This window comes from Paenibacillus sp. B-A-8, assembly GCF_048572915.1.
In the GTDB taxonomy this organism is placed as follows: Bacteria; Bacillota; Bacilli; order Paenibacillales; family Paenibacillaceae; genus Paenibacillus_AQ.
This window is the reverse complement of sequence record NZ_CP183882.1, coordinates 2191518-2652890: the sequence shown is the minus strand read 5'-3', so window position 1 is coordinate 2652890 and position 461373 is coordinate 2191518. Positions and strand designations below refer to the sequence as shown.

Sequence of the window (461373 nt, the reverse complement as noted above, 5' to 3'; positions counted from 1 at the left end):
CGCTTCAAAGGAATCGAAGATTACGCTTCCCATCGTATCATTCTTAAGCGGCCGATCCAGAAACACTGCTTTAATCTTATCTTTCACCATTGCAGCAATTTCTTCTTCATCAATTCTCATCTCTTCGTAGATAATGACACCATCTACACGCCGGCCTAGAATATTGCTCATAATGACTTGTTTATCCTTTGTAACAAATACATTTAGCCCATAACCTAACCGATCACATTCACGAGACATGGACTCCACCAGCTTATAGAAGTATGGACCCGATACACTCGTCGTAAAAAAACCTAGCATTTTAGTTTTTCCGTTCCTTAGGAGCTTGCCATTTAGGTTCGGAACATAATTTAATTGCTTCGCGACCTTAAGAACATGTGATTTCGTCTCCGGGTTTAATACATCTACGTCATTTAGTGCGTTAGAGACCGTAGAAATGGAGACTCCTGCCTCTCTGGCAACATCTTTAATAGTTACCTTTTCCATAATGATTCAATCTTCCTTTACGAATAAAAACGTTTTTATAGATTTAAATTAACATAAAAACGTTTTCATTACAATATGTTTTTTTATTTTTATTATTTCTCTATTTCGAATTATTCATAATAGACTCTGAACACCATATCTTGCTCATAGTTCCCAAATCCACGCCCGAATAATGTTAATCCACCTCTTCTACGTCCGCTATCCTCTGCACTTAAACGAAATGTCCACTGGTCCTGTTCTACAAGTACATCATCAAGTGTCACCGCTGATATTTGCTGCCCATCTATAAATGTTCCACCTGCATTAATCCGTAGCACCTTCAACAAACCATATTGGTTAACATCTGCATTCCACCAAGCAGGGGTTAATCGTCCTCTAGTTAGGCCGAAATCTCCTGGACTTGTCCATTTCCCTAAATCCTGTCCATTCATAGCAAAAGCAATATCCGAAGGCCATTTCTCATTTACATGCGGAGCCTCAGAACCGATCTCCATAGAAATTTCTATCTCCTGCACGACCTGATCCTTAAACAGATAATTAGGAACCTTATATTCGATATACCCTTTTGCAAACCATAAAATACCAGCGTTCACTCGCTCTGGGTCCAGGAAATAACGTGGATCATCATAATATCCGATTAACTTGTCTGTAGTTGCAATTCCGCAAGTAGGTGATGCCTGAACATCAGTATACTGTCCTACAGGAATCGAAACCTCAACAACCTTTCTAGCGATTCCCCGAGAACCTGATAATTTAATCTGCAGGTAGTTGGTAGACAATGAACAGTACTTATATGTCCCTCCATCCACACGTCTCATTTTAGAGCTAATCAGACCTGCTTTTTGCAGCTTGGCAACATGGGTGCTAACTATCGCACTGCTTAGATAGAGTTCGGCTGCCAGCTCTTTAATATGCATTTCTTTGCGGTCCAGTAGTTCGATTATCCTTAGCCTGACTTCACTTGCTAGTGCTTCGTAGACCCGAAGCGATTCAGTATCTGTAGTTAAGTGCATTCCGTTATCCCCTATGCCTTTGAATTAGTATTTTTACGAATCCTAAATTATTTGATTGCTTATCATATCTTATTCTAAGTACTATGTAATCATAAATCGTTTTATCAGTTAATAATAATATTAATTCTACTTAAAGGAGATATGTATTCATGACGATTAAATCCACAATGATTATTGACAAGGATTTTAAACTATCAGAAGTAGACACCCGAATCTACGGCTCCTTCATCGAGCATTTAGGCAGGGCCGTATATGGTGGTATTTATGATCCAGGTCACCCTACTGCAGATCTCAATGGTTTTCGAGGAGATGCCATTGAAGCTATCCGAGCACTAAATGTTCCTATCATTCGTTATCCCGGCGGAAATTTTGTATCCGGTTACAACTGGGAAGACGGTGTTGGGCCTAAGAACGAACGCAAGCATTCCCTAGAACTAGCTTGGTGGACAACAGAAACGAATCAAGTGGGCACTAATGAATTTGCTGATTGGGCTAAACTCGTTGGCTCTGAAGTCATGATGGCGGTTAACCTGGGCACTCGCGGCATTGACGCAGCTAGAAACCTAGTAGAGTACTGCAACCATCCTTCCGGCTCCTACTATAGTGACCTGCGAATTTCCCATGGATATAAAGAACCTCATGCCTTCAAGACCTGGTGTCTGGGTAATGAAATGGACGGCCCTTGGCAGATTGGCGCTAAAACAGCGGCTGAATATGGTCGATTAGCGAACGAAACAGCGAAGGCGATGCGCTGGGTAGATCCAACCCTAGAGCTTGTGGCATGCGGCAGTTCCGGCAGCGGTATGGACACTTTTGCAGAGTGGGAAGCTACCGTGCTAGATCTTTCTTATGAGAACGTAGACTACCTCTCACTGCATACTTACTACAACAACAACGAAGATGATACTCCTAATTTTCTAGCCCGCTCAATGGATATGGATCACTTCATCAATAGTGTAGCTGCTACCTGTGATTATATTCAAGCTAAGAAAAAGAGCAAGAAGAAAATTAATCTTTCCTTGGATGAGTGGAATGTGTGGAAGTCGCAAGGTAGCAGTCGTGCCGAAAAACATTGGCAGATCGCTCCACCCGAATTTGAAGATGTATACACACTAGAAGATGCACTGGTCGTGGGCTGCTGTCTCATTACATTACTAAAACATGCGGATCGTGTAAAGATGGCTTGCATCGCTCAGCTTATTAATGTTATTGCCCCTATTATGACTGAAAACGGCGGTCCACTGTGGCTTCAGACCACTTATTATCCATATCTGCATGCATCCCTATATGGCCGTGGAACCGTGCTTCATCCGTTGATCTCCAGCCCTAAATACGATTCTAAAGATTTTAGTGATGTGCCATACTTGGAAGCCATTAGTGTATACAACGAGGAGCAGAATGAAGTTACTGTCTTTGCTGTAAATCGTCATTTATCCGAGGGACTTGAACTGGACGTGGACCTACGCAGCTTTAATTCCGTTAACATCATTGAGCATATTGTACTGAAACATGAAGAAATTAAAGCTGTAAATACCAAATCCAACCCCCATAACGTAATACCTAGCCAAGGAAATGCTACATTTGAAGGTAGACATGTGAAGGCCCTTCTCGCAAAAGCATCCTGGAACGTGATCCGTCTCCGGGTGAACAGCTAGATAAGCGCACATAAACGCCCCTTGAATCTATGTAACACTAGAGATTCAGAGGGGCGTTTGTAGTTTTATTTTATTCTAAAAATCGTTACGGATTGCTTTGGAAACTCATAAGAAAAGGTGCTTCCCACTATTGTGAAATTAGTTTGCTTAGGGGAGACAAGCTCCTTATTCTCGAAGTTATTTTCGTCCTCAAGCTGGTAGCCCGACAGTTCATACACCTCGACGGACAAGTCCTTTGTTGCCAGCCCTTCAAATACAATGTCAGCAGAAACGCTGTTCTCTTGTACGTTCACTGTCTTAAGAATGATATCCCCTGTGGCATCCTCCACACTTGCTGTATAATATAGTGGTTCGATGACCGGAGGTTTGTCCTCTGTTTCATTGATTAGCTCTCCGTTAATGTAAGTACGAATATGTCTGCCTGATACTTCTAGCTTCAGATCGTATTCTACGTCTGTTTCAACCGAAAACATCGAATGCGTCAAAACTGAGTTTCTCCCGTTAATGATAGAAGCCACTATGGAATCCTGATTCTGCCAGCCGCCTAGTTCCCAATACAAATGATTCTGATCATCAGCTTTGCCAAAATAGAACACAAACCCTTTATTTCCTGCGGTTCTAGTAGCCTTGAAATTCAAGGTATAGCTATCCCACCTCGTCTCACCAAGATCTAATATTCGTTTGGTCGTTCCGTTCTGAGTAGGGTCCGGGAGATTTGATATCTCTTCTGACAGATCAGAATACGACTTCACTTCTCCAGTAACATTGTTAACCAAAGTGATCTCGGAGAACCGGGCAGCGGATGCATCCACGCCCAAGCTAATCGCTCCAGTGATCGCTTCAACTGTACGTTCCTCGGGTGCTGTGAAGTCGTTCGCTTCTATCTCGAGTAGCTGATCTCCTTGATGGTTCATGAATAGCTTTTGAACATAGTAGTTCGCAGTTCCATACACCTCATGATTATTAAACCAGATTAGATCCGGCTTCCAGTTGATATAATCCACATTGCAGAGCATAGGCGCATAACATGCCAAGCCAACCGCATGCGCATTATTCTGAAGCCCCGTCATAAAAGCCGCTTCCACCAGCGCGTTGTAATACGTATTGCCCCATGAAGCATATTCGCCTAAGAACACTTTCGGTTCATCAGCCTTAAAGTCATCATAACGGTGATGATTCGCCAGGAACCATTCTGGTGTACAGTAATAGTGCTCGTCTACAAAATCAGACTTATTCTCTTTTGCCGATGTCCAGCCCCGATCATATTCCTTACCTGCTGAGAATGGACCGCTCGAATTGATGACCTTGATTTGCGGATATTTCTCTTTAATGGCTTGATGAAAGTAAGGATATCGCTCGAAAAAGGGTGCGCCTACCTCTTCATTACCGATGCCGATATACTCTAATCCAAAAGGTTCCGGGTGACCAAGCTCCGCACGTATACTTCCCCATTCCGTTGATAAATCCCCATTTGCAAATTCGATCAAATCCAGTGCATCCTCTACCCAGGGCGTTAATTCGTCCAGCGGCACCATACGTTTATGATGTGGATCGTAGCCGCCCGGAATAACGGGAATCGGCTTGGCTCCAATATCCTCACAGAACTGAAAATATTCAAAATAACCTAACCCAAGCGTCTGATTATAGGACCAGTTATTCCGCCTTGCCGGCCTTTGTGCCACATCCCCGATTGTATTTTTCCATCTGTACATGGAATCTCTGTCATCTGGATTCAAAGAACCGTCATGCACCAGACAGCCTCCCGGAAAACGCATGAATTTAGGCTTTAAGTCGGCGAGTAATCGTGAAATGTCTTCACGCATGCCCCCAGATCTGTTCATAAAGGTCTTCTCTGGAAACAGAGAAACCATGTCCAGATATACCTTGCCGCTCCCTTTGGTAACGATTACAAGACGTGAGCTAGTATCCGTAGCATTAGCCTTAATAACTGCTTCGTATCGAGTCCATTCGGAGTTATTCACGGCTATTTTCGCTTCACCATAAATTATGCCATTTATACTTTCAATGGTTATGGTAAGAGGCATATCAAAGCTTGTTTCCCGGCGAGCATACACCGAGAACTTATAATTCTCGCCTTCTTTTACAGGAATGCCACTATTGAATCCAAGATTCATCAGCCCAACGCCGTCACCTTCAGCCACAATATCAATGGCTACATAATGTGGATTACGTTCATTCAAGGGATTGCTATCCTCCACCGTGATGACGGCCTTCCCACCTCCACGACCTACAGGCTCCCAAGCCATTAACGCATGATAATCCGCCCGATCAATCGGATCAAATTCAAAAGATCGGTTCTGAACCAGCTCAGCATAAAGGCCACCATCTGCCGCATGATTTAAATCCTCGAAGAAGATCCCGAATAAATCACCTAATGCCGCACCACGCTGCTGTGTATGTATTGTCAGAGTTCCGTCCGTCTTCATTAGTTCATCACTCCTCGTCAAAGTCATTTAATTTATATTTATATTACTTAGTTCATATCTATATAAATCATTATAATGAGTTTACTTCACATTCGTCAATTCAGATGCTTTGAATGAATAACAAAAAGGCCGATATTGTATGAAAATCCATACAACATCAGCCTTTTATAACACAGGTCCAATAATACTCTTATTTATTTGGCAGTCATTTGCCCTACTAAGAACTCGACAAAATCAGTTGATTTGTTCTTATCTTCACCTTCTCCAAACACCCCGATGATCATCTTCCGAGAATGAATAGGAAGGTCTGTAGCAAACTTCGTATCTGTAATATCTACGCCAGTGATCCACTCTTCACCGTTTTCCGTATTTTTTATACGTTTCAAACGAATATCATCTAAAGGTAGTCCAGCTGATTTTACGAACGGCTCCAGATTCTTAAGTCCTTGTTGCTGCCCAATCCAATCAAAAGTAGCATCATCCAAAATAAGAATATCCGGACGATCCGCCGCCAGCATCGCCATCGCGCGCTGGATATAAGTCATGTCTAACGCGCCTCCACCCTCACCGCCTGTGGAGGGAAGGTATACGACTTCCGTCTTTACCCGCTTCCAAGCTGGATAACGATTGACGATCTCTTGTTTAAGCTCTTCATCCTTACCTGATGGATCTTGGGATTCATAGTTTCCTAGGAACATGATAGTTACATCCACTGGCGGGAGTGAAGCTTCATATTTTTTAGCTTGATATTGATTATAAAGTGCATTGCCTCCAAAGATTAATACCAACAGCACGATGACTGATACAAAAGTATGGACTTTGTATAGCCTAAAGAAATTCTCCGATTTACGCGCTATGCCGGAAAAGGCTCCCCATTTCTCTAGCCGCTTGTCCTCAGCCTCCTGAATTTCCTTTTGATCCAAGCCGTCTAGGATTGTTTTGAAAGCTAAAAACTCTTCTTCATAGGCTGCAGCCTCAGACTCTGAGGAATTTGATTTACGGCGTTTTAAGAGCAAATCAAATTTTTTATTCAGTTCCTCCCGGGTAATGTCTTCAGGCAAGTCCAAACGTTCGTAAGCCTCTTTTAACTTCTCATTCAAATTGATGACTCCTTCCTGATGCTCAACTGGATATCTGATCGTGAATTTGGTTCTATGTATGGAATTCAGGTAAACATACTAATTATACAAAAGAATGATTGAATTCGTGAAATAAACAACATATGAACTCAATTAAACTATATCATGGAGTGCTAGACGCTAACAAGTAAGCGTTTATCATAGGGCTTAGAGGCATTCTCTATTGGCTCTAGTCCAAACCATGCAGCTGTTTAAATTGCTCTGGACTCATTCCAGTCAACCGCTTAAACACTAGACAAAAGTAGCTGGCATTTTCGAAGCCTACTAACTGAGCAATTTCATACATTTTTTTATTTCGTTCATTAAACATTAGTTGTTTACTCAAGTTTATACGTTGCTTGTTGATATAGGTTACAGGTCGATCATGGATTGTTTTTTGAAAAAGCCTGCATAAATACTGTGGCGATACCGCGATTACCTCCGCAAGCTCCTTTAATGGGAGCGTCCTATGTAAATTGCTTTCTATATGATGAAGCACAGGTTTAATTCGCTCCAATTCAAGAGCCTCATTTAGAGGAGAGACTAGGTTTCTTTTTAAATCTAGCAGCAGCGCATAAAGTTGTTTGGATCGTTCCAGATTCGTTTCCAGTTCATTACTATCTGGCAAGTGGAGCATTTCCTTTAAAGGATTTAGCCACCTATCCTCCTTCAATCTTGCTGGTCCTGATTCACGGATTCCTGCGTACAACAGCATTTGACCAGCCTCTCTACCATTGAATGAAATCCATGACAGCTTCCACTTACTGCTGATTGGCGCATACGAATGCGTAATATTCGGAAATAAAAAGAAGACATCCCCTTCGCCCACAATGTATCGTTTCTCCTGAATGACAAGCTCACCTTTTCCCTCATGGATCTGATGCAATTGATAATCTGGAAATCCGGTGGGCCGTAGGGTTTCTGCCTGATGCTCCCAAAATCCAATGGTTGTAGCATACAGCGGCAGCATATTCGTATCTTCCGTTTGGCAAAAGATTATTTTGCTATCCATTTAATCACTCGTTTCATATCTTGTTATATCTGATGAAAAATCTTTTATATCTCTTAACATTACTCCAATTTATAATATGAATATAATAACATCACTATTATAAAGGAGTTTTACTCATGCGAGCAAAATTTGTTTATCAGCCTCCTGCAAACGGTTATCCAGAATGGAATAATAATCCGGAAATTTTTGAACTAAATCGATTGGATGCCCATGCTTCCATGATTTCTTATAGCCATTTATCGCAAGCCTTGGCGGGGGATAAAGAAGCCTCGCCATATTACAAAACGCTCAATGGTATTTGGAAGTTCTCCTTTTCCGAAACACCGGATCAACGGATCGTAGATTTCTATAAAGCAGATTTCGATTGCAGTACTTGGGCTACGATTCCTGTACCCTCTCACTGGCAATTCCAGGGCTATGATTACCCGCAATATACGAATGTGCGATATCCTTGGGCGGAGTCCGAACCTGATCTCAAGCCACCTTTTGCTCCGACAAAATATAATCCAGTAGGCTCGTACATACGAACCTTTACTGTACCTGAATCCTGGAACGGTCAACCTGTATACCTTAGCTTTCAGGGGGTTGAATCCGCTTTCTATGTATGGGTAAACGGAGAACGGGTCGGTTACTGTGAAGACACCTTTACACCTTCGGAATTCGATATTACCCCTTATTTAATAGCCGGTGATAATAAACTAGCTGTAGAGGTCTATCGTTGGTGTGATGCCAGTTGGCTGGAGGATCAAGATTTTTGGCGGCTTAGCGGTATTTTTCGGGAGGTCTATCTGTACACCGCCCCTTCTGTTCATGTTGCTGATTTTTTCGTAAATACCGTGCTAGACGAAGATTTCGTACATGCGAATTTAAACGTAGATATCAAAGTGGAAAATTACTTTAATCAGATGCTAAACCCTTATACACTCCAAATGCAGCTATACAATAAAGAAGATCAGCCTGTATGGGAGGCTCCAGTATCTGCAGTTACTTCCTTTGATCAAGAGGGTATTCAGCATTTGAAGCTTTCTGAGCATGTAGAAGATCCATATAAGTGGAGTGCTGAGACACCGTATCTGTATACATTAGTTCTCTCCATGATTGACGACAACGGAAACACTACTGAAACCGTCAGCTGTAAGGTCGGATTCCGCACCTTTGAGATCAAGGACGGACTTATGAAGATCAACGGCAAAAGAATTGTACTAAAAGGCGTTAACCGGCACGAGTTCTCTTGTGACACAGGACGTGCGCTATCCAAAGATGACATGATCCGAGATATCAAACTGATGAAAACACATAATATTAATGCGGTTCGGACCTCTCATTACCCGAATCAGTCTGTTTGGTATGAGCTTTGTGATGAATACGGACTTTACGTTATCGATGAAACTAATCTGGAAACGCATGGCACTTGGCAATATGGGCAACAAGGAATACATGAGGGAAATGTACCTGCAAGCAAACCGGAATGGCGGGCCAATGTGATTGACCGTTGCAACTCCATGATGCAAAGAGACAAGAACCATCCTTCGGTTATCATCTGGTCACTGGGGAATGAGTCCTACGGCGGCGATAATTTCATCGCCATGCATGACTATCTCAGAGAAGCTGACCCAACACGACCTGTTCATTATGAAGGGATCTTCCATTGCAGAGAGTCGGAAGCAGCTAGTGATATAGAGTCGACTATGTATGCTAAACCGTACGATGTTGAAAAATATGCGCTAGGCCATCCTCAGAAGCCTTATATCATCTGCGAATACAGTCATGCAATGGGGAATTCTTGCGGTGGACTACACCTATACACCGATATGTTTGACAAGTACGATGTATTTCAAGGTGCTTTTATTTGGGATTGGGTGGATCAGGCTATCCGAACCAAAACATCCGAAGGTGTCCCATATTTAGCATATGGCGGTGACTTTGGTGAGTCGCCACATGATGGAAACTTTAGCGGAAACGGATTACTTTTTGCCGATCGTTCGGTTACTCCAAAGCTATTTGAGGTCAAAAAATGCTATCAAAACATTAAAGTAACGGCTTTAAATATCCGTGAAGGTCTCTTTCAGATTCGTAATAACTTTTTATTTACCGACATTGAACAGTACGAACTTAAATGGGAAGTTGCTTTAGACGGAGTAACTGCGCAAGAAGGTTTGCTGCAAATCTCTGCTGCACCAGGAGAAATCGTTGAATGCACTATCCCTTATGAACTGATTTCACATAGAGGTGATCATGAAGCTATTCTGAATCTCTCCTTTATTCAGCGTTCAGAAACTTCTTGGGCTGATGCTAACCACGAAATCGCTTGGGAACAGTTTATTCTATCCCCGCGTATCGTGATAAAGGCTCCAAAGACAACGGATGGAACGTTACATGTGCAGGAACTTAAAGGTGCATTGACCGTACAGGGTGGAAATTTCACTCTGACCTTTAATACGACAACTGGTGAGCTATGCTCATACTATGCTTCCGGTAAAGAACATCTGCTTGAGCCTGTAAGACCTAACTTCTGGAGAGCGGTCACAGATAATGATCTTGGCAATGGATTGCCAAAGCGTTGTGCAGTGTGGAAGCAAGCCTCTAATGAACGGAACCTAGTAAACATGACCTATAGAACCGAAGGAAATCTATGTTTCGTCGCCACCACTTACCTTTTGCCAACGAATCCGTATTCCACTCTCCTTGTTCAGTATGAGATTCGCCCTGACGGGTCATTAGAGATTCTGCAAGAACTGAATCCGGGTAGTAGCGATCTTCCCGAAATTCCTGAGTTCGGAATGATGTTCGTGCTGGATGGAAGACTCGATACCCTTTCATGGTACGGCCGTGGACCCCATGAGAATTATTGGGACAGACAGACCGGAGCACCACTTGGCCGCTATACGGGTAAAGTCAGTGATCAGTTCATCCCTTATCTCAGACCGCAAGAGTGTGGCAATAAGACAGATGTCAGATTTGCTTCGATTACAGATGGCAACGACGGATCAGGACTTTATTTTGATAGTGCAATCCCTATGGAGATTAATGCTCTGCCTTGGAAACCCGAGGAACTGGAAGCACACGATCACGTATATAAATTGCCAGTCTCGAACAAAACCGTACTGAGAGTCAATTACAAGCAAATGGGAGTTGGGGGTGACGACAGCTGGGGTGCACCAACCCACGAAGAGTTCACTCTGCTGGCTAATCGACCATATGCTTTCCGTTTCACCTTAACTTTGCTCTAAAGTAACGACATGAAAAGGCCGTCCTGTTTGGAAAAAACCAATCAGTGACGGCCTTTATTCCTATTATTTCGCCACTACTCTTGCCTGAATTCCGGAGGTCACGCCTGATTTATATTAAAAGTATGGGGTTTTGCAATTGACGGTTTGGCCATTCGAATGGGGATATTTTATACACATGGTGTTGTACTCTAAAATAATACGACCATGAAGCGGATGCTCCGTGGGGATTTTTAAATGCGTCGCAATGACTTCACTGAGTCCAAGATTTCGGATGTCTGCTTGAAGCTCTACGGCTTCTGGATCTTTTTCATAATCAAAATAAAGCGCTGAAGCTATAGCTAAAACAAGGTGTGAAGTCTCAAAGCCAAGTTCATGGGCAAGCATTGCTGGTTTTATCAGTCGATCATTAGGTGAAAGCTTACGAAGCGGGGATCGGGCGACACGTGTGATTTTATCGTTAAAGTTGGGGTTAGTGAATCGTTCCATCATCTTTTCTATATACCGTGCATGTTCTAAGGGCTCGAAGCCATACAAATGTACCAGTAAGGTCCCTGTTTCCTTGAGTACCCCACGAACACGAGCTCTGATTGCGGGATCAGACATCGCTTCCTGAATGCTAGTATAACCTTCCAGATATCCGAAATAGGCTGCACTGCAATGGCCTGTATTCACAGTATATAGCTTCCGTTCGAGGTATGGTGCCAGCGAATCCACATAATGGACACCTTTAATTTCGTTGTAATTACCAATCATTCCACTGCGCGGAATCACCCACTCACTGAAGGGTTCAACGAGGATTTCAAGCGAATCTGTATTTTTCTGCACAGGCACGATCCGATCAACCATCGCATTTGGAAAAGCGACATTGCGGTCCGCAAGCTCCTTGAAGGATTGCTTCATATGTCGATATACAGATTTCTTTAACTTTTGACTGCTTCCAATACCGTTCTCACAGGCAATAATATGGAGAGGTTTGAGGTTCCTGTGATTGATAAGTCTTCGTTCGATTCCCTGCGCGATAGTACCGGCAATATCTTTTAAAGCGGATATTCCAACTGCAGTGGTTACTATCTCAGCCTCTGCTATAGCTTTAGTAACGTCCTCAGTATCATTCAGATTGATCGCAGTAACATTATCAACGATAAAGCTGTCCCGATCCTTGTTAGCCAAGGTAACGGGATATTGTCCGCGATTTTGCAACTGCGCAATCTTGCTCTTATTCCTTCCGACGAAACAAACATTGTAACCGGAGTCCGACAACATAGGTCCAATAAAACCTCTGCCAATACTGCCCGCTCCAAAATGTACGGCTCTCAATTTGATATCCCCCTTTAATTTAACTCTGTTTCTCAGTTTCTTCTATACGAAGCAACGCTGAGTAATTACATGGTCAAAATCAAGAAGACTTAGATTATCTATTTTGTGATGTTGTTTATCGAATTCAAGAAAATTGGTAATCTCATTAGGAGTCACAATACAACGGATACCAGCTGCTGCCGCTGCCTTAGAACCATTCGGTGAATCCTCAATGGCAACTGCCTCATTAGAGGTGATTCCAAGACAAGCTAATGTTTGGTTGTATAGCTCTGGATCTGGTTTCACTTTTGCCACATGATCGGCCGTCCGAATACATTCGAAATAATCGCGTATGCCCAATTGATTTAAGTATTTCTCCACCCATTCCAGTGAAGAGCTTGAGGCCAGCCCTATGCGTAGTCCAGCTTTTTTGGCAGAATCCAGATAATGCTGTATACCTGGCCGAATCGTTTCCAATTCCATAAGTTTGCTATGTCTCTGTTTAACAGCCTTACTGAAAGCCTCTTTATCAATGGCAAGCTTAAGATCAGTCATCAAGTACTCATAAGGATTAAAGCTGTTTAAGCTTGTGCCAATGCAGGTGGAGTACTGTTCAAGCGTCAAATCCACTCCATATTCAGCATAAGCCTCGTTAAAAGCGGTGTACCAAGCAGTCTCCGTGTCGATAATCGTTCCGTCAAAATCAAAAATAATGCCTTTGATCACAATCAACCATCTCCCTCGTATTATGTTTGGTTAGAATATCTTACGCAAAACCGTCTATAAATTCTACAAATTGTCATTTCAGCTTGCGTTTGACTATAAAAACCATAACAAAGGCTTTCCACTGACGTCAAGGGCGGCAGATAACATGCCACGGTATGATAACGATTACAATCAATGAGGACAATCCTGAATTTTTTGATCACATAAATGACTTAATCTATAACAGTAATCAGATTCAAAAAAACACCACAATCCTATGTGCTTCAAGGGATTTCTCCTTCCATGTTTGTCATGAAGACAAGCCCTCCCTTCTTCTCTCCATTCCCGGTATTTAGAGTATTTTTCCAATCATCTGAAAATAATTCAAAAAAAATTTTAAACAACACCTTTTTGCATGATTGTACAAATCTAATGACTGAATTATGTTTTGTCCATTGAGTAAAAAGAGTCTATAAATTATGATGAATTCAATCGAGAATGATTATCATTATTGGTAATCGTTATATATTTTAGGGAGGCAATAAAAAATGAACAAGGCAAGACAGTCCTTCGCTGTGTTATGCGTACTCTTTTTGATGAGTACATTGCTGCTAGCATGCGGAAACTCAAAGGAATCATCTTCTGGTAATAGTACGACCAACGCAACTGGAAATTCTTCTGCTGCGAGCACGGCACCTTCAACGGAGCCCTCCGACAGCAGTGCAAATGAATCCGCAGCGACTACCCGCTCCTACACGGATTACATAGGACATACTGTAGAAATCCCTGTGAAACCACAGCGAATAATCTACTCTGGAGAAACATATGGAGATTTGCTCGCTCTCGGCGTGCAAGCGGTAGGGTATCCTCTATCCATGGGTGAAGGCCAGGTCTTTGAAGATCAGTTACAAGGTGTCGAGGATGTAGGCTTCCCTATCAATCTGGAGAAAACATTAGAGCTTCAACCTGACCTAATTATCTATGCGGGCACAGACGAAGCTGATTTTGAGCAGCTGTCCAAAATCGCACCTACAATCATTTTTGATACCTTTGCCCCATTACAAGAACGTATGCTGGACATTGGTGGAATTCTTGGTAAAACAACAGAAGCAGAAGCATGGCTAGCCCAATATAAAACCGCTGAAGAAGCTATGTGGAAACAATTGAAGTCCGCTGGTATGCAAGAAGGTGAGACAGCTTCGGTCTTCACTTATTATCCGGGAGACAGACTGTTTATAATGGCGGCGACTGGACTTTCACAGGTACTCTATGGGGAGAATGGCTTCAAGGCAACTCCAGCTATTCAGAAGATACTCGATGAAGGTAAAGGCTTCCAGGAAGTATCTATGGAAGTGCTTAAAGAATATGCCGGAGACCGGATATTCATCTTGACTCCAGTTGCGGATGAAGCAAAACAATCCACAGAAAATCTATTAAAGAGCCCTATTTGGAAGAGCCTTCCTGCCGTTAAGAACGGATATGTCTATACGCAGGACATCATGAAGACCTCCAGTGATGCAACTACAAGAGAATGGCTGCTCGGCGAGATTCCTCAGCTATTGAATATGAAATAACCCTCCATGATCGAGTGTTTAGCACACGGCTGATAGAAAACTTCAAGAAGCATATCAACAGCTGTTGATATGCTTCTTTGTTTTATATACAATAAGTTCATTGATAATCATTCTCACCAAAAGAACGGAGGCTGAACCTATGCTGCAAACATCATCGTCCTGCCCCCCGCTCCACTCCCTGCTGTTTCAGCTGATTGATGCCGAACTGATACTTCAAGCTGCCGATTCAAGCCCTGTATCACGTACAACTCTTGAATACACCCTTCTCGTATTTACCGGGGGGAACGGGCAACTGAACCTCGATGATCAGAGCGTGACGCTGAGTACAGATAAATGTTATCTACTAGCTCCCGGAATCTCCTATAGTACGAGTAATCAGGAAATGACCATGTATTATTATCTCATCACCTTTTCAGCAATTTATACAAAAGAGCATCCAGAACGTTATTCTGGCGAACTACTTTCAGGCAGACGCGAATTAATTGTCCACCCGTTCACTAAGGTAATCCGTCTTGTGGAAGATTTGCTTATGAACAAGAATAGCTTCGATGATGTGCAGCAATTCAAGCGACAATTGAAATTTCAGGAATTAATGCTGCTATTTTTTGAGCATAATTATCCTTCCAAGCATCTACCAAGTCCCACAGAATCCGTAGAAATGACTATACAATTCATAGAGGAGCATTATACAGAGAGCATCAGCGTGAAGCAGTTAGCTGAGCTTGCGGGGATATCGTTCTGGCAGTATACACCGATCTTTCAACAGCTTACCGGCAAAAAGCCACTTGAGTACCTGACCGATCTGCGCATTAGTCATTCCAAGCGCTTCCTGCAGGAATCGACGGAACCGCTACGTGAAATCGCCAGACTGGTAGGCTTCTCCGATGAATATTATTTCAGCCGCCGCTTTCGGCAAAAAACCGGAGTTACCCCCGGACAATATGCGCATCAGCGAGGTCGTAAGCTTACCGTCAAAGATTGGACAGGCCATGAAGTGGAGATTCCAGAGCAAGCGAGACGCATTGTCTATCATGGAGAGACACTTGGCGATCTACTCGCACTAGGCGTGAAGCCCATCGGAGGAGATGAAGCATTCGTGCGGAACAGCGTCTATAAACATCGGCTTAAAAAGCTCGCCAATGTTGGTTTTCCGCTGGACCCGCAGCTGACCGCTTCACTTAATCCAGATTTGATTATTTTGGCCAATAGTGATGAAAGAGCCTATAGAACCGTTTCCGGCATCGCCCCGACACTCACCTTTGATTCCTTTGCACCACTCGAAAGTCGAATGCGAACACTAGGCAGCTGGCTCGGTAAACAACGCGAAGCCGAAGCGTGGCTGGAGTCATTTACAATCAAAAACGCTGCCATGTGGCAGCAGCTTTACGAGACCAGTCTCCAAGCCGGAGAGACTGCCTCTGCTTTGGTCTATGACCACGGAAATCATCTGTATGCTATGGGAATGTCCGGATTCTCCACAGCACTTTATGCACCATGTGGTCTACAACCGACAGAGGAGATTCAAGCCATACTGGATGAAGAATTAGGGTTCGCTGAAGTTGATCCAGCGCGATTACCTGCTTATACTGGAGATCATATCTTCATGCTCATTCCTGAGCGTCCAGACTCACGGGCTGCTATGGAACTACTACTAGACAGTTCACTTTGGAAAAGTCTTCCGGCAGTACGTCAGGGACATGTTTATCTGCTCGACGGAAGCAAATGGAACTCTAGTGATGCGTTAACTCGGGAGAAGCTGCTAACGCTGCTACCTAAACTGCTCGGTGGAAGCCCCCCTAGTAATTGAAGGTGAATCTAGGATTCTCTTTTGACTTTTCAAAACTTCATGGGGTATACTTTACCTACGCTTAATTTCCAACTTTTACAGTTGAAAAGCGGGGGAACCAGTTAATTGGGGCGAATCATTGAGCATTAGAATGTAGGGTACCATCTTACCCGAGTCCGTCAGCTAACCTCGTCAGCAGTGGATGGGTCTGCTTTTCATGTTATTTACATAACCAGAGACCCTTGCTAAGGGTCTCTTTTTGTGTTTTTTTGGACCCTGCTGGCAGTAGATTGGCCTTTGACACTAAGGCTTCCTCTTTTCTCACACAAAGGGACAAAGGAGAGATGTAAGTGCAAAAGGTAAAGTACATCACGGATATTCACAAAATTGCTATGTTGTCTGATCTGGAAAAAGAGAACTTGAAAGAAATCACGGACAAATTTGTTTTTCGTGTGAATGACTACTATCTGTCTTTAATCAACTGGGACGATCCAGATGATCCCATTCGTAAACTGGTTATCCCTAACGAAGGTGAACTGCTGGAATATGGACGTTGGGATGCTTCGGATGAAGACACGAATTATGTGGTGCCGGGATGTCAGCACAAGTATAAAACAACAGCATTACTGATTGTATCCGAGGTCTGCGGAGCCTATTGCCGCTACTGCTTCCGTAAACGCCTGTTCCGAAATGACGTGAAAGAAGCGATGTCTGATGTCTCTCCGGGTCTGGAGTATATTGCAAACCACCCTGAGATTAACAACGTTCTTCTTACGGGCGGTGACAGTTTAATTCTCTCCACACCAAAGCTAAGATCCATTATTGAAAACTTAAGAAGCATTGAGCATGTCAAGATTATCAGATTAGGTTCGAAGATTCCCGTATTTAATCCGATGCGGATCTCTGAAGACGAAGAGCTGTTGGAGCTGATTCGTACTTACTCTACCGAAGACAAGCGAATTTATGTTATGGCGCATATCAATCATCCTCGTGAAATCACACCTGAAGCCAAAAAAGCATTTAAAGCCCTCCACAACGCTGGGGCAATTGTCGTAAATCAGACCCCCGTCCTTAAAGGCATCAATGATGATCCCGTTATATTGGGAGAATTGCTAGACCGACTCTCATGGGCTGGCGTAACACCTTACTACTTCTTCGTGAATCGTCCCGTTGCCGGAAATCGAGATTTTGTATTACCTCTTGAGCAAGTCTATCAAATTGTAGAAGAAGCCAAAGCCAGAACCTCAGGACTTGGCAAAAGAGTACGCCTATCCATGTCACACACCTCCGGAAAGATAGAAATTCTCGCCATTGATAACGGAAAAGCCTATCTTAAATATCATCAATCCAGAGATCAGGAATACGGAAAGTTCATGATTCTAGATTGCCCTAAGGATGCAGAATGGTTTGATGACCTGCCCGGAAATGAGGAATATTGGACCCCTCCTGTGAAAAAGAATGATGCTATTATTTCTGTTAATGAGTTATCAAACAAGACTGCGGATCTGATTTGTAAATAATTCAATCGATTCTTTTAATAAAAATCCTGACCAAAATACTCAGAAGACTCAAATGAAATATAAGCCCCACCATAAAGCATGCAATCATACTAAAACCACTAGCATCTTCTATAGCAAAAAACAACTTAGCAGGCCAATACGTAGGAATCCACGCACCTGCAAATTGCCATGGTGATGGAATAAAATACGCTACGATTGGCCCTGCTATAAACAAACCACCTATCTTAGATAAAGCTAAGCCTTCTACCTTATTTGCAGCAAAAGAAGCAAGAAATAAAGCAAAGCAAGGGGCTTCAATTGCTAATAATAAAAGAATGTATATATGCTCCAATTGGAAGTTAGATAAGCCTGAAACTATAAAATACACCAGTGATAGAAGTGTACAAAGTACAGATGGAAGAACTAGACGATACACCATGTACCCCTTACGCATTAATGGCGTAACCGCGTAATAAGAGATGATGTTCTCATCACGTTCATCAAGCATTAAAAGACCTGTCATCATACCGGTCAGCATGGGAAAGGTCATTACTAAAAAAATCGCAGCAAAGCTACTGTATTCATTTAAATCGAAAGCATAACCGTTTGTAAGCCACTCTGCCGCTATTGGAAATCCAAATCTTGAGACGACTAAAAGTGCTAAAGGAGCAAAGATGCCGACCATAAGCACCGGGTCCAACCCAGCATGACGGATATCGCTAAGAAAAAGCGTATGATACTTCTTCATCTCTTGACTCCTCCCTTACCTATGCGCATCATTACATGTTGCTCGAAGGACCTTTTTGCCCAGACATATATCACAACATTCCAGAGCAGTAATATCGATATGGAGTACATGTAATTGCCAAGTGACATAGCTGAGGTTTCCGAACTCAACAAGCGAAGTGTTCCTTCTGTAGGTAATAATAGAAAAACATTGGAGTTCCATATCTTAAAATAACCAAGTAACGGCAGTATGAAAGGTAGTACGAATACTTGTGAGAGTAAAATGAAACCATTAATCGTCTGGCAACGAGCCACTACTCCAATCGACAATAGCGTCATAAAGCTTGACGTTAAAATGATTCCAATAGAAAATCCTATCGGGGATTGCGGAACTCCACTCGCTGCTGCATGAATAACCCATGCGGCTAAGAGGGACAGTACAGATAATGAGCAGGCTTTTGAAAGTAAATATTCCCTAACACGAATCGGAGTAACGAATAAAGGATCAAGGATACCCTGGTCTCTTTCCAGCAGCACAATCCCACCAGCCAGAATAAGCCCCAAGGCACTCGGATCGCTAAAGGTCAATAACAGCATCGTTTGTTCCCGATAATGATTAGGAATAAGATGTAGCAATACCAGATAGAACGTACAGATAATGATGTAGATCCAATAAAACCCATGCCGCCATTGAAACCGGATATCAAAGGCAAACGCAGATCTGAATCTCATGTTAACTGCCTCCCAGTAACGTCAATGAATATTTGTTCCAAAGACGCCTCTAACGAATGAATGGTTTCTATTGGGTGCTCACGGACAAGCTTTAAGAAATATTCGTTCTCCCCTATATCAGCAAGTGGGAATTCCTCATTTCTAACTTCATTATGAAGGCGATATTCCAGCCGCACTCGCTTTTTTCCATTTAGAAGCTTAAGCTCACGAGGAGAATCAATCAACTTAATCTGACCGTCTACAATAAAAGCGACTCTATCGCAGAGTTCCTCCGCGGCCTGCATATTGTGTGTTGTTATGATGACTGTTGTCCCGGTTGCCTTCTTTTCCAGAATTAAATCCTTCATTCTCTTAGCATTAACGGGGTCCAGCCCGGAAGTGGGTTCATCCAGAAATAAAATTTGTGGGTTATTTAAGAGTGCTCTGCAGAAATTCAGTCTCATCTTCATCCCCTTCGATAGCTGGGAGACCTTCAGATTAGCCGCTTCTGTAAGATTTACTTGCTCTAAAAGAAATCCTGGTTCCGCTGTTCTCCCAGAATACAAAGACCGAAATAATTGCAAATTTTCCAGCGCAGTAAACTTCGAATAGAAATTTGGAAACTCAAAAGCTACCCCTATTTGCTCAAAATACTCCGGTCCGGTATTTCTTATTTCTTTGCCCATTACTTTAACGCTACCCAAATAATTCTTTAAGACGCCTATTAGAATTTTTTGTGTTGTGCTTTTACCTGCTCCCGAAGGACCGAGAAAGCCAAATACTTCTCCTGGAGTTATGGAAAAATTCAGTCCGCTAAGGGTTGGTTCCTTTATTTTTGGGTAGGTAAAATGAAGCTCCTTCACTTCGATCATTTCATGCTCCCCCAATCTTATTGTTCTTCAAGGAAGTCATCCCCTCAGCCAGAACCCCGATCAAAAGCTCTATCGTTGCCTGATATCGTTCATCCCCAATCTCTTCCTTATGCAGAGTCAGAAGGACTATGGAGCGAATCATACTCACGATTAATTCCGGATCGATCCCAGCCATGATTCCTTCAGCCTGCCAGGATTTAATGAAAGGGACAAAAAAGTCTTTATCCTCTGTAAAATTTTGCTCCAACAACTCATTTGGTAACTTTCTTAATAACTGCTCCATTTCGCTCTTTACGAACATCTGACGTACGATCGGACTTTCTTCCATCATGCGGAAAGATTTCAGTAAAAATAATCTGATCTCTTCCTTGCCAACAGGTACGCCAACGCTAAATGAATCGAACATTGCACTACGAATTCGTTGTTCCTCTTCAAGCAATATGTGATAGAACAATTCCTCTTTCGATCCAAAAAACATATAGAACGAACCTTGCGCAATCCCGGCAGCTTTCGTTAATTCTTCAACGCTTGTTTTCTTAATGCCATGTATTTCAAAACAGCGGCGGCCTTCTGTCAACAATTTATGTTTGATCCATTCTTTTTCTTGGTCCGTGAATTTCTTGGGCATACAAGTCAACTCGCTTTTGGTGGTTTTATGAATAATTTTATTTTATATTCACAAGATAACTCTTTAATCCATATTTTGTCAATCTATTTTTTCTGTAAGCTTCACACATTTGTCCCCAGTACGTCACTACAATAATCCCCACTCCCAAAACTAGCATGAAAAAAATCTATGCTATATAATCATGCAGTAACACGAAAAGGACTAATGGGTGGGAATGCACAAATGAAATTGGAACGATTGATCTCTATGATCTACAAGCTGTTGAACCACGAAGTTTTATCTGCTTCCAAGCTGGCTGAAGAGTTTCAAGTATCCCAGAGAACTATCTATAGAGATATCGATGTCATTTGTGCCGCCGGTATCCCGGTCGTATCGTATCAGGGAACTAAAGGCGGGTATGGCATCATGGACGGATATAAAATGGATAAAAGCCTGCTCCGTTCTTATGATGTCACTTCTCTGATTACCGTGCTGAACAGCCTTTCTTCCGTGTTCGAAGACGAGCATGCACAAGGAACCATTGAACGGTTGCAAACGATTGGAACGGAACAACAGACTTCTAGTCTAGCTGTGGACTTTGAGACCCGCCGTATGGATCCCGACGCACTTTCTCTTTTACGTACGGCTATTACGGAACGAATGATCGTCCGTTTTGATTACATCAATCTAAAAAATGAACGCACAACCCGTGATTTAGAACCAGTAAAGCTTCATTTTAAATATAGCAACTGGTACATCTATGGTTATTGCCGAGCACGTCAGGAATATCGAGAGTTCCGGTTATCCCGAATGATGAATTTAATTCTGACTCAAGATACCTTTCAATCACAACATGAGGTACCCGTCGAGGCGGATTGTTCAAACAGGATAGATCAGATTGAGGAAGTGGTAATCCGGGTGCGACCCGAGGCTTTGGCAGAAGCGCTGGATCAGTTTCACCAAATGGATAAGGAATTCCATACCGATGAAAGTATGACGATGCGCATTCCAGTGTATAGACCATTGGAAGCCCGCTGGCTTTGGTCAATTCTCCTAAGCTTCGGCAGCGGCGCCGAAGTCCTAGAGCCTCTTGCACTGCGAGGTATCTTAAAAAAGCAGCTGCAAAATACCCTGAAACTTTATGAAGAAGTATGACAGTCTGCTGTCATACTTCTTCTTTTATATTAACAACAGCTACAAAATAACCTATCACAACTCAAAAGGAGATTATTCGAATGACCAATTATCCGGTAGAAATGTTTAATTACAACACTTGGGCGAACCATACCATCTTAGGGAGAATCGGGGAACTCTCTCCCTCTGTGCTGAGTCAAGAAGTGAACAACTCTTTTCCCACCATCGCTCATGCTCTTAGTCATATCTATGCAGTTGATACGATGTGGTATCTTGTTTTAACAGGCACTGGTATGCCTGAGGCTTTTCAAAAAACTATCCCGCTAAATATGCGCATTCTAAGTTCTGTGGATGAATACGCTAATATCTTTACCCAGCTATCGGAACTATATAAAGAATGGTTACAAAACCAATCCGATTTGGAGCAAACCATTCTGCTTGACAATCCATTCGCCGGAATCCGCCAAACACGTCTATCAGAAATTGTGTTGCATGCCGTCAATCACGGGACTTATCATAGAGGTAATATATCTACTATGTTACGTCAGTTAGGTCACGCTTCCACCATGAATGACTACTCCTTATTTTGGTATCAGGTGCCTACGGAAGCTATTTAATCACTAATGGGCAATATGCTCCACGCCTGGGAAGGACATTGTATTTTAATTATGGAGATAGAAAATCTAATTCTAGTAAAAACGAGAGCGGATTTACGGGGTTGGCTGCAGGAGAATTGTATGACTGAAAAATCTTGTTGGGTACTCGCAAGTATGACGCTAAACCCAGAAACATTGCTATATTTAGACGTGGTAGAGGAATGTTTGTGCTTTGGATGGATCGATGGTGTGAAAAAGAAAATTTCCGAAACGGAGCTGGCGCAGCGGCTGTCTCCCAGAAGCAAACGAAGCTCTTGGACGGAGTTGAATAAAGAGCGCGTCCGCCGCCTCGAAAAGCTAGGATTAATGACGGCTGAAGGAAGAAGGGTGCTTCCTGATATGGACCCTGATTCTTTTTTAATCGATAAGGTTATAGAAGAAAGGCTAAAAGAGGAACAGCAAATATACGAAAATTTCTTAGCCTTTCCAGCTCTTTATAGAAGAATCCGTATCGACACAATACAAAGCAATAAACATCAAGCAGAATTATTTAAGAGTAAATTAGATAAATTTATAACAAATACTAAAGATAATAAAATGTTCGGTCAATGGCATGATCATGGACGTCTTTTAGATTATTAAGATGCGTTTAAATTAATAAAGGTGAGAACATTGTCTGTTCTCACCTTTTTTATTAAAGCCCTTCAGCCAGAATTCGTTTCAAGAACATCCCCGTGTAAGATTCCAGCACTTCTGCGACCTGCTCCGGTGTGCCTTCAGCTACAAGCTTACCTCCGACTGTCCCCCCTTCAGGGCCAATGTCAATCACCCAGTCAGACTCCCGAACCAGCTCTAGGCTGTGCTCCACAACAACAACCGTATTTCCCGTATCCACCAATTTACTCAATAAGGTATGGAGTTTCTTGATGTCTGACGGGTGAAGACCTGTCGTTGGTTCGTCGAGCAGATACAGCGTGTGATTCTTAGATGGTTTGCTCAGCTCTTTGGCCAGCCTGATCCGTTGTCCCTCGCCGCCTGATAAGGTTTTGACAGATTGTCCCCATTTAAGGTACCCAAGACCCACCTCACATAACGTCTCAATAATACCGGCCATTTTGGCCTCCGAGTTAAGGACCGGTAAGCTTTCCTGTATAGACATGTCCAATAGATCTGAAATAGAGAAACCATCATATTTCACCTGCAAGACCTCATCCGTAAACCTTCTGCCTTTGCAGTCGTGACACTTCACTTCTAGATCAGGCAGAAAGTTCATGTCTACGGACAATACACCCAGTCCCTGACAGGTTTCGCACCGTCCACCCGGTGTATTAAAGGAGAAGTGTTTGGAGGTCAGTTTTCTTTTCTTCGCCTCCGGCAAAGCCGCAAATAACTGACGCAGATGTGTAAATACGTCGGTATAGGTCGCCACATTCGAACGCTGCATTCTACCCATGGGTGATTGGTCAAAGATCACCATGTTTCCGACCTCATCTAGACCCGTAATCTCCTTACAGCCTGTTTGCTCATGTTCTTTAGTACTTCCTTGTGCAAGGATATCAAATATAAGTGTAGATTTACCTGAACCCGAAACCCCTGTTACCGATACAAGACAGCCCAGCGGGATGGAGACTTCCGGAATATCAATGTTCCGGTACTGTGCCTGCCGGATGGTGATCTGCCTTCCGTTCCCTTTCCGGCGAACGCGTCCGGGAGCTTCAAGACGCTCTTCTCTGAGATAAGCTCCAGTAACTGAAAGCTCACTTGCCATCAAGTCTTCCAAGCTACCTTCACCCACAACGGTTCCACCATGCAATCCAGCACCCGGACCCATATCAATAATATGATCCGCAGCACGCATCATCTCAATATCATGTTCAATAACGAGCACGGTGTTCCCCAGATCCCGCAGCTCCTGAAGCACACGAATAAGGCCAACCGTATCCCGAGGATGAAGACCTGTCGTCGGTTCATCCAGAATGTATAACACACCGGTCAGCCCTGAACCCAGCAGTGATGCTAGACGCAGCCGCTGTGCTTCCCCACCTGATAGAGACACTGTCTGCCGGTTCATCGAAAGATAACCCAGACCAACATCGATAATCCGCTTTAGTCTAGTAGGCATATCATGTAAGATCGGTTCTAGCAGATGAAGCCCTTCAGCAGGCAAAGCCGCCTCCAGCCCTTTCGTCCACTCATATACATCGCTTAATGACCAATCTGATACTTCCGTTATCGAAGCACCAGCTACTTGCACTAGACGAACTTCTTTTTTCAGACGAGCACCAAGGCATTCCGGGCATTGCTGCTCATGAAAAAATCCTCCACCTTTCTCCTGCCCACCGGATTCCCCTTCCTTCTCCTTATAACGCCGCCACAAACCCGGTATAACGCCTTCAAATTTAGTTCCTTGGATTGGCTTAATATTAGGGAAATGACGTTTAAATGTCTCATTATCCACGCCGTAGTACAACAAATCACGCTGTATCTCACTATAGTCCTTCAACGGCAGATCCGGGTCAAACTCAAATCCAAAATGTTTTCCCGCCGCTACTAATATCCTCATCTGTATATCCCGATGAACGCCATTCAGAGAGGCTACTCCCCCCTCTTTCATACTAAGCTCAGGATTAAATACCGCTGCTTCATTAATAGTCGCCACAGACCCAAGTCCACCACAAGCTTCACAAGCCCCTTCCGGCTTATTGAAGGAAAAGTGTGACATACCCAGTTTCTCAAGCTCAGCTCCACAATGCAGACAGCCCATCGACTGGCCATCCATTTCCTCGTCTTCCTCTATTAGTAGCCCCCTCGCTTCAAAAGAAGGTGGAATACTACCACTGCAGGAAGGGCAAACCCTCTCTCCTAATCTAGAAAAAATAAACCGGACAAACGTATAGATGTCAGTTACAGTCCCGACTGTCGAGCGTGGATTACGATTCGTAACATGCTGTCCAACACTAATGGATGGGGACAATCCAACGATGGACTCGACCTTCGGTTTGCTGATCGTATCTGATGTCATGCCCATAGAATCCAAATACTGTCTTTGGCATTCCCGCTGAAGTGTATCCATCGCTAACGTCGATTTTCCTGATCCCGAAGGTCCCGTCAGGACAACTAGCTTATACTTTGGAATCGTGAGCGAGACATTCTTTAGATTGTTCTCTCGTGCACCTTTAATAACAATAGCTTCTTTCACAACGATTCCCCTCTCAATTTATCCAATCACAATACTGCCGTTTTACTTTTCTTTTTGCAAAAGCATACTGATTTCGATAGAATGTACTTGTAAAATAACATACTTTCTAATAACTTCATAATCGAATATCTCGATTGACGAGATATACAGATTTTAAAAGGGGCGTTATTCTTTGTCAAGCCAAGAACAAGCTCAACCTACACCAGAGCAAGAACAATTCACCTTACTCATGCGTGGCCTGGGTACCCGAACGGTGGTATATCAGCAGAACGTAGCCGCCTCTCTAGGGTTATACAATAATGATTTCTTATCCGTGGATATTTTGCGTGAAAAGGGACCTATCACTGCTGGAGAACTGTCCAAATTAACTGGACTTGCCACAGGCAGCGTTACAGCATTAATAGATCGACTCGAAAAAAACGGCTATGTTCGCAGACAAAATGATCCTAATGATCGACGTAAAGTGATTATTGTTCCGTTGTATGAAAATAAAGAGGATGTTATTGACACCTATCAGCCGCTTCATACCGCTATGGTTAAATTGGCTGCTTCCTATACGGATGAAGAACTTGCACTTATTTCGCAATTTTTAGGTAAAGCAAGCAACGTTTTAGAAGAGCAGATTGATCGTCTCAGTTCATCAACGCGAAGTAAATCTTCTTCTTGAAGCTCAAATTTAAAACTTAAAAAGGACGATATTCAAAAGTCATTCGACTCTCTGGATATCGTCCTTTTTTTAAATTATACGCAAAAACAAGTTAACTCTATCTCCGAATACCCATCGTTACAATTTCACATGGACCAATTGGTAAGGACACACTCCCCTTATCCTCATTGGAGAGTGGCTCGCTCTTCTCTTCTAGAATTGTCGTCTTATAGAAATACTGCTGCGGAATCGTCGTACGGATGGTCAGATCGGTACTCTGCTGACTCATGTTGTACCAGCGAAGCAATAGGTCTCCAGTCTGCTCGTTCATTTTCAGAGAGGAAAATGCGAGCTCCTGACTCTCCCATTCGAATGGAGTATACACCGGAGCAATCGGTCCTTCATGTACATCAGTCTGACATACGACCCAAGGAATCTGGAATTGATAAGCTTCAGCAAAAGCACCAGAGGTTATACCATCTCCTGTGTGTGGGATGAGCTCCATACGTACTACGTGCTCTCCGAGACACTGCGCTTCTGGAGTTGGGAACAAACCCCAGTCTCCCAATTCACCCACGCTACGGAGTAGTGTAATCGCAATGGTGTTACGACCGTCTCTTAGCACTTCATATTCATTTAATCCAAAGTTAGCGACGGTTAGACCAGCTTTTTCATTACTGATATCAACAAAGGCCTGCTGATGCTGCGTGTTACTCGGATTCATCCATTCTGCAGCTGGCTCAATATTCCGCTCCGCAACCTCGAACATCGAATCCACTTGATGTGTGGCGGTGTTCAAATCTGTCGGAAATAACGCACGGATCCGGTGGTCCTTAGCCTTATTATCTATCGTCGTTTCGATATGCAGCCCCTTCCCGCCCCGCTCCAGACTAATTACGGTACGAAGTTTAAGAATGACTGTGTCACTACTGCGCTGCGCTTTCCGTTCTGGGTAGTACACAAGAGCACGCTGTTCCTCATCCAGCTTCTCATCTGCTGAGGCTGGGATCTCCCAGTCATGCTTAATTTCCACAGATGCTCGATAAGGTGTATTTTCGAGAACGCAAATGTTCGCCTGTAGCCCCTTGGTCGTTAAAGCTTGTTCACCCTCTGGCTGTTTATACATGTATTCATTCCCGATATCACCTGTGTTCTCATATACACCAAGATCCCGGTAGTTCATGCCACTGGCTTTGTCACTCAGCGTAAATGAACCATTATCATGGATCACTACTTTGACGGCCTCATTCTCCAGCACCCGATCCCCTTGAAGCAAAGATTCAGGAGGTATAGGCAACTCTGCGTTTGCACGGCGAACCCACGCATATGCACGAAGACCCAGTGCCGGAACTTGTGCGGCCTCAAAGGTAAGTCTTACTCGGCGACACATATAGGGCTGGCGGAACTTATCGTCAGGCAAATCATAGCCAAACTGAAGACCTAAATCCTTCATCTGGCATGCAATAGGATTCCCTTGATCGTCTACTAATTCACGACCGTTTAAGTCAATATCCTTCATACGGCTGGCCGTTTCTTCTAGAGTAAAACCCTCTCGCAAATATAGACGTGCCGCATCAATTTCTACGCTCACTGTACCCGTGCGACTCCAACCTGTCATATTCATGACTACTAAGGGAAGTACTTCTTCTCCATAGGCTGCAAAACCGGTCGTATCCACAGCTTCGGCGATCATGCGCTTACTATCCTCAACAATGGTCTCTGCTACATGACGGCTTTTATCAAACCGGGTTACCATTTCGCGGTGTACCTCATCCACGCTGCAGCCACAAATGCTGTCGTGAGGATGATTCTGCATTAGCGTCTTCCAGGCATAAGTGAACAAATGATGAGGGTAAGCTTTGCCCAATACATGTGCGAATGAAGCGAGTGGCTCGGCCACCTTTTCAAGCAAGACTTGCCCTTCCTGATTCATCTGTTTCAAATAGACGCGAGCAGATGCGGTATTCACTAACGTCCCCCATCCATCCGTATGTTGGCTCCGCAGTTCTCCCTTTACGGTCGACAATTTGTTGTGATCCATTACACCATCAACAGCTTTAAGGTAATCAGGAAAGTTCGAATGGATAAACTCCATATCTGGATAGAGCCGCTTCGCAGTTTCGATAGCCTCCGGCAAATTCAGTTGAGCTGGTTGATGATCGCAGCCGTTCATGAATAACAGCTCGCCAGTAGATGCGAATTTCCGTGCATCTGCTAACTTTTTCTCCCAGAATTCTTTTGCCTCTGCTTCATTCACTGGCACTTCGTTTCCGTTCGAATACCAATTCGCAAATAGAATTCCAAGCACTTTCGATCCATCTGGACCTTCCCATATCAGCTCGGAGAAGGAAGATTCATATCCTCCGTCCGATACTGTATTGTTGAAACCAGTCGGCTTTACCCCTCTTCCAAAAAAGGCATTATTGATGCCCGATTGCTTCATTAATTGTGGAGTCTGGCCAACTAGACCAAAGGTGTCCGGAAAATAACCGATCTTAGAAGGTTCACCGTAACGCTTCGAATCCTGATGACCAATCTGCATATTACGTACATTTGCTTCTCCGCTCGTAAGGAAAGCATCTTGCAGAATATACCAAGGCCCAATCAGAAGACGGCCTTCCGTTATATGTTTCTGTAGACGCTCTTGATTCTCAGGACGAACTTGGAGGTAATCTTCCAGAATAATCGTCTGCCCGTCAAGATAAAAACTTTTAAATTCACCATCCTCATCCAATCGATCCAGCAATTCATCGACCAATTTAACAAGGCGTACATGATGCTTTTCATATGGAAGATACCATTCCCGGTCCCAGTGAGTATGTGAAATGATATGGGCTGTCTGAGGTTTAATAGATTGATCTGAACTTTTCAAGGTGAAGACCTCCTTATATGCAATACATTCTCTCTACTAAGATACTTAATGCAGTAGATACGGATAAGATACATGAATCTCAACTTCCTGCTGGCGATACACGCCTAGCAGATCACCTTTAGTATCCGTAGCGAAGAGGACAGAACGTTCCTGTTCCAACAGGAATGTGTAGGTCCGGCCAGTAACTAAATCTTTCACCTCGATCTTCGCATCCTGCGCATATTCCGACACGAAGGTGAAGAGAGCCCCCTTATCAAAGCTCAATTTACGTCCATAAATACCCGCTAAGTCTCCTCCGTTAATCCATTCAAAATCACATTCCACATGAGCAGCATTCAATGCGTAGCGGTACAGTGCGGATGTAGTTTCACTTCGACTGCTCATTTCAACTGGGACTGGGCTCCAGATGAGCCGTCCCTTACCAAGCGGAATGTTAATGACCGAATCTATAATTGAACTTCCGCTTCCAGCAGATTCATGAATCATTATTTCCTTCGATAATTCAGCAATCCGGCGGTGACCGAAGGAGACAGGAAGTTCTTGGCCTTGAAGGTTAAGCACTTCTTCACGGCGCACATTACGCAATTCACGCTTGCCAAGAATATCGTTCAAGCGCTCTGAAGAATGCCAATAAGCATCAATACCAAGTGGGCCAGTAACAAGTAATACCGCACCTGTATCTTCAACGATGTGCAACAACCTTTCCATCGCTGCATCATCGAAGTTATGTGCGCTTGGCAGCATAATAAGCCTCACAGGATGGTTCTCCAAATCATCTAGGTGGTATTCAGAAGCCCCTCTAAAAGGCATCTTTAGATCATACGAAAGAACTCGGGTAAGCTCTGTTGTAGCAGCGAAAGCCAGCTTCCGGTTAGAGAAATCATTCGAATACGGATACACCACAGCAATCTCTTCCAGCTTCCTATCTCCAAATACGTCACGAATGCCTTCTATAAACTTTCCAAAATCATAGGAGACATCCGCCTCTGGTTTTTCGGTTCCATCTGCTCTTAATGCCCCAATATGGGACTCATTCGCATTATCCATATAGAAGTTGGTATTCCAGATCCAATGTATGGCCCCCGCACCAGCAGTTCCAAACGCATAGGCATATTTGCGTTCAAGAAGATTTCGCAGCTCTAGCTCTGAACGTTTGGCTCGTCCATCAGGAGTTTCTACATACATGACGCCAGTCTCCTGAATTAAGTTTGGCTTATTGGGAGTTTTGGCAAAGATGCCATCCCACAACAGATAATCGTTAAACCACCAGGAATGTACAGTGGTGTAATCTACCGCTTCTTCATAGAAAAACGGTGAAGGACGCTGCGCTCCCAGCCCTTCATCCTGCCCAACCGTAACCATCTGATCTGGACATTGCTCCTTAATGGTGTCATATAACTGCTTCACCCATCGGTTATGCATATCCATGGAGAACAAGCAATAATCAAGCCAACGCGTCCCACTTTTAGCGCTGTGCATATCCTGCACATCGAAGTTTATCTCTTTTGCTTCTGGCAGCCTTGCCGATGCAAAGTTCGGAAGCTGTGCAGGTGTCATATTCCAGCGTTCCTGTAGCACTTCGATCTCACCATGTCTATGTTGAAGCCATTCTACAAAAGCTTGTTGCTCAAAACGATCATGACATGCACTCGGACCCTCCGAGAAAATACGTGCCGGGTCAAACATTGACGGTTCATTAATAAGATCCCAATCTACATTCGAAGACGCTTTATGACGAGATACAATAGAACGAATGAACCGCTTCTGTGCTTCTACACTTTGTGGGTCCAAATAAGGATTTACCCCTCCCCATGTTTCCGGTGTGAAGGAGAAGAACGTAAAGGTTACCTGCAGATCATGCTTCTTCGCTGTCATGATAAAGGCATCTATCGCTCGCAGTACCTCTTCTGAAACATGACCGTCATCTTGCATCACATTACGATAAGCAGTCCAGATTCCTGTTCGGATCCAGTTAATCCCTGCCTTCCGCATTTGCCCCATATCGCGATCCCATACCCCAACGTTCGGCAGAAATAGAAATTTCCGTGCCACATCACTCGTCATATAAGTCATCCCCACAACAGGTAGCGGACGCCCATCTTTTATGAAATAATCTCTTCCACTTGTTATCGGTTCACCTGCTGCCAGAAGTTCAGGGGCATGCCCCCAGAACCCTTGACGTAGAATGCGGACCTCACCATCACTGGCTTCCGCTTCGCAGACCACTTGGAACAGACCACTCCTAATTTCCAGAGGAATAGGCACCCGAACGATGTTAAGCTCAGCATTAGCCTTCAACTTTAATTCCTGAGACCAGTGTAAGGACGAATCTGATTCATGCTCAACATGAATTGTAAAATTCCATGTTTCTTCATTACTTATTGAAGGTTTTGCCCTCTCAAGCTGCTGAATCTGCAGTGTCAGAGAAGCACGTTCACCAGACTCATAAGATGCGTAATTGGGCTTAATCCACATCTCTGTAACACCCTTGCAGCAGAACAGAGCCCACTTGGATATCGCGGACAGCCCTTCGTCCTTCCATAAAGAATCCGTTGCAGCCGTATTTACGAACAGCCAGCGTGAGCCTGCAAATAAACCAATCGTATTCTCCCAAAGAACTACTGGAGCAGCAGTTTCCCGGCCCTCATGTGTAATTCCCTTCAAAAGCGGGTAAATCCTTGTGCTCATTGGCCCTGCTGACCCCATTTGATGGGGTAAATCACTCGTCTTCGTCGTATGTGGCACAAGGTTCCATGTCTCTGCACTCGCTAGAAAAAGAGCTTCTTGACCCTTAAGCAGAGGAATAACATCCGATGCTAGCAAGGATTGATTGCGAGAACACTCAACACGTAATGCCTCATGAATATATAGCTCTTGATGATAAGAGGTCTGCTCCGCTTCAATATGCCATTGTTCATTTTGCCAGCGAACGGGTTGTTTGAAGGGGGCACCTCCGATGCTGATCAGCCCACCACCTCTTTGCAAATATCCATGAATGTCTATCCATGCCGCTTTTGGAAAATAGGGTGCATGCAAATTAATGAAACATCCGCCTTCGGTTTCCTTAAGCGTTGCTGCAAGCTGATTCGCATTCACGATCGTACCGAACTCACGCATGGATACAATCGCATCGCTAGGAATCGAATTCGAAATCGGAAAATCTGAATCATAGAATATAATTACAGGCCTGCTCATAGTAGTCCTTCCTTCATCGATTTATAGACTAGTTGGGAGAACAGACTATTGGACCAGGCGAACCATTTTCTAGTGAATATATTCGGGTCATCGACATGAAATCCTTCATGCATAAAACCAGTCCCCGCATCCGTTGCCTCTAGCATCGCAAGCATCTCCAGCTTCTCTTCCTTCGTGGAAGCCGTCATACCTTGCATAGACAATGCCATATGCCAAATATAATCTTTCGGAGTATGTGGACTGCCAATTCCTTTCGCTGCTGTTCCTTCAAAGTAAAAAGGATTCTCCTGGCTCAGCGCAAATCGGCGTGTATTCTGATAAATCTCATCCTCTGCCGTAACATAGCCGAGATAAGGAATCGACATGAGTCCCGGTGTTCCCGCATCATCCATCAAGCAGTAGTTGCCGTAGCCGTCGGTCTCATAGGCGTAGATGGGTCCAAATTTCGGATGACGATAAATACCATATAGCTTGATTCCATGATCAATGTCCGCTTCTAATGCTTTAAGGTCTTTTAGAAATTCAAGATCACGGAATACCCATTCTGCGAATTCCTGCATATGACGTAAGGCAACAACGGCGAACATATTCCCCGGGATATTGTAATGGAAGTCGCACGCATCATCGCTTGATCGGAACCCGGACCAGACCATACCCGTATAATTAACAGGCATACCAAGGCCGTTGTTGCGTAACGTATCTTCAGGTATCCCGTTATTACGCATAAAGCGGTAAGGAGATAATTCAGCATGGCGTTGCTCTGTTCTAAATAAGTTGTATATTTTGACCATTGCTTCCTTAAATCCAGCGTCGAAGATATCAGCCTTCCCCGTTTCTTTCCAATAGGCATAAGCCAGACGCATGGAAAAACAGAGCGAATCGATCTCGAATTTACGTTCCCACACCCAAGGGGACATTTCCGTAATATCGCTAGTGCTCCAATGCCAGTCATTCGCTGTTTCATTAAACGCATTAGCATACGGATCAATATGTATATACTGAATATGACGTTTAATTAGACCGCTAATGATACGTTGAAGATCTGGATCATTCTTCGCAAATGGCACGTAGTGCATAACCTGTTCCACAGAGTCACGCAACCAAGAAGCAGGGATATCACCAGTAATGATGAATGTTGTTCCATCATCCATGAGTTTAGTCGTTGTCTCAAGTGTATTCGGGAAGCAGTTCTTGAAGAGCTGTAATAGTTTAGGCCGATGAGCTAATTTCTCCTCTGCTTCATTTAATACTTCTTGAATCGCTTGTGGCAGTGGCAGCTTCGGCATAGAGATGGCTGGCAGTCTGAATTGTTCCATATCCTCACTCCTCTTGATAAAAATGAGTATAGATAGAGAGACGGGCAGCATAGCTGCCCGTCTCCACTAATCCTATTTGTGCTATCCTTTAGTGATTAATCGTAGGCGTGTTGTAAAGTTCAAAGCCTTATTTCTTTGTCTGGTTCCACTCATCAAGCTGCTTTTGAACTTCAGCAATGACTTTTTCCAGTCCAGCTTCTTTAAATTTCTTGGTTGCTTTTGGCAGATATGTTTTAGGATCAACAGAACCTGTGTATAGAGCTGGCATAAATTCTTTAGTTACGTTGTTGATGGCCGCTACTTCAGTTTTTACAGGTGTAGGATCAAATGCAAAACCGAAGGTAGGGGCTTCTTTAGACGAATCATTAAACTTCTTGAAAGCATCCCATTTATCAGCAGGGTCATCAGCATGCAGATAAGTCAGTAACATATTTCCAAGCGTGAAGCCTGGCATAGCATAGCTATCTTGCATAGCTGGCAGATCTTCAATGACATTGTCGGAGATTTTCTTATAATGAGTGCCTTCAATACCATAGTTGAGCAAATTGCGTAAGTACTTATCTGTGTTCAAAAGATTCAAGAACATCATAGCCCGTTCAGGATCACCTGAGGTTACGGAAATCGCGTGCATCGAACCTGCGGCGGACTGTGTATACACATAAGGCTCATGCATAGGCGAAGTTACAATTTCATAACCCGCTGAACGAGACCAACCTTTTTCTGCATAAGGCTGTGTAATTTCGCGATCGGCAAACCATTTACCGGTCTTAATGTTATCGATACCTTCAAGTGTTGCAACGTCTGGGCGTAAGTAACCTGCTGTATAAAGTCTACGCATCGTATCTAACGATGTTGCGAGTTCAGGTGTCTCCAGAATATTAACAACCTTGCCATCTGTGGAATCCATATAGACCCCGATAGGTAACTCATCACCTAGTACATAGTCAAATGGCATAAATGGTTTAAAGCCTTTAGGAACAGCTAGCGGTGTAATATCCGCAGGCTCATTCTCTTTAATCGTTTTAAGAAGTGGCTCTAGATCATCCAATGTACGAATATTAGAAATGTCCATGTTGTATTTATCAACATATTTTTTATTGAAGCGCCATACCCATTGCTGTCCAAGCTCCTTGTTTACAGGCACACCATAGATTTCACCTTTAATCTTAGTGCCTTCTAAGAAACGTGGGTCCAAAACTTCTTTCGTTTCCTTTCCATACTTATCTAGCAGATCATTCAGTCCCAAGAAGGTACCGTTCGCTGCGTTACGGCGGAAATCATTTGTCCAAGAAGAGGTAAAGGCAATATCATAAGGCTCACCAGAAGCGGTGATGACCTGCATCTTCTTATCGTAATCACCCCAATCGAACATCGTAATGTTCAACGTCGCATTAATTTTTTCTTTGGTATATTTGTTAACCTCTTTTAATACAAGATCCAGATCCTTTTGAGGTCCACCAATTAAATACATCTTCAGCTCATACGGCTTTAATTCCGATGAATTCCCTGCTGAATTCCCCGCTGCCGCTGAATTGTTTGTTTCTTTAGCAGCATTTGTATTATTATTCGAACCACATCCAGCAAGAAGGCCAGACAAAAGCATTGTTCCTACAAGAGCGAGCGTTAAACTTTTTTTCGCTTTCATTTCTATTTTCCCCCTTTAGATTAATTTACTTTTTATTTATATCGTTTCCTATATTAGCGACTCGAATAAATACATCTTAGTAGTGTTACTCTTTCAAAGAACCTACGGTTAAGCCTTGTACGAAATACTTTTGGAAGAACGGATACGCTAGTGCTATAGGCAAGGTTGCCAGTACAACCATCGCCATTCGAACCGTTTCTGTCGGCAAGGTCGCAGCAATCTCAAAGCTTGATCCCATCTGCATACTGTTCTGAATGACAAACTCCATATTATTCTGAATTCGCATCAGCATCGCTTGGAGCGGCACAAGACTCGCATCATCAATATACAGCAGCGCATTAAACCAATCATTCCAATAACCCAGCGTACAGAACAGTCCAATCGTTGCAATCCCCGGCAAAGAGATCGGAAGTACAATTTGTAAGAATGTCCGGAACTCCCCTGAACCGTCTATTTTTGCTGCCTCAATTAGCGCATCAGGTACGGTGGTCTGGAAGAAGGTCCGCATTACTAGAATAAAGAATGCATTCATTGCGATTGGTAAGATCAAAGCCCAAATCGTGTTGTACAAGTGTAAAAACTGCGTAGCCACAATATAGTTCGGAACCATTCCGCCTGAGAATAACATCGTAAAGAAGGCAAAGAAGCTGAAGAAATTACGATAGCGAAATGATCTTCGAGAAAGAACATAGGCGTAAGTTGTAATTAGAAACAAACTAATGAGCGTACCTAGTACAGTAACCACTAAGGTAACACCAAAGGACCGAAACAACTGATCACCTGTGTTAAAAACAAACTGATACGCCGCCAAACTAAATTTTTCTGGAATTAAGCTGAATCCATTTAAAGCAAGGACTTTCTCATCCGTAAAAGAAATAGCTATAACAAACAAGAACGGAAACACACAAGTAAAGGCGAAGATTCCAATCACAATATTGAGTACCACATTCCAAAAAGGAGTAATGGCGTTGTTGTCGATTTCCTTATGCTTACGTTTAAATACTTCCATAACGTCAATGACTCCTTTCTAGAATATCGCGTTTTCTTTGCTGATCTTTCTCACAATGGAGTTCGTTACAAGCACCATGATAAATCCAACGATCGATTGATATAAACCAGCTGCTGTACTCATTCCTAGATTTCCTGTCGTACTCATGCTTCGATAAATATAAGTATCGATAACATTCGTTACGGAGTATAGAACACCGGAATCTCGAGGAATTTGATAGAACAACCCGAAGTCCGATCTAAAAATACCACCAATCGCTAGAATAGTAAGCGTAACCATTAAAGGTTTAAGCAGAGGAAGCGTAATAAACTTAATTTGCTGCCATTTGCTAGCCCCATCAATCATAGCTGCTTCATAGTAGGACTTATCGATCCCCGCTATAGCTGCTAAGTAAACCACACTCGAATATCCGATAGATTTCCATATCCCCATGAAAATAAGGATATATGGCCAAAAGCGAGTATCCCCATACCAGGAAACAGGATCGCCTCCGAAGTACACAATCACTTGGTTCAAGATCCCTTTATCTACACTTAGGAAACTGAACGTAAAGAAACTAATAATAACCCAAGAAAGGAAGTAAGGCATAAACATCGCCGTTTGATACGCTTTGGCCATCCGTTTGTTCACAAGTTCATTCAAGGTGATCGCAATGCCCACCGCAAGAACAAGACCGAGAGAGATCAAAGCCAAGTTATAAAGAATCGTATTTCTTGTAATAAGATAGGCGTCTTCTGTTGAGAACAGAAAATTGAAATTTTCAAGTCCAACCCACTTACTATTTAAAACGCTTGCAAAAAATCCATCCCGGTGAATCTTGAAATCCTTAAAGGCAATGATCGTTCCAAACATAGGTAAGTAACAAAAGATTAGGAACCATATTGTCCCTGGTAATACCATAAACCACAGCACTTTATCCTTATTTAAGCTTTTGAAAAATGCAGACACTATTCTACATCCCCCTTCTCTATCCCCAAACAATCCCCGTAATTCCCTTTCGTTCTTATTTCCTTGCCCCTTTAACTATCTTTAATTCTGCGCTATAAAAGCGGTTTCATAAAGTTGAAAAACTCCAGAATGATATGTAAAAATTAAAGATCGCTAGGATAAACGACCATTCCGAGGCTTAAAATTCCTAATAATTTAAACATAAAAAAAGGAAACATTCTCGTGACCAACGTTCGTGAACCCAACACTTGAACGTGATACCCGGGAACATTTCCTTTATGCTACGACTTTTCTTTTATATACATCTTTCGAAGCTCGGTTGGAGATATGCCTACTGATTTTTTGAATTGGCGATAAAAATATGCTGGATCTAAATACCCTACTTCAGCTGCAATCTCATTGGTTAATAGTGTAGTTTGAAGCAGCAGTTGTCTTGCTTTTTCAATTCGGAATTGATTTACATAATCAGAGAAGCTTCGCCCCATCTCCTTCTGAAATAGCTGTCCCAAGTAAGTAGGATGCATATTCATTCGCTGACTGAGCGTCTTCAGAGATAGCTCTTCTCTATAATGTTTGCTTACTTGATCCACCATATATCTCATATTCGGGCTTAGTTCATCACTCACTAACGATAATTGATCCAGCGTTTCATTCACACTTTCCTGCACATGATGAAGCAGCTGCTCAATGGTATGGATACGTAGTAAAGGATTAAATACAGCACTAAAATTAGAGTTCTTCTCCATTTTCTTAGCGATCAACATTAATTCAATCGCCACGTTGTAATTATCCATGCGGGTGATCATGCCACAACCAAATAGCTTTTCGAAGGTTTCCGCGATAAATTGATTGGCCGCCTCACGTTCACCAGATAAAAACAATTTCGTAAAGGCTTCATAATCAATTTCAAGCTTTTCCTCGTGTAACATCATCTTCGATAGTTTATCCACATCTATAATCGGGTAGCTCGGCAGCATCAGATGATCCACATATAAACTCTTCGCTTTGTTATAGCTTTGTGGCACTTCTTGAAACGTATATTCCTTACTTCCTATCGTGATCCAGACAGACTTTCCTAATTCATGCATAATCTCAGATTGAATCTGTTCCAGCATACAATACATCTCTTCTTTGTTCTCATCTTCAGCTGACTCCGCAACAATAAGAACAAGATCACCTTCCATATCTATAAATACAATAACCGTTCCTCGCTTAGATACGGACTGCACAGCGATACGATAACATTCTTCCACAAGTTGATTAGGGTGCAGTTGATGCTGACCCTCCTCCCCTTCATGCTCCGTAATAAGCCGAATCGCAGCCACCGTAAAAAAAGAGCAGTCCAGCGAAATATTCAACACTTTTGAACGATGCATAAGCTCCTGTCGATCAATGTTTCCAGTGACCCAGCGGTTCAAAATATTGTTCCGTAATACTTGCTGATCCTCCTTCGCATGAAATTGTTCAACATCCTCTTGATTGAGGACTTCAACAATTTGTTCGATGGTCGATTCCAATTCTTTTATATTAATGGGTTTAAGAATATAATTCTCAATACCTAGACTCATTCCAGCTTTTAAATACTCAAATTGCTCATAGCCGCTTAGGATAATAAATCTCATTTTTGAATCAAAACACTTGATTTGTCGAATCAATTCAAGACCCGTAAGCTTTGGCATCGTAATATCTGTAATTAATATGTCTATGGCTTCGTTATGACGATGCAGAAACTCTAAAGCTTCTTCCCCGTTACCCGCTTGACCTGCGATTCTAAGTCCATAATCTTCCCATTCGATCACTGAACGTAATCCTTCAAGAATAAGAGGTTCATCATCCACAATAAGTATGTTGTGCATTATTTAGTACTCTCCCTTACCACTGGTATATTCATGATGACTGTTGTTCCTTCACCTAGTTCACTAGCAATCGTTAACCCATATTCAGTCCCGTAATAAAGTTTAATCCGCTCATTCACATTGCATAGTCCGAGCGAGGACGGCGGTGCATCCATTCGCATACTGACTTGAAGCGTTTGTTGTAATTCCGTAAGCTTGCTTGGAATAATCCCGTTTCCGTTATCTCTGATAGCGATTTGAATTTCCCCGTCTGCTTCAGTAACTTCAATCCGTATTAGGTTATCGAAACGTTCGGGCCTGAATCCGTGAACAATATAATTTTCTATGACCGGCTGGATGAGCAATTTAACGATAGAACAATTCATGGCCACTGGACTTATCCGCGACTCGATTTGAAGCTTATCTTGATGTCTAATCTGAAACAACTCAAGGTACAGATTGCAGTATTCAATTTCATCCGCGATGGTAACAACCATATTCTTCTTAATCATCGTTCGGAATAATGTCGATAAAATGTAAATCATCTGACCTACGTCCTTCGCACCTTGCGAGATGGCCCGCATCCTTATAGCTTCAAGCGTGTTATATAAAAAATGCGGATTAATCTGCGACTGGAGAGCCACAAGCTCTGCATTTTTTTGCGTAATTTCTGAAATGTAAACTTTATTAATATATAACTCTAATCGCTCACACATATAGTTAAAATTGTTTGCAATGAGCTGCAATTCATCCTCCCGATTAAGGTGAATCCGTGTGCTTAAGTCGCCTTCCTGTAAGCGCTTCATAGATTTGACAATGATCTTCACTTTTTTAGAGAAACGTAAAATGATTCCGTATGTAATCGCCATTGCCGCAACAATTAATGCGGCCGTAATCCCGATAATCCAATTTCGTACAACAAGCATTTCTTTATTGACCTGCGACTTCTGAATGATTCCTGCTACGATAAGACCTGAGCTATTCGTTGTATTTAAGTTAACCTTGGATATGCCATCCAGTGCCGTCCAGCCGTCTGAATAAAGACCAGCGATATGTGGATACTGCTGTCCCATATACCTGCCTAAGGAATCATATATGACGTCTCCGCTTGGTGTTAGAACTAACACTTGGCCATTACTCTCGGTGCCTTTCGTACCCAGCCATTTTGAAATAAGTTCAGCGTCAAAATCAATTATGAGCATACCTATCGTTTTCAACGAAATCGGATCTTTAAGTTCCCTGGTCATCGTATACAAATTGTTATTGTCTTCCCTTATTTCCTTAAGTAATAATTTTTTTTCATGCGAAATCCAACCATTCTTGGGTAAGGGTGATTTTTGCTCAGAAATATCTATATCTCTCTTGTAGAGTTGTCGTGTATTATTTTTATATAAATAATAAAATTCTTTTTCAGTGCTATATAAGATAACGTCAGAAATGCCGCTTTTTTGATTCAAATACGTTTTGAAATAAGTATCGAACGTATGGGGTACAAAGCTCCCAATTTCAGCAAACTGATCTAAACGATATTTGAGATAATCTCCATAATCATGTTGCAAAAAGTAGGACAAATCCTCACTTACAGAAGCATCACTATAAATTTGCTGAATGGCCAATTGGATCCCTTCGTACTGCTGATTCATATATAAACTCACGTAATCCAATACCTCTCGATTAGCATCAACATGTTGACGCGTGATCGTCTGTTCATAGTATTTATAAACGGTAATGGAAGAGGCAATGAGCGTAATAATGATGATGGATGAATATATAGCTAAAATTTTATTAAACAGTTTTTTCCGTAAATGATTTTGATAAAATTTCTTTATATTCAACAAATTCACCTTCCTTCAAAATCTAACCTTTAGGATTAGAAGCTTAACACCACCTTTCTTTTTGTGCAATGGGAGCGCATTCATTTTTAGATGTAAATCTTTCCTCCTTGCAACCTTTTTCTTTATCATGAGTTTACATATCGCTTAAAATCGTCTATAGTTGGTTTCTACCCCCCAAACAAACCTGTAATCACCCTATAAGTCTTATCATCCTCGTCCCCCATCAAGATTATGGAGGGCTATTACTCATGTTTCTAACCAAACGTAAACTCAACTCCCAACTAAACGAGATTTCCGAATATCGTTACCGGGATCGAATACACATTCCTTTTTTCAATTCCATGATTGACGAACAAGGTGAAATTGCGGCGGAACCACCTGTGGATGGAGAATGGTCTAAGCTACAGGTTGGCGATACCTGGAAAGGCCGCGATTTGTATTTATGGCTAACGACACAGATAGACGTACCCGCCTCTTGGGCAGGACGCAGGGTACTGGGTCGATTTGATTTTGGCGAGACGGGTGCTGGAAACAACTCCGGCTTTGAATCCCTGTTCTTTTACAACGGCAAGCCCTATCAAGGTGTAGATTCCAATCATACAGAAGTGTTTTTTCCAGATGAAACGGTAGGTACGAAGCTTCCACTGACCTTCCGGTTATGGTCTGGACTAGAAGGTGGCGGCCCAAAGAAAGATCAAACCCATGGCATTCGTATGGCTGAAATTTGTTGGCTGGACGAAGCAACGGATGATTTCTATTTTACCGCGCTTGCTGTAGTTGAGACGCTGAACGTACTTGATTCCAAAACACCAGAGTATACACAGCTACTAAGTACAGTTGACCGCTCGTTTCTTCTGATTGACTGGTCTCGTCCAGGTTCAGAGCTCTTCTACGCTTCCATCGAGGAAGCTCGTAATTATTTGCGTGATGAAATTAATAAAATGGAGAAGTCTTCGCCAGTTACTGTTACCTGTATTGGTCATACCCATATTGATGTAGCTTGGTTATGGCAATTGAAGCATACCCGTGAGAAATGTGCGCGTTCCTTCTCGACCGTACTCCGTCTGATGGAAATGTTCCCGGACTATACTTTTTTACAGACTCAACCTCAGCTTTATGAATACATCAAGAATGATTATCCGGAAATCTATGAGAAGATTCGTGAACGTGTAGCTGAAGGACGCTGGGAAGCTGGCGGTGGCATGTGGCTCGAGGCAGATTGTAACTTGACCTCAGGTGAGTCTCTTGTCCGTCAATTGCTGTATGGTACTCGCTTCTTACGTAATGAATTTGGTGTTGAATGTGATTATTTATGGCTGCCGGACGTATTTGGCTATAGCTGGTCCTTGCCGCAAATTCTAAAAAAATCAGGAATTAATACGTTTATGACCACGAAAATTAGCTGGAATCAATACAACCGCATGCCACATGATACCTTCCAATGGCGTGGTATTGATGGCACTGAAGTATTAACCCATTTCATTACAACGCCAGAGCCTTGGTCTGAAGAAGATTCTTGGTTCTATACTTATAATGGCCGCATCATTCCTAAGACTGTAAAAGGCATTTGGGATACGTACCGGGATAAAGAAGTGAATCGTAATCTGTTACTTTCTTACGGATATGGTGATGGCGGCGGCGGGGTTAACCGTGAAATGCTAGAGATGCGCCGCAGACTCAATGACCTCCCAGGGCTTCCGAAGATTGAAACAGGAACAGCGGGAGATTACTTCCGTAACCTGCAAGACACCGTTGCAAATACAGATCGTTATGTCCATGTGTGGGATGGCGAGCTTTACTTAGAATATCACCGTGGCACGTACACTAGCCAAGCCTACAATAAGCGGATGAACCGCAAGCTTGAACTGCTATACCGCGAGGCGGAATGGCTAAACGCACTGCAAAGTGTAGTGTCTGAAGATTGGTCGAACTATCGTCAGACCGATCTAGATGAAGGCTGGAGAATTATTCTACGGAACCAATTCCATGATATTATTCCAGGTTCTTCGATTCGTGAAGTGTATGAAGACAGTACGATTGAATATGCTCAAGCTGAAGCCATTGGTCAATCTGTATGGGAACAATCTACGAAGGCACTAGTGAACGGAAGTGAAGCCGGTAAATATACTATCTGGAACAATGCTTCTTGGGAATTGACTGAGCTCGTAGAAATTACTATAGAGCCTGGCATGGAAACAGGACATTGGATAAACATAGAAGGTAAACCGTTGAAAGCTCAGCGTGAAGGTGACCGTTGGATCATTGAAGTGTCCGACATTCCTTCTCTCGGATACACCACCATCTCCTTTGTAGAAGATGTAATTACTGAGCCATCCAGCTCTCCATTCAAGCTGAATGAATCAGGAATTTCAACGCCTCACCTTGAAATAGCGTGGAACGAGCAAGGTCAATTGTCATCCATCTATGATAAACACGAACAGCGTCAAGTATTAGCTAATGGAAGTCACGGTAACGTGTTCCAAGTGTTTGAGGATAAACCATTAGCACATGAAGCTTGGGACATTGACATCTACTATCAGCAAAAAATGCGCGAAGTGATCGACTGCACTAGCATTGAAGTCATAGAAAATGGTTCATTGCGTTGTATTGTGCAATTCACATGGAGCTATATGGATTCCACGATTAAACAGCAAATGATCTTACACGCTGTGCATCGTCGTATCGACTTCGTGACGAACGTAGACTGGCATGAGAAAAAACAGCTAATGAAAGTAGCCTTCCCTGTTGCGATAAGAGCTACCGAAGCCACTTATGATATCCAGTTCGGTAATGTTAAGCGTCCAACACACTGGAACACTAGCTGGGATTACGCTAGATTCGAGACTGTGGGTCACCAGTGGGCAGATTTATCTGATCGTGGTTATGGCGTTAGCTTGCTGAATGACTGCAAATATGGCTACGACATCAAGGATAATGTGATGCGTTTATCCCTAATCAAATCGGCAACGCACCCTGACCCTGAAGCGGATCAAGGCGAGCACACATTCATGTATTCTATCCTGCCGCATACTGGTGATTGGCTACAAGGTGACACAGTCCGTCAAGCCTGGTCCATCAACAATCCACTGCGTAGCACCAAGGGGCAAGCTGAAGTGGAAGCTAAGTCTATGATTCGTCTTTCAACGGATACGGTTATGGTATCTGCCCTTAAGAAATCTGAGGATGGACACAAATTAATCGTTCGTGTTCACGACTATTCCGGAAGCCGCCAGCAAATTGATATGACGAGCGACTTGAACATTATTTCATGGCAAGAGTGCAATCTAATGGAACGTCCTGAAGGTGAGGTTCATACTGAACCTGTTATTACCTTTGTACTTGAACCTTACGAAATTAGAACATTTGAAATCGAAGTGTAGATCCTAATTAAATGAAGTAACATACAAAATCGGGGTGTCCCTGTAGCCATGTATAAAAGGCTGCGAGGACACCCCGTTTTTCGAGTATGATTGTTTCTTTCGCATTTTAAGTATACACGTTGCGCAATGAGTTAACGTATCGTATACTCCAATTAAGGGAGAGATGTATATGAGAAGAATGGGGAAAATTACGATATTCACAGGCATTGGATTATTGAGTCTTGCTTTGATTGCTATTCTTGCGATTAGCGCTTTTGTGATCAAGAGACCGGTGACCACCACCCCCGTAATCACGGAAGTGAAGCCTTATCAGTGGAATAAAGTCAAGCTGGACGGAAATGTCATTTCAAGTGATGGATCAGAGTATTTTATCTGGAATAAAAAGGGGGAGACTAATAACTGGATCATCTTCTTTTCCGGGGGAGGGGCCAGTTGGGATGCCCAAAGCGCCGCGCACCCCATCAAGCTAATGAACTTCATTAAAGGTGGAGATACGGGCAACTATTTCCCGAACATCCCCTTCTATATGCTGACATTGCTGAGAGGCATGATGGATACGGATAACCCTGACAATCCTTTTCATGGCTGGAATGTGGTTTATCTGCCCTATTCGACGGGTGATTTTCATATCGGTAACCGTACGGTTGAATATAAAAAAGAGGACGGCAGTACCTTTACAATGCGTTATAACGGCAGCAATAATGTGCGAAGCAGCCTTGATTGGATATATACCAACGCGGAAAAGCCCGGCAAACTGCTAATTGCAGGTGAAAGTGCTGGTGGATTCGGGTCCGCCTTCTGGGCTCCGGAGATCGCCTCTCATTACAAAGACTCCGAGATCTTCCAATATTCAGACAGTTCCTTCCTGAAATCAGACAAGTGGCCGAATGTTGTGAATAAGGAATGGCAGGCAGACTTCGTTAAGAACTTTGGGTATAACCCTGAAGCGGATATCATCGGGGCAGCATTTAAAGCGAACGGTCATCTACTGCCTGCGAATGCGGTAATATTGCAATCCTACTCGGTATTTGACGAGATCCTGATCCACTTTCAGAACAACATCAACGATTACAAAGGGCCTAGAGATCAACGCATTATTAATGAATGGTCACAGGAAATGCGGCAATCTGTATCTTCCTTGGCTGCCACTTTACCTAATTATTATTACTATCTGACCGACTTTGGGCTGAACGCTAAGACGGGTACAACTCCGCACACTTTTGCCACCAGAGAGACCTTCTTTCAGGCTGAACAAGATGGTGTGAAGCTTCTGAAATGGCTAGGTGATGCGGTCAACCATCAGAAACCCTATTCCGTGGGCAGCAAGTTCCTCACGACTTCGAAGCCAGCTCAGAAATAGTGCTAGAATTAGCGAAATACTTGCACAAGACAGGAGATATAAAACAATGAATTTGCGTGAAAAACAGATGCAAATGACGAGGGAGATCATTAAGGATACAGCGCTGAGCTTGTTCTGTGCTCAAGGTATTGAGCGAACAGATATGGCTCAGATTGCGGAACAAGCCGGTGTCTCCCGGCGTACTTTGTATCATCATTATAAGGACAAAGAAGAATTAGCTGCTCAAATCTATGTTGAGAACCTGGAGCGGATGTTTGGACAGCTGCTGTTTGATTTTGATTTTGAACAGCCGGTACAATCACTGGAGAACATTCTGGATAAATATTTGGCGCTGAGAGATCATCAGGAGTCACTGATTTACTATGATGCCATTTTTGGAGTTTACTACAGCACCCTTTCTAAGAATCCTGCGGAGCTGCCTGACTTTATGAAAGCTATGGAAGGCTGGTATTCACGGCTTATACTGCTTGAGACAACTGCAGTGGCTCCCGAGGAAAAAAATAAGTGGCTAGGTATTCTGCAGAAATCCACCCACCTGTATTTCATGTATTTACAAAAAGCTGTTATTATTACGCATCAGCGGGGCGGTGTGGTTACGGAGGAAGACCGGGCAACGGACCGACAATTCAAGGATTTTATTATGCATGGCGTACGGCATTCCCGATGATTAAAAGAGTCTTTTCGTAATAGGTTTCATTTCGGTATAATATACCAATCGGTATTCGTACGGCTCTAGTTATATGGAAGGAGCAATGGCTGAAATGGACATTGGCAAATATGAGAATCTAGTTCCGAATGTTTTTTTGTTCGTCGACCGCAGATCCTTCCCGGATTGGGAGATAACGAGGAGCACAATTGATTTCCATGACCTTACCTTCATTGTGGAAGGGAAATCGAACTATTTTATTAATGGGGAGAAATTTACGGTTGAAGCTGGTGATATGCTCTATGCACCTTCCGGAAGTATTCGGGAAGCGCAGACTTTTAAAGAGGCACCCATGCGTTCCTTTGCGTTTAATTTTTTCTGGGAGGGGGAGGACAATCATGTGCAGCTCCCTTTTGAGACCGTAACCAAAAACTTGAGAACTAAAGAGATCCTAGCGGACATCAAAGATTTCTCGCATGTATGGATGAGCAAACAGCCTTTTTATAAAATGAAGGCCAGAGCCATTTTTCAACTGATCGTGTATCGCCTGTTAAACATAACCCACCATCAAGAGACACCTCTAATCGATCTGAGAATCCAAAAAGTAATGACCTATATTATGGATCATTATTCGGAGGAGGTTACGATCAAGGAACTAGCTGATTTGGTTGCCTTAAATCCAGTATATCTTGGCAAGCTGTTCAAGCAAAACACCGGTTCCACCTATAAAGAATTTATAAATAAAGTACGGGTAAACAATGCCGAGATGATTCTGTCCGCAGGTGGCTTCAATGTGTCCGAAGTAGCAGCGCATTGTGGTTATCAAGATGTCGCCTATTTCAGTAATGTTTTCAAAAATATAAAGGGTTATCCTCCGTCATCTGCCTTGAAATAACGGAGGACCCTGAACCATTCGGGGATTCAACCCTTCAATTTGCTCTAACTATGAATTAGTGTGTCCCCCTAGTATAGAAGCTCTCCTCTGGGCCCAAATAGGAATACGGCAGCTCCGCAGCGGACAATACAAGCTTTTGCAGAACCAGGCCCGCATCCAATCCGTAAAAGCGGAGGGTATGGATCCCCTTTGTTAAAGCATGAATGGTGGTCACCGTATGAATATTATTCATAACCGCCCGGCACCACGGTTCATTATCATGATTGCCGCCCTCAAAATCCGTAGGTAGAGCATCCGTAATCACTGGTGTCTGTGCATCGAAGCCTATCGCATATTTTAATCCACTGAACTGTGACAGGTTGTTCGTTGGGGCAATGTACGCCGTTAAGCTGTAATCTGCAGCCTGCTGTACTAAAACCCGATATTCCAGATAAGGTGCACACTCCGGTTGTTCAAACGATACAGCATCCGGAAACATTTTAACCGAGGATAAAGAACGCCCATAGTTAGCAATGGTCTTCCATTCCACCCCTGATTGTGCAACACGGCTTGAGGTATGCTCCGCTTCAATCGCCACTCTATTATGCGCCTCGATAAAGGTCATCGCTGGCACATCCTGAATGTCAGTCCAGTCCACAGCTACATTCACCTTAACGGTGCCCCCGGCACCAGAGATCGTAATTTCACCCGTCGATGTCTCGCGAACCTTTTCCCAATCTACAGAAACCTGTAAACTCTCCCCAGCCTTGATCCAACCCGATGTTTTCTCAAGCTTGATCCAAGCTACACTGCTTCTTGCCTGATATTCAAAGCCCGCTTCTCCACCGTTGCTGATAGTAATGCAATAGTTTTCTTTTTGCAGATTTGTAAATACCGGAAGCTTTGCCGTACCCGCAACATACGCTTGCTCCATACCTTCAACATCAACAATCAATATTGAGCCTTTAGCGGGAATCAGCGTGCTCACCTCTGGATATTTCCACCCTTCTGCATTCCAGTGAATATACCCGACATGAGGGGAACTCATCATTCCTTGCCATTTTCCTTCTGAAATTTCGTTATTATAAACCTGCTCCAGGTGTTTATCCCTATTGATGGCTTCATGAGTCAGAGTAGCGTAAGTGTTTGCCAATACACTGCCTCGTCCAGTATATAGCTCGTTAAGCCCAGCATATATTTGCATTTTGAGCACATTGGCTGAGGCAGCAGCAGGGAAATATACAAGCTGGTAGTACGCATCTTTTAATGATTCAGGAATAAGAGCAAGGTATTGGTCAGCGGCATTCTCCATCCTAATCGCCTGTTCCAGAACTCTCTGTGCCTCATTATAATGGATTGGACTGAAGGTTGACGGATAAATAATCTCCGGCTTGCGGCGGCCGTTCATTCGGGTATAATCACTCAGCAATTGCGCAATGCCCAGGCATGTCTCTTGTTCCAGTGCATATCCGAACTGCTGCTCTACCCATCGTTTGGTATATTCCTCAGTCCGATTAATCGCTCCGGTACCCCAACCTTCAAAGTCATAGGCCAAATCCATAAAGTAGGAAATGGGCAATTCCATAGGCTTCAAATCCCCGACGTTCACAATCCATACATCACGGATGCCATAGTCGAATGCCATACACATTTGCTCCCATACCTTCTCCAGCGGAATCGTATTTAACCATTCATAGGAATGCGGACCACCATGATAGTCAAAATGATAATACATCCCCCACCCTGCACTCCGATCGTGTTCGTGTTCCGTTGGGATTTTGCGGAGATTGCCAAAGTTATCATCTGCCAGCAGGATCGTAACATCATTCAGGACTTCCCAGTCCTTCAAGCCTTCAACCTCAGCAGTGCCATACCAATACTTCTCCACTTCCTTGTATACGGCTAGAATTTGGGGCGAGTGCTCAAGATTATATTTCTTTAATAATTCTTTTTGCGTAAGGATAATGTCCTTCAGCAAGTCAATATTCTCCTGGTCGGAGCCCTCCAGCGCAGAATCACTTTCTCCCCGCATCCCTAATGTGATTAAATTGTCAAAGTCCTGATTCCGTTTGATTCCATCTTCCCAAAAATTCGTAATGGCCTGTTTGTTTCGGGCAAAATCCCATAGGTTACTTGTTCCATATTGGTTGTATACCTTCTGCCATTCACTGCCTGCCCGAAATAAAGGTTCATGATGGGAGGTTCCCATTATAATGCCGTATTCCTGTGCATGCTGGGCGTTGGCGATTGGATTGCTTTTACCGTTAAGGCTGAATTCGGCACTCCACATCGCTGGCCATAAATAATTCCCCTTTAATCGAAGAATTAGTTCAAACACCTTGTCATAGAAATCTTCATTAAAATCACCAAATCTTTGAGTTACCCAAGAGCCCAAGGACGGCCAGTCGTCATTCAAAAAAATCCCCCTGTATTTAACCGAAGGTTCTTTGGAGATCATATGTAGCTGGTTATCGGACAGGATCAAAGTTGCTTTCTTCTCTGGTACAACATCTGCCCAATATTCCCACGGACTAACGCCAATTTTTTCAGAGATGGAATAGATCCCGTACATCGTCCCGCGTTTATCGCTCCCCACAATGACGAGCGCCTTGTCCACTCCTGCTGTCGGTTCATCAACTACCTGAATTTTATAACATTCCCTTTTCCCTTGAATGGCGGACACGTCCACTGTTCCCTCCGCAATTAAACGATCAATAAGCTCATTACTGCCGATCGATCCAGCGATTATAACGGTTCCATCCAATTCCTGCAATTGTGTATATATCTCAGGTTCTACCTCCGTTACCTGTTTAACATCTGCTGCAAAAGACTGAGCCACGCGGCGCAAACCGGCATAATCCTTCCCTTTGGGATCCAAGTAAATCTTAGCAGCTTTGCCCTGCTTCACAAGGTTTAATTCCTGCGTAGGCATGATTATTCTCCCCTTAAGCATCCTATTTTCGTATGACTAGGCACATTATATAAGTAAGCAATTTCAACTTCCATGTGTAAACTAGCAAGTTTTTGTAATTATTAAACGAAACTTTGTTTATTGGTTGAACAATCTAGATATTTGGTGTTACTGTTAACAGGTATCTCCCTGTAGCACAATCATTTCATTTGCAAGCGCATCCATAATAAGTGAACCTTACAAAGCGAGGATGATCCATATGGAAAAGAATAACGATTTCATTGCAAGCGAACAGATTGAAGGTCCGAAGGCTCCAAAGGACCCGGCTGATCGTAGAAACGGCTTTTTTGTACTGTATGAAACAGCAATTGAAGCAACAGCAAGAGCTGAAGGCAAACCGTCTCAAGAAGTTTATCTGGAAGGTAGCTATCTGATCGACAAGACCAGATTTATAGGCGGCGTAACAGATGATGCAATTCTGGAGCTTCTGGGGAGCAGTGCAGGCTTTCGCAAATTAGTCCACAGTATCGGAGTATCCGTAAGAAGGACTAACGCGCAGGAAGATCCAGTCACTTTTTTATTGCAGCACTGGGGCAAAACTAGTAAATATGAAACCGGCAGTTATTTACGTGTACCTTGCCCAGCCGACGGTTCAGAGATTATTTTGAGATTAGCAGATTGTCCGGGTTCTGAAGAAGATGATGTGCTCGGAAAATTTGCTTTTGAATTTAATCACGCAGGCGAACTGGCGATTGCGAGTGTTATTTTTTATTTGCATGACGGTTATTCTGTTCCAGAGCTAATCCTTGAACCACCAGTTGCTTTTGAATCGAATGAGTACCAAAAGATTATTACACAATCCTTGCTGCACGCTGGCAATAATAAAAGATTAAAAACTGCCATAAATAAAGCTATAAAGGGCGAGGAAGTCACGATCGCTTATATTGGAGGTTCCATTACTCAAGGAGCCGGTGCTAAGCCGATACACACAGAATGTTATGCCTATCAATCGTATTTAAGATTTAAAGACTTATTCGGCACAAATGGTGGCGAGAACATCCATTTTGTGAAGGCTGGGGTCGGCGGAACACCCTCCGAGCTTGGCGTCATCCGTTATGAAAGAGATATTCTTAGAGACGGTTCCGTAACACCGGATATCGTGGTCGTGGAATTTGCCGTAAACGATGAAGGAGATGAAACGAAGGGCAATTGTTTTGAAAGCCTATGCTTAAAAATACTTTCCGCCGATCATCAGCCAGCCGTAATCCTTCTGTTCAGTGTGTTTATGAATGACTGGAACCTGCAGGATCGGCTCTCCCCCATTGGCCGACATTATAATCTTCCTATGGTTAGTGTAAAGGATGCCGTATCCGAGCAGTTCCGCCTGAGTAAAGCTGAAGGCAACATCATCTCTAAACGGCAATTTTTCTATGATATCTATCATCCGACAAATGAGGGGCACCGGGTAATGGCTGATTGTCTCGCTTATTTATTCACCGAAACCCATAAATCACTAATGAATGAAGATGAGATCTTATTGGATCAACGCCCGGTCATCGGGAATGATTTTGCCGGAACCCTCCTGCTGGATCGAACAAACTATATTGACGCAGGTAAGATCGAAGTAGGCGGATTTTCGGGGATCGATACCGATTTGCAGCGGGTAGAAATGGATACCGACTCTCACGGCACTCCGGAATTCCCTCATAATTGGATGCATTCAAGGGCATCAGGGGAACAAAGCTTCAAGCTGACAATAACGAGTAGAAATCTCATCCTCGTATATAAGGATTCCGGCAGCAGCGAATTCGGCAAGGCGGATATTTTCGTAGACGGCAGCCTTGCCGTTACTGCTGATCCTCACGTGAACAACTGGACACATTGCAATCCGGTAATTCTATATCAAAACGAAGCTAGCGGTGAGCATCAGATAGAAATCAGAATGGTGCCCGAAGATCAGGAGAAGTGTTTTACTATACTAGGCTTCGGTTATACCCTTTAATCAGTTGCACCAGTCACAAGACAGCTCCGATGTATTCTTCATCGGGGCTGTTTTTATTGTATCGCTTGGAATTTTGTCCATTTCCCACTGATATACCGTCAAATAAACAAAGCACCTTTGATCAACCAGTCACAATAAACCGCGATCCACGTTGCAAACATATCCATATGAAACCCATATGCTAGTGCATAACATAATGAAAAACCCGCTCAATAAGCGGGTTATCGCTGTCATATGGACAGAATTGCTCTCACTCTAGCTCAGTTCCAATCCCGTTTTCTCTCGCTTTATTCACATAGTACACCGCTGTAGCGATATCGAAGACGGCCATCCCCATTGGGCAGAAGAGAATCGGTTCATCTTCGCCGAATTCAGCCAGGCTGTGGCGCAAGACGACATCGGTAATCATCCGGGTGTCGGCACGGGTCAGTCCTTGTTCCAGGTGGAGCTGTTCGATGTCAGTATTCTCGCGGCACACTTCATCCCAATCGTCGACGATTATGGCTTTTACTAAAGCTAACGCCTCCGGCTTATAATCACGCAGTGAAACATTCAGCAGAAGACTCCCTTTTTCAGGAGGAAGATTGATATACCGATGTTCTGATACGGTACAAGTAATAAAGATATTCGAATGCTGGTAAACGTCTGTCCACGTCTCTGCCACTTCCATCCTATCTCTGTAAAGTGATGTGACCGCTGATAAATCAACACCCTTGATATCAAAAATTCGGATACGCTCGATACGATCTCCGTACAGAGCCGTAACCATTTGACAATGATACTGCCCTATTGGCCCCCAACCGATAATCCCGAGATGAATCTGTTCCACAGAATGCGCCTGCAAAAAGTAACGGATCATTACTCCGCTAAGGGAAGCAGTCCTTATAATACTGGGAAGCGGGGAGTTCAAGACGGCTGAAGGCTGACCTGTACTTGGGTCATTCAATACAATGATGCTATGCGCGCGGGGAAGATCAGCCTGAATATTATCTGGGAAACTAGAAATCCACTTTATCCCTGCGGTGTTCACCTCTCCCCCTACGTAAGCAGGCATTGCAATAATCCGGTTTTGTGGATTCTTATACCTTAGGTACGGCTTTACCGGCTGCACATAATCGCCTGAATCGATGATACCCACAGCAGTTTCTATCGACTCCACAAGAGCAGGCCAATCTACACCTACTGATTGTATATCTCGATCATTTAAGTACAGCATACCGTCGCCTCCTTGCGAAATAGATTCTTTGTTGTTACAACTCAGCGTTATCGCTAACTTCAGTCCAAATCTCCCGGCCGAACTGGCTCTGAATCCATGAGTCTGAGTATACAGTATCGAGGTAGCGCTCTCCCTTATCATGCAGAATGACAGCGCAGACAGCTCCCGGGGTCAAATCCGGCTCCATCTGCTTCACGGCGGCAATGATTCCACCGGAGGATGCGCCTGCCAGGATAGATTCTTCCTGTGCCAACATCCGGCAACCTTTTACGATATCGGAATCCGAGACATGTACGATACGATCGATTAGATCTGTTCTGCAAAAGGGTGGCACGATGCCGGCACCCAGTCCCGGGAAGCGTCGTGTACTCTTATTTCCACCAAAAATCGCGCTTCCCTCTGCATCGACAGCCACGATCTTAGTCCGAAGTCCGTGATCTCTTACGTATTCCGCAAGGCCCCGAATGGTGCCGCATGTACTAACACTGCAAAATAAATAATCCACTCGTTCAAGTTCAGTCACGATTTCTTTCATTGTCGTATGGTAATGGGCTAAATAATTATTTGCATTCGCATACTGATTCGGCCAGTAGCTGCCCGGTATTTCCGTCAATAACTGCTGTACACGGTTCAGCCTAGCAGGAAGAAACTCACCTGTTACAGGATCGGGATTGGCGACATAATCGATTTTGGCATCCAACGCCTTCAGAATTTGCAGATTCGTTTCTGTGGTTCTAGGATCAATAACGCTGATAAAACGCATTCCTAAATATTTGCAAATCATGGCCAAGCTGATTGCCATATTTCCAGAGCTCGATTCAATGATGATACTTCCCGGACCTATGGTTCCTTCCTTCCATGCCTCATGGATCATCCGCAGGGCGGGACGATCTTTGGCGCTCCCCCCCGGGTTCATCAGCTCCATTTTTGCATAGACGTCAAACTCACTTTTATAGAACAAGCTCTTCAGCTTGATTAAGGGTGTATTTCCGATAGTCGACAAAATACCGTCAGTGAAGTCCATCTCTATGCGATCTTTATCTTTCTGGTAATATAGCTTTTTGTTCTTAACCTTTCCGCTGTCCATCGGCTCGTCTTTGCCTACTATAATGACCTCAATATCATCCAACAGATGGTTTCGAATCATCATGCCGATTTCCGGAATGCATTCTCTAATTTCCTCTTTGATTTTCGGGACAATGGTGTTATCCGCAGATTTACTTTTGAGATAAACGGTCAGTGCATTTTGCCTTACTTTGACCCGGATAATCGCATCTTCTATATGACGGTAAACAACCTGCTCGATATCGTACAGGCTGATTTTCTCTCCGTGCTTCAGTTCCCGGCCTACTCGTTTCACGATAGAACTAAAGCTCTGCTTCTCCACACCATCTATCATCACAGATCTAAAGTCCCTTATAACGTCGTAAGTAACAAAACGAATAGCTGGCAGCATTTTGCGAACCGTTGAGGTTAGAACAAGAACACTTTCGTCATTACTTAGTGGACTTAGTTCTTCGCCTATCTCCTGTGCCCCGATCCCTTCCGCAAAAATTCCATCGGCAAAAATGTACCTGTCAAAATCATGGGAATAATAAGCGATCGTACCCATTTCAATGGAGCCATACGTATCTATAATGTCGCGTGGTTCAAGACCGAACAGTCCGGCTATATTCCGTTGCCACCCTAGTGAAGCGATTTCCCCAACTAGAATAATCTTGCGGATTCCGAAAGCGCGCGGATTCTCAGCAGCATGTACGATATGATCAAGAATGGAAGGCATTGTGTACAGTAGGTCAGGCTTGAAGGTTTCAAGCTGTTCAATATGCTTTTCAATCGGCAATTCAAAGGGAATTGAACGAGGTTCCAATCCTAATTCCTCAAAAATGGACAATGCAGTATTCGCTGCATGCCCAGTCCCCATATCCGCCAAAGCTCTAACGCATCCGCTTCCCGCAATAAGATCACCAAACAGCTTCGTTTTAATATTTATATAGTGCTTATCGTCTTCCTTAGAGTAAAGTATGGCTTTTCGACGGCCTGTGCTTGTGCCCGACGTCCTGTATACGATCCAAGAAGGATCAATGGGTTGATTATAATAATAGGTATCTAGCGTTGTTGATGTCATTAGCGGAAGCTTCTCTAAGCTATAATTCGTTCTTTCGCCGCCGATCAGCTCCTTATACCAAGGAAATACCTCGATTACTTCAAGCAGTTTATCCTTTAATTTCTCTTTGTCGAGCAGCATGATGGCCGCCTCCTGTTGACCGCAAGCTGCAGCCCATAGATGAATACCTACAATAATTATATGTAGATTTCTTTCAGTGTGTTCTACTGTTCGATGTTCGCCCAATCAAAAGCGGAGGCATACTCGTAATATAGCCTATGGATCTATTGAGACGGAGGGACACAATGATGAAGCAGATAAGCCGTATATCCAATAAGCTGACGAAGACAAGGGTGCTGGTTAGAAACCAAGAGTTAAATAAACATGTCCCGCTTACGAAAAAAATGGATAAGAACACGCTCTATGAAATGCTACAAAAATATAAGATGGTGTACATTAAGCCTTGCTGCGGCTCTTTAGGACAGGGCGTAATACGGGTTGAACTCACACGCGCACAATTCAGCTATCAATCCGGTACCCACGTACACAAATTTTCTGATTACGACACGGCCTATCGGGCCATCTTACGAGAGGCTCAAGGAAAGGCCTATTTAGTACAAAAGGGGATCAGGCTGTTGGTTTACGATGGACGCCCTTTCGATATTCGGGTGATGGTGCAGCGAAATTCTAAGGGTGGGTGGGAAGCAACAGGGGTTGCAGGACGCGTTGCGCATCCTCGCAAAGTGGTTACAAACGGGAGTCAAGGAGGAACAATTTATCCGATTGAGGAATTATTAAAAGGCTACACAAGCGCAGAAAATTGTAAAATATTGATCCGATCCCTGAAGCAAATTGGAGTGAAGTCCGCAAGGCAGCTTAGCACTGTCTATCCCGCACTTCAGGAAATCGGTGTGGATATTGCCTTAGATCAACGTCTTAAGCCATGGATCTTGGAAGTGAATACGGCTCCCGATCCGTGCCCGTTTACTAAACTAAAAGATACCCGTATGATTGACCGAATTGTCAGATATGCCAAGGTATACGGTCGCACATACAATCTCAAGTGCATGAAATCAAAACAGGGTATGGTGTGAAGCGCAGAAGAATCCATAGACAGCGGCGAACTGTGAATTCACAATCTACAGCTCGCCTTTTGTACCGAGGATATAGTTTCGGGGTTCATAAGATGGACGAAAAAAGACGCGAAATGCCCTCTTTAAATTTGATTATTAAGGATCTTTCTTTATAGCGTTCAGGGGTAAGCTCTGTACTCAACTGGCTATCTTCATCAAACAATTTTTGAAGTTGTTTAGCAACTTGCTCATCATACACAATTGCATTCACTTCGAAATTGAGTCTAAAGCTCCGGGAATCAATATTCATTGTTCCTACGGACGCTACTTCATCATCAACTACAATCGTCTTAGCATGCAAAAAACCATTTTCATATAACAGAATCTTCGCTCCATATTTCAATAATTCCCCGGCATATGCCCAAGTGGCCCAATAAACAAAAGGATGATCAGGCTTATTAGGGATCATGATCCGGACATCAACACCTGATAGAAGTGCAATTTTACAAGCATCCATAAAACTGCTATCAGGAATAAAGTATGGCGTTTGAATATATACACTCCGTTTGGCATTCAAGATGAGCTTAATGTACATATTTTTAAGATGCTCCACTAGCGAGTTAGGACCACTAGACACAATTTGAACAGGACTTGATCCGACATGTGCTTCCGTATTAAAAGAAAATTGATCGAAGCTTACGCGCTCATTTTTCCGGGCATGTTTCCAATCCAGAATAAATCTTCCTTGAATCTGATTAACCGAATCTCCCTTCATTCTAAAATGTGTATCCCGCCAATACCCAAACTTTTTATCTATACCTAAATACTCATTTCCCACATTAAATCCACCAATATAAGCGACTTCTCCATCGATAATACATAATTTTCTATGATTTCGATTATTCATACGGAAATTTATCGGTCTAAGCAGTGATGGAAAGAACACCTCCACTTCTCCACCAGCAGAGAGTAGTTCTTTAAAAAACTTAAGAGAAAGCCTTTTGGAGCCGATTTCGTCGTAAAGAACCCTCACTTTTACGCCTTCTTTGGCTTTTATGGTTAATTCATCTCTTAATTTTTTTCCCAAGGCGTCAGGCTGGATTATGTAATATTGAATATTAACTTCTTTCTTGGCATGTCTAATATCATCAAACAAAGCATCGAATTTTTGATTACCATCGTTGAAAATAGATATTTCGTTGTCTGTTGTCATTAGCGCATTCGATGAAACAAGGTTCATATGGATCAAATCAGCATATTTCGTGAGCAAAGGGTTATGATCCTCGCGCTGATCGTTTAATGTAGCTAATTGATGATCTACAGCGGATTGTAGATATTTCCTTTCTTCAGAAGATAGACCAAAGAAATTTTTCTTTGCTAAGTTTCGACCAAGGAAGAGATAAATAATAAATCCCAAAATGGGAATGAAATAAAAAAGCATAAGCCATGCCCAAGTATAACCAATATCTCTCCTCTCAAAAAATAAAAAGCCAGCAGAGAGCAATATGTTTATTATTATAACAAGAGAAAGAGTCGTCGTTACCAGGCTGCTGCTATCCATAAGGAGTTCCTGCCTTTCTTATCTTATTATTGATGTCAGTATTTCTAGTTTTGCCACAAGTCAGTTTGTCCATCGTCTGATAAATCAATACTTCTGTAAATGACTAGATAGAGTACTATAGCATAATTGTCCATCTAAGAAAACATTTGATAAAAAACTCAATAATTAAAAGATGAGACCATAAAATTTGACATACGAACAACAGCTCTAATGCAGTAGTTCTGCTTTAGAGCTGTTGCAGCGATTCTTCAATTAGCATGAGCAAATTCAATCAACTTATTGTAAATTCAGGACGATTTCTCTCCCGGAATGAGTAACAATGGTTACCGTTCCCTCGCTGAACTTAACTTTCAAATCTTGCTCAGGTGAATGCTTGAGGACCTTATCAGCTTGATCAGCCTGAATATCTAAAGCCCCCTCTGAAGGGGAACCATATACGGCCGAAACGAGCCAATGAATTCCCGGCTCAAGGGTAGTCGTCAGCATAGGCAGCACCGTCCGAGGGCGAAGCAGGTTCGTATTGGCGTTCGGCCAGACCAACTCGCCCTTCCGACAACCTAGCAAATCCTTGATTGCACTGGTTCCCCAAGCAGTGGAGGCCATCACACCAGCCAAATCGATCTTCGATATGAATTCATCGTCTTGACCAAGTGCGAATCCGCCCTCCGCAGTATCCAGTGACCGTCCAGTTTCGACTCGATGCATCCGAATATGCCAAGGAAGTCCGGCGACAACCCAGGTCTGAACTTCGACGTTGGCCCACGGCTTCCAGACAGAGCGAAGCACGTTGTCCATAATCTCAGATTCTATATTCTGGCGTCTTACCCGATATAAGTTGTCTCCGTGCTCGCTCAGTGCAAGCATAGAATCGTATGCTCCCTGAGAGAGCCCCCATTCGGAGCGGGGCACGCTGAATCCAAAGCCTGTTGAATACACGAATTTTTCGTATTTGGCCGAGGTGTGAGTATGTTCATTCGTATATAAATGTCCGCTATTAAAGGCCGCCACATGACCGGAAGCAGGCTCGCGGATGATGACAAGGTGTGCAGGCTTCTGAATCATGACATCCGGAAGGACTGGCAGCGGCAGTTCTTCTGCCTTCCAGAACGGATGCTCTGCGCCGAGAGCCAGCGGCAGGAAAGTCTTCAACGCCCAGTACGGAGATCCGGGAGCATTGTAATTCTCCGCCATGACCAGATTCGGGTAAGTATATCCGATGGTCAGTACACCATCGGCGTCAACAATCGGCTGGCTAAACCACCAGCGCAGGTTCCGCAGCACCAGACCTTTTACCACACCAGCAGGGAATCCTTCAACGTCTGCGTAGGCAAGGGCGCTCCAAAATGCCGACTGGGCAAAACGGTAAGTCAAACTGCGCCCATAAGGAAGTGCGGATCCGTCGGGTGCGAACCAGCTGATGAAATCGGCAGCAAACAATCGAGCTCGTTCTTTGAACACACGGGAACGTTCGGGGTCTTCCTGCTCCATCAGCTTTGCGTACAGCAGTGCATAGTAATGAATAGCAAAAGGTACGTAATAATCGCTGTGGCCGTTAATTCCGTCACTGTACCAGCCCTCGCCCAAATAGAAATCGTCCATGCGCTTCAAATTGTTCTCTAACTGCCCTTCGTCGTAGGGACGACCGATTTTGCGGAATCCGACATTGACTAGAACGTTAAAGAACAGCCAATTGCAGTCATAGCAAGGATGAGCGTTTATTTGATTCAGCCAGCGGTATAATTGATCCTGCTCCTTCGGAGCAAGCGGCGACCAGATCCTTTCCGGAATGGCTGCTAATGCGAAACCAAAGACCGCCATTTCGACCAAACGCTGGTCGTAATCCTTCACCTCTCCCCAATATTCTTCATGAGAAGGATCAGTGCCATGCCGAATGCCATCCAGCACGATGTCCCAGAGTTCGCTGTCTCCACCACCAATGAGCAGGGGTACCAAACCCCACAACACCCGCGAGAAACCTTCCATTTCAGCAGTTGCTGCCGAATAGCTCGCCCCTGTTTTACCGATTTCAAGCCTTGCGCCGCCTTTGCTGTAGTGCGCCCGAAGCGGATCCGTAAGCTGCTCAAGGGCGATCACCAGATCCACCCGAGTCTTTAACGGATTATCACTAATCCGGAAAGATGTCTTATTTGTATTCATCCTAATCACCCCCTACTCCCAATAGAACGGTCCTGCGGCCTTAATCCGGGCTAGTGCTTCGACATAGAAAAAGTCACCGTAGATAAGAGGAACATCTATATTCCGGTTCTCAGGGTAGTTACTCGTACCGTGAAGCAGCAACCCTTCCTCATCCGCATTGTCCCAACTGCCATAATTCCTGTAGAGCGATTCCACGATTCTTATAGCCCCGTTCCGGTACACATGGGACTCCGAATCATCCACCTGGTCCGCTAGCAGAAGCAAACCGCTCGCCGCACAGGAACCGGCGGAGCTATCACGAATTTCGCCGACTTCACCGGGCGCGCGGAAATCCCAATGCGGAACATGATCGTCCGGCAAACGGGTCAAGAAGAAATGTGCTACCTGCTTGGCTGCATCCAGATAGCTCTGCTTGCTCGTATGATGATAGGCAAGCGCTAAACCGTAAATGGCCCAAGCCGTGCCGCGCGACCAAGCAGATTCGGGCGAATAACCTTGCCCGCCAAGCTTTTCCACGACTTCACCCGTCTCCGGGTTGAATTTGACGATGTGGTACACGGAGCCATCCGGTCGGATAAAATGCTCAAGAACAGTATCCATATGCGCCTCAGCGATATGATGATAGCGTGGATCTCCCGATGTCTCAGAAGCCCAGAACAACAGACTGGTATTCATGCAGCAGTCAATAATAGCAACTCCGCTGTTATCTTCCCCTACACTCCATGGATTCCAAGCCCGGATATATTGTCCTTTCAGATTGAAGCGGGCTGCCAGGTAGTTGGCCGCTTTTAATGCCCGAATTCGCGACGCTTCGCTACCCGTCAACTTGTAATTTGCCACGCTTGTAAGAATCCACATGAAGCCTAAATCGTGATCCAGCTTAACATAGCCATCCAGCACCTCGTCGAGTCTCTCTTCGCAGCGCTCCGCGATCATTTTTAGACTTTCATCCCCGCTCTCAGAATAAAACTGCCAGAGCATTCCCGGCCAGAACCCTGCTGTCCACCAATTCGGCGCCTCCAGCAAATATTTCCCCCCTTGACTTGCATGTGGAAATTCTGCGCCGATCTTTCGACTGTTACATCTTGTCTTTTCAAGAGCCTTGCTCCAAGCTTCATCCAGCCAAGTTTGGTTTTCCGTAATATTCATATCAAACACCGCCTTCTTCGAATTGTTCTCTAGTTCCTTCATCATTTATATAAATTGAAAGGTGAATGCTAATTTCCCTACAGCACCGGGCTGAAGCAAATGAAAGTCGAGAGTATACCAGGCCGTTTCCCTGCCGAAATGATCCCTGTACTCACGAGCGGTAATCTCTGGCTCTACAATCTGGGCATCATAGATCACTTCAACTCCGCCGACATCAGTTCCCGGCAGCAACACAACGCCAGTACGAAGGATCTTCGGCCGACACCAGGTTACGAACCGCTCCGTCCAGCCCATTAACTTACCGTTAAACCGGTACTCGTCCGTTAACTCCAAGCGAGGACGCTGCTCCTTGTACCAAACCATAGAACGGACCAAGGATTGAAGCTCTTCCACTTCGTAAGCCTGAGACAGCTCCAGCGTCAGTTCATCCCTCACGGAAGCAGTCGACGCATACAGAACTGTAGCACTATGCTCCTTGCCAGACTGTTGATACTGGCCGTCGATGATAGGAACCGAATGTCCCTGCGAGCCATTGCAATCATATTGATAACGGCCAGCCCCAAAATATTCAGCCGTATACTCTCCACTGCCGAGATCCGCTGCATAGATTTCGCCTTCACCTAACAGAATGAACTGCCCCAGATCATTATGATTATGAGGTTCAGCGTTATGCCCTCCTTTAGCCGCGAAGCCGAACGAACTTCCTCCGGACTGATAACGCGAGACAAGCCATCCCGCATTAGGAAGATAATAACTGGCGGCTCCCCAATCCTGATCCTGTTTCTCATCGCCGGTCCTTCTCCAGATGAGATTTCGAAAAGCCGGAGCCCAGCGGCTGCAATGATCCTTAGCGTAAGGAGCGCGAAGCACAGGCGGAGGACATTCTACTTCTGGATAGGTATCAGCTAAATAATGGGACAAGCCCATATGTATGTGAATTTGAGGCTCTGAGTCTGAGAAATTGGCGACAAAATTGCCGCCGATGAAAATTTTTTGTTGGAACTGAGCGATACTTCGCACTTTGTCTGTTGCAAACCAGTCTACTCTTCCCTCACTTCTGACCCGGAGAAGATCGCTGTAATACGTAAAATAGCCAAATCCGTAGTTCCAGTAACTCAGACCTTCCAGACAGGCCCCATCATCCCCGAAGCCTTCCAGATAGTAACTCATGCTTCGTTCTGTCTTCAGCAGGATATCCGTTAGCGCAGCAGGATCATCCAACATCAGCAAGGCAGCTGCCCCAATCGAACCTGCACAAACTGCCGACCAATTATGCCTTGCAGTCTCCCATTCATAAGGACCACATTCAATAAATGGTCGAAATATTCTCCGCTCTACTTCATGTCTTATTCGAAATCGAAGAAGCTGTGGAAGTCGTTCTCCCAGTAGTAGCGAAATTTCACTCAGTGTAAAAGCAGTTTCCGAGGAGAACAGATCAATAAACTGATCGATATTCTCTGCATTATGATCTGAAGGAAGATGGGCTGGTAGGCACCAAGTGTACTCTTCGCATATAGACCATAGTGTATTTTCCAGGTTCTCCAGAAGTCTGACATTATCCGGCTCAAGCAAGGTCATAAATACATATGTGTTCAGCCTTCTTCTCCGTTCGAAATAGACCCGTTCATATTCCAGCCTCGAACCCATGCGCGCATAAATTGAAAAAAGCGTATCCGTCAGCTCCGGTATAGGCTGGCCGTCTAATCTCTGAGCCTCTGCGCGGATTTCGCAGATATCTTCCTTCAATAGCTCGGATAATGATGCCTGTGTCCAAAAAACATCCGAATCTCCATCAGGATAATACAAGCTCAGATTTACCGGCTTCATCCTTTCGATCATTCCGAAAAGCTCCTGTCTATTCATGCTTTCTTCCTCCTTTTGCCCCACCAGCTTAGATCCTTCTAATTGCTCAAGGCATGATCTCTCATAACATCCTCACCAGCTGCGATCCTTTGTGCCGTCCACTTCAATTCTGCTCCTGCCCAGAAAGGATCAGAAGGAAGAAGCCCCAAAGGAAGAAATACAAATGCGCATAAATAGAGACTGCCCGTATTGATATAGCTCTCAGCAAGCTCTGGCTGGTAGCCGTATACTCCCGGACGTAGCCACCCGTTCTCATCCAGAGTGCCCGGAAATTCCATAGTCCGTGTAATTACAGCAGTCAAGGCGCAGCGTACCTGCGCGGGAGAAAGCGATTCCTCCAGGAAATGCTGGAGCGCCGCCTGCGACAACAGCTGAAACGCACCAAAACGGTAGACAATAGAGCGCCCGATAAAGGGATAAGTTCCATCCGGTGCAATCATCCGTTCCAGAACAGTTGCGTATCTCTGTGCCCGTTCCAGTATCAACGGCCGCAATTGGGAATATTGCTCCGACTCCCGTTCAAAGAGTGTCACCACATCCACCAGCATCGGCTGAATAACAAAGCTGTTGTAATAATCCCAGTGAAAGTCCTTGCCGTCACCGTATATGCCATCGCCTTTATACCAATCCATAAACATATGAATCGCATAACCAACACGCATCCGGTCATATTCAGGATCGTTGAGGATATACAAAGCCGCTTCCACCATTGCGCTGAACAGTAGCCAGTTGCTGCCGCTCGGTGCAGTCCGGCGCGTTTGCTTCAAGGCTGTTATTAAATTAACTTTGACCCGCGCATTCAGCCGCCTGGCAAGCTGCTTCGGCGCGCGCACCAACGCGTGGGCGAGGAATGCCGCATCGACCAGCGGTTGGCCTTCGGACTTAAAATCCATATAGTCAGGCGAAGATGGATCGACAGCGGCATCAATGCATTCCAGCATCAGTACGGCATAATGGGCTCTAAGCTTTTCCTCTTCACCCTCCAGCCCTTCAAGCTCTAACCATGGGGCCATTCCACAGGCTAATCTAGCAAACGCTTCCAAATACGCAAACCTGCTCCTATCACCATGAAACTCCGCAGGCAGCCGTTCCTTTAATTTTCTCTGCGACAAAGCGTCAAGAACCGGATTCCCGATCTGTAACATCGTATCCAGCCAATATTTCCGGTGTTTCGTACCAGTCATAGACAATCCACCCTTTCAATTGCGTCTATTCAGCAGGTACAGACTCTCCTACTACTCTTGTTCTGACCAGCTCTATCTTGTTTTATTGCGTAATCTTCTTCTATAGTTTAGTGTTGTATTATTGCAATGTCTTTGCGATTAATGATCATTTATTGCGTTTATTGCTATCAATCTGAAAGGGGCCATCCGGATGAAACATGCCCAGTATTATCAGCCTTTCGAAGGCGACATACTGGCGGGCATCGGCAATTCACCGATCTCACCCACCAGAGATTTTCACATTCATGACCACTACGAAATCTTCCTGTTTCTTGGCGGCACGGTGAACGGATTTGTGGATCAGTACAGCTATCCGCTTCAGCGGGGCAATGTGCTCTTATTTAACAATCACGAAATACATAAAATCATCAATTTATCTCCAGAACCTTATGAACGCTTAACAATCCATTTCAAAGCTCCACTTATATATCCCTTCTGCACTGCAACCACAAATCTGCTCGCTTGTTTCCAGAACCGTCAGCCCGGGGAGCAAAATCTCGCACAAATGGATGAAACACTGCTTTCAGAGTATACGACCCTTGCCTACCGCTTAATTGCAATTTTGGAGAACCCACAATACGGCAGTGAGGTTCTGGCTCTGACTTATCTGATTCAGATCCTGGTCCTTATTAATGAGCTTTATAACCGTACCGTTACCACCATACCCAGCATTATTTCTTCACATATTCAATCGGCCATGCGCTATATCGATAACCATCTGCATCTGAATCTGTCGCTTGAGCAGATCGCCGGAGAATTAAACATCGATAAATATTATCTTAGTCACCTGTTCAAGCAACAGACCGGTGGGACAATCTACCGGTACGTCCTGCTTAAAAAGATCGCGTTATCCAAACAGCTCTTATCCGCCGGGAACTCCGTATCCGATACCTGTTATTTATCCGGTTTCAATGACTATGCAAATTTCATCCGTACTTTCAAGAACATCACGGGCATTCCACCTGGAAAATACGGCAAAAAAAGCTGATATGGCTACTAATCTTCGCCTCGCAATTCTAATCCCTTCTCTGAACTTATAAAAAACCTGACAGCCGCTAAATGCAGCTGCCAGGTTCATGGAAAAACAGCTTACAAATGTCTCAGCAGATTGGCGATCACTTGCGCACTTTCAGCACGGGTCATCCCCTCTTGAGGTGCGAATTGCTTATTTCCGCGTCCCTTTATGAGCCCCGCCTGCTCGGCGAAACTGGCTGATTTCTGTGCCCAGTCATGAATCTGGGAATAATCACTGAACGAGCTCTCAGAAATATCATTCATTTTGATGCCTTGTGAAAATTCATAAGCCCTAACGATCATTACAGTCATTTCCTCGCGGGTGATGCTGTTGTCCGGTGCGAATGTATCCGAACTGCGACCGAGCACTATGCCAGCTTCGCTTACAGCTGCAACGGCTTCGGCATACCAAGCTTTGGAATCCACATCAACAAACGTTGAATGACTTCCTGCCTCTAAGCCTAACGCTCTTGCAATCATGGCCGCGAATTGTGCTCTTGTCACGTTCCCCTGCGGATTAAACTCGGTATCAGAAATACCTTGGATAATATGTTTTGCCGCCATTGTCTTAATAACATCCCTAGCCCAGCTATCTTCACTGACATCCGAGAATATCTTGTCATACTCTAGAACCGCAAACTGGCTGAAATGCTTTATTTCCGCACTCCATTTTCCGTCAGCTAGCGTTCCACCCATAAGTTCAAGAGCTCCGTTCGCCGCTATATAGTAGATGCCTTGCAAACCGGAATTAGCATTCGAATCTACGGTAAAGGTAAGCGTCAGTGGCTTGTCAAAATGGGTTACCTGTACGGCAGTGCCGCCTGCACTAATAACTTCCAGGCTGAAGTTAATTACGTCACTAGCAGCAGTTAACTGAACTGAACCGTTGACAGCCGGATTATTCATAAGTTGTTCTAAGGCAGCTCTTGATACCTTCACAGCGGAGAGCTTAATTCGTGCTCCTTCCGTTTGACCTCCAGCAGCTTTTTCCTGGATACTCTTCAGCGCTTCTGGGGTCAGATGGATAGCAAATGTATTCCACACGAGACGCAGATTGCTCACTCCTGTGATATCTAATAATCCCTCAGGTAATAATACGGAATCCGTACCTTCAGTGAGCTGAACCGTTATTACTCTTCCAACCGGAGCTGAGAAATCGTCACTATTAAGAATCCTCGTGGTCTGCGGCAACGGCGTTGGTGTCGGCGATACCACTGCTGTCGGTGCCGTTGTTGACACTGGCCCTGAGGTTACTACAGGTGTAGGTGTGGGTGTCGGATTTGCCGTTGGCTCAACTGTCGGTGTTGGTTCTACCGTTGGTGTTGAAGTCGGCGGTTGCTGTGCTTCTCCCACTGTAACTGTTCTTGTGACTTCAACGGCCATATTTCCCGCGGAATCGCTAACATTATAATGATAAATATAAGTACCCGCCGATAGGGTATCTATCGTCTCAGTACGATTTCCATCCTTCGTAATTGTCGCCACAATTCGTTCGCTAATGTCACCATCACGCTCATCTGCTGCTGTGGCTCCGGCATCTGTATAACTTGCGCCATTGTCCAGTTGAACAGTTGACTCACCAAGCAGTGTAATGACCGGCTTCAGTACATCCGGATCTTCCGATACGATTACTTTGCGGGTGACTTCCGCAGCAGAATTGCCTGCAGCATCGCTGACATTGTAATGGAAGGTGTAGATATCCGCTTTCCTTGTATCTAACTCGGTCAAACCATACACTTCACTGCTGACCGTTGTGGAGATGCGATCTGTGATGTCACCGTCTTGGTCGTCATACGCAGTGGCTCCGGCATCCGTATATTCAGAACCGATCTGCAGATTGACTATGGCTTCACCTATCAAAGTAATCTCTGGCTGCGTCATATCTGGCTCCGGTAGCTTTATCGTTCCGCTGGCCGCAGCTTCTGCCTTAGCCTCACCCTTGTTCAGTGATACTGTGAAGCTGAAGCTGCCGGCCGTGTCATCAGTAGCTTCCTGGAACGAAGATAGAGTGATATCCCCCATCGTAACCCCCGTACCACTGAACCCGATTAAGCCGTTCATTGTTTGGAGCAACCAAGTCCGGACTCCGTCCTCGCTGTTAGCGGTTTCCTTCTGCACGCTGTATGCAGCACCTTCTATAATGCTCTTAGCCTCGTTTACAGCCTGCTCATTGGCAATGCTGGCCCTGTCCTTCGCCACCGCTAAGTAACTAATCACAGATGCCTGACTATTTGTGTTGTTTATCGAATATTTTACGATACCGCTCACAGGTAGCGTAAAGTCGTGGTTGATCATGATGCCATTAGGACCTGCGAGTACACCGGTCTTAACCGTTTCGTTCACCGTCTTTCCCTCAGCATCAGTATAACTAAGCGTAATATCCATCGTGCGGTTACTCATATTCCACCAGTCCCGATGGAACGATGTAATCGTGTACTTTCCTGCATTTAATAGGAGGGTATAGATCAGAGGTGTGTTCTTTGTATTCGAACTGTAAACACCTGTCTGAGTTTTATCCGTGATAACCACGGCACCTCCGAGCCCTTTCAGATTATAATTTGCTCCTGTATTGGTATGGCCCCACACTGTACCTGTTGACAGCTGATCCGCTGTACTATTTAAAAGACTATCGCCCGCGAAATTTTTGATCACCGTATAAGGTGGTGTGACAACATCCCCTGAGACACCGAGATCCAAAAAGTATACGAGACCTTCTGGTACCACTTCTACATAAGCCATGGTTTTTAGATTGCCGTAAGTGCCAGTTACAGCTACCCTTTCATACGGTGTGTTAAAGCTAACTGCGTCTACATTCCATTTCACGGACACAAACAATTTGGATCCATCTTCACGAGTAGCCTCCAGCTTATCAGGAAGATTCGGCAGTTTACCGACAGCAGTAGCCATATCCTGAGGAGCAATAAGCTCCCGTACATCCCCTGTAGTCAATTGGTTCTGAGCAGAGATCAGACGTCCCGCAAGATGTATAGCTCCTTCTTGATCCAGCCTGTAGTCAGCAGCATTCTCCAATGCTTCCTGTGCGGCGTTCTGTGCGGTTGCAAAAAGCAGCCAATCTCTCTCAGAATATTCATCCAGTTTATTAATTTCTTTTGATGCTGTTACCGCTGCTTGTAGTGCAGCTGTATCCACAGCTCCCTTTACCTCACCGGATACTACTGCTACAGCGTCCACAACCAATGTGCCGCTTAACACCTTAATCTGAACGTTATGCTGTCCATATTTAAGTCCGCGAAGGGTGTACGTTTGGTAGAGTTCTTTAGAAGCCATGGTATCGGCTGACAGCATGACAATTTCATCATCAACGGTCACTTCTAGCTTAGCCGATCCATTATTCGGTCCCAGAATATCTAGCCCCGTGCCTTCAAAAGAATATTCCATCGTAGCATTTGCACCTTGAGTAGTAGAGAGGGAACGTTGGTAAATATACATGCCTGCGCCGTTTTGATGACTCCACGACCCACTGTATTTCAGTTTAGGACCCGGTGTAGCAGCTAGGTCAAACATCTCAAGATTATCCAGTAATTCGGAATAGTATGGTGCATAGCCGTCAACCGTCTCAACTTTTAAATTATCGAAGCGAACATGATAGTATCCACTGGCTAAATCTACCCGACCAGATAATTCAGGGTTCGGATCAGTATAAGAGGCCAGTTTCACACCGTCCAGATAAGCAGTCACTTTGTCGCCCGCAACCTGAATAGCTATGTTATGCCAAGTGTCATATGCGGCGTTAAATCCGTCCAGCTTTACTCCACCGGAACCGCTCACTACATTGCCGCTCGCCACTGCATTATTATTGACCAGAAGCTGCCAGCCTCCGTCAAACCAGAATTTCAGCACATATGGTGTGCCGTTTATAGTGTGAGAGCTGCCACCTCCTTGATATCGTGCACCAATCGCAGCATAATTGGCTCCGCCCTGTGTATTGTTCGTCTCGAACGAAACATCAACACTGGCCTTGTAGTTCGTCCATCGGTTATCACCGATTGCCGTTACGGGATCTCCACCGTTCCAAGTGCCACCCAGCCCCATAATTCCCGTATCCAGCTGTTGGCGCAGAACATAGTTGTCAGACCCGTCCGGGAGATACGCCTCGAATGCACCGTTGCGGTCGTGCGTATAGCGTGGTATCACACTTTTAGAGCCGCCGCGGGATTCTATATAGCTTTGGGTACCCGCACTCTGCCCACCTGCCCCGATCTTCACAACGGATTGATTGGAGTAGTCAAAATCATCGGCATACAGGATATTGTCCGCTGTATTTTGAATCCTCCCTGTGGCGTCGGTATCGAGCACGATGCGGTCGCCTTCTACTGGTAACGGTGTTTGATACGCCTCATTGTCCTTGTTCTTCAGAGTGGTCATAGTCACTGTCGAATAGGGTTTGACATGAATGGTATAAACCCCGCTGCCATCAACAGCGACATCCCCGAGATATTTCATATAATTGCTGTTGAAAGCTTCACCCGCGTCTGCCGCACGAGTCTCCCATACTTCCAATGAGGGATTACCCACAAAGTTCATATTTACCGTCTGAAGCTTATAGGTTTTGGCATATTCGCTATCGTTCACGATAACGGTTGAAAAATCGCTTCTGTCAGGTGCAGCAAGCGTCATATAGCTAGGAGTGCCGTTGCGTCCGCTGACAGGGTTTGTACCTGTCGCACCCGTGGAACTAGCTTTAGGGACTGCTCTCCAAATCCCTGCAGTATTATCCTCGTTCTCCCAACCTACATTGGCGAACCAGCTGTAATGCTGCAAAACACCAAGGCCTGCATCATAATGAATCCATCCCGACCACGGATCACGCATGCTAAGTAGTTCCTTAAACGAATATTGTCCGCCTTCGTAAAAGGAGCCGATGGCCGGCTGATAAATAAAGTGTGTCCGGCGGGAATTGACGAATCCTTTAATAATCGTATTGCTCATCTCCAGCGGACTTCCAACACCGCCGATGCCGGTTCCTTCCACTGTAGGATCTTTCACATTATTGTTGGGACGGAAGGCGGAGTTACTGAAGGTTGACTGTGCCTCACTGTTCCATACTTCAATATCATATTGTTCTGCGAGCTTTTTGAAATTGCCTGCGCTGTCGTCGTCAGTGTTATAGTGATATCCGGCGATCGGAGCGGCATCCCTTAGAGATGCGTCGCTTACCAAACTGCCGCCGAAGGATCCGATCCCGACTTCATCAGAAATCACAACCTTGATCTGGTTATAGTGCGCTTGCTCTTCTGGACTTACAAAACCTTCGTTATCTGTTTTAACAAGTTCAGCATACTGTTTGGTCCACGCCAAATCCGGCGAATGCTCGTTGATATGGGGATTGACGTAGTCAACCATATAGCCATACTCACGGTAAGCGGCTAGTATGGTATTTTTATACCAGGTATAGATTTTATCGTTATTGCTTGCCCAGGCCGGAGCACTCCATCGCAGGATGCTCACTTTAAGATCCGGATTCATAGCCTTGGCGTCTGCCGCAAGCTGGAAGCCGGGATGCCGTGTGACATTGGCCTCTTCATCGGCCGTACGCATTGTAGCCGGGTCCGGACCGGTAGAGTTGTTGCGGTCATTGCCCATCTCGATCTTTACATGCGTCATAATGGGATGATCTCCTCCGAACAGAATCCGCAGCATTTCTGCGTAAGCTTCCGGATGCTCAGCCTTATAATCCATCAACAGGGCACTGGTGCTGTTGGCACTTAGTACGCCAAATCCCTTAAACGTGAGGCCGTTGACGTTGTCCGCTTTAATATCGTTGCCGTCGAGCAGAACCTTGACCATAGAAGCTGCAGTCTGCCGAGTATCTTCGATCTCTTTCTGAATCCCTCCCTTGGCAACGGCGAACCAGCTCAAGATAGGCTTCTCACCGGAGACATAGGCATAGGTCAATGTCATGGGGCTACTAGCGTCGATATCACTGGGAATCGTGAATTCACCGGAAATAAGCTGTGTCACACTGGTATTAAATGGTGCAAACGAGAGCGTCTTTGTTGCTCCATTTGTATCCTTATACTCAATCTGAGGCTGTATTACCCGAGTGCGGTTGCCATACCAATCATGGAAACCACTACTGAGTGTATAGGTCCCTGCTTCAGGCGCTTTTAATTTGTAAACGATATGATTGCTAGCAGGGTCGGCACGAAGTCCTACTGTCCATATGGATGGATCAGTAGCAGGGTCGGTAAGTCCTCCGTCTTTGGAGTTCTTCACCTTGTTTATGGAATCATCAAATCCCCAGGCCGTCTTTCCGCTGACATATTTCTGATCCGGTAACTGGTTGAGCAAAGTGCTGCCGGACAACGTTTTGACTGCTTCGTACAGCGGCGAAGTAGTAGGACCATTCCCTACGGAATCGCCTCCCCTGCCGCTGTCTACAAAGTAAATCAATGGATTGCTTGATGATGGAATAACTTCTACACTGGCAACAACCGGCACACCATTCGCTGTACCCGTGACTGTCACTGTGTCATAAGGAACGGCAAAGGTATCTTCACCAATATTCCATTTCACTGTCTCAGACTGGCCTCCAATGTCTATGCTAGCAGGCAAGGTAGTGCCAGAAGATGTCTTCGCCCCCATATAGGCGGCTGCAAAGAAATTATCCACGGTAGCTGCAGATACAGACGGCATTTGGAGTGCCGGAAACATTCCAACTACAAGTGCAGAGGTCATCATCATTGAGAACAGTTTTTTTCTAACGGTGTGTTTTCTGTTCATTCTTTAATCCTCCTTTTGCTATAAATCGCCTCTCGGCAATACATAAAGAAAGCGCATTCATTTTATTAATAAGCTAAAAAAAAACTGGCAGCATGCGATGACTGCAACTGCCAGATTCCATACTTTCTAGCCTTTAATACCAGATGCTGCAACACCTTGCACAAAGTATTTTTGCAAAGCCAGGAAAACAATTACTACCGGGATAATAGAAACCACACTTGCCGCCATAATCAGTCCATACTCGGCCGAATATTGCGAGATGAACATTCTTAGTCCTATTTGAATGGTCTTGAGTTTCGTATCCGTCAAATAAATCATTGGCCCCAAGAAATCGTTCCATGTAGCAACAAAGGTAAAAATCGTCAATGTAGACAAGGCCGGCTTGGATAGTGGCAACATGATTCTCGCCCAAATCCCATATTCGCTCAAGCCATCGATTCGTGCCGCCTCGCATAATTCATCTGGGACTCCTTGATAGAACTGACGCATCAGAAATACTCCAAAAGCCGAGAATGCCTGTAGCAGAATGATTGCTAAATGGGTATTGTTAAGTCCCATGTAACGCATCAAGATAAATTGCGGCACCATATAAGCCTGCCAAGGAATTGCAATCGTAGCGATATATCCAAGGAACAAAACATTCTTCCCTCTGAAATGCAATTTGGAGAATGCATAGGCAGCAAAGCTTGAAGTCAACAGCTGCAAAATCGTTACGATAATTGATAATTTCGCCGTGTTATAAATAAATCGATCCAGTGGAATACGGGTCCAAATATCCACGAAATTCTCCCAGCGCGGATTCGCCGGAATCCATTGCATCGGGAACGAGAACACATCCTTGTTCAGCTTGAGGGAAGAAGACAACATCCATATATAAGGAACAAGCATGCAGAGCACTGTCGCAAACAACAAAATATACACTAGCACCATCGTGCCGATTCTAATTCCTTTATTTGTACCCACCATATCTTTTGAATCCTCCTATTGTCCGTATTTCTTCTCGCCGCGGAACTGGACGATGGTGATGCCAAGTACCAGCAGAAACAATACAATGGCCATGGCGCTGGCATATCCGTAATCAAGCGAACGGAACGCCGTATTGTAGATTTGATAAACCATAACTCTTGTAGAATCGTTCAACTGGTTATCAGCGCCGGCAAATAGGTTGATAAAGATATCGTAGACTTTGAACGAATTGATGACCAAAATCATCAGAACAAAGAAGGAGGTTGGCGCTAGCTGAGGAACCGTCACATTACGGAATCTTCTCCAGGCGTTGGCCCCATCTAGCTCAGCAGCCTCATACAATTCAGGGTTAATCCCCTGAAGACCTGCCAAGTAAATGACCATGTAATAACCCATGTTTTTCCACACGGTGAACAGTATTACTGTGAACATTGCCCAGTGTTTATCCGCCGCCCAGCGGGGAAGATCCTCCAGCGGAATACCGGTAAGGGTATGTAGAATATTGTTGACCGGCCCCATCGTAGGGCTGAAGATAAAGTTCCATACAGCAGCAACAGCTACTAAGGAGGCTACATAAGGGAAAAAGAATACGGTTCTCATGAAATTACGAGCCATTATCTTCTGATTAAGTAGAATCGCTAGTGCTAGCGCTACAATCATAGTGAACGGTACAACACCGATGGTGTAGACAATGGTATTCCATAACGCTTTATGAAATGTTATATCTTTGATGAGCCGGGTGAAATTGTCCAGCCCAATAAACTTCATTGGATTGGCCCCGTCCCATTTCACAAAAGCAAGGATAAAGGCAAAAAACATGGGTACCAGTGTAAACACGGCAAATCCGATAAAGTTCGGCGCAATGAAGCTGTAAGCTACCAGGTTTTCCCGGACACTTTTTGACAAATGACGTTTAGGGATCTTTTTTGTCCCCAATATGGTTTCGTTCTGCATTCTTTCTCCTCCAAACCTTCTAAAGCTTCGAGCAAATCTATACTGTCTGCTATAAAAGGCGGGCTTTCACCCGCCCTTAGAATTCACCGAGTCTCTTAAGATTAATTATTCAAGAGCTGCTGTACGCGAGTATTCATATCCTTCAGACCTTCGTCGATCGAAGCGTTTTTGGTCATAATATTATCGTGGGCTTCGTTAAGAATGACTTCAATGTCTGCACTCTTTTCATGCATTGGCATCTCCAAATACGTCTGAACAGTAGTCAGTGCCGCTTTGCTGTTCTCATCCGTAGGAAAACCGTCGATGGATGTTATGGAATTGATAACTTCATCGTTTTTAATCGCTGGAATAGTTCCGGTGGAAGCAATGACTTTAGCACCTTTTTCACCCGTCACAAAGTTCATGAAATCAAGTGCCGCTTCTTTATTTTTGGATTTCTGATTTACTGCCAGAGAAGTAATTGTACCCAGGGTTGTACCGGCTTCCACACCATCCGGGTGAGGATATTTCACAATTCCCCAGTTGGTTGATTGGGACTCGCCGCTCTTCACCTTTTCAATTTGAGTCGCGATAAACCAGCTACCCATGTTCATCATCGCAACGGAATTGTTATAGAATACTCCGGAGTAATGCGTACTTGAAGTCTTCAGTGTAGCGTAATCCATAACGATACCGTCTTCCTGTTCTTTCAAGATCCGTTCATAGGTTGGCTTCAGGAAATCGTAGTTGCCGCCAACAACATTATTCTTGCCATCCAGAATACCGAACAATTGAACTGCGCTCCGCCAAGTGTGGTAGTGGGCTCCGTATACTTTTTCAGCACCACTGCCGGAGGTCATTTTTCTAGCAAGTTCATCATATTGGTCGAATGTCATATCGTTGCTCGGATACTCCACTCCTGCCTTGTCGAACAAATCCTTGTTGTAGTAGACGATCCAGAAATCACTGCGGAAAGGAAGCGCATACACTTCATCGTTCACTTCGATCTGTTCTACAGTACCGCCGTATAAGGATGGATCAATGTTCTGGTCTCCCATGAAGCCCTTAAGCGGCTCTAAGTGATTTTGTTTCACGAGGTTAGAGTAGCCAGGAATATCTTTAATCGTAAGGACATCCAGATCTGCACCGCCGGACAACTGTGTACTCAGCATTGTCATGTAGTCAGTGGAACCGAGATCCACATAGTCAATCGTTACATTTGGATGCTCAGCTTTATAGGCATCGATCAACGGCTGATAGTATGCAGTGGCTTCCCAATCCCACAGTGCCCATTTCAAGGTCACAGGCTCTTGCTTCGGATCAGCGGAAGCGCTTGCAGAATTACTCGTTTCTGGAGCAGCTGTTGCTGCACTGCCTTCGTTGTTGTTATTACCGGAACATCCGGCTAGCGCACTTAGGGAAAGTATTGTGGCTAAAGTCATGCCATAGAATCTTTTTAATTTCATTTGAAAATCCCCTTTTCCTTCTGATTGTTTACACGGATCGGCTCATCCGATCTATTTCAAAGTTTAAGACTTTCCTCTCTGGAATGGCATGTATTTTCAAACTCAGTTCATTCACTTTTCTTTGTTCTTCTCTTCCTCCTCGCTTCAAACCTGTAAAATCCTATTTAAAACATGTAAAATTCTCAGCTCCTCTGTCTTCCACTGTATGGAATTGCAGGAATATGCTAAGGTGTTAATATGGATATCGATAAACCAGTTAAGCATATTATAAATAGAAGATTAACTTTAAACATGCATGAATTGAAAGATATTTTTGAAAACGCTTTATATTTCCCCGCTTTTTGTAGAGGAGTGTTCACAACGGTAAGAAAATCAACCATTAAGAGCCGTATTATTCTGATCATGACCCTATTTGCGCTGTTGATAGCCGCTCTGCTGTCCTTTTTCAGCTATGAATTAATTACCTATTATCAGCGTAAAACGACCATCCAGGCGACCGAGTTCAACCTACAGCTAGTTTCACATATTATTGAACAAGATTTGATTAATCTGTCCTCTTTGGCGATGACCAACAGCACCAACTCGTCCACTAATACATTACTCACTGATTATTTTGTTTCTCCAAAAGCAAGCGCCAAGGATGCTGTTAATGCCTTTAACTCCATGCAGGAGGATTTTCGGATCAATCGCTCTAATAGCTATGTCCGCCGCTTGATTGTTACGGGCAACAACGGAAAGTTCCTGCAGGTGGATAATTCCGTCAGTACTTCAATTCCGCTTACTGTACACAATATCGGTCAAATTCCCGGACTAAATAAAGATGCTGTTGAGCAGTGGGAACAAGTGATTAAAGACCCCCTCTCCACCACTAATGGAATTCCTTTTGTTCTACCTATTTACGGAGATGGGGCTGCCCGAATTGGAACGGTCTACTTACTCGCCAATACTTCCTTAATTACCGACAAGCTGAAGGGTTATTCCCTGCCAAAGAACTCCCGAATGCTGCTGACGCTAGGCAATCATCATTATCAACTCATTGGCGATAAAGTAACTGCGATGACTACACCGTATGAACCTATAGCCTATACTGATGATAAGCCTGTCGGCCCACAAACCGAGCTGTCCATGATCAAGCTGGAGAATGAAGAAAGTCAAATCGTGGTCTCTTATCCCGTGCGCAGTGGAGTGATTCTGTCGCAGACCTTATCCAATGATCAGTTCGCTCCCAAAGCGAATATATGGATTCTAGTAATGCTCGGCGTTTGTTTACTCGTTATCGTCTTAAGCGGCATTATTACCTTGTACTTAACTCGCACTATTAGTCTTCCGGTAGAAAAATTAAAGAAGCGAATAGATAAGATAGCCCAGGGCAATTTCTTGCTGGACCGTAATATTGAATGGAAAAGTGAACTAGGTGATGTCGGACGGGGCATCAACCGTCTGTCTCAGGACATTGTTGCGCTCATGGACAGCCGACTCGCTGATGAGAAGCAGAAACAGGAGCTAGAGTACCGGATGCTGCAGAGTCAGATCAATCCCCACTTTTTGTACAACACACTGAATTCAATCAAATGGATGGCTACCATTCAGAATGCTACCGGCATTGCTGAAATGACTACCTCACTCTCCAGACTGCTGCGCAGCATCGCCAAAGACAACCGGAGGCTGATGCCACTGCGAGATGAGTTAAGCCTGCTCGATGATTATTTTCTGATTCAGAAATACCGGTATGGCAGTACGGTCTCGATGGTGAAGGAAATAGAAGATGAAGAACTGCTCTCCGGGCTGATTCCCCGCTTCACACTCCAGCCTCTGGTTGAGAATGCTATCTTCCATGGCATCGAGCCCAAAGGCAGAGGAGATATTCTCATCACAGTGAAAAAAAGTGGCTTTGCCGATATCCTGGTTACGATTGAAGACAACGGTGTAGGCATGAAGGAAGAACAAATCTCCACCATTCTGTGTGCTCCAGAGGATGGAACTAAGGGCGTGTTCGAGAACGTTGGACTCCGTAGTGTAGATGAGCGTTTGCGGCTAGCTTTTGGGGAGAATTACGGTCTTTCGATTGAGAGTGAAGTGGGCCAATATACCTTAATGAAAATTCTTCTGCCATTTATACAAAAAGAGTAGATTGGCAAATCTATCAAGGATGTGGTCAAATTGATAAAATTATTAATCGCCGACGACGAAGCTCTAGTCTGCATCGGCTTGCAGTCTATGCTGAAATGGGAGCAGTATAATATAGAGATTGTCGGTATCGCGCACAACGGTGCCCAAGAAGAAGAAATGATTGACATGCTCCGCCCGGACATCGTAATCAGCGATATCAAAATGCCGATAAAGAGCGGTCTAGAAGTTGCCGCTTCAATACGCCAAAAATATGGTCGACTTCCGTTGTTCATTATGTTGACTAGTTATGAAGAGTTTCAATATGCACGCGGAGCCATAGAGGTGCAAGCCACGGATTATCTAGTAAAGCTGGAACTTACTCCGGAAGCGCTGTCCGAATCCATTCGAAAGGCGATTTCTTTTCTTGAGAGTTACCAGACGATGGAAAGCTACCCTAAGCTTGTTCACCGCGGGAATCTTCAGGCGCAGCGTGATAAGTTTTTCATTCGCCTGTTCAACAACCTGTTCGAGAATAAGAACCAGTATCTCCTGCAGAAAGAGGATCTGGCGTTAGACTTTTCCGAGCCCGCCTACCTGGTCTGTACCTGCCGGATTCTGGGTCCGGACACCGTCCCGCCCCGTGGGGATAAGCTGGTCGCTTTATGCTCAAGCACAGTACAATTGGCAAAGGATACACTTGCCTCTATCAATCCTTGCTATGTAACCAGTCTTGACTTGCGCAATTTCGCCGTTGCTCTGCCTGTCCCCGGAGTCAATCCTAGTCACTGGATGTCTGCCATTGAGAAGCAACTTACCGACATGGCATCCGTACTACATAATTATTTCAATGTAACGATTATTGGTGCCATAGGGTTTGCGGTCGAGGAGCCTTATTTGCTGCGGGAGAGCTACCTTGCAGCACGAAAGGCATTGCCGGTTGCTGTGAAAGAACGGTCCTTTGTTTTTTTTGCTGAGAGTGAGCATCTAGAGCAGGAGCATCCGTTGTTTGATTTCTCCGAATCCCGTTCGGAAATCCGCCGTGCATTTGAGGAATTAGATACTCTAGCTTTGTACACCATCATCTCCAAAATGATTGAAATCTTTGAAGACCGCCCCGACTTATTGGTACCCGCCACCGATGCCGCCTGCAATATTCTATATATGGCCACTTCGCTACTAGCAGATGGAGAAAACATTGTTGAGCATATCTTCGAAAATGAGCCGGAAGGCTACCGGGCCATCTATCAGATGCATACAATTGAAGAAATCGCCGGCTGGTTGATTCAGTTCCGTGACGGTTGTTCGGAAATTCTCTCAAGTCGAAGACAAAGCTATAAAGAACAAATCGTCAAAAATGTCCAGGAATATATCAAAAGAAATCTCGACACTAAGCTTTCACTGAATCAAGTGGCCGATGTCTTCAATTTCAGTCCAAACTATTTAAGCCATCTGTTCTCCAAAGTCGCTAAAGTCAATTATGTGGAATATATCACGGAGACCAAAATCACTGCTGCCAAGGAAATGATGGCACGAGGAGAAGGTCGTATTTATGAAATTTCACAAAAACTCGGTTATGAGAGTGCCTTCTATTTCAGTAAGGTTTTCAAGAAAATAACGGGGATCTCTCCCAGAGAATATATGCACCAGATTGAAGCAGGCTAACAGAGATCACCGTCCCCGCCAAAAAGCAGTTGTATTCTTTAGCAATAATAGATAGAACTACATCCACAACAAAAAATCTCGTTTCCAAGACAAACGTCTGGGAAACGAGATTTTTTCGTAGTACCCTCCCTAGTCGCCAATCTATCATTAGGGAAAAGTACCAATAACTATTTCATTTGAGCTTGTTCTTCTCTAGTAGGACCAATTACGCCAGGTACACGAAGACCTGCTTGACGTAAGAGAACTGTCATTTGACCACGATGATGTGTCTGATGATCGATCAGAGATCTAAGCATAGCACCACGAGGCGTTAATCCAGCAAAGGTCTGAACACTCTCAACCATTTGCTCGTCCGTCAACTTCTCTACCTCAGAAGCAATATTAGCCGCAATATTCTTATAAGCTTCAACAATCACAGCCGCATGAGCCGGAACTTCCTTCGGATTGCCTACTGGAGTAAGCGTTAAACCTACCTGACCACCAAAGAACATCGGACAGGTCGCCAAATGCCAACCTAACCATCCCAATGAGTTGTGACCTTCAACAATTACCTGATCTAATTTATCATCGGTAAGCGATTCAAGAACGCGAATCGTCCCTGCAGAAGCGCTTGCCCAGTCACCTAGAAAATCTTGAACTGTTCTGTACATTTGAAATCCCCTTTATTAGTCGTTAAGCAACGATTACTTAGTTATATCAAATAAATTATACCCTGTCACAGGGCCTGTTACAAATTCTCTAAAGGACCATCATATTTTTCAATTAACTTGAGAAAAAGAGGGCTTTGGGAGTATACATGATTTTCGCATAATATAACGCCCTCCTAACGGTCTCTATTTCATCTAAAATCTAGGCTTAGCATAACATAAAGACGCGGTATTACCATTTTGATCAAGCATTTGTCTACGCTCGGAGGCAACGAATGGGTGAATAGGGGTAACCCAATTGCTTGATCAGCAGATCGACTTGTTCCTTACTGCCTAAGCTGAAAGCTAAATGAGTTAAGCCCGTCCGCAAGAGATCATGAACGCCTTCTACCATATCCGGTCTGCTTAATCTCGAACACCTTCCCATTCAAATTAGCTTGTTGACGGGCGCTTCCCAAGATAATTCCGATATTTAATTTATCATTTTCCATTATTTCCTCCTCTTATTTCGTTTATCAAATTCTATTTTTTATGTTGTAATAGCTTATTTTTCGGTTTGGGATAAATCGCTAACAATTAGTTGGATTGCTTCTTTTACCGGAGTAGCTGGACGTCCAAGCGGTTTCTCCAGATCATCACTTGCGATCTCAGATCCACCTCGCAAATGCCAAAGAAGCCAGTAAACCCAAAGTAATTTGGGTTACTGGCTTCTTTCATTATAATTAAGATACTACGTATGATTCACCTAAAACCCGCTTAATACTGTATGACCCCTCTATCATTTCCGTGGCTATAAATGACTCCATATCACTAGATTCAATATCATACAACACTTCAATTTCCTTGGAGAACAAAATGTTTCCTTCCTTGATAAGTTCAGAGAGAGGTGGAACATTTTCAGCCTTTACATCTCCATTGTAAACTTGTTGAAGTCCGTCGACATAGGCTTCTAATGATCGTGCCCCCACAATTTTAACACCTTTATTCTCTTCATTCACCATGATAATAGTTGGAAATCCACGTACACCAAGTCTGCCTGCTAACTCAAAATCCTGCTCTAACAAATCTTGTGCCGATCCAAGAGCAGCATCCGCCACTATTTTTTCGCCATTTAGTCCAATGTTGTTGACTATATCAACTAATGTTTGCTCCTCTCCAATATTCTGATTGAAGGCGAATACAGCTTCTCTTGCCTGACGCAAAAACTCATTTTCTTTACCTGGAAATGTATTTTGTATAACCTTGTATACTCTAGATGGCGGGTACGAAGAAAGGATCGGATTGTTTTTCCACAAAGAACCATCGATAGGCATACGTGAATGTAAACCGACTTCTCTCCAATGCTCCGCAACATCTGAAGGCTGTTGAATGCCATTGGAGACATCTGCAAAACCATGCCAGCTAGAAAGCAAACCACCCATAATCGTCTTCACGTTAAAATATTGACCATACTGCAGAATAAAACGATTGAGTACCGGCTCAAGCGCCCAACAGTGGGAACAGATCGGATCTGTTGCATAGTAAAGTGTGATTTTGGGGGACTGTAGATTAAAGTCGATCATTTCCATTTGCTCTTCATCCCCTGGCCCACAGACACCGGTTTTAAGGTCACACATCATATTTGAATTATTCATATATAAATCACCTTTCACTGGAGAATCAAAGAAAGTGCCCTCTTGTAGAAGTTCTTTGTATGGGAGTATTATAATACCAATACAAATTCAAACAAGTACGTTTATTTTTAATACTAAGTATCTTTTATAATACTATTGGACAGGAGTTATGTATGAAATACGAATTTAGACTTGGTCAATTATGTCCTGCAACCTTCGCATTCCATGTAATCAGCGGAAAGTGGAACCTCCCGATCCTAGCCATTCTTAGTGAGAACGACAACATACGCTATAACGAGTTAAAAAGAAGACTGCATGGAATAACAGGAACTACCTTAACCAACTCACTGAGGGATCTTATAGAATATGGAATCATTCATCGGGAGCAGTATAACGAAGTGCCACCAAGAGTTGAGTATTCTCTGACTTCATCTGGAAAAGAATTAGTGCCTTTAATTGAATCCGTTGTTGAATGGGGACAAAGAAATATTGGGGTGAAGGATAATTCCTAGACTGCTTTCTCATGAAAAAAGTGCACAAACCGTGATTGGTTTGTGCACTTTTTTTCATGATGTTTCGAAATGACTAACTTAATGACAACGATACGCTCAACCTCCGGGTGAGATAAGTACTCCTAGAGATGCTGCTTCGCGTAATCGGCTGCTGTATGCCACAAGGTCTGCGGCAATACCTGTCTCTCTCACTTCTATTCCTGAATCTTCAAATGCATATACGAAGGCGCTTCATCCCAAGGAACGCTATATCCCGCTCCCTTTGCACAGAACATAGAGCTGGAGGTGTACTCAGGATCAGCGCTGCGGTCGTATCCAATCCTTGCGATGACCTGTTCTGGGTTATGACATGGCTGATAACCGCCTAACTTCATCGAGATTGCTCCTTTGCCCTTCGTGAATGAAGCAAGTTCTACTGCATAATGCATGAACGTCGCGACAGGCGCACGTCCCTGAATAAGCATGGATTCACCTAGCATTTCTGGCGGGTCAAATTCACCATGGGCAAGCTGTATATCAGACATTACGCGTCCGATAAGCTCTGCATCGATTTTGATTTTGAATTGATAATAGGGTTCCAGTAGAATAGTGTTCGCTTGCTCCAATCCCTGCCGCAGTGCCCGAAGTGTTGCCTCCCGAAAATCACCGCCATGAGTGTGCTTCTGATGCGCTGCCCCGGTTAAAAGCGTTACATGCAGATCGGTGACGGGAGAGCCGGTAAGAACTCCACGATGGTCCTTTTCAAGTAAATGCTGACCGACGAGATGCTGATACCCTGTGCTGAGCTGCTCAACATGGCATGTACTGCGATATGTAATTCCCTCACCACGTTTCGCAGGCGCAAGCCGGAGATGCACCTCTGCATAATGCTTAAGAGGTTCGAAATGCCCACAGCCAATCACAGTCTCTGCGATCGTCTCTTTGTATAATATCTCTGGCTTTGAGAACGTTACCTTGAGCTGGAAACGGTCTAACACCACCTGCTGAAGTACCTCTAGCTGGATCATTCCCATCACATGAACATGAATCTCCTCCAGCTTGTCCTCCCATGTCACTTGCAGCGTAGGGTCTTCGGCTTGCAGGATCATGAAATAGCGTAGCACTTCTCTGGATGATATCCCCAAATTGAATACAACTTTGGATTTCAATGCTGACACAAGACGGGATTCTACTTGATCTGAATGATTACCTATACCCAGTCCAATGGCCGCATCGGTTAGGCCCGTAACGGCAACAAGCTGTCCCGCGGAGGCTTCATCGCATGAAGTATATTTCCCCCCATGATAGATACGAATAGAAGTGATTTTCTGGCTTAACTCTTCATGTTCTGAAGTGCTATAGCAGATATCCTCCCGTACCCGTAATTTTCCAGCTAAAATCTTCATAAAAGTCAGTCGCGTGCCTTGTAGCTCATGACGCACCTTATATACTCGTGCCCCAAATACTGCGTTTACTTCATAAGTCGATTCCATTAGTAGTTGCATCGTCTGCATCCATTCCGCAATCCCCTGATCCAATAGAGCTGCTCCACTCATAACGGGAAAAACCACACGTTCTTTAACCATTTGTTTCAGCGTAGCCAATACCTGCCCAGGATAAATGTTGTCTTCGAGATATGCCTCCATCAAGGCTTCATCTCGCTCAGCAACGGCGGTAATGACCTCTTCAGGCAGCATGCTCTGATCTAGACCTTTTGCCAAATACAACATATCCGGCGAAAATTGCTGCCTTAACGCTTTTAGCACACGCTGGACGTCAGCACCTGTACGATCTATTTTGTTAATAAATATAAAAGTGGGTATGCCATATTCCTGTAGCAATTGCCAGACCGTCTCGGTATGCCCTTCAATGCCCTCCACAGCACTTAAGATGACTACCGCATAATCCATGACCTGTAAAGCGCGCTCCATCTCAGCTGAAAAATCGACATGCCCCGGTGTGTCAATGAGTTGATACGATTGTTCGTTATATTTCATCACCGCCTGGTCAGCAAAAATCGTTATCCCCCGTGCCCGCTCCATCTCATGACTATCCAAAAAGGCATCCTGATGATCGACTCTCCCCCGAGTCTTAATTCCGGAAGCATGGTATAGGAGCTGCTCTGCGAAGGTGGTTTTGCCGGCATCAACATGTGCTAGCAGTCCGATGGTGATTGGTGATGCTTCTGACAGTTTACAATACATATTTCTACCATCCATTCAATCAATCTGTTATATAAGAATCGTAGCCGAAATCTAGTAGCTTGTACAGAATCTCTCACCACCGACAGCATGCGGTAACGCCCGAAGATCCATATTATCCAATGACGTAACCATCCTCGATGAAGGATTTAGCTACAATAATGCAAGAAAGACACTAGACAAGCTATTGAGATGATGATCATGTCCCTATTAACTTATAAAAAACCGGTAACCCTTAACAGAAAGGATTACCGGCTCAATGAAAGCTCTTCATTAGTAGTTTATTCAATGCGATAACGTTAATATTTCTAATCTCCTTAAAACAATAAATCATCTACTTTCTAGACTCAACAGCTTTTTATCTAGAAATGCCTTTACATCTTTAGCAAGCTGTATGGATGCTTCAATTTCCAACTTAGTTGTTGAAACACTTTCAATGCTGCATCCGATTGGAATTCCCTTCTCCAGCCCGAACTCAAATAGTTCTTCAAATATTTTTTGAGATAGCTGAATTGATTTATCCAAAATGTCGTTCGAGTATTTCAACTCGTTTTCTAACCATCCCGGGATACTGATCCCCAACCATTTCATAAATTGTAATGTTTTCGCTGTGCCACATGGTGCAAGATTAAATAAAATAGGAACCATTTCAAAACCCTGATTTGTATAGTAATAATATAAATCAGACAATAAATTCTTTGATGCCTCTACATTATAAGTTGCCTGAGTGATAAAAAAGTTGCATCCATTGTTAATCTTTTCGACAACCCGTGTATGCTCATCATTCTTTTTTATATGTCTTTCAGGAATGACAACTCCTCCAAAATTCAAATTACTATTTAACTGTTTGCTTAGCTTATAAGCATCTGGTAAATTTAATTTCACCTCTTGCTTACTTGACGAAGCGCCCACATACACGGAAAATCTGTCTTCACTTTCGTCAGTCTTAATCCAATCCGCGAACGAAGCTCTTGTATCATTACCGACACACCGATAAATTATTTTCGGGACCTCCACTTGTCTTAGATATTTATCACCATAGATAGCCGGATCAATCGTTGGTAAGTATGGGTAAGGTCTTTCATGATCAACTCTTTCTGCTTCCTCCTGGACGTCGTAAAGAATTAAAGCATCTAAATCAACGTTTTTAAGTCTTTCAACCTGTTTCTGTGCAATTTCTGATATCTTTTCTGGTGAATGGCTTGCCTTCGGTGGTGTCATCCCATATGTTAAAATACCAGGTTTCTTGCTCAATATTTTTTGTTTAAATGTGTTCTCTGCGGCTCCCAAATTAAAAACTCCTCTACTCGTCTCTTATAAATTAAGGCTACCATGGCAGGCTTAATATGTATAACTTATATTTACTATATCTAGTTATATCTTAAGGCTATGATTCCCTATTGGAACTTATCGAGTAGTACATCATGGAGGCGGAGCTTCTAGATCTTAATGTTGACAACCATTTGGTCTGACTATAATATTAGAAGTCCTGCCAACCTTAAAGTTGGCGATAAGGGGACCGAAAGGTTCATTCTTATTTAAAAAGGGTGAGTATTATGAATAAAGAAGAATTGATGGAAAGCGCACGTAACACAAAGAAAGCTGCTTATGCCCCTTATTCTAAATTTCCAGTTGGAGCAGCCTTATTACTTAAAGATGGAAATGTTATTAATGGAGTAAATGTAGAAAATGTATCTTTTGGTGCTACTAATTGTGCAGAGAGAACAGCAATCTTCACAGCTATTACAAAGGGCTATACTAAAGGTGATTTTCAGGCTATAGCTGTAGCAGGTGACACAATGGATTTTCTGCCGCCATGCAGTATCTGCAGACAAGTATTATCGGAATTCTGTTTGCCCGACATGCCTGTCTATTTAACCAATGAGAAAAAAGAAATCTTAGAGCTGAGTTTAAGGGATTTATTGCCTTATGCATTCAAAAATTTAGATATGTAAAAATAATTCCTCTCGTAGTGGAATAACAAAAACACGCGTACCTTTGTTAGACAAGTACGCGTGTTTTTTGTGTTAAAAAGCTTAGTCAGAACACAGAGTTCACAGACCAAACATTCCGCGTAAATACGTTGTGACTTACCAAATCGCAATTCCAACCTTATCTTTTTCTTTAAGTACTACCTTTATCATTTCCAAAGCATTTCTTACCCTAAATTCAATAAATTCTTTATCATAGTCTGTATGTAGTTCTATAGTATCTAAATTATCAAGCAAAATAAGGAATTCACTTTCCAGTTTTTCTATTCCTTCATCAAATGCAAAAATATTCGTATTTTTTAAAGAATATATTAACTCACATCCGAGTTCACTAATTAAATCATTTCCCCAGAGAGTTTTTCTGCATGATTCGAAACCAAACAAATTATTATGTGGTGCGGGTACCTGCTCCTCCAAAAAATTAGTATCTACAATTATACTCCCCTTTTGAATTACACTAATTATCAAACTCATATAGTTAAAACCTCTCAATGATTATCTATAATTTTTGATTCTTGTTGCTTTTGTTTCTTATAACATCATCAATAATAAAAAAACAAGCGATCCATTGAGATAAAAGGTTAACACTTCCTCTCGATGATCGCTTGCTTTTAGTAGCTATGCATAGTCACATTTCTAGTTTTCTGTGATGGATCATGAATACTGCAAATTTATGCTACGAAATTCCTTGATAAGCAAGCTTTTTGTCTCATCAAACTTGCGAACCAGACTTAAATGTCACTCAACAAATCTAAAATGAATCAATGAAGTTGAGAAATCCACCATTGGAGTATATACACGCATAATTCACCTAATTTTGTCGAATCTTCATTATAGCTATTTTTATTATTGCTTGTTACTTATTCATCAAATGGGTTCCTTTATTATATAAATGGTGCATATAAATTTTCAGGGGTTGAGTATTGTCTTCATTCTACAAAAAAAGGAATCATTTTGAAGTTTGATCAAAATGATTCCTCTGCCCATTTTAGAAATTCCTCATGAACGTTTATATACCCTCATAGTGACCAGCCAACTAATGACGATGATTCCTGCAAAAAGAAATAGCATATTGCTGTACAAATAGGTGGATTGATCAGCGTTTATAGGAAGCAGCCTTCGATCCAGTAAACTTGTCGATAATAAGCCACCTACAATTGCAATACCCGTCCCTTCTGACAGAAAGCTTGTGAAATTAAGCAAGCTCATCCCAGAACCAGTTTCCTTTTGTTTCAAACTATTCGAAACAATGGTGGATATAACTGTTTTCGTAAAAGAAAGTCCTCCAAAAACAAAAACTAATATAATTGTCATGAGCCATGGTGTTGCTCCCATAAAAAAGCCAGCAATTAAATAGCTGATGGAAAGAAATGCAACCCCAATGGTTAACACAAATAAATGACCTTTCCTATCAACAAGTAATCCTCCAATGTAACCGAAAATAATGACACTGATCGTTCCGGGGAAAATAATCCAACTTCCAATTGCTGCAGTACTTAATTGATAAACATCCTTCATCATATAAGGGACCATAGAGACAAATCCTGCTACAGTACCAAATATAAGTCCTCCACAAATGATTCCTATCATAAATGAAGCATTTTTCCCCAGTGCAGGATCAACAAAAGGGTTAGATACTTTCATAATATGTTTAACAAATATCAGAAAAGAAAGAAAGCTGATGATAAGAAAGGAAATGGTATAAGATGTCGTAAACAGCATGAAAAATACAATACCTATAGACATAAATATAATTCCTACAATATCAAAAGAGCCTTTCATTGTCTCTTCCTTTTTCAATATCTTTATAAGGAAAGGGACAGTGATAATCGTCACAGTTGGAAGAAGCAGTGAATAAGACCAATGGATATAATGAGCAATCATCCCACCGATAGCTGGTCCGACACCTTCTCCCATTGCTATGATGGATCCGATAAGGCCAAACGCTTTACCCCTATTTTTTTTTGGAATATAGCGGGCAACAACAACCATCACAAGTGCTGGAAATGCAGCCGCACCAGCCCCCTGAATAAACCGAGCCAAAATAAGTATGGGAAAGAAAGAATGTCCAATAAACCCAATGACCGATCCGAAGCAATTCACTATAATCCCAAATAGAAGTAGGTTTTTGATGCCCATCTGATCTGATAACTTGCCATATACAGCTGTTCCTATGGAAAAGGTTAATATGAATGCTGTATTTACCCAGTTTGTACTTGCGGGTGCTTTATTAAATTCATTGGCGATATCAGGTAATGAGACGTTCAAAACCATTTCATTTAATACGCTGAAAAAAGAAAGAACACAAAGCCACAATAAAATTTGATTATGGCGAAAAATTGACTGTGAATAAGATGAATTCAATTGCTACCCTCCAAAATGAGGGGCATACGTAGTTTATAGGGTCATTGATACGCTTCCCTCTTTAGATTGTCCCCAGTTATATTTATTGCACTTCATAAATAACTCCTCCTTAATATGTTTCGTATATTTTATCACATATAGTTTCAGGATTGCAGTTTTCACAATATAACAATCTGGCCCTATATGGAATAAGAAAATATTTATTTGTTCCCTCCTGATAGCTTTCTATATAATGAAGCTCTAGTGCGTATATAGCGACTGAAGATAACAAACTAAAGATTATATTTGTTATGTTTGGTTGTATTTGATCGACAAATAAAGCCGTTCACGTAATTTTAATGATTTCTCATTTTCAATGAGTCATTTCTATCAACATTTGCAGCCGTTTTTGCGGCTTTCATGATCCATCACATTTCCCATATAACATTTATTGGCTCTATCGTTTACCCACAACGACTATACCCACAGTTCCCGCAAGTCTTACATCCCTCAATATTAATCAGCGAAGCGCCGCCGCAAGATGGGCAAAGATCACGGGAAGCAGAAGCGTGGTTATGCGCGCCATGTCCACCATGACTATCATCGGTAGATGTTGCCACAGGAACACTCGCTTTCAACTCCGCGTTCAACGCTTCATTGAAATCCTCCAGCTCCAAAGTCGCTGCGATAGGTGCAGGTACATGTTCATCCTGAGTGTTATTCAGCACGTGAGTTTCTAGTGCTTTGGCTACAGCATCAGCAATAGATTCCACGCGGTTCGCACCGAAGCCGATAGCGCCTGATCCGCCGATGCCTTTCAGATGTTTGATCAACAGTTCTACCTTCTCACCATGATCTCCATAACGGAGGAACAAGGAGCAGACACGACCTAGTGCTTCAGCCATCGCGAAGACATCAGAACCTGCTTTACCTACATTCAGGAAGATTTCAGCCGGTGTGCCATCTAGATCATTAATCGTTATATACGCCATACCAAAAGGTGTGTTGATCTTATAAGTTGCGCCGCGCAGAACCTGCGGACGTTTCTTGTATTGTTTATCCAGCTCTTTCGTCGTCACTTGAGGCGCTGGGCTTACCGCTACAACACTTGCTTCAGGAGTGGTTGCAACTTCAACAGCTGGAGCAACCTCTTCTGCTGTATCTTCCTTCTTAGAGGTTTGCAGAACTTGCACATCACGGCTACCATCACGGTAGATCGTAACGCCTTTACAGCCCAAATCGAAGGCCATTTCATATAGCTCAGCCGTCTCTTCTACTGTGAAGTCAGACGGGCAGTTAGCTGTTTTCGAGATGGAGCTATCCACCCAGCGTTGAATTGCTGCTTGCGCACGAATATGATCCTTAGCCGACAAATCCATCGAAGTCACGAAATATTCTGGCAGCTCTTCACCAGGATGAGCTTCAAGCCATTCTTGAGCGATTGGAACGAATTGCTCATCATAACCAAGACGACTTTGACGGAAATATTTGAAGGCGAAATAAGGCTCAATACCTGTTGAAGTGCCTACCATTGTACCTGTGCTACCTGTAGGTGCTTGTGTAATTACTGTAACGTTACGCATGCCATGTTTGCGAATCGCTTCGCCAACCTCTGGATACGCTTCGAGCATATTTTTCATAAAGCCGCTCATTAAATATTTCTCAGTATCAAAAGCTAAGAAGGAACCCTTCTCACCAGCAATCTCTGCGGATGCAAGGTACGCTTCACGAGCCATAAAGCCGTAAAGCTTGTCCAGAAACGCCAAAGATTCCGGGCTACCGTAACGAATGTTCAATTTGATCATCAGTTCAGCAAGACCCATCGTTCCGAGACCCACACGGCGTTCATTTTTTTGATTCGCTTCATTTTCTGGGAAATGATAAGGGGTCTTATCAATGACATTATCCAAGAAACGTACGGAATAACGCGTCGTAGTCGCGAGGTCTTCCCAGTCTACATCATGATTCTTCTCATCGTAGAACTTGGACAGGTTCACAGCGGACAAATTACATACACCCCAGCCTGGCAATCCTTGCTCCCCACATGGGTTCGTACAAATGATCGGATTGAAATACCAGCTGTTGGACATCTGATTGTAGTATTCCATGAACACAACGCCCGGCTCTGCGGATTTCCAAGCGGATTCGATAATAGTGCGCCACACATCACGTGCTTTAACGGTGCGATAATGAATAACGTTTTTGCCCGCAGCCTTCCACTTGTCGAGATCGCCATCCCACACATCGTTATACTCAGGGTCTGTTGTATCAGGAAATACCAAATCCCAATCTAGATTTTCTTTTACAGCTTTCATAAAGCTATTGCTCACACATACTGAAAGGTTCGCATTCGTAACTTGACCCATCGTTTGCTTCACGGTAATGAAGTCTTCCACATCTGGATGCCAGTCATTAATCATGAGCATAAGTGCACCACGGCGGCTACCGCCTTGTTCAATTAGTCCAGTGGTATAGCTAAACAGACCGCCCCAAGATACAGAACCACTAGAAGAACCATTAACACCTCTCACAATTGCACGGCGTGGACGTAGAGAGGATAGGTTAATCCCTACACCGCCACCACGAGCCATAATTTCTGTCATTTCAGCCAACGTCTGCATAATGCCGCCACGGCTATCTTTTGGAGAAGGAATTACATAACAGTTGAACAGGGTTAGTTCTTCACTAGCACCTGCACCAGCCGCAATTCGTCCGCCTGGTACGAGCTTCCAATCATCCAGAATCGAACGAAATTTACCTGCCCATTCTTCTTGAAGCTCAGGTGTCTTCTCCACAGAAGCCATAGCTGTGGATAGACGATCCCACATTTCCTCTGGTGTTTTTTCTATATTAAGCGTCAGCTTCTCCACATCTGATTTCACAAGTTCGCCGCTGCGCGTCTTCACAGTTACAATTCTGCCGCTACGTTCTACGATCTCTCCGACTTCCTTCGTTGGAAACTTCGGATCATCTTTTGTTAGAACGAGTACAACATCGCCTACCTTAGCATTATTGCTGTCGGCATCCTTCCAAGCATAACGATCCAAAAATATCTTTTCACTTAGCCCTTCCAGGCGTTGCTTACGTTCCACTTTACCCAATAGAAAAACCTCCCGCAATGTAGTAAATATCAGTTCCAGTTCAAGGTGTGGGCTTACGTTTGTGACCCACAACAAAAACTTCCTTACACTTATCTTCCGCCTTACCGGTGTATGTAGGAAGTTCATCTTGTCAATAACAAATACCAGCTACGCACTTTAAAAAAACCACATTTTCATGCTTTTGTCACAATATATTGTGTGCGTCAACTTTTAAACTATACCACATATTGTATCGAAGGTCTTTTTCGAAAATAGAGTCAAGCAGCTGAAATATCGTAAACCTTGCCGAGTTTTCTCGCTTTTACTCTCTTTTTTAAAGGCTATCAAGAAAAATAGAAGGTTATGAATTCTCTTGTTTAAGAGCATACTACTCCTACGAAAGATGATATGAATTAGCACCTGAGGAGGCTGTACCATGACGCAATTATTCCGTAATTCTCTACCTCACAAAGGTGGAAAGTCAGCGCCTATACTGCCTGTTCCTCTTTCTTTTGACCGAAATTGGCTACAGGATCTAGAACTTAAACTGGAGAAAGGCGGTCCGTGGGGAGACTTCCGTCTGTCTAAACTTGCCGTACAAGGTGAACAAACAGGTCTAGTAACAAGCTTCGATGAGCTGCAATGCATGAAGCATTTATCGGGATTATCCCCGCTTCCTCATCAGCTCGATACCGCGCATAAGGTTCTGTTTGAAATGTCAGGTCGCGCGATTCTTGCAGACGAGGTTGGACTAGGAAAGACGATTGAAGCAGGACTTGTACTCAAGGAATATCTTGTACGCGGTCTCGTCTCTAAAGTGCTTATTCTGGTACCCGCTTCCCTCGTATTGCAGTGGGTCCGCGAGCTGAATGCCAAGTTTGGCATCTCTGCTGTTGCACAGAAAAAAGCATATTCCTGGGGAAATGCGATTGTCGTCGCATCTATGGACACCGCGAAACGCGATCCACATAAAGAAATGCTGCTGGAAAATGAATATGACATGTTGATTATTGACGAAGCCCACAAGCTGAAGAATAAGAAATCAACCAATTATTTATTTGTACAGCAATTACGCAAAAAATATTGCCTGCTCCTAACCGCCACTCCCGTTCAGAATGATCTGGGCGAGCTATTTAATTTGATCACTTTACTGAAACCGGGGCAACTTGGAAATCAGGGTGATTTCGCTTCGAATTTCGTCGTTGATAAACGCCAACCTAAGAATGAAGGTCAGCTACGGGACGAACTATCGAAGGTGATGATCCGCAATCGGCGTGGCGAAGGTCCAGTTAACTTTACGAAACGAAAAGTCCGTAATATTCCGCTAGTTCTTTCACAGGAAGAGAGAGTATTATATGACGCTGTCACTTCTTTTGTGAAAGATCAGTATCAGGAATCAGGCGGCAATCTTAGCAGCATGCTTTCCTTGGTAACGCTTCAGCGCGAGGTATGCAGCAGTCGAGATGCTGTGTTCATCACTTTAGTTAATCTGATCAAGAAGTTGCCCGCCGATTCGCCGAAACGCGATCGGATGATGGAGCTATTGCAGACACTTCGTACGGTTAAGACCAATACCAAAGCCGAAACAACACTATCTCTCATTCAAGAAATGAATGAAAAAGTCATTGTCTTTACGGAGTATCGTGCGACTCAAGAATATTTGCTTCAGTATTTCCGCGAACATGGGCTAATGTGTGTTTCTTATTCCGGCGGGATGAATCGCGGCAAAAAAGATTGGATGATGGATCTCTTCCGCGGTCGTGCTCAAGTAATGATCGCTACTGAGGCGGGTGGTGAGGGCATTAACCTGCAGTTCTGTCACCATATGATCAACTTCGATCTGCCTTGGAATCCCATGAGAGTAGAACAGCGGATTGGGCGGGTACATCGGTTAGGTCAGGAAAATGACGTGGTTATCTATAATTTGTCCACGCAGGGCACGATTGAAGAACATATTCTGCATCTGCTACACGAGAAGATCAATATGTTCGAAATGGTCATTGGCGGGCTGGATGTGATTCTGGAGCGATTTGAGAAGAAAGAATCTCTGGAGAAAAGCTTATACAAAATCATGCTCGAATCCCGCTCCGATGAAGAACTGCGTAATGAGCTAGATCATATCGGTGAATCCCTCAGCGAGTTAACTCAGGGTATCAAAAAAGAAAGTGAGACTGCGACATGACCCTCACCTCACAGGAAGTACGTAAACATGTTATGGACTATTTGGAAGCAACAGAATGCTCCATTATTGAAGTATCGCCCATTCACGTAACTGTAAAGCTATCGCCAAGAGCTGACAGAATGCTTACAGATCGACCTTATTATTGGGGGTTCGTGGAGCGTACTGGAGTTGATCCAGAGACACTCTCTTTCACCTTTGTATTCGATCCGGAAAAATACGACAGCCAAGCAGCTATAGAAGTTCCGCCAACAGTAAATCGCAGCACCCTGGCATTAAAACCGTCAATTACCGGAGACCCAGTGATGAGTGCTACTGCTGATGTTGAGGCTAGCACAGATCTTTTAAATTCAGAAACATCTGAATCAAATGTGGTTCATGTCCCTTCCTCAAATCCTGAAGACAGTATCCTTGCCCGCTACTTCGGGATTGTACCGGCACTGCCTCGAATTGGACCTGGCATGATAAGACGTGAAGATATCATTTATGGTAGCAAGCGCCTTCAGCAAATTTGGAGTGCAGCTCAAGATGAAGGGAAATGCCTTTACTTATTTGAGGACCCCGGTAGCAGGCAGCGGAATACACTTTTCTCTGCAGCCTATGAACCGTGGCTCGGTGTCTGTTATAAAGTCGAAATGAGCTGTGATTTGAAACGGGAAGAACTGCATTATCTTGGAATATCTCTGACAAAAGGGACCATTATTGATGACTTTAACGCAAAGATATCCTCGCGGGAGATGACCCCCCGTTTACCGGAAAACGTGCATATTCAGCCTTATGAATTAACAGTTACAGCCGCTACAGATTTATTAGAGGCTCATCTTACCTCTCATCTAGCCGAACTTGATTACTCTTGGGCAGAACAGGCACGTGAGCGTCTTAGAATCGAGCTGGCTATCATTGATATTTATTACGGAGAACTGCTGAAAGAGCCGGATGAAGAAAAACGTTTAGGTACTCAGGAGCAATATAACCGTCGTCGACAGGAGACCATTTGGCAATATGAGCCGCAAATTGCAGTTTCTGCGATAACCTATGGACTGTTTCATCTACGAAGTCTATAGAATGCGACCCTACTCGCTAAAAGCAGGCAAAAAAACAAGAGAACTTCCGCCTTCAGGCGCGACAGCAAGCAACAGCCTTTTTATAGCCTGTCCACTACAATAGAGTAAAGCTTAAAACTTCCTGACATTTATTAACAAAGAAAGGTGAACGACGCCATGAAAATAAGTTTGCGGCGGAGGCTACAACTTGCGGGTCAAGGATGCCTCCTCCTGCTTCTAAGCTTTGGACTGTTTATATCCAGTTCCGGTTCCCCTTCAGCGCTTGCGCTGGCCAGAGTGAGTGTGATCCAGTCGGTCACACAGGACGCAATCCCTGTGCTAAAGATGAGTTCTTTACCTTCTCCCACTACGGTCCAAGAATTCGCTAAGACTACGCTGAACAAGCTCGCTGCAGAAGCTCCATTTACAGCCTGGAAGGATGCAGGGTTAGATTATTATCCCCTTGGTCCAGGTACTCATGGCTGGCTTGTTAATGTAATGAAGGGCGAAGAGAGGATCGGATATATGATCATTTCCGCCACCGATACAGGCGGATATATGCTAAGTGAATATGGAGCCGGCACTTACGGACTCCCCTACAGTTTAAATGATCTGCGCCAGTTTTTGGTGCAGAAGGGTCTCATTACATCATCTTTTTCAGGAAAAATAAAACTGACTGCTTTATATGCACCACTTCTGCCGGTCTGGAAAATAACGATTGACGAAAAGACGTTTTACATCAACGCTTCCGTGCCACAAATTTTACCTTGGACACTTAGCAAAGCGGAAGAAGTGCTTAAAGAACAGCCTCCAGCAACAGATGTAATCACTAATCTTAATCCTGACGTATCACCGCTATCGGCCTTCAATAGTGGAGGATCAGATGATCCTTATGAAGATATCCTATGGCTGACCGCTCCTAAACTCACCACTGTAAGCGGCGACAATATTGCGCTTCTAATCAAACCTAAGGAAAGCATCGCTTATCAAGCTGCTGGGCGAAATGACCTTGTCGGGGCACCTTTTATGATTACAGGCTATCAAAGTTGGCAGCCTTCTCATGTACAAAATCAAACTGAGAACAACAAACTTACCATATACGCGGCGTCAGGCCCTGAAGGAAAACGATATTTACCACTCGCTGCATTACAGAAAAATGGGACACTGCATAAGCTGCCAGACAGAACTACCAAAGCACTCGGATATAATCGTTAATATAACAAATGCAAATAACCTTCCACTGCCACCCATGAACAAAGGCACTGGAAGGTTATTTGCGATTTAACATTTACTCTTTTTTGTCATGATCCCACTTGCTTCGCCAGATTGACCACCCAAGAGGAAGCATGCCAAACCATTTCTGTGACCACGGCTGCTTCGTAGCTGCTCTACGGGCATGTATGGCACGTGGATCCTCAATATATACGACTACCTTCTCCGTTATATACTTTACAAGCTCATCGCCACCGGAAGCCATTGTAACACCCCCTACATTATAAGTGAAATTAATTAATCAGCGTCCATTCCATGCTCTTAGTGTGCACCACTCCAGTTAGATCTAAACTACAGACTTCTGATTTGTCGAATAGGTTTACCTATTAAAGCACAATCTAACAAAGAATCCAGGACACGTTATTCACTTGCAAGGAGGCGTTTCACTTGAACAACTGGAGAAAACCATCCTTTCCCAGAGCAGCAGCTGCTATATGCGGCTTTCGAATCACTCTAACAACCCTAGGACTATTATTGTTGTTTATGGGGAGCTCCTTTGCCTCTGCAACACCAGAGAAGTCCGTGATGAAGGATGACCGTCAGCATATATTAGGTCATGGACACCGATTGATTCTAATTGATGCAGGACACGGAGGCATCGATGGTGGAACTTCCTACGGAAATATTCTTGAAAAAGATATCACATTAGATATCTCACGTCGATTATTTCTTCTGCTGGGCAGCGATGGCTTTGACGTCGCATTAAACCGCAATGGCGATTATGCCCCTAGTGATGAAAACCGCTGGTTGCGTAGTAAATCTCGCCATCTGCGCGATCTTGCACAGCGTAAAGAGCTTGCCGAGACATTACCTGCTACTGTAGTGGTAAGCATCCATATTAACTGGGCGCCCTCCCCTTCCAAACATGGACCGCTTGTATTGTACCGTCAAGAGGGCCGCAGCTTCATGCTTGCTAAGTCCATTCAGCATCAGCTAAACAATCTTTACGATGTCGAGGCTCATCCAAGACCAGGTAAACCCTTTTATTTACTCAATAAAATAACCGCCACAACGGTTATCGTTGAGGCGGGTTTTGTAAGCAGTCCGACTGACCGCGCAAAGTTATGCACCCCTAAAGGGCAGCAACAAATCGCTGAAGCCATCGCTGATGGTATTGTAGCTTATCTTATGGAAGTTTAAGTTGGGAGCTCCATTTCATCTCGTTTTTAACCAGATCAGAAATCCCTATAAACTCAACATTGTCTTTCATCTGTTCAATACCGCTGCGGATTCCTGCGGCGGTCTCTTTCCCAAATACGCCAACATGACCAATGGTTACACAAAATCGTTGATCCTTCGCTAAGTCTTTGACGAGACCCATTTGTTTCAGAACATGACTTGCTGTATGTGTGTCATCTAAAAAAATATGGTTCTCAACGCGTGGTAACCCCATTCGATAAGCCATATTTCCAGCAACGGAACGGTAGTTGGTCTTGCTGTCTACAAAAAACAATCCCCGTTCTTTGCATACAGATAAGATCACCGCCATAATCCGCTCGTCCCCGGTAATTTTCGAGCCCATGTGGTTATTTATCCCGATCGCATAAGGAACATTATCGAGAGCTGCCTCAACCTTTTGTCGCACTTCCTCATCGGACATTTTGGCCAATATGGCTCCTGGTCCAAGCCATTTAGGATTACCTTGACGCGGCTCCATCGGCAAATGTACCAGGACATCATCACCACGTTCATGCGCGCGGGTAGCATCCTTCACGGATGTAGGCAAAAAAGGCATGACGGCTACAGTAAGCTTTATCGGTAATGAGAACATTTCATCTGTCCCCTTCATGCCATTGCCGAAGTCGTCAATGATGATAGCGACCTTATCACGTTTAGGTGCACTCTCTTCATGCTGCGTATTTGTAACGTTGTCTTTAGACGTGGCAGCAGAGACAGCCGGCGTCGCCGGAATAATTGTGGTAATCATTACAGCAGCAACAGCAATCCAATGTAGTAAGTAACGTTTAACCTTTCGACTGTCCTTCATCAAGAGGAACGCCTCCTTCGTCTTAAACAATTGTTCTCATTGTTTGGTTCACGAAGGTTAAATATGTACGAGGAGGGTTCGCAATAATTTACAATCGAGCTGTTGCTATTGTCCGCGCTTGTCTGCGGCAAGAATTGCTTCCAGCACATCCACAGGTTGAACTTCAAATGGCATATTCTTCATCGGACTATCCTGGGAGCAGCTGGCCTCTGCCACCACCATTAATTTATCGGTATCACTATCGGTAATCCCAAGCTCCTTAAGGGTAACGGGAAGTCCGATTCTTTTGCAGAAATCAATGACTTGAGCAATCTCTTCGTCAGAAGCCTTCTCCAAGAACAACTGCACAATTGTAGCAAAAGCAACCTTCTCACCGTGTAGAACATTCCTGCATCCCTCATGCAGTGTCAGTCCGTTATGAATGGCATGGGCTGCCGCAAGCCCGCCACTCTCAAATCCGACGCCGCTCAAGTAAATATTAGCTTCAACAATATGTTCCACTGCAGACGAGGTGATTCCTTGCTTAACATCTTGCAATGCTGATTCGCCCTCAGCGAGAAGTGTGTCCAGACAAGCACGTGCTAAAGAGAACGCTGCAATTGTGCTTGTCCCACCTGCATGAGTAATCGCCCCTGATTGCCGGCAAGCCCTTGCTTCGAAAAAGGTGGATAAGGCATCCCCCATTCCAGCAACCAGTAATCTTGCAGGAGCTTTAGCAATAATGTCTAAATCTGCGATGACCATGTCGGGATTTCTTTTTAAGGGGAGATAGCAATCAAAGTCACCCGCATCCGTATACAAAACTGATATTGCGCTGCAAGGTGCATCCGTTGAGGCCACTGTGGGAACAATAACTACAGGGAGCTCCGACATATAGCTTACTGCTTTTGCTGTATCCAGCGTCTTGCCACCACCGATTCCTAAGACGACTTCAACGTCCTTCAGACTAAGTTCTAACACCATCTCATCCACCTGAGTGCGGCTGCATTCGCCCTTGAATTCGCACAGCATAAGAGGAATATTGTTGATTTCAAAGCTGTGCAAGATATCCGCCTTGTACATGGAATAAATAAAAGGATCTATAATCGCATAAGCTCTTTTCGCGCCTAGCTTCAAACAATAATCTCCCAGCTTAAGAATCTCTCCATGTCCCTGTATATATTTTGTCGGCGAGCATATCATCTGTGTCATGGTTTCACTCCTCCTTTTTTGTATATCCTTTTATTCTAAGGAGTGTTGCTTCAGACTGGCTATTAAAAAAGATGCTAAAGGATCTGGTCTTAAATAAATCCGCCGTTTACACGAATCGTCTGGCCCGTAATCCACTGTGATTCCTTACTGGCTAGAAACAACACCACACTTGATATATCCTCAGGCTCACCCAAGCGTCCAAAAGAATTCATATTCCCTACATTAGCAATTTCTTCAGCAGTCTTCCCAACGGTAAAAAGCTCCGTATTCACAGGACCGGGCGAAACCGCATTAATGGTGATTCCTTTCCGTCCGAATTCTTTTGCCAACTGACGAGTGAATTGTTCCACTGCACCTTTTGTCCCCGCATAAACACTGTAGGTTGGAAACATCTGACCTGTAACTGATGTTGAGAAATTTATAATCCGTCCGTTCTCACTCATATGTTTAGCAGCTTGCTGGCAAGCAAAGAAGGTACCCTTCACATTGATGGCAAACTGTTTGTCGAAGTCTTCCTCTGTCATACTCGCAATCGGCTTTGTGATCATAACGCCTGCGTTATTAACAAGAATATCAATTTGTCCATAAGCCTCTAGTGTAGTTTGGAATAAGTGTTCTAGCTCTCGCACTTGGCTGATATCCGCTTGTACAGCAATTGCTTCTTCACCCTTTTGCTTAATTTCGTTCACAACTTCCTCTGCCTTGCCTGGACTATTTGCATAATTAACAACTACCTTCGCACCATGTAAAGCCAAGTTCTCAGCAATTTCCCGTCCCATACCTCTCGAGGCACCTGTTACCAAAGCTACTCTTCCAGCTAAATGATGATCCATGATTATTTCCCCCTATTCAATTGCCGTTCTTGTTGGTCTGATTATAATCCGACGGCTAGAAAATGACAAGTGACAATTATTTATTTTTGTCATTATCCATAAAAATGGGTCTCCCATTAGTTGGTCATGAGCGGAACGTAGGTTTCCGGTTTGACTTCAGGTGTCAAACATTTGATGAATGCCATAGAACACTTGCTCCAGCACATCGTTCTCATAATATAGCACCACCTGCTCTGGCATCAGCGCGCTTCGCAAGCTGTCTTCAAATAATTCTCTGCTTTTGGCGATTTGTCCGCCAAGAACAAGTTTGTCGGGCTGAAAGGCAGCGAAATAAGGACGCAGCATGAGACCAAGCCGCTGGCCGTATATCTCCCATACCTGGATGGCAGAGGGATCACCTGATTGGGCAGCTAAAGCCAGATTCTCCACACTATCATCGCATGAACGAGCATGAAGGCTATCTGCCAACGACAAAATGCCTCTGCTACCTAACACATCATCAACTCGTTCTTCGTTAAATGTTTCTTCATATAGCATGCCTGAGGACGGTATGCCTGATCTGCCTGAGACCACCTTTTGCTTCTCTATAAAAGTGGACCCGAGCCCTGTTCCCAGCGTAAGGCATATCATTTTGTCCTCAGGAAACAATCTGCTGACGCCAAGGGAGAACATAACAGCATCATTGCCCAGCCGGATAGGTGCCGCTGCTAGCTCAGAGAACCATGGCAAAGCAGAATTTAGCGCTGAGCGCCGAGTTAATTCATCCCGCAGCAGTGCTTTCAAATTAAGGCCGTAAATGGAATCATATTTATTCAGTCCCTGAATACGCGAAATACCTGACTCATATTCAAAGGGTCCCGGAAAGGCAAGTCCGATAACAAACCCTGCTGGAGCTGGATGCTCTTTGATACCTAGCTGCGCTTTATAGGCGGTTGACAGTTCCAGAATAAGATCTACAAGGCCGCCAACGATTTGTTCCGGGGTCCCATTTGAATGCGATGGTCGAATGAAAGAAACCCCGGGCATGAGAATGCCGTTCTTTAGGACACCAGCCTTCAAAAACGTTCCTCCAGCATCAATAGCAAGGGTCGTCATTAAGCCGGTATGCAGCAAGACCCCAGGCTCCATTACACTTCACCATCCTTCCAATGATGGGGCAGCAGAGGAGTATACCAATTTGGAGAAACTTGAGCAACAATTAAGCTGCATGTTGAGTCACCAATGGATTCTATCCGAAATTTCCCTACTGCAGCTGGAACAATGTAAGACTCTGCATATCCCCATTCCACAGCAGCCTCCTCATTGTTCAGCGGCGTAAGGCGAACACGATCGCCATCGACCAGATTGAACATGAAAAACTGACCGTTCGTATCGTCCTGCCATTCACTCTCTAGCTTTAATCTTTTGACCTGGAACAGCAAGTCTTCACGCTCTCCTAGCAATTCCTCAATACTGCTGCCCTGTACGCGGGAAATGACAGGAGATCGCACCAAATGCTCATTAACATAACGCGTGTCGATGCTGTCATTCATATTGCAGCTTGCATGGTCGCGGTTAATGGGCCGCGGCGAGCCATCTTTGTCCAGACGCAGGTGATCGTAGATCTTGAAGGTGAACCACCAGGTTGTAGATGAGATTTCCAGAACGAGGTTGCCTTTGCTCGAGAAATGAACAGCTCCTGGCGGAATAAGGAACAAATCTCCTTTGTGAGCATCCAGCACATTCACATATTGTTCGACAGCGAGCGGCATCCCGGTAGCATGGGCGTTATCCACCGCTTCCAGCAAATGCTCTCCGTTTATTCCTTCGGTAAAACCAAGTGCAACAAAGGGAGCCGCTCCTTCCTCTTGCTCCATGATGTAATAGGACTCCTGCTGGGTCATCGTCTCGTTAAAGGTTTCCTCAATATAGGCTTGACGAGGATGAACCTGCAAGGACAGATGATCTCCCCCAATGGTATCCAGATAATCGAAGCGGATCGGAAAGTAATCTCCGAACAGTCGGACATTTCGCTCTCCCATAATTTCCAGCGGATGGGCCGACAGCAGCAGCGGAAACGGTAGCTCCAGCGTGTGGCCGCATACTTCAATCAGCATCGTATTTTCCGGTGCGATCGGCTCAAAGCTCCAAGCACAGTTATCCCACTCTTCCGGCAATTCGCAAAGTTCCTTCAAATACTGCCCCCCCCAAATGCCTGGAGCAAAGAAAGGCTTTACGCGAATCGGCTGCCCCGCCGCTGCTTGCATGATCGTACGCAGCAGAGGAAGTGTAAGGAACGTCGGCTGATCTGGATCATTCATATCCATGTAATAGTCAAAATCATTTAGATAGCGCTTACGGTATTGGTCCCATACCGGCCATTCCAGGAACAATGCTTGTTTATAGGTCTCTACTGGATCTACACATTTCCCCAATTTCAGCGAACCCATCCCTTGCCGGTGAAGCCGCTGCTGATGCTCCCGTGAAATGTCACAAAATATAGATAGTGAGGCGTCCGAAGAGAGGTAGCCTGCGCCTGGTCCATAGGTAATAATCATCATACCGGAGCAATCCCCGCCTAAAGATTCCAAGGATTGCTGAAGGATTTCAGCAACGTCCGACTGCCATTCTGCTTGCGCGTGCGGTCTGAAGTAGTCTTTAAAATCGACATCTGAAGCAATAAATCCAAAGGCGCGGTTATCGGTCAAATAACGGTGAAACGCCGTTAAGAGCTTCGCGCTGCTTTTCATATATCTCATACTATCCAGTTCAATATAAGCAATGTTCTTGTGGCTACATAGTGCATGCAGTTGCTCAAGGATTGTCGTAAATGCGGCACCATGGGTACCGTCAATGGCTAAATGATATGTCTTGGCATTGTGTTGGTTAAAATCGTCCTTTATTAGCCGTAGCCATGCCTCATAGCCCGACCCAATATCGGACTGCACTGCCTCATGGCATTTCAGCCTTACAGGATTAACCGGAACAGAATTAAAAAATCGAACTTTACTTACTTCCATTGCTGCTGCCTCCCAACTCGTAATCAATGTATGTTCACATTGTATAAATTGTTGGGGACAGAGTCTTTAAAGGAAACAGCACTATTTTTGTACAATCAGGACATCTTCGGAGGGTAATGAATGTTGCCGGAGCGACCTTCGGAGAATTGTGAACGGCGAAATTTGGCAGGAGATACGCCAAGCGCGCGGGTAAAAACACGGGTAAAGTAATGCACGGACTGAAAGCCGCATTGTAACGCAATGTCCTTAATGGGTGCATAATCATTTAGCAGAAGCTGCGATGCATGCTGCATCCGGCGCTCCTGAATATAATGTACGAAGGACTGACTGAGATACTCCTGAAATAATCGGGTTAAATGCCGGGAGGAGATATGTAGATGAGTCGCGACGGTCGCAAGCGTAAGCTCATTGCTCAAATTATCGTCAATGAAACGCTTGGCTTGCCTAAATAAAGCATGCCCTGGAGAAATCGGTTGTTGAACACTTTCACCCGCGGTAAGGGTCAAGCCATGCAATTCGGGGAAAGACAACAGCAGCGAGTACGCGACCTGTTCCAGGGCTAGCGGAATGGTTGAGACTGAATTTGCACACAAAGCTAGTAACGCCTGCCACAAATGTCCTGTCAAAGAGGAGTCGGCCCCCCTAACAACACTGTTTCCTCGTTCAGCAAGCTGTCGATACGCTTCGAGATAAAACGGCTCTGTCAGCGATTCATCCATTTCAAACGCGACATAGCATAATGTCAATCCGGAAGTGCTTCGAATCTGGTGCCATACGCCAGGCGTAGACAGAAACGCCGTTCCTTTTACTAAATTATACTCCCTGTCGTGTTCATAATAGCTCCCCTCTCCATCTAACACATAGCAAGCTTCAAAAAAAGAATGGCGGTGGAGGGAATTATCGAAATGAGCCGGCATGAAACCCCAATATAAAATAGTTATGGACAAGCCGGCTCCTTGAATTTTTGTAGCATGTCGGTTACATATAGCATTGGCTCGGCGGAAGCTGGATTGGATTGACAATTTCATCCCTCCTTTGTTCGCTCCCATTGTATACTGGTCTCTTTATGGAATACAAGCTGCTGCCGTTACATTTACTTCGAAATTCCGAAAAGAATCAAATCCCACACGGCGTTAAATTCCTGATCAATCTTAGCTGTCTGCCACTCTTTCGCATGAGCTGGATGGTGAAAGCGTGATGTAGCATTAAAAATCGCTCTTGCTGTAACCCTTGATTCCAACGCTCTAAACTCCTCGGTTTGTATACCTTTTTCAATAATGCGTGTGATTTGCTCAATTAATTGATCTACGTGTTGGGTAATCATATCTACCGCTTCTAAAGTTACGGAGGCGTACATTGCAAACATTTCGGAATCATCTACAGCATAGGTTCGTTTACTGCGGATTAGAGTATCCAGCCACAAACGCAGCTGCTCTTTGGCAGTCCCATCAAATTGCTCAGTAATGACCTTTAGCGGGGCTAAAATATTGTGTTGCAACCATCTTTCAGTAACCGCTTCTCGTAAAGCAGATTTACTTGAAAAATGTCTATATAGCGTACCATGACTAACTTTCAGCACTCTCGCTACATCAACAACGGAAGTCTTATCCGGGCCAAAACGCCGGAGCACTTGTTCAGCTGCATCCAAAATGTTTTCTTTAGATAATGGAAGATCATTCGACATATATATTCCCCTCGCTCTATCTCTGGTGGTTATTATCATAGCATATAACAATCATAAACAAACTGACAATATCATCACTTTGTCATTCGTAAAATCATTGTCAGTATAGACTCTCACAAATTAAAACTTAGGTACTTATTTGGTAAACCAAATCCCATCCTTTTCGGCATTCTTACATGCCAATAAGAGCTATACAGTCCGTTAACTTGCCTAAAGATGTGAAGTTTATCCATTCCCCGATAACAAAAAACCTCCCTGATCTCTCAAGAAGGCGAAAGTACATTATTTCATCTATTTTCTCACTGATCCAGCTTCCCTCTGACAAACTTACCGATCTTCGTAATCGCCTGCTGCGCTTCTGGGAGCATGTACGCTAAGAAATGAAAAACACTCCACATATTCTCCCATATTTCCAATTCCACCTGAACACCCGCTGCTTTCGCCCGTTCAGTCAACCTCGTTGAATCACTTAAAAGCACCTCATGATCACCTACTTGAACAAGTAACTCAGGTAATCCTTGTAAATCCATCCTTAATGGCGATAGTATTGGATCCAACTCTGAGCATGTGCCTACATATGCGTTAAGTATTCGTTTACTCCCCTCTAAGCTACCTGTCGGATCAAGCAATGCTCGACTCTGATAAGATTCTCCGTCCAGATGAACAAGAACCGTATGAGGTGATATTAAAAAGGCACCCGCTGGTAACTCTCTCCCCTCATTCCTCAAACTAATCAGTGTCATTAGCGCAAGGCTGGCTCCAACAGAGTCTCCTCCAAACACGATATCATTGGCAGAATATCCATTCGCAAGCAACCATTGATAAGCCTCTATACAATCTTCATTAGCAGCGGGATAAGGATACTCGGGCGCAAGGCGATACTCAATAGTTAGTATTTTCGTGCCGCTAGCTTTTGCTATTCGTGTTGCTAAATCCCGATAAAATTCACAAGTGCCCGCAATAAAACCACCACCGTGAAAATAAAGGATAACTTCATGCTGAGGCGGCACTGGCTGCATAGGTATTATCCACTCTCCACGCATTGACCCGATTATAGCCTGTTCAACTTTAACATCAGAATGACTTGGCAGGCTCGCAGCCGTTTCGGCCATTTCTTGCCGGATTTGCTCTACAGACCTACTTTCAAATCGGTTCGTTTGGTTCAGATAATTTTTGATCATTGCAAGCTGATCTATACTCGTTTTTTCCATATCTATAATCCCTCCTACAGATCTCTTCTTCCCAAATTGTAAAGCCTGTAGGAGACTACAAGGTCAAGTTAAGATTCCATTTTTAGTATTTCTAACGTCGACTGTACACCTGGATGTTTATCTGCTGCTAGCAAATTTCTTCTTAAATCTTCGAGGGCTGCTAGCTTCACTTCCTGTTTGACTATTTCGTTACGAACTTTATCCATTTTTTTATCTACAACATTTACAAAATCATCTATGCTAATGCCGCTGCTTTCCGATTTTAACAGTGCCTTTTTAATTTCCTTCAATGTGAACCCACATAGCTTAGCATTATGTATAAACGTTAGTCGACTAAGCGCCTCTTCAGAATAAAGACGGTATCCGGCTTCCGAACGTAAAGGAGTGCTAATCAGTCCAAGTTCTTCATAATACCTTAACGTCTCCATATTCACATTCGCCATTTTGGCCATTTGGCCTCTCAAGTACTCCGTCATAATATACGCCTCCTTGGAATCCCCTATATTATACCAAATACACAACTCCAGAGAGTTTCAGAAGAGAGATAACAACTACTCGAAATTAACTAAAAACTCCTTATTTACACACAAAAAAACGGCATTTCTGCCGTTTTCCCATTCCTTCTATTCTTCTACTCTACAACACTTCACTTCGAACCGCATTTTTCTGTATCAGAGAAATCTGTCCGGCATGAATGCCTGTGTGATACATAAGTCTACCTACTGCTTCAAGTGGAGTAGATGTGCCAAATGCCGATTCTACACTCACATGCCAAGCATCTTCCGGAAGCTCCCGCATCGCTGCAATCAGATTCTCGTTGGAAGCAGACAGCAGATCCACCAGTTCACTTAATGTAGTATACACTGCATCATCGGCTTGAGGTTTAGGTTTACCAAAGAACCACTCTGCAAACATAAACTCTACCTCGGCATTATGAGAAATCAAACCTCCGATGGTGGAGTTCCCTAATTTAAGATTTAAGTCCTCTTCCGGCAATGCCTTCACCATTTTATGAAATCGCTCTTGAACCGCTTGCCAGATGGGCAGCACTGAAGTAATAGTCATCGGCTATTTGCTCCCTTGTACGGTTGCTTCTTCGTCTTTCTTCTTATCAATCACAACATGGTTGAACAAATTCGCATCCACGTCGATGTCAAACGCCAACCCAAAGCCAACAACATAACGCCCCTTCTGAGGGGTCAATTCGAACAGTGAAAAATCCAGTCCGCGCAGCAATTTCAACATGGCTTCACCATGATCCGCATTAAACAATTCAAAGATATCCTCATGTCCATCATTACCGATATTACTTGAATTACAACTCCAACGCACACGCTCAGTTGCAAATTTATTGTTGGTTTCAGACTCATCCGCAATCAGGAAGGCGTCCACAAAATCATTATTTTCCATATAGCCATAGTGCTCTGCAATCTTACTAATATAGATATACAGCTTGCCATCTTTCTTTACAAAAGGTGCATAACTAATGAAAGGCTTACCTTCATCATCAATTAAACTCAAAATCAGATTTTTACGCTTATTAATAAACTGTAAGTAGTTTTCTTTATTTTTCTCAATATCTACAGGCTTCTTCATTAAAAAATCCCTCCATGAATATGTAATGTAATCACAATATGAATCTATCGAACGGTACTGAGTAAATGAATTCGAGGTTTCTTCTCTGTAGGCACATACTGAACTTCCGCATCCATTCGGTAGACATCCCGGATCATGTCTGTTGTCATGACTTCATTGGGTGTGCCGTACATCGCTTTCTCACCAGCCTGCACTACAACAATACTATCGCTATAAGTAGAAGCTTGATTGAGATCATGCAGAACCATTACTATGGTCATCCCCATGTCCTGATTCAACTCACGAACGAGCTCAAGCACTTCATGCTGATGTGAAATATCCAAGTACGTTGTTGGTTCGTCAAGCAACATGATCAGAGGCCGCTGCGCTAAAGCCATTGCAATCCAGGCACGTTGTGATTCTCCTCCTGACAATGAAGCTACAGGTCGGTCCTTATATTCCACCAAATTTGTCTTCTCCAGAGACCACTGTACAATATCCATGTCTTCTTGATTCAATCTTTCGAACCACTTTTTATGTGGATACCTACCATAAGAGACTAGATCGATCACAGTCATATCACTTGGCGCTTGATTCTTCTGGCTCAGCATGCACATTTTTCGTGCGACTTGTTTGGCGCTCATGGACTTCAGATCCGTACCATCGAGGGTAACCGTACCCGTATGATATGGAATTAGCCGTGATACCGCTTTGAGTAGTGTTGATTTGCCAGAGCCGTTTGGTCCTATGATAGAGACGATTTCACCTTTTTTTACGGAAAAAGAGAAGTTGTTTATCACGCTTTTCTGCTCATACCGAATCGAAATGGAATCGACAGTAAACATGTTAGAACGCCTTCTTTCTCATCAGGTATAGGAAATAAGGTCCACCAATCACAGCCATTAGGATACCCGAAGGAATATCTAGTGGTGCGAATAACGTACGTCCACCCGTATCTGCAATCAACAGTACCAATGCACCAAGCGCCATACTCATCGGCAAAAGATATTTATAATCAGAACCAACGAGCATTCTCGCCATATGCGGTACAACAAGACCAACAAATCCGATCATTCCAATGGCTGCTACAGAAATAGCCGCCAGAAATACGGCTAGCAAGGAGAGCAGGATACGAATTTGGTTCACATTTTCACCCAGATTCGAAGCAACCTGATCACCCAGACGAATGATATTTGCCTTACGAATCGCAAAAAACGATAAGATCCAACCTACAATGGCATATGGAAGGACCATCATCAAGGCATTATTCCCTTTTGCTGCAAGGCTGCCGTTAAGCCATTGAACCGCTGCAGGAAGTCTATCACTGTACATGATTGTTAAGAGTCCAATAACTCCTCCACAGAGCGCATTCACAGCAACACCAGATAGAATAATGGTAACCGGCGAAATGCCGGTTCGTCTCCACGCTAATGCATATACAATGCCGGCAGCAATAAGTCCACCAACAAAAGCAGCTATCGGAATGAACTGAGTATACTGAGGTGCAGCAAGCATTATGACAAGAACACATGCAGCCGCCCCACTAGTTACACCCGTCAATCCAGGATCAGCAAGTGGGTTACCCATCACAGCTTGCAGCAGTGCGCCCGAGATCGCTATATTCGCTCCGATGATCATCGCCAGTAATACACGTGGCAATCGAATATCCCATATGATGGTGGCGTTCACCGCCTTAGACGATGAACTAAAGATCGTGCTGAGTATGTCTGATACCGGAATGAATACAGAGCCTAGTCCGATTGCAATAATTGCGGCAACGAGCGCTGATATAACCGTTACAATAACAACTATTCTGCTACGAGATGTTTTTATCACTTGCTGTCTCCTTTAATTATTCATAGAAGTATTTTGCAATTTCAGTCAGTGCTGTCTCTGCATTAATAATCGAAGTCACACCGAACACACTATAATCCAACATGTAAATTTTATCGTTTGTGTAAGCAGAAAGCTTTGTCCAAGTTTCGTTCTTCTCAATTTCTTTTTTGAACTTATCCTTTGTTGCGCCATGATCACCTGAAGCGAGTACAAGAATAACGTCTGGGTCAGCGGCTACAATGTTCTCCATATTAATTGGGGAGTAAGTATCTGTAACGTTAAGTACAGAAGTAGCAATGTTATCTGCACCAAGCTTCTTCACCAAACTACCTAAATAAGATTTCTCACTCATAACCATAAAGGAATCAGAGGTTCCAATAACGAGCATCACACTCGGTAGTTCTTTTCCTTCGGCTAATTTACTTAGCTCATTTTCTTTATCCAAAATCTTAGTCAAAGCCGCATTCATTTCATCTTTTTTGTTAAAATAAGTGCCTAATACTTTAAGGCTAAGCTTCAAATCCTCGAAGGATTCTGTACGTAGATATGCTTTTTGCAAATCCATGCCTTCCAGTGTCTTATCTAGCGTGCTTCGAAGCGATTCCGCTCCCAGCAGCAAGTCCGGCTCAAGCTTTGTAACTACTTCAAGATCAGGTGCCATAGGTGAACCAATTTTATCTATCGTTTCAAAATCAGCAGGAATTGGATTGGTAGAGGTTGGCACACCTACTGGTGTGATTCCAAGCAAGTAGAGCATTTCTGTTAAGGGTACAGAAGTAGTAACAATACGCTGAGGTACTGTGGCTGGGAATTGGCTTAACGCTTCATTGAACAATGCTTCATCTACACCATCATTCTCCAGACTGAATTCCTTTCCAGCATCCGCTGTATTCGTTGCTTCTGTTGTATTCGCTGCATTCGTTTCTTTGGCAGTTGTATTCGTTGTTGCTGCATTCTTTGTTTGATTGTCCGCTGTATTGGTTGACGAACATGCAGTCATTACAGTAAGCGCTGCAACAACCATAAGTACTAATAATTTCTTCAAAATCTATCCCTCCGAGTATGTATAATTATACGTCCTTTGTAGTGACAATGATTTTCATTCTCACCTACCACTCCTATGATAATGTTTATCATTATCAAGTGTCAACAATTTTATTTTAATTTTAAACTAGCAAAAACGCCTTTCTCAACCTTTTAAGAAGGACAATCCTTCTAGTAAAATATCAGACTTAAGTATGGTGCAAACCTTTTACTTTCTGTTATTCAAAAAAAATAACCACATCCAAGGGATATGGTTATTTTGCATAAGAAACCTAATTTACTTATAGAGTTGCGAGGATTTTCATTCTTTTCTCTTCCCTCTCTTCGTCCTTTAACCTTGGACATACATAACACTTTTCGCCATTTTCACGGCAAAAGTAGAGACAGCAGGAAGAACGTAACGCTAGTTGCTCTCCTGCCTGGTAAGGATTATCTGTATAGCGAATCGTATGCTTAAATGGATTTCTATTTCTGTGAAAAAGCTCTGGTGAGATGGATTCCGATAGTAGCAAGAAATTACGATTAAATCTCTCCAACACTTCTTCACGCGTCTCATTCTGAGCGATGTACTCTCTTAACATCCCTATTTCACCGCCAAATTGTTGCCAGATCATGGCTGATTTAACCCCTGCAGCTGCTGCGATGGCTTCTACGGCAGGTGTAACTGTATGTATAATAAATACCTCCCAGTCCTTCAGGATCATCGACTCCAGCTCTTTCTCCGGGACATCTTTATAGTGTAACTCCTTAATCTTATACCCCAAATGTACATGATCCTCGTGAGCCTCTATTTGAAAAGTTAAACGCTCCAAGGATAAGTCCAGAATCTTATTGTATTGCGCCAGAAAAATCAGTTTAGTAGAACAAAGATTACATAATGATGTCCCGAAAAAAGATGCAGGTAAATCCAGGCCGTGTGCCTGAACGATTTCCCCTGCTTGCTGCATCAAACCTCTTACTTGACCCATTTCAAAGAAATCTGTAGCAGGCATTTCAGCCAGTGGGTTCTCGGCACCATCCGGAGAAATATGATAATAGGAATTTACTAATGAAAAATCAAGCTCTTGCGACATCGGGTTAATCTCCTCTGCATTTATAAAATCTTGGCTCTTAATTACGGAACCTTCTTCTGATTTTGCTTTTTAATTTCCGGTCAGAAAAATAATCATTCCTATAATAGTTAGCAGTGAAGTATACGATAGAGAACACACTGGTCTAAATCACAGTGTTCGCCACTTCGAAACTCCTCTATTATTCTGCTGTAGACTAGTTGAAATCCCACTCTAACATTGTCTTCTTCAAACAAACATAGCTTACCACGACACAGATTATCTCTGCCACTACAAAGGAAAGCCATAGACCGATGTTACCCAACATTAAAGGGAGGACAAAGAAATTTCCAATCAACAAGATATACCGTAAAATTGCCAAAATTGCGGATGTTCTCGGATTGTTAATGGCCGTATAGAAAGCGTTGATTATAATATTGGCACCTACAAAAATAAAATTAAAGCTATAAAATGTGATAATCTCACTTGATGTATTCATGACCTGAAGATTGTCTTTTACAAAAAGAGAAATTAAGGGAGATTTAAAAATAATCAGTATTGCTGTACAAACCACACCAACCGATGTAACTATTTTAATGGCCACGGCAATAAGCTCTGATATACGACTGTACTCCTTGGCTCCGTAATTTACACTGCTAATGGCTCCTAACCCTCTCGACATGCCCATGATAACTGCATTAACTACTAGTGAGATATACTGAACTACCGCAAATGAAGATACGCCTATTTCACCAAATTTAGAGATCAAAATCCAGTTGAAGATCATAAAAGAAAAACCTGCACTGAATTGCGTAATCGCCTCTGAGGAGCCATTATAAATCATCCTTCCGATTGCTTTTAACTCCACTTTCCATCTACCTACTCTTAAAAAGCTTTCCTTTGAGATGAATTTCGAAAAAAATAATATAAAAACAACCGTTGCACTGATCCCAGACGCCAAAGCTGCACCGGTAATCCCCATATCTAAGGCACAGATAAAAATCAAATCCAAGATAATGTTCAAAACTACACTAAGCAAATTACCGAACATATAAAGCTGAGGTTTGCCAATGGATTGCAATGAAATACCAAGTAAAATATTAAAAATTACAGGCACGACAAATAAACCAAACGTCCGTATGTAATCAACAACCATTGGAAAAAGCACTGAGTTCGCTCCAACGATTCTAGCAAGTACATGAGGAAAAAAAACTACCATTATGAAAATAGCTACGGTAATCATAAGCAGGGCGTAAAAAGCATTATTGAAGTAGTGATTAGCTTTTCTCTTGTTCTGCTCTCCTAGACTAATAGCGGTTAATGTATTTCCTCCAATGGCAATTAAGATCCCAATACAGGATATAATATTAAAAATCGGTGAAGCCATATTCACTGCAGCTAGCGCATTAGGTCCTACAAAACGCCCCAAAATGATTCCGTTAATAATTCCGTACAGACACATAGAAAGCGAAGCTACGATTCCGGGGATTGCGTAACCACGAAATAGTTTGGGAATTGGATCTTTTAATACATCAAGTTCTGTTGTCTTCATCTTCTCATTCTCCATTCACTGTTTTGAAATTTTAGTTAAAATTCAGTACAATGAACACTATAATCTCTTGGGTAACACAAGAGTCAACGGGAGAGCAATGCAATGAACAACTATTATTCTATTGGTGAAACAGCAAAACTAGCAGACACAACTATCGAAACCTTACGCCATTATGACCGAATCCACTTGCTGAAGCCTGCAAAAGTAGATCCCTCCTCCGGATATCGCTACTATTCAGATAAAGAGCTTATTTATCTCGATGTCATCAACTTCTGCAAAAAAAAGAATATGCCGCTTCATAAGATTAAAGATGTATTTACGAATGATAATCTCGATTATATTATTAATTTTCTTAAAACAAAGGACGAGGAAATTGAGCAGGAAATCAAACAGTTGAATAAGACAAAGTCACAGCTTAGTGCTTTACGAAAACAATACGAAAATCAAGCTTATTTATCTGACGTCCCTCTATCCCCCACTCATTTTTCAACCAAGGCTTTGGGAGAAAGAGCGATCGTAAAAATCCACTCCCTACAGAAACCCAGCCTTGAAAGTTTCCATCAACTGCAGGATGCATTGAATCAACAGCTTGAAGATGCGCCAAAAGATACATTCGTATTTGATCTTCGTGCAAATATTATGACCACTACTTCAGAGCCTAGTGAGAATTCATCTGTCTTTTTTGTAGTTTGTGAGAAGTACCCTGAACAGGCCGACTGGATTTCAATATTACCTAAAGGGATTTATCTCTATGGTTATTGCTCAGAGGAGCAGAGAATGGAAACGATACAGAATATCGCTGCACATGCTAAAGCCGAATACAACACGGAGATTCCATTCGTCATCCAGTCCGTCATTTTCACCGGAATGTTTCAGTGGGTTTATGAGATTCAAGTATTGTTAACATCTGCATGATCATAGTCGTGGTTTGAGATGAACGCTCGTAAAAGACCCAATTAATATAAGAGTAAACAAAACAGCATGTGCCGATATAAAATCGACACATGCTGTTGCATTGAAAAATGGTCTAGGCTTGTTCGAATTAAAATCTAGCCACAAAAAACTCACGGTCTGATGGAACGTTAAAACTTCTGATAGTAGCTCCGTTCTCATCTCTTAATGTAAGCAGATAAGCTACCGTTGTTAAGGTGGTAATTGTAGGGAATCTTACTACACCAAATTCGTCGAAATCAGCAGTTACTGTTGTAGTGCCTGCTCGTAATGAAGCTGTCCAGCCTGTAGTTGCTTTAGGTGTGCCACTTGCATTTGTACCAATAGCGACAACAATAAATCTATCCAATGTCTGTTTAATTCTCCGTCTCTTTCTCGTTGCAGCAGCTTTCACTCTTTTTGCCGCGAGGGCTCTTGCCGCCACAGCGGCTTGCTTGTTAACTGGTTTCTTAATGGTCACCATTTGCATCACTACTTTCTTTTTTAGGATACGTTAGTAGATGCAAGATTTTTGATTCTTGACTTCACTATTACCTACTAAGCAAGAAATGTACTTTATTCCTAGATTCATAGATTCGTACCTACTGGATCAGTGATGCATATAATGCATTTATGAGGTGATCCATTAAGAAATGAGCCAACAATTGTGGGTACAGCAACATAGTTCAAAAATCCATAGGGCGCTTAGAAAAAGAATTCAACAATCCCAAGTCCCTCGCGGTACATCCGTTAAAATTCCTATCATTATCAAATTCAAACAAAAAATGACCCCAGCACAGCTGAAGTCATTACAAAAACATTTAAAATCACATGACTTTCCTATCAAACACCACCTCCCCATGCTTAATTCTGTAGCATCGCGAGTTTCGATGAATTGTCTGAAACAGATGTGTGATTGGCAGGGGATTGAAAAAATCTATGTAGATGGAATCAAAAAAACATCCCTTAATATAGCAACACCTTCCATCGGTTCTACCGCCATCCAGAAGAAACAAGGGCTTACCGGTAAAGGGATCAACATTGCCATTCTTGACACAGGCGTATATAGACACCCTGATCTGATTAAGCCCTGTAACCGCATCGTGGCTTTTAAGGATTTCGTCAATCATAGAAAACAGCCCTATGACGATAACGGTCATGGGACTCATATTGCAGGGGATGCTGCAGGTAATGGGTGGATGAGCAAAGGAAAATACAAAAGCCCTGCTCCAATGGCTGGAGTCGTCGGCGTTAAAGTACTCGATAAAAATGGCGACGGATATGACTCCACAATTATAAAAGGAATTGAGTGGTGCATTGCAAATCGCAAGCGACTAAAGCTGCGTATCCTTTCAATGTCATTCGGAGGTACTGTCAATTCAACTTGTGCCGATGACCCTCTATGCCAAGCAGTAGAACAAGCAATTAGAGCCGGCCTTACAGTTGTAATAGCGGCAGGAAATAGCGGCCCTAAGCGAAGTACGATCGAATCTCCTGGTATTAGTCCTTCAGCAATTACTGTTGGTGCAGTGGATGATCGCCGCACACTCACACAAAAGGACGACCGGATTACCTGGTATTCCAGCCGTGGTCCTGCAGCGCGGGGGCGTAAGAAACCAGACCTCGTTGCTCCCGGTGAAACAATCATCTCTCTTCGTGCTCCCGGATCCAAACTGGATCGTGAACTTCCTTACTTGCGGATAGCGAAAGATTACTTTGTGCTGTCCGGTACCAGCGTCTCAACACCTATTGTCTCAGGTGTTATCGCCCAATTGCTGCAGAGAAATCCATCTTTATCTCCAAAGCAAGTGAAACCCTTACTGAAAAAGAACACATTCTCTCTGAAACTTCCCCCTAACACAGCGGGCTGTGGTGAGATCAATGCGAGATTTTTATTGTGATTTTGCTTTTTAATACTCTATTTCTCGCTTAAACGCCGTGATAACAGAAACGGATAACTCTTCAGTAAATTTACCCGCAGGTTCAATTTCTAATAAAGAAGATCTCATATCCGCTTCAAATCGTTCTATGTGATCTCCAAATAATCGCTTAGATGCATAGGATGTGGAATACAAATTACCAATAATCGAATCCACGGTCCATGTGATTGTATAACTGGGTAAAACCAGTCTTTCCACATCTTTAAAACTAGATTGCGCAACAATGTCCTCATGTCTTTCTTTAGGATGAGTATAGGTGCTGTCTCCTGCTATCCTTTCGTTACCTAACCAGCGTTTCACAATTTCTTTCACCTTAAGCTGCCAAGATAATGGTTCTTGCTCAACATTAAAAGTATCAATAATGGCTAGACCGCCATTATCGTCCAAACTATGATATAGAATTTCAAGAATGGACGCCCTATCCATCCAATGAAACGCTTTGGCTAGAATGGTAAGACGGAAGGAGCCCCATTCGCTCAGCAGCTCTTCTGCTCTACCCAGCCTCCAACTAACGTTATCTACTCTGTGAATTTTTGATAGACGATTTGCCTCATCCAACATTTCACTTTCCGTATCTACACCTATCATTTCTTCAAACCAATCACTGAATCTTAGTGCCAACTGACCCGTACCACATCCTAAATCAAGTAAACGACCCTCTCCGTTAAGCGAAAACTGCTGAATCAAGAACCGAATAAGGGATGAAGGATACTGTGGTCGATATTCTGAATAGTACACCGCAGTACCTTTAAATAAATTCGAACCATATTCATTCATAGTTTCACCCTTCTCTGTTTCTAATAGGACAAAATCATAGCAGACATCCCACTAAAATAAAAGGCTGTTCGGATTGAATCCGCTCAGCCTTTTATTTATGCCGATACGCCTAATTCGCTGTATTTGGACTCAGGAACCAAAAAATGCACTTAGAAATGATTGACAAATAAGTTCGTTGCATATATGGTTAATTACATAACTAACTAACCAATGAACATGGCGGTGAATACATGGGAAGCTTAATGGATGATACACGACCGATATTTATGCAGATCGCCGAACGCATAGAAAATGACATCATCGAAGAAACACTCTTGGAGGAATCACAGGTTCCTTCAACAAATCAATTTGCTGTTTTCTACCAGATCAATCCGGCAACGGCTGCGAAAGGTGTGAATTTGCTAGTGGATCAGGGAATATTGTACAAAAAGCGAGGTATCGGTATGTTTGTTGCTTCTGGAGCGCGCGCAGTATTGATGGAGAAGAGAAAAGAGCAATTTTATGAACAATATGTTGTAACTATGATCCGTGAAGCTGAGAAATTAGGAATAACGTTGGATCAATTAACGAAGATGATTCAGAGGGGAGATAATCAGTCATGAATGAAATTGTTGAGATCAAGGGGCTAACCAAGTCGTATGGAAAGGTAACCGTCATCCAAGACGTTACTTTTTCTTTGGAACAAAATAAAATCTATGGACTCCTTGGCAGAAATGGTGCGGGGAAAACAACGATCATGCACATGATCACAGCCCAGTTATTTGCTACAAGTGGTGATTTGAAGGTATTTGGAGAACATCCCTACGAGAATAACCGCGTACTCAATCAGATTTGCTTCATTAAGGAAAGTCAAAAGTATCCGGATACGTACCGTATTATCGATGTTCTAGAGGTATCCGCGTTATTTTTCCCTAACTTTGATCGGGACTACGCCCAATCCTTAATCAAGGACTTCAATCTCCCCTTAAAAAGAAGAATAAAGAAGCTGTCCAGAGGAATGCTCTCGGCGGTGGGTATTGTAGTCGGCCTTGCTAGCCGCGCTCCGCTGACTATTTTTGACGAGCCCTATTTAGGTCTGGATGCTGTAGCAAGAAGCCTGTTTTACGATCGATTGATTGAGGATTATTCAGAATATCCACGAACAATTGTCTTGTCTACACATTTGATTGACGAGGTAAGTCAATTGTTAGAGCATGTCATTGTTATCGACAACGGTAAGATTATTATTAATGAGGATGCTGAAGCTCTTCGCGGGCGAGCCGCTAAGGTGATTGGTGCAACTGCGAAGGTCGAAGAGTTCATCTCCAGTAAAGATGTTATCTCTCGTGAACCTTTTGGCGGATTACTTTCTGCCACTCTAGTCGGGTTAAACTCAACAGATCTATCACGTGCTGAGATGCTTGGTCTGGAGATCTCCCCCATATCTTTACAACAGTTAATTGTCCATCTTACAAATAGAAGATCTCAAGGAAAGGAAGTGGCAGCACAATGAACCATATGACAGGGATATTAAAAATGCACTACAAGGATAAATGGTTTTGGTTATTTATGCCTTGGATCATATTATTGTCCAGTTTTCTCGTTAATCTTATCATAGCTTTTTTCATGCAAGAACCCATGTATACAGGTGGCCTAGTCTCTATCTTTATTTACATGTTTGTCATAGGCATCATCATTTTGGTACAGACTTTCCCCTTTGCCTTGGGCTTAAGTCTACGGAGAACGGATTATTTCTTCGGTACCTCCTTGATGGCTGTTATTACAAGTGCCGGCTTCTCCCTTCTTCTGTTCCTGCTATCCGTTATAGAAAACAATTTAACACCTGGATGGGGTGTGCAGCTACATTATTTTCACCTACCATACTTGAATGATGGTACTGTCCTAGAACAGCTGTGGATCTATTTTATGATCATGTTGCATATGTTTTATTGGGGATTTGTTATATCCAGTATCTTCCGCAGATTTGGTAGAAGCGGTCTATTCATTTTCGCGGCAGTCATGTTTATTCTGTACAGTGTCGCTGGATTGTTAATGACGTATTATCGGTGGTGGGGAGATCTATTTAATTGGTTTGCCAGCCATACCGCATTTGATCTTGCCTTGTGGACCATGCCTTTGACGGTCTTGTATGCACTCTTATCGTTCTGGATGCTTCGGAAATCTACAGTGTAAGGCACAGCCTCGAATATTCTAAATATTGTAGGTGTAGGAGGTACCTTTATGGATTATGTGAGGGATTACGCCATGTATGTTTCTATATTCGGTATGTTTAGTTTTAGTTGGTTTGGTTGGGCACAAGAAAACCCCAGATCCAGCTGGCGTAAATATATTGGCATAGCTTCTGGTGTATCCCTTCTCATCTGCTTGATTGGTATCTATTTAAGTATAACGAACTGGGATGCTCCCTCCGTTTTAAATGACAAGACCTCTTTTGATAATTATTTAATTTCTGTCTATATTGAATTATTTGTGGCAGGTGCTGGAGCTTCTATATTGTTGAAATGTAAGTTTAATGATTACGTTGCTCCTTGGATTGCCTTTATTGTAGGAATTCATTTTATTAGCTTAAAAAGTGTTTTTAACGATTTCAGTTTATACCTTTTAGCAGCACTTCTTGTTGCAGTCTCTATCGCATCACTATTCATATCGAAAAAGCTTAACGTCGCAAACAGTGCAATTACAGGCATTGGTACTGGAACAGTTCTGTTTGCTTATGCCCTATTAGGCTTAATTCGATATTTATCGATCTAGATACGATTATGCTCCAGTTGCCTCGGATTAATTATATTCACAAAAAAGAAACTCCCCTGATTTCTCAAGGGAGTTTCTAGTGATGCGGTCGAGAGGACTCGAACCTCCACGGTATTGCTACCACACGGACCTGAACCGTGCGCGTCTGCCAATTCCGCCACGACCGCACATCGTAATGACTACATATCCATCTTGCGTCACAAGATAGATCATACCATGCTGAGATTAATGCGTCAATATATTCTCTAGCTTTTCTAATCATTCATTATTTTATGGATAATTATTGCTTTTACTTCCGAATATAAGGTATAATGAGAACAAAAGTTCGCATAATATAAATGAGGTGATTTATAATGGCGACTACAAAGTTGAAGACATCCATTGTTGATGAAGAGGTTACGAAAGAAGAAATGTCCCTTGTCAGAAGCTATTTGCTGCTAACGTTTATTCATAAAGTGTTCGAACGTGACTGTCGTGTAATCAGTAAGAGTGGTCTGTTTAAGACCCCTCAGCTTTATATGGAGCTCGTGTCTGGTGCCACTAAGAAGACCTCATTAATGCTTCAAGAAGTTACGCGCGAATTGAGCTCACATGATCTGAAGGTCACAACCGTTCGCCAAGATCAACGGGGAGTCGAGGCCTTGTACACCTGTAGAGGATATCAAGGTGAGATGAATATATTATGGCCAGGATTCCGTAGAGAGATGCTGCTGCGAATGCGCGCATATCTCGGCCTGTCTACAGAGCTCTCCATGCTCTCCAGAGAAGAAAGTGAGACCCAGCTAGCACTAACCATATAATCCGCCATAAGTAAAGAACAGCTCCCTACCCACTAGGGTAAGGAGCTGTTTATGCTGCCAAGATTATATATTATCAGGAGCTTTCCTTGGTTCGCTGAAGGGTTGGAATAGATAATTCCGATCAAGCTTTACTACCCGTCTATTCTGGCGACGTATCATCACCTGCGAATCGTCCCAAGCCAGAACAATCCCCTTTACATCATTACTTTCTATGCCATCACGCACCACACGAATTTTCTCACCGGAAATTCGGTACGCATCCAATTGTTCATCGCTAATCATCATAAATCCCTCCCTCTATATAGCTTATCCTATATTCATCCAGAAAAAAGACCCAAATGAAAAGTCATCTGGGTCTCGTATAAGCAATTGACCAATTGCATGTCTACTAAAGCATTCTTATATCAGCGCTTCATTCTTCTCAAACCAGAAGTCAAGAACTTTAGCGGACATCACACGTTGCTCCAGATACTCCACTTGGTTAGTTGTGAATTTCTCCCTCCAAGGGAAGGAAAGTTCCTCACACAAACCTTTGATTGTCAGAAGCTCTGACCAAGCTACATAGCGTTTGTACCAAAAAAACTGAGGATGTTCAATCATATAGGGATACAGATCGTCGAATTCCGTGTGTTTGCAATCCAGCGCACGCTCGAAGTGATCCTTGGCCTCGGTTAATTTATCAATAAAAAATTGCTCAGTCACCGGTTCTTTCCCCATTGTGACGCCTCCTCCCTATGTCTGATTTTATTATAAAGGAAAATCTATAGGGTGAAAAGCAGTTGTTTAAAAATAGGCATGTTCTTATTCAAATTCGGGTTATTCTCCAAATTCAATAGTGCCCCCGCTAAGAGAGGTTATTCTTACAAGTGACTCCAACCGGATCCCCTGCTCCTTGATCGTTCGAGCTCCTGCCTGAAAACTTTTTTCCACTACAACGCCAAGACCAACCAGCTCAGCGCCAGAGCGTTGAATAATTTTAATCAGCCCGCGTGCTGCATCACCATTAGCAATAATATCATCGATAAAGAGAATTTTATCCTCCGGGGAGATGAATTGGCGAGACAACATGATGTCGGTAACGATACCTTTCGTAAAAGAAGGAACTCTTTCACAAAGTGCGTCCGGATCTGCTAGGAGCGTTTTTTTGCGGCGTGCAAAAACTAACGGCACCTTTAACTCATATGCGGTGGCAAATGCCACGGCAATGCCCGAGGATTCCACGGTCACAATACGTGTAATTCCGCAGTCCGCAAACCTCCCGGCAAACTCCCGTCCCATTTCCATCGTAAGCTGCGGATCTACCTGATGATTCAACAGTGCATCCAGCTTCAGCACTTCATCCGAAACGACGACACCTTCCTCCAAAATCCGCTGTTTCAATACTTCCATGATTTTGAACCTCCAATACCCTTTATAATCGCAGACGCTCCGTACAAATGAATCACGGAAGTCATGTCCTACTGATCCTCATCATAACCTGTACTATACAGAGTGCACAAGGCAATCCTGCATAGCACTCCTTATGATTATTCTTTTGCTTCTTAAAACTATTAGGAGGGCAGCCATGAAATCACATGTCCGAACAATGCAGATCGCTTTCACTTATATCGGCACCATTGTAGGAGCCGGATTCGCCACCGGTCAAGAAATATTAAAATTCTTCACTCGTTACGGACACTGGGCAGTCCTGACCATCCTGCTCTCTACTATACTATTCATATGGCTGGGTACAAAAATGATGGTCATCGCTCGGCGCATAGAAGCAGAATCTTATGAGGACTTTAACCGTCATCTCTTTGGTGACCAAGTCGGAAGCACCATCAGTTTGTTCACGATGGTCATCCTGATCGGTGTCAACAGTATTATGCTTGCAGGGGCTGGAGCTATTTTTCAAGAGCATCTTGGATTTCATTATCAAACAGGGTTAATACTAACGTTGGTTGGTTCTTATTTTCTGCTTAAGCGGGGGATTTCCGGTATTCTGCAAATGAACAGTCTGATTGTCCCGCTAATGCTTACGCTATCACTCATCATTATTTTTAATACGTTTCAAATTCCAGGAGCAGAAAGATTCCTATTCCTAGAAAATGATCGATCTATCTTTGGCGCTTGGATGTCGCCGCTGCTCTACACCGCCTTCAATCTAGGTATGGCTCAAGCCGTATTAGTTCCGATGGCTCGTCACACAGATGAAGAAAAATCTCTGGTCTGGGGCGGTATTATAGGTGGTGCCGGGATCGGCTTTATGTTGATCGCCGCGCATTTCGCGATGAGCTCACAGATGCCTGGGATTCTCCAATTTGAAATCCCTATGGGTAACATTGCCATCCGGCTGGGCACTGTAGTGCAAACTATATATTTGCTGCTGATTTTTCTGGAGATCTTCAGCACTTTTGTTGCCGACATTTATGGCGTTACCATGCAGCTAAAACAACGAATTCCCGTTAAACCCACATTGATTACACCGATTCTGATGTTGGTCTGTTATTTACTGAGCCAATTTGGCTTTAGCTCTCTTCTCTCCGTGTTCTACCCGATCTTCGGAGCTTTATCGCTGGTCTGGGCTGTCATGCTGCTACGAACGCCATGGTCTATTCCACCACGTATCGATTCCTCATCGGGTTCGAGTGGAAAAGGGAACAGCCTTGTATCCATAAAACCAGTTACACGGAAATAACTGCTGCTGTTGGAATGATTCGCGCTGCCGCTTCCGCCACATGCTTGTGACAAGTCATCATTACAATCTGGCGGGAGATTGACAGTTCACCAAGCAGTGAAAGAGCAGCATGAAGACGAGCTTCATCAAAGTTGACGAATAGGTCATCGAACAGCAATGGCAGCGATACTTGCCGAGACATCGTCTCTGCCAGTGCCAAGCGGATGGAAAGGTACAGCTGTTCTGCCGTCCCGCGGCTAAGCAGTCCGCTGTCGATTAGTCCAGCATTTTTATGTTCAGCTTTTAGCTCTTTATGGCCCAGAGTCATCACAACTCTCTTGTATTCCCCTTCCGTCAGCTTGGAGAAATAGTCGGATGCAAGCAATAGTACCTGCGGCTGCTTCTCCTGTTCATAAATACGGCGGGTTCTTCCAATTAATTCGGCTGTTAATGCTGCTACCGCATATTTATCAGCCACAATTCGCAGAGCGGCTCTCTGCTCTTCCAATTGCTGAATTACGGAGTCCTCCATACAACGCTCTTTCAAGTACTCCCTTTCCTGAAGCAGCTTCCCTCGTTGCTCCAGCAGGGTGTTCCACATTTCTTCCTCCCGTTCAGCCAGCTCTTCAGCTGCTATCCGTTCTTTTTGAAGTGCTGAGGCATCATGATGATCTAATACTACCTGTAGGGCGGCAACTCGCTCATCCTCCCAGCCTCCAAACATAGCTAACTCCCACTGACGAATGGATTTATTCAGCTCACTATGCCGCTGTACAGCAGCCGACCTTCGTAAGAAGTCCTCCCCGCTTATTGCTCCGCCTTCATGCAACAGGTGTTCACGCTGTTCTCTAAGTTCACCTAATACTCTATGGCCTTCCTTAAGCTCCTCCAGAAGCTCCTGTAACCGTGACTGAATACTTTCCCGGCGAACCAAGTCCTTTTTCAGTTCATCCCAAGCTCTTTTTCGAAGTTCCAGCCAGCTCAGTAAAGTTAGTGCAGATCTTCGTTGTCCATCCTGCGCGTCCATATCAAAGCTAGTTGCCGCTACGCCAGACTCGTGTAAAGGATCAGTACCTGATTCATAAATGAGAGCAAGCAGCTCCTCCTCGAACAAGTTGCACTCTGCTTCAAGCTGCTTTAGTCGCAAAGAAAGCTTATTCTCTTGGCGCAGCAGTTCGTTCCCCTGTTCCACCATTGCAAAGATATCCGGCAGCCCTTCCGGGGACAACCCTTCAGGCAATCTGCGCTCACGCAGCCACTCTTCATATTGCTCAGCCGTTTGCGTGAAAGCCGTCTCTGCTCGGGTCATTTCTTCCGCGAGCAGCTTCTCTTGGCCTGCCAGCGTCTCCAGCTCCGTGCGGCAGGCATCCCGCTCGGCGGCATAGCGTTCAATGCGCTGCCGCCAAGCTGACCAAGCCTCCATGAGCCTGCGAAGCTCCCTCATGGAGGCTTCCAGCCCGCCTGCGTCAGGGCTGGACCCCGGGGCGGCCGACCGCCGCCCCGGCATGGCGCTCTCCGGCTCCGCCCCGGAGAGCAGCTGCCCCCGCAGCCGCAGCATCTCAGCTGCGGCTGTGCCCACGTCCCCGCCATGCCCTGGCGGGGACGCTTCCAGCCGGCGCGCTCCGCTGAGGCCGGCCCAAAGGGCCAGATCGGCCGCGCCAAGCAGGCCGATCGCGAGCACTGCGCTGGCCGGCGGAGCACCGGTCAGCCACAGCGCTGTGGGCAGCAGCACAGTTAGTGCTGCCCCAGCCCACAGCAGGCGCCGGTAGAGCGCGGCCATGCGCTGCGCGCTAGGGCCGTCACTTCCGGCGCCGGGGGCGCGCTGCGGCCCCTCGCTGAGCTGCGCTTCGCGCCAGCGCTCGGCCGCCTGCTGCAGCTCGTCCCACAGCTGCAGCACTTCACGGGCGCTGCGCGGAGCCAGCTGCGCAAAAGATTCGGCGCCGGTAGCGTGCTCACGCGCCAACGCCCGTTCTGCTGCCTGCAGCGAAGCTGAGGCAGCGGCCAAGCGGGATCGCAGCGTCTGCCGCGCTGCGCCCTCCGCCTCCATGCGGCGATCATAACTCGCGAACGCCGCCGCAAACCTCCGTGCAGCTTCACGATCTGCCGCTGCACCCGCAAATGCAGTCAGCTCTGCCGCGCTCCAGCTGACATCAATGCCTCGCAGAATTCGCTGCAAATGCTCATTCAGCGCGGTCAATTCACCTTCTAGCCGCTGTCTTTCTACTCGCAGATTTTCATAGCTGCTCCGATGGCGATCCAGCCGCTCCAGGGCAGGCCCCTGCGCTATTAACAACGCATCCGGTGGATTCTGCGCCAGCTCATCCGTAAGCTCACTTTGCAGACGTTCATAACGAGTTACTGCTCCTAGAGCATTTCGAATTTCACCTTCAAGTGCCTGATAGCGAATCGCTCCATCTTCAGGAAAGGTTGTAATCACTAGTAGGTCTTGCAGCTCGAGCTGCGCATCGCTCCATTTTAACCACAATTCACGAACATCTTGAGCTTTGCGAAGCATCACAAGCTTGTCTCCAGTAAGCTTACGTTGTTGTTCCAATTGATCCAGCTCAGATTCCATAACCTTTATTGCTGCTATATTACCGTTATAACGTGGAAGATAAGAGCGGCTCTCCGCCATCTGGCGCTCTAGTTTCTCAATAGCCTGAACGATTTTAGCAGCTTCCTGCAGTTTACCCCGAGGTTTATATAGCTTCTCAGCTTCCTGTACCAATCGGCGTTCCGCCCGCATGATCGTTCCACCGCCGCCCATCCCTGCATGAAAGAGAAAGCTGCTCATCTCTTCTGATTGAAGCGCAGCAAGCTCCTGCAGTTCATCGAGAGAGACCGCGAACAATTGATGGAACATGCTTCGAGAGATGCCACCAAGCAAAAGACGCTCCATTTCAGCTTGTCCTAGCTCTTGCGTCGTTCCATTCGGATGATTAACCGCGATGTTCAGCTTCTCATTTCTTCCTGAGCCCTCACCACCAGAGGTATGGCGACGAATGGTCCATAGACCACCATTCATATCACGCGCCTTCAGTATTCCCCCATGCAAACCGCCTTGCATAGGTTCATACCTCTCCGTAGGGTTACCACGACTTGGAATTCCAAATAGCATGGAGCGAATAAACTGCAACGTCGTGCTTTTTCCTGCTTCATTACGTCCATAGAGTATGGTAACGCCTTCCGATAGATCAATCTCTCGGTTATGCAAACGTCCGAAGCCATGGATCTGCAAATGTTCAATTCTCATCTTCTGGAGCACCCTCCATTCCACCGAGCATTGTGATTCCCTGTTCCGCTGCACTACGAAGCCAATTTAACTTCTCCTCTTGACTTGTCACCGAGAGCAGCTGTCGCAGCTCCTGATTCTCCATGAGCGGCTTAAGCGCACTGTTTATTAATTCTTCAAGCGCTTCTGCTGAATGTTCCGTACGATCTGTAATTCGCAGCATTTCTCCAAGAAAGCTATCCTCCTCTAATAACCGTTCACGGTCAATAGCTAACCCGGACTCTACAGCGAATCCTTCCACCCAGACAAGTCCTTTATAATCTTTACGCTCAGCCCGAACCGCCTCACGGCGCTGGAGTTCAGACAGCAGATCCTCTGCCGCACCTTTTTCAGCTAATACTTTATGTACGTCCCCGCGTCCGATCAGACGAAATCTAACCACTGACATCAGCTCCGGGAGTTCCTCCCTGATTTCGTCAATCACCTGCTCCACCCTTTGTATCCATTCTGCTTCATGACTTAATCCCTCAATGGATAGATCCCGTACCTGCCAGCGAACATAATCAAGCTCATGAAACCGGAGCGCAATACTTCCAGCCTCATCAACATCCACAACATAGCAACCCTTTGGTCCGGTTTCCTTAATACTGCGTCCCTGTATATTACCTGGGTACACAATTGCTGGTTTCTCATGCAATATACTGCGTTTATGGATATGCCCAAGCGCCCAATAATCAAAACCCCGTTCGATAAGATCCCTACGGCTACAAGGAGAATATATCTCGTGCACCAAATCACCATCTACATTTCCATGCAGCATAGCAATATGAAACAGACGGCTGCCAGGCTTTCGAGAAAAGGTCAGTGCTGTGTTGTCAGTAACTTTCGCAGTCGGATAAGAGATTCCACTAACAATAGCTACTTCTTGACCATCTTTACGACGATGAGCAGTGACATGATCTGGCTTCTCCCCTCCGAACACGGTAACATGCTTTGGCAATTCCGTTGCCAGACGCAATCCATCAAGTGGATCATGGTTACCATGGATCAGAAACACTTGAATCCCGTGCTGGCCAAGTTCCTTGAGCGCTTCTTGAAATCGCAGCTGACCCTGTAAGGAAGCATCTGAAACATCATACACATCTCCACTGATGACAATAAAATCAACTTCCTCTTGGATCGCAACGCGGACAAGCCGCCCTAGGGCGGCGAAGGTTGACTCGCGTAAATAAGAACGAATGGCTGGCGAAATATACGCCAGCCCGGCAAAACGGCTATCCAAATGTAAGTCAGCAGCATGTAGAAATCGAAATGGAATCATAGCTGCTCACCCTTTCGTTCCTGAGGGATACTGTAAGTATGTCTTTTTAAGTTCATTAGCGACACGAGTCAGCGAATACAAGCTTTTCGCTTTATCCCAAGCTGAACGAGAAAGCTCATAACGATAAGCCGGATCGGATATCACCTTCTCTAAAGCATCAGCAAGTGCAATTTCATCATCAGGATTGACGAGCAGACCATTCACACCATCTTCAATTTGCTCCGGTATCCCGCCAACATTCGTCCCAACTAAAGCCAAGCAGCTAAGCGCCGCTTCTGCAAACACCGATCCGAAGGCCTCTGCCCGTGATGGCAGCACGAAAATATCAAAGAAAGGCATGAATTCTTCCGGATGGAGCGTATATCCATAAAAAATCGTTTCATTATAAATTCCTAATTGTTTAGCCATATTTTCCAAATCCGCACGGGAAGGTCCATCGCCGATAATATGCAGTACATATTCATGGCCGCGATTTTTAAGCTCAGCACAGGCTTTGAGTAACGTGTCAATTCCTTTGGCTGGAACCAGACGTGTCACAGTCACAAGCTGGGGTATAGCGTTGTCATGCGGGACTGGCTTAAACCTTTTTTCATCAAAACCATTCGGGATTACTCCTATATTAGAAGGATCTTGAATATATGGCGCCACATACTCTGCAAAAGCTTGAGACACGGTCATTAACTGATCACTTACATGCTCAAGTTCGCGGTAAAGCGAAACTAGAAACTGATGCTCCAGACCACCATCAGAAATAGCTCCATTCAGTATCAGCTCTCGCTCATAACTGGAATGTAAGGTTTGAATTAACGGAGTATTTGGAAATACTTTTTTCATTGCTAAACCAGCAATTGGATGATGGGAATGGATAAGATCATATGTCTTGCTCATTCGTAATTTAGTCCACCATAGATAATCACGATAGGTCTGAATATATTTCTGAACGATTTGACTTTCCCCAAACTGGGTCCAATCAAAGGTCTCGAATATGACTTCTTCATGTCCCTTGTTGCGAATCCGCTTAGGTAACCAAAACAAATCCATCTCCCAGCGGCTTGAACGGAACCTTTCCTGAAGATAAGGGATCATCGATGATACACCACCGGGTTGCTCCGGCGGGAAGAAGAGCGCTTGCAGCAAATTCATATGGTACATCCCCTTTACAATTGCCTTACGTACAGTAAGACTTGGCAATTATGATATAGTTGTGTATATGTAGAATTTCAGGTACGATTACGTTCCCCATACCTTGATTTTATCGGTATAAACATGAAACAGCAACTAAGAAAAAGGAGAATGATCTATGAAGGAAGAACAGCTGCCTGCCTCTTACACCGCATATATACAAGAAATGCTGGGGCAAGAGGCAAATGCTTTTCTAGAAAGTTATTCAGCACCACGAACGCAGGGACTTCGCTTTAATCCATTAAAAAGTATCTCAGATTCAGGTCAAGTCGCAGTAGAACGCACAGTCTCACAGTTTGATCTGAAACCTATCCCATGGTGCCCTGATGGTTATTATTATGAAGAGCCCGCTCGACCAGGCAGACACCCATACCATGCTGCCGGACTATATTATATTCAGGAGCCTTCCGCAATGTCCGCAGCTGAACTGCTGGCACCTAATCCCGGTGAAACCGTCCTCGACCTTGCAGCAGCTCCTGGGGGTAAAACTACGCATATCGCTGGTTTAATGCAAGGACAAGGCCTCTTAATTTCTAATGAGATCCATCCAGAGCGCGCAAAAATTCTTGCAGAGAACGTAGAACGTTTAGGTATTAAGAATACCCTCGTAACCTGTGCAGCGCCAGAGCAGCTGTCTTCGCGCTTTCCACTTGCTTTTGACCGAATTATGCTGGATGCTCCTTGCTCAGGAGAAGGCATGTTTCGAAAAGATCCAAATGCCGTTCAAGAGTGGTCTCCTGACCATGTGGTTATGTGTGCGGCGAGACAATGGGACATCCTGCAAGACGCCTACCTTATGCTTAAGCCTGGGGGGACTCTAGCCTACTCTACTTGCACCTTTAACCGTCAAGAAAATGAGGAGATCATTGCCCGATTGACGGATCGTTACCCCGATATGGAATTAATCACCCACAAGCGCCTTTGGCCACATTTAGAAAAAGGCGAAGGCCACTTTGTTGCACTCCTATGTAAGCACAGTGTCACCGAAAACGACGTTAACGATGACGCCAAACGCAGCACCAAAAAGCGTCGAAGCAAAAGCAACCCAAAAATAAATTCTTCCGTTCGCGATGCATACCAGTTATTCCAAGACTGGGCTTCGTTAGAGCTTCCTGGTTTCTCATATCAAGGCGTCCCTCTGCTGTTCGGAGAATCCCTATATTTACTACCTGAATCCTTTAGCGGCAACCTCCATACGGGGCTGCTGGATGGTCTTCGTATTCCGCGAGCCGGGCTACATATTGCCCATTTAAAGAAAAATCGGATTGAACCTGCTCACGCCCTCGCGATGGCGATTCAGCACACAGATGTAACACGTAGTTTTGATCTCAGTAGCGCGGGGATGGAAATACATGCTTGGCTCCGGGGCGAAAGCTTACCTGTGCCGGTGGAATTACATGGATGGACACTAGTAACTTTAGATGGATTGCCGATAAGTTGGGGCAAAGCAAGCGCTGGCCAACTTAAGAATCACCTTCCAAAAGGACTGCGCATCCTAAAAGCCCATATTGACGAGCAATAGGCCATAGACCAGTTCATCCAGTCCACTTTGGCATATGATGTCATTATCTCAGAAAGCTGCGACATCCGCCGCAGCAATGGGAATAAGACATACGTTAAGGAGGAATATATCATGGGTGAATTTCATGGAGGAGCCTTCACTTCAACTGGTGCGATCTTGGTACTCTTTATCTTGCTCGTAATCATTTCCCGTTCATTGTTCGTTTAATACCAATCCGGCTAAATAGACGGTGAAATTAAAGCGGCTGTGTCGTCCTTTTTGGGGCGGTGCGGCCGCTTTATTTCTTTCCAACATAACATTTCCATCTGCTGTTCTCGTGAATATTTACCGTTTGAAAGCCAGCTTTCCGAAATAAATGATCTATCTCTTCGTTCTTTGTGTATTGTTTCATGTGATAATTAATTTTATAGACCTCAGAAATAATGACAAACGTTCCGCCTGCCTTCAGCACCCTATACACTTCACTTATATCATGTTCAAGATCAGGCCAGAAATAATGCGTCTGAATAGCCGTGATCGTCCCAAAAAAAATTTCGTTAAACGGTAGCGCCGATACGTCTCCCTGACTGATCTTCACCCTACCTGCGGCAACAGCCTTGTTGTTTTTTTGAATGGATGTCTCCACAGCTTGCTGGGAATAATCTACGCCGTAGATTTCCTGATGCTTATGTTGTTTTACAAGCGTATGTATAGTTTGACCACCACCACAACCTATGTCCAAAATAGGGGCATTGTTCATCATTTCTATTTTTGAGAGCCCCCACGCTGTTATGCTGGTATGTGCCTGGTTCATGATTTTGATCATAATATTCCCCACGAATCCTCTCGGGTTCTTGGCTTGATCGATCAGCGTATTCAATAATCCCATATTTTTAATCTCCTATTAACGATTTCGAATCAATAAATTGCCGACTTCTAATTCCTTTTTGGAGTACTCGTCATTTCTGCAATCGAGCAGCACTTCAACTCTGTAAGTCTCAGCGTCCACACAACAGATCCTCTGGGAGCCTAAAGAAATAGTAATCATTCCATCTTGAACAACAACGTCAGTGAATATGTCTTTAAGCAATTTTTTATCCTTTTGAGTCCATGCTCCAAATATATTTACTTGTGAGATACCTTGAATATTTTGGTCTCTACTGTTTGGAACCATATATTGCTGCATAAAAGCTAGGCTTTTCTCGTCATTCATTTGTTGTAAAAAGAATTGAAAAGGCACTCCTTCAAATTTCGGTATGTATGAATTTTTCCATGGCATCGTTCTAGTTAACAGATTAAAAAACCAACGGAACCGCAAAGGTTCTGGTGTTGAAGCTTCAATATTTCGACTTGAAAGCTCCTTATATACAGCATCTATATCTTCTACATCCAAGGCAAAGCCTATAAGACCCCGATGTCCACCCAGATAATCCTCCGTCCAACTTTTCAGCCAACCTCCACCATCCTTTTTCTTAATTCGAACCCATTCAAAATATTCATTTCCGATCCATATATTTGATACTTTAAACCCCCTTGTACCCTTTCCCCACTTCGGCTCATATGGAAGACCAAGCGTTTGGACTGCCTTAACAAACGTTTGGTCTTCGTGTACATTACGATCCACATTTACAACTAGATGATCAATTTTCACTCATGCACCACCTTATTAATTTGCCATACCAGCAGCCTGATCACTTGATATATGTTCCGTAAGATTTTCAGTTGTAACTACCCACTTAGCTACGTGATATTCTATTTTATGAATACTAGTATATGAAGTCGTTTATATAGCCATCGATCGTATCCCTCCCCAAAAAGATTGTTATACACATTTCAAGAAAACATCCTTTTAATCCTCCATTTTTGCTAAATAATCCTATTCGGCAATAAAAAAAGCTACCGATTGATCGGAAGCCTTTTTAGCTGAACCTAGTGATTGTTTGCATTAAACTTCATCATCGCTTGTTGCTGAAGTTGATCCCAATGGGGTGTCGCAATGTTTGCTTGCTGCTTCAAACTATCGAATGAATCAAACAAAGCTGCTATTTCGCTGAAAGAACCGTCTACTAATTTCATGAACGGTAATTTATGAATTATTTTCAGACCATAATACACACCCTGTTTGTGTTTTCGAACAAAGTTAACTTGACCTGCTGGAGTGATAGTATACCCTAGTTTCTCCATAATTTGAAATCCCTCATCCATTACTGAGATGGCTTGTTTTAACAGCTTCTCATCTTTAGACACCTTTTTCAAATCCCCGTCGTGAAGATAACTAAGAGAGTTCAAAGCCACTATAGGCACGATATGACTTTTAAGCCAAGCATTCATATCCTCATGATAAGTTAGCTTATACTTTACATTTTTAAAGGTATTTTCCAGTACAGGCTTGATTGGAATCTCACCATCTAGACTGCCAAGTACCATTTGCCCTCCAGCCCTTATGTTGATGACCCGACCGCTCGCCTCACGAATGCCTCCACTAAGCTGAAACCCGAAGAGTATATTTTTTCTCATACTGCTCATATCCTGAAGATCCTTTTTCATGCCATGGGCATCGCCGTTATTCCCCACAAGAATTATATTCTGACTCTGATTCTTAGCTAGAATAGGTAATACAGCTGGAAAATCATTGTATTTCATAACAACAAAAATAAGATCATAGCGATCATCCGGTCGAAGCTCTGAGATGACTTTCACAGCATCTACAGTGTTTTTGTATTGAAAATAATGGCGAAGAACAAGTCCGTCTTTCGTCAACTGCTCCGCACGCTTCCCTCTGGCAAGCACTGTGACATCGTTCCCCCCACGCACTAGAACATGCGCAAGGTAGCTGCCTAAAACTCCCGCTCCAAAAACTAATACTCTCATGTTTAACTCCTCTATCCCTTTTTAGACATTTGTTGAATTTCGATCAACTGTTCGATAAAATCAGATTATCACATCTCCGGTAGGGTTCAATCGTTAGTTTGATCGGTTTTGTTGATTTTTCAACAGAAACCAATACATTGTTTAATAAAAGGGAGTATTACCATGGATAGAAGAATTAAAAAAAACCAAACAGCCATCATGAATGCATTAATTCAACTGATGGCTGAAAAAGATTTTGAGAAAATAACGATCAACGAAATCGCAGAGCGTGCTGATGTAAACCGCGGAACAGTTTATTCCCATTATGCGGATAAATACGATCTGATGGATAAATGCCTGGAGGCTCAGCTCCAACAACTAATTGAAAGTTGCTCCGCAGTGGAGGATGTAACCGAACCCAATCCCTCTAAAACGTCATTACTCCGCACGCTGGAACAATTGGAGGAGAATGCTCTCTTTTATAAGACTTTATTAAGAAATAAAGCTCTGGTCTCCTTTAGAAACCAATTACAAGAAATGATAAATGAGCAGATCAAGGTACAATTTTTAGAAAACAATTTTAATCTAGATGAGCTGAGTAAAGATATATCTGTGCAATTCTTAAGTTCGGCGACTGTCGGAGTGATTGAATGGTGGTTTACCCATAGTAATCCTTGTTCTGCAAAAGAGATCACTGAAAAGTTATGGTCCATGCTCGATCTAAATCTGCAGATGATCCGTTCTCAAGCTTGAATATGTTCTCCCATATCCATCTCATAAATGGAGCTGATAATCTTTTCAATAGGAATCTCCTTAATGGAAATATCAAGGATCTCTACCTTTTCGCTAAGAATATGTAGAAACTCGCCCATTTTACATTGCCCGGTATCGATCATTAATTCCACTTCGTAATCCGATATTCTTTCCGATAGCAGAGTCCCGGGCAGATCAATCTCACCAATAGTTGTGGCAGCAGAAAGCCTGACTACCTTTTTCGCACCCAGATGAAGTCGAAGTTCAGAGAACTTATCGTCATATACTTTTTTACCTTGATGAATAATAAGTACTCTTTGAACCAAACGTTCCACATCTTCCAAGTCATGTGTCGTTAGAATAAATGTGGTGCCTTCCTGATTCATTTGCTTAATGAATTCTCTGATTCTTTGTTTAGCTATAACATCCAGCCCGATCGTCGGCTCATCCAAAAAAACCACTGGCGGAGAATGAAGCATTGCCATAATAAACTCGCATTTCATTCGTTCTCCCAGTGAAAGGGTGCGCGTGGGCTTAGTGATAATATCGCCGATCTCAAACATGTTAACAAATCGATCTAGTCTTGTACGAAAGTCGTTTGTAGGAATATCATAAATTTCCTTGTTCATATAAAAGCTATCCAAAGGGGGAATGTCCCATATTAATTGCGATTTCTGTCCAAATAAGACCCCGATTTGTTTAACATATTGATTTTTCTGCTTATGAGGGTTGTATCCTAGAACATTTATTTCTCCCGATGTAGGGTAGAGAACGCCTGTCAGCATTTTAATAGTCGTAGATTTCCCCGCACCATTTGGACCCAAAATGCCAATGATCTCTCCTTTTCCAACACTGAACGAAAGATCTTCTACAGAGGTGATAATCGATTTTTCACGGTGAAACAGACTTTTAAATACGCTTTTAGCATCTTGTCCACGGTGATACGTTTCATATTGCTTATTTAAATTCTTGACGGTAATAATGTCCAATGTAATTCTCCTTCATACAAATTCATCCTCCGGCACTTTTGTAACTACGAAGCATGTACGTATAGAGCCAAATTCCGAAGGCAGCAAATAACACACAAGGGATAATCGCTATAAAAAAATAGGCTTCCCATCGTCCAATCAGAGTAGATGCTGGAAAGTAAGCAATCATGGAAACCGGAAAAAGAAAAGAACTTACGGCTACGACTGCTTTAGGGAAAATCGTCCCTGGATAACGCCCAAAAGACTTAATGCTCTCAAACATCTCCGGCAAGCGGGAATTCGCTACCCATTTGAAGGAAATTGCTGCCACAATAAGCGCCACGCCGAACATAACAAGCAGCCCTGCGCCAAACAACAACAGGAACAATAACCAAGAGCCGATGGTCATCCCATCGATTCCGCTAAGTGCGTATACGAACATGACTACTCCTCCACCTAAAAGCCCGATACTTTCGAACTCAAAAGATCTGGCCAACAGCAGAAAAAGGCTCGAGGTTGGTTTAATTAATACCACTTCCAAAGTCCCTTCTACTACATGAGACATTGTATTCCACATAATTCCGTTAAAAAAAATCCCGGCACAAGCCGTAGACAAAATGAAAACAGATTGAATTAACAGCGCCTCTTTAAAGGTCCATCCTTCAAATGAAGCATTCGAATTATAAATGAATACCGTTACTAGAGGAAACAACACATTCCCTATAAGCATGATAAGACTATTAAGAATAAAATTAACACGATAAGTGATAGCAGAAGCTATATTCGCCTTCATACAAGTTTTGTATATTAAAAACATACGTTTCATGCGCCCACCCCCGTAAAATGCTTAAGCGACACCGCATACAACACCCGGCAGACTATTCCGGCAATCATAACGGCTATAAGCTGCAGCAACAAAACTTGAGGAATAGGTAAGGTTATATCAGCTAAAGTATAGCTACCTGTATAGACCATTGCAGGAAGAAAGGTCGTATACTGAAACGGTAAGAAAAAGGACGCCATTTGTAAGGATTTTGGAAAAAAGACTAATGGAATCAGCGATCCTGAGAATATCCCCTCGCAAAGACTAAAAAAGTTACGAATACTAGAGGACTGCACCATCCAAAAGGCGACCATTCCAATACTATAATGGATAAAAAAATTCATCATAAAAGCCATTGCTATCGAAAGAATTGCATAAAGTAAATTTGCAGGCAAAACATCAATATGAAAAACAAAAAAGAAAATCATAAAGCAGGGTATAAATTCAAATAGAAGTCCAAGTACCCTATGCCCCGCCTTCTGAGACAACGCATAGAACATATGATTCATCGGTCTTAAAGAGAACGTAATGAACTTCCCCGTGCGGATGAGCATTTGTAAATTCCAATCGGCAAAATCCATGGTCAAATAGTTAATCAGCATCGTGGCACAAAAATAAGAGAGCATATGGGAAAGTGACATTCCGTTAATAGAAGATTCCCCACTATAAACAGCGCTCCATATATAATACTGCACCAAAAAATACACAGGACCTACAAAAATAGAAACCATCGAATGCGTCCTGTACGCACTCCATTCCTTATAAGTAACAAAAGCAACCGCTCTCATAAGGCGAAAGCGGTGCTTTATCAGCTCAAACATAAGTCACATCCTGCCTATCTGTAGATATTTCATAAAAAATAGCAAACTTCTTATTCGAGTCCGGACCAGATCACATTATGTGTGCCAAAAACGCCTCTACCATCCCATATCCCTTTATGCCAAGGGAGATACCAAGCGGCAACCATCTTTTCTATAGGGTCAATGAACAAGGCACATGCTCCTGCCCCTTCGTGAAAATAAGTGCCTTCAGAGTAAGAAGTACTTACATTAAATCGAAGGTCCGGCCCAAGTCCGTACGGACGATCCGATCCTCCATCTCCCCATGCGTAGTTTGGAATTTTCTCAGTATTGAACCGCTTGGTCATTCTTTGAACAGCCATACGACTTAAGATATGACCACCTTCGTATTCCCCTTGGTTAAGCAACATGATTCCGAACTTTTGTATATCAGTAACTGTTGAATATAAACCCCCACCAGTTCCGGGAAGCTTGATTTCTTCTTCAGACCTTTGTTCCTCATCCGTAAATTCCCCGTTTTGCAGCTTCTGAAGATATTCCTTGGCCCCTTCCGAACGAATGGCGATCCTACTCGCTTTCTCTGGCGGTATAACAAAGAAGGTATCTTTCATGCCTAACGGATTTACAATGTTGTCCATTATGTATTCTTCTGCAAAAACACCCGTTATTTTCTCGATAATTGCACCCAAGATCACATATCCGAACGATGAATACATCCATTGCGTCCCTACTGGAAAATGAAGCCCATAGGAAAGCCCAGCTTGGATCCAGTTTTCTTTTCCAACCTCAGATTCATAAATATACCACCAAGCACTTTTATAGTAAGTATCACTAATAGTGCCATGATCAGGTGCAATGCCGGAGGTATGAGTCAGTAAATGGGCAATTGTAATCGGCTTAAAAGGATCCGCATCAAACTCCGGTAGAATAGAACTAACAGGCTGCCCCATAAAAATCTTACCATTATCCGCAAGCTGCCAGATCGCCGTCGCCGTAAACAGCTTTGTAATTGAAGCAATGCGGAAAATTGTATCCGTTTTCATTTCTTGGGTGCTGTCTTCTTCGTAACTGAAACGTCCCCCGGCACCATTAGCAAATATTTTCCCATAACGACTTAGAGAATAAATATAACCATCAGCTACTTTCTTATCACAGAGATCCCCATAAAAATGATTAAGTGCCTCTAAGCGATCCTCCCTGTAATTCACTTCGTGCAGCTTACTAAGCTCTGTGGATGATAACATTGTTCACACTCCCCTAATATTAAATAAAAACACAATAAATTCTCATAAATGTAAATATACACCTAACTCATAATACCTTGTCAATGTAATAGTTACAACATGATATTTCACGTACTTATAAATTAATTCAGTTTATTAATTACATAAATAGCATGCGCTAAAACCCTAATAAATGGAAGGTCAATTATATATTTAACTATTTTTTACTGATCTCACTTCCGGTAGCCACTGTCAAGAATCGAGCAAAAAGCGCTGCTCTATTGAACAGCGCTTTTTACTCGATATGAAATGCCTTTATTATTCTAGTTCGGCCGGCTTTACAATGGCTGTACCTTTGTTATTCTTGGAATATTTAGCTTCAATTTTCGTGGTGTATGTATCTTTTTCTCCGTCACTGGTCAGCACATAACTCAGATCGACTGTCAGCTTTTCCGTTTGCCAGGTCTTAGTATTGACGAACAATTTCCAAGTTACGCTTTTCGGTTGAACGGTCTCACCATCCCAGAGATTCTCCTGGTCATACAGTGCGATTATTCCCTTAGCTGCTGTCGGATCAGTTATCGTGAACTGTAGGACCGTCTGTGCGCCAACATTGTTGACTTTCATCGATTTTTTATAACTTTTGACCGAATCAAGCATGGAAACAGGATCATATTGACCTTTCGAGTAAAAAGCATTCCACTCCACCTTCTCCAGTCCAAGCCAATACTGTGCATTGGGATCGATGGGCTCCCCGTCATCGTCGTAACCCTCGTCTTCAGATTCATCGATAAGCTCACTTCCGTCTACAAGATAGTAATACTCCTTGTCATTGGCATACAGGCTGTAAGATGTTTTTAAAAGACTGCTATCGACGGTGCCTGCTGCGGCAAAATTCGGCAGACGGTTGATATCCAGCTTCAGTGTGTTGGTGTTGCTGATACGCACCCCTCCGCTTTGAATATCCTGTTTTTTGGTCACATCTAAGTGGAAATTCTTTAGTGCTTTGGAGGCTGCCGTTACTTTGCTGATCATTTGATCCGCAGTGACTGCTGCTGTCGTAGCTGCAGACACAACTTGAGGATTAGACATCCATCCGATCGTTCCGGACAGCAATAAAGCACCCGCTGCCAACCCTGTACCTATTGTTTTAAAAAAACTCTTCATGTACTTCCCCTTTCGGCCCCTTGCGATAATGTAACACCGTATAGGTCGGAATAATAAAAACAGCTCGAAATAGACTACACGTCCTTCAGAACTATCCTTTATGATTCATAAGACATCCCTATGGCGGCCTGGCGATCATTTCCTTCTGTAGAAAGGCTTTAGACCCATGGCTTTGTGTCATCATCTTTCGATGATTTTACCTTTAACGCGGACATTCAATTAGTTTAAATTAGATTAAAGGACGTTTGTCCCTTTGCCAATTTTAGCATGGTCATATTTACCTGTAAACGACTTATCTTCCATTTATCTTTACAATAAAGGTAATAGATTAATTTTTATTCAAATTGCTGTTTTCTCTTTCATCAAAGTACTGGTCTAGGCTGGTGTCAGTATTATAAGTCCAATGACCCTTAACATATTTCAAGTAAATAAGAGCTTCGTATTTATCATTGTCTACCCCTTCATTGTATGTAACATCGCTCCAATCGAGTTTCCCATGGACGACAGCTTCCTTTTCTCCTAGGTAAACGACTCGTTCGTCGGTTAGCAAGTACCTCGATTCAGAATTGGCAAAGTGCCCCTTCATCATACTTTCCCATGTCACCGAACTGAACACAACAGCATTCCATTCTTTAATAATCGAGGGGTCTGTATATTGGGTAGTAAGATCAAGATTTTCGGAGTTATACGCATTGTAATAGGTTCTTAGATCTGCCAATACGGCATTCTGCTCGGTTTGATGATTCTCCATAATAACCGCAGCTTTCTTATCAATATCCGCAGGAAGCTCCATACGATTAAAAATCAAGCTATCATTCGCGATCTTCCACTGTCCTCGTTCATATCGAATATCGAAAAGATACACAGCTTCTCGCTTCAATTCTTCTGTGTTCTTAATGTAAGTTACTTGAAGATTCGCTTCACTAGCAGAAGTGTATTCAATCCGATCTATTGTCACTTTGAAGTCTTTAACTGCGATTTCACTGATTGGTTGATTAGCTTCATAATCATATTCTAGATTCATATAACCTAATTTAAGATTATCAGATGTTAATAAACGGGGACTAAACGTTTCGTAGTATTTCGTAAGTAGTTCTTGAATAGCAGCTTCCTGACCCTCTCCGTACGGTTTCAAGCTCACAGATAGCTTAGATTGATCATAACTAACCGAATATTTCGCTAAGTTACTAACCAAACGAAGAGGAAGATACACTTGTCCATTAAGGACAGGAATCTCTTTATCCAAATAATAAGTCACTCCGTCGTAGTAAATGATAGCCTCACCAGCCCAGAATTCGATTTTGGCACCTCTTATGACCCCTGAGATTTTACGAGTATCAGGATCAAATGATACCTTATAACCCATGGCGGAGAAAAATTGGCGATACGGCACGTACATAACACCAGACTTTAAGATCGGATGAACGCCAGCAACCTTTACATTATTCACAAACAACTGAATAGATTTGTCAGCAGACGCTGTCCCTATAACAAGCGGTGTAGTCATTATCAAGCAAAAGCTCAATAAAAGAACCGCAAACTTTCTAACCATTTAACACATCCTATTCTCAATAATGGCGTAATTTGTTCTACCTGTTTAATTCAACTTCTTCTATATTTCCGTCCCATTCCATGATGACTTTTTTATGAAGGGAAGTGTTTCTATAAATACTATTGAACCTGATTAGCTAAGTCTACTAGATCGGAATCATCCAGTTTGTAATCACCTAACAGATCAAGATTTCCGTTGATATAATAAACAAAGCGGGCCAAGAAACCATCTTTGCTCTCCCACCAAATAGATTGACTGGTCTCATCCTCATCGTAATAAGCCTGTTTTCCGTTTTTTAGTGTATAAGGTTGTTTACCTTGTTCAGATACTTTCTCTGGATCATTTATAACCTTACTTAGAATCAACCTAATTTCCTGTGTGGTCTGCTTGTTTTTATAATGAAAGATATATTGTTGGAGTATATATGGATTATCAAGTTCTATCTTCGTACGAACTTCATTCACTTCAAATGGAAATCTAAACGGCTCAGCGAAATCATAATTCATCGATAGAACCCTATCTTGATTACTACCGCTGCATCCACTTATTAAAATAATCAATATTAATAAAACATAAGAAAAAACACTCTTCATCTCTTCCCTCCTTCGTATTACATAATAAGTAAAAGGCAGCAAATTATTCGGGTACACATACCATCAATTCACCTAAGGATACATCAACCAAATATTGGAATTAACATCTATTATATCAAACAAGTATAGAGATTAAAGGAGAATATGAAACTAGCAAACCAAAGAGTACTAGAATGAATTACCTTCACAACAAAAAAAGCATAAAACAGACTCCCGTCCGCTTTATGCTTTGCACCTAAACTTATTTCACAAATCCAAAAAATCTTAGGATAAACAATATTTTACGAGCGCATCACGCACACCATGCTCGTTGTTCGAACCCGTTACAGCATTCGCTGCCGCTTTTACCTCTACAGGAGAATTATCCATCGCCACACCCATCCCTGCGTAAGTAAGCATAGAAATGTCATTAAAATAATTACCGATGGAGAGAACTTCTTCTTGTGGTATTCCCAGCTTCACAGCAAGATTTTTTAAAGCGTTACCTTTAGAGGATTCCGGATGCATCAAATCAACGAAAAATTCACCACTCCGCAAAATGTTGTATTCAGGGGTCCAAGTACGCCATTCACGCTCAGCTTCGTCAAGGATTTCTGGCTGTGTAAATACAGTAAACTTAACAACCGGCTCACGGAAATCTTCCCAGGCTGGCAGTGTTGCTGGCACAATACGAAAGTGCTCATACATATAATTAGCTTCTTTTGTCAGGTTCTCTACATTATCAACGTACATATCAAAAGCAGTATTCACATCATAATGAATATTGTGTTTACGGCAATAGTCAATATAGGGGTCAAGACCACGTGCATCCATACCGTATTGATGCAATACTTCTCGATCTTTCACACGTACCGTTGCAGCCCCGTTGTGACCTAGTACGTAACCAGACAGCCCCATTTCCTCCATGAAAGGAATCGAGTTCTGTGGACTGCGTCCCGTACACAATACGATTTGACCGCCAAGGCGTGTAACCTCAGCAATAGCTTCTTTATTCTCAGAGCTTAAGTGGTGATCATCATTTAATAGCGTACCGTCCACATCTAGTGCAATCAGTTTGTATCTCATACTCCACCATCCTTGTCTTTCTTTTTCTATATTATCCTTGAGATGATTCTGTGCCTAAGAGTGCCAGTTCCTCTGACGTCAGTTCCCGACAAGCTCCCAGCGGCAGACTTTCATCAAGCTTCAATTCTCCCATAGATACACGTTTCAGAAAAGTGACTTTTTTGCCTACCGCCTGAAACATACGCTTCACCTGATGAAATTTCCCCTCAGTAATGATAAGTGAAATATGGGAAATCACTTTGCTGCCGCGCTCTCTTCCAAGAATGGTTAAGTGTGCAGGCAAAGTAACGTAGCCATCTTCCAGCTCCACCCCTGCTGCAAAAGCCGCGACATCATCCGCGTCTACATCGCCCTCGATGGTTGCCTCGTACGTTTTCGGGACATGCTTACGTGGCGACAGCAATTCATGGGCAAGCTTCCCATCATTAGTGATCAGAAGCAGTCCCACAGTATCCTTATCTAGCCTTCCTACAGGAAACGGTTCAAACTGTGCATATTCATGCTTTAAAAGATCCAAAACTGTCCGATCCCGCTTGTCCTCCGTAGCTGACAGGACACCCGGGGGTTTGTTCATCATAAGATATATGAATTCACGGTAGGTAACAGCCTCTCCCCCTACCTCTATTTTATCGGCATAAGGATCCACATGGTACCCACTATCTTTTACCACTGTCCCGTTCACCAATATTAAGCCTTGTTTAGCTTGTTTACGGATATCACTGCGCGACCCCACTCCAATATGGGACAATACTTTATCTAATCGTTGTTTTTTGGCGGGCTTACCTGATTGGCTCATTGTTACATCCACCTCCAGCCTGCGGGATATTCGTTCTTGAGTATGCCATCCTGCCATTTCCCCCAGCCTGCGCTATAACCGTCAATGCAGACCAGAACGTATCCTTTTTGGGCACTTCCTATTCTAATAGAGAGACGTTCTTGAGCAATCGACAACGTCTCTCCTTTAAGATAGGAAATAGCTTCATGATTCGTACTGGAGAGTGAGACACTTCGGCAGCTTTCTCCCGGATGTAAAGCTGTAGCCATCGGATGACCTGGAATAAATCTGCCGTTACGGATTTGTCCTACATACCATCCCGGACGAATCGTCTTTAATCCATTTAGTCTTTCCTTAGGAAGCGGAGAAATGTACAAATGATCCCCGAACAGAACAGGATATCCTTGAGGTTCCCAGCCAAGCTGATCTCGTACAAAACTCCCATACGCAGCCAAAGCCTGCTCGTCACCTGAAACTTGCCGACCACGGTCAGCGCCACCAGTAGCTTTGTGAGAGGGTTTCCCTTCTTTCCCCCGTCTTCCTTCTGATTTATTGGATGATTTAACATGTGCTGCACTTTTTGGAGTAGTAGTTCTTGCTCTTGCAGATTCGTTTAACTTGACCTCTAAGTGATCACGTTCCTCCATTGAGCGCTTAGTTCCCCCATGTTGCAATACAGCCATGAAATGTCCTTCGCCTTTCACCTTATGCGGCCACAGTCTTGCTGTACCTGAGAGTTCTCCGAAGCCAGGAGCGAATGAGCCTGTACCTCCTACCGCTACCACTGAGAACTGTGGATGTTCAGAAATAAACTCCGCTATAATCTCCTCATTTTCTTCTGTAGCAAAGGTACAGGTGGAATAGACAAGTGTACCTCCCGGTGCCAATGCTGTTGCAGCAGAACGTAAAATATCCCGCTGCATGGAAGCATATTTGGCAGGTGTACCTGAATCCCACTGCTTCACCATGTCTTCATCTTTACGGAACATCCCTTCACCAGAGCAGGGAGCATCAATCAAGATTTTGTCAAAAAATAATGGGAATGCAGCCGCGATATGATCTGGGCTTTCATTCAGTACAACACCATTACGCACTCCATACAGCTCCAGATTTTTGGCTAGGGCTTTAGTCCGTTCCGGATGAAGATCATTACTAACCAGCAATCCTTCCCCTAACAGCTTGGCTGAAATCTGAGTAGATTTTCCTCCAGGTGCGGCACATAAATCAAGTACACGATCACCCGGCTCTACATTTAGCAATTCTACAGGTGCCATCGCACTTGGCTCTTGAATGTAATACAATCCTGCATGGTAGTGAGGATGTTTGCCTGGTCTAGCGCCATTCTCTGTATAAAATCCAGTAGGACACCAAGGAATCGGTTCCAATCCTAAAGTAGAAAGAGCTTTTAAACTCTCCACGGAAATTTTCAATGTGTTAACACGGACGCCTCCGTAAGGAGTTTCCTTATAAGAATTCGCAAATTGATTATAATCTGTTCCCAGCATGTCCATCATACGTTCGCTGAAAGAACTAGGCAATTGTGCCGCCATGATGCCGTCCTCCTGATAGTATTGCAAAAATTTAGGTGTTTAAAGATTCAAGGAACACCCTTACGGGTGTCCCTTATACAATACTCATATATAGAGGATCTTTTACTTACGATGAAAGGATGTCGGTCTCTGAGGACCACGTCGTTGAGGGTTATTCGGTGTGATAGCTACAGCTGCAGTCTCCACTTGGTCGGCTAGACTTGGATCAATAATCTCTATGGTTAGATCGTAATAAGAAAATGGCCGTTCATCATATAATGCTAAGCGCCGAACATAATCTTTCACTTCTTCCACGAGTTTCGCCAGATTAATGCCGAGTGTCACTGCTGGATATTCTTCCAGTTTGGCAGAAGCACCACTCAGCATAATAGCTGCACCGCGAACATTCTGATTGCGAAAATGGTATAACCCTACCGCTACTTGGAGAAGTGCTTTGTACAAAGGATTTCGGTCCTGGGCAAGCCACAGTTCTTCGAGCACCTCGTGACATTCAAAATAATCCCTGTCACGATTAAAGTACACTAGGTATTCCAAGTACAATGGTTCATAAGCCATCCGGTAAACTATCCTTTTTAGCTGCGGAAAGAAGTCCCCGTACATGATCCAGAAGCTCCTTCATTGCTTCCATATCCTGAACCTGCCATATTTCGTTAAAGCGAGCCTGCGTATCTATTGCTTCATTCACCAAATGATAGAAATACAATTGATGAATGGCCTTGAGAATCTGAGTGGTCATATTCGAATTTTCCTCGAATGTCTTCTGTGCTTCCAGAATCTCTTCCCGAATACTGGACATTTCGCTGTCGAGGATCGATGCTGCTTCAGCTGCTGTTTTTAGTCGAACACGCATTTCATCGGGTAGACTTTCCCGATATTTATAGTTCAGGGAATGCTCTATGGTTGCCCAGAAATTCATAGCTAGCGTACGAATTTGGATCTCCGCGAGCACAATTTTCTGGCCAAGCGCTGTCTGCACAGGATATTTAATAATCATATGGAAGCTGCGGTAGCCGCTCTCTTTATAATTAGTGATGTAATCCTTCTCATAGAGTACTTCAAGATCCTTACGGGCCCGGATATATTCGGCCACTCTGCGGATATCCTCCACGAATTGGCACATGATCCGAATTCCTGCAATATCTTCAATCCCCGTCTCCAGATCTTCCATCTTCACATTCAGCCGTTTAGCCTTTTCCAGAATGCTTGACAGCCGCTTTACACGACCAGTTACGAATTCTATCGGCGTGTATTCCTCTCTTTTCTTCAACTCCGAACGCATTGTTTTGAATTTAACTTTCAATTCTTCCACAGTCTGTTCATATGGAAGCAAAAAAGTTCCCCAGTCCCTGCCGTCCATCGCCTTCGTCCTCCTGTCCTTTCGTCTCCTTCAGTGATGATCAGCGCCCACTGCTTCAGAGATATGACTGAATCCATCCCGCCGTAAGAGCTGCCGTAATCCGGCATGCAATTTGCGGTTAACCTCCGGTCCTTCGTAGATGAGAGCTGTATAAATTTCTACCAGACTCGCACCTGCTCTTATCTTGTCATACGCATCCTGACTGGTGAAAATACCGCCTGATCCAATAATCGGCATCTTCCCTTCCGTCTGGCGATAAATACTGCGAATGATCTCCGTTGAGCGGTCGCGTAGCGGCTTACCGCTTAAGCCCCCCGTCTCATTAGCCTTTTCATGACTAAGTCCATCACGGTTCAATGTAGTATTCGTAGCAATAATACCATCCATACCAGCTTCTGTCAGTGTCTGAACCATATATTCAAGCTCTTCGTCACTTACGTCTGGTGCTATCTTAACCAACAAACTTTTGGTAATACCGGTGGCTTTACGCTGAATCTCCATCTCTTCCTTCACTTGTGCTAACAGGAACGCTAATTCACTGCCATGCTGGAGACTGCGCAGACCAGGTGTATTCGGCGAGCTGATATTGACCACAAAAAAATCACCGTACGGATAAAGCGTACGGATGCATTGACGATAGTCTTCATGAGCCGCTTCATTACTAGTTATCTTATTCCGGCCAATATTAACTGCTATCGGAATTCTCCGATTCTTTAATTTCTTCAGACGCTGTGCCATGGCATCAGCCCCTTCGTTATTGAAGCCCATTCGATTAATCAGCGCTTCATCCGAAGGAAGACGGAACAAACGCGGGCTATCATTACCCGGTTGACCCTTAGGGGTAACCGTGCCCACTTCCATAAATCCGAACCCGATCGAAGAGAATCCAACTACCGCTTCGGCATTTTTATCCAAGCCTGCTGCAAGTCCAACCGGGGTCGGAAAATGCTGGCCGAACAGATCAACGGCTAAATCCGCCGTTTCAGGAACTCCGTACATTAAACGCAGCGCAGCGCTTCCGCCTGGCACTGATGACGATTTATCCAATCCACCTATGACGAGATGGTGAGCCTTCTCGGGATCAATCTTAAAGAAAATTGGTTTACCAAAATTACGATACAACACCGTTCTCGCTCCTTAAGGGGTACTTCACAAATCCACGTGTCTACCCGTTTCTGTAGGTTTCTTCTTAATTTTAGCCTTTTCTTGAACAAAAGAAAAGTATTTTACAGTGCGAGTATGTAGAGTACATGACGCTGAGTATAGTAATTTTCTTGTAAACGCATTACAATATAGGTGTATTCAGCGATTAAGAGAGAAAGAAGGTATGCCCAGTATGTCAACTAAACGTAAACCACCAACTTTGCAGCAAAAGAAAGAAGAAGTTAACCGTAAAGCGCTAATGTGGATTGGCGTCAGTTTAACTTTACTAATTCTTCTAATCATTGTTCTGTTTATCGTTGCAGGAAACTAATTCAGCCAGTGGTATACTTTGTGGGGGTTGGTCTGATCATGCTTAGCAGTAGAGCTGAAGCGTTTAGCCGGCACAATCTGCTCTTCAGGCAGAACCCCTTTACTAATCACTACTTTTGTACCTTTAGGAATCAGCGCGAATAGCTCCTCCACATCTTCTCGCCCCATACGAATACATCCAAGTGATTCATCCTTGCCGACACTGTCAGGCTCATTCGTGCCATGAATCGCATAATTACTATCTGAAAGCTGAAGCCCTCTGCTACCAAAATCCCCATCATCTCGTCCATTGGGATTCACTACTTTATCTGTAATGAAGAATTCACCCTCTGGTGTCTTATCTCCGCCAAGCCCTACTGCATAATTCCGTAAAATAATAGAACCACTGACAACGGCCAATCGGTAGTTTTGTTTATCTACAATGACTCTTAGCGGCTGATCAAAAAAAGGAATATCACTCGCAACACTTCCACTTTCACTTAATGCTGTCGGTATACTCCTTACACCCTCGTTAGTTGAGCTTGAAGGCTCCGCAGTGGCTTCTGTCGCTCCCTGTGTCACCTTAGTCATAGCTACCGCTTTAAGAGGGCCGAATTCCCGCTGCATGACGGTTGTCGTCCCACCAATCCAGTTCTCAGGAAAAGTTCCTGTTAATTCCGATAAAGTAGCAGGAAGCTTACCTTTATCATTCTGGTAAGACCGCATTGCACTCCATAATGTGGAAATTTCCTCTTGGTCACTCTGCCACACTGCCGCATCCTTGGCAAGCTCACCTTGCTCAGGCGGCTCACATGCACATGCCTTAGGATCGTAAGACTGATACACCATCCTTCCCTTTCCATTCTTTTGCAGCGTGAAATTTAGCGGAAGCTTTTCTTTCCAGAGCAGCCATTTGCCCTCTCGCTCCATCCCTAATGCAGCAGCTTGAAAAGGTTCTTTACGGATTAGCATTTTCGCCATTACTTTCCCTTGCGAAGCCGCGCCTTTATTCTCTTGCGCCGTATACATCATTTTTCCTGCCTCGATAACAAGCTCTTGGACAGAGTCTTTTTGATCTGGCAGATCTTTGACTTCTGAAACAGACGCATCTTGAAGCACTTCTTGATCTCCTGTAACCCCAATGCCCGGAGCCACTGCTGAAGGTACCATTAGCAATATTAGAAGCATTAGTACCATTGATATGTATCTCAATCTTTGTTGACCGCGCTCACGCTGGCGACTCACCTGCAGCAATCCATCTTCGTATTCGCGTAGCATTTCAGCAGGTACCTTACTATGCTCGAAAGCCTCATACACTTCACCAGCCTGATTGAAGCAATAGTTGGCTTTTCCTTGTTGACCGTTCTTATAGTATTCCTTCCCCAGCAAGTACCATGCCATCTTGTTATCCGGGTGCATCTGTACATATGCTTTGAGGTGCTGTGAGTTCTTCATCGGAACCTCCGAGTATTTATAATTCCTACCTTATTAATATCGGTCAGACATAGCAAAAAAGACATCCCTAGCTGAACAAAAAGTTCAAAGGAGATGTCTTTATGTTGTGTCGTACGTTACTCTTTATCGAGTAATTAACCTTCTTTGTTAAAAGGTTCGTCCGCAATTTTAATGGAGTCGGTTGGGCAACCGTCACAGGAATCTTGGAGATCATCAAACAAATCATCCGGAATCGCTGTCACACCGTGGTTTCCGTCATTTTCATAAATAACTTCCGCCAAACCTTCATCATCGTAATCAAAAATATCAGGAGCCGTCGCGCCACATGCACCGCAAGCGATACAAGTGTCTTTTTCGACCCAAGTGTACTTAGCCATTTTTTCTCTGCCTCCCGTTGAGCAATACTGCGCTGTTGAACCAGCGTCTTATTTTTCTCATATTAATATAAAAAGAATACAATTTCAATTGATTTTCAATACGTTTGCATTTCTGACGCAATCTACGGCATATATTTTGACACGTCAAAGAACGTTCTTGTCACTCATTATCCGGCTCAACAGATAGCAGGTTATCCTTTTGCAGCGAGGTACCACGTTCTTTATGATTACGAAGCCTTGCAGAATGAGTATCACTTAACATCCCGGCGGTCAAAACTGCATTTTCACCAAATTTATTGCGCAGCATATCCATGGCCTTGGTCAGTGATTCTTTCTTTGGCTGACGTTCGTAATCGAACAAATCCAGTTGAATTGCAGATTCCTCTTTAGCGATCAATCCTTGCAATGTCACACCAAGCAGTCGAACTGGCTTCTCACCATTCCAATGTCGAACATAGAGATCACAAACAGACTTGTAGATATCTTCACCACTCTCTGAAGGTGCCTCAAGCTGACGCGAGCGAGTAATCGTCTTCATATCTGGCGTTCGAATGGTTAGCTGAACACCCGAAGCAACAAGCCCTTGCTTACGCAAGCGCCGGGCTACCTGATCACTTAAATTCAGCAAAATGGGTCGTACCTCAGCAAGGCCAACGACATCCCGCGGCAGTGTTGTGGTGTGTCCGATCGACTTACTTTGCTCTCTCTCAGGATTTACTATCCCATGATCGATGCCGTTCCCTGCACGCTTTAGCCATGAGCCCATAACTCCAAAATTCTCAACCAGCATTTTCTCATCCGCTGCTGCTAATTGACCAATACTGTAAATACCCAGCTTTCGAAGCTTTTCTGCTGTTTTTCCACCTATACCGAACATTTCATTACATGGCTTGTCCCATAAAATCTTAGGAACATCACGAAGCCGCAGTACCGATATACCATTTGGTTTTTTTAAATCGGAGGCCATCTTCGCCAGCAGCTTATTTGGGGCAATACCAATAGAACACGGCAAACCCAATTCTTCCATTATACGTCGTTGGATAGTTTCCGCAATTCCCATAGGAGTACCGAATTGCCTGGAGCCCGTGATATCTAAGTAACATTCATCTATCGACACTGCTTCCAATAAAGGTGTATAGCTATAGGCAATCTGCATAAAAGCATTAGAATATTTCCGGTATAAATGGAAGTCCGGCTTAATAACGATAAGCGATGGACAAATCCGAAGTGCCTTTTGTACCTGCATACCCGTCGAGATCCCTAATCTGCGGGCGACATACGAACAAGTAACAATGATCCCTTTCCGTAATTCAACACTACCTGCAACTGCAGTAGCCTTACCTCTGAATTGGTCCGGGTCCTCTGCCTCATGCACCGAGCAATAAAAAGCATTCATATCCACATGCAGGATGACCCTGCCACTCGTTGGATAATACTGATCAACATTCTGCACAATATCTACCTTCTTATCCTCAGGGTCTCTATTGTCCAATTTAGAATACCTCTCCGCTGCGGTTAGGTCAACTTTAGTGGCTGTAAAGTTCTTTGTTACATTCCCGCGTAAAAATGCTATAATATATAAATTCATTTCCCTTGCCAATGCTTCCGATGTGAGTTTTGCACGAAGTGAATCCGGAAGACGAAGCTTACAAAACTTTTAGGAGGACACTCATGTCTAAGTCCATCTCCATCTTCGATACTACATTACGCGACGGCACCCAAGGTGAAGGTATCAGTCTGTCGGCTGACGACAAGCTGAAGATTGCCAAGAAGCTCGATGATCTGGGTGTGCACTATATTGAAGGTGGCATCCCGGGAAGCAACAATAAAGACATTGAATTTTTTAAAAGAGTCAAGGAGCTTCATTTGAACGCCAAAATTACAGCGTTCGGCAGCACTCGGCGGAAGAATTCCTTGGCCGAAAACGATGACAATTTAAAACGTATGATTGATGCAGGGGTTCCTGCTGCTACACTCGTCGGAAAATCTTGGGATTTTCATGTGCACACTGCATTACAAACTACACTTGAGGAGAATCTCGCCATGATTGGCGACTCCATATCCTACTTGAAACGTCAAGGCCTAGAAGTGATTTTTGATGCCGAGCATTTCTTTGACGGGTACAAGAACAACCCTGAATATGCAGCAGCCGTTCTGTCCAAAGCCAGGGAAGCCGGAGCAGATTGGCTTGTGATGTGCGATACCAACGGTGGAACATTACCATTTGAAATTCATGAGATCGTTACTACTCTGAGTCAACAACTCCCAGGAGCGAATTTCGGAATTCACACTCACAATGACTGTGAGTTGGCGGTAGCTAATACCCTTAGCGCCATCGGAGCTGGAGCACGGCAAGTTCAAGGCACCATCAATGGGTACGGTGAACGTTGTGGCAATGCCAATCTATGTTCTATCATCCCTACCCTTCAGCTCAAAATGGGGTACCACTGTATTCCTGGTGATTCATTACCACAGCTAACGAACACAGCACGCTACATCAGTGAAGTAGCCAATGTTAATATGCCGGTAAACCAGCCATACGTTGGAAATGCAGCCTTCGCACACAAAGGTGGAATCCATGTCTCCGCCATCATGCGTGATTCACGGACCTATGAGCACATCGCTCCTGAGCTTGTCGGCAACAAGCAACGCGTCCTGGTCTCTGAACTGGCTGGACAGAGCAACGTGCTCTCCAAAGCGCAGGATATGGGTTTAAATCTGGACCCAAGCAGTGAGCAAGCTCGCCGGGTGATCGAAAAGATCAAAACGATGGAACATCAAGGTTATCAATTTGAAGGTGCCGATGCGTCACTGGAGCTTCTTCTTCGGGAAGCTACCGGTGAGATGAACGAAACCTTCACTTTTGAATCCTTCAAGATGTTAGTCGAAAAAACCGCAGAGCATCCCGTAGTCTCTGAAGCCTTCGTGAAATTGAAAGTGGGCAATGAGAACCTCTATACCGCTGCTGAAGGTAACGGTCCGGTCAACGCACTCGACAACGCTCTTCGTAAAGCGCTGCAGACTTACTTCCCGCAGTTGAAAGATATGCATCTATCCGACTATAAAGTCCGTGTAATAGATGAACAGGATCAGACTGCGGCAAAGGTACGAGTATTGATTGAATCTAAGAACTTCACAGACACTTGGAGTACGGTTGGCGTCTCCAGTAACGTCATTGAAGCAAGCTGGGAAGCACTTGTTGACAGTATGCGTTACGCACTTCTGAATCAACTCTCGCTGGACAATGAAAATTCTGCAAGTAGTGAACCTAGAGGTCTGGTAAATCATTAATTCATATCGTTTATAAGCATTCATATGACGAAGAACCCCCTTCAACAGTCCAACTGTAATGAAGGGGGCCTTTTATAATTCTAGGTGTAGATCCTTTATGGTCCTGTAAGCTTGATTATTTTCTTCTCCAGCTCTTCCGGACTAAGAATGCCCAAAATAATTTCTGAGATGACTCCATTCTTGTCAATAAGCACGTTGGTTGGAAATACAGCTCCGTTATATTTGCTATACACCTCATCTTTCACATCAAACATAACCGGGAATACAAGACCGTATTTCTTGATAAAACGTTCTGCATTAGGTTTATAATCCTGACTGCTCACATTAATACCGTAAATATCTAGAACATCCTTATACTTTTCCGCCATGGCATTAAGCTCAGGAGCTTCCTGCTTGCAGGGATCACACCAGGATGCCCAGAAGTTAACGAGGACCGCCTTCTCACGCGGACCGTTAACAGCATAGATAGTTCCATCCGTTCCTTGGAGTGAAAATGAAGGCGCGAGCAGTCCAGCCCTAGGCCCAATTTTCATCGGTGGCTCATCTTGCTGTCCAAAAACAGCGACAGCCTTCGGCTCACGATTATGCCACACCGCAAGCCCTGCTACACATACAATAAGAATCACTATCGTGATATTTAATTTATTTACTGCTTTCATTGGGATCTGTTCCTTTTCAAATGGAATAGTTTTCTACTATTGTACCCTCATTAACTTCAATTTCAAACCATCCATTTTTTAGAAAAAAAGAAATGTAAATTTTTTTGTATAGCAAGAAACTTGTACACATATTTTCACAAAAAAAGAGGGTTCCGTCAGCGACGAAACCCTAATGAAGAGAGAGGGGTGAACAAATGGCAACATTACAGGGAAATATTCAGGCTATAAGACTGAAACATTCCGTACAGCAAGCGCTGGGGAAGCACCTGCTGTCCAGTTATCCGCATGAAGCATGCGGAGTCCTGCTGGGTGCTGCCGCAGCGGGTGGCATGCTCATCGATACTTACGTACCTATGCGCAACGTAGCGCCAGACCCGCTGCACACATTTACTCCCCACCCTGAAGAGTGGATTCATGTCCTTTACAATGAGCCGACACTCATCGGTTTATTTCATTCCCATCCAAATTCAGAACCAATACCCTCGCTCGCTGATTATAAAGGATTAGCAGCACTAGGGCCTGAATTTAAGATCTACCTTATCGGTTCTCCCAGAACTAAAGATGGTTGCTCTCCAATTATGAATGGATTTTATATTGAGCGGTATTCAAATGAACAAGGAACACCTGTCCCTGAATTAATTCAAGCCCCGCTTCACGTTCTACTCAAATAAGCATATAAATCACCTAAGGTATCTACTTGACCCCGCTCCGAAATTTCTCGAAGATAAGCCACCCATAGTTGGGCTGTCATTTTGGCATCTTCTAATGCATTGTGACGCCCACGAATCGGAATTTCATGGACATTTAACAGCTCGTCGAGTGTATAGTTGCTACGCTGCGGCTCGAGCCAACGTGCAAGCATCATCGTATCCAGCACCCGGTGTGTAAGCTGAACTTTAGAAGTTTTCCATAACGCAGCATTAAGAAAAGCTTTATCATGAGAGCTTGCATGTGCCACCAGCACATTTTGCCCGACAAAGGACATAAAATTGTGAAGACCATCTATTAAGGAGGGGGCGGATTGTGTCATTTCTTCCGTTATCCCTGTTAACCTCGTAATATCATCTGGAATAGTCGTCTGACAATTCACCAAGGTATAAAAGCATTCATCTTCCTTAATATTCTCTCCAACAACCTTAATTGCACCAAACGACATAATTTCATCCCCATGCTGATGAGAGAATCCCGTCGTCTCTAAGTCAAATATAACAGTCTCAAGTTCTGACAGCGGGGTACGCAGCACCTCAGGACGACGCTTTTCACGCATGAGTGATCGGATATAGGCCATTTGCTGTGCAGTCTGATGAGCCGTTTCTCCACCCTTCATCGAAGCGATCGCCGACGGCATTCCGCCTTGTCTCAGGTTATTCCAAAATCCCCCATTCTTGTTCGGCTCCCTCATGTTCGCCACCTTTCCGCTGAGCGGAGCTGACGCTGCAACGCCCGATGAAGACGTCTAACAAGCAGCAGACTTTCTCGCAGCTCAGACAACAGCTGCTTATTCTTCAGTTCACTTTCAGCAACATAATCACTGCTGATTAACAGTCCATCCTGGACACTAAATGGTGTGTTCACTCGCATCCGCATCGCCAGCAAGAAAGCTCGCCGAATATTATCCAAATGTTGATACTTGTGAAGCTTATCAAGCTCTTCAATTCGCTCTAAGGTCGAGTTAGCTTTAATTCCATGCAATAATGACAATCGTCTAACAATATTTACTAATGGGATATAGACCCCATACTTAATATCAAATCCACCTGCATAATCACCAAAGCGCTCTGTCAACACCTGTCCCAGCAGATTCAAAGTCGCTTTATGGCGGACTGTATTACGAAGAACGGCAACGGACAACTTTTCGTTGTCAACAAAGCCTTCATAAAAAGCCTCTTGCCACAGCGCTGATAACTCAGCACTTCCTGCAACATGGCGCATATCTGAAGAAATGATAAGATACCGGATAGGCTCCCATTCCAATTGGGTTCTCCATTCCTTCAATTGCTCCATCCATTCAGATAAGGTCTTCCGCCACATCCCTTGGGAACACATGACCTTCCCTGCACATTTCTCATATCCTACCTCTTCAAGCAGATCGGATAATATCGTTCCAAAAAATTCAAAATATCTATTCTTCTCACCATCTGGCTCACCGTCAACGATCAGTCCATTATCCTGATCACTCCACAGCGTAGCCTCCTGCCTCCCACTACTGCCAAACACAATAAAGGAATAAGCACAGGGAGGCGGGCCATAGCCCGCCTCTTTCATTTGCGCCTCACATATGAGTACCGCAGTCTGTGCAATAAGATCATGCATCGTATTCACACGAAACATCCATTCCTCAATTGGAATCACATTTAACTGTTCAAGCAGAATACTTTGGCAAGCAATTCGCCTCTCTTTAAGCTCCTGTGGCGAACCGGCTAAGACGATGGTCCTAAAGCTTTCATCATTATACTCATCTGTTAACTCCATCGAAGCCACACGGTCCGCCTCCCTGTCTGAGGATTAATATTATTGTTTAAGGGTTTTGGATTCCGATTCAGCGATTAATTTCATTTGTTCAGGGTATCCGTAAGTACCATGCTCACTGATATCCAGACCCATCAATTCTTCTTCTTCCGTAACACGAAGTCCGATCGTCACCTTCATTACATACAAGATGATGAAAGAAAGTACAGCTACGAAAGCAAAAGTTCCAACTACCCCCAGTACTTGAACACCCAGTTGGTGGAAACCGCCACCGTAGAACAATCCAGCTTCCCCTACCAAGCCACCTTTAGTAATCAGCTCCGGTACAGCGAATAGACCTGTGGAAACCGCCCCCCACATTCCCGCAATACCATGTACAGAGAAAGCATAGATCGGATCGTCAAGCCCTGCACGTTCCAGCCATTGGGAAGTCATGAATGTGAACGCACCTGCAACCAATCCAATAATAATTGCTGCCCATGGTTCAACATAAGCGCATGCTCCAGTAATTGCAACCAGCGCAGCTAGAACACCATTCAGCATTGCAGGAATATCAGATTTACCAAAATACAACCAAGAAGCAATCAAAGCTGCCAATCCGCCTGCTGCTGCTGCGATATTCGTAGTTAATGCTACGTGACCAAAGAAACCTCCCATTGGGGACAAAGCACTACCTGGATTGAATCCGAACCAACCAAACCAGAGGATAATCACACCTAGTACAGTGAATACTTGGTTATGACCTGGAATAATGACCGGTTTACCATCTTTATTGAACTTGCCAAGTCGTGGCTTAAGCAATATGGTCGCTACTACCGCTGCAGTTGCACCTGTAAGATGGACAACCGTGGAACCCGCATAATCTTGCATTCCCAGCTCAGCCAACCAACCGCCACCCCATACCCAGTGCGCTACGACAGGATAAATTACGATTGAGAATAAAATTCCGAATATAATGTACACACTAATCTTTGCACGTTCTGCCATACCTCCAGATACGATAGCTAAGGAAACCGCTGCAAAGGCCATTTGGAACAAGAATTTAACATTTAAAGTAACATCAGAAAATGCAAGTGATTCAAATGAAGATGCTGTTGAATCTCCGCCATACAAGAAGCCTGTAGTTCCGAAGAAGCCGTTACCGTTACCGAAGCCAAGACCAAAGCCAACAGCCCAGAAGCAAAGACTCGCAATGGCCAGTGTCAGTACCGTCTTACCGGCTACGTGACCTGCATTCTTCATCCGAACTGAACCTGCTTCAAGCATTGCAAACCCCGCTTGCATAAAGAAAACTAAAATGAATGCCAGGAAGGTGAACGCAGTGTCCAACCCGATTTGCAAATCTGCGTTTGTCGGACCGTCTGCTGCAAAAGCACTTACCGGATAAACCATCAGTGTAATCATGGCCAGTAACATCATCAACCATTTCTTTTTCATTTTTACCCCACTCCCCAATGTTATATTTTCTAACAAAGCGTGAAACTCTTAATGTCATTATAATCAGAAGTCAGGTAAATTGACAAGACTATTTTTGGGAATGTTTTTAATTTATTTTCATCAAGCACACAAAATCTCCATAGTACGCTTGGACTATCTCAGTATTTTGGACCCATACAGCCACATAATCATTGAAATAACTACGTGAATATACCCCCTGATATTACCTTTTTATTGAATTTCTTCTCCATTTCTCTATATAAACATGACATACAATGTAATATTTGTATCTATAATTCAGTTCGTGTACCTCGATCCGCGCATTTGCCTCTGTTTCCGCTGATTCGATCTCACGAGTCGACACCTTTGTTCTTGTCTAAGCTTGGGTTCGCCCCTTTTGAGGGTTTCAATCAATAGAAGGTACCACAAGGCGTACACAAACAAAGGACACCCTCCCGGGTGTCCTCTGAATGAACATTTTAGAAAGCAAATGGATTCTGCTTCATTTCTTCTCTACTCAATTATACGGCAATCTGTGAGTATGTCCGGTTTATGTCGCATGCTATCCAAGTTAGTTATTTTTCGGATTACTTTACACGGTACACCTGCTGCAAAAGAATCTTCTGGAATGTCCTGAGTCACGACACTACCTGCACCTATTACGCATCGATCTCCAATCGTAACCCCTCCACATACAGTTACATTGGCTGAGAGCCAAACATCGTTACCAATGCTAACAGGTTTAGCATAGCATAATACCGCAGCATCACCATTTTGATCAAGCATTTGTCTACGCTCGGAGGCGACGAATGGGTGAACAGGTGTAACGATGGTTACATTAGGCCCAAAACTAACATGATCACCTATCGTAACCTGTGCATCATCCTGGACTGTAAGATTATAGTTTCCAAAAAAATGATTACCAATTTTCGTATGCACACCATAATGAAAAAACACAGGACCCTGGATAAAACAATGCTCACCCATGCTATCAAGTAACCGTGACAATATCTCCTCCCGTTCCTCTGTCTGATCCTCAAATGTTCGACTATATTGACTACTCAAATTGTGGGCGAGAAGCTTTTTACGCTTTAATTCTGCGTTTCCTGGATTGTATAATATCCCTTTGAATATTCGCTCTTCTTCTGTCAAATTCTTCACCTCTTTTAGTTTTCTTGAGCTACATGTAATCAAGAATACATTATTAGACAGTAAGTTCAATTTGAATGTTTTCTGGCCCAATTATACAGCTTTCATAATATCCGTCACCAGTGGTCCGCGGCCCACTTATCGTTCTAAACCCCGCTTCCGCCAATTGCTTGGTTAGCAGATCTACTTGTTCCCTACTGCCTAAGCTAAAAGCTAAATGAGTTAAGCCCGTCCGCAATAGATCATGAACGCCTTCTACCATATCCGGTCTACTCATAATCTCCAATCTTGCGCCACCCTCAAACGTGAGGAAATAGGTCCTTAATCCAGTTTTGGGATTATGGTATTGACTATTTGACTTAGCATTAAAGAATTTGCTATAAAATTGTCTACAGCTTTCTAAATCTTGTACATACATAGCAATATGTTCAATTTTCATGAAAATCTCCTTTCGTTTTTATTAATCTTTCTTTTTCTGTAAATTAGAACCTTCATCGACACTTACTCCATTGTGAGGTCCCTCGTAATATTGTTAAGCCATTTATATTTAAAATAACGTATTAAGGCAATCGAAGCTTTAATAACCTCGTCTAAATTGAGGATAATAAATATCGTTAGAGGGGAGAGTTGCCACACAAATGCACTCATGTATCCCAGCGGTAATATGATGCCCCACATTACAATCGTGTCACACCAAAATCCAAATCTGGAATCCCCTCCAGCAACAAATATTCCTCCAATCGTCGTGGAGTTTATTGATTTCGGAATACAACAATAAGCACAGACCAGCAGCATTCCACTCAAATATATTTGTGCTTGATCATCCAAATTGACAAGCATAAACACCAAAGGCTTCAGTAATAGCATGGTGATACCTGCAATGATTCCAAACCATATAGCATATACATTCAATATTTTCCCAGCTCTTTTAGCCATTTCAATTTCGCCATTGCCTAAATATTTACCAACAAGTACGGAACCCCCACTTGCAAGACCTCCGCATAATACAATAACCAGATTCTTAACGACCGAGGCAACTGAATTTGCAGCGACCATATCCGCATTGATATGTCCAATAATTGCAGATGTCACAGTTAATGCACATCCCCAAACAATATAGTTTCCTTGAACGGGTAGTGTATACCTCAGAAAATCCTTAATCAAATTACGCTGAACCATGTCATGTAAAGGTAACCTAAACTTTAAACCAGCTTTGATCGAGTGGATGATACAGCAGCCAAATTCAACGATACGTGCCAGAACTGTCGAGAAAGCAACGGCTACGATAACCTTTTCTGGCTGATCCGGATAAAGTATTAAAATACTTATTACATTCAAGAGAATGTTCAATACAAGGGCACATAGAGCTGATCCAGGCACTCACTCGGGCATTTTCCATGCTTCTAATTACACTAAAGTACATTTGAGATATTCCGCTTATCAGATTGGAGAACGAGATCACTCGCAAAAAACTCGATCCATATCGTATTAACGTGTCGTCATTTGTAAAAAAACTCATTAAGTGATCCGGCATCAACAGCGATATCACAAAAAAGATAGCGGATATAATAATAGACATCGTACATCCGATACTAAAGACCCGTTCAATTGTCATTAAATCTTTCTTTCCCCAATACTGAGCAGTCAAAATCCCTACCCCTGCAGACAATCCCATATAAAACAGTGTTAATACAAATGTAATTTGCCCAGCTAACGATACGGCAGACATTGTAGATTGGTTTATAAAACCCAACATGAATATATCTATGGTCACAGCTAACGATGAAATGAGGTTTTGTAAAGCAATCGGAATGACCAAATTAAGCAATTGGCGATTGAATTGCTTATCTCTCATCTCAAGCGTGCTTCTTCATCCAGATCTTCCTCAGTGATTTCTTTGTCCTTGTAATAGTATTTTAGGTCGTGTTCATTAATGGTGCGCATCACCCTGCATGGATTGCCAACAGCAATGGAGTTAGCCGGAATATCTTTTGTTACAACACTGCCGGCACCAATGACAGTATTTTCACCAATCGTGACTCCAGGACAAATTGTAACATTCGCCCCAATCCAACAATTGTTCTCAATTTCCACTGGTTCAGCATACATATATCCTCTGTAATCCGGATGGATTGGATGTCCTACTGTAGCAATGGTTACAGCAGGACCGAACATAACATTTTTTCCAATAATAATTTTAGTGTCGTCAACAAAATTACAATTAAAATTAATGTACGTTCCATCTCCAATCTCAATGTTTGTACCATAGCAAAAATAAAAAGGTGGCTCGATCCACGCCTTCGTTTCTTTTCCAAATATTTCTTGAATGAGTTGTGTACGCTTATCTAGATCATCTGGCGTCGTTAAATTAAAGGCATGCATTCTTCTTTTCGCCTTTACTCTGTCTTCAGGCAGTCCTTCACAATAATCAGTAAATAGTTTACCGGAGGCAATACGTTCTCTCATCGTCATCTTTCTGGCTCCTTATAAAATCTTTTGGATTTTGTATTATTGTCGTGCAATATCAAAATTGTATAATTTCCTTGTAGTCCTAACCACCGAAATCAAATATAATTCTATTAAAATCGTATTTGGTTTAAGGGAGCTGTAGTTGTGAGTGTTGAACTGGAAGTATTCTCCGATTTATCCGAAGAACTAAATTATAATCTTCCTGATTTTCCGCTGTACGTTCGAAAAGGATCACTGAATCATTTCGATAAATATGCAGCAGCATGCCATTGGCATCAGGACTTGGAATTTATTTTAGTGCTAGATGGGCAGATGGAGTATTTTGTAAATGGAGAAATTGTTTTGATTGAACGAGGTAACGGAATTTTCATCAATAGTAAGCGTATGCATTAAGGCTTTTCCAGCAAAATAAATTGAATTGTACATTCATTGTCGTTGTTATCCATCCTTCATTACTCGGAGTAAACACACAGGTAGGCAAAGTCTATTGGGAAGAGAAATTTGATTCTGATACTGAAGACTATATTATGATTACTTCGCAAAGCACGTGGGGAAAGGAAATTCTGCATTCCTTACATCGGATTTATGAAGAAATGAACAGTAATCCTTGCAAGCCACTACGTCTCCTTTCACTGGCTGCCTCCCTTTGCGCAGACGTCGGAGATCATATACAGCGGGTTCCCGGGCAGATAAATAATGACCAGTCACGGATTGCCGTTTGGAAAATGACGGGATTTATTCATCATAACTTTGACCTTAGAGTGACCCTAGATGACATCGCTACCGCCGGGTCTGTTTGCAGGAGTATATGTTGCGAGTTGTTTAGCACGTTCATTGGCCAAACCCCTAATACTTATCTGGTGCAATATCGAATTCAAAAGGGCTCCGAGATGCTATTGGGAACTAATCGGTCGATTAGTGAAATAGCGATGAATTGCGGATTTCAAAGTGCGAGCTATTTTTCATCTGTATTTCGTAATAAGACCGGTTTGACACCTCAGAATTACCGAAAAAAAGTTCGAACCCCCTCCCATTCATAACCGCTCGTATTGCCTCTTCACAACACCGGCTAAATTATAAGAAACCTTGTATATGATCACCCACAATCACAGCTGTCGCTTCGCCTTATAAAACTCAGGATACAGCTTCATGAGCACCTGCTTCTGAATCCGCGACACATAACTCCGTGAAACCCCAAGCTCCTTTTCATATCCCCCTGGGGTGCGCTCCTCGCCACATATGCCAACCCGAAGCGACCTACGACGACTTCCTTCTCGTGAGCGTTATCTCATTACACTTTTATCCTTTCGGAGCGGATCATGTTAGGATACGTCCTTACGCGTCTTCTTTAGACTTATCACTCCAAATTTGATATCACGGGGAGTTTGAGTGTATTGTATATAAACAACACATCACTTTCATGAATTTACTTCTCTTTATTGCATATACTTTATGAAAGCATGACGTTTGACTGTATGGTTTCCAGTTTGTTATCATTATAGATAGCATAATAGTAACCACCAATACAGGAGACGACTACTCTTTACGGGCAGTCGAATTCGATTAGTGAGGCGAGGTAGCATGGGGATATGATTCTATATCGAATCGGAGAATTAGCTAAGGCTGCTCACATCAGTGAGCGTACCATTGATTATTACACAAAACTGGGGTTAATCTCCCCAGAGTCCAGAAGCACCAAAAATTACCGACTTTACAGTCATGAAACCTTGGTCGCCTTAGAACGTATTAATCAACTAAAGCATGACAAGTATTCATTGGAAGAAATCAAGTCCATGATGAGCAAATGGAACGAGGCAACTCCTGAAACTGACGTATCTGATAAATTAGTCGAGCTCGAGCAGCATATGCAGCGGCTAGAACGTGAAGTAAAGGCACTTGAACCAATCATAAGCGGTCTGAAGCCGGGACAGGCCAGACGCGCGCTCTCTAACTTACTCCCTCAAGGAGTAGCCTGCATGGAGGCGATTCGGCTTCTATTGCTTACGCAAGGACCGCCAATGTAAATACCATATTTACAATACAGTGGAGGAATGCAGCTATGTTTATGTATCTATTAGTAATTATCGCCTTTATTTTTTCATTATGGGCCCAGTTCAGAGTTAAAGGAACATTCAGCAAGTGGTCCAAGGTCGCCAATTCAAACGGTCTGACAGGATATGAAGCTGCAAGACGTATGCTCGACGCTAACGGGCTTCACGATGTACCGATCGAGCCTGTAAGAGGTACGCTTTCTGACCATTATGATCCGATTCACAGAGTTGTACGTTTATCAGAACCTGTATATTATGAAAGTTCTATAGCAGCAGTTTCCGTCGCTTGTCACGAAGTGGGTCACGCCATTCAGCATAAAGTAAGTTATCCAATGTTAACACTACGTCACCGGATGTTCCCAGTAGTTAATTTTGCATCAGGCATAGCGCCATTCATGCTTATGGCAGGGTTCATATTCGGTTACTTTAATCTTGTAGGCCTTGGCATCATCTTCTTCTCGGCCGCTGTTGCCTTCCAGCTTGTGACACTGCCAGTTGAGTTCAACGCCAGCAACCGGGCCCGTCAAGTCATGGTAGAACAAGGTTACATTCGTAATGAAGAAGAACGCGGAGTAGCTAAAGTCTTAAACGCAGCTGCGTTAACGTATGTTGCCGCGGCACTAGTATCCTTACTCGAACTGCTTCGTTTGATTACCGTCTTCTTAGGTAACCGCGACTAATACTAAACTCAGCTTACAAAAAAGAAACCCCGGAGGGCTAAGAGCCAACCGGGGTATTATTTTGTCTAGCTTTAAAATAAGATATCAAAAAAGTCCGGAATGAACGTGCTACGAGCGGCAACTTACTGTCTGTTCGGTAAATCAAACCAACCGTCCTCGTCACAGCAGGCTCCACGACCCTTACCTGAGCCGGCTGGAGAGGATTGGTCTGATAGAACGCCATCTCCGGAAGAAGGCTTACACCCATTCCTGCCGCCACTAGACCGCGAATGGTATCAGTCTCCCCGCCTTCAAATGCAATCTGCGGTTGAAATCCTGCCTGCAAGCACGCTTGCCAAACGATTGGTCTCAGAGAATAACCTTGACTGAACAGAACAAACTTTTCCTTTTGAAGCTGTTCCAATCGGATCTCAGACTCTCCTGCCAGATGATGATTCTGCGGAAGTATTGCAAATAACTCCTCGGTCATAACAATATCCCCAGAGACATGCTCATCATTCTCCGGAAAAGGCGAAATAAATGTTAAATCCACTTCACCAGATAATACATCCTTTATCAAAGAAGGGTAAGACCCTTGCTTAAAGCGAAACTTAACATGAGGATAGTGCTGGCGGAATTCCGCAACGATTGTCGGGATAAGATGCGTGCCCAGGCTGTGAGGAAACCCAATGCGAATCTCCCCACGTTCCGGATCCAGAAATTCATGCACCTCATTAACTGAATGCTCCAATTCCTTAAGGATACTATCCACTCGCTTGCAAAAGAGCTGTCCAACCGGCGTAAGCTGCAAATTACGCCCTTTTTGCATGAACAAGTCAACTCCAAGCTCTTGCTCCAACTGATGAATCTGACGGCTTACTGCAGACTGAGCAACATGAAGTTCCTCCGCCGCTCGTGTTACATGTTCTTTTTGGGCTACCTTTAGAAAATATTGCAGCTGTCTTAGCTCCACTCCATCATCGCCCCTGTCTTAGGCTTTTATTAAATATACGAATAATAAGTCCATATAGGAAAAAGCCAGAAACCAAGCCTCCGATATGTGCAACCCAATTTACATTTGGTGTTGCAAACGACATAATAATCCCGATCATTAGCAATCCGTATAACGTCTTTCGTGAGCCTTCATCCATCATAGCCCTTTGCATAACCGCAATGTATAAAAATGCCCCATAGACGGCGTAAATCGCTCCAGAAGCACCTACCGAGACCGTACCTACCTCTAATGCTGAGCGGCTGCTGATTGCAATCGTTAGAACGTTCGCAAGAACTCCACCTACCACGTAAAGAATTGTATATCGCCACCAGCCAAGAAGACGCTCCAGAGGCGGTGCAAATACCAGCAGAGCGAAGCTATTAAAGAATAGATGGGAAAACCCATTATGTAAAAAAATAGCCGCTACATAGCGCCATAGTTCCTCTTTAAACGGACTAACATCAACAATAGCACCAAAATCAACAAGCGTTTGTATATTGGTGGATCCTCCATTGAACGTCATGAAGATAAACATTATCACGTTAGCCACAATGAGAAGACATGTTACCGGGTAATACCGCAGGTAACTTTTCCAATTTTCATACCGAATAAATATCATTACACCCATCCCTTTACATTTATATCTTGCCCCGTTGGACATCTCCCTGTAAATAAGATTATAATTTATTGTGGCAGTAAGAGCCAATATTACAATTCGAGGAGGAAAACAAGGATATGACGCAAGAAAGAACAGGCGTAGCTACTTTCAAAAGCAACCCCATCACTCTCGTAGGACCCAAGCTAACAGCTGGTGATCCCGCTCCTGATTTTGTTCTTAGTAAGAATCTACTGGAAGAAGTTTCTCTTAGTGATTATGCCGGTAAAATCAAGCTGATCAGTGTTGTCCCTTCTCTTGATACTGGTGTATGTGACGCACAGACCCGCCGGTTCAACAGCGAAGCTGCAGAGCTAGGTGACGATGTAGTTATCCTTACAGTAAGTATGGATCTACCATTCGCTCAGGCCCGCTGGTGCGGCGCTGCAGGAATCGATCGCGTAATTACACTATCCGATCACAAAGCAGCCTCATTCGGACAAGCTTATGGCATTCTAATCAAAGAATTCCGATTAGATATGCGTTCTATTTTTGTTCTGGACAAGAACAACACACTCACCTATGTTGAATATTTGAGTGAAATGACTGAGCATCCTAAATACGAAGATGCTATAGCCGCTGTGAAGAGTCTGCTCTAATTCTCTAGAACAGTAAGTTTCGACAATACTTTCTTATATTCTGAAAAAAGCGGAAGAAGGTCCATCCTTCTCCCGCTTTTTTTTGTAAATAGAAAGATTTATCGATAACATCCAGAGCAGCCCTCGTTTGCGTAAACGCATTCATACTATCCCTAAATAAGAAGGTTTTGTATGGATCTCTGAAAATTAGTCCGCTTTGTATTTTCCTAATTTTTTGTCCAAAGACGCATACAACCGCTGAATGACGCGGTAATTAGCACCCAGATCACCAAGCGATCCTCTAGATGCAGAATACATATCTACGCCACATCGTACAGGTGTGGTATTAAGCACTGAGACAGTGATATCCAGTGTACGGCCAAATGCCGTTCTCTTCTCCAGAGTAATCTCACCTACTGACTCCACTTCATGAAGCACCTTGAATCCAGGAACCTTCTTAAGCGTTGATGAAACTTCCTCCCAAGCTTTGTCTTTCGTAAGATTGTAATAACGCGTTTTTAATGTCGGATCTTTTGCGCGGTCGCTTGTTCCATCATGACTACGGAATAAACCAACCAAGGTTCTTTTTAACGACAAAATTCTTCCCCCTCTACAAATCCCAAGTTCATTATTCTAAGTGTAACACTCTTGTCTCAGGAACAAAAGGGTATTACTCACTTTCTCCTTGTTCCAGACATACAAAAAAGCGCCCGCTCCCAACTTTCACGGGAAACAGAGGCGCTTGGCCTAAACAATGGAAAACCCGCTTATGCCGTCCGGCTACAGTGTCTTCTGAACCTGCTATAGCAGGTGGGTGACCGCAGAAAACGTTTTTGAATTCCCCAGGTCATATAGACAGGGCTGTTCAGCTGCGCTTCGTGTAGATCTCCCAAGACATTATCATTGGTTCAAAACAACGAGCAACCGTAACGAACATCGCAGGATTTGTTATTATTATATTGCGTTTTAACGAAAAAGTAAACCTGTATGCGCTTTATTTTACACTGGAATTAAATTACTGACGATTTCCAACGCTCAATGCTTGCCATTATTAAATACGTTTTAAATCTTTATTCTCATTATTCTCTTCATAGTCGTCGTCATCATCATCGTCGTCATCCTCTTGATTATTCAACGCAGCTTCCGCCTCTTCTTGCTCCTTCAGTTTCTTCTGCTCCACCTGCAATTGCAATTTATTATAGGTAGCATAGAAGTTAAAGAAAGCAGCCATCGCAATCAGCGTCGGGATACAGATAATGTACAGCGCTGGATATCTCAGGCCAATATAAGCAAGAACCCCCGCTGCAATCAAAGTTGAGAACACACGAATTGGTCGTGCAATTGTCAGCAAGATCGAGTTAGTCATTACTTGCTTAAAGCTCATTTGATAATGAACAACAATAGAAAAGAAGTTAAACATGGATACCGACAAAATAATCATGAGCACTAACATCAAAATACCAACAATTCTAAAGTTAGGCATTTGTGTCATGTAAACCGTTACATCGACGTACATAATAACGAACATCAATGTATAGATAATTCCTCCGAGCATACTTTTTAGATAATTCTCTTTATACCCCTGAAAATATGTGCGAAAAGTTCCTACATCTGTATTTCCCATAACCCATTTACGTACCACGGTAAATAAAGCCGCCGAAGCAGGAAATACTGTAAATGGTGCTAGAATCCCCATAGCCCAGTTCAAAGTGAGCTGTTCATTAACTCCACCCGAACTTGTCCCTAGCATAAGTATCTTCATCAAACCAAAAAATAAAAACGGGGCGGAACATAGTGCCCATAAGATATTACTTGCTGCGATACGTGTAATCCATTCTGTGACGCGGTATAAGCCGCCCATTGCTCCTTTAAACTCCAATTCCCTTCCTCCTCTGTCTCTTGCATACTGCTTATCTTAACTATACCTCATTTGACCTCCTCTTTTCCATAGCCCAACTTTCTGAATTCTAGGTTATCGTCTATACAACAAGTCTAGAAAGTCCATATATTGGGATTGTAATCATAATAATTACCAAAATCACCACAATCTAAAGGAGGTTATTGTATGTCCTCACCTGTTGGCTACGGCGGCTGGACTTCCACCGGTACGATCCTCGTATTGTTTATCCTGCTCGTTATCATCACTCGTACTTTCGTTTAAATAAGCTGATCATTCAATAAACACCCTAATATTACAGCAAAAAGAAGACGAGAACCGCTATTCGGCATCTCGTCTTCTTTGTATCTTGATAAATCGTCACCCTAGGGTTCAGATCAAGTATTAGTTATCGAAATCTTCACGTTTTGCAGGACGTGTGCTTGTGCTGCTTGGGCGAGTAGAGGGTTTACGGTCCGCACTGCGGTTCGCTCCACCATCACGGTTAGCTGCGCTATCACGATTGCCTTTATAGCCACCGCCATAACCGCCACTGCCGCTACCATAGTTACTGCCACCGCTGTTGTAGCCACCACGACTACCGCCACCGTTGTTGTCGCGGTTTCCACGGTATCCACCAGTGCTGCCACCGGAAGTGCCACGGTTTCCGCCATAACCACCATTAGGTTTGCGGCCACTGCGAATGTCGTTCTTACCACCACGACGTTTAGCACGGATTGGATCTTCAGGAGTCAATTCAATTGTGGAATCCTTCTTATCACCAGTCAGAAGCTTCATTGCAGCTGACAGCAATTGAACGGAATCATATTGCTCAAGCAATTGAATAGAAATACCTTTGTACTCGTTCAATTCACCGCTCTCTACCATCTCAAGCAAACGTTCAGCTGTTACGCGTTGTTTACCTTCGATAGCCTCAGCCATTGTTGGCAATGGTTTGCGAGTAATACGGTGACGAGTAACGCGTTCGATCAAATGCAGGTGATCCATTTCGCGTGGAGTAACGAAAGACCAAGCTGTACCTTCTTTACCAGCACGACCAGTACGACCGATACGGTGTACATAGCTTTCTGGATCTTGCGGCAAGTCAAAGTTAATTACATGAGTAACACCGGATACGTCCAAACCACGAGCCGCTACGTCAGTAGCTACCAGCACATCAATGCTGCCATCACGGAATTTACGCATTACAGCATCACGTTGGTTCTGAGACAGGTCACCATGCAAACCATCAGCAGAGTATCCACGTTTTTGCAAAGCTTCTGCAAGCTCATCAACCCGGCGTTTCGTACGTCCGAACACGATTGCAAGCTCAGGAGATTCCATATCAATCAAACGACTAAGTGCTTCGAACTTTTGACGTTCAGGTACTTCAACATATGCTTGATCAATCAGCGGAGCACTGATTTGTTTCGGAATTACGGAGACGTGTTGCGGGTTGTTCAAGAATTGCTGAGCAAGACGTTGAATGTTTGGAGGCATTGTAGCCGAGAACAACATAGTTTGACGCTCTTCAGGAACGAGCTTGAGGATTGTCTGAATATCTTCCATAAAGCCCATATCCAGCATTTCATCTGCTTCATCCAATACAACAGTTTGAACATCATCCAAACGAATGGTTTTACGGTTGATATGGTCAAGCAAACGACCTGGTGTACCAATGATAATTTGTGGTTTCTTCTTTAGACCACGAATTTGGCGACCAATATCTTGTCCGCCATAAATTGCCAACGAACGAAGACCTTTGAAACGGCTTAGCTTACCGATTTCTTCTGATACTTGAATGGCCAACTCACGAGTTGGTGCCATAATAAGTGCCAGAATTTTTTCGTCTTCACGATTAATCTTCGAAATGAGGGGGATACCAAAAGCAGCAGTCTTACCTGTACCAGTCTGTGCTTGACCGATCAGATCCGACCCAGTCAATGCCAATGGAATTGACTGCTCCTGTATCGGTGTTGCCTCCTCAAATCCTAACTCTGTGATTGCTTGTAGCACTCTTGGCTCCAAGCCAAATTCTGCGAATGTTTTCAAATTATTCATGCTCCTTCTATACAGTGGACATTCCACATGCTTGTCTGTATTCTTAAGTAGCGGTAAACACATTTATATGCTGTCCAATCATGCTCTTTTTTCTGCATGATATAGCGCTTTTGGGACGAAAAGCCTCCCTTTCATCAGGTACTTCATTGTACCTGAGCAACTGTAGCTTTACATCCGATGCAATGCAAAAATACCATTGTAACGTTCTACTCAAGAATATCCTATACATTATATCACAACTCTAAGTAGGAATACCAGTGGGTTCCTTTCTTTTCATTGCATTCATGGTTTATTTTAAATTAATTTATAGAGGTGGATTTGCTTGTTAAGACAGATTTGGAATTGTATTGCAGTGATTTTTGGAGCAGCGTTGATTGCCAGTGGATTTAATCTTTTTCTAATCCCGCATCGCTTACTCAGTGGAGGAGTATCTGGGCTTTCCATGTTAGTGGGTTACTTTACACCAATAAACATAAGCCTTTTGTACTTGCTCTTTAATATCCCCTTGCTTGTAGCTGGTTGGTTCCAGCTTGGCCGGAGATTTATTATGCTAAGCATGTTATCCGTTGTGGCAACAACTTGGTTCTTAACGATCATTCCAGAATATTTGGTAGCCACTGATATGCTGCTGTCTTCTGTATTTGGCGGTGTACTTGTAGGTATCGGCTGTGGTTTTTCCTTCCGTGCAGGAGGTTCCTCCGGCGGTTTTGATATCCTGGGATCCATCATCACTAAATTCCGTGATTTCCCGGTTGGAAATGTGGTGGTAAGCTTAAACGGTCTCGTTATCCTTGCCGCAGCCTATTTTGATAACAACTGGAATTTAGCTCTTGCATCGATGGTATCTATATACGTAACAGGTAAGGTACTGGATATGATTCACATCAGCCATTTAAAGGTAACCGTATATATAGTAACAAATCGTACAGATGAGCTCCTTCAGCATTTAATGGGGCTTCAACGTGGTGTTACAAAGATTAAAACAGAAGGCGCTTATTCTCATGTTGAAAAGGACATGCTAATGACAGTAACAACCCGCTACGAACTTGCTGAACTGCAACGTATTATCCGCACGACAGATCCTCAAGCATTTGTAAATATTGTCGAGACAGTTGGTGTTATGGGCTCCTTCCGAAAAAGATAAAAACTGGCAATGAAAAGTATTAATTTGGAAAATGCACCAATCACAGAATTGTGATATATTATAATCACGCAGAACCCTAACAATTTCATAAAGATTGAGATTTACCCCTCTTTTTTCCAAGCACTTCGTTTTCCGATGATTACTGAATTCCATTCAGACCTATCGAAAAAGGAAAGGGTGATTTTTGTGGAAATGGAAACGGTAAAGCTGTCAGCAATCGTCATGAGGTGGTATCCTGATATGATGCCGTTTCTCAAACAGGACGAATTAAATTCCGTAATCGTTCTGCGTGACGGGCTTAGTATTCTGGAACCTGCAGATGCCATGGATATCATCCATTACAGTATCTGTGAACATCAGAATTCTGCGTATCTTCAATGAGTAAGCCGCAAGAGAAGTCTTGATAGTTGCCGCCTTAAGTTCGGCCATGTTGCCGTGTTGAGGCGGCATTTACTTTTTAACAATACGTTTAGAATCTGTGCGTCCCGGTTATATACATCAAGGATGGTTTTTCAGACCCGATCTGAGCCAACATTATTACAACACTGTTCTTTTTAGAAGCAACCGTTCCTATATAATTTAGGAAATGTACATAAAGGGAGAGAATACGAATGAACATCACCTGGGCTCTACTGATGATGGCCTTGGGAAGTGTAGGCGTGCAACAGAATCAACATGACGCTGAAGTGGCAATTGCATTGAAGTCCGCCATGAATCCCCCCATCATCGCTACGCAAAATAATAATTCAAATGGTTCAACTCCAGCTCCAAATGCTACAACAGAGACAAATGACTCACAAAGTATGTTACACGCAGATCCTCAGCCGGATGCACCGAAAGTAAAAGGTATCTATGTTACCGCATACAGCGCCGGTGGAGAACGAATGGAAAAGCTTCTTTCTTTACTTGATCAGACGGAACTAAATTCTATGGTCATCGACATTAAGGATGATGCAGGTTACATCACGTATAAAACCGATAATCCAGAACTTCAGAAACTCGGTAATCCGCAGCCATTTATTGGCGACATCAACAAACTGATGGAAAGATTGAATAAACATGATGTTTATCCTATTGCTCGAATTGTTGTCTTTAAGGACTCTATACTTGCCAAAAAGAACCCGCAATTATCCTTTGTTAATGCAGACGGCACAGTATGGAAGAATAAAGGCGGCGATAGCTTTGTTAATCCTTATAATGAAGAGGTCTGGAAGTACAATGTCGATATCGCCAAAGAAGCTGTCAAACTCGGCTTTAAAGAAATTCAATTCGACTATGTGCGCTTTCCTGAAGGTTTTGAAAAACGTGCAGACACACTTAAATACACCAAAACCAGTGATTCTCGCGTAGATATCATTTCTAATTTTGTAAAATACGCAAAAGCAGAGCTTGCTCCACTTGGTGTTCGTGTATCCGTAGATATTTTTGGATATGCTGCATCTGCCCCTGCTGAAGGAATTGGACAAGACTTCGTAAAAATATCCAAGAATGTGGATGTCATCAGCCCAATGGTTTATCCAAGTCATTATTCAACGGGCTGGTTTGGAGTAAAAGAGCCTGACTTAGATCCGTATGCTACCATTAAAGGCTCCATGGTTGATACCCATAAGAAGCTTGATCCTCTAGGCAGCTACAAACCTGTTATTCGTCCTTGGATTCAAGATTTTACAGCAAGCTGGCTCGGAAAAGGTCATTATATTAAATACGGCAAAAAACAGGTGGAAGATCAAATCCGCGCTTTAAAAGATGAAAATGTAGAGGAGTTTCTGCTCTGGAACGCCAATAACCGATATACCTCCGATGTCGATTATGAGAAATAATGTATAGCGCCCTTATTGTTTATAATTGAAATCAGGTATGATATATAAAAGATAAAGACCCGGCGTCTGCCGGGTCTTTTAATGGAGAGAAAAGGAACTTTTACTGTAATTATTACAAACCAACAAAGAATGAGGTCAAAGAACGATGATACAAACCACCTCTTTAAAACAAAAAGCAGGACAATTTTTCCATATTTTATTCCCAATTCTAGTTACACAGATTGCTTTATCCGCGATAACCTTCTTTGATACCAACATGTCCGGTAAGTTTGGCACAGCCGATCTGGCAGGTGTGGCGATAGGAACCAGTCTCTGGATTCCGATTCAAACGGGTTTAAGTGGGATTCTTATGGGGATCACCCCCATTGTCTCTCAGCTCATTGGAAGCAAGAAAGATAAGGATGTAGCCTATCAAGTCACACAGGGAATCTGGCTTTCTCTGATCGTCTCTGTAATCGTCTTACTAATCGGCAGTCTCGCCTTATCACCTATTCTTGATTTTATGAATCTGGAGCCGACTGTAAGAGATGTTGCCTTCCGCTTTCTTAGTGCGATCTCCTTCGGAATCATTCCGCTGTTTGGTTATACGGTTCTCCGCAGTTGTATAGACGCTCTTGGGCAAACACGCGTATCCATGTTGATTACACTAATAGCTCTCCCCGTCAATGTGGGTTTAAACTACTTACTGATCTTCGGGAAATTCGGATTCCCTCGATTGGGTGGCGTTGGAGCTGGAGTGGCATCAGCTATCACTTACTGGGTAATCTTTTCCGTTGCCCTGCTGTTCATTTATCGAGCTGAACCTTTTGCAAGCCTTAGAATTTTCCGGAAGTTCTACTTTATATCGCTAAAAAGCTTCAAAGATCTACTCAAGATCGGTGTACCTATTGGCTTCTCCATTTTTTTTGAAACTGCAGTTTTCTCTGCTGTAACCTTGTTGATGAGCCGGTTCGATACCGTAACGATTGCAGCTCATCAAGCAGCCATTAATTTTGCTACTACGTTATATATGATTCCGCTCAGTATCTGTATGAGCCTAACTATTCTTGTCGGCTTCGAGACAGGATCCGGAAGACAAAAGGATGCCCGTCAATATGCCATAATGGGTATTGGACTTGCGGCTATCCTCTCCCTGGCAACAGCACTCCTACTCTTGTTTGCCGGCCACCATGTAGCTGGTTTATACTCTGATGAGCCTGATGTCATTTCATTAATTCAGCATTTCTTAATCTATGCGATCTTTTTCCAGATCTCCGATGCGATTGCCACACCTACACAAGGAGCGCTTCGTGGATATAAGGATGTTAACCCAGCCTTCATTATTTGCTTTATAGCTTATTGGGTTATAGGGCTTCCTACTGGCTATGCACTTGCTACTTACACGGATCTAGGTGCATATGGTTATTGGATTGGCTTGATCACCGGCCTTGCGATTGGGGCCACATTGCTCTTGACTCGGCTTGTTAAAGTTCAACGCCGTTATGCTACACAATATGCAGACGCTCAAGCACATCATTAATAAATCAAAAGAATACAAAAAAGGAACAGTGCGAAGTTCGCAGCTGTTCCTTTTTTTGTGTGTTAATTATTGAGAAAGACGGGATGCAAGCTCGTACAACTCCACGTCAAAGTCTTTCTTAGTATTTACAACAAGATCGATATCTGTGAGGGTTAGTTCACCCTTGATGATACCGCAACCTTTATCAGACTCACCTTCAATCAGTTTACGAACGGCAAAGTCACCAAGACGGCTAGCAAGGTTCCGGTCTCCAGGGGTTGGTGTTCCTCCACGTTGAATATGTCCAAGTACAGTAACCCGTGCATCCAGAGAAGCATGACGATCTTTCAGCGCTTGGGCCACATCTTCGCCTTTACCAACACCTTCTGCAACGATGACGATACTGTGACGTTTACCTCTGACAAAGTTGTCGCGCATACGATCCGCAACTTCATTCAAGTCATATGGCATTTCTGGCACGAGAATTGTTTCTGCTCCAGAAGCCAGACCAGCATGTAGCGCGATATCTCCACAATGACGTCCCATAACTTCTACAATGGAAGAACGCTCATGGGAGGACATCGTGTCACGCAGCTTGTTAATGGCATCTACAACGACACCAACTGCTGTATCAAACCCAATGGTGTAGTCTGTGTAGGAAATATCATTATCAATAGTTCCCGGTAAAGCCATCGTCTTAATACCGAGTTTACTTAGTTTATTAGCACCTTTGTAAGAACCGTCGCCACCGATAACTACTAGGCCATCGATGCCCATTTCATTCAGAATATCCGCGCCCTTTTGTTGACCTTCTGGCTTTGTGAACTCCAGACATCTCGCAGATTGCAGGATGGTTCCCCCACGTTGAATAATGTCACCTACACTACGAAGATCCATAGGGAAGATATCGCGATTCAAAAGTCCTTGATAACCACGTTGCACACCAAAAACTTCAATACCATAATAAAGTGCGCTTCTTACAACCGCACGAACAGCGGCGTTCATACCTTGTGAATCTCCACCACTAGTCAGTACTGCAATTTTTTTGATTTTTGACATTCTGTTGTTCCTCCTTAAAGTTGTGCAATGCCCCATCCGTTGTATAGGTGAAGCTTCGCAGCCTTGTTACAAAAAACGATTGCGTATCCAGCGGCTATTAGCGAAGAAGAACAGCCTTGTAAGCGGACTTCCTCTCATTAGGCTCTTAGACACAGTGCGAACTTCCCGCTGTTCGCTAACTTTCGGATCTGATAAATAAAGTGCCAGCAACCCCTCAATCACCATACGATGCATAGATGACTCCGGAAGTTCACGTACATCCTTGCGGGCCCACTCAACCATGGAAGCGATCCGACTCAACATGGTATCCGTGTCGTCATAATAATTGCAGAAATTAAGATCACCGCCTGCTCGGTCCTCTTCCTGATCAATCAAATAATCCAGCATAATGTGCAATCCGCACACATGTGGAAAGTATGCAGCACGGATCGATTCCGAAGAAGACTTGCTTAGCTTCGGATCACATGCGGATAGAAAAAGCATGAATACGCCTAAGGTAGAGCCCGTCGCAGCCGCAAACTCGTTCCATTGCAGATGCGGAGCACGGCTACCCTGCTGCTCCCACCATTCCTTCAGGGCTGTTTCCCTGAGTTCCGGGCGGATATGCTTATATACCTGCAAATCTGTATACAGCACAGCCAAGTCACGAATCTCCGCTGCAGCAGCGGAATAACCTGGCAGCAGTGAGATCATCTCCTGGCATTTTCGAACCAGCCTATACAAGTATCCACCGTCATTCTGTTCATCACGAAGCGCATAATAATTCACAAGTTCAGCGTTTGGATCAATGGCATCCAGCATAGATTGATGCAGCAGCCTGAAATCTGCAGGATCAAGCGAAGTACTGCGATCACATAAGTTATCTAGATAATCACTGATAGTTTGATAAGCAACAATAAGCGGAATAAGTATATGTCTCATCGATAAATTGCCGGCGGCATAAATACCTCCACCTATGCAATGAAACTCTTTCGTCTCAATGCTGGCAAGTGCTTGCTTCCGGAGCTCGGGATCGGGAATCCCATTCGCATCTTGGCGCCAGAAGTGGAGACATTCTCTCACTTCAGGCAGCACGTACTTATAGACCCTGTTCATAAGCCCGATAGGGCCACGCGGGCTAAGGTTACGGCCTTGCTCTAATTCACTCAATGATAGTGCCTCCACATTGTTGTCTCCTTATCCAAATCACCACTTATTATAATATGATCAGACGTATTTGTACAAACAACAAAATCACTTTCGTAAAATTCTGAAAGATTCAGAAATAAAGCAATTCAAGAATAAAACACATAACCCTTCATTGCTTTATGCTATACTAGGCATATTTCAATTTCAGAGGAGTGCACTTTCATGTTTTCAAAACGGACCGGAAGCCCTTACAGTGATCAAAATTGGCTTCGTTCCTTTCTATTTACGATTTATGGTACCAGCGTTCTTGTAGTATCCTACTTTCCATTATTCTACACACATCTGGGGTTTAGCAGTTCTCAGGTGGGCTACTTGTATTCCCTCGGACCCCTCATCTCCATCCTATCCAATCTCTTCTGGAGTATGATGAGCGATAAGCTGGGCACCATTCGAAAAATCATGTTTATTTTACTCGCGGGACAATTAGTAACCGGACTTCTATTAGCCAGAGCGACCGAATTTTCTTCCGTTATGCTTATTTTGTCCTTTTTCTACTTCTTCTATTACCCTGTTTTTCCGCTTGCTGATACAATGGCCATCAAAATTGCGGAGCGGCACGGACGAAACTTCATTACAATTCGTGTATTTGGCTCATTGGGCTATTCTTTCTTTGCTTTAACAGTCGGTTATGCGCTTAGAGCTTTAGGTGCTACCTGGAGTCTAACCTTATGTATTATTATCATAATAATCGCGCTTCTAATTACAATTGGCCTTAAGGATGTCAAAAAACCTGTTCCAGAGCTTCCCGATCAGGAAGCAGTTACTACCAAACCTGTTAAGAAAGAGCACGGGCTTAAAGATATTCTTTTGCAAAAAGAGGTGCTGTGGTTCTTCGGCTGTGTCTTTGTACTCGCACTAGGCCATAGAATGAACGAAGCCTTTCTCACCATCAGTTTAAAGAATCTGGGTGCTGGCGAGGAAGTGATCGGCTGGGCTCTTCTTGCCTCAGCCCTAAGTGAAATCCCTGTATTATTTATACTCGGCAAATACGGCGACAAATTTAAAGAACTGCCCTTATTAATTTTAGCCAGTTTCATGTATGCCCTTCGCTTTCTACTAATGGCGCTCGCCGATCATCCAGGCTCTATAATCGCGATTCAAGCCTTGCATAGCCTGACATTTGGCGTCTTTTTTGTAACATGTGTCCGTTATATCACTCGGATTATTCCTGATCGTCTCCGAGCAACCGGTCTTGCCATCTACACAGTTGTTTGGTCAAGTGCAGCTGGACTTCTAAGTGGTACATTTGGTGGAATGATCTATCAAGAAGCTGGACGCTTCACCTTTTATATGGTAGCGGTTGGTTTCAGCCTCCTTGCCTTAGTAGGTTTTTTAGGACAACATTTATTAGATATCTATCGAGGTTCGATACGTTACTCAGAGAAAACAAACAAAAAAGCCTCACTATAATAGAACACTTCTAAACACTCAAAATATAGAAAGGTCTTTGCTGTCCCTCACTTGGGAATGCAAAGACCTTTTCTATTTAAATTGATGAATAATAGACGTAAAAAAACACAGTTCCCGAAAGAACTGTGTTCTATAGTTTGGTAACCACTCTTGCAAGGGCTTGCCAAGTAAATTATATATTTATAGCAGACAGCTAAACTGTCTTTGCCGTTTCTTATAATTTTACTACGTTTTCAGCTTGCGGTCCACGATTACCATCAGTGATATCGAATTCTACTTCTTGACCTTCGTCCAAAGTTTTGAATCCTTCACCTTGAATTGCTGAGAAGTGTACGAATACATCTTCGCCGCCTTCTACTTGAAGAAAACCATAACCTTTTTCTGCGTTAAACCATTTTACTGTACCTTTCAATTGAACAACCTCCTAAAAATAACCGCCATATATGGCGTATAACTATATTATACTGCAATCTTCTACTCAAATCAATCTGTCTAGACCTTTAAATATGTGATTTAATTTGCTTTTCCCTTCTCCTGTGCGTTATCATTGAGCCAAAAGCCAAAAATCGCCAGGGTGGTAATGATAATGATCAAAAAACATGAAATATACAAAACAGACAAATGGAATATGATGACGGTAGAAGTACAAGGACGTTATATCGTTCTTCGCGAAATCTCCGATCAATGGGGAGAAGAAACACATACCTTCCTTAGTCGTCCAGCTATGATGCAGTGGGTGAACAACCGATTCAACAAAGAATCTTATAAAGATAATGAAGAAGAGTACAAAAATATTATCGCAGCTTTCAAACAGGTATAACAGAATATGAATACAGAAAATATCGCGATTTATGTTGTCCTAGTCTTATGTCTAGGCGCAGTTCTAATTATGACCAAGGATCGTGTCCCGCCGCAATTTAAGCGGGGCATGGCCTTAACTGCTGTCATTATGATTCTGTTCGCCTTCATCTTTGTTATTTATAGCTTATTGGCATAACTTATACTTTCATATATTTTAAAGAAGACTAAACATTAATAATCAGGACTTAACAGGGCATAATAAGCCGACTCTACTTTCAAGAGGAGGACGTTATGCCTATTTCACCCAAGTCCATCCCTCTTCTACTTGTGCTCAGCTTGCTACCGGGTGATTTATCATCTACAGTATTGCCGAGGGAGATTATGCCTACTACATCTCATCATTCTAGGAGGGTTTCTATGGAACAATTATTGAAGAGAAGCGAAGTACCTGCTGAGAATCGTTGGAAGCTTGAGGATGTGTTTGCTTCTCAGAAGGATTGGGATGCAGAATATGCAGAAGCTAAATCCCTAATCAGAAAAGCTGCGGATTTTCAGGGTACACTAGATTCCGCGGATGCTCTAAAAAAATGTTTTGAGCTGGATGACAAACTGTCTATCCTAACTGAACGACTTTATGTGTATGCACATATGCGTCAAGATGAAGACACAGCTAATCCTGACTATCAAGCTTTGTCCTCCAAAGCGAAAAAGCTTGGTATTGAAGCAGGTGAAGCCTTATCTTTTGTAACCCCAGAAATTCTGGCGTTGCCTATCGAGAAGTTGGACCAGTTCATCGCCGATCCGAACCTATCCGCTTATAAATTCACCTTAACTGAAATGAAACGCGAAAAAGCCCATGTGCTTTCTAAGGCCGAAGAAGCACTGCTAGCTCAGGTAGGAAATTTAGCTCAAGCGCCTCAGAATATTTTCAGTATGCTGAACAATGCGGATCTGAAATTCCCTAAGATCAAAGATGAGGATGGCAAAGAAGTCGAGCTGACTCATGGCAACTATATCAAGTTTCTCGAAAGTAGTGACCGTGAGGTTCGCCGCAATGCTTTTAAAGCAGTCTACGATACCTACCGGAAGCAGAAGAACACTATCGCAGCAACGCTTAGCGCCAATGTGAATAAAAATGTGTTCTACTCACGGATTCGCAAGTATCCTTCTGTAATGGAAATGTCACTCTATGGTGATAACATTCCGAAAGAGGTTTACACCAACTTGATTGATACGATACACGAAAGCCTTCCATTGATGCACCGTTATATGAAACTGCGTCAGAAGCTGCTGGGTGTCGATGAGCTACATATGTATGATCTGTTTGCCCCGCTTGTTGATGAATATAAATTAGATATCACCTATGAAGAAGCCAAAAAAATCACTAAAGAGGGTCTCAAACCGCTCGGTGAAGATTATCTGAATGTGCTGCAAAAAGGCTACGACAACGGATGGATCGATGTCTATGAGAACGAGAATAAACGGTCTGGGGCTTACAGCTGGGGCCCATACGGTACGCATCCTTTCGTACTGTTGAACCATAATGATAATTTAAACAGTATGTTTACATTGGCGCATGAGATGGGCCATGCATTACACTCGTATTTTTCGGATAACGCTCTGAATTATCGTGATGCGCAATACACGATTTTCCTAGCAGAGGTTGCTTCTACTACTAACGAGGCGCTGCTAATGGATTATTTACTCAAAAAGTCTACAGATCCTAAAGAAAAAATGTATTTGCTCACCTACTATGCTGATCAGTTCCGGACAACGATCTTCCGGCAGACAATGTTCGCGGAGTTCGAGAAAATCATTCATCAGCGTGTGGAAGAAGGCGAATCGCTTACTCCACAAGATCTTTCAAGCATCTACTATGACCTGAATGTTAAATACTATGGTAAAGAAATGGTTGTAGATCAGGATATCGAGATGGAATGGGCGCGGATTCCGCATTTCTATAACAGCTTCTATGTTTATAAATACGCAACCGGCTTCTCAGCAGCGACTAGCTTTGCCAAACAAATTCTTGAAGAAGGTAAACCTGCGGTAGATCGTTACCTCGGCTTCCTGAAGAGTGGCGGCAGTGACTACTCCATTAATATTCTGTCTAAAGCTGGTGTTGATATGTCTTCTCCTGAGCCGATTCGCGAAGCGATGAGTGTCTTCGAAGATGTTATCGCTCAAATGGAACAGTTGACCAAATAAGGCAGAGAGTTTAGTATTGCATTAATCCCTTGCCCAATTTGGGCAAGGGATTTTATTCTGTTATATCCCCTGAGGAGGAAGAATTCAATGAGAATTCAATGGTCTTTAATTGCAGGTCTAATCTTTGCGCTGCTAACAGCCATATTTGCAGTCATCAACGTGGATCCCGTTCAAGTCAATTTCGGTTTTGATGTAGTTAATATACCGCTGATCCTAGTTATTCTGGGCTGCGCGTTAATTGGTGGAATCATCGTGGGTTCTTACGGTATTTTTCGCCAGTACAAACTACAAAAACAAATTAAAAGCCTAACTGCAGAGCTAACCAAACTTCGTGATGCCGACACTTCTTTAGATTCTTTTAACACAGACAATGATGGCCTAACAGGAGGACTTAACTAATGATTACCATTCAACCAAACGAAGATTACATACTTTCAATCCTAAAAAAATTGCTTGATACACCGAGCCCCAGCGGCTTCACAGCACAAGTCATGAATCTTGTAGCAGAAGAAGCGGCAGCATTGAATGTACCACTAAGCTGGAATGAAAAAGGCGGCGTAATTCTAACCGTCCCAGGCCTTGATCCTTCCCGTACAATCGGCATCAGCGCTCACGTAGATACCCTTGGAGGCATGGTTCGCTCCATTACATCTAATGGTACTCTGCGACTGACCTCTGTTGGCGGCTTCACTATGCATAGCATCGAGAATGAATACTGCGTAATCCATACCCGCAGCGGCAGAACCTATACTGGAACCATTTTAACCAGCCACCCATCCGTTCACGTATATCCAGATGCTCGTGAATTCAAACGTTCAGAGGAAAACATGGAAGTACGGATCGATGAGCTTGTATCCACCAAAGAGGATGTACTCAAGCTTGGCATTTCCGTTGGTGACTTCATTTCCTTCGATGCACGTGCTGTGATTACACCTAGCGGGTATATTAAATCCCGTCATCTGGATGATAAGGCGAGCGTTGCAGCCCTACTTGGACTGTTGGAAAGTATGAAGCGTGAAGGCTGGAAACCGCTCCATAACCTTTCCTTCCTCATCTCGAACTATGAAGAAGTAGGACACGGCACAGCTTGGATTCCTGGTGAGATTAATGAAATGATCGCAGTCGATATGGGCGCCATGGGCGACGATCTTAGCTGTAAAGAAACCGATGTGTCCATCTGTGCAAAAGATTCTTCCGGCCCTTACGATTATGTTATGACTGGCCGTTTGATTGAGCTGGCAGAAGCACTCGCGATTCCTTATGCCGTTGATATCTATCCAATGTACGGCTCCGACGCATCCGCTGCCCTTCGAGGTGGTAATAATATTCGTGCTGCACTGATCGGCCCAGGTGTGCATGCCTCCCACTCCATGGAACGTACACATAAGCAAGCTGTAGTAAACACTGCTAAGCTTCTCGCTGCTTATGTGGGTACTAACTGAGTCTAGCACTGGCAAGTTAAAGCAGCTCTGGCGACGTAGACAATGGCTGATTGTCTCACTCCTGCTGCTCTTGATAGCAGCAGCCATACTATCAATGTTCCTGTTATCCAGAAATCATAAGGAAGATCCCTTTGACGGTCTTCCTCACACTTACACCTATTTAGAGACCGTGAGTCCAGAAAATGTACAACTCTATATGATGTCACTTTCGCCAGAAGATGTTCAACTCAGAGCCGCTGGTGCCCCCCTTCAGCAAGTGATTGCATATGGGATTAATGGAGGCTTCTTCTATGGAGATGCACTTCTATCTATTGCTATCATGAATGATATCCCTATTAACGGGGTTAAAAAGGCGTACGGTTCCGGCTGGTTTAACGCTAAATATGCACGCGGAACCCTAGTCTGGGATGGTGCCAGTCAGAGCTTATCCGTACAGGTTGTCTCTTCGGGAGAAGAGTTGAACGTTTCGGATCGCCAGCATTATTTTGCACAAGGTGGTATTAGTATGAATCTGAAGCATGAGGATCTCTGGCAAGCTGCGATCGCCGAAGAACATCTTCCTTATGCTGATGAGAAACGAATGCGCTCAGGCATGTTGTATGACGATAATGGCAAGCTGTGGCTGATTGTTACACCAACGCTCTCGACGGCAGCAGAGTTCCGCTCAGCCATCCTACAGAGCGTTCCTGCTAAAGGCCTCGAAGGGATCTTCCTAGATGGAGATGGCTCTTCTCAGATGAATGCTGATGAGATCATCTTACCTGGCGACTCTCGTGCTGTAGTGCAAATGATCGCGGTGGACGGAACAAAATAAAATATGGTGAGGCAGCCCCCGCCATAAAAAAACAGAGTAGGCATTCTCCAATAAACTGGAGAACCCTACTCTGTTTTTTTTATTAGCATTCGCAGATTCAATCCCAGACTTGCTCCAGCTTATCTGAGTAATATGAAATGGCCTTACTATAACTTCTTATTCCTTCATCCCCTGAGGTTTCAGCCAGCAATTTAAGCAACATCCCCATAGCCAGACTATGATCTCCGAGATTGTGCAAGGTCATTGCAAGGAACACCGGAAATTCCTTATTCTCTGGGTACTCGTGAATGGCCTGTTCCAATATTGCTTTGGAATTCTCATATTCTCCGAGTGTCCGGAAGGTACTGCCCAGTCCCAATAGAGCGCCGACCCTCTGCTCCGAAGGTAAGCCTAGTGTTAAGCTTTTCTCATAAAAGGGTACCGCCTCGCGTTCTAAACCAAGGACATCATGCGTCCATGCCAATTGATACAGAAGTTCTGCATCATTACTATTCTGCTCATATAGCTCTAACAGCATCACTCTAGCTTCTTCAGCTTTACCTTCATTTCGCAGGGCTACAGCTTCTATAAGTTGATCCTCCAAACTGAGCCCTCCTTTATTGTCACACAAGGACAATCCGTTTTAAGCCTTACCAGCGATTTTCTCTGCAAGCTCATTCAGATAGGTCCAGCGCTCCATTAGACGCTCCAGCTCGGCTTCGGCAAGCCGCTGCTCTTCCACTAGCTCCTGCAGTCTCCCAGAGTCAGCAAATGCAACCTCCATCTCCGCACTAATATCCGTCAAGCGTTGCTCTGCAAGCTCGATTTGCTCGTCAATCCCCTCATATTCACGCTGTTCCTTAAAGCTGAATTTGAGTTTGGTCTTGGGAGCTGAGGATGCCGCAGTGTTATTGACTGTATCCGTAGGCTCTTTACGCTTTGCATTTCCGTCATCTTTATTTGATTCTGCATTGCGTGAAGAAACATTTTTGGCCAGCCATTCTTCATATTCCGTATAATCGCCAACATGAATCCGGATATCACCATTTTCAAAAGCGATCAGCTTATCTATAGTCCGATCCAGGAAATAACGGTCATGAGATACTGTAAAGACGACACCCGGGAATTCATCCAGATAGTCTTCTAAAACAGCCAACGTACCGATATCCAAGTCGTTCGTAGGCTCATCCAACAGCAATACGTTTGGTGCTCCCATCAAGACACGAAGTAGATACAGGCGTCTTTTTTCGCCACCTGACAGTTTGGAAATCGGCGTCCATTGCATCGCAGGAGGGAACAAGAAGCGTTCGAGCATTTGGCCTGCTGTAATGACGCTACCATCAGCTGTACGAATGACCTCCGCTTCTTCCTTCACATATTCAATGGCTCGCATGCTGTCGTCCATATCCTGATGTTCTTGCGTAAAGTAACCCAACTTAACCGTCGCGCCAAGCTGAACCTCTCCCTTATCCGGCTGCAGCTTACCTGCAATCAGATTCAGAAGTGTTGATTTACCACTGCCATTCGGGCCTACAATCCCTACCCGATCTTGTGGTACAGCAATATAGGTCAGATCTTTAATCAGCTGTCGACCATCCAGCGATTTCGACAGTTCATTGATTTCAATGATTTTACGACCCAATCGTGTCGAAGCCACAGAAATATCGAGCGAACCGTTCGAACTGCTTCCTGTACTTTCCTTCAGCTTCTCAAAACGGTCGATTCTTGCCTTTTGTTTCGTTGAACGTGCTTTAGCTCCACGACGAATCCAAGCAAGCTCCGTACGAAGCAGGTTCTTACGTTTTTGCTCTGCAGAGGCTTCACGCTCTTCACGGTCGGCTTTCAGCTCTAGAAAACGGGAATAGTTGGCCTCATAACGGTATAACTGCCCTCCGTCCAGCTCTAGCATGACACTTGCGACACGCTCCAGGAAGTAACGATCATGCGTTACCATTAAGAGGGCTCCGCGCCGTTTCTGTAAGTATTGCTCTAACCAAGCTACAGAGTCCGTATCAATATGGTTCGTAGGCTCATCCAAAATAAGAAGCTCAGATGGCGTAATCAGGGCAGCCGCAAGTGCTACACGTTTACGTTGACCACCAGACAGCGTATCCATTAGCGCATCGAACTTCACTATGCCCAGCTTAGTAAGCACGCTTTTAGCTTCACTCTCTAAATGCCAAGTACCTGCAGCATCGATAGCTTGCCCAATACGCACCAGTTTGCCTTCCAGTTCTGCATTGCCCGGCTCTTTTTCAAGGCGAGACATGGTCTCCATATACTCACGCATGGTAGCAAGATCTGGATCATCTCCGGCAAAGACCTGTTGCAGTACGGTGTTTGTCGGCTCATAAGGAGGGTTCTGTGCCAAATATTGTACTCGTACATTATTTCCAATCGCAATTTGCCCACCATCTGGGGTATCCAGACCGGCAATAATACGTAAAAATGTTGATTTACCCGTTCCATTCACACCGATCAAGCCAATTTTATCCCGATCATCCATACCAAATGAAGCATCACTAAAGAGTACTTTCTCTCCATAACTTTTGGAAAGATGTTCCACGGTCATAATATTCATGCTATTTCCTCGCTTGCCTTATATTTTCATAAAACCGGTAGCCGCTCTAGACTGCTATTCCACCGGTCTATCATCCTGACCTAAATTCAAGTAATCCATGGCCCCTTTAATAAAAAGACCCGCAGCGAAACCGGCGCGTTTATATGCATCCTCTTCCTTAAAAGACGGATCGAACAAAATATCCATCTTTAGTCGATCCAACATCCCTATGTAGGACTGCGCCATAAGCTCAGGCTCGGACGCTCCGCCCTCCAGCAATACCTTCACTACTGCCTGCATATATTCTTCCATGAAAAGCGTCATATACGCCACAAGCTCTGGGTTATTGTTAGGTGCGCGAAAAAAAAGCTTCGTGTGTCGTTTACGTTCAAAATAATAATAAAGATGATGTTTGGCTATAATCGACAGTTTACCCGCCAAAGTATCACTTGCCTTCAGCTTTTCCTGCAACTGCTGGAGGAATCCCTCACAATCCCGGCGCGTTACCGCCATGAACAATTCTTCCTTACTCTTGAAGTATAAATAAACGGTGCCCTTAGCAATCCCAGCCTGCTCCGCAATTTCCGACATCTTCGTTTCGTAAAATCCGCCTGAACCGAAGAGCTCGTATGCGGCATCCAGAATGGCCGTATGTTTATGATTGGACGTGCTGCTCATCGGTTCCTCCTTTAAATCATTATCCCTAGCAATAGGGCCATTGCCCCTCCGGCGATAGAGCTAACAGCATTGACTGCATCATTGCTCATCCACTTCCAGCCACGTGCATGTTCAACTTTCTTACCGCAGTGGTGTGTACTTTCCACTTCGCGGCCGCATACCGTGCAACGATTCATCTGCTGCACGGTTGCCCCTAGAATAGAATCCGTGAACGCACCCACAAGTCCTCCAGCGAGTCCAGCCAATGTAAGCAACAGGAAGGATTGATCCGGCATGCCGGATATCATCCGCAGCAGCCATGAGGAAGCACCAATAAGCGCGCCTCCTGCGGCTGCAGCTAGCGTACCCAGACTGGATACGCCACCCGAGGCACCTGCCGGAAGTATTTTACCTGTCAGCACAGACCGAGGCGGCTTTTTGCTGAGTGTACCAATCTCCGTAGCCCATGTATCGGAAGTTACCGTTGCCATAACACCGATAAATAAAAATTCCCAAAGATCCATCGGAACAATCGCATTTAGTAGAACGAAAACCATCCCAAGCCCACCATTAGCAAAGACCTGCCCAGCATCTCGGCGGCCTGTCTTGGCATAAGTCAGTTCAAGCTCTGCCTTATTGTCATGATGAAGCTTAGAAAGGAGGCTTGATGAGATGAAAAAAACCAACAATATTCCGAACCAAAAGGCATTTCCGGCACCAAAATAAATGGTTCCCATAGCTACCGCGGCAAGCATGCCGGAGAGGCTTAAGGATTGTTTCCTATAAGCCGCTCCCGCAACTAACAAAGCGCCAAGTGCGCCAATAATCCATAGCATAGATTCATCTCCAACAGATGTTTTTAGCCGATCAGGCAAGTCCCCATCAGCTTGTCACCCCAGTACAATTCAAACGAATCTCCAGATACGGTAGGGCCTACGCCTGCTGGTGTTCCCGTGAATATCACATCGTCTTTACCCAGCCCGTAACGCGCAGCGATAAAATCGACTATTTTTTGGAGCGAAAAGATCATGTTCTTGACATTGCCTCGCTGAACTTCAACACCATTTTTCAAAACCGTGAAATCCGTTCCCTCCAGCTCTTCCTTGTCAGGAAACGCAATGTATGGTGTGAGCGGAGCAGCGTTCTTAAAGCCTTTAGCCGGTGTCCAAGGCAGACCTTTCTTTTGCAGGTCATTATGCACATCACGCAGAGTGAAATCCAGTCCCAGGGCCATAACATCCACCAGATCCTCCACGCTTATACCCGGTACATAATCACGGGCGATACGCAGTACAAGCTCTCCTTCATAATGAACCTGGCCTGAATCTTTTGGAAGCTGAATGACTGCCTTATCGAGGGAAACCGCCGCATGTGAGGGCTTCAAAAAAATGAGTGGCTCCACGGGGATATTATTCCCTAATTCCTCCGCGTGTAGCTTGTAGTTCCGTCCAACACAATATAAATTATTAACAGCAGCGCACACAGACAATCAGCTCTCTTTCCCATCGAATTGGATTGTTTATACTTTTAGAAATGTATCGCCCCAGATATCCGGACGGTTTGTACAAATCATTATATCAGAATGCATGTCTGCTAAGCGACGCATCTCTTTCCCTTTGTTCACGGTCCAAGCCATTATTTTCACACCTTGCTCCGTCAAAAGCTTAGCCAATCTGGGATTCAGACGCGAAAAGCTGATCGATAAAAGAGAGCACTCCAGTTCATGCAGCCTTCGAGCGGGATTACCAAACCTTGAATCAAAGATTAGCCCTGTGCGGAAGCGGGGATCTATTTCCTTGATTTTTTTTAACACATCTGTGTCAAAAGAGGTCAAAATCACGTCCTCCCGCAACCCTTTGGAGGAAATAAGATCCGTCACCTTCTGCTCGATGCCAGGATACATATCGCCTACTGTTTTCAGTTCAATATTGAGACGAAGTCTACCGGAGGCTAATGTGAGCACCTCTTCCAAAGACGGCACCCGCTCTCCCCGAAAGGAACGCCCTTTCCAGCTACCCGCGTCAAGACGGCGGATATGTTCCCAATCCATGTTCTTTACCTTACCATGTCCATTGGTTGTACGGTCAAGCGTAAAGTCATGAATGACGACAGGTACTCCGTCCTTGGAGAGCTGGACATCCAATTCCATCCAGTGTACAAAAGGCATGGCAATGGCCATCCGGATCGCTGCTAATGTATTCTCCGGTGCTTTACCGGAAAATCCCCGATGGGCAACACACAAATTGTTCATCATAAGGACCTCCCAGGAACCCTATTTTGTAACTTGAGTGACTTTACCGTCACTGTCGATCTTAACTCGACCAGCAGATAAAGACTCTACTTTTTTAAGTAAAAGCTGTCCGTTCACCTGATTCATTGGCACGGGCTGAGCTAGCTCAGCAGTCATAGGCCTCAGCTGTAATGAACATTGTCCTTTTTTACTGCATTCCGCCTGAAAAACAGCAGTTTCCCAAGTAGCAGGTACCGTTGATCTCGTAAAAATAAAATTACCAGTGCTGTAGGCGATCCACTTACCTTTGTATGGCTCTACACCCTGCAATACATGTGGGTGACCGCCAATGACAAGATCAGCTCCCGCATCGACAAAACTACGTCCTAGGGTCTGCTGAATATTATCGAACTGCTCTACCCGTTCCTTGCCCCAATGGACTACTACGACAACCAAATCAGCTTTTTGTTTAGCTGCAGCAATCGCTTTAAGTCCTTCTCTGCTATCATAAACTGAAGCAAGCCCCGGTTTATTCTTTCCTGCCATCCAATCCGATGCAGGAATCACACGTGTGAACCCCAATAAGGCGATCTTAATCCCTTTACGCTCAAAATATTGCGCCGAGAAAGCTTCTTTACTGTTGAGCCCAGCACCAACATAAGGAATGCCTCTTTCCGAGAGATGACTAAGCGTGTCTCTCAGACCTTCCTCCCCTTGATCAAGCGTATGATTGTTCGCCATATTTACTGCATCCACTCCGGCTGCCTTAAGAGCATCTAACGCCTTCGGTGAGCCTTTGAATACAAACTGCTTATTAGCGGCGCCAACCCCACCCGTGGTCACAGGAGTCTCCAGATTCACGACCGTAAGGTCATCCTTCTTGAACATTCCATTTAACGCGGCATACGAATAGTCGTAGCCTTTCTTCTCAAGCAATTCCCCGGCTTTGCCCGAAAAAATAACATCTCCGCCAAAATTCAAGGTCACTGTATTGCCAGAAGCCTGGTCATCTGATGGAAGTCCAGACACAGAACCACCATCTGCGACTTGGGAGCTGCTTTCATCTGGCGAAGGGGTCGAAGTAGCTTCCGGCGCCTGTGTTTCAATATTCTCTTCCTTCTCAGGCTTCGGTGTAGGTGTGGCCTCAGGCGCTACCGTAGGAGAAGGGACGGGAGACTCCGTGACTTCAGGCGTTGGTGTTGTAGTTACAATAGGTGCTGTCTCCTGAGCAGTAATATCGGGTGTAGGTGAGGCTGTGACTTGCGCCACCGGAGGCGGCTCAGAACTCCCCTTAAATTTGTCTTCCATAAAACTATAGCTGAGCGCCACAGTAATCATCAAAAGAAGACCTGCATTGATCCAAATCCAGGCCGTTCTGCGCTTACGTTTGCTCTTATGTTTGTTCTTCTGTCTAGAACGCGATCGCGGCGGATACATTTTTTCTATGATCTCCTCTACTCTCAAATTGGTTCTATTATAGCATATCTAGCACCTGACCCTCCAAATAAGAGAGTCCGCCAAGTATAAACACTCTCACCGTCCTTATAAGGACAGTAAGTATTTAAACGAGAAATATAAGACATAAAAAATAGCGTAAAACTTATACTTCCTTATATTTTTAAAATCGGATATTCTTCTATTAAACAAAAACGGTGAAGCAAAATAATTTTCGCTTCACCGTTCATTATATAATTCTAACTCTCCTGTAAATGAACATTAATTCGATATACACTTTGCAGCGCTTTGTGCTGTAAGCTTGGCCTGCTTGACGCAATCGGGCATTGCCACTCCATCATATCCAGCTCCAAAGACATATAGCCCAGGAAGTGTGGTCTCAAGCTCCCTATGGAATTTAGAAAGATTGTCAAGATGTCCAACAGGATACTGTGGCATCGAATGTTCCGAACGAGTAATTTCCGTGAATATAGGTTTCGCTGTAATGCCCATGATCTCTCGTAAATCCTTACTCACTAGCTCCGTAAGAGCCTCATCTGGAAGTTGAACATTCTGCTCATCTCCGGAACGGCCTACATGACAGCGCATAAGTACTTTATCATCTGGACTCGTATGCGGCCACTTCGTTGACGTCCATGTACAGGCAGTAATATTGCGCCCTTCCTTACGTGGCACAAGAAAACCTGCTCCAGCATCATCAATTTCGATATCCTTCTTGTCGAAGGCCATGACTAAGTTCGCAACCGATACATAATTTACCGCATCGAGTGCTGAAACATCCACATGTGGACGCAAAAGTTCGGCAGCAAAAGAATTTGGTGTGGTGATATATATTTCATCCGCAAGTAGCCGTTCGCCACTTTCCAGTTCTAGCTCATAACGAGAAGCATTAGTTCCTGTAGCATGTATAGAGACCACCGCAGCTTCAGTTCGCTGTTCTACATCATGCAGTTCATGAATCAAGCCATGCACGAGACTTTGTAGTCCTTTTCGAAATGTCAAAAAAGTGCTGTTCTTTGTGCTCGTATTTGTCTTGGAGGAATTCTGTTCTTTTATGATTCCACGAATAAGACCACCATACTGCCGCTCTACTTCTCCAAATTGCGGAAAGGTAGCCTGTAGGCTGACTTTGCGTAAATCCCCAGCATACATACCGGCTAATAGCGGTTCGGTCAAATTCTCCATCACTTCAGTACCTAAACGTCGCTCAATCAGCTGTCCGAGGGATTCATCGTCATTACTCCGCTTAGGAGGAAGGATCAAGTCCATCAGCGCGCGTATTTTGCCACCGAATGAAACCAGAGCACTTGATAGAAATGGCTTTAGTTCAGTAGGAATTCCAAGCACAAGACCGGAAGGCATAGGGTGAAGCTTGTCACGCTGTAGTATATAGGTCTTCTCTGCCTTTGGATTTGTGTTCACCAGCTCGTGATCTAGCTCTAATTCCTTAGCCAATTCAATCATCTCTGTTTTGCTAGCTAAAAAAGAATCCGGACCTTTCTCAATCACAAATCCATCCCGGTGCAATGTTTCGATCTTCCCACCAAGAGTCTTGTCTTTCTCTAGCAGTACAATATCAGGTTTCATGCCAGCTTCTTTGTAAAACTTACGAATGTAAAAGGCGGCGCTGAGTCCACTCAGCCCACCGCCTATGATAACAATTCGCCTAGAGGGACCAGTCATGACTGACCGGCCGACATTTGATTCAATCTTGTACGAACAACATCGCTCAATACCGACATGTACGCAGGATCGCTGTTTAATGATTCAATCCGCATAAGACGCATATCCAGCTCTGAAGCTACGACTGTTGCCTCGATATCAAGGTCATACAGCACTTCTAAATGATCGGATACGAACCCGATCGGTGCCACTAGAACATACTCTACCTGTTCCTTGCTAAGCTGCTGAAGTGTATCCAGAATATCTGGTCCAAGCCATGGTTCAGCTGTCCGTCCTGCGCTTTGCCACGTAAACTGCCAATTGGTTATCCCCGCTTGATCTGCAATAGCCTTTGAGGTCTCCAATAGTTGATCTTTATAAGGATCGCCCATAGCTAGAATACGCTCTGGAAGACTATGCGCGCTAAATAATACCCTTATCTCATCGCGAGTAGCGCCTGCTTCGATATATTGATCTATTTTCGCAGTTACTCTCCGGCTTAGAACATCGATCAATACTGGGTGCATATGGTAGCTCTCCACAAAACCCATGTTGATTTTACATGCATCAGCCTTTTCCTGAGCACGTTTGATATAGCCACCCACGCTCATGCTTGAATAGTGAGGGGCAAGCACAACACCAACCGCTTGGGTAATGCCGTCCTTCGCCATAGCCTCGACGCCGTCCTCAATAAACGGATAGGCATGCTTCAAACCCTGATAGCAGACAAATTCAACATCCGCCCCAGCTTTATCCGCGTTTAGTGCTGCCTGTAATGCAGCTACTTGACGGTCTGTGTTCTCCCGCAGCGGGAATACACCCCCGACGATCGCTTCATAGCGATCTGTTAATTCTTTAAGCTGCTCCGCTGTCGGCGGATTACCTCGCCGAATATGAGTGTAATATGCTTCAACGTCTTCTAAGCTTTTAGGAGTGCCATACGACATGACGAGAACACCTATTTTTGCTGTCACGGATTCCATCCCCTTATAGATTTAATAGGCTATTTTTAAGAACGCAGTTTGGCTGATTCTTTCAATACTTCCTGTGAATATTCGTGAATATATTCCGTTAATTCTCTAAGCTTCTCTAAAGAAGCCTCCGGGAATAAGCCATGACCCAGATTGAAGATATATCCCGGCTCTTGTACCCCTTCATCAATTAACGCTTTCGCGTGCTCCTTCAAGACGTCCATCGGCGCTGTAAGTAAATACGGATCCAGGTTGCCTTGAATCGCAAATTTCCCACCGGTTCTGCGTCGACCTTCGGACAAGCTCACACGCCAGTCCACCCCGATTACATCCGCTTGAAGCTTCGTAAGACTCGGTAGCAATTCGCCAGAGCTTACGCCAGGAAAGTATATTTTCGGTACATCAAGATCAGATAATTCGGAAAAAATACGAGAAACCGTCGGTAACACATATTTTTCAAAATCGCGTGGCGCAAGGGCACCGACCCAGCTGTCGAACAATTGAAACGCTTTTCCACCACTACGCACGTGACTGCGGAGGTAAGCGATAATCATATCGCCGAGCTTGTCCATCAGCATTTCCCAGACACGGGGTTCACTGTACATTAGCTCTTTAGTCCGAATATATCCTTTGGAAGGTCTGCCTTCGATCAGATAGCTGGCAATTGTAAACGGTGCGCCTGCGAAAGTAATCAAGGGCACGTCCAGCTCCTTATCCAGAATAGCAATCGTCTCCAAAATATGTCCGAGATCGCCTTCAACATCAATAGGCTTCAGTCTCTCGACATCTGCTGCAGAGCGAATCGGATTCTCGATCACAGGGCCAATATCTTTGACGATATCAAATTTCACACCGATAGAAGCGACCGGATTCATAATGTCTGAATACAAAATGGCCGCGTCCACACCTAGCTTGCGCACAGGCATCAAGGTTACTTCAGCCGCCAACTCAGGCTGTTTGCAGATTTCAAGCAATGAGTACTTTTCCTTGATTTTACGGTACTCGGGATCATAACGGCCGGCCTGCCGCATGTACCATACGGGAACGTGCTCCGTTTCCTGCTTTCTGCAGGCGCGGATAAAAGTGTCGTTGTAGGTCATGATAAGATCTCCATTATATTTTATAAGATTTTTTAAAATAAACGCTTACCGTCCTAATAAGGACGCCGATGGCGTTTATGCTTGATCGGCATACTTACTATTATGCCCTTTTTAAAAGGTTGTAACAAGCAAAACGAAGATCGTGGAATGACAATCCTATGACATTACTATGACATGTATTGCACTTTTGAAGCTAAAAAAATGATATACTGATAAAATGTCTATTTTTCTGTGAATCATGTATTTTCTGAAATTCTTTGAAAGGAAGTGAAAGCACTTTGAAGAAATGGGAGACATGGAAGGTCAACCTCTTAGTGCTTTGGTTCGGACAATTCTTGGTAAATGCCGGAATGACGATGATCACACCGTTCCTGACCTTGTATCTTGCTAAGGATCTTGGAGTTCAGGGTGAGCATGAAATTGGAATTTGGGCGGGCCTTATTTTTGCCGCAAACTTTTTAACTTCTTTCATTTTCCAGCCATTATGGGGAAAACTTGCTGACAAATATGGACGTAAAATCATGCTCCTGCGCTCCAGCTTTGGCATGGCTATCGTTATGGTGTTGATGGGCTTCGCACAATCCCCTATGCAGCTGCTCTTACTGCGACTGCTGAACGGTACAATCTCCGGCTTCAATCCCGCTTCCATCGCACTCGTATCGGGTACTACTCCGAAAGCACGTATGGGATTTTCGATGGGGCTGATGCAGTCGGGTTCTGTTGCGGGTACCATCCTTGGACCACTTATTGGTGGTTTTCTTGCTGATTTAATCGGATTTCGTCCGATCTTTTATGTCGTTGGCGCCTTGCTCTTCATCGCCTCTCTACTGGCACTGTTTCTCGTTAAAGAGAAATTCGATCGTGCAGAAGCGGCACAAGAGCCACAGGTGTCAGTAATGGAGGGCTTGAAGGAATTGATCAAGATCCCTCAGCTCCCGGCGCTGTTTGGTGTAACCTTTTTGCTGCAATTTGCAATGATCAGCCCCATGGCCTTGCTGCCACTGTATGTTGAAAAGTTAAATGGGCCTGCTGAGAATATAGCCTTTTTAGCCGGAATGGTCAGCGCAGTTACAGGGATCTCCAACATGCTGGCTTCCCCCTTGCTCGGCAAGCTGAGTGATAAAGTCGGCGCACACCGCATTCTGACCTACGCGTTAATCGGGGCTTCGCTATTCCTGATTCCGCAAGCATTCGTTACTAGCGTGTGGCAGCTAATCATTGTCCGTTTTCTCATGGGGATTTTTATGGGCGGTCTTTTGCCCAGCGTTAATGCGCTTATCCGGTCTTATACCCCTGACGGGAAAGAAAGCCGCGCATTCGGCTTCAACGGCAGCACATTGTCACTTGGCAATATGCTGGGAGCTATCATAGGCGGCTTTCTATCTGGTTATATTGGTATTGAGGGACTGTTTATCATCTCCGGAAGCTTGTTGCTGTTGAACACCGTATGGGTCCGGGTTAAGCTATACAAAGCTACTCCACCACGGCTATTTCGCTAATTTTCTGCTATTTCACCATTGCCAACGCCAGTCCATCATAGGCTGGCAGACAAGTGCTGATCAGACGTTCATCGGTAGCGATCATTTCGTTGAAATGCCGTACTGCAAGAATGGCAGGCCCATTTCGATCTGTATTTAGCGTCCGTCCGCGGAGAAAAATATTATCACCAGCAATAATCGCACCTGGGTTAGCCAACTTAATGGCATATTCTAAGTAATTAGAGTAGTTAATCTTATCTGCGTCAATGAAAAAGAAATCGAACTTAGCGCCCTCTGCTTCCAGAGCCTTCAGACTGTCCATAGCAGGGCCGATTCTATACTCCGTAGAATCTCCGAATCCGGCCAGTTCTAAATTACGGCGAGCAAGTTCAGCATAATCGGCCCTTAGCTCTAGTGAGGTCAGCCGGCCACCCGCTGCGAAACCACGGGATAAGCAAATCCCGCTGTAGCCGCCAAGTGCGCCAATCTCCAAAATACGCTTCGAGCGGGACAATCTAACAAGCATGGTGAGCAGTCTTCCGTATCCCGGCTCGACAGACACCTCCGGCATACCCGCTTGGACGATAGCTTCTTTTACCTGAAGCAGGATTTCGTCCTCGGTATAAAGTTGTTCACTGTACTCTTCTTGTGTAAGCATAAAGATTCTCCTTTGATGATCCCCCGTTTTCTCGATTTAAGGGATGACGGGGAAAATTTTATGGTTTATGGAATGCCGGGCATTGTGAAGTGTCCCACATTCCCATATACTTGTATGGATGCTTTTGCGAGAAACGCTTATCGTCTTTAAAGGACGACAATGTCGTTTCTTCTTATTGTACTGGCTTTTTGTATTTATCTACAAGTTAAACGGAGTTGAGCGTATTTGAGCAAATTACAATTAATCGCTACTGCCCCTATGGGATTAGAAGCTGTAGTAGCGCGCGAATTAAACGAACTGGGTTATGAGACCACGGTCGAAAACGGTCGTGTATTGTTCAGTGGTGATTATATCGACATCTGTCGCTGTAATTTATGGCTGCGTACATCGGACCGCGTATTAGTAAAAATGGGCCAATTTCCAGCCAAAACCTTTGATGAATTATTCGAGGGTGTCAAAGCCCTTCCTTGGGAAGACTGGATTCCAGAGAATGGAGAATTTCCGGTAGAAGGCCGGTCCCATAAATCACAACTAACGAGTGTACCCGCTTGCCAAGGGATTGTCAAAAAAGCTATTGTTGAAAAGCTAAAGCTTTCCTACCATACGGACTGGTTTCCAGAGAACGGACCTCGTTATGTAATCGAAGTGATTTTGTTAAATGATATCGCGCTTATTACACTAGACACTACTGGACCTGCACTTCACAAACGTGGATACCGCAGACAAGCAACCGAAGCGCCACTGAAGGAAACGATGGCTGCTGCGCTAATCCAGCTTAGCCGCTGGAATGGCCACCGACCGCTATATGATCCTTGTTGCGGTTCAGGAACACTGTTGATCGAAGCTGCTATGATCGCTTGGAATATCGCACCGGGACTTCGCCGCTCCTTCCCTTCGGAACATTGGCCAGTCATTCCTAAGTATCTGTGGGAAGAAGCCCGCGAAGAAGCTTTCGATGCCGTGCGAGACGATTATCCGTTACAGCTAACCGGCACTGATATTGATCCTGCTGCCATAGAAATCGCTGAAGCTGCCGCTAAAAGCGCCGGCCTGTCCGGAGAAATCACCTTCACCGTGATGGCTGCCGCCAAAGCAAGACCCCAAGGGGAATATGGTTGCATCATCACCAACCCTCCATATGGAGAACGGATCAGTAATGACAAAGAGGTAGAGAAGCTGACTCGCCAATTTGGTGAAATGATGTTGTATCTACCGACTTGGTCATTCTTTGCCATCAGTCCTTATAAGGAATTCGAACAATATTACGGCCGTAAAGCGGACAAGCGTCGCAAGCTGTATAACGGACGTATTGAGTGTCAATATTATCAATACTTGGGTCCACTTCCACCTAGAAATCCAAAATAATTTGGAATTCAATTATGCGAGAAATATAAGACATGAAGTATGGTGTGAAACTTATACTTTCTTATATTTTTAATTAAGAACGGACATCTACCTCAATAGAGGACGGTGTCCGTTTCTTCTTACCTATTCATTTACAGCGTTAGGAGGCTTTAATGTGTCACAAGATCCATTTACGAGGAGCAGTTCGTCCTTAACAGATAGAATCATCCCTATTGTCCGCTCCCGTTATATCGGTTATATCCTTTTTCTTGGCATTATGCTCGCTAAGCTAATGTTTCTTCACAGCGGGCTGCATGCCCCAAATATTGATATGAACCGTCTCGATAAGCTGATTGCTCTTGGTTCAGTTATGCTATTGTCATTTTGGGTGCTATGGCTCCCCCGACGTGGTCAAACCATAGCCCTGATAATCATAAACTTGCTCCTGACATTACTTATTTATTCTGACATTGTCTACTACCGATACTTTCAAGATTTCATCACCGTTCCCGTTCTGTTTCAAGCCGGACAAATCGATGCACTCGGCGGGAGTATCTTTGCACTGCTCCGTCCTTCTGATCTCTATTTGTTCGCGGATTGGCTGCTGTTTCTCGTTTACGTCTTTTGCGTAGTACTATTCCGCCGGAACACCCATACCTATAACAATGGGCAGGCTTCCTATTATGCTCGTACAAGTCATTCCCGCCCTTCATCACGCTTAATGACAGTACTGAAACGGAGCGCTAACGGTGTCGTTGCATTGGTACTGGGGTGCATTCTGACCTTTGGCCCTATCCACTCTTATGCCACTACCTGGGCTAAGGGGTTGTTTACGGGTAACTGGTGGAGCTTGGCGATGTATAACGTTACAGGACTCATTGGATTTCACGGTTATGATATTTACTTGTATGCCAAAGATCATCTAGGCCCTCAGCCCGAGCTTCCACAGGAGGAAGCCAGCTCCATGAAGCTTTGGTTCAATGAACACAATGCTGAGCAAAGCGCACTTAACGACAGCTTTGGAAAATACAGCGGAAGCAACATCATTGTGATTCAAGCCGAAGCTTTTATGAATTTTGTAGTGGGTCGTTCGATTAATGGACAAGAGATCACACCTAATTTGAATGCGCTTATCAAAGAGAACACCTACTTCAGTAATTACTATCATCAGACCTCACAAGGACGAACCTCCGATGCGGATTTCGCCTCTAATGGTTCACTCTATCCGCTGGTCTCCGGCTCAGTGTTTGTCCGTTACCCGGATCATCAGTTTGACACACTGCCTGCCATTTTGAAGTCAAAGGGCTACAGCACCAATGCCTTCCATGCCTATGAGGGAAGCTTCTGGAATCGACAGATCATGTATAAGGCGATGGGGTATGACCATTTTTATAGTAAAAAAGACTACAAGATCGATGAGCCTCTAGGCTGGTCATTGGGAGATAAATCGTTCCTGAGGCAGTCACTGAATATGATGGATACAGCAGAATCGATACAGCAACCCTTTTACTCCTTTTTGACTACATTATCTAGTCATCATCCTTATTCTCTCCCTACGGACAAGCAAGGGCTTGATACTGGGGAGTTTAATGGGACTATCTTCGGTGATTATTTGCAGGCTGTTCACTATACGGATGAAGCTTTAGGGCAATTAGTAAGTGATATGAAACAACGCGGGTTGTGGGATAATACGATTCTTGCCTTTTATGGGGATCATGATAATTCCATCCAAGAGACCTCTTATTACGAGCGATTTCTTGGCAAAAGCCTAAGTAAACTCGACATGCATCAAATCATGCACCAAGTTCCATTACTCATTCATCTCCCGGGCACTAACGCCTCGGTCGTTGATTCTAATCCGGCGGGTCAATTGGATCTCACACCTTCCTTACTCCATCTGCTGGGGATCTCCCAAGATCCTTATTATCTTATGGGTAATAATCTGTTCAGCGGCAAAGAGCGACTTGTGACACTGCGAACCGGTGCCTTTGCCGATGCGAAGAGATCCTATCTCCCAAGTGAAAATGGCCAATTCGACAAGGGTACCTGTTATAGCCTCGATAGCCGCGAAGTTATTGATGTTGCGGGGTGCAGTACAGGGTTCGAGACAAGCAAGCAACGACTGCAAATCTCAGACGATATCATGAAATACGATGGCATCAAAATGCTCCGAAAAGAAGAAACCGCGCCATAAAAATTCCGATCTATAATTAAAAAAAGCCCTAAACTCCGTCATCAACACGGGTTTAGGGCTTTTTAAGTTGATGGATAAGACCTCTGCATTATTTCTGAACGGCCGGTTGCTTGATAAAAGCTTCTACCTTCTTCAACACTTCTTCCTCTGTTGGAGCACTCACATAACGACCATTAACATATACAAAGGCCCGTTTGCCACATGGACCACAGTACGACTTACAGCCGACCTTGATCTCTGCATCAGGCGCCATCTTTTGCAGTTTGGGTATGATACTCTTCAATTTCATAAAATTACATTCATCGCACACTTGTATATCGTTAGCCATGGAGCAACCCTTCTTTATGTCCCAAATTTAAGGCGAAACGTTTAGTGATCGCCGTGATTACCTTTAGACGGATTAGTAATAACAAAACCTTCTTCAGGAAGATATAAATAATCAACGACCACACCATCAAGGAGCGGTTGATTCGGATCAAGAATAACATCGATTTCCTTATCTGTCGACACTACAACATCATTCTCGTTAGGCGTGTCCAAATCCAGTCCGTAGTGAGCGTGATCACCGTGAGCATGCGTAATCGCTACGCGAAGCTTCAACTCGCTGTTTCCTTCAAGTTCCATTTGTTTCTTTATCACTTTAGCCGCATTGCGGGTAATTTTGACCTTCATCTATTATCCATCTCCTAGTACTTAAATTAAATACTCAATTACCTATTTTAAAGGTAATTGATATCTAAAAGCAACTATATTAACAAATTAGATACACAATCCGAGGCAAATCTCACTTCACTGCCTCATTTTCCGGCCTGAAGTGCCGGGTATTTCCTTCCCATCCGTGATACGAACCAGCCCATCAGGAGCATTGTTACTCCAATATCATCGATCGGTAAAAACGGCATGAAATCTGGCAACACCCAATAGAGCAGCACTGGAATTGTGAATAATAGCTTGTCCCCAACTGCGACTTTAGGGGAGATTACATATCGCCAGGAACTACTGAAGATGGCAGACCATCGCTTCAGTGACAGCAGTTTTTTCAGTTTCATAGTGGTCCTCCTCCCAAGTAAAAAGGATACAGCCGCGGATAACGTGTAGTGACGACAGCGGCCATACCCTATGGTTTATGTTACGCAAGTTTACTGTAATTGTTTCATAATTATTTCACATTGGATAGTATCGTTCCCAAAATTAGACCCGTTTCTAGTGCCATATCTTCAAAATCTGCCAGTGGTAACGGATTTTTGCCGATCCCTAGTTCTACTGTAAATCCAGGTTTGCGGAAGGTCTGGATGAACCAATCCTTATATCCAGCATCGCTGCCCGTTAATTCGACTGCACGATAGCTGCTCGCAGCGGCCAGCCGTGCTGCTAGTTCACGGCTTTCGGAAGGCTCATATCCCCGGTAATTCCAGTAGATCTCTCCCCCTTGGCTATGCAAAGACACTGCAGCTTCTCCGGGCACTTCCTCAGCAAGTATTGCCAGTGCGGCTGCCTCAGGCTCACTAAGCGCCTCAGGACCACTGTAATCACGCGGAGAGGGCAGGAATACCCCCCGACGTTCCCGTTCCTCTTCCCAGTGGGCAGGGAACTGATCCCCGAGATCCACACCGCGTATATTGGCCTTCCAATGGCGGAAGCTACGCCGTCCCCCGTTCCATTTCATAAGATCCGCATAATACGGGTGGCCTGGCAAAACACCTTCCTGTACTAATTCCACGCCATCGGGGTTAGCCATGGGAACAGCCCATAGAGTCCAGTTATTGTACCATTCCTCTGGGCGATGACCATTCCATGCCAAACCTTTAGCATAAGCTGCTGCGTACTCTTCTATAAACGACATCAAGCAAGGCGAGGTCAGCCATTCATTAGCATGCAGAGCCGCGTTAACATGCAGATGACGGCTACCATTCCCTATTTTAAGCACATGAATCGGCTTGCCAAGCACACTGTTGCCAATTGGATGTGCTTGTATAAAAGGATATTGTGCAATCAGACTGCTGATGTCGTTCTCGACATCAAACGGGCCGTACTCTCCACGCAAGAACACCACTCGCTCTGGAATCGGAGGTGGAATGACGAGTACTTTTCCCGGTGTACAGCAGCGTCCTGAGGTCACACCTGGATTAAGCTTCTCCAAATCATCTAAATTCACATGGAATAATGAGATTATTCGTTCAAGATCGTCCCCTTCTTGCACCGCATATCTCTTACGGGGTGAAGACGGCAGAAATAAAACCTGACCCGGATATAAATAAGACTGTCTCCCAACCCATGGATTACCTTGAATCACATGCTCAGGGGTTAATCCATGCAGGGCGGCAATTCGGCTTACGGTATCTCCCCTGCTTGCAATATATTGTCGCATTAGGTCTCATCCTCTCGGCCTTTAATTGCTGATACGGTAGATACAAAAATAGCAGCAAACAGCACTTAACTCTATTGTATGCAAGTGCCACTCCCCTGCATGAAGGAGAAATGAATCACAAGAAAAAAGGCTGGGAAACGTGCTTCCCAGCCTTTTTTCTTACACTCCGTAGAGTTTGTCCCTATTCAATTCAACATTGCTCTGCTTATAACGTGGATACTTGCCACACTACTGGGGTACGTCTAATTTGTTCTCCAAGCCAGTCTCGGGCAATTCTCTGAAACATTTCAGCATCACCACTGCAGAAGAACTGATGAATTGGGCTTTCGTCCCCGATGGACAGCTTGCCTTTATCATATAAAATCGTGCTGATCTCACGAGCTGTCTCATCTGCGGAACTGATCAGTTTGACTCCCGGTCCCATGGTCTCTCCAATAGGTTCAACAAGAAATGGATAATGAGTGCATCCTAAAATTAAAGTATCGATGTTAGTATCTTTAATGCATTCCAATGCCTGCTCTACAATATCATAACTTTTCTCTGAGCGGAACATGCCTTGCTCTACAAGCGGGACAAGCGCTGGGCAGGCTTGACTAACAACCTCAACGAATGGAGACAGCTGCTTCAGCGCATTAGTATAAGCCCCACTGCTAATTGTTCCAATTGTACCGATCACGCCGACATGTCCGCTTTTGGTCGCGCTAATTGCAGCACGGGCTCCGGGATGAATCACCCCAATGACAGGGATCGAGACCTTGGCTGAGATATAATCGAGTGCCGCGGCTGTTGCGGTATTACAAGCGATAACAATCATTTTAGGATTAAACTGGATCAAATAATCTACTATTTGTTCTGTAAACAGTGTTACTTCCTCGGTCGAACGGGGTCCGTACGGAGCTCGGGCCGTGTCTCCGAAATAAATGATCTTCTCCCGCGGGAGTTGCCTCATCACTTCTTTGACAACTGTTAGCCCTCCCACACCTGAGTCTAATATTGCGATAGCTTGCTGCACGAACACACCGCTTCCTTCTACTTGTTTTGTGTAGCTTATGTAAGCCGAAAACAAAATGTACCTGACTTTCAGCCCCAATTGCAGATAATACTCCTTTTGTACTCTTAGTTCAAGCCAATACTTTTTCCATTATTAAACAGGTCCATAAGAATGAAATAAAAAAGCCACCTTCCGCCCAATGCGAAAAAGCGGCTCTATTAAAAGAGAATAAGTACTTTTTGAACGTAAACTAAAGAATCCATCCACAGTTTCATTATGCGATTTCGTTATTGTCCTTGTCATCTGACTGAGCTTCTTCAAGACTAGCTTCTTCACTGCCAGCTTCATCACTTACAGGCGATACCTCTAACTCCGTGACCTCTTCCAAAGTGACTGCAGCCTCTTGAATGGTTTCTTCAGTAGCAATTCCACTTACAGCTACAGTAGCTGTATCTTCTTCAACAGCACCAGAGCATGATTTGCTCCATTCGCGGACCTCATGTACGACATGGCCGATAGAATCTTTAGCTTTGTCATACAGCTCGACGCTCTTGTCACCTGCCTGCACGGCAATTCCCTGTACCTTTTCAATGCCAGCAGCTGTTCCTTCCGCAATATCCTTGCGCAGCTCTTTTCCTGGCTTAGGTGCGAACAGAAGTGCTGTCACCGATCCAACCACACTTCCGACTAAAGCTCCCCATAACAAACCTTTAGTGTCCTTTTTCATCGTTTCATCTCTCCTTTAAATTCATTGCTTCCCGCTCTACCGGGCTAATGCCTATATCTGCTATATCATAAGCAGCAGGAGTTTGTCTTGTGACTAATTATTACGACTTTTCAGAAGTTTTGTCTGTTACATTTTTGGGTGCAATAGCGTATCGGCAGCATTGTCCACCTTCTGCCATACATTCACTTCTTGTAACTTTAGCATCCAGCAATTCCTCAAATAAGCTATGTTCGCATTGACAAGCTTTGCGATACTGGGTAGCCACCTGGCGGATCGGGCAGTTGTATTCTCTTATGACATACGAACCGTCTTCTTCACGGTTCCACTCCGCCATATATCCCCCGGCATTTTGGATCGACGATAACTCGGCTACTCGTTCTTCCAAATTCCGGCGTTCCATCATCGGTGCATACTGGGTGAGCATCCGCCGACGGCGTCCCTCAAATAATGTATTTACAGCTTCCAATCCACTGCCATAATCTAATTCACGCAGAAGCTCCAAAGCCAAATTGTGATAGCTTTTTGGAAAATAGTCTTCGGACCTTTCTGTTAAAGAGTACATATGTAAAGGCCGCCCCATCGCTTGCCGAACCACTTTTGTCTTAGCAAGTCCCTCCTGCTCCAGCTGAAGCACATGACGACGGACACCCATCTCTGTAATTCCCAACTCTTCTGCCAGCGCGCCGATGGTCAGTGGTCCTTTCGTTTTCAGGAGCGTCATAATCAAGTGCCTTGTCGATCCATTTTCCTGCCCCATCTTCATCATAAAGGAACCCCCTCTCTTTCACGGCTATCGCCTATTTTATATGATTCTATCTTATGCTATTATAGCGTTACACCGGACCCTAGTTCCTGATCCAAATAATTCCCTACTTCAACAGCAAATTTCTCTAGCACCTCTGGAAGGATTGGAGTGAGCGGGTGAAGAGCTTCTCTTTCCCAGGCAAAATAATCCTGCACGAGCGGCTTACGGAGCGCAACAAGCTCTATCAATCTCTCGTATATTTCACTTTTACCTAGCACTTTTTCTTCATGTATGATTGAAATGATATCCTCATAACTTCCAGCATCACGCATAATAAAACCGTCAATCAGACAACTACCAACGTCCGTGACCACCTCTATCGCCAGATGAAGGCAGCGTTCTTGTATTAGTCCGGTTAAAGTGTTGCCATCCCATGAAGCTACTACAGTCCGAAGACCCGTGGTTATATCTGGGATTTGAGCAAGAATGGTTTCGATTTGTTTGCGGTTGACATAATACACAGTAATACCCCCATGTCAAAATAGTTAGAGAAATCTGCATTATCTCTACTTACCGCGTTTGCCGCGGCGTTTCAGCCAAAAGAACATAATGAAACTTGCCGCAAGAAAAACGACCAAATAAGTTAACGCTTCCATCGGATACTCGAGCTCACGCATTCCTGTCACCGCTTCCGGTATAAAATGATGATGCTATTCAATCAGTTTATCGCTTAAATTACGTAATCTACAGCAATTGAAAGTTCCTTCACTTCATTAATATGAGCTATGACTTCCTTGTGCGCCGGATGAACCTGATAAGCCTGTAAATCATCTAGAGAAGCTACCACCGTAACAAGCGCAATATCAAAGGATCGATCAGAATGAATGATATCAGCACCCACTTCAATCGAAAGGAGCTGCGGGATTTTACCTTCCATATTTCGCAGTACGGCTACCGTTGCCGCAACGCTTTCTTCGGACCGGTCCTTCAATTTGAAAAACACTATATGCTTGATCATTCTATCTCGCTCCTTGTTGTAATATTGTAATTAGATATTAAAAATATATCATAAGCTTACGCGTTCTGAAAGAAACTTAAGAAGTGATGACAGAAATAGCAGCATTAACCATTGCCGATGTACAGGAAAGTGTTGTAGTATATTTTTAAAAAATCGGAGGAATTATGCCTAGTAACCAACAAGAAACTCATAATATCCAGGCGTGGTCTCTGATCAACCGCAAATATCTTGGACAAGGCGTTCGTGTAAAAAGATTCCGCCGTCCAAAGCGTAGCCAGATTAGAAACCGTGTGTTACTTGCTGTATTGATGGCTAAGGATATCAAACTTTCACGACTCGCAGAAGATCTTGGTATATCCTCTCGCAGTGTAAGTGCCTGGGTATACGAAGGTCGTATCCCTTCCAACAATAACATTGACAAGACCTGCCGCCTGCTCGGGTACCCGCCCCACATTTTGTTTAATGAAACACTGATTCGTCAAAGTCCAATTGTATGTCAACCAACACCTTCTCGCTTTATGAAAAGAAGTATTACCAGTTCACCGCGCAGCAATGTGATTCTGACCGGACTTTGTATGGTTTACGATTTTTCCGTAACCGATGTAAGTATTTGGATAGGGGTTCATCCCGGAACGTTCCGTAAATGGTTGCACAGCAGCCATCTGCCGACTCCTGCACTGCAGGAAAAAGCCGAAGCCTTCTTCCGGATTCCACGCCATATTCTATTTGCAGACTGCGGAACGCTCTAATGTGATCCTAACGCTTAATTAGATTAACGCCAGCCCTTCTTCCTTAATTAGGAGAAGGGTTTTTTGCCATATTTTTTTCTTGAAAAAGGGTCATACTACTGTTTAGGTACTTTCTTCAGATTTTTAGAACGGAACAGGAGGCGTAAGATGAGACTTGATGGAATACTATCTGAAGGCTACACCGATACTTGGGACGTGGCCCCCGGTGTCATCGGACTACGAACTATGTTCGTAAATTGCGCATTCATCGGCCAGCCCCATTCGGACTGGATCATTGTAGATACAGGACTCAGCTCATACGCAAATAGGATTATTGAATTTGCTAAAGAGAAGTTCGAGAAGCCCCCAGTCGCCATTATCCTGACACATGGACATTTTGACCATATCGGGGGCGTAAAAAAGCTTCTTGAGGAATGGAATATCCCCGTATATGCTCATCCGCTTGAGCTTCCTTATCTAACAGGTAAAGCGGACTATCCTCCAGCGGACCCGGCCGTAGGCGGCGGACTGATGAGTACGGTGTCCTCATTATTTTCACATCGCGGTATCGACCTTGGTTCAGCCGTACAGCCGTTGCCGGAAGAAAGAACCGTCCCTGGAGCAAAAGGCTGGAAATGGATCCATACTCCCGGTCATAGTCCCGGCCATATTTCCCTATTCAGACCAGAGGATAAGGTTCTGATTGCTGGTGACACCTTTCTTACAGTCAAACAAGAGTCCGTTTTCGCAGTGGCTACACAGCATCAGGTTGTACACGGCCCGCCCTCTTATTTCACAACGGACTGGGAAGACGCGGAAAAGTCAGTCCGAACCCTTGCACTCCTAAATCCTCATATCGTTCTCTCTGGACACGGGGTGCCTATGGAAGGTGAGAAGTTATCTACTCAGCTAGCCCACTTATGCAAAAATTTCAAAGAAATGGCGCTACCGGGTCAAGGGAAGTTCGTGTAATTTTCTTGCGAATATAGATCTTAGGACATATTGACTGGTTGATCCCTGAGGGTCTCTAAGTGTCTCGATATTGGTGCCAGTTTTAATAATTTCCATATGCTCAAAATGCTGTTTTAAATCAGCTTCACTAAAAAAATGAGCGAATTTCCCTTTTTTATATTCATAGGTCGCAGGTTCCAAGCATGCACCACAGCCGTAATTCGGATCCTCATCGGAAAAAGAAGTGAAATAAAGCAGCCCTCCGGGGTGCAATTGCTCCAGACAATTTGTAAGCAACCTACGACGATCCTCATAAAGAAATAAATGCAATAAGTCATAGCAGTAGATAGCATCTACCTTCGTCTCTAGATTGCAGTCTAACACGGAACCGGAAATAAAAAAGCATGCGGGGTCCCACTCCACCGCAAGCCCGAGTGCGGCCCCGCTTAATTCAATACCAATGGTCTCAAATTCACTGGAGAACACCTTCGTATTCCGCCCATAGCCTGCTCCTGGTACAAGTACGGACCTCACATTATTCTTACGAAAGAGCGTCTTTGCCTCCATAGCCGTAGGGCTTGGCTCACTTCCCCAGATCATTCCTTCCTGAGCGAACCGCCGGTTCCAGTACTCGGACATACGTCATCGCCTCGCTTTGCTTTAATCGCCCATCACCCTATACCAATATGGATATATTTCCTTAAAACCGAGCTTGTCATACAAAACCGAAGCACCAGCATTCGCTTGTACAACCTGTAAAAAAGCGGTTGTCGCTCCCTGCGTCTTGCCCCAGTGAAGCAATGCAAGCAGCAATTGCTCCGCCATACCTTGTCTACGCTGATCGGAAGCCGTGATAATATCAAAGAGACCTATGTATCCGTTCTGAATAACACCTAGACCGCAAGCGGCAGGAACACCATTTTTATACAAAAGAACATAGCCCTGCTGCAAGACCGAAGCACATAACATTCTAGTTAATGTGCTCCGATTCTCAATGGATAGCTCAGAGAGCTTCGTGAAGACATTTAGCCATTCTTCAGTCAGGCTTTCCTGAACTTGTACCTCATATCGATGATCAGGAGTAGCTAAATCCTCTAGATCTAGAAGCCTTACAGAGGATGGCTCAACAACTGTGTATCCGCGATCCGCTAGCAGCTCGTCCAGATTCGCTGGCTGGATATACGGTGTTATTTTAAACACAGGCTTTAATCCCGCAGCCTTATAGTACTGCTCAGCAAGCTTGATTTGGTTTGTAAGATCGGTAAGAGAGCCCTCAGCACTATACAATGGATTGACCGAATTGGCCCTTTTCGTATAACCTGCAGCCGTTCGCAGTACCCAGCCGTTTAGGAGAACACTCTGCTCTGCCGGCCAAGTATTGAGTGTAATTTCCTCTATTGATTTATACATGCTATCCCCTCCTTATTAACCGCGTTCCCGCTTATTACGCATCGCTGGCAGCAGCTTCACTGCTTCATCACCATACGAAGTAAAATAGTCGTATTCAGGGGACTCCTTGCCGTATAGTGCTATTTTCCCATCTGCATTGTAATGAACTCCCCAACCGAAACGTTTCGGAAGTAAAGAGGCCCGCAGGCATGGATGTTTTCTGGAAAATAGCTCATTCCATATTTCTTCCTTACGGTTCATTCGTACTTCCTGTGGGATTTGTTTATGCCGCACATGAATCTCGTACAGAAGCTCTTCATGATTGTATTTATAGGGTTCATTGATAAGCAGCTCATACTGAATTACATGAGCAGGCGGGAGTGTACGACAAGACATCGGGGGGATTCCTGTTTCCTCAGGACAATCTTCTGCTACCCGAATGAAAGTGTTTGTATAACTCATGTGCAACACCTCTATTATTAATTGAAATATATTCCTTCTATGATAATTCATAGTTCTATTATAAGCATAGCTGAATTTTACAAATTTCACTATAATTATACAGCAAAAATCCGGAATCTAAATCTCCTGACTCCGGATTTCCTACCTGCTATCTCATCTTAGATTCTATTCCTCGGTAGCTGCTAGGAGCTCCTCTACCGGCCACGGAAGCGGATTGTGAAAGTTGGTCCAATCCTGCTTCAGCTCTTCAAGTGTCAGTAAACATCTGTCCAATCTGGCTTCAATTTGTGCCTGATCCATACTCACACCAATAAACACGATTTCATTCATGCGATCGCCCCACTGCTCGTCCCACTTGGCTTTCATTTCAGGTTCGCTTTCCAATACCTCCAGCTGCTGATCCTCAGGCATTGTAGCCAGCCAGTAGCCGGCAGGTCCGAACTGAATCGAGGGTCCAGCCTGGCTGATACTCGCTGCAAGATCACCTTCAGCGGCAACCCATACAATCCCCTTCGCCCTAACAACCTCTTCCGGCCAATGACTGAAGAACAAGCTTAATCTTTGCGGATGGAATGGTGTTCTCCGGCGATAGACAAACGAAGATATTCCGTATTCCTCCGTCTCAGGTGTATGAGACTCCTTATTCAGCTCCGTGATCCAACCGGAAGATAAACTTGTTTTTTCAAAATCAAACCGTCCGGTATTAAGAATCTCCTTCGGATCTACCACTCCGTTAACAGTACGGATCAGCTTGGCGGTCGGCTGAAGTTTACGGAGCACAGTTTCAAGCTTGTTGAGCTCTTCTTCTTCCAGCAGATCACATTTATTAAGCAGCAACACATCACAAGTTTCGATCTGATCTATAAGCAAATCCACGATATCGCGAAAATCATCTTCGCCAGCCGTTTGACTGCGATCCATCAGACTATCACCAGAAGAGAAGTCATACCAGAATCGGCCCGCATCCACAACGGTAACCATCGTGTCTAATTGAGCAAGCGTAGTTAAATCGATATCCAGCTCGGGATTCGCATAGGTAAAGGTCTGGGCTACCGGCACAGGCTCACTAATGCCAGAAGATTCAATCAGGATATAATCAAACCTACCCTCAGCAGCCAGCTTTTGCACTTCAACAATCAAATCATCGCGGAGTGTGCAGCAGATACAACCGTTAGACATCTCCACTAATTTCTCTTCAGTTCTGGACAGCGTGTTTCCGGACTTCACCAGATTGGCATCCACATTCACTTCACTCATATCGTTCACGATAACAGCAACTTTCAAGCCTTCTCGGTTGTGCAAGACATGATTCAACAACGTTGTTTTACCGGAGCCTAAGTAACCACTTAGCACAGTAACGTGGATTTTTTTCATTCAGATCACTCCTATCATTGATTAGCATTTATATTTAGCACTTATAGCACTTACCGGGTTTCGCGGTGTAAGGTAACTCTTTTGAGGCGTGGACAATATTTCTTCATTTCCATACGACCTGGATGATTTCGCTTATTCTTGGTAGTGGTATAGTTGCGATCTCCTGTCTCCGTACATGCTAAAGTAATGATTACTCTCATTGGTTCCATCTCCTTTTTAATTAAATCGTAATAATTACGATTAACACATCGTACACGTTTTATTCACAGTCTGTCAACTATCGTCTTGTAAATATTTCAACTCTCTTAATTTTGTGGTCTTTCTGATGGACAAATCACGTATAGATGGAATTATAAAAATATGATTCTTGTAATTTCAGGAGAATCAGGCAGGAGTGGAGATCATGAAGATACCAGTAATTATTTTGAGCGGGTTTCTGGGGAGCGGGAAGACAACTCTGCTGTTGTCCCTGCTGAAAGAGAGTAAGGTAAGAGGGCTGAACCCTGGCGTAGTCATGAATGAGCTCGGTAAGAGAGATGTGGATGGATATATTCTACAGGAGCACACGGGTACAACCGTGACTAAACTGCTGGATGGGTGCGTATGCTGTAGCCGTAAAGAGGATCTGGCAGACAGCCTGCTGGTATTGTTAAGAGGGCGCCCTGATGCTATTTATATCGAGCTTACCGGTGTCGCAAACCCAGAAGAAATCGCCAAAACACTTCAAGAAACCTCTCTCCAGGAAAGAGTCGAATTGCATTTTACGATTACCTTATTGGATGCAGAAAACGCCTTAGAATATAACAGCAGACTCTCTTCTGACAAACAACTGGTTCGTACTCTTCGCAAGCAACTGTCCACCGCTGATCTCATTGTCGTTAATAAGAGTGATCTTGTAGAACCTGAAACCTTATGGCGAATAGAAAAGGGTGTTCGAAAACAAAATGCAGAGGCTGAAATCGTATATACCCATTACAGCGAGATCAACCTTTCTCCGATATTATCAGGAATCATTCCACGCAAAATCATCGCGCCCGCACCGCAACGAGCGCCCCAGACCTTTAAAGGCGCCTCTCTGAAGCAAATGAATTCAGAGCACGGAGGAACCGCAGTAAAAGAAGTGCAGGAGGAGCAGCATGCTTCTTTTTCCCAAGTGACTGCCATCACGCTGACCATACCTCAAGCAGGGACTACTATGCCTTCCAAAGAACGGCTAGAGGCTTTTTTTCAAGAATGGGGTGACAACCTGCTCCGTGCCAAGGGCCATATCCTTTTATCTGAACAGGAACCGGTACAGCTTGTCCAATATGCGGGTATGCGTACGAGCTGGGAGGCGTCTCGTTATCCTGGAATGCCTTATGTGGTATTCATCGGGATTAATTTAGATGAGGAACTGCTGGCAGATCGGTGGACCGCCTTATTCGCGCCTTGACTACCCTATCTCCATTAAAATTACTGCCGCTGCTTCTACCGATTTCCTTCTTGATCATCATTGGTTTTATATGGGTACCAAATCAGCTGGAACTTCTGGATAACGCGTACATTGATACGTTCAAAACCGGATTTATCGGGATTTTGCTAGAAGCTTTGCCGTTTGTGTTAGCAGGAGCTTTATTATCCTCGCTGCTTAGAGTCTTTATCCCAGATGAAATGATCTCCCGCTGGATTCCAAGGCAGGCGTTGCCGGCTATTTTATTCGCTTGCCTGCTTGGAATTATTTTTCCGGTATGTGAATGCGGAATGATCCCTCTCGTCCGCCGGCTAATCCATAAGGGGATGCCTGTCTACGTGGCGATCGTGTTTATTCTATCCGGACCCATCCTAAATCCTGTCGTCTACGGAGCAACTCTGACGGCTTTTCGTAACCACTCCGAACTGGCCTATGCCCGGATGGGTCTAGCCTTTGCTGTCGCCTGTATTATAGGCCTAATTATCTATGCAACGGTGAAAAAGTCCCCTGTACGCCTGAGTGTTCAGCGCGAAACCGATAACACGCATCACAATAATTCACGTGGAGGAAAGTTAGCTGCTGTCTTTGTTCATACCTCGGACGAGTTTTTTGAGATGGGAAAATACTTAATTATCGGCTGTCTACTAACCTCGGCCATCCAAACGTTTATGGTTCAAGATAGTCTGGCAGCAATCGGAGATAAGCCGCTAGGGTCTTATTTTTTCATGATGGGACTGGCATTTGTGCTTTCACTCTGCTCCACCTCGGATGCCTTTGTTGCTTCCACCTTTGTACATTCTTTTCCGGCAGGTGCACTGCTAGCTTTTATGGTGTTCGGGCCGATGCTGGATTTCAAAAATTCATTGATGTTACTCTCCCTGTTCAAGACCAAATTCGCCCTTTATTTGTTCTTTCTTATCTTTTCGAGCGTATTTATCGGGGCTGTAATCATGTCCTTATGGCTGTAATCATAGAAATTCCGCACTGATAGGAGGAAGAGCATGAATGACTCTCGAAGCATCCGATTTCACTATTTGTTAAGGGCGGTCATTCTGCTCGCGTTTGCTCTCTATATTGGGCATTTAGTGCAGCAAGACGCTTTGCATTATTATGTAGCGCCCAAACTGGCACGCTGGGTTCAATTATGTCCGATTCCTTTGACACTTATGGCACTTAGCTTGGCCATTCAGGCCTTATTTGGTAAAGGCAGTGTTCTATGCGACTGCGAGCATCGCCTCCCGCATTCCATATTTAAAAGTACAGCGCTTTATGGATTATTTCTTTTTCCGCTGTTGCTTGGATTTGCACTTCCTGACCGAGCCTTGGGAAGTATGGCTGCTAGCAAAAAAGGGATAACTTTAACCTCATCGCCCTCCGATACTAACAATGTCGCTAGATTCGAATCAATTGATCCCTATCACGAAGAGCTCACAGAGCTGGCCAAGATTCTTTATGTACAGCCTACTATCCCTGTTTACCCTGCAATTTTTTCTGAAACACTTGGTGCTATTGACATGTATAAAGAGCAATTTGAAGGCAAAGAAATTTCCGTTTCCGGGTTTCTGTATCGCGATGACAGTGAAACGCCAGAGAGTGCTTTTGCCATTGGCAGATTTCTGGTCCAGTGCTGTACCGCTGATGCCACTCCATTTGGGATGCTGGTTGATTCCGGCAAACTAAAAAGCTTGCCCACTGATACCTGGATAGAGGTTCGGGGCAAGCTTCAAGTTGTGCAATACAAGGGCCAAGAAATAATGCAAATTCGTGCAGAAAGCATTACACCGATCGCGCAACCAACAACACCTTACATTTACACGAGCGCTGACTCCATAGCCACATGGAAAGACCTACAGAGTTCTGTTAAGCCTTACTAAATAATGGCATCCAGCTCATCTTCATCATTCTCAGACCGGTTAGGGTTAAATACTTCAACCATTATACGAGCTGGAATACAGATGATTTGCTGCTTCGGTCTAGAAATAAACCCCATTTCTAAAGCGATTCGCAGAGGCGCATCAGAATACGTCATTTGGATCCCGTAATCAAATACCTTTAAGGTATTGTGACCGAACTTTGTTTGAATATCTATAATTTGCTCTTCCTTAGTCAAAGAAACGGTTTTGTATTCTTTGCCATCGACCGTAATTATAGCTTTCAAATCTCCTTGTTGATACTGCTCATTGCGGGTGTCCCACCACTTGATTCCGTAAATTAAACCGGCTGCTAACAGCGCTATAAAAATAATTACAAAATCGCCACGCTTCATTTTTAACAAGGTATGGATCCTTTCATCGACATTGATATGCGTAATAATTACGATTACAAATATATAAATCATACGCCTCTTTGTCAATGATACTCCTCATCCTTTAGCGAATCCGTGTAGACCAATCTTTTAATACCCTGTCGAGCTCCTTGATTGAAATAGGCTTGGAGATGAAATCCTGCATTCCGGCACTCAAACACATCTCTTTATCTTCATTTCTAGCAAAGGCAGTCGCAGCAATAATAATTGGATACAGCCCCAGCTTCTCGCGTATAATCCCTGTTGCCTCGATCCCATCCATAATCGGCATCTGAACATCCATAAATATGAGATCATAATCCTTGGTCAGCACAGCGCGAACCGCTTCCTCGCCATTGATTGCAATGTCTGGTACATATCCCCTCTTCTTTAGATAAGCCTGCATCAGTTGCTGATTCACTGGATGATCTTCAGCGATGAGAATGGACATGGGTCCATATTCCCCCTTAACATCCCCTTTGGCTTTAGGGTTATCGCTTTTGCCTACATCCGCCGAAGGGTAAAGTGCAACCTTCTGATTCCATTCCTCTTTCGGCAATGAGACCTCCACCGTGAAATAGAACTCTGAGCCATGCTCCTCACAACTTCTTACACCAATTGTTCCTCCGAGCAGCTCCACCAGCTTTTTGCTAATGGCTAATCCAAGTCCGGTTCCGCCGTATTTACGATTGATGGAAGGATGCAATTGCGAGAACGATTGAAACAATAACCCTTGACTGGCAACTGGAATCCCCAGCCCCGTGTCTTTAACCATGAATTTAACAATAATATTTCCTGATTTTTGCGAAGCTTCCAGACTGGCAGAAATACTGATTTCACCATTTTCCGTAAATTTCACCGCATTCCCAACCAGGTTTACGAGGATTTGGCGTAATCTCGACTCATCCGTCACAATGACAAATGGAAGATCAGCTGCAATATCGATAGACAATAATAAGCCTTTCTCTTTGACCTTCGGATAAAATAGCTCGCTAACATTCTGTATCACTTCACGCAAATCCACCATTTGTAGTTCTAATGTCATCATGCCTGCTTCGATTTTGCTGAAATCGAGTACTTCATTCAAAATATGAAGCAATGCTTCCCCGCTACTGTTAATGATTTGTGTGTAGTAGCTCTGCTCTTCATCCAGCTCTGTACCCGAAAGTAAGTCGGCCATTCCGATAATACCGTTCATCGGTGTACGCAGCTCATGACTCATGATCGCTAGAAACTCCGATTTCGCCCGATCTGCTTCCTCAGCAGACTCCTTCGCTCGCACAATCTCCTTTTCTTCGGTAATATCTCGAAAAACGACTACAGCACCGATTCGCTCTTCGCCATCAAAAAGTGGTGTCATGCGATATCTGACCAAAAAGCTGGAGCCATCCCGCCTCCAAAATACACCCTCCTTCTCTTCGAAAGAGAGATTATTGAAATGCGAAGGTATCAGTGTCTTCTGAATGCCTAAAAAAGGCTCATTATCCAGCCAAGTCTGATGAATCGCATGGAATTTGCTGTTCATCCATTCCGTTGGATCATATCCCAGCATAGTAATCGCCGCAGGGTTGATGAACATCGTATCACCTTCAAGGTTCATGCCAAATATACCTTCAGATACCGAATTCAATATTAGAGCATGCTCGTTACTTAACTTCTCTATTTCTTCAAAATGCCGCGCCCGTTCCGCAATGTCCCGGGTTACACACACCAGTTCTTGTCCTCCAAAGGTTTCCGAGTAAATATAGCGTAGTGTTGTCTCCGTCCAAATGTAGGTCCCATCTTTGCACAGAAACCGGAAGGATACAGGTTCGAGCTTTTTGCCTTCCATACAACTGTTAAGATAGGATACTACCTTCTCCTTGTCCTCAGGATGTATGTAATCTATACCTCTGGTTTCGTACATTTCTTCCGGTGTATACCCAAACATCGTCTGGCAAATCGGTGATGCATACAGATAGGTGAGGTGTCCGTCCGCTGTATTTCGTGAAATAAAATCCATTGAATTTTCCGACAGGAGTCGATAATTCTGCTCACTATCACGCATCTGTTCCTCCATTCGATGACGTTCAGTCACATCCTGGGCAATCCCGCTGATCTGTAGCACTCTTCCTTCTTCATCCTTAATCACTTCCCAGTGCACATCCAAAAACTTTAATATTCCATCCGCACTCTTAATTCGAACCATAGCTTCAGCATTCGTTCCAATGGCTAAAGAATGACGAACTAGCTTTTTAAGTATGATTAAATCATTTGGCTCAATGCAGGAAAGGACACGTTTATAATCAAAATAGGAATGAATGCTGTCATCCAGTGAAAAACCAAAAATATTGCGCATCTCTCTAGAAACCGTCAATCGTGCTTTTGTCGCATCCCATTCCCAAGATCCCATTTTCGCAAGATATTGGGCTTTCGCCAGCATATCCTCATATTTCTTACGCTGTGTAATATCGCGGCCGATGGTTAAAATCTGCTTGATTTCCCCCTGCTCATCACGAACTACCTGCGAACTGCTCTCGATCCACAAATAATGTCCGTCCTTATGCCGGGCTCTACGTGTATACACATCCGTATCAGAATAGAGCTTTCCGTGTTGAGTCATCTCTAAGGCATCATCTACGTGATAATACTCCGGTCTTTTTGTACCAATCATTTCATGTGCCGGATATCCTAGCAGCAACTCTACTGAAGGAGACACGTAGTGCAACGTACCGTCAGGGTCGCCAAAAGAAATCATATCCGGTGTATTTTGGGTGATCAAATTATATAAATGCTGATCTTTCTGAATCTTATCTTCGGCAAGCCTTCGGTCTGTGATATCCGTTAGTTCCGAAATCATGACAAGAGGTTCACTAGCATTCTCCTTAAGAATTAGAAATATATGTTGTGCTACCCAGATCATCTCGCCACCCTTACATAAGAACCGTCTTTCTAACTCAATTGCGGTCCCAGGATCTGCTAAGAGCTTGTTCAGGATAACGTTATGATCATCATTAGTCTTATCGTCTGGATAAATTAGATCTAAATAATGTAGATTCAAAAGCTCTTCTTCAGAGTAACCAAGCATATGGCAAAGTGCTGGATTGGATTGAATCAAGGTCCCTTCCTTGGGAGAGACTACAGCAACCCCTATAGAAGACCGTAAGTATAGTTGCTTAAAAAGAAATTCAGACACCTGTGCAGCCTCCTCTTTTGAGATGGGGACAAACTTTATTACAATTTCGTAATCTATTCCAGTATACCTTTTTTTCGGTAATTAAGCTTGATAGCTGAGTCCTAAATGATAGGCCGGTGAAAAGCAATGAGATTGCGCGTTATCGTCATAGACAAAAAAAATAAACAACAAGTCCCGAGTAATCAGGAAACCTGCTGTTTATACATATCACAAGAATAAGGACTATTCTCTTATTAAATTCTCTTGTTGAAGCTTTTTAATTTTCTTACGGATAGGTGCGCCAGCTCTTAAAAAAACAAGTCCTAAAAGAATTAAAAGCCCGCCTAGAATAACATTTACCAAACTAATGCTGCTGGATGAAGTGAAATAATTCGTTAGCCCAATGAGAATGTTCGCTAAACCAAGAATGAACTCTAACCATATAACAGAATTCCATAGCGTGTTAATTCGCTTAAAGTGTTTTATTTTGGATTCCAGATCCGTGTAAATATCAAAAGCACCTTCAGAAGACTTCTTTCTAAGATAGATCCAACGTCCAAAGCTGCTAACACATTCTACTCCATTCTCCTCTAAAAACCTGATGTAAGCGATGCTCTCCGGATGAGTAGGCACATTATCTAAAAGCTCAATCCTATACGTATACTCATTCTTAGGCGTTTCAGTAAACACATATTTGCACCATGTGTAGTTTGTAAGGGCCAGCCCTTTGGCAGATATTTCATTCAGCCACTGTTCTTCCTTCTCAAAATCCCAAAACATTTTGCGAACCACATGTATCATTTGGACTCACCTCCAGCTATTCTCTTCCCATTGGCAATCAGCTCTTCCAACCGGATAAGCTCCCCCTGAATCACCGTCTTCCCTAATTCCGTAATTTCGTACTCCTTTCTTCGGGAGCCCTCTTCCCCTTCCACAGATCTTATCCAGTTTTTCTCCAGCAGGGTGTTGATAGCTCCGTATAAAGTGCCCGCTCCGAGATCCACTCGACCATTACTTAAATCCTTCACATTCTGCATAATCGCGTATCCGTGCATTGCGGTATATAGAGACAATAAAATGTAAAACACTGCTTCCGTTAAGGCTCCTCTTTCTGAGCTTTCAGGCATGATTCCATCTCCATTCTATTACTGTTAGCGATATATCGTTTACCGTAATACCATTATTACGGAAGCCGATATAATTGTCAATACAAAAATACCCATTTTATGTATTTCGTTAAGATTATGACCGCAAAAAAACGCCTACGGCATATGCTATAGACGCTTCATTATCGTTCCCTTTATTTGTTTAGCTGGGGAGACTAGATGCAATTCCATCAACTTGGATCTACTCCATCTAATTAAATCTATTCCTTCTACTTCGCATGGGGTGTAGCGGACTGAGAAGCCTCTATTTGCTAAAAACAGAGGGTTTCCACATACATTCGGACCCAGTTGCAGCTATTCATCCAAATGTACTCCTTTTATACGCAGTTGAAGGCCAATAAGAGCGATACGGTCCGTAACTTCAGAAATAAAAATAGGCTTATACAACTGCCCAAGAGCAATTGTATAAGCCTATTTGGTGATGCGGTCGAGAGGACTCGAACCTCCACGATATTGCTACCACACGGACCTGAACCGTGCGCGTCTGCCAATTCCGCCACGACCGCACATTATGTACACCAGTGAAATAATCACCGTATTTAAGACTATACTCCTTTTTTAGATAAAAAGCAATATATTTATTTATGTATTGTGTAATACGACTGATAGTACGTTAAATTGAAACACATCACTATAGGAATAACCAATCAGTGTTATTTACTTTATATATTTCACTTATAAGTTGTCAGTATGGTACAACATAATTAAAGAATCTAGCGCATCAAAAGTGTCAAACTAAACCAGAAAGGATGAATACGTATGAACCAGCAGTGGAACACCGGAACCTACGATACTGACATGGCCTTTGTGTCTAGGTTTGGGGCATCTTTGATTGAGCTTTTGCGCCCCCAGCTTGGCGAGCAGATCATAGATTGGGGTTGCGGAACTGGCGACTTAGCGGTAACCATTGCTGCTAGCGGCGCCACTGTAACAGGAATTGATGCCTCTGCTGAAATGATTCAGACTGCCCGTGACAAGCATCCCCAGCTAAGATTCATTTTAGCAGATGGGCAAAGCTATGTCGCGGAACAGCCAGTCGATGCTGTGTTCAGCAATGCTGCTCTACACTGGTTAACCGACGCGAACGGAGCTGCCGCTTCAATCGCTGCTTGCTTACGAATAGGCGGACGTTTTGTCGCTGAGTTCGGAGGGCTGGGCAATATCGCTTCCATCGTCACTGAACTTCCAAACGCTTTTGCCGCTATAGGGTGTAGCGGTAAGCTTCAGCTGCCTTGGTACTTTCCAAGTATCGGACAATACACAACACTACTAGAACAGCATGGGCTAACTGTAGACCTCGCCCTTTGTTTCGACCGTCCAACACCACTAGAGGCTGGAGAGCAAGGGTTCCATCGCTGGTTGAACACTTTTGCTAATGGAATCCTAAGTGTCCTCACACCCCCTGAACGAGAAGAAGTCCTCTCTTATATGGAACAGAAACTGAAGCCAACGTTATTTCAGGATAACCGCTGGGTGATGGATTATCGCAGAATCCGGGTTGTCGCTTACAAACGAGTCTAACACTGAATGCGATTTTTCCTATGTCACAAAAAAAAAGAGTGTACTGACGCAGCTTCCGCGCCAATGCACTCTTTTTAAAATTTCAATAAATGATTATCTTCTATCTCCCACATATCGATCGCTACCAGCGCCAAGTCCGACAACCAGGAGCACTACGCTTGCAGCAAGCAATAAAATCAGCGGCATCGTCCAGCTATTCGTCACATCATGCAGCCATCCGAATAAGGCCGGTCCCATGGCAGCAAGTACATAACCTACAGATTGAGCCATTCCTGACAGCTCCGCTGCTTCTCGAGTACTTCTGGTCCGTAGACTGAAGAACATCATCACAAGACCGAAGGAAAAACCTCCGGCAATACCAAAGCATATCGCCCATACAGCCATTAAGGCACTGCTACCCAGCCAGATCCCACCTATTCCGATGAAATACAGAACAGCAGTGATTATTACTAGAATACGTTGATTCTTCATCCGACCTGCCCACAGCGGCACGAAGAAAGTAAACGGCAGCTGCGCCATTTGCATCAGTGATAGTAACCAGCCTGCATGGCTTGATGACATCCCTCGCTCCCCAAGGAGAACAGAAAACCAAGCAATAAAGACATAATAGAGCAGTGACTGTAAGCCCATAAAAATCGTTACTTTCCAAGCCAGCGAAGAACGCCACATATTACCACTTGAGACCGAATTACTCGCGCCAGTCCCTTGATCGAGCTTGCGCATTTGCGGAATCCAGAACAACGTTGCTAGCGCAGCAATCATAAACCATATGGCCAAAGTCCCTCTCCAGCCAAATCCAGTATTACTGGCTAGCGGGACACTAATTCCTGAAGCGACTGCTGCGCATAAATTCATAGATACGGTATAGACACCTGTCATTAATCCGATTTTGTGGGGAAACTTCCCTTTAATAAGCCCCGGAAGCAACACATTACATACTGCAATAGATAGCCCGAGTATTGCCGTACCTGTGAACAACAGACCTACTCCAGATCCCGACCGGATTAAAATCCCCATAGCCAGCATAACCATGGCAATTACTAACACATTAGCCAAACCGAAGCGACGGGCTAGCTTTGGAGCAAACGGGGACAAGATGGCAAAAGCCAACAATGGTAGAGTGGTAATAGCTCCTGCTGAAGTATTCGATAAGCCTAAATCATCCTGAATCATTTGAACCAATGGACCGACAGATGTAAAAGGCGCTCTAAGTGCCGCTGCGATAAAAACAATTCCCAGCACTAGCAGCCAGCGATCATATTTGGTATCCGTTAAGCCTTTATTCTGAATAATTCCTTCTCGTTGTGATGCTTTCATCCTGTATCCTCCTAAATTACAACAAGCATAACCATCTTATACCTCCCTATAAGGACGGTAAGTGACTAAGCTAGAAATATAAAAATATTTATTACATGGCATTAAGAACTATCTTCCACTATTATTATAAAAGTTACAACCCTTAAGTAATTTTATATCCAAATTATTGACAAAACCGAACGACATCTTTAGTATCCATATAATCAGGACAATTGAGAATCAATTTCAATAGAACTCATACATAATTTTATAGAAAAGAGTGAACAGAATGCTTCAAAGGTTTTTTTCCTACTATCGTCCATATAAAAAACTATTTATATTGGACTTCTCCTGCGCTGTTTTTGCAGGTCTGTTAGAACTAGCTTTCCCGGTAGCTGTCAATAAATTTATTGATGATTTGCTCCCGGGTCAAGATTGGCCGCTTATTCTTATTGCTTGTGTCGCACTTCTAGCTATTTACGCCTTGAATACGGTGATGCAGTATGTCGTTACTTACTGGGGTCACATGCTTGGTATTAACATCGAAACCGATATGCGTAAAAAAATGTTTGATCACACCCAGAAACTATCCTTCCGATTCTTCGATAATAATAAAACAGGTCACCTAATCGGACGTATCACCAACGACTTAAATGATATCGGCGAAGTGGCGCATCACGGTCCTGAGGATGTGTTTATCGCCATCATGACACTCGTTGGAGCCTTCATCCTAATGGCTGATATTAATCTGAAGCTAGCAATTATTACTTTTATTATCGTTCCAATTATGGCTTGGGTGATCATCTACTTCGGACGTAACATGACTTCCACCTACCGCCAGCTTTTTGGAAATGTAGGTAGTTTCAATGCCCGTATCGAAGATAATGTCGGCGGAATCCGGGTTGTGCAATCATTTGCCAATGAGCAGCATGAACAAGAGCTATTCGCAGTAGATAATCAAATGTTCCGTAAAACTAAGCTTCTCGCTTATAAAATTATGGCCAAAAGCTTGTCCGTCAGCTATATGATGACCCGCCTTATTACGATCCTTGTGATGATCAGCGGGGCGTGGTTCTTCATCAATGGCGAGCTCCAAATCGGTGAATTTGTAGCATTTATTCTATTATCCAATGTCTTCTTCCGTCCCATCGAGAAGATTAATGCCGTTATCGAGAGTTATCCAAAAGGAATAGCCGGCTTTAAACGTTATCTTGAGATTATCGACACGGAACCTGATATCAGCGACAAGCCAGATGCAGTTGAGGTAAGTACTTTGCGCGGAGATATCACGTTCCAGGATGTCTTTTTCGGATACGACGAGGACCGTCCGGTTCTGCAAAATATTAGTTTGCAAGTAAAGGCTGGCGAAACGATTGCCTTTGTCGGACCTTCTGGTGCCGGCAAAACCACTATTTGCAGCCTGCTCCCTCGTTTCTATGATGTTACAGGTGGAGCTATCACCATTGATGGCATCGATATCCGTGACATGAAGCTGGAGTCATTGCGTAAGCAGATCGGGATTGTGCAGCAGGATGTGTTCTTGTTCTCTGGTACGATTCGCGAGAATATCGCTTACGGAAAGCTCGATGCGAAGCTGCCTGAAATCTGGGAAGCAGCTCGGCGTGCCCATCTGGAGGATCTCATTCAGAATCTGCCAGAAGGCATGGATACGGTGATCGGAGAGCGTGGTGTGAAGCTGTCCGGCGGACAGAAGCAGCGCCTAGCGATCGCCCGCATGTTCCTGAAGAATCCACCGATTCTGATTCTGGATGAAGCTACTTCTGCGCTTGACACTGAAACGGAAGCAGCGATTCAGCAATCGCTGGCGGATCTGTCCGTGGGCAGAACCACACTCGTCATCGCCCACCGATTGACGACCATAAAGAACGCCGACCGGATCATGGTCGTGAATGAAGAAGGCATCGCCGAGCAAGGCCGCCATGAAGAGTTAGTCCAAGCAGGTGGCATATACAGCCGTCTGCATCAGGCGCAATATAACGCCTAGGGATGTTATATCTAGTTCCCTAGCTAAATGAAGCAAGCCTAGTCTCCACGTTATTGGCGACTAGGCTTGCTTTTTATTTGTTCCAGCATGAGAGGCTAAATTGGGCATCCCGGAAGTTAGGGAGTGATGGGGCTAGAGAGTGGTAGGGAATAATGGTCCAATGAAGTAGTGATCTTTTGGAAACGTGAGTATAGAATTAGGGAGTTTCTCCCCAATTTCATCGATAATACAGCCCCAAATTTAACAATTAGGGAATTCCTCCCCTTAAATTCACCCCATTTGCTCATAATAGTGGATTTCAGGTGATTTATAGGGAGAAATTCCCTAAAAAGCGTAAAATCCACTGAAAATCAGCAATTATTAGGGAAGAATTCCCTAATATCAAAGACAATACAAATCTAAACACTCACTCAAACACAACCTAGTTTCATTTATGCCCAAATCGCATTTCCATATTTTATGTACATATATTTTCCTTCGATAATATCATTACCAACAATAATATTATTAGTATCAATTGGATACCCAAGTAGCTTACAGGAAAAAGATAGCTAAGCTCTATCTGAGGAAAATCAAATTCAACGAATCCAGGATTCCCAGATTTTTTCCCTTGGTATTCTTTTAAATATAATAGAATTCTCATACTAGGTAAAGTACTGATGACTAACCATGCAATGTTGTACCTAAGCTTCCTCGTCTTTAAAGCCATCTTGCAAGACATATATGTAAGAAATATTGGTGCTGAATACATTAAGAACATCTGCCTTACCATTTCTTCATTCCATTCCTCAGTATTCAGCTTCAAAAAATAGATAGTTATAAAATGCAAAAATACAACCATTAGAACTTGCAGAATCGCTGGAATTCTAACGTTCTTAAATTCACTTTTCACTATATCACCTCTTAATTTAGTAACAGTTCTGAATACCGATAGATTAATCCTCTATTTTGAATATGTTAAAAAATAAAGAAAGAAGGAGCCGCGTAAAGAACACGACTCCCTCTTAATATAAACCGCCTCAATAGCGGCACTTATGAATGGTGATCCGCGATAAATCGCTATTCACGTACTTATTTCTTCGCAATATGCACTTTAAGCTGCTTACCCTTCACGGTCGTCTCTCTCATTGCTTGCAATACCATTGCACCTTTACCGTTCAAAATATCCACGTAGGTCACATTGTCCTGAATCGAGATTATACCGATATCTTCTGCAGTTATACCCTCAAGCTTCGCGATTGTGCCGACAAAGTCCACGGCTCTTAGCTTCTTTTTCTTGCCGCCGTTGAAGTACAGCTTCATGATCTCTTTGTTCAAGCTCTCGCTTTTGTCCTTCTTGCGGACAGGCTGCTTGTTAATCTTCTGCTCAAACGCTTCCTTCGCGTAAGCAACGGCATCATCCGAAGGAGCTTTCATAGGTGGGAGGCTGAAGCCAATATAGCCTTCGATTTCCTTCACCCATTTTTGCTCATTCGGAGTGACGAAAGTGATTGCTTTACCTGTCTTACCTGCACGAGCCGTTCTGCCTGTACGGTGCACGTAGCTTTCTTTTTCCAGCGGAATATCGTAATTAATCACGTGAGTGATGTTCTCGATATCAATACCTCTAGCCGCCACATCTGTAGCGATTAGATAACGGAACTGCCCTCTTTTAAAAGCATTCATGACCTCAAAACGCTCGTCCTGCTCCATCCCCCCGTGGATCTTATCACAAGGATATTCCAGATCAGCCAACCCTCTAAATACCGCATTCACCTGTTCTTGTGTACGGCAAAAAATAATACAGCTGTCCGGATTCTCCACCGTAATAATATCGCTCAACAGCGAGAATTTGGCAGCTTGTCTCACTTCGATCAACGCATGTTCAATTGTAGCGGTTGTAATTCCACTTGCTTGAATCTCAATTTCCGTTGGATCGCTCATATATTTCCGGCACAAATTCTTAATCACTTCCGGTAATGTAGCGGAGAAAACACAAGTCACTCGTTCTTGGGGCAGCTGCTTGATGATCTTTTCGATCTGCTCAATGAACCCCATGCTCAGCATTTCGTCTGCTTCGTCGATGATCAAATACTTGATCCGATTTAGCGGAAGCGTACCTCTTTCAATATGGTCGAACACACGTCCAGGCGTCCCTACGACAACATGTGTTTTTTGGGTAAGTTCAATTTTTTGTGGAGCAAAAGGCTGCTTACCGAAAAGAGCCACGGCCTTAACCCGTTTAAATCGTCCAATGTTGGTGATATCCTCTTTCACTTGCATGGCAAGCTCCCGAGTAGGCGTTAGAATCAAAGCCTGCGGCTTATTCTCCACCCAATCCACCAAATCACAGACCGGGATTCCGTAAGCTGCCGTCTTTCCACTACCCGTTTGCGATTTAACGATCAGATCCTTTTGCTGAAGAGCTACAGGGATCACTTTGCTTTGAACTTCTGTTGGCGTCTCATATTTTAGGACATCCAGCGCTTTAATAATGTCTTCGTTTAACTCATAATCTCTAAATTGCAATTCACTCATCGTTCAACCTCTTCTATGCCGATTGTTCTGGTTAAAGCGGAAACTCCGCGATCCTTCATCTTGTGCATACTAATCATTATAACAGCTATTGGCTCCCTTGATTCCATTCCTTATAGAACTGGTCCAGAAAATTAAGCATGAAATCATGCCGTTCTTCTGCTAACTTGCGTCCATAGGCTGTATTCATCAGGAATTTTAACTTTAATAACTTCTCATAAAAATGATTGATAGCCGTTCCTTTGCTGTAATCCCTGTACTCCTTTTGAAGCGATTCCTCTCTTGGAGACACTCCCGGATCATAAGCTGGACGACCTTTCGCCCCTGAGAAAATAAAGGTTCTGGCAATGCCAATCGCACCAAGCGCATCAAGTCGATCGGCATCTTGGACCACTTGGCCTTCAAGCGTCTGCATCGGTTCTCCACCGCCACCACTAAAGGACATCGTCTCAATAATCATCATAATATGATTAATTTGTTCCTCATCTGTAAGGTTTGAAGAAAGCCAAGTACGCACTTTAAGCAAACCTTCTTCTTTAGACGGATTAAGCTTCTCGTCAGCAACATCATGCAGCAAGGCGGCCATCGTGCAGACAAATACATCTGCGCTCTCGATCTTGGCAATTTCAGCGGCGGTGTTGCGCACTCTATCGGAATGCCACCAGTCATGACCCGTAGTGTCTTGTCCAAGTTGTTCTTTAACAAAATCTTCGGTCTGAGCTATAATTAAAGATTCATTCATCGTAGAAAAACTCCCTTTCCTTAAGGAATATCGAAGCCCTATTATAGCTGATAACTGGTCTTTTCGCCCACAAGAAATCGAAGCTATTATAAATTGTTACTTGCATGACTCCAAATGATCCGCTATAATCGGCAGTAATCAAAATTTCGAAGGGAATTGGTTCTGATGAATACAAATACAATCATGCTGAATCAACTTCATTATTATCACAAACAGCGTTAGCACTCCTGAATTTTTTCAGGGAGGCTAACGCTACTCGCGTTGGCCTCCCTGCGGCATAGATCACGCGCAGGACCAAGAGGTCCTGCGCGTTTTTTTATTTTCTAAACTATGCCAATATAAAAGGAGCTACTAATGATGCAAAACATTAAAGGAACTTATGATTACTTCGGTCAAGAGCAAGCGCTCAGAAAGAACATTCAAAATACGCTGCAGGACTTGTTTGAGCTCTATGATTTTGAATCGATGGATACGACACTATTAAATGAATTGGAGTTACTGACCTCGAAATATGCAGGCGGGGATGAAATTCTCAAAGAAATGTACCAGCTCACGGATCAAGGCAACCGCAAACTGGGGTTACGTTATGATCTGACCATCCCTTTTGCCAAAGTGATCGCTTTAAATCCAGGAATAGAGTTCCCCTTCAAGCGGTATGAGATCGGAAAAGTGTTCCGAGATGGACCTGTGAAACGCGGGCGTCTGCGTGAATTCCTGCAATGTGATGTCGATGTGGTCGGCATTTCCGGCCCTGAGGCTGAAGCAGAGCTGATGCAGCTAGCTACCGAAGCTTTCCGTAAGCTAGGCATCCCTATCATCCTAAAATGGAATAACCGACGTTTTCTCAGTGAGATTCTGGAGTCCATTGGCGTACCTGCTGAAGAGCAACTATCCGTTATGCTTACTCTTGATAAACTTGAAAAAATCAACATTAGCGGAGTCGAGAACGAGTTGATCGCCAAAGGGCTTGAATCTGCAACCATCTCAGCGATTCTAGCACTTATCGAAATGGACAATCCAAGCTTTGAGCAGTTATGCGACAAATACAATCTCACAACACAACCGGGTGCGTCAGAGGTTCTCGTCCTGCAAAATCTAATCCAAGACATCGGACTACAGGAGACTTGCCGCTTCGATCCTTTCTTATCCCGAGGTCTTTCATTCTACACAGGAACAGTTTACGAGATCTTTGATGCATCTGGTTTCTTCGCCTCAAGCTTGGGTGGCGGAGGCAGATATGACGCGATTATCGGACAGCTAGTGGGCAGAGAGGATATTCAATATCCTACGGTGGGGTTGTCTTTTGGTATGGAGTCAATCATGGCACTCTTAGCAGAACGACCTACCCAAGAAAATAGAGCAGCTAATGTTATGGTCATTCCGATTGGTGAGACACTCCCACAAGCTTTGATTGCAGCAGCCGAGCTACGTGCTTGTTCTATAAGAACCACTCTCGTATCCGGAAAAAGAAAATTAAAAAAGCAGCTCGCCACAGCCTCATCCAAAAACATCCGTTACGTTATACTGATCGGCGAGAGCGAATCCAGTGTCGATAAAGTACGTCTGAAGGATATGGAAGAACAAACAGAGGTTATCGTTCCGCTGGATGAAGCTATTTATCTCATCACTAAATAAGGATCATTCTTAGGTACTGCTCAAAAAAAGACCCCGCCGATCACCGGCGGGGCAAGTTATATATTAAGGGAGGTTATACATGTACTATAACCTTGCAAGCTTAATATTTTATGAATGACAGATAAAGATTCCCTTAATCCTTCTTAGATCTTAAACCGATCTACCAGCCCCTGTAGCTCCTTGGCACTTTGGGTATTCTCGTCAGCCACCGTAACTTCATGGAAAGTTTTCTCTACGATATCGGCAGTTTTTATCGCAATATCCTGGATACCGATAGCCCCCTCATTTACTGTAGCAGCCACTTCATTGACTGCAATAGATATACTGGATACCGCCATACTTAGATGATCGGCCGCAGTCTCGAATTGATTCATCAACATATTCACTGTAGTAGCATCTCTATTATATTGCTGACTCACCTCCGTTAAGCGCTCATAATCCCCAAGAACATTCTGGTCTATAAAAGCGAGTAACGCCTCTGAATTTTCCTTCATTAACTCAACAGAAGTATATACGCCGGAAACGACTCCTTGAATTCCAGCCGCTGTCTCTGACGATTTCTCAGCCAGCTTGCGGATTTCACCAGCTACAACAGCAAATCCTCTACCTGCCTCACCGGCTCTGGCCGCTTCAATCGCTGCATTTAAAGCAAGCAGATTGGTCTGACTAGTAATCGATAGAATCGTATCCGCCAGTACATTAATCTCTGAGATCGCATTCGACTGTTCAATTGCTTTTTCCATATCGATACGAACAGATTCATACACTCGCTTAGCATTATCCGTAGACTCTAACGCCTCATCTTGTAACACCATCGCCCGCTCACTGATCTGTTTGGAAACTTCAGCGCCTTCCTTCACATTACTGGAGATCTCGGACACATTAATATCAATTTCAGTAATCGCTGCCGTCATCTCTTGTGTTGAAGCTGCTGTCTCCTCCATCCCAGCCGATAGCTGCTGTGTAGTTGCTGAATTGTCATGTGCATTCTCTCGAACATCTATGGACAGCTTCTCAAGCGTTTCCGCATTATCTAGCACTCTGCTTGAGATCGTAATTAGACTGCCAGCCATATCACGAAGAATAGCACGTGTGCGGAGCATTGCTTTGGCGATCGTCCCGGTTTCATCCTTATTTTTCGTCAGATACTCATACTGGGCGTCATACGTCAAATTCAGCTCTGCCGTTCTATTTATCAACTCTGTCAGTTTAACAATCGGTGAAGAGATTTTTTGGGCAAAATATAAAGCAATCAGCAATGCTATAATCAAACTTCCCGCACCTAACACCAGATTAAAGTTTCTCATCTCATTCACTGGCTTCGTAATTTCATCTAAATTAGCAGTTAACCCCAGCAACCAGTTGGTCTCCGGCATAACTGTATAGGCTGATTTTTTATCCACACCATTATATGTATAACTAAGAAGGCTATCTTCTACTTTTTCACCAGATTTCACACGCTTCACAACAGCCATGATTTGGTCATTGGCAACAGGTTGTCCTACCTGCTTCTTATCCGGATGATACAGTGTATTCCCGTTCTCATCGAGAAGATAAGCATACGAGGTCGTTGTATTTACTACTTTTGCATCTGCCAAATACTTAATCATACTATCTGCTGAAACCGCTGAAGCCACATATCCAATCATCTTTCCATTACTCTTAACAGGATGCACAAAAGCCACCACATAAGCTCCAGTAGATTTCGATTTCAGCGTTTCACTAATTACCGGCGCCGCAGTCTCCATTACTTTCTTCGAATAATTTCTATCACTAAAATCCGTACCTATAAGCTTGATGTCACTGTCAGCCACAGCGATGCCCTTCATATCACTAACAAAAACATGTTCAAGGTTTCCTGCAGCCTCCACGATTTCCTGAAGGCTGATATTCACCTCATTCTGAAGCTTATCCCCTTTGCTAACTCCGCCGTTTCCTGCTTGAAGCAGCAATTCGACAATTTCCGACCTACCGGCAATAAGCTCAATACTTCTCTGCTCTTTCGAAATCATGGACGATATGGTCTGTGCTTTATTCGTATTGACCTGCTTCATTGAATTCTCAGTAAGACTCACAATCGCATGAGTTGACTTCAAATACGTAAATACTCCCATTACCGTTATACATAACAGGGTTACTCCTATCAACATAAATGATAGCTTAAGGCGAATCTTCATACGCTTCTCATCCTTCCGACAACTTGCTCATTCATGAACAAAGCAATTGTAAATAATACAATTACTATCGGATATCATGATAAATTAGTGAATATTGACTAAGCGAAAATACGGAAAATATCAAAAAATGTCGAATTATTGCATATAAATGAAAAAAATCTAGTTCTACAAGTTTGGACACTTTTTATGGAATAGTTAATAAGACCTGTTTTACCGCTGTGATGAAATAGGCTGTTCTGACTGGGAAACTGTATTCACTTGCGTGACTGCACCAGCCGTTAAGGCGCTTTTAGTTCTGTTCCGTAAAAATAGACCAGACATTGCGGCGAGTATTTGTTGAAATAACATTCCTGAAATAACAGGGAGTGCAACAGCCGGAGGGAAATATTTTACTGCGAGCACAGCCCCCGCGCTTAAATTACGCATGCCGGAATTAAATTGCACAGCCACAGAATCTTCATAGCTAAAGCGGAAACGGCGTGATACCAAGGCTCCGATTACATATCCAAGAACTACCGTTAAGAAAGTTACGCCAATAATAATCGCTAATTTACTATCCGGGTGTTTCAGATAACGAGCAATGCTGGCACCGTTAATAGAAACGACCATAAACAATCCAACCTTTACAAACGGGGAAAGCGGCGGTCCACATACCGTATTCACCTTGCCCTTTGTCCATTGATTCAGAAGCATACCGACCAGCGAAGGAATGACAACCATCCATAGGAGCCCTTTCATCATTTCCCCCAGCTGAATTTCCACACTTGCTCCCATGAGCAAATACAAGGTACCCGGAACGACAATCGGTGATACGAGTGTATCTATCAGAATAAGTGCCAAAGTCAGTGCAATATTCCCTCCATATATGGATACCCACACCACACTAACGACACCCGTAGGGATTGCGAACAGCAGTACAAATCCAGTCACAGTGTAGGGATCTTCTGGAAAGACAGCACTTGCAACGAGCCAGCCGATAAGCGGCATCACGATATGGAGAATGATCATCAACACTATCAGCTTCTGTGGTTTCAGCAGTACACCCAGCAGATCCTTGAGATTGGACTTCAAGCTTCCGATCAATGTCATAAAGGCGAAAATCCAAGGAACAAGACCTGTGAACGGTAGCAGTCTGCTTTCATTAAGTACGCCAACCACGATGGCAGTAGGTGTTAATAATGGCATGATTTTTTCGAGTACAACATTGGATTTGTTGAGTCCATTTCTTATATTCGTAAGCATGTGTCGCATACCATATGTATGGATGTCATACATTCCTTATCTGCAAATTTAAGTTGTAACCGCCTCTATAAGCTTACAGAGATCATACAGGACTTTCCATTAATCCACCACACAAAAAGGAACCAATTATTAAAATTGGCTCCTAGAAGTAATTTCTATAGAATCGCTAAACGGTTTAAACACCTTGCGGAAACAATGCGTCCAGTGCTGGGCATGGCAGTTTATCAAGGAACTGAGCCAAAGGCGCGGGCATGTTACTATACAAGTCCTTCAGTGAAGTCCCCTGATAAATGTTTCCGATAATAACCGGGTGGCACAATTCAGAGATCAAAATGTCCCCATTTCCATGTAGATGAAGCTGTTTCTTGCCCTCTATGCAGTGAGGAAAATAAACGCCCGGTTGCTCCTCGAAGCCAAGCGCATCCATAAAGCGGTCCATGCAGGTGAAATACAGGATTGTATCCTCTTTCTTCTGTGCTATCAGTTCACTTACAGCGTTCTTTAATTGTTCACGGGCAGCAATTGATTTCCAGCCGGTATGATCCATGATAATACTGTTCTGAATCTCATGTGTTCTGACGCCCATAGCATAGACATGATCACTAATTTCCTTCATGTTATCCTGCGTTTCACTGAACAATAGTGTCTCCAGCACCGTATCTACACTTGTGGCCGCGAACAAAGTAATGTTCTCTCTTATTTTCTCATAGATGCTTGGATGAATATTATAATAACGAGAGAACGCATCCGCTGTAGTAAAATTGAAGGAAATATGTATCGTCGTTAATCCGGCAGCGACCAATTGATCAATCCGTTCAGCATTTAAAAGACTGCCGTTAGAATTGAGCTGTGTCTGAATCCCTCTGGATGAGCAGTAGTTTACAATCTCTACACAGTCATCGAACTTTAATGTGACCTCGCCACCTGATAAACGCACTCTTTTTAGACCCGGAAGCTCTTCAAGAATCCGGATGACCTCTTTGGCTTTGATACTTTGTCCATCATTTCTATTATAAGCACAACAATAATCGCAGCGAAAATTACAGTTCGAGGTGACTCCTATTTCTAAGCCTTCCAGCTCATAAGTTAGCGGTTTGTCTAATTCCAATGCTTTATATCTCATACTCTAAAGTCCTCCTTTAAAAAATGAATTTGGTTCAAGAGTTCAACCTTAGAGATTATAAAGGTTTATGGCATAGGTTAATGTGAGGTTTATAACAGTCGAATATTTCATCTACTTAGCAATTACTCCAATTGATAACTCTCGTAATGTTTTCCTTCTTCGAAAAACTTACCACCTGATGGTATCCAAACGCTCTGGTGAATTTCCCTCTCATTTACTACTGAATAAATATAAATCCAACCTTTTTCGTTTTTAAATCTTACTTGTAAATGATAAGGATTATATTGTCTACCTACTTGTCGACTAATTTCCCATTCTTGATTAGGGTATCTCTCCTCCAAATAGTGATTGAGTTGTTCTGTTTTTCGGGATACTTGATAATCAATCCAGTAGGGGCGAATAGCGAAGGATAATAACAAAAGTACAGTGATTGAAGATACTATAATTAAACTAGGCTTCCTAATCTTACGGGGTAAAAACAAGGCTACTCCAAATAGAATGAGGACAAAAACAACCGAAAATATGATTTCTATTGCTGTAATTGGATGCAAAATAACCCTCCTCAGAATCATGTTGTTCGAAGTCCATGACCCATTTACTGGTCCACACCATTATTTTCCAGTATAATGTTTTATTGTAGGATTACAACTCATGCAGAACGCTTGAAAGGAGCCAAAAGATGAGGAGAATCATTCGAAATGCACTCATTATCCTAATATTCATATTTGTTACAGGCTGTACATCTAATGCCGATACGGTTGATACACCGCTGTACTCAGGAAAAGGCCTATCCGTAGGCGTTGTTGGCGAAGTCCCGAAAGTAAGAGAAGATCAGATCCGCTTCACCAGTATTTCCTTTGATGAATTAGAAGATTATACAAAGCTCTCCTCTAATTATGATGCCGTAATCATTATGAAGGAGCATCTGCAAGAAGCGGACGACAACAAGTATGTTAAAGTATATACGAAGGCAGGAATTCCTTTCTTCTTTATTGGAGCAACGAAATCATTTATGCCGTTTGTTCTTGAAGACGTATCGTATGAGCACTCTTCTTTAACAAATTTTAATAATAATATGTATGTCACAGGCTATTTCCATAATGGTGAAAAATTTAGATCTTGGGAATACGGTATTTATAACGACAAAGTAAATGAACCCAATATTAAATCTGTATATTCACAGATGTTCACCACCATCGAGTCCATTAAGAATGGTATGTATAAATAAAACAGGCTGCCAGATGGCAGCCTGTTTCTTTTCATATCACATTTCCTTACAATTCCACCGATTTCCCCATCTCATTCCAGACAGGCTGCCCAATCAAGCCCACGCGCCAGATCGCAATCCCTTTAAGACCATAACGTTTGGCAAGTCCAACCTTGGAATTCACTGAAGTTTCATTCTCACTATAAACGGAAATACCCAGAATCAGCTTATCCTTACTTACTTGCTGAAGTGCAAGCCGGATGCCTTCATCAACTAAACTCATCGGCTCTGGAATTTTTTTCTCTTTCAAATAATCATAAGACATAATGACCAAATCATCTGCTAGGCTGCCTAGCGTCTTGTAATCATAACCTTTATAAGAGCTGTTTAATGGATGAAGGATCACAGTAAGCTTAAGACCTGCTGCATGTACTTTTTGAGACAGATTCTTCACAAAAGCATTATAATCGGCTTGCACCTTTGCTTTATCCCCTGTTAAACCCAGTCCCTCAAGATCCAGCGTAACTCCTTGAAAGCCCTTTTGTGTAGCCAGATCGACAATTCCTGTAATCGTCTGCTCTTGAAGCACTTTATCTTCCAGGTTCTTCGTCAGCTCGGATGCAGTATCACCCGAAAAGACCATCAGATAAGGCGCTGTGCCCCCTGCTGCTGCATTTGAGATAATAGACTCTGGAGTTACATCCCCAGCAGCTTGGGGCCATCTAAAGTCAGTGCCTGTCGTGGTGAATTGTCCGGTTTTATCAATTCCGCTCCACCCAAAAGCTACAGCATCAAAGCTAGGAAGCAACGAAATTTCGCTGTATGAACTAAGCGCATAGAAACCCAGCTTATACATATCCGTCTTTGGTGAAGTGATTGAGACGGTCTTCGTCGCTTGATCCCATGCTACGCCCGCACCAAACTGCTGGCCGAAGAAGCTAAGCGGAATCATCGTGTTATTGCGGATCGTTTGCGGGGCAACCCCCAGCTTCACAACTTCGCCGTTTACGCCTGCATTTTTGCTACCCAGGGTCAAAGTTACCACTTTAGTACCCGCTGTATCCGTTTTGGTCGCGGTAATTTTCTTAAGCGCTTGATTCCACTCTACGTTGATCCCCAATGCTTCAGATATCGCTCGGAATGGGACCATCGTGGTTCCGTTCATCACAACAGGCTCTACTGGAAACGGTAGTGCATAACCATCCAGCATAATACTAACTCCCCCAGCAGGGGCTGCTTGTGTAGTATTTTGGAATACAGCTGTAGTGCCGCCTAGCGAAATCGCCAGACATAAGACTAATTTACCAATCCGTTTGTTCATGACTGTTAAGTCTCCCATCTTCCATGATATGAAGTGTAATCTCTTAAACTCTTTATATGTCTTCTACCATTTTACCAAAGATTATCCAATTGTAAAATTAATAGATTGTCATCTATGAGCTTCGATATTATTTTTCACATCAGAAGAAGTCGACTAAACTACATAAACACGCTCAAAAAGGTCCCCACCGCTCGTTCAACATCTACATCCACAGCGACTTGTATAGGGCTACCCACTTTTGGCTGAGCCCGCAAATCCGCTACGACCATTCCCGATGTAAACTCACCTTTGTGCTCCACGCGAACATTCATTTCTTTGTAAGTTACAAGGTCTGGTTGCAGCGCAACCATAAGTGCGAGCGGATCATGCAGCGGTGCACTGTTAATCAAAAAGTTCGCTTCACGGTAGAAATTAAAATAATGAGTAAGCGATTGTTCCATAAACGAAATGATCGCTTTATTTTCTTCACGTCCAAAACGATTTAATAAATCAATATGCTCTTGAGTGATCCGCGTCTTAAGCGTAACGTCTAAACCCACCATCATAACGGGAAGTCCAGATGTAAATACATGATCAGCAGCTTCAGGGTCTCCAGCAATATTCGCTTCCGCAACCGGTGTTCTATTGCCGGGATTAAAGATCGTACCGCCCATCACCACTACTTTTTTCAAAGTATTCTTAATTCCAGGGTCCATATCAAGCGCCATCGAGAGGTTGGTTAGATGTGCCAGTGTAACTAATACAATTTCTCCGGGATTCTCATTAGCCATCCGAACAATAAACTCAGATGCAGTTTCGCTAATGGGACGCTGGCTAGATGGTGCAATTTCCACATTACCAATGCCGTTCTCACCATGCACATGAGTGGCGTAACCTGAGTGCTCACGAACGAGTGCCTTGGATGCTCCGATCGCTACAGGAATTTCGTAATCTGGTTTAGCAAGCTCAATCAGTCGCAGTGAATTGTCAGCTGCCTTCTCGACATCAATATTCCCAAAAACAGTTGTAATTCCTTCTACAATTACATTTGGAGCACGCAAGGCATATAGAATTGCTAGTGCGTCGTCAATCCCTGTGTCTGCATCAATAATAATTCGTGTTTTACTCATTTATGTTCTCTCCCATTTGTGCAATGTCGTATGGATTATCATATCACGGCCTATCAGGACGCTCAATTTTATTCATTTGCTGTTCTTTAAAAGTATGAATAAAACTTTCAGGATCACACTCTACCAAATAAGCATATACGCCCTTACTCGTATGTAGATAGAACATACCTCCAGTATCCCCCATTGAGCGATAGGACATATCTAAAATATCTTTTATTGGAAATTCACGATGACGAGTTACAATTCTATCTTTGTACAGATACATTAGCCTATTACACGGAAAACTTCGTTGTTCTCCATCCTTGATTTCCCGCTGTATCTTATAATACGGAAGCTGAGCTACCCATTTCATTTGAAGTCCTCCTGCTTGACGTAATGGACTCCATTTTATTATTCTTTTTACCCTTTTGCAAAATAAAGAAGCTCGACGATCCCCTTAGAAGGAATCATCAAGCTTCAGAAATATCTGTTATTTCGTTGTATAAGCTGCTGCTGCTCGGCAAAAGCGTTCTAACGCTTCAACTAGAATAGATCTAGGACAAGCTAGATTGATCCGCAGATGACCTTGTCCCTCAGTTCCAAAAACAGAACCTTCATTAAAAGCGACTTTAGCCTCTTTGTACATTAACTGTTTAAGCCCATCAATATCCAGATTCAGCCCACGGCAGTCTACCCATAGCAGGTAGGTGCCTTGCGGTTGCATCACTTGGACCTGTGGCAAATGCTCCGACAGATAGCTAATCGCATAATCCACATTACCTGAAACGTACTCTAAAAGCTCATCCAACCATTCTTCTCCTTCATTATAAGCAGCTTGTACTGCATCTTGAGCGAAGAAGCTAGCCATATGTAAGCTCAGGGCTTTCATTTTTTGATCAAACTTAAGTTTCAATTCCGGATTCGAAGACACGATAAAAGAAGATTGAATGCCCGGAAGATTGAAGGTTTTAGTCGCGGCAAGTGTGGTAAGGGTAATATTTGCAATTTCTTCTGATAAGGATGCAAAAGGGATATGCTCATAGCCCGGAAGCGCCAAATCACAATGAATCTCATCGGAAATTACAGTCACGCCGTAACGCAGACAGAGTTCACCAAGCTTCAGCAGTTCTTCTCTTTCCCATACTCGACCACCCGGATTATGCGGACTGCATAAGAGCAGCAGCTTTGCTCCGCCTTGCATCAGAACTTCCAATTGCTCATAGTCCATCTCGAAGCGTCCATTTCGGATCACAAGCGGATTCTTGGCAACCTTCCGATCATTCATTTTGATGACATCATAGAAAGGATAATAAACTGGCGACTGTAAAATAACCTCGTCTCCCGGCTCGGTAAACAGCTCAACGGAAAGACTTAAGGAAGTTACAATTCCGGGAGAGTCCGAAATCCATTCCGATTTAATTTCCCAATCATGCCGTCTTCTGAACCACGACGTGATAGCTTCTTTATAAGAGTCACTAGGTACACTGTAACCGTAAACTCCTTGTTCTGCGCGGCGCAGAATCGCTTCCTTCACTGCGGGAGGACTTTCAAAATCCATGTCTGCCACCCAAAGCGGCATAATATCTTTCTCACCAAACAACTTCTCGGACTGGTCCCACTTGTAAGAACGTGTATTACGGCGGTCAATTACGCGATCGAAATCATACTTCAATTAAAGTCACCTCATCCTTATAAACTTGTCCCTTATTGTATCATGAGGAGGAGGATATCGCACTCTGGATAAAAAGAACGCACTTGCGAAAGTGCGTCCTCCTTAACTCACATACAGCTATTTGTTATTGCAGCCATTCTTGTAAATGCGCTGCCACAAATTCGTCATCCACCAGATGGGGATAGTCCCTGTGCACTCTGTTTATTTCCTCCACTTGCCCCGGTGATAATTGCTCCTCCGGATTTAGACACCATAACCCTTCAAGCAATCCTTGCAGGCGAAGCACCTCATGAATACCCGGGATACAGCCATGAAAATGATGCGCAGGATCAAATATCGCCGCATTGCTATCCGTCACTTCAGCCCCGAGCGTCAGCCAATGGGATGCCAACGAGGGTTCATTTCGGACCTTTTTAATCTCATTAAGCAGCTGTACTGCTTTGCTCGTCCAGACTGCCCAGTGACCGAGTAGGCCGCCGACTATTTTTTTCTCAACGGGCTTGCCGTTCACCATAAATCGGAAGGTCGTGAGCAGATCGCTGACAATATTATCATCATTTCCGGTGTACAGAGCAATTTCTTCGCTACGGCTGGATTCAAGCACAGCTCTGACTACATCCAGCGTCTGATAACGATTGAATGGCGCCATTTTGATGGCGATTACGCCTTCTATTTCAGCGAATGCCTTCCAAAAATCAAAACTTAGAATTCGTCCTCCCACCGACGGCTGAAGGTAGAAACCAAACACCGGAATCACATCTGCCACTCTGCGTGTTCGTTCCAGCAATTCTTCCTCACTCAAGGTTTGCAGGCCTCCCATGCTGAGCAGTCCCGCTTCATAACCAAAGCTTGCGGCAAGGCGCGCTTCAAGAACAGCCTGCTCCGTCCCACCGCAAATACCCGCTACTTTCATAAATGGACGATCTAACTGGGCACGTTCCACCTCTTCCGCGGCTAGGCGCAACACAGGCTCCAGTAGTCCTACTTCCGGGTTCCTGATCTCGAATTGAGTGGAATGCACGGCAACCGCGATTCCACCCGCCCCGGAAGCAACATAATAACGGGTAAGCGCCCGTTGACGTTGCTCATCCAGCTTGCGCTCTTTAGTTAAGGCGAGAGGATGTGCAGGAATAGCCAATCCATCATGAAGCGCGGCATGTAATTCCGAAGTCAAAGGTACTCTTGTCAGTGTCATTAATATTTGCCCTCCCGCTCCTGAAAATGCGTAGGTTTATTCCAGGTTTCTCCACCTTGTCCTACCCAATCACCAATCCAGTCAATCATTTCAGCCAGCGATACCCTTGGATAGCCGAAGGTAGCAGCGGCTTTTGCCGCGTTACTTAGCAGTGCGGTAGGTGCTTCTTCACCTGTAAAGATCGGCTCTATGCCTAACTTTCGGCCAAATTCATTCGCAGCCCAGCGCAGTGACAATGTCTCTGGTCCGGTAATGTTCATGAAATTAGGCGGTGAACTGCAACGTAGCAATGCTCGCAATGCGATTTCATTCGCATCCCCTTGCCAGATCACATTGGCATGACCCATCGTGATATCAATGGGAAGACCTTCTCTAACCGATCGAGCAAGCTCCAGTAACACACCATACCGCAGATCAATGGCGTAATTCAGCCGATAAATGAACATCGGCGTTCCATTTTTATGAGAGAAATGTTCAAAAATACGCTCCCGTCCCAGACAGGATTGCCCATACTCGCCATTCGCGTTCGGAGAAGTTCTCTCCGTTGCTCCTCCTTGACTGACCGGAGTAAACGGGTAGACATTGCCTGTAGAGAACACAACCATTCGTGAATTATGGAACCGTTCCGCTACACGTCCCGGCAGATAAGCATTCATCATCCAAGTAAAATGTTCATTCCCGGTCGTGCCAAATTTATTTCCGGCCATATAGAGAATATTTTGGGTTTCAGGGAGTGCCTGCAACGCTTTATCGTCAGACAAATCAGCGGAGATAATCTCGACACCAGCCTCTTCGAGTTCTCGTCTCAGCTCTTTATTCGAGAAGCGGGAAACGCCGATGACTTTCTTGTCGATCCCCGCTTGACGAATCGCATTCATCGCCAGCCTTGCGAGACTGGGTCCCATTTTGCCCCCCACGCCTAGTAGCATAATATCTCCATCGAGCTGGCTAAGTTCCTCAATCAGCGCTGCTGATGGACTAGCCAAGCGATCCTCCAACTCTTGAACGGTTCGCATCATTGAACTCTCCTCTCCGTTGACTCTGGTCTGTCGCTTTTACCACAAGCGACCTATAGATTGGTGTAATTGGAAACGCTGCTTGCTGCAATCGGAAGCCAAAATCGTGTTAATCAAATGCCAAGCTTGCTTCGATTAGAAACCAACTAGCTATATTCACAAACCATGCTCGCCGCAACCGGAAACTAACTAGCTACATTCTGCAAACCAGCTTCTACATTCGCAATCCATGCTCGCTGCAATCTGGAACCAACTAGCTACATTCGCAAACCAGCTGCTACATTAGCAATCCATGCTCGCTGCAATCGGAAACTAACTAGCTACATTCACAAACCAGCTGCTACATTCGCAATCCATTCTCGCCGAAATCGGAAACTAACTATCTTATTGCAGAAAGTGCAATAGAATCTCCAAATTCTTAGCTAAAAAATGAATCTATTGCACTTCATACATCAGATTCCGGCCATTAGCTCGTTTAATGGTGATTATCTGAAATTCCATTGCAGAAAGTGCAATAGAATCAAATTTCAGCCACTCTAGAGCAGAATCTATTGCATAAAATGCAATCAAAGAAAACAAAGCAATTATCTCAGCTCAACCAATTCAGTCAGACAATCTAGTAAATTCATACTACCCCTTATCGTAGTGTGACTTAAGCGTTTGTCATGCAACCCGGCGTTTGGCAACTTCTATCGGACACCTTTAACTCTATGCGCCTCGCGGAAATATCCAACTTAATTTCATCGTCACCTTGCACAAGAGCTAGCATTCCGCCATAGATATGTGCGATTTGTTCGATACGCGCGATACTTGCGATATGCGCGATACTTGCGATATGCGCGATACATGCGATATAAGTGTATTTCATACACTTATTTCGACTTCTGTTCCCGTAGATGCCAGTTTAGTTGTATTCTCTGCAATTAAAAAACTAAAATGAGCCTACAGACAACGGTTTGTTGAAATTTAGTTGTATAAAGTGCAACTATTTCACATACGCAAGCATTAGATTACTTCGGGCGCGATTTCGAGCGTGCCGACTCCATCACGCCAAGCAATTCTTTCCTAAGCTCCGCAGGCAGCAGAAAGTCAAAATCACAGCCGAGGTTCGCTTGAAGCACACGCTCATGAAACAGCAAGCCATAACCCCTGTCGTAGTGCGGCTTAGGCGCTTGCCATGTAACTCGCCGTCGGGCCAATTCCTCATCGGACACCTTCAGCTCTAAGCGCCTCGCCGAAATATCCAGCTCGATTTCATCGCCATCCTGCACAAGAGCTAGCGTTCCGCCGATAGCCGCTTCCGGAGCCGCATGTACAATCAATGCGCCATAGGAAGTGCCGCTGATCCGAGCATCAGAGATGCGAACCATGTCGCGGATGCCCTGCTTCAGCAGTTTTTGCGGAATCGGGATTTGCCCGATTTCCGGCATCGCTGGGGCGCCCTTCGGTCCTGCGTTTTTAAGGACTAGCACGCTGTTCTCATCCACGACCAGATCAAGATCATCGATCCGCTCATTCAGATCGGACGGACTCTCGAACACTACTGCGCGTCCGATATGCTTTTTGAGATGAGCGGATACAGCGGTTTGCTTGATCAGCGCCCCATCCGGTGCCAGATTCCCGCGCAATACAGCAATTCCACCTTGGTTGTCCAGCGGCTCCTCCAAAGTACGAATCACATCTCTGTCCAGCGTTTCCGCCTGAACCAGATTTTCTGTTACCGTTCTGCCTGTTACTGTCAAGCAATCCCCGTGCAGCAGCGGCTCCAGCTCCTTCATTAGCGCAGGTACGCCACCTGCCTCAAAATATTCCTCCATCTGATATTTGCCTGAAGGACGCAGATTCAAAATGAACGGGGTCTGGCTACTAATCCGGTCAAACGTTTCTAACGGCAGCTTCATCCCGAGCCGCTGGGAGATCGCAACAAGATGGATGATTGCGTTCGTCGATCCACCGCTCGCCATCGTAACTGTGATCGCATTCTCGATCGCCGCCGCAGTCATAATGTCGCGAGGACGGATGCCCTGACGAACTAGCTCTACAATCTGCTTGCCCGTCCGCTCGGACATATGTCTGCGTCTGCTGTCCGGCGCCGGGATAGCTGCACAGCCTGGTAACGCCATACCGATCGCTTCGGCAATCGAGGCCATAGTGCTGGCGGTGCCCATCACCATGCAGTGACCGTCACTTCGGCAAATTGCATTCTCTGCCACAGCCAGCGCTTCGTCACTAATATTTCCAGCTTTATGCTCCAGCGTAAAGCCATAACAATCTGTACATGCTCCAAGGCTACGCCCGCCCAGCCGGCCATTTAACATGGGACCGCCTGTCAGCACAATGGCTGGAATATTGGCGCTAGCGGCTGCCATCAACTGAGCGGGTACCGTTTTATCACACCCCCCAAGCAGCACTACGCCATCAATGGGATGCCCCTTCATCATTTCTTCCGTATCCATCGCCATCAAATTACGCAGCAGCATTGTTGTAGGCTTCACATAAGGCTCACCAATCGAGATCGTCGGGAATTCCATCGGTACTCCCCCTGCCTGCCAAACACCTCGCTTCACATAATCCAATAATTCATTAAAATGTGAATGACATTTATTCAGCTCACTGAAGGTGTTGCAAATACCGATTACGGGCTTGCGAATATCTTCTTCGGTATATCCCATAGACTTCGTAAAGGAACGATGGATAAATCCCCATAAATCCTTTTCTTGAAAATAGGCTTCACTCTTCAACTTTCCACCGAATTCGGCCTGCTTATCCTCGCTGTCCCTACGCTCCCCCATGATCCCATCTCCTTTTAACTACAACACTTATAGACCATGCACAAATCCCTCAGACAAAACCAAGAATCTCCGGTGTTAGACGATGCATGATGCTCTCAATAAACTCCTGCGGAATATGAGGAAGCTTCGTTCCCTCCACTAGATCATTGATATGGTACATAGCATCTAGCATCTTCTGCGTCCCAAAGAACGGATAATCTGACCCAAACAGTATTTTATCTTGCACCCCGTATTCCATAGCAGATACCAGGGCATTGTAGAACTGCCAAGGCCTGCTTCCTAACGCAGAAACGTCCATATACAGGTTAGGATGCTTACGCACCAATGAAATACATTCATCAATCCAGGGATGGCCCATATGCGCCACAATCATCTTCAGCTTCGGAAAAGCACGGGCAATCGGATCCAGCATCGCTGGTCTTGAAGCATCCAGATAACCCTCCGGCACAAAAGAAGTTCCCTGATGCCAAAGAATAGGTACATCCAGCTGTTCTGCTTTGGCATAGAGGGCATAATGCTTGGGATCTTCAGGATAAAAATTCTGATAAATAGGTGCAAGCTTCAGCCCTTTTAGCCCCATCTCACGAATCGCAGTCTCAAATTCAGCAACACAGTCCAGATGATTGGGATCTACACTCGCAAAACCGAATAACCGATCCGGATCCGTGCGACAGTAATCAGCGACATACGCATTAGGTACAACAAGTCCAGTTGCATGCGCAGCCATCGCCAGTACGATAGCACCAGAGAAACCATCCAAATTACGCCGGTGCTGCTCGGGGGTTGCTTCGATATTCATATCCGGGCCCCAAGCTCGTTTGATCGCCTCATCCGTAGGCCCTGAGACCATTCCCGGTCCAAACAAATGAGTATGACAATCGAAGATCATCCCCAGTCCCTCCTATTCACTAACCATCGTATTTGTAATGGCACCAAGCTTCTCAATCTGCACTGTGATCACATCACCAGCTTGTAAATAAATCTGTTCCTCTGGCGGGTAACCCATCACGACGCCTTCCGGTGTACCAGTCAGAATGATATCTCCCGGTGAAAGGGTCATACACTGGGACACATAGCTGACAATCTGCTTACAATTAAAAATCATGTCCGAAGTGTTGGAGTTCTGACGTAGTTCGCCATTCACTGTACACTGAATATCGAGCTGATTAGGATCACCCACTTCATCTGCAGTGACTAAGTACGGCCCAATAGGTGAAAATTTATCGCAAGACTTTCCTGCTAGCCATTGACTCGTCCGCATCTGTAAATCACGCGCCGACAAATCATTTGCAGCACAATACCCGAATACATAATCCAGTGCTTCTTCCTCAACCACATACTTCGCAGTTCGGCCGATGACGATGCCAAGCTCTGCTTCGTAGTCCACCTTGTGGCTGGCCCTCGGAAGCGGAACCTCCGAGTCATGTCCGGTCAGTGTATTGTTAAATTTATTGAACAGGATAGGATACTCGGGAATAGCCATCCCAGTCTCTTCGGCGTGCCGGCGGTAATTCAGACCAATACAGATGATTTTTCCAGGATCAGTAACGCAAGGGCCGAAGGTCAAATCTTCAACCTGCTTCAGCCAGGATGGATTCACCTCTTCATCAGGCAACTCATTTACAAAAATCCTCAGTTGGTTAAGTGCAGCCTCCCCACCAACAAGCAATTGATTAACCGTTACTGGAACCTCAGCCCGAGTGGATAATGCAATCTGTGCCGCCTCAATATCCACCACACCACGGTCGGTTAGAACGCCCATATGATCATCCTCTTTTTGCAAAAAGGTAATTAGCTTCATCTATATAACTCTCCTTTACTTTATGCATTTTTGCCGAAGACAAGGCCGCCATCCACGTATAGCGGTGAACCCATTACAAACTCAGACTCATCGGAGGCGAGAAACAGTGCCGCCCTGGCCACATCCTCAGGTTTGCCGAGCTCACCGCTAAGCTGTCTGCGCTTAATGGCTGCAACCGAAGCCTCCGGATCCAGAGACGCCTTCAAATAACCTTCTACAAACGGAGTCATAATCGTACCGGGCAGCAGCGCATTTATTCGAATGCCGTAAGGCGCATAATCGACTTGCATTGCTTTGGTTAAAGATAGAACTGCGCCCTTAGAGGCACTGTAGGAAGCACGCTCTGCAACTCCGATTTCGGCGATGCCAGAGGACATATTAATGATAGAACCCTTCTTGCTCTTCATCATATAAGGAAGAACAGCCTTGCAAGTTAAGAACACACCTGTCACATTGACCCGCATGACCCTCTCCCACACTTCCTCGGCAACCTCATGCACTGTACCTACACCACTGATCCCCGCATTATTAAAGAGGACATCGATTTGACCAAAAGCTTGGAATACCTGATCAGCCATTCCAGTAGTACTGCTTGCATCGGTAACATCACAGGGGATGAACAGCGCATTTCCGCCCGACGCCTTTATTTCAGCGACAGCGGCCTTTCCTGAATCTTCTTGGACATCGGCAATGACTACCGTGGCTCCTTCTGAAGCAAATAATACGGCTGTGCTTTTTCCAATTCCCGAGCCTGCTCCGGTGATAATGACGATCTTATCTTTGAGTCGCATCGCTTTGCCTCCTCATCCTACTCCTTAGCTTGAAATTTACCGGGCAGCAGACCACTCACCCCTGGCTTAGCCATAAACAATCCGCCTGCAAACGGATAATCTCGCAGTTCCTTCTCTTGCATCCCTATCCTTGCAGTTGTAATGTAGAGTTCCGTTAGATCGTCGCCTCCAAAAGCGCATGAGGTCACTAGAGGCGCTGGAACTCGAATGACTCCAAGCTGTTCACCTGTATCAGGGTTCCATCGAGATACACAGCCACCGCCCCAATGGGCGACCCAAAGCATACCTTCACGGTCTATTGTCATTCCGTCCGGATATCCACTCGTTGTAGGAATTTGAAATGCCATTCTTCGGTTATTTATCCTTCCAGACGCTTCCTCGTAATCAAACACATCCACTTGCCTAGTCGGCGTATCAATATAATACATCTTGCTTCGTGTGTAATCCCAAGCCATTCCGTTTGAGCAGCCGATGCCGGACAACAATTGGCGGGTGATCCCACCAGACTCCACGACGTAGAATCCTCCGGCTTTCGGCTCATCGTTCATACTCATCGTTCCCACCCACAGTCGTCCTTGTCGATCGCATTTCGCATCATTCGCTCTGTTGTGTAGAAGATCCGCTTCTATTGAAGTCAGCAGGATCGGCGATCCTTCAGCTCGAGAGAGGTAGACCCCATCTTCCATAGCCAATAGAATTCCTCCTGTTGTCGTAGGAATAGCTGCACTAACCATTTGTTCAAAAGAGCGAACGACTTCATCACCAGTGATCCGGTCGTAGATTCTAAGCTTCCTGCCCGTTATATCGACCCAATACAATTGATTGGATTCAGCATCCCAATGCGGCCCTTCACCAAGCTCAGCCTGAGCATCAATCATCAATTCTGCCTGAAATTCTGTACTTTCCAAAATATTCACTCCTTCTTCTATTTACAGCTCACTACCATTAGCCAAATGCCCGCCATCCACACGAATGGTTTCTCCAGTTACATAAGAAGCTTCGTCAGAAGCCAGAAAAAGAAATACATTAGCAGCTTCCCTTATCGTTGCCGCCCGCTTCATCGGTGTATGCTCCGAATACGCTGGGAGCTTCGAAGTTTCGCGCAGCTTACGGTCGAGAGGGGTATCCACAAATCCCGGTGCTACAGCATTTACGCGAATTCCATAAGACGCCAGCTCCACTGCCATCGATTCGGTTAGCAGTATAACAGCTGCCTTAGAAGCATTATAATGCGCGAGCTCGGAGCTTGCTGACAGACCATTTTTGGAGCTCATGTTAATAATAGTGCCTCCGCCGCCCTGAGAAATCATTTGCCTTGCGGCAAGCTGACCGATTAAGAAAATAGCCTTTACGTTGATATCAAATACTGCATTCCAATGCTCAACCGAGATGTCGAGAAAGTGTTCACGAAAGGCGATTCCGGCGTTGTTCACTACAATATCTATCCCGCCGAATCTTTCAAAGGCTCGGGCAACAGATTGTTCCAGCTGTGCCACATCGCGAAGATCACAAACCTCCACTGCGCCTTTATCACCATAATCCTTCATGGTTTCTAGTGCAGTAAGAAGCTCACCCTCACTCCGGTCCAGCAACACCACCTGAGCACCTTCTTCCAGAAATCGAAGGGCAATTCCTAGTCCAATTCCTCTTGCTGCACCTGTGACCAGCGCTCTTTTGCCAGCCAGCCTCATGTTTATCACCCCCTCAGTTCTTGATCAGAGCACCCCGTATTTATCATAGACCTGCCGTAAGGTGTATCCTTCGAGCAGTTCATCGCGTGTATGGTTCTCACGAGTCACCTTATCCATAGCCAATTGGAACACTTCATCGATGATGGCGCCCGGTATCACAACGATACCATCACGGTCACCAAAGATCACATCTCCGGGATGGACCATCACGCCACCGCATAGCACTGGAATGTCATAATCAATAACAATCCCACGCCCTTGAGAATCAACAGGTTTGGTCCCGGTAGCAAAGACAGGAAAGCCAAGCTCCAGAATTTTAGCAGTATCACGGATTAGTCCATCTACAATGGCTCCGCGGCCACCTCTCATTTTGGAAGCCGTAGACAATAGCTCTCCCCACAGTCCGTTCTGCCGCGATTCATTCGTGCAGCCGATGACAATCTCACCAGGCTTAACGCTGTCCACCGCCTCAATCTCCTTCGTGTACGGATCTTCCGGCAAATGATGAATATCCACAGACAGAATGGTCTTTGCTCTTCCGGCAACGATCCAGGTAGGATCTATCGGGTTAATATTTTCACGCATCACCTGATTACGATAGCCCAATTGATCCAACGTATCAGAGATTACCGCAGAGTAGAGCTTTTCACACATACTATCGAACAATTCCTGATCCTTCATAGGCGGTTCCATCCTCCTCAAAGTTTTGTGCTGCTTACAGCATCCTCATTTATTTAAACGCACCGGTTGGCCTGCATGAGCAGATTGATAAGCGGTAAGTGCAACCTCTGTGGATCGGAGTCCATCTATTCCCGAAATTGGTACCTCCACCCCTTCTAGAAGCGCCTGTACAAAAGCCTTCAGCATCAGTTCATTCATGTCATCCCCCCAGAAGGACCAGTTCCCTTTGCCAGATGCTCTTCCGTATACATTGTTTTTTTGGTTAAAAGCATCTATGGAGATGACACCTTTAGTTCCAATGATTTCTAGGGTCACATCCCCCCATGTGGGGAAGCCGGGATTGCGTGACCAGCTAGGATCCAGCACTCCGAACACACCATTCTCAAAAGTTACATGCACCATTCCAGCATCATCGATCGTCCGCTTGCACTCTGAATCAAATAAGGTATCCGCATAGGCATACACCTGTTCTACAGAAGAACCAGAGAACCAGTTCATCAGATCCATCACATGCACAGTGTGATCTAGAACAGCACCGCCTCCCGATAGGTCTTCATCAGAGAACCATCTAGGTCCCGGAAAAGAACCTCTGTTAGTTCCTTTAAAAGCGATAATTTCACCAATATCGCCGCGATCTAGTGATTCCTTAGCCCGCACAACCGGAGTGAGGAAGCGGCAAGGAAAGGCTGTCATAAGCTGTACTCCCTCTTCAGAGCAGACCGAAATCATGCGTTCCATTTCTTCCACTGACAGACCTAGCGGCTTCTCGCACAGTACATGCTTGCCCGCTCGGGCTGAAGCGATGGTTAGCTCAGCATGATAGACATTTTCCGAGCAAATAATTACGGCATCTATATTCGAGTCTTCCAGAAGTTCCTTGTAGTTAGCATAATAGGGAATCGAATGACGTTCTGCGAGCGCCTGTGTGCGCTCCGGCACCTCATCAGCAATTCCACTGACCGTCACTTCAGACATGTGCAGTAAACTTGCCAAATAGTCAAAAGCATGCGCATGCGCGAAACTGATCATGCCAATATTCAAACGGCTCATTATATATCCCCCTTCACTTCAAGCTTCACCGGTTGATGGGTCATTGCCGATTGCTGAGCGGCTTCAGCCCAACGTACAGCTTCCAGCGCATCCTGCGCAGTGACTATCGGCTCTTCCTCACTTGTTAGACAGCTTAGAAAATGCTCCAGTTCCAAATAATACGGATCCTTCAGCAGCACACTCGAAGGCGTCTCCACAAATCCCGATGTAGAGCCCGTCGTTATCGACTTGCGAATATGCAGACTTTCGCCATCCCCGGTCCCGCCTGAGATGATTCCTTCCGCATCCGCATATTCAAAAGAGGAGTGGAACGACCCTGGATACCCCCAAAATGCTTCAAGCTGAGCAATGGTTCCATTCTTAAACCGGAATGTAGCTGAGGCATAATTTATATCTTCCGACTGATGTTGGAACGCATACACTTCACGGGCTTCACCAAAAGCCCCACGAATGTAGTCAATGTCGTGAATCATTAAATCCATAATGACGCCACCGCTAAGAAATGGATCCCGAAACCACGCTTGCACGTTTCCGGGATGTGAACCCGCCCGTTTAGCATGGTATATTCCGCCTTGAACACTGCCAAGCTGCGTTATTCCCTCCGCAAGCTGTCTATAAGAAGGAAAGAAACGAACGACATGGCCCACAAACAAACGTACACCGCGCTCGTTGCAGTAACTAATTGCTTCTTCCGCTTCTTGCGAAGTGAGTGCGAGCGGCTTCTCACAGATCACATGCGCTCCATGGTCAGCCGCAATCCGTACCAGTTCTACATGCAAATAAGTCGGCACAGCAATACTGACCACCTCTGGCTTTACCTGCTCGAGCATTTCTTGTACAGATGTAAAATAGCTAACGCCCACTAAAGTTCCTAGCACCTCAGCGGCTTTTTCAACGATGTCACATACGGCGACAAGCTCAGCTTCGGGCATGGACTTGTAGCGATCCGCATGAACAGTCCCCATGCCACCGCATCCAATCACTGCTGTCCTAATCAATACACTACACTCCTTTCAGATTGTGCTTTCCTTTACAGACGAACATCAGCACCGCTTACCCGGCTTTCGTTGGCCGCTTCGATGAAGCGAATCAACTCTAGTGTTAGGGAAGTTCGTACCGGTGGAGAGTCCCCTCGCGCCATAGCTATAAATTTCTTTAGTAATTGCTGATGTCCTGCGTTGTAATTTGCTCCGAGCGCGTTAATTCCGTTGCTCCCCCGTTCACGGTGCAATACGATATAGAAATCAGAGCCGCCTGTACGATTTCCGCGGATCGTCCCGATTCGCCCGTCCTTCCACTGGCCGACTACCCATTCTTGCGCATCGTTACTGACGGCACGTACGCAATGGCAACCTTCTCCAAGAGCGGCATATAACATCTCAGCAGCGTGTATACCATACCAGAATAACCCCGGTTGTGTCGGCTGAAGATCGAGTGGTCCAGTGCAATCCGCACCTAGAATAGCACCTGCACTTTCATCCTCTAAGAGGGCTACCAGCGGTCCACCGAAACGTAGCAAAGAGCTGGAGAAAAATGGCGTTCCATACCTCTCCGCCAATTCCACAATCACCTTCGCATCTTCAGAAGAAACCGCTAACGGCTTGTCAATGAATACTGGCTTTCCGTAAGGAGCCAGCACCGCAAATTGTTCCTTGTGCACTCTCCCATCTACAGAAGTCAATAGAATCGCATGGGATCTCTCCGCAACTTCTTCTATAGAATCGAGCAATTCAACCCCATAGCGCTCCTGCAATTCAGTGCTAATCGGTCTCACACGTGAATAGCTTAGCTCGAAATCAAGAGAACCCCCCGGATAACCGCAGTGGAGCCTGCCACCCGGAATATATAGCGGATGAGATTCATCATTTAGCAGCGCCGCGAAAATCCTGCTATGTGAAGTGTCCATTCCTACCATACCGATCTGCAACTCTTCCATTTCAACAACACCTCTTATTCGGTTGACAGCCCCATGGAGTGATCCACTTATTTAAGAATTAAACGTTCTTCTCTGAAACGCTCAAGTAGTTCCATGTATTCTTTTCCCACTTGTTCGATGCTGTAAGTAGTTCTAGCTTTCTGTTCTCCCAATGACTTCAAGCCTTCCCTCAGACTATTCTGCTCCAGCAGTGCGCTCAATCTGTCCACACACTCCTCTTCATTGCCTGATTCGTATAGGGAAACACTTAACAAACCATCCAATAATTCCGGCAACGCCCCTACACTCGGAACCACTACCGGACACCTGCAGGCCATCGCCTCCAGTACGGTCATCCCAAAAGATTCATTGGTCGTGGTACTAATATATACCCCACCATTCTGCGCAACCGATGAATAATAGCGATGCATCTCATCGTAATCCACTTTGGGAATCCACTTGAAATACTTAATCCCCTGCTGTTCCACCTTTACCATCAGCTGTTTCTTGATCTCATCGGGAGCAGTATATCCCCCAACAAGCATAAATTGCAGCTCTGGCATCTTGGCATTCAGCTTTCCAGCAATGTTCAAATAGGACGACCAGTTCTTGTGATCATCCAGTTTACCTACCCACAAAATAGTGACAGGCTCCTGCTCAATACCCGCTTCATACCGGAACAAATCGGTATCCAGGCAATTATTAATATGATAAGCACCCGCTATGCCGATACCGTCCAAATAATCCTTCATGTAAGCGGAGGGAGTGATCACAAAGTGAAAAGGCAAACTATCTTTCGTTGCGGCCAACTTCTGCAGGGGTTCGGAATAGGTGGTATGTACCTCATGAATAATAACCTTCCCCTCTTGTACAGGCCCAAGTGCTTCATACAGCTCGTAAGTATCAATTGTAATAATGACATCGAAATCATAGACTTCCATGTAGCTCTTAATTTCTTCAACCGTCCCTAGAATTCGGACATGCTCATAACCTTCAAAAGCGCTCGCCCCGCCGTAATCCTCTAGAAAAGCAAAATGCACTTCCGAGTGGTGCCGCAAAAATTTAAGTCTATTTGCAAGTTGAGTGGTTACCCCACCCAGAATACAGAATTTATAAAAATATAAGATTCTCATCATCCCTCACCCTTCGCCAAGGATTGTGCAGACCTTACTTGTGCATCCGATACAATGCTGTAGTTCTTGCAAAAAACAGATCACCCTCACGGTCCATCGTCAGCAGCCGCGCATCGTCATTCAACACCTCAAGCTCCTTACTCCGCACATCAAACTTGAACAAGCGATTCATCGACACGCCGTACAGCATGCCTTCCTTGTAGAGCAATTCATTGCCGCTACGCCAAAAATGAGTCACATCATTCCAGTCCATGGAGAACAAAGAGTAAGTCTTTACAGTAAGCTTAAGCTGTGGATCGAACCGAAATAACTTACCTGCCGTCAAACCCCAAAGATGCCCTGCATCATCTAGAACCAAAGCAGAAATAGCCCTTTCCCCTTGCACCGGTACACCTTCCCATACTTTGCAGCGCTTCTCTAGATCCCAAATCATTAGAGAGGCATCCGCACGCTGAGGAGCAATCCCAAGTCCACCCCAGACGGACCCTCCAGCAAACAATAGCTGATCTCTACAGGTCAAGGACACCACACTCTGCAGCGGCAAAAGATTTCTAAACACCTCACGTGCACCGCTAGCAGGATTGTACAGTGTCAACGCTCCTCCATGCCGACCATAGGAAGGAACCGTTCCAATCGCGAGCTCTTCTCCTGCCCAAGCCCAAGCAAAAGGGCGGTCCTGCTCCTCTTCCTGTAAGGAAAATAGCAGTTCTGGATTCTCACCCGGCTTCCAGTCCCTGTTCGGGTCATACTTAAAAATATTTGCTCGCGGATAAACGCCTAAATATAAACAACCACTTCCAGCTATCATCCCTTCGGTCTGGCCAATGCCCCGATATGAAATGATCTCGTCGGCTGCCTTATCGAATCTGGCCAGCCCACCTGCGAAATACCCTCCGATATAAAGAGCATCGTCAGGCCCGTAGGTCATGGACTGTAAATGGACCGATTGACCTTGCAGACCGAAGTCCATCACCATATGTCGATCCGTCACCGGATCGTAAATCCAGCAACTCCCGTCCCTGTATACACCAGTTAAGCAGCGTGCATTCGGATTTAGAGCATGGTTATTCAGCCATCCATAGTCTCCCGCCGGCTCCGGCATAGCTAGGGAAGTAACGAACAGGCTTCCAGTCCGGATATCATATCGCTGCAAATAGTCATCTTTAATGAAGTACACATTTCCCAACGCATCCGGCGGCGAAACACTAAGTCCACTCACATGATCCAGAGTTTCGCCCCACGCCTGTAGTTCCAGATCATAAATGTACAATTTTGCAGACGGTGTGATCCGGGCAAATAGCTTGCCCTGAACGATATTTAAGTCATAGACCAGCTGTTCACCCTGACATTCATCTGGCATCCCAATTTCCGAGCGTTCACCCGAAGCCGTATCCAGTACAACAATATGTGGGGTTTGTGTTCCAACTCCCACATAGAGCTTACCGTTCCATGCTTCCATAGAACGAGCATACTGTTCTCCAGTCACCATTACCCCGTAATCTCTAAACACTGCTGTCACTGGATCATACTGGAACACTTTCCCACCAGGATAACATCCTCCATAGACCCTTCCTTGTTCATCCGCTGCCAACCGCCACGTATAGAATTCACCGGGAATCATCTCACCCAGGTTCTCCACACCATTTTCATGAGTGAACCTGTACAAAATGCCGCTTCCCCCGATATACACTCCGCTAGTTGTTAAGACTACACCCCAGCAATGATCCGAGCCTTCGAGCGCATAACGTTCTGGCGCTTGTTCGCCGCTAGGATCCAGAACAAACAATATGCATGGACTACCAGAAGAAACAGCATATATCCGGTCTGCTCCTTGCCATGTTCCATAAGCCGTGGCCCAAACCGCCACACCGTCCAGTGGCTCACCGATCCGCAGCGTCTTCATCTGCTCCCGCCTTCTTTTGCCAGCTGTTCCTTCACCTTCACTTCCGCCCCAGAAACTGCCGCAGGATAAGCTAATACTGCTCCCAACAAATCCACTGGATCCTCTGCATAACGCCTAAAGGCTTCTTCACAACGCTCGACCGGGAATATCGCACTAATTAATGGTTTAACCTGAATATCGCCTTCGGAGATTAACCGAATATATTCAGCCATATTACGTCCTTCTGTCCATCGTACGTAGCCATAAGGGTAGTCAATCCCCTGCCGCTCATAGATAGGATCATATCGTCCGGGACCGCCGGCTCTAGAAATCAGCACTTGAGCTTCCTTACCGAACATCAGATCACGAGAGAAATCCGGTTTAATATCTCCAACCAATAGTACCTTTCCGCGATCCCGTACCCACTCTAGTGCTTGATCAATAAGGTCGCCGGTTTTGCCGCCTGCACAGACGATGACTGCATCTGCTCCCATGTCCTCCGTCAGGTTAGCAAGATGTTCCTTTACCTTCTCTGTGCTAGTAGCGATATGTCTAATCCCCAATCTTTCGGCCATCTCACAGCGCTCTGCAAGTAAATCATAGACAATCACTCGGCATCCTGCCGCCTTAGCGATCTGCGCAATCAACTGCCCAAGAATTCCGGCACCGATCAATACAAGTGTCTCTCCAAACTGCGGTGCAACCTGCCTTACCGCATGTACTGCAATAGCTCCAAGCCCTACTGTCGATGCTTCCTCCGAACTTACATGATCAGGAATGGGCACCATCAGATGCTGAGGCATTAGCAGCCATTCTGCATGCTTCGCATAAGGACCGCCGTAACAAGCTACCCGAAGACCCTCAGGCCAGTGCTCCATTCCTTTCCCACGTGTTCGGATTACACCTGCTGCACTGTATCCAAGTACAATTTGTTGCGTACGGTGCAGGCCATTCATCATCATTTCCGTTCCGGGGCTAATTGCCGAATATTCAGTCTGGACTAGTACAAATCCATCTTCAATGACTGGTGTCAGAACATCCGACATGCGAATCTGTCCTTCCTGAGATATTACCGCCTTCATATGTCTTCTCCTCCCGACTGCTTCAGAAACGATTCCGTCACATGCAGCATCTTCTCTATGGGTGTTACTCCTTCAACGCACCGATCATTACGCCTTTTACAAAATATTTCTGTAAAAATGGATAGATCATCAGAATGGGAACGGTAGCAATGATTATCGTAGCGAATTTAATAGATTCACTGATCCGAAATACCTCATCTTGGGTAACACCTGCCAGCATATTTTGCGCAGAGGATTGAATCAGGATTTCTCTCAATATCAATTGGAGCGGGAACAAATTCCGATCCTGTAAATAAATCATGGCCGAGAACCAACTGTTCCAGTGGCCTACGGCATAAAAGAGGGTCATAACCGCCAGAACCGGCATAGAGAGCGGAAGCACGATCCGCAGCAGAATTCTGAAATCATGGGCGCCGTCTATTTTGGCAGACTCTATTAAACTATCAGGGATAGACTGAAAGAAAGTCCGCATCACTATCAAATTAAAAGCACTAACCGCACCAGGTAACAGCAGCGCCCACCGTGTATCATACAAGCCAAGCTCACGGACATTCAGATACGCCGGAATTAAGCCACCACTAAAAAACATCGTGAACACAATAAAAGCCATTATGACATTTCTCCCCTCCAGATTCTTTCTGGACAGAGGATAGGCACCAAGTGTAGTAAGCACAAGATTAATCAACGTACCGACAATGACATAAAAGAAAGTATTTCCGTAAGCTGTCCAGACCCGCGTATCCTCAAATACCAGCTTGTAAGCATCCAGATTAAAGCCGATTGGAAAGAAGCTTACCTTCCCCGCAGCAATAGCATGTGCATCACTGAATGAGGAAACCAGCACGTACCACATCGGGTACAGGAACAGGAAAGAACACAAGATTAGAAACAGCACATTGCAGCTGTCGAATATGATTTCACCCATACTGCGTTTCACAACCATTGTCTACCCTCCTAAAAGTTTTGTGAGCTATTCTTCATTGAAGTTACTTCGTACAAAACTCGCATCGGAAGTTATGCTTACCATAGGCTGCTTTCAGTTGTTTTTCGGCTGATCCGATTAGCTAGCACGAGCAATGTGAAGTTAATTACAGAATTGAATAATCCAACCGCCGCAGAAAAACTATAATTCGCTTCCATCACACCTCGTCTATAGACAAATGTTGAAATAACATCCGCAGTGACGTACGTTCCTGGATTGTAGAGCAATATAATTTTGTCCCAGCCCACATTCAGCAGGGTACCGACATTCAGAATCAAGAGAATTAGGACCGTAGGGAGAATCCCAGGCAGCGTTATATTCGTTAGCTGTTTCCATCGCCCTGCTCCATCTACAACTGCAGCTTCATACAGGCTCGGATTGATACCAGATAACGCTGCTAAATAAATAATTGAATTCCAGCCTAGGCTCTGCCACATGCCAGAACCCACATAGATCGTTCGAAACCATTCCGGCAGAATCAGGAACTGGATAGGCTCAGAGATCAGGCCGATGCCAAGCAACAGGCTGTTAATAATTCCTCCGGGCTTGGTGAAATCAATAATCATCCCGCAAATGACGATGAGCGAAATAAAATGCGGCAAATAAGACACGGTCTGCAAAAAGGACTTCAGCTTCTTGAGCCGCAGCTCATTGAGTAGCAGGGCAAAAGCAAGTGAAGCAGGAAAAATGAAGATGAGCGAGTAGAAGCTCATTAAGAAGGTATTTTTAAGCAGTCTGAGAAAATAATAGCTTTCGAAAAACTTCTCGAAATTCTTGAAGCCCACCCAAGGACTATCCGTGATCCCCAAGTAGGGATTGAAATTCTTAAAGGCAATGATCGCCCCATACATCGGCTTGTATTCAAAAATCAGAAAATACAAAACCGTAGGGAGTAACATGAGATACAGATAGCGATTGGAGGCTATCCGCTTCCAGGGAATCGGACTCCTCTTGACCGGAAGCTTCCTGCTTTCAACTTTAGCGACTTTTACAGGTACAGCCATATAGTTCTCCTCTCCCGGACACTGGCGTTAGTCATAGCTGTCATGCGGCGAGCGGTCACTTAGAAATCTCTGAACCGCTCGGCCCACGACAACCTCTTACAAGCTGAATCATTTCCCTTTAAATCGCTCGTATGCAACCTGATACTCTTTTAGCACATCGTTAATCCCCATCTTCTCAAGCTGCTTCATCACTTTGTCATAGTCTTCAATCTTTTGGCGCCCCATGATCATGGCATTAATTGTCTCTGCTACATAGGTCTGAATATCAGCCATCAAAGGAACAACTACATCGTTTTCCTCTGTTGTGAATTGGACTGGAGGCAGCTTGCTATCAAAATCAATATAATCACTGTATAACTCGAGTGGATTTTCCGTCTGTCCGTTAGCTTCTCGGATCTGCTCAGCATATCTGGTATCCGCTACTGTAGCCCAGCTTCCGCCCCCGATCGTATGGTTCAGCAGTTCCTGTGTATTCGTGAGACCATTGGTTGGATGAGTCACTTCTTTCTTATAAATAGGCTCTCCGTTTACCAGATCATAGGACTTGCCTTCAACCCCAAAGTTGTTCAAAAGAATGCCTTCCTCTGAGTATTGATAATCCAGCCATTTCATCACTTCCTCAGGATGCTCGGTCCGCGAGGAGACCGCCAATCCGTGTGCTGCTGCCTGCCAGCGGAAGGAGACATGACGTTGATCACCGTTTGGTCCTTTTGGTGGAATGGCCGGTGCAATTTTGAAGGTCGGATGTTTACCCTCCATTAAAGTAGTAAAGTTCCCCATGTAGGAACCAGACCAACCAAACCATGCCCCTGCCACATCAGTAGTCACTTTCTCAGTCAAGGTCTGGAATGTGGTATCTACCAGATAGTTCGGGTCGAGCAATTGTTCATCGTAAAGACGGTGCAGATAGGTTACGACATCCTTGAATTTCGGATCGTTCGGACCGTATTTCACTTGGCCGTTATCCACGAAGAATCCGTAGTCAACACCAAAGGCAGGAGCGAATAACATCATGATATTTTCCAAGTTAACTGTGACTAGTGGAATTTCATCCTTCTTGCCATTTCCGCTGGCATCCTGCTCCCTAAATGCTTTGAGCATGTTATACCAATCTTCCGTAGTTTCCGGCATAGATAGACCCAGCTTATCGATCCAGTCTTTACGCACTTGCGGGAACATTTGAGTGAGATCCTGTGAATCAAGAACGAGATTAGGTAGGTAAAAAATGTGGCCTTCAGGCGAAGTGATTTGTCCCCGGATATCCGGGTTGTCGTCGAGGATTTTCTTGAAGTTTGGCGCATTTTTCTCAATTAAATCTTCCAGAGGAAGCAGCGCGCCTTGTGTACCATATTTTCCGGAATCCGTGCCCCATAGATCATTGTAGATGATGTCCGGCAGCTTCCCAGATGACATTAATAGGCTAAAAGCTTCCGCACTGGCTTCCGTACTATGTTGAAAGTCGATATGAATGTTAGTGTTCTCTTCCATTTGCTGAAAGGATAATTTCTCATTAAAATTAGTTCCTCTAAAATTGCCGCCGCTTGGTGACCAAAGTGACAGTTCTAGCTTATCTGAAACAATCGGGAGCTGAAGACCGCCTACTGTTTTCCCTTCCTTAACGGGAGCTTGCGTAGCCTTCTGAACCTCCGCAGTAGGATCTGCGGTATTGCCCGTTTTAGTATTCGAACCGCCGCAAGCAGATACGAGCGTCACTAGTGACAATAGGACAGGCAGCAGCAGAGCTAATTTCCTTTTAGCAACATTCATAATTCAACCCCCTATTAATAACTAAAAAATAAGATAATCATTATGATATATTCACTAACATCAATCAGAAGGAATCAACAATACATTAATAAATTTTTAAATGAGTGATTATTCTGCAAACAACCTTTTGTAGGGGATATCCTCCTTTCACTACCCTTTTTTCTCCTTAAATTAGACGAAAACATCTGTTCTGACTTCTTTTTGATTTACATTTCAGAGTATCAGATCTTTTATTTCACCAATCTGATATATATCTGATGTATTTTATTATATTTTCCAGCCTACATGATGTCAATATAATAATAAGAAATATCTCTAATAAGTGTAACCTTATATAACATGTACCTGTCGCAAAATGTAGAAACCCCTCAAATTTAATAGAAAACGCTTACAAAATTATCTATATATAAACGCTTCAAATAAGCCGACTCTGATCTTATTCAGATAGGATATAGCGCGCAATATATACTTTCTTTTTTCTGAAAAAAATGCGTAATAATGGCCTCAAAGCACCATCATCACGCGTTTCATTAATTTTTACAGAGAACATCAATCTCAAGAAAAAGTTCTAAACCTTCTGATCGGCAGCATCCTGTTCCGAAATTAAGACACTCAACTCTTCATGAAGTGTTTCCTCATCAATCATCTTTGACCAATAAGCGTTCAACAACTTACGAAAGCTCTTTAGAACAGCTATAGGAAGCCCTAAATCTTTAAGGTAGGAGAAGGTTGGAAATAGCTCTCTGTACATCAGATATCTCGAAGGACGATTCAAATGATCCGCTGTGCTCATCTCAGCGATCCGCTTTCGAGCTGGAATACTCACTGTGCGCTCCCGAATAATTTTCTGTGCGTCTACGGAAGCAAGGAAGTTGACGAATTGACGAGCCGCTTCCTTTTGTCTTGAATTCCCGACCACAGCTGCTCCGATCGTCACCAATAGCGTCTTCTGTGGATCTTTTGATTTCAGCCTAGGTAACGGTGCAAGATCATAATCGAGCGTTAATTCCTTAAATTCATTTAAATTAAAAAAAGTCGTCAGAATCATCGAAACCTGCTCTTGGACAAACAATGAGATCGTCTCATCTTCATGATTGCCAGCAAGATATTTCGGGAAAATCTGATGGTTATTCACAAGCCGACTATACACACTAAGGCTATTAGCCGTCTCCGGACTAAGCGTACGGTGCTCGATCCCGTCTGCCACGGTTTGAATACCGCTCTGCAGCAGGAATACAGAATAACGATTCTCAGAAGCAGGCACAAAATAAATGGCATGTCGTCCACGTTTCTCCGCCAACTGACGAGCCGCCTCAATCAAGTCATCCCAAGTCCAATAGCTGTCCGGCTCTGGCAGATCCGCTTCCCGAAAATGGGCCTTGTTGTAGCATAGCACCACGGGGGAGAATGAAATCGGATAGGCATACAACTGCTCTTCATGATAAAAAGCTTCCGTCGCAATTGGATATAATTCAGGATCAGGCTCAAGCGATTCCAGTAAGTCCGCTGAACCATTTTCAGCCAATTCCTGAAATTGCGTGCTATTCAGCGATACAGCATCGAGCATCCCATTATTGATCAACTCCACCGCAGAATTCACATGGTCAAAATCATTCAGAGCCAGCGGAAGAATATGAATACCGGGATGCAGTCGATGAAATTCACCAATTAGATCATCCAGCAGAAAGTCCTTGGACAGCGAGGAGCTGCAGCCAAAATGAATACGGATCCTCTCCTGCACAGACTCCATAACCTTACTGCCGACACGGTCGATTTTGACAATAAGACCTTCCTGGACAAGCACATCCAGCCCTCTTCTGACCGATTTATTACTTAACTCAAATTGCTTAGCTAGTGTACTCTCTGCTGGCAGATAAGCACCTGGCTGCAGCACTCCACTTAGGATATCCGTACGAAGCTTACCCACCATATGATCGAGTCGCTCTCGGAAGGAATGACGACCTGATTTATTATTCATGTACAATTCTCCCCGAAAAATCCAAATTTACATCATCTCCCTCTTATTTTGCGTCAGCTCTGATTTGAAGTCAAATAAAAATACCCAATTTCCCAAAAATTTTTGGAACAAAAAAAACAGCACCCGAACTCCAGGCGCTGTTAATCATCTTTTATTATTTTTTGTCGACAGGCTTACGAATCGCATTGCCCACCTTCACAAGAATATCAGACATCGAAGCCTCATCATTTACATCATAATCATCAATGTTCAAACGAAGCACTGGGCAAGCCGTAAACTCGTTAATCCATTTCGAATATCTGCCATGCATATGCTCCCAGTAGGAAACATCCGTTTGAATTTCCATCTCACGGCCACGTTCATTAATTCGGGTCAGGATGGAAGGCAAGCTGCCTTCAATATAAATCAGCACATCAGGGTGCGGGAAGTATGGCGTCATAACCATAGCTTCATACAAGCTAGTGTAGGTTTCATAATCCGTTTTGGACATTGTACCTTGATCTGCATGCATTTTCGCAAAAATACCGGTATCTTCATAGATGGAACGGTCCTGAACAAAACCACCGCCGAGTTCGAACATCTTCTTCTGCTCTTTAAAACGTTCAGCTAGAAAATAGATTTGCAGGTGGAAGCTCCATCTCTCAAAATCATGATAGAACTTTTCGAGATAAGGATTGTGATCGACCTGCTCTAGCGAGGTTTGAAAATTAAGTCTTTTGGCCAAGGCGCCTGTTAAAGTGGATTTCCCCACCCCGACAGTTCCAGCCACGGTAATTATGGCATTTTCCGGGATATGATATGAATTCATTTCATTAGCTCCTTTATATAAGAGACAATTTCAGTGAAGTGTTCTGGATTCTCCACGAAATCGACTGCATTTCCATCAATGGTAATAATTACGGTCGAAGGCTCCTGAATGGCAAGAGAGGCCATCGCGTCATCATAATCTTTAATTAATTGCTCCAAATACGCAGTATCCATCCCCTCTTCAAAGGGACGCCCACGTTTTTCAATTCTGGTTAATAACGTATCTAAATTGGCTTTAATATAGAGAATGATATTCGGCTTTGGCAGGTCATCCGTAAGCACATGATAAATTTGCCGATACTTCTCACGTTTCGTTCCGTTCAGTGTTCGTTCTCCAAAGATGAGGTTCTTATAAATATGGTAATCCGAAATGACCGGGATCCCTTTATCTATGTACTGTGTAACGGTATCTTCAAGCTGCTTATACCGATTACAAAGGAAAAACATCTCCAGTTGAAAGCTCCAATCGTCCATGTTCTCATAAAATTTAGCCAGAAAAGGATTCTCATCGACAATCTCTTTAATGATCGGTAAATTTAATTCCTCTGCTAGCATAGAAGCTAATGTTGTTTTGCCAGCCCCGATTGGGCCTTCTACTGCAATAAACGGTGCATGTTTCATTGACGCTGACTTCCTCCTCAGATACGAACCTTTCAATAGCATTCAAGCATAAACGCCTTCGGCGTCCTTACAAGAACGGTAAGTGTTTAAGCGGGAAATATAAGAACAAAGTATAGTGTGAAACTTATACTTTCTATTATGTTTATAAAAACAGACTAAATTATTGTATCACATGAAACCTTTCTTGTGAGTGGGTAAATATGAAGAAACTTTTCCAGTAGTTCTAGCGTCTAAATGTAAGATAATGGATTATAGCGTGAACATATCAAAATTATCTATTAAAGAAAAGAGAGGTATTCCTATGAAAAAATGGCTCAGCATGGTTAGTGCTGTTCTAGTATTAAGCCTCGCCTCTAACGTAAGCGCAGCTGCAGCTGCAGAGAACCCAACCACTACTACCAACCTCACTTCGTATGGCGCGGATTATCTGACCAAAACAGATGGTTCCTTTTGGGTATGGGGAGGTAATCGCTCCGTCCCTACGCAAATCCATGACCTGAATGAGGTACAAGCATACTTTGGTTCCCAATATGTAATGAAGAAAGACCTTTCGGTCTGGCAATGGAGAACATCGGCATACTCTGAAGCTATTAAAGTAACCCCCGTTCAAGAGCTAGACAATCTGGTCGATATATTCATGACGGGAAATAGAACGATAGCCCTTAAAGGAGACGGGACGATTCTAAGCGCCCCCCTTTCATCCGATGGACTCACTACCTCCGCGTTCACACCGGTTTCCGGCATCGATAACGTGGCCGCTGTGGGCGGTTACTATGAGTCTGATCTTCATAAGAGCTGGACACGTTACGTGTTCTTAAAGAAAGATGGAACTGTTTCTACTACACGCGATGACTTCGAAAGCTTCGAAACCATCCAGAGTTTAACGGATATTATTCAAATCAAAAAAAATCTGGCACTTAAAAAGGACGGCTCCATATGGAGTTGGCCAGTCCAAGATTATTACAATAACCAAGGAGCTCCAATAGATCTATCTGCGACCCCTCTCAAGGGAATCAGTAATATTAAAAGTTTAAAAGGAAATCAGAACAGCCTATTAGCCATTGATGGAGCCTCTCAATTATGGTTCTGGGGCGCTACCATTACAGGTTCCTCAGACGGAACAACCTATCATGAACAACCACCGATTCTTCTAAAAGGGATCAAGAATGTAGTTGATGCTTACATCGTAGAGCGCTCTATTGTTGCGTTAACCGGGGAAGGAAACGTCTATCAAACTTCTATTGAAAACGAAATGATGCCCGCAGATTCAAAATTCACACTTCTCGATAAAGAAGTAAGCAGCCTAAAGAAAGGCGGACGACATATCATCATGCAAAAGAAAGACGGCTCACTCTGGGGCTGGGGCGTCAATAAGGACGCACAATTGGGCTATGGCGACTATGAATTCAGCCATGCCGGACCCGTTCCAGTGCAAAAGCCTATTTCAATCTCCTTAAACGGAGCATCTATCCCACTCTCAAATGGAGTTATTACTCGAAACGGACAAAATTTCGTCCCGCTTCGATCGCTGTTCGAAAAATTAGGAGCCACAATTACCTATAAAGAGAACATTACAGCTGCGAAAACAATAGATAAACAAATTATGATCACACGAGCCGCTACAGATAAGCCGGCTCTCGCCATCAGTATTAACGGTGTAACTGGAGCGACAATGGTGAACAATACAACCGTAAATCTCCCTACACTACCCTTCATCGTAAACGGTTCGATGTATCTGCCACTTCGCTTTATAAGTGAGCAACTCGGAGCAAATGTGGAGTGGCTCCCACAGGAGGAGCGCATCGCCATCACGATGCAATAAGGAGTAATCAAAAAAGGTGTCCCATCACGGGACACCTTTTTAATCTTAAGATAAACGTCCGCTGAAATCTTCGAAAGCGAACTGTTTGATTACTTTGATTCCCTCTTCTTCATTGTAACTAACAATGGAAGGCAGGTTCACGCCATTAAACATATGGTTCTTCACCATGGAATAATGGGCCATATCAAGGAATACGAGTCTATCACCGTATTTCAAAGGCTCCTTGAAAGAATAATCTCCGATAACGTCTCCCGCTAGGCAAGTCATTCCACCTAATCTGTACGTATAAGGATATTCTCCCGGTTGTCCAGCATCAATAATGTTCGGACGGTACGGCATAGCCAGCACATCCGGCATATGGCACTCTGCCGAGGTATCGAGAATCGCAATGTCCATGCCGTTATGCATCACATCGAGAACGGTAGCTACCAGATATCCGGTATTAAGAGCTACTGCCTCACCCGGCTCCAGATAGATTTCCACACCGTAAGTCTCTTTCATGTGCAGAATGCATTTGACCAGGGTCTCCAGGTCATAGTCAGGACGTGTAATATGATGACCGCCACCGAAATTAAGCCATTTCATTCCTTTGAGATAAGGTCCGAACTTCTCTTCGACTACCTTGAGCGTACGCTCAAGTGTATCTGAATTCTGTTCGCACATGGTATGGAAGTGTAGTCCATCAATGCCCTCAAGCTCTTCCGGTCTGAAGTTAGGAAGAGTTACTCCCATTCTGGAATAATTGTAGCACGGATCATACAGCGGAACTTCGATCTCGGAATATTCCGGATTCACTCGAATGCCGCAGCTGATATGCTTCGGTGCGCTCTTTACGCGATCCTTGAATCGATTCCACTGGTCAAAAGAATTGAACACAATGTGATCGGAGTATCCAAGGAGCTCATCAAACTCACTATCTATATAAGCTGGTGCGTATACATGAACCTCTTTGCCCATTTTTTCATAACCAAGTCTGGCTTCGAACAAGGAGCTTGAGGTTACACCATGCAAGTACTTCCCAACTAACGGATACAAGGAATGCATGGAGAAGCCTTTTTGCGCGAGCAAAATCTTTGCTCCAGTGCGTTCCTGTACAGAATTCATAATCTCAAGATTACGTGTAAGCAATCTTTCATCTACAAGGTAACATGGTGACGGGACTGCGCTGATATCAATATCCATTTCTCGCGCCTTAGTCCAGCAGCGTTGGCGAGAAATCTTCTTGCCAAGGCAGACCATGTTTATTTAAAGCTTCCATGAATGGATCTGGATCGAACTCTTCAACGTTGAATACGCCTGGTTTCTTCCAGATACCTTTTATAATTAACATCGCTCCGATCATTGCAGGAACGCCTGTAGTGTAGGAAATGGCTTGGGAGCCAACCTCTGCATAGCACTCTTCATGATCGCAAACATTGTATACATAATAAGTTTTCGGCTTTCCGTCTTTGGTTCCTTGGATGATACATCCAATGTTCGTTTTACCTTTTGTTCTTGGTCCCAAGGAAGCCGGGTCCGGCAAAATCGCCTTCAAGAATTGTAGAGGAACGATCTCTTTACCTTCATACATGATAGGCTCGATAGAAGTCATGCCAACATTCTCAAGCACTTTCAAATGCGTCAGGTAGTTCTGCGAGAAGGTCATCCAGAAACGGATCTTCTTCACACCCTTGATGTTAACGGCCAAGGATTCCAATTCTTCATGATACAAAAGATAAATATCCTTTGGTCCAATTTCCGGAAGATCATATACTTTTTTCTCGGAAAGCGGTGCAGTTTCAATCCACTCGCCATTCTCGAAATAGCGGCCATTGGCTGTAATTTCACGAATATTGATTTCAGGATTAAAGTTTGTTGCAAATGGATATCCGTGATCACCAGCATTGGCATCTACAATATCAATGGTATGAATCTCATCAAAATAGTGCTTTTGAGCGTAAGCTGTGAACACGCCCGTTACACCTGGATCAAATCCACTACCAAGCAACGCGGTAAGGCCTGCTTTTTCAAATCTTTCTTTATAAGCCCACTGCCAAGAGTATTCAAATTTCGCTGTATCTTGTGGTTCATAGTTGGCAGTATCCACATAGTGCACTCCTGTTGCCAGGCACGCATCCATGATTGTCAGGTCCTGATATGGGAGAGCGACATTAATAACGACATCCGGCTCAAAGCTCTTGATCAGTTCAATGACTTCGTCCGTATTATCTGCATCGACCTGAGCAGTAGAAATCTTCGTGCGGCCTCCGGCTAATTTATCTTTCAGAGCGTCACATTTCGCGACAGTTCTGCTAGCTATGCAGATCTCTTCAAATACATCCGGGTTCTGGCAGCATTTGTGAACAACAACACTGGAAACACCGCCAGCGCCAATAATTAACGCTTTTCCCAAAATAAAAACCTCCTAAAATTCCATTTGCAAAATCAACAAGGCTGATTATACATAATATTTTTGAATAAATCAATAAAAACCGACAAAAAATGATGTTTATTGTGTAAAATCTCCAAGGATTCTTGTTAATACTCTTGAATGCTCATATTTCCTCGATTATCCACCTATACATTCCATGAAAATCGTTGGAATGGAGTGAATTTCCGGAAACTAGGACAACTAGATTATTCTATCACAAGAGGGTTCTACTTCATACGATTTATTTTAATTTCAATGAAAAATTCCACTCCCTTTCTGCAGCTCCGCATAAGTACGTTCAGTCTCAGTGGCATCTTTGGCGTTGTAGAGCACATACACCTCTGGTAATTTGATCACAATATACGGCGGAGAATTTTTAACAAGATACGCTTTACTCTTTCCATACTCCTCAAACTTAAAGTTTCCAATAGCTACCGTATCCGTCGCTACGCCATTTGTTCTTCGGCCTCCTGAAGGGTAACTGTCCACAAGCTTAAGCTCTTGCACATCTTTCATAGCGAAGCTGTAGTTGTACATCGGATATTTAATCGAAACGGTACCCTTTCCATCTGCAGTTAATGTAGGTGTTGAGAAATCAGCCTGGACGCCCATCCACCCCGTCCCGATCAACAGCAATGCAACGAATACAAAGAGGCCGTAATATATACTCTTACCCGTTTTTGTCCCAATATTAATCGTAGTACCAATCCCAAGACGCTTCGGAACCATAACAGAACGATCATTGGGGTTATTATACGTTGTCCCATTGATCCAATATTCATCATCATCCGTATAAAGAATTTCATGTTCTCCTTTAAGGAGCGTTGTTTCAAATTGCTTCAACTTAAAATGGACGTAAAAGATCCCTAGGACCGGAACAACAGAGAAAAAGAAGATACCCAGACTCCATACTATAGTTGAAGCTGTCCCATTTAAGGAGAGGGCATATACCGTAATTACAGCGATACAGCTATTAATTATAGCCATTCCAAACCATAGCAGGGACCAATATCTACGATTAGCTTGATTAAGCAGGATATTGGTCTCGCTGTTGTCCGTGTACACTTTAGGCTTCATTCGATTAAAGGATACTGCAATAACAAAGAAAAACACAGTCAACCCTAATGCTGTGCCACCAGCCATTCGAAGAATTTCAATACTTCCCTCCGGAACCGGAATCGTAAAAGATAACGCAGCAATCAGGGCAGGAATTATGTATCAGTATAAAGAAAGGCTCATTTTCTTTTTAACAGGGATAGCTCAGTATCTATTCGAACCATTCGCTTCTCTCCCACGAACCACTCATTCTCCCGCTTCAACTGTGTAGCCGCACGATGTGCTTTTATGAAGGGAATTCGAAGCAGAAGCACCATTGCACACGTCCAAACATAAAAAAAGATCAGTGAAAGAGATATATAGGAGCTTAAAAATAAGATAGGAATCAAGAGTAAAATTAATAAGAATCCATACTTTTTGTACATCTTCCCAGTTGAGATTTGTAGTTCGCGCAGACGTTCATCCTCAAGAGCATAACCCGGAAAACTAACCCCAAACCACAGATTGTCCTTAGGCTTCAAGGTGCTCATAAACGTCAGAAGCATAATCACAAAAATAAACAAAGCTATAAAAAAGAAGAAAATAGCCATCTGAGTGTCCCCCTATTTCGTGATAGATGTAGACTTAAACGATACCGTTGAAAAGATTCCGGCACACATTTGCATAAACTCCTCCCGTCCAATCCCTTTTACACTAGCCTCCGAAATGACTAAGCGAAGTTCATTTTCCAGCTTCTCCTTAAACTCTGGATGTCCATTCCCTATAGGAGCAACTGTTGTACCATGCCTGCGATCTATAGATATGAAGCCTTCATTCTTCAAAATTGCGTACGCTTTGTTCACGGTCATTGCATTAATACCTAAATCTTCAGCCATTTGCCGCACTGTCGGTAATTTCTCCCCATCCGCCAGTTCACCTGAGCCTATCCCAATCACGATTTCATTTCGGAGCTGTACATAGATTGGCGTATCACTTTTAAAATCAAGCGTAATGATCATTTTATCCTTCCATTCAAAAAAAGTATTATTTGTATTAGTTAGACTAATACAAATAATACTTAATGTCAAAATCCCCTATCTAATTCGTATGGATTTGAACAGCATAAGCCTCTGCATCCCAATCCACTTTAGCGCCTAACATTTCACTGATTAGTCTTAATGGGACATACACACTATCATTAATAAAGACCGGCTTTTGATCTGTGGATATTACTTTTCCATTTACAGTCGTTTGTCCACTTACCGAATTTAAGATTATCGTAGTAGATGTAGATTCCTTCACGGCAATCACTGATCTCGATGGGACGTCCCAACGTACATTCACGCCCATTTGTTGAAATATTCCTCTTAGCGGAACGTACGTAGAATTGTTGAGCAGTAATGGAGGCATGGTCAACTCCATTTCATTATTGTTCAACTGCACCTGAATCGATTTCTTCACGGGCTGAGGCGTGTCAATCATAAAATCTCTAACCCCCAACCCAGTCTGTCCAAATTCATTCGTTCCCCATGCGAGAACATGACCGTCTTTTAAGAGCACATAATGATTTCTGTTCCCGCTGGTAATCGAAACTGCATTTTGAATACCACTAATCTGTTTAACATTCATCTTATTTTTATCGCCAACTGTCCACTGCCATACGGTTCCATCGGCTTTTACTGCAGAGTCCGTTGTCATCGATACGACATCAGTGAGTCCTGGAATCTGAATGGGCTGTAAAGTTCCACCCGGATTCATATCTGTGTAATTATTCCATAACCAAACGGTGCCATCCCATCTCAAAGCTGCTCCACTCCACCCATCCGTATCAACCGCTCTATACTCCCCGCCGCCTTTAAGTAGGGTAGGCTTTAGAACCGCATCCTTTTTAATACCTCTAGTTTTAGATGAGCCCCATACCCACACCTCTCCGCCGTTCCCAAGTGCCACTGAATTATTCGATCCTGCAGCTATAGCTAAAATGGAGGGTAGTCCTTTCACTTGCATCGGTGTTAGCCCGTTTTTCCCCGAATTGTCGCCAAGTTCTCCTTGCTCATTGCCTCCCCATGCCCAGACCGTTCCGTCTTTTCGAAGCGCTAAGCTAAATGAATCGCCCGCTGAAACAGAGGTCACACCGGTTAGCCCTTGCACTTGAACGGGATCAACAGTAACCGTCAACGACTGCGTTCCAGTGCCAAGTTGTCCATGTTCATTCCCTCCCACAGCCCACACGGTTCCATCATCTTTCAATATCAAGTTATGACGGTAGCCACCTGAAACTTGCTTTACATGATCGATATGCATTTTGACTGGAGTATACGCCGGCGTCGTTGCCCCATTACCAATAGATCCGTAGCCACCACCCCAAGCCCAGGCCGTTCCATCTGCTGTGATGGCATAAGCACTTCTATCCCCCGCATCCAGCCCTGTGATACCTGACAATAACTTCTTTTCATCTGGGAAATTCACTGTACTATCCGCTGCTACCACTAATGGAGAGAGCATAATCAAGCTTATAACAGTCCCAATAACAGTTTTACATATCATTCTTACTCGCACTTTAGAGAACAAACCTTTTTTGGACACTTGCGATCACTCCTTTTTAATAAGAATAGATAATCTAACAACTCACGGCCCCGTTCCAAGTCCTCCAATCTTCCAGCCGTTAGCATGTTTGGTCAACACTGCGAAGCGTGTCTCCTGACCATCTGGGGTATCGAACACAGGATTTAGCGATTTCATGTACAGATCTACCACAACATTTATCGTAGTGCGATCACCGATGTCTTTAATTTCTGAACCAGAATCATAATCCATCACTTTATAAGCGTTAGGTTTAGCCTCTACAATACTTTCACTGAGTGCATTTTCACCACCAAAACCCGAATTATAGAGATGATGTGCTTGACGGTTAACCGTCAATGCCGTGAGTAAGGCATTAGGATTCAAACATGCACGGGCACGGGTATGATTACCCTCCTGAATCGCTTGAAAAAAAGCATCCAACAGTTCGAAATGTCCTAATGAAGCCAAGTCTCCGTTCTCTCCTGCATCAGCAAACAGCCCCTCTCTCTCCGTCCACTCATCAAATGTAAGACTCGTTATATCTGTAAGACTGCGCTTCTTAATGGAAGGACCGACGCTTTGAACATTAAATTCAAGCCAAGCCCCAACGGTATTTCCTGATTGTACTAACAGAATCAGATTGGAAGGATATGAAAATCCGCTTTGTCCCTCCGAACCAGGTAGCCCGTCGACTAAAGAATACCGCCATGCTTCAACATCACTGCCCTTCAGTGTAGTCAAATCAAAACCGGCATCTTTAGAGAACACGTTAGCTAATCGCCAGTAAAGTCCCTCTGGATACTCCCCTAGCTTCACCTCCCAATCCTGAGGTACATCCACCAAGAATTTATCGGGTTGGCTCTGAACTTTATAATCCAATGTTTGTAAAAAAACCTCGGGCTTCCAAATGGAAGACTGAATCGTCGGCGAAGCCTTCTTCCCTCCATTACATCCCATATTTAAAAACAGAAGTAAGCAGGTCAGTACAATCATAATAAACTGACGCCGAGCCATGGATAATCCTCCTCTACATTCACTCCCTCTTATTTAGACTGTGGAATATTATGTAAAGTTGCGAGAAACTGTAATTTTTTAAATCAATTTATACACATTTAACCTGTAGTTTAGGATTGAAGCTGATTTTAACTGTTTATATGGCATAAATCGCTTGTTGCTGCGCTCTAGGTCTCTCGTCCGTCTTTTGACACACGAAAACTTCAAGAGCATAATAAGCATCGGCATATTGCAACGGATTCCCACAACATACAGGGTTATGCAGAATTTTAGTGTGTTTTGCACCAGAGAGGATGATAACGAATGAAAAAAGATTTTCAAATAAAAAATAAGCCCTTTCTAATCTTTAGCTTCATCCTGCTCTTAAAATGCGCAGTGGCCTGGTTCGTGGTTTTTAGTGACGGCCCTAATTGGAGCATGCTGCTCACAGAGATCCCGTTCTTCTTTATCGTCTTTGGACTCATTGAGTGGATGGCTTCCAAACGGAAGTTTCTGTATTACATGATTGCGAACTTATTAATTTCAGTGATTTATTTTGCCGTCCTGATGTATTACAAGTATTACGGTGTAATTGCTACTTACCATGCTTTGGAACAAGCAGATAAGGTAACCAAGGTCGGAGAAAGCACGTACTCCTTGCTGGATCCTTACTATTTGTTCATTTTTGTGGATATTGTAGTCTTCATGTTCTTTATGTTCCGTCCGAAATATATTGCGATCTGGAAAGAAAGAGGCATGAACCGGCGCATGAACCGAACCGCCTTACTTGGGATCATTAGCGTATCTCTTGCAATCTGTGTCTTTAATGTTTGGCCGAATCACGCAAGTATGAACGAGAATAAAAAGGCAGAGAGTATGGGGATTCTCAATTACGAGGTATATACCATTTTTGCCGACACCACGGAAAAGCAAGAAATGATCGACAGTAAAGAAATTACGCAGCAGTCTGTGGACGCTACAAAGGGAATTACGGAGCCAGTCTCTCCAAAGTATTGGGCAGCGGCTCAAGGTAAGAATCTCATTGTAGTGCAAATGGAATCTTTTCAGAATTTCCTGCTTGGTTTAAGCATTGACGGACAGGAAGTAACTCCAAATCTAAATAAGCTTATAGCAAGTGAACATTATTTCAATAACTTCTATACGAATGCGGGGCAAGGAACAACATCGGATGCAGAGTTTGTAGTGAACACCTCTCTATATGTTCCTCATCACGAAGTAGCCACTTCCTCCAACTATATGACTAAGGAACTTCCTAGCTTGCCCATGCTGATGAAAGCGAATGGATATAATACAGCCACCTTTCACACCAACAGCGTAGAATTCTGGAATCGCAAAACCTTATACAAGGTGCTGGGCTTTGATAAATACTACGATCAGTCCTTCTATGGAGATGATGATCATATCGCATTTGGTTCTTCTGATGAGGTGCTGTACGCCAAGACGGTTCCTGAATTAGTTAGAATGGATGCTGAAGACGATCCTTTTTACGCGATGGTTATCTCTATGAGTGCTCATCACCCTTATAAAATGCCAGAATCTAAATTTAAAATGACGCTGCCTAAAAGGTACGAAGGAACCTTGGTCGGCGACTATATTTTAGCCCAAAATTATGCGGATTACGCCATGGGACAATTTCTGGACGAACTGAAATCCAGCGGGTTATGGGACGATAGCGTGATTGTCTTCTACGGAGATCATCAAGGTGTGTCCCTGTATTCCCTTGACGGCAATGAGAAATCATTAATGGAGGAAATGGTCGGACACGAGTATGGATATACCGATATGTTCAACGTTCCTTTTATTGTTCATGCTCCAGGCATTGACCAGCCTACTGTGTACACACAGACAGGAGGTCAAATTGACATCTTACCAACTGTAGCTAATCTGTTAGGGATTTCTATGAAGGACCAGCTCCACTTCGGAGAAGATCTGATGAATCAACAAACCAATCTGCTACCTGTTAGACATTTTCTTCCTACTGGTTCTTTTATTAATGACACAAGCTTGTACTTGACTGGTGTCGATTACAATGATGGAAATAACTATAATCTAATCGATGGCTCTGAAACTGAGGGCGGTTCGACACAAGCGCAATTTGATGCTGTTCAGCGGCTCCTGAATATGTCTAATAGTTATATTTTGCAACGGCCGGATTTATCTACTACGGATGATGGCGAACAAAGCAAATAATTGATATTCAAAAAAAGAATGCCCTTCAGCCATTGGCCGAGGGGCATTCTTGTGTTTATTAAAGTAATTAAACCATTGTTGCAGGCACACTCTCACGAACATCCTCTTGCTCTACAGGTGCGCTAACCAGCATATACACACGAGATTCGTAAGGGCGTAATGCCACTGTCTCGATTTTCTCAGCAGGGTCAACTTCATAGTTATTCAACAGCAACTCACTGGAGTCAAATTCCAAGTCAAACGGAAGGTCGAACAGTGCTTCCTCTGAAGACAGGTTTGACATGACCAGCAATTTCTCATTGCCAAGTGTACGAGTATAAGCATAGATTCGTTCATCTTCAGGCAGGATCAAATCATAGGTTCCATAAACGGTAATAGGATTAGCGGCCCGAAGTGCGATTAGCTTTTTATAATGATGATAGATGGAATCAGGGTCCTGCTTCGCACGCTCCACATTAATCTCCGTGAAATTAGGATTGACCTTCATCCAAGGCTTGCCGCTACTGAAACCAGCGTTCTCAGAGTCATCCCATTGCATTGGCGTTCTAGAATTGTCGCGACCGTTCTTCCAGATAACCTCCATGACTTCTTCATGTGATTTTCCGGCTTCTGTCTCTAAACGATACAGGTTCTTCATCGCCACATCATCATAATCATCCATCGAATCAAATCTTACATTGGTCATCCCAATTTCTTGACCCTGATAAATAAACGGTGTTCCTTGCATTAAGAAATACATCGTAGCCAGTGATTTAGCTGACTCTTTCCAGTATTGGCCATCATTACCCCAAGTTGAAACCGAACGCGGCTGATCGTGATTTTCGATAAAGAGTGCATTCCAGCCTTTACCTTCAAGACCTTTTTGCCAGCGGGAAAGTGCTGATTTCAGCTGCAGAACATCCAAGCCACCCGTAACACTCTTATTCCAAAGGGCTAAATGCTCGAATTGAAAAATCATATTAAATTTGCCCTGCTCCTCGCCTACCCACATTTCCGCTTGATCGACACTAACACCACTCGCTTCACCAACGGTCATAATGTCATAACGATCAAATGTTTCCTGTTTCAGCTCCTGAAGAAAATCGTGAATTCCTTCCCTATTCATATGACCTGCACCGGACGAAACGAACGGAAGATGATCTGGATTTGGCAGATCAGGAAGTCCTGGGATTTTCTTAATATGTGAAATAGCATCCACTCGGAAGCCGTCGATCCCTTTATCTAGCCACCAATTGACCATACCGTACAATTCCTGACGTACTTCAGGATTCTCCCAGTTGAGGTCAGGCTGTCTTTTGGAGAATACATGCATGAAATATTGCTCTGTAGCAGGGTCGAACTCCCAGACCGAACCGCTAAAAATACTCTCCCAGTTATTCGGTTCCTTTCCGTCCTTAGGATCTCTCCAAATATAATAATCACGTTTAGCATTATCCTTGCTTGAACGCGCTTCAACAAACCAAGGGTGTTCGTCTGAAGTATGGTTAATGACTAGATCCAGAATCAGCTTCATGCCCCGTGCATGAACCTCGCTTAATAGCTGATCGAAATCAGCCATACTGCCGAACTCCGCCATAATATCCTGGTAATCTGAAATATCATATCCATTATCATCGTTCGGGGATTTATAAATAGGACAGATCCAAATGACATTGATGCCAAGGTCCTGTAAATAATCAAGTTTTGAGATGACTCCCTGCAGATCTCCAACACCATCGCCATTGCTGTCCATAAAGCTCCGTGGGTAAATTTGATACGCTGTGGCTTCTTTCCACCATGTTCTGTTCAATGTATGCAGCTCCTTCGTATTCATATACCCTCTCAGGAAAATATTTTCCTATTTAATTCACGAATTAGTGATTTTCATAATAAAACTTAAGATTATCGACTAAAAAACTATCTATTCAGGGTTTATTCAAGGAAATTATTTTCCTATGCGATCATTATAGGATCTTTTATTTTCCTGGTCAATAACAATCTTTTGGATTCTTGGAGCTATCCATGATATGCTTGCGATATATTCTAGAACGAATACAAGCTTGGAAAGTTATGGTGATATTCTTGAAGGTAAAAATTAAAGATATAGCCAAAATGGCTGACGTTTCAATAGCTACCGTATCAAGGGTTGTCAACAACAGCAAACCGGTAAACGAGGAAGTTCGTAAGCGTGTATTGGAAGCCATGAAACAAATGAATTACCGTCCTAATGTCATCGGTTCAGATGCAGGTAGATCGGATACACCTCTGATAGGTGTCATTATTCCGCAGAACAGTAATACCGTGCTTGACGATTTCAATATTGGCATACGTGATCTCGCCGAGCTATATGGTTATGATGTTTTGGTCGGGTTAACAGACGGAAGTGTGAATAGTGAACTTCATTATTTGAACTTATTCCACCATATGGGGACTGAGGGTTATATATATGTAGGCTCGGTTCCGAGTAAGGAGCACTTGGAGATTATCCAAAAATCCGGGTCACCTTGCGTGTTAGTTGGAGAACAATCTCAGATTGATTCGATCCCTTCTGTCCATCTGGATAATGTTACCGCTTCCTATGAAGCCGTTACTTATCTGATTCAGAAAGGACATAGAAGTATTGGCATGATCCGGGTATCTGGAGATAACGCAGTAGGTGGCGATCGATATCGCGGCTATCAACAAGCGCTTATGGATGCAGGTATTTCCTTAAGAGAAGAATGGGTAGTAGAAAGTGGAATGGCCGTAGAAGATGGAAGCGACGCAATGCGCCGGATCAAGGATAGCGGAGAACTGCCTACTGCGGTTTTTTGCTCCACAGATTGGATGGCTGTTGGAGCGATGAATTTCCTGATCGATAACGGTATACGGGTGCCAGAGGATGTTGCGGTTTTTGGATTCGATAATAGCTTTATCGCTTCTGTCGTTCGGCCCAAGCTGTCCTCAGTGGAATACTCCGGAACGGAGATTGGAATGACCGCTACTCGAACCTTAATCAAGCTGATTAAAGGGGAGACTGGTATTCAGCATCATGCCAATGTGGCTCATTATTTGGCGATTCGGGAAAGTACGGGTTAGGGAAAACTTCCCCTAACCCTATTTTTAAATCTGATAATGGTTATTGTGTAAATCCTACTCGTGCACGTTCTCGTCCTTTAGTATCCAGTGTAATAGAACAGATGGAAGTAATGGGAATATACAGTTCTTCGAATTCTGTCCGATATTTGATAAACTTCTCACTCACCGTTTCCAAAATACCTTTTCTAGCGTTAGAGCCATCTACAAAATAAATGGTTACCTCTTTGCCCTGCAAAGCTTCCAGCATAACCCGCTTCACTCCTTCAACTTACAGATTTGTGATGACTTTGTCGATAATCCCGTACTCTACCGCTTCATCAGCTGTCATGAAATAATCCCGGTCCATATCTTGTAGTACCTTTTCCACCGTCTGCCCGGTTCGGTCTGCTGTAATTTGCACAAGCACTTCCCTTAGCTTCAAGATACGTTTAGCTCTGATCGCAATATCACTAGCCTGACCCTGTGCTCCGCCATGCGGCTGATGTATCATAATCTCACTGTTTGGCAGCGCATAACGTTTACCTTTAGCCCCAGCTAACAATAGAAGTGAACCAAAGGAAGCCGCCATCCCTGTGCAAATCGTATTTACCTGCGGTTTAATAAGCTGCATCGTGTCATAAATACTAAATCCTGCTGTTATGGAGCCTCCTGGACTATTGATATACATGTGTATATCTTTATCTGGATCCTCTGCCGATAAGAACAATAGCTGGGCAACTACACTATTCGCCAATTGATCCTCAATCTCTGCCCCTACAAACACAATCCGGTCTTTTAGCAGCCGTGAATAAATATCGTAAGATCTCTCTCCTTGATTCGTTTGTTCAATGACATAAGGAATGTACGCCATGTGTATGCGACCTCCATCCGTTAATTTTTATTTGAAATCTACCCTGTAAACGGATTAGTCTTTGGATAGGATACGTTCAGAGAACAAAATATTATTTTTATTATTGCGTATCTTAATTTAGCGCTCATTCGTTTATTATTAGAAGTAACCGAAATCACTTTACCGGAAAAGGGGTTATGCAGTGTGATCAGCCTTGAGGAGCTTAGCACCGGCCATGAACCGGATGAGAATCATACCATGTCTTTGCAAATGGCGCTGAAGCGGTATTGCCTTGCACTGACACAATCCCCATGGGAAGCCGAAGATTTGGCTCAGGATACTTGGGTCAAAGCACTGGGCTATTTGAAGACTTCCGAACATACGAAGCTGAAGAGCGAAATGAACGATACAAATGAAAATAACCCAACCCATCAAATGAGCGATACAAGTCAAATGAACGATACAAATCAAATGAACGATACAAATCAAATGAACAACAATACAGATCATACAATTCGTACGAATTTCAGCTCGCTGACGAATCACCCGAATCCCGAGGCATTGCTTCTGCGGATTGCCAGAAATACCTGGATAGATATTACACGGCGTAAAGCCACGTTATCGCGGTTACTGGAAATGGATCAACCTAAGACTGAAGAAGCAGCAGGTTATGGCTCATTTGAGATTGAGGCTGCTTTTCAAGCCTTGCAGAAGCATTTATCTCCACTACAGCAAGCGGTGTTCCTGCTCCGCGATGTATTCGAGTACTCCGGTATTGAAGCCGCCGATATGCTCGACACCACGGAAGGAGCCGTCAAAGCTGCGCTACATCGAGCCCGGCAAGCCCTCCCTGCCGTAAGGCAAGAGCTTATTCAAGCCGACGGTCCCTCTTTACCGCAGGACACGGAATTACAAATTGCTCTGAATCACCTTGCTTCTGCCTATGAACAAGGGAAAATTACCGAGCTTATCGCATTAGTCCTCGCGGATGAAAACCAGGAAGCTGTATTGGCAGTGTCTAGCCAAAGCTTACAGAGCTTCCAAAGCGTTCAACCTTTCCAGTCTGGCGGATTCAGCTCCACAGGTTGGAATTATGCCGAGCCTGGAATGCGAATGGTGGCTTAGTCTTTTGTAATGCTATCTCGTGATGCCACAGTAGCTTAGCTTAATGCGATACGTTATGTTATAACCGAACAAATATTAATTTTGGAAAGTGTGCGTTTGGTGTGTAGAAATAGGTTAGTTGGGTTAGTTGGGTTAGTTGGATGAGTTGGGTGAGTTAGATGAGTTTAGCTATCCTTTAGCTTTGAGCTAGTGATGTTGTAAAATGTGCAACAGAATCCAAGAAATCAACGCTAAAAAACGAATCTACTGCAGGATCTGCAATAGATTCTTTATAAAAGTAGCTTTTAGGGCAATTTCTCATCTTTTGATTGTACAAAGTGCAATAGAATCTGATTCTATTCTATATATTTGAGATTCTATTGCACAAAGTACAATCAAAACAATAAAACTCCCTTACATATCTTTATGCGTAACGATTTCAAGCACAATCCCCAGCATTCAAACGACAATCTTCATTTAAACTTACAAATAAGCATTAGTTGGTGAGGAGTGAAATTATGAGGAAGATTCTTATTTTAGGCGGCACGCGCTTTTTTGGAAAAAGATTAGTTGAACGGTTGCTACAGGATTCCGCGAACGACGTAACGATACTGACACGTGGAGAAACTAGCGATTCCTTTGGAGATCGCGTTCACCGGATCCATGCGGACCGTTTCCAACCAAACGAGCTCACTCAGGCGGTAGGAGATTCATTGTGGGATGTCGTGTTCGATAATATTTGTTATTCACCGGATGAAGCGGATCAGGCACGCCGGATTTTTGATGGTAAAACAAAACGGTACATTCTCACCTCAAGTCTATCCGTGTATGATTTCAGCGAAGAGGCCCTGACCGAAGAGATTTTTGATCCTGAAACATACCCTATACACTACGGAGGACGGAATGATTTCACCTATCAAGAGGGAAAAAGACTGGCAGAAGCCGTCTTCATGCAGCAGGCTAGCTTCCCAGTCGCTGCGGTTCGCTTTCCAATTGTACTGGGAATAGATGATTATACGCGAAGACTTCATTTTCATATCGAGCATGTCCGTAACGGGCTACCTATCGGCATACCGAATCCTGAAGCGCATATCTCCTTTATTCGTTCGGATGAAGCTGCTGATTTCCTATATTGGTTAGGCTGCTGTTCTACTGTGACAGGACCGATCAATGCTTGCTCAGACGGAACGGTTAGAATTAAGGATGTTCTCAAAATGATTGAAAAAGAAACAGACAAGCAAGCCATTATCCTTAACCAAACCGATGACGAGCATATGTCGCCATTCGGAATTGAACACTCCTGGTTTATGGATACGACAAAAGCCCAGTCCGCGGGCTACAAGTTTCTCCTTCTAAATGACTGGCTTCCAGAGCTAGTTAGCTCCCTGAACAAAACTTACGAGGAATAACGCACATCCTATACAAGCACGCATCATTCATCTATGCGATTCATCTATGAGATAAGAGCTACCCCTAAGTAGATATTTTGTACGAAGTTGGTAGCTTTTTCACTAAAACCTCGGTGAGCATTTCAGATAACTGCACTCTATACAACTAAACCACACTAACAAAGCTTATGTTCGACTTTAGTTGTATTCAGTGCAATTAAAAACTAGCTAAACACCACTAACGGTCTTTCCCGGAGAAAATAACTGCACGAAGTACATCTAAACACTTTATAAGGAAAACTCATCCTTTAATAGCTGCATTAATTACACTTAACGTGCAAAGAAGGTAGTTAGAAGAATCTCTCCTCTAAACTACCTTTTTACGTTACAGAATTAGTGTGAATCAAGTCGTTCCGATAGGCGAGCAGTCAATCAAACCTTCACCTAAGCGGAGATTGTCAAATAGGACTGCTCCGCAGGCGCAGGCGTTTCATCGCCAGTTGAGTCACTGTCATCTCCAGCGATTATCTCGTCTACTATATCCGAATTAATCTTGAAGACGTTAATTTCCTTGAATAATTTTTGTGAAATCTCATTAATCTCAACCGCTTGGCGGGCAATATCGTGAATTGCATTATCCTGTTGCACGCTAGAGGCATTCACTTCCTGAACCCCTGCCGCAGTTTCCTCAGCAATAGCCGCCACGTTATGAACAGACTCCGCAAGTCTACGATTCATGGTCTGTGTCATATCTACCTTGTCATGGATTTGCCCAATCTGCTTACTAATCTCAACGATTGACTGATCTATCGCTTCAAAAGATGACAACGTTTCGGCCACTTTTTGATCCTGTTCTTCAAGGTTTCCTTTGGTCTCCAGCATATATTGCTGAAATTCATCCATCCCGGCTTGCAGTTCGTTAATAATCTGACTGATATGTACGGAGGACTCTTTGGTCTGATCTGATAATTGTCTCACTTCATCAGCTATGACAGCAAAGCCCTTCCCATAAGCTCCCGCCCTTGCCGCTTCAATCGCAGCATTTAAAGAGAGAATATTGGTCTGGTTAGAAATGTTTGTAATCGATTTAGTTATTCTAGAGATATCCTTCGATTGGTCGCTCAATTTGGTCAGTGCAAGATACACCTTATTCACAGACTCACGTGAATGCTCCGATACCTCGCGCAAAGCGATGACGGACTCGGAACCTTTTCGAGTATTGTGATTAGCCGTTTGACTGGTCGATAGCATAACCTCGGTATACTCGGTAATTTCATGAACTTCCCGTTCCAATTCTTGAATCAAGCCTGCACTCTGCTCAGATTGTCCGGCTTGCTGCTCAGCGCCTACAGAGATTTCCTGTATTGTGCTTACGATTTCTTGATTCGTATGAGCGGTAATCGAAGAAGATTGTTGAAAAGAGTGCGAATAAGTCGCGAGCGAAGAAGCAACAGATTGGGTATGTTGAAGCATCTCTCTTACCCGCAAAACCATATGGTCAAAATGATGACTCAGACTTCCTAACTCATCGTTATATGGCGAATTAATCTGCTGCCTTAAATCTCCCTCAGCAATTTTTCGTAGAGCCGCTTGCAGCTTATTTATAGGGTTCAAGAAGGAACGTATAAGCATAACAGCAATAATAATTGTGAAAATGAACACTAGTATTGCTGCATAGGTTCCCATAGAACTGGTCAGATTTAATAAATCAAAAGAATAATCTTGAGCCTTCTCTGCGTTCTCTGCTGCTGCGGTATATAGTTTCTCATTAGTCTCCAGCATAGCCTTATTCATAGCCAATGCCTTCGTATGTAATTCATCTATTCGTTCCAAAACAGCCATAGGATCAAGCTGCTCGTCCTTTATAGTATTTACTAATCCGTCAAAATAACCTGTATATCCTCCAACTTGATTGTATAATTGTTCTAACTCCTTAGATGCTGGAGAATCTGCCTCAAACTTCACTTTGCCCAATTCTTCCATTAGCTTTGTCTGTTTATCCTTAAATGGTTGAGTAAACTCCAAATCGCTAGAACCGGCTAGAGAGGTCTCCACACCGTTCATTTCTTGAAGCAGTTGAGTAATAGTGGATACTGTAATTCTTTTTTCCATCTCCATTTTTTGCGTTTCCATAGAGATTTCTACTTGATTGATTTTATAGTTTTGGTATAGCGCTACCCCTAGAAAGAATAGTACCACGGCAGAAAAACTCAAGATCAACTTCCACTTCATTGATAGATGCATAGACCTAGCCTTCAACATTATCATCCTCCGTATAAAGCCTCATATAGCAATAGGTACTTTTTACTAATATCTAAATTGTAGAAGCTGTACATTAAATACCGGGCACAGTTTTGTATGAGAATTGTAAATTATGTCGAATACACGGGCTATAACTACCCTATTGCAATTGACGTAACGTTAAGTGCTAAAATATTTCCATAGGGCGCCTTATCAATCTATAGAACGGGAGTTGTCTATGAGTGGATTTGTGACTATTGATAAGCTTTCTACGCAAATCGGACTGACGAGTCGGACGTTGCGTCACTGGGAAGCGCAAGGATTGTTTGAAAGCCACCGAGAGGCTAGCTCGGGTTGGAGAATTTATGATGAGCACGCAATACTCGCTATTCGAATCACCGCATTTTTAAGAAAACTTGATATTAGTATTAAGGATATCGGTAACGTCCTACAGAGCATGTCCGTTCAGTCCTTATATGAAATACTCCTTCAGCAATCTGCTTCAATTCATAAGGAGAAATCTGATCTCACACAAAAAGATCGTGAAATCCGCTTCTTCCTACAACTAATATCCGCACGTATGGAGGAACCCATAACTAACCATTTGTTATTAGCGTTGAACGAAGAGTCATCCAATTCATTAGATGTTACGAATGAGAATGAGGAGGTTCTATCTATGACAACGATTAAACACTCTCCACCTATCCATGTAAGATTCATTACACTTCCACCTATGAGATTTGCCTATAATATTGCAGTCAGCACATCTCCAGAGGATGAAGCAATGACTCCTGTTACGGAATGGTTAGAGGCTAACCATCTCTTGGGGACGGCACGTCTATTTGGTGGGAATACACATCCGCATCCAAGTGGTGAGAATAATCCTTATGGCTATGGATTTTGTGCCTCCATTCCTGAAAATGAAGAAATACCAAGCCAGCTTAAAGAGATGCGGTTCGATGGCGGTCTCTATGCAATGACGGAAAGCAGCGATGATATCTACGGCTCATGGCAAGCATTAATGAGTTATTTGGATAATAACTTGGATTATCAGGCTGACCACGATTCAAGATTATGTCTTGAGGAGCATATCCGTAACGATAGTCCCAAAGGCAGCGGAAGTCAGTATGTATTAAATCTGCTGGAACCTGTAAAAAAGAGATCATAGAACTGTCTATCTATTAAGACCTTCTCTTAGAAGGTTATAGAACAAAATGCTCTCCCCTGCCCATCATGGCAGTTGGAGAGCATTTTGTTTATTTTCAAGAAACTAGAGTGTCACATAAGATTGACCCAGCTTTGCGTAAAGGTGATGTTAATATTCTCTATGCAGTAGCCGGAGTAATCTTTACAAAGATAAATCGTGTAAGCGGCCCGATTAATAAGATTTGCAGTGGAAGTGCAACAATGAAATTCTTACCGATCGCAGACAGATAAGCCATCGGTAGTTCTGAGGAGAACCCTACATGAAGAACTGCACCGTAGAAGGACATAAACAACACCATTCCGGTCACCATAAAAAAGGATATAAACATAATTTTTTTGATCATCGGATCATTCTCTTTAACCAGCTTATGCGCAATCCCCTTCGCAACCTTACCTACAACAAATACATCCAGAATTAAGGCAACAAGAAACGCTGGTACGTAGCCGATGACTACATCTTTAACTACCGTATCCGACCAGCCCTCCATCAGCACTACATTGTAAATGCTCATCCCCAGCACCATCAATGCACACATGATAGACGTAAATAATAATGCTTCTTTTTTGTTTCTTCCCATCTTCAAGCTCCTTTTATCTCTATATTGTCAACTTGGATTACAATACCACAGCAATTTGAAATTAGTCAACCGAGTTGACAATAAACTCAAATGACTTATACTTGGATAAAACGAACGATGATTTAGGAGTGTTCATATGGATAACCATCTACAAGAAATGAACCTAATTGATTTACTTAGTGAGAAGCATTTAGTCTTACGTAAAATAGTGACCGACCAAGACCCGGATCAAATCAACAAGACTGAATCCCATATCCTGGCGGTTCTTGAGGCACATCAAATGCTCTCGATCTCAGAAATCAGTAGAATTATTAATATTTCCAGGCAGGGTACACATAAAAGCATTAAAGGACTATTATCACGTAACTACGTAGAGGCTGTTGAAGTCGAAGGAAATCAGCGTGACAAAAACATCACTCTTACCCAGAAGGGAATCGCATGCAATCAAAGAATGATGGTCACCAAAATTGAATTAGAGCAAAAAATTGCCAACAAGCTTGGAGCAGCTAACGTAGAGCTTCTCAGAGCTTTGCTAAAAGAAGAATGGCTCTAATCTCCAGCTAAAAAAGACGCAGAGTTCTCCACCCTGCGTCTATAAAAAATATTCAATTATTTTCCGGGAAATGGTTTGTTACTTAGATTTCTCTAATACAATGTTAGCTGCGCTCTCCCCGCCAAGACGACCTGAGGTAAAGGAGTACCCAATACCAACGCCGTTTCCAACATAAGTATCATTAAACAACACACCTTCAGATTCTAGACCTACAGCAAACAATCCTTTCACTGGTGTCCGTTTATCATTCAGAACTTGGAATTTTGTATTTACTAGCAAGCCACCAACTGAACCCAGATTATTGATTTCAGCAATGATGGCGTAATATGGACCTTCTTCACCCATAGGTTCTAAATACTCAGCAGCTTTTCCAAATTCAGCATCTACACCAGTTTTTGTCGCTTCTGTATAACGATTGTAATTTTCTACAAACACATCAACATCCATCCCTGCATTCGTAGCTAATTCCTCAATCGTGTTTCCTTTGAAGCCACCTCCGTTCTCCACCATCGAATCAAATACTTTCTCGACATTTGTCCAAGGGTTCTCTAGTGTGAATTTATCGGCAAATTCAGCATAGAATTCCGGTGGCATTCCTGGAAGACTTGGTGCATGAACACCATTCATCCCCTTGATCTGAAGTGCCTCCAGTTGTGATTTCGAGACGATAACCATGTGATACGGACCATTAAATGCACTTGTATTCGCTGCTGCAACCGAAGTTAACGTCGCCGCTTCATCTCTGAATCGAGCACCAGAAGTACCTACATTCATGAAATTCGGAAGATACGTCAACATTAGTGGATAACTTGCTTCAAAAGATTCATATTGTGCTTTGAGACCTTGTGTTGCTCTAGCTAATGTTTGATGAAGCATTTGTCCACCGAAGTTGTCAGGTACCTTAGCTCCAGCTTCCCATGCCATCTTAAGGCCTTCTCCTACGTTTTGTCCTAATCCACCGTTAACCCCTTCGAAACCAAACGCCTCTTTTACCATTTCTTTATTTGCAGCATAACCACCTGTAGCCATAACGACACTCTTCGCTGTGATTTCAAGTGTTGTACCATCTGCTTTCTCAGCGATTACTCCTGTAACTTCTCCAGCTTCATTCGTAATCAGCTTTTTGGCAGTCGTTTCTGTGATCACTTGTCCGCCATTTTGTTCAACTGATTCGGATAACATTTTACGAAGCGTTTCTTCACGTGTTTCATAAGCTGGAAGCACATGTAATTGCTCACCGAAGAAATTCAAGAAGCTAGTTTGATATCCTTTTTCGGCTAACCAGTCGTAAGTTTCACCGGATTTAGTAACATATTGTCTAATCGCTGCTGCATCCACTCTCCAGTGATTGTTGACAATCCAATCCGCAATTTCTTTTTCCACATTTACTTTTAGATTATTATTCGTAGCAGCGGATGAATTATAGAACTTACCTGCCCAGGACAAGTTACTCGCTCCCCCGATGACACCCGTTTTCTCTATAATAATAACCTTAGCACCTTTATCAGCCGCTGTAACAGCCGCAGATACACCGGATGCCCCAGCGCCCACTACAACAACATCGGTTTCAAGTTTTTCAGTTTTCCCTTCACCAGCTTTTTTTGCACCTCCGGCTTTGAGAACTTCAAGATTACCTCCACCTTTGGTTACGGCATCTTCCACAGCGGCAAGCATGGCTTCACTGGAAAGACTTGCACCACTAACAGCATCAACTGCCAAGGTTTGTCCTTCTAGAATTTGTGCTTTAATTTTTTCAAGTGCACTATCACCCAGTCCTCCTGTTTCCGATTGGCTTACGATCTTAATATCTTTAATTTTATCTGGCTCATCCATAGTTACTTCTACTTTAATGACTCCCTCTTTTCCTTCCGCTTCTCCTGTGAACGAACCGGCTTTAAAGGACGATGACGACTTAGCCGATTCCCCATTTCCCGTACATCCACTCAGCATGGAAACGATCAGCACCATACAAAAAGATAACATGAGCATTTTCTTGACGAAATTTCTGTTACGCATTTCTGTTCTCCCCCAGTGTCTAATATCTTATAACCTGATACAAATAACGTGATAATTTTCACAAAGATAATGATTAATCAACAACGACATCTGACAGGCTATATCCCGAAGTATAAACATTGGTACAACACCAAGGTCAATGTCTACTTTTTGTCCAACTAGAAGAAAAACATCTGCCCAAAGAGCAGATGTTTAATTAGAGTCACTATTTGATTGGGATATTCACTTCCAAATAAGATCTATTATGGCCTTCAATTTTTTCGGTGAGCAGTAATTTTCCAACCACATCTCCCGAAATGGAATAATGATTAGCTTCGATATAGTCAAACATGAACTGCAAGGAGTTCTTCGTGATATATTTTTCATCCGTACATAATATTGTTGCTGAGATACAAAGACTTGGGCTAATATACTCTGCGTACTCTTCGCTATCCATTTCGAATTGTTGCGCTTCATCTTCTAGCAAGGTAAGGCCCCAGCTATAATTAAAATTATTGTTTTCGCTGAAAAAGATGCCTGTATCCTCAATTCTAAAAGAATAAAACGCATACGGCAGCAGATCCATCCAAGTGTTGACTAAGCTTTTTACAATATCATTTTTTAATAATGCATTCTTATCCGTTTGCTTTAGTCTATACATACCTGGCAGCTGTTTAAGTTTACACGTATATAAATAGGAGTCTAATTCTCTGAGTTCATTATGAATTTCATTCATCTTTTTTAGCAGCATCGTCTTCCGCTTGATCTCTTCTTCTAAATTTGACTCTGTTTCTTGCATCCTACCCATAACTTGCTCTAATGAAGACTCCTTCATCAGCGTTGCCACTTCCGGCAATGGAATTCCCATACTTCTGTACCATCTACTCATTAGCAAATCTCTTGCATCTAAGTCATTAAAATATCTGTATTTATTGCTGTTATCTTTAGTGGGCCTAACAATATCATGTTTCTCGTATAACCTCAGCGTATCTGCAGTTACACCGAGAATGGAAGCAAATTCCCCTATGCAATATTTCACCTGATGTCCCTCCATCCATTTCATGCCTACCCAGCCACATTAAATGATATACGTAAGGACCATTTTTAGATATGAAGTAGTTCATTTCTTACTATTCTAATGTATGCAAAAGATCATGCCAGTCCAAACCAGTGAACTAGTGTAAATCCAACTAAGGACAACAAGACCGAACCTATAAGCCCAGCTGCAAAAGACTTCATCCCCAGTCGTCTAAATGCCGCCAAATCAACATTCAAGCCAAGTCCAGCCATCGCCATAGCGATTAGCATATAAGCTATCGTTACAATTCCATTTGCCACTGATGCAGATACAATCCCTAATGAATTCACACCACTTACGAGTAAGAAACCGAGAATAAACCAAGGAACAGGAATACTTTTCCACGAGGCTTTAGACTGACCTCCCTGAACTTTTCTTTCTGTGCGATTCGTCCAAATCCCAATTAATATAGCCACAGGAACAAGTAAGGCTACCCGAGTCAATTTAACGATGACCGCCATATCTACTGCTGCATTCCCACCTGCATCAGCTGCTGCGATGACGTGAGCAATTTCATGTAAGGTAGCTCCAGAGAATACCCCGTAGCCTAGATCGGATAAGCCTAGCAAAGGGTACAAAAAAGTGTAGAGCAACGTGAATATTGTACCTAATATAGCGACTATCGCTGCGCCGATCGCAGTTTCGTCGTCTTTCGCTTTGATTTGTGGAGCAATCGCCACCACCGCTGCCGCACCGCAGATCGCTGTTCCACAGGCAGTTAAGATACTGAGTCGTTTATCAACCTTGAACAGTCGAGCAAGCCCGTAAACAACAGAGATCGTAAATACGATCACGATAACAGCCAGTAGAAATACTCTTGGCCCCGCAGCTACGATATCCATTAAATTCAACCGCATACCAAGCAGGATAATTCCTAAACGCAGTAGCTTTTTGCTGGAAAAATCAGTCCCTTGAGTGATCGTGCCCGGCACTCCGACGGTTGCCCGCCAAATAATTCCGATTAAAATGGCAATGACCAGTTGGCCCATAATAGAGAGAAATGGAAAGCCTGCTAAATACTTTGCGACTAATGCAATGATTAAGGTCAATCCAATGCCAAGCGCAAAACCAACCTGTTTCTTATGGTTCGATTGGTATAATCCCTGTGAATCCCCCATGTCGTATACACCCCTTGTATGAATCTCTAGATGACGGAGGTATGTATATCCCCCATGAATCAACAATAATACGCCATGGCTCGAAAGTTAAATACCAATATACTATCTGTAAGATTAGTAATCCTTATGCTTGAATTTGCGCAAAAAAAGCTCCTTCGAGAAGCAGCATGCCAGAGCAGCCGCCTCACCAAAAGAGCGTCGTTTGTGTTCCTATATTACATTCACACTTCCAGCGTCTGAAGCTTAGTACCCTTCGGTAGTACAGAAGTTATATACTCGTGAACCGGATGTTGTCCTTCGGCTTCCGCAAGCACCGTCACAATTCCTTGGTCCGTGCCCGTTCTGATCAGACGTCCCATCCCTTGTTTAAGTCTCAGCAGCATGTATGGCAAATCCACCTCTTCAAAAGGATTGGAGGTCTCCGCACGTTTCGCCATAAATACAGGGTCGAGCGGCGGATAAGGCAGTGACCAAATGATTACATTAGATAGTGAAGGTCCTGGTATGTCTAGTCCTTCCCATAGCGTTACCGCACAAAGCACACTATGCTCATCCCTTTGAAAAGCTGAGATTAGATAGCTGATCTCTTGATCTCCTTCAAAGAGGAAAGAATACTTGCTTGATTCTGCTGTCTGCGAGCTGAGCTGCTTGAACTGCAGAAGTTCTTCCCGAGTACGGAACAGCAGCAGGGCTCTTCCTTCAGTCTGCTGAATAAGCTTTAGAGAGATCTCCATTTTTTCAGCAAAATCACCGCTCCGAAGCTCTGGCACATAGACATTCATCTGATGCTCATAATCATAAGGTGAGTCTACAGAGAAAGACAGGAAGTCGTGTATCCCAAGACTATCCTTCAAGTATTGGAATGATTTATCCACGGATAAGGTAGCCGAAGAGAATACGATTGGGATTTTTTGCGTGAACAAGCTGTCTTGGAGTACTTCCTTAACATTACGTGGCATTACCGACAGCGTTAAGCCATCGCTATCTTCTGTCGCCCAGCAGATTAATGCACCTGAATCCTCAAACAATCTCAAGGCAATCTCTATGGTCTCCAAGCGTTCTTCCACAATCCGCAATTGATATTCATCAATCGTGTAAAGTCCACTTTCGAATACTAATTCTTCTTCAATAGCAGCAATTACACTACGCATGCGGTGCACCTCACGGATTAGCGGTGCATTAAGCGCAATGCTTTTTCGATCCGATCCAGGAATGCTGCGGCATTGACGACGAATGTATTTAAACATCTGCTCACTTTGCATAATCGCTTCATCAATAAGTACCGCGAGCGTCTCACGAATCTCATTCTGCAGCAGACGAGAGATGAGCTCTTCAAAGACAACATGCTTCATTTTATAGCCTAACGCCTTCATGGCGGCAGATTCTAACAAATGCCCTTCGTCAAAAACAACGGCACAATGCTCTGGAAGTAAAGGAATTTGACCCTCTCGCTTACGCGCTTCATAAGTCCAAATATGTTCCATGTAATAATCGTGAGAACAAATGATCAAGTCACTTGATTTCCGGTAATGATCACGGGACAACGTCTGCCCACAGCGGTGACGCATATCGCAAGTAAAACAATCCTGAAACGTATCCCAATTGATCTTATTCCATTGCTCATCGTTCAAATCTGGATAGTCCCTACGGTCGCCATAGGCATGGAACTGCTGCATCGGTGCATGAGAATGTACAAAATCAGGTAGAGTACTGTATAAACTCTCCAGCGGCAAGCTCCCATCATCATTGTTGCGTGCGTGATCCAGCTTTTTCAGACACATATACTTGTCCGGAGATTTCGCTAGTCTGGCATCAATATTCATATTCAGATGCTTCGCAAGCTTGGCAATATCGCCTTCCGGTTTCACAAGCTGCTCGATCAATGACTCATCCGCACAAGCGATAATCGCTGGTTTGCCCATATACCGCGCATAACAAATGCTATATAACAAATACACTAAAGTCTTACCCGTACCGACCCCTGCCTCAGCAAAAATCGTCTTTTTCTCAGCAAAAGCTCGCTCCACCTGAAACGCCATGTAAATCTGTTCATCACGGACTTCAAATCCTGCCTCAGGAAGAATTTCATAAAATACATCTCCGACCCATTCTCCTACTTGCTCCATAAAAGGTCTGGTCCGATCATATTCAAAAGGATACTGTGTCGCCAACAAGCCTACCTCCAATATTTGATCAGGCATATCACGTATGCCATGAAAAATAGAATCAACGGAAAAACTCTATTATCTCATAAGATTGGAATAATTACAAAGTAGTTCGTTCGGATAATTTAATGGTTGTTACAAGTTACTATAGCAGGCAGGAGGATCATTACCTTTAATAGAATAAACAGTTACAGGAATGTATTGGAAGAATCGGAAGATCTCTGATAAAAGGGAGGGGTAAACTTGAAAAAAACATTCATAATCATTTTAATCATTGCAGTGGTTGCTCTTATTTTACCAATCGTATCCACTCCATTTATTAACAATTACATTGCATATTCCACAAAGAAAAATCTAATGGAATTATCTTTGCCGGATAAAACTGAAAGGGTAGATGCTTTATCATCCGCTGGGAAATTAATGGGGAATGGAAATGGAATGCAATTTTTTGGCGCTATTTTAATCAAATCAGAACAAACTTTGGAACAATTAAATAATTTTTATGCAAAGTATCGCGAGAATGATTGGAGTTACATCGTTGAAAAGCAAGTGAGTAATAACATTGCCTTTATTGAACATCGTGATTTGAAATTCAAAGCATTGAAAGCAGATGAAAAACTAGTTAACTATTATATTGTTTACACTTGGGGCAGTAGTAATTATCCATTAAGTGATCTAGACATACGAGGACATTAACACTTAAAGGATGTAAGTATTAAACCATTGGGAGGGAAGAACATGCATTGGAAAAAGTATTTTATTCTAGTGTTACCAACGATAATAATTGGGCTATTTTTATACTCCTTTCTTCCAGCACACCAGAGGCCCTATGTTTTATTAGTTCCTATGATATTCTGGTTGATATATCACACTTGGATTTATATTGAAAGAAAACAAAAGAAATAAAAACGGCAGTCAAGGACTCTTTACACTCGTCCAGGACTGCCTCATTTTTTGAAAGATTAATCAATTACAGTACTTGCTTCCAAAACTCCGTCCCAGCAAAAACAAACTCTTTATCCAGCGCTTCTCCCCCACCCTCAAAGCAATCTGCCCATGGAACACGCTTCTTCCTCAGGGACGCAGCATCCTTCACGCCATATTCCTGATAACTAACGGTTTGCTCATTCGCTGCGTTATTCCAGTTGTCCCAGCCCATAGGATGAATATGCAAGCCCATCTGACAACCCACAAACACGGTCTTCGCGTACTCGCGCCAAGGACGTCCTAGAAACACTGGAGCAATATCAGGATCGGCTGTTAAGAAGCAATTCTTAAAAATGTAACCATGTGACTGTCCCTCGGGTGTCGAAGCTGCTGTTATATAACCGGAAAGATTCTCATTATGACGTAAACTGCGAATCTCACATTGATCGAAATAAGCCGTGGCACCGCCAAAAATAAAATCGATGGTTCCTTCTATATAGCAATACTGATATAACTGACGATACTGGGCGTGATGTTCTCTCAGCGGAATACCTCCGAATGCCCTTCGCTCTCGTGGAGCAGGTGGTAAAGGTCCGGTGAACAATGTGTCCTGATACCCCTTAAAGATGCAATTTCTGAATACGGTTTGGTCGCAATGCGCATAGACGGCTAAAGCCTGCCCAATACGCTCTCCCTGCCCAGCACTATTGGTTATCACCAGATTCTCTAATACCAAATGACTGCCGCCCAGAAATAACGTTGGAGTAGCAAACGTATTGATTTCTTCTCCCGCTTCATCACGCTCTTTGGCATAACGGTTCATGGTTATTTCCACGTAGCCAAGTCCTATAACCGTAAGATTAGAACGGTAAATCCGAACTGCCTCTTGATAGATGCCGGATAAAATATAGAGCGTAACCGCTTGGCTGGTTGGCTCACCCTCTAGCGAATCTATCGCCTCTTGAATGGTGCGATAATCGCAAAAGGATTCTTTGCCCACTACTAGCATTGTTGTCTGTTCCCTTCCATGGATTTTAGAGATACTTCGCCAAAAATTGCTGCCATAACGTCCGCATTTCCAGAGTCTCCATATGCCCTCCACTTCCCACTAGCGGTTGCCAATGTTCTGGGCTCCCTGCTGTTTGGTAAGCTTCAGACAATCCTTGAGCCAGATGCTCAACACCTTCAATCGGACATAACCGATCGTTTCTGCCTACTAGACTCATTCGCGGGCGGGGAGCGATCCGCTTTTGAATGTCGAGCGTTGTGTAATGCTTCAATAACCCGGGCACATATGAATAGTAGCCATGATGGTCTAATCCTCTTACAGCAATTAGGGTATGTGCATCTACTTGACCACAGATGTCGACAATCACTCCGACCCGTTCGTCTAATGCAGCCAGCCACCATGCCATCAAACCACCCATGGACATGCCGATTGTTGCGATTCGGGAAGCGTCAATATCCTCACGTTGGCACATGTAATCCAGCATTCGAATATTGTCATACAGCATCATGCCCCACATGACCTGCCCCTTCCATAGCATTTCCTTCACTAGCTCGCTCTCAGTTTTACCGCCACGCTCATTAAAGCCCCACATATCGATACAGCAAGCAGCGTACCCCATCTCCGTTAGGGCTTTAGCAAAAGAGGGCTGTTGCAAATAGGCGCTGCTGCGAACAAACTCATTACGTCCATTCGCGTAATTCCCCCCATGAGAATGATTAAAGACAACCAGCGGAAACGGTCCTTCTCCATCCAAAGGAATAGCAACATAAGCAGGAACCCGTTCCAATCCATTCAGATCAAGCAAAAGGGATTCGAGGCGATATCCGTCCCGTTCCTCTTGGTTTATCACAGTTACCGAAATCGGCTTATCCGTTGGAAGATCGCCTAACAGTTCCTTCAGTTTATCCGGCGCCATGGCTTCCCCCCTTTACGGACACACATTCTGTTCTGTGGGCGAAACGGTAACTTGTTCTACTAGTTTCTCCGGCTTTTTCGTGTTCTTGGACTGACAATTCACGATCTCTATGGCTTCGCCATTTTCAATGTAAAAAGCAGGTCCTTCATGATTCTCGATAGTCACCTGTTGGAATTGTACATCCCTTGCATTGCCTAGGAAAAATCCGCGATTGTTCATGTTCTCGATTCCTGTCATCATATCCGGATGCCCGGGAACCGCATTACTTGCCATAGAGATATCAATATTTGAAAAAGTAATCTCCGATACATACTGCTCCGCCAGTCCATATAAGAATCCCGCAGCAGCATGAACATTACGTGCGGTAATATTGGCGAAATGGATGCGTCTAAAGCATGGCGTTTCATCAGTGATCGGATAAGGATTTTTATCCCACACATACTTTTCTTTCCCGCGCGGCCCACAGAAATAGTATAGATTCAGAGTAAATGGACAAATGACGTCTTCCATTACAATATTACTGATCCTAATGTCTTCAATAGTTCCACCACGACCCCGTCTTGATTTCATACGAATGCCACGATCGGTTTGCTTAAAAACACAGTTGCTAATGGTTACATTCCGAATATCTCCACTCATTTCACTTCCAAGAACAACTCCACCATGCCCATGAACCATGGTACAGTTTGTGATCGTGATATTCTCGCATGGAATACGTTCTTTCGTATCTTCAGTTCCTGCTTTGATAGCAATGCAGTCATCACCTACATCAATATTGCAGTTACTTATCCGAACATTCGTACAGGACTCTGGATTAATACCATCTGTATTCGGAGAATCAGCCGGGTTCAAAATGGACAGGTTATCAATCGTCACATTGTAGCAGGCCACAGGATTAACGGTCCAGCTAGGAGAATTCACCAGCGAGACATCCTTAATCGTTACCCGCTGACAGCTATCAAAGCCAATCAAAGTCGGACGGGGGTACTTTAGCTCTTCCCGACGGTTCCGAAATACATCCCACCATGCCTTACCATTACCATTAATAGTTCCGCTTCCGGTAATCGATATATTGACTAAACCTTTACCATGAATACAAGGTGTATGAACCTGCTGCTTCACCCCTTCCCATCTACATTCCACCGCAGGGTAATTCACAGGGTTCGTACTGAATGAAAGGATCGCTCCTGGATTTAAATTTAATTCAATATTGCTTTTCATAACAATCGCACCCGTATAGTAAGTGCCAGCTGGCACATAAACAGTTCCTCCACCAGCCTCACTTGCCGCTTCAATCGCACGCGCAATCGCTTCTGTCGCTAACATTCCGCTATTCTTAAGCGCACCAAAATCGTCAATATTATATACGGACATACTATAGCACTCCTGTTCTATATCAGATCCAGCCTCTTAATTGTTCGTATTCCACACAGGCTTGTAGGAAAGCACCCACACCTTTTTGGTCATTCGTGACAATAGGCTCACTAATGTAATAAGCAAAGGTACCATCTCTTTGGTCCACTCCACCTAACCCCGCCACTTGGCAATTTTTATTTAGATTGACCCAACCTTCTTTGGTTTCTAGTACAAATTCGCTGATAAGTCCTTGGAACGCGCGGTCTAACGGTTCGTACCAACTAGCCTCTAACACGCCTAATCGAATACCTTTTGCCATAGCGTACACAATCATACTGGAAGCAGAAGCTTCTAAATAATTCCCTTTGCGTTCCCCCAGATTCACTACTTGATACCAGACTCCTGATTCAGGATCCTGATATTTCTTCACAGCAGTTAAAGTATCGTTTAGAATTCGGACCAGTTCTGGATAATCAGCATGCTCACTCGGCAATAACTCTAGAACATCAACTAAAGCCATAAGATACCAGCCAAGTGAACGCGCCCAAAAGTTAGGAGATAGCCCTGTCTCGGGGTCACACCAAGGCTGAATATGTTGTTCATCCCATGCGTGATATAGCAGACCCGTTTCCGTATCTTTAGTGTGCTTCTCACATAAAATAAATTGTTTCGTCACATCTTCAAGCCCCTGCCCTTCCTCAAAGGCTAGCAAGTAGGCCAAATAGAAAGGTGCACCCATATAAAGACCATCCAACCAGATTTGATAGGGATAGATATTTTTATGCCAAAAAGCGCCTTCCGAGGTTCGCGGATGTGCCTTTAGCTGTTTTCTAAATAAGGTAGCCGCTTGTTTATATTTTTCCTGCTTGGTTTCTTTATATAGTGTGAATAATAATTTCCCGTTATTAATGTGATCGATATTGTACTCGTCCAAATGATAGCCCTTAACGCTGCCATCTTCCTGAATAAAGTAATCCATATGATCTTGAATGAATTGCATATACTTCGCATCGCCAGTTTGCTTCCACAGCCATTCAAATCCATTCAACACCACACCATAGTCATAGGTCCAGCTTCCGTTGTAGCCTTTATCCTCATAGAGCTTTGGTGTCCTCGCCATGATAGAGTCTGCCGTGTGAATTGCCCAATGTGATCTCTTCATCCCAACCCCCTGAATGTTATTAAATTTAAGTACTACCTTCTCCCACAAAATAATAGGACTTGATTCTCAGTCCGAGAGAATCAAGTCATTGTATAGTAATGTACGAACGAATCAATCTTGAATTAAACTCTGCATCTCCACACAAGCCATCACCAACGCGCCCACGCCATGTAAATCATTCTTAACTTTAGGTCGAGTGACATAACTCTCGTAATCCCCAGCCGAAGTACCGATACAGATGTCCGGCAAAATTAATCTATTCTGGTCATCCCACTGAATCAACCTGGTTAACCCTTCATAGCCTTTTCTAGCTGCAGCTATAGCCATTTCTGTATCACTTACAATGCCATGCTTCACGGCTTTGGCAATCGTGTAGACAAATAAACATGACCCTGAGGTCTCAAGCCAATTATCCGGCTCGTGCCCCTTGTCCACGACCTGATACCAAAGCCCACTCTCTTGATCTTGATAACGAATAAGGGCATCAACGAATTCACTTAAAGTAGAAGATAATCCAGTTCGAGCGGGATCATGGACGGCCAACAGATCAAGAAATTGCGACAATGCGAGACCATACCACCCTAACGATCTGCTCCAGAATTCTGGTGAACAGCCTGTCTCCGGGTTCGACCACGGCATCCGGCGACTCTCGTCCCAAGCATGATATAATAACCCGGTTGTCTCATCTTTCATATGCTTGCGCATTAACTTTTCCTGATGGAGAACCGTATCACGCAAGCTAGAATCGCCATAGACATTAGCATATTTTAACGAGAATACACCTGCCATATAAAGCCCGTCTAACCACATTTGGTTAGCATATTTATCCTTATGCCAGTACCCACCCTCAGAGGTTTTGTTTAACGTAAGCAATAAATTCCTCAGCTTCTCTGCAGCAATGCGATACTTGAGTTTACCTGTCCGCTTATGAAGGTTAAACAGCAGTTGTCCGGCTTGAACGGCATCTAACTCATCACGGGCAAAATAAAAGTTACCGTATTCATCTACCAAATCATCCACGTATGCCTGAATATACTGAATATAGCGGTCTTCTTGATATACATTCCACAATAGCTCCATACCGCATAAAAATACACCTTGATGGTAGTGCCAACGATGAGCTGGAGGAAGTTCTCCCGCCTTGTAAGTATCCATTAATGAATCGCAAGCTTTTTTTGCCCACTCTATGGGTGTTGTTGGTGCACTGACAGTCATCTCCAAACTCCCTCCATCAGAATATTCTCTCTTTCAATGCTTATTAGCCCTTCATAGAACCTAACATAGCTCCTTTAGCAAAATGCTTTTGCAGGAATGGATATACACATAGTATTGGTAGAGTAGCTACAACGATAACAGCCATTTTAATCGTTTGATCTGGCGGTGGAGCAGCAGCGTCCAGTGTAGCGCTGTGATCCATACCGCTGGCAAGCACAACAATTTGTCTCAGTAGAACCTGTATTGGCCACTTCGTACTATCATCCAAATACAGAATCGCATTCATGTAGGTATTCCAATACGTAACCGCATAGAACAATCCGATAGTCGCTAACGCAGGTAAGGATAGTGGCAATACAATTCGAAATAAAATTCCGAAGTCATTACAACCATCAATTTTGGCTGACTCCTCCAGACCATCTGGTATATTCTGGAAAAATGTTTTAAGGATGATCATGTTAAATGCACTAATCGCTGAAGGTAGAATAAGTGATGCGTACGTATCTATTAGTCCTAATTCCTTCACTACGAGGAAAGTTGGGATCATTCCACCATGAAAGAGCATGGTGAACACAACCATAAAGTTAACCACTTTACGTCCGTCCAGATCTCTTCTAGCAAGAGCGTAAGCCATCAGAGAAGTGATTAACAAACTGAAGAATGTACCAATCACCGTGACACCAATGGAAACACCCATGGCTTTAAATATTGTATTCGTTGAGAAGATATACTTGTAAGCTTCCAGACTCCACACTTTTGGTATCAGTACAAATTTATTAGCCGCTAGCTCTGCAGTCGTTGTAAATGAGCCTGCTACAACGTGCATAATCGGAAGTATGGTAATTAAAGCTATGAGCGCTAGCAGCGTAAAGTTTATAGCCGAAAAAATTCTACTACTGATTGTTTTATCATGTACCATTTCAATTCCTCCCAGAACATATCAATAAACGCCTTCTTCGCCCATTTTCTTAGATAATTTATTGACCGACATTACCATAATCAAGCCAACAATCGATTTAAAGAATCCAATGGCTGTGCTGTAACTAAACTGTCCTTGTCTTAGACCAGCAGTATAAACATACGTATCGATAATTTCCGCGACTTCTCGATTCATGGAGTTAAGTAGCAGATATACATGTTCAAATCCAAGATCAAGAACGGAACCAATTTTCAGAATAAATAATGTGATAATTACCCCTCTAATCGCTGGAAGAGTAATATGCCAGACTTGTCTGATTCGTCCAGCTCCATCCATACGTGATGCTTCGTAAAGCCCTGGATCGATGGCAGCAATGGAAGCGAGATAAATAATCGTTCCCCAGCCTGCTTCTCTCCAAATCACCTGAATAATATACATGGGCCTGAACCATCCTGGGTCAAGCAGGAAATTGATTTGTTTAAATCCAAAATAGGAAAGTAACTCGTTGATGATCCCTCCATCCATCGTGACCATAACAAATGAAATGGAGACGACGATAACCCACGACAAAAAATGGGGTATATAGAAAAGACTCTGAAAAGTTCTTTTGAAAAAGGAGCCTTGAAGTTCATTTAACATCAGGGCAAGGATGATCGGAATCGGGAAATAGATAAGAATATTCATCCCGAAAAGCACAAGTGTGTTCACCAATATATTTAAGAAATCCGGCTCTGTGAACAACCTGCTGAAATGCTTCATACCCACCCAATCACTGCCCATTATTCCTTTATAAGGCTTATAGTCTTGGAATGAGATAATTAATCCATACATAGGGAGATATTTAAAAATAATAAAATATAGCACTCCCGGTATTAGCATGACGTAGAGCAATTTATTTCTCCACAGCCGCTTTTTTAGTACGCTGCTGCTTTTATAAATCTCTGGCTCAGGCTGCATTTTAGGGGCTGAACTAGGCTGTGCGGTGACATCCTGCATGATACTCTTCCTTTCTCCTTCTTTATTCAAACACGATATTACTGAACCCTGTGAGGAATAGAAAAGGTTGTTGAAACAAGATCAACAACCTTTTCAGCTATATCGTTTAACTATTCGAGCACGGGTTACTATTTTTTGTATAAAGCGTTGTACTCTTCAATAATTTTATCTCCACCACGGCTCTTCCAATTCTCAACCTCTTTTTCAAATCCAGCTCTGTCGAGCTGTCCATACATATACTTGTAGGTTGCATCTGTAATAATTTGTTGAATCTCAACACCTTTTTCAGTGTAGGTAGCTGAGTCCATAGCCACTGTTGGATCTGCTACACCCACTTTAACGTTCTCAAGTACCAATTCTTCTGCATGAATACGGCCTGGCAGAACGTTATAACTTTGGTACATGCCATTAGTTTCGTATTCTCCGATAACACTATCCTTGAAGCCCTTAACTTCACGTTCGATCAAATCTTTGTCATCCGCAGGTTTCGCTTTACCGTCTACAACGGTATAGTGAGTCCCTTCAATTCCCCAATACATCAAGTTAGCTACTTCTGGTGTCATCATTTGGTCAAAGAAAGCAAGGATCTTCTTGAGTTCTGCCTCATCCTTCACAGCAGATTTCGGGAACATGACGACATTGTTATACCCGGGAATCATCCATTGCGCATATTTACCTTCTGGACTCGCAACCATACTATGCGTATCTAGAACAGCATCAGGGAAAAGCTTAATGGTATCTTTGTTGAGGGTATCTATATCTTGTATAGAGCCTCCGATATAGAGCCCTGCTTTACCAGATGTAAACATGTTTACAGCATCCGTTTTACTAGTAGCAGCAAAATCCTGGTTCATGTATCCGCCTTCACGAACTTTTTTGAAGAAGTCCATCGTATCGAAATACTCATCGAAGGTAAATTCAGGTGCTAATTTGCCATCCTTCTCTCCCCATGAGTTCGGAGTTCCAAACCAAGATGAGACTGTTTTAAACGCACCATAGGTCAACTCATTACGGTCAACAATACCTATAGTATCTTTTATTCCATTACCGTCTGGATCTTGTTCCGTGAAGGCCTTAGCCATTTCGAACAATTCATCTACATTAGCTGGTGCAGCAAGTCCTAATTTATCTGCCCAGTCTTTCCGATAGATGATCCCTTGACGTGCCAGAGGGCGGCCGATATACAAGGTGTACAACTTGCCATCCACTTTGGTGTTATTCAGAATTTCAGGTTTCAATTTACTCAGATTCGGGAATTCACTTAAGAGAGGACCAATTTCCCAGAACTGACCGTCTTTAATCGCTTCTTTCATCTGAATGAAGGTTGTTTGATTCTTTAAATACGTCACTTGCGGCAGTGAGCCAGTCGCAAAAGATGAATTCAGTTTTTCTTCGTAAGTATCAGCAGGGAAAAATTGGTACGTCAACTTCGTGTTGGTCAATTTCTCAACTTCATTCTTAATCGTGTCAGGTGGTGTATCAGTCGTATTTAATGGAAGCATAATCTTGATTTGTGTCGGCTCTTCTTTTACATCTTCTTTTGCTGCCTCTGTCTCTACCGGCTTAGCAGTGCTCTCACTACTTGCAGTTTCAGAACTTGCTTGATTGTTGTTACCACCACATCCAGCCAGCAATGTGCTGAGTGCTAACAGTGATGTCAACAACATGGTGAAGGATTTCTTCTTCATACCATTTTGACCTCCATAATTTGTATTGGTTACGAGTCCCACATTACATCGTTGGCAAAGTTACGAAAACAATCATTTCCCCATAAAGGGCCGTTCTTAAAGGGATCTGAGCAAATGATTATGGTGATAACACAAAAAAATCCACTGCGTCATCCGCAGTGGATCAAACTAACCTATTTACTTCTCTATCCCAAGCTCAGCCTCACCATATTCCTTAATAATCTGATTTCCTCCGTTGGCTCTCCATTTCTCAACTTCCTTCTGGAATCCCTCAACGGTTATATTGCCTAGTATGTAATTGTACGTAGCGTCCACAATGATTGTAGACAATTCCACATTCTTTTCATCATAGGTAGAAGAGCTTAAAGACACGGTCGGATCGTCGACCAGAAAAGATTCATTATCTTTACTTAGCTGATCCGCAAGTGAGGTCAATTGCTCCTTCTGAGCCACCTCCATAATGTTCTTATTACTAATGTCTGCAATCATCAAAGAATATAACGGATTTACTTCTTGCACCCGCAGCTCCGAAGTCTCCTCGGGAAGAATGATTTTTCCTTCCTCAAGCTTATAATGGCGCCCTTCAAACCCATACATCATTATATTCGCTACATCTTTATCCATGGTTCGATCAAAGAATTCGAGTACCTGGCGGAGTTCATCCTCAGTAGCAATGGCTTTTTTGGAGAAGAGATAGAGTCCATTATAATTGGGTATCGACCACACCTTATATCCTTCAGGCCCTTCGATCCGATTGATTAATGTAAGTTCTGCCTTTGGATTCAAATTCTGAGCTTCAATAGACAGCCGCTTTACATCTGTCATACTGCCGATAAATACACCAGCAATACCATTAATGAACTTATCGCGTTGTACTTCTTTGCTCGTTAAGGCGAAATCCTGATTAATAATTTTCTCATCATATAATTTCTTCATGAAATTCATAGTGTTCATATACTCAGCGGTCACAAATTCAGGTACAAATTGATGATTCTCTAGTTTCCAATTATTTGGTGTGCCAAAATACGAACTTAACGTCTTAAATACCCCATACACAAGATCATTTCGATCGACTAATCCGTAGGTATCCTGTTTGCCATTCTGATCTGGATCGTTGTATGTAAATTGTCTCATGACCTCATATAGTTCATCCAGTGTTTGCGGATTATTTAAATGAAGATTGTCGAGCCAATCCTTGCGTATAATAACCCCCTGTCTGGAAGAGGGGCGTTCCGTATATAAGCCATAGATCTTACTATCTACAGAAGTCTGCTTAAGAATGGCGGGGTTCAGTTGTTTAAGATTGGAGAACTCCTGAAGGTATGGGCCGATCTCCCAAAAGGCATCCGAACGAATAGCATTTTTCACCAGATTATAATCTGAGAATTTTACAAATGTGACCTTTCCGAGGGAATTGGTTGTAAGCGCCGTGTTCATCTTATCCGTGTAGACACCCTCTGGAACCCACCTTATATCTAGCTTCACACCTGTCAGCCTTTCGATCTCTGCCATAATCTCTTTCGAGGGCTGTTGCGGAAAATGAAGGGGCGCCAAAATTGAGATACTCGGGGGAGACACTTTTGGGCCGGAATCGGCAGATTCCTTATTGTTGCAAGCGCTTAATAAAGAGAAAACGAGCAAAGCAAATAAACAGAAATACATCGTTGCCCTTCTATCCATTGATACTCTAGACATTTTGTGGCCTCCTAGATATTGTAAGGATTATCACCTGAAAGCTTGAAGATTTTACATTTTATAAGCATAATTAGAGCTAATGATTATCGCGAAGCGAGATGATTATTGTTATTTACTACCAAGTTACATACACTTAGAACAAGTGTCTACTTCTACATAAGTAAAGGTGCTGAGTCTCGTGAGACCATTAAGCTTTCTAAGTAAGCTAACGATGTTTGCCTTTGTAATTAGCACGCTGCCTGTATTGTTCATCGGTTCTTTTTCATATCTCACATCATCAAAAGAAATTCAGAAAAACGTTAACAACAGTAAAATGGAACTTATCTTACAAATCACCTCAAATGTAGAACATAAGTTAACAACTGTCAATCAAACATTAAACCAAGTGATCAACTCCAGTGTATTAAAAAAAGCACTAAATAACCCTTTAAATGAAACCGATTTCATTTTGTACAATGATTTAAGAAACGAAATTCGCAATATGCAATCCTTCGATACGAAGCTGGAAGATGTCATCTTATTAAATCAGCAGCAAAATTGGATGATCAAAAATTCGGGAGTCTATCGTTTGGATGAATACAAGAACTATGCACAGCTCTCAAATCTGATGAATATCGCCGAAGATACCTCGTGGATTTTGAACCCATCCTCCCTATTTTATAGCGAGGAAAGCATCAACGTTACTGGCTGTAACTACAGCATTAGTCTTATCAAGAAACTCCCGACCAATAAGCTGCAAAAGTATGGGCTCGCCTTAGCTAATATTCCTGTCTGCAGTCTTCAAGATTTCATTAATTCTGATGTACAGCCACTCGACGATATTATCGTTCTGGATAAGGAAGGTCGGTTCTTGCTCCATCCGGACCGCAACTTGATCGGGAAGCCTATGAGGGAAGGCGGATTTACAGAAGATTCTTTCATTGCTAATCCCTCCAAACTTTCAGGGCAGTTCAAAACCGTGATCCACAAGAAAAATTACGCTGTCACTTACATGCGCTCTCAGATGAATGGCTGGGTTTATCTTTCGGTCACATCCATGGAAAGTTTAACGAAAGAGTCTCAAAAAATCGGTCTGTTTACGATATTCGTATGTACTTTTATGCTTCTTCTCTCCATTCTCTTGGCATGGATCGGATCAAGACGGATGTATACACCTATTGAAAGACTTCTCAATCAGATGGGCCAACGCAAAACGGATATCAAATCCAGACATACAAATGAATTTCAGATTATCGGAGAACAGGTTCATTCTTTATTTCAATCTAAATCTCAGCTGGAAAAAGAAGTCCGTCAGCATATCCAGCAGGTTCGTACCTTCTTCTTAATCAATGCTTTCCATGGCAACGTTAAGAAGCGTGATCTGCTCGAAGAGCTGGAGCAATTCGGCTATCACAAGCAACTCGAAGAATGGAAGACGATGGCTGTGATTACGTTGTCGATCGATTTTGCCGAAGATTCCAGTTATGAGAAAAAAGATCTTAATCTTTTATTATTCGCTGCCCATAATATGATTGAAGAGTTAGTCTGCCCTGAACAACGACTGGCTCCTGTAATTATGGACCATGCGGTGGTCGTATTATTGGGGAGTCCGAACTGTGATACTCAGTCTTTTCACAAAACTCTATATTCACTTACGGAGAAGCTTCAACAAGAAATCAATAATTACCTCAAAGTACAGGTGAGTATTGGGCTGAGCCTTCCCTTCCACGACTTACCGAAGTTATCCATTGCTTACAGAGAAGGCCTTGAAGCACTAAAGCATCGGATTAAGCTTGGCAAGGGTGTCATTATCCAGTACGAAAATATTAACTCTGGCAAACATTATCTGAACTTGAACTACCCTACCCATAAAGAAAATGATTTACTGGATGCTATCAAGCTGGCTGAAACGGAAAAAGCCAAGGAGCTTATTCATTTTCTCTTTAAATCGATCTTTGCCCAAGAGCTGTCACCGCAGGAGTACCAGATCCCGTTGACGCGCCTGCTCAATAATTTACTCATTATGATGCAGGAATCCGGTATTAGCTTGAATCAAATTTATCATGCCAATGGTTCCATATTTGAGGAGCTGCATGATCTTCATACTGTGACGGAGATTGAGGATTGGTTCTGGAGCATGGTCATTTATCCGATGATCAAGATTTTTAACAGCAGACAGAATGCGCAATACCACAACATTTCCGAGAAGATCATCGATTTGATACAGCATGATTATGATACCGATCTTACTTTAGAAGAGTGTGCTTCACGTCTGCATTATAATGCCAACTATATCAGCAGTGTCTTCCGCAAGGAGACCCAGTACTATTTTAGCGAATATTTAACAATGTACCGATTTAAAATGGCGAAAAAATGGCTAAAGGAAACCGACATGCCCATTAAAGATATTGCAGCCAAATTAAGATACAACAATTCTCAGAACTTCATTCGCTCTTTCCGTAAACAGGAAGGCATGACACCTGGACAATACCGGGAGCACAATGCTGGCACAAAACTTAAATCCACCTTTGACGAATCGATGTAAAAAAGACCATAAATACTGCTCAGGTGGAATCAAAAAAAAAAGAGTCTCTCTTTTTTTTGAAAATATGTTAACGTGTGCATATACCCTTTTAAGGAGGAAATGGAACGAAATGTTGAGCTTTCGTCTACACCCTAACCCTACAGAGCAAGCTGAGCTTTCTCCGGAAACCTCGTTACTTACCCTCTATCCGCTTAAGACGGACCAGCCACGCCCTTTTATATTGGTATTGCCTGGAGGGGGTTACCAGCATTTAGCTAAACATGAAGGAGCACCAGTCGCTCATTGGCTGAACAGTCTAGGTATTCATGCCGGTGTATTAGATTATCAGGTCGGAGATTTTAGCGTCACTTCACTGTTAGATGATGTTGAGGAAGCTCTGAGGTGGATTAGGGGCGCCTCACAACATTGGAATGTAATCTCAAACAAAGTTGGGATGATCGGATTTTCGGCAGGCGGACACCTAGCGTCTATCTTCTCTACCACAAGAGCAGAGAAACCAGATCTTCTTCTGCTAGGATACCCAGTGATCACTTTCCAAGCGCCTTATGCCCACATGGGAAGCCGACTTCATTTTCTAGGAGACAATCCAGCTCCAGCGGAGCTGCGCTCCTTTTCATCAGAATCACAGGTAACTTCACGGACACCTCCAACTTTTATCTGGACTACAGCAAATGATGCCAGCGTTCCTGTAGAGAACAGTCTGTTGTTCTCAAATGCACTATCGGAGCAAGGGATCCCATTTGAACTACATATCTTTGAAGAAGGACGGCATGGTTTAGGGCTTGCTAAAGAACATCCTCATTGCCGGCAATGGCTTTCCCTTGCTGCGAATTGGTTAAGGGAACATCACTACACTAAAACAGAAGAACTTATAACACCCACGTTATTTATTGCGGGCGATTCCACTGCGGCTATTAAGGGTGCTGGAGAAAAACCAATGACCGGCTGGGGTGAATACCTGCAAAGTTATTTTGGGACTTCTGTTCGAGTTGAGAATCGCGCCATTAATGGCCGCAGTACTAAATCTTTTATATCAGACGGCCGCCTGGATGCCATCCTTAAAGACTTCAAAGCTGGCGACTACCTTTTTATTCAATTCGGGCATAACGATGAGAAAAAAGAAGATCCCTTGCGTTACACCGATCCCGACACTGAATATCGCCGCAACCTTACTCAATATATAGAAGCTGCTCGGCAGTTAGGAGGTATTCCCGTTCTGCTAACCTCTGTGAGTCGCCGCCGATTTACTTCAGATGGACAGCTTGACCCGCTTGCTGTAGGCGCTTATCCCGAAGCCATGAGACAGGTAGCTGAAGAAACGCAAACACCGCTGCTTGATATTTTCGCAGCTTCGCAATCGCTCTATTGTTTATTAGGTGAAGAAGAATCCAAGAAATTATTCATGCATTTTCCAGAAAATATACATCCCAATTACCCAAACGGAGTTACGGATGATACGCATTTTTCAGATGAAGGTGCTCAGCAAATTGCTAAACTTGTGGTTCAAGCCCTTAAACAAAATACAGCCTCCCCTATATCAAACTTACAACAACTTTTATAAGGAGTGATTACAGATGTCTCTAATTAAAGAAGTTATTACAGAGTACTATCGTATCCCTTTGCCAGAAATCATGGAGGACGCAAAACATGGCCTGCATACTCACTTTGAAGTTCCCATTGTCAAAATTAGAACGGATGACGGTCGTGAAGGGGTAGGTTATACCTATACTGGCGGATTTGGCGGCAAAGCGATCTGCTCACTAATTGCGTATGAATTAACACATATCTTAATTGGCAAAGATGCCAGCTGTGTAGAAAGTATCTGGGAGCAGATGAACTGGGGAATACATTATGTTGCACGCGGCGGTCTGGCTAGTTTCGCCATTGCAGCTTGTGACATTGCATTATGGGATTTACGTGCGAAGAAAGCAGATGAACCTCTCTACAAACTTCTGGGTGGTGCTAGTAATGAGGTCAAATGCTATGGCGGCGCGATTGATTTAAATTTCCCATTAGAAAAGCTCCTCCTAAACAATCAAAAATATTTAGATATGGGTTTGAAGGCTGTCAAAATTAAACTAGGCCAAAAAACACTAGCCGAAGATGTGGAACGAGTAGCTGCGGTACGCCAATTGATCGGTCCAGATGTGGCGTTTATGGTCGATGCGAATATGAGCTGGAGTGTGGAAAAAGCGATAAAAGCCGCACGCGAATTTTTGAAATACGACATTCTCTTCTTAGAAGAACCAACAATTCCAGAGGATTATGCCGGCTATGCACGTATTGCCGAAGAAACAGGAATGGCCGTTGCAGGCGGAGAGAACTTGCGCACTTTAACCGAATTCCATCACATGCTGCAATATGGTCATGTGGATTTCCCTCAACCCGATGCTTCCAATATAGGCGGAATTACAGGCTGGTTAAAGGTAGCTCACTTAACTCAAGCTTATAACCTCTCCGTCTCTACACATGGGATGCAGGAATTACATGTTAGTTTGTTAGCGGCTATGCCAAATGCAGGTTATCTCGAAATGCATAGCTTCCCTATCGATCAATACACTACACGTCCTCTAGTGATTAATAAAGACAATGGGATGGCTATTGCTCCTGAAGTAACGGGCACTGGGGTTACCTTTGATTGGGACAAATTAGCACCTCACAAACAACAATGCTAATAGGAGCGATTAATCATATGAGCATTCCCCTTCATCTAGGTGTTCGAGCACATGATTTCACACAAGTTCCATTGCATGAGTTAATTGAGAAAATTAAGTCCTATCATTTCGCTCATATCCAGTTTGCACTTAAGAAGTCTTTTCCTGATAGTGCCCCTAATCTTACGGCTATCAGCCCTGGAACGGCCAGTTATTATGGCAATGCCTTTAGGCAAGCAGGTATTCAGATTGCGGTGCTTGGCTGTTATGTAAATATTGTAGACACCGATCCACAAAAACGGGCACAAGCGTTAGCCGCGTTCAGTACCCATCTGCGCTTGGCCAGAGATTTCGGCGCTAATCTGGTTGGTACGGAAACCGGAAGTGTGGGAGTTGGGTTTACCACAGATAATTTTACAGAAGAGGCTTTTCAAGAGGTAATTACATCGGTAAAAGCTATGGTGGCAGAGGCCGAGCATTTTGGTGTGACGGTAGGAATTGAAGCTGGACTCCATCATCCGCTGTACACCGCATCCTTAACTCGCCGACTGCTGGATGAGATTTCTTCTAACAATCTTCAGATCATATTGGATTGCGCTAATCTAATGTCGCCAACAAATTACTTACATCAAGAAGCTATTATTACGGAGGCTTTGAAGCTCTTAGGAGATCGAATTGCCATTATTCATTTAAAAGATTTTATCGTGCAGGATGGAGCCATCAAGATCGTTCCTGTGGGTCAGGGATGGCTAGAATTCGAGCCGATTCTTCGTTATATGAAATACGAGCGCCCGCATATTCAAGGCATACTAGAAAGCACTCCGGAATCACATTTGGGAGAGAGCATTGCCTTTTTACAGGGGATATATGAAGAAGTGTAGCGTGAAGCGTGGATTTTTATATTCTGTTTAACATCCGTTTGACCTCCATGAAATAAAGGACTGTTATGATCAAGACATCAAGAGTACCTGGGAGGGGTTCTATGCGTCTTGCTTTATTTACAGACACATTTCTTCCGCAAACGAATGGTGTTTCACTCACGCTTCAGCGCTTAACCACTCATTTGAACCGGCGAGGTATCGAGCATCTGCTATTTTCGCCGAAATCTGCTCCTGAAGACAGCTATGCCGATCCCATACGTCCCATTACCAGTATCCCCTTTTTCTTATATCCAGAATGTAGACTCGCGCTGCCGAATATGTCCTCCATCCAGTCAGAGCTAAAAGCTTTTCGTCCTGATCTGCTGCATTTGGCAACTCCTTTCAATATCGGCTTATGCGGCCTGCGTTATGCGCGAAAGTATGGTCTGCCTCATGTCGCCTCCTACCATACCCATTTTGACCGCTATCTTGAATATTACCGGATGAAAAGAATCGTCCCACTCTATTGGAAGTACATGAAGTGGTTCCATCGGGCCTGCGATGCTACCTTCGCGCCCTCCAACGAAACACTCGATTCCCTCCAAGTCCAAGGCTTTCAACGTTTAAAGCTTTGGTCTAGGGGCATCGACTGCAATCTCTATACTCCGAAAAAACGCAGCCATCAGGTCCGCGATCGTTACGGAATTACCGCACCGTTACTGCTTCTTTATGTGGGAAGGATTGCACCTGAAAAGGATATCAACACCCTATCTCTCGCTATGCAGCAATTGCCTGAGTCTATGCAGTCTCAGGTGCATTGGCTAGTCGTTGGAGATGGTCCCCTTCTCCCAGAGATGAGAACACAGGCGCCGCATAATGTCACATTTACAGGCTATAAGCACGGTGAAGAGCTGGCTCAATTGTATGCCTCAGCTGATCTATTCGTCTTCCCTTCCAGTACAGAAACCTTCGGCAATGTTGTCCTTGAGGCTATGGCTTCGGGGCTGCCTGTCCTCGCCGTAAATGAAGGCGGGGTAAAGGATCTGATCACACCCGGTCACAACGGAATGATTGTCGAACCTCGTTCCCCGGATGCTTTTATTCGTGAAATTTGTGCAAGTATAGAGCATCCCCACAAGCTGGCTGCTATGGGGTATGAGGGTCGACAGCTGGCACTCGACCGCTCGTGGGAGAGCATTTTCGATGGACTCATTCACGATTATGAAGAGATTCTTGAGCATAGACGTTTCGACCTTATACCGGCTTTACTACCATTAGTATAATAATGACGATAGTCAGTATACTCCTTGATCATTCAGCAGCCCAGTTCTAGACTATAGCCAAGACGATATGTCATGGGCATTTCTCTTCTTCAATCCTATTTTTTCATTATGTTATAATAATGGAATCCTTGCTAGGAGGGGAAAAGATGGCCCTTATTCATTATGTTGAGTACAATACTACACACGCGAGCAATTTTGTTATAGATGTTCCTGTGGGCTATCACTGGCTTCTTGTAATCACCAAGACCCCAGCGCAATTCTGGGTAAATGGCGGGTTCAAGGAATACCCTGCTCACAGCGCAATCCTCTATCGTCCATTACAAAAAGTCTATTATCGGGCCTGCGCTGATCATTTTATCAATGATTGGATCCGCTTCGAATCCAATGAACCTTATATTACGGAATCTCCCCTTCCGCTTGGGGTTCCCTTTGCCCTGAGTGATCCGGACTACTGCCACAAGTTGTTTGAATTGCTTGTCGTCGAGCATAATTTTAACCGGGATTGTAAAGAATCTTCCGTCGATTATTTACTCCGGACGTTGTTCAACAAACTATGGGAATCCTACTTCCAAGATGATATTACACCTCAATACTACAAACTACTGAAACTGCGTACAGCTATTCAAACTAACCCGGGCGATTACTGGACAGTTTCGAAGATGGCGGATTTTCTTCTAATCAGTCCTGGTTATCTTCAGAACATCTACAAAAAAACGTTTGGAATCTCCTGCATGGATGACGTTATCAACAGCCGAATCCGTATGGCAAAAGAATACTTAATTCACAATGCTCAAAGCATTGCTGAAGTCGCTTCCCGGTGCGGATATCAAAATGTGGAGCATTTCTGCAGGCAATTCAAACAATTGACCGGACATACGCCGAGAAACTACCAGAAGTATGCAAGGGGTTAAAGCGGAAAGAGAAATGTGAAGAAATATCACACTACTTTCTACTTTTTCTTTGAAAACTAGTCCTCAAGATAGTCTATACTGACGGAGACGTTGATATAGACTTCTTTAAGCTGACCGTTGATCAAAGGGAAATGTCGCTGCAATTCTGGGATAATCCCATCATGCTCCATAAAGAGAAATGTGTTTTGTACTCCACATCGTTGCAACCGTCAATTTGGCTCCCGATAAAATTGCTGTTGCTCCCCGTACATCCCAACCACGAACATATCCATATCATTCTGCCAGTAAATCAGCATCCTAAAATTCATTTTCAAAACTATTCCATGAGTTCCATCCCACGGGTGGCTTCAATCCGAGTTGTTATTCGAACATATCAATGATTGATGTTGCTAGAGCTATACACAACTTGTTGTCAGCGAATGGGCAGTTTTTTTTCTTCTTCACGGGACAGAGCGTCCTTTGGAATTTTTGCTCAGAAGTTCGAAAAAATTTAAATTAGGTCTCAAAATATATAAATTTTAATTTTTTTAAGTTCCATCTAACAATAGATCAATAACTGGTGAGGATAGGTCATTGTTTGAAGAGAACTGTTAATTTATTATGGTTTTATGTTATGTAAGCGTTATCAATAAAAGGGATTGAAGAATTCACCATTCATCAGGAGCCATCTTCAAGTTGAAGTATGTCTAGTTTATGAAAGGGGGAGGACCTCAAAGTTGGTCGTTTAAACGCATTGATTTCACAAAAAGGAGTGACAAGATGCGCAGTCACAGCATGAGGAGCAATTCTTTTAGAAAATTTCTTTATATCTCGCCCTTTATGGTTTTACTTGCTGTTTTTGCATACTACCCACTCTATGGATGGGTTTATGCATTCTTTGACTATATGCCGCCGATCCCGCTATCACAAGCGCCTTTTGTCGGTCTCAAGTGGTTTCGCTCCTTGGTAGAAAATCAGGTGAAGGTTGATCAACTGTTACAGGTCATCAAAAACACGTTCGGCATAAGCGGGCTGAGTATCCTTTTCTCATGGCTTCCCATGTTTTTTGCAATTTTCCTGACAGAGATCAAAGCCGTGCGTTTTCGCAAATTTATACAGACAGTAACCACTCTTCCAAACTTTATCAGCTGGGTCCTCGTATATTCCCTGGCATTTTCTATGTTCTCAAGTGAAGGCGTCGTCAACGGCTTTTTGAGCCAGATGGGACTTATTGATTCTCCTGTACTCTTACTTCAGAACTCGGACCATGTCTGGATTACTATGTGGGTATGGATTACATGGAAATCACTAGGTTGGTCGGCCATCTTGTATATAGCAGCAATTATGAGCATTGATGAGTCTCTGTATGAAGCGGCTTACGTTGACGGTGCAACAAAAATGCAGGTTATCAGGCATGTGACTTTGCCAAGTATGCTGCCGACTTATTTTGTACTCTTGATGCTCCAGATTGCCAGCTTCCTGAACAATGGACTGGAGCAATACTTTGTTTTCCAGAATGCATTCAACAAAGAGTCCATACAGGTATTAGATTTATATGTATACAATCTAGCCATGGGAGGCGGCAGCTATTCCGTTTCCGTCGCTATCAGTATGTTGAAAAGTCTGATTAGCATTGTGCTTCTTTTTTCCGTAAACGGGCTGTCCAAATTGTTTAGAGGAGAGGGCATTGTATGAGTGACAACCAGACTGGACTTTCTCCGAAGGCCAAAGAAAATAAGCGGAACTTCTCCAGAAGAACTAAAATGCAGGTCAGAACAACCGATAAAATGATTTCGGCTACCATTTATATCCTGTTTACTCTCTTTGCCTTTGTTTGTGTATATCCGTTTTACTCGATCATCATTAATACCATCAGCGCCAACGATCTCAGCGCCAAGGGTGAAATTGTGTTTTGGCCCAAGGGGATCCACTTCCAGAATTATATTGACGTATTTAAGATCCCTGGACTATGGAATGCATTTGTCATTTCTTTGGGGAGAACGGTAATAGGCTCACTTTTGACAGTCGGGGCCTCTGCCTTTTTGGGATTCATGTTTGCCCAGGAGGATATGTGGGGGAAAAAATTCTGGTATCGGTTTACCATTCTTACGATGTTTTTTAATGCCGGCATTATCCCCTGGTATTTGACCATGAGATCCCTGCATCTGACTAACAATTTCCTTGCCTACATTCTGCCGGCTATTGTAGCTCCTTTTTTTATCATTCTTGTAAAAACGTTTGTGGAATCAACGCCGAAGGAATTGCAGCAGGCAGCCAGCATTGACGGTGCCGGGATTATAACGATCTTTTACAAGGTTATCTTACCTATCAGCAAACCGATATTGGCTACAGTCGCTATATTTTCGGCAGTGGACCAGTGGAATGCCTTTCAGGACACACTACTGCTGGTTACGGACAGCAAATTGTATAGTTTGCAGTTTATTCTGTATAACTACATCAATCAAGCCAGCTCCCTATCTACCATGGTCAATTTGCAAAATGCCGGATCAACCGCCATGGCCAGTCTATCCACCAAGCAAACCACCACATCCATTCGTATGACAGTTACTATCATCGTTGTCGCACCTATTTTGCTTGTTTATCCGATCTTCCAAAGATTTTTTGTAAAAGGAATTATCATTGGCGCAGTCAAGGGTTAATTTGCACGATTATGATTAATTAATCATTTTTGGGGGGCTGTAAATGAATAAACATAGTAAGCTGGCAAGAAAGTCTATGCTGATCTTTGGCACCGCTCTTCTTCTTGGAACGGCGGTACTCAGCGGATGCAGCAGCAATGCCAACAATGCAGGTACAGCAACCGAGACTTCCGATCCGGGTGGAGGAATTGATCATAGCAAGCCGCTGACGATTACCGTGTTTAACAACGCAGCAAATTATCAGGGAGAGCAGACCGGATGGTACGGAAAACTAATTAAGGATAAGTTCAATATCACCTTAAATATTCTGTCTCCACAGGTTGCCGGTGATCAGCTATACAAGACAAGGTCAGCATCGGGAGATTTGGGAGACCTCCTTATCATTGATAACAGTCAGCTGGAGGAGTTAATTCCGGCGGGTATGATTATGGATATGACGGATAGGATCAAAAATACGGAGTACCTGTCCAAATATGTGGACAATCACTTCAAGCCCTTTAATGCAGCGTTCGAAAGTATAAATCCTGAAGGTAAAATATATGCTTTACCCACTTTTGTATCAGACACTTCCCCAACAACATACTCAGAAGAAATCCCTTACTCCAGTCCGATTATGCCTTGGGATTATTACAAGGGAATCGGATCTCCCAAGCTGAACAATCTGACAGATCTGCTGAATGCACTAAAGCAGATGCAGGAGAAATACCCAAAGACACCGGAAGGAAAAGCGATTGTTCCGATCACCCTGTGGAAGGACTGGGACAATGGAAGTATGGAAAACGTTCGTTGGTTAAGCAACTGGTATGGCTATGAGCAGCCGGACGGAACCTCGACCATTCAGTTGAATGCAAAAGGCGATATCGTTCCGCTCGTTGACGACAACAGTATGTACAAGAAAATTCTCCAATTCTATTATGACGCCAATCAGATGGGGCTGGTTGACCCTGACTCGGCAACCCAGGATTGGAATAAAGTCGCTGAAAAGCTGACCGATAAACAGGTTCTACTATTATGGTATTCCTGGCAAAGAGGCTTCTACAACACCATTGAAAGAGGCACTAAAGGTGACGGTAATGTTGCCGTTCCGATCGCCGATACCCACATTATCCAGAATAGCGATGCCTACTTCGGAAACGGAAGAGTATTTGCTATTGGTTCAAAAGCAAAAAATCCTGAAAGAATCATTGAATTCATGGATTGGCTAGTATCACCTGAAGGTCTTCGCTACTATACCAATGGATTTGAAGGCTTCAATTATGAAAAAATGTCTGATGGCAAGTTTAAGCTGACTGAAGTAGGACAAATCGCATTCCAAGAAAATACCCCCGTTCCTGAACAGTACGGAGGCGGAGGATATCAAGACGGGCAGAGCAAGATCAATACTATGATTATGAGCGATTTTGTAGTAGATCCGGAAACAGGTGAATTTTACAACAACAATTATTGGAGCTCAACCATCGAGGCCAATAAGACTACTCTAACTAAGGAATGGCAGAATACTTATAATGCGAGCACCCCGACGGAGTACTATCAGAAAAACAATATGATCGATATTGTGCCAAATATCAATACAAGTCTCGGGTCAGATTCGTCGGATATTAAGAATAAACGAAGCCAGATCTCTGACTATGTTAAAAACACCTCTTGGAAAATGATATTTGCCAAAGATCAAGCAGAATTCGATCAGCTCTGGAATAAGCTGAAGAGTGATGTGGTCGGTCTCGGTTGGAATGATGTCATTGCTATGGATACAGAAAGAGCACAAAAAATCGTTAAACTGCGTACGGAAGCAGTTGCTAGCCAATAAATCGTTGCTACAACAAAGATAAGGGACGTTCCAAACAGCCAGATCAGGTCTGCTTGAACGTCCCTATTTGTCTTATACGGCTGCAAGCAGCGGGTATCCTGTAGACATTGAGTTAAAATATGAGCTTGGAGAACTGATATAAGCCGTTCTTCCAGACCGGCCAATCATGGTCGCCATTTTCCTCTACCCAGATATGTGGCATGGAATACTGTGACAAATAAGTATGTGTCCGGTCGCTGACGTTCTTCAGGCTATCCAGATCACCGCACGATAGCCAGAGCAGACTGAGCAGTTCTGCGGTCTTATGCGGTTCCGGGACCAACAGCTCGGGCATCTTCGTATTGGGTGCCGGGGAGAAAGCCCCGACCCAGGCGAAGCGGTCCAGATTGTTCAGACCGATATTCAAGGATTGTCCTCCACCCATGGATAATCCGGCAATAGCACGGTGCATCCGGTCAGTCAGGACTGAATAATTTTCTTCAATGTAAGGGATAAGATCGTGCAGCAAATCCGATTCAAATGTTTCGAACGCCTGCACCTTATCCGAAGCAAATAGATCTCCTTCTGCCCGGTCGTTCAGCATCGCTCGCCCGTTGGGAAGAACGACGATCATGGGTTTCAACATTTGATCAGCATACAGATTATCTAGAATAACCTGAGGCTTGCCGTGAGTGTACCACTCATTCTCATCTCCACCAATCCCGTGCAGTAAATACAAAACGCTGTATTCCTTCTCAGTGGAATAACCGGGCGGTGTATAGACCATTGCCTTCCGAGTATTACCTAGCGTTGTTGAGGGATACTCTATCGTCTGCATCACACCCCGGGCAATGCCTTCCCTTTCCTTGTCGTATCCCTCAGGCGTATTTTGCATCTTATATTTCTGCTGACTCTCGCTCAATTCTGCTCATTCCTCTCTTATACATAAATAGACTGCTGCTTGAAATAATGCTCGACCAGAAATTGCATTACTTCACCAGGAGGAGATTCTACAAATTCTGCCTTGTCTGCATAAACCATGCCATATGGTGCTTCCTGCGTACAGAGATTCCAGAGAGGCATGTCATCACCGGTAGAATCCTTGCCATTCGGATTACCTGAAGTAATGAAATAGGCAAGATAATTACACATCTGGCGGGCAAGATCATAATGTTTGCCGACAAAGGGCCGCCAGCATTTGGCCAGTGTCTCGAAATGAAACCACAGATCCACCGAATGAAAGGTACCAGGATCATCCCAGCCCGGAATCTCTGCATCAAAGCTGTAATAATACATTGGGACGCTGCTTGACCTGATGGCAACACGGGCTGCATATTCAATATGGCTCACGGAAGCTTTCTTAATTATTTCTTCCAAATTCCCTGACTCAACGCCGCATAGCTTAAGGTACTCCTCTGCTTCGCCTCCAAACAATTCCACAGCCATGGCTCTGAATTCCTCTACACTGCGTACATCAGGAACACTGAAGAACTCGGAGACTGTATTTCCGAGCATAATCGGCACCTTATGCTGCTGTCCCTGCACAAAGAGCTCAAATGGATTACCGATACAATACTTCTCATCCACAACCGTTCCCCAGAACTTTCCGTATTCAAGTATTTTATCACGGAGATAGACTGCATCCAGCTCACGTGCCTCTTTCAAGCTCGACAATCCTAAGTATTCAAAAAAAGCTGCGCCATCCTCTTCAGCATCCTTAAAAGTAAGGCTACGTGGGGGTACCGGATTATTTGGATACAGAGGTGTTATGATTCCGCTCATAATAACGGCCCGCTGAAATAATCCGGCATTCTGAGGGGAGGTCAGCTGGCTCAGCACGCTTCCACCACCCGCAGACTGTCCGCCTATTGTGATTTGCTCTGGATCTCCGCCAAAAGCAGCGATATTGCGCTTCACCCACTGCGTGCCTGCCTGCTGATCCAAATGTCCGAAATTCGCGGGAGCTTCAGGCGATTCCGCAGTAATCTCGGGATGGCACAGGAAGCCAAACGCGTTCAAGCGGTAATTTACGGTTACAACGACTACCCCCCTGCGGGCAATGCGTTCGCCGTCAAACTCCATTTCGGCCGTATGGCCGACCTGAAGTCCTCCGCCAAAATACCATACAAAAACAGGAAGCTTCTCATCGGCACTAACGGCAGGTGTCCAGACATTCAGGTATAGACAGTCCTCGTCCATTGGAAGATCGGGATCAACTGCCCATTCACGGGTATAAATATTATTCACATCTATGACGGTCGGGGCCTGCATGGAAGTAGGGGCGAAATCATGTGCTTTCAAAATTCCATCCCAGTCTTGAGCAGGTTGGGGTGCACGCCAGCGGTTCTCCCCCACGGGTGGGGCTGCAAATGGAATTCCCTTGAAGCTGGTAATACGGGGATCAGCCGCCGGCAGTCCTTGCACGATACCATTTTCAACACGCACTACTCTTAACATCCTTTATTCCTCCTTCACAGTAAAAGCGCTTACTTTTTTATCCACTTAAAAATTAATGGAATTCATTCTAGCGTAAATGTGGTACTAGGAATAAACACTCTCACTTCTGAATTGATTATTTCTAATAAGCATAGACTCTTATTTCATTGATTCCCTTTGGAATACTGTCTAAATTCCCTTACATACAATATAAATTATAGAGAAATCCTAAACCTCAGACAATGATATTTACTGACCTTTAATTGATCTATCCAAAGAAACGGAAGAGTACCCTTCACTTTCAATACTGACATTAATAGGGACTAGCCTCTACTATTAGTACGCAAAGGACGGCCACAGAATGGCCGCCCTTTGACGTTTGTAACAATTCAAATGCCTTAGTCCTGCACATATCCGTAAGCCGTGCTTAATGCTGTCGAATATAATGAAAGTAATCGAAATCGGCATAACCGCCCGCATTGTGGGTCGCATAATTGAACAATCCAATTCTGTACCCCATAAAATGATCCAGCGTGTACCTCATTTGGAGCGCACGTCCAATCTTCTTCCAGGCTATTCCGTCTTCCGAATAGAAGAATTTTGCCTGATCGAGACTATCTTCAAAATTGAAATCAATCTTAAGATAGATCTGTTGACTGGTGAATACAATACTCTCCACGATCTCCTCGCAACCTTCACCGTCGTTCACACACATATTAACGCTAAATTGGCCTAGCTCATCGACTGCAATTCCTACGGTACCATACTCATTCTGCAGCGCCACCATTCCTGCACGGTCGCCGGGCTGGACTCCTGAGAGCACCAGCAGCGTCTCCGCGCTGCAAGAAGGTCCTTCCGTACGTTGCGTCAGTGTATTACGCGCCCTCAGGATACTATCTGCTATTTGACCCGTACGGATTCGCAGATATCCCGGACGCTCAGTAACAGACCATAGTGAATTATCCGGATTATGATTCCACTGCCAGTTCAGAGCCAACTGATTAGTCTCATAGTTGAACTCATCACTGATTACAAGCGGCTTCGGCTCCGCAACTGGAAGCCTGGTCTCAAAAGCACGAAGTGAGGCATCGTCGTCTCCGATGACAGGCCAATCGTTCTCCCATCTCACAGGAAGCACGCAAGGGACCCGTCCGACAGCATCATGATCCTGAAACAATACAGCATACCAATCCTGAGATGGGGTATCAACAAACCCTCCTTGCGCTACACCGTTATTATGATAGCCCAGATCATCGTCCAGAATAATTTTTCGTTGATAGGGGCCTAGAAGTTCGGAAGACCGATAACAAATCTGACGTCTACGCTGATTTCCGGTTCTCGGCCATTCAATAAAGAACAAATAGTAATAACCGTTCCGCTTGTAAGCATGACAGCCCTCGATGCGCAAACCTATGTCTTTACGTTCACCTTCGAGCAGCAGCTGATCCGTTCCCCCCTGCTTAAGTGCCGTAAGATCTTCAGTCAGCTCCTTAATACGGATATCACCATTACCATAAATCACATAATTGCGGTTATCGTCATCCAATAGCAAGCCAGGGTCATGATGAAGCCCCGGTATCACCGAACGCTCCCATACTCCATGTTCAATATCCTCTGTGCGGTAAATATATAACCGGTCCATGTCATTCGAGGAAAAACAAACGTAAAATACCCCATCCTTGTAACGGAGCGATGCCGCCCAAGAACCCTTTCCGTAAATACCTTTACCGTCCAGCAACCGGTGGGCATCGTTATCCTCAAAGGTATCATATACATAATTCACAAGTTCCCAATCTTTCAAATTAACCGATTTCATAATCGGGCAGCCCGGCATGGAATGCATACTCGTGCTGACCATGTAGAATATAGGACCAACTCGGATGACGTCAACATCCGGAACATCTGCCCACATTATAGGATTAGTTATTGTAGCGGTATTCACAGTAGTTCCCCCTTAGGATGAATCCCTCTATTTCTCTATAAATCTCCATGAGTCCAGCTTAAATAATTCAGACCCCGTGTTACCCTTAAACACCAGATACAGATCATGAATCCCAACTGCTCCGCTAATCTCTGTCCTTAATTCCAGCTGTTGCTCCGGACCATTAGCAGCCGGAACTGGCAGCGAACCAATGAATAGACCTGCCGGGTCATCCAGATACAGTTCAATGGTCCCGCCGCCCTCTAAGCTTATGACAGAAGCACTGAATGCCACCGCACCTACTCCAGCGCGTCATTAGTCATGTTCAGATACACCTGGTCTCCAAATACCAAGGCATACGGATCGGCCCCATATCTACTTGCAACCAGAGAATTACCATTTGGTGGCACTTTTCCGATTGCTTGATTCAATTGTAATGACATTTGAACAGTCTTAGTGTTTACATCCTATTTATCCCTTTGACATGAATGTATAGGAACACCCGGCTTGTCCTGTGAACGAAACGGGAGCAAGCCCGGGAGCATCTATACGGCAAGGTCCAGAAACTGTACAAGTCACAACCGCTTCAGTAACTAGCCCCTCCTTCCAGGCAAAATCGAGGATATATCCTCCCCTTGCCCGCAGACCCTTAATGCTTCCCTCACTCCAGCTTTGTGGTAATGCAGGTAACAGCTTGATTTCTTCGGTATGACTTTGCAGCAGCATCTCGGCAATGCCTGCCGTTCCCCCAAAATTGCCGTCAATCTGAAACGGAGGATGATTGTCAAGCAGGTTAGGAAGCGTAGAATGTTGCAAAAGAGCCCGGACGTTGGCATAGGCCTTGTCCCGATCCTTTAATCTGGCCCAAAAGTTAATAATCCAAGCTCGGCTCCAGCCAGTGTGGCCACCACCGTTCGCTAACCTGCGTTCCAGTGTTGTTCGAGCAGCTTCAGCCAATTCCGGCGTATTCTCCGAGTTGAAGGCGTCGCCGGGATAAAGCGCAAAAAGATGAGAGATGTGGCGATGTCCCAGCTCCACCTCTTCATAATCCTCCATCCACTCCTGAATCTGGCCATACTTTCCGATTTGTGGTTCGGGAAGCCTTTCCAGAGCTTCAGTTAATTCTTCGCGGAACGCCTCGTCCACGCCGATAATTTCCGCACTGCGGATGCATGCGCCAAACAGTGCTTCTATAATTTGAAAATCCATTGAAGCCCCAACGCAGAGCACTCCAGACTCACCGTTAGGCAACTTGTAGGTATTCTCAGGAGAGACGGAAGGGCACGTAATCAGTCGGCCTTCGGCATCTTCTATTAAATAATCAAGCAGAAACTGTGCAGCCTCCTTCATTGTCTCGTACGCCTGCGCCAGGAAATAGCGGTCCTGATTGAAGCGATAATGCTCCCATAAATGCAGGCACAGCCAGGCGGCACCCAGCGGCCAAAAAGACGCCGGCAAATAGGTATCCTGCGGCGCCGTGTCTGCCCAGATATCCGTATTGTGATGCGCCGTGAATCCCCGGCAACCATACATGACCCTGGCCGTAACCCTCCCCGGTTCCCTCATCCGCTCTACCAGATCGAACAAAGGCTCATGACATTCAGCCAGGTTGCAGATTTCTGCAGGCCAATAATTCATTTGCGTATTGATATTGATCGTGAACTTGCTGTCCCATGCCGGAGTAAAGCTGTCATTCCAGATCCCCTGCAGATTTGCGGGTAATGAGCCTTGACGACTGGAGGAAATTAGGAGATAGCGACCGTACTGGAAATAGGTCACTATTAGACCATTGTCCTCCTCCCCCTTCTGAAATCGCTTCAGCCGCTTGTCGGTCGGTAATCCAGCCTGAGGCAGATTCTCTGGCAGCTTCAACTTAACTCGTCCATACAAGCTGCGGTAATCTGCGGTATGGCGGGCTAGCAGCTCTTCATAAGGAACCTGGCTCAGTTCTTGCAGCCGTCTTTTAGCGTAAAGGTCCGGATCGGAATGGCGAAACGTAGTTCCTGCAGCAAGTAGCATTGTAACCGAGCTCGCCCCATCCACAAGCAAATACTCCCCAACGGTACGGCAGAGACCGTCTTCTGTGACTGCCTTCAGGACAGCGGCAAAAGAGCTGCCCCCTTTTCCGCCGCAATCACCACTCATAATAAGACCGCTATTTTTCCATTTTTTAGTTTTCTCCAGATATCTCCAGTTATGGCGAGTGAATCTCGCCTTTAAGGACATTCCATCCTTATTGTCAGTGGCAATACGTATGACAATGGCCTGATCCGGAAAGCTAGCGAACATTTCCCGAGTATAGTTCACTTCTCCGATTCGGTACTTGATTCGGGCAACACCTTGTTCCAAATCCAGCTCTCTCGTGTAGTCTTCCGCAGTCTGCCCGTGGTTGCCAAAGGATAGAAGCAATTCACCCAGCGGCAAATAGTGCCGCTGGGCTTCTGGCAGCCCTGCCATCGACATCGCTGCCAATTCCTCAGCCTCCCCCAACCTTCCCGCCATAATCAGTTTGCGAATCTCGGGCAAATGAGGCAGAGCGTCCTCGTTATTGCGGTTACGCGGGCCGCCATACCATACGGAATCCTCATTTAGCTGCAATTTTTCTTTGGCCGTACCTCCAAAAAACATGGCACCGAGCCGCCCGTTACCTATCGGTAAAGCCTCGTTCCACTCTCCTGCAGGTTGGCTGTACCACAATCGCTGACTGTATCCAGTATCTATCATAATTGGTATACTCCTTTAATCTTCTACTATGAAATCAACATTCCAAATAGGCCGTATGTTATTCCAAAGTAAATGAGGCCATATTGGCAGCACCATTACCGATATACGTAAAATACAGTGCTTGTACACCATTAGGTATAGCCACATCAGTTGAGTATTCCTTCCATACATTTGTAAAGTCTACCGGTATACGTCCGAGTGCCGGTCCGTCCCACGACGTTTTGACTTCAAACGCTCCCTGGCAATATCCGCGCACTTTGATTTTGACTTTGGTGACTCCCTCGCATGAAAAATATTTAAACCCGGCGGTAGCCGAATCCGTCAAATTGGCAATATAACCGATTTCTTCGTCACCATCTCTGCCGTCCTGGGTAATCTTCGGAAACCGGCTGTCCATCCATGCTCCAATACGACCGAAGCCTCCCGTATACATCTCCTGATCTTTGCAGAACAAATGACAAGCCAGGTATGCCGGATATTCCCCCCGTCCCATGAGTGGTCCTCCGTTCGAACCGCAGGATGTAATCTCTACCTGGGGAATCGTACCATCCTCGAGGAAATCAATTCTCTCGGTACAGCCCTGCCGGCAAAATGCCGTTCCATTGGTATGCCGGTGATAAAAAATGTACCAGTCCCCATTGATCTCCACAATGCTGCCATGATTATTGCCGCCATAATACATGGGCTGGTCCGCCGGCTTGTATGTATCAATATGAAGATCGCAATTACTTACGATGACCCCCTGGTACTTAAAGCCTTGGGTTGGATGCTTACTGGTCGCATAGCATAGCTCATGCATAGAAATAGAGGAATAGATAAGATAGTAGGTATCTCCTCTTTTGCGGATGGAAGGGGCCTCAAAGAACTCATAGCCTTCGAATCCGCTTCCTTTGCTGTAAGGCTGACTCGGTGCAACAAATACAGGCTCTTCGATAATCGTGAGCATATCCGGGCCCAGCACCATTGCCATTGCACCGTGTCTGGATTCATCCCCGAAAGCACAGAATCCGGTATACAGGTAAGTGTTCTCTCCTTCGGTCAGCACGGCTGGGTCAAACTGCGGTTCATCTCCTTCTCTTTCCCCAAGGCGTGTTCCATCGGCATATTTAACGTAACCGTAGAATTCATACTTGCCGCTTGGCTTATCGCAAACTGCCACCGATACTACGGGAACCTTGTCAAGTACATAATAAAGATAGTATCTCCCGTCGGGTCCAATGCTGACATCGGGAGCGTATAGACACATGCTTCCTTCACGGTTAAGCGGATCATCTGTTGTCTGATAGATTACACCCTCATACCGCCAATCGCCCAGATTGTCCTCCGGCGCAGACCAGCAAGCATAGTCGTTCAAGCAAAAAGCGTGTCCATTAAAACGGTCATGCGAGCCATACACATAAACTCTTCCTTCGAAAACATACGGCTCACCATCAGGGATATATTCCCAAGACGGGAGATATGGATTTAACCCTTGTTTTTTTGCCATCATATTTCACCCTTGTCATTTTTTAGTTTTCATGCAATAGATCTTTCCGAATAGAATATTATAGATTTAACCGCTTTCAATTTGACTGCCGAGGAACTCGTAGTCCATTTCATTTTGCGTGTTTAGACTGCAAGTTACATATAATTGTGCTCTCTTTCTTAAAAACATCCCCCATACACAGATTGTCCCTTACAGTATAGAGAAGCACCCTGAACAAAGTCCATGACATAAAGACACTTAACATTGATCTTTCCTAAGATTTAGCTGATGTTCTGTAATTCAAGTGAATGTCAGAAGAGGCTGACACAGAACAGGTCAACTATTCCGAGCAGGCGAAAATCATTTTTCGCACCTGTGTGCATAAATGGGAAGACGGAGAAGGTTTCACTATGAACATTTTTAAAAAACAGCGTTTATACATTTAAACTTTCAATCAGTAAATAGGCGAGTAAATCTTACTCACCTATTTACCCTATTTACATCCAAATGAGATTACGACGATAGGTTATTCGTTCATAGTTACCCATTCACTTCTAAGCAGGCCATACGAAAGAGTGTCATGCCAGATCGGATCACCATTGCTATCATATTTAAAATAACCGGTCTGCTTAAAATGTCCTTCTCTACGAAGTCTCAATCGTTCAAGTAACTTCCAGGAGCGCGTATTATTCGGATCGCAATTCGCAATCACTCGTCTCATCTTTATATGCTCAAATCCATAAGATAATAAATGCTTACAAGCTTCTGTGGCATATCCGCTACCCTGATAATCAGAATTAAATACATAGCCAAACTCCCATGTTCCAAAAGTATTTGGCTCGCTCTCCTGAAAATATAAGTTTCCAATCATTTTTCCTGTAGATCTCAGACATACCGCCCAAAAAGCGGAATCCATTGAGCGCCGGAGTGCCTCTACTTTACATTCCTCTGCATTGAATACTTTGTGGGGTTCATACAGTACAACCTCTTCTTTGGATAAATAGTCATACAGGTCCTGTCCATCTTCTGCTGTGAACCTTCTAATCACTAGCCGTTCAGTTTCCATAACATTCATTTAGAGCACGTCCCCAATTAGAAATGGTGAATATTAACAATTCATTATCTTCAACCTTACTACGAGAGCATAGACATTCATATGAGTAAAATCATCACATATAAATGCAAAAACCCCCTTGGTTTCCCAAGGAGGTCGATGCAACGACTTCAGATCTTTACTCCGCTTAAACTGCCACCTGGAGCAAATAATCGTTCGATATGCTTTTGAACCGCTGGATCCGGAATTAATGGTGGCGCTTGATGAGGTTTTACACGCGCATCAATAATCACGTTATCACATGACCAATGCTTATACTCCGTTGAACTGTTCACACCATATATATCATGAGAAGGATTGCTACGTGTGAACGTCGCCCATAGAAAATTCTCAATTCTATCACTTAAGAACTCGCTATCATCACATACAATAATCATCGGACAAGATGGGAGTGCTCCCTGTTCTTGAATCGCTTCGCTAAGCTTGTTCATTTCCTGCGCTGCTTCTGCGTAAGTAGTGAATTTAGAGCCTTGAAGCGCCACGAGACCCGGCATCACCATCTTTGCATGTCCAAATCCCTGTAGTTGTTCAAGTATGTCAGGAACCTCTGTACATAGCTCTCTTTTCTTCTCCCCAACCGCAGCGAAAATCACCTTACTTCCGCTGTTTAGTCCTGTACCGGAATAATCAAGGGTATCAATCGTTGTATTCGTATAGAAATGAATATCTCTACGAAGATTAATGCGCTCTAGGATATACGTCAAGAAATCCTCAACATCATGTGTGCTGATAGGTTGTTTCTCTTCGGCTGTAATAAACAAGAATTTAGCTAAACTAAGCTGGCCCGTACCCAAAATCCGATTCGCGATCGTAAGAATCTCCGCTGGCTGCTTCACTTGTTGATAAGGTGTATAACGTTCACTGCCAATCGCAAATAAAAGGGGATGAACGCCCGCAGCATCGACTGCGTGAACTTCTTTAACGCCCGGGATTTCTTGGCGGATAGCTCCACCCGTTAGTTCATGGATTAACTCACCAAATGCAGTATCCTCTTGTGGCGGTCTACCGACAACCGTAAAGGGGAAAATGGCATTCTTTTTAGCGTACACTTTATGTACTCTCATGACTGGGAAAGGGTGAACCAAGCTGTAATAGCCTAAATGATCGCCAAAAGGTCCCTCCGGCTTCGTCTCGCCAGGATGGATTTCCCCTGTAATTACAAAATCCGCATCATTACTAATGCAATACCCATCCACATAGCTATAACTAAAATGACGTCCCGAAAGTAAGCCTGCCACGATCATCTCACTCATTCCCTCGGGCAAAGGCATTACAGCAGATAACGTATGAGCTGGAGGTCCGCCGATAAAGCAGCTCACTTTAAGCGGTTCACCTTTTCGATTGGCTCTTTCTTGATGCACACCGATACCGCGGTGAATTTGATAATGAATGCCAACCTCTTTATTGAGTTCATAATCATTACCATTCAATTGAACACGGTACATCCCCAGATTGGAGTTCATAATGCCCGGCTTGTCCGGATCTTCGGAATACACTTGCGGCAAGGTAACAAAAGCGCCGCCATCCTCCGGCCAATGTGTGATCAGCGGAAGATCAGAAATGTTAATTTCCTCAAAACCACTTGGCAGACCCCCTGGCTTTTTGATAGGCAATGCTTTTCTCGCAGATAATCCTGTCCCTACATATTTAAAAGGATTCTTAAGTGCTTTCATAGGATCGTTACGAAGTGCAATTACGTTATGTGTGGAGTTCCAAGTACGCCGAAAGATAAACTTACTGCGCTCAATCGTTCCAAAGAGGTTAGATACGGCACGAAATTTCGAACCTTTTACATTTTCAAATAATAATGCAGGCCCACCGGCTTCATAGACCTTCAGGTGAATCGCGGCCATCTCCAGATAGGGGTCAACTTCTTCACGAATACGAATCAAATGTCCATGCTTCTCTAAATCATTAACACACTCTTCTAAATTGCTATATTTCATTTCATTACTCCGATCTCTAGAAGGTTATTACAAGATTTCTTGGATGCTTTAATTATACCCTGTAACTTATTAAAATAAAGCGATTCCCTATGTACTAGGACACCCTGCTGTTATCTTGTATTCTCAGGTTTGGGTTCATCTCGCAAAATATTTCTAGCAGGAATTCCTACTGCCGAAGCATTATCCGGTACATCCTTAACCACGACAGACATAGCTCCGATATTAACATCATTCCCCAGCGTAACCGGACCTAGAATTTTAGAGCCCACTCCAATAAACGCTCTGTCTCCAATCACTGGCTCGCCTAAGTTATTTCTCCCTCCAATGGTCACTTGATGAAAAATAGTAGCGCTATTGCCAATCACCGCTTTAGGACTAATAATAATCCCATTTAATCCATGCGGTAAATGAAGCGCATCACCAATTTGAGCCTCCGCATGAAGCTCTCCATTGGCAATAATACGAACAAACAGCACATCCATTATTCGATATAGGAGCCACAAAGGTTTGCGGATCAGGCCACTTTTCACCCGATAATACACCCAATTTCCAAAACGATAAGTAAACAAAGCCATAATCGTTTGTGGATTTTTTAGATTTACTTTCCAGTCCGTTTTGAATGATTTCATCATTGTATCGTCCTCCTGTTAAGGGCAAGATAAGAACTATATTCTCGTGAAATGAAAGCAGCTGAGTAGAGAAAAAATTCTGGGAGGATCGTAGAATGGAGTGTCATTCGAGTGATAATACCTTCACCAGTGTAAGTTAGATTCAGAGATTCATCAAGAAGTGGACAGTTCTCCCTATATAAACATCAACCGATTACAAGCCTTACTAAACAACAACACGCGCCGAGGTAATATCGGCGCGCGCTGAATGCTATCTTTTCTATTAAATAAGGTCCAGAACAATCACATTCACAGAATGAGCAGCTAGATTTACAATTGCAGTGTCTTTATCAAACACGATTTTCATTTCAACTGGAGTAACCTTCTCATCATTTTTTCTGTTTACATTAGGTGTGTGAACCAGCGAAGCATCACCGGTTAAAGTAATCCATTTACCGGTAGTAGCTACGTTTAAGCCTTTCAGATTAAGCTTCGTTGCTTTCTCTACCCGATCCGCATTCACAAGCTTCACGTAGAGATGCTTATCATCTTTAGTAACGGAATTGTATACTTCTCTGTTGTACGCTTCGAGCTTATAATCAAGCACCTTACTTGTCGTCTTGCCATCTGTATAAGAGCAAATCAAATGCTTACCATCTGCTCCACCATAATTAACAGTGATGCTATATTCCGTATGATCCGTTAGCTCTTCATAGCAGCTAGCTCTTAGGTTACCGGCTGCGGTACTTGAGGAATAATCCCCGAGTGTATAAGCCTCAATCCCTTGCTTGAATACCTTCACGCCGGTAGCATCGCCATTATACCCAATCGCATATTCGATTACGTCTTTATTTTCTGGTGAGATGTCTGTCAGACCTGCGCCTACATAGAAGCCATCTTCGCCGGAAGCTTTTTCAGCAATAACCTCAGCTTGATAATTAGTCCACGCGTCATTAAGAATGTACAATCCGTTCAATCCGCTATTCTGCGCCTTCAAGACTAAACCTTTGGAAGGATCAATCGTATATCCTGCAGAGCCAGGAATAACTTTCCAAGCTTCATGCAGCGGCTGTGTAAAATCTTGTTCGAACAAAATGCTGCCATCTGTATTCGAAGTAACCTTCACTCGTTTCACAATCACAGATGCTTTTCCAGCAGCCACTTCAATTCCACCGTGAGGAATAAGGTCTACCTTTTCACCGTTGCGATATGTCGAGAATGATGTGCCAACCACTTTGGTGCCGAGATATTTAGCGTACAGCTGTTGAACATAATAGTTCGGTGTGTACCAAACGGTTTCATCATCAAACCAAATGCAGTCCGGTGTCCATCTATAAGTGCCATCTGTCAGTACCTTATTGAACAAAGGTGCCGTTGCAGCCAGTCTAATCACATCAGAGTTATTCTCGAAGCTGGACATGATCGCCGCCTCAGCAATTGCTCCTGCCAATGTGTTTTTATCTGTGGAAGCATATTCACCTACAAAAACCTTAGAAGTTTCAGCTTCGTCCAAGCTGCCGTCTTCTTTATATGCTCTGTAATAGTAATTGTATCGATCCGCATTCTCTAACAAATACTCGTTGGAACGGTAGTAATGCTCATCCGCAATCGTATCCATGTAGTTCTTTTGCTTCTCATACCAGGTAACCGTCTCTTCGATGCTCGATGTTCCGTCCGTGAAGCTGATCTGTTCCGAGCCTTGCAGATTTCCGCTTAGGAATTTCCAGCCTTGCTGGTAAGCATCATCATCTGCTTGTGCTCCAACCGTAGAAAGAATGGTCAGTTCATGATCAGGGTAGTTCTTTACCATATATTCATCAATCGTTGTTTTGAAATACTCAAAGTTGGCAAAAAACTCTGTACCCCAGTTTTCATTCCCCACGCCCAAATAACGCAGGTCAAAAGCTGCTTCATGGCCCATCTTTTTACGCAAAGCGGCCCACTCGTTATTGTCAAAATCCATGCTAATCGCGAAATCAATCAGATCCGTAAAGTTCTTCACATAATAATCTCTTAACGCACCGCCAGCTGGATTCGCATAATCCGAACGAGCTTGACACAGTACACCACAGGCCATAACTGGCAGTGGAGTTGCATTCAAATCCTCTGCTAATTGGAAGTACTCCATATACCCAAGACCCATGGTCATCATGTAGCCCCATACATTATAGTTCTCTTTGCGAAGCTCAATATCGTTGACAGACTCTTTCCAATCGTACACATTCTCCCAAATGTGAGAACCTTCAGAAATACATCCCCCCGGGAAACGCAAGAATGTAGGATGAAGATCAACGAGTGCATTCACTAAATCTTTTCTCAATCTATAGTTCGAATTCCCTTTATAGTTAGCATGAGCTGTAGCAGAACGCTCCTCTTCCCCAGCGCCCCAAACATCTTCCGGCATTAGGGAGACCATATCAATAGAAATTTCACCGTTAAAAGTTAAAGCCAGCTGACCGAGTACAGTTTCAGATCCTATTAATATAAGCTTAGAATCGACACCATATTTCTTCCAGTTACCGTCACCGTTCACCTCAACTACCGCAGTATCACTAATAGCTTTTCCGTCTTTGTCGAGCAATTGTAGGGTGATAGTACCTGCTGCTTCAGCCTTCGCCCAAATCGTGAAGTTATACTTAGCATCCTTCTTAATAAACATCGAGCAGTGCTGATTGGAATCCGCAAACCCTCTATTATTAATAGTGGCGCCATCCGCCACTGTCACATAATGGGCGTTCATATCTTTATCTTCGATTCCGAAGAAATCGTTTAATCCACCTGTATTGTGAACCTTCATTTTGTCTGTGTCACCAGACCAAGCATGCAGAGGCGTATAATTTCTACCCGTTGAAGTCCCATGCACACCACATACATGCGAATAACTGTCAAAAGCAAAAGACTCGAAGGAACGATTCTGCACTAGCTCTGCATAAATCCCACCATCTGCCGCATTATTAATATCCTCATAGAAAAGGCCATATAGAACTTCGCTAACATCCAAAATCTCATGGTTTCCATCGATTGTTAAGGTGTAAGGTGGTACACCTTCTGGAAGTACAGACACAGTGAAGCTCTTTTCTACTGTACTGTTACCTTTTTTCAAAACCGCAGTAAGCGTTACGCCTTGAGCAGATTGGACGGCTTTATTCAGGGCACCCTTATCAGAAATGATAGCAGAATCACTAGATACCCAGGATACGTCAACTTTTCCACCCATGAGCGAAGCTGGCAATTCGATATCTTTGGTGATGATCGAGCTTGTAAAGGTTAAGTATTTATCTTTTGCAAGCTTAACGATCTCTTCATCTGTCAAAGATTCACACATAATCTCAATGATTTCGTCCTGCGTTAATCCCGCTTTATATACACGGAAGTCCGAGAGAGAGCCGCCAAAATCTACATCTGCAGCGTACTGGGACTTGCCGATCGTATTGTTACTATAATTTATTTGGTCCTCAAATGTAGCAAACCACGCACGTAACTTAGCATATGTACCGCTAGAAGTCTGACTGATCATTCCATCTGCAACGACCTCACCATTTACATAAATTACAGGTCCCGCACTGCTAAGTGTTCCACCTTTTGTTCCTGTCACTGTAAAGCCGACATGCACCCATTCACCAGCAGCAAAGGATCTCCCAGGATCTGCGACTAAATCTTCTCCTGCAAAGCAAGTTCCCCGGAAATTTCTCGTTAAAAAAATATAGGGTCCTGTCTCGCCTTTGCCGAAATCGAACAGTCTTTCCCATAAGCTCCCACCAGTACTTACATGCATCCAAGTCGAGACAGTAATACCCGTTTGGTCGCTGACTTCTTTAAGAAGATCATCCGGCAACGAAATATAGGATGTGCCATGTTCTCCACCCGCTAACGAAACAGCTCTTCTACCTGCTACAGTCTGAATGATTGGCAGTTTAGTCCCTAAAGCGGTTCCATCATTCCCATTCCCTGAGCAATCCTGACCCACATGATCGGGGTTATCAAACTTATAATGCGCTATCAAATTACCATTAATAAATTTGTTACTGTTGCCATTGTTCATAGAAGATCACCTGTCATCTTTTGTATTAGAAATCATAAAAGTCTAACTATTCTACTAATTACTACAACAAAACCGACCCATTCGCGGGTCATTCACTCTTTATACGAAACATAATAACATACTTTATAATCAATTAATATATTAACTAATTAATATTTGTGTGAAATAAAAGAAAACTATTTTTATAATTAAAGATTACCAAATAGCCCCTTTTATTCATGATAAAATGAATTTGAATGTATGAAGGAGAGATGAAATATGAATAACCGTGTAGGTTTCGAATCAACAAAACGCGATTTATTTACAATTGAATGTGAAGACATCCTGTTACGAGAGTTTAGAGTGGAGGATTTAGACGAGTTTCACGCACTTACCACGCAGCCTGAAATCATAGAATTTCTGCCCGACTGGAATGTCCCTAAAGAACAACGGCTAGATTGGTTAATAAACTATGAAATAAAAGAAAACCAACAGTTTCTACAAGCGGTCTCAGCGGATGGAAATATCGGGGAGCTTCGTCTTCGTTTAGGCATTATTTTAAAAGAGACGAATGAGTTTATCGGTTGGTGCTGTACAGGAATGAAGGATGAATTACCCGCTCCGAACAGAGAAATCATGTATGCCATATCCAAGGATCATCGCGGCAAAGGATATACCACACAAGCTGCCAAGGGGTTAATTAAGTATTTGTTTGAGCACACATCTACCGATGTATTAAACGCTATTGCTCTGGTACACAATACACCCTCTAATAGAGTCATACAAAAATGTGACTTCGACTTAATGAATGAAATTATGATTGAAAATGAAATTCATAATTATTACCAGCTTTCTAAGTGGCACTGGCAAGAGAAGGCTTAATGAATGCTGGCACACTTTTAATAGATTACGGCACACGCAAAAAAACTCTGTATGGGAATGGAGAATACGGTCCATTTACCAAAACAGAGGTTTTTTGTGTTGATTCAAGATTGTTGCTTCATGCGAAGCATTTGCGCAAGAAGCTGTTCCACATCTTTTTCCGGGAATGCCGTCATTAGCGTCTCTTTAAAGGTTTCTTGTGCACGGATGAGCTTGGCCTCACCAATGGAGGTTAGGGAGGTATAAATACTTCTGCGATCATCATCGCATGCTTTTCTCTCTAAAGCTCCACAGCCCTTGGCTTCAAACCTGCTAACCAATCGGGAAACCGCACTCTGGCTTAACCCCACCATAGCTTCGAGCTTCTGCAATTTCAACTTTTTCTCTGGGGCTTCTGATAGGAATAACAGCAAATAAAATTCTTTTAAAGATAATCCATGATTCGCTTGCAAATTAACTTCTAATTCATTCGTCACATTCATTTGTATATGTGTTAACGTCAACCAGTTCGTGATCAGGTCATTGCTACTCATTTTGTCCATCTATCTTATTCATCTCCCGAGCGTATAACTATTCATGAAATTTTTCTTCTATATAATAGTACTACACTCCACATCCATTGTGCCAAGCTTAATCCAAAAAAAGAGAAAAGACCGTCTCTCTAACAAGCCGGCCTCTCCAAATGATATAAATAATTTTCGTTATTCTTTATCCTTTAATTCTAGGAAATCCAAAGGCATACTGCCGAGGAATACCCGGATCCTTCTGAAGCTCAACCCCAGCCTCTAAGGTCCAATATGGATTTCTTAGCATCCCACGACCCACGGCAACAAGATCTGCTTCCTCATTCCCAATCACTGCATTAGCAAGAGCAGGTTCATCCAATCTACCAACAGCAATCACCGGAACATTCAAGCGGTATTTAATCTCTCTTGCCAAAGGTACTTGATACGCCGCATGTGTTCCTGGCTTACCAGCCGCAGCGATAGGGCCTTCACCACCCGCACTGATATGGAAAATATCTGCGCCGGCTTCTTTATACGCTTTACTAAATGCCAGGCTTTCTTTAATGCCATATCCGCCATCTACATATTCTTGAGCTGAGATACGCATAATCAATGGCATTCCTTCAGGCATTTCACTTTTCGCTGCACGAATAATCTCGGTACCGAACAAGGTCAAATCCTTGCCATATTCATCTGTTCTTTGATTGGTTAGTGGTGAATGGAACTGATGGATAAGATAGCCGTGCGCACCATGAAGCTCGATAACATCAAATCCTGCTTGAATTGCACGCTTCACACTGAGCCGGAACTTCTCAACCATACCCTTCACTTCTTCAGTCGTTAGGGCACGCGGTGTTTTGGAGTCAGCATCAAATGGAACGGCAGATGAGGATACAGGAACTGTTGCATCTTCAGCTTTACGCCCCGCATGCGCAATTTGAATACCTACTTTTGCTCCATAAGAATGACATGCATCAACAATTCTAGCCAGTGCAGGAATTTGCTCATCAGACCAAATGCCAAGGTCAAAATCAGTAATTCGGCCATCTGGTTCCACATCGGTCATTTCAATAATAATTAATCCTGTGCCTCCAATGGCACGACTCACGTAATGATTATAATGCCAATCGGTAGCAATCCCATCTTTGTTCGTCACTGAATATTGACACATCGGAGGCATAACCACGCGGTTCTTCAATTTCAAATCCTTCATTTCATACGGGGTGAACAAGTCCTTCATGATATCTCTCCTCTTTATAAAAAACTAAATTTATTATGAACATTGAACCCATGTTTTAGCAAAGAATATTAAATGCATGCTCATGCATGTATATTATTATACAATATCTATGGTGTCAACCATGAATGTCTCCTACGGAATAATAACTCCGCGTATTGTTGAAATCTTTGTCACAAGGTAATATATGGATATCTTTTTTTTTAGAAAGGATGGACTTAAAAGTGGACAAAAAGCTTTTACAATCACATAGTATTTTCCCTACCCTGGATATTGAGCATACAGCTGCTTATTACAGTCAGTACTTAGGTTTTCAAGCTGTGCCCTATTTAGATACGGAGGAACCGCATATTTGCCTGTATCGTGATGATACAGAGATCATCCTTACGCAATCCCAAGGACAACGGGTTATTCCTAATCGAGAATTGTATGGCTATGGTTACGACGCCTATTTTATAACGAAACAGCAAGAGCAGTTGGAAAAAGAATTTGAAGCCGCTGGGGTTAATATTGTCCGAACATTAGCAAACACAGACTATAATAACAAGGAATTTGTTATTGAAGATGTTGATGGGCGCTGGATTGCTTTTGGGATCAAAGAATAAGAAAAAAAACGGCCCTCGGCCGTTTTTCTTATTTTTCAAAAGAGTCCAAATATCTTCTTACAGCTATTTCTACGGGAAGGATTCAGAACATCGGTGACCCCAATCTTGTTTAACTTATTAAGCTGTTCTTCCTCACCATGCTTAACTTTATAATCTAACTCTTCCCTATAAAGCGGAATTAAAGTATAGAAGTGCACCACTTTCTCACTGTTCATTTCCAAATTAAAAAAAACAGCTTTATCTTCAACGTGTGGTACCCACACGAACATTGATCACACTGAAATCATATATTTTAATTCATTTTCCTATTTATTGAATGAATTCTCCAGAATGTCCATACTAATGTCGATTGCTATGAATGGAATCCAGTTGAATGAACGGTTATAATACCTAAAGATGAATCTCCAAGCGTAACCGCCTTCGGCGTCCTTATAAGGACGGTAAGCGTTTAAGCGAGAAATATAAGACTTAAAGTATAGGCACATAACTTATACTTTCTTATATTTTATTAAATCCAGGGATGTGGAAACTTTAATGGTGAATAATTCAGCATATACACTGTATTTACGTGAGGATTGGAAAAAACTAAGCGATTTCACCGCTATCCAATTATCAGAAGAAGAGCTTAGCGATATCCAAAGTATTAACGATAAAATTTCGATTGAGGATGTAAATGAGGTCTATCTTCCTCTGTCCCAATTGATAAATCTGCAGCTTCAAGCCTCTCATAAATATAAAGAATCTATAAATCACTTTCTTAATAATGATCTTAAAAAAGGTCCTTTCATCATAGGCATCGCCGGAAGTGTAGCTGTTGGCAAGAGTACAACCGCTAGACTTCTTCAGAAACTCCTCTCTCAGCTACCATCTCATCCAAAAGTAGATTTAGTTACAACTGACGGGTTCTTACTTCCCAATGCGGAGCTAGAAAAGCGTGGAATCATGAAGAAAAAAGGATTTCCTGAAAGCTACGACACACGTAGTTTAATTTCATTTTTAACTAAAGTGAAGTCTGGTGTTTCGAGTGTTCAAAGTCCTGTCTACTCGCATCTAACTTATGATATTGTGCCAGATGAATATATCACGATCGAGAACCCGGACATCCTAATTGTTGAAGGATTAAATGTTCTTCAGACTAGTTTGAGGCTGAATCAAAGTGTGCCAAACTATTTTGTATCTGATTTCTTTGATTTTTCAATTTATGTGGATGCTGATGTGAATAATATAGAGAAATGGTATATTGATCGTTTTATTAAGCTTAGAGATACCGCCTTCCAAGATGAGCAATCTTATTTTAAAAAGTATGCGCAGTTATCACTAGAAGAATCTATCGAGATCTCGAAAAGAATATGGAAAGAAATCAATTTTGAAAATTTGATACACAATATTTTGCCTACCAGAAATCGCGCAGATCTTATTCTATTTAAAAATAACGACCATCACATAGATCGCATTAAGCTGCGAAAATAAAAAAATGAACGTATTCTCACAAACCAAGTTCTGATGTACAGAGCTTGGTTTTTTTATATGAAAATCAAATTGGGTGAATATCGTAGGTGTAATGCCTCTATCCTCTCGTCAAGGCTAACGTATACTATGGTACATTCGTACACTATGTAGAGAGAGGATAAATCAAATGATTGAAATCGCCTTGGCCTTTCAAGATAAGGATGGACAATATGCCGAGCATGCCGGTGTTGTGTTAGCTTCAATTTTCCATCATACAAGTTCCCAAATTCATGTTCATATTTTACATGATGCCTCTTTAACCGAAAATAACAAGCGAAAGTTCAACAAGTTAATCGCCAAACATAATCATACGATAAGTTATTATTCGATCACCTTACCTGAGGATATGCTTCAGGTGCTTGCCAATATTAACTCCATCGATGTGTGGACACAGGCATGCATGTACCGCTTACTTCTTCCTTCGATCACACCCGCTGAGAAAATTATTTATCTGGATTGTGATGTATTGGTAACCATGGACATTAATGAGCTATGGCAAGTTGAGCTAAACGACAAATATTTAGGAGCGATCTGGGATCAGGGCATCATGGAGGTAGCGCCTATAGTAAGCGCCAAAGGGCTAAATCCTGAGACTTATTTTAATTCTGGAGTAATCTTATTTGGTTTGAATAATATCCGCCAGAATACGAACTGGTACCAAGAGATGCTGAACTTTTTGCGTACTTTCCCTGACGTCACCATGCCGGATCAGGATGTTCTGAATGCGGTTTTTGGAGCGAATTATCTTCCACTCGATATCCGGTTTAATTCATTTAACATGGCCATCGTAGATCATGACTACAATAATAAAATTGTCCATTTTGCCGGAGATGAAAAATGCTGGAATAAAGATTCCTCAGGGTTGGCGCTATATCGCAAATTCCTAAATCTAACCCCTTGGAGAGCCTTTAAAGCCAAATTAAAACGAAGAAAACGAAAAGTCAGCTATGTTAAGCGGCGCTTCACACGAAAAAGTAATAGACGAATCATTTATAAACGTAAAATAAAAATTATTCGCACAAGAATCTCACCTCTTTCGCTGTTTCAATTGAAATTAATCCGAACAATTAGAAGAAGAAAAGGGACCGTGATCAATACAAGAATTCAATATCAACGACGAATTAAACGTTAAAAAACAGCCCTTATGAACAAAAATCCCCCCTCAGAATGAAATTCTAGGGGGGGCTGAAGAAAAACCTACTGAAACTTGATTTCAACACATGTATATTATATTCGATCCAGATCATTCCACTTACTTATGTACTTTAATCCCATAACCACTTCCTAGCTTCCCTCCAGCAATTAGAAAGTTTTTTGCATTCCGTTGCAATCGGGTATTTTCTTCGTAATCATGAGGGCTCACGTTTAGCTTATTAAATATTCTTTCTTCTGCTTCCTTGGAACTCTTATCGATCTCATAAATGTTAAACTGACTTTGAAACTGAAGAATATTAGATTCCGGGTTCAAGATCTGACTTAATTCCGGATCAAGCAGCCATGAATGACAAATAAACACTGGAGATATCCCTCTAAAAAAAGCTCTAGCTAACTTAAAGGACTCCTCCACACTTTGAACTGATAAAGGTTCTCCCGCTGGAATGTGCACATTAAGCACGATTTGATGGGTAAAGATTCTACAACCGTCAACGACTAAATCCCGCTCCATCGCAAAAGGTTGAAATTGCATTCTTCCCAACCGAAATAACCGAAGCTGAACATGCTCTTGCAGCCAATTATATTCTTCAATACCATATTCACCGTAATCACGCAGACATTGAATGCACCAAATCTGAATATCTGAGAATGTATCATAATAGATCTTATCCTCAATGTTACGAATACGATACTCTTCATAAGCATCTACTGCGAATCTCACAAATAAATATAATAGCAGCTTTCGATAGCCCTCCGAAGATTTCACAGATTCAAAAAAAGAAAATCTGTCAAAATAAAAATGCTGTTTATAAACAAGATATTCTTCCTCTTTCATCTGAAACTCACAAACCTGCTGTCTAGCCGCTAGATCCAGCTTAATCCCTTCACACAATGCTCTGATGTTCACTAGAGAACCTCCTTAGTTCCTATAGATGCCTGTAACGCCACTTTACAAAAGCATATCGTGAAAAGCAGATCTAGATTTAGAGCTTGATTCTACTCTTCTGCTCAAGGAACTGTGTCTGCTTTCAGTTCGGATAATTTGATTATAGATGCGGTAGCAACCTACTTCAATGATCATCTATCCACTGCAACCAATATTTCAGTTATTGTTCAAAATCATCTTCATCTCATAAAATACAACAAAGAAACGGCATTTCTGCCGTTTCTTTGGGTTATGGATGGCCAGGGCTCAGAGCCTGTTTTACTCCAATCCATGTTCTTTACGGATGTTATACATACCTTGAACAAGCAGCTCGGAAGGATCCCGATTCAATTGCAAGTGGGTTAACAATAAATGCAGTGGGAACGCGCATACGTTATTCCCATCGGTTATTGCTGGAAATCCAGCCTCGAACACCGGACCGAGTTTCTCATTCCAAGCTAGGCCGACATGTACATCCTCCGGCGCAAATTCTTCGGTTATTTCTTTAATACATTGCGGAACTAATACATTGTCTATAATCGCTTTAGCTTCTTCTTCACTTGAAGGCGGTTTTGGAAGCGTTTTGCCTCCCTCAATCTTCATCAGATCAACAAAGAATGAAGCCATCCATGCTGCAGGATCCTTACCCGATTGGAATCTTGCAATCAATTCACGCAGAAAAAATCCGCAAGAATAGACATGATCTAACTCAGACTTTACGTGAAAAACAAAAACCGGGCCGTAGGCCTCCATATTTAACACTTGTCCTTCAACGTCTTGAAAGTGTACTCTCAAAGCTACGAGACCGTTATGATGAACAGCCATCACTAGCTTATTCATATCCTCCTCAGACATTTCTGGATCACTGGTTATTTCCTCGTTCTCGTTTGTTGGTTCCTCGTTCTCATTGGTTATCTCATTAGTCATTTTAAATTCCCTCCCGATCCTATCATACCATCTAGCGAATTGATCTGACACTTTAAAAATAGACAAATTCCTACCAGTTGGGGAGAAAATAAATAAACGGCATCTCTGCCGTTTATTAAAGATTCTATCAATCCGTCAAAAACAGATCCCCGAAGGCATTAACATCCTTTGAAGCCCCTATACCACTGTTGTATTCTATCCAGCCTCTACGCCCCTCGCCGTCATTATCATTAACCAGCAGCGAAAATTTAAGCTTCATTCCTTGCTTCACCTGTGTAATGTCGTAGCTCAGTTCATGCCACGGGATGGCTAATTCATAGCTGGTTGTTGAACCAGAACGTTCTATCGCATACTTTAGCTCTATGGCATCATTTATATTGAAACCCCTTGGAGTTAGCCAGCGCCACTTGAGTAAATTCCCTGCATTTCCCCTAGCCACACCCAGTTCATGGTACTCTGAGGGCACTGTTCCATCTGTGTTTGCAATGCCAATGCCAATCTGGATGCTGTCCCCACTCCAAATAGCATCACCCGATGCTGACTGTTCATGCTTGTCATCTATAACTTCTACCCCTAGATAAAGGTTATCCGTATCCCACGCTAAGGAACCGGTCGCGCTGATATCCTGCTCCCCTCGCCAACCATTGATCTTGATATCCTTCACATTAAAGCGAGCCTGATCACTCCAATCAGATAGGTTACCATTGATTTCAACGGGCTTACTGAGTTTTGGCAACAACAGCGCGTTGAAGGAATCTAAAGTCGTTTGCAATAGATTACCTATATCATTAAAAGATTTAAGTGTCCGTTGTCCCCATGCAAGTTCAGGAATCTCTAGCCGCACGCTTTTTCCCGGTTCTAGATTCTCGACAGAGGCGCTATAGGTCCCCTGAGTAGAACGTCCTGTCTCATAATCTGCTTCCACTGAACCGCTGAAAATATTCGTAGACTGATTCGTAACATCCATATGAGTCCTTATCTCTTTGGCAGATTCATCATAAAATGTCTCATATTTCACCGTAAGCGGATCGATTACGTTGACATTGACAGCGAAGCTCATTGCTGTTTTAGGATCTTCGCCGCGCGAGACGAACAGCGAATCGTTTCCTCTCACCAAGCCTTCCGGCACCTGAATCCAAAGTCTGTCTTCTTCCTTCTCATCACGAAGTATCCAACCCTCCGGTAAATCGATGTTCATCGGCTCCTTCGAGGGACTGCGATAGGCCTCAGGTAGCTTAATATCAAAGGCATCTCCAGCAGCAATAGAAATACCAGAAATCTCCGGCAGCTTTGCAAGTGCTGGACTGTTCATGACATTCCATAGAAAATGTGTTGTCGTCTCCATAATCTCATCGATGTATTTTTCATTCTTGTAATCATGTCCGACACCTTCCATAGTTAGTAGATTATAATACACTCCTATCTCTTTCAATTGTTCAGCCAATTCAACACTTTGCTGGTACGGCACTAGTTTGTCTATTGTTCCATGAATGATGAGGACTGGCGGCAGCTTGCTGTTCGCACTTGTCGTCAGATCCCCCCCATAAATATCTACAATCGAAAATATATATTTAATGATAGATGGATCCTTTGTTACATATTGATTGACAAAGTTTATGGCTAGATGCCCTCCCGCCGAATCACCGCCGATCACAATACGGCTTGCATCCATTCCGTAAAGTTCTGCGTAATCGTTGATCCATTTAATCACATCGCTTATATCCTCATAAGCGTCATTAAGCGTGTGGGTGAAGTTAGTAAACGGATCTTTTTTCAGCCTATAATCGATGGACAATACAGCATATCCTCGCTCTGCCAATCCCGTAGAAAAGTCCGCTGCATCGTACCTATCCCCTCCTGTATAACCCCCACCGTGAATGAAAATAAATACAGGTCTCTTCTTGTTATCATCACCTGACGGCTCGTACAGATCGAGTTTGAGCGGTTCAACAGCATCCGTCTCATTCTTCTTACTCGCATACAAAATATCTCCTTGCACTGTAACCTTATAAGCGGGAGTCAGGTACTGAACCGGAATTTGTCCGTTATTCACAGTAACTTTAACCGCTGTTGTGCTACTGTCATTAGCATTCACTTTAGCCACCTCTTTCCCCTCCTTTTCTAAAGCGCTCTTACTCTCTCGGTTATTCAGTAACAACCAGGAACTTAGAACGATTACTAGGATCGTAAGAACGTAAATAAGTCTACGCTTCATTATGACCACCTCCCAGAATGATTTTGGATTCAAAAAAGTAATATAATTCCAATATCATCATTTTAAAATTCAACTAATCGTTTAACAATTATGTATTCCTTCGCGAATTAGGTTCAATATTACGAACTTTTAGCGAATAAGATAGCGTATAATTTGAAGAAACGGCTTTGTCGTAGAAATAGATAGAGGAGGACATTACAATCATGAAGTTGAGTATGAATTGGATAACGCTCAGAGTGCGCGATCTGGAGGCTTCCCTTGATTTTTATAACCGTATTCTAGGACTTCCCATGGATCGCAGATTTGAGAGTAGAGGAAAACAAATTGTTATGTTAGGCACTGCAGAGCAGCCGAAAATCGAGCTTATTCAGGGCAGCGACCCGGCTCTAAAGCCAGAATGTGGCGTTTCCGTTGGTTTCGAAGTGGAATCGCTCGACAACGCCATAGCGCATTTGAAAAGCCACGGCATTCCCGTCGCACGCGGACCGATCGCACCCAATCCACATTTACGATTCTTTTATATACTGGACCCCGACGGTTTTGAGGTGCAATTAGCGGAGCATAGCTAGACTAGCGCTTGTCCAGTACTAAGCAATCAAAAAAATCCATGCAAGCAATAGCTTGCATGGATTTCTTATCCTTGTTACATCATTCTGTTATCTTACGGGCTACGAGCGCCAAGTCTTTCAAATCAATCACGCCATCTTTATTAATATCGGCACGTTTAGCCTCAGCCCAATCTGGGCTGCTGGTATCTTTGCCATAATTAGCAGCGACTATCGCCAAGTCGCCGATGGACACTTTACCATCTTTATTAATGTCACCAGGAATACCAGGCTCCGGCTCCTCTGCAGTGATCTTGAGCTTATGACTCGATGTAACGGTTTCGCTCTCCTTGCCTTCCGCATCTGCTACGATCACTTTTTCAATCTGAATAGTACTCTCTGTAGCTTCCGCTACTGTCTTAGTCCCAAAATCCAAAGATAACAGCTGAAGATTGCCTATTATCGCGTTGTCCGCTCCTTCACTCACCACCAGCAGCCGCAGTTTTCCAGGCGTGTGATTAGCAGTTTCAAGCACCTGAATTCCACTCCGCAAGGAAGTAGAAGATTTGAGTTCCAACAGCTTAGGATCGTAATTCATAGTTACATCCATTGCATACACAGCATCTGTTACACTCTTCACTCCAAACGCCAGTTGAAAATCTCTTCCGCCAGCTACAGTGTCTACCCCAGACAGAACAGAAGTCATCTTACCTGATGGATCAACCTCACCATTTCCGTCTTTTTTAACTGTAATGATCTCGTGGATTTTAGGTTTAGTCGAACCCTCCCACTGAATCTTCACTTCAAACACATTACTATACTTGGAGGTATCAAATGTATTATAAGATGAGGACAGGTTACCTACCTTATGCCATCCACTCGCATCTCGCACGGACACCGCAGCGTTTGAATTATCCGATGGATTTTGCAAAACAATCACTTCTTTTACCTTAGTATCCTTCGACAATTTGTAATTTAAGGAACCCGTATTCCCAGTACCTGGCATATAGAAGGTGGAAAGCTTTTTGTCAACGGACAGCAAGGCTTCATTTCCTATATTTCCAGCAGGTTCAGCCTGGATAGCCGGATTGGAAGTTCCCGGTCTTTCAATCCCTTCATTAACCAAAATTTCATTAAGCGCGAGCCATGCATCATAGGTTTCAGTTGAAATCAATCTTACATATCGGGCTTGCTTGCCGCCGTCAACTTGAACACGCTTATAACGGTAAGGCACCTCATGCTCAGGGAAATTCAAACTCCGATCATTTGGATTAGTAAACGTATGGATCGTATCCCATGTCTGTCCGTCTAGTGACAGCTGTAAATCTCCCTTACGGAAGAAATCTCCTTCACCGTCTCCAATCACAACAGCTACATTCTGGACATTCACCACACCGCCCATGTCGATCTGAATATACTTCCCTTTGGATTGAATCGAACCGAACCAAACCTTGTTCTCTAAAGAAGCATTGTACACGTTGTTGATAGAGCCTTCATAAATGCTTCCGTAATTATGAGTAATCATAGGTGGAGAGAATTTGTTCAGCTGGATCATGAGCCTTGTCAGATCTACAGTGATATTCTCAGTTCCCTTATTCATGATCCGGAAATAGGCAGCACTAGCAAACGCCCCATTCCCCTCATTAACAGATTCCCATTCCACACCGTTCTTAGAGGATTCTAACCGGACTTCTCCGTTAGAAGCTTCTAACGCCACTTGCGTAATCTCTTCAATGGATTTCAAATTAATCCCTAGATATTGAGATGGCTTTAGTGTGATTCCGTTCAGGTTCGTTAATTGCACAGCATTGTCAGCTACTGTAATAGGTGTATCCTTCAACTCTGGCACATCAGTGAAGATCGAAACCTTATCTTTACTTGCATTGACGGAAAACTCACGAACTGCCGTCCATAAATCAGGCTTACCTCCAGGTATTCCAGCATGAGTCAATCGATATCGAACCATCCTAGCATTCACACTGAGCCCGGAAGCAGAAATTTTATACCCGGAACGCTCTTCTCCGATTGCGGTCCAATCTTGACCGTTCACGGAATACTCAAGAATTCCCCTTTGGAATATATCGTGATCCGCATCAGTTCTACCTTGTGTGATCGCAATTTCTTCCACTTTAATGGTTTTGCCAAAATCAACGCCATACCAGTCCCCATTCTGTTGAAGGGTCTGAATATAGACGTTCGTTGCTAAATCTCCGTCTACCATCAGGTTTAATCCTGAAGGAGAACCATAAGAGCTGACAGCTAGAGGTTTAACATATTCCGGGTCCACCAAAGTGTAAATCTGAGCATCCAGTTTATTGATGAGCTGCTCAGCAAAAGGAACTAGCCGCTTTGCTCCTGCCTCAACCGTCACATCTGGAGAATTAAGCTTCTCAATTTTGAATGTTTTGGATAAGCTTAATGCACTTGTGGCCTTAGCAAGTTCTTCCCAAGCCTGATCAACCTTCTCTTTCTGGATCGCTATCGCAGAGAGAACTGCCGATTTGTCGGCAAGAATGACATTTTGTAAGCTATTTAGCCATGGATCAATTTCCTCTTCCATATTTTCATTCGTGTTATTTACTCTAAACGACGCGATGGCGTCCAATACTAGATCAAATTCTTGAATCAATGTATTCCCCGTCGTTTCTATCGGCTGACCACTTGAGTATTGACTTAAGAATTGCGCTAGCTCAGCTTTGATATTTTCCGATTCACCTACTACAAGCCCATGACCGCTAGGCGATGGGTCACTCAAATGATAGGCAATCGTATTTAGCTCAGCGGCAACTTCAGGGGCTATATGCTTAAATGAATCAAGCCAGCTCTCCTCTTGATCAAAATCATCTACATTCCAAGTGTAATCCGCTACCGCGAAGATACCGATCTTAGATAATTCCGCATGCTTCATTGGATTAGACACCACACCTGAAATATTATGTGTACCTGGAATGAGCACTTCTGCTTTACCGAGCAGCAGTCTTGCATCCTTATAGTCATTCACTGGCCAATTTAACCACATATACGGATCTCTTCCATGTGCATCTTTCGGCCACTGCATATCTGCTGCATTAACAGAGGCAACAACGCCGTTTCCGGTCCACATAATATCTACATTCGCAGGTACATTTCTCAAGAATTCAAGATAAGGTCTGCCAGACGTTCCGGTCCAGCTTTTATTGTAGAATGGAGGACAATAAATTAATGATTTGACGTCTTTCTTGGACGTAACCCAATTCGCAACATCTGTAATTAACTTCACATGTTTTTCTTTATCTACTAATGATTGTGATGTACTGATATCATCCATAAATAGTCCAAATTGACGTACGCCTACACTGTACAATTGTTCAAGCTTCGCAAGTAAGGTTTGGAGTTCAGCATCATAATTGTTCCAATTGATCATATTGAACCCTGGATGAATCGCCCATACAAACTGCGTCTTGGATTCATGACCGACATCAACCAGTTCTTTGATCTTGGCAAGCTCAGCTGCAGGATAAGGCGTTCTCCATTGCGCGTTATGGTACTTATCATCTTTAGGTGCAAAAATATAAGTGTTCATCTTCAGCTCTCCACCGAAACGCATCAAGCTCATTCGATCTTCATGTGACCAAGGTGTGCCATAAAAGCCTTCGATAAATCCCCGCGAGCGAGTATCAGAGAAATCTTCGATAGTGAGATTACGAACCTGCAGATCAGGAATTTGATCAAAAATCATCTTCAGCGTTGCCAGGCCATAATAAGCTGCATCCGTATTTTTACCCAGTATCGCAATAACACCTTTATTCTGTTGCTTCGTGCTAACGTTAAGAACATAAGCGTCCAGCTCATTGAAGTTATCCGCTATATAAGGAATATTCTGAGTGAAGTAATTGTCTACATAGCCTGATGATTTTCTAGTTCCCAAAAAGATATTTGTTTTCCCTGCTACTGCAGCTCCTGACTCAGTAACCTGAAGTGACTTGGAATCCAGTATCTTTTGAAGCAGCTTTCTTGTCGGCTGGTCAATCGAATCTTCAATAACAACGTTTACATTTTGTGTCATGGTTACGATTGTCTCTTCTTCGGTTTGTTGCTGCGGTAATGGATAGATTTCATAGGATTTCGTTAGTTTTGCATCTTTTTGCGGAAGATCAGAGGCAACATCCGCTGCAGCTGCAAAACTGGAGAACAAGCCGGCCACCATCATAAGTGTAATGAAGATACTGAGAATCTTCTTCGGCATTTCCTTAACCCTCCTATAACAAGCTAAAATGCCTTCGACGTCCATTAAGGACGGTAAGCGTTTAAAAACAGCAATTAACCCTTCAACGCACCTGCTGTTAACCCACCCGTAATTTGACGTTGATACAACACGTACATCACAATGACGGGAATCATAGAAATGGAAAGGCCCGCAAACAAGGGTCCCCATTCCGTTCTGTACTGCATTTCACCTTGCATAATGGCTATTCCTACAGGAATAGTGTATTTCGCTGGATCGTTGATCAATACCGTGGCCATAATGTATTCATTCCACACCGTTAAAGCATTCATGATTCCTACCGTGATTAAACCGGGCTTCGATAATGGCAACATGATCTTGAAGAAAACGCCGTATAGTGAAGATCCATCAATTGTTGCGGCTTCTTCAAGCTCACGGGGAAGTGTCTTGTAGAATCCAACCAGAAAGAAGATACCGAACGGCAGGATACCAATTGTTCCGACGGAATAAACAAGCGTAAGCCCTACCAAGGAGTTCGACAAATTCATATCTCCGAGAAGAAAGAACAACGGTATCAATCCGAGTGTTGTTGGAATCATCATCGAAGCAACGTATACGAAATAAAACAGGCCTCTAGATTTAAAGGTAAATCGAGCTAATATATACGCTGTTGTAGCAGCCATAATAAGCGACAACAGTGTACTAGCTACAGTTACTATAATGGAGTTTAAAAAGTAATCTCCAAAGTTTGCTCTGCTCCACACATTTGTATAGTTTTCAAAACGAAAAATAGATGGAAAATCCCACGGTTTCCCAAGCATGACCTGCTGATTATCCTTTAAGGAAGTCAGGAATGTCCAAAGAACCGGATATAAGACAACCAAGCTCCACAAGATGAGGAAAAATCGAACTGCAATTTTTGATATCAGCTGAAGTGGTTTTTTGGCGGGACTATCGTTCAAAGTATTTTCCTCCTTACATTTCAATGGACTCCCGGTGAAGAATGCGTTGCAAAATTAAAGTGGTGATTAAAGATAACAGTAATATCAATACCCCGATGGTTGCCCCATAGCTTAAATGGAACTGCTTGAAGCCCATCTGATACAAATAATAACCGAGCACTTGTGTCTGATTATCCGGGCCACCATCCGTCATCAGCTTAACGATAATAAAGGAGCCGTTCAGTGTTGTAATAACAATGTGAATGATAGAGGTTTTGAATTGTTCCCAGATCAGCGGTAAAGTAATTCGAGTAAACTGTTGCCATTGTCCAGCACCATCGATACTGGCTGCTTCATATAGCGAGGAAGGAATACCTAGGATAGAGGCGATGATGAGCAGCATATAGAATCCGATACCGGCCCATACACTAGGAGGTAGAAGTGACCACATTGCGAGATTTGAGTCCCCTAACCAGTTCGTTTCCACAGGTTTTCCTGTAAATAACGAGATAAACGCATTCAGGAATCCAAGACGGGGATTGTATATAAAACTCCACAATACACCGATAACGGCTACGGAAATGATATTCGGAAAGAAAAACACCACTCGGTAAAATCCGTATTCTTTCAATTTTAGACGGGTCAATGATACAGCGAAAAACGTTGCAAACAACATAATTAAGATGACCTTCCAAAAAATCAAGAAATAATCATTCGAAATGGCTTTTGGTATGATCTCATCCGAGAATAATTGTCTATAATTATCAATACCGATAAAATTCATCGATTCGGAACCGCCTGACCAATCAAAGAAGCTCAGGTATAAGCCTCGAAACAGCGGATAAATAGTGAATAAACAAAAGATAGCAAACGTAGGCAGCAAGAAACTCGCAATAAACAAATTTCGTTTCCACAATTTATTGTTCTTCATGGGCGTAAGCCATCCTCCCCTTAAATTTGAAAGAACAATCAGAGGCACTTATGTCCTCTGATTGCTTAGAAAGAGAGTCCTAACTTACTTCCGGATTTTGGCTGCCGCCTTCTCCATACGGTCCATCCATTCATCTGGTGTAATGGAACCTTGAAGCAATGCAATGGTTGCATCATTCTCTGCCTGCTCAATGTCCGCAGCCAATTTAAATACAGGAGCAACGATTGTGTCACTTCCGTTGAAGTACTTCATTGCCGTTTTAACAACATCACTTGCACCTGAAGATTCCAGGTCTGCCTTAACGTTCATCAAAGCGCCTGTAAGCTCAGCCCAACGAACTGCGGCTTGCTTTGTAAAAATAAATTCAATAAATGCTTTTGCTGCATCTGGATTTTTAGCCTTCTTTGCAATGGCAATATTACTAGTGTAAGGAATCGCTACAAATTTACCGCCTGGCTTCTGCATAACGGAAGGAATGAATCCAAATTTGAAGCCTTCTGGTACATCTTTTTTCATTTCATTTTCGAGCCACAAGCCGTTAGGAATCATTGCATCTTTATGCTGCAGGAAGAGCATTTGGGAGTCTGTATGGCTCATCCCGAACGACGCGTTATCGAAGTAACCTTTGTCTCTCATATCAACGATCTTTTTCAAAGTATTCGCTACAGCATCATTTTTAAAAGAACCCTCTTTAGCTGCTTCTTGATCCTTTAAGATTTGCGGGTCGTCTCCATTCTCAGATACAAAGCCTGTATTTAAGAGCCCTCCTACGATGTAGTATGGGTATTTGCCGGTATGGATGTAAGGATATACGCCATCTGCTTTGATTTTTTCACTAGTGGCAAGGAAGCTATCCCAATCTTTTGGAACATCCCAGCCCTTTTCAGTAAACAGGGTTTCATCATAGAAAGTTCCCCATGATCCGAATACGAGTGGAATCGTATAGTTTTTACCACTATAGTCTTGTGGAGGTGCGATCAAATTGCTCGTAAGCGCTTCGCCATCCACATTTTTCGCATCTTTAACCCAATCTGTAATATCCATTAATTGGTCATCAAGCACCATTTGTGTTTCATTCGAACCTGCTCCATCGATGTATACGACATCTGGTGGATTACCTTGGATCCAGCGCGGCTTCATTTGCTCGTTGATCTGAGAACCTGCGGATTCTTTAATGTTCACATCTGGGTACTTCTTCTTGAATTCACCAATGACTTCTTTCCACCAACCGTCTCCATAACCGCCGACAAAGTATTGAATTTCGAGGTCTCCCGCTACTTTTGGCTCTTCGGGCTTGGGTTCGTCTGTCTTTACTGGCTCAGTCTGCGTCGCAGCTGTTGTTTTCTCAGGAGCTGGAGCTTCAGCCCCATTTGTCCCCCCGCCACATCCTGCCAGAGACAATATAATGGACATCATAACTAGACTTAATGCCGCTTTCTTTTTACCCTTGCTTTTCATTGGCTATCCCCCTCGAATAAACTTGCTCGACTTCTGTAAGCACTTGATTTTACAATTCTGACTGTAATTCCATTAACACTTTTCCATTATATAGGCTATAAAAACGTAACCACATGATCTCTTTTGATGTGGAGTTGATACTTTTTGTCCTATAGAACCTTTTTTATCAAGCATTAATGCCTTCTACGTCCTTATAAGGATGGTAAGCGTTAATGCGAGAAATATAAGGATAATGTATAGCGTGAAACTTATATATTCTTATATTTTTACAAAAAAAAAGGACACCTGAGTAAAAACTCAGATGTCCTTCTCTCAATTCAGTATTTTTTGAGCGATTGCTGCTAAATCCATAATATCGATCTTTCCGTCATTATTAAGATCTGCACGTTTAGCTGTCTGCCAATCTGCACTGTTTTGATCTTTACCATAGTGCGAAGCTGCAATCGCCAAGTCACCGATACTCACTTTACCATCGCCGTTAAGATCTCCTGTGAGACCAGTATCCTCAGGGGCAACTTCAACAGTCAAAGCTGAGCCCGTAACCTTCGTCTCTAGACCGTTTACATCACCTATCGTTACATCAGATATCCGAACTTCACCGGACTTAGCTTCAAGTAATGGCTTCGCTTTGAAGTTTAGCTCCATTAGCTGAGTATTACCTAATACCCCATGGTCTGCACCCTCGCTGGCAAGGAGAAAACGACTCTGTCCAGGAGCTGTAGTTACGGTTTCCACAACTTGCACACCATCCACCAATGACGTTCCAGATATGAAATCGACAATGTCTGTATTAAATTGAACTGTAATATCTTGTGCATATACAGGATCCTTGATCTGTTTTAAGCTCAGTTGAACTTTAAATTCTTCACCAGCGCTCACTTGCTTTGGACCTGTCAGAATTGCTGAAGTACCTAGATCTCCAGAAGCTTTGGACTTTATAGCCGAATTTAGCTTATTCTCACTGGACTGCGTGTCTAGTGCTATTCCATAAGCATTTCTAATGTCCAGATTCGCACCAAAGCCCGCTGCCAGTGGATATTCACCTGAAGTAAGCTCCGGGAACTCCGCTTCAAAGACATATTCTGTGCCCGCTGCATTTGAACTCTTCAATTCAAATACAACATCTCTATCCCCAATCTTGCCTTTCAATGTCCGATCACCATTAAGCATGACATAGTGATTAAAGACAGCTTTAATCTGGACTTTATCCTTAGCGGCATACCCTTCCGGTTGTGCTGATTCAAGCTTGATAGATTTCAACTTAGGATCTGGAATTTCTCCTTGACGCTGCCATTTGAGATATTCCGTATTGAATTTAATAAAGCTCATGGCTTCACTACCCGTTCCTTCATAGAAAAGGCCAATTTCACCATTACCCAGATTAGATAAACTTGAATAGGCATAATAGCCTTCTTTGACCAGCTGGGAATACTTCCAATCAAACTTATATTTCGTTCTGCCGTTTGCGTAGGTTCCGTCTTCCTTAATTAACCCTACCTTCACCATACCGTTAATTCTACTGGTCGAGTTAGCAGGGCTTGCGAAGATAACTGCTTCCTGCCCATCTATCTGACCCTCGTAACGAATCACCGTCATTTGGCAGTAGGCAGCAATCAGATCACGTTCTGTCACAACTTCAGCGTCCCAAGTCTCTCCACCATCAAAGCTGGTCGCGATTTGGGCAAACCCTGAATAATTCCGCATGAACATCTTTAGCTGTCCATCTGGCAACTCCACTACTTGCGCTTCTGTAAGCTCATTATTAGAGCCATTAAAGGTTCTCTCATCAAGGGTAACCCCGTCTACAACCCGCCCATGATTCGGAGACTCTCCGCGATGCCATGTTTCACCATGATCATCACTGTAGATGGTTGCACTTGCTTGCCTGTTATTCTCATTCGTAAAGTACACGGGAAACACCAGTCTTCCAGCATGAGGACCTTTCGTTAATTGAATGCCGGTGCCCGGACCTGCCCCTAGAAATACCATCCATTCTTCTTTCACCGAAGGGTTTAAAGTTACTGGACCCTCCCAAGTCGCTCCTTCGTCATCACTGTGCCACAGCTCAAGATAAGAAGTAACAAGCGGTTTAAGCGGCGAATTACTGAGGAAAATGTTTCCGATATTTGTATTGTTCTCATATAAATTTCTCAAGGCGTCCACTCTGTAGGCAGTTTTTACATTTGAACTGTTATAGACTTCTCCATTCTCCCGAACGGTAAATTCCTGATTGCTCGAATTCTTCAGAAGTAAGTATTTCTCACCATCGATCGTTTTGTATCCGGTACCTCTTTGCGAGGTAGGAAATCCTCCACCCTCGGGAAATCCAAGAACTAAAGAGAAAATCCGCTTCGTTTCCTTATCCTGCAGTAAGGACTGGTCTATATTTGAGGCGTTGCCGGGATAGTTGTTGATTAGAATTCCATTACTCTCCCAAGTCTTTCCGTTATCCAAACTTCGTCTTACCATCATGTCAATATTAGCTGGTGAATCTCCTCCATGATTGATCCGCTTATCAATTCCTGCGATCAGTGTTCCATCCTCGGTGTACAGAAGTGACGGAATGCGGTATGCATTCGATCCGTACAGTCCTGGATAATAAACGCTATACGGCTCAGTGATTAACGCCTGCTCAGGCAACGGATTTTGAACCGGAGTCTTACTTGTTACACTCGTTACAGCAATCAGATCTTGATCCGCCAGCGGTTCGTTATACACTTCTGCAAAGTCAATCTCTCCATTAAACGGATAGTTATTAGAACCGGATTTTCTCTCTGTTCTACCTAACTCGGCACGGTTTGGTGCATAAATATTATTCAGAAACTTTTTGGCTGTAGTTGTGTCTTGCTTGACGAGTTTCCCATCAAGGAAATACTTGTAACCTTTATCTTTATCTACAACCATGGCTACAGTATGCACTTCATTCTCTTTCACCGTAATATCAGCTTTAACATGGGTATTAGACGCTGTCTTCCCAGGCTCTTCATATCGGTTCTCACTACCGATGGCAGAAGGTGTGATATATAGATGAAAATGACCATTCGGCAACGTATTGTTACTTAAAGAGAATAAGGACATAATCGTAGAACCCGTATAGCGGAACCGGACAATGATAGTCCCTTCATCTAAGGCTTTAAGCGCATCTACCTTATCCTCCAGATTCGTAAAATTAGCATTGTGAATTTGTCTATTCTCTACTCTAAGCACAAGTCTTGGATCGGTCTGTTTGTCTTGTGCTGCTGGATTGGCTAGCGCAGTGAATGGAAACATAACGGCCACCATCAGGATCGAAAGAATAATGATTGCGAATTTCTTCAAAATATTAGTCCTCCTTTGGTTTGGATAACCATGTATCTACTCGCCTTGACTACTCTTGTTCAACTATTTTCTTCGCAACTATTGCCAAATCAGCAACATCAATCTTACCGCTTCTATCGAGGTCAAGACGTTTCACAGCATCCCACTCCGAACTGCTCGAATCTATGCCATACTTTGCTGCGATAATTGCTAAGTCACCAATACTCACTTTACCATCACCATTCACGTCATTAGATAATTCCGTATTCACTGTGATCTGAATGGTTAAGGATGCCGGTTGGAGCACGGATTCTTCACCTTGACTGTCACTTATTATCGCTTGAGTAAGCCGGATAACTCCCTCTGTGTCTTGTATTACATCTGCTGCTTTGAAACCAAGTTCAAAAATTTCAGCATCGCTAGTAATCGGATACTTACTACCCAGACTTGCCAAGAGAACCCGTAGCTTACCGGGGGTACTTGTAGATGGTTCATTGATAATAATTACGCCTTCCTGCAGAGAACGGATGGAATCTGGAATGTATTCCATGACAGCCGGATCAAATTCAAAGGTAATGTCCTGTGCATACACATCATTGGAGACACTGATGATCCCATACTTCACGGTAAAAGACTCCCTCGGCGCAACAACCTTCTTACTCCCTACTAAAGTAGCTGAAGGCGTAGGATTAGATGCATCTGCGTTCACTACAGGGTTCGTAAAAGATACACAGCTTATAATTACGACGATAATGGTCATCATTACCGCCTTTTTGTACCATCGACTACTGTTCAAATTCTTCTCACCTCAGCTTATAATTTTTGTTCAGGATGTTAGCGTGTGTTATTGGTTTACGATCTGTCTCGCTAATTGAGCAAGATCTGTTATATCGATCTTTCCGTCACCATTCACATCCGCACGCTTCGCTTGCTGCCAATCAGGACTTGATGAATCTTTGCCGTAGTGTGCAGCAACGATAGCCAGGTCACCAATGCTGATTTTTCCGTCACCGTTAAGATCACCTGATACTCCTGTTTGCTCTGGTTTCACTTTTACAGCGATTGTAGCGGGTGCGGCTGTGGTCTCTGTTCCGTCTTCATCACCCAGCAGTATATCTGATACACTGATATTAACGGATACCGTCTCCGATACTCCTTTTGCCTGGAATGTCAGCTCAGCAATTTGTTGATTTCCGCTTAATCCGTGTTCCGTACCTTCACTCGCCATAATCAAACGAAGCTTTCCAGGCGTTTTGGTTGACTCTTCAACAATCGAAACACCTTGGATCAGAGATTTAGCGGACACATAATCCATGCGGTCAGCATCATACTGAATGGTGATGTCCTGAGCAAATACCTTCCCGGAGATATTGTTCACATCATACCGGACAACAAAAGGCTTGCCGGAAGTAACGGATGAATCAGCACTCAATACGGCCTGCACTTGATCCGTTTCCTGCTGCACTTGATACACCGTAATCTCAGCTGCGGATGCGAATTCACCAACACCTTTTACAGCTTCCAGCTTAATGTGAGCCGCTTTCACCGGAGCGAAATTCACTTCTTTGAGCTGTTTGTTTCGCAGCCAGTTCCCGTTTGTTATGAGCGTGTAATTCACACCATCGGTGCTTGTGTACACGTTGTAAGCAGTAATTGTGCCATTACCTTCATCCGGCCGAGGTAAATATCCTAGCCTGCTGATGGTGTACTCTCCACCCAAATTCACCGTAATAGACTGTGGAAGTGGATCAACGTTAAACCACTTCGTATGCCAATGTGTATCCGGATCTCCGTCCAATGCCAAATTCGGATCGTTTGTGCCTGCTTCAGAGCTCGTAGCTTCTGCACTCATTTGACTTTGCGGAATTTCGGTTAGATTACTCTGTCCAATAACCGTCACCACACTTGTTGCTGTAAAACTGCCTTCTTCCGTCGTCGCAGTAATTGATGTCGTACCCTGCCCTTTTGGTGTGACCATTCCCTTACTGTCCACACTGGCAACACCAGGATCACTGCTTACCCACTTAACAGTCTTATTACCGGCATTCTCAGGCTCAATGATCGCTTTCAATTGAACCGGTGCATCCAGCACCTTGAGGGAGAGTGTCTCACGATCAAGCTTTATACCAGTAACCTTCTGTCCGTCTTCCAGCGGGATGCCGAACAGCTTGAATTCGCGAATAGCAGCCTTTGATTGATCATCAGGCAGTCCGGTGATCGTAATTCTAGCGTATCTACCTTGGCTTCCAAATGTATCCTGAATCGTGCCAATTTCCTGATTATCAGTTCGATTCGTAACCGTAATCCAATTGGAGCTCGCGGTCTCCCGAACTTCAATTTTGTACTGATAAGCCTTGTTACTCTGCTCAAAAGAAACCTCAGAGGATTTAATAGAATGCATCATTCCGAGATCAACTGTCCAATTATGACCATTGTTCGTATCCGCTGCTGACCAGAATGTGTCCATATTCCCATCATTAGCAAGGCCAGCCGAATGCGCTTGATCCGCACTGTCCGCTGTAGCAGATTTACCTTCTGAAATTAATCGAACTTCAGGTGCTGCCTTCGGTGCCTCATAGACATCGACCTCCGAAGCCGAAGCGAACCCTCCAAGTGCAACAGCTGCTTCAAGCTTCACATAGCGGGTGGAAACACTATCGAAAAGGATATATTTCTTCAAGTTGTTTCTGAGCCATGTACCACTGGATACCTTCGTATATGTTTCTCCATCCGTGCTGACGTAAAGGTTGTATGAAGTAATCGTCCCGTTCCCAGCATCCAGTCGCGGTGCATACCGGAATTGGCTAACATTGCGAACCTTACCTAAATCGAGAATGATCGATTGCGGGAGCCTATCAGATCCATCCCATTTCGTATGCCATACGGAATTCCGATCCCCATCAATCGCTTTAGCTGCTTCCGCACCCGGCTGGAAGCTTTTCGCTGAGGCTGTCATCTCATTTTTAGGTATCGCTGTCGGTGAAGGCTGTGATAGATCACGATAAAGATTGATCTCTGCAGCAGATACGACACCCCCAACAGCTTCTATCGCTTCAAGTTTCACAAAAACAGCTTCTACTGTATCAAAATTCACCGTCTTCTCTAGCTTGTCATCATTCCATTGTCCACTGCTTACGAGCGTATAGTTAGTTCCATCCATACTCGTATACAGCTTGTAACCTGTAATTGTGCCGTCTTTGCCACCGTACTGTCTTGGCAAGTATTTCACTTTATTCACATGCTGTTTAATCCCCAGGTCTAAAGTGATGCTCTGCTTACTTCCAGCATTTGCTGAAGAAAGCCATATCGATTCATAGCTGCCATCCAGTACATTAGCTGCTGGCGTATCCGAAGCCGCATTCGTTGCAGTTGCAATCATATCTTCCTGCGGAATACGACTTGGGTCTGTGTCCACCTGAGGCAGCTCAATTTTGACAGCATCTACAAGTGGAGTCGTATCTGCTGTAAAGCCTGCGACTTTCACGACAAATTCCTTTTCCGTTGATATGGATGGCGTTTTAATGTACAGGATACCGCCTTTATCTTGCTTAGCATAGTACCAGCCACTTGTTGCTCCATCCCATGCTGCTTTGGATTGCAATTCAAGATAGGATGTTCCATCTACAGAAATAGCCTCTGGATGATCTGGCATGTGGATCGAAAACTGATTCTTACGTGTCTCCAACTTGCCTTTATAGTCACCTACGCTTTCTCCAACCTTGATAATCAAATCTCCACGCCCTTGCTCAGGAGCGGTGGAGGTTATTAATGTTTTTGCAAATTTGCCTGTACGATGCTCCTTCGATGTACCATCATCTTCATACATCGTAAAGCTTGACGATTTATAAGGATAAATATCATAAGTAATTGGATCAGGAGGAACCTGACCGTCGTATAACGATTCAGGATACATCGGGATGATTGCCCCACCCTTTACTAGAAGCGGCAAACGATTCAGTGGAGCATTGTATTCGTCTAGCATTTTTGACCCGTAATGTTCCTCTCCTGTCCAGTAATCGATCCATTTTCCTTTCGGAAGGTATATTCCGTTTCGCATTGTCGTGTCGGTATATACTGGCGCAACCAGGAATGATTCCCCGGACATGAATTGATACTGTGTTAACGTTCCCTTCGAGTTCGGATCATTTGGATATGAATAGATCATTCCCCGCATGATCGGAGCTCCAGACTCGTAAGACTCATTGAGATAGGTATACAAATATGGTGTCAATTGCTGTCTTAGCTTCAATGCATCTCTGTTATAGCTCGTATAAGGTTCCCCCCATACCCAAGGCTGCTTATCTTTGGCTGCCCAACCAGACATGTTCATCAGGATTGGAGTGAAGATCTTCCACTGCAAGTCTCTTACGTAGGTTTTAGCGCTTCCTCCGAAAATCCCATCAATATCACCGGTTGAGTACGGCATCCCAGATAGCCCCGCCCCGATCATCGACGGGATATGGAATCGAATGTATTCCCAGTTGCCCGACTGGTCTCCGGACCATACGGTAGAATATCGCTGGGTACCTGCCCAGCCACCAACTGACCAGACATAACCTCTGTCATCAGAGTTATCTTCAATTCCTGTAAACGCCTGTTTGCTGGCACCCAGGGCGAAATCGTATCCAGGTCCCACCCAGGCAACGTCGAGTTTAGCGAGTCTTGTACCCTCTACGCCGACTTCTTGTGCGATTTTATCAACACCATTTTGAGTCCATAATCCGGTATAGAAACCTTCCTTATGTAGTTCGTCAACGGTGTTGCCTAGATCTGTATAACCGCAACCGTATCCATCATTCGGTAAAATCCAGGCTCCTGGCATATCATTTTCCCGATATTTTTTAGCAATAAGGTTAACAACATCGGAGGTCTTTTCTGGATCTCTGTTGTAACAATCCGCATCACCAAGTCCCATACCCCAACGAGGAATCAAGGACGGTTTACCAGTAAGATCTGTATACGCGTTCAAAATATCGTTCATTGTCTCACCATAGAAATAATAAGCATCAAACCGATTTTCGTTATGCGTCAGCTTGACGGTCGAATCAAAATCATAAGTACCGCTTTGAAAAGTGTTACGGAGCACTCCGTACCCTGCAGTACTCAAGTAAAATGGTGCAGGATTCGAAACCGTACCGCTTCCCCAATCCCCATAGTTGTTAGCGATGGTAATTTTGCGATCACGATGATTGAAGTATCCATTCTGCATACCGCCGCCGTAGAAATATTCATCCTCACCCCGGATTAGCTGTTGTGAGGCCGACTGTCCGTTATAGTTCAAGCTAGCGGATTCTTCCCACACCACTGTTTGATTGTCACTTTTGTACATGGCGAACTTTAACGGATTTTTATAGGCTCTCAGCACGAATTTTCCAGTTTCCATCTTGTAATACGTGCCTTCATCAGACCACTTAACATTAACGGGTCCGAAATCATCCTTGATGACGATTGGCTCGATCGGCTTTTCCGCGCTTTTTCCTGTCAATTCCTTGAACTGCCCATTCACACCAAGCCAAATCCGGAACATATCCTCCCGCTGAAAAATCACTTTAATCTTGTCAGAGCCTGACGTGATCTCAAACGTGTTATTATCTTTCTTTACGAAGTCAGAAATGTTGCCAACGGAAGCACCGTGGGCGGTTTCCGGGCGAATCATGAGTCCTGTAACCACAAGGATCATAAGTGCAAGCATCCACATCCCAAAGCGATTATAAATGGTTCTCAATCCATTCCCTCCATTCAAATGAAACGGCAAGACAGGATACAGCCTTCACTGTAGTTTAAATTCCTTGTCTTGCCGCTTGGATTCATGTTGCCATTGGGCTAAGTTTATTACTGCAGTATTTTCTGGGCGATAAATGCTAAATCACTAATGTCTACCTTACCGTCCTTGTTCACATCGGATTTCTTGAACTTGCTCCAGTCCGAATCAGCTGATGTTTTTCCATAGGCAGCTGCAGCAATGGATAAGTCACCGATCGAGAATTTACCATCTCCGTTAAGATCACCGATCTCTCCAGAAGGTTTAATAACGGATTCCAAGAATGTGCTCAGTGCAGTAGTCAGGTCAAGGATCGACTGATCTACTTCGGATTGTTCAGCACGGGTATCATCAGCTACGCCTTGAGCTTTACGAATCGCATCTTGAAGCACTGCCTTAGAACCAACTGGATACTGCCCTTCCTCGGTACCTTCTTCTGCCGCATCTAGTTTATTTTGCGCATTGGTAATAAGGCTAATAAGAGCTTCTTTATTAACGGTTGAACCTTTCTTGATCACCACTAAATGTGAACCGCCAGGCAGCTCTTTCTCTTCGCCGAGACCATTGGCAATCTGCAATTTAGCAAGACTGATCGTCGCAGATCCTTCTTTCTCTGCTGCATTCGCACTAAATCGAAGTTTTAACGTGTCTCCCTTAGCTTCGTTACCCTTTGGATTCGCAAGAATGATGCGAACTTGACCCGAAGTTTTTAATTCATTGACGATCATCGTATTCTCATCCGCTTTTTCGGCAGATATATACTCGAGCTGAGCTGGATCATACGTGAAAGTCAAATCCTGGGCGTATGCTTCCTTTGGTGTACTGCCGAGGCTGTAGACCAAGTCAAAGGTCTTACCAGCTATAACTTCATCAGGGCCTGTAAGATGAGAATCCGGTTCTGGCTCTGGTTCATCTTCTTTGATCAACTTGGCGTCCGCCCAGTCACCATGGTCCTCCTCGTTACCGTCACCGTTATCTAAGACAACAAGCTTTAATTCCTTGACACTACTAACGTCTAATCTTACTTCTTTGGCTGGTGTAGCGGCTCTCATTAATCCACTGTCATAGGCTTTTTTCCCGTCAAGGAACACCTGGAACACGATCGTATTCTTACCAGCAGCCGTGCTGCCGATTTCTTGGTCAACCCCGACGATGCTCTCAAAGGTTTTGAAATGTTGTCCGCTCAGATCATAAATGATTTCTGAGTTCGCATGCGTACCCATCCCTTTTTCATAAGTTTCGACTCCAGAGGATCCCTTAAGGCGGATCGGCTGGCCTTCCACGCTCTTATCCTTCTGTACCGTCATCCATCCTGACGTTGCACTTTTCCAATCCATATCGCTAAGATAGTAATCTACCACATTAAACTTAATTTCATAGGTTTTAGTAGTCTTTCCGTCGGCAGAGGTCGCAGTAACTACAGTTGTTCCGGTTAGATCTTTAGCCGGTTTGATATCAATCACGACGCTATCACCTGCAGCTACAGCCGTAACGACAGGCACCTTCGTTGTGCCACGTAGCAAATTGTAGGTATAACTGGTCTTTTCTGGATCAAATCCCGCTAAAGCTTTCCCGTCTATTTTAATCGCCCCAACAAGATGGACAGTGGAGATCCCCTTACTCAAGCTCATGAGATCGGTTGTGTTAGACGGAATAGGTCTAAGCGTATAGCTGTAGTTATACGTCTTATTAGCTAGAAGCATATACGGAGCATGAGGTTTAGCTCCCCAGCTGTTGTCTCCTCCGAGTCCCATCTGCTTATAATTCAGTCGAAGTGTAATATCTTCTCGATATGGCACTTCATGTGGATGTTTTGGACCGTCAAGGTCCTCTGGTGTATGATGCAAAGCATTGGCTTCAATGGTAGGACTTCCAATGGCCATGAGCCCTGCTCCATCGTTATTGGTCAATGCAACCCAGCGTACATCCGTTTTATTACCTGTTTCTGAAGGCTCAATATAAGGGAAGAACTGATCTTTAACTGTACCGCTATATTGACCAACATCCGAGCCTGAATTACGGTCCTGATAATTCTCTTGTGGACCGCGTCCGTACCACGACATCTGCTCAAACTGCCCCGGAATCGTCATGAGATTACCGACTTCAGGAATCTCCGGCAGACTTGCAGCACCCGGCTTCAATTCGCTGGCTACCTTGATATCTCCATTGCCAAAAATCGTATAAGAGATCTTATACGTAGATACGGTCGATGTCGGAAGTGTTTCTTCAACATCGATCCGCACAGCCTTCTCTCCGATTTTGGTTACATTAACGCGTGTGACGGTTCTATTCTTCCCTGCATTTTTCCACGTTGCCGTTCTGCCCGCATGACCGTTCCCTTTGTCATTGTCGATCGGGGCTCTCCAGAAATTCGGCACAGGTCCATTCTTAATCAGGTCAGTCCCATCGTAGCGGTATGAATCAAGCGTGCCTGTTGTTTTGTTAAATACAATCTGCATATCTTCCGCAGATACGCTGATACGTTCCGTAGTTTCATCCACATTTAAGTCCGACATTGTTGAAAGATCAAGTGCCGATGAATGGTCTGAATCCACTGGAAGTTTAAACTGCTGTTTAGCAATTTCATGCCCTTTTTTCGCCCATAATGTGTCCTTCTTCAATTTAAAGCTAATATTTATCCAGTACTCCACACCAGGTTTAGAGGAAGGCAGCTTATACGGAAGGGTCACCTGTTTCGTGGAAAGGCCCGGTACATTCAGGGATGACGCATCGATAACTCCCTCTTCAATCACCTGATTATCCGCTCTAACTTCCCAGGTTCCTTCGTACTCATTGAGATTTGTGAACAAGAACTCATTTTTAAGCTCGATCGTTCCAGCACTCAAATCCATGGCTTTTACCAAAATATCTTGATAGACCTGCTTTACTTCCCATAGCTCAGGCTGAACAACACGGTCAGCTGTAATTAGACCATTCGCCATGAAATTACCGTCATTCGGGGAATCTCCAAAGTCTCCACCGTAGGCAAAATACTCAGTCGATTCAAGTGTCTCTGATTTAGCATCCTCCGAATTAAAATCCATCCAGAGAACCGTGCTGCTGTCCGCAGTCCGTCCATTATCATTCAGCTCTTCGAGGGTTAATCCCCTGTTGTAGATACGAACCTTGTCAAACATCATGTTAGAAGACCTACTCATTTCCGTATCTTTACCGATCGCAAGCGGATAGGTGCTTGCTGCGATATTTCCTGTAAATGCCTTTGTAGCAACAATTTTTCCATCTACAAAAAGCTTCAGATCTGTTCCGTTATACGTGCCAGCCAGATGATGCCAGTTATTCAGCCAATTTGTCGGCAAATCCGCAGTAGCAGCTGTCCATACACCGTTTCGGTAAACAAAAAATTCAAGCTTGTTATTCCCGTTCATCTTTAATGCAAACTGTGTATCTCCTTTTGCCACAATCGGACTGTTCGCAATGTTCGCAAGCGGTTTAACCCACGCTTCCACCGTTAACGGCCCTGTAAGATTAAACTTGGACTCATTAGGTAGTGTCACAGAAGGCACAGAACTTTTACCAGGTTTTAAAACACCAACCACATCACCGTCATTAGAAGCGATCACACCGGTATAATCCGCTTCGTAGGAATGAGTAGCATCTGTTAGATAGGTTCGCTCGGATGGTGTACTTACCCGAACCGCTTGATCTACCCAGTCCCAAATATATCCACCTTGCAAATTCGGATATTTGCGTATAATATCCCAGTATTCTTGCAGATTTCCAACACTGTTCCCCATTGCGTGAGCATATTCACACAAAATGTATGGGCGTGGATCACTACTTTTCGCATACGTCTCTACCGTCGTAACCGGAGAGTACATCTGGCTGACCATATCGGTAACTCTCGGATCGTTATAACCCTCATAATGAATTGGCCGAGTAGGATCCAGACTGCGAATGTATTCAGATTGTGCGATAAAGTTAGATCCCGAACCAGATTCATTACCAAGTGACCAGATCAGAACAGATGGATGGTTCTTATCGCGCTCGACCAGACTCGCAGAACGATCCTTGACATTCTCTAACCACTCCGGTTTATTCGTCGGAACTGAACTCCAGACCCCATGCGTTTCAAGGTTCACTTCGTTCAAAATATAAATGCCATAACGGTTTGCAAGATCATACCAAAACGGATGGTTCGGATAATGGGACGTCCGCACACTATTCACATTAAACTGCTTCATTAATTCGATGTCTTTAATCATGAGATCCAGATCGAGCGTCCGCCCCGTGTCTGGACTAGTTTCATGACGATTCACACCTTTGAGCAAGATCGGCTTACCGTTCAGCTTCATCTGCTGCTTACCGCTACCGCCTTCCTCAACCTCAATTTCAAACTCTCTAAACCCAACTTTTGTTCCAGCAGCTTCGATCACACGTCCACTTGAGTCTTTCAGGCTAAAGACAAGAGTGTACAGATTCGGAGCCTCGGCTGACCATTTCAGCGGATTCATCACTTGTTTCGATCCACTAATCTCCATCTCAGACTTTCCATTCACTTTGGCGTCCATAGTGATTGGCTCTTGAAACACAGGTTGTTCGTTCGCATCGTATAGCATGGCTTCAACGGTATGACTACCCGGTGCTGCATCAATTAAATTACGAACATCTACCTTTACATTCAGTGAGGCGTCTTTATACTGTGCATCCAAATCAGTCACTACCGTAAAATCTCTGATCTGAACGGATGGAGTGCTATACATGAACACATCCCGAATGATACCGCTAAGACGAAGGAAATCCTGATCTTCAAGCCAACTTCCATCTGACCAACGATACACCTCAACCGACAGTTTATTGTCTCCTGCTTTCAAATAAGGGGTAATGTTAAAGTCCTTGGCTGTAAAGCTATCCTCACTGTAACCGACCTGCTGGCCATTTACCCAGACATAAAATGCACTTTCTACTCCCTGAAAGGAGAGGAATACCTGTCTGCCGTCCCAGTTATCAGGAACTTTAAATGTCCGCTGATATGAACCTACCGGGTTGTATTCCGTTGGAGCATACGGAGGTTGAACATTTGTGCTATTGCCATTCCCCCAGAAAGGATAGGTTACGTTCGTATAAATAGGAAAATCATGTCCCTGGAGCTGCCAATCCCCAGGAACTTTAATTTCTTCCCATGCGCTTGTATCATAAGTTTCTTTGTAGAAATCTATCGGCCTGGAAGCTGGATTCTTCGCCATGTTAAATTTCCATTGTCCATTCAAGGATTGATAATACGGCGAAGGATTCTCCAGCATAGCCGATATCATATCCGCGCCTTTCAGCGCGGATTTGACGTCACCATATGGAATAAATGAAGCATGTGCGGGTTCACGGTTGATCTGGAAGACATCCGGATTGTTATTCCATTCGGGATAATCTGCCGAGACGGCCGCATTCGCTTTAAGTCCTGTAAAGCTCGTGGAAATCATGGATATGAATAATAAGCACAGCATAGCTCGCCTTAGTTTCATATGATTTTTCACCGTCCAGTTCATTTATTTAGAGAGATAATACAACCTTTATTCAATAACAATGTCTTTAGCTATAAGCACCAGGTCCGTCAGATCGATCTTGCCGTCACCATTGATGTCTGCACGTTTCGCTTTAACCCAATCTGGGTCTGCAGAAGTCTTTCCGTAGTTAGCAGCGACAATAGCCAGATCGCCGATGCTGACCTTGCCATCACCATTCAAATCCTTAGAAGGTTCAGGATCCGTTGCTGTTGTAAAGTCCACTTGAACCGAGGAAAGCACCGCGTTCGTTTCCTGTCCCAAGCTATCACCCAGCGTTGCACTCTTTACAGCAATACGACCGGGTTGGGGTTCTGTCAGAGCCTTAGCTTTAAGGGTAATCTTAGCCACATCTACATCCCCTTTAATCGCACTGCCGGAACCTTGGCTAGCCAGAATTAGACGCACAATGCCTTCCGTATTCTTCGTCTCAAGGATACCGACACCATCCACCAACGCATTAGCGGATACATAATCCATTAGTGAAGCGTCGAATTCAATCGTGATGTCTTGGGCATACACCGCCTCTGTAACATTGTGAAGGCCTAGCGTGATGTCAAAGTTCTGACCATATGGAACGGTGTGAGGAGCAGCTAAGCTTGTTGCTGCTTCACCTGAAGACTCCTTAATCACTGTAATCTTACTCACCGCTTTATATCCTGCAGATACGGTAGTTGCAGTAATATCAGCAGTTCCTGCCTTTAACGCAGTTACGACTGCTTTCCCGCCTTGAACTTGAACAGTCGCAACAGCTTCATCGCTGCTGCTCCAATTCAGCAGTTTATTCGTTGCATTTCCCGGTTGAAGTGTCGCGCTTAACGTTTGTGTTTCTCCGATCTTCATCGAAAGCTCAGCTTTATCCAGCTTGATACCGGTTACCGGAACTTCAGGAACGTTATTGCTGTACATAAAATTATCAAACACGGTAACTGATGGACCAAATACTCTAGCTCCCATTTTCCCTGCATCTGTTGGGATCTGTGCAATTACTGCCTCAAAATAGGTCGTTCCATTGACAATCAGCGTTACATGTTTCCCTTCAAACTTCACTTTTACGGTCGATGTCTTACCTTTTTTCAACTGTGCGTCCTGGGCATTGGTTAATAAACCATAGGAATCCTGAGCGTTCACCCAATACCAAGCCCCTTGATCAAAGCCTATAGAAGCCCAAGCGTCATTATTGACATAGCGTAAAATAACACCCGTTCGGATAACATCACTCTGCGGTGTAATCTTAAACTCGATCTCACCATCTCCAATGATCGGAGATTGCTGATCGATAAACAGATTATTTACACTATTCGAGGTGAACTTAACGGCATGCTCTCCCGCTTGATCAGGTGCTTCCACAAGCTCCATACGTCCGACACCTTTACCGATAACATGCTCCCAACCTTCGAGTGAGTTATTCTCAAAGCTCGCTGAATATCTCACAGGCGCTGGAACTTCTACAGGATCATCTGGGTTAGGAGCGTAGACTTCAAATTCATACATGGAGTAACCATAGGTTCCCGCTCGCTTCGTTCCTAACATTCGAACATATCTCGCTTGTTCAGTTGGGAATTTGACAATCTCTACTCCGCCAACGCCAGCGTTAGTCGTATAAACGTCCCGCCAATTCTCCGCATTATCCGATACTTGAACTTTATAGCCTTTGGCATAAGCACTTTCCCACTTGAAAATAACCTTGCTAATGTCTGTACTTTGGCCTAAATCAACATAGATCCACTCGTTGTCGGTATATTTAGAGGACCAGCGTGAAGCACCCGTATCAATCTCATCCACAGTAAGACTAGCCGGGAATTGAGGCACTTCGACAGAAGAAGCCACTGCTGTTTTGTGAGCAGCTAAATTGATTGTCCAAGAAGGTGATCCTGCATCCTCTGCAATTTCTTTACCGGACAGCACCCGATTAAAAATCTTAAATTCATCCAATAGTCCAGTGAATGCTTTGGATGAACTGCCGATCATAGCCGCAGGTAGCATGGTCGTTACAGCAACAGAACCTTTTAAATCCCCGTCAATATACAGGGAGGTTCCATTTAGGTCTCCTCTGAAGGCAACATGTACCCACCGCCCAACCGGAATCGCTGCATTAAAGCTGTAATCATAGCCCTCTCGGGTGAATCCGGCATTTGGTGTCCCTTTCTGCTTCAGCTTAAGCGCACCATATTCGGATTCCATCAGAATCTTCTCATCCGCTTCTTGCTGATCATCAAGCTTAACCCATGTGGAGACCGTCCAAGGGAAGCCCTTTATTGAAAGCGGTGTTTGAATATGATCTGTGGCCCCTGCAAACCGCACGCTTTTTCCTGTCTTACCTTCAGCCACTCGAGTAACGCCATTTCCTAATGTAGCATCATAAGAATTTCCGGACTGATCAGAGACCGTCTGCGCCCCGTCTTCAAATGGATAATGAACAACAAGATCACCGACCGTATTCACTTCATGTAATAAATTCGTTCCAGGACCCTCGCCTAGCTTCACTGACAACTGCTGGAACTCGGTGAATGTGCTGTCCGTGGATTGGCCTCTCCACATCTTTTCCGCAAGGACAGGCATCGCTTTCTTCACACGGTCGTGGACATCCGCCTCACTGACTTTCTTGCCCATCATATCGTTCCAAGTCCCGAACATCGCACCGAGCAGGTTCGGATCACCCTCCTGCAGCTTCGTGCTTCCACCAAAGTTCGTAGGGTCCCAGTTATTAAACAACCATTGTGAATCCAGATAATCATGGTAATATCCAGCTTTCGGTACAATGTAGAGCGTGGAATCAACCGTATTAATAATTTTGAATCCATCTCTCACCGATGCCACTGGATCTTGCCATCCGTTATTCCAGGCGTTTACGGCAATATCCTTATCAACAACCGTTGTACCTGGGAATGCACTCAAGCTGCCCCACATTCTTGATTTCTTCCCCTTACTCTTCATGTGTTCATTCATCGTGTTCAGAAACTCGCGATACTTCTCAAAAGTAGTCCGGTCATTAGGTGCGAATTCATCGCCTCCAAAATGAACCGTTTCCGAATCAAACCAATCCCCATCTAAATATTCGTCCCATACATCCTTAATGAAATCGACCGTTTCCTGACGTGTAATATCCAGATGGTCGACAGGTAAATTATCCTTAACCAGATCTGGTCTGACCTTTGTGAACGAAAGGGCATGACTTGGAGTATCAATTTCCGGCGTAATGTTAAGGCCACGGATTTTGGCAATGTCCTGCAGCTCACGCATATCCTGCTTGGTGTAATGCCCATCCTTCGCCGTTAATTCCGGGTACTTGGTACTTTCTAAACGGAAAGCCGTATATTTGTTCCAATGCTCCCTGCTGTTATCTTTAAAAATCTCGTTGTCATTCAGATGAAGCTGGAAATCATTCATTTTGTAATAAGACATAAATTTGGCGTAATCCTTAAGGAAATCAATCGTGAAAAATTTACGTCCTACATCGAGCATAAAACCGCGTTCGCCATACTTAGGGAAATCTTTCGCTACCCCTTTTACAATGCTGGACTTCTCGGAATCTTGCTCCAAAATTTGCAGTGCCGTTCTTGTTCCATAGAAGACACCGGTCTCGGTGTTTGCATGTATTTCCACGTAATCGCCAACTTCAAAGTAGTAGCCTTCTTTACCAATTGATTCATCAGCTGACTTATCGAGCCTAAGCAGGAAGTCACCTTTTGAAGCAGGCTTATTTTGAACAATTGGTAAATCATATCCAGTTAATTCTTTAAGATCCTCTTGAAAGACCTCTGCGGTAGCTGGGAGTTCACATAAACATTCACTCGTGGGGATTACGATTCTGGAACTGTCAGTCAGCTTGAAAGAACCACTGCCCCCAGTCCACTCTTGTAAACTGGGTATCACTTTTGGTTTAGCGTTCACTGCTTCAGCTGCTGCTGCAAATTGTAGTGGAGTAGAGTAAAGCACTAGACAAAAAACTGTAAAGGCGTATATCCATTTTTTCATCTTTTATCCTCCTACTAATCAAATACATTTAACAAAGACCAGGTACATCATGTTAGTTACTCACACATGTACCTGGCCTATGACCTTGCTTACTCTACAATTTTGCGAGCTACAATAACCAAATCTTCCAATCCGACTTTGCCGTCACCGTTAATATCCGCTTTCTTCGCTTTCTCCCAATCCGGGCTTGCTGTAGTCTTGCCATACTGCGCTGCAACCATTGCCAAATCACCGATCGTTATTTTGCCGTCACCGTTAATGTCGCCTTGCGTTCCTTTCTTACCAATCTCTACAGTTACGGAAGAGATCGAAGCCGAAATTTCCTTGCCCTGATCATCAGAAATGATTGCGCTCTTAACGGCAATTGCACCATTGACCGTTTGGTTCACTTCTTTGGCTTTAAAGGTTAGTTCTAGGACATCTGCACTGTTACTAATTCCATGGGCCGCACCTTCACTGGCTACAATAAAGCGAAGTTTACCTGGTGTGCTGTTGATTGAATCAATAACACTTACGCCACTAATTAACGATCGCGCCTCAACGAAATCCATAACATCCGCGGCATACTCTAGGGCGATGTCCTGCGCAAATATTTGGTCAGACAGATTCCGCAGTCCATATTGCACTTTGAACACTTCTCCTGGCTGAACTTGACTTGGCGCTGTTAAATTGGAAGCCGATTTCAATTCGCCATCTTTTTCCGTTACGATAACCCGGCTGGTTGCAGAGAAACCCCCGTCCACTGTTGTTGCCGTAATTACGGTTTCGCCTGCCTTCAATCCCTTAACAAGGGTATGACCGTTTTGCTGTTCAATGGATGCTACAGCTTCATCACTGCTGCTCCAAACCACATTTTTGTTTGTGGCATTCTCAGGTTGGATCACAGCGTTTAATTCGCCCGTGCTGCCTGCTTTAATTTCCAGCCGTTCTTTATCCATAGTGACGCCTGTGACTTTTACTACTTCTGCCTCATCCTCCGTCTTGAACACATTAAGTTCTGCAGCAGATGCAAAGTTACCCACACCTGCTATAGCCTCAAGTCTCAAATGTGTGGCTTCTACAGTTGTAAAGCGAACCATTTTTGTGGTCTGATCATTCTTCCATTCTCCATTCGCGATAGGTGTGAAATTCGTTCCGTCAACACTCGTGTACAGGTTATAGCTTGTAATCGTTCCATTGGTACCAGATACTCTAGGTGAATAATTGAATTGATTGATGTTATATTTGCCTCCGAGATCCAGTGTAATAGATTCCGGTAAGTGTGCCGGGGTCCATTTCGTATGCCAGATTGTAGACATATCTCCATCGAGTGCAAGACTTGCTTCACCTCCAGGCTGGAAGCTACTCGCCGTTGCAGTCATTTGCGATTGTGGAATTTGCGTGTTAGGCATATACACATGAATCGTCGCTGTTGCACTTTTTTTACTTGCATCCTTCGCAGTAGCAGTAATAACCGCCGTACCGGCTTGAAGTGCTGTAACTTTTCCAGTCTGATCCACGGATACAATTTCCGGATGGTCAGAAGTCCAGAGCAGTGTCCGGTCATAAGCATTTGCAGGTTTAACCTGAGCGCTAACGGTGCTTGACTGTCCTTTGTTCAGATCCATGTTATTTGGTGATAGAGTAATAGTCGATACAAGTACACCTTCCTCTGGAACGATCGCACCTTCATCATCAACGCGAATGTTATCGACCACCAGCGTACCGGTTAACTCCTTCTGATTGTTCAGCTTGTTTTTGATAATGGCCAGATAGGCATCTTTCACCCCTTCGGTTGCAAAAGACAGATCCAGCGTATTACGTCCTTCTATCAAATTCTCACTAACCAGATCACGAACTACCCCATTCTCCTTCACTCGAACTGCCACGGTGTACATATCCGTCTCATCCGAATTGTAGTCCATGGTCAGATGGTAGCGGTTATCCTCCTTCATTCGGAGCGTGTGAGGCAATGTACGTAGCCACTCTCCTGTTGCTTCTTCATTTGTTTTAAGCGACCAATTACCATCCAGAACATAAGTCATAATCTGATTGTCGCCTTTTTCAACTAAATGCGTACGGACAGGACCTATCTTGGAATAAACGAAGGGGCCCCAGCCCTCATCCACGTTCTCGAAATCCTCGTACAATACAGAATTACCAGCGTCAGTTTTGGTTGGATTTTCCCATACTCTTACATCATCAAAGGTTACAGTCGAACTTCCATCTTCTACATTTAAATAGAAATTGGCTGTCTCACTAACCGCATCAAAGGTAACCTTAATCCGTTGGAAATTCGTGCTCACATATTTGTGCTGCTGGGCTAAAAAGCCATGCTCTGTGTTATCCAGCGTATTGACAACCTTGTCTGCCCCTTGCTTCACACCGATTTCCACGGTGCGTTTCCCATCCACTTTCACCCAGACCGATGCAGAATACGTCTTGCCAGGTGTAAGTCCGGTAATCTCTTGCTGAATTACTGCATCACCGGGACCCTTCACCTGAAGCTGATCATCGGCGTTACTGTTCTTCACGAATTTAATGTGATCATCGCTTGCAGCTGTGGAGGATTTCTTCCAGTTACCGAATGTTTGGCTGTCAAAACCCGGGTCCTTAACCGAACTGCCTTCACCCCATACCATTTCCGGCTCTTCCGCAGCAGTTGTCTTATACAGGGCATAACCAATCCCCGGCTGCGCTGTAAGTGTGACTTTCCCTCCAGTTACTTCTACACTGCCAACATGCTCACGTCCCAAATCTGTCAGCTTGTATAACTGTGCAGTCGTTACGTTGCTCCATGATTCTGGAAGACTCCAAGTCGTTTGACCACCTGCGGGATTCCAGTGATAGATTTTATCTTCTGTCTCAGGACTCCATGGAATAAAGACCGTACTGTCACTAATGTTACTGCTATCTGTCATGATGGCGATTTCACGACCATCCTTGCTTAAATGGATCTTACCGTCCTGCTTACGTTCAACTACAACATTCTTCTCAAAATCGATGCGGTTATCAGTCATCTTAATGATCGGAAAATGCTGCATATATTTTGTCGGTAGATTGTGGTTGAAGAATGCCGCGCTTGTTGATTGGTAGCTGTAGAAGGGTGCACTGTTCTGCCAGTACCCTACGCCTACCTGTTTATTCCCTTTCAGCAAAGGAGTGGTTAAGAAGCCGTCCAGCGATTGATTCCGTAGGAAACGGGTAACCTTACTATCGTCGCCTTGGTTAGGGTACCCCGGATCCGTTCCCCAGTGAACCCAAGAGGCCTGCTCAAACAGCGGTCCAGCAAATTCTGTACCGAGCATCCAGCCGTTACCGTTGATATAATCTGCTAGTTTCTTCGCATTGTAGTCGGCACCGTCATATACATCTACATATACAAAGGAAAGGTTATCGCCTGTATCGCTTTTCAGCATATCCAGACGTCTTTTTAATTCACCGGATTCCACGTCCTTGGTTTTGTTTACATAGAATGTCTGATCGAGCCAGCCCCAGCCTTTGCTTAAAGGCTGATTCATATTTTCCATTTTAGTACCGAAAGCATCCAGCGCGTATTCCGTTGCGTTAATGTGTACACCGCCGCGGATATTGTATTTCTTCCCTTCGCTCAAGATATAATTGAAGTCCTTCTTACCACCCTGACGAATACCAATATGACCGCCGTAATCTGGGTGAGAGTCATCATGTCCTTCCGCTTGGTATCCTTTGAACAGAATCAGTTGTCCAAAGCCATCCGTGAGATTAGAGATTTTCTTCGCATTATCAAAAGCACGCAAGAACGGAGAAGTTGTAGTTGAACCAATGTTCATGCTGATATAGGAAATATTGTCACGAATCATTTCACTGCCCGTTGGAGCCTCTGTATTCTGACGATATGCAATAGCTCCATCTTGCCAGTCTACAACATGGTCACCATTCGCATCTGGAGTCAGGACAACCTTAGCCCAAGGCAGAGGCTCCGGATCGAGCACGGTACTCCCACGATAAACCCATGAGCCTCCTGATAATGTTGCCTTCTTCGTATGGAGCGCTGTATCATCGCCTACCTTAACACGAACCTTATCAAAACCGTTTACTACATTGGTGATTACACTCGCAGCTAAGACGTCGGAGTTAACGAATGCATACGTACGGCCACCACTCACGTCTGCTGCCCCTGTCTTAAGGTCGGTAAATTCATCCTGGACAATGTTCCAGCCACCAGTTATCTTAACAGCCGTTTCCTGCGCTGCAGGCTGGGTTCCAATTACAGAGACAAGATCATGATTAGGGAATCCAATCGTCTTCACTTTTTCGGTACCATTCTCTTCGATGCTGGCCACCTTGAAATGTAGAATGTTATCCTGGACTTCCATTTCAACTTTGAGGTTCACTTTTATTTCCGGGATCTGAAGCGTGTAGGTTGCAGTCTCACCATGAGTAGAATCTGCTGCTTTCTTACTAAAACCAGAAGCGACAGGGAAATAAGATTTCTCGTTGATTTTTAATTCATTAAATCCATTTAACTGTCCGTACATTTCAGCACCGCTGTCCAACCATGTATATTGTTTAACCCGCGGGAATTCCTTATCGATTTCAACCTTCATGGTATTCGAGCTTAAGACTTCTGTAATCGTAATCGGCTTAGGAACAGGATCAGTCGATACAATTGGAGCTACCTTCACATCGTCAATCCATATCGTCTTGTTATCGTACCAGCTGCGAAGTCCAATCTTCCCTGCACTAGTTGAAATGGAGGGAAGACTCGTCGTAAGCACGTTATTTCCATCAATTGATAAATTCACGCTATCTTTCTCATACCGCAATTTGAGAGTATACACTTGACCGGCAGCAAAGGTAAAACTAGGGGCCGTAATATTGCCATACGTTTCCGCCCCACCCTTCATTGCATCCCAGCCCCAGGTGCCTGCATCATACTGAATAACATTGTAATTATTACTATCGACGAATCGGTAGACCAATCCAAATCGTGTTGCAACCTGATTAAATTTTAACTTCACCTCATATTCAGCATTGGCAACCTGAGGTGATTCTTGGTCTGCAATAATAACAGCACCTTGTGTCACCGCCTTAACAGCACCTTGATCTGCCGAAAAAGTGGTCGTCCCCTTAGCTGGTGTCCATCCGCTGATGTTACCATCATTGTAGTCTTTGAAATACACGTCCGACTCTTGTGCTGCGAATACGGCTACCGACGGCAAACCAATCTGTACCCCTAGCAACAACGTCAATAGCAAGCTAAACGCTTTGTAACGTTTTCTCATCTCTACGACCTCTTTTCACTAAAATATAAGTAGAATGAACAATATCAATTCACATATTTCCTTTAATTGTATATTTTTAACATAACAAGGCCATAATGAGCCCTCCTTCCAGAAGAAGGTGTCTCATTATATGTTTTATTGTTTTACTTGGAATTTAACAATCGCTTGATCACAGCAGCTGATTCCGCTCTTGTGGCAGATTCTTTTGGTGCAAATGTAGTCTGAGTTCTACCTTTCATTAATCCCGATTTCAAGGCAAATCCCACCGATGCTTTAGCCCACGGGCTTATTTTATTATCATCTTTAAATGCAGTAGTAGAATCTGAGGCCATACTATCGACCTTTACGCCGGAAGCATAAGCTTTCGCTCGCATCAGCATCGTTGTCATTTCTTCACGGGTAATGCTTTTTTCCGGAGCAAACTTCGTCTTGGACAAACCGCTAATAATTCCGGCTGCATAAGCTTTCTTCACCGTGTCTTCATACCAAACTCCTGATTTCACATCCGTAAACGGATTACTTCCAGAACCTTCTGTAAGATCTAATGCTCTGGCTATAAGAGCTGCGAATTGAGCGCGAGTGATGTTGTTATTCGGGGCAAAGCTGTCGGCATCCATACCTTCAACAATTCCTTTAGTGACCATTTCCATAATATCTTGCTTCGCCCAATGTCCAGCAATATCGCTGAAAATTTTGGTGAATACTGAGGATTGATTCGGGGTGAATTCCTGATCTTTCAGATTACGATCAAGAACTTTAAATGCGGTCCATTTTACTGCAGTTGTACCAGCCTTTTTAGCTTTAAAGGTAATCGTGGCAATGTCCAGGTTACCCTTTTCGCCATTCACATTTCCGATCTTGGTATGGGCTATCGTAATTTCGTTATTTTTAACGATTGGTGATACAGAAAAGCCTTTGATCTTCGTTTCCGCTTTTACAATCTCAAGTACTTTCGGGTCAAAATTAAATTTAGCCTCGTATGCATATAAGTCCTGAATATCTTTACCCTTTAATGTAACGGTGAACGTAGAATTAGCAGATTCAGTAGCTGATGTCTGCATCTCGAAGTCAGAGACTTTTTCAGCATGGACTGTACTCAACCACAAGGAAGAACATAACGTACAGATTAGTGCGAATGTATATCGTTTGCGTCTCATAAGAACATCCCTTCACCCGTGAATTTTAACTCCCCCCTATCATATGGATTTTGAAATCGGATACACATGATTTATTTTGTTCAACATTGATTATTTTTGTTATTCTTTCTCTCTGCGATAAGCTAAGGGACTAATTCCTGTAATTTTTTTAAAAATACGACTGAAATGTTCTGGATTAACGTACCCCACTTGCTCAGATACCTCATATATTTTCATTCCGCTCTCCAGCCCCTTTTTAGCCTTCTCGATTCGTAGATTCGTCAGAAACTGAATGAAATTAACACCTATTTCTTTGGAAAACTGTTTACTTAAATAGCTCTCGCTTACACCGACAATCTGACTAATATTCGACAAGTGAACATCTTCATTAAAGTTTTTCTCTAATAGCTCCTTCGTTTTAGCGACAACAGGGCTAAGGAAAGATTCCTTCGGTTGGTCTTTCGGATGTAGCTTTTGATGCAGTTGATCCAAGAACAGTCGGCACCAATGCACCGTATTCTCCCAGGTTTCCTGCTTATAAATATGATCCGTAATGGGATAAGGCAGTTGATCATGAAGCTTTTCCCAAGAAACGCCTTTTTGATAAATTAATGCGCTTGCCTCCCAGATCATATCGACTACATCTGATTTGATATGCTCAGGAGAACAAGGGTATCGCTGAATCAACAGGTTACAGCAGTGTTCATATACCACATGCCATTTCGTTAAATCCGGATCACTTAATGACTTCAGCATTTCGGTCCTGCCCAAATACCATGCTTCCTTCCAATCATTTTCCTTAATAGATGAACGCCTTTCAGCTTCCGGATAATATAATCGGTTGTACCCTTGGTAGAAACTCAAACCAGCTAATCGTTCAGCTTGGCGGAATAAACGGTTCCACTGCTGGTGACCATCCACAATATCACTAATGCCCATAGACAGCTTCAAATTAATGAATTGCTTTAGTCTCATGCTAACTTCAGACAAGATGATGTCTGTCAATCTACGAATGGCAATGATGCTGCATTGCTCTGGAAAAGAGAAGAACAAAACATAATGCCTATCATCATATCTGCACACTTTGCAGATCCCTTCATTTCTACTGCGGTTCGTTACCGTTCGAATCGTCTGCATAATCATACGGTGTGAATCTTCAAACTGAACGGTATCCGATAACCTAATAAGCGCAACCTCCAGATTCTTCTCCCCCATATGCTTTCGCACAAGCTCCAACGAAGAAGAAACTGCCTCATCATTCGTTGATTCGAAGGAATCTGCTAAGCAGAGCCGGTGCAGAACTGAACAGATCGAGGTTTCTACGTCCTCTAAGGTTGATTCTGATCTTGAGGAGCTCTGCCGCCGTTTCAATTCATCCACAGTCTTAGTCAGGACCGGTGCAATATAGGATTCATCTAACTTCGCTTTAACAATGTAATCAAAGGCACCGAGCACAAAGGAATCCCTTACAAAAGAATAATCTCCATACGCACTTAACATGATGGTTAGCGGTTGATTCGAAAAGGTAGTGTTATTTAGTGCTTCGAGCAGTTCTACTCCATTCATATTAGGCATCTGAATATCCGCCAGAACTAGATCCACATCCTGATGGCTTTTCAGCATACTTAATGCCTCCTTGCCATCTCCTGCTTCCCCTGCAATCTCAAAATCGTTCGAAGCGATGGATATATACTCCCGAAGGGCTAACCTAGCTAATGGTTCATCATCAACAATGAGAGCTTTAAATTTCATCATAAATCCCTCCATAATTGATCTATAGGACTACTTCAAAGCCTGAACCGCTCTCTCCCAATCATCATTAAGTTTCTCTTGAATATCGGACACGTCAGCACCTGAGAATATTTCTTGTGCAGCCTTCTTTTCATCGAACTGGATAGCATTTTTCACTTTTTCAAACTTCTCATCGATCCCCAGGTACATAAACGGTTCAAAGGGGTGATTCTCTTTAACATTGTTGAAGAAAGGCAGGAACGATTCGATATTGATCACTGTCGATGAATTTTGCGAATAATTAATATACACTTGGTATACATCCCGGCTAAATACCCATTCCAAGAATGCTTTAACTTCTTCCGTATTGTTTGAATTTTTATTAATGGCCATATATTGATCTGGCATAGTGATTGCCTGCAAACGCTCTGAAGTTGTCTCTCTCCAGGGCATTGTGAATGCATCTAAATCTTTATCATCTTTCATTTTGGACAAATGATCTCTAAGGTACCACTGACCCAGTGCAAGCATGGCCGCTTTATTATTCTGAAACAGTTGAGTAGCCTGATCCACACCGATACTAAGCGCATCGGGTCCGGCAAGTTCATTCTCTGCTATTTTCTTGATCATCACTGCTGCCTTCTCGAATGGAGAACCTTTTCCGAAAGGACGATTCGTCTGTGCGATTGAGGATAAATAATTCTCATCCTTGGATAAGAGAGGCGGCCCGAACTCCGTGAAAGGATAGAACGTCCAATCATCTTTCCCGCCAATTGCAATCGGAATATATTTGCCATGCGCTTTAATCTTCATCATTACGTCCATAAATTCGTCTATCGTTTGTGGAATCTCTACACCGACCTCTTGAAATATACTTGGATGGAAGTATACATATTCAGAGAATGATACAAGAGGTAAACCAAGAATAGAATGATCTAGTTTAGCGGGATATTTATTGTTTTTTGCTGCGGTTAATCCATCCAGCGGAAGAAGTACTGCTTTGTAAGTGAGCAGGTCATCTGGCTTCAGATAAAAAATATCCGGTAAATCATTTGCTGCTAAACGAACCTTTAAATACTGACCGCTATTATCGGGAATCGTCTCAACCTCAACCGTTACATTGGGCTTAATTTTAGAGTAATCTCTTACCTTTTCCGTCCAAAATTTGATATCCGTCTTCGTTTCCCACATGCCGAATTTTATTTTAATCGGTTGATCCTGATTCACCTTTCCCTGTTCCTGTTCTATGGCCCCTCCTTTGGGCATGAACTTACTTAAAGAGAAGAAGCCGCCTATAAAAATAAGAGAAATGATTCCAATCAAGGACACACGGAGTATTATTTTCACGTTTACTAATCACAGCCTTCGAAAAAAAGTTTATACCATCATACCTCCTCTGAAGTCACACATGAATGATGTTTTCCCTCTGGACTATGATCTTTTATGATCCTCTGCAGCATTTTTCTTCATCCTCCTTCGCCTAACCATTGATCCTGTATCTCTTCCTCCGGGGTGTCAATTAACGGCAGTCTTATCGACACTATCGTACCCTGAGGTTTATTCTTCTCGTACTTTAAACCGTAACGCGCCCCATAATGCAGCTGGATTCGCTTATTAACATTACTGTTTCCCATACCACTGAAAGAAAGCTGATGACGTATCCCCTCACTGTCATACTCCTGAGCATCCATATCCAACATACCTACACCATTATCGGCTATGGTTATCAGAAGATCTTCCGCTTGTTTGGTCACTATGATCTGAATGATACCAGGGTAGTCAACATTTTTTAGTCCATGAATAATACTGTTTTCTAAAATAGGTTGTAATAGCAATTTCAATAGATAATAACCCGCTAAATCCTCATCTACTTCCCATCTCGTTTGAATCGGTCTACCAAAACGAATCTCCATGATATACAAATAATGCTTTAAATGATCTATTTCCTCATCAATCCTAGTCAGTATTCCACCTCGATTAAAAGAAGAAGCCAGAAGACGAGTTAGCGCATGTGTCATATTCCGTATGTTATCTGCTTTACTGATTAAAGCCATAAACTTGATTGAATTAAGCGTATTGATTAAAAAATGTGGATTAATCTGCGACTGAAGTGCTGCAAACTCTGCCATTCTCTTCTCCATTTCTTGTCTTTCGTGATCACGCAACAGATCCTGAATACGCTCCGTCATGTGATTAAAAGAATGCCCAAGCTTAATTAACTCCAGGCTACCGGTTCTCATAAATTTAGCGTTTAAATCCCCTTCAGTAACTAGATCCATTTGCCGAAGAAGCTCATTGAGCGGTTTAGTAACATTCGATACAAAGTAAAATGAAACAAGTATAAATGCTAAGATGATCATCAATGCAAAGACCCAGACGATATAATTCACACTAAGGTAATTGGCTGTTAGATCAGCATATGGAATAGACTGCACAAGCCACCATCCGGTCTGCTCAATCTTGGCGTAGGTTATCAGATTTCTATCTTCACCGTTAACATCCACAACGTACCCTTTTTCCTCTGGCCCACGATTCTCGAACCAGTGCATTTGGAATTCCCCTCCTCTTGAGGCAAGGGTATTGGATGAGATAATTTGACCTTCCTCGGTGATGATGTAAAGGCTGGATTCCGTATTATCTCGTGACTGCAAAATATGATCAAAAGCACTGCTTTCAAAGGTAAAAAGAATCATTTCTAGCTTGGATAAAGGATTGATTACACTGGGAGATAAGGCAGCAACCATATTGTAAGGATTATAGTTACCATATAAAATATTAGGCATCATCCCTAGAAAATGAACGCTATCGGGATTATTCAGCACCTGCTCATACCACGTTTTCTGCCGAAAATAAGAATCATCCAAATTCAAGTTCTTTAAGTACGAATAAGAATTATGATCTTTAAAAAGGAAGTTCACCGACAGCACACGTCCTGAGATGGATGCCGTGTACTTCTCTATTAAGACCTTTAGCTCATAATAAGCCTGCTGTTTCTGGACTCCGATCTTTTGATTGATTTCATAAAGCTTTGCCATCACATCCTTGTCCATACCAATCGAAGCAAATAGACCCGTCAACCTCCTAATTTCCTGACTAACGGAATAAGAGATTGCTTGAGCCGTTTGCTGAGATCTTGATGTATTCTGCTGAAGAATATCTCGCTTATAAATATTTAGAATAATGATGGAGAATAAGATGATCGGCAGAATGACTACAAGTATAAAAAAAAGCCTTAATGTGCTAGACATCCGCCAATTTTTTCTCATAAGTTCCCTCCCCTTTATAAGATAACTTATAAACGCTCACTTCCACCTCACCATGAATATTGAAGAACATATTCCCTTAAATTTGTTCTACTTCCTGCATGGCGACAAAAGTACCCAGAATGTTACACATTCGAAATTACTTCAGAAATAAATCCGAGTTTATTTTCATCTTTCGACATCGCTTACGAGCTGATTCAAAAAAAAAAAGAGCCGACACTATTGTAGAAAGCTCTACTTTAGGATCGGCTCCTTTTGTCATTGAGTTATCTGATGTATTACTAATCGCGTATCATTCCATAATTTATTCTCCATTTCCTTATCTCCACCTGGATGTACGGGCACTATTGGATTGCCTGTTCCAACATTAAAATATCCCCCTGTGGTCTCCTGATATTTTGGATCGATCATTAAACGAATAATGATATCAGCTCCCTTACGTGGATTCCCAATATGAAGAAATTTCAATACCCGTTCAAGCATAGGTGCAAACCATAACTCACGCCCCAAACCTGTTACATTAAAACCAGGATTTAATGCGTGAACAATAACTCCGGTCCCTTTGAATTGGCGAGCAAGTTCAGCGGTAAACATGATATTAAGCAGCTTAGTTTTTCCATAGATCTCTGACGAACCTCTAGCCGAAAAATCTGATGTATTTATCAAATCCTCAGGAAGCTTAAGTTCTCCATGATTGCGTGAAGCTTCAGAAGCTACATTTATAATTCTCGCACTTCCCGCTGCCTTCAATGAATGCTGTAAAGTATGAGTCAATATCCATGGGGCAAAATAATTCACGGCCATCATTTCTGATAAACCTTCAGAAGTGATCCTCTGTTCAAAAGCATGAAGTCCTGCGTTATTTAATAACACGTCTATCTTCGGATATGCATCAGATATTTCTTGCCCTAAACGGCTGACATCCCTCAATAAGGATAAATCCCCGTAGAAAAAATTTATTTCGGCAGCAGGTACGCTTTCCCTTATCAATTTCTCAGTAGCTTCCGCGCGACTTTTACTCCTTGCCGTGAGAACAAGATGAGCCCCACGCGTTGCCATTTCAATGGCAACGCGTTGTCCCAACCCGCTTGTAGCTCCAGTAATTACAATAATCGGCTCTGTCATCATCTTCATTCTCCTTTACAACAAATTGTCGAAAATATATAATTGATATATGTCAACTATATGCAGATGATTGATATATGTCAACTAATTAAAAATAGGAAACTTTTTCATAAAAATCTAGGTTAGGTGGTTAAAACAATGAATGTCGAACGCAAAGATACGTTAAGAGGACAACTGGAGCTAAGTCTCGGTGAACAAATGAATGCCCTTATTAGCGCCGCGCATGCGCTTAATGTCAGAACTACTGCCTCTTTCGATTCCTCTATACAACCTGCAGCTTTCCATATCGTCCGTTGGCTATATTCCTATGGTCCGACTAGCGCCTCTGCTTTGGCGGAAGCAACAGCTATGGATCGTAGTTCGGTCAGTCGTCTTCTCAAACAGCTTGAGAATTTAGGGTATGTTACAAGGGAAGACTCTCCTAAGGATCGTCGAGCTATCCTTCTTACGCTCACAGATCTTGGACGACAAAAAACCTATCATGCGCTGCAGGATAAGGAGTTCGTATTTTATGAGCGCATAGCGCAATGGGATAATCAGCAGCTTGAAACCTTTACCCAAATGCTTAAGGAATTCAATGGATTTTAGCCGCCTTACTGTGCTCTGAAGTTAAATTTCATTTGCATAAAACAATTAATTTTGTTAGTATAACTGACGAACGTTCGTTAATATCGAGGTGATTTTTTTGAAAAGAAAAGAAATTAAAGACATCGCTTTGAAATGTTTCACAACTCATGGGTATGAGGGAGCTTCTTTGTCTCAAATTGCTGATCAAGTCGGGATGAAAAAACAATCTCTTTATGCTCATTTCAAAGGGAAAGATGATCTTTTCCTGCAAGTATTGCAAGATGCCAAAGAGACAGAAATCTCATCGAAACTTCAATATTTGAGTAAAGTAGATACCCAAAATCCTAAAACAGATTTATTAGGATATCTGCAATTGGTCATTGATATGTTTCAAAAGAACGAGCAGTTAAAGTTTTGGCTGCGTATCTCTTTTTTTCCACCGCCCCATCTTGCTACAGCGATTGATGAAGAAGTTATCGACACGGAGAAAAAGATTCAACCCGTACTTGAGAGCAAATTCCAAGCTTGGATCGATGCCAAAGTCATTAGGGAAGATACAGCCTCCATCCCTACTCTTGCCTTCTTGGGTGTGGTAGATTCGATCATGCTAGAGCTTGTGTATGGAAATAATGAAACACGCTTAAATGAAAAATTGAATGCCTCATGGACCATATTTTGGAGAGGTATTTCACAGCTATGATTTTTACAAAGAGAGGTATTACTTCATGAAGAAACCATTGAAAGAACAAAAAACAGTCTTACTCATTCTGCTAAGTAATATATTCATTGTTTTTCTAGGTGTTGGGCTTATCGTCCCTGTTATGCCATCCTTTATGAACATTATGCATTTGTCAGGCAAAACGATGGGGTATCTTGTAGCAGCATTTGCGTTCGCTCAACTGCTCATGTCACCTCTGGCAGGGCGATGGATTGATACTTACGGCAGAAAAAAAATGATCGTTATCGGCTTAGTACTCTTCAGTGCATCGGAATTAATCTTTGGTTTAGGCACACATGTATCCGTTCTTTATATCGCCAGAATTCTTGGAGGGATTGCTGGTGCATTCATTATGCCTGCCGTCACTGCCTATGTTGCGGATATCACCTCAGTAGAGGAAAGACCTAAGGCAATGGGTTATGTTTCTGCCGCCATTAGTATCGGTTTTATTATTGGCCCAGGAATCGGAGGATTTATTACTGAACTAGGTATACGTGCTCCATTCTATTTTGCTGCTGGCTTCGCCTTAATCACTTGTATTTCGTCGATATTTATTCTGAAAGAGCCACTGTCCAAAGAGCAGCTTTTGGAAATCAGTAAACTTAAAAAAGACACCAACTTTATCAGTGATCTGAAACGCTCGTTTCATCCAGCATATATTATTGCGTTTATTATAGTGTTTGTCCTCGCCTTTGGCTTATCGGCATATGAAACTGTATTTAGTCTGTTTTCTGATCATAAATTTGGCTTCACTCCACGAGATATTGCAACCATCATTACAATAAGCTCAATCTTTGGGGTGGTTGTGCAGGTCTTTTTATTCGGTAAAATGGTAGATAAGCTCGGTGAAAAAAAGCTCATTCAACTCTGCTTAATTGCTGGAGTAGCCTTAGCGGTAGCCTCCACCATGATCAATAACTATTTAACTGTTCTGCTAGTAACCTGCTTCATCTTTCTCGCGTTTGACCTGCTTCGTCCAGCATTAACGACCTATTTATCAAAAACTGCTGAAAAAGAGCAAGGCTTTGTCGCTGGCATGAACTCAACCTATACTAGCCTTGGTAATATCATCGGACCTGCATTAGGCGGAGTATTATTTGATGTAAACATCAACTATCCGTATCTCTTTGCGGCTGTCATAATGTTTATCGGCCTTGTTATTACAATGGTATGGAAAGAAAAACAATCCGCTAAAGGATTGGTAAACTGAGTTGAGGGACAAATGCAAATAGCAAATAGTAAGAAAACAGCTCGCCCTCTATGAGGACACGAGCTGCTCAGGCTGTCGAGAATGTCTCGACAGCCTTCTTTATATCTACTCATTTACAGTCTTCACCACGTAACTTATCCCAGTACCATGGATTTCTATTTGCTTGAGGATAATTCTTTAACCTAGAATGGATTGATCACATGGAAAAAGACGTTAGGCGACGCCATGCGGTAATAATAACTGCACCAGCCTGCACCTTTGTCAGTGAAGCGGTTCGTCGTGCTATACAGCAGTCGTTCCTGCTCCAGCTCCTCAATCCGCTCGAGCTTTCCGTCCGCATATTCTAGCAGCCTCATGCTCGCTGTATCCAACCGGCTTATGACGCCGCCGTAACGAATATCGAGCACCTCCCAACCGAACGGTTTGAACATCGATAGCCATTGCTTCCGGTGTGCGACCCTAAGCTTTTGCACAGCCTGTGAGATTTCAGGCAAAATGTCCTCAGCAATCCGCCTAAGCAATGCCTTGTCCCCACTGTCATAAGCCCTCTTCAGCTCAAGTCCGATTTCGCTCTTCTGCTTCAGCACCGCACACAGCTTTTGCGGCACCTCGAACAAGTAATCTAGCTCTGCCTCAGCTTTTCTGCAGCTAGCAATTTCGCCTTCCGCCCATTCATAATGAGCCGCCATATCTAACCCATCAATCTGTTTGTCGAACAGCCCTAGCAGTACATCCTGATACAACAGAAACTTAGAAGGATTGCTCTGCTTCTGATTATTCGGTGCAGCTCCCGGTGTCTCATCTAAATACTTCAGCCCCATGTAAGCATCCGCTTCGATGCCGGTGCAGAACCGAACGCGCTTGGCCAGCGTCTCGTCAGTCGGCGTGGACGTTGAATAGGCATGTTCCGCATAAAACTGCAAGCCGAGCAAAGCGATGTATGGATTGCTCTCCATTCCGTCGTCCCCCCACATCGTCGCATAAACTTCGCGGATGCCTTCCTTCTTGCATACCGTCAGCGCTGCATCCGTCGCCGGCAAGGATAGCCCGTAATTGACACCGAACGTATTGAACACCCATACCGCACCCGCAAAAATAAGATTATTGCCGAGCGGCCGGTGTTTGGCGATCAATGTTTCGTAGTCCTTCTCCTCGACGTGATTATAGTCCCAGTAAACCATATCTATGTCCTTAGGAATACGGCTCGCCATGTCCTCTGGGATTTGCGTCTCATGGCCGTAATAATCTTCACCATTTGCTGAAGCCAGCTTCAGGAACATATCGCTCCACATCATCGGTTTTAACCCTAAGCGTCGAGTTACCGCGAGCACCCGCTCCAGATGGCCTGTCATAATATCAAAACGGCTCATATGTCCATTGCGATCCAAAAATTTACCGCGTCCAAGCTCTTCCGCTTCATCCATACCGATGTGGATTTTCCGGCTGCGAAACGGCGCGCTAATGCTGACAATCATATTTTCGACCAGACGATCGGTCTTCTCTGCTCCAACCAGCAACGCACCTTTTGTATCTTTATATTCCTTTACCGGCTCCCATTTCAGAAACTCCTCCAAATGAGCCAGTGTCTGAATGCTCGGGAACGCTTCAATGCCGAATTGATCGGCGTAATCGTCGATTTCCTTCAACTCCGTCACCGAGTAACGGCCTCGCATGTAGCCGAAATAAGGCTCGCCTTCTATCTCGTAAGTGTCTTCCAAATAGAGCATGACGCTATTCAAGCCCATCAACGCCATTTTGCGCAGCATAAACTTGAAGCTTTCAACGGTCAGCACTCCATTACGCGACAAATCAAACATCGGACCTATCGCATCGAATTGTTGTTGCTCTGTAATTTGAAATTGCTCTCCGCCACTAATATTCTGAATCAACAGTCCCAAGCCGCGAAAAAATTGATGTTTAGCGCTGTAACGAATATAAGCACTTTTACCATCATAGCCAACTTCCAGTTTTCCTGAAGACGGTTCTATCAACACAGGAATTCCGTCCTCCGACCATTCTGACTTAAGTTCGGCAAGCAGCAACTGAAGCCCTGATTGAAGCTCGCTCAATTCTCCTATAAAATGTAACTTCACTGTCAATCCCTCCACAAGAATGAAATATGTATAAAATTACACTAAAAACTCGATCAAGGGTGTTAACCTTTGACCGAGCCTGCAACCATGCCTTTCATAATCTGCTCTTGGAAGATCAAAAAGATGACGATGGTTGGTATTGCAGCAATAAACATCGCGCCCATCGTTAAGCTGTAGTCCGTTCCGAATCCGTCGGAGAAGAGCGACAAGCTGAGGGGCAGCGTCTTCAACGCTTGAGAATTAATAAAGACGAGCGCGAAGGAGAAATCATTCCAAAACCTCAAAAATGCAAGAATTGTAATCGTAGCCACGATCGGCAGGGACAATGGGAAAATGATACGTCCGAAGATTCCCCACCAGCCATTACCGTCGATCATCGCTGCTTCCTCTACTTCTCTCGGAATAGATACGATGTAAGCCATTCCGAGGAAGATTGCAATTGGTAATTCAAATGCTGTATAAGGCAGGATGAGTGACCAGTACGTATTCAGCATCCCGAGCTTGTTCATGAAAATAAACAATGGAACGAGTGTGCTATGAATTGGAATGAGCATGCCGAGCAAGAACAATCCTTTTACAGCTCCGCTCAATTTGAATGGGAACCGGGCAAGCACGTAAGCTGCAAGCATGCCGAGCACAATGGTCAGCAGCAGTGCTGAGAGAGTAACAATTGTGGAGTTGAGCACCGCCCGGCCCATATTTCCGAGATCCCATGCCCGGGTTATATTGTCGAACTGCCAATGCTGCGGCCAGGAATAGGGACGATTGAAAAATTCCTGATTCGACTTGAATGCACTTATTCCTAACCAGTATAGCGGATACAATGTAATTATGGCATAAAATAACAGGATGATTTTCGCAATTCCGGAAATCGGCTTACGCCACAGCGAGCCTCTCATCTTCTCCGACCGAGCGTTTATCATTGCTTGCATAGTGATTCACTCCTTCATCGGCCGGGCTAACATTAGCCGACCGCCCATTACCCGCGTCTCTTCGTGATGATATGATTTAGGCCAATGAGCACGGCGCTAATCAGAATAATCATTGTGGATACCGCAGAGCCGTAGCCGTATCGGTATACCGTAAAGGTGTTATTGTACATATATGTGGCGAGCAATTCTGTCGATTGTGCAGGTCCGCCACGCGTCATGACGATAACATGGTCGAAAGCCTTCAAACTACCAGATATACACAGTACGATGGTTACAACAACTGTTCCCCAAATCATCGGGAGCGTCACAAAAAATAACTTCCTCCAGCCAATCGCCCCGTCGATCTTCGAAGCATCATCAATTTCTGAAGAAATATTTTGAAGTGCTGCGATAAAAATGATAAGATACGGGCCGATATTCGCCCAGTTAATCGGGATCGATACGGCAAACATATTGATTTTAGGGTCGTCTAGCCATGGTCGACTCCAAGATTCCAGTCCCAGCGTCTCCAATAATTGATTCAACAAACCGATTTGCGGGTGATAAATATAGCCCCAGATGAGACCGACGACGACTGTAGACAGCACCATCGGGAGAAATACGGCGGAGCGCATCAGCCGATTGAACATCGTGTTCTTGAGCAGGAGCAATGACAGCAGTAAAGCGACCGATACTTGACCTATTACTGCCGAAACAACAAGGATCAGGTTGTTTTTCAGCGCTCTCCAGAATACAGGATCCTCTAGGATCATTCGATAATTATCCCACCCGATAAGCTTAGCAGCACCGAGTCCCTTCCACTCAAAGAAACCGTAGTAAGCTGACCAAAAAATCGGGACGATCGCAAAGACGATAAAGATGAGTAGTGCAGGAAGCAGCGCCATGATGACGAAGCTTCTGCTGCGCAATGATGCAGGCATGGCGACAGCCTCCTTTACGTACTTTTGTCTGATTACTTTTTAGTCGAACGCGCTTGCGCATCCTGCAGTTTTTTAGCTACATCCTCCGGCTTACCGCCCATCATAAGCTCTTGAAGACCGTTGTTGATCACCTCTCCTGCTTCAGCAGATAAATAGGCGTCATATACCGGCGTAATTTCAGAATTCACAGCCAATTCATAAGCTTTGAAGTAAAGCGGACTTACTTTCGACTTATCCAGTTCTACTTTGTACATAACCATCGAGTTGCTTTCTGCGATCGCCTTTTGGCCGTCCGGTCCGCTTACTGCGTAGATCAGATCAAGCGCTGCCTGCTTCTGTGCGCCTTTTGTATTTTTGTTAAGCGCGAAGCCAGCGCCTGCGCCACCGGAAATCGTATTCGGTTTCCCTGCTCCACCTTCTATGCCAGGCATTGTTGTGACTTCGATAGGTGCCAACTGCTCAGGAGTTGCGGATGCTGCAAGATTCGTAAGCGACCATGCGCCGTTAATCATCATAGCTGCCTTGCCTTGAATGAAGTATTGCTCTGCTTGTGTGTTGTCGATGCTGTTTGCGCCATCTTGAAACGCTTTATTATCAACGAGCTCTTTGTACTTGCCCAAAGCGTCAATGAACACAGGATCTGTAAAAGACGCTCCATCTTGAGCTGCAGCTTTCAGGAACCATTCCGTGCCTGTCACGCGGTCAGCCAACGAACCGATAATCGTCGATTGTGCAACCCATGGCGCTTTATTGCCGAGGGCAATCGGCGTAATGCCGTTGTCGTTGAACGTTTTAATTGCAGTCATCATCTCTTCCCAAGTAGTCGGCACCTTTACACTGTGCTTCTCGAAAAGATCTTTGTTATAGTACATGAAGGAAGTTGCTGACATCCCGAGCGGCGCTGTGAAAATTTGTCCTTTTTCAAACTCATAGCGGTCGAATGCACCTGCCAAGAAACTGTTCTTCCATTCTGGATATTTATCCATCAGCTCTGTAATCGGTTGAAGCTTGCCGGCATCATAGAACTCTTGGGATTGGCTGCCCGCATAAACGAAAAATACGTCTGGCATTTCATTTGCCGCAGCCACTGTGCTTAGGCGTTGACGATAACCGTCAACCGGGATCGCTTGCGCGTCTACTTCAACGTCTGGATGTTCTTCTTTATACTTGTCGATCAGATCTCTAACCGCTTTGGCACGAAGGTCGTCACCTGCGAAGTTATGCCATATTGAAATTTTCGTCTTTTCTTCAGAGCCTTTGTTCCCTTCTTTGCTCTGCTCTTTGTTTCCGCTATTGTTGCAAGCGGTTGCCAAAAGGGCAATCATCAAGATAATTGTCGTTACAAACGCAAGTCTCTTCTTCATTCAAATATTCCCCCTTTAGTAATAACCCTAGTATAGATAAGACAGACGATAAGTCGTAGGGGGGATAATTAAGCGCTTACGGGGGATATTTTCACCTTCGTCAATTCATCTTGATCGATATTGCGAAGGGGTTTCGCCACTGTACCGCTTAAACAGCTGGTTAAAATGCTTCATATCCTCGTAACCTACCCGCCTAGCGATCTCGCTTACCTTCGCCGGCGTTTCCTTCAACAAACGGCTAGCCCATTCCATTCTCGCTTCCGTTACATACTCAATATAGTTTTTACCTGTTTCCTGTTTAAACAGCTTGCTAAAATAGTTTGGATTCATATGTACGCTTGCCGCTACCTGCGCCAAAGACAAGCTGTCAGCAAGATGCTCGCGTATATAGGCTACAGTTCGGTCAATGGCTTCATTCCTGCTGCCGTTTAATCGTTCATACTGTGCATGGATGGCAAGCAGCATCTGCTGCAATGTTTCTTCTGGATTCGCAGTAAGCAGCTTCATATCCAGCATTTCAAGCTGCGGAAGCTTCGGCATTGATTGACCCACGGATGCCGCTGCACGCTCTAACCAGCGGTACCCACCAACGATCAACGAATGCAAATACGCTTGAACGGAACTAGGCGTCGCTTCCGTATCCTGCCTAATGCTCGCCAGTTCATCTTTTATCCACTGCTGTACGACTTCTCGGCTCCCACTTCTCAGAACGGCGGTCAACTTACTCTCCACTTCTTCCGTACAAACGGTCCGCATTCCTTTCCGGTCTTTAATATCCTCATAGGCCAGCATTCTTGCTTCCTCTGCTAACCAGCGGTACGAGGCGGTTTGTTCGGCGGTGCGAAGTGACTCCCTCAGTTCTACCACGTTGCTGGCCCATACACCGCATGCGCCAAAAAAAGGCTGGCTATAAACGCGTTCCGCCCGCTCCATCGACGCCTTAACCAATCGCTTCGCACCCGGCTGCCCCCTGCGGAAAATAAGCAGCCATCCACATTCCCAATCCAGAATGACGCAGCCAAGTGAATCTCTAATCATCGCAGCCGCCTCATTCATTTCCTCTTCCTTCTCCTCTTTCATGGTCAGTGGAGACGCAGATGTCACTAGCCATAGCTCTAGCTTCTCCATATCCGATCCGAGCCTCAGCTCAGGATAATAGATCAACAGTTCCTCACTTTCACGCTCCGTCAGGAGATTGTCCCCGCGAAGAAAGCGATCTAGCTGCTTCCAGCGGAACGCCGTTTGATGGATGGCGCCTTGATGATCAGCCTCACGTCTGCTGACGATACGTTGCTTCACGCGCATAACCGCGGTCATAATATCGCCAGGACGGCTATTTTTAAGCAAATAATCACTTATTCCTTCCCGCATCGCTTGCTGTGCATATGCAAAATCATCGAATCCAGACAATATAATAATTTCAATGTAAGGAAAATCCCGCTTAACCTCGCGAGACAATTCCAATCCCGTCATTCCCGTCATCCGAATATCGGTGAGGATGATGTCAGGACACTCTATCGGAATGCGCATCAGCGCTTCCTCCCCGGAAGCGGCCGGTGCGAGCAGCTCAATGCCATTCTCTTCCCATTTAATTACCGTACTAAGACCGGTCCTAATAATGACTTCGTCATCTACTATCAAAAGCTTCATGCGCAGATTCTCCTTCTCTCCCACAAAGATTGTAGCTTATTAGATTTCTGATTGGAGCGGTATAATCGTAAAACTAACTTTAGTGCCGCTTCCTTCTACGCTTTCGATCCGCAAACCGGCTTCATGCCCGTAATGAAGCTGCAGCCGATTATGCACGTTGCGCAATCCGTAGCTGCTGCCTGCCGAGTCATTATTCTTCAGCGGATCAATACCCAAGTTTGCGTTTATCTTCTCTCTCAGCAGCTCCAATCTTTCCCTGCTCATGCCGACACCGTCATCCTGAACGATAAACGTTATACGCTCTCCCGCTGACATCGCTTTCACGACAATGCTCCCTTTACCTTCTCTTTTCAAAATACCATGAATCATCGCATTTTCAATTAGCGGCTGGAGCAGCAGCTTCAGCATTCTCAGATCCAGCAGCTCCGTCGGTATATCCGCCTCGTAATCAAATTTATCTGGATATCGAATGGACTGAATCTTCACATAATGATCTACATGCAAAATTTCTTGGCTGATTGCACAATATTCCTGTCCTTTATTTAAGCTGAAACGAAGAAAATCACTCAATGAACCGACCATATCTGCGATTTTTTCTTCTCCCTTCATTAGCGCCATCCAGTGGACTGACGATAATGTATTGTATAGAAAATGCGGATTGATCTGCGCTTGAAGCGCAGACATATCCGCTTCCTTCTTCAACGCTTCGCTCTGCTTCACCTCATCGGTTAAATTAATAATTCGCGAGCTCATCCGATTATAGCTAATAATCAGTTGTCCAACCTCATCGATCGATGTGACCGGCAGTGTCGGCAGCGGCTCGTCCGGGCTGGAATTCCTAAGAAACTTCGTTAATGCAGACAACGGTTTCGTCACCTTTTGAATAAGTACAAGGACGAAAGCTATAACGAAGAGCATGGAAATGCTGACTGCAATTGCAGTTAACGTTAAAAAATACTGGTTCTGCGCTCTGTAAGCTTTTGCCGGAATGATCCCTACAAGCCTCCAGTTAACATTCGGCATCTGATAGTACAGTACTGTACTCCGCTCCTCTGCTTCTCCGTAATCGAACGAACCCGACCTGCTCTTGAAATCAACTATTCCAGGAAAATAATCGTTCAAGCTCTTGTTAGTCGCGTACCCTTCCGGTCCAGCCAATATCCGGTTTTGTCCGTCCAACAGTAGGGCGACGCCTTCACCCTCTAGTCCAGCTTGCTTTAAATGGCTAGAGATAACCGATTGTGTCAGGCTGATTTTAAGCATGCCGATTTTGTAATATTTTGATGTGCTGCGAATCGGCCGCGACATCGTAATGACATCCTCTTTGCCGTCCGACGTAACGAAATGATGCACCGGAGACCACCACTTGGGATATTCCTCATAATAACTGGGATACTCGCTCTGAATATCGGTCCATTCTGATTCGAGGACGGATCTGAAAGAAACCGAAGGCTTATTATCTTCATTCGATTCGATCATGACATTGGCGATATATGGTTTGGAAATCGATAATGTTGTAAGTAAATTAACGATCGAGGTTTGCTTTAGCAAATCGTGTTCAGGTGTTTTCAAATAGCTTTGGACATCAGGGTGGCCGATAAGGAATAGGGATAGATTCTCAACATCGCTTACCATATTTTCTAAATAGGCCCCAATTTGCCGAAGCGTATTCATGCCAGAGCTTTTCGCTTTCTCCTCCGTTAAGCTTTCAGCAATATAATAGGAGAACAGTCCCAGAGACAACACCGGTACCAATACCGAAATAATAAACAACAAGCTCAGCTTCTGCTTTAACGATTTACCCAACCAGTTTTCCATCGAATCCTCCGTTCAGATTGCCTTTATGCTCTGTAGCTAAATTGTAGCTTTCATTACATCCCAGAAGAGATGTTTGCGCTTCCATAATAACCTAAGTCGCACGTCCCGACTAGAGTTTATTGTTGACTTGATGAAGCATTGACTGGTCTTGAGGTCGTCGATGCACCGGGAGAGAGCACTGGATCTTATCTCAGCGTAAAAAAATAGACCGCCCTTGTCCAAGGGAATACGGTCTATTTCCTGACTGATCATTCGAAAGCCGCTGCCCTTAAAAGCGGCTTTTGCACCGGGAGCCATCTTTCCGCACGGTTCTCCTTGCATTGAGCGTTTTTTCTACCCAAAGTATAAAAAGCCACTCCGTCCCTAAACAACAAAAAAAACGGCATTGCTGCCGGTTTTTTAGGATGGACTCTCAGGGGCTCGAACCCTGGACAAATAGATTAAGAGTCTACTGCTCTACCAACTGAGCTAAGAGTCCATATGAAGCTTGGTGGAGCCAAGGGGGCTCGAACCCCTGACCTCATCGCTGCCAGCGATGCGCTCTGGCGTGATGGTCAGGGGCACTGCCCTTATAATTATTTTATAAAAATTATTATCATCTAACTTAGTTTCATCTAAGGATTAGCCTAATTATTAATATTTAAATATATCTTCTACTCCTTTATTCTTCAAATATGCTTGGGTAGGTAAAAATTCAAAGCATTTCTTTGCTGTAACAATCATATTCAACTTAATTAACTGTTGTTCTAAAATTTTCCACAATACCACTAAGTAACGAACATCATTAAGAGCATATTGAATTTGATTACTATTCAGTGTAGATTTACTCCAATCAGACATTCGTTGAGATTTATCAAGTGAAATATTTAAACACTCTCTAGTTAAATCCTCTAATGAGCTTTTAACACCTAGTCCATTAATTAATTTATAAGCGATTTTTGTGCATATTACGTTATTTATAGTTTCAATTTTCAAATGTTGCATTATAAATGAAAGATCAAAAGGTGCATGATGAAAAACTTTTTTCAATCCACTTGTTTCAAAAACTTTCACTAAGTTATCTGGCCTAATTTGATTATCAATTTGAACAATATAGTACTTCCCTTCTGCCGCTATTTGTACTAAAGATAAGTTGTTTGTAAGAGAACTAAGTCCTGTTGTTTCAGTGTCAATTCCAATATATTCACATTCTATTTTTATTCTTTTTACATCCTCTTCTGAAATATCGCCTTTGCAAACATAAATATTTTCTTTGCTTATCATCATAATTGACTCCAATCTACTTTTACAGCTTCATTTATCAAAGCTTCAATTTCAAGTAAGTTGTCATTATAAAGGCTATCTCCTTTATCGAGCTTACTATATATAAATGAGGGCAACTTTTTTGACTTACCCTTAGTCATTTTGTTTTGAACAAAAATAAGACGTTCATCAATACGATACAAAGAGTTTGCCGGAAATCCAGTATGATAGTACAAATCAATACTGCTCTGCGTTTTCCTTCTCTTAACTTGTTCTTTCTCTAAATAAGCCTCTTTCCATGTATTGGAAACGTATTTAATAGATTGTTTTAACTCCTCAGGTGCTTGATTATAATGAGCAGCTAATGCAGGTATAAATAATGAATTGGGATCTAATAGTACAATTCTTATCTTACAATTTGATCGGATTAATCTATCTTTTATTTCATCTACATTACTATTTGTCCATGTTCGACCATAAACATGAACAATATCTATGTTTTTTACAGCTTTTTTCAAAAAAAACCCATAGTCAATATCGCTGATACCAAAAAAAATTGATTCAATGCCTGTTCGATCTATATCTTTTTTTAGGTTTAATTTACTTAGTATTACATCAACCAACTTATCTTTTAAAATATATTCTTGAACAAGTCCAAATATACCAGTAAAGAAAAATGCAGTACCCAGATTTTCGACAACCCCTTGCCAAATACCTTCACCAATTAGTTCAGCTAGATACAAAAGTAATATCCCACCAGTGAATGTTACAATAACTGAAAGCCAAAATCTTGTGCGATAAATATCTCTAATCATTTCCATTTCCATCTCCTTAACAGCTAAGTATCTAAAAAAAATACTAAACAAAAGATAATATCCATACTTATCAAGTATCTCTCACGAAATTAATTCCTGCCGTTTCTTTTAAGTAGTTCTCTGTTAGGTCCAGTATTTATTAGTTATACGGATACTTTTGACTTAGACATGCTAGATTACACAATGAAGATTTCGAACTGTATAGGTATCTTTTTCTTTGCGAAGCTGAGAATTATTTCAAGTTGCTCTTAGTCCCTTTTTCTATCCTAGAACACTCCAACCCACTTTTTCTCAGCTTTCTTCTAAGCAAATGCTTAAATAAACTCCCCAGTATCTTTAAATGCTGATTGTATATGATATAAAAAGTGACTAACGACTAATAATTAAATACTTAAATAACTAAGAAAATTATTTTGCCATACTACTCTTCCACCTTTTTAACCTATCATCCAACGACAACCCATTAATCAACTTAATATTCAGTCTATCCGCAGCCTCTTTAGCAGACTTAGTGAAATTACTCGTTGTCACAATCCAAGCATCATAACAGCCATGCACTTGCTTACCAGCCTTCAAACGCAGCACAATGTCATTCCCGACATCCCGCTTCCAGCGCTTGCACTGCACGGCGATTTTATACCCCTCTTTGCCTTTGAGGATTAAATCCACTTCATGATCACCAGTTCCTCCGACTCGTTGTACGGTATAACCTTGATCTATGTAATACAGCTCCATTAACCTCTCAAAATCTGTGCCTGACAATGTCCTTACGTCTGCTTTCAGAATCTGTTTATCCGTCAGTTTTTTTGTAGAAGCTTTAGTCGATGTACTGCGAACACTAGTCTTGATCCTTGCTACGCTACTCTGTTTTGAATTATTAGTTCCAGATGCTCTTCTTACTTTCTTATCCTTACGCCGCTTACGAGTCCACATGCCTCCGAAGATTTCCCCGAGAATGACCGAACCTAATAGAATTCCTAAAAAGAAACCCCAGTGCAACCCCGGAATGCTAAAGTAAATCGCTAAACCTCCAAGGATAAACAGTCCTCTTACTACATATGCTACTTGCCTGCCTTCTGCATAATACGTTTTAGCCATGTAATATCCACCTCATGTTGTAATAGCTCCATCCAAAGGGCTATCTACCTAATCCATTCGACATTTCATTTGGCCATTTTTCTACATTTTGCTATTTTTCGGATCAAGTTTCTCTACTATATCATAAGTTTGGCTATATTTGGAATGACAAAAAGCCCCCATATAATACTGAGGACCTACTCTATTTCACAAAGATTTTATTAGCTTCGGAATTTAGTGAATGCTCTATAATTAATTCTGTTATATCTTAGTATGATGCGATAGTGCTTTACCTAAAACATTATCACCAGCATTCAAATCATTACCTTTTAGACTACTTGCACTTGCAGTCGCTAAAAACGAGCTAATGTTCAATTTCAACGTCAGTTCTACTGAATCTCGGTAAACCCTAACACAATCAATAATCGTACTAAGCATCATTTTCTTTTTAGCAGTAGAAGCTTTCTTAAATACCTCGCGCCAAACAGGTATATAGGTTGGAGAGCCTGTATTTCAACTTGTTCTACCTTTTTAGAATTGAGCTCCTACTCAAACATCTCTAGCTTTGCTAGTAATAAGGATACCTCACTCTCTTTCTTCTTAACCATCTCGTTTACCATCTCTCTATCTAGAGGACTTTTCCACATGATGACTTTTAATACCTCATCTTTGAGTCTTGAAAGCTCCATTTTGGCTTTATCCGTCAGCTTTTGATGCTTTCGTAAAGCTTTTTCCTCGTCCCCAGAGTTTCTACTTTTTATTTGTTCTATTTGCTCTTTCAGGTCCACCGTTTCTAGTTGATCCAGAGAAGCATATATTTCATCTAGCACAATCCCTTCCAGACAGATCGAGAAATGGATTTTTTTACCACCACATTTCACTTTTTGAAGTGCCTTCCCTGAACAGCGATACTTAGCCTCACGCTTCACTATTTCCGTACCATCTTTACGAGTATATTTTTTTGTACTCCAAGTTGTTGTTAGTGGATTTCCGCAATGACCACATCTCGCCATTCCAACCAACAATAATGACCCTTTCGTATTTCTAAGTACACATTCGATGCCCTTCTTCTTTGTATTCTCGGGATTTCTCTTTTCTCGTATGGCTTGGACTCGTGCCCATTTAGCCTCATCTATAATAACCAGTTCTGTATTCCGTTTCCTAGAGACAACTTCTTTATCAGTTCCTCTTCCGTAAATTGTATACTCTATATACATCGGGTTACGTAGAACGACACTGGTCGAGATAGATGCCCAAACTTTACCTTTGTTTGTTTTAATTCCTTTTTCATTAAGCATCTTGGCGATCAGATATCGACCATAACCTTCCTGATCCACCATCATATTTCCTTGCTATAATAAAAATTAAAATAGATGAAAACAAAAAAGAAACAGCACCTCATCTGTTTCTTTAACTATGAATTTTCTTTGATTGGAGTCAATATTTATAATATGAGGTTTTGCGGAACCAATCAGATCAAAAACAAGAACATCCGTGCTTACTATATTCCCATAATATGCTATACTTATCGAGCAATAGAACGGCTTGCAAGGGCGGTCGGCTAATCTCCCCGAAGGGAGGTGATGCCATGGAGGTTTATCAAGCGTTGTCACTGATGTTCATGTTCGGCATGTTCATTATTGCTTTGCTAAATTACCTCAAAAAGAAATAGACCGCCCTAGTCCAAAGGATGCGGTCTATTTCTGCCCGTAATACCTGAAAGCCGCCGCCCTTAAAAGCGGCTATTGCACTGGGAGCCGTGTTTCCGCACGGCTCTCTTTGCATTGTACGATTTATCTACCCAAACTATACCATGATCAAAACCAAATAAAAAGTCAATCCGCTTCCTGAACAACAAAAAAACGGCATTTCTGCCGTTTCTTTAGGATGGACTCTCAGGGGCTCGAACCCTGGACAAATAGATTAAGAGTCTACTGCTCTACCAACTGAGCTAAGAGTCCATATGAAGTTTGGTGGAGCCAAGGGGGATCGAACCCCTGACCTCATCGCTGCCAGCGATGCGCTCTCCCAGCTGAGCTATGGCCCCAAACGTAATTTTCAGATGTATGTAATCACACATTTTAGAATCAAGTTCGGTGTATTTAAGTCATTCTGACAAACTCAAGCGCCGTAGGCGACTCCTATATAATATAAAAAATCGCCTTCGCTGTCAACACTTTTTTTAGTCATTAGACTAGCCACAACCCTACAATCTGTCCAGATCCCCAGTGCTCTTAGATAACAGACCCTTCAGTTCCTTCATAAACATGTTAATATCCTTGAACTGACGGTATACAGACGCAAAACGAACGTATGCGACTTCATCTACTGGATAGAGCTGTTCCATAACCAGTTCACCGATCTGTTGGCTCTCCACTTCAGCTACGGCGATACCTCGCAGGGATTTCTCTACCTCAGAGACGATCTTCTCTAAACGTTCTACAGAGACAGGCCGTTTCTCACAGGCACGTATTAAGCCCCGAAGTATTTTATCACGGCTGAATTCCTCACGGCTGCCGTCTTTTTTGATCACGATTAACGGAGTTTCCTCGATCATTTCAAAGGTTGTAAACCGTTTGCTGCAACGCTCGCATTCACGCCTGCGGCGGATGGACTTATTCTCATTTGCTGGTCGCGAGTCGAGTACTTTAGTATTTGTGTGATCGCAGTAAGGGCATTTCATAAGCTTCATCACTTCCTATTACATAATGTTTTTTGTCCCGGTATGTTAAACATCCGGCTTTTGAAGGGCTATTTCATTTTTTCCAGAAATCACCGTTTATTTGTTGTAATGATTATGGCAAGTCCGGCACATAATACAGTTACCAACAGAGGAGGTGAACAGCAATGAGCCAAAACAACAGCTCCAATAACCTTGTAGCTCCAAATTCCCGCGGTGCTTTGGAACAACTTAAATATGAAGTTGCCCAAGAACTCGGAATCACGCTTTCCCCAGATGGTTACCAAGGCAATAAAACTTCTTATGAAAATGGTTCGATCGGTGGTTACATCACTAAACGTCTTGTAACCCTGGCAGAACAACAATTGGCAGGTCAATACAAATAACCTGTCCACATAAGCTTACTGAAGAAGTATTAAACGATCGCAAGATCGTTTAGTACTTCTTTTTATACATAACACGGTTTTAGAATTCGTTGTAAATATCCGTGTACTGATCATAGTAATAGTTGACGCGCTGTACATAATGGCGGGTTTCACCAAACGGAATGTCCTTAATGGTAGCATCCGTTCCATCCCAAATCCCCTCATCCAGCCATTTTTGAACTTTACCCGGTCCAGCATTATATGCAGCGATAACCGCTGTACGTTTACCTTCGAACTGACGGGATAATGTTGAAAGATACCAGGTACCTAGTTCAATATTTGCTGATGGTTCATGCTTTAGCTCCTCCATAGATACATCAGGGAGCTTGGCCTTTTCAAGGGCCCATTTGGCGGTATCCGGCATAAGCTGCATTAAACCTATAGCACCTTTTTTGGATTCTCGTCCAGTTTTGAAGTTCGTTTCCACTCGGATAATTGAAGCCACTAGGAATGGGTCAATATCGTACGTAACGCTGTGCTTACGGATCTCATCTTTATAATGGATCGGATAAAACCAGGACATCCAGTTCGTACTCAGAAACAATATCGCAGTAAAACCAATGAATAACAGAAGAAGGACTCTTTTTTTACGTAACCATTTCATGATAAGCCCAGCCTGTCCCAAAGAACAGCAACCTGTTGCTCAGTGTGCGCAAGTTCGCCACTGTTGTCAATGATATAGTCCGCTTTGTTACGCTTTGCTTCAATATCCATCTGTGCATTTAAGCGTGCTTCTGCTTGTTCTAAAGAAAGTCCGTTACGTTCCATTAATCGAGCGATTTGCACTTCACGAGGCACGTAGACCACCAGTATTTCATGGAACATGTTCTCGAGTCCTGATTCGAAAAGAAGAGGGATATCCACAATTGTTAACTTCTTTGGATCTTCTTCCTCCATGCTGTTCATACGTTCTTTAATCTCCCGCCGGATTGCGGGATGCGTCAGATTGTTCAGGGCTTGCAGGGCCGCCGGGTCTTGAAATACAATGTCCCCCAGCTTGCCCCTATTCAGTGTGCCATCCGGAGAGAGGATCTCGCTTCCGAATTGTTTCACAGCCGCAGCCAGCACCTCATGACCGGGGAGCATAACCTCTCTGGCGATCACATCCGCGTCAACCAGCCTCGCTCCCTTGCTCACAAGCAGTGCGGACACCGTGCTTTTTCCGGATGCAATGCCTCCGGTTAAGCCAATAATCATGTACTCACCTCATAATAGCTTCAGTATTCCCATTGTAATTAATAATAACGCGGGTAGTGCAGCAGCATGCTTCATCCAGGAGTTCCCGGCGAATTTTAATCCAGTCTTCATGCCCAGCAATAGAAATGTACCACTAAACAGAGCAATTGTAAGTGATGTCCATATTGGATTGAAACCGAGTAGTGCTGCGCCTAGTCCGGCTCCAAAGGCATCTAGTGAGAGGGCAATTCCGAGCAGCATCGCTTCCATCGAAGAAATACTTCCGGAATCATCCATATCCGCAGATGATGGTGTACGCAAGATCTGTACAACAATCCCCAACCGCCGTAGCTCAAGGGAAAAGACAGCTGACTTTACTTGCTCAGGAGCTGTGACAGCCTGTTCTGCGACATCTTCAGTATCAACAGCTATCTCTGCCCTAGCTTCTGTGGATAGCACATTTTCTTCACGATCTACTTTACGTTCACCAGTCTGTTCCTTCTCTTTCTGCATTAGCATCTGAATGAGCGACCAACAACCCATTAGCACGAGTATAACAGCGCCAACCTCAGAAGCTGCATGTGGAGACACTACCTTAGCAAGCAGAACACCCACTTGCATAGATACACAGATAACTACCCCCGAACAAAGCGAGATAATCAGAACGGAGAGCAATGGTATCTTCATTTTACGCAGTCCATATGTAATACCAACACCAAAACCATCCAAACTCAAAGCAAAAGCTAGTAATAGCAGTGAAAAAAATGGGCTGAGCACCCGCAATCCCTCCTGTGAAGAACCGGAACACTGAACAATATACTTCAATCAGCTTCCGTTCTCTATTAAGCATTCTTCACACAGTATATGGGCGGGACAAGTAGTGGGTGCCAACCTAATTACATCTTCAGTTTTCTGACTTGCGCTGACAGCTTGGACAATAATGCGTGCCACGGCCACCTACAACAGTTTTCTCAATCATTGTTCCACAGTTATTACACGGCTGATCTTTACGACCGTAAATCAACAGCTGTTGTTGATAAGTGCCGCTCTCACCTTGACCATTCACATATGATTTTACAGATGAACCCCCAGCGTTTACCGCTTCCGTCAGCGTGCTGACAATAGCGTGATGTAGCTGATCGAGTTGATCATCCGATAGATCCTTAGCGCTGACTTCTGGATGAATCCCTGCACGATGTAACGACTCATCTACATAAATATTACCTATGCCGACGATATATTCCTGATTCAGCAGCAGCGATTTAATTTTTGTGCTTTTGCCTGATACAATCTGCTTAAACTTCTCCGGCGTAAAGGACGACTCCAGCGGTTCCTGCCCTAGCTTATTAAGAGGAGGCAGCTGAAGGTCTTCACCAATCTGAAAAAGATGCATCGTACCAAACTGACGAACATCCGTATAACGCAGTTCCGTGCCGTCGGTAAAATGGAATATCACATGTGTATGCTTGTCCAGTGGATCATCTTTCGAAAAAAGTCCGTAACGGCCTTCCATCCGTAAATGAGATACCAGCACCAGACCGTCTAGCACGATGCGCAAAAATTTCCCTCTTCGTTCAACATTAACAATGCTATGACCTGCGAGCAGGTTGGCAAAAGCCTGAATATCATCCGGTCGCTGAATTATCCGAGCCAGCCGGACGGTTACACTCTCTATCTGCTTTCCATTAACTAAATCATTCAGTGTTCTCTTGACTGTCTCTACTTCCGGTAATTCCGGCATGATGTCTTCACCTCAACTACATTATAGCTGATATGCACACCTTAAAGGGAGCCTATTTCGCTTCGTACCAATTGCTGCCAAAACTTACCTCTGCTTTAAGCGGCACAGATAACTGCAATGCTCCACCCATCACTTCCGGCAAAAGCGTCTTCATGAGCTCCATTTCATCCTCTGGTACCTCGAATACAAGCTCATCGTGCACCTGAAGCAGCATACGGCTCTTTAGCCCGCGCTCGTAAAGTGCCTTGTCCATATGCACCATCGCCAGCTTAATAATATCAGCGGCAGTTCCTTGGATAGGCGTATTCATTGCCGTACGTTCCGCAAAAGAACGTAGATTAAAGTTCTTCGCATTAATCTCAGGCAAGTAACGACGACGTTCCAGTAATGTGGTTACATAACCATGTTTCCGTGCTTCCACTACGATATCGTCCATATATCGACGCACGCCTTGGTATACCTCGAAATACTGCTCAATAAATTGAGCGGCTTCTTTACGAGGAATATTCAAGTTCTGCGACAGACCATAATCACTGATTCCATACACGATCCCAAAGTTAACGGCTTTAGCAGCACGGCGCATATTGCTATCAACCTGATCGGCCGTAACTCCAAACACATCCATCGCTGTCTTCGTGTGGATATCCATATCATGTAGAAAAGCTTCCTTCATCCGCTCATCACCAGAGATATGTGCCAATACTCGTAGTTCGATCTGCGAATAGTCCGCTGCCAAGATCGACCAACCCGGTTCGGACGGAACGAACACCTTACGGATTTTGCGTCCTTCCTCTAGGCGGATAGGAATGTTCTGCAGGTTCGGATATTGACTGCTGAGACGTCCGGTAGCCGCAATCGTCTGCCGGTAGAAGGTATGCACCTTTCCTGTTTTCGGAGATATTTCTTTAAGAAGTCCTTCTACGTATGTAGACTGGAGCTTCGCAATCGTGCGATATTGCAAAATCAAACGTACCACGTCATGATAAGGCGCTAGTTTCTCAAGCACCTCAGCATCGGTGGAATAGCCTGTCTTCGTCTTCTTAACAACAGGCAAACCTAGCTTAACGAATAAAATTTCACCCAGTTGCTTTGGTGAATTCAAATTGAACTCCGTGCCACTTAATTCGTATATTTCAGTGACCAGCTTAGAAATTTGAGCTTCGAATTCTTTACCTAGCTCTTTAAGATCCTCTTCGTTGACTGCGATTCCTTGTTTCTCCATATCCGCGAGAATACGTGATAAAAGCATCTCCAAATCTTCGAACAGTCCGGTCATCGCTGTCTCGACAAGCTCCTGTTGTTGCTTCTGAGCAATCCCAAGAACCGCAGCACTCTTACGTGCGACGTGATTCCCTAAGATTTCAAGCTCAGGAATCTTGTATTTAGCACCTTTTCCGAATACCTCTTCATCTGGAGATAAGCGTGGTAAGCCGTATTTAGTAGCTAGATCATTTAAGTTCTGATTAGCTTCCGTCGGATCCAGCAAATAAGCCGCCAACTGTACATCATGAGCCGCACCTGCAAAAGCAATGCCTTGCCAATGGAGCGCCAAATCTGCACGGTGAAGATCATAGCCGCTCTTCGGAGCCTTTTCATTTCCTAACCAATCGCGCAGCTTCGCAGCAGCTGGTGTCTGCAGTAATTCAAACGGTACATAATAATGCCGCTCCAGAGAAGATAACCCTACCCCGATTACCTCAGCACGATGCGGATTATCCCCATTGGACTCCACATGTAATGCAGAAATACTAGGCAGCGCTTCATTCAGCGTCTCCAGTTCATTTTCACCCACGATCGTAATATCAAGGGTCGCGGCTTCTACTTCTGCAGCACCTTCTTCACCATCATTAACAGGAGTGTAGGCACTTAGATCTAAGCGCTCCAAAAGTGATTTGAACTCCAATTTAGCGAGTGCAGGCCCAGCTGTATCCGCAGAAATTCCGTTAAAGACCATATCATCCCATGAATGCTCCAGAGGCACTTCACGATAGATGGTCGCCAGTTTCTTACTCATTACAGCGTCTTCTGCATGAGCTTCCAGCTTTTCTTTCATTTTGCCTTTAAGCTCACCTGTTCCCGCTAATACACCTTCAACCGATCCGAATTGATGCAACAGCTTGAGTGCAGTTTTTTCACCCACACCGGGAACTCCCGGAATGTTATCACTCGCATCGCCCATCAGTCCTTTAAGGTCTATGATCTGCTCTGGGGTTAGGTCATATTTCTCACGAATTTGTTCCGGTCCATAAAGCTCAACCTCAGTAACTCCTTTGCGGATTAGCGCAACGGTCGTGTGTTCAGAAGCCAATTGAAGCATATCCTTATCCCCCGACACGATCATAACCTGCCGGCCTGCTTCATCGGCTTGGCGAGAAATGGTTCCAATAATATCATCGGCCTCATAATTGCTAATTTCAAACTGCGGTACCCCTAGATTAGTGAGCAATTCTTTCAATAGCGGGAACTGCTCGGAGAGCTCCGGAGGTGTCTTTTGCCGACCGCCTTTATAATCCTCATAACCTTCATGCCGGAATGTGACTTTCCCTGCATCAAATGCAACAATCATATGCGTCGGCTTATGTTCTTCAATTAAACGGAGCAGCATCGTTGTGAAACCGTACACCGCGTTCGTCTGTTGCCCTGCTGTATTCGTTAACGGGGGCATCGCGAAGAAAGCGCGGTAAATAATATTATTTCCATCTATAAGTATCAACTTGTCCATAGTGCACCTCGCCTTTATCATGCTTACTCCTTACATATTAACATATGGCCTGTCTAAGTAGAAACGCCTATACAACAAGTAGCCGTCCTAATATAAGGACGGCTACTTAATTTACCTAAAATTAACAAAAGATGTGATGGTGCAAGTAATGGAGGAGAGGTTTGGAGACAACAGCGGCCGAAAGTCCAAACATTCTCCGCAGTTACGACAAGTAACAAACATCTTTTGAATCAAAGCTATTCATTCAAATCTGGACGACTACCGGTAACCAAGTAAACTACACTTTCACCAATGTTAGTAGCATGATCGCCAATCCGTTCGATATAACGGCCTACCAGCGTCAATAACATAGCTTGGGATACTGTCTCCGGCTTTGTTACCATATAAGAATACAACTCATTAATCATCGCACCATACAATTGATCGACCTGATCATCATCCTGTGCCATTTTATAAGCCAGATCAGTGTTCTCATCCAGATAGGACTGGATTGCCTCATCGATCATAATTGTCACGATTTCAGCCATACGAGGGATGTCTACAAGCGGCTTAATCAACTGCTGGCCTTGTAGACGCATGGTCGCCTTAGCTACATCAAGCGCCAGATCACCCATGCGTTCCAAATCGCTTGAAATCTTAAAGGCAACGATAATGCGGCGCAAATCCTTAGCTACGGGCTGCTGCGTAATAATTAAGCGTGAGCCAATTTCCATGATTTTATCTTCCATGGCATTCAACTGTAGATCCGCTTCAACAACTTCCTGTGCGAGCGTTGTATCTAGATTTTGTAATGCATTAATTGCACCTTCAAGAGCATCTTTAACATGCTCACCCATCTGCTGCAGCAGACTGCGCAGCTCTTCCAAGTCTTTATCAAATTCTTTTCTGCGAATCATAATAAGAGCGATCCTCCTCATTAACGTATGGTCAGCTTGCCATTTCCAGGGACGAGCACCCTTTTACTACTGATCAGCCGAAACGTCCGGAAATATAATCTTCTGTGCGGGAATCTTTAGGGTTCGAGAAAAGCACCTCTGTGTCCGCCGCCTCTACAATTACACCATTTAAGAAAAATACAGTTCGACCGGAAACACGTGCCGCCTGATGCATGTTATGAGTAACCATAACAATTGTATACTCATTTCTTAGTTCCTGAACAAGCTCTTCTATCTTGAGTGTGGATACAGGGTCGAGTGCAGAGGTTGCCTCATCCATCAGCAGAATATCAGGCTGTACTGCTAGCGCTCTAGCAATACACAGCCGTTGCTGCTGTCCACCGGACAAGCTAAGGGCAGATTTCTTCAGAAAATCTTTCACTTCCTCCCATAGGGCGGAGTGACGCAAGCTTTTTTCTACGATCTCATCCAGCTCACTTTTGGAGCGGATGCCGTGTAGACGGGGACCGTAAGCTACGTTGTCGTAAATCGATTTCGGAAAAGGATTCGGCTGTTGAAACACCATACCGACCTGCTTACGCAGACTTTCCACCTCTACCTCATCACTATAAATATTTTTGCCACCGATGTTTACAGTTCCTTCTATACGTGTGCCAGGAATCATATCATTCATACGATTCAATGTGCGAAGCAATGTGGATTTCCCGCAACCGGAAGGTCCAATAAAAGCGGTAACCTGTTTCTCCGGAATTTGCAGATTCACATTCTTCAGTGCGTGGAACGACTCATAGTAGAGATCAAGATTCTCTATGTCAATGATGGATTTCATTAGTGTTTACGTCTCCTTCTCATCATCTTCGATCTCCATGATAAGCTTTTAGTGTAAATACAGTTGGAGAGAAATGTTAACGCAATGTAAAATCAGTGAGATGAATGGATTCACATCACAGTATTTCCCCAGAAGCTAACTAGTACTCCAAACTATTCTTATTTATGAAATGTATAGAAAAAATAGAACTCCAGTCATCCTAAATGACCGGAGCTCTCTTTTTATTAACAACCAGTTTATAGCCTACGCCCCGAATCGAATCGATATGAACCGATTCTGGATCTAGCTCAAGCTTTTTACGGAGTGAACTCACATGTACGTCCACTGTACGCTGTCCGCCAATGTAATCAAAGCCCCATACAGCATTCATGAGATCATCTCTCGTCAACACAACTCCTGGCTTACGCGCCAAATATAACAGTACTTCGAACTCTTTAGGCCGCAAGTTAATACTATGCCCACCGAGGGAGACTTCATATCTCTCAGGGTATATCTCTAATTGACCTAAAATAATGGTAGAAGCAGAGATGGGTGTTTCTGTCGGTGCTTCTTCAGCAAGTCCAGAAATCCGCCGAAGGACAGCACTTACTCTTGCAAGTAGTTCGGAGACGCCGAATGGTTTGGTGATATAATCATCAGCACCTGATTTCAATCCTCTAACTACATCTTCTTCCGCATTTTTGGCGGTCAACACAATAATAGGTGTACGGATACCTTGTCCACGCAATTTATCAAGGATGTCAATGCCATTCATACCTGGCAACATCAGATCTAATACGATCAAGTCAAAAGGTTCCCTCGTCGCACGATCATATCCTGCCGTACCATGATCCTCTACTGTCACCTCGTAACCTTCCTGCGTTAAGTTATAGGACAGCAGCCGGGCCAGTGTCGGTTCGTCTTCAATGACAAGCAATCGTTGAGCCATAGGTTCCCCCGTCTTCCATATAGTTTGATTTTTACAAAACAACAACAAAACAATCATATCACCATAATGTTAACTTGGTGTAAAATCGAAAGGTGAATTTACAGAAATCTAATCCACCTTTTCTTCCTGCAAGAGCGGCAACTCAATAATAAATGAGCTTCCGATCCCCAAATCACTTTTTACCGAAATCACACCATGGTGCATATCTACCAAGTGCTTCACAATAGACAGCCCCAGCCCAGTTCCGCCGGAGCTTCTGGATCTTGCCTTATCCACCCGATAAAATCTTTCAAAAATACGCGGCAGATCCTTTTTGGGAATGCCCATCCCTGTATCGGTAACCGTAAATTGAACATTCTCAGAACCATCTGGCTTCAGTATATTCTTAACATAGACTTTTACGCTACCCCCTTCATGCGTGTAATTAATTGCATTGGAGAGCAAATTCATAAAAATTTGACGCAGTTTATCCTCGTCTGCCTCAATGAACAGCTCCTCAGGAACCTCAACATTAAGACTAATATTCTTCTTCTCAGCCACTTTGCTAATGGTTCCTAGCACAGAATCAAAGAATTCAATGATATGAACCGGTGAACAATCGAGCTGCACACGTTTTGATTCGATTTTAGATAATTCTAAAATATCTCCTATTAATCGATTTAAACGTTCGTTCTCATCATAAATAATTTGCAAAAAGGAACGGGCTGTCTTCTCATCCTTAACCCCACCACCCAGCAAGGTCTCAGCAAAACCTTTAACAGCAGCAACCGGCGTCTTCAATTCATGAGATACGTTAGCGACGAATTCACTCCGCATCCGCTCAAGTCGACGTATCTCTGTTACCTCTTGCAGAAGGAAGAGCATCCCTCTGTAGGACCCATCCTGGATCATTGGTACTGCGTCCATACGTATAATTCGTTCTCTCGGATTGTAAATACTTCGTTCTTCATGAAGCGGTTCTTTACTCGATACCCCTTCTTCAAGCAGACGAGTCAGTTCATAATGACGCTTTAGCTCTTTGTACGAATGTCCCGCCATTTCACTGTTGCTAACATCCAGCATGTGCTCCGAAGCCCGGTTTAGCAGGGCAATTTCTTCGTCCGCATTGATCATTATGATGCCGCCAGTCATATTGTCCAGTACGCTTTGCAGCAGATCTTCATTATCACGAATGGTCTTAAGCTGAGCCTGAAGACTGTCAGCCATGGCATTAATCGCTGTTGCCAGCTGCCCAACCTCATCTTTGCGCTTCAAGTGGACTCTTGCATCATAATCAAGATCTGTTATCCGCCTTGCGACTCTCGTAATTTGTTCAAGCGGTGAAGTCATGCTCGATGCCACTTTATAGCTAACAATAGTTGCTAACAGGAATAAAACAACTAGACCCCCAGCCATTATCATCCAAGCACGATTAAGCCCTTCCGTTACTGCATCAAGTCCCATCGAGACCCGAATGTATCCGTCAAAACCCTGATCCGATGTTACCCGCTCAGCTACATAAAGCATCTCGCGATCCAATGTTTCGCTGTAACGAATGGCTCGCCCAGTCCCCTCTTTTGCCGCAACAATCTCCTCTTCACGATCAGAGTGATTGTCCATCTCCAGCGGATTTTTCTCTGAATCCCCTAAAACTTTACCTGACTTACCAATAAAAGTAATCCGGGAATCTAGAAGCTTGGCGATATGCTCAGCCTGCTCCGTATAATACGAAATTGCATTAGAGCCATCCATATCTACAAATTCCAATGTACCAGCGAGTAGATTTATTTCCCGGGACATGTTCTCTTCGAGAGCAGCTATATGGGAGCTCTTAAACAGATGAGCCATCGTAAATCCAGTGCCAATCATGGAAATGCCGATTAAGGCCATAAGTATAAACGTAAGACGCGCGCGAAACGGTTTCATCTAAAGTGTGCCTCTCCCTTTATCGTTGTATCTTTTATCCTAACTTCATTTTCATCAAAAAACCAGTGCTACTATTTTCGTGAAACAAATCCCCACTATAATAGATTATATAAAAATAACAGCCCAGTTTGATCATCTCTGGACTGTTACTTTGTATTACTTTTGTAAAATATCGTGTTTTCATTCTATGCAGGTTGCAAGAAACCACTGATTGCCCTGAATATCTCTAATCCCCGCTCCTCTTTCTCCATAAGACTTGTCCAGAGGTTCTTCAATGATAGATGCCCCGGCGTCCAAGCACTTACGAAAGGTCTCATCCACATTTCTTACATAGAGATGAATCGCGAGCTGTACTGGTGAATATTTCTCGTTAGCTTCAGAAACCTCTATGATTGAATCCCCAATTCGCAGCTCGGCATGTCTAATCTTTCCTTCATCATTCCGCAGCATATCATTAATTCTAGCATCAAAGCAGTTCACAACAAACTCAATCAATCGATCTGCACCTTCGACGATAAAATACGGGGTAACATTCAGAAGACCATTTCTAATATAATGCGGTACCATTCATCTACCTCCTTTAGACAAGCTCGGTAAATAAGGTCATCCTCTTTATACCTTATTTACCGAGCTGTAAATCACCTTATTTAAACACAGGCTCTTTGAACTGGGTTAGCTTGGCTGCGGAATCTTTCTCTACATCTGCGTGCAGACTGTTGCCATGGGCATCCATCGTTACTATAGCAGCGAAGCCCTCCACATCCAAATGCCACATCGCCTCAGGAATACCAAATTCCATGAAATCAACCGCATTTACTTTCTTGATGCATTCCGCATAATACTGTGCAGCGCCACCAATTGCATTGAGATATACGCCCCCATGCTCCTGAAGGGCTTTTAATGTTTTTGGACCCATTCCACCTTTTCCGATGACGGCACGAATTCCAAATTTTTTGATAATATCGCCTTGATAAGGCTCTTCACGGATACTAGTAGTCGGACCTGCTGCTTTAACATGCCAGCCTTCCTCGTCCTTCATCATTACAGGACCACAGTGATAGATCACGGCACCGTCCAAATCCACCGGAGCGTCATGATCCATTAGATATTTATGAAGTGCGTCACGGCCCGTATGCATTTCACCGGATAAAATGACTACATCCCCAACTCGTAAACTCCGGATATCCTCTTCACTAATCGGTGTGGTCAGACGTACTTCGCGAGATTCAGTAGCTGCATTGTTGTCTCCTGCACCTGGGACTTCTGATTCGGATGCCTGATCCCTTCCATCCTCTACCGAGATCCCTGTTCCGCTCTCATATAGCCACTCCTCAATATTGCCGGTTGATGGATCAACCAGTACACCTTGGCGGCGGAACGCCCAGCAGTTATACGCAACAGATACGAAAAAGCTGGCTGGGAGACGATTCATAACGCCGACCTTACAACCAAGCAGCGATACTTCCCCACCAAAGCCCATTGTTCCTATGCCCAGCTTATTGGCATTCTCCATGATGTAATCTTCCAGTTTACTGAGATCCTCTATCGGATTAACATCCTCCACTTTACGGAACAACTGCTTCTTAGCCAGCTCATACCCTGTCGTGCGGTCGCCGCCGATCCCAACGCCAATAAAACCAGCACTACAGCCTTGCCCTTGTGCCTGATAAACGGCATGGAGAATACATTTGCGGATTCCGTCCAGATCACGACCTGCTTTGCCCAATCCTTCTAATTCTGCCGGAAGGCTGTACTGGATATTCTTATTCTCACAGCCTCCACCTTTTAAAATAAGTCTAACATCTATTTTATCTTCTTCCCACTGCTCGAAATGAATAACTGGTGTTCCTGCCCCCAAATTATCTCCGCTGTTCTCACCTGTTAGTGAATCTACGGAATTAGGACGAAGCTTGCCGTTCTTGGTCGCCCGTACGATGGCGTTATGAATATCTTTTTTCATCTCAATTTGATTGATTCCTACAGGTGTGTGAATGATAAATGTAGGCATCCCCGTATCCTGACAGATCGGAGACACTTGTGCCTCAGCCATTCCGATATTTTGAGCAATCGTAGTTAAAGCAAGACCTGACCGGGTAGCTCTGTCCTCTAGCGCGCGTCCCTTGGCGACCGCCCGGCGTACATCACCCGGCAAGTTCGTGGACGTTTCTACAATTAGATTATAAACGCTGTCTTCAAAATGCTGCATATTCATTCAAGCTCCTCTCAGCAGATCCAGATTATCTAAAGTCTGATACAATTAATATAATAATATCATACCTAGCACCGCATGAAAGGGGTTACTTTAAAATTGAACTACCATTTTTCCGCCTATTTATATCGGCTTCAATATATTCAGCGTTGGAGCCTAATGCGAAGCACCGCACCGGAGAACGTTGCTGAGCATTCTTTTCATGTTGCCCTGCTCACACATATGCTCTGTTCCATTGGTAATGTTCATTATGGGCGTTCATTAAATGCTGAAAGAGCAGCAACTATGGCCCTGTTTCATGATGCCAGCGAAGTGTTCACTGGTGACATTGCCACGCCAGTGAAATACAATAACCCTCGTCTACTTACTAGCTTCCGCGAAATGGAAAGAGTTGCTTCGGAACGCTTAACCGGTATGATTCCTTCCGAGCTTCAGGGCATTTACAAGCAACTGATGCAACCAGAAGATAGTACTCCCGATTCGGAGGACATCCTGCTGCATAGCTACGTTAAGGCAGCCGATCGGCTGGATGCCTACTTGAAATGTGTGTGGGAGGTTGCTGCGGGCAACCGTGAATTTGCAGCGGCGAAAGAGCAAACAGCCGCGAAGCTGCGCGGGCTCGGACTACAGGAAGTAGATTACTTCCTGACTCATATGGCACCGAGCTTTGAAATGTCGCTGGATGAGCTCTCTGCCGGAAACTAAACCCCATGATCAATACAAAAAAAGCTCTAGTTCAGCTAATCCTGAATTAGAGCTTTATATATATAGATCTAGGTTAAGCTGTAGCCTCTACCCGTTTACAACCTCGCCACCATTTACATGAATAACCTGTCCAGTCACATAGCTAGAATCATCGGAGGCTAGATATACATATGCCGGAGCCAGCTCCTCTGGCTGTCCCGGACGCTTCATAGGCTGTGTACCCCCGAACTCGCTAACCTGCTTCGCATCAAAGGTAGACGGGATAAGCGGTGTCCAAATTGGACCCGGAGCAACACCATTTACCCGAATGCCTTGCTCCGCCAGATTCGTAGATAAGGAACGTGTGAAGCTCAGAATCGCTCCTTTTGTTGAAGAATAGTCCAGCAATTGTGGGCTACCGCGATAAGCGGTAATCGATGTCGTATTGATGATAGCAGATCCTGCTTTTAGATGAGGCATAGCCGCTTTGGTCAAATAAAACATCGCAAATATGTTCGTTCGGAATGTACGCTCTAGCTGCTCGGAAGTAATATCTTCAATCTTAGCTTGCGGATGCTGCTCCGCCGCGTTATTGATGAGAATATCCAGTTTACCGAGGCCCTCTACCGTCTGTTTAATTAGATCCTTACAGAAGGATTCCACACCAATATCTCCGGGAATTAGAATACATTTGCGACCTTCCTGCTCCACCTGACGTTTCGTTTCCTCTGCATCAGAGTGCTCATTCAGATATGAAATCACTACATCAGCGCCTTCTTTAGCAAAAAGAACAGCAACAGCCCGTCCGATTCCACTGTCTCCTCCAGTGATAAGCGCCGCCTTACCCTCCAGCTTACCTGCTGCTTTATAATTAGCCGGCTCATATTTCGGCAACGGCTTCATTTCGCTTTCAATTCCTGGCTGATGATGCTGCTCTTGCGGGGGTAAGGTTTTGGTAGCTTGCTTATTGTTTGACATAATCCCTATCTCCTCTCGTTAGCAATTGATAGTTAACTGATCGTCTTAGGATGGCTCAAGTATTAATGTTTATACGTACTTGCCCAATTTCTCAAACCACTTTTCGATAAGTTCTTACCACGCTGCAGATAGAATCAAACAATCTGAAGTTCATTTAAACACAAAAAAAACCACTCTCCATTAAGGGAGTGGGCTCATCGTGATTCAGATTAAATGATGTCGTTAAAAACCATAAAGAATACCATGAGCAGCAATGACACTGACAGCAGCGCACTAAGCGTACGCAATTTGCCTGTTTCTGCTTTAACATCGCGGTTCTCACGAATTCCAGCAGCTGCAAGGCGCAGTGGCTTGCTCATAATACCGCCAAGTGCAAACATAGCTAGTAGCAATACAACAATAATAATCATCCATGCTACAGAATAATCACCTTTGGTCATCATGTAACCACCTGTAAGTAGTTGAATCACTAAACCGTACTGTGCAAAGCGGTTAAATCCAGTAACTGCACTTAACGTACCTTCTTTTGCTGCAGGTGACAATTTTTCAGCACGACCGATGATGAAAGGCAATACAAGGTAAAATCCTAGTGCCAGCGTCCCTATCATATGTAAGAAAAACAAAACGTTCCAATCCATATCATATCTCCTCCAATTTAACTGTGATAATAGTTACATCTTATTATACCCATAATAATAGAATAAGAAAAGCAACATAGGTGACCATTCTTTGAAGTTGTTGATAATAAAGGAGAGGGTCCTTAAGCCGTTTCACGGCCTTTGGGACCCTCCCCTTACTTCTACACAAATTTACACAGATAATAAAGCTGTTACCTCGCGTACGGATTCAGCGGACTTATCCAAAGCCGCTCTCTCCTCAGCCGTAAGCTCCAGTTCAAAAATCTTCTCAATCCCATTCGCACCAAGAAGAGCTGGAACACCCAGAAATAGATTGTCATAACCATATTCGCCTTCAAGCATGGCAATAACCGGAATGATTCGTTTCTTATCCTTCAAGATAGCTTCCGTCATTTGAACCAAAGAGGCTGCAGGCGCATAATACGCACTACCGTTTCCTAGAAGGTCAACGATTTCTCCGCCACCCACACGTGTTCGTTTCACAATCTCCTCGATACGATTCGCAGGAATCAATGTATCAATTGGAATGCCTCCGACACTAGAATAACGTACGAGCGGTACCATATCATTGCCGTGTCCGCCTATTACGAAACCTCGTACATCTTCAACGGATACGTTCAACTCTTGTGCAATAAAAGTGCAATAACGGGCTGTATCCAGCACACCGGATTGTCCAATTACGCGATTCTTCGGAAAGCCTAGCGCTTCAAATGCAGCATAAGTCATTGCATCTACCGGATTACTCAAAATAATTACGATAGATTCAGGCGCTACATGTCTTATGTTCTCGCATACCGACCTAACAATTCCTGCATTGATATTCACAAGATCGTCGCGGCTCATCCCAGGTTTACGGGCAATCCCTGCAGTGATAATTACAATATCAGAATCTACAGCATCTTCATAACTTGAGGTCCCGGTAATATGACTGTCGAATCTCTGCACAGGACCTGCTTCTTGCATGTCCAGCGCCTTACCCTTGGTTGGGTTCTCCATTTGCGGAATATCGAGCAGCACAACGTCACCAAGTTCTTTCTGGGCTAACATAAGAGCTGTAGTAGCGCCGGTAAAACCGGCGCCTACCACTGTAATTTTATAACGCTTGATTGCCACAGATTCGCCTCCTAGAAATGATAAAGGTAAGGCTAATATGATCTGGCAAATCTAACTTATAGGTGGTTAATAATTTCGTCTGCAAATGCGGAGCATTTCAGCTCAGTTGCACCTTCCATCAGACGAGCAAAGTCATAAGTCACGGTCTTATTGTTAATAGCCGTTTCCATCCCTTTATAAATCAGGTCCGCTGCTTCCTGCCAGCCCAAGTGCTCCAAGAGCATTACGCCGGACAGAATAACAGAACCAGGATTCACAACGTCTTTGTCAGCATATTTAGGAGCTGTACCATGGGTAGCTTCAAAGATAGCGTGGCCAGTAATATAGTTAATGTTCGCTCCAGGAGCGATGCCGATGCCGCCGATTTGTGCAGCAAGTGCGTCGGACAGGTAATCCCCGTTCAAGTTCAACGTAGCAATAACATCGAAATCAGTTGGACGAGTCAGAACTTGTTGCAGCGCGATATCCGCAATTGCATCCTTGATAATGATTTTGCCAGCAGCTTCAGCATCCTTCTGAGCAGCATTAGCGGCAGCCTCACCGTCACGTTCCTTAATCACATCATATTGACTCCAAGTGAAGACCTTATCTCCGAACTCTTGCTCAGCTACTTCATAACCCCAGTTTTTGAAGGCACCTTCAGTGAACTTCATGATGTTTCCTTTGTGAACAAGCGTTACGCTCTTACGTCCATGCTTGATCGCATATTCAATTGCAGCGCGCACCAAACGCTTCGAACCTTCGGAGGATACCGGTTTGATACCAATACCAGAAGTTTCAGGGAAACGGATTTTGTTAACTCCCATTTCTTTTTGCAGGAATTCGATGACTTTCTTCACTTCAGCAGAGCCTTCTTGATATTCAATCCCTGCATAGATATCCTCTGTATTCTCACGGAAAATAACCATATCCACCAGCTCAGGACGTTTAACAGGAGAAGGAACACCTTGGAAATAACGAACTGGACGCAGACATACGTACAAATCCAATTCTTGACGCAAAGCTACATTCAATGAACGGATACCGCCTCCGATTGGAGTAGTAAGTGGTCCCTTGATCGCCACAAAATATTCGCGGATTGCTTCCAACGTATCATTTGGCAACCATTCACCATATGTATTGAAAGCTTTTTCGCCAGCAAATACTTCGTACCAAGCGATTTGCTTAGTACCACCATAAGCTTTAGTTACTGCTGCATCAAGTACGCGCTTGGAAGCTTTCCAAATATCACGGCCTGTGCCGTCACCCTCGATAAAAGGAATGATTGGATTATTCGGAACTTGTAGTTTTCCTTCTTTAATCGTGATTTGTTCGCCTTCTGTAGGTAGATCGAATTTTTCTAGTTTCAACATTTGAGTGTATTCCTCCTAAAGTTTTGTGGGATTTAAATAGCATTGACAAGCATCGAACAAAACTCTCATCATCATTAAATCAAAAATTTAAAACACTATTGCTAGGGTTCATTCTACTAAACATTAGGAGCAGCCTGCAAGGCTGCCCTTCTATCTTTCGTCCACTGGAACGTATTTCTGTTCAATCATACCTGTGTATTCTGCACGTGGCCGAATAATCCGGTTATCTGTATATTGCTCCAGAATATGTGCAGTCCAGCCTGAAGTCCGGCTAATTGCAAAGATAGGAGTGAACAGCTCACGTTCAATACCCAACTGTGTATAAACTGACGCCGAATAGAAATCAACATTCGGTTTAAGTCCCTTTTGCCCGGTAATCAATTCCTCAATATTTACGGACATATCGTACAGCGTAGTATCATTCTTCATCGTGCCAAGTTCCAAAGACATTTTCATCAAATGCTTTGCACGTGGATCACCATTCTTATATACTCGATGACCGAAGCCCATGATCTTCTCACGGTTATCCAGCTTCTTACGGATATAAGGTTCAACCGCTTCCAAACTTCCGATTTCCTCTAGCATCTTCATAACGGCTTCATTCGCCCCACCGTGAAGCGGGCCTTTGAGCGCACCAATAGCGGAGGTAACCCCGGAATAAATATCCGATAATGTCGCAACCGTAACCCTACCTGCAAAAGTCGAAGCATTCAGCTCATGGTCCGCATGAAGAACAAGTGCGGTATCAAGTGCTTTGACAGATACGCTGTCCGGCTCTTTTCCCCACAGCATATAGAGGAAGTTCTCAGCAATAGAAACGCCTTCTTTCGGAGCCACTGGTTCAAGCCCTTTGCGAATACGCGACAGTGCCGCCACAATTGTTGGGAGTTGTGCCTGCAGTTTTACCGCCTTAATCTCGTTCGCTTCTCTGCTCATATCGTCAGCCGCTTCATCATAGAGAGCCAGGCTTGATACAGCCGACCGCAACGCTGCCATGGTGTTGGCGTCTTTTGGATAGAGCTTCATTTGCTCGATTACCTGCTCAGGAATCTGTGCAAAAGCACTGAGATCCCGCTTGAGTGCTTCCAGCTCTGGCGCCGTCGGCAGACTGCCGAACCATAACAAATAAGCTGTTTCTTCGAAGGTAGCATGTTCTGCAAGTTCATCAATATCATAACCGCGGTAAGTGAGTACACCATCCACAATAGAGCTAATGGATGAAGTTGTTGCAACGATACCTTCCAAGCCTTTGGTAGCTGTCATAGCATATCTCTCCTTTGCCAACAAGGTATAAAAACAATCTTCACTTCAATGAAAACATTTCCAATTTAAAGCATTATAAAATCTAAAAAGTGCGTTAAAAAACATTTCTGTCAGGAATGCTGAATGACCAACATACTCGTATCTTTATTCATCATACTGGATTTTGTCGGTTATGTGAACAATGTGGAAGCTTTGCAGCGCATCAAATGATTTTATCAGAGAGATAGAAAAAAACTTCTAAACCCCTGATTCAATATTGCCATTTCAGTTTAGAGATTCCGGCCCATTCTAATATTTATCCCATATTCTAGTCTTTAAATAGGTTCTATGAATATATATGAAGACGAGCTCTTATTCCCCTGTATGTGCAGGAATGAAGAAGGTGTGGTCTCAGTATGGATCGTTTGGTATTAAAAAGGCTGCTGCGCGGCCTGTGGGTCGTTCTGGCTACTTCCATCCTCCTGCTGGCAATCTATCTATTGCTTCCGCTGTTATACCCGCTGCTGCTCGCTTGGCTGCTCGCCTATATCATGCATCCATTAGTGCTTATTCTGAAAGGCTTCAAATTACCAGGCTGGTTGGCGGTATCGCTCGCTCTGTTATTTTACATAGGTGGAATCGCACTGGTCCTGACCGCGATGATTACAAGACTCGTTAAAGAATTAATCGTCCTGCTTCAGACCTTTAATCTCCACACCGACCAATGGAAAGATCTCCTGATGTCCTTAAGCCAGAATGCAAGCTTACAGAATATCATCAACCAAATTAATCAATTCTACCGCGACAATCCTGACTATCATGCTACGATTGACAGCAATATCAGCAGAACAACGGAAACCGTAGGATACGCAGTCACTCAAGTAGTCACAGGATTTTTTAATGTAATATTGAAACTGATCTCCGCACTTCCTAGTATGGGTACAATTCTTATCGTGGTTGTTCTTGCTGCCTTTTTCATTAGTACAAGTTGGGAGCGTCATAATGAGAAATTCACAAGCTGGCTGCCAACAGCATTCCTAAAGCCTGTATCTGATATCTGGAGAGATTTACGCAGAGCGCTTTTCGGTTATCTCCGCGCTCAGGTTATCCTGATCTCTATCACAGCGATCATTGTTGTGATCGGGCTGTTGCTGCTGGGCGTGAAGTCCGCGTTTGCTATCGGCTTAATGATTGGCTTTGTGGATCTGCTGCCTTATCTCGGTGTGGGAATTGTGATGCTGCCTTGGGCGCTGTACTCTTATATGACGGACAATCTGGCACTGGGAATCGGACTCTCCATACTCTATGCCGTTATCCTTATTACCCGGCAGGTGCTTGAGCCAAAAGTGCTCGCGAGCAGCATTGGACTTGATCCCCTTGCCATGTTGATTGGCATGTTCGCCGGCCTGCAATTATTCGGTATGCTAGGGCTAATCATCGGACCTGTTGTTCTTGTTATCCTTGTTGCCTTTAACCGTGCCGGCGTATTCCGAGCTTTACACAGCTACATTGTTAGCGGCCGATTAAGATAGGAACCCATAATTATCAATTCGCAAAATAGCAAACAGAGCGGGCCCTTCGTCAATGACAGGGGTCCGCTCTGTTATTGTTGTGAACAGGATTCTAACGACGGTAAAAGGTGAAGGTGCCATTCTTCATCTTCTTCTCAATCCACTTCAGCAAAAATATACGGTACAAAGGCCGAGTCAATGGAAAAACTAGCGTGAACCCGACAATATCGGTTACGAAGCCCGGCAATATCAGCAGCAATCCTCCAAAAAAAATACATAAGCCGTCCAGCATCGTCCGACCAGGAACACGGCCCTCCTGCATATGTGTTTTGCTATCCTGAAGCACCTTCTTACCTTCAAAACGCATCATTAGCAGGCCGATTACCGAAGTGGTCAGCATAAGCAGCAGTGTTTTGAATGCTCCAAGTTGATCTGCTACGTAGATAAAACCGAATAATTCCACAGCAGGAATAATAAATAGTCCAGCCCATAACCATTTGCTTCTAATCATACTGAACTCCCTTCTTCCCGCAGCGCCTCTTTTATTGCGTGAAAGAGCTCTGGAAGGGCTCTATCCAGCCTGGCAGGCCTCCATTCCCGGTTCACCCAAACATGACTTGTCGTGCCGGTAACTAACAGCTCCCCAGGTGGATCCATCGACCGCAACTCCCCTAAAGTAGCTACTAAATCTTCTGAATTTCTACCTTCTTCTTCCGAAAGTCTCCGCACTTGATACTCAAATACGACTCTTAACGCTGAGAAAGTAATCATTCGCGCATACACGGTGATAAGATCATCATATCGCGCCGGACTTTTAAATTGCAAATCTGCTGAAGTGACAGGAAGTAAGACACCTTGTTTCTCAAGTTCACGATAAGTAAAACCAACCTGACGGAACATCTCTGTACGACCGGACTCAAACCAGTTCAAATAATTCGCATGATACACAACGCCCATCTGATCACTTTCCTGATATCGAACACGCAAGGTCGACTTATACCATCGGCTGGGTAAGCCAGCTCGCTCTAATTCCATCTAAAAATACTCCTTTCGGCATAGCAGCAGGGGAGCATTTAAGCCTGAACCCCTTCTGAAGGTAACGTTGTTGTTGATAATTTGCGCCGAGAGCTTCTGGCAACATAGAACAGCAGCATTGCGCCTGCGATAGAGCTCAACATACAAGACAGATTCATTACTTCTACCCCGCCTTGATTAAGCAAAAATCCATTCAGTAAATTACCGACAATGCCAGCAAAACCTGAGAACACCATATTAAATACACTTTGACCAGTGGCCTGCATCTCGTTAGAAGTGATCTGAGATACATATTCGACTGCAGCAATATAAAAGAACCCAAACGAAAGACCGTGCAGCACCTGCACACCGATCATTACTGATGGATAAGGAAAAGCAACCTGAATACCCCATCGCAAAACATAAATAAGGGCCCCAAGGAGCAAGGTACGCTCACGCCCTAGCTTCTTGATCACCTTAGAAGCAAACAGCATGGAGGGTACATTAGTCACCGATGCGAGAAAAAGAGCAATCCCTGCATAGCGGGTGGAGCCTCCAACCGATTGAAAAGCGATTACAAAATATGTACCAAAGGCAGTCATCGTCTGATTCACAAGAAAGCTGCCGCCCAAAAAAGCAAGGAAGACCCGATTCCCCAGCAGTTGTCTTACCCCCTGAGTAAACGATTGCCTCATCATATGATTCTCTTCCGCCTGCTTCGGCAATGTAAACGCAATAAGAACCGCAATCACATTAAAAAAGAGAAAAGGCAGCCATATCGTGGATACAGAGAAGGTGGATACATACACTCCCCCTGCATAAGCTCCCAGAGCCGCTCCAATGCTCATCATAAGCCGAATGCTACCATAAGTGGCCCCAGCTCTATTCGCCGCTGAGATCGCGTAAGAATCGGCTATAGGAGCCTGTGTAGAAGAGAAGATCGTTGAGCACGTATACACCAGAAGGAGCACAATGAAATATTCCGAACGATAAAACACGGCTAATAAAGCCGGAACCGCCACACTTAGGATTAGTACTAAACGTGTCTGATTATACCGATCAGAGATAATCCCCCACATCGGCTGAATGGTGATCGCTATTAGCGTACCTGTTGCCATTAGTATACCTATCTGTCCGCTATTAAGTCCATTGTGGACCAAGAGCAGCGAAAGATAGGAGCCAAATGAACCTCCGGCCAATCCTAAGAATAGATAAAAGCCGCGCAGCTTCGATAGTTTTTCCATTTGTGCTAAAAGTCCTCTCTAACTTCTTAATTAAGTATAAATGCCTTCGGCCACTTATAAGGACGGTATGCGATTAAGCGATAACTATAGGCACATAAAGTATGGAGCTTTATATTTTTATATTTTAACAGAATACCCGTACTTCCTATGTAATCATCGCATTTAATATAGCAGTACTATAAAGGCGGTGGACAAGTTGAGCATAAAACATAATCCTCTCATGGTAAATCATCCCTGTCTAACAGACAAGTCTAATGCGAGCAATAAACAGAGCTCAGCCTTCGGCTGGTCATCTAAGAACTGGAGTGGCTACACTGTTACTGGCAGAAAAGGCGCTTTCAACCGCATTTCCGGTGAATGGATCGTCCCATACGTTAAACCAACCTACAAATCCACCTATTCCTCTGCATGGATTGGCATCGACGGATTCAAGAACAGCAGCCTTATTCAGACGGGAACAGGTCATGAATTCGTAAATGGGATTGCCCGTTACTACGCCTGGTGGGAAATCCTTCCTGACGCTGAGACTGTAATCTCTTTTCCAGTATACCCGGGAGATCATATGAAGGGTACTATCACGAAAATAAGCCACACAAAATGGTCTATCACACTCCGAAATTTAAGTCGAGATTGGGCCTTCCGAACGCTCCAGCGGTATACCGGTCCACAAACGTCCGGCGAATGGATAATGGAGGCTCCCGAGGTCGATGGTTCCATCGCAAAGCTGGCCCGCGTCTGTACAACCTATTTCAATTGCTGTCGAATTAACGGAAAACGGCCTAGGTTAACTCTTTCTAACGGAGGGATCATGGTCCAGAATAACATCACCGTTGCGGTTCCTTCCAGTCCAAGCCATCGAGGGGACTCTTTTAGCGTCAAACGTATATACTAACAGTTTGAATGGATTCAAGTAAAAAAAAGCTGCCTCACTTGTAGGTTTTCACTACATCTGAGACAGCTCTTATATTTTAAAATATATACTACGAATCAGGCAAAGCCAGTCGAGTACTACTCGATTGTGCTTACTTTTACCAAGTTAGTGGAACCGGAACGTCCAAGTGGAATTCCTGCAGTAATCACAACTAGGTCGCCAGCTTGAACCAGACCGGAATCCTTACCACCTTGGATTGCTGTTTCAAGCAATTCATCTGTGGAAGTAGCTACTTTACCGAATACTGGTGTTACGCCCCAAACGAGGGACAATTGACGCATAGTTCTTTCTTGTGTCGTAACAGCAATGATTGGTGCTTTAGGACGGTATTTGGAAACAACGCGTGCAGTATGACCTGTAACCGTCGAAGAAAGAATAGCCTTAGCGTTCAGATCCAAAGCGGAAATTGCAACGGATTGGCTGATCGCTTCTGTAACTGTAGTTTCTTGTGCAGTTTGTTGTTTCGAGAAAATTTCATGGTGATCCAGTGCGGACTCCGCTTTCTCAGCAATACGGGACATTGTAAGAACGGATTCTACTGGATATTTACCAGCAGCAGTTTCTCCGGAAAGCATGATTGCATCTGTTCCGTCGAAAATAGCGTTTGCTACGTCACTTGCTTCAGCGCGAGTAGGACGTGGGTTACGTTGCATAGAATCCAGCATTTGTGTAGCTGTGATTACTGGTTTGCCAGCAACGTTACATTTTTGAATCATCAATTTTTGAGCCAAAGGTACATCTTCAGCTGGGATTTCAACACCAAGGTCACCACGAGCAACCATCAGGCCGTCGGAAGCTTCTAGAATTTCATCAAGGTTGTCAACACCTTGTTGGTTTTCGATTTTGGAAATGATTTGAATGTGAGAAGCGTTGTTTTTCGCAAGCAGCTCACGAATTTCCTGAACGTCGCTAGCTTTGCGAACGAAGGAAGCGGCGATAAAATCGATGTCCTGTTCGATACCGAAAAGAATATCGTTGGTGTCTTTTTCCGTAATACCCGGCAAGGAGATGTTTACTCCTGGTACGTTAACGCCCTTTTTGCTCTTGATCGTACCACCGTTTACAATACGGGTCTTGATTTCTGTACCTTGAATGTCGACAACTGTCAAACCAATTAGACCGTCATCAATAAGGATAGTGGAGCCTACTTGAACATCATTAGGAAGCTCGCTGTACGTGATGGAAATACGTTCTTGGGTGCCAAGGATTTCTTCCGTAGTTAGTGTCAGGTACTCGTCCTGAACTAGTTCAATCGGTTCTACTTCCAACTTGCCTGTGCGAATCTCCGGTCCTTTTGTATCGAGCAGGATAGCAACAGTTTTGTTCAGTTCCTTAGATGCTTGACGGATCGTTTTAATCCGAGCACCATGCTCTTCAAAATCGCCGTGGGAGAAATTCAAACGGGCCACATTCATACCAGCCAAAATCAATTTTTTGATATTCTCCAACGATTCACTCGCAGGTCCGATCGTACATACAATTTTACTTTTCCGCATTAGGTTTTCCTCCGTTTTTTCGTTCTCTCTGTCTCACTTTTTCCAACTACAAAATCTACTACAAGGCTAACTAATTAAATAGGAACTTTGTCACATGTGCCTTTAACTACGCCCTTATGAATATTACTGCAACTTAGACACAAAATCAATGTTGTAGGCTCTTTTAGATGTAATTTGAGCTCGAATTATCTGAACGCACAAAAAAAATTAAAATAATCCCGGCATTGCGTCGAGATTATTTTAATTCCAATAAAATGTATAATTTACACTTAATTCAATATGGTCCACTAAGTATGGTTATATGTCTTAAAGTGCAAATGGCAACACCCTTCTTACAATTCAGATTCCACTTCTTCTTCAAGGAAAATCTGCTCCTGCTGGGCTTCAGCAAACTCACCGATTTTACGGAATTTACGGTAACGATCTTCTTTCAGCTCCGCACTATTCAGAGAAATCAGCTCCTGCAAGTGACGCCATAACGCATCCTTAATTGCAGCTGCTGTAGCCTCGTAATCACGATGTGCGCCGCCTTTTGGCTCAGGAACAATCTCTTCAATGACTTCCATTTCAAGCAGATCAGATGCCGTTATCTTCATGGCTTCCGCCGCTTGATCAGCCTTCGAAGCATCCTTCCATAGAATCGAAGCAGCCCCGTTAGGAGATATTACAGAATAGATGGCATGCTCCAGCATAAGCACTCTGTTACCCACTGCCAGTGCTAGTGCGCCGCCACTTCCGCCTTCTCCGATGACAACACAGATAACAGGAACACCAAACTGAGACATTTCACGCAAATTACGCGCGATCGCTTCAGACTGGCCTCTTTCCTCAGCTGTATTGCCTGGATATGCGCCTTTCGTATCCACGAAGGTAATAATGGGACGTTTGAACTTGTCCGCTTGCTGCATCAGACGTAGCGCTTTACGGAAGCCTTCAGGGTGTGCACTGCCGAAAAAGCGTAAAATATTTTCTTTCGTATCTTTACCGCGTTGCTGGCCAATGACCGTAACCGGGACGCCGTTCAGCTTCGCGATACCGCCTACAATAGCTAGATCATCCCCAAACATCCGATCTCCGTGCAGATCAATAAAATCTGTGAAGATCTGTCCCATAAGATCAAGTGAAGTCGGACGACCTTGATGTCTGGCTAGATGCATTTTTTGGGAAGGAGAGATATTAGAATACACTTCCTCCTCAAGCACACGGTACCGTTCTTCCAACCTTGCTACCTCATCCGTAAAATCAATACCCTTCTCTTCGCCAAACTGCTTTAGCTCGGCAATTTTCTTGCGCATTTCAACTAGAGGCATTTCAAAAGGCAACTCTCCTGCCAACCTAAAATCCCCCTTTCACATCATGCAATTCCAAAATTTTGGTCAGTGTAGCGCGCATTTCTTTACGGTGCACAACCATATCAATCAAGCCATGCTGCAGATTAAATTCAGCTGTCTGGAAATCATCCGGAAGCTTCTGGCGAATCGTCTGTTCAATGACTATACGTCCTGCGAAACCGAATACCGCTCCAGGCTCTGCAATAATAATATCCCCAAGACTAGCAAAACTTGCAGAGACTCCGCCGGTTGTCGGATCCGTAATTATAGAAATATAAAGGCCGCCCACCTCATTAAAACGAGCAAGGGCTGCACTGGTCTTCGCCATTTGCATAAGGCTTAAAATACTCTCCTGCATTCTCGCTCCGCCTGAAGTAGAGAAAATAAGGAGTGGAAGCTGCTTCTCCGTGGCTTCTTCAATCGCCCGGGTAATCTTCTCACCTACCACAGATCCCATACTGCCGGAGAAAAATTCGAAATTCATCACAGCTACGATCACTGGATGCCCGCCAATAGATCCCTGTCCCGTAATCACGGCATCAGTTTGTCCCGATTTTAGTTGCTGCTGCTCCAGTTTAGAAGCATAACCCGGGAATTTCAGCGGATCTATGGAATACATTTCACTGTCAAACTCAATAAAGCCCTCTGGGTCTAACGTCATAGCAATACGCTCAACAGCATTCAAGCGCAAATGATGACCACAAGTAGGACATACTTTTAGATTCTTTTCCAATTCCTTGCTATACTGGATCGTTCCGCATTTATTACATTTACTCATTAATCCTTCTGGAATTTCCCGTTTGGGGCGTTCGCCTTCTGCAGGCTCGCCGCTTCGCTCCAGACGTTCTGAAGGAATAGTCGCGTACTTCCGTTTCTTCTGAAATAAATCTTTGAACACACCCGCACCTCTTCAGCCGTTTATTTGCGTTATGCAGCTTGCCGCTGTCATGACTTTTCTCTTGATAGAAATTCAGGGATGCAGAATAAGATTAAGGACTTCCTGTACTTCCTCCAGTTCACCCGAAGGAACCAATATCTCAAACTGCTGCTTGGACATATTGATTGGACGGCATTTTACTAAAAAACCTTCTTCAGTCAGCTTACTCTTAATCATATCCGCCACTTTGGCGGTCGGCGCGATATATATTACCGTCCACATGCCTTGCAAGGCCTCCCCAATCTTAATTCCCAGCCGTATCCCGTATAATGGAATTATGATAACACAGTTTTCTTTTTTCCCGCAACAGGCGTAGGGCAAAGGAAGCAAGACTGAGGAACTCGTTCAAACGAAATAAATCGAGTCATTTATTCCGTGTCCGTGACTATAGGATATACTTTTGCTCCTTCATGCCGATGAGCAATTCTAGCAGAAGCAGCTGCAGCGATACCCGCCACAAGGTCATCCAAGAACACATGAATACTCCCCTTATCATCGTTCAATTCACCGATGATTCCAAGCTTTATTTTGTCCAAGTACCCAAATCCTGTAAGTCCGATCATCCCATATACCCCTGTGATACCAAGGGCTAGAGTCTCGTCCGCACCATAAAGTGATTCATCCGCCTCCATAACTGCCTGGAGCGGCTGCGGAAGCAGTCTTTTTTCTGCCAGTTCATCAAGTGCGATCCCCGTCATTAACGTGTACTGCACTTCTCTTTTTCCCAGAACAGATTTCACACTGGAAAGGCATTCTTCCTTGGATAAACCGGGATAATAAACAGATTGTAAAATATATACGATCTCAGCAATAGAAGAAAGTGATACGCCTCTACGTTCCAACAGATCGACTGCCATTTGATAGGACATGATGTCATTCCCCTTTCCGCCCAGGGATTCGCCCTGTGGTTTCCTAATGTATGCGGAAAAGGATAGAATTGTTCTTATTTTATTCTTACGGTACCTGCTCCCAGCATAGACTCGATAGCCGCGAACAGCTCCTGAGTAGGTTTGATCCGGTAGTTATCGCTAAGGGCCAGGAGCTTCTGATCCCGTTCGTAGAACAGAATCGTCGCTACTGGGCCTGGATGATTCTGCAGCAGCTCCTTCAAGCGCGACAGCTGCGCAGCATTCTCGGCGGCCGGCGTGATCTTGATAAAGACACGCTGGCCTGAGACCGGCGCTTGCGCAGCGGCCGGTGCAGGTGTTGCAGGCGCAGCTGCGCCGCCTGCAGGTCTGCCCGCGGGGCCAGTGACGGCCCCGCTAGCCCGCGAAGCAGGAGCGCCGCCGCGCGGCGGTGCTCCTGCTGAGGCCGAGCGTCCCGCGCTATAAGAGCGGGACGCGGCGGCACTACGGCGCTGCAGCAGGCCGCGGAGTGTCTCCGCGGAGAGCAGCGCCACTTCCTCGGCCAGCAGCTTGAAGCCTTCGTCCTCCTGCTGCACCTTGGCGCGCAAGGCCAGCAGCGCGCCCTTGGCAATCAAGCTGCGGCTTCGCTTCCACACCTCGGGGAAGAGCACGACTTCGCAGCGTTCGATCTGATCTTCCCATTCGATGAAGGCCATCGATTTTCCTTGCTTCGTCGTAATTTCCTTCACGGATACGACCATGCCGGCCGTAACCGTCTGACTCTCATCTGCGGCTTCACCGAGGTCCATCAGCCGCTGTATACCGGGCTCCTCAAGCAGCTCAGCGCTATCGTCGAGCGGGTGACCTGATAGATACAGCCCCAGCAGCTCACGTTCCATCTCCAGCTGCTGTCCTACTGTGAACTTAGGGATATCCGGATAGCGAATCTCCCAGTTTGGCGTTTCCACCAAATCGTCGAACAACTGGATTTGCAGCTCATCCCGCTCCTTGCGCCATTTCAGCGCGGCGTCAACGGTCTCGTCCAGCATAGCGAGCAGCTGGGCTCTATGACCCGGCAGACAGTCAAAAGCTCCTGCCTGCAGCAAAGACTCCACTACCCGCTTGTTGCAGACCCGCAGATCGACACGTCGACAGAAATCGAGCAGACTGTCGAACGGCCGTTCCTTACGGACCGACATAATATTCTCCACTGCTAACGTGCCGACATTCTTAATCGCCGCGAGCCCAAAGCGGATATGCCCTGTTCCCGTTTCTTCCCCTGGAACTGGGGTAAACAACACGCCGCTCTCGTTCACATCCGGCGGTAACACGCCGATGCCCGTGCGGCGGCAGTCCAGCACATACTCCGCCACCTTACGGTGGGTGCCCATTACAGCCGTCAGCATAGATGCCATAAACTGTACCGGATAATGCGCCTTGAGATATGCCGTCTGGAAAGCCAGTACGCCATAAGCCGCCGCATGCGCACGAGGGAAACCATAATCGGCAAACCTTACAATCATATCATAAACGGCATTCGCATCCGCTTCGTTATATCCTTGCTGCAAGCTCCCCTGTACAAAATGGCTGCGTTCCTTATCCAGCGTCTCACGTTTCTTCTTAGAGACCGCTCGCCGGAGCAGATCCGCTTCACCAAGCGAGAATCCGGCCATAAGCGAAGCAATCTGCATAATCTGTTCCTGGTACACAATAATCCCATAGGTATCCGCTAATATAGATTTCAAATCAGAATGTGGGTACTCTACTTCAATCTGGCCGTGCTTTCCTGCTATATATTTCGGGATAAATTCCATTGGACCCGGACGATACAGCGCTAGAACCGATACGATATCTTCAAAACCATTAGGCTTCAAATCCTTCAGCACACGTCTTACACCCGCCGATTCCAGTTGGAAGACCCCAGTCGTCTCCCCTGCACCTAGCATTTCATACGTAAGGGGATCATGATCTGGTATCGTTTTGAAATTCGGAACACTGCCACTCATTTCTTTAATCGAATTCATACAGCGTTCGATAATCGACAAAGTACGCAAGCCCAGAAAATCCATCTTCAGCAGCCCGACACTCTCCAAATGCTCCATAGAGTACTGAGTTAAAGCTGTACTTTCGTTACCTTCCTGGAGGGGTACAGCATCAGTTAGCGGACCTTTGGAAATGACAACCCCGGCAGCATGTGTCGAAGCATGACGAGGCATCCCTTCCACCTTCATTGCCATATCCAGCAAGCCCTTGATCTTCGGATTACTGTCATACAGCGCTTTAAGGTCTGGAGTAGTCTCTAGTGCTCTAGCGAGGCTGATGCCTAGTTGTCCTGGGATGAGCTTGGCAGCTTTGTCTACTTCGTTATAAGGTAAATTCAGCACCCTGCCCACATCACGAACCGCAGCCCGTGCAGCCATGGTTCCAAATGTAATAATCTGTGCCACATGTTCTTTGCCGTATTTCTCCACCACATAAGCGATAACCTCATCACGGCGCTCATCACTAAAATCGATATCAATATCCGGCATCGTGATCCGTTCTGGATTTAAGAAACGTTCAAAGAGCAAGTTATACTTAAGCGGATCAACATCCGTGATTCGTAGGGAGTAAGCGGTAAGACTCCCCGCGGAGGAACCCCGGCCCGGTCCTGTAGCAATCCCCTGACGATGACAATAAGCGATAAAATCCCACACAATTAGAAAATAATCGCTAAATCCCATACTCTCGATGACACCAAGCTCATAGGCAAGACGCTTCTCAGCAGTCTCTCTTTGCTCAGGCGATACCCATAGTGGTGTGTCAATATATCGTTCTTCAAGCCCCCTAAAGCATAACTCACGCAAATATGCAGCAGAGTCCATACCTTCCGGAATCGGTGAATAAGCAGGCAGAATATGTTGACCGAAGGTAAGCTCCAGATTACATTTTTCTGCGATCAGTAGCGTGTTACTAATAGCATCAGGCACATGCGGGAATAACGCCGCCATCTGTTCACTGCTTTTTAAAAATAACTGATCTGTTCCGATCTTGAGCCGTTCCTCATCATCCACAGTTTTACCTGTTCCAATACAGATCAGAACATCCTGTACCTCTGCATCTTCCTTAGCTAAATAATGAACGTCATTCGTAGCTACGAGTGGGATATCACAGGCCTTGGCAAGTGCGATCAGCTTCGGATTTACTCGCTTTTGCTCGGAAATTCCGTGATCTTGAAGCTCCAGGTAGAAGTCTTCGCCAAAAATCTCCTTATATCGCAGCGCAGCCTTTCGCGCTTCATCATCTCTTCCATGCAACAGATGCTGCGGCACTTCGCCGCCTAGACATGCACTAAGGCATATGATCCCCTCCGAATGAGCGGCCAGAACCTCCATATCAATACGAGGTTTATAGTGATGGCCTTCCAGATGGCCGATAGAGATCAGCTTCATCAGATTCTTGTAGCCGGTTTCATTCTTGACGAGCAGAATCAGGTGATAAATCGGTTGATCTTTGCGACTGCCCCGCTCTCGGCGAGAGCCTGCGGTTAAATAAGCTTCACAGCCTATAATCGGCTTGATTCCATTCTCTTTACACGCTTTATAAAAGGGGATCGCCCCATACATCACTCCATGATCCGTAAGCGCCAGCGACTTCATGCCGTATTCGCCGGCCCGGCGCACGAGATCGGTAATGCGCGCCGCCCCGTCCAGTAAACTGTATTCGCTGTGCACATGCAAATGCACGAAAGGGCTCATCATCCCACTTCCTTTCTACTACAAAAATCAAACATAAATAGTTGTTCAAAAAGTCCGCTTTTGATCACGAAGTAACCCAAAAAGCTTACTCAACATCGAATATTGAATTCAGGCGAAATTTCCGGTGTTCACGTAGCTTCCGCTACGACCGCTCCTCATTTTCTACCCTCTTTCAGTCTTCCCGGTGCTAAAAGCCGTACTTTTTGAACTCGCACTATAAGATGAAACTATTTTATCATATTAAAGGGGGACCCGCCCATAGAATGGATTAAGAGCACATGGACAGGCAACGTTTATAGATGCCTCGTCCGGGAAGGGGCCTTTATGAGCATTTTTATGAGCAAAGCGATCCTCGATTTCTTTATCGCCTTCGGCATCGTACTTGGCGGAGCTATGGTCGGTGGAATCGGCGCCGTTGTCTCCCTGCAACCACCGACGCAAACGATGCTAGATGTAGCAGACCGGATTAAAATATGGGCACTTGCCGCCGCTGTAGGGGGTACTATGGACCCTTTACGGGTCATTGAAAGCAACATGATTGGGGGCAACCTTTCCCCTGCCATCAAGCAAATCATGTATATTGCCTTCGCTTTTCTCGGAGCCCATATGGGCAGTGAGCTAGTAAAATGGGTGTGCGGCAGGGGGTAACGACAGTGAGAGTTCCACCATTCAGTCGTTTTCGTAGATTCACTCAAATTTCCGCTATATTCATGCTAGGGATCGTCGTGGGAGCCGTCATATACAACGCCATATACCATGTTGGATATAATGTGTTATGGCTGAATAATGCAGACCTGCGTGTACAGATCGAGCAATATCAAGAGGATATTAAAACACTCAAAAAATATAATAATACCTCTACGGTAATCAGAGAAATCAAAATTCGATCGGAGGAAAGCAAAGCCCAATCAGAAGGCTCAAACCCAGTTGACCCCGTAACTTTAAAATTAATACTTAGCGAAATACGATCAGATCTGGAACCGATGCGCGGCCGCAGCATGTTCGATATTGACACAGACAGTAAACTGGTTAGGCTGCTCCTGGATGGTAAACTTTACATTGTGCGTGAGAAGGAATACTCTGTCAAAATCCGGACGATGCTCGTCATGGAAGGCGTTTTGCAAATCTGGGTGGAAATCAGTCCTTTTAAGCGCAACTAACAACAATCGTATGATACAATAATGGACAGACAAAAGTGGAAATTACTTCAAGGCTTTTGCACGACATGATAAAGGAGCTGGCTGTCCATGGTTTTATTTATCAAATACTTATTGTTTATCCTGCTGGTGGTCTTTGTAATCGGTGCCGCTGTGTACAGCTTATCCTCTCGCCGTGCCTTAAATCCCCGAGTTAAGGGGCTAAAACGCTCCGTTATGAATGTGATGCTGGGCGCAATGCTCGTAACGCTGTCCCTAATTTCCATGTTTCTGTTTCGCGGCTCCACCGTTAATATTATTGTTGAAGCTGCCTTTCTTCTGATCGGTGTGTTCAACATCTTCTCAGGACTGCGTAGCTATAGCTATTACAGCCGCAGCCAAGAGCAGCATCAGTCGAAAGCCTAGGCTTTAGTCTTCATAGGATTGCAAGAATAAAATAGACTACCCTCATTATTATCCTCGAGGGCAGTCTATTTAGCATGTTTATCACTCGTCGTGTCTTAGCCGTGGTCAATGGATTGCAGCATTAGAACAGCTTTCGCTACCAGGGTATCTGAATAGCTGATCTCTATTTCTAGCTTACAAGTACGGCGACTAATCTCGAGCAGTCTCGGCATTACAATAATCGCGTGTTCGATCTGTACTGGCCGGATAAAATAGGTAGACATATTATCTAAGACATAGTCATTTCCTGTTATATCCTTAGCAGCCTTAAACGCTGAGAGCGTCATTAGCGTAGACAAGACACCTTCAGAAATGGTTCCTAGGTCAGTCGCCATCTGAGGAGTAATGAAGCCATGAAAAAACAATCGTCCCTCTTCATCCCGCTCATCCGCAAAGCCGTTCCAGATGAGATGATCGAAGGTCTCACCAAGCTGTGGAGTGTTACGGACATCTCGCAGACTTTGCAGCACTTCTTTACGAGTTAGGGAGCCCACCAATTTGCGGTTACGGTCTACAATAGGTAGGAAATCGACGCCTTCCCACATCATGATCTGCGCAGCTGAGGCTAGTGAGGTATGCAGTGCAGCGGTAACCGGACTCCGAACCATAGCCTTTTCAATACTTTGCCCTTCTGTCAGGTCCTCTACTTCACGTCGTCCGATAATGCCAATCACTCGGTTCCATTCATCCGTAACGGGAAAACGTTGCTCTCCAGTCTCCTCTGAAATCTGCCGCAGCTCACCGACGGTGCTTGAAATTTTCAACGTATTCAGACGCGGTTTGCTGTCGACAATATCCTCTACAAGCATGATTTTTTTCTTAATCAATCTATCAAAAATGGCACGGTTAATCATTGATGCCACAGTAAACGTGTCATGTCTTGATGAAATGATAGGGAGGTCCAGCTCGTCCGCTAACGCCTTAACTTCACGGCTTGTCCCGAAGCCACCTGTAACGAGAACTGCCGCACCTTGCTCTAGCGCCAAAGAGTGAACATCATCACGGTTACCTACAATGAGCAGGCTGTCTGCGTCTATATAACGAATCATCGCGTCGACCTTCATCGCACCGATTACATATTTATGAAGATGCTTACTCAGTCCGCTAGCCCCGCCAAGAACATGACCCTCAACAATATCAACCACGTCCCCAAACGTCAGCTGTTCAGAAATGTTACGAGGCTTTTTTTCTACACGTACTGTACCAATCCGTTCCTTCGTGATGACAATTCCAAGATTCTCAGCTTCCTTCACTGCACGATATGCAGTTCCCTCGCTGACTAACATTTCTTTTGCAAGCTTACGAACAGATATTTTGGAGCCTACCTTAAGACTTTCAATATGCTGCAGCAGTTGCTCGTGTTTAGTAATTGCATCGCCTTGACCTTCCAACTGTTACACCCCCGTACTCCGATCTGTACTATACTGTACTCAGTATACACGGAGAGAATGGCACAGTACAACCGATTCATAAGCATCGGATTCGAATTTAACTGCCCGCACACAATCTATAATCAAGGAAATTATTACAATATATTAGATCTGATAATCGCTTGAAACACCTACTTTGCCAAATGGGATAATTCTGCAGACGCTATAAACTTCACGTGATATCCGTTTCCTTTATTTAGCAACCTTTTCCTCTTTTTTATAGTCTGAGAGTTAGAACATGCGTAAAGGAGAAATGCGAATATGAACAAGATTGCTTTAATACTTTTTACCATTATTTTGTTTTTAATAGGACTGGTCGGCTGTGGAAATACGGGAACCGAAGTCAAACAAACAGATCGAATAGAGCTGGATGCACAAAAAATAGTTTCCATTAATTTAATAGAAAAAGATCATCCAGTGGCGACTATCTCTGAAGCATCCTCCTTCAAACGATTCGTTCAAGCTATAACTACTGCTGAATATGATAAAGGACAACTAGATATTGCTCCCGGCGATTACAGAACCACTGTGAACATGAAGGATGGCATAAGTTATGAATTCTCTTTTTGGATTGGCGAAAGTAACAGTGGATTACTCATTCAATCCGGACAAATGGGCCACTATCGTCTTTCAGATACCAGCAAAAAGGACCTGTTGGACTTGTTTCAATCGACTCTTAAAGAAGATAAAAACTCTCCAGCAGACTCTATTAACCCACAGCCCCCTAATGTTCAAGTTACTGTTGGCGGTGAGCAGTTCGATGCCATTCAAGGCTCTTATTGCTGGAACGAGTATGGTAAAGGCGTGTGTGTAGATGTAGCTTCATACGATCAATTGGTTACCAAACAGAAGGTACATCCCAAGGCCATCAGCCGCGATCAGGTAGAACTCAAATTCTCATCTGCACCCAAAGAAATAGAGGTTATGGCTTCATTTCCTGGTGAGGAACGTCCGGACGAAGCTCTTTCCGTGGATAACAACAGCTTTCAACTCGCAGCAGGTAGCGGCAGACATCTGTATATTATCCAAGCAAGATGGCCTCAGGGGAGCGCCAGTTATGTATTTGAAGTAGAGTGCTCGTCATCGGTCAGTAAAAGTAATCCGTTTGTTAGACAAACTGGGTAGACAATAGAGCATAGACCCTTAAGAAAAAAAGGTAAAATATGTTATACTGTAAAGGTGAAAGGGGATGACTTTATGCAATTTCTTTTTATACTTGCGGTTCTCGTTCCTGCGGTGTGGTACTACGCGGCTCTTGGTAAACGAATATCTGCAGAAGAAAAGAAAGCTGGAAAAGATCTCTCAGATGAGATCAATCCTTTTACAGGTGCACGATAAATTTAATCCCCCTGCGTTCGCGGGGGGATTCTTAAAGCCCACTGGCTTTAGCTAGTGGGCTTTTCTGTGATTCTAGGGCATTTATGCACCTCTTTACGCTAATTCGGCGCTTTTTCCAAGATTCTAGGGCATTTATGCACCTCTTTACGCTAATTCGGCGCTTTTTCTGGGATTCTAGGGGATTTATGCACCTCTTTACGCCATTTCGGCGCTTTTTCCAGGAATCTAGGGCATTTATGCATCTCTTTTTGCCAGCCTGGAGCTTTTCCCCTGAAACTCAAATCTAGTCACTAATGGATTTAACCCCACTTCTATGATCTTTGTGTAACTCTAGTTTCTTCATTCCATTTGGACTGCCATTGTTCCAGTTTTGCTTTTCGCACAGCTTCTAAACGCTTGGTCTTCTCCTCATCAACACCAATTATGAAATGCAGATGTGCCGCAATGACCATAAAGGCGAAAAGTGACCAGATCACTCCAAAACCAAATACCCAACTAGGCCCATTCGCTAGCGATAACTTCGGCAGAGCATACAAAAGCATGGCCAACGCCAGCACCAGATAGACACCATGTTTAAACTTGTTTCTTTTTCTCATTACTAACAACTCCTTCGCAGACAAGATATTCGATTGAATCTATATCTCTACTCTATGAACTTGAAGTCCTTAATATGAGACAAGTCCACAAAAATATACTTTTACTCAAAAAAATATAAAATAGTACGCATTTATGTAGCTAGCAAAGCTTATATATGAGATGATAATTTCATTTAGGGGGCGATTTAGACTTGAATACAACTTATACTCATACCGAATACATAATTCGAAAAAAGGTATTTTCGATCATGGGTGCGAAACTTCATATTTATGATAATACGGAGCAACTTGTACTCTATTCACAAATGAAAGCATTCAAGCTGAAAGAGGATATTGCGCTGTATACGGACGAGAGCATGAATAAGGAGCTATTGCGAATCAAAGCCCGCAGTGTGGTCGATTTTAGCGCAACTTATGATGTGCATGATACGGAGACTGGCGAGCACATCGGTGCACTGCGCCGTAAGGGACTCAAATCTATTTTGAAAGATGAATGGATGATTCTTGATCGTCATGATCAGGAAATCGGAAAAATCAAGGAAGATAGCACCGCGATGGCTTTACTCCGCCGCTTTATCTCTATTATCCCTCAGAAATACAATATCGAGATGGATGACACTACGATTCCGGCCTTCAAACAGAACTTCAACCCATTCGTTACAAAAATCATGGCTGACTTCTCCGAAGATCCCAAGGGAATGCTTGATCGCCGCCTAGGTTTGGCTGCTGGTATTCTTCTTTGCGCAATCGAAGGTAAGCAAGATTAGTTAGTTTACTCCTACGCTAGTCACAAGAATAAAGAGGATGTTTCCAATGCCAAATGGCTTCGGGAACATCCTCTTTAGATTGAACTGATGAAACTTTTCAAGCGAGTGCTCGCTTAATAAAAGCGTTTATTCGCCATACAATTGCGACAAGCTCTCGGTAATGATCTTGTTTACATCCTCGATTACAACGCTCAGACGGCGTTCTGCATCGAACAGACGGCGAATCCCAAGATTCATGTTAAGCACCTCGAATAATTTCTCCATTTTCTCCATTTCTTCCTGTGGAGGCATATCTCCGCTCATCATCCGTTGTTGAAGCTCCATTTGGCCGTTGCGGAAATTGTCGAGCATTGCTTTGGCATCTGGATCTGTTTCCACCAGTTTCATCGCATTGGTGATATCTGCTACCTCAGTGCTTTCTTTAATGGCTTTCGCCAGTTCATGTGCTTTGTCGTGAATACTCATTATAATTCCTCCTAAAAGTTTTGTTAGCATTCGCTTCCTGGCTTACTTCGTACAAAACTCACCTCGGAAGCTTACGCTTAAGTTTTGTTAGCATTCGCTTCCTGGCCCACTTCGTACAAAACTCGCCTCGGAAGCTTACGCTTAAGTTTTGTTAGCATTCGCTTCCTGGCTTACTTCGTACAAAACTCGCCTCGGAAGCTTACGCTTAAGTTTCCAAATATTGATTCATCCCATGCTTGTTTCGCTTCTTGGATCAGACTTATGAAATGATGTGGCAAGGTTTTTAAAGAGTAGGTCAATCACCAAGGGTCATCTGTCTCCATATGATGAATGATATGTAACCCTTAGCTACCAAATTGCCGGCATCATGCTGCCTACCGGAAGGAGATCCACGATGTCCCAATTCAAGATCCCGGTCCATACGGTCCACTCGGGCATCCTGCAGGAAAACGCTATAATGCTTGGCGAACGATCCATGAAAAGACTCAAAATCCCGGCTCACGGAACGCTCCAGCTGGCTTTCGGCTCTTTCCGGCAGGAGGTTACCATTATCCCGGCTCCCAAATCCGACAGCCTGCGTGTAAGCGAAGGACTGGCGCGGCGGACCGGATGGAAACATCGGCAAACCCTCAACGCCTCTTACAGCTCCGTAAGTCGTACCTTGCGGCTTGGACCGTTGATCGGTGTACTCGTCAGTCGTGACCATCCAGATAATCTCGACAGGCTTTTTGGACCCATTACCATGTTCTGCCGAGAATTAACAAATGCCTGCCACGTACAAGGCGCCTATGTATATTTCTTTACCCCGGAAGCGCTCGAAACAAGCAGCACTTCCATTCAGGGCTGGGTATACAACGAGGGTTGGAGGAAAATGAGTCTGCCCATCGCCGATGTAATCAACAATCGGCTAACGACGCGAAAGGTGGAGAATAAACCTAGCGTACAGCATTTTTTGGCGGATGTAAAATCACGGTATGGAACGCATTTCTTCAACGAAAAATTTCTTGACAAGACAGAAGTATTTGAAGCTTTAGCGCAAGACCCTTCATTGAAGCGGTATTTACCGGAATCGCATGCTTTAAACGGTTTTGCTGTTGTAAAGAAGATGTGTAGCCAATACCCAAGCGTGTTTCTAAAGCCTGTACGAGGCAGTCTCGGCAAAGGCATTCTCCGAATCTCCAAAGATGAAGGCGGAGGATACCGTTTGTTATCTACTACCTCTATAGGTACACGCAAGCAAAGCTACCCGACTTTAGCTAAACTGTACCAGTCTATTGCTCCCAAGATGAAGACAACGCGCTACCAGATTCAACAAGGATTGCCTTTGATGGAGCTCGGTAAGCGTCCTGTAGATTTTCGAGCACTTGTACAAAAGAATGGTACCGGAAAATGGGGGGTTACCTCCATTGTCGCTCGTACCGCTGGGAGCAATCATTTCGTCTCCAATCTAGCAAGAGGTGGCAGTCTCAGTACTGTCCGTGAAGCCGTTAGCAAGAGCAGCCTTCCTTTAGGTACCAAGGATAGCGTACAGCTTCAGCTTCCAAGAGCAGCACTTGCCATTGCAAGAGGAGTAGAAACCTTTATCCCTGCTCATTTCGGAGAGCTCGGAATCGATCTGGCACTGGATCAATCCGGACGAATATGGCTCTTGGAGGTTAACTCCAAACCTTCCAAGAACGATAACACACCGCTAAACGATCAAAAAATCAGACCGTCCGTCAAGCAAATGATTCTGTATTGCCGCTATTTGGCCGGTTTATAAGGAGGACACAATGACTGAAACAGCTATGGGGTTCCTCGGCATTATGACGGGCCGTCGCCACGGGAATCCTCCGATTTCCGAGCCAGAATTTTGCAGTCATTTATGCCGTGCAGCTCCGCGATATAATCTTAAAGTCCTCGTGTTTCATCCGGACGGAGTAGCGTCAGACGGGTCATCTATAACCGGTTATACATGGAAAGACGGAAGCTGGCACAATACGACCTCTACACCACCGGATATCATTTATAATCGTTGTTTTTACAATAGTCCGAAAGAAAGAAAAGAAGCTTCGTCTGCACTCTCTTTCCTTCACCGATCACTACCTTGGTCAAGAGGTTTACCTGATAAATGGGGCGTATACGAGATCTTGAAGCGCAACCGAAGAGCAGCTATTTTACTGCCGGAAACTGTTCTTTATACCGGTACACGCAAGTTAAGCAATATGCTCGCCGAAAGAGAATACGGGGTCTTCCTAAAACCCAAAGCAGGCTCTCACGGCAAACGTACATTGCATGCCATACTGCAGAACAGACGCTCTGGAGGAGGCATAAGAGTACGAGGGCGTGATGGGACAAATACACCCTTTCAATATGTATTCAGCTCGCAGGATGAAGGACTGAACTGGATTCATGAATTTATCGGCACACGCCGCTATATTATACAGCCTTATCTGCACCTAACTAATCGTAAGGGGCAACCGTTCGATGTGCGTGTATTGATGCAAAAGAATGGCCTCGGCCGCTGGGATCTTACTGGCATGGCCGTTCGGCTGGGTAATCATGGTTCACTGACTTCGAACCTGCACGGCGGTGGAACTGCGGTTCCTCCTTTGCCCTTTTTGCTTGCAGAATATGGTCAGGACGGAAAAGACATCATGCAGGAGCTTGCTACAGAAGCTGCATACTTGCCTCCTCTTCTGGAGGCCGCATGCGGTAGGCTTGGAGAACTCGGCCTAGATTTCGGTATTGATTCGAGCGGTCGGATTCATTTACTAGAAGCAAATTCCAAGCCAGGGCGCACGGTATTCCGGCTGACGGGCGACCGCCGGGCTGCTAAGCTCGCCGCCGAGAATCCACTGTCTTATGCGCGCCATCTGCTACTCACACAGCGACGGATACCATCCCTATCTACGGACAGCTCCGTTATAAACGGGAGAATGATAACAATGGTTCCTAAGGAGGATTCATAAATGAGTCTCACTTTTTGCAATGTGCATTTCACTAAGCAGCCCCAAAGAGTTGTATATGTATCAGGTGCACTGATGAAAAGCTTGAAATTAACCGGGAAAAAGAACATTCGCCTTAGACTCGGTAAAGATGCCATCCCGACCATGATCAAGCCCATCAAGCGCGCCGGAAATCATCTATTCCTCGCCACTGGTGTAAAGAGTGCTATCAAGGTTCCGAAATCTGGTGGTATCTATTTACGCAATCTGCAAAACGACGAGGTACAGCTTGGACCTTTAGTCGGTGTATTGTCCGATGGGCCAGCATCTTCAAATCAACCCTTCGGTTCCCGCACTGGCTTTATAAAGCAATTGCTGCGGGAAGGCAGTAACAAATGTTATATATTTGCCTTTATGCCACGTGATATCAACTGGCAGCAGGAGCAGGTCTATGGTTATTTCTTAACCGCAGGCGGCAAATTCGAGCGTAAAATGGTTCCGCTCCCTGATGTTGTCTACAATCGGCTGCCCAGTCGGAGAGCTGAAACCTCACCATATATCAACCAGCTTCGCGAACGCTTTATGCGCAAGAAAATCCCTTACTTCAACTGGAGCTTTTTCAATAAATCCGATATCTACCGGCTGCTAGAGAATGACGGGGCTGCAAACCGTTACGTCCCTGAAACACACAGCAATCCCTCTTCCGAAAAAATGAGAGAAATGCTGGATCACCACCATTTTGTATATTACAAACCTTCCGCAGGTAGCCTGGGTCACGGGATTTACCGACTCACCTATCTGCCGAAAAAAGGGTATTTTGCCCGCTACCGCAAGGGTGGTAAAAACGTACTTCTGCGCTTCACTACCTTTGAAAGCCTCATGCGTATGCTTCGATCACGACACGGTCAAGGCCTGCAGAATTATATCGTCCAACAAGGAATACGTTTGATTGAAATTGATGGCTGCCCCATTGATTTCCGATTCCATATGCATAAAAACGGGAGTAATCAATGGATTGTTGTCGGCATAGGCGCTAAAAAAGCCGGCCGAGGCAGCGTCACCACTCACCTCAAAAATGGGGGGGCTTTGCTTACACCTGGGCAGGCGCTCGGGCGTGTATTCGGCGCCAGAGCAGATGAAGTCTTGCAGCGTGCGAAGAGTACAGCCATTAAACTGGCAGAATCCTTAGAAATCCAGCATCGTCATTTGCTCGGTGAAATCGGCTTTGATCTCGGCATTGATCAGGATGAAGACATCTGGATGTTCGAGGCCAACGCCAAACCAGGACGTTCCATCTTCCGTCATCCCTCCCTGCGCGCTGAGGGCAAAGCTTCCATCGAGCACATTCTGGAGCATTGTCTATACCTCAGCAAATTCCGCAGGAGGGATGAGATGTGAGCACGCATATTCCGGATGAAACAAAACCCGTTATTGCCATACTGACAACCAGTGACAAAATAAGACATTTTAATGGCAACCGCAATAACTTCCGGGACATCATTCGCACAGGCAAGGAAATGGGATTTCTTGTCTACGTCGTCACTGTCCGTGACTTAAAGCTTGAGGAACGGATGGTGAACGGATATGTCCCATCATCCAACGGAAAAATATGGTACAGCATTCCTGTACCTCTTCCACAAATTATCTATAATCGAATTCCTACCCGTGAGGATGAGGAGAAACCTGCTGTCGTACGCAAAATAGCTCAATGCCTGGAGCATCCAGGCATTAAGCTTTATAATCCGTATTTTTTTAATAAATGGAATCTCTTTGAATGGCTGAAAGGCTCACATGCTACCTCTAAGCATGTTCCAAAAACCAGACGTCTACGCAGCGCAAACACACTTACTGCCATGCTAAATAATCACACCAGCCTCTACCTAAAACCGGAGAGCGGCAAAGCCGGTAAAGGCATTATGCGTTTAAAATACCGTGCTGAGACCACTTTGCCCTATCGGCTGCAAATTCAAAGCGGCAAAAAAAATGTGACATACAAAGCCGCCTCTATAGAGCGCCTCTGGGCACGAATCGGAAAGGAAAAGGGTACCTCGCGTTACATCGTACAGCAGGCCATTGAGCTGGCGACTCACCGAGGACGACCATTTGATCTGCGTGTACTTCTGCAGAAAAACAGCAGAGGAGGCTGGGCGATGACCGGCATAGGTGCGCGACTAGCTGGTGCCCGCAGTATCACCACGCATGTACCACGCGGCGGCAGTATTGAGGAGCCCTCCAGTATGCTGGAAAGCACATTTGGAACCGAAAGAGCCGCCTCCATTCTAAAAAGCGTACCTACAACTGCTCTGTTAATCGCCAGACAAATTGAGAGAGCCTCTGACACTATGCTCGGGGAGATGTCCATGGATCTCGGTGTAGATGAGAACGGAGGACTCTGGTTCTTTGAGGCAAACTCACGGCCGATGAAATTTGATGAGCCTGCGATTCGCAAGCTTTCATTGGAGCGAATCTTTCATTATGGCCAGCACTTAGCACGACATGCCAAGTAGAATTCATTAAAGGATGTGACACAGCATGCAGATATCCTCCATCTACGACACTGATGCTAAAAAGTGGAAATCGCGGCTAACCGGACTGCTTGAGTTTATAAGAGAACACGGAGAGCGGCGCATTACAAACCAAGCTTGTAAGGTACTGGCCAAATTAACTCCAGATCAGTTGTCAGAGCCAGGTGTCTCGCTGCTTGTCGCTACCGTACGCGGTCAAAATGGTCGCCAGCTAGCAGGAGTAAGCTTCGTATCCGGTTTCGGGGAAGAAGCCTGTCTCGTTACCGTGCATCCCTTATACCGGAATAAGCATACCGGCACCGCCCTGATGACCGCCCAGTTAAAGCGCTTAGGCCGTCTAGAATGCAGTGTTGCCAGCGATAATACAGCCAGTCTGAAAATGTGCTTCAATGTTGGCCTTGCCGCAGTGGCGCTTACTAGTGGCCCTACTGGCAAGCCAACTTTATTGATCAGATCACCGCAGAATACCGTCAGTACTACCATTTCTCCACAAGAAGGTGAACTCCTGTGCCAGAGCCCGTCTTAGGCATTCTCACTTTGTATATCAATGAAGCCAAGCAGCTTGAAGAAAAGGCCGTGTACCGGAGAATGATCATTGAGGGTAGTCGAATCGGTTTGGATGTTTTTGTGTTTACCCCCATGGATGTCCATCCCAGCAAAGAGCAAATCCATGCCCTTGTCTATGATCCCAAGAGCGGAAAATGGTCTCGCAAATGGCGTTCCTTCCCGAACATGATTTATGATCGTTGCCGTATCCAGCGCAGCGCTCGCTTTGAACAATTGCTTCGTTTCCGTGAACGCTATAAACATCTGCTGTTTCTGAATCGTCCACTGCGCAACAAATGGACCATTCATCAAACGTTCTCACAAAAAAGCAGGTTCCGGCAGCATATGCCAGAAACTTTGCTATATCAATCCTCTGCCGATCTACACCGGATGTTAAAACAGAATCCCGTGCTCTATGTCAAGCCAGCAAACGGTACAGGTGGACGCGGTATCCTTAGAATTGAGCGGGTAAAGAACAGTAAAGGGGTCTTTGATATTCAAGGCCGTCGCCAAGATCGCCGGATTATTCCACCCCGAAAGGTCTCTTCCACAAGATTGGATTCCATTGTTCGACAATGGTGTATCGGTGGACGATTCCTCGTCCAGCAGGGTATCCCGCTGCGTCTGCCTGGCGGACGTTTCCATGATTATCGTATGCTCGTTCAAAAGAATGGGCAAGGGGTCTGGGAACTGACTGGTATGGCCGCTAGGGTCGGTGCAGCCCGAAGCGTAACCTCCAATCTTCACGGGGGTGGGCATGCCGTTCGAGCTGAAACGCTGCTAAAGGAATGGCTGGGTAGTCAGGATAAAACCGATAAGGTTATGAAAACCGCAGAGCGATTAGGACTTGATGCCGCAGCCTTCCTGGAAGACAGCTTTGGAGCCTTATGTGAGCTTGCACTAGATCTCGCCATTGATCGAGAAGGAAAAATCTATGTGCTGGAGGTTAATCCAAAACCTGCCCGTGAAGTGTTCGCACGTTCAGGGGACGGCAACACGTATCGTAAAGCACTGGTGCGTCCTTTGGAATATGCGTTATGGCTGTATAATAATAAAGGTGCTCCAGCCTCAGCTAAGACTACTGAGGAATAAATTGATACTCAACAACAAAACGACCGCCTCTCTGCAATATGCAGAAAGTGCGGTTGTTGTATGACTTCTGATGTTCTGAGGAACTTATATTAGAAAAAATCGTTGTATTGAAGATTTTGATTAGCTGAGCCAAGGCGTTAGAAAAAAGAAGAGTATAGTGGTACCCACACAAATATGGAGCAAGAGCTGTAAGTCCTTTTCTAATAGATGTTTTATAAACAAAAGATAGCTCACGATACACAACAAAAAAACAGCAATATAAAAAAATAAGGAATCATAATGAGTAACTATAAATAAGTCTCCGCCACCAATAGAAAAGACTATACCTATTACTAAAAACCACATGCCCACTCCAAGTGCAGCGCTTAAAGCAATAAAAAGGAAGCTCATTATCATTTTTTATACTCCTTTAACATGCTTCTCGATTCCTTATCATCACATAGGAATAACCCCTTTCCATGATCTATCGGATCATTCCCTTTGTTTATGTATATCTTTTTAGCTTTGAGCTATTCCTGCATCTGCATTTAGAACCTTAACATTAAAAAAGGCAACCCTCTGCTTAGATGAGGTTTGCCTTTTATTCTTTTACCAAATATAAATCGCGATATTCCTATTCGCTAACCAATGCGTTGTCGTAAAAGTCTATCAACTCATCAAAGGAAGTGATAATTACATCGGAGCCCTTCAGCTCATCCTGACGGCCAAAACCTGCATACGCACAGCCGATGACGGTTTGAGCATTTCCCTTACCTGCCTCCACATCGGACGAGCGATCGCCTACCATCCAGGCACTCTTGATTCCATGATTGTCCAGCAAAATGCGTAGCAATTCTGTCTTCGTAGCAGTGCCTTGACCACCCGCACTATACAATCCTTCAAATAACTCTTTAAGCTCATGCACCACAACTATACTGTGAATGTATTCCTCCAGCCCATTACTAGCCACAAACAATCGTACTCCACGCTCTTTTAGAGCAGTCAGTGTTTCGACCACCTGAGGATACAGTAACGTCCCACCTGCTTCAAGTCCTTCGACCTCAAGCTGCAATAGCAGCTCATCTGCACGGCGGTGCACCGCCTCATCGGCATCAGGCATAACCTTCTTCCAAATGTCTGCCAGCAGCATCCCTAAACTGCTTAGAATACGCTCTTCCGGTGGCGTTGGTCCTACATATAGTCCCTCTTCCCGCAAAATATCGAACATTTTATGATATGCAGGTAATAAAAGACTTTCAGTCTGGAACAATGTTCCATCCATATCAAAAACAATCGCTTCCGGCTTGTTCAACACCGAGTGAACTGCATTCAGCTCTGTTCCTTGTACCTCATTACTCATCTGTTGTTCCTCCCCATTCTCTTTTGCTTCAGGTAAGCACATTCATCTGCACGAAATTTCCAGTACAAGCCCTATGATATATGAAACCACTTCGGAATGTCCATGCTCTCCATTTTTCTTGTTGTAGTTTATATTTCAACATGTTATATTACAACTTGTAATATAACATGTTGAAATATAAAGGAGAGATAACCATGTCACGTCCAATAATCATGCACTTCCTCAAGCAGCCTGCTACCATCGTCGGGATTATAACTGCACTGTTGTTCCAAGTCTTTTTCAGCTTAATCTGGATTACAGGGTATGACCATGTAACTGATCGGGTAGATCGGTTGCCAATTGCTATTGTGAATGAGGATGGTGCGAATGCTCAGCCTGTAGTCGATGGCATTACCCAGTCCCTTCAGTTCGTAACCAGACAGGACCTTCCACTAAAAGCTGCCAAGGAAGCCCTTGAGCATAGAGAAATCCGCATGATTATCAATATTCCACAAGGGTTCACCGGAGCCATTAGTAATCCATCCGGAAAGACCGAACTCCGTTACCTCGTAAATGAATCTAACCCGCAGATGGTTAGCAATGTTATGCAGACTGTAGCGCTTAAAGTCACGGCTGCCATGAACACTCAAAGCAGTAATACAGCACTAAACAAAACCCTCGAAGCTATGAAGCTGCCGCAAGCACAAGCAGAGATCATCAAAAGTGCGGCAAGCAGCCGAATCTCTGCAAACGTTGAAGTCATCAATCCCACAACTAATTTTGCACAAACTATGGTTCCGTTAATGATTGTTACTGCCTCCTTTACCGGAGCTATGCTACTCGCCATGAATCTACAAAAAGCTTCTTCCAACTTATCGGATCAATTTGGTAAATGGGATCGCTTTGCAGCCCGGTTCGCCATTATGGGTGCAACGGCTGTACTAACATCTCTAGTGGGGACTATCATGGTTAACTCACTCGGAATCCACTCCAACCATGGGTTTCTCCTCATGTGGCTGTTCGAATTCACTGTGATTCTCTCCTGCATGATTCTTGCACAGTTCAGTCTGCTGTTACTCGGCGACGCTGGCGCCTGGCTAAATATCGCGCTTCTTTCCATACAAATGTTGGCTTCCGGAGCAACGATTCCTCGTGATGTGCTTTCTCCTTTTTATAGCTGGATCGGTCCCTTTTCACCTGCTTACTACGCGGTAAATGGCATGCTCGACCTAGTTATCGGAGGCAATGGTGTATGGAAAGATATGTTCTATCTACTCTGCATTGGTGCAGCAATAGCTGGATTAAGCATTATCCTAACCTTCATTCGCAAGGAAACTCTGTTATCACAAGAACAAGAGCCCGTACCAGCAAATGCGTAATTATTTAGTTTGCCTCCTTGGTTATGCCTTTTCAAATTGAGAGCGAAATGCAGTTGTGATATGGTAGGAGGTGAAAGAGAGGAGCGACAACGATTAATGAATATACAAGATGTCATTCTAGGGATATTAAGTGAAAAACCTCATTCGGGTTATGAGATAAAACGGCATTTCGAGGAATACTTTTCTTTTTTCTTTGATGCCAGCTACGGCACCATCTACCCCACCCTGAGCAAGATGGAGAAGCTGGACCTAATCACCAAAGAATCCATACGGCAGGAAGGCAAACCTGACAAAAATGTATTTACCATTACCCGTGCCGGCTTAGATCAGTTCCATGCTTACTTGCAAGCACCGGCTGAAAAGGAAGTTCTGCGTTCAGACTTTTTTATGCATCTGTATTTCGGAGATAAGACCGATAAAGAGAATATAGATAATCTACTTCGACAAGCATTGATAGAAAAGCAGGCAATGTACGATGATCTTTATCAGAAATTAAAGCAGCTAGATTGCAAACTGTCCCCTTACCAAAAGCTGTGTATGGAATTGGGCCTTGTGCAATATGAAGCCTTTATCCAAAAAATTCAAAGTGTGCTGGAGTCTGAATAAGGATCGTGTGGGCAGTAAGTTTCCTATTATTCTAGGGGATTTGCTGTTTTTTTGTTGTGCGATCATAAAAAAGAACCGGCAGCATGCACAAATCGTGTTTGCTGTACCGGTTCTTTTTTAGCAAAAATGTATAATCTATCGATTATACTCTGTCAAAGCTAGAAATCAGCTCATCGAGAACATCTTTGCTTACCATTTTACCTTTGAAATTAATGAGGTTCTCTGCGCTTCCGGAGAAGATACAAGTTGGCTCGTATTTTCTAAGAATAATCTTTTCTCCATCTACAAAAATCTCGAGTGGGTCTTTTATGTCAATTCCCATCGTTCTACGTAGTTCAATAGGAATTACGATACGTCCCAATTCATCTACTTTTCTTACTATGCCTGTTGCTTTCATCATCGTACATCCTCCCTTGAAATTACATTAATAATCATTTTTGCTAAAAGCTTATGTAGGCTTCTATGTGATAGTAATGATTACGCTATACTCTAATATTAAAGTGCTATTCTTTCCCTGTCAATTTTATTTCTACAAAATATGATATTTATCGACAAATATTCGACAAAAATATGTACGCTTTCGACAAAATGCTGTAAAGTGATCCAATTTATTAGGCTTGAAATTAATAAATATCCAACATTGCGATTACAAATCAGCTTGCGAAGTAACCCTATTGATATCCTCATATACCCCATACATCAAGTCCGGAAACACTCCGGCGTATATTAGAGCGATGATACATCTAGTAAAGTTAATACAGACTATTTATGCTTTATACATCTACTTTTTTCGACAATCTAATACACTACTTCGTTCAGATTTAATATAATTATGACATATAATTAATAGAAAGATCAAATATTGGATAAATTTAACACAATTAATTGAATTTAATTATAAAAAAACCGACCAGTATTCTCTGGTCGATCTGCTATAACATTATAGTTACTTCTCCGTAACCCTACCATTCGCCTCGATCACTGCATTATAAGAGAGGTTATTCATTAATTTAATCGTCTTCCTATTGTAAGAATCGTCCATAAAGTTAGGCTGTCCACCAATAATTTTGACTGGGGTAATCTTACTTGTGACCTTACCCTCATTAATCTCAAAGTTTACCAGCATCGAGTGAAGTGTCTTCTCTCCACCACGTGTAGAGCGATTAAATACAAAATTCCCAAGTGAATAATAAATGGGTTTGTTTTTATAGTATTCGATACCCATCAAGCAATGGCTGTGTGCGCCGAGTATGATATCCGCACCGCTATCAATCATCTGTTTGGCTAGTGTTCGGGCATACTTTTCAGGGTAATCCTTAAACTCTTCATTCCAGTGAATATACACAATCGTGTAATCATTCTCCTTAGACATCTTCTGAATAGCCGTAAGCATAGGCTGCGAGGTGTACGCTGAGGCTGCTCCAGGCTTATTGTCACCGGCATACCAAGAAGGACCTGAAAGCACTCGGCTTACACCTAAAATAGCGATCTTCTTCCCCTTTACCGTCTTTGTATACGGTTTGAACGCTTCGTCCACATCTTTGCCTGCTCCTGAATGGCCGATCTTGTTTCGATCCAGATGCACCAGCGTGTCGAGCATGGCGTCTTTTCCGAAATCTAAAATATGATTGTTAGCCAAAGATACGCCATCAATCCCAGCATAGGATAAGCCGCTAAGCACTGCCGGTTTAGATCTAAAGGCAAAGGTCTTCTCTGCTGCCTTTCCTCGAATAGAGACTGGGGTTTCCAGATTCGCGAAGGCAATATCAGCCTTTTGCAAGGTAGGTGCAACTTTCGCAAACGGAAAGTTCACTCCGTATTTAGCGATCTGATCGCCTACAAAACCGTCCAAGAGAATATCACCAGCAAAAGCAAGCTTGATAGGTTCTGACGATGGCGAAGCTGCACTAACTGCAATTGTCGAAGGGAGGATCAGTGATAACAAAAGTGTAGTGAGTAGTATTCTGCGCAATACATTCGATCCTAATCTCAAAAAATACAGCCTCCTATCCTCAGCATGTTATTTAAATTAGCTATTAATCTAGCATACTGGAAATAGATTACTAATTTAAGGGTAAGAAGACCTGTTATCCCTTTGTTTTTTTCAAAACAGCTCGGAAGCAATTTAACCCACCCCACAAATCTGTATATACAGCATCCGCAGGCAACTCAAAGTCGGTCTCCCCCCAATACTGAAATCCAGCTTGCAGCAGCAGATCATTCATTAGATTTAAGTTTACCGTTGGGTAATCAAACGTTAATACCAATAGCCCTTCTTCGTTCAACGTTCGGTGAAACTCCCGTAAAGTACCCACCGTATCCTCTAAGGTCAAATGCTCCAGGACCGAGATACAAAAAATAGTATCAAAGCTCTCATCCTCATAAGGCAGATCTGCAAGATTGGCCTGAGCAAGATGCAAGTTGTTTGTTCTTCTCGCTATAACCTGCTTCGCCGCTTTTTCCCCGATCTCATTTGTAATCGTATCTAAGATGTCCTCCCGGTAAATCACCCTGCTGTCCATATCGCAAGCATAGACTTCTGCACAAACCCCGGCTAAATAAAATTTCAAGGGATGCGGAATTCCGCAGGCTGCATCCAGCACAACTCCATGAGGAGAAATGAAGTTAATACACCACTCATATTCAAAGGGACGGCTCCACCAGGATTCTGGCAAATCATAAATTAACTTCTCACGACTGGCATCGGAGTTTACAAAAAAACGCGAGACAAAGGGATGTGTTGGCATGGCCAGGACTCCTTTTTAACGGAATTTTAGGTAGTGAGAGTATATTCATGATTTGCTGATTCATGCCATAACCTTACATTGAGCGAGACAAACCAAAAAAAAACGGCTGCTCCCTTAGGAACAGACCGTCTTTAAATATTAACCGTACAAATCTTATGAGTAAAAGGATAGAGGCTTGGCCTCAACTCCATGTTTCTCGATCAAATGATCTAGTAAAGCAGACCATTCCGCATCGACTGTGCATTGATCAGGATGAGCCTCGAACCAAGCAATTGACTGCTTTATCCCTTCAGAGAAAGGAACGGCAGCCTGGAAGTCAGGCACGAGACGTTTGATTTTACGATTGTCAAAAACACTGCTGACCGCTTGATCGCCGATCAAGCCATCCGCCGTCCCTGGAGGGGAGAAGGCTGTGATAAAGTCTGTAGAGATATGAACCACTTTCGGCTCCACACCTGCCGCTTGCCCAATGGCCGCATAGATCTGATTCCAGTTCAACACCTCATCAGAAGTAATATGAATGGCCTCCCCAATCGCTTCCGGATGCCCAAGCAATCCGACGAACCCTTTGGCAAAATCTGAGTTATGCGTCAGTGTCCACAAAGATGTTCCATCTCCATGGATGACTAAAGGCAAGCCACGACGGATACGATCAATCAAGGACCAAGGATGCTGTCCGCTCGTGAGTGCCGCAGGGATGGCTGTATTTCCGTAAGTATGGGAAGGACGAACAATCGTAACCGGGAATCCGCTGTTCTTGTGTGCTTCCATCAATAGCTGCTCGCAAGCAATTTTATTTCTCGAGTATTCCCAATAAGGATTCTCCAGGAGTGTCTCTTCTGTGATTATATAATTACGCTGTGGCTTCTGATAAGCCGAGGCCGAGCTGATAAAAATATACTGCTTCGTTTTACCTGTAAACAGGTTAATATCTGTCTGCACATGTTCCGGTGTAAAAGCAATCCAGTCTACCACTACGTCAAATTCATAATCTCGCAATACTTCGGCAGCCTCCGCCGGATTACGAATGTCACCTTGAATCACCTTCGCCCCATCCGGAACGAATTCGCCTCTTTGTCCTCTGTTGAACAAATACAGCTCTATTCCTTGTTCTACGGCGAGCGGGGATACAGCCTGGCTAATCAGTCCCGTACCTCCGATAAATAATACCTTCATTTCACACGCTCCTTATAGAGGATGGTCAAAAAGTCCGCTTTTGATCACGAAGGATCACAAGAAGCGTACTCGACATCAAAGATTGAATTCAGGCGAAATCGTTATTTATTCGTTAACGTAATCACGCCATAAGTGCTTTGGCTGCCAATTCAACAGCTTCTTCGCCTTCGCATTGCTGAGTAACGACTCATGGCCTTCCAGCGGCTGGCGGAAATCCGTCACCTCTGGATAACGTGCAGCCATTAACTCTCTGCTAGGAACAGCCATGCTGGTCTCATCTGCGCATATATTAAGAGCAACTGCGCCCAATCCGTCCGTTTCAATCGCCAATTGGCAAGCTGTCGCTACATCCCGTGTATCAATATAGCTCCACAGAATCCGATCGCGCTGCGCAGGATCATGAATGAAGGAAGGGAAACGTTCATACGTCGATGGGTCAATGACATTTCCGATTCTTAGGGAAACGACTTGTATACCCGTTCTGCGCTGGAACATCTCTGCTGTCTTTTCATTCACAACTTTAGATAGACCGTAACTATCCTCAGGTAATTGTGGATGTTCCTCATCCATAGGCACATACTGCGGACCCAATGGGTTAACCGCAAAACAGATGCCATATGAGGATTCACTGGAAGCAATAACAGCTTTGCGAATGCCCAGTCCAGCAGCAGCCTCCAGAATGTTATAGGTGGAACCTACATTATTTTGAAAGGTGACTTCACTCGTCTTTATATTTGCGGCTGGGATTGCAGCCAGATGTACAACTGCATCAGCGCCTGCAAGTACGCCATACACTTCACCTAAGTTATTCAAATCAGCAATGATCGTTTGGCACAAGGAATCTGTAGATTTTTGCGTATCCACATTCACAACCTCATACCCTTGTTCTACAAAATGTCGGACGACCCATCTGCCGAGCATCCCGCTTCCGCCAGTAACAACTACTTTCGCCATGTTCATATCTCCTTTTTTATGAAACTATCTCTAGTTAAGAATCTCTTCAATTTTCTTCAGAATATCTTCAGAAAGCTCTATTCCCGAAGCCTTAGCATTCTCTTCGACCTGCTCCGGGCGACTTGCACCCACTAGCGCACTTGCTACATTAGGCTGACGCAAAATCCAAGCCAAAGCCAGATTTCCCACAGAAATATTCAGCTCCGCAGCTACCCCGCTAAGTTGGCGAACCTTTTCAATCTTCTCTTCCGTAATCGCCTTCTTCAACCGATCCAGCTTAGCCGCACGGCTATCTTCAGGGATATCCGCGTTATACTTTCCTGTTAGCAGCCCTTGAGCCAATGGAGAAAATACGACCTGTCCAATGCCGCGGCGCTCGCCGAGGGGAATGATTTCTTTTTCAATATAACGTTCGAACATATTATAAATCGGTTGGTTAACCACGATATGATCCAGCAAATAGCGGTCTGCTACAGCTAATGCATCCGTCATTTGCGCCGCTGTCCACTCACTTACACCGACATAATATACCTTGCCTTGACGAACCAGATCATCCAGCGCACGTAAGGTCTCTTCAATTGGAGTTTCAGTATCAAACCGGTGGCAATACATTATATCCACGTATTCTACGCCGAGACGCTTTAAACTTGCGTGACACTGCTCAGTAATATGTTTACGGGATAAACCACGATCGTTTGGCCCCATCCCCATTTCTCCAAATACTTTAGTGGCGAGTACATAGGATTCTCTCGGATAGTTCCGCAAGGTCTCGCCTAGCACTTTCTCAGCAGCACCCTTTTCGTAAACATTAGCCGTATCAAAAAAATTCACGCCTAGGTCGTAAGCGGTTTCAATGGCTTTGACAGCATTATCTCTTTCTACGTATCCTCCATATGTCAGCCAGCTTCCCAAACTAATCTCGCTAACTTTTAGGCCTGTGCCACCTAGTCTACGATATTTCATAATAACTGCTCCTTTCCATAGTTCCGTGTTATGATTTCGGCAGGTTGCCTAACGAACATATTCATTCTAGAATAGTTTGTATATAATAGGAAGAAGTGAAATTTAGTTTACTATATGATCCCTAGAGTAGTTACTATACAAGAGTATAGTAGCACCCAAACAGGAGGAGATTCCTTGACAACAGCTAAATCTACCCATAATTATATCCCTAAAACCCCACTTACTATTGAATGTAATGTAGAAAAAACCCTTGAAGTGTTGGGCGGAAAATGGGCTTTTCTCGTATTAAGAGAGTTATTCGACGGCACCCAACGCTTTGGAGCGCTTCAGCGAAAAATCACTAATGTTAGCCCCCGCGCGTTGACTAGTACTCTTCGCCATTTAGAGGAACACGGTGTACTAGAACGCCATGTTTTTCCTACCGTGCCGGTAACAGTGGAATATTCTTTAACTCCAAAAGGTGAGGATTTACATCAAATTTTGAAGGAAATGAAGCTGTGGTCAGCCAAATGGACGTAGCATAAATGGTAGGTTGTGATATGATCAAAATAGCCCTGGGATCATTGTTCCCGGGGCTTCTTTTTTACTATACGATCTAGTATTTATCCACAACTGCGCCGAGTACTGCCGTATTTACATACGGTTTTCCTCTAAGGCTTTGCAGCTCCTTAGCAGTTCCTGTAACAACAACTCCCAATAGCTGTACGTCACTGGCATCCGGTGCCGCTTTATCCTTTTTCAAATAGTTCGAGATTCGCTCAAATTCTCCGTAATACTTGCCCTCTTTCTGAAGCCCATAGGCTAGTGATTGTAAAAAATCCTCTGGTTTCGGATTAAATAACCCTTCCCAATTGACACCGTAACCGTATACTTGTCTCGCTGATTCCGGTAATGCATATTTATTCGGGCTGCTGTCATTCGTAATAAACTCAAGCTTCTTTTTATTGTCATACGTATCTACCCAATACCACTTCTGTGTCAGCTCTGTTGGCAGCATCTTCTCTACTTCTGCTTGTGTATAGCTTTTATCAAATGAAACTGCCATTTCTACCAGCTTACCAGGTTCCATTTGTTCAAGTGCAGGTAGGTCATTCAACACCTTTCCGTTATAATTCACCCCAGGTACATAGAACATCATTTCCCGCTGTCCATTTTGACTGTTATATCCGCGGTAATATTCATAATTTTGGCTAGTCATTACTGGATCAGGAACATTTATACTAGAATAACCTCTACTAAGCAGAGAAAAACGGCTGCTCATACTAAAATCCAGCTTTTTAATATCCCACACGACAGGTACACCCTCAACAACCTTGTAAGTACTCAGTTCAACTTTTCCTGATAAAAATCCTAGATCCAGCTCAGTTCTCAGCTCATGAAGATTAGGACTGCTAATTTCCATCATGATCCTCTCCTCATCCAGCCCGCGCATCGCTAACCAGCTAGTCAGTTGAGAGATACCCAGCATGCCGCCGAACAATACTATAACAGTCACGACCAAAGAAATGACCGTATTACGAATCATTGTTTTTCGTTTTGCTTTCTTAATTATTTTTGAAAGGTTTTGATCATCCTTTTGTTCCCATGGTGCTGTCATTCCGCTTCACCTCTATACTTTTTTTGGAATTGCTTGCGGGCACGAAACAATGCCGACTTGACTGTATCTGTCGTGATTCCGAGGAGCTCTGCTATCTCCTGATAGGACAACTCCAGTTCATACTTCATAATAATGAGTTGTTTATGGAGCGGTTGCAGTTCTGCAAGCACGCGGTCAATGTCTTCCCGTTTTTCTTTTAGCAACAAATGATCCTCCGGAAGTTCCGTATCCGGCACATCGACATAGTCAATAGGAATGATTATACGTTTGCTGCGGCGGCACAGATCATAGTAGCGATTGATCGCTACTTTATATAGCCATGCACTGAATTTGTTCTCATCAATAGAGTCGATATACAATAGAGCCTTATACACCGTATCCTGTACGATATCTTCCGCGTCGGCTGCAGGTGCCCCGAGACGAATCAAGTATTTTTGGATTTCTAGCATTTTGGGTTGAAGTATCTGATGTAGCTGCCCGGGCTTCATCCTGCACCTCCCTTCGTATGTATAACGGTGAAGTTCTCGGAAAGTTAGCTGGTAGGAGAAAAAACTTATAAAAGAAAAGCTTCGTAAAAAATCCCCTTACCGCTAACAGTATATAGATACCGTATAGCGTAAGGGGATTCTCTTGTAAAAAATATTTCTTCACTTATAAAAGATTCATTTATTTTACCTCAGGAATGTATTGCTCTCCACCCATTTGCTGTTTCTCAAAGGAATGGTTCATACTAGCTTCCTGAATGTGTCCGTACGCCCAGTGTTTATCACGTACGTCTTTCCACTTCTGCTGTGCTCCAAGCAATGGGCCTCTGCCCAAAAGTCTGTTAATAATCACAACAGCTTCTGCACGAGTTAATGTCTGATTCGGACGGAATGTTCCATCCAAATATCCGTTAATGATCCCAGCTGCTTTGGCCGCATCAATCGCATTTTTTGCCCAATGCCCACTACTAATGTCTTTAAAGCTGCTGGTCCCACTTTGAGCCTTATCCAACAAGCGCTCTACAATGATAGCCATTTCTGCACGAGTAATTAGCTGATTCGGCTTAAAGCTGCCATCTTCATACCCCTTCATTAACCCTTGTGCTGTAACTACACTAATAGACTGCAAAGCCCAATAAGTTGTATTTACATCTTTATAAGCTGAGGTAGCCTGTGCTTCATTCTTACCCCATAGCCTTGCCAAAATCGTTGCCATTTCCGCACGGGTAATCATTCGTTCCGGGTTGAAGCTGCCATCCGCATAGCCTAAAATATATCCTTTATGTGATTCATGAACTACATTTGGATTGTTAGGCTGTTCCTTATCCGTGCCACTATTGTTAGTAGGATTACTGATTGTAGTGCCACCAGGCGTGTTCGTTCCTCCCGGAATATTCTCATGATTCGACTGAGGAGAGAAACTCACGATTTGAAAACGACTGAACTTCGAAATCTCAAATTGGATCCCTGTTGCTACGCCGTTCTCATATTGTATAGTTCCTGATACCAGCTCTGTCGTACCATCCGTATGTTCAATGAACACCTTCAAAGCGTCTAGGAAAGCTTGTCTATTCTCAGTTGGAATAGTAATTCCACTTAATGGGAGAACAACCTTCGTGTTAAAACCACCAAAGTTTGTTTCGATCTTTCTTGGCAGACCCAGTAAGTTTATCTGATTCCCAGCAGCTGCTAACGTAACCTTAGGGTCAGTATTCGCTGCTTTTTTAGCCTCACTATCCTCTTGTGCATTCTTAACCGGTACAATTCTGAAATAAAGATCTGTACCCTTAACTGCAGCGTCTTTTAAAGCTTCCTGACTCAACTTTACAGAACCTTCATCGGTAAAGATATTCATACCCGCATTTCTGTCAGCCAGTGCCGAAACAGCTGCAGCCGGAATCTCTACGGCAATCTCATCTGCCTTATCATCTGCTTGCTGCTTAATCTCAACAGTTAGCGTACGGTTGTTAATATCTCCATCCTGAGGATTAAAAGAATTCGTCAGACTTTCTACTTTTGACGGATCAACGATAACAGTATCAATCTTAACCTGATTGCTGAGCGTTGTTCTGAGAATGTTCAGACTCTCCGTGTGAATCATGTCATTTGCGTTTGCCTTTACATCAGCCGTTCTTCCGCTCTCTTGGCGTGTATTTTCTTTTTCCTTCACTATGTTCTTGTTAGTAACTACCAGAAGGAAACTCTTAGTGATTTTGGCGGTACCCTTAGAGATCGTAGCGGTAACTATTACATTCTTATCACCCACTTCAGGTCTGTTCACGGTACCCTGTTCCTCACCATCTTTGCTGGATAGCTTAAGAACATCGATATTGGTCGAGGTCCATGTAATCTTCGTTCCATGTTTTCCTGTACCAAGCAACAAGAATTCATTTGTAACTGACTCCCAAGTATCTCCATCCGAGAATTTAAAAGCCTTATCTACCCCTAATGCTTTAGCAGCATCTCTAACAGCATCCTCATCTGACATTCTGACAATAGTCACTTTAAATGTCTTTGTGCGCTTTTCACCAGTCTCTTTGTCAAGAATCGTTGCAGTTAAAGTGACTTCGATATCACTTTCATCAGGTCCAGGCTGAACTACTTTACCCTTTGCACTAACGACATCTGGTTTGCTTGATTCCCAAGTGATTGATGTATTTCCAGAAGAACCTTTTTCAGTCAAATATAATGTTTTGGAAACATGCTTCGCATGATCCCCTGCACCATAGATAATATCTAACTTATTGTAATCTTTTACTAGATTACTTAAGGATGGCTTCGTGGCATCCGTTGGGAACGGATCGTCTTTATCGTTGATTCCATCATGATCTGTATCAGGATGCTTCGGATTCGTTCCAAGCACGATTTCCTCTTCATCCGTCAGACCATCGTTATCATCATCTGGATCTAGACTGTCTGGAATTCCGTCTCCATCCGTATCTAACTCACCATTTACTGTTCCTGGCTTTGCGGCATCCGTTGGGAATGGATCATCCTTATCGTTGATTCCATCATGATCGCTATCGGGATGCTTCGGATTCGTTCCAAGCACAATTTCCTCTTCATCGGTCAGACCATCATTATCATCATCTGGATCTAAACTGTCCGGAATGCCGTCTCCATCCGTATCCAACTCACCATTTACTGTTCCTGGTTTTGCTGCATCCGTTGGGAATGGATCATCCTTATCGTTGATTCCGTCGCCATCCGTATCTGCCTTCTTCGGATCTGTGCCGAGCACGATTTCCTGCTCATCCGTCAGACCATCGTTATCATCATCTGGATCTAGGCTATCTGGAATACCATCTCCGTCTGTATCCAGTTCGCCACCGTTACCTGGCTTCGTCGCATCCAATGGGAACGGATCGTCTTTATCGTTGATTCCATCATGATCTGTATCAGGATGCTTCGGATTCGTTCCAAGCACGATTTCCTCTTCATCCGTCAGACCATCGTTATCATCATCTGGATCTAAACTGTCCGGAATGCCATCGCCATCTGTATCCAGCTCACCATTTACTGTTCCTGGTTTTGCGGCATCTGTCGGGAATGGATCATCCTTATCGTTAATTCCGTCGCCATCCGTATCTGCGTTCTTCGGATCTGTGCCGAGCACGATTTCCTGCTCATCCGTCAGACCGTCGTTATCATCATCTGGATCTAGGCTATCTGGAATACCATCTCCGTCTGTATCCAGTTCGCCACCGTTACCTGGCTTCGTCGCATCCAATGGGAACGAATCGTCTTTATCGTTGATTCCATCATGATCTGTATCTGGATGCTTCGGATTCGTTCCAAGCACGATTTCCTCTTCATCCGTCAGACCATCGTTATCATCATCTGGATCTAAACTGTCCGGAATGCCATCGCCATCTGTATCCAGCTCACCATTTACTGTTCCTGGTTTCGCTGCATCTGTCGGGAATGGATCATCCTTATCGTTAATTCCGTCGCCATCCGTATCTGCCTTCTTCGGATCTGTGCCGAGCACGATTTCCTGCTCATCCGTCAGACCGTCGTTATCATCATCTGGATCTAGGCTATCTGGAATACCATCTCCGTCTGTATCCAGTTCGCCACCGTTACCTGGCTTCGTCGCATCCAATGGGAACGGATCGTCTTTATCGTTGATTCCATCATGATCTGTGTCTGGATGCTTCGGATTCGTTCCAAGCACGATTTCCTCTTCATCCGTCAGACCATCGTTATCATCATCTGGATCTAAACTGTCCGGAATGCCATCGCCATCTGTATCCAGCTCACCATTTACTGTTCCTGGTTTCGCTGCATCTGTCGGGAATGGATCATCCTTATCGTTAATTCCGTCGCCATCCGTATCTGCCTTCTTCGGATCTGTGCCGAGCACGATTTCCTGCTCATCCGTCAGACCGTCGTTATCATCATCTGGATCTAGGCTATCTGGAATACCATCTCCGTCTGTATCCAGTTCGCCACCGTTACCTGGCTTCGTCGGGTCGGTTGGGAATGGATCTAAGCTATCTGGAATACCGTCCCCATCCGTATCTGGTTCAGTCGTAAACGTCCAAGTTGCTTTATCCGTAATTCCAGCGTACTTGTTACCCGCAGCATCCTTAAATGCTCCAGCCGCAACAAGGACATAATATTCTGTACTTGGTTGTAAATAACCCACTTTCACACCGTTACCAGGGGTTACAATCATTGGATTAAAGGTTACGCTGTTACCCGATAAGTTGACGCCCATAGCACCTGTTTCGAAGCTGTACACAACACTATCGTCAGATTTCTTGCGAATTTCAATTTTTTTACCCCACACATCTTGAACAGCTGAGCTGAATGTCAGCTTCAAATTTGTATCCGCTGCTACATTCGTAGCCCCTTTTACTGGCGAATAAGCTGTAGCTGTAAGATCCGTCTTTTCTGGAGCTAATCCTGTCGTGAAGTTCCAAGTGGTCTTATCCGTAATTCCTGCAAAAGCGTTACCTTTCGCATCCTTTATTGCTCCGGCATCAACCTGTACATAATATTTCGTATTATAGTCCATATATTTTCCGTCATGATCTGACAGCATCAAATAAGGATTGATCGTCACTGTTTTGCCCGAGACGCTAACACGGGTTATATCGCCCATATCGAATGTATAAATCACGCTGTTATCTAGCTCTTTTTTGAGTACTACATTTTTGCCCGCTACTCCTTGTACATCTTTACTAAATGTAAGCTTCAAACTGGAGTCCACCCCAACATTTGTTGCCTCATCAGCAGGCGATAGTGTCGTTACAGTTGGTAGTGTGGTGTCCGGTTTGGCTACCATTTCAAAGACCCATGTATTTTCTGCTACTTCCTTACCTACCGCAGGTGACCCTGAGAAATATCTATATTCCACAAAACCATATAGGCCTTCATAGCTGTTTCCTGCTAAATCTACCAAAGCACCTTGATCAATGGTTACATAGTATTCTCGACCATAATCCAATTTGGTCTGTTTAATCGTTACTACGTTCCCTGTGATTGTTACTTTATTAGTATCATCAATAGCAATCAATTCTACCTCTTCAGGAGGTTGAGATTCATAATAATTCTCAGAATACGAAGCACTACCCGGTGACATGATCCTAATATATTTATCTTCCCCCGCTACTGCCTTGACTTTCTCGCTGAATGTGACAGTGAGTTCCGTGTTCAGAGGTACTTTTGTTGCATTAATAGCAGGTGCCAGAGAGGTTACTGTTGGAGCAGTTTCATCTGGCGCCACTGTTGTGAAGTTCCATTTCGTCTTGTCAGTGATACCCGCATAGCTATTACCTGCGAGATCTTGAACGGCTCCAGCTTCAATCTGCACGTAGTACCCAGTACCATACGCGAAATCGGTAGCAGGCTTAACCGTTATTTTGTCTCCAGATACGGTAACTTTCGTAGGATCACTTGCTGTTATCGTCTCTATAACACTATCATCTGTCTTGTTAAGAATCTTGATCGTTTTACCAGTCACCTTGACATTTTCGCTGAACGCCAATACGAGGTTGGTATTCACCGGAACATCCTTAGCATCATTCGCAGGAGTCAATCCCACTACCGTTGGCGCGAGTGTATCCGCTGGAGCTCCGGTTTTGAAATACCACGGAGCTGTGCCAATCTCCATTAGTACATTATTAATATACTGTACCGAAGTGACCATCCCAACATAATCATTATTGAAGGTATCTTGGAAAGCTCCACTATCCATGGTCACATAATAATATTTATTATTTGCCATGTTTTTTGCTGGATTGATCGTAACTTTATTGCCTGAAATCGTCACTTTTGTAGTATCACTCGTGGAAATCCGTTCGAACTCGACAGCCTCAGTATAATTGTTAGATGATCCATCCGAGAACATTGTTCCCGGTACCATAATCCTTATAAATTTCCCCCTGCCCGCTCGTACGTTTTCACTAAAAGTTAGAGTCAAATTAGCATCTGTTGCTACATTCAATTCTTTCTTCGCAGGAGAGAACTCTGTTGCTATAGGTGCAGTGGTATCATTACCGGCGCCTGTTTTGAAATCCCAAACCTCAGCACCCGTGAAGCCATCCGGCACATGGACTTGGCCATCAAGAATCTCTATCTCTCCATTCAATCCCTCATAGAGATTACCTGCTGAATCCTTAAACGCTGCCGGGTCGATCTTCACGAAATAATTCGTTTTATAATCTAGGTCAGCAGCTGGGTTGATCTTTACAACATTGTTCGAAATCGTCACTTTACTTGTATCATCAGCGGCGATCGTCTCTATTTTGGTTGAGTTTGCAAGCACCTCCGGATATTCGGAACCACTGGCGTTAGAAGTAACTTGTGGTTTCCAAATCGATATATTTTTACCCGAAACGGCCTTTACACCTTCATTAAAGGTCAACGTAAGGTCTGAGTCGACCTTTACATTCTGCGCATTTTTCTCAGGGGCATATGTCGATACTATCGGCGTATCTTTATCCTCTGGACCACCACTATTCCCGGGGTCTGTATTAACAGCTACAGCTACAGGAACCATGAAGGTACCTACCATAAAAGGTCCTGGGCTGAGATTTATAGTTTTTATTACTGTATTTTTTGTTGTATCTATTACACTCATATTGCTAGCACCATAATTAACCGTAAATGCTTGACTCCCATCTTTGGAGAGACCAATTACATATGGCGTAGAACCCACAGTCATAGTTGTTTCCACTTGATTCGTTATTGCATTGACAACAGTAACCGAATTAGTTAATGATCTAACTACATAAACCTTACTCCCATCCGGACTGACTTCTGATGCGGAAGCTGGACCACCAACAAGAATGGTAGCTTCCACTTTATTTGTTACTGTATCAATCACATCTAAAGCAGTACCTGAAACTGTCGCTACGTAGATCTTGGAGCCCGCGGGATTAACTGAAAGGCCATAGGGTTCCGCAGATACCGGAATTTTAGTAACCACAGTGTCGCTCTTAACATCCAATACAGAAATCTCATTGCTACCTTTTTGGGTTAAATACAGACGATCTCCAATCACCACCATTGCTACTGGTCTATCACTTACAGATATTGTACGTATCACTGAAAGCGTAGCTGTATTGATCACTGAAACAGAGTTACTGGCGTAATTGGCCACATAGGCTTTACTGCCGTCTGAGTTAAATGTAACGCCATGAGGCATCGTCCCCACTGCAATGGTTGAAATCACAGTGTCAGTGGATGGATCTATAACAGAAACAGTCCCATCCGCTCTGTTAGTTACAAAGACCTGGGTCTTATTCGGATTAATGGCGGCGCTATTCGGCTGATTTCCCACCTTGATCTTCGCCTTTTCCACCGCTAAATTCGTTAAATCTACTACATCCACTACACCACTCGAAAAACTTGTAACATACGCCTTTTGAAATACCGAAGTCGTATCCTTATCAGCAGTGTCTGCATAAGCCAACTCTCCCCCTCTAATAAATAGTGACGAGCATATGTTGACCAGTAATACAAATAATAGAATGCTTATAGCTTTCTTGGACCTGACTAATCGAAGCACACTCTCAACTTCTTTCCTATGTATTTTATTACTCCCATGTTTAGGAAATCATATCAACCCTAACTCACCAAAATCTCACAAATTGTCGCGTAATGCCGAAAAATACAAAAAAAGCAGTGAGATTTCTCCCTCTGCTTTCCTTTTTTATTAATATTTCAAACTAGATATGCAGCTACACGCTCTTTAAACTCTGCTGAAGGGACCAGCCCCAGCTCAGTACGATAAGCCCCCTCGAATTTCTCATAAAGTCGTGCAATCTTTTCTTTATTTCCGAGTTTGGCATAAACATCAATCATTTGCTGGTTCATTTCTTCATGCAGCGGATATAAGCTTAAGAACTTTTCTAGTCGTTGCTCCGCTTTATGCCAGTCCTGAGCAGCACAATCATTGTCTACCAGCAAACGAGTGCATGTTGTGAAAAACTTGCAATACGCTTCCTCCAGCGATATCTTCCATAGATAAGGCTTTCCGTCCAGCAGAGGCCCCTGATATAAGTTACTGAGCCGCTCCATTTGCGTAGTGTTCTGTTGTCCTTCCGCTATTT

At 43.9% G+C, this 461373-nt stretch carries 382 protein-coding genes, 5 tRNA genes, 1 other RNA gene, 1 pseudogene and 2 riboswitches (2 of these 391 running past the window's edge); of the genes and pseudogenes, 112 read left to right on the top strand and 277 right to left on the bottom strand.

Translation table 11 applies throughout. The features are described 5' to 3' along the window. Nucleotides 1-486, bottom strand: partial view of a LacI family DNA-binding transcriptional regulator gene (locus ACN6MV_RS11335; protein ID WP_042126523.1) — the start only. 525 nt of this gene lie to the left of the window's left edge; the window shows 486 of its 1011 coding nt (coding positions 1-486); its start codon is at nucleotides 484-486; the stop codon falls past the left edge of the window. A gap of 110 nt (nucleotides 487-596) precedes the next feature. Then, complete coding sequence (locus ACN6MV_RS11330) at nucleotides 597-1499, bottom strand: ArsR/SmtB family transcription factor (protein ID WP_076117029.1); 903 nt, start codon at nucleotides 1497-1499, stop codon at nucleotides 597-599. Between the two features lie 149 nt (nucleotides 1500-1648). Between ACN6MV_RS11330 and ACN6MV_RS11325 the strand changes: the two genes are divergently transcribed. Further along, complete coding sequence (locus ACN6MV_RS11325) at nucleotides 1649-3154, top strand: alpha-N-arabinofuranosidase (protein WP_419886377.1); 1506 nt, start codon at nucleotides 1649-1651, stop codon at nucleotides 3152-3154. A gap of 65 nt (nucleotides 3155-3219) precedes the next feature. Here ACN6MV_RS11325 and ACN6MV_RS11320 read toward each other — a convergent pair whose 3' ends face one another. The 3 genes from ACN6MV_RS11320 to ACN6MV_RS11310 form a co-directional block, all read right to left on the bottom strand. Then, the gene (locus ACN6MV_RS11320; protein WP_419886376.1) at nucleotides 3220-5601 is read right to left on the bottom strand and encodes an alpha-L-arabinofuranosidase C-terminal domain-containing protein; all 2382 of its coding nucleotides are present in this window, start codon (nucleotides 5599-5601) and stop codon (nucleotides 3220-3222) included. A gap of 194 nt (nucleotides 5602-5795) precedes the next feature. After that, nucleotides 5796-6701 (bottom strand): hypothetical protein, encoded by a 906-nt coding sequence (locus ACN6MV_RS11315; RefSeq protein ID WP_339290421.1) that lies wholly within the window; start codon nucleotides 6699-6701, stop codon nucleotides 5796-5798. A gap of 208 nt (nucleotides 6702-6909) precedes the next feature. Then, complete coding sequence (locus ACN6MV_RS11310; protein ID WP_076117021.1) at nucleotides 6910-7731, bottom strand: AraC family transcriptional regulator; 822 nt, start codon at nucleotides 7729-7731, stop codon at nucleotides 6910-6912. A 116-nt stretch (nucleotides 7732-7847) separates the two neighbouring features. On the opposite strand from ACN6MV_RS11310, the gene ACN6MV_RS11305 reads away from it, so the two are divergent. Continuing rightward, nucleotides 7848-10961, top strand: a complete 3114-nt coding sequence (locus ACN6MV_RS11305; RefSeq protein WP_419886375.1) for a glycoside hydrolase family 2 TIM barrel-domain containing protein — start codon at nucleotides 7848-7850, stop codon at nucleotides 10959-10961. A gap of 114 nt (nucleotides 10962-11075) precedes the next feature. Here the strand turns inward: ACN6MV_RS11305 and ACN6MV_RS11300 are convergent, their stop codons facing one another. Next, the gene (locus ACN6MV_RS11300) at nucleotides 11076-12278 is read right to left on the bottom strand and encodes a mannitol-1-phosphate 5-dehydrogenase (RefSeq protein WP_419886374.1); all 1203 of its coding nucleotides are present in this window, start codon (nucleotides 12276-12278) and stop codon (nucleotides 11076-11078) included. 42 nt (nucleotides 12279-12320) lie between these two features. Further along, nucleotides 12321-12983, bottom strand: a complete 663-nt coding sequence (locus ACN6MV_RS11295) for an HAD family hydrolase (RefSeq protein ID WP_042126508.1) — start codon at nucleotides 12981-12983, stop codon at nucleotides 12321-12323. A gap of 527 nt (nucleotides 12984-13510) precedes the next feature. On the opposite strand from ACN6MV_RS11295, the gene ACN6MV_RS11290 reads away from it, so the two are divergent. The 3 genes from ACN6MV_RS11290 to ACN6MV_RS11280 all read left to right on the top strand — a co-directional run bounded on the left by ACN6MV_RS11290 (nucleotide 13511) and on the right by ACN6MV_RS11280 (nucleotide 17842). After that, the gene (locus tag ACN6MV_RS11290; RefSeq protein ID WP_419886373.1) at nucleotides 13511-14536 is read left to right on the top strand and encodes an ABC transporter substrate-binding protein; all 1026 of its coding nucleotides are present in this window, start codon (nucleotides 13511-13513) and stop codon (nucleotides 14534-14536) included. A gap of 139 nt (nucleotides 14537-14675) precedes the next feature. After that, nucleotides 14676-16343, top strand: a complete 1668-nt coding sequence (locus ACN6MV_RS11285; RefSeq protein ID WP_419886372.1) for a helix-turn-helix domain-containing protein — start codon at nucleotides 14676-14678, stop codon at nucleotides 16341-16343. A 48-nt stretch (nucleotides 16344-16391) separates the two neighbouring features. After that, a riboswitch (cyclic di-AMP (ydaO/yuaA leader) is annotated at nucleotides 16392-16533 on the top strand. A gap of 139 nt (nucleotides 16534-16672) precedes the next feature. Further along, nucleotides 16673-17842, top strand: coding sequence for a KamA family radical SAM protein (locus tag ACN6MV_RS11280; protein ID WP_375102599.1), 1170 nt, complete (start codon nucleotides 16673-16675; stop codon nucleotides 17840-17842). Nucleotide 17843: 1 nt separating this feature from the next. Here ACN6MV_RS11280 and ACN6MV_RS11275 read toward each other — a convergent pair whose 3' ends face one another. From ACN6MV_RS11275 to ACN6MV_RS11260, 4 genes are read right to left on the bottom strand one after another with little or no spacing between them, the layout of a single operon-like run. Beyond that, nucleotides 17844-18569: a hypothetical protein gene (locus tag ACN6MV_RS11275; protein ID WP_042126500.1), complete on the bottom strand. Its 726-nt coding sequence runs from the start codon at nucleotides 18567-18569 to the stop codon at nucleotides 17844-17846. After that, nucleotides 18566-19279, bottom strand: a complete 714-nt coding sequence (locus ACN6MV_RS11270) for an ABC transporter permease (protein WP_375102597.1) — start codon at nucleotides 19277-19279, stop codon at nucleotides 18566-18568. The genes ACN6MV_RS11275 and ACN6MV_RS11270 overlap by 4 nt, the downstream gene beginning before the upstream one ends. After that, entirely contained in the window at nucleotides 19276-20130 is an 855-nt protein-coding gene (locus tag ACN6MV_RS11265) for an ABC transporter ATP-binding protein (protein WP_419886371.1), read from the bottom strand. The genes ACN6MV_RS11270 and ACN6MV_RS11265 overlap by 4 nt, the downstream gene beginning before the upstream one ends. A 1-nt stretch (nucleotide 20131) precedes the next feature. Beyond that, nucleotides 20132-20758 (bottom strand): TetR/AcrR family transcriptional regulator, encoded by a 627-nt coding sequence (locus ACN6MV_RS11260; RefSeq protein ID WP_339290399.1) that lies wholly within the window; start codon nucleotides 20756-20758, stop codon nucleotides 20132-20134. 222 nt (nucleotides 20759-20980) lie between these two features. On the opposite strand from ACN6MV_RS11260, the gene ACN6MV_RS11255 reads away from it, so the two are divergent. The 3 genes from ACN6MV_RS11255 to ACN6MV_RS11245 all read left to right on the top strand — a co-directional run bounded on the left by ACN6MV_RS11255 (nucleotide 20981) and on the right by ACN6MV_RS11245 (nucleotide 23109). Further along, nucleotides 20981-21892 carry a YafY family protein gene (locus ACN6MV_RS11255; RefSeq protein ID WP_339290397.1) on the top strand — a complete coding sequence of 304 codons (912 nt, stop codon included), beginning with the start codon at nucleotides 20981-20983 and terminating at the stop codon, nucleotides 21890-21892. An 80-nt stretch (nucleotides 21893-21972) separates the two neighbouring features. Next, the gene (locus tag ACN6MV_RS11250) at nucleotides 21973-22488 is read left to right on the top strand and encodes a DinB family protein (RefSeq protein WP_042126489.1); all 516 of its coding nucleotides are present in this window, start codon (nucleotides 21973-21975) and stop codon (nucleotides 22486-22488) included. 51 nt (nucleotides 22489-22539) lie between these two features. Continuing rightward, complete coding sequence (locus ACN6MV_RS11245; protein WP_339291323.1) at nucleotides 22540-23109, top strand: YdeI/OmpD-associated family protein; 570 nt, start codon at nucleotides 22540-22542, stop codon at nucleotides 23107-23109. Between the two features lie 52 nt (nucleotides 23110-23161). Here ACN6MV_RS11245 and uvrA read toward each other — a convergent pair whose 3' ends face one another. Then, complete coding sequence (gene uvrA / locus ACN6MV_RS11240) at nucleotides 23162-25666, bottom strand: excinuclease ABC subunit UvrA (protein ID WP_339290395.1); 2505 nt, start codon at nucleotides 25664-25666, stop codon at nucleotides 23162-23164. Between the two features lie 229 nt (nucleotides 25667-25895). On the opposite strand from uvrA, the gene ACN6MV_RS11235 reads away from it, so the two are divergent. Then, complete coding sequence (locus ACN6MV_RS11235) at nucleotides 25896-26333, top strand: MarR family transcriptional regulator (RefSeq protein ID WP_170880226.1); 438 nt, start codon at nucleotides 25896-25898, stop codon at nucleotides 26331-26333. A 97-nt stretch (nucleotides 26334-26430) separates the two neighbouring features. Here the strand turns inward: ACN6MV_RS11235 and ACN6MV_RS11230 are convergent, their stop codons facing one another. From ACN6MV_RS11230 to ACN6MV_RS11195, 8 genes are all read right to left on the bottom strand, one after another. Next, entirely contained in the window at nucleotides 26431-29184 is a 2754-nt protein-coding gene (locus tag ACN6MV_RS11230) for an alpha-mannosidase (protein ID WP_339290393.1), read from the bottom strand. 45 nt (nucleotides 29185-29229) lie between these two features. After that, a complete protein-coding gene (locus tag ACN6MV_RS11225; protein WP_375102593.1) occupies nucleotides 29230-32379 on the bottom strand; it encodes a beta-galactosidase in 3150 nt (1049 codons plus the stop codon). Then, complete coding sequence (locus ACN6MV_RS11220; protein ID WP_339290389.1) at nucleotides 32376-33695, bottom strand: glycoside hydrolase family 125 protein; 1320 nt, start codon at nucleotides 33693-33695, stop codon at nucleotides 32376-32378. The genes ACN6MV_RS11225 and ACN6MV_RS11220 overlap by 4 nt, the downstream gene beginning before the upstream one ends. Before the next feature lie 127 nt (nucleotides 33696-33822). Next, entirely contained in the window at nucleotides 33823-35340 is a 1518-nt protein-coding gene (locus tag ACN6MV_RS11215; protein WP_042126477.1) for an ABC transporter substrate-binding protein, read from the bottom strand. A gap of 85 nt (nucleotides 35341-35425) precedes the next feature. After that, nucleotides 35426-36349 carry a carbohydrate ABC transporter permease gene (locus tag ACN6MV_RS11210; protein WP_042126475.1) on the bottom strand — a complete coding sequence of 308 codons (924 nt, stop codon included), beginning with the start codon at nucleotides 36347-36349 and terminating at the stop codon, nucleotides 35426-35428. 18 nt (nucleotides 36350-36367) lie between these two features. After that, nucleotides 36368-37249, bottom strand: coding sequence for an ABC transporter permease (locus ACN6MV_RS11205; protein WP_042132076.1), 882 nt, complete (start codon nucleotides 37247-37249; stop codon nucleotides 36368-36370). Nucleotides 37250-37578: 329 nt separating this feature from the next. After that, nucleotides 37579-39153 (bottom strand): response regulator transcription factor, encoded by a 1575-nt coding sequence (locus ACN6MV_RS11200; RefSeq protein ID WP_419886370.1) that lies wholly within the window; start codon nucleotides 39151-39153, stop codon nucleotides 37579-37581. Further along, nucleotides 39153-40967, bottom strand: a complete 1815-nt coding sequence (locus ACN6MV_RS11195) for a sensor histidine kinase (protein ID WP_081389707.1) — start codon at nucleotides 40965-40967, stop codon at nucleotides 39153-39155. The genes ACN6MV_RS11200 and ACN6MV_RS11195 overlap by 1 nt, the downstream gene beginning before the upstream one ends. Nucleotides 40968-41215: 248 nt before the next feature. Here ACN6MV_RS11195 and ACN6MV_RS11190 point away from each other — a divergent pair, with 248 nt between their 5' ends. The 4 genes from ACN6MV_RS11190 to ACN6MV_RS11175 all read left to right on the top strand — a co-directional run bounded on the left by ACN6MV_RS11190 (nucleotide 41216) and on the right by ACN6MV_RS11175 (nucleotide 47248). Continuing rightward, entirely contained in the window at nucleotides 41216-44347 is a 3132-nt protein-coding gene (locus tag ACN6MV_RS11190) for an alpha-mannosidase (protein ID WP_419886369.1), read from the top strand. A gap of 169 nt (nucleotides 44348-44516) precedes the next feature. Beyond that, nucleotides 44517-45707 (top strand): pectin acetylesterase-family hydrolase, encoded by a 1191-nt coding sequence (locus tag ACN6MV_RS11185; RefSeq protein ID WP_419886368.1) that lies wholly within the window; start codon nucleotides 44517-44519, stop codon nucleotides 45705-45707. 46 nt (nucleotides 45708-45753) lie between these two features. After that, nucleotides 45754-46374, top strand: a complete 621-nt coding sequence (locus ACN6MV_RS11180; RefSeq protein WP_076116979.1) for a TetR/AcrR family transcriptional regulator — start codon at nucleotides 45754-45756, stop codon at nucleotides 46372-46374. A 94-nt stretch (nucleotides 46375-46468) separates the two neighbouring features. Beyond that, the gene (locus ACN6MV_RS11175) at nucleotides 46469-47248 is read left to right on the top strand and encodes an AraC family transcriptional regulator (RefSeq protein WP_419886367.1); all 780 of its coding nucleotides are present in this window, start codon (nucleotides 46469-46471) and stop codon (nucleotides 47246-47248) included. Between the two features lie 55 nt (nucleotides 47249-47303). Here ACN6MV_RS11175 and ACN6MV_RS11170 read toward each other — a convergent pair whose 3' ends face one another. Next, complete coding sequence (locus ACN6MV_RS11170; protein ID WP_419886366.1) at nucleotides 47304-50159, bottom strand: glycosyl hydrolase 115 family protein; 2856 nt, start codon at nucleotides 50157-50159, stop codon at nucleotides 47304-47306. A gap of 238 nt (nucleotides 50160-50397) precedes the next feature. Between ACN6MV_RS11170 and ACN6MV_RS11165 the strand changes: the two genes are divergently transcribed. After that, nucleotides 50398-52140 (top strand): SGNH/GDSL hydrolase family protein, encoded by a 1743-nt coding sequence (locus ACN6MV_RS11165; RefSeq protein ID WP_419886365.1) that lies wholly within the window; start codon nucleotides 50398-50400, stop codon nucleotides 52138-52140. A 250-nt stretch (nucleotides 52141-52390) separates the two neighbouring features. On the opposite strand, the gene ACN6MV_RS11160 is transcribed toward ACN6MV_RS11165, so the two are convergent. Both ACN6MV_RS11160 and sbnA read right to left on the bottom strand, forming a co-directional pair. Beyond that, nucleotides 52391-53356, bottom strand: coding sequence for an ornithine cyclodeaminase (locus ACN6MV_RS11160; protein ID WP_042126459.1), 966 nt, complete (start codon nucleotides 53354-53356; stop codon nucleotides 52391-52393). A 34-nt stretch (nucleotides 53357-53390) separates the two neighbouring features. Then, complete coding sequence (gene sbnA, locus ACN6MV_RS11155) at nucleotides 53391-55604, bottom strand: 2,3-diaminopropionate biosynthesis protein SbnA (RefSeq protein ID WP_419886364.1); 2214 nt, start codon at nucleotides 55602-55604, stop codon at nucleotides 53391-53393. Between the two features lie 164 nt (nucleotides 55605-55768). Between sbnA and ACN6MV_RS11150 the strand changes: the two genes are divergently transcribed. After that, nucleotides 55769-56557, top strand: a complete 789-nt coding sequence (locus tag ACN6MV_RS11150; protein WP_339290373.1) for a YheC/YheD family protein — start codon at nucleotides 55769-55771, stop codon at nucleotides 56555-56557. 85 nt (nucleotides 56558-56642) lie between these two features. Here ACN6MV_RS11150 and cls read toward each other — a convergent pair whose 3' ends face one another. The 5 genes from cls to ACN6MV_RS11125 all read right to left on the bottom strand — a co-directional run bounded on the left by cls (nucleotide 56643) and on the right by ACN6MV_RS11125 (nucleotide 64450). Next, a complete protein-coding gene (gene cls, locus ACN6MV_RS11145; protein WP_042126457.1) occupies nucleotides 56643-58097 on the bottom strand; it encodes a cardiolipin synthase in 1455 nt (484 codons plus the stop codon). Nucleotides 58098-58373: 276 nt separating this feature from the next. After that, nucleotides 58374-60254 carry a DUF2264 domain-containing protein gene (locus ACN6MV_RS11140; protein ID WP_419886363.1) on the bottom strand — a complete coding sequence of 627 codons (1881 nt, stop codon included), beginning with the start codon at nucleotides 60252-60254 and terminating at the stop codon, nucleotides 58374-58376. A 12-nt stretch (nucleotides 60255-60266) separates the two neighbouring features. Then, complete coding sequence (locus tag ACN6MV_RS11135) at nucleotides 60267-61403, bottom strand: glycoside hydrolase family 88 protein (RefSeq protein ID WP_419886362.1); 1137 nt, start codon at nucleotides 61401-61403, stop codon at nucleotides 60267-60269. Nucleotides 61404-61448: 45 nt separating this feature from the next. Continuing rightward, on the bottom strand, nucleotides 61449-63266 hold the full coding sequence (locus ACN6MV_RS11130; protein ID WP_419886361.1) for a hypothetical protein: 1818 nt from the start codon (nucleotides 63264-63266) through the stop codon (nucleotides 61449-61451). 38 nt (nucleotides 63267-63304) lie between these two features. Continuing rightward, a complete protein-coding gene (locus ACN6MV_RS11125) occupies nucleotides 63305-64450 on the bottom strand; it encodes a DUF2264 domain-containing protein (RefSeq protein WP_375102584.1) in 1146 nt (381 codons plus the stop codon). Nucleotides 64451-64640: 190 nt separating this feature from the next. On the opposite strand from ACN6MV_RS11125, the gene ACN6MV_RS11120 reads away from it, so the two are divergent. After that, complete coding sequence (locus ACN6MV_RS11120) at nucleotides 64641-65477, top strand: helix-turn-helix domain-containing protein (protein ID WP_419886360.1); 837 nt, start codon at nucleotides 64641-64643, stop codon at nucleotides 65475-65477. Between the two features lie 101 nt (nucleotides 65478-65578). On the opposite strand, the gene ACN6MV_RS11115 is transcribed toward ACN6MV_RS11120, so the two are convergent. From ACN6MV_RS11115 to ACN6MV_RS11100, 4 genes are all read right to left on the bottom strand, one after another. Next, nucleotides 65579-72247, bottom strand: coding sequence for an S-layer homology domain-containing protein (locus ACN6MV_RS11115; protein WP_419886359.1), 6669 nt, complete (start codon nucleotides 72245-72247; stop codon nucleotides 65579-65581). Between the two features lie 126 nt (nucleotides 72248-72373). After that, nucleotides 72374-73213, bottom strand: coding sequence for a carbohydrate ABC transporter permease (locus tag ACN6MV_RS11110; RefSeq protein WP_081954054.1), 840 nt, complete (start codon nucleotides 73211-73213; stop codon nucleotides 72374-72376). Nucleotides 73214-73228: 15 nt separating this feature from the next. After that, nucleotides 73229-74167, bottom strand: coding sequence for a carbohydrate ABC transporter permease (locus ACN6MV_RS11105; protein WP_375102581.1), 939 nt, complete (start codon nucleotides 74165-74167; stop codon nucleotides 73229-73231). Between the two features lie 101 nt (nucleotides 74168-74268). Continuing rightward, on the bottom strand, nucleotides 74269-75612 hold the full coding sequence (locus ACN6MV_RS11100; protein ID WP_042126446.1) for an ABC transporter substrate-binding protein: 1344 nt from the start codon (nucleotides 75610-75612) through the stop codon (nucleotides 74269-74271). A 237-nt stretch (nucleotides 75613-75849) separates the two neighbouring features. Here ACN6MV_RS11100 and ACN6MV_RS11095 point away from each other — a divergent pair, with 237 nt between their 5' ends. Further along, nucleotides 75850-77742, top strand: a complete 1893-nt coding sequence (locus ACN6MV_RS11095; RefSeq protein WP_419886358.1) for a histidine kinase — start codon at nucleotides 75850-75852, stop codon at nucleotides 77740-77742. A gap of 30 nt (nucleotides 77743-77772) precedes the next feature. Further along, nucleotides 77773-79383, top strand: coding sequence for an AraC family transcriptional regulator (locus ACN6MV_RS11090; RefSeq protein ID WP_419886357.1), 1611 nt, complete (start codon nucleotides 77773-77775; stop codon nucleotides 79381-79383). A gap of 167 nt (nucleotides 79384-79550) precedes the next feature. Here the strand turns inward: ACN6MV_RS11090 and ACN6MV_RS11085 are convergent, their stop codons facing one another. Together ACN6MV_RS11085 and ACN6MV_RS11080 are read right to left on the bottom strand one after the other, a co-directional pair. After that, nucleotides 79551-80033, bottom strand: a complete 483-nt coding sequence (locus ACN6MV_RS11085; protein ID WP_042126443.1) for a DinB family protein — start codon at nucleotides 80031-80033, stop codon at nucleotides 79551-79553. A gap of 719 nt (nucleotides 80034-80752) precedes the next feature. Then, nucleotides 80753-81664, bottom strand: coding sequence for a DsbA family oxidoreductase (locus tag ACN6MV_RS11080; protein ID WP_419886356.1), 912 nt, complete (start codon nucleotides 81662-81664; stop codon nucleotides 80753-80755). Nucleotides 81665-81816: 152 nt separating this feature from the next. On the opposite strand from ACN6MV_RS11080, the gene ACN6MV_RS11075 reads away from it, so the two are divergent. Beyond that, nucleotides 81817-82155, top strand: a complete 339-nt coding sequence (locus tag ACN6MV_RS11075) for a winged helix-turn-helix transcriptional regulator (protein WP_419886355.1) — start codon at nucleotides 81817-81819, stop codon at nucleotides 82153-82155. A gap of 194 nt (nucleotides 82156-82349) precedes the next feature. Here ACN6MV_RS11075 and ACN6MV_RS11070 read toward each other — a convergent pair whose 3' ends face one another. Both ACN6MV_RS11070 and ACN6MV_RS11065 read right to left on the bottom strand, forming a co-directional pair. Beyond that, entirely contained in the window at nucleotides 82350-84338 is a 1989-nt protein-coding gene (locus ACN6MV_RS11070) for a GTP-binding protein (RefSeq protein WP_419886354.1), read from the bottom strand. 327 nt (nucleotides 84339-84665) lie between these two features. Then, on the bottom strand, nucleotides 84666-85625 hold the full coding sequence (locus tag ACN6MV_RS11065) for a methylenetetrahydrofolate reductase (RefSeq protein WP_419886353.1): 960 nt from the start codon (nucleotides 85623-85625) through the stop codon (nucleotides 84666-84668). A gap of 266 nt (nucleotides 85626-85891) precedes the next feature. Between ACN6MV_RS11065 and ACN6MV_RS11060 the strand changes: the two genes are divergently transcribed. Next, nucleotides 85892-86290: a cytidine deaminase gene (locus tag ACN6MV_RS11060; RefSeq protein ID WP_036689594.1), complete on the top strand. Its 399-nt coding sequence runs from the start codon at nucleotides 85892-85894 to the stop codon at nucleotides 86288-86290. A 135-nt stretch (nucleotides 86291-86425) separates the two neighbouring features. On the opposite strand, the gene ACN6MV_RS11055 is transcribed toward ACN6MV_RS11060, so the two are convergent. The 4 genes from ACN6MV_RS11055 to ACN6MV_RS11040 all read right to left on the bottom strand — a co-directional run bounded on the left by ACN6MV_RS11055 (nucleotide 86426) and on the right by ACN6MV_RS11040 (nucleotide 91770). Beyond that, nucleotides 86426-86800 (bottom strand): hypothetical protein, encoded by a 375-nt coding sequence (locus ACN6MV_RS11055; RefSeq protein WP_149644002.1) that lies wholly within the window; start codon nucleotides 86798-86800, stop codon nucleotides 86426-86428. Nucleotides 86801-87325: 525 nt separating this feature from the next. After that, complete coding sequence (gene tet / locus ACN6MV_RS11050; protein ID WP_419886352.1) at nucleotides 87326-88690, bottom strand: Tet(L)/Tet(K)/Tet(45) family tetracycline efflux MFS transporter; 1365 nt, start codon at nucleotides 88688-88690, stop codon at nucleotides 87326-87328. 33 nt (nucleotides 88691-88723) lie between these two features. Continuing rightward, on the bottom strand, nucleotides 88724-88786 hold the full coding sequence (locus tag ACN6MV_RS11045; RefSeq protein WP_410714733.1) for a tetracycline resistance efflux system leader peptide: 63 nt from the start codon (nucleotides 88784-88786) through the stop codon (nucleotides 88724-88726). Between the two features lie 347 nt (nucleotides 88787-89133). Continuing rightward, nucleotides 89134-91770, bottom strand: a complete 2637-nt coding sequence (locus tag ACN6MV_RS11040) for an adenosylcobalamin-dependent ribonucleoside-diphosphate reductase (RefSeq protein WP_419886351.1) — start codon at nucleotides 91768-91770, stop codon at nucleotides 89134-89136. Nucleotides 91771-92185: 415 nt separating this feature from the next. Between ACN6MV_RS11040 and ACN6MV_RS11035 the strand changes: the two genes are divergently transcribed. From ACN6MV_RS11035 to ACN6MV_RS11025, 3 genes are all read left to right on the top strand, one after another. Continuing rightward, the gene (locus tag ACN6MV_RS11035) at nucleotides 92186-93931 is read left to right on the top strand and encodes a DEAD/DEAH box helicase (RefSeq protein ID WP_419886350.1); all 1746 of its coding nucleotides are present in this window, start codon (nucleotides 92186-92188) and stop codon (nucleotides 93929-93931) included. Then, complete coding sequence (locus tag ACN6MV_RS11030) at nucleotides 93928-94992, top strand: YqhG family protein (RefSeq protein ID WP_419886349.1); 1065 nt, start codon at nucleotides 93928-93930, stop codon at nucleotides 94990-94992. The genes ACN6MV_RS11035 and ACN6MV_RS11030 overlap by 4 nt, the downstream gene beginning before the upstream one ends. Before the next feature lie 156 nt (nucleotides 94993-95148). Further along, nucleotides 95149-96186: a hypothetical protein gene (locus tag ACN6MV_RS11025; RefSeq protein ID WP_419886348.1), complete on the top strand. Its 1038-nt coding sequence runs from the start codon at nucleotides 95149-95151 to the stop codon at nucleotides 96184-96186. Between the two features lie 73 nt (nucleotides 96187-96259). On the opposite strand, the gene ACN6MV_RS11020 is transcribed toward ACN6MV_RS11025, so the two are convergent. Beyond that, a complete protein-coding gene (locus ACN6MV_RS11020; RefSeq protein WP_042126425.1) occupies nucleotides 96260-96448 on the bottom strand; it encodes a YqzE family protein in 189 nt (62 codons plus the stop codon). Between the two features lie 182 nt (nucleotides 96449-96630). Here ACN6MV_RS11020 and ACN6MV_RS11015 point away from each other — a divergent pair, with 182 nt between their 5' ends. Next, complete coding sequence (locus tag ACN6MV_RS11015; protein ID WP_419886347.1) at nucleotides 96631-97383, top strand: N-acetylmuramoyl-L-alanine amidase family protein; 753 nt, start codon at nucleotides 96631-96633, stop codon at nucleotides 97381-97383. Here ACN6MV_RS11015 and ACN6MV_RS11010 read toward each other — a convergent pair. The 16 genes from ACN6MV_RS11010 to ACN6MV_RS10935 form a co-directional block, all read right to left on the bottom strand. Further along, the gene (locus tag ACN6MV_RS11010) at nucleotides 97370-98230 is read right to left on the bottom strand and encodes a divergent polysaccharide deacetylase family protein (protein ID WP_419886346.1); all 861 of its coding nucleotides are present in this window, start codon (nucleotides 98228-98230) and stop codon (nucleotides 97370-97372) included. The two genes, ACN6MV_RS11015 and ACN6MV_RS11010, sit on opposite strands and share 14 nt — an antisense overlap. Before the next feature lie 105 nt (nucleotides 98231-98335). Continuing rightward, nucleotides 98336-99421 (bottom strand): glycerol dehydrogenase, encoded by a 1086-nt coding sequence (locus ACN6MV_RS11005; RefSeq protein WP_419886345.1) that lies wholly within the window; start codon nucleotides 99419-99421, stop codon nucleotides 98336-98338. A gap of 89 nt (nucleotides 99422-99510) precedes the next feature. Then, entirely contained in the window at nucleotides 99511-100254 is a 744-nt protein-coding gene (locus ACN6MV_RS11000) for an SDR family oxidoreductase (RefSeq protein ID WP_419886344.1), read from the bottom strand. A 156-nt stretch (nucleotides 100255-100410) separates the two neighbouring features. Beyond that, nucleotides 100411-101382 (bottom strand): ROK family protein, encoded by a 972-nt coding sequence (locus ACN6MV_RS10995; RefSeq protein ID WP_419886343.1) that lies wholly within the window; start codon nucleotides 101380-101382, stop codon nucleotides 100411-100413. After that, complete coding sequence (locus tag ACN6MV_RS10990; RefSeq protein WP_419886342.1) at nucleotides 101382-103253, bottom strand: class I mannose-6-phosphate isomerase; 1872 nt, start codon at nucleotides 103251-103253, stop codon at nucleotides 101382-101384. Before ACN6MV_RS10990 ends, ACN6MV_RS10995 begins: the two co-directional genes overlap by 1 nt. A 95-nt stretch (nucleotides 103254-103348) precedes the next feature. After that, nucleotides 103349-104275: an AraC family transcriptional regulator gene (locus ACN6MV_RS10985; RefSeq protein ID WP_231574143.1), complete on the bottom strand. Its 927-nt coding sequence runs from the start codon at nucleotides 104273-104275 to the stop codon at nucleotides 103349-103351. A gap of 71 nt (nucleotides 104276-104346) precedes the next feature. Beyond that, nucleotides 104347-104937 (bottom strand): TetR family transcriptional regulator, encoded by a 591-nt coding sequence (locus tag ACN6MV_RS10980; RefSeq protein WP_419886341.1) that lies wholly within the window; start codon nucleotides 104935-104937, stop codon nucleotides 104347-104349. Nucleotides 104938-105236: 299 nt separating this feature from the next. Then, nucleotides 105237-106148 (bottom strand): alpha/beta hydrolase, encoded by a 912-nt coding sequence (locus ACN6MV_RS10975; RefSeq protein WP_419886340.1) that lies wholly within the window; start codon nucleotides 106146-106148, stop codon nucleotides 105237-105239. 68 nt (nucleotides 106149-106216) lie between these two features. Beyond that, nucleotides 106217-106624 (bottom strand): MerR family transcriptional regulator, encoded by a 408-nt coding sequence (locus tag ACN6MV_RS10970; RefSeq protein ID WP_375102565.1) that lies wholly within the window; start codon nucleotides 106622-106624, stop codon nucleotides 106217-106219. 160 nt (nucleotides 106625-106784) lie between these two features. Beyond that, nucleotides 106785-107213 carry a DinB family protein gene (locus ACN6MV_RS10965; RefSeq protein WP_042126413.1) on the bottom strand — a complete coding sequence of 143 codons (429 nt, stop codon included), beginning with the start codon at nucleotides 107211-107213 and terminating at the stop codon, nucleotides 106785-106787. A 3-nt stretch (nucleotides 107214-107216) separates the two neighbouring features. Beyond that, on the bottom strand, nucleotides 107217-107744 hold the full coding sequence (locus ACN6MV_RS10960; RefSeq protein ID WP_042126411.1) for a HugZ family protein: 528 nt from the start codon (nucleotides 107742-107744) through the stop codon (nucleotides 107217-107219). Nucleotides 107745-107788: 44 nt separating this feature from the next. After that, nucleotides 107789-108568, bottom strand: a complete 780-nt coding sequence (locus ACN6MV_RS10955; protein ID WP_042126410.1) for an ABC transporter ATP-binding protein — start codon at nucleotides 108566-108568, stop codon at nucleotides 107789-107791. A 1-nt stretch (nucleotide 108569) separates the two neighbouring features. Then, entirely contained in the window at nucleotides 108570-109559 is a 990-nt protein-coding gene (locus ACN6MV_RS10950; protein ID WP_052414555.1) for a FecCD family ABC transporter permease, read from the bottom strand. Nucleotides 109560-109575: 16 nt separating this feature from the next. Next, the gene (locus tag ACN6MV_RS10945) at nucleotides 109576-110604 is read right to left on the bottom strand and encodes an ABC transporter substrate-binding protein (protein ID WP_419886339.1); all 1029 of its coding nucleotides are present in this window, start codon (nucleotides 110602-110604) and stop codon (nucleotides 109576-109578) included. Nucleotides 110605-110884: 280 nt separating this feature from the next. Further along, nucleotides 110885-111676 (bottom strand): (2Fe-2S)-binding protein, encoded by a 792-nt coding sequence (locus tag ACN6MV_RS10940; protein WP_042126409.1) that lies wholly within the window; start codon nucleotides 111674-111676, stop codon nucleotides 110885-110887. Between the two features lie 193 nt (nucleotides 111677-111869). Then, nucleotides 111870-113204 carry an MATE family efflux transporter gene (locus tag ACN6MV_RS10935; RefSeq protein ID WP_419886338.1) on the bottom strand — a complete coding sequence of 445 codons (1335 nt, stop codon included), beginning with the start codon at nucleotides 113202-113204 and terminating at the stop codon, nucleotides 111870-111872. 102 nt (nucleotides 113205-113306) lie between these two features. Between ACN6MV_RS10935 and ACN6MV_RS10930 the strand changes: the two genes are divergently transcribed. Continuing rightward, nucleotides 113307-114119: a MerR family transcriptional regulator gene (locus tag ACN6MV_RS10930; protein ID WP_419886337.1), complete on the top strand. Its 813-nt coding sequence runs from the start codon at nucleotides 113307-113309 to the stop codon at nucleotides 114117-114119. 127 nt (nucleotides 114120-114246) lie between these two features. Here the strand turns inward: ACN6MV_RS10930 and ACN6MV_RS10925 are convergent, their stop codons facing one another. After that, entirely contained in the window at nucleotides 114247-114624 is a 378-nt protein-coding gene (locus ACN6MV_RS10925; protein WP_052414552.1) for a hypothetical protein, read from the bottom strand. A gap of 400 nt (nucleotides 114625-115024) precedes the next feature. Here ACN6MV_RS10925 and ACN6MV_RS10920 point away from each other — a divergent pair, with 400 nt between their 5' ends. Next, entirely contained in the window at nucleotides 115025-116035 is a 1011-nt protein-coding gene (locus tag ACN6MV_RS10920; protein WP_419886336.1) for a S8 family peptidase, read from the top strand. 9 nt (nucleotides 116036-116044) lie between these two features. Here ACN6MV_RS10920 and ACN6MV_RS10915 read toward each other — a convergent pair whose 3' ends face one another. Then, nucleotides 116045-116851: a class I SAM-dependent methyltransferase gene (locus tag ACN6MV_RS10915; protein WP_419886335.1), complete on the bottom strand. Its 807-nt coding sequence runs from the start codon at nucleotides 116849-116851 to the stop codon at nucleotides 116045-116047. 230 nt (nucleotides 116852-117081) lie between these two features. Here ACN6MV_RS10915 and ACN6MV_RS10910 point away from each other — a divergent pair, with 230 nt between their 5' ends. The 4 genes from ACN6MV_RS10910 to ACN6MV_RS10895 are packed head-to-tail and all read left to right on the top strand — an operon-like array spanning nucleotide 117082 to nucleotide 119602. Beyond that, entirely contained in the window at nucleotides 117082-117453 is a 372-nt protein-coding gene (locus ACN6MV_RS10910) for a GntR family transcriptional regulator (RefSeq protein WP_042126405.1), read from the top strand. Beyond that, the gene (locus tag ACN6MV_RS10905) at nucleotides 117450-118343 is read left to right on the top strand and encodes an ABC transporter ATP-binding protein (RefSeq protein ID WP_419886334.1); all 894 of its coding nucleotides are present in this window, start codon (nucleotides 117450-117452) and stop codon (nucleotides 118341-118343) included. The genes ACN6MV_RS10910 and ACN6MV_RS10905 overlap by 4 nt, the downstream gene beginning before the upstream one ends. Then, nucleotides 118340-119023 carry a hypothetical protein gene (locus ACN6MV_RS10900; RefSeq protein WP_042126401.1) on the top strand — a complete coding sequence of 228 codons (684 nt, stop codon included), beginning with the start codon at nucleotides 118340-118342 and terminating at the stop codon, nucleotides 119021-119023. The genes ACN6MV_RS10905 and ACN6MV_RS10900 overlap by 4 nt, the downstream gene beginning before the upstream one ends. A gap of 48 nt (nucleotides 119024-119071) precedes the next feature. Beyond that, entirely contained in the window at nucleotides 119072-119602 is a 531-nt protein-coding gene (locus ACN6MV_RS10895; protein WP_042126398.1) for a hypothetical protein, read from the top strand. A gap of 83 nt (nucleotides 119603-119685) precedes the next feature. Here ACN6MV_RS10895 and ACN6MV_RS10890 read toward each other — a convergent pair. Further along, nucleotides 119686-119769 (bottom strand) — tRNA-Leu (locus ACN6MV_RS10890). 186 nt (nucleotides 119770-119955) lie between these two features. On the opposite strand from ACN6MV_RS10890, the gene ACN6MV_RS10885 reads away from it, so the two are divergent. After that, nucleotides 119956-120402, top strand: coding sequence for a hypothetical protein (locus tag ACN6MV_RS10885; protein ID WP_042126396.1), 447 nt, complete (start codon nucleotides 119956-119958; stop codon nucleotides 120400-120402). Between the two features lie 63 nt (nucleotides 120403-120465). Here ACN6MV_RS10885 and ACN6MV_RS10880 read toward each other — a convergent pair whose 3' ends face one another. From ACN6MV_RS10880 to ACN6MV_RS10870, 3 genes are all read right to left on the bottom strand, one after another. Then, the gene (locus ACN6MV_RS10880) at nucleotides 120466-120684 is read right to left on the bottom strand and encodes a hypothetical protein (protein ID WP_042126394.1); all 219 of its coding nucleotides are present in this window, start codon (nucleotides 120682-120684) and stop codon (nucleotides 120466-120468) included. A 117-nt stretch (nucleotides 120685-120801) separates the two neighbouring features. Then, nucleotides 120802-121119 (bottom strand): hypothetical protein, encoded by a 318-nt coding sequence (locus tag ACN6MV_RS10875; RefSeq protein WP_036689410.1) that lies wholly within the window; start codon nucleotides 121117-121119, stop codon nucleotides 120802-120804. Between the two features lie 99 nt (nucleotides 121120-121218). Continuing rightward, nucleotides 121219-121791, bottom strand: coding sequence for a xanthine phosphoribosyltransferase (locus ACN6MV_RS10870; protein WP_042126391.1), 573 nt, complete (start codon nucleotides 121789-121791; stop codon nucleotides 121219-121221). A 175-nt stretch (nucleotides 121792-121966) separates the two neighbouring features. On the opposite strand from ACN6MV_RS10870, the gene ACN6MV_RS10865 reads away from it, so the two are divergent. Continuing rightward, nucleotides 121967-123079 (top strand): hypothetical protein, encoded by a 1113-nt coding sequence (locus ACN6MV_RS10865; protein ID WP_339290320.1) that lies wholly within the window; start codon nucleotides 121967-121969, stop codon nucleotides 123077-123079. Here ACN6MV_RS10865 and ACN6MV_RS10860 read toward each other — a convergent pair. The 3 genes from ACN6MV_RS10860 to ACN6MV_RS10850 are packed head-to-tail and all read right to left on the bottom strand — an operon-like array spanning nucleotide 123066 to nucleotide 128754. Continuing rightward, on the bottom strand, nucleotides 123066-126311 hold the full coding sequence (locus tag ACN6MV_RS10860) for an AAA family ATPase (protein WP_419886333.1): 3246 nt from the start codon (nucleotides 126309-126311) through the stop codon (nucleotides 123066-123068). The genes ACN6MV_RS10865 and ACN6MV_RS10860 overlap by 14 nt on opposite strands. Further along, nucleotides 126301-127611, bottom strand: coding sequence for a metallophosphoesterase family protein (locus ACN6MV_RS10855; RefSeq protein WP_419886332.1), 1311 nt, complete (start codon nucleotides 127609-127611; stop codon nucleotides 126301-126303). Before ACN6MV_RS10855 ends, ACN6MV_RS10860 begins: the two co-directional genes overlap by 11 nt. Nucleotides 127612-127617: 6 nt before the next feature. After that, entirely contained in the window at nucleotides 127618-128754 is a 1137-nt protein-coding gene (locus tag ACN6MV_RS10850) for a glycosyltransferase family 4 protein (protein WP_042126384.1), read from the bottom strand. 157 nt (nucleotides 128755-128911) lie between these two features. Between ACN6MV_RS10850 and ACN6MV_RS10845 the strand changes: the two genes are divergently transcribed. Both ACN6MV_RS10845 and ACN6MV_RS10840 read left to right on the top strand, forming a co-directional pair. Beyond that, a complete protein-coding gene (locus ACN6MV_RS10845) occupies nucleotides 128912-130315 on the top strand; it encodes an RsmF rRNA methyltransferase first C-terminal domain-containing protein (protein ID WP_419886331.1) in 1404 nt (467 codons plus the stop codon). A 111-nt stretch (nucleotides 130316-130426) separates the two neighbouring features. Further along, nucleotides 130427-130522 carry a sporulation protein YjcZ gene (locus tag ACN6MV_RS10840; protein WP_197069771.1) on the top strand — a complete coding sequence of 32 codons (96 nt, stop codon included), beginning with the start codon at nucleotides 130427-130429 and terminating at the stop codon, nucleotides 130520-130522. 70 nt (nucleotides 130523-130592) lie between these two features. Here ACN6MV_RS10840 and ACN6MV_RS10835 read toward each other — a convergent pair whose 3' ends face one another. The 3 genes from ACN6MV_RS10835 to ACN6MV_RS10825 all read right to left on the bottom strand — a co-directional run bounded on the left by ACN6MV_RS10835 (nucleotide 130593) and on the right by ACN6MV_RS10825 (nucleotide 133165). Continuing rightward, nucleotides 130593-131183 carry a class I SAM-dependent methyltransferase gene (locus ACN6MV_RS10835; RefSeq protein WP_419886330.1) on the bottom strand — a complete coding sequence of 197 codons (591 nt, stop codon included), beginning with the start codon at nucleotides 131181-131183 and terminating at the stop codon, nucleotides 130593-130595. Nucleotides 131184-131198: 15 nt separating this feature from the next. Further along, complete coding sequence (locus ACN6MV_RS10830) at nucleotides 131199-131945, bottom strand: VOC family protein (protein ID WP_419886329.1); 747 nt, start codon at nucleotides 131943-131945, stop codon at nucleotides 131199-131201. A 278-nt stretch (nucleotides 131946-132223) separates the two neighbouring features. After that, nucleotides 132224-133165 carry a ketopantoate reductase family protein gene (locus ACN6MV_RS10825; protein ID WP_419886328.1) on the bottom strand — a complete coding sequence of 314 codons (942 nt, stop codon included), beginning with the start codon at nucleotides 133163-133165 and terminating at the stop codon, nucleotides 132224-132226. 162 nt (nucleotides 133166-133327) lie between these two features. Between ACN6MV_RS10825 and ACN6MV_RS10820 the strand changes: the two genes are divergently transcribed. Beyond that, complete coding sequence (locus ACN6MV_RS10820) at nucleotides 133328-133897, top strand: TetR/AcrR family transcriptional regulator (protein WP_375102554.1); 570 nt, start codon at nucleotides 133328-133330, stop codon at nucleotides 133895-133897. Here ACN6MV_RS10820 and ACN6MV_RS10815 read toward each other — a convergent pair. The 13 genes from ACN6MV_RS10815 to ACN6MV_RS10755 form a co-directional block, all read right to left on the bottom strand. After that, nucleotides 133888-134886 (bottom strand): ABC transporter ATP-binding protein, encoded by a 999-nt coding sequence (locus ACN6MV_RS10815; protein WP_419886327.1) that lies wholly within the window; start codon nucleotides 134884-134886, stop codon nucleotides 133888-133890. The genes ACN6MV_RS10820 and ACN6MV_RS10815 overlap by 10 nt on opposite strands. Before the next feature lie 22 nt (nucleotides 134887-134908). Beyond that, nucleotides 134909-135691 carry an ABC transporter permease gene (locus ACN6MV_RS10810; RefSeq protein WP_076119709.1) on the bottom strand — a complete coding sequence of 261 codons (783 nt, stop codon included), beginning with the start codon at nucleotides 135689-135691 and terminating at the stop codon, nucleotides 134909-134911. Continuing rightward, the gene (locus tag ACN6MV_RS10805) at nucleotides 135688-136509 is read right to left on the bottom strand and encodes an ABC transporter permease (protein WP_419886326.1); all 822 of its coding nucleotides are present in this window, start codon (nucleotides 136507-136509) and stop codon (nucleotides 135688-135690) included. Before ACN6MV_RS10805 ends, ACN6MV_RS10810 begins: the two co-directional genes overlap by 4 nt. Nucleotides 136510-136559: 50 nt before the next feature. Further along, complete coding sequence (locus tag ACN6MV_RS10800; protein WP_419886325.1) at nucleotides 136560-137732, bottom strand: serine hydrolase domain-containing protein; 1173 nt, start codon at nucleotides 137730-137732, stop codon at nucleotides 136560-136562. Between the two features lie 297 nt (nucleotides 137733-138029). Continuing rightward, on the bottom strand, nucleotides 138030-138878 hold the full coding sequence (locus ACN6MV_RS10795; RefSeq protein ID WP_419886324.1) for a DUF6612 family protein: 849 nt from the start codon (nucleotides 138876-138878) through the stop codon (nucleotides 138030-138032). Between the two features lie 119 nt (nucleotides 138879-138997). Beyond that, a riboswitch (cyclic di-GMP riboswitch) is annotated at nucleotides 138998-139089 on the bottom strand. Nucleotides 139090-139206: 117 nt separating this feature from the next. Beyond that, nucleotides 139207-140430 carry a copper amine oxidase N-terminal domain-containing protein gene (locus tag ACN6MV_RS10790; RefSeq protein WP_419886323.1) on the bottom strand — a complete coding sequence of 408 codons (1224 nt, stop codon included), beginning with the start codon at nucleotides 140428-140430 and terminating at the stop codon, nucleotides 139207-139209. A 119-nt stretch (nucleotides 140431-140549) separates the two neighbouring features. Beyond that, the gene (locus ACN6MV_RS10785; RefSeq protein ID WP_042126360.1) at nucleotides 140550-141023 is read right to left on the bottom strand and encodes a hypothetical protein; all 474 of its coding nucleotides are present in this window, start codon (nucleotides 141021-141023) and stop codon (nucleotides 140550-140552) included. 264 nt (nucleotides 141024-141287) lie between these two features. Beyond that, entirely contained in the window at nucleotides 141288-142088 is an 801-nt protein-coding gene (locus ACN6MV_RS10780; protein WP_341111905.1) for a Cof-type HAD-IIB family hydrolase, read from the bottom strand. A gap of 31 nt (nucleotides 142089-142119) precedes the next feature. Then, nucleotides 142120-142884: a pseudouridine synthase gene (locus ACN6MV_RS10775; protein ID WP_419886322.1), complete on the bottom strand. Its 765-nt coding sequence runs from the start codon at nucleotides 142882-142884 to the stop codon at nucleotides 142120-142122. 2 nt (nucleotides 142885-142886) lie between these two features. Beyond that, a complete protein-coding gene (locus tag ACN6MV_RS10770; protein ID WP_042126355.1) occupies nucleotides 142887-144413 on the bottom strand; it encodes an RsmB/NOP family class I SAM-dependent RNA methyltransferase in 1527 nt (508 codons plus the stop codon). 102 nt (nucleotides 144414-144515) lie between these two features. Continuing rightward, the gene (locus ACN6MV_RS10765; RefSeq protein ID WP_042126352.1) at nucleotides 144516-144968 is read right to left on the bottom strand and encodes a DUF309 domain-containing protein; all 453 of its coding nucleotides are present in this window, start codon (nucleotides 144966-144968) and stop codon (nucleotides 144516-144518) included. Then, the gene (locus tag ACN6MV_RS10760; protein ID WP_042126350.1) at nucleotides 144958-145770 is read right to left on the bottom strand and encodes a GTP pyrophosphokinase; all 813 of its coding nucleotides are present in this window, start codon (nucleotides 145768-145770) and stop codon (nucleotides 144958-144960) included. The genes ACN6MV_RS10765 and ACN6MV_RS10760 overlap by 11 nt, the downstream gene beginning before the upstream one ends. A 30-nt stretch (nucleotides 145771-145800) precedes the next feature. Beyond that, the gene (locus ACN6MV_RS10755) at nucleotides 145801-146895 is read right to left on the bottom strand and encodes a quinone-dependent dihydroorotate dehydrogenase (RefSeq protein ID WP_042126349.1); all 1095 of its coding nucleotides are present in this window, start codon (nucleotides 146893-146895) and stop codon (nucleotides 145801-145803) included. Between the two features lie 211 nt (nucleotides 146896-147106). On the opposite strand from ACN6MV_RS10755, the gene ACN6MV_RS10750 reads away from it, so the two are divergent. Further along, the gene (locus ACN6MV_RS10750; RefSeq protein ID WP_167348489.1) at nucleotides 147107-147244 is read left to right on the top strand and encodes a hypothetical protein; all 138 of its coding nucleotides are present in this window, start codon (nucleotides 147107-147109) and stop codon (nucleotides 147242-147244) included. Here ACN6MV_RS10750 and ACN6MV_RS10745 read toward each other — a convergent pair. The 3 genes from ACN6MV_RS10745 to ACN6MV_RS10735 all read right to left on the bottom strand — a co-directional run bounded on the left by ACN6MV_RS10745 (nucleotide 147241) and on the right by ACN6MV_RS10735 (nucleotide 150546). After that, the gene (locus tag ACN6MV_RS10745) at nucleotides 147241-148677 is read right to left on the bottom strand and encodes a L,D-transpeptidase (RefSeq protein WP_042126347.1); all 1437 of its coding nucleotides are present in this window, start codon (nucleotides 148675-148677) and stop codon (nucleotides 147241-147243) included. The two genes, ACN6MV_RS10750 and ACN6MV_RS10745, sit on opposite strands and share 4 nt — an antisense overlap. Nucleotides 148678-148811: 134 nt before the next feature. Beyond that, entirely contained in the window at nucleotides 148812-149054 is a 243-nt protein-coding gene (locus tag ACN6MV_RS10740; RefSeq protein ID WP_042126345.1) for a ferredoxin, read from the bottom strand. A 160-nt stretch (nucleotides 149055-149214) separates the two neighbouring features. Then, the gene (locus ACN6MV_RS10735) at nucleotides 149215-150546 is read right to left on the bottom strand and encodes a DNA polymerase IV (RefSeq protein WP_419886321.1); all 1332 of its coding nucleotides are present in this window, start codon (nucleotides 150544-150546) and stop codon (nucleotides 149215-149217) included. Between the two features lie 179 nt (nucleotides 150547-150725). Here ACN6MV_RS10735 and cimA point away from each other — a divergent pair, with 179 nt between their 5' ends. After that, nucleotides 150726-152345 carry a citramalate synthase gene (gene cimA / locus ACN6MV_RS10730; protein WP_042126343.1) on the top strand — a complete coding sequence of 540 codons (1620 nt, stop codon included), beginning with the start codon at nucleotides 150726-150728 and terminating at the stop codon, nucleotides 152343-152345. A gap of 95 nt (nucleotides 152346-152440) precedes the next feature. Here the strand turns inward: cimA and ACN6MV_RS10725 are convergent, their stop codons facing one another. Next, entirely contained in the window at nucleotides 152441-153004 is a 564-nt protein-coding gene (locus ACN6MV_RS10725; RefSeq protein WP_419886320.1) for a TlpA family protein disulfide reductase, read from the bottom strand. A gap of 194 nt (nucleotides 153005-153198) precedes the next feature. On the opposite strand from ACN6MV_RS10725, the gene ACN6MV_RS10720 reads away from it, so the two are divergent. Beyond that, entirely contained in the window at nucleotides 153199-153675 is a 477-nt protein-coding gene (locus ACN6MV_RS10720) for a Mov34/MPN/PAD-1 family protein (RefSeq protein ID WP_419886319.1), read from the top strand. Here the strand turns inward: ACN6MV_RS10720 and ACN6MV_RS10715 are convergent. The 8 genes from ACN6MV_RS10715 to ACN6MV_RS10680 all read right to left on the bottom strand — a co-directional run bounded on the left by ACN6MV_RS10715 (nucleotide 153657) and on the right by ACN6MV_RS10680 (nucleotide 160531). Further along, on the bottom strand, nucleotides 153657-154406 hold the full coding sequence (locus ACN6MV_RS10715) for an exonuclease domain-containing protein (RefSeq protein WP_339290281.1): 750 nt from the start codon (nucleotides 154404-154406) through the stop codon (nucleotides 153657-153659). The two genes, ACN6MV_RS10720 and ACN6MV_RS10715, sit on opposite strands and share 19 nt — an antisense overlap. Next, nucleotides 154403-155476, bottom strand: coding sequence for a DUF294 nucleotidyltransferase-like domain-containing protein (locus ACN6MV_RS10710; RefSeq protein ID WP_042132052.1), 1074 nt, complete (start codon nucleotides 155474-155476; stop codon nucleotides 154403-154405). Before ACN6MV_RS10710 ends, ACN6MV_RS10715 begins: the two co-directional genes overlap by 4 nt. 39 nt (nucleotides 155477-155515) lie before the next feature. Beyond that, nucleotides 155516-156910, bottom strand: a complete 1395-nt coding sequence (locus ACN6MV_RS10705; protein WP_042126336.1) for an ammonium transporter — start codon at nucleotides 156908-156910, stop codon at nucleotides 155516-155518. A 513-nt stretch (nucleotides 156911-157423) separates the two neighbouring features. Beyond that, nucleotides 157424-158071 (bottom strand): sugar O-acetyltransferase, encoded by a 648-nt coding sequence (locus tag ACN6MV_RS10700; protein WP_419886318.1) that lies wholly within the window; start codon nucleotides 158069-158071, stop codon nucleotides 157424-157426. Between the two features lie 43 nt (nucleotides 158072-158114). Beyond that, complete coding sequence (locus tag ACN6MV_RS10695) at nucleotides 158115-158498, bottom strand: VOC family protein (RefSeq protein ID WP_419886317.1); 384 nt, start codon at nucleotides 158496-158498, stop codon at nucleotides 158115-158117. Between the two features lie 62 nt (nucleotides 158499-158560). After that, nucleotides 158561-159409 (bottom strand): MATE family efflux transporter, encoded by an 849-nt coding sequence (locus ACN6MV_RS10690; RefSeq protein ID WP_419886316.1) that lies wholly within the window; start codon nucleotides 159407-159409, stop codon nucleotides 158561-158563. Then, nucleotides 159303-159815, bottom strand: coding sequence for an MATE family efflux transporter (locus tag ACN6MV_RS10685; RefSeq protein ID WP_419886744.1), 513 nt, complete (start codon nucleotides 159813-159815; stop codon nucleotides 159303-159305). Before ACN6MV_RS10685 ends, ACN6MV_RS10690 begins: the two co-directional genes overlap by 107 nt. Nucleotides 159816-159910: 95 nt before the next feature. Then, entirely contained in the window at nucleotides 159911-160531 is a 621-nt protein-coding gene (locus ACN6MV_RS10680; protein ID WP_042126328.1) for a DapH/DapD/GlmU-related protein, read from the bottom strand. A 141-nt stretch (nucleotides 160532-160672) separates the two neighbouring features. Here ACN6MV_RS10680 and ACN6MV_RS10675 point away from each other — a divergent pair, with 141 nt between their 5' ends. Both ACN6MV_RS10675 and ACN6MV_RS10670 read left to right on the top strand, forming a co-directional pair. Further along, on the top strand, nucleotides 160673-160921 hold the full coding sequence (locus tag ACN6MV_RS10675; RefSeq protein WP_419886315.1) for a cupin domain-containing protein: 249 nt from the start codon (nucleotides 160673-160675) through the stop codon (nucleotides 160919-160921). 134 nt (nucleotides 160922-161055) lie between these two features. Beyond that, nucleotides 161056-161568: a helix-turn-helix domain-containing protein gene (locus ACN6MV_RS10670; protein WP_419886743.1), complete on the top strand. Its 513-nt coding sequence runs from the start codon at nucleotides 161056-161058 to the stop codon at nucleotides 161566-161568. Nucleotides 161569-161634: 66 nt separating this feature from the next. Here the strand turns inward: ACN6MV_RS10670 and ACN6MV_RS10665 are convergent. Next, nucleotides 161635-161804, bottom strand: a pseudogene (locus ACN6MV_RS10665) (RNA polymerase subunit sigma); the annotation flags it as partial. 313 nt (nucleotides 161805-162117) lie between these two features. Between ACN6MV_RS10665 and ACN6MV_RS10660 the strand changes: the two are divergent. Next, nucleotides 162118-162552 (top strand): MerR family transcriptional regulator, encoded by a 435-nt coding sequence (locus ACN6MV_RS10660; RefSeq protein ID WP_042126326.1) that lies wholly within the window; start codon nucleotides 162118-162120, stop codon nucleotides 162550-162552. 35 nt (nucleotides 162553-162587) lie between these two features. Further along, entirely contained in the window at nucleotides 162588-163259 is a 672-nt protein-coding gene (locus ACN6MV_RS10655; RefSeq protein ID WP_375102548.1) for a zinc metallopeptidase, read from the top strand. Nucleotides 163260-163296: 37 nt separating this feature from the next. Here ACN6MV_RS10655 and ACN6MV_RS10650 read toward each other — a convergent pair whose 3' ends face one another. Both ACN6MV_RS10650 and ACN6MV_RS10645 read right to left on the bottom strand, forming a co-directional pair. Beyond that, a complete protein-coding gene (locus tag ACN6MV_RS10650; RefSeq protein ID WP_042126322.1) occupies nucleotides 163297-164211 on the bottom strand; it encodes a LysR family transcriptional regulator in 915 nt (304 codons plus the stop codon). Between the two features lie 4 nt (nucleotides 164212-164215). Beyond that, on the bottom strand, nucleotides 164216-164851 hold the full coding sequence (locus tag ACN6MV_RS10645) for a rhomboid family intramembrane serine protease (RefSeq protein WP_419886314.1): 636 nt from the start codon (nucleotides 164849-164851) through the stop codon (nucleotides 164216-164218). Between the two features lie 116 nt (nucleotides 164852-164967). Here ACN6MV_RS10645 and tpx point away from each other — a divergent pair, with 116 nt between their 5' ends. Next, complete coding sequence (gene tpx / locus ACN6MV_RS10640; RefSeq protein ID WP_419886313.1) at nucleotides 164968-165486, top strand: thiol peroxidase; 519 nt, start codon at nucleotides 164968-164970, stop codon at nucleotides 165484-165486. 186 nt (nucleotides 165487-165672) lie between these two features. On the opposite strand, the gene ACN6MV_RS10635 is transcribed toward tpx, so the two are convergent. The 3 genes from ACN6MV_RS10635 to ACN6MV_RS10625 all read right to left on the bottom strand — a co-directional run bounded on the left by ACN6MV_RS10635 (nucleotide 165673) and on the right by ACN6MV_RS10625 (nucleotide 167344). Beyond that, complete coding sequence (locus ACN6MV_RS10635) at nucleotides 165673-166062, bottom strand: DUF1499 domain-containing protein (protein WP_036689295.1); 390 nt, start codon at nucleotides 166060-166062, stop codon at nucleotides 165673-165675. A gap of 159 nt (nucleotides 166063-166221) precedes the next feature. Beyond that, nucleotides 166222-166413: non-coding RNA, 6S RNA (ssrS, locus tag ACN6MV_RS10630), on the bottom strand. 103 nt (nucleotides 166414-166516) lie between these two features. Then, nucleotides 166517-167344 carry a YesL family protein gene (locus ACN6MV_RS10625; RefSeq protein ID WP_042126318.1) on the bottom strand — a complete coding sequence of 276 codons (828 nt, stop codon included), beginning with the start codon at nucleotides 167342-167344 and terminating at the stop codon, nucleotides 166517-166519. A gap of 186 nt (nucleotides 167345-167530) precedes the next feature. Between ACN6MV_RS10625 and ACN6MV_RS10620 the strand changes: the two genes are divergently transcribed. Next, entirely contained in the window at nucleotides 167531-167626 is a 96-nt protein-coding gene (locus tag ACN6MV_RS10620; protein ID WP_042126316.1) for a hypothetical protein, read from the top strand. 120 nt (nucleotides 167627-167746) lie between these two features. On the opposite strand, the gene ACN6MV_RS10615 is transcribed toward ACN6MV_RS10620, so the two are convergent. Next, complete coding sequence (locus ACN6MV_RS10615; protein ID WP_042126314.1) at nucleotides 167747-169393, bottom strand: DEAD/DEAH box helicase; 1647 nt, start codon at nucleotides 169391-169393, stop codon at nucleotides 167747-167749. 331 nt (nucleotides 169394-169724) lie between these two features. Between ACN6MV_RS10615 and ACN6MV_RS10610 the strand changes: the two genes are divergently transcribed. From ACN6MV_RS10610 to ACN6MV_RS10595, 4 genes are all read left to right on the top strand, one after another. Then, a complete protein-coding gene (locus ACN6MV_RS10610; protein ID WP_042126312.1) occupies nucleotides 169725-170546 on the top strand; it encodes a YitT family protein in 822 nt (273 codons plus the stop codon). 192 nt (nucleotides 170547-170738) lie between these two features. Next, complete coding sequence (locus tag ACN6MV_RS10605; RefSeq protein ID WP_036689649.1) at nucleotides 170739-170927, top strand: hypothetical protein; 189 nt, start codon at nucleotides 170739-170741, stop codon at nucleotides 170925-170927. A gap of 230 nt (nucleotides 170928-171157) precedes the next feature. Next, the gene (locus ACN6MV_RS10600) at nucleotides 171158-172366 is read left to right on the top strand and encodes a putative glycoside hydrolase (RefSeq protein ID WP_042126310.1); all 1209 of its coding nucleotides are present in this window, start codon (nucleotides 171158-171160) and stop codon (nucleotides 172364-172366) included. A 145-nt stretch (nucleotides 172367-172511) separates the two neighbouring features. Continuing rightward, nucleotides 172512-173885 (top strand): MATE family efflux transporter, encoded by a 1374-nt coding sequence (locus ACN6MV_RS10595; protein ID WP_076119717.1) that lies wholly within the window; start codon nucleotides 172512-172514, stop codon nucleotides 173883-173885. A gap of 66 nt (nucleotides 173886-173951) precedes the next feature. On the opposite strand, the gene pfkA is transcribed toward ACN6MV_RS10595, so the two are convergent. Both pfkA and ACN6MV_RS10585 read right to left on the bottom strand, forming a co-directional pair. Continuing rightward, complete coding sequence (gene pfkA, locus ACN6MV_RS10590) at nucleotides 173952-174923, bottom strand: 6-phosphofructokinase (RefSeq protein ID WP_042126307.1); 972 nt, start codon at nucleotides 174921-174923, stop codon at nucleotides 173952-173954. 66 nt (nucleotides 174924-174989) lie between these two features. Further along, complete coding sequence (locus ACN6MV_RS10585; protein WP_419886312.1) at nucleotides 174990-176072, bottom strand: tetraprenyl-beta-curcumene synthase family protein; 1083 nt, start codon at nucleotides 176070-176072, stop codon at nucleotides 174990-174992. Between the two features lie 201 nt (nucleotides 176073-176273). Between ACN6MV_RS10585 and ACN6MV_RS10580 the strand changes: the two genes are divergently transcribed. Then, nucleotides 176274-177521, top strand: coding sequence for an MFS transporter (locus ACN6MV_RS10580; protein WP_076119718.1), 1248 nt, complete (start codon nucleotides 176274-176276; stop codon nucleotides 177519-177521). 214 nt (nucleotides 177522-177735) lie between these two features. On the opposite strand, the gene ACN6MV_RS10575 is transcribed toward ACN6MV_RS10580, so the two are convergent. Next, a complete protein-coding gene (locus ACN6MV_RS10575) occupies nucleotides 177736-177933 on the bottom strand; it encodes a cold shock domain-containing protein (RefSeq protein WP_042126303.1) in 198 nt (65 codons plus the stop codon). Nucleotides 177934-178107: 174 nt separating this feature from the next. Here ACN6MV_RS10575 and ACN6MV_RS10570 point away from each other — a divergent pair, with 174 nt between their 5' ends. The 6 genes from ACN6MV_RS10570 (at nucleotide 178108) to ACN6MV_RS10545 (ending at nucleotide 182786) form a co-directional block, all read left to right on the top strand. Next, nucleotides 178108-178341: a hypothetical protein gene (locus ACN6MV_RS10570; RefSeq protein ID WP_036689271.1), complete on the top strand. Its 234-nt coding sequence runs from the start codon at nucleotides 178108-178110 to the stop codon at nucleotides 178339-178341. Between the two features lie 6 nt (nucleotides 178342-178347). Further along, nucleotides 178348-178518: a hypothetical protein gene (locus tag ACN6MV_RS10565; protein ID WP_167348490.1), complete on the top strand. Its 171-nt coding sequence runs from the start codon at nucleotides 178348-178350 to the stop codon at nucleotides 178516-178518. Between the two features lie 221 nt (nucleotides 178519-178739). Next, entirely contained in the window at nucleotides 178740-180530 is a 1791-nt protein-coding gene (gene pepF / locus ACN6MV_RS10560) for an oligoendopeptidase F (RefSeq protein ID WP_419886311.1), read from the top strand. 87 nt (nucleotides 180531-180617) lie between these two features. After that, a complete protein-coding gene (locus ACN6MV_RS10555; RefSeq protein ID WP_042126298.1) occupies nucleotides 180618-180929 on the top strand; it encodes a LapA family protein in 312 nt (103 codons plus the stop codon). Nucleotides 180930-180931: 2 nt separating this feature from the next. Next, nucleotides 180932-181972 carry a M42 family metallopeptidase gene (locus tag ACN6MV_RS10550; RefSeq protein WP_076119727.1) on the top strand — a complete coding sequence of 347 codons (1041 nt, stop codon included), beginning with the start codon at nucleotides 180932-180934 and terminating at the stop codon, nucleotides 181970-181972. Continuing rightward, nucleotides 181956-182786 carry a hypothetical protein gene (locus ACN6MV_RS10545; RefSeq protein ID WP_419886310.1) on the top strand — a complete coding sequence of 277 codons (831 nt, stop codon included), beginning with the start codon at nucleotides 181956-181958 and terminating at the stop codon, nucleotides 182784-182786. Before ACN6MV_RS10550 ends, ACN6MV_RS10545 begins: the two co-directional genes overlap by 17 nt. Before the next feature lie 97 nt (nucleotides 182787-182883). Here the strand turns inward: ACN6MV_RS10545 and ACN6MV_RS10540 are convergent, their stop codons facing one another. From ACN6MV_RS10540 to hemE, 10 genes are all read right to left on the bottom strand, one after another. Continuing rightward, a complete protein-coding gene (locus ACN6MV_RS10540; RefSeq protein WP_042126293.1) occupies nucleotides 182884-183369 on the bottom strand; it encodes a tetratricopeptide repeat protein in 486 nt (161 codons plus the stop codon). A gap of 39 nt (nucleotides 183370-183408) precedes the next feature. Further along, nucleotides 183409-185346 (bottom strand): ABC-F family ATP-binding cassette domain-containing protein, encoded by a 1938-nt coding sequence (locus ACN6MV_RS10535; protein ID WP_419886309.1) that lies wholly within the window; start codon nucleotides 185344-185346, stop codon nucleotides 183409-183411. Between the two features lie 54 nt (nucleotides 185347-185400). Continuing rightward, entirely contained in the window at nucleotides 185401-186003 is a 603-nt protein-coding gene (locus ACN6MV_RS10530) for a TetR/AcrR family transcriptional regulator (protein WP_042126289.1), read from the bottom strand. Nucleotides 186004-186014: 11 nt separating this feature from the next. Beyond that, a complete protein-coding gene (locus ACN6MV_RS10525) occupies nucleotides 186015-186818 on the bottom strand; it encodes a DUF92 domain-containing protein (RefSeq protein WP_076121861.1) in 804 nt (267 codons plus the stop codon). 23 nt (nucleotides 186819-186841) lie between these two features. Beyond that, nucleotides 186842-187465: a fumarylacetoacetate hydrolase family protein gene (locus ACN6MV_RS10520; RefSeq protein ID WP_419886742.1), complete on the bottom strand. Its 624-nt coding sequence runs from the start codon at nucleotides 187463-187465 to the stop codon at nucleotides 186842-186844. A 36-nt stretch (nucleotides 187466-187501) separates the two neighbouring features. Further along, nucleotides 187502-188233, bottom strand: a complete 732-nt coding sequence (locus ACN6MV_RS10515) for a glycerophosphodiester phosphodiesterase (RefSeq protein WP_076121858.1) — start codon at nucleotides 188231-188233, stop codon at nucleotides 187502-187504. A gap of 21 nt (nucleotides 188234-188254) precedes the next feature. Then, nucleotides 188255-189649 (bottom strand): CapA family protein, encoded by a 1395-nt coding sequence (locus ACN6MV_RS10510; protein WP_419886308.1) that lies wholly within the window; start codon nucleotides 189647-189649, stop codon nucleotides 188255-188257. Between the two features lie 279 nt (nucleotides 189650-189928). After that, a complete protein-coding gene (hemG, locus tag ACN6MV_RS10505) occupies nucleotides 189929-191350 on the bottom strand; it encodes a protoporphyrinogen oxidase (RefSeq protein WP_419886307.1) in 1422 nt (473 codons plus the stop codon). Continuing rightward, nucleotides 191347-192303, bottom strand: coding sequence for a ferrochelatase (hemH, locus tag ACN6MV_RS10500; RefSeq protein WP_419886306.1), 957 nt, complete (start codon nucleotides 192301-192303; stop codon nucleotides 191347-191349). Before hemH ends, hemG begins: the two co-directional genes overlap by 4 nt. A 35-nt stretch (nucleotides 192304-192338) precedes the next feature. Beyond that, nucleotides 192339-193400, bottom strand: coding sequence for a uroporphyrinogen decarboxylase (hemE, locus tag ACN6MV_RS10495; RefSeq protein ID WP_042126274.1), 1062 nt, complete (start codon nucleotides 193398-193400; stop codon nucleotides 192339-192341). Nucleotides 193401-193678: 278 nt separating this feature from the next. Between hemE and ACN6MV_RS10490 the strand changes: the two genes are divergently transcribed. Further along, nucleotides 193679-194899 carry an MFS transporter gene (locus ACN6MV_RS10490; RefSeq protein ID WP_042126273.1) on the top strand — a complete coding sequence of 407 codons (1221 nt, stop codon included), beginning with the start codon at nucleotides 193679-193681 and terminating at the stop codon, nucleotides 194897-194899. Nucleotides 194900-194906: 7 nt separating this feature from the next. Here the strand turns inward: ACN6MV_RS10490 and ACN6MV_RS10485 are convergent, their stop codons facing one another. Beyond that, nucleotides 194907-195536 carry an O-methyltransferase gene (locus ACN6MV_RS10485; protein ID WP_042126271.1) on the bottom strand — a complete coding sequence of 210 codons (630 nt, stop codon included), beginning with the start codon at nucleotides 195534-195536 and terminating at the stop codon, nucleotides 194907-194909. A 225-nt stretch (nucleotides 195537-195761) separates the two neighbouring features. Here ACN6MV_RS10485 and ACN6MV_RS10480 point away from each other — a divergent pair, with 225 nt between their 5' ends. Together ACN6MV_RS10480 and ACN6MV_RS10475 are read left to right on the top strand one after the other, a co-directional pair. Further along, nucleotides 195762-196901 carry a THUMP domain-containing class I SAM-dependent RNA methyltransferase gene (locus tag ACN6MV_RS10480; RefSeq protein ID WP_042126269.1) on the top strand — a complete coding sequence of 380 codons (1140 nt, stop codon included), beginning with the start codon at nucleotides 195762-195764 and terminating at the stop codon, nucleotides 196899-196901. 154 nt (nucleotides 196902-197055) lie between these two features. Beyond that, nucleotides 197056-199074 (top strand): LTA synthase family protein, encoded by a 2019-nt coding sequence (locus ACN6MV_RS10475; RefSeq protein ID WP_419886305.1) that lies wholly within the window; start codon nucleotides 197056-197058, stop codon nucleotides 199072-199074. 88 nt (nucleotides 199075-199162) lie between these two features. Here the strand turns inward: ACN6MV_RS10475 and ACN6MV_RS10470 are convergent, their stop codons facing one another. The 9 genes from ACN6MV_RS10470 to ACN6MV_RS10430 all read right to left on the bottom strand — a co-directional run bounded on the left by ACN6MV_RS10470 (nucleotide 199163) and on the right by ACN6MV_RS10430 (nucleotide 204923). Then, nucleotides 199163-199402, bottom strand: a complete 240-nt coding sequence (locus ACN6MV_RS10470) for a DUF1450 domain-containing protein (protein ID WP_042126265.1) — start codon at nucleotides 199400-199402, stop codon at nucleotides 199163-199165. Nucleotides 199403-199443: 41 nt separating this feature from the next. Next, nucleotides 199444-199746 (bottom strand): HesB/IscA family protein, encoded by a 303-nt coding sequence (locus ACN6MV_RS10465; protein ID WP_042126263.1) that lies wholly within the window; start codon nucleotides 199744-199746, stop codon nucleotides 199444-199446. A 125-nt stretch (nucleotides 199747-199871) separates the two neighbouring features. After that, entirely contained in the window at nucleotides 199872-200123 is a 252-nt protein-coding gene (locus tag ACN6MV_RS10460) for a hypothetical protein (protein WP_419886304.1), read from the bottom strand. 110 nt (nucleotides 200124-200233) lie between these two features. Beyond that, nucleotides 200234-201442 carry a M14 family zinc carboxypeptidase gene (locus tag ACN6MV_RS10455; protein ID WP_419886303.1) on the bottom strand — a complete coding sequence of 403 codons (1209 nt, stop codon included), beginning with the start codon at nucleotides 201440-201442 and terminating at the stop codon, nucleotides 200234-200236. 205 nt (nucleotides 201443-201647) lie between these two features. Further along, on the bottom strand, nucleotides 201648-202454 hold the full coding sequence (gene racE / locus ACN6MV_RS10450) for a glutamate racemase (protein ID WP_419886741.1): 807 nt from the start codon (nucleotides 202452-202454) through the stop codon (nucleotides 201648-201650). Nucleotides 202455-202707: 253 nt separating this feature from the next. After that, nucleotides 202708-203160: a YtxH domain-containing protein gene (locus ACN6MV_RS10445; protein WP_375102541.1), complete on the bottom strand. Its 453-nt coding sequence runs from the start codon at nucleotides 203158-203160 to the stop codon at nucleotides 202708-202710. 100 nt (nucleotides 203161-203260) lie between these two features. Next, nucleotides 203261-203926: a helix-turn-helix transcriptional regulator gene (locus ACN6MV_RS10440; protein ID WP_042126257.1), complete on the bottom strand. Its 666-nt coding sequence runs from the start codon at nucleotides 203924-203926 to the stop codon at nucleotides 203261-203263. 59 nt (nucleotides 203927-203985) lie between these two features. Further along, nucleotides 203986-204426 carry a DUF86 domain-containing protein gene (locus ACN6MV_RS10435; RefSeq protein ID WP_419886302.1) on the bottom strand — a complete coding sequence of 147 codons (441 nt, stop codon included), beginning with the start codon at nucleotides 204424-204426 and terminating at the stop codon, nucleotides 203986-203988. A 209-nt stretch (nucleotides 204427-204635) separates the two neighbouring features. After that, entirely contained in the window at nucleotides 204636-204923 is a 288-nt protein-coding gene (locus tag ACN6MV_RS10430; protein WP_042126253.1) for a Dabb family protein, read from the bottom strand. 164 nt (nucleotides 204924-205087) lie between these two features. Here ACN6MV_RS10430 and ACN6MV_RS10425 point away from each other — a divergent pair, with 164 nt between their 5' ends. Beyond that, nucleotides 205088-205672, top strand: coding sequence for a helix-turn-helix domain-containing protein (locus ACN6MV_RS10425; RefSeq protein WP_375102540.1), 585 nt, complete (start codon nucleotides 205088-205090; stop codon nucleotides 205670-205672). Nucleotides 205673-205819: 147 nt separating this feature from the next. Further along, nucleotides 205820-206623 (top strand): MBL fold metallo-hydrolase, encoded by an 804-nt coding sequence (locus ACN6MV_RS10420; RefSeq protein ID WP_419886301.1) that lies wholly within the window; start codon nucleotides 205820-205822, stop codon nucleotides 206621-206623. Here ACN6MV_RS10420 and ACN6MV_RS10415 read toward each other — a convergent pair. The 5 genes from ACN6MV_RS10415 to rpmG form a co-directional block, all read right to left on the bottom strand. Next, nucleotides 206597-207241, bottom strand: a complete 645-nt coding sequence (locus ACN6MV_RS10415) for a class I SAM-dependent methyltransferase (RefSeq protein WP_419886300.1) — start codon at nucleotides 207239-207241, stop codon at nucleotides 206597-206599. The genes ACN6MV_RS10420 and ACN6MV_RS10415 overlap by 27 nt on opposite strands. Nucleotides 207242-207262: 21 nt before the next feature. Next, nucleotides 207263-208012 carry a GNAT family N-acetyltransferase gene (locus ACN6MV_RS10410; protein ID WP_042126245.1) on the bottom strand — a complete coding sequence of 250 codons (750 nt, stop codon included), beginning with the start codon at nucleotides 208010-208012 and terminating at the stop codon, nucleotides 207263-207265. 15 nt (nucleotides 208013-208027) lie between these two features. Continuing rightward, nucleotides 208028-208453, bottom strand: coding sequence for a DUF6157 family protein (locus tag ACN6MV_RS10405; protein WP_375102537.1), 426 nt, complete (start codon nucleotides 208451-208453; stop codon nucleotides 208028-208030). Between the two features lie 165 nt (nucleotides 208454-208618). Continuing rightward, on the bottom strand, nucleotides 208619-209827 hold the full coding sequence (locus tag ACN6MV_RS10400) for a GTP-binding protein (protein WP_419886299.1): 1209 nt from the start codon (nucleotides 209825-209827) through the stop codon (nucleotides 208619-208621). Between the two features lie 50 nt (nucleotides 209828-209877). Continuing rightward, on the bottom strand, nucleotides 209878-210027 hold the full coding sequence (gene rpmG, locus ACN6MV_RS10395) for a 50S ribosomal protein L33 (RefSeq protein WP_076098468.1): 150 nt from the start codon (nucleotides 210025-210027) through the stop codon (nucleotides 209878-209880). Between the two features lie 203 nt (nucleotides 210028-210230). Here rpmG and ACN6MV_RS10390 point away from each other — a divergent pair, with 203 nt between their 5' ends. Genes ACN6MV_RS10390 through ACN6MV_RS10380 form a run of 3 tightly spaced genes read left to right on the top strand, consistent with a single transcriptional unit; the run spans nucleotide 210231 to nucleotide 213151 of the window. Further along, nucleotides 210231-211259, top strand: a complete 1029-nt coding sequence (locus ACN6MV_RS10390; protein WP_042126239.1) for a CobW family GTP-binding protein — start codon at nucleotides 210231-210233, stop codon at nucleotides 211257-211259. Further along, the gene (locus tag ACN6MV_RS10385; protein WP_419886298.1) at nucleotides 211235-212245 is read left to right on the top strand and encodes a permease; all 1011 of its coding nucleotides are present in this window, start codon (nucleotides 211235-211237) and stop codon (nucleotides 212243-212245) included. The genes ACN6MV_RS10390 and ACN6MV_RS10385 overlap by 25 nt, the downstream gene beginning before the upstream one ends. 33 nt (nucleotides 212246-212278) lie before the next feature. After that, entirely contained in the window at nucleotides 212279-213151 is an 873-nt protein-coding gene (locus ACN6MV_RS10380; protein WP_042126236.1) for a TIGR03943 family putative permease subunit, read from the top strand. On the opposite strand, the gene ACN6MV_RS10375 is transcribed toward ACN6MV_RS10380, so the two are convergent. The 5 genes from ACN6MV_RS10375 to ACN6MV_RS10355 form a co-directional block, all read right to left on the bottom strand. Then, on the bottom strand, nucleotides 213148-213630 hold the full coding sequence (locus ACN6MV_RS10375; protein ID WP_231574127.1) for a NusG domain II-containing protein: 483 nt from the start codon (nucleotides 213628-213630) through the stop codon (nucleotides 213148-213150). The genes ACN6MV_RS10380 and ACN6MV_RS10375 overlap by 4 nt on opposite strands. 16 nt (nucleotides 213631-213646) lie before the next feature. Further along, nucleotides 213647-216736: a PAS domain S-box protein gene (locus ACN6MV_RS10370; RefSeq protein WP_419886297.1), complete on the bottom strand. Its 3090-nt coding sequence runs from the start codon at nucleotides 216734-216736 to the stop codon at nucleotides 213647-213649. 222 nt (nucleotides 216737-216958) lie between these two features. Beyond that, nucleotides 216959-217516 (bottom strand): DUF2812 domain-containing protein, encoded by a 558-nt coding sequence (locus ACN6MV_RS10365; RefSeq protein WP_042126233.1) that lies wholly within the window; start codon nucleotides 217514-217516, stop codon nucleotides 216959-216961. Further along, nucleotides 217513-217842 (bottom strand): PadR family transcriptional regulator, encoded by a 330-nt coding sequence (locus tag ACN6MV_RS10360; RefSeq protein WP_042126232.1) that lies wholly within the window; start codon nucleotides 217840-217842, stop codon nucleotides 217513-217515. The genes ACN6MV_RS10365 and ACN6MV_RS10360 overlap by 4 nt, the downstream gene beginning before the upstream one ends. A 461-nt stretch (nucleotides 217843-218303) precedes the next feature. Next, nucleotides 218304-218387: transfer RNA gene (locus ACN6MV_RS10355), tRNA-Leu, on the bottom strand. A gap of 253 nt (nucleotides 218388-218640) precedes the next feature. Here ACN6MV_RS10355 and ACN6MV_RS10350 point away from each other — a divergent pair. After that, a complete protein-coding gene (locus ACN6MV_RS10350; RefSeq protein WP_076120058.1) occupies nucleotides 218641-219402 on the top strand; it encodes a class I SAM-dependent methyltransferase in 762 nt (253 codons plus the stop codon). Nucleotides 219403-219495: 93 nt separating this feature from the next. Here ACN6MV_RS10350 and ACN6MV_RS10345 read toward each other — a convergent pair whose 3' ends face one another. After that, nucleotides 219496-220719 (bottom strand): CynX/NimT family MFS transporter, encoded by a 1224-nt coding sequence (locus ACN6MV_RS10345; RefSeq protein ID WP_081389908.1) that lies wholly within the window; start codon nucleotides 220717-220719, stop codon nucleotides 219496-219498. Between the two features lie 268 nt (nucleotides 220720-220987). Here ACN6MV_RS10345 and ACN6MV_RS10340 point away from each other — a divergent pair, with 268 nt between their 5' ends. Then, nucleotides 220988-222703, top strand: coding sequence for an ABC transporter ATP-binding protein (locus ACN6MV_RS10340; protein WP_419886296.1), 1716 nt, complete (start codon nucleotides 220988-220990; stop codon nucleotides 222701-222703). Nucleotides 222704-223160: 457 nt separating this feature from the next. Here the strand turns inward: ACN6MV_RS10340 and ACN6MV_RS10335 are convergent, their stop codons facing one another. The 3 genes from ACN6MV_RS10335 to ACN6MV_RS10325 form a co-directional block, all read right to left on the bottom strand. Further along, the gene (locus tag ACN6MV_RS10335; RefSeq protein ID WP_419886295.1) at nucleotides 223161-223595 is read right to left on the bottom strand and encodes a hypothetical protein; all 435 of its coding nucleotides are present in this window, start codon (nucleotides 223593-223595) and stop codon (nucleotides 223161-223163) included. A 179-nt stretch (nucleotides 223596-223774) separates the two neighbouring features. After that, on the bottom strand, nucleotides 223775-225220 hold the full coding sequence (locus ACN6MV_RS10330; protein WP_375102531.1) for a DEAD/DEAH box helicase: 1446 nt from the start codon (nucleotides 225218-225220) through the stop codon (nucleotides 223775-223777). Between the two features lie 85 nt (nucleotides 225221-225305). Next, a complete protein-coding gene (locus ACN6MV_RS10325) occupies nucleotides 225306-225959 on the bottom strand; it encodes an HD domain-containing protein (protein WP_419886294.1) in 654 nt (217 codons plus the stop codon). Nucleotides 225960-226313: 354 nt separating this feature from the next. On the opposite strand from ACN6MV_RS10325, the gene ACN6MV_RS10320 reads away from it, so the two are divergent. Next, entirely contained in the window at nucleotides 226314-227594 is a 1281-nt protein-coding gene (locus ACN6MV_RS10320) for a histidine--tRNA ligase (protein ID WP_419886293.1), read from the top strand. A gap of 143 nt (nucleotides 227595-227737) precedes the next feature. Here ACN6MV_RS10320 and ACN6MV_RS10315 read toward each other — a convergent pair whose 3' ends face one another. From ACN6MV_RS10315 to ACN6MV_RS10300, 4 genes are all read right to left on the bottom strand, one after another. Beyond that, nucleotides 227738-229771 (bottom strand): methyl-accepting chemotaxis protein, encoded by a 2034-nt coding sequence (locus ACN6MV_RS10315; RefSeq protein ID WP_419886292.1) that lies wholly within the window; start codon nucleotides 229769-229771, stop codon nucleotides 227738-227740. Nucleotides 229772-229981: 210 nt separating this feature from the next. After that, complete coding sequence (locus tag ACN6MV_RS10310) at nucleotides 229982-231013, bottom strand: bile acid:sodium symporter family protein (RefSeq protein ID WP_375102527.1); 1032 nt, start codon at nucleotides 231011-231013, stop codon at nucleotides 229982-229984. Nucleotides 231014-231188: 175 nt separating this feature from the next. After that, nucleotides 231189-232136, bottom strand: a complete 948-nt coding sequence (locus ACN6MV_RS10305) for a radical SAM protein (protein ID WP_042126219.1) — start codon at nucleotides 232134-232136, stop codon at nucleotides 231189-231191. A gap of 122 nt (nucleotides 232137-232258) precedes the next feature. Next, entirely contained in the window at nucleotides 232259-232687 is a 429-nt protein-coding gene (locus ACN6MV_RS10300; RefSeq protein WP_419886291.1) for a hypothetical protein, read from the bottom strand. A 128-nt stretch (nucleotides 232688-232815) separates the two neighbouring features. Between ACN6MV_RS10300 and ACN6MV_RS10295 the strand changes: the two genes are divergently transcribed. Continuing rightward, the gene (locus tag ACN6MV_RS10295) at nucleotides 232816-233364 is read left to right on the top strand and encodes a hypothetical protein (protein ID WP_042126215.1); all 549 of its coding nucleotides are present in this window, start codon (nucleotides 232816-232818) and stop codon (nucleotides 233362-233364) included. 46 nt (nucleotides 233365-233410) lie between these two features. On the opposite strand, the gene ACN6MV_RS10290 is transcribed toward ACN6MV_RS10295, so the two are convergent. The 25 genes from ACN6MV_RS10290 to ACN6MV_RS10170 form a co-directional block, all read right to left on the bottom strand. Then, nucleotides 233411-234664: a stalk domain-containing protein gene (locus tag ACN6MV_RS10290; RefSeq protein ID WP_339290222.1), complete on the bottom strand. Its 1254-nt coding sequence runs from the start codon at nucleotides 234662-234664 to the stop codon at nucleotides 233411-233413. Between the two features lie 158 nt (nucleotides 234665-234822). After that, the gene (locus ACN6MV_RS10285; RefSeq protein WP_042126214.1) at nucleotides 234823-235773 is read right to left on the bottom strand and encodes a nucleoside hydrolase; all 951 of its coding nucleotides are present in this window, start codon (nucleotides 235771-235773) and stop codon (nucleotides 234823-234825) included. Nucleotides 235774-235816: 43 nt separating this feature from the next. Next, a complete protein-coding gene (locus ACN6MV_RS10280; RefSeq protein ID WP_419886290.1) occupies nucleotides 235817-236125 on the bottom strand; it encodes a hypothetical protein in 309 nt (102 codons plus the stop codon). A gap of 117 nt (nucleotides 236126-236242) precedes the next feature. Continuing rightward, nucleotides 236243-237424, bottom strand: coding sequence for a MalY/PatB family protein (locus tag ACN6MV_RS10275; RefSeq protein ID WP_076120049.1), 1182 nt, complete (start codon nucleotides 237422-237424; stop codon nucleotides 236243-236245). A gap of 124 nt (nucleotides 237425-237548) precedes the next feature. Continuing rightward, nucleotides 237549-238619, bottom strand: a complete 1071-nt coding sequence (locus ACN6MV_RS10270) for a dihydrodipicolinate synthase family protein (protein ID WP_419886289.1) — start codon at nucleotides 238617-238619, stop codon at nucleotides 237549-237551. Next, the gene (locus tag ACN6MV_RS10265; protein ID WP_419886740.1) at nucleotides 238619-239635 is read right to left on the bottom strand and encodes an NAD-dependent epimerase/dehydratase family protein; all 1017 of its coding nucleotides are present in this window, start codon (nucleotides 239633-239635) and stop codon (nucleotides 238619-238621) included. The genes ACN6MV_RS10270 and ACN6MV_RS10265 overlap by 1 nt, the downstream gene beginning before the upstream one ends. 1010 nt (nucleotides 239636-240645) lie before the next feature. Next, complete coding sequence (locus tag ACN6MV_RS10260; RefSeq protein WP_419886288.1) at nucleotides 240646-242427, bottom strand: IlvD/Edd family dehydratase; 1782 nt, start codon at nucleotides 242425-242427, stop codon at nucleotides 240646-240648. A 49-nt stretch (nucleotides 242428-242476) separates the two neighbouring features. Continuing rightward, a complete protein-coding gene (locus ACN6MV_RS10255) occupies nucleotides 242477-243316 on the bottom strand; it encodes an amidohydrolase family protein (RefSeq protein WP_419886287.1) in 840 nt (279 codons plus the stop codon). A 12-nt stretch (nucleotides 243317-243328) separates the two neighbouring features. Continuing rightward, nucleotides 243329-244228 carry a fumarylacetoacetate hydrolase family protein gene (locus tag ACN6MV_RS10250; protein WP_419886286.1) on the bottom strand — a complete coding sequence of 300 codons (900 nt, stop codon included), beginning with the start codon at nucleotides 244226-244228 and terminating at the stop codon, nucleotides 243329-243331. Nucleotides 244229-244248: 20 nt separating this feature from the next. Beyond that, entirely contained in the window at nucleotides 244249-245019 is a 771-nt protein-coding gene (locus ACN6MV_RS10245; RefSeq protein WP_339290210.1) for a glucose 1-dehydrogenase, read from the bottom strand. A 17-nt stretch (nucleotides 245020-245036) separates the two neighbouring features. Next, nucleotides 245037-245927, bottom strand: coding sequence for an SMP-30/gluconolactonase/LRE family protein (locus ACN6MV_RS10240; RefSeq protein ID WP_419886285.1), 891 nt, complete (start codon nucleotides 245925-245927; stop codon nucleotides 245037-245039). 21 nt (nucleotides 245928-245948) lie between these two features. Continuing rightward, nucleotides 245949-246710 carry an SDR family NAD(P)-dependent oxidoreductase gene (locus ACN6MV_RS10235; protein WP_419886284.1) on the bottom strand — a complete coding sequence of 254 codons (762 nt, stop codon included), beginning with the start codon at nucleotides 246708-246710 and terminating at the stop codon, nucleotides 245949-245951. A gap of 24 nt (nucleotides 246711-246734) precedes the next feature. Further along, on the bottom strand, nucleotides 246735-247391 hold the full coding sequence (locus tag ACN6MV_RS10230) for an RraA family protein (protein WP_052404229.1): 657 nt from the start codon (nucleotides 247389-247391) through the stop codon (nucleotides 246735-246737). Between the two features lie 45 nt (nucleotides 247392-247436). Next, the gene (locus tag ACN6MV_RS10225; RefSeq protein ID WP_341053614.1) at nucleotides 247437-248441 is read right to left on the bottom strand and encodes a Gfo/Idh/MocA family oxidoreductase; all 1005 of its coding nucleotides are present in this window, start codon (nucleotides 248439-248441) and stop codon (nucleotides 247437-247439) included. After that, a complete protein-coding gene (locus ACN6MV_RS10220) occupies nucleotides 248441-249439 on the bottom strand; it encodes a Gfo/Idh/MocA family protein (RefSeq protein ID WP_419886283.1) in 999 nt (332 codons plus the stop codon). Before ACN6MV_RS10220 ends, ACN6MV_RS10225 begins: the two co-directional genes overlap by 1 nt. 32 nt (nucleotides 249440-249471) lie before the next feature. Continuing rightward, a complete protein-coding gene (locus tag ACN6MV_RS10215; protein ID WP_419886282.1) occupies nucleotides 249472-250377 on the bottom strand; it encodes a Gfo/Idh/MocA family protein in 906 nt (301 codons plus the stop codon). A gap of 47 nt (nucleotides 250378-250424) precedes the next feature. Continuing rightward, nucleotides 250425-251492, bottom strand: a complete 1068-nt coding sequence (locus ACN6MV_RS10210; RefSeq protein WP_419886281.1) for a glycosyltransferase family 4 protein — start codon at nucleotides 251490-251492, stop codon at nucleotides 250425-250427. A gap of 31 nt (nucleotides 251493-251523) precedes the next feature. Continuing rightward, nucleotides 251524-253392 (bottom strand): WD40 repeat domain-containing protein, encoded by a 1869-nt coding sequence (locus ACN6MV_RS10205; protein ID WP_419886280.1) that lies wholly within the window; start codon nucleotides 253390-253392, stop codon nucleotides 251524-251526. Next, nucleotides 253389-254453, bottom strand: a complete 1065-nt coding sequence (locus ACN6MV_RS10200; protein WP_042126184.1) for a zinc-dependent alcohol dehydrogenase — start codon at nucleotides 254451-254453, stop codon at nucleotides 253389-253391. The genes ACN6MV_RS10205 and ACN6MV_RS10200 overlap by 4 nt, the downstream gene beginning before the upstream one ends. 64 nt (nucleotides 254454-254517) lie before the next feature. Next, on the bottom strand, nucleotides 254518-255396 hold the full coding sequence (locus ACN6MV_RS10195; protein ID WP_042126182.1) for a carbohydrate ABC transporter permease: 879 nt from the start codon (nucleotides 255394-255396) through the stop codon (nucleotides 254518-254520). Between the two features lie 77 nt (nucleotides 255397-255473). Next, entirely contained in the window at nucleotides 255474-256439 is a 966-nt protein-coding gene (locus ACN6MV_RS10190) for an ABC transporter permease (RefSeq protein ID WP_081954051.1), read from the bottom strand. A gap of 108 nt (nucleotides 256440-256547) precedes the next feature. Beyond that, nucleotides 256548-258206 (bottom strand): extracellular solute-binding protein, encoded by a 1659-nt coding sequence (locus tag ACN6MV_RS10185; RefSeq protein WP_419886279.1) that lies wholly within the window; start codon nucleotides 258204-258206, stop codon nucleotides 256548-256550. A 568-nt stretch (nucleotides 258207-258774) separates the two neighbouring features. Beyond that, the gene (locus tag ACN6MV_RS10180) at nucleotides 258775-260184 is read right to left on the bottom strand and encodes an extracellular solute-binding protein (protein WP_419886278.1); all 1410 of its coding nucleotides are present in this window, start codon (nucleotides 260182-260184) and stop codon (nucleotides 258775-258777) included. A gap of 154 nt (nucleotides 260185-260338) precedes the next feature. Then, nucleotides 260339-260992 carry a deoxynucleoside kinase gene (locus ACN6MV_RS10175; RefSeq protein ID WP_339290192.1) on the bottom strand — a complete coding sequence of 218 codons (654 nt, stop codon included), beginning with the start codon at nucleotides 260990-260992 and terminating at the stop codon, nucleotides 260339-260341. Next, nucleotides 260989-261612 (bottom strand): deoxynucleoside kinase, encoded by a 624-nt coding sequence (locus tag ACN6MV_RS10170; protein ID WP_042126173.1) that lies wholly within the window; start codon nucleotides 261610-261612, stop codon nucleotides 260989-260991. The genes ACN6MV_RS10175 and ACN6MV_RS10170 overlap by 4 nt, the downstream gene beginning before the upstream one ends. Nucleotides 261613-261913: 301 nt before the next feature. Between ACN6MV_RS10170 and ACN6MV_RS10165 the strand changes: the two genes are divergently transcribed. Continuing rightward, complete coding sequence (locus tag ACN6MV_RS10165; RefSeq protein WP_419886277.1) at nucleotides 261914-263434, top strand: stalk domain-containing protein; 1521 nt, start codon at nucleotides 261914-261916, stop codon at nucleotides 263432-263434. A gap of 45 nt (nucleotides 263435-263479) precedes the next feature. On the opposite strand, the gene nspC is transcribed toward ACN6MV_RS10165, so the two are convergent. The 7 genes from nspC to ACN6MV_RS10130 form a co-directional block, all read right to left on the bottom strand. Further along, on the bottom strand, nucleotides 263480-264616 hold the full coding sequence (gene nspC, locus ACN6MV_RS10160) for a carboxynorspermidine decarboxylase (protein WP_042126170.1): 1137 nt from the start codon (nucleotides 264614-264616) through the stop codon (nucleotides 263480-263482). A gap of 10 nt (nucleotides 264617-264626) precedes the next feature. Beyond that, the gene (locus ACN6MV_RS10155; protein WP_042126167.1) at nucleotides 264627-265826 is read right to left on the bottom strand and encodes a saccharopine dehydrogenase family protein; all 1200 of its coding nucleotides are present in this window, start codon (nucleotides 265824-265826) and stop codon (nucleotides 264627-264629) included. Between the two features lie 270 nt (nucleotides 265827-266096). Then, nucleotides 266097-266987 carry a DUF5808 domain-containing protein gene (locus ACN6MV_RS10150; protein WP_419886276.1) on the bottom strand — a complete coding sequence of 297 codons (891 nt, stop codon included), beginning with the start codon at nucleotides 266985-266987 and terminating at the stop codon, nucleotides 266097-266099. 92 nt (nucleotides 266988-267079) lie between these two features. Then, complete coding sequence (locus ACN6MV_RS10145) at nucleotides 267080-267490, bottom strand: hypothetical protein (RefSeq protein ID WP_419886275.1); 411 nt, start codon at nucleotides 267488-267490, stop codon at nucleotides 267080-267082. A gap of 12 nt (nucleotides 267491-267502) precedes the next feature. Further along, nucleotides 267503-267898, bottom strand: a complete 396-nt coding sequence (locus ACN6MV_RS10140; protein ID WP_419886274.1) for a GntR family transcriptional regulator — start codon at nucleotides 267896-267898, stop codon at nucleotides 267503-267505. Between the two features lie 79 nt (nucleotides 267899-267977). Continuing rightward, nucleotides 267978-269465: a stalk domain-containing protein gene (locus tag ACN6MV_RS10135; protein ID WP_419886273.1), complete on the bottom strand. Its 1488-nt coding sequence runs from the start codon at nucleotides 269463-269465 to the stop codon at nucleotides 267978-267980. A 42-nt stretch (nucleotides 269466-269507) separates the two neighbouring features. Further along, entirely contained in the window at nucleotides 269508-270458 is a 951-nt protein-coding gene (locus ACN6MV_RS10130) for a DUF4830 domain-containing protein (RefSeq protein WP_419886272.1), read from the bottom strand. Nucleotides 270459-270761: 303 nt separating this feature from the next. Between ACN6MV_RS10130 and ACN6MV_RS10125 the strand changes: the two genes are divergently transcribed. Next, complete coding sequence (locus ACN6MV_RS10125) at nucleotides 270762-272648, top strand: LTA synthase family protein (RefSeq protein WP_419886271.1); 1887 nt, start codon at nucleotides 270762-270764, stop codon at nucleotides 272646-272648. A gap of 67 nt (nucleotides 272649-272715) precedes the next feature. Here ACN6MV_RS10125 and ACN6MV_RS10120 read toward each other — a convergent pair whose 3' ends face one another. After that, complete coding sequence (locus ACN6MV_RS10120; protein WP_419886270.1) at nucleotides 272716-274437, bottom strand: glycoside hydrolase family 13 protein; 1722 nt, start codon at nucleotides 274435-274437, stop codon at nucleotides 272716-272718. Nucleotides 274438-274709: 272 nt separating this feature from the next. Here ACN6MV_RS10120 and ACN6MV_RS10115 point away from each other — a divergent pair, with 272 nt between their 5' ends. Next, complete coding sequence (locus ACN6MV_RS10115; protein WP_339290176.1) at nucleotides 274710-275705, top strand: LacI family DNA-binding transcriptional regulator; 996 nt, start codon at nucleotides 274710-274712, stop codon at nucleotides 275703-275705. A 40-nt stretch (nucleotides 275706-275745) separates the two neighbouring features. Here the strand turns inward: ACN6MV_RS10115 and ACN6MV_RS10110 are convergent, their stop codons facing one another. Continuing rightward, nucleotides 275746-275952, bottom strand: a complete 207-nt coding sequence (locus ACN6MV_RS10110; protein WP_042126156.1) for a hypothetical protein — start codon at nucleotides 275950-275952, stop codon at nucleotides 275746-275748. A 21-nt stretch (nucleotides 275953-275973) separates the two neighbouring features. Next, nucleotides 275974-276555 (bottom strand): ATP-dependent Clp endopeptidase proteolytic subunit ClpP, encoded by a 582-nt coding sequence (gene clpP, locus ACN6MV_RS10105; protein WP_042126154.1) that lies wholly within the window; start codon nucleotides 276553-276555, stop codon nucleotides 275974-275976. A 237-nt stretch (nucleotides 276556-276792) separates the two neighbouring features. On the opposite strand from clpP, the gene ACN6MV_RS10100 reads away from it, so the two are divergent. Beyond that, nucleotides 276793-277659, top strand: a complete 867-nt coding sequence (locus tag ACN6MV_RS10100; protein WP_419886739.1) for an RNA polymerase sigma factor — start codon at nucleotides 276793-276795, stop codon at nucleotides 277657-277659. A gap of 497 nt (nucleotides 277660-278156) precedes the next feature. Then, complete coding sequence (locus ACN6MV_RS10095; protein ID WP_339290174.1) at nucleotides 278157-279047, top strand: NAD-dependent epimerase/dehydratase family protein; 891 nt, start codon at nucleotides 278157-278159, stop codon at nucleotides 279045-279047. A gap of 423 nt (nucleotides 279048-279470) precedes the next feature. On the opposite strand, the gene ACN6MV_RS10090 is transcribed toward ACN6MV_RS10095, so the two are convergent. Then, the gene (locus ACN6MV_RS10090) at nucleotides 279471-281288 is read right to left on the bottom strand and encodes a methyl-accepting chemotaxis protein (RefSeq protein WP_419886269.1); all 1818 of its coding nucleotides are present in this window, start codon (nucleotides 281286-281288) and stop codon (nucleotides 279471-279473) included. 217 nt (nucleotides 281289-281505) lie between these two features. On the opposite strand from ACN6MV_RS10090, the gene ACN6MV_RS10085 reads away from it, so the two are divergent. Continuing rightward, nucleotides 281506-282435, top strand: a complete 930-nt coding sequence (locus tag ACN6MV_RS10085) for a MerR family transcriptional regulator (protein WP_419886268.1) — start codon at nucleotides 281506-281508, stop codon at nucleotides 282433-282435. A gap of 157 nt (nucleotides 282436-282592) precedes the next feature. Here the strand turns inward: ACN6MV_RS10085 and ACN6MV_RS10080 are convergent, their stop codons facing one another. Beyond that, nucleotides 282593-283051, bottom strand: coding sequence for a DUF2798 domain-containing protein (locus tag ACN6MV_RS10080; protein ID WP_042126146.1), 459 nt, complete (start codon nucleotides 283049-283051; stop codon nucleotides 282593-282595). A 136-nt stretch (nucleotides 283052-283187) separates the two neighbouring features. Here ACN6MV_RS10080 and ACN6MV_RS10075 point away from each other — a divergent pair, with 136 nt between their 5' ends. Beyond that, on the top strand, nucleotides 283188-283604 hold the full coding sequence (locus tag ACN6MV_RS10075; RefSeq protein ID WP_375102503.1) for a MarR family winged helix-turn-helix transcriptional regulator: 417 nt from the start codon (nucleotides 283188-283190) through the stop codon (nucleotides 283602-283604). A 78-nt stretch (nucleotides 283605-283682) separates the two neighbouring features. Here ACN6MV_RS10075 and ACN6MV_RS10070 read toward each other — a convergent pair whose 3' ends face one another. From ACN6MV_RS10070 to ACN6MV_RS10055, 4 genes are all read right to left on the bottom strand, one after another. Beyond that, the gene (locus ACN6MV_RS10070) at nucleotides 283683-285620 is read right to left on the bottom strand and encodes an FAD-dependent oxidoreductase (RefSeq protein WP_419886267.1); all 1938 of its coding nucleotides are present in this window, start codon (nucleotides 285618-285620) and stop codon (nucleotides 283683-283685) included. Between the two features lie 205 nt (nucleotides 285621-285825). Beyond that, the gene (locus ACN6MV_RS10065; RefSeq protein WP_419886266.1) at nucleotides 285826-286638 is read right to left on the bottom strand and encodes a MerR family transcriptional regulator; all 813 of its coding nucleotides are present in this window, start codon (nucleotides 286636-286638) and stop codon (nucleotides 285826-285828) included. Between the two features lie 113 nt (nucleotides 286639-286751). After that, nucleotides 286752-287795 carry a YeiH family protein gene (locus tag ACN6MV_RS10060; protein WP_419886265.1) on the bottom strand — a complete coding sequence of 348 codons (1044 nt, stop codon included), beginning with the start codon at nucleotides 287793-287795 and terminating at the stop codon, nucleotides 286752-286754. A 221-nt stretch (nucleotides 287796-288016) separates the two neighbouring features. Continuing rightward, nucleotides 288017-289921, bottom strand: coding sequence for an ATP-dependent DNA helicase (locus ACN6MV_RS10055; protein ID WP_419886738.1), 1905 nt, complete (start codon nucleotides 289919-289921; stop codon nucleotides 288017-288019). Between the two features lie 282 nt (nucleotides 289922-290203). Between ACN6MV_RS10055 and ACN6MV_RS10050 the strand changes: the two genes are divergently transcribed. Next, complete coding sequence (locus ACN6MV_RS10050) at nucleotides 290204-290656, top strand: hypothetical protein (RefSeq protein WP_339290161.1); 453 nt, start codon at nucleotides 290204-290206, stop codon at nucleotides 290654-290656. 274 nt (nucleotides 290657-290930) lie between these two features. On the opposite strand, the gene ACN6MV_RS10045 is transcribed toward ACN6MV_RS10050, so the two are convergent. The 9 genes from ACN6MV_RS10045 to ACN6MV_RS10005 all read right to left on the bottom strand — a co-directional run bounded on the left by ACN6MV_RS10045 (nucleotide 290931) and on the right by ACN6MV_RS10005 (nucleotide 301843). Continuing rightward, nucleotides 290931-291896 (bottom strand): pectinesterase family protein, encoded by a 966-nt coding sequence (locus ACN6MV_RS10045; RefSeq protein WP_419886264.1) that lies wholly within the window; start codon nucleotides 291894-291896, stop codon nucleotides 290931-290933. Between the two features lie 25 nt (nucleotides 291897-291921). Further along, nucleotides 291922-292812 (bottom strand): dienelactone hydrolase family protein, encoded by an 891-nt coding sequence (locus ACN6MV_RS10040; RefSeq protein ID WP_419886263.1) that lies wholly within the window; start codon nucleotides 292810-292812, stop codon nucleotides 291922-291924. Between the two features lie 12 nt (nucleotides 292813-292824). Beyond that, complete coding sequence (locus ACN6MV_RS10035) at nucleotides 292825-294186, bottom strand: glycoside hydrolase family 28 protein (RefSeq protein ID WP_076120031.1); 1362 nt, start codon at nucleotides 294184-294186, stop codon at nucleotides 292825-292827. A 22-nt stretch (nucleotides 294187-294208) separates the two neighbouring features. Beyond that, on the bottom strand, nucleotides 294209-295330 hold the full coding sequence (locus ACN6MV_RS10030; protein WP_419886262.1) for a glycoside hydrolase family 88/105 protein: 1122 nt from the start codon (nucleotides 295328-295330) through the stop codon (nucleotides 294209-294211). Nucleotides 295331-295441: 111 nt separating this feature from the next. After that, the gene (locus tag ACN6MV_RS10025; RefSeq protein ID WP_076120029.1) at nucleotides 295442-296545 is read right to left on the bottom strand and encodes a glycoside hydrolase family 88/105 protein; all 1104 of its coding nucleotides are present in this window, start codon (nucleotides 296543-296545) and stop codon (nucleotides 295442-295444) included. A gap of 43 nt (nucleotides 296546-296588) precedes the next feature. Continuing rightward, the gene (locus ACN6MV_RS10020; protein WP_076120028.1) at nucleotides 296589-297464 is read right to left on the bottom strand and encodes a carbohydrate ABC transporter permease; all 876 of its coding nucleotides are present in this window, start codon (nucleotides 297462-297464) and stop codon (nucleotides 296589-296591) included. A 21-nt stretch (nucleotides 297465-297485) separates the two neighbouring features. Next, nucleotides 297486-298421 carry an ABC transporter permease gene (locus tag ACN6MV_RS10015; protein ID WP_419886737.1) on the bottom strand — a complete coding sequence of 312 codons (936 nt, stop codon included), beginning with the start codon at nucleotides 298419-298421 and terminating at the stop codon, nucleotides 297486-297488. Between the two features lie 167 nt (nucleotides 298422-298588). Continuing rightward, the gene (locus ACN6MV_RS10010; RefSeq protein ID WP_042126120.1) at nucleotides 298589-300148 is read right to left on the bottom strand and encodes an extracellular solute-binding protein; all 1560 of its coding nucleotides are present in this window, start codon (nucleotides 300146-300148) and stop codon (nucleotides 298589-298591) included. Between the two features lie 177 nt (nucleotides 300149-300325). Further along, nucleotides 300326-301843 (bottom strand): extracellular solute-binding protein, encoded by a 1518-nt coding sequence (locus tag ACN6MV_RS10005; RefSeq protein ID WP_419886261.1) that lies wholly within the window; start codon nucleotides 301841-301843, stop codon nucleotides 300326-300328. A gap of 178 nt (nucleotides 301844-302021) precedes the next feature. On the opposite strand from ACN6MV_RS10005, the gene ACN6MV_RS10000 reads away from it, so the two are divergent. From ACN6MV_RS10000 to ACN6MV_RS09960, 9 genes are all read left to right on the top strand, one after another. Beyond that, a complete protein-coding gene (locus ACN6MV_RS10000) occupies nucleotides 302022-304367 on the top strand; it encodes an AraC family transcriptional regulator (RefSeq protein WP_339290152.1) in 2346 nt (781 codons plus the stop codon). Nucleotides 304368-304476: 109 nt separating this feature from the next. Continuing rightward, on the top strand, nucleotides 304477-305928 hold the full coding sequence (locus ACN6MV_RS09995; RefSeq protein ID WP_419886260.1) for a GDSL-type esterase/lipase family protein: 1452 nt from the start codon (nucleotides 304477-304479) through the stop codon (nucleotides 305926-305928). Nucleotides 305929-305941: 13 nt separating this feature from the next. Beyond that, complete coding sequence (locus ACN6MV_RS09990) at nucleotides 305942-307042, top strand: mandelate racemase/muconate lactonizing enzyme family protein (protein ID WP_419886259.1); 1101 nt, start codon at nucleotides 305942-305944, stop codon at nucleotides 307040-307042. Between the two features lie 17 nt (nucleotides 307043-307059). Beyond that, complete coding sequence (locus ACN6MV_RS09985) at nucleotides 307060-307902, top strand: sugar phosphate isomerase/epimerase family protein (RefSeq protein WP_375102492.1); 843 nt, start codon at nucleotides 307060-307062, stop codon at nucleotides 307900-307902. A gap of 101 nt (nucleotides 307903-308003) precedes the next feature. Continuing rightward, nucleotides 308004-309164 (top strand): glycosyltransferase family 4 protein, encoded by a 1161-nt coding sequence (locus tag ACN6MV_RS09980; protein WP_419886258.1) that lies wholly within the window; start codon nucleotides 308004-308006, stop codon nucleotides 309162-309164. 146 nt (nucleotides 309165-309310) lie between these two features. Continuing rightward, complete coding sequence (locus ACN6MV_RS09975; protein WP_419886257.1) at nucleotides 309311-310075, top strand: helix-turn-helix transcriptional regulator; 765 nt, start codon at nucleotides 309311-309313, stop codon at nucleotides 310073-310075. A gap of 942 nt (nucleotides 310076-311017) precedes the next feature. Further along, complete coding sequence (locus ACN6MV_RS09970; protein WP_341111759.1) at nucleotides 311018-311749, top strand: ABC transporter permease subunit; 732 nt, start codon at nucleotides 311018-311020, stop codon at nucleotides 311747-311749. Continuing rightward, nucleotides 311746-312714: a carbohydrate ABC transporter permease gene (locus tag ACN6MV_RS09965; protein WP_197069768.1), complete on the top strand. Its 969-nt coding sequence runs from the start codon at nucleotides 311746-311748 to the stop codon at nucleotides 312712-312714. The genes ACN6MV_RS09970 and ACN6MV_RS09965 overlap by 4 nt, the downstream gene beginning before the upstream one ends. 43 nt (nucleotides 312715-312757) lie before the next feature. Continuing rightward, complete coding sequence (locus ACN6MV_RS09960; RefSeq protein WP_419886256.1) at nucleotides 312758-314521, top strand: extracellular solute-binding protein; 1764 nt, start codon at nucleotides 312758-312760, stop codon at nucleotides 314519-314521. Between the two features lie 112 nt (nucleotides 314522-314633). Here the strand turns inward: ACN6MV_RS09960 and ACN6MV_RS09955 are convergent, their stop codons facing one another. The 10 genes from ACN6MV_RS09955 to ACN6MV_RS09910 all read right to left on the bottom strand — a co-directional run bounded on the left by ACN6MV_RS09955 (nucleotide 314634) and on the right by ACN6MV_RS09910 (nucleotide 330756). After that, nucleotides 314634-315422: an alpha/beta hydrolase gene (locus ACN6MV_RS09955; RefSeq protein ID WP_419886255.1), complete on the bottom strand. Its 789-nt coding sequence runs from the start codon at nucleotides 315420-315422 to the stop codon at nucleotides 314634-314636. Between the two features lie 17 nt (nucleotides 315423-315439). Continuing rightward, the gene (locus ACN6MV_RS09950) at nucleotides 315440-316957 is read right to left on the bottom strand and encodes a carboxylesterase/lipase family protein (protein WP_419886254.1); all 1518 of its coding nucleotides are present in this window, start codon (nucleotides 316955-316957) and stop codon (nucleotides 315440-315442) included. Nucleotides 316958-317363: 406 nt separating this feature from the next. Beyond that, on the bottom strand, nucleotides 317364-318878 hold the full coding sequence (locus tag ACN6MV_RS09945) for a glycoside hydrolase 43 family protein (RefSeq protein WP_042126106.1): 1515 nt from the start codon (nucleotides 318876-318878) through the stop codon (nucleotides 317364-317366). A 27-nt stretch (nucleotides 318879-318905) separates the two neighbouring features. Further along, a complete protein-coding gene (locus ACN6MV_RS09940) occupies nucleotides 318906-319151 on the bottom strand; it encodes a carbohydrate-binding protein (protein WP_042126104.1) in 246 nt (81 codons plus the stop codon). Nucleotides 319152-319328: 177 nt separating this feature from the next. Next, a complete protein-coding gene (locus tag ACN6MV_RS09935; RefSeq protein ID WP_419886253.1) occupies nucleotides 319329-321581 on the bottom strand; it encodes a glycosyl hydrolase family 95 catalytic domain-containing protein in 2253 nt (750 codons plus the stop codon). A gap of 58 nt (nucleotides 321582-321639) precedes the next feature. Further along, the gene (locus tag ACN6MV_RS09930; protein ID WP_419886736.1) at nucleotides 321640-323067 is read right to left on the bottom strand and encodes a family 43 glycosylhydrolase; all 1428 of its coding nucleotides are present in this window, start codon (nucleotides 323065-323067) and stop codon (nucleotides 321640-321642) included. A 505-nt stretch (nucleotides 323068-323572) separates the two neighbouring features. Next, nucleotides 323573-324121 carry a GNAT family N-acetyltransferase gene (locus ACN6MV_RS09925; RefSeq protein WP_231574109.1) on the bottom strand — a complete coding sequence of 183 codons (549 nt, stop codon included), beginning with the start codon at nucleotides 324119-324121 and terminating at the stop codon, nucleotides 323573-323575. A 149-nt stretch (nucleotides 324122-324270) separates the two neighbouring features. After that, nucleotides 324271-326106, bottom strand: coding sequence for a UbiD family decarboxylase (locus ACN6MV_RS09920; protein ID WP_042126098.1), 1836 nt, complete (start codon nucleotides 326104-326106; stop codon nucleotides 324271-324273). A gap of 110 nt (nucleotides 326107-326216) precedes the next feature. Beyond that, nucleotides 326217-326738 (bottom strand): serine O-acetyltransferase, encoded by a 522-nt coding sequence (locus tag ACN6MV_RS09915; RefSeq protein WP_076120016.1) that lies wholly within the window; start codon nucleotides 326736-326738, stop codon nucleotides 326217-326219. A 259-nt stretch (nucleotides 326739-326997) separates the two neighbouring features. Next, nucleotides 326998-330756: an alpha-L-arabinofuranosidase C-terminal domain-containing protein gene (locus ACN6MV_RS09910; protein WP_419886252.1), complete on the bottom strand. Its 3759-nt coding sequence runs from the start codon at nucleotides 330754-330756 to the stop codon at nucleotides 326998-327000. Nucleotides 330757-331014: 258 nt separating this feature from the next. On the opposite strand from ACN6MV_RS09910, the gene ACN6MV_RS09905 reads away from it, so the two are divergent. Next, nucleotides 331015-331617, top strand: coding sequence for a GNAT family N-acetyltransferase (locus tag ACN6MV_RS09905; protein ID WP_375102482.1), 603 nt, complete (start codon nucleotides 331015-331017; stop codon nucleotides 331615-331617). 104 nt (nucleotides 331618-331721) lie between these two features. Here the strand turns inward: ACN6MV_RS09905 and ACN6MV_RS09900 are convergent, their stop codons facing one another. Together ACN6MV_RS09900 and ACN6MV_RS09895 are read right to left on the bottom strand one after the other, a co-directional pair. Further along, on the bottom strand, nucleotides 331722-332159 hold the full coding sequence (locus tag ACN6MV_RS09900; protein WP_375102481.1) for a MarR family winged helix-turn-helix transcriptional regulator: 438 nt from the start codon (nucleotides 332157-332159) through the stop codon (nucleotides 331722-331724). 166 nt (nucleotides 332160-332325) lie between these two features. After that, complete coding sequence (locus ACN6MV_RS09895; protein ID WP_419886251.1) at nucleotides 332326-333363, bottom strand: NADH:flavin oxidoreductase/NADH oxidase; 1038 nt, start codon at nucleotides 333361-333363, stop codon at nucleotides 332326-332328. A gap of 221 nt (nucleotides 333364-333584) precedes the next feature. Between ACN6MV_RS09895 and ACN6MV_RS09890 the strand changes: the two genes are divergently transcribed. Further along, nucleotides 333585-333965 (top strand): VOC family protein, encoded by a 381-nt coding sequence (locus ACN6MV_RS09890; RefSeq protein ID WP_419886250.1) that lies wholly within the window; start codon nucleotides 333585-333587, stop codon nucleotides 333963-333965. Between the two features lie 35 nt (nucleotides 333966-334000). On the opposite strand, the gene ACN6MV_RS09885 is transcribed toward ACN6MV_RS09890, so the two are convergent. Further along, nucleotides 334001-334234 carry a suppressor of fused domain protein gene (locus ACN6MV_RS09885; protein ID WP_419886249.1) on the bottom strand — a complete coding sequence of 78 codons (234 nt, stop codon included), beginning with the start codon at nucleotides 334232-334234 and terminating at the stop codon, nucleotides 334001-334003. A 265-nt stretch (nucleotides 334235-334499) separates the two neighbouring features. Here ACN6MV_RS09885 and coaA point away from each other — a divergent pair, with 265 nt between their 5' ends. Both coaA and ACN6MV_RS09875 read left to right on the top strand, forming a co-directional pair. Then, nucleotides 334500-335435, top strand: coding sequence for a type I pantothenate kinase (coaA, locus tag ACN6MV_RS09880; protein ID WP_341111733.1), 936 nt, complete (start codon nucleotides 334500-334502; stop codon nucleotides 335433-335435). A gap of 166 nt (nucleotides 335436-335601) precedes the next feature. Next, nucleotides 335602-336606 carry a glycosyltransferase family 8 protein gene (locus ACN6MV_RS09875; protein WP_375102478.1) on the top strand — a complete coding sequence of 335 codons (1005 nt, stop codon included), beginning with the start codon at nucleotides 335602-335604 and terminating at the stop codon, nucleotides 336604-336606. Nucleotides 336607-336726: 120 nt separating this feature from the next. Here the strand turns inward: ACN6MV_RS09875 and ACN6MV_RS09870 are convergent, their stop codons facing one another. From ACN6MV_RS09870 to ACN6MV_RS09860, 3 genes are all read right to left on the bottom strand, one after another. After that, entirely contained in the window at nucleotides 336727-337536 is an 810-nt protein-coding gene (locus tag ACN6MV_RS09870) for an acyltransferase domain-containing protein (RefSeq protein WP_419886248.1), read from the bottom strand. A gap of 297 nt (nucleotides 337537-337833) precedes the next feature. After that, on the bottom strand, nucleotides 337834-338481 hold the full coding sequence (locus ACN6MV_RS09865; RefSeq protein WP_042126066.1) for a hypothetical protein: 648 nt from the start codon (nucleotides 338479-338481) through the stop codon (nucleotides 337834-337836). A gap of 127 nt (nucleotides 338482-338608) precedes the next feature. Continuing rightward, on the bottom strand, nucleotides 338609-340696 hold the full coding sequence (locus ACN6MV_RS09860) for an alpha/beta hydrolase fold domain-containing protein (RefSeq protein ID WP_419886247.1): 2088 nt from the start codon (nucleotides 340694-340696) through the stop codon (nucleotides 338609-338611). 203 nt (nucleotides 340697-340899) lie between these two features. Here ACN6MV_RS09860 and ACN6MV_RS09855 point away from each other — a divergent pair, with 203 nt between their 5' ends. After that, on the top strand, nucleotides 340900-341265 hold the full coding sequence (locus ACN6MV_RS09855; RefSeq protein WP_052414542.1) for a VOC family protein: 366 nt from the start codon (nucleotides 340900-340902) through the stop codon (nucleotides 341263-341265). Between the two features lie 79 nt (nucleotides 341266-341344). Here the strand turns inward: ACN6MV_RS09855 and ACN6MV_RS09850 are convergent, their stop codons facing one another. The 15 genes from ACN6MV_RS09850 to ACN6MV_RS09780 all read right to left on the bottom strand — a co-directional run bounded on the left by ACN6MV_RS09850 (nucleotide 341345) and on the right by ACN6MV_RS09780 (nucleotide 379831). Beyond that, nucleotides 341345-345466, bottom strand: a complete 4122-nt coding sequence (locus tag ACN6MV_RS09850; RefSeq protein WP_419886246.1) for a beta-N-acetylglucosaminidase domain-containing protein — start codon at nucleotides 345464-345466, stop codon at nucleotides 341345-341347. 74 nt (nucleotides 345467-345540) lie between these two features. Beyond that, on the bottom strand, nucleotides 345541-346407 hold the full coding sequence (locus ACN6MV_RS09845; protein ID WP_042126051.1) for a carbohydrate ABC transporter permease: 867 nt from the start codon (nucleotides 346405-346407) through the stop codon (nucleotides 345541-345543). A 13-nt stretch (nucleotides 346408-346420) separates the two neighbouring features. Then, a complete protein-coding gene (locus ACN6MV_RS09840; protein ID WP_042186594.1) occupies nucleotides 346421-347317 on the bottom strand; it encodes a carbohydrate ABC transporter permease in 897 nt (298 codons plus the stop codon). Between the two features lie 84 nt (nucleotides 347318-347401). Further along, nucleotides 347402-348775 carry an extracellular solute-binding protein gene (locus ACN6MV_RS09835; protein WP_042126047.1) on the bottom strand — a complete coding sequence of 458 codons (1374 nt, stop codon included), beginning with the start codon at nucleotides 348773-348775 and terminating at the stop codon, nucleotides 347402-347404. A gap of 312 nt (nucleotides 348776-349087) precedes the next feature. Beyond that, nucleotides 349088-352093, bottom strand: coding sequence for a sialidase domain-containing protein (locus ACN6MV_RS09830; protein WP_419886245.1), 3006 nt, complete (start codon nucleotides 352091-352093; stop codon nucleotides 349088-349090). 49 nt (nucleotides 352094-352142) lie between these two features. Then, nucleotides 352143-352868, bottom strand: coding sequence for a cohesin domain-containing protein (locus tag ACN6MV_RS09825; protein ID WP_419886244.1), 726 nt, complete (start codon nucleotides 352866-352868; stop codon nucleotides 352143-352145). A 48-nt stretch (nucleotides 352869-352916) separates the two neighbouring features. After that, nucleotides 352917-357797, bottom strand: coding sequence for a discoidin domain-containing protein (locus tag ACN6MV_RS09820; protein WP_419886243.1), 4881 nt, complete (start codon nucleotides 357795-357797; stop codon nucleotides 352917-352919). A gap of 107 nt (nucleotides 357798-357904) precedes the next feature. After that, nucleotides 357905-363310, bottom strand: a complete 5406-nt coding sequence (locus tag ACN6MV_RS09815) for a glycoside hydrolase family 2 TIM barrel-domain containing protein (protein ID WP_419886242.1) — start codon at nucleotides 363308-363310, stop codon at nucleotides 357905-357907. A 48-nt stretch (nucleotides 363311-363358) separates the two neighbouring features. Further along, nucleotides 363359-367327: a family 20 glycosylhydrolase gene (locus tag ACN6MV_RS09810; RefSeq protein ID WP_419886241.1), complete on the bottom strand. Its 3969-nt coding sequence runs from the start codon at nucleotides 367325-367327 to the stop codon at nucleotides 363359-363361. Between the two features lie 89 nt (nucleotides 367328-367416). Continuing rightward, complete coding sequence (locus ACN6MV_RS09805; protein ID WP_419886240.1) at nucleotides 367417-372573, bottom strand: endo-alpha-N-acetylgalactosaminidase family protein; 5157 nt, start codon at nucleotides 372571-372573, stop codon at nucleotides 367417-367419. Nucleotides 372574-372716: 143 nt separating this feature from the next. Further along, nucleotides 372717-373730, bottom strand: a complete 1014-nt coding sequence (locus ACN6MV_RS09800) for an S-layer homology domain-containing protein (RefSeq protein WP_052414536.1) — start codon at nucleotides 373728-373730, stop codon at nucleotides 372717-372719. A 99-nt stretch (nucleotides 373731-373829) separates the two neighbouring features. Continuing rightward, nucleotides 373830-375464, bottom strand: coding sequence for a response regulator transcription factor (locus ACN6MV_RS09795; protein WP_419886239.1), 1635 nt, complete (start codon nucleotides 375462-375464; stop codon nucleotides 373830-373832). Between the two features lie 27 nt (nucleotides 375465-375491). Further along, nucleotides 375492-376667, bottom strand: coding sequence for an ABC transporter substrate-binding protein (locus tag ACN6MV_RS09790; protein WP_419886238.1), 1176 nt, complete (start codon nucleotides 376665-376667; stop codon nucleotides 375492-375494). 239 nt (nucleotides 376668-376906) lie between these two features. Next, nucleotides 376907-378706: a cache domain-containing sensor histidine kinase gene (locus tag ACN6MV_RS09785; protein ID WP_419886237.1), complete on the bottom strand. Its 1800-nt coding sequence runs from the start codon at nucleotides 378704-378706 to the stop codon at nucleotides 376907-376909. Between the two features lie 255 nt (nucleotides 378707-378961). Next, nucleotides 378962-379831, bottom strand: coding sequence for an SDR family NAD(P)-dependent oxidoreductase (locus ACN6MV_RS09780; protein WP_419886735.1), 870 nt, complete (start codon nucleotides 379829-379831; stop codon nucleotides 378962-378964). A 135-nt stretch (nucleotides 379832-379966) separates the two neighbouring features. On the opposite strand from ACN6MV_RS09780, the gene ACN6MV_RS09775 reads away from it, so the two are divergent. The 3 genes from ACN6MV_RS09775 to ACN6MV_RS09765 all read left to right on the top strand — a co-directional run bounded on the left by ACN6MV_RS09775 (nucleotide 379967) and on the right by ACN6MV_RS09765 (nucleotide 382323). Then, nucleotides 379967-380416 carry a MarR family winged helix-turn-helix transcriptional regulator gene (locus ACN6MV_RS09775; RefSeq protein ID WP_419886236.1) on the top strand — a complete coding sequence of 150 codons (450 nt, stop codon included), beginning with the start codon at nucleotides 379967-379969 and terminating at the stop codon, nucleotides 380414-380416. 97 nt (nucleotides 380417-380513) lie between these two features. Further along, a complete protein-coding gene (locus tag ACN6MV_RS09770) occupies nucleotides 380514-381095 on the top strand; it encodes a TetR/AcrR family transcriptional regulator (protein ID WP_341111699.1) in 582 nt (193 codons plus the stop codon). A 25-nt stretch (nucleotides 381096-381120) separates the two neighbouring features. Then, the gene (locus tag ACN6MV_RS09765; RefSeq protein ID WP_042126032.1) at nucleotides 381121-382323 is read left to right on the top strand and encodes an MFS transporter; all 1203 of its coding nucleotides are present in this window, start codon (nucleotides 381121-381123) and stop codon (nucleotides 382321-382323) included. 182 nt (nucleotides 382324-382505) lie between these two features. Here the strand turns inward: ACN6MV_RS09765 and ACN6MV_RS09760 are convergent, their stop codons facing one another. From ACN6MV_RS09760 to ACN6MV_RS09710, 11 genes are all read right to left on the bottom strand, one after another. Beyond that, nucleotides 382506-384416: a beta-N-acetylhexosaminidase gene (locus ACN6MV_RS09760; RefSeq protein WP_419886235.1), complete on the bottom strand. Its 1911-nt coding sequence runs from the start codon at nucleotides 384414-384416 to the stop codon at nucleotides 382506-382508. Nucleotides 384417-384478: 62 nt separating this feature from the next. Next, nucleotides 384479-385339 carry a carbohydrate ABC transporter permease gene (locus tag ACN6MV_RS09755; RefSeq protein WP_375105376.1) on the bottom strand — a complete coding sequence of 287 codons (861 nt, stop codon included), beginning with the start codon at nucleotides 385337-385339 and terminating at the stop codon, nucleotides 384479-384481. A gap of 56 nt (nucleotides 385340-385395) precedes the next feature. Further along, nucleotides 385396-386268, bottom strand: coding sequence for a carbohydrate ABC transporter permease (locus ACN6MV_RS09750; protein WP_419886234.1), 873 nt, complete (start codon nucleotides 386266-386268; stop codon nucleotides 385396-385398). A 32-nt stretch (nucleotides 386269-386300) separates the two neighbouring features. Further along, nucleotides 386301-387632: an extracellular solute-binding protein gene (locus ACN6MV_RS09745; protein ID WP_042126025.1), complete on the bottom strand. Its 1332-nt coding sequence runs from the start codon at nucleotides 387630-387632 to the stop codon at nucleotides 386301-386303. Between the two features lie 105 nt (nucleotides 387633-387737). Beyond that, nucleotides 387738-389282, bottom strand: coding sequence for a response regulator transcription factor (locus ACN6MV_RS09740; RefSeq protein WP_419886233.1), 1545 nt, complete (start codon nucleotides 389280-389282; stop codon nucleotides 387738-387740). A 39-nt stretch (nucleotides 389283-389321) separates the two neighbouring features. After that, nucleotides 389322-391100, bottom strand: coding sequence for a sensor histidine kinase (locus ACN6MV_RS09735; protein ID WP_419886232.1), 1779 nt, complete (start codon nucleotides 391098-391100; stop codon nucleotides 389322-389324). Between the two features lie 405 nt (nucleotides 391101-391505). Then, a tRNA-Lys gene (locus tag ACN6MV_RS09730) sits at nucleotides 391506-391578 on the bottom strand. Nucleotides 391579-391733: 155 nt separating this feature from the next. Then, nucleotides 391734-392366, bottom strand: a complete 633-nt coding sequence (locus tag ACN6MV_RS09725) for a ribonuclease D (protein WP_419886231.1) — start codon at nucleotides 392364-392366, stop codon at nucleotides 391734-391736. Further along, the gene (locus tag ACN6MV_RS09720; RefSeq protein ID WP_419886230.1) at nucleotides 392363-393163 is read right to left on the bottom strand and encodes a hypothetical protein; all 801 of its coding nucleotides are present in this window, start codon (nucleotides 393161-393163) and stop codon (nucleotides 392363-392365) included. The genes ACN6MV_RS09725 and ACN6MV_RS09720 overlap by 4 nt, the downstream gene beginning before the upstream one ends. Before the next feature lie 402 nt (nucleotides 393164-393565). Further along, nucleotides 393566-394255, bottom strand: a complete 690-nt coding sequence (locus tag ACN6MV_RS09715; RefSeq protein WP_419886229.1) for a restriction endonuclease — start codon at nucleotides 394253-394255, stop codon at nucleotides 393566-393568. 524 nt (nucleotides 394256-394779) lie between these two features. Further along, complete coding sequence (locus ACN6MV_RS09710) at nucleotides 394780-395577, bottom strand: recombinase family protein (RefSeq protein WP_419886228.1); 798 nt, start codon at nucleotides 395575-395577, stop codon at nucleotides 394780-394782. A 173-nt stretch (nucleotides 395578-395750) separates the two neighbouring features. Here ACN6MV_RS09710 and ACN6MV_RS09705 point away from each other — a divergent pair, with 173 nt between their 5' ends. After that, a complete protein-coding gene (locus ACN6MV_RS09705) occupies nucleotides 395751-395906 on the top strand; it encodes a putative holin-like toxin (protein ID WP_419886734.1) in 156 nt (51 codons plus the stop codon). Nucleotides 395907-396122: 216 nt separating this feature from the next. Here ACN6MV_RS09705 and ACN6MV_RS09700 read toward each other — a convergent pair. From ACN6MV_RS09700 to nrdR, 3 genes are all read right to left on the bottom strand, one after another. Next, nucleotides 396123-396195 (bottom strand) — tRNA-Lys (locus tag ACN6MV_RS09700). Nucleotides 396196-396205: 10 nt separating this feature from the next. Next, nucleotides 396206-396281: transfer RNA gene (locus tag ACN6MV_RS09695), tRNA-Ala, on the bottom strand. Nucleotides 396282-396440: 159 nt separating this feature from the next. Next, a complete protein-coding gene (nrdR, locus tag ACN6MV_RS09690) occupies nucleotides 396441-396917 on the bottom strand; it encodes a transcriptional regulator NrdR (RefSeq protein WP_042126015.1) in 477 nt (158 codons plus the stop codon). A gap of 164 nt (nucleotides 396918-397081) precedes the next feature. Between nrdR and ACN6MV_RS09685 the strand changes: the two genes are divergently transcribed. Then, nucleotides 397082-397300, top strand: coding sequence for an alpha/beta-type small acid-soluble spore protein (locus ACN6MV_RS09685; protein ID WP_042126012.1), 219 nt, complete (start codon nucleotides 397082-397084; stop codon nucleotides 397298-397300). A 79-nt stretch (nucleotides 397301-397379) separates the two neighbouring features. On the opposite strand, the gene ACN6MV_RS09680 is transcribed toward ACN6MV_RS09685, so the two are convergent. From ACN6MV_RS09680 to ACN6MV_RS09630, 11 genes are all read right to left on the bottom strand, one after another. Continuing rightward, nucleotides 397380-397943: a lytic transglycosylase domain-containing protein gene (locus ACN6MV_RS09680; RefSeq protein WP_339290104.1), complete on the bottom strand. Its 564-nt coding sequence runs from the start codon at nucleotides 397941-397943 to the stop codon at nucleotides 397380-397382. Continuing rightward, nucleotides 397940-398536, bottom strand: coding sequence for a dephospho-CoA kinase (gene coaE / locus ACN6MV_RS09675; protein WP_341111690.1), 597 nt, complete (start codon nucleotides 398534-398536; stop codon nucleotides 397940-397942). The genes ACN6MV_RS09680 and coaE overlap by 4 nt, the downstream gene beginning before the upstream one ends. A gap of 9 nt (nucleotides 398537-398545) precedes the next feature. Beyond that, a complete protein-coding gene (locus tag ACN6MV_RS09670) occupies nucleotides 398546-399292 on the bottom strand; it encodes a manganese efflux pump (protein WP_419886227.1) in 747 nt (248 codons plus the stop codon). Nucleotides 399293-399419: 127 nt separating this feature from the next. Then, nucleotides 399420-400256: a DNA-formamidopyrimidine glycosylase gene (gene mutM, locus ACN6MV_RS09665; RefSeq protein ID WP_419886226.1), complete on the bottom strand. Its 837-nt coding sequence runs from the start codon at nucleotides 400254-400256 to the stop codon at nucleotides 399420-399422. Nucleotides 400257-400308: 52 nt separating this feature from the next. Further along, nucleotides 400309-402978, bottom strand: coding sequence for a DNA polymerase I (gene polA / locus ACN6MV_RS09660; protein WP_419886225.1), 2670 nt, complete (start codon nucleotides 402976-402978; stop codon nucleotides 400309-400311). Between the two features lie 236 nt (nucleotides 402979-403214). Further along, nucleotides 403215-403874 (bottom strand): phosphate signaling complex protein PhoU, encoded by a 660-nt coding sequence (phoU, locus tag ACN6MV_RS09655; protein ID WP_042126002.1) that lies wholly within the window; start codon nucleotides 403872-403874, stop codon nucleotides 403215-403217. 73 nt (nucleotides 403875-403947) lie between these two features. Beyond that, a complete protein-coding gene (gene pstB, locus ACN6MV_RS09650; protein ID WP_042126000.1) occupies nucleotides 403948-404703 on the bottom strand; it encodes a phosphate ABC transporter ATP-binding protein PstB in 756 nt (251 codons plus the stop codon). A gap of 199 nt (nucleotides 404704-404902) precedes the next feature. Beyond that, nucleotides 404903-405631: a response regulator transcription factor gene (locus ACN6MV_RS09645; RefSeq protein WP_042125998.1), complete on the bottom strand. Its 729-nt coding sequence runs from the start codon at nucleotides 405629-405631 to the stop codon at nucleotides 404903-404905. A 108-nt stretch (nucleotides 405632-405739) separates the two neighbouring features. Then, nucleotides 405740-407536, bottom strand: a complete 1797-nt coding sequence (gene pnpS / locus ACN6MV_RS09640) for a two-component system histidine kinase PnpS (protein ID WP_042125996.1) — start codon at nucleotides 407534-407536, stop codon at nucleotides 405740-405742. Between the two features lie 180 nt (nucleotides 407537-407716). Further along, the gene (locus tag ACN6MV_RS09635; RefSeq protein ID WP_042125994.1) at nucleotides 407717-408103 is read right to left on the bottom strand and encodes a VOC family protein; all 387 of its coding nucleotides are present in this window, start codon (nucleotides 408101-408103) and stop codon (nucleotides 407717-407719) included. Between the two features lie 76 nt (nucleotides 408104-408179). Continuing rightward, nucleotides 408180-409742 carry a fumarate hydratase gene (locus ACN6MV_RS09630; protein WP_042132013.1) on the bottom strand — a complete coding sequence of 521 codons (1563 nt, stop codon included), beginning with the start codon at nucleotides 409740-409742 and terminating at the stop codon, nucleotides 408180-408182. A gap of 102 nt (nucleotides 409743-409844) precedes the next feature. On the opposite strand from ACN6MV_RS09630, the gene yfbR reads away from it, so the two are divergent. Further along, complete coding sequence (yfbR, locus tag ACN6MV_RS09625; protein ID WP_339290092.1) at nucleotides 409845-410450, top strand: 5'-deoxynucleotidase; 606 nt, start codon at nucleotides 409845-409847, stop codon at nucleotides 410448-410450. An 87-nt stretch (nucleotides 410451-410537) separates the two neighbouring features. Here the strand turns inward: yfbR and ACN6MV_RS09620 are convergent, their stop codons facing one another. The 5 genes from ACN6MV_RS09620 to citZ form a co-directional block, all read right to left on the bottom strand. After that, entirely contained in the window at nucleotides 410538-411407 is an 870-nt protein-coding gene (locus ACN6MV_RS09620) for an SDR family oxidoreductase (protein WP_042125991.1), read from the bottom strand. Nucleotides 411408-411616: 209 nt separating this feature from the next. Further along, nucleotides 411617-412045 carry a hypothetical protein gene (locus ACN6MV_RS09615; protein ID WP_042125989.1) on the bottom strand — a complete coding sequence of 143 codons (429 nt, stop codon included), beginning with the start codon at nucleotides 412043-412045 and terminating at the stop codon, nucleotides 411617-411619. Between the two features lie 171 nt (nucleotides 412046-412216). Next, nucleotides 412217-413158, bottom strand: coding sequence for a malate dehydrogenase (gene mdh / locus ACN6MV_RS09610; protein WP_042125987.1), 942 nt, complete (start codon nucleotides 413156-413158; stop codon nucleotides 412217-412219). 56 nt (nucleotides 413159-413214) lie between these two features. Then, nucleotides 413215-414510, bottom strand: a complete 1296-nt coding sequence (gene icd / locus ACN6MV_RS09605) for an NADP-dependent isocitrate dehydrogenase (RefSeq protein ID WP_042125986.1) — start codon at nucleotides 414508-414510, stop codon at nucleotides 413215-413217. A gap of 150 nt (nucleotides 414511-414660) precedes the next feature. After that, nucleotides 414661-415773 carry a citrate synthase gene (citZ, locus tag ACN6MV_RS09600; RefSeq protein WP_042125985.1) on the bottom strand — a complete coding sequence of 371 codons (1113 nt, stop codon included), beginning with the start codon at nucleotides 415771-415773 and terminating at the stop codon, nucleotides 414661-414663. A gap of 395 nt (nucleotides 415774-416168) precedes the next feature. Between citZ and ytvI the strand changes: the two genes are divergently transcribed. Then, entirely contained in the window at nucleotides 416169-417284 is a 1116-nt protein-coding gene (gene ytvI / locus ACN6MV_RS09595; RefSeq protein ID WP_042125983.1) for a sporulation integral membrane protein YtvI, read from the top strand. Nucleotides 417285-417375: 91 nt separating this feature from the next. Here ytvI and ACN6MV_RS09590 read toward each other — a convergent pair whose 3' ends face one another. The 3 genes from ACN6MV_RS09590 to ACN6MV_RS09580 are packed head-to-tail and all read right to left on the bottom strand — an operon-like array spanning nucleotide 417376 to nucleotide 419521. Beyond that, on the bottom strand, nucleotides 417376-417774 hold the full coding sequence (locus tag ACN6MV_RS09590; protein WP_042125981.1) for an FxsA family protein: 399 nt from the start codon (nucleotides 417772-417774) through the stop codon (nucleotides 417376-417378). Beyond that, nucleotides 417771-418298, bottom strand: a complete 528-nt coding sequence (locus ACN6MV_RS09585; protein WP_042125978.1) for an acyl-CoA thioesterase — start codon at nucleotides 418296-418298, stop codon at nucleotides 417771-417773. The genes ACN6MV_RS09590 and ACN6MV_RS09585 overlap by 4 nt, the downstream gene beginning before the upstream one ends. A 38-nt stretch (nucleotides 418299-418336) precedes the next feature. Continuing rightward, complete coding sequence (locus ACN6MV_RS09580) at nucleotides 418337-419521, bottom strand: MFS transporter (protein WP_042125976.1); 1185 nt, start codon at nucleotides 419519-419521, stop codon at nucleotides 418337-418339. Nucleotides 419522-419717: 196 nt separating this feature from the next. On the opposite strand from ACN6MV_RS09580, the gene ACN6MV_RS09575 reads away from it, so the two are divergent. Further along, nucleotides 419718-420413 carry a G1 family glutamic endopeptidase gene (locus ACN6MV_RS09575; RefSeq protein ID WP_419886224.1) on the top strand — a complete coding sequence of 232 codons (696 nt, stop codon included), beginning with the start codon at nucleotides 419718-419720 and terminating at the stop codon, nucleotides 420411-420413. A gap of 116 nt (nucleotides 420414-420529) precedes the next feature. Here the strand turns inward: ACN6MV_RS09575 and pyk are convergent, their stop codons facing one another. The 6 genes from pyk to ACN6MV_RS09545 form a co-directional block, all read right to left on the bottom strand. After that, the gene (gene pyk, locus ACN6MV_RS09570; RefSeq protein ID WP_076121506.1) at nucleotides 420530-421948 is read right to left on the bottom strand and encodes a pyruvate kinase; all 1419 of its coding nucleotides are present in this window, start codon (nucleotides 421946-421948) and stop codon (nucleotides 420530-420532) included. Nucleotides 421949-422280: 332 nt separating this feature from the next. Next, complete coding sequence (locus ACN6MV_RS09565; protein WP_419886223.1) at nucleotides 422281-423282, bottom strand: acetyl-CoA carboxylase carboxyltransferase subunit alpha; 1002 nt, start codon at nucleotides 423280-423282, stop codon at nucleotides 422281-422283. A gap of 1 nt (nucleotide 423283) precedes the next feature. Beyond that, complete coding sequence (accD, locus tag ACN6MV_RS09560; protein WP_076121509.1) at nucleotides 423284-424177, bottom strand: acetyl-CoA carboxylase, carboxyltransferase subunit beta; 894 nt, start codon at nucleotides 424175-424177, stop codon at nucleotides 423284-423286. A 72-nt stretch (nucleotides 424178-424249) separates the two neighbouring features. Further along, the gene (locus tag ACN6MV_RS09555; RefSeq protein WP_042125966.1) at nucleotides 424250-424438 is read right to left on the bottom strand and encodes a hypothetical protein; all 189 of its coding nucleotides are present in this window, start codon (nucleotides 424436-424438) and stop codon (nucleotides 424250-424252) included. Nucleotides 424439-424584: 146 nt separating this feature from the next. Continuing rightward, nucleotides 424585-425085 (bottom strand): phosphatidylglycerophosphatase A, encoded by a 501-nt coding sequence (locus ACN6MV_RS09550; RefSeq protein ID WP_042125964.1) that lies wholly within the window; start codon nucleotides 425083-425085, stop codon nucleotides 424585-424587. A gap of 74 nt (nucleotides 425086-425159) precedes the next feature. Next, nucleotides 425160-428798: a DNA polymerase III subunit alpha gene (locus ACN6MV_RS09545; protein ID WP_419886733.1), complete on the bottom strand. Its 3639-nt coding sequence runs from the start codon at nucleotides 428796-428798 to the stop codon at nucleotides 425160-425162. Between the two features lie 324 nt (nucleotides 428799-429122). On the opposite strand from ACN6MV_RS09545, the gene ACN6MV_RS09540 reads away from it, so the two are divergent. The 3 genes from ACN6MV_RS09540 (at nucleotide 429123) to ACN6MV_RS09530 (ending at nucleotide 430360) form a co-directional block, all read left to right on the top strand. Then, nucleotides 429123-429446: a YtrH family sporulation protein gene (locus tag ACN6MV_RS09540; RefSeq protein WP_042125960.1), complete on the top strand. Its 324-nt coding sequence runs from the start codon at nucleotides 429123-429125 to the stop codon at nucleotides 429444-429446. Nucleotides 429447-429451: 5 nt separating this feature from the next. After that, on the top strand, nucleotides 429452-429958 hold the full coding sequence (locus tag ACN6MV_RS09535; RefSeq protein WP_042125959.1) for a DUF4044 domain-containing protein: 507 nt from the start codon (nucleotides 429452-429454) through the stop codon (nucleotides 429956-429958). 87 nt (nucleotides 429959-430045) lie between these two features. Beyond that, the gene (locus ACN6MV_RS09530; RefSeq protein WP_042125957.1) at nucleotides 430046-430360 is read left to right on the top strand and encodes a YtpI family protein; all 315 of its coding nucleotides are present in this window, start codon (nucleotides 430046-430048) and stop codon (nucleotides 430358-430360) included. A 95-nt stretch (nucleotides 430361-430455) separates the two neighbouring features. On the opposite strand, the gene ACN6MV_RS09525 is transcribed toward ACN6MV_RS09530, so the two are convergent. After that, the gene (locus ACN6MV_RS09525; protein ID WP_042125955.1) at nucleotides 430456-431790 is read right to left on the bottom strand and encodes a DRTGG domain-containing protein; all 1335 of its coding nucleotides are present in this window, start codon (nucleotides 431788-431790) and stop codon (nucleotides 430456-430458) included. Between the two features lie 300 nt (nucleotides 431791-432090). On the opposite strand from ACN6MV_RS09525, the gene ACN6MV_RS09520 reads away from it, so the two are divergent. After that, nucleotides 432091-432954, top strand: a complete 864-nt coding sequence (locus ACN6MV_RS09520; RefSeq protein WP_419886222.1) for a hypothetical protein — start codon at nucleotides 432091-432093, stop codon at nucleotides 432952-432954. A 72-nt stretch (nucleotides 432955-433026) separates the two neighbouring features. Continuing rightward, nucleotides 433027-433167, top strand: a complete 141-nt coding sequence (locus tag ACN6MV_RS09515) for a hypothetical protein (protein ID WP_167348493.1) — start codon at nucleotides 433027-433029, stop codon at nucleotides 433165-433167. 311 nt (nucleotides 433168-433478) lie between these two features. Here ACN6MV_RS09515 and ACN6MV_RS09510 read toward each other — a convergent pair whose 3' ends face one another. Next, nucleotides 433479-433763: a hypothetical protein gene (locus ACN6MV_RS09510; RefSeq protein ID WP_042125953.1), complete on the bottom strand. Its 285-nt coding sequence runs from the start codon at nucleotides 433761-433763 to the stop codon at nucleotides 433479-433481. Between the two features lie 191 nt (nucleotides 433764-433954). Here ACN6MV_RS09510 and ACN6MV_RS09505 point away from each other — a divergent pair, with 191 nt between their 5' ends. Beyond that, nucleotides 433955-434530 carry a hypothetical protein gene (locus ACN6MV_RS09505; RefSeq protein WP_042125952.1) on the top strand — a complete coding sequence of 192 codons (576 nt, stop codon included), beginning with the start codon at nucleotides 433955-433957 and terminating at the stop codon, nucleotides 434528-434530. Between the two features lie 126 nt (nucleotides 434531-434656). On the opposite strand, the gene ACN6MV_RS09500 is transcribed toward ACN6MV_RS09505, so the two are convergent. After that, nucleotides 434657-434995: a YlbF family regulator gene (locus ACN6MV_RS09500; RefSeq protein ID WP_042125949.1), complete on the bottom strand. Its 339-nt coding sequence runs from the start codon at nucleotides 434993-434995 to the stop codon at nucleotides 434657-434659. Nucleotides 434996-435389: 394 nt separating this feature from the next. Between ACN6MV_RS09500 and ACN6MV_RS09495 the strand changes: the two genes are divergently transcribed. Genes ACN6MV_RS09495 through ACN6MV_RS09470 form a run of 6 tightly spaced genes read left to right on the top strand, consistent with a single transcriptional unit; the run spans nucleotide 435390 to nucleotide 442085 of the window. Continuing rightward, nucleotides 435390-436757, top strand: a complete 1368-nt coding sequence (locus ACN6MV_RS09495) for a YheC/YheD family protein (protein ID WP_042125948.1) — start codon at nucleotides 435390-435392, stop codon at nucleotides 436755-436757. A gap of 10 nt (nucleotides 436758-436767) precedes the next feature. Continuing rightward, a complete protein-coding gene (locus ACN6MV_RS09490; protein ID WP_375102439.1) occupies nucleotides 436768-437946 on the top strand; it encodes a YheC/YheD family protein in 1179 nt (392 codons plus the stop codon). Further along, nucleotides 437947-439320 carry a YheC/YheD family protein gene (locus ACN6MV_RS09485; RefSeq protein ID WP_042125945.1) on the top strand — a complete coding sequence of 458 codons (1374 nt, stop codon included), beginning with the start codon at nucleotides 437947-437949 and terminating at the stop codon, nucleotides 439318-439320. Continuing rightward, nucleotides 439317-440429 (top strand): YheC/YheD family protein, encoded by a 1113-nt coding sequence (locus ACN6MV_RS09480; protein WP_076121529.1) that lies wholly within the window; start codon nucleotides 439317-439319, stop codon nucleotides 440427-440429. The genes ACN6MV_RS09485 and ACN6MV_RS09480 overlap by 4 nt, the downstream gene beginning before the upstream one ends. Before the next feature lie 25 nt (nucleotides 440430-440454). Continuing rightward, nucleotides 440455-440973 carry a hypothetical protein gene (locus ACN6MV_RS09475; RefSeq protein WP_076121531.1) on the top strand — a complete coding sequence of 173 codons (519 nt, stop codon included), beginning with the start codon at nucleotides 440455-440457 and terminating at the stop codon, nucleotides 440971-440973. Then, complete coding sequence (locus ACN6MV_RS09470) at nucleotides 440955-442085, top strand: YheC/YheD family protein (protein WP_042125939.1); 1131 nt, start codon at nucleotides 440955-440957, stop codon at nucleotides 442083-442085. The genes ACN6MV_RS09475 and ACN6MV_RS09470 overlap by 19 nt, the downstream gene beginning before the upstream one ends. 120 nt (nucleotides 442086-442205) lie before the next feature. Here ACN6MV_RS09470 and ACN6MV_RS09465 read toward each other — a convergent pair whose 3' ends face one another. Next, nucleotides 442206-442481, bottom strand: coding sequence for a hypothetical protein (locus tag ACN6MV_RS09465; protein WP_076283332.1), 276 nt, complete (start codon nucleotides 442479-442481; stop codon nucleotides 442206-442208). A 217-nt stretch (nucleotides 442482-442698) separates the two neighbouring features. Next, complete coding sequence (locus ACN6MV_RS09460; protein WP_042125935.1) at nucleotides 442699-443424, bottom strand: HAD family hydrolase; 726 nt, start codon at nucleotides 443422-443424, stop codon at nucleotides 442699-442701. Nucleotides 443425-443618: 194 nt separating this feature from the next. On the opposite strand from ACN6MV_RS09460, the gene ACN6MV_RS09455 reads away from it, so the two are divergent. Together ACN6MV_RS09455 and ACN6MV_RS09450 are read left to right on the top strand one after the other, a co-directional pair. Beyond that, entirely contained in the window at nucleotides 443619-444782 is a 1164-nt protein-coding gene (locus ACN6MV_RS09455; RefSeq protein ID WP_076121087.1) for an ABC transporter permease, read from the top strand. Nucleotides 444783-444878: 96 nt separating this feature from the next. After that, nucleotides 444879-445388: a PadR family transcriptional regulator gene (locus tag ACN6MV_RS09450; RefSeq protein WP_076121088.1), complete on the top strand. Its 510-nt coding sequence runs from the start codon at nucleotides 444879-444881 to the stop codon at nucleotides 445386-445388. A 142-nt stretch (nucleotides 445389-445530) separates the two neighbouring features. Here the strand turns inward: ACN6MV_RS09450 and ACN6MV_RS09445 are convergent, their stop codons facing one another. The 6 genes from ACN6MV_RS09445 to ACN6MV_RS09420 all read right to left on the bottom strand — a co-directional run bounded on the left by ACN6MV_RS09445 (nucleotide 445531) and on the right by ACN6MV_RS09420 (nucleotide 451228). Then, a complete protein-coding gene (locus ACN6MV_RS09445; RefSeq protein WP_042125931.1) occupies nucleotides 445531-445788 on the bottom strand; it encodes an AbrB/MazE/SpoVT family DNA-binding domain-containing protein in 258 nt (85 codons plus the stop codon). A 546-nt stretch (nucleotides 445789-446334) separates the two neighbouring features. Then, nucleotides 446335-447333, bottom strand: coding sequence for a CapA family protein (locus ACN6MV_RS09440; RefSeq protein WP_419886732.1), 999 nt, complete (start codon nucleotides 447331-447333; stop codon nucleotides 446335-446337). Nucleotides 447334-447475: 142 nt separating this feature from the next. Then, a complete protein-coding gene (locus tag ACN6MV_RS09435; protein ID WP_042125929.1) occupies nucleotides 447476-448135 on the bottom strand; it encodes a class I SAM-dependent methyltransferase in 660 nt (219 codons plus the stop codon). Nucleotides 448136-448288: 153 nt separating this feature from the next. Then, the gene (locus tag ACN6MV_RS09430; protein ID WP_042125927.1) at nucleotides 448289-449311 is read right to left on the bottom strand and encodes an SDR family oxidoreductase; all 1023 of its coding nucleotides are present in this window, start codon (nucleotides 449309-449311) and stop codon (nucleotides 448289-448291) included. A 105-nt stretch (nucleotides 449312-449416) separates the two neighbouring features. After that, complete coding sequence (locus ACN6MV_RS09425; RefSeq protein WP_042125925.1) at nucleotides 449417-450265, bottom strand: NAD-dependent epimerase/dehydratase family protein; 849 nt, start codon at nucleotides 450263-450265, stop codon at nucleotides 449417-449419. A gap of 30 nt (nucleotides 450266-450295) precedes the next feature. Further along, nucleotides 450296-451228 (bottom strand): aldo/keto reductase family protein, encoded by a 933-nt coding sequence (locus tag ACN6MV_RS09420; protein ID WP_419886221.1) that lies wholly within the window; start codon nucleotides 451226-451228, stop codon nucleotides 450296-450298. 174 nt (nucleotides 451229-451402) lie between these two features. Between ACN6MV_RS09420 and ACN6MV_RS09415 the strand changes: the two genes are divergently transcribed. Beyond that, nucleotides 451403-451747, top strand: coding sequence for a winged helix-turn-helix transcriptional regulator (locus tag ACN6MV_RS09415; RefSeq protein WP_419886220.1), 345 nt, complete (start codon nucleotides 451403-451405; stop codon nucleotides 451745-451747). Between the two features lie 76 nt (nucleotides 451748-451823). Here the strand turns inward: ACN6MV_RS09415 and ACN6MV_RS09410 are convergent, their stop codons facing one another. From ACN6MV_RS09410 to ACN6MV_RS09395, 4 genes are all read right to left on the bottom strand, one after another. Then, nucleotides 451824-452825 (bottom strand): anti-sigma factor, encoded by a 1002-nt coding sequence (locus tag ACN6MV_RS09410; RefSeq protein ID WP_419886219.1) that lies wholly within the window; start codon nucleotides 452823-452825, stop codon nucleotides 451824-451826. Next, the gene (locus tag ACN6MV_RS09405; protein ID WP_042125916.1) at nucleotides 452822-453313 is read right to left on the bottom strand and encodes an RNA polymerase sigma factor; all 492 of its coding nucleotides are present in this window, start codon (nucleotides 453311-453313) and stop codon (nucleotides 452822-452824) included. The genes ACN6MV_RS09410 and ACN6MV_RS09405 overlap by 4 nt, the downstream gene beginning before the upstream one ends. Nucleotides 453314-453491: 178 nt before the next feature. After that, nucleotides 453492-460733: an Ig-like domain-containing protein gene (locus tag ACN6MV_RS09400; RefSeq protein WP_419886218.1), complete on the bottom strand. Its 7242-nt coding sequence runs from the start codon at nucleotides 460731-460733 to the stop codon at nucleotides 453492-453494. A gap of 251 nt (nucleotides 460734-460984) precedes the next feature. Next, on the bottom strand, nucleotides 460985-461373 hold the 3' portion of the coding sequence (locus tag ACN6MV_RS09395) for a response regulator (RefSeq protein WP_042125914.1). 724 nt of this gene lie beyond the right edge of the window; the window shows 389 of its 1113 coding nt (coding positions 725-1113); its start codon lies off the right edge, out of view — the gene reads right to left on this strand; its stop codon occupies nucleotides 460985-460987.

What these genes read in the sequence shown, in the direction of transcription:
- ACN6MV_RS11330 (WP_076117029.1), bottom strand. Translation starts at nt 1,499, where the DNA reads ATGCACTTAACTACAGATACTGAATCGCTTCGGGTCTACGAAGCACTA.
- ACN6MV_RS11325 (WP_419886377.1), top strand. Translation starts at nt 1,649, where the DNA reads ATGACGATTAAATCCACAATGATTATTGACAAGGATTTTAAACTATCA.
- ACN6MV_RS11320 (WP_419886376.1), bottom strand. Translation starts at nt 5,601, where the DNA reads ATGAAGACGGACGGAACTCTGACAATACATACACAGCAGCGTGGTGCG.
- ACN6MV_RS11310 (WP_076117021.1), bottom strand. Translation starts at nt 7,731, where the DNA reads ATGGATAGCAAAATAATCTTTTGCCAAACGGAAGATACGAATATGCTG.
- ACN6MV_RS11305 (WP_419886375.1), top strand. Translation starts at nt 7,848, where the DNA reads ATGCGAGCAAAATTTGTTTATCAGCCTCCTGCAAACGGTTATCCAGAA.
- ACN6MV_RS11290 (WP_419886373.1), top strand. Translation starts at nt 13,511, where the DNA reads ATGAACAAGGCAAGACAGTCCTTCGCTGTGTTATGCGTACTCTTTTTG.
- ACN6MV_RS11285 (WP_419886372.1), top strand. Translation starts at nt 14,676, where the DNA reads ATGCTGCAAACATCATCGTCCTGCCCCCCGCTCCACTCCCTGCTGTTT.
- ACN6MV_RS11275 (WP_042126500.1), bottom strand. Translation starts at nt 18,569, where the DNA reads ATGAAGAAGTATCATACGCTTTTTCTTAGCGATATCCGTCATGCTGGG.
- ACN6MV_RS11270 (WP_375102597.1), bottom strand. Translation starts at nt 19,279, where the DNA reads ATGAGATTCAGATCTGCGTTTGCCTTTGATATCCGGTTTCAATGGCGG.
- ACN6MV_RS11265 (WP_419886371.1), bottom strand. Translation starts at nt 20,130, where the DNA reads ATGATCGAAGTGAAGGAGCTTCATTTTACCTACCCAAAAATAAAGGAA.
- ACN6MV_RS11260 (WP_339290399.1), bottom strand. Translation starts at nt 20,758, where the DNA reads ATGCCCAAGAAATTCACGGACCAAGAAAAAGAATGGATCAAACATAAA.
- ACN6MV_RS11255 (WP_339290397.1), top strand. Translation starts at nt 20,981, where the DNA reads ATGAAATTGGAACGATTGATCTCTATGATCTACAAGCTGTTGAACCAC.
- ACN6MV_RS11250 (WP_042126489.1), top strand. Translation starts at nt 21,973, where the DNA reads ATGACCAATTATCCGGTAGAAATGTTTAATTACAACACTTGGGCGAAC.
- ACN6MV_RS11245 (WP_339291323.1), top strand. Translation starts at nt 22,540, where the DNA reads ATGGAGATAGAAAATCTAATTCTAGTAAAAACGAGAGCGGATTTACGG.
- ACN6MV_RS11235 (WP_170880226.1), top strand. Translation starts at nt 25,896, where the DNA reads ATGCGTGGCCTGGGTACCCGAACGGTGGTATATCAGCAGAACGTAGCC.
- ACN6MV_RS11225 (WP_375102593.1), bottom strand. Translation starts at nt 32,379, where the DNA reads ATGAGCAGGCCTGTAATTATATTCTATGATTCAGATTTTCCGATTTCG.
- ACN6MV_RS11220 (WP_339290389.1), bottom strand. Translation starts at nt 33,695, where the DNA reads ATGGAACAATTCAGACTGCCAGCCATCTCTATGCCGAAGCTGCCACTG.
- ACN6MV_RS11215 (WP_042126477.1), bottom strand. Translation starts at nt 35,340, where the DNA reads ATGAAAGCGAAAAAAAGTTTAACGCTCGCTCTTGTAGGAACAATGCTT.
- ACN6MV_RS11210 (WP_042126475.1), bottom strand. Translation starts at nt 36,349, where the DNA reads ATGGAAGTATTTAAACGTAAGCATAAGGAAATCGACAACAACGCCATT.
- ACN6MV_RS11205 (WP_042132076.1), bottom strand. Translation starts at nt 37,249, where the DNA reads ATGGTATTACCAGGGACAATATGGTTCCTAATCTTTTGTTACTTACCT.
- ACN6MV_RS11200 (WP_419886370.1), bottom strand. Translation starts at nt 39,153, where the DNA reads ATGCACAACATACTTATTGTGGATGATGAACCTCTTATTCTTGAAGGA.
- ACN6MV_RS11190 (WP_419886369.1), top strand. Translation starts at nt 41,216, where the DNA reads ATGTTTCTAACCAAACGTAAACTCAACTCCCAACTAAACGAGATTTCC.
- ACN6MV_RS11185 (WP_419886368.1), top strand. Translation starts at nt 44,517, where the DNA reads ATGAGAAGAATGGGGAAAATTACGATATTCACAGGCATTGGATTATTG.
- ACN6MV_RS11180 (WP_076116979.1), top strand. Translation starts at nt 45,754, where the DNA reads ATGAATTTGCGTGAAAAACAGATGCAAATGACGAGGGAGATCATTAAG.
- ACN6MV_RS11175 (WP_419886367.1), top strand. Translation starts at nt 46,469, where the DNA reads ATGGACATTGGCAAATATGAGAATCTAGTTCCGAATGTTTTTTTGTTC.
- ACN6MV_RS11170 (WP_419886366.1), bottom strand. Translation starts at nt 50,159, where the DNA reads ATGCCTACGCAGGAATTAAACCTTGTGAAGCAGGGCAAAGCTGCTAAG.
- ACN6MV_RS11165 (WP_419886365.1), top strand. Translation starts at nt 50,398, where the DNA reads ATGGAAAAGAATAACGATTTCATTGCAAGCGAACAGATTGAAGGTCCG.
- ACN6MV_RS11160 (WP_042126459.1), bottom strand. Translation starts at nt 53,356, where the DNA reads ATGCTGTACTTAAATGATCGAGATATACAATCAGTAGGTGTAGATTGG.
- sbnA (WP_419886364.1), bottom strand. Translation starts at nt 55,604, where the DNA reads ATGCTGCTCGACAAAGAGAAATTAAAGGATAAACTGCTTGAAGTAATC.
- ACN6MV_RS11150 (WP_339290373.1), top strand. Translation starts at nt 55,769, where the DNA reads ATGATGAAGCAGATAAGCCGTATATCCAATAAGCTGACGAAGACAAGG.
- cls (WP_042126457.1), bottom strand. Translation starts at nt 58,097, where the DNA reads ATGGATAGCAGCAGCCTGGTAACGACGACTCTTTCTCTTGTTATAATA.
- ACN6MV_RS11140 (WP_419886363.1), bottom strand. Translation starts at nt 60,254, where the DNA reads ATGAATACAAATAAGACATCTTTCCGGATTAGTGATAATCCGTTAAAG.
- ACN6MV_RS11135 (WP_419886362.1), bottom strand. Translation starts at nt 61,403, where the DNA reads ATGAATATTACGGAAAACCAAACTTGGCTGGATGAAGCTTGGAGCAAG.
- ACN6MV_RS11130 (WP_419886361.1), bottom strand. Translation starts at nt 63,266, where the DNA reads ATGAATAGACAGGAGCTTTTCGGAATGATCGAAAGGATGAAGCCGGTA.
- ACN6MV_RS11125 (WP_375102584.1), bottom strand. Translation starts at nt 64,450, where the DNA reads ATGACTGGTACGAAACACCGGAAATATTGGCTGGATACGATGTTACAG.
- ACN6MV_RS11120 (WP_419886360.1), top strand. Translation starts at nt 64,641, where the DNA reads ATGAAACATGCCCAGTATTATCAGCCTTTCGAAGGCGACATACTGGCG.
- ACN6MV_RS11115 (WP_419886359.1), bottom strand. Translation starts at nt 72,247, where the DNA reads ATGAACAGAAAACACACCGTTAGAAAAAAACTGTTCTCAATGATGATG.
- ACN6MV_RS11110 (WP_081954054.1), bottom strand. Translation starts at nt 73,213, where the DNA reads ATGGTGGGTACAAATAAAGGAATTAGAATCGGCACGATGGTGCTAGTG.
- ACN6MV_RS11105 (WP_375102581.1), bottom strand. Translation starts at nt 74,167, where the DNA reads ATGCAGAACGAAACCATATTGGGGACAAAAAAGATCCCTAAACGTCAT.
- ACN6MV_RS11100 (WP_042126446.1), bottom strand. Translation starts at nt 75,612, where the DNA reads ATGAAATTAAAAAGATTCTATGGCATGACTTTAGCCACAATACTTTCC.
- ACN6MV_RS11095 (WP_419886358.1), top strand. Translation starts at nt 75,850, where the DNA reads ATGGATATCGATAAACCAGTTAAGCATATTATAAATAGAAGATTAACT.
- ACN6MV_RS11085 (WP_042126443.1), bottom strand. Translation starts at nt 80,033, where the DNA reads ATGTACAGAACAGTTCAAGATTTTCTAGGTGACTGGGCAAGCGCTTCT.
- ACN6MV_RS11080 (WP_419886356.1), bottom strand. Translation starts at nt 81,664, where the DNA reads ATGAATAATTCAAATATGATGTGTGACCTTAAAACCGGTGTCTGTGGG.
- ACN6MV_RS11075 (WP_419886355.1), top strand. Translation starts at nt 81,817, where the DNA reads ATGAAATACGAATTTAGACTTGGTCAATTATGTCCTGCAACCTTCGCA.
- ACN6MV_RS11070 (WP_419886354.1), bottom strand. Translation starts at nt 84,338, where the DNA reads ATGTATTGTAAACTGTCAGAAGCATCACCAATCACCATCGGACTGCTA.
- ACN6MV_RS11060 (WP_036689594.1), top strand. Translation starts at nt 85,892, where the DNA reads ATGAATAAAGAAGAATTGATGGAAAGCGCACGTAACACAAAGAAAGCT.
- ACN6MV_RS11055 (WP_149644002.1), bottom strand. Translation starts at nt 86,800, where the DNA reads ATGAGTTTGATAATTAGTGTAATTCAAAAGGGGAGTATAATTGTAGAT.
- ACN6MV_RS11035 (WP_419886350.1), top strand. Translation starts at nt 92,186, where the DNA reads ATGACGCAATTATTCCGTAATTCTCTACCTCACAAAGGTGGAAAGTCA.
- ACN6MV_RS11030 (WP_419886349.1), top strand. Translation starts at nt 93,928, where the DNA reads ATGACCCTCACCTCACAGGAAGTACGTAAACATGTTATGGACTATTTG.
- ACN6MV_RS11025 (WP_419886348.1), top strand. Translation starts at nt 95,149, where the DNA reads ATGAAAATAAGTTTGCGGCGGAGGCTACAACTTGCGGGTCAAGGATGC.
- ACN6MV_RS11020 (WP_042126425.1), bottom strand. Translation starts at nt 96,448, where the DNA reads ATGGCTTCCGGTGGCGATGAGCTTGTAAAGTATATAACGGAGAAGGTA.
- ACN6MV_RS11010 (WP_419886346.1), bottom strand. Translation starts at nt 98,230, where the DNA reads ATGAAGGACAGTCGAAAGGTTAAACGTTACTTACTACATTGGATTGCT.
- ACN6MV_RS11005 (WP_419886345.1), bottom strand. Translation starts at nt 99,421, where the DNA reads ATGACACAGATGATATGCTCGCCGACAAAATATATACAGGGACATGGA.
- ACN6MV_RS11000 (WP_419886344.1), bottom strand. Translation starts at nt 100,254, where the DNA reads ATGGATCATCATTTAGCTGGAAGAGTAGCTTTGGTAACAGGTGCCTCG.
- ACN6MV_RS10995 (WP_419886343.1), bottom strand. Translation starts at nt 101,382, where the DNA reads ATGGAGCCTGGGGTCTTGCTGCATACCGGCTTAATGACGACCCTTGCT.
- ACN6MV_RS10990 (WP_419886342.1), bottom strand. Translation starts at nt 103,253, where the DNA reads ATGGAAGTAAGTAAAGTTCGATTTTTTAATTCTGTTCCGGTTAATCCT.
- ACN6MV_RS10980 (WP_419886341.1), bottom strand. Translation starts at nt 104,937, where the DNA reads ATGTCGAATGATCTTCCATTATCTAAAGAAAACATTTTGGATGCAGCT.
- ACN6MV_RS10975 (WP_419886340.1), bottom strand. Translation starts at nt 106,148, where the DNA reads ATGGAAAAAACGAGTATAGATCAGCTTGCAATGATCAAAAATTATCTG.
- ACN6MV_RS10970 (WP_375102565.1), bottom strand. Translation starts at nt 106,624, where the DNA reads ATGACGGAGTACTTGAGAGGCCAAATGGCCAAAATGGCGAATGTGAAT.
- ACN6MV_RS10965 (WP_042126413.1), bottom strand. Translation starts at nt 107,213, where the DNA reads ATGACTATTACTTCAGTGCTGCCCATCTGGCAAGCGGTTCAAGAGCGA.
- ACN6MV_RS10960 (WP_042126411.1), bottom strand. Translation starts at nt 107,744, where the DNA reads ATGAAGAAGCCTGTAGATATTGAGAAAAATAAAGAAAACTACTTACAG.
- ACN6MV_RS10955 (WP_042126410.1), bottom strand. Translation starts at nt 108,568, where the DNA reads ATGTTTACTGTCGATTCCATTTCGATTCGGTATGAGCAGAAAAGCGTG.
- ACN6MV_RS10940 (WP_042126409.1), bottom strand. Translation starts at nt 111,676, where the DNA reads ATGTCGCAAGAGCTTGATTTTTCATTAGTAAATTCCTATTATCATATT.
- ACN6MV_RS10935 (WP_419886338.1), bottom strand. Translation starts at nt 113,204, where the DNA reads ATGAAGACAACAGAACTTGATGTATTAAAAGATCCAATTCCCAAACTA.
- ACN6MV_RS10930 (WP_419886337.1), top strand. Translation starts at nt 113,307, where the DNA reads ATGAACAACTATTATTCTATTGGTGAAACAGCAAAACTAGCAGACACA.
- ACN6MV_RS10925 (WP_052414552.1), bottom strand. Translation starts at nt 114,624, where the DNA reads ATGCAAATGGTGACCATTAAGAAACCAGTTAACAAGCAAGCCGCTGTG.
- ACN6MV_RS10920 (WP_419886336.1), top strand. Translation starts at nt 115,025, where the DNA reads ATGAATTGTCTGAAACAGATGTGTGATTGGCAGGGGATTGAAAAAATC.
- ACN6MV_RS10915 (WP_419886335.1), bottom strand. Translation starts at nt 116,851, where the DNA reads ATGAATGAATATGGTTCGAATTTATTTAAAGGTACTGCGGTGTACTAT.
- ACN6MV_RS10910 (WP_042126405.1), top strand. Translation starts at nt 117,082, where the DNA reads ATGGGAAGCTTAATGGATGATACACGACCGATATTTATGCAGATCGCC.
- ACN6MV_RS10905 (WP_419886334.1), top strand. Translation starts at nt 117,450, where the DNA reads ATGAATGAAATTGTTGAGATCAAGGGGCTAACCAAGTCGTATGGAAAG.
- ACN6MV_RS10900 (WP_042126401.1), top strand. Translation starts at nt 118,340, where the DNA reads ATGAACCATATGACAGGGATATTAAAAATGCACTACAAGGATAAATGG.
- ACN6MV_RS10895 (WP_042126398.1), top strand. Translation starts at nt 119,072, where the DNA reads ATGGATTATGTGAGGGATTACGCCATGTATGTTTCTATATTCGGTATG.
- ACN6MV_RS10885 (WP_042126396.1), top strand. Translation starts at nt 119,956, where the DNA reads ATGGCGACTACAAAGTTGAAGACATCCATTGTTGATGAAGAGGTTACG.
- ACN6MV_RS10880 (WP_042126394.1), bottom strand. Translation starts at nt 120,684, where the DNA reads ATGATTAGCGATGAACAATTGGATGCGTACCGAATTTCCGGTGAGAAA.
- ACN6MV_RS10875 (WP_036689410.1), bottom strand. Translation starts at nt 121,119, where the DNA reads ATGGGGAAAGAACCGGTGACTGAGCAATTTTTTATTGATAAATTAACC.
- ACN6MV_RS10870 (WP_042126391.1), bottom strand. Translation starts at nt 121,791, where the DNA reads ATGGAAGTATTGAAACAGCGGATTTTGGAGGAAGGTGTCGTCGTTTCG.
- ACN6MV_RS10865 (WP_339290320.1), top strand. Translation starts at nt 121,967, where the DNA reads ATGAAATCACATGTCCGAACAATGCAGATCGCTTTCACTTATATCGGC.
- ACN6MV_RS10860 (WP_419886333.1), bottom strand. Translation starts at nt 126,311, where the DNA reads ATGAGAATTGAACATTTGCAGATCCATGGCTTCGGACGTTTGCATAAC.
- ACN6MV_RS10855 (WP_419886332.1), bottom strand. Translation starts at nt 127,611, where the DNA reads ATGATTCCATTTCGATTTCTACATGCTGCTGACTTACATTTGGATAGC.
- ACN6MV_RS10850 (WP_042126384.1), bottom strand. Translation starts at nt 128,754, where the DNA reads ATGAATTTGCTGCAAGCGCTCTTCTTCCCGCCGGAGCAACCCGGTGGT.
- ACN6MV_RS10845 (WP_419886331.1), top strand. Translation starts at nt 128,912, where the DNA reads ATGAAGGAAGAACAGCTGCCTGCCTCTTACACCGCATATATACAAGAA.
- ACN6MV_RS10840 (WP_197069771.1), top strand. Translation starts at nt 130,427, where the DNA reads ATGGGTGAATTTCATGGAGGAGCCTTCACTTCAACTGGTGCGATCTTG.
- ACN6MV_RS10835 (WP_419886330.1), bottom strand. Translation starts at nt 131,183, where the DNA reads ATGGGATTATTGAATACGCTGATCGATCAAGCCAAGAACCCGAGAGGA.
- ACN6MV_RS10825 (WP_419886328.1), bottom strand. Translation starts at nt 133,165, where the DNA reads ATGAGAGTATTAGTTTTTGGAGCGGGAGTTTTAGGCAGCTACCTTGCG.
- ACN6MV_RS10820 (WP_375102554.1), top strand. Translation starts at nt 133,328, where the DNA reads ATGGATAGAAGAATTAAAAAAAACCAAACAGCCATCATGAATGCATTA.
- ACN6MV_RS10810 (WP_076119709.1), bottom strand. Translation starts at nt 135,691, where the DNA reads ATGAAACGTATGTTTTTAATATACAAAACTTGTATGAAGGCGAATATA.
- ACN6MV_RS10805 (WP_419886326.1), bottom strand. Translation starts at nt 136,509, where the DNA reads ATGTTTGAGCTGATAAAGCACCGCTTTCGCCTTATGAGAGCGGTTGCT.
- ACN6MV_RS10800 (WP_419886325.1), bottom strand. Translation starts at nt 137,732, where the DNA reads ATGTTATCATCCACAGAGCTTAGTAAGCTGCACGAAGTGAATTACAGG.
- ACN6MV_RS10795 (WP_419886324.1), bottom strand. Translation starts at nt 138,878, where the DNA reads ATGAAGAGTTTTTTTAAAACAATAGGTACAGGGTTGGCAGCGGGTGCT.
- ACN6MV_RS10790 (WP_419886323.1), bottom strand. Translation starts at nt 140,430, where the DNA reads ATGGTTAGAAAGTTTGCGGTTCTTTTATTGAGCTTTTGCTTGATAATG.
- ACN6MV_RS10785 (WP_042126360.1), bottom strand. Translation starts at nt 141,023, where the DNA reads ATGAAGAGTGTTTTTTCTTATGTTTTATTAATATTGATTATTTTAATA.
- ACN6MV_RS10780 (WP_341111905.1), bottom strand. Translation starts at nt 142,088, where the DNA reads ATGAGATACAAACTGATTGCACTAGATGTGGACGGTACGCTATTAAAT.
- ACN6MV_RS10775 (WP_419886322.1), bottom strand. Translation starts at nt 142,884, where the DNA reads ATGAGCCAATCAGGTAAGCCCGCCAAAAAACAACGATTAGATAAAGTA.
- ACN6MV_RS10770 (WP_042126355.1), bottom strand. Translation starts at nt 144,413, where the DNA reads ATGGCGGCACAATTGCCTAGTTCTTTCAGCGAACGTATGATGGACATG.
- ACN6MV_RS10765 (WP_042126352.1), bottom strand. Translation starts at nt 144,968, where the DNA reads ATGGCTTATGAACCATTGTACTTGGAATACCTAGTGTACTTTAATCGT.
- ACN6MV_RS10760 (WP_042126350.1), bottom strand. Translation starts at nt 145,770, where the DNA reads ATGGACGGCAGGGACTGGGGAACTTTTTTGCTTCCATATGAACAGACT.
- ACN6MV_RS10750 (WP_167348489.1), top strand. Translation starts at nt 147,107, where the DNA reads ATGTCAACTAAACGTAAACCACCAACTTTGCAGCAAAAGAAAGAAGAA.
- ACN6MV_RS10745 (WP_042126347.1), bottom strand. Translation starts at nt 148,677, where the DNA reads ATGAAGAACTCACAGCACCTCAAAGCATATGTACAGATGCACCCGGAT.
- ACN6MV_RS10740 (WP_042126345.1), bottom strand. Translation starts at nt 149,054, where the DNA reads ATGGCTAAGTACACTTGGGTCGAAAAAGACACTTGTATCGCTTGCGGT.
- cimA (WP_042126343.1), top strand. Translation starts at nt 150,726, where the DNA reads ATGTCTAAGTCCATCTCCATCTTCGATACTACATTACGCGACGGCACC.
- ACN6MV_RS10725 (WP_419886320.1), bottom strand. Translation starts at nt 153,004, where the DNA reads ATGAAAGCAGTAAATAAATTAAATATCACGATAGTGATTCTTATTGTA.
- ACN6MV_RS10720 (WP_419886319.1), top strand. Translation starts at nt 153,199, where the DNA reads ATGGCAACATTACAGGGAAATATTCAGGCTATAAGACTGAAACATTCC.
- ACN6MV_RS10715 (WP_339290281.1), bottom strand. Translation starts at nt 154,406, where the DNA reads ATGAGGGAGCCGAACAAGAATGGGGGATTTTGGAATAACCTGAGACAA.
- ACN6MV_RS10710 (WP_042132052.1), bottom strand. Translation starts at nt 155,476, where the DNA reads ATGGAGTTAACAGATGAGTATAATGATGAAAGCTTTAGGACCATCGTC.
- ACN6MV_RS10705 (WP_042126336.1), bottom strand. Translation starts at nt 156,910, where the DNA reads ATGAAAAAGAAATGGTTGATGATGTTACTGGCCATGATTACACTGATG.
- ACN6MV_RS10695 (WP_419886317.1), bottom strand. Translation starts at nt 158,498, where the DNA reads ATGAAAATTGAACATATTGCTATGTATGTACAAGATTTAGAAAGCTGT.
- ACN6MV_RS10685 (WP_419886744.1), bottom strand. Translation starts at nt 159,815, where the DNA reads ATGTTGGGTTTTATAAACCAATCTACAATGTCTGCCGTATCGTTAGCT.
- ACN6MV_RS10680 (WP_042126328.1), bottom strand. Translation starts at nt 160,531, where the DNA reads ATGACGATGAGAGAACGTATTGCCTCCGGTAAACTATTTACTGATTAT.
- ACN6MV_RS10670 (WP_419886743.1), top strand. Translation starts at nt 161,056, where the DNA reads ATGATTACTTCGCAAAGCACGTGGGGAAAGGAAATTCTGCATTCCTTA.
- ACN6MV_RS10660 (WP_042126326.1), top strand. Translation starts at nt 162,118, where the DNA reads ATGATTCTATATCGAATCGGAGAATTAGCTAAGGCTGCTCACATCAGT.
- ACN6MV_RS10655 (WP_375102548.1), top strand. Translation starts at nt 162,588, where the DNA reads ATGTTTATGTATCTATTAGTAATTATCGCCTTTATTTTTTCATTATGG.
- ACN6MV_RS10645 (WP_419886314.1), bottom strand. Translation starts at nt 164,851, where the DNA reads ATGATATTTATTCGGTATGAAAATTGGAAAAGTTACCTGCGGTATTAC.
- tpx (WP_419886313.1), top strand. Translation starts at nt 164,968, where the DNA reads ATGACGCAAGAAAGAACAGGCGTAGCTACTTTCAAAAGCAACCCCATC.
- ACN6MV_RS10620 (WP_042126316.1), top strand. Translation starts at nt 167,531, where the DNA reads ATGTCCTCACCTGTTGGCTACGGCGGCTGGACTTCCACCGGTACGATC.
- ACN6MV_RS10605 (WP_036689649.1), top strand. Translation starts at nt 170,739, where the DNA reads ATGGAAACGGTAAAGCTGTCAGCAATCGTCATGAGGTGGTATCCTGAT.
- ACN6MV_RS10600 (WP_042126310.1), top strand. Translation starts at nt 171,158, where the DNA reads ATGAACATCACCTGGGCTCTACTGATGATGGCCTTGGGAAGTGTAGGC.
- ACN6MV_RS10595 (WP_076119717.1), top strand. Translation starts at nt 172,512, where the DNA reads ATGATACAAACCACCTCTTTAAAACAAAAAGCAGGACAATTTTTCCAT.
- pfkA (WP_042126307.1), bottom strand. Translation starts at nt 174,923, where the DNA reads ATGTCAAAAATCAAAAAAATTGCAGTACTGACTAGTGGTGGAGATTCA.
- ACN6MV_RS10580 (WP_076119718.1), top strand. Translation starts at nt 176,274, where the DNA reads ATGTTTTCAAAACGGACCGGAAGCCCTTACAGTGATCAAAATTGGCTT.
- ACN6MV_RS10570 (WP_036689271.1), top strand. Translation starts at nt 178,108, where the DNA reads ATGATCAAAAAACATGAAATATACAAAACAGACAAATGGAATATGATG.
- ACN6MV_RS10565 (WP_167348490.1), top strand. Translation starts at nt 178,348, where the DNA reads ATGAATACAGAAAATATCGCGATTTATGTTGTCCTAGTCTTATGTCTA.
- pepF (WP_419886311.1), top strand. Translation starts at nt 178,740, where the DNA reads ATGGAACAATTATTGAAGAGAAGCGAAGTACCTGCTGAGAATCGTTGG.
- ACN6MV_RS10555 (WP_042126298.1), top strand. Translation starts at nt 180,618, where the DNA reads ATGAGAATTCAATGGTCTTTAATTGCAGGTCTAATCTTTGCGCTGCTA.
- ACN6MV_RS10545 (WP_419886310.1), top strand. Translation starts at nt 181,956, where the DNA reads ATGTGGGTACTAACTGAGTCTAGCACTGGCAAGTTAAAGCAGCTCTGG.
- ACN6MV_RS10535 (WP_419886309.1), bottom strand. Translation starts at nt 185,346, where the DNA reads ATGAATATTATGACCGTGGAACATCTTTCCAAAAGTTATGGAGAGAAA.
- ACN6MV_RS10530 (WP_042126289.1), bottom strand. Translation starts at nt 186,003, where the DNA reads ATGAGCAGCACGTCCAATCATAAACATACGGCCATTCTGGATGCCGCA.
- ACN6MV_RS10525 (WP_076121861.1), bottom strand. Translation starts at nt 186,818, where the DNA reads ATGCTATGGATTATTGGCGCACTTGGCGCTTTGTTAGTTGCGGGAGCG.
- ACN6MV_RS10515 (WP_076121858.1), bottom strand. Translation starts at nt 188,233, where the DNA reads ATGAACAATTTGTGTGTTGCCCATCGGGGATTTTCCGGTAAAGCACCG.
- ACN6MV_RS10510 (WP_419886308.1), bottom strand. Translation starts at nt 189,649, where the DNA reads ATGTATCCGCCGCGATCGCGTTCTAGACAGAAGAACAAACATAAGAGC.
- hemG (WP_419886307.1), bottom strand. Translation starts at nt 191,350, where the DNA reads ATGACTGGTCCCTCTAGGCGAATTGTTATCATAGGCGGTGGGCTGAGT.
- hemE (WP_042126274.1), bottom strand. Translation starts at nt 193,400, where the DNA reads ATGACCTACAACGACACTTTTATCCGCGCCTGCAGAAAGCAGGAAACG.
- ACN6MV_RS10485 (WP_042126271.1), bottom strand. Translation starts at nt 195,536, where the DNA reads ATGCTTACACAAGAAGAGTACAGTGAACAACTTTATACCGAGGACGAA.
- ACN6MV_RS10470 (WP_042126265.1), bottom strand. Translation starts at nt 199,402, where the DNA reads ATGGCTAACGATATACAAGTGTGCGATGAATGTAATTTTATGAAATTG.
- ACN6MV_RS10465 (WP_042126263.1), bottom strand. Translation starts at nt 199,746, where the DNA reads ATGAAGGTCAAAATTACCCGCAATGCGGCTAAAGTGATAAAGAAACAA.
- ACN6MV_RS10460 (WP_419886304.1), bottom strand. Translation starts at nt 200,123, where the DNA reads ATGAAACTGAAAAAACTGCTGTCACTGAAGCGATGGTCTGCCATCTTC.
- ACN6MV_RS10455 (WP_419886303.1), bottom strand. Translation starts at nt 201,442, where the DNA reads ATGCGACAATATATTGCAAGCAGGGGAGATACCGTAAGCCGAATTGCC.
- ACN6MV_RS10445 (WP_375102541.1), bottom strand. Translation starts at nt 203,160, where the DNA reads ATGAAAAAGGACACTAAAGGTTTGTTATGGGGAGCTTTAGTCGGAAGT.
- ACN6MV_RS10440 (WP_042126257.1), bottom strand. Translation starts at nt 203,926, where the DNA reads ATGATGAAGATGGGGCAGGAAAATGGATCGACAAGGCACTTGATTATG.
- ACN6MV_RS10430 (WP_042126253.1), bottom strand. Translation starts at nt 204,923, where the DNA reads ATGATCAAGCATATAGTGTTTTTCAAATTGAAGGACCGGTCCGAAGAA.
- ACN6MV_RS10425 (WP_375102540.1), top strand. Translation starts at nt 205,088, where the DNA reads ATGCCTAGTAACCAACAAGAAACTCATAATATCCAGGCGTGGTCTCTG.
- ACN6MV_RS10420 (WP_419886301.1), top strand. Translation starts at nt 205,820, where the DNA reads ATGAGACTTGATGGAATACTATCTGAAGGCTACACCGATACTTGGGAC.
- ACN6MV_RS10415 (WP_419886300.1), bottom strand. Translation starts at nt 207,241, where the DNA reads ATGTCCGAGTACTGGAACCGGCGGTTCGCTCAGGAAGGAATGATCTGG.
- ACN6MV_RS10410 (WP_042126245.1), bottom strand. Translation starts at nt 208,012, where the DNA reads ATGTATAAATCAATAGAGGAAATTACACTCAATACTTGGCCGGCAGAG.
- ACN6MV_RS10405 (WP_375102537.1), bottom strand. Translation starts at nt 208,453, where the DNA reads ATGAGTTATACAAACACTTTCATTCGGGTAGCAGAAGATTGTCCTGAG.
- ACN6MV_RS10400 (WP_419886299.1), bottom strand. Translation starts at nt 209,827, where the DNA reads ATGAAAAAAATCCACGTTACTGTGCTAAGTGGTTACTTAGGCTCCGGT.
- rpmG (WP_076098468.1), bottom strand. Translation starts at nt 210,027, where the DNA reads ATGAGAGTAATCATTACTTTAGCATGTACGGAGACAGGAGATCGCAAC.
- ACN6MV_RS10390 (WP_042126239.1), top strand. Translation starts at nt 210,231, where the DNA reads ATGAAGATACCAGTAATTATTTTGAGCGGGTTTCTGGGGAGCGGGAAG.
- ACN6MV_RS10380 (WP_042126236.1), top strand. Translation starts at nt 212,279, where the DNA reads ATGAATGACTCTCGAAGCATCCGATTTCACTATTTGTTAAGGGCGGTC.
- ACN6MV_RS10365 (WP_042126233.1), bottom strand. Translation starts at nt 217,516, where the DNA reads ATGATACATGTGGTTCGCAAAATGTTTTGGGATTTTGAGAAGGAAGAA.
- ACN6MV_RS10360 (WP_042126232.1), bottom strand. Translation starts at nt 217,842, where the DNA reads ATGCCTGAAAGCTCAGAAAGAGGAGCCTTAACGGAAGCAGTGTTTTAC.
- ACN6MV_RS10350 (WP_076120058.1), top strand. Translation starts at nt 218,641, where the DNA reads ATGAACCAGCAGTGGAACACCGGAACCTACGATACTGACATGGCCTTT.
- ACN6MV_RS10345 (WP_081389908.1), bottom strand. Translation starts at nt 220,719, where the DNA reads ATGAAAGCATCACAACGAGAAGGAATTATTCAGAATAAAGGCTTAACG.
- ACN6MV_RS10340 (WP_419886296.1), top strand. Translation starts at nt 220,988, where the DNA reads ATGCTTCAAAGGTTTTTTTCCTACTATCGTCCATATAAAAAACTATTT.
- ACN6MV_RS10330 (WP_375102531.1), bottom strand. Translation starts at nt 225,220, where the DNA reads ATGAGTGAATTGCAATTTAGAGATTATGAGTTAAACGAAGACATTATT.
- ACN6MV_RS10325 (WP_419886294.1), bottom strand. Translation starts at nt 225,959, where the DNA reads ATGAATGAATCTTTAATTATAGCTCAGACCGAAGATTTTGTTAAAGAA.
- ACN6MV_RS10320 (WP_419886293.1), top strand. Translation starts at nt 226,314, where the DNA reads ATGATGCAAAACATTAAAGGAACTTATGATTACTTCGGTCAAGAGCAA.
- ACN6MV_RS10315 (WP_419886292.1), bottom strand. Translation starts at nt 229,771, where the DNA reads ATGAAGATTCGCCTTAAGCTATCATTTATGTTGATAGGAGTAACCCTG.
- ACN6MV_RS10310 (WP_375102527.1), bottom strand. Translation starts at nt 231,013, where the DNA reads ATGCTTACGAATATAAGAAATGGACTCAACAAATCCAATGTTGTACTC.
- ACN6MV_RS10305 (WP_042126219.1), bottom strand. Translation starts at nt 232,136, where the DNA reads ATGAGATATAAAGCATTGGAATTAGACAAACCGCTAACTTATGAGCTG.
- ACN6MV_RS10295 (WP_042126215.1), top strand. Translation starts at nt 232,816, where the DNA reads ATGAGGAGAATCATTCGAAATGCACTCATTATCCTAATATTCATATTT.
- ACN6MV_RS10290 (WP_339290222.1), bottom strand. Translation starts at nt 234,664, where the DNA reads ATGAACAAACGGATTGGTAAATTAGTCTTATGTCTGGCGATTTCGCTA.
- ACN6MV_RS10285 (WP_042126214.1), bottom strand. Translation starts at nt 235,773, where the DNA reads ATGAGTAAAACACGAATTATTATTGATGCAGACACAGGGATTGACGAC.
- ACN6MV_RS10280 (WP_419886290.1), bottom strand. Translation starts at nt 236,125, where the DNA reads ATGAAATGGGTAGCTCAGCTTCCGTATTATAAGATACAGCGGGAAATC.
- ACN6MV_RS10270 (WP_419886289.1), bottom strand. Translation starts at nt 238,619, where the DNA reads ATGACACTGACAAGAGTACCTTTGACTTCGGAATTACATGCCGCGCTT.
- ACN6MV_RS10265 (WP_419886740.1), bottom strand. Translation starts at nt 239,635, where the DNA reads ATGCGAACCGTTCAAGAGTTGGAGGATCGCTTGGCTAGTCCATCAGCA.
- ACN6MV_RS10260 (WP_419886288.1), bottom strand. Translation starts at nt 242,427, where the DNA reads ATGGGGGAGCGTAGGGACAGCGAGGATAAGCAGGCCGAATTCGGTGGA.
- ACN6MV_RS10255 (WP_419886287.1), bottom strand. Translation starts at nt 243,316, where the DNA reads ATGATCTTCGATTGTCATACTCATTTGTTTGGACCGGGAATGGTCTCA.
- ACN6MV_RS10250 (WP_419886286.1), bottom strand. Translation starts at nt 244,228, where the DNA reads ATGAAGCTAATTACCTTTTTGCAAAAAGAGGATGATCATATGGGCGTT.
- ACN6MV_RS10245 (WP_339290210.1), bottom strand. Translation starts at nt 245,019, where the DNA reads ATGCGACTCAAAGATAAGATCGTCATTATCACCGGAGCAGGCTCGGGA.
- ACN6MV_RS10235 (WP_419886284.1), bottom strand. Translation starts at nt 246,710, where the DNA reads ATGAGGCTGGCTGGCAAAAGAGCGCTGGTCACAGGTGCAGCAAGAGGA.
- ACN6MV_RS10230 (WP_052404229.1), bottom strand. Translation starts at nt 247,391, where the DNA reads ATGAAGGATCAGGAATTGTTCGATAGTATGTGTGAAAAGCTCTACTCT.
- ACN6MV_RS10225 (WP_341053614.1), bottom strand. Translation starts at nt 248,441, where the DNA reads ATGAGCCGTTTGAATATTGGCATGATCAGTTTCGCGCATGCGCATGCT.
- ACN6MV_RS10215 (WP_419886282.1), bottom strand. Translation starts at nt 250,377, where the DNA reads ATGGAAGAGTTGCAGATCGGTATGGTAGGAATGGACACTTCACATAGC.
- ACN6MV_RS10210 (WP_419886281.1), bottom strand. Translation starts at nt 251,492, where the DNA reads ATGATGAGAATCTTATATTTTTATAAATTCTGTATTCTGGGTGGGGTA.
- ACN6MV_RS10205 (WP_419886280.1), bottom strand. Translation starts at nt 253,392, where the DNA reads ATGAAGACGCTGCGGATCGGTGAGCCACTGGACGGTGTGGCGGTTTGG.
- ACN6MV_RS10200 (WP_042126184.1), bottom strand. Translation starts at nt 254,453, where the DNA reads ATGAAGGCGGTAATATCTCAGGAAGGACAGATTCGCATGTCGGATGTT.
- ACN6MV_RS10195 (WP_042126182.1), bottom strand. Translation starts at nt 255,396, where the DNA reads ATGGTTGTGAAACGCAGTATGGGTGAAATCATATTCGACAGCTGCAAT.
- ACN6MV_RS10190 (WP_081954051.1), bottom strand. Translation starts at nt 256,439, where the DNA reads ATGGCTGTACCTGTAAAAGTCGCTAAAGTTGAAAGCAGGAAGCTTCCG.
- ACN6MV_RS10185 (WP_419886279.1), bottom strand. Translation starts at nt 258,206, where the DNA reads ATGAATGTTGCTAAAAGGAAATTAGCTCTGCTGCTGCCTGTCCTATTG.
- ACN6MV_RS10180 (WP_419886278.1), bottom strand. Translation starts at nt 260,184, where the DNA reads ATGAATAATAAATCAGGTCGTCATTCCTTCCGAGAGCGACTCGATCAT.
- ACN6MV_RS10175 (WP_339290192.1), bottom strand. Translation starts at nt 260,992, where the DNA reads ATGAATTCATATCATATCCCGGAAAATGCCATAATTACCGTGGCTGGA.
- ACN6MV_RS10170 (WP_042126173.1), bottom strand. Translation starts at nt 261,612, where the DNA reads ATGAAACATGCACCGTTTATTGCAGTAGAAGGCCCAATCGGGGCTGGC.
- ACN6MV_RS10165 (WP_419886277.1), top strand. Translation starts at nt 261,914, where the DNA reads ATGAAAAAATGGCTCAGCATGGTTAGTGCTGTTCTAGTATTAAGCCTC.
- nspC (WP_042126170.1), bottom strand. Translation starts at nt 264,616, where the DNA reads ATGGATATTGATATCAGCGCAGTCCCGTCACCATGTTACCTTGTAGAT.
- ACN6MV_RS10150 (WP_419886276.1), bottom strand. Translation starts at nt 266,987, where the DNA reads ATGGCTGGTGGCACAGCATTAGGGTTGACTGTGTTTTTCTTTGTTATT.
- ACN6MV_RS10145 (WP_419886275.1), bottom strand. Translation starts at nt 267,490, where the DNA reads ATGGCTATTTTCTTCTTTTTTATAGCTTTGTTTATTTTTGTGATTATG.
- ACN6MV_RS10140 (WP_419886274.1), bottom strand. Translation starts at nt 267,898, where the DNA reads ATGATCATTACGCTTGATTTTAAAAGTGATACGCCAATCTATGTACAG.
- ACN6MV_RS10130 (WP_419886272.1), bottom strand. Translation starts at nt 270,458, where the DNA reads ATGGCTCGGCGTCAGTTTATTATGATTGTACTGACCTGCTTACTTCTG.
- ACN6MV_RS10125 (WP_419886271.1), top strand. Translation starts at nt 270,762, where the DNA reads ATGAAAAAAGATTTTCAAATAAAAAATAAGCCCTTTCTAATCTTTAGC.
- ACN6MV_RS10110 (WP_042126156.1), bottom strand. Translation starts at nt 275,952, where the DNA reads ATGCTGGAAGCTTTGCAGGGCAAAGAGGTAACCATTTATTTTGTAGAT.
- clpP (WP_042126154.1), bottom strand. Translation starts at nt 276,555, where the DNA reads ATGGCGTACATTCCTTATGTCATTGAACAAACGAATCAAGGAGAGAGA.
- ACN6MV_RS10100 (WP_419886739.1), top strand. Translation starts at nt 276,793, where the DNA reads ATGTCTTTGCAAATGGCGCTGAAGCGGTATTGCCTTGCACTGACACAA.
- ACN6MV_RS10095 (WP_339290174.1), top strand. Translation starts at nt 278,157, where the DNA reads ATGAGGAAGATTCTTATTTTAGGCGGCACGCGCTTTTTTGGAAAAAGA.
- ACN6MV_RS10090 (WP_419886269.1), bottom strand. Translation starts at nt 281,288, where the DNA reads ATGTTGAAGGCTAGGTCTATGCATCTATCAATGAAGTGGAAGTTGATC.
- ACN6MV_RS10085 (WP_419886268.1), top strand. Translation starts at nt 281,506, where the DNA reads ATGAGTGGATTTGTGACTATTGATAAGCTTTCTACGCAAATCGGACTG.
- ACN6MV_RS10080 (WP_042126146.1), bottom strand. Translation starts at nt 283,051, where the DNA reads ATGGGAAGAAACAAAAAAGAAGCATTATTATTTACGTCTATCATGTGT.
- ACN6MV_RS10075 (WP_375102503.1), top strand. Translation starts at nt 283,188, where the DNA reads ATGGATAACCATCTACAAGAAATGAACCTAATTGATTTACTTAGTGAG.
- ACN6MV_RS10070 (WP_419886267.1), bottom strand. Translation starts at nt 285,620, where the DNA reads ATGCGTAACAGAAATTTCGTCAAGAAAATGCTCATGTTATCTTTTTGT.
- ACN6MV_RS10060 (WP_419886265.1), bottom strand. Translation starts at nt 287,795, where the DNA reads ATGGGGGATTCACAGGGATTATACCAATCGAACCATAAGAAACAGGTT.
- ACN6MV_RS10055 (WP_419886738.1), bottom strand. Translation starts at nt 289,921, where the DNA reads ATGGAGCAAGTAGGAGAATGGGTCGGAGATGTATTTTATGAAATTCTT.
- ACN6MV_RS10045 (WP_419886264.1), bottom strand. Translation starts at nt 291,896, where the DNA reads ATGCTAGTAGTGGGCAAAGAATCCTTTTGCGATTATCGCACCATTCAA.
- ACN6MV_RS10040 (WP_419886263.1), bottom strand. Translation starts at nt 292,812, where the DNA reads ATGGCGCCGGATAAACTGAAGGAACTGTTAGGCGATCTTCCAACGGAT.
- ACN6MV_RS10035 (WP_076120031.1), bottom strand. Translation starts at nt 294,186, where the DNA reads ATGTCCGTATATAATATTGACGATTTTGGTGCGCTTAAGAATAGCGGA.
- ACN6MV_RS10030 (WP_419886262.1), bottom strand. Translation starts at nt 295,330, where the DNA reads ATGAAGAGATCACATTGGGCAATTCACACGGCAGACTCTATCATGGCG.
- ACN6MV_RS10025 (WP_076120029.1), bottom strand. Translation starts at nt 296,545, where the DNA reads ATGACTGTCAGTGCACCAACAACACCCATAGAGTGGGCAAAAAAAGCT.
- ACN6MV_RS10020 (WP_076120028.1), bottom strand. Translation starts at nt 297,464, where the DNA reads ATGGTACATGATAAAACAATCAGTAGTAGAATTTTTTCGGCTATAAAC.
- ACN6MV_RS10015 (WP_419886737.1), bottom strand. Translation starts at nt 298,421, where the DNA reads ATGCAGCCTGAGCCAGAGATTTATAAAAGCAGCAGCGTACTAAAAAAG.
- ACN6MV_RS10010 (WP_042126120.1), bottom strand. Translation starts at nt 300,148, where the DNA reads ATGAAGAAGAAATCCTTCACCATGTTGTTGACATCACTGTTAGCACTC.
- ACN6MV_RS10005 (WP_419886261.1), bottom strand. Translation starts at nt 301,843, where the DNA reads ATGTCTAGAGTATCAATGGATAGAAGGGCAACGATGTATTTCTGTTTA.
- ACN6MV_RS09995 (WP_419886260.1), top strand. Translation starts at nt 304,477, where the DNA reads ATGTTGAGCTTTCGTCTACACCCTAACCCTACAGAGCAAGCTGAGCTT.
- ACN6MV_RS09990 (WP_419886259.1), top strand. Translation starts at nt 305,942, where the DNA reads ATGTCTCTAATTAAAGAAGTTATTACAGAGTACTATCGTATCCCTTTG.
- ACN6MV_RS09985 (WP_375102492.1), top strand. Translation starts at nt 307,060, where the DNA reads ATGAGCATTCCCCTTCATCTAGGTGTTCGAGCACATGATTTCACACAA.
- ACN6MV_RS09980 (WP_419886258.1), top strand. Translation starts at nt 308,004, where the DNA reads ATGCGTCTTGCTTTATTTACAGACACATTTCTTCCGCAAACGAATGGT.
- ACN6MV_RS09975 (WP_419886257.1), top strand. Translation starts at nt 309,311, where the DNA reads ATGGCCCTTATTCATTATGTTGAGTACAATACTACACACGCGAGCAAT.
- ACN6MV_RS09965 (WP_197069768.1), top strand. Translation starts at nt 311,746, where the DNA reads ATGAGTGACAACCAGACTGGACTTTCTCCGAAGGCCAAAGAAAATAAG.
- ACN6MV_RS09960 (WP_419886256.1), top strand. Translation starts at nt 312,758, where the DNA reads ATGAATAAACATAGTAAGCTGGCAAGAAAGTCTATGCTGATCTTTGGC.
- ACN6MV_RS09950 (WP_419886254.1), bottom strand. Translation starts at nt 316,957, where the DNA reads ATGTTAAGAGTAGTGCGTGTTGAAAATGGTATCGTGCAAGGACTGCCG.
- ACN6MV_RS09935 (WP_419886253.1), bottom strand. Translation starts at nt 321,581, where the DNA reads ATGATAGATACTGGATACAGTCAGCGATTGTGGTACAGCCAACCTGCA.
- ACN6MV_RS09930 (WP_419886736.1), bottom strand. Translation starts at nt 323,067, where the DNA reads ATGGCAAAAAAACAAGGGTTAAATCCATATCTCCCGTCTTGGGAATAT.
- ACN6MV_RS09925 (WP_231574109.1), bottom strand. Translation starts at nt 324,121, where the DNA reads ATGAATGTTATGGAAACTGAACGGCTAGTGATTAGAAGGTTCACAGCA.
- ACN6MV_RS09920 (WP_042126098.1), bottom strand. Translation starts at nt 326,106, where the DNA reads ATGAAATATAGCAATTTAGAAGAGTGTGTTAATGATTTAGAGAAGCAT.
- ACN6MV_RS09915 (WP_076120016.1), bottom strand. Translation starts at nt 326,738, where the DNA reads ATGATGAAATCATTCAAAACGGACTGGAAAGTAAATCTAAAAAATCCA.
- ACN6MV_RS09910 (WP_419886252.1), bottom strand. Translation starts at nt 330,756, where the DNA reads ATGAACAATGGCAACAGTAACAAATTTATTAATGGTAATTTGATAGCG.
- ACN6MV_RS09905 (WP_375102482.1), top strand. Translation starts at nt 331,015, where the DNA reads ATGAATAACCGTGTAGGTTTCGAATCAACAAAACGCGATTTATTTACA.
- ACN6MV_RS09900 (WP_375102481.1), bottom strand. Translation starts at nt 332,159, where the DNA reads ATGGACAAAATGAGTAGCAATGACCTGATCACGAACTGGTTGACGTTA.
- ACN6MV_RS09895 (WP_419886251.1), bottom strand. Translation starts at nt 333,363, where the DNA reads ATGAAGGACTTGTTCACCCCGTATGAAATGAAGGATTTGAAATTGAAG.
- ACN6MV_RS09885 (WP_419886249.1), bottom strand. Translation starts at nt 334,234, where the DNA reads ATGTTCGTGTGGGTACCACACGTTGAAGATAAAGCTGTTTTTTTTAAT.
- coaA (WP_341111733.1), top strand. Translation starts at nt 334,500, where the DNA reads ATGGTGAATAATTCAGCATATACACTGTATTTACGTGAGGATTGGAAA.
- ACN6MV_RS09875 (WP_375102478.1), top strand. Translation starts at nt 335,602, where the DNA reads ATGATTGAAATCGCCTTGGCCTTTCAAGATAAGGATGGACAATATGCC.
- ACN6MV_RS09865 (WP_042126066.1), bottom strand. Translation starts at nt 338,481, where the DNA reads ATGACTAATGAGATAACCAATGAGAACGAGGAACCAACAAACGAGAAC.
- ACN6MV_RS09860 (WP_419886247.1), bottom strand. Translation starts at nt 340,696, where the DNA reads ATGAAGCGTAGACTTATTTACGTTCTTACGATCCTAGTAATCGTTCTA.
- ACN6MV_RS09855 (WP_052414542.1), top strand. Translation starts at nt 340,900, where the DNA reads ATGAAGTTGAGTATGAATTGGATAACGCTCAGAGTGCGCGATCTGGAG.
- ACN6MV_RS09850 (WP_419886246.1), bottom strand. Translation starts at nt 345,466, where the DNA reads ATGCCGAAGAAGATTCTCAGTATCTTCATTACACTTATGATGGTGGCC.
- ACN6MV_RS09840 (WP_042186594.1), bottom strand. Translation starts at nt 347,317, where the DNA reads ATGAAGAACAATAAATTGTGGAAACGAAATTTGTTTATTGCGAGTTTC.
- ACN6MV_RS09835 (WP_042126047.1), bottom strand. Translation starts at nt 348,775, where the DNA reads ATGAAAAGCAAGGGTAAAAAGAAAGCGGCATTAAGTCTAGTTATGATG.
- ACN6MV_RS09815 (WP_419886242.1), bottom strand. Translation starts at nt 363,310, where the DNA reads ATGAAACTAAGGCGAGCTATGCTGTGCTTATTATTCATATCCATGATT.
- ACN6MV_RS09810 (WP_419886241.1), bottom strand. Translation starts at nt 367,327, where the DNA reads ATGAAAAAATGGATATACGCCTTTACAGTTTTTTGTCTAGTGCTTTAC.
- ACN6MV_RS09805 (WP_419886240.1), bottom strand. Translation starts at nt 372,573, where the DNA reads ATGAGAAAACGTTACAAAGCGTTTAGCTTGCTATTGACGTTGTTGCTA.
- ACN6MV_RS09800 (WP_052414536.1), bottom strand. Translation starts at nt 373,730, where the DNA reads ATGAGACGCAAACGATATACATTCGCACTAATCTGTACGTTATGTTCT.
- ACN6MV_RS09795 (WP_419886239.1), bottom strand. Translation starts at nt 375,464, where the DNA reads ATGATGAAATTTAAAGCTCTCATTGTTGATGATGAACCATTAGCTAGG.
- ACN6MV_RS09785 (WP_419886237.1), bottom strand. Translation starts at nt 378,706, where the DNA reads ATGAGAAAAAATTGGCGGATGTCTAGCACATTAAGGCTTTTTTTTATA.
- ACN6MV_RS09780 (WP_419886735.1), bottom strand. Translation starts at nt 379,831, where the DNA reads ATGATGACAGAGCCGATTATTGTAATTACTGGAGCTACAAGCGGGTTG.
- ACN6MV_RS09775 (WP_419886236.1), top strand. Translation starts at nt 379,967, where the DNA reads ATGAATGTCGAACGCAAAGATACGTTAAGAGGACAACTGGAGCTAAGT.
- ACN6MV_RS09765 (WP_042126032.1), top strand. Translation starts at nt 381,121, where the DNA reads ATGAAGAAACCATTGAAAGAACAAAAAACAGTCTTACTCATTCTGCTA.
- ACN6MV_RS09755 (WP_375105376.1), bottom strand. Translation starts at nt 385,339, where the DNA reads ATGATAAACGCTCGGTCGGAGAAGATGAGAGGCTCGCTGTGGCGTAAG.
- ACN6MV_RS09750 (WP_419886234.1), bottom strand. Translation starts at nt 386,268, where the DNA reads ATGCCTGCATCATTGCGCAGCAGAAGCTTCGTCATCATGGCGCTGCTT.
- ACN6MV_RS09745 (WP_042126025.1), bottom strand. Translation starts at nt 387,632, where the DNA reads ATGAAGAAGAGACTTGCGTTTGTAACGACAATTATCTTGATGATTGCC.
- ACN6MV_RS09740 (WP_419886233.1), bottom strand. Translation starts at nt 389,282, where the DNA reads ATGAAGCTTTTGATAGTAGATGACGAAGTCATTATTAGGACCGGTCTT.
- ACN6MV_RS09735 (WP_419886232.1), bottom strand. Translation starts at nt 391,100, where the DNA reads ATGGAAAACTGGTTGGGTAAATCGTTAAAGCAGAAGCTGAGCTTGTTG.
- ACN6MV_RS09725 (WP_419886231.1), bottom strand. Translation starts at nt 392,366, where the DNA reads ATGATGATAAGCAAAGAAAATATTTATGTTTGCAAAGGCGATATTTCA.
- ACN6MV_RS09720 (WP_419886230.1), bottom strand. Translation starts at nt 393,163, where the DNA reads ATGGAAATGATTAGAGATATTTATCGCACAAGATTTTGGCTTTCAGTT.
- ACN6MV_RS09715 (WP_419886229.1), bottom strand. Translation starts at nt 394,255, where the DNA reads ATGGCTAAAACGTATTATGCAGAAGGCAGGCAAGTAGCATATGTAGTA.
- ACN6MV_RS09710 (WP_419886228.1), bottom strand. Translation starts at nt 395,577, where the DNA reads ATGATGGTGGATCAGGAAGGTTATGGTCGATATCTGATCGCCAAGATG.
- ACN6MV_RS09705 (WP_419886734.1), top strand. Translation starts at nt 395,751, where the DNA reads ATGCTATACTTATCGAGCAATAGAACGGCTTGCAAGGGCGGTCGGCTA.
- nrdR (WP_042126015.1), bottom strand. Translation starts at nt 396,917, where the DNA reads ATGAAATGCCCTTACTGCGATCACACAAATACTAAAGTACTCGACTCG.
- ACN6MV_RS09685 (WP_042126012.1), top strand. Translation starts at nt 397,082, where the DNA reads ATGAGCCAAAACAACAGCTCCAATAACCTTGTAGCTCCAAATTCCCGC.
- ACN6MV_RS09680 (WP_339290104.1), bottom strand. Translation starts at nt 397,943, where the DNA reads ATGAAATGGTTACGTAAAAAAAGAGTCCTTCTTCTGTTATTCATTGGT.
- coaE (WP_341111690.1), bottom strand. Translation starts at nt 398,536, where the DNA reads ATGATTATTGGCTTAACCGGAGGCATTGCATCCGGAAAAAGCACGGTG.
- mutM (WP_419886226.1), bottom strand. Translation starts at nt 400,256, where the DNA reads ATGCCGGAATTACCGGAAGTAGAGACAGTCAAGAGAACACTGAATGAT.
- polA (WP_419886225.1), bottom strand. Translation starts at nt 402,978, where the DNA reads ATGGACAAGTTGATACTTATAGATGGAAATAATATTATTTACCGCGCT.
- phoU (WP_042126002.1), bottom strand. Translation starts at nt 403,874, where the DNA reads ATGATTCGCAGAAAAGAATTTGATAAAGACTTGGAAGAGCTGCGCAGT.
- pstB (WP_042126000.1), bottom strand. Translation starts at nt 404,703, where the DNA reads ATGAAATCCATCATTGACATAGAGAATCTTGATCTCTACTATGAGTCG.
- ACN6MV_RS09645 (WP_042125998.1), bottom strand. Translation starts at nt 405,631, where the DNA reads ATGGCTCAACGATTGCTTGTCATTGAAGACGAACCGACACTGGCCCGG.
- pnpS (WP_042125996.1), bottom strand. Translation starts at nt 407,536, where the DNA reads ATGAAACCGTTTCGCGCGCGTCTTACGTTTATACTTATGGCCTTAATC.
- ACN6MV_RS09635 (WP_042125994.1), bottom strand. Translation starts at nt 408,103, where the DNA reads ATGGTACCGCATTATATTAGAAATGGTCTTCTGAATGTTACCCCGTAT.
- ACN6MV_RS09630 (WP_042132013.1), bottom strand. Translation starts at nt 409,742, where the DNA reads ATGCAGCATTTTGAAGACAGCGTTTATAATCTAATTGTAGAAACGTCC.
- ACN6MV_RS09620 (WP_042125991.1), bottom strand. Translation starts at nt 411,407, where the DNA reads ATGTCAAACAATAAGCAAGCTACCAAAACCTTACCCCCGCAAGAGCAG.
- ACN6MV_RS09615 (WP_042125989.1), bottom strand. Translation starts at nt 412,045, where the DNA reads ATGGATTGGAACGTTTTGTTTTTCTTACATATGATAGGGACGCTGGCA.
- icd (WP_042125986.1), bottom strand. Translation starts at nt 414,510, where the DNA reads ATGTTGAAACTAGAAAAATTCGATCTACCTACAGAAGGCGAACAAATC.
- citZ (WP_042125985.1), bottom strand. Translation starts at nt 415,773, where the DNA reads ATGACAGCTACCAAAGGCTTGGAAGGTATCGTTGCAACAACTTCATCC.
- ytvI (WP_042125983.1), top strand. Translation starts at nt 416,169, where the DNA reads ATGGATCGTTTGGTATTAAAAAGGCTGCTGCGCGGCCTGTGGGTCGTT.
- ACN6MV_RS09590 (WP_042125981.1), bottom strand. Translation starts at nt 417,774, where the DNA reads ATGATTAGAAGCAAATGGTTATGGGCTGGACTATTTATTATTCCTGCT.
- ACN6MV_RS09585 (WP_042125978.1), bottom strand. Translation starts at nt 418,298, where the DNA reads ATGGAATTAGAGCGAGCTGGCTTACCCAGCCGATGGTATAAGTCGACC.
- ACN6MV_RS09580 (WP_042125976.1), bottom strand. Translation starts at nt 419,521, where the DNA reads ATGGAAAAACTATCGAAGCTGCGCGGCTTTTATCTATTCTTAGGATTG.
- pyk (WP_076121506.1), bottom strand. Translation starts at nt 421,948, where the DNA reads ATGCGGAAAAGTAAAATTGTATGTACGATCGGACCTGCGAGTGAATCG.
- ACN6MV_RS09555 (WP_042125966.1), bottom strand. Translation starts at nt 424,438, where the DNA reads ATGTGGACGGTAATATATATCGCGCCGACCGCCAAAGTGGCGGATATG.
- ACN6MV_RS09550 (WP_042125964.1), bottom strand. Translation starts at nt 425,085, where the DNA reads ATGTCCTATCAAATGGCAGTCGATCTGTTGGAACGTAGAGGCGTATCA.
- ACN6MV_RS09545 (WP_419886733.1), bottom strand. Translation starts at nt 428,798, where the DNA reads ATGAGCCCTTTCGTGCATTTGCATGTGCACAGCGAATACAGTTTACTG.
- ACN6MV_RS09540 (WP_042125960.1), top strand. Translation starts at nt 429,123, where the DNA reads ATGAGCATTTTTATGAGCAAAGCGATCCTCGATTTCTTTATCGCCTTC.
- ACN6MV_RS09530 (WP_042125957.1), top strand. Translation starts at nt 430,046, where the DNA reads ATGGTTTTATTTATCAAATACTTATTGTTTATCCTGCTGGTGGTCTTT.
- ACN6MV_RS09520 (WP_419886222.1), top strand. Translation starts at nt 432,091, where the DNA reads ATGAACAAGATTGCTTTAATACTTTTTACCATTATTTTGTTTTTAATA.
- ACN6MV_RS09515 (WP_167348493.1), top strand. Translation starts at nt 433,027, where the DNA reads ATGCAATTTCTTTTTATACTTGCGGTTCTCGTTCCTGCGGTGTGGTAC.
- ACN6MV_RS09510 (WP_042125953.1), bottom strand. Translation starts at nt 433,763, where the DNA reads ATGAGAAAAAGAAACAAGTTTAAACATGGTGTCTATCTGGTGCTGGCG.
- ACN6MV_RS09500 (WP_042125949.1), bottom strand. Translation starts at nt 434,995, where the DNA reads ATGAGTATTCACGACAAAGCACATGAACTGGCGAAAGCCATTAAAGAA.
- ACN6MV_RS09495 (WP_042125948.1), top strand. Translation starts at nt 435,390, where the DNA reads ATGTCCCAATTCAAGATCCCGGTCCATACGGTCCACTCGGGCATCCTG.
- ACN6MV_RS09490 (WP_375102439.1), top strand. Translation starts at nt 436,768, where the DNA reads ATGACTGAAACAGCTATGGGGTTCCTCGGCATTATGACGGGCCGTCGC.
- ACN6MV_RS09485 (WP_042125945.1), top strand. Translation starts at nt 437,947, where the DNA reads ATGAGTCTCACTTTTTGCAATGTGCATTTCACTAAGCAGCCCCAAAGA.
- ACN6MV_RS09475 (WP_076121531.1), top strand. Translation starts at nt 440,455, where the DNA reads ATGCAGATATCCTCCATCTACGACACTGATGCTAAAAAGTGGAAATCG.
- ACN6MV_RS09465 (WP_076283332.1), bottom strand. Translation starts at nt 442,481, where the DNA reads ATGATAATGAGCTTCCTTTTTATTGCTTTAAGCGCTGCACTTGGAGTG.
- ACN6MV_RS09460 (WP_042125935.1), bottom strand. Translation starts at nt 443,424, where the DNA reads ATGAGTAATGAGGTACAAGGAACAGAGCTGAATGCAGTTCACTCGGTG.
- ACN6MV_RS09455 (WP_076121087.1), top strand. Translation starts at nt 443,619, where the DNA reads ATGTCACGTCCAATAATCATGCACTTCCTCAAGCAGCCTGCTACCATC.
- ACN6MV_RS09450 (WP_076121088.1), top strand. Translation starts at nt 444,879, where the DNA reads ATGAATATACAAGATGTCATTCTAGGGATATTAAGTGAAAAACCTCAT.
- ACN6MV_RS09445 (WP_042125931.1), bottom strand. Translation starts at nt 445,788, where the DNA reads ATGATGAAAGCAACAGGCATAGTAAGAAAAGTAGATGAATTGGGACGT.
- ACN6MV_RS09435 (WP_042125929.1), bottom strand. Translation starts at nt 448,135, where the DNA reads ATGCCAACACATCCCTTTGTCTCGCGTTTTTTTGTAAACTCCGATGCC.
- ACN6MV_RS09430 (WP_042125927.1), bottom strand. Translation starts at nt 449,311, where the DNA reads ATGAAGGTATTATTTATCGGAGGTACGGGACTGATTAGCCAGGCTGTA.
- ACN6MV_RS09425 (WP_042125925.1), bottom strand. Translation starts at nt 450,265, where the DNA reads ATGGCGAAAGTAGTTGTTACTGGCGGAAGCGGGATGCTCGGCAGATGG.
- ACN6MV_RS09420 (WP_419886221.1), bottom strand. Translation starts at nt 451,228, where the DNA reads ATGAAATATCGTAGACTAGGTGGCACAGGCCTAAAAGTTAGCGAGATT.
- ACN6MV_RS09410 (WP_419886219.1), bottom strand. Translation starts at nt 452,825, where the DNA reads ATGACAGCACCATGGGAACAAAAGGATGATCAAAACCTTTCAAAAATA.
- ACN6MV_RS09405 (WP_042125916.1), bottom strand. Translation starts at nt 453,313, where the DNA reads ATGAAGCCCGGGCAGCTACATCAGATACTTCAACCCAAAATGCTAGAA.